The 461,373-nt window shown below is 66.5% G+C and carries 418 protein-coding genes, 1 tRNA gene, 8 pseudogenes and 2 riboswitches (2 of these 429 only partly in view); of the genes and pseudogenes, 187 read left to right on the top strand and 240 right to left on the bottom strand.

Annotated elements, in window-relative coordinates; translation table 11 throughout:
* On the top strand, window positions 1-786 hold the 3' portion of the coding sequence (locus tag K0O64_RS03755) for an amidohydrolase family protein (protein ID WP_220046046.1). It extends 360 nt beyond the left edge of the window; only the last 786 of its 1,146 coding nucleotides appear in the window; its start codon lies beyond the left edge, outside the window; it ends in the stop codon at window positions 784-786.
* Here the strand turns inward: K0O64_RS03755 and K0O64_RS03750 are convergent.
* The 9 genes from K0O64_RS03750 to K0O64_RS03710 all read right to left on the bottom strand — a co-directional run bounded on the left by K0O64_RS03750 (window position 743) and on the right by K0O64_RS03710 (window position 7,722).
* On the bottom strand, window positions 743-1,024 hold the full coding sequence (locus tag K0O64_RS03750) for a hypothetical protein (RefSeq protein ID WP_071947702.1): 282 nt from the start codon (window positions 1,022-1,024) through the stop codon (window positions 743-745). The genes K0O64_RS03755 and K0O64_RS03750 overlap by 44 nt on opposite strands.
* Window positions 1,021-1,530 (bottom strand): transport-regulating membrane protein Mce1N, encoded by a 510-nt coding sequence (gene mce1N / locus K0O64_RS03745; protein WP_071947703.1) that lies wholly within the window; start codon window positions 1,528-1,530, stop codon window positions 1,021-1,023. The genes K0O64_RS03750 and mce1N overlap by 4 nt, the downstream gene beginning before the upstream one ends.
* Complete coding sequence (locus K0O64_RS03740) at window positions 1,523-1,915, bottom strand: hypothetical protein (RefSeq protein ID WP_220046045.1); 393 nt, start codon at window positions 1,913-1,915, stop codon at window positions 1,523-1,525. The genes mce1N and K0O64_RS03740 overlap by 8 nt, the downstream gene beginning before the upstream one ends.
* A gap of 20 nt (window positions 1,916-1,935) precedes the next feature.
* Complete coding sequence (locus K0O64_RS03735) at window positions 1,936-2,358, bottom strand: hypothetical protein (RefSeq protein WP_083542725.1); 423 nt, start codon at window positions 2,356-2,358, stop codon at window positions 1,936-1,938.
* Window positions 2,355-3,335, bottom strand: coding sequence for a porphobilinogen synthase (hemB, locus tag K0O64_RS03730; RefSeq protein WP_071947705.1), 981 nt, complete (start codon window positions 3,333-3,335; stop codon window positions 2,355-2,357). The genes K0O64_RS03735 and hemB overlap by 4 nt, the downstream gene beginning before the upstream one ends.
* Window positions 3,336-3,344: 9 nt before the next feature.
* On the bottom strand, window positions 3,345-4,994 hold the full coding sequence (locus tag K0O64_RS03725) for a bifunctional uroporphyrinogen-III C-methyltransferase/uroporphyrinogen-III synthase (RefSeq protein WP_220046466.1): 1,650 nt from the start codon (window positions 4,992-4,994) through the stop codon (window positions 3,345-3,347).
* 16 nt (window positions 4,995-5,010) lie between these two features.
* Window positions 5,011-5,961, bottom strand: coding sequence for a hydroxymethylbilane synthase (gene hemC, locus K0O64_RS03720; protein ID WP_071950104.1), 951 nt, complete (start codon window positions 5,959-5,961; stop codon window positions 5,011-5,013).
* Window positions 5,962-5,987: 26 nt separating this feature from the next.
* The gene (locus K0O64_RS03715; protein WP_071947707.1) at window positions 5,988-7,355 is read right to left on the bottom strand and encodes a glutamyl-tRNA reductase; all 1,368 of its coding nucleotides are present in this window, start codon (window positions 7,353-7,355) and stop codon (window positions 5,988-5,990) included.
* Window positions 7,356-7,461: 106 nt separating this feature from the next.
* A complete protein-coding gene (locus K0O64_RS03710; protein ID WP_071947708.1) occupies window positions 7,462-7,722 on the bottom strand; it encodes a glutaredoxin family protein in 261 nt (86 codons plus the stop codon).
* A 30-nt stretch (window positions 7,723-7,752) separates the two neighbouring features.
* Between K0O64_RS03710 and K0O64_RS03705 the strand changes: the two genes are divergently transcribed.
* Together K0O64_RS03705 and K0O64_RS03700 are read left to right on the top strand one after the other, a co-directional pair.
* The gene (locus tag K0O64_RS03705; protein ID WP_220046044.1) at window positions 7,753-8,688 is read left to right on the top strand and encodes an HAD family hydrolase; all 936 of its coding nucleotides are present in this window, start codon (window positions 7,753-7,755) and stop codon (window positions 8,686-8,688) included.
* A 52-nt stretch (window positions 8,689-8,740) separates the two neighbouring features.
* The gene (locus K0O64_RS03700) at window positions 8,741-9,247 is read left to right on the top strand and encodes an FAS1-like dehydratase domain-containing protein (RefSeq protein ID WP_071947710.1); all 507 of its coding nucleotides are present in this window, start codon (window positions 8,741-8,743) and stop codon (window positions 9,245-9,247) included.
* A gap of 37 nt (window positions 9,248-9,284) precedes the next feature.
* Here K0O64_RS03700 and K0O64_RS03695 read toward each other — a convergent pair whose 3' ends face one another.
* From K0O64_RS03695 to K0O64_RS03650, 10 genes are all read right to left on the bottom strand, one after another.
* Window positions 9,285-10,349, bottom strand: coding sequence for a lysophospholipid acyltransferase family protein (locus K0O64_RS03695; RefSeq protein ID WP_220046043.1), 1,065 nt, complete (start codon window positions 10,347-10,349; stop codon window positions 9,285-9,287).
* A gap of 28 nt (window positions 10,350-10,377) precedes the next feature.
* Entirely contained in the window at window positions 10,378-11,451 is a 1,074-nt protein-coding gene (locus tag K0O64_RS03690) for an SDR family oxidoreductase (protein ID WP_220046042.1), read from the bottom strand.
* Window positions 11,452-11,521: 70 nt separating this feature from the next.
* Window positions 11,522-11,623, bottom strand: a complete 102-nt coding sequence (locus K0O64_RS03685; protein WP_003402602.1) for a 30S ribosomal protein bS22 — start codon at window positions 11,621-11,623, stop codon at window positions 11,522-11,524.
* 116 nt (window positions 11,624-11,739) lie between these two features.
* The gene (locus K0O64_RS03680) at window positions 11,740-12,003 is read right to left on the bottom strand and encodes a helix-turn-helix domain-containing protein (RefSeq protein WP_036422530.1); all 264 of its coding nucleotides are present in this window, start codon (window positions 12,001-12,003) and stop codon (window positions 11,740-11,742) included.
* Between the two features lie 139 nt (window positions 12,004-12,142).
* Complete coding sequence (gene proC / locus K0O64_RS03675) at window positions 12,143-13,006, bottom strand: pyrroline-5-carboxylate reductase (RefSeq protein ID WP_096309878.1); 864 nt, start codon at window positions 13,004-13,006, stop codon at window positions 12,143-12,145.
* 176 nt (window positions 13,007-13,182) lie between these two features.
* Complete coding sequence (locus K0O64_RS03670; RefSeq protein WP_071942352.1) at window positions 13,183-14,376, bottom strand: integrase core domain-containing protein; 1,194 nt, start codon at window positions 14,374-14,376, stop codon at window positions 13,183-13,185.
* 113 nt (window positions 14,377-14,489) lie between these two features.
* The gene (locus tag K0O64_RS03665) at window positions 14,490-15,287 is read right to left on the bottom strand and encodes a thioesterase family protein (protein ID WP_220046041.1); all 798 of its coding nucleotides are present in this window, start codon (window positions 15,285-15,287) and stop codon (window positions 14,490-14,492) included.
* Between the two features lie 40 nt (window positions 15,288-15,327).
* On the bottom strand, window positions 15,328-16,173 hold the full coding sequence (locus tag K0O64_RS03660) for a sugar phosphate isomerase/epimerase family protein (RefSeq protein ID WP_220046040.1): 846 nt from the start codon (window positions 16,171-16,173) through the stop codon (window positions 15,328-15,330).
* A gap of 7 nt (window positions 16,174-16,180) precedes the next feature.
* Window positions 16,181-17,155: an Rv0497 family membrane protein gene (locus K0O64_RS03655; RefSeq protein WP_220046039.1), complete on the bottom strand. Its 975-nt coding sequence runs from the start codon at window positions 17,153-17,155 to the stop codon at window positions 16,181-16,183.
* Window positions 17,152-18,168 carry a Ppx/GppA family phosphatase gene (locus K0O64_RS03650; protein ID WP_071947717.1) on the bottom strand — a complete coding sequence of 339 codons (1,017 nt, stop codon included), beginning with the start codon at window positions 18,166-18,168 and terminating at the stop codon, window positions 17,152-17,154. The genes K0O64_RS03655 and K0O64_RS03650 overlap by 4 nt, the downstream gene beginning before the upstream one ends.
* A 97-nt stretch (window positions 18,169-18,265) precedes the next feature.
* Here K0O64_RS03650 and K0O64_RS03645 point away from each other — a divergent pair, with 97 nt between their 5' ends.
* Entirely contained in the window at window positions 18,266-19,042 is a 777-nt protein-coding gene (locus K0O64_RS03645; protein ID WP_220046038.1) for a DUF3109 family protein, read from the top strand.
* Window positions 19,043-19,648: 606 nt separating this feature from the next.
* Window positions 19,649-20,764 (top strand): sugar transferase, encoded by a 1,116-nt coding sequence (locus K0O64_RS03640; protein WP_230986016.1) that lies wholly within the window; start codon window positions 19,649-19,651, stop codon window positions 20,762-20,764.
* A 26-nt stretch (window positions 20,765-20,790) separates the two neighbouring features.
* Here the strand turns inward: K0O64_RS03640 and K0O64_RS03635 are convergent, their stop codons facing one another.
* The 6 genes from K0O64_RS03635 to K0O64_RS03610 form a co-directional block, all read right to left on the bottom strand.
* Window positions 20,791-21,477 (bottom strand): winged helix-turn-helix domain-containing protein, encoded by a 687-nt coding sequence (locus tag K0O64_RS03635; RefSeq protein ID WP_096309876.1) that lies wholly within the window; start codon window positions 21,475-21,477, stop codon window positions 20,791-20,793.
* Window positions 21,474-22,679: a sensor histidine kinase gene (locus tag K0O64_RS03630; protein WP_096309875.1), complete on the bottom strand. Its 1,206-nt coding sequence runs from the start codon at window positions 22,677-22,679 to the stop codon at window positions 21,474-21,476. Before K0O64_RS03630 ends, K0O64_RS03635 begins: the two co-directional genes overlap by 4 nt.
* Window positions 22,680-22,813: 134 nt before the next feature.
* A complete protein-coding gene (locus K0O64_RS03625; RefSeq protein WP_096309874.1) occupies window positions 22,814-23,560 on the bottom strand; it encodes a phosphoglyceromutase in 747 nt (248 codons plus the stop codon).
* Window positions 23,561-23,584: 24 nt separating this feature from the next.
* Window positions 23,585-24,118, bottom strand: a complete 534-nt coding sequence (locus K0O64_RS03620) for a type III secretion system chaperone family protein (protein WP_096309873.1) — start codon at window positions 24,116-24,118, stop codon at window positions 23,585-23,587.
* Window positions 24,115-25,410 carry a D-inositol-3-phosphate glycosyltransferase gene (gene mshA / locus K0O64_RS03615; RefSeq protein WP_096312675.1) on the bottom strand — a complete coding sequence of 432 codons (1,296 nt, stop codon included), beginning with the start codon at window positions 25,408-25,410 and terminating at the stop codon, window positions 24,115-24,117. Before mshA ends, K0O64_RS03620 begins: the two co-directional genes overlap by 4 nt.
* 52 nt (window positions 25,411-25,462) lie before the next feature.
* Window positions 25,463-26,794, bottom strand: a complete 1,332-nt coding sequence (locus K0O64_RS03610) for an ROK family protein (RefSeq protein WP_096309872.1) — start codon at window positions 26,792-26,794, stop codon at window positions 25,463-25,465.
* A 195-nt stretch (window positions 26,795-26,989) separates the two neighbouring features.
* Between K0O64_RS03610 and K0O64_RS03605 the strand changes: the two genes are divergently transcribed.
* Complete coding sequence (locus K0O64_RS03605) at window positions 26,990-27,739, top strand: SDR family NAD(P)-dependent oxidoreductase (protein ID WP_220046037.1); 750 nt, start codon at window positions 26,990-26,992, stop codon at window positions 27,737-27,739.
* Here the strand turns inward: K0O64_RS03605 and K0O64_RS03600 are convergent.
* From K0O64_RS03600 to K0O64_RS03590, 3 genes are all read right to left on the bottom strand, one after another.
* The gene (locus tag K0O64_RS03600) at window positions 27,723-29,045 is read right to left on the bottom strand and encodes a L,D-transpeptidase (protein WP_071947726.1); all 1,323 of its coding nucleotides are present in this window, start codon (window positions 29,043-29,045) and stop codon (window positions 27,723-27,725) included. The genes K0O64_RS03605 and K0O64_RS03600 overlap by 17 nt on opposite strands.
* Before the next feature lie 75 nt (window positions 29,046-29,120).
* The gene (locus K0O64_RS03595) at window positions 29,121-30,086 is read right to left on the bottom strand and encodes a hypothetical protein (protein ID WP_071947727.1); all 966 of its coding nucleotides are present in this window, start codon (window positions 30,084-30,086) and stop codon (window positions 29,121-29,123) included.
* 156 nt (window positions 30,087-30,242) lie between these two features.
* A complete protein-coding gene (locus K0O64_RS03590) occupies window positions 30,243-31,322 on the bottom strand; it encodes a UDP-N-acetylmuramate dehydrogenase (protein ID WP_083542727.1) in 1,080 nt (359 codons plus the stop codon).
* A 5-nt stretch (window positions 31,323-31,327) separates the two neighbouring features.
* Between K0O64_RS03590 and K0O64_RS03585 the strand changes: the two genes are divergently transcribed.
* From K0O64_RS03585 to K0O64_RS03565, 5 genes are read left to right on the top strand one after another with little or no spacing between them, the layout of a single operon-like run.
* Entirely contained in the window at window positions 31,328-31,834 is a 507-nt protein-coding gene (locus K0O64_RS03585; protein WP_096309867.1) for a DUF2505 domain-containing protein, read from the top strand.
* Window positions 31,835-31,856: 22 nt separating this feature from the next.
* Complete coding sequence (locus K0O64_RS03580) at window positions 31,857-32,369, top strand: DUF2505 domain-containing protein (RefSeq protein ID WP_096309866.1); 513 nt, start codon at window positions 31,857-31,859, stop codon at window positions 32,367-32,369.
* The gene (locus K0O64_RS03575) at window positions 32,362-33,147 is read left to right on the top strand and encodes an SAM-dependent methyltransferase (protein ID WP_071947730.1); all 786 of its coding nucleotides are present in this window, start codon (window positions 32,362-32,364) and stop codon (window positions 33,145-33,147) included. Before K0O64_RS03580 ends, K0O64_RS03575 begins: the two co-directional genes overlap by 8 nt.
* A gap of 4 nt (window positions 33,148-33,151) precedes the next feature.
* Complete coding sequence (locus tag K0O64_RS03570; RefSeq protein WP_096309865.1) at window positions 33,152-33,973, top strand: carbon-nitrogen hydrolase family protein; 822 nt, start codon at window positions 33,152-33,154, stop codon at window positions 33,971-33,973.
* Entirely contained in the window at window positions 33,970-34,914 is a 945-nt protein-coding gene (locus K0O64_RS03565) for an LmeA family phospholipid-binding protein (protein WP_083542729.1), read from the top strand. The genes K0O64_RS03570 and K0O64_RS03565 overlap by 4 nt, the downstream gene beginning before the upstream one ends.
* Here the strand turns inward: K0O64_RS03565 and deoC are convergent.
* From deoC to K0O64_RS03535, 6 genes are all read right to left on the bottom strand, one after another.
* The gene (gene deoC, locus K0O64_RS03560) at window positions 34,911-35,627 is read right to left on the bottom strand and encodes a deoxyribose-phosphate aldolase (RefSeq protein ID WP_096309864.1); all 717 of its coding nucleotides are present in this window, start codon (window positions 35,625-35,627) and stop codon (window positions 34,911-34,913) included. The genes K0O64_RS03565 and deoC overlap by 4 nt on opposite strands.
* Window positions 35,627-36,019, bottom strand: coding sequence for a DUF2599 domain-containing protein (locus K0O64_RS03555; RefSeq protein WP_096309863.1), 393 nt, complete (start codon window positions 36,017-36,019; stop codon window positions 35,627-35,629). The genes deoC and K0O64_RS03555 overlap by 1 nt, the downstream gene beginning before the upstream one ends.
* 23 nt (window positions 36,020-36,042) lie before the next feature.
* Window positions 36,043-36,318, bottom strand: a complete 276-nt coding sequence (locus K0O64_RS03550; protein ID WP_174714158.1) for a DUF2516 family protein — start codon at window positions 36,316-36,318, stop codon at window positions 36,043-36,045.
* Between the two features lie 44 nt (window positions 36,319-36,362).
* The gene (locus K0O64_RS03545; RefSeq protein WP_071947735.1) at window positions 36,363-36,977 is read right to left on the bottom strand and encodes an aldehyde dehydrogenase family protein; all 615 of its coding nucleotides are present in this window, start codon (window positions 36,975-36,977) and stop codon (window positions 36,363-36,365) included.
* Between the two features lie 64 nt (window positions 36,978-37,041).
* A complete protein-coding gene (locus K0O64_RS03540; protein ID WP_071947736.1) occupies window positions 37,042-37,434 on the bottom strand; it encodes a helix-turn-helix domain-containing protein in 393 nt (130 codons plus the stop codon).
* A 92-nt stretch (window positions 37,435-37,526) separates the two neighbouring features.
* The gene (locus K0O64_RS03535) at window positions 37,527-38,861 is read right to left on the bottom strand and encodes a DUF445 domain-containing protein (protein WP_225933612.1); all 1,335 of its coding nucleotides are present in this window, start codon (window positions 38,859-38,861) and stop codon (window positions 37,527-37,529) included.
* Between the two features lie 110 nt (window positions 38,862-38,971).
* On the opposite strand from K0O64_RS03535, the gene K0O64_RS03530 reads away from it, so the two are divergent.
* On the top strand, window positions 38,972-39,670 hold the full coding sequence (locus K0O64_RS03530) for a TetR/AcrR family transcriptional regulator (RefSeq protein ID WP_071950109.1): 699 nt from the start codon (window positions 38,972-38,974) through the stop codon (window positions 39,668-39,670).
* Here K0O64_RS03530 and K0O64_RS03525 read toward each other — a convergent pair.
* A complete protein-coding gene (locus tag K0O64_RS03525; RefSeq protein ID WP_220046465.1) occupies window positions 39,663-40,580 on the bottom strand; it encodes a DUF4344 domain-containing metallopeptidase in 918 nt (305 codons plus the stop codon). The two genes, K0O64_RS03530 and K0O64_RS03525, sit on opposite strands and share 8 nt — an antisense overlap.
* Before the next feature lie 194 nt (window positions 40,581-40,774).
* Between K0O64_RS03525 and K0O64_RS03520 the strand changes: the two genes are divergently transcribed.
* Window positions 40,775-42,109: a hypothetical protein gene (locus K0O64_RS03520; RefSeq protein ID WP_096309861.1), complete on the top strand. Its 1,335-nt coding sequence runs from the start codon at window positions 40,775-40,777 to the stop codon at window positions 42,107-42,109.
* Between the two features lie 22 nt (window positions 42,110-42,131).
* Window positions 42,132-42,989 (top strand): polyphosphate kinase 2 family protein, encoded by an 858-nt coding sequence (locus K0O64_RS03515; RefSeq protein ID WP_096309860.1) that lies wholly within the window; start codon window positions 42,132-42,134, stop codon window positions 42,987-42,989.
* Here the strand turns inward: K0O64_RS03515 and K0O64_RS03510 are convergent.
* The 4 genes from K0O64_RS03510 to K0O64_RS03495 form a co-directional block, all read right to left on the bottom strand.
* A complete protein-coding gene (locus K0O64_RS03510) occupies window positions 42,986-43,861 on the bottom strand; it encodes a cyclopropane mycolic acid synthase family methyltransferase (RefSeq protein ID WP_071947738.1) in 876 nt (291 codons plus the stop codon). The two genes, K0O64_RS03515 and K0O64_RS03510, sit on opposite strands and share 4 nt — an antisense overlap.
* Window positions 43,862-43,996: 135 nt before the next feature.
* Window positions 43,997-44,851 (bottom strand): 3-hydroxybutyryl-CoA dehydrogenase, encoded by an 855-nt coding sequence (locus K0O64_RS03505; RefSeq protein WP_096309858.1) that lies wholly within the window; start codon window positions 44,849-44,851, stop codon window positions 43,997-43,999.
* Window positions 44,852-44,940: 89 nt separating this feature from the next.
* Entirely contained in the window at window positions 44,941-46,227 is a 1,287-nt protein-coding gene (gene aceA, locus K0O64_RS03500) for an isocitrate lyase (RefSeq protein ID WP_071950112.1), read from the bottom strand.
* Window positions 46,228-46,485: 258 nt separating this feature from the next.
* Complete coding sequence (locus tag K0O64_RS03495; protein ID WP_096309857.1) at window positions 46,486-47,301, bottom strand: acyl-[acyl-carrier-protein] thioesterase; 816 nt, start codon at window positions 47,299-47,301, stop codon at window positions 46,486-46,488.
* A 123-nt stretch (window positions 47,302-47,424) separates the two neighbouring features.
* On the opposite strand from K0O64_RS03495, the gene ramB reads away from it, so the two are divergent.
* Both ramB and K0O64_RS03485 read left to right on the top strand, forming a co-directional pair.
* Window positions 47,425-48,849, top strand: a complete 1,425-nt coding sequence (ramB, locus tag K0O64_RS03490) for an acetate metabolism transcriptional regulator RamB (RefSeq protein ID WP_096309856.1) — start codon at window positions 47,425-47,427, stop codon at window positions 48,847-48,849.
* Complete coding sequence (locus tag K0O64_RS03485) at window positions 48,849-49,385, top strand: carboxymuconolactone decarboxylase family protein (RefSeq protein WP_096309855.1); 537 nt, start codon at window positions 48,849-48,851, stop codon at window positions 49,383-49,385. Before ramB ends, K0O64_RS03485 begins: the two co-directional genes overlap by 1 nt.
* Window positions 49,386-49,391: 6 nt before the next feature.
* On the opposite strand, the gene K0O64_RS03480 is transcribed toward K0O64_RS03485, so the two are convergent.
* The 10 genes and pseudogenes from K0O64_RS03480 to K0O64_RS03435 all read right to left on the bottom strand — a co-directional run bounded on the left by K0O64_RS03480 (window position 49,392) and on the right by K0O64_RS03435 (window position 57,478).
* On the bottom strand, window positions 49,392-49,643 hold the full coding sequence (locus K0O64_RS03480; RefSeq protein ID WP_217353554.1) for a hypothetical protein: 252 nt from the start codon (window positions 49,641-49,643) through the stop codon (window positions 49,392-49,394).
* A gap of 110 nt (window positions 49,644-49,753) precedes the next feature.
* Window positions 49,754-50,023, bottom strand: coding sequence for a hypothetical protein (locus K0O64_RS03475; RefSeq protein WP_096309853.1), 270 nt, complete (start codon window positions 50,021-50,023; stop codon window positions 49,754-49,756).
* A complete protein-coding gene (gene lpdA, locus K0O64_RS03470) occupies window positions 50,020-51,414 on the bottom strand; it encodes a dihydrolipoyl dehydrogenase (protein WP_096309852.1) in 1,395 nt (464 codons plus the stop codon). The genes K0O64_RS03475 and lpdA overlap by 4 nt, the downstream gene beginning before the upstream one ends.
* Before the next feature lie 4 nt (window positions 51,415-51,418).
* Complete coding sequence (locus tag K0O64_RS03465) at window positions 51,419-51,973, bottom strand: hypothetical protein (RefSeq protein ID WP_096309851.1); 555 nt, start codon at window positions 51,971-51,973, stop codon at window positions 51,419-51,421.
* Window positions 51,966-52,244: a putative holin gene (locus K0O64_RS03460; protein ID WP_071947746.1), complete on the bottom strand. Its 279-nt coding sequence runs from the start codon at window positions 52,242-52,244 to the stop codon at window positions 51,966-51,968. The genes K0O64_RS03465 and K0O64_RS03460 overlap by 8 nt, the downstream gene beginning before the upstream one ends.
* A gap of 29 nt (window positions 52,245-52,273) precedes the next feature.
* The gene (locus tag K0O64_RS03455) at window positions 52,274-52,768 is read right to left on the bottom strand and encodes a DUF779 domain-containing protein (protein WP_096309850.1); all 495 of its coding nucleotides are present in this window, start codon (window positions 52,766-52,768) and stop codon (window positions 52,274-52,276) included.
* Between the two features lie 35 nt (window positions 52,769-52,803).
* A complete protein-coding gene (adh, locus tag K0O64_RS03450) occupies window positions 52,804-54,327 on the bottom strand; it encodes an aldehyde dehydrogenase (RefSeq protein ID WP_096309849.1) in 1,524 nt (507 codons plus the stop codon).
* Window positions 54,328-54,337: 10 nt separating this feature from the next.
* Window positions 54,338-55,627: a GAF domain-containing protein gene (locus K0O64_RS03445; RefSeq protein WP_096309848.1), complete on the bottom strand. Its 1,290-nt coding sequence runs from the start codon at window positions 55,625-55,627 to the stop codon at window positions 54,338-54,340.
* Between the two features lie 23 nt (window positions 55,628-55,650).
* Window positions 55,651-56,430, bottom strand: a complete 780-nt coding sequence (locus tag K0O64_RS03440; RefSeq protein WP_096309847.1) for an acetoin reductase — start codon at window positions 56,428-56,430, stop codon at window positions 55,651-55,653.
* Window positions 56,427-57,478: pseudogene (locus tag K0O64_RS03435) on the bottom strand (2,3-butanediol dehydrogenase). The gene K0O64_RS03440 and the pseudogene K0O64_RS03435 overlap by 4 nt, the downstream one beginning before the upstream one ends.
* A gap of 158 nt (window positions 57,479-57,636) precedes the next feature.
* Between K0O64_RS03435 and K0O64_RS03430 the strand changes: the two are divergent.
* From K0O64_RS03430 to K0O64_RS03395, 8 genes are all read left to right on the top strand, one after another.
* Complete coding sequence (locus K0O64_RS03430; protein ID WP_096309845.1) at window positions 57,637-58,026, top strand: PIN domain-containing protein; 390 nt, start codon at window positions 57,637-57,639, stop codon at window positions 58,024-58,026.
* 59 nt (window positions 58,027-58,085) lie between these two features.
* Window positions 58,086-59,900: a flavin-containing monooxygenase gene (locus K0O64_RS03425; protein ID WP_071947753.1), complete on the top strand. Its 1,815-nt coding sequence runs from the start codon at window positions 58,086-58,088 to the stop codon at window positions 59,898-59,900.
* Window positions 59,901-59,916: 16 nt separating this feature from the next.
* Entirely contained in the window at window positions 59,917-61,920 is a 2,004-nt protein-coding gene (locus tag K0O64_RS03420; protein WP_071947754.1) for a prolyl oligopeptidase family serine peptidase, read from the top strand.
* 70 nt (window positions 61,921-61,990) lie between these two features.
* Window positions 61,991-62,290, top strand: a complete 300-nt coding sequence (locus K0O64_RS03415; protein ID WP_071947755.1) for a DUF2563 family protein — start codon at window positions 61,991-61,993, stop codon at window positions 62,288-62,290.
* Entirely contained in the window at window positions 62,287-63,810 is a 1,524-nt protein-coding gene (locus tag K0O64_RS03410) for a putative alpha/beta hydrolase (protein WP_096309843.1), read from the top strand. The genes K0O64_RS03415 and K0O64_RS03410 overlap by 4 nt, the downstream gene beginning before the upstream one ends.
* Window positions 63,811-63,812: 2 nt before the next feature.
* On the top strand, window positions 63,813-64,151 hold the full coding sequence (locus K0O64_RS03405) for a hypothetical protein (RefSeq protein ID WP_096309842.1): 339 nt from the start codon (window positions 63,813-63,815) through the stop codon (window positions 64,149-64,151).
* Between the two features lie 43 nt (window positions 64,152-64,194).
* Window positions 64,195-64,797: a hypothetical protein gene (locus K0O64_RS03400; RefSeq protein ID WP_125477379.1), complete on the top strand. Its 603-nt coding sequence runs from the start codon at window positions 64,195-64,197 to the stop codon at window positions 64,795-64,797.
* Complete coding sequence (locus K0O64_RS03395; RefSeq protein WP_096309840.1) at window positions 64,787-65,485, top strand: hypothetical protein; 699 nt, start codon at window positions 64,787-64,789, stop codon at window positions 65,483-65,485. The genes K0O64_RS03400 and K0O64_RS03395 overlap by 11 nt, the downstream gene beginning before the upstream one ends.
* 1 nt (window position 65,486) lies before the next feature.
* Here K0O64_RS03395 and K0O64_RS03390 read toward each other — a convergent pair whose 3' ends face one another.
* From K0O64_RS03390 to K0O64_RS03355, 8 genes are read right to left on the bottom strand one after another with little or no spacing between them, the layout of a single operon-like run.
* Window positions 65,487-66,536 carry an NAD(P)H-dependent amine dehydrogenase family protein gene (locus K0O64_RS03390; RefSeq protein ID WP_096309839.1) on the bottom strand — a complete coding sequence of 350 codons (1,050 nt, stop codon included), beginning with the start codon at window positions 66,534-66,536 and terminating at the stop codon, window positions 65,487-65,489.
* A gap of 56 nt (window positions 66,537-66,592) precedes the next feature.
* Window positions 66,593-67,555: a DUF2889 domain-containing protein gene (locus K0O64_RS03385; protein ID WP_096309838.1), complete on the bottom strand. Its 963-nt coding sequence runs from the start codon at window positions 67,553-67,555 to the stop codon at window positions 66,593-66,595.
* 2 nt (window positions 67,556-67,557) lie between these two features.
* The gene (locus tag K0O64_RS03380; protein ID WP_096309837.1) at window positions 67,558-68,397 is read right to left on the bottom strand and encodes a hypothetical protein; all 840 of its coding nucleotides are present in this window, start codon (window positions 68,395-68,397) and stop codon (window positions 67,558-67,560) included.
* A gap of 28 nt (window positions 68,398-68,425) precedes the next feature.
* On the bottom strand, window positions 68,426-69,283 hold the full coding sequence (ppk2, locus tag K0O64_RS03375; protein WP_096309836.1) for a polyphosphate kinase 2: 858 nt from the start codon (window positions 69,281-69,283) through the stop codon (window positions 68,426-68,428).
* Window positions 69,284-69,342: 59 nt separating this feature from the next.
* Window positions 69,343-70,557, bottom strand: coding sequence for a hypothetical protein (locus tag K0O64_RS03370; RefSeq protein WP_096309835.1), 1,215 nt, complete (start codon window positions 70,555-70,557; stop codon window positions 69,343-69,345).
* 57 nt (window positions 70,558-70,614) lie between these two features.
* Window positions 70,615-71,115 carry a phosphatase PAP2 family protein gene (locus tag K0O64_RS03365; RefSeq protein ID WP_096309834.1) on the bottom strand — a complete coding sequence of 167 codons (501 nt, stop codon included), beginning with the start codon at window positions 71,113-71,115 and terminating at the stop codon, window positions 70,615-70,617.
* 44 nt (window positions 71,116-71,159) lie between these two features.
* Window positions 71,160-71,684, bottom strand: a complete 525-nt coding sequence (locus tag K0O64_RS03360) for a mycothiol transferase (protein WP_096309833.1) — start codon at window positions 71,682-71,684, stop codon at window positions 71,160-71,162.
* Between the two features lie 10 nt (window positions 71,685-71,694).
* Complete coding sequence (locus K0O64_RS03355) at window positions 71,695-72,105, bottom strand: VOC family protein (RefSeq protein ID WP_096309832.1); 411 nt, start codon at window positions 72,103-72,105, stop codon at window positions 71,695-71,697.
* A 35-nt stretch (window positions 72,106-72,140) separates the two neighbouring features.
* Here K0O64_RS03355 and K0O64_RS03350 point away from each other — a divergent pair, with 35 nt between their 5' ends.
* Both K0O64_RS03350 and K0O64_RS03345 read left to right on the top strand, forming a co-directional pair.
* Window positions 72,141-73,865: an N-acyl-D-amino-acid deacylase family protein gene (locus K0O64_RS03350; protein WP_096309831.1), complete on the top strand. Its 1,725-nt coding sequence runs from the start codon at window positions 72,141-72,143 to the stop codon at window positions 73,863-73,865.
* Window positions 73,862-74,425, top strand: coding sequence for a carboxymuconolactone decarboxylase family protein (locus K0O64_RS03345; RefSeq protein WP_096309830.1), 564 nt, complete (start codon window positions 73,862-73,864; stop codon window positions 74,423-74,425). Before K0O64_RS03350 ends, K0O64_RS03345 begins: the two co-directional genes overlap by 4 nt.
* Here K0O64_RS03345 and K0O64_RS03340 read toward each other — a convergent pair.
* Window positions 74,414-75,223, bottom strand: coding sequence for an SDR family NAD(P)-dependent oxidoreductase (locus tag K0O64_RS03340; RefSeq protein WP_096309829.1), 810 nt, complete (start codon window positions 75,221-75,223; stop codon window positions 74,414-74,416). The two genes, K0O64_RS03345 and K0O64_RS03340, sit on opposite strands and share 12 nt — an antisense overlap.
* A 73-nt stretch (window positions 75,224-75,296) precedes the next feature.
* On the opposite strand from K0O64_RS03340, the gene K0O64_RS03335 reads away from it, so the two are divergent.
* On the top strand, window positions 75,297-75,662 hold the full coding sequence (locus K0O64_RS03335; RefSeq protein WP_071947767.1) for a hypothetical protein: 366 nt from the start codon (window positions 75,297-75,299) through the stop codon (window positions 75,660-75,662).
* Window positions 75,663-75,737: 75 nt separating this feature from the next.
* Here the strand turns inward: K0O64_RS03335 and K0O64_RS03330 are convergent, their stop codons facing one another.
* Complete coding sequence (locus tag K0O64_RS03330) at window positions 75,738-76,610, bottom strand: endonuclease domain-containing protein (protein ID WP_096309828.1); 873 nt, start codon at window positions 76,608-76,610, stop codon at window positions 75,738-75,740.
* Window positions 76,611-76,740: 130 nt separating this feature from the next.
* Between K0O64_RS03330 and K0O64_RS03325 the strand changes: the two genes are divergently transcribed.
* A complete protein-coding gene (locus K0O64_RS03325) occupies window positions 76,741-77,997 on the top strand; it encodes an IS30 family transposase (RefSeq protein ID WP_425574770.1) in 1,257 nt (418 codons plus the stop codon).
* A gap of 100 nt (window positions 77,998-78,097) precedes the next feature.
* Here K0O64_RS03325 and groL read toward each other — a convergent pair whose 3' ends face one another.
* Window positions 78,098-79,723, bottom strand: a complete 1,626-nt coding sequence (gene groL / locus K0O64_RS03320) for a chaperonin GroEL (protein ID WP_071947769.1) — start codon at window positions 79,721-79,723, stop codon at window positions 78,098-78,100.
* 182 nt (window positions 79,724-79,905) lie between these two features.
* Complete coding sequence (locus tag K0O64_RS03315; protein WP_071950115.1) at window positions 79,906-80,463, bottom strand: TetR/AcrR family transcriptional regulator; 558 nt, start codon at window positions 80,461-80,463, stop codon at window positions 79,906-79,908.
* A gap of 102 nt (window positions 80,464-80,565) precedes the next feature.
* Between K0O64_RS03315 and K0O64_RS03310 the strand changes: the two genes are divergently transcribed.
* From K0O64_RS03310 to K0O64_RS03295, 4 genes are all read left to right on the top strand, one after another.
* Window positions 80,566-81,462 (top strand): SDR family NAD(P)-dependent oxidoreductase, encoded by an 897-nt coding sequence (locus K0O64_RS03310; protein ID WP_071947770.1) that lies wholly within the window; start codon window positions 80,566-80,568, stop codon window positions 81,460-81,462.
* 17 nt (window positions 81,463-81,479) lie between these two features.
* On the top strand, window positions 81,480-81,968 hold the full coding sequence (locus K0O64_RS03305) for a cupin domain-containing protein (protein ID WP_071947771.1): 489 nt from the start codon (window positions 81,480-81,482) through the stop codon (window positions 81,966-81,968).
* A 74-nt stretch (window positions 81,969-82,042) separates the two neighbouring features.
* Window positions 82,043-83,737 carry a DEAD/DEAH box helicase gene (locus K0O64_RS03300; RefSeq protein WP_071947772.1) on the top strand — a complete coding sequence of 565 codons (1,695 nt, stop codon included), beginning with the start codon at window positions 82,043-82,045 and terminating at the stop codon, window positions 83,735-83,737.
* An 18-nt stretch (window positions 83,738-83,755) separates the two neighbouring features.
* A complete protein-coding gene (locus K0O64_RS03295) occupies window positions 83,756-85,093 on the top strand; it encodes a cytochrome P450 (protein WP_071947773.1) in 1,338 nt (445 codons plus the stop codon).
* Here K0O64_RS03295 and K0O64_RS03290 read toward each other — a convergent pair.
* The 10 genes from K0O64_RS03290 to K0O64_RS03245 form a co-directional block, all read right to left on the bottom strand.
* Window positions 85,090-86,373 (bottom strand): glycosyltransferase, encoded by a 1,284-nt coding sequence (locus K0O64_RS03290; protein WP_071947774.1) that lies wholly within the window; start codon window positions 86,371-86,373, stop codon window positions 85,090-85,092. The genes K0O64_RS03295 and K0O64_RS03290 overlap by 4 nt on opposite strands.
* Window positions 86,374-86,385: 12 nt before the next feature.
* Window positions 86,386-87,297, bottom strand: a complete 912-nt coding sequence (locus tag K0O64_RS03285) for a UbiA family prenyltransferase (RefSeq protein ID WP_096309824.1) — start codon at window positions 87,295-87,297, stop codon at window positions 86,386-86,388.
* Window positions 87,294-88,211, bottom strand: coding sequence for an AfsA-related hotdog domain-containing protein (locus tag K0O64_RS03280; RefSeq protein ID WP_096309823.1), 918 nt, complete (start codon window positions 88,209-88,211; stop codon window positions 87,294-87,296). Before K0O64_RS03280 ends, K0O64_RS03285 begins: the two co-directional genes overlap by 4 nt.
* Window positions 88,212-88,218: 7 nt before the next feature.
* Window positions 88,219-89,034, bottom strand: coding sequence for a nucleoside-diphosphate kinase (locus K0O64_RS03275; protein ID WP_096309822.1), 816 nt, complete (start codon window positions 89,032-89,034; stop codon window positions 88,219-88,221).
* A complete protein-coding gene (locus K0O64_RS03270) occupies window positions 89,031-90,077 on the bottom strand; it encodes an SDR family oxidoreductase (RefSeq protein ID WP_220046036.1) in 1,047 nt (348 codons plus the stop codon). The genes K0O64_RS03275 and K0O64_RS03270 overlap by 4 nt, the downstream gene beginning before the upstream one ends.
* Entirely contained in the window at window positions 90,074-90,319 is a 246-nt protein-coding gene (locus K0O64_RS03265; protein ID WP_071947779.1) for an acyl carrier protein, read from the bottom strand. The genes K0O64_RS03270 and K0O64_RS03265 overlap by 4 nt, the downstream gene beginning before the upstream one ends.
* Window positions 90,316-93,639: an AMP-binding protein gene (locus K0O64_RS03260; protein ID WP_220046035.1), complete on the bottom strand. Its 3,324-nt coding sequence runs from the start codon at window positions 93,637-93,639 to the stop codon at window positions 90,316-90,318. Before K0O64_RS03260 ends, K0O64_RS03265 begins: the two co-directional genes overlap by 4 nt.
* Window positions 93,636-96,338 (bottom strand): phosphoenolpyruvate synthase, encoded by a 2,703-nt coding sequence (locus K0O64_RS03255; protein WP_225933610.1) that lies wholly within the window; start codon window positions 96,336-96,338, stop codon window positions 93,636-93,638. Before K0O64_RS03255 ends, K0O64_RS03260 begins: the two co-directional genes overlap by 4 nt.
* 296 nt (window positions 96,339-96,634) lie before the next feature.
* Window positions 96,635-97,114, bottom strand: a complete 480-nt coding sequence (locus K0O64_RS03250) for an SRPBCC family protein (RefSeq protein ID WP_096309817.1) — start codon at window positions 97,112-97,114, stop codon at window positions 96,635-96,637.
* A gap of 97 nt (window positions 97,115-97,211) precedes the next feature.
* Window positions 97,212-98,021 carry an HAD-IIA family hydrolase gene (locus K0O64_RS03245; RefSeq protein WP_071947783.1) on the bottom strand — a complete coding sequence of 270 codons (810 nt, stop codon included), beginning with the start codon at window positions 98,019-98,021 and terminating at the stop codon, window positions 97,212-97,214.
* Between the two features lie 57 nt (window positions 98,022-98,078).
* On the opposite strand from K0O64_RS03245, the gene K0O64_RS03240 reads away from it, so the two are divergent.
* Genes K0O64_RS03240 through K0O64_RS03220 form a run of 5 tightly spaced genes read left to right on the top strand, consistent with a single transcriptional unit; the run spans window position 98,079 to window position 103,988 of the window.
* Window positions 98,079-99,002, top strand: a complete 924-nt coding sequence (locus tag K0O64_RS03240) for an SDR family NAD(P)-dependent oxidoreductase (protein ID WP_071947784.1) — start codon at window positions 98,079-98,081, stop codon at window positions 99,000-99,002.
* Window positions 99,002-100,198 carry a molybdopterin molybdotransferase MoeA gene (gene moeA / locus K0O64_RS03235; RefSeq protein WP_071947785.1) on the top strand — a complete coding sequence of 399 codons (1,197 nt, stop codon included), beginning with the start codon at window positions 99,002-99,004 and terminating at the stop codon, window positions 100,196-100,198. Before K0O64_RS03240 ends, moeA begins: the two co-directional genes overlap by 1 nt.
* 44 nt (window positions 100,199-100,242) lie before the next feature.
* A complete protein-coding gene (locus K0O64_RS03230; protein ID WP_071947786.1) occupies window positions 100,243-100,956 on the top strand; it encodes a phosphatidylserine decarboxylase in 714 nt (237 codons plus the stop codon).
* Window positions 100,953-101,807, top strand: a complete 855-nt coding sequence (gene pssA / locus K0O64_RS03225) for a CDP-diacylglycerol--serine O-phosphatidyltransferase (RefSeq protein ID WP_071947787.1) — start codon at window positions 100,953-100,955, stop codon at window positions 101,805-101,807. The genes K0O64_RS03230 and pssA overlap by 4 nt, the downstream gene beginning before the upstream one ends.
* Before the next feature lie 3 nt (window positions 101,808-101,810).
* Window positions 101,811-103,988, top strand: coding sequence for an AAA family ATPase (locus K0O64_RS03220; protein WP_071947788.1), 2,178 nt, complete (start codon window positions 101,811-101,813; stop codon window positions 103,986-103,988).
* On the opposite strand, the gene K0O64_RS03215 is transcribed toward K0O64_RS03220, so the two are convergent.
* Window positions 103,985-104,434 (bottom strand): SRPBCC family protein, encoded by a 450-nt coding sequence (locus K0O64_RS03215; RefSeq protein WP_071950116.1) that lies wholly within the window; start codon window positions 104,432-104,434, stop codon window positions 103,985-103,987. The two genes, K0O64_RS03220 and K0O64_RS03215, sit on opposite strands and share 4 nt — an antisense overlap.
* 40 nt (window positions 104,435-104,474) lie before the next feature.
* Here K0O64_RS03215 and K0O64_RS03210 point away from each other — a divergent pair, with 40 nt between their 5' ends.
* Window positions 104,475-104,906, top strand: coding sequence for a DUF1707 domain-containing protein (locus K0O64_RS03210; protein WP_425574769.1), 432 nt, complete (start codon window positions 104,475-104,477; stop codon window positions 104,904-104,906).
* 123 nt (window positions 104,907-105,029) lie between these two features.
* Window positions 105,030-105,788: a hypothetical protein gene (locus K0O64_RS03205; protein WP_071947790.1), complete on the top strand. Its 759-nt coding sequence runs from the start codon at window positions 105,030-105,032 to the stop codon at window positions 105,786-105,788.
* Here the strand turns inward: K0O64_RS03205 and K0O64_RS03200 are convergent.
* Window positions 105,785-106,384: a TetR/AcrR family transcriptional regulator gene (locus K0O64_RS03200; protein ID WP_071947791.1), complete on the bottom strand. Its 600-nt coding sequence runs from the start codon at window positions 106,382-106,384 to the stop codon at window positions 105,785-105,787. The two genes, K0O64_RS03205 and K0O64_RS03200, sit on opposite strands and share 4 nt — an antisense overlap.
* A 105-nt stretch (window positions 106,385-106,489) precedes the next feature.
* Between K0O64_RS03200 and K0O64_RS03195 the strand changes: the two genes are divergently transcribed.
* The 8 genes from K0O64_RS03195 (at window position 106,490) to K0O64_RS03160 (ending at window position 113,993) form a co-directional block, all read left to right on the top strand.
* Entirely contained in the window at window positions 106,490-106,795 is a 306-nt protein-coding gene (locus K0O64_RS03195) for a hypothetical protein (RefSeq protein WP_225933609.1), read from the top strand.
* Window positions 106,796-106,964: 169 nt separating this feature from the next.
* Window positions 106,965-109,865 carry a Na+/H+ antiporter subunit A gene (locus K0O64_RS03190; RefSeq protein WP_220046034.1) on the top strand — a complete coding sequence of 967 codons (2,901 nt, stop codon included), beginning with the start codon at window positions 106,965-106,967 and terminating at the stop codon, window positions 109,863-109,865.
* Window positions 109,862-110,332, top strand: a complete 471-nt coding sequence (locus K0O64_RS03185; protein ID WP_220046033.1) for a Na(+)/H(+) antiporter subunit C — start codon at window positions 109,862-109,864, stop codon at window positions 110,330-110,332. Before K0O64_RS03190 ends, K0O64_RS03185 begins: the two co-directional genes overlap by 4 nt.
* The gene (locus tag K0O64_RS03180; protein WP_071947795.1) at window positions 110,329-111,930 is read left to right on the top strand and encodes a Na+/H+ antiporter subunit D; all 1,602 of its coding nucleotides are present in this window, start codon (window positions 110,329-110,331) and stop codon (window positions 111,928-111,930) included. Before K0O64_RS03185 ends, K0O64_RS03180 begins: the two co-directional genes overlap by 4 nt.
* Window positions 111,927-112,472 carry a Na+/H+ antiporter subunit E gene (locus tag K0O64_RS03175; protein WP_071947796.1) on the top strand — a complete coding sequence of 182 codons (546 nt, stop codon included), beginning with the start codon at window positions 111,927-111,929 and terminating at the stop codon, window positions 112,470-112,472. Before K0O64_RS03180 ends, K0O64_RS03175 begins: the two co-directional genes overlap by 4 nt.
* Window positions 112,427-112,744: a monovalent cation/H+ antiporter complex subunit F gene (locus K0O64_RS03170; protein WP_071947797.1), complete on the top strand. Its 318-nt coding sequence runs from the start codon at window positions 112,427-112,429 to the stop codon at window positions 112,742-112,744. The genes K0O64_RS03175 and K0O64_RS03170 overlap by 46 nt, the downstream gene beginning before the upstream one ends.
* Window positions 112,741-113,091 (top strand): monovalent cation/H(+) antiporter subunit G, encoded by a 351-nt coding sequence (gene mnhG, locus K0O64_RS03165; RefSeq protein WP_071947798.1) that lies wholly within the window; start codon window positions 112,741-112,743, stop codon window positions 113,089-113,091. The genes K0O64_RS03170 and mnhG overlap by 4 nt, the downstream gene beginning before the upstream one ends.
* A complete protein-coding gene (locus K0O64_RS03160; protein WP_071947799.1) occupies window positions 113,088-113,993 on the top strand; it encodes an SAM-dependent methyltransferase in 906 nt (301 codons plus the stop codon). Before mnhG ends, K0O64_RS03160 begins: the two co-directional genes overlap by 4 nt.
* A gap of 79 nt (window positions 113,994-114,072) precedes the next feature.
* Here the strand turns inward: K0O64_RS03160 and K0O64_RS03155 are convergent, their stop codons facing one another.
* From K0O64_RS03155 to napA, 6 genes are read right to left on the bottom strand one after another with little or no spacing between them, the layout of a single operon-like run.
* On the bottom strand, window positions 114,073-114,711 hold the full coding sequence (locus K0O64_RS03155; RefSeq protein ID WP_071947800.1) for an LON peptidase substrate-binding domain-containing protein: 639 nt from the start codon (window positions 114,709-114,711) through the stop codon (window positions 114,073-114,075).
* A 2-nt stretch (window positions 114,712-114,713) separates the two neighbouring features.
* Complete coding sequence (locus tag K0O64_RS03150) at window positions 114,714-115,049, bottom strand: hypothetical protein (RefSeq protein WP_125477377.1); 336 nt, start codon at window positions 115,047-115,049, stop codon at window positions 114,714-114,716.
* Window positions 115,050-115,065: 16 nt separating this feature from the next.
* The gene (locus K0O64_RS03145; protein ID WP_071947802.1) at window positions 115,066-116,214 is read right to left on the bottom strand and encodes a glutamate--cysteine ligase; all 1,149 of its coding nucleotides are present in this window, start codon (window positions 116,212-116,214) and stop codon (window positions 115,066-115,068) included.
* Window positions 116,195-116,938: a superoxide dismutase[Cu-Zn] gene (gene sodC, locus K0O64_RS03140; protein ID WP_220046032.1), complete on the bottom strand. Its 744-nt coding sequence runs from the start codon at window positions 116,936-116,938 to the stop codon at window positions 116,195-116,197. Before sodC ends, K0O64_RS03145 begins: the two co-directional genes overlap by 20 nt.
* A gap of 10 nt (window positions 116,939-116,948) precedes the next feature.
* Window positions 116,949-117,410 carry a LytR C-terminal domain-containing protein gene (locus tag K0O64_RS03135; RefSeq protein WP_071947804.1) on the bottom strand — a complete coding sequence of 154 codons (462 nt, stop codon included), beginning with the start codon at window positions 117,408-117,410 and terminating at the stop codon, window positions 116,949-116,951.
* A gap of 40 nt (window positions 117,411-117,450) precedes the next feature.
* Window positions 117,451-117,759, bottom strand: a complete 309-nt coding sequence (napA, locus tag K0O64_RS03130) for a nucleoid-associated protein NapA (RefSeq protein WP_071947805.1) — start codon at window positions 117,757-117,759, stop codon at window positions 117,451-117,453.
* A 126-nt stretch (window positions 117,760-117,885) separates the two neighbouring features.
* On the opposite strand from napA, the gene K0O64_RS03125 reads away from it, so the two are divergent.
* From K0O64_RS03125 to K0O64_RS03115, 3 genes are read left to right on the top strand one after another with little or no spacing between them, the layout of a single operon-like run.
* Entirely contained in the window at window positions 117,886-118,479 is a 594-nt protein-coding gene (locus tag K0O64_RS03125; RefSeq protein WP_071947806.1) for a peptide deformylase, read from the top strand.
* A gap of 4 nt (window positions 118,480-118,483) precedes the next feature.
* Window positions 118,484-119,389: an N-acetylglutamate synthase, CG3035 family gene (locus K0O64_RS03120; protein WP_220046031.1), complete on the top strand. Its 906-nt coding sequence runs from the start codon at window positions 118,484-118,486 to the stop codon at window positions 119,387-119,389.
* 3 nt (window positions 119,390-119,392) lie between these two features.
* Window positions 119,393-120,220, top strand: coding sequence for an exodeoxyribonuclease III (locus K0O64_RS03115; protein ID WP_071947808.1), 828 nt, complete (start codon window positions 119,393-119,395; stop codon window positions 120,218-120,220).
* 1 nt (window position 120,221) lies between these two features.
* On the opposite strand, the gene K0O64_RS03110 is transcribed toward K0O64_RS03115, so the two are convergent.
* Window positions 120,222-121,238, bottom strand: coding sequence for an NADP-dependent oxidoreductase (locus K0O64_RS03110; RefSeq protein ID WP_220046030.1), 1,017 nt, complete (start codon window positions 121,236-121,238; stop codon window positions 120,222-120,224).
* Between the two features lie 205 nt (window positions 121,239-121,443).
* On the opposite strand from K0O64_RS03110, the gene K0O64_RS03105 reads away from it, so the two are divergent.
* Window positions 121,444-121,728, top strand: a complete 285-nt coding sequence (locus tag K0O64_RS03105) for a hypothetical protein (protein ID WP_220046029.1) — start codon at window positions 121,444-121,446, stop codon at window positions 121,726-121,728.
* 394 nt (window positions 121,729-122,122) lie between these two features.
* Here K0O64_RS03105 and K0O64_RS03100 read toward each other — a convergent pair whose 3' ends face one another.
* Window positions 122,123-123,826: an MFS transporter gene (locus tag K0O64_RS03100; RefSeq protein WP_225933714.1), complete on the bottom strand. Its 1,704-nt coding sequence runs from the start codon at window positions 123,824-123,826 to the stop codon at window positions 122,123-122,125.
* 387 nt (window positions 123,827-124,213) lie between these two features.
* Window positions 124,214-124,324: riboswitch (TPP riboswitch) on the top strand.
* On the opposite strand from K0O64_RS03100, the gene thiC reads away from it, so the two are divergent.
* From thiC to K0O64_RS03070, 6 genes are all read left to right on the top strand, one after another.
* On the top strand, window positions 124,314-125,882 hold the full coding sequence (gene thiC / locus K0O64_RS03095; protein ID WP_096309798.1) for a phosphomethylpyrimidine synthase ThiC: 1,569 nt from the start codon (window positions 124,314-124,316) through the stop codon (window positions 125,880-125,882). Its footprint overlaps the riboswitch before it by 11 nt.
* A complete protein-coding gene (gene thiD / locus K0O64_RS03090; RefSeq protein ID WP_096309797.1) occupies window positions 125,879-126,715 on the top strand; it encodes a bifunctional hydroxymethylpyrimidine kinase/phosphomethylpyrimidine kinase in 837 nt (278 codons plus the stop codon). Before thiC ends, thiD begins: the two co-directional genes overlap by 4 nt.
* Window positions 126,712-127,332, top strand: coding sequence for an alpha/beta hydrolase family protein (locus K0O64_RS03085; RefSeq protein WP_164520006.1), 621 nt, complete (start codon window positions 126,712-126,714; stop codon window positions 127,330-127,332). The genes thiD and K0O64_RS03085 overlap by 4 nt, the downstream gene beginning before the upstream one ends.
* A gap of 73 nt (window positions 127,333-127,405) precedes the next feature.
* Window positions 127,406-128,887, top strand: coding sequence for a flavin-containing monooxygenase (locus K0O64_RS03080; RefSeq protein WP_071947815.1), 1,482 nt, complete (start codon window positions 127,406-127,408; stop codon window positions 128,885-128,887).
* Window positions 128,888-128,903: 16 nt separating this feature from the next.
* Window positions 128,904-129,164 (top strand): DoxX-related protein, encoded by a 261-nt coding sequence (locus tag K0O64_RS03075; protein ID WP_096309795.1) that lies wholly within the window; start codon window positions 128,904-128,906, stop codon window positions 129,162-129,164.
* Between the two features lie 262 nt (window positions 129,165-129,426).
* Complete coding sequence (locus K0O64_RS03070; protein WP_230986021.1) at window positions 129,427-130,575, top strand: APC family permease; 1,149 nt, start codon at window positions 129,427-129,429, stop codon at window positions 130,573-130,575.
* Here the strand turns inward: K0O64_RS03070 and K0O64_RS03065 are convergent.
* A complete protein-coding gene (locus tag K0O64_RS03065; protein WP_217353553.1) occupies window positions 130,567-130,866 on the bottom strand; it encodes a hypothetical protein in 300 nt (99 codons plus the stop codon). The genes K0O64_RS03070 and K0O64_RS03065 overlap by 9 nt on opposite strands.
* A gap of 10 nt (window positions 130,867-130,876) precedes the next feature.
* Window positions 130,877-131,668 carry an epoxide hydrolase family protein gene (locus K0O64_RS03060; RefSeq protein ID WP_217353552.1) on the bottom strand — a complete coding sequence of 264 codons (792 nt, stop codon included), beginning with the start codon at window positions 131,666-131,668 and terminating at the stop codon, window positions 130,877-130,879.
* A 62-nt stretch (window positions 131,669-131,730) separates the two neighbouring features.
* Between K0O64_RS03060 and K0O64_RS03055 the strand changes: the two genes are divergently transcribed.
* Both K0O64_RS03055 and K0O64_RS03050 read left to right on the top strand, forming a co-directional pair.
* Window positions 131,731-132,978 (top strand): uracil-xanthine permease family protein, encoded by a 1,248-nt coding sequence (locus K0O64_RS03055; RefSeq protein ID WP_096309793.1) that lies wholly within the window; start codon window positions 131,731-131,733, stop codon window positions 132,976-132,978.
* On the top strand, window positions 132,978-133,619 hold the full coding sequence (locus K0O64_RS03050; RefSeq protein WP_096309792.1) for a hypothetical protein: 642 nt from the start codon (window positions 132,978-132,980) through the stop codon (window positions 133,617-133,619). The genes K0O64_RS03055 and K0O64_RS03050 overlap by 1 nt, the downstream gene beginning before the upstream one ends.
* Window position 133,620: 1 nt before the next feature.
* Here the strand turns inward: K0O64_RS03050 and K0O64_RS03045 are convergent, their stop codons facing one another.
* Complete coding sequence (locus K0O64_RS03045; protein WP_096309791.1) at window positions 133,621-135,111, bottom strand: M28 family metallopeptidase; 1,491 nt, start codon at window positions 135,109-135,111, stop codon at window positions 133,621-133,623.
* A gap of 55 nt (window positions 135,112-135,166) precedes the next feature.
* Here K0O64_RS03045 and K0O64_RS03040 point away from each other — a divergent pair, with 55 nt between their 5' ends.
* From K0O64_RS03040 to K0O64_RS03025, 4 genes are all read left to right on the top strand, one after another.
* Complete coding sequence (locus K0O64_RS03040; protein WP_096312670.1) at window positions 135,167-136,144, top strand: permease; 978 nt, start codon at window positions 135,167-135,169, stop codon at window positions 136,142-136,144.
* Window positions 136,141-136,836, top strand: coding sequence for a TIGR03943 family putative permease subunit (locus tag K0O64_RS03035; RefSeq protein WP_096309790.1), 696 nt, complete (start codon window positions 136,141-136,143; stop codon window positions 136,834-136,836). Before K0O64_RS03040 ends, K0O64_RS03035 begins: the two co-directional genes overlap by 4 nt.
* A gap of 73 nt (window positions 136,837-136,909) precedes the next feature.
* Window positions 136,910-138,508 (top strand): S53 family peptidase, encoded by a 1,599-nt coding sequence (locus K0O64_RS03030; RefSeq protein ID WP_096309789.1) that lies wholly within the window; start codon window positions 136,910-136,912, stop codon window positions 138,506-138,508.
* Window positions 138,505-140,439, top strand: a complete 1,935-nt coding sequence (locus K0O64_RS03025; protein WP_071947821.1) for a zinc ribbon domain-containing protein — start codon at window positions 138,505-138,507, stop codon at window positions 140,437-140,439. The genes K0O64_RS03030 and K0O64_RS03025 overlap by 4 nt, the downstream gene beginning before the upstream one ends.
* On the opposite strand, the gene K0O64_RS03020 is transcribed toward K0O64_RS03025, so the two are convergent.
* The 4 genes from K0O64_RS03020 to thiO all read right to left on the bottom strand — a co-directional run bounded on the left by K0O64_RS03020 (window position 140,402) and on the right by thiO (window position 143,145).
* On the bottom strand, window positions 140,402-141,184 hold the full coding sequence (locus tag K0O64_RS03020; protein WP_071947822.1) for an SGNH/GDSL hydrolase family protein: 783 nt from the start codon (window positions 141,182-141,184) through the stop codon (window positions 140,402-140,404). The genes K0O64_RS03025 and K0O64_RS03020 overlap by 38 nt on opposite strands.
* Complete coding sequence (locus tag K0O64_RS03015; RefSeq protein WP_071947823.1) at window positions 141,181-141,951, bottom strand: thiazole synthase; 771 nt, start codon at window positions 141,949-141,951, stop codon at window positions 141,181-141,183. Before K0O64_RS03015 ends, K0O64_RS03020 begins: the two co-directional genes overlap by 4 nt.
* The gene (thiS, locus tag K0O64_RS03010; RefSeq protein WP_071947824.1) at window positions 141,944-142,141 is read right to left on the bottom strand and encodes a sulfur carrier protein ThiS; all 198 of its coding nucleotides are present in this window, start codon (window positions 142,139-142,141) and stop codon (window positions 141,944-141,946) included. The genes K0O64_RS03015 and thiS overlap by 8 nt, the downstream gene beginning before the upstream one ends.
* Window positions 142,138-143,145, bottom strand: a complete 1,008-nt coding sequence (gene thiO, locus K0O64_RS03005) for a glycine oxidase ThiO (RefSeq protein ID WP_071947825.1) — start codon at window positions 143,143-143,145, stop codon at window positions 142,138-142,140. The genes thiS and thiO overlap by 4 nt, the downstream gene beginning before the upstream one ends.
* Window positions 143,140-143,250, bottom strand: a riboswitch (TPP riboswitch). Its footprint overlaps the gene before it by 6 nt.
* Window positions 143,251-143,274: 24 nt before the next feature.
* Here thiO and thiE point away from each other — a divergent pair.
* The gene (gene thiE / locus K0O64_RS03000; RefSeq protein ID WP_071947826.1) at window positions 143,275-143,940 is read left to right on the top strand and encodes a thiamine phosphate synthase; all 666 of its coding nucleotides are present in this window, start codon (window positions 143,275-143,277) and stop codon (window positions 143,938-143,940) included.
* Here thiE and K0O64_RS02995 read toward each other — a convergent pair.
* The gene (locus K0O64_RS02995; RefSeq protein ID WP_071947827.1) at window positions 143,933-144,514 is read right to left on the bottom strand and encodes an NUDIX hydrolase; all 582 of its coding nucleotides are present in this window, start codon (window positions 144,512-144,514) and stop codon (window positions 143,933-143,935) included. The genes thiE and K0O64_RS02995 overlap by 8 nt on opposite strands.
* Window positions 144,515-144,667: 153 nt before the next feature.
* On the opposite strand from K0O64_RS02995, the gene glnX reads away from it, so the two are divergent.
* From glnX to K0O64_RS02980, 3 genes are read left to right on the top strand one after another with little or no spacing between them, the layout of a single operon-like run.
* Window positions 144,668-145,987: a protein kinase G-activating protein GlnX gene (gene glnX / locus K0O64_RS02990; RefSeq protein ID WP_071947828.1), complete on the top strand. Its 1,320-nt coding sequence runs from the start codon at window positions 144,668-144,670 to the stop codon at window positions 145,985-145,987.
* Between the two features lie 5 nt (window positions 145,988-145,992).
* Window positions 145,993-146,955: a glutamate ABC transporter substrate-binding protein gene (locus K0O64_RS02985; protein WP_071947829.1), complete on the top strand. Its 963-nt coding sequence runs from the start codon at window positions 145,993-145,995 to the stop codon at window positions 146,953-146,955.
* The gene (locus K0O64_RS02980) at window positions 146,955-149,210 is read left to right on the top strand and encodes a serine/threonine-protein kinase PknG (RefSeq protein WP_071947830.1); all 2,256 of its coding nucleotides are present in this window, start codon (window positions 146,955-146,957) and stop codon (window positions 149,208-149,210) included. Before K0O64_RS02985 ends, K0O64_RS02980 begins: the two co-directional genes overlap by 1 nt.
* Here the strand turns inward: K0O64_RS02980 and K0O64_RS02975 are convergent.
* From K0O64_RS02975 to K0O64_RS02965, 3 genes are read right to left on the bottom strand one after another with little or no spacing between them, the layout of a single operon-like run.
* Window positions 149,207-149,968: a cytochrome c oxidase assembly protein gene (locus tag K0O64_RS02975; protein WP_071947831.1), complete on the bottom strand. Its 762-nt coding sequence runs from the start codon at window positions 149,966-149,968 to the stop codon at window positions 149,207-149,209. The two genes, K0O64_RS02980 and K0O64_RS02975, sit on opposite strands and share 4 nt — an antisense overlap.
* Before the next feature lie 43 nt (window positions 149,969-150,011).
* Window positions 150,012-150,455 (bottom strand): SRPBCC family protein, encoded by a 444-nt coding sequence (locus tag K0O64_RS02970; RefSeq protein ID WP_071947832.1) that lies wholly within the window; start codon window positions 150,453-150,455, stop codon window positions 150,012-150,014.
* On the bottom strand, window positions 150,452-150,787 hold the full coding sequence (locus tag K0O64_RS02965) for an ArsR/SmtB family transcription factor (RefSeq protein ID WP_071947833.1): 336 nt from the start codon (window positions 150,785-150,787) through the stop codon (window positions 150,452-150,454). Before K0O64_RS02965 ends, K0O64_RS02970 begins: the two co-directional genes overlap by 4 nt.
* A gap of 80 nt (window positions 150,788-150,867) precedes the next feature.
* Between K0O64_RS02965 and K0O64_RS02960 the strand changes: the two genes are divergently transcribed.
* Entirely contained in the window at window positions 150,868-151,611 is a 744-nt protein-coding gene (locus tag K0O64_RS02960; RefSeq protein ID WP_071947834.1) for a DUF899 domain-containing protein, read from the top strand.
* Here the strand turns inward: K0O64_RS02960 and K0O64_RS02955 are convergent.
* Window positions 151,608-152,795, bottom strand: a complete 1,188-nt coding sequence (locus tag K0O64_RS02955; protein ID WP_071947835.1) for an acetate kinase — start codon at window positions 152,793-152,795, stop codon at window positions 151,608-151,610. The two genes, K0O64_RS02960 and K0O64_RS02955, sit on opposite strands and share 4 nt — an antisense overlap.
* On the bottom strand, window positions 152,795-154,864 hold the full coding sequence (gene pta, locus K0O64_RS02950) for a phosphate acetyltransferase (protein ID WP_232248109.1): 2,070 nt from the start codon (window positions 154,862-154,864) through the stop codon (window positions 152,795-152,797). The genes K0O64_RS02955 and pta overlap by 1 nt, the downstream gene beginning before the upstream one ends.
* Window positions 154,865-155,106: 242 nt before the next feature.
* Between pta and K0O64_RS02945 the strand changes: the two genes are divergently transcribed.
* From K0O64_RS02945 to K0O64_RS02920, 6 genes and pseudogenes are all read left to right on the top strand, one after another.
* Window positions 155,107-156,609, top strand: a complete 1,503-nt coding sequence (locus K0O64_RS02945; RefSeq protein ID WP_071947837.1) for a hypothetical protein — start codon at window positions 155,107-155,109, stop codon at window positions 156,607-156,609.
* Complete coding sequence (locus K0O64_RS02940) at window positions 156,602-157,903, top strand: glycosyltransferase family 2 protein (RefSeq protein WP_083542734.1); 1,302 nt, start codon at window positions 156,602-156,604, stop codon at window positions 157,901-157,903. Before K0O64_RS02945 ends, K0O64_RS02940 begins: the two co-directional genes overlap by 8 nt.
* 135 nt (window positions 157,904-158,038) lie before the next feature.
* A pseudogene (locus K0O64_RS02935) lies at window positions 158,039-159,399 on the top strand (IS21/IS408/IS1162 family transposase).
* On the top strand, window positions 159,396-160,247 hold the full coding sequence (istB, locus tag K0O64_RS02930; RefSeq protein WP_220045611.1) for an IS21-like element helper ATPase IstB: 852 nt from the start codon (window positions 159,396-159,398) through the stop codon (window positions 160,245-160,247). Before K0O64_RS02935 ends, istB (K0O64_RS02930) begins: the two are co-directional and overlap by 4 nt.
* Before the next feature lie 458 nt (window positions 160,248-160,705).
* Window positions 160,706-162,400 carry a hypothetical protein gene (locus K0O64_RS02925; RefSeq protein ID WP_156909834.1) on the top strand — a complete coding sequence of 565 codons (1,695 nt, stop codon included), beginning with the start codon at window positions 160,706-160,708 and terminating at the stop codon, window positions 162,398-162,400.
* Complete coding sequence (locus tag K0O64_RS02920; RefSeq protein ID WP_225933607.1) at window positions 162,397-164,109, top strand: glycosyltransferase family protein; 1,713 nt, start codon at window positions 162,397-162,399, stop codon at window positions 164,107-164,109. The genes K0O64_RS02925 and K0O64_RS02920 overlap by 4 nt, the downstream gene beginning before the upstream one ends.
* Before the next feature lie 33 nt (window positions 164,110-164,142).
* Here K0O64_RS02920 and K0O64_RS02915 read toward each other — a convergent pair whose 3' ends face one another.
* The 5 genes and pseudogenes from K0O64_RS02915 to K0O64_RS02895 form a co-directional block, all read right to left on the bottom strand.
* Window positions 164,143-165,105, bottom strand: a complete 963-nt coding sequence (locus K0O64_RS02915; protein WP_071947842.1) for an NAD-dependent epimerase/dehydratase family protein — start codon at window positions 165,103-165,105, stop codon at window positions 164,143-164,145.
* A gap of 23 nt (window positions 165,106-165,128) precedes the next feature.
* A complete protein-coding gene (locus K0O64_RS02910; RefSeq protein WP_071950124.1) occupies window positions 165,129-166,832 on the bottom strand; it encodes a GMC oxidoreductase in 1,704 nt (567 codons plus the stop codon).
* 12 nt (window positions 166,833-166,844) lie between these two features.
* Window positions 166,845-167,756, bottom strand: a pseudogene (locus K0O64_RS02905) (aldo/keto reductase); the annotation flags it as partial.
* A gap of 467 nt (window positions 167,757-168,223) precedes the next feature.
* Entirely contained in the window at window positions 168,224-169,582 is a 1,359-nt protein-coding gene (locus tag K0O64_RS02900; protein ID WP_071947843.1) for a nucleotide sugar dehydrogenase, read from the bottom strand.
* Between the two features lie 233 nt (window positions 169,583-169,815).
* Window positions 169,816-171,834, bottom strand: coding sequence for a hypothetical protein (locus tag K0O64_RS02895; protein ID WP_071950125.1), 2,019 nt, complete (start codon window positions 171,832-171,834; stop codon window positions 169,816-169,818).
* 577 nt (window positions 171,835-172,411) lie between these two features.
* Between K0O64_RS02895 and K0O64_RS02890 the strand changes: the two genes are divergently transcribed.
* From K0O64_RS02890 to K0O64_RS02880, 3 genes are all read left to right on the top strand, one after another.
* A complete protein-coding gene (locus K0O64_RS02890) occupies window positions 172,412-173,749 on the top strand; it encodes a tyrosine-protein kinase domain-containing protein (RefSeq protein WP_071947844.1) in 1,338 nt (445 codons plus the stop codon).
* Between the two features lie 99 nt (window positions 173,750-173,848).
* The gene (locus K0O64_RS30260; protein ID WP_198044318.1) at window positions 173,849-173,992 is read left to right on the top strand and encodes a WecB/TagA/CpsF family glycosyltransferase; all 144 of its coding nucleotides are present in this window, start codon (window positions 173,849-173,851) and stop codon (window positions 173,990-173,992) included.
* A 65-nt stretch (window positions 173,993-174,057) separates the two neighbouring features.
* The gene (locus K0O64_RS02880; protein ID WP_071947845.1) at window positions 174,058-174,906 is read left to right on the top strand and encodes a glycosyltransferase family 2 protein; all 849 of its coding nucleotides are present in this window, start codon (window positions 174,058-174,060) and stop codon (window positions 174,904-174,906) included.
* A 115-nt stretch (window positions 174,907-175,021) separates the two neighbouring features.
* Here K0O64_RS02880 and K0O64_RS02875 read toward each other — a convergent pair whose 3' ends face one another.
* From K0O64_RS02875 to K0O64_RS02855, 5 genes are all read right to left on the bottom strand, one after another.
* Window positions 175,022-176,500, bottom strand: a complete 1,479-nt coding sequence (locus tag K0O64_RS02875; RefSeq protein WP_071947846.1) for a lipopolysaccharide biosynthesis protein — start codon at window positions 176,498-176,500, stop codon at window positions 175,022-175,024.
* 209 nt (window positions 176,501-176,709) lie between these two features.
* Window positions 176,710-177,624 carry a glycosyltransferase family 2 protein gene (locus K0O64_RS02870; RefSeq protein WP_071947847.1) on the bottom strand — a complete coding sequence of 305 codons (915 nt, stop codon included), beginning with the start codon at window positions 177,622-177,624 and terminating at the stop codon, window positions 176,710-176,712.
* Window positions 177,625-177,767: 143 nt separating this feature from the next.
* Window positions 177,768-178,580 carry an IS21-like element helper ATPase IstB gene (istB, locus tag K0O64_RS02865; RefSeq protein ID WP_071947848.1) on the bottom strand — a complete coding sequence of 271 codons (813 nt, stop codon included), beginning with the start codon at window positions 178,578-178,580 and terminating at the stop codon, window positions 177,768-177,770.
* The gene (gene istA / locus K0O64_RS02860; protein ID WP_071950126.1) at window positions 178,580-179,800 is read right to left on the bottom strand and encodes an IS21 family transposase; all 1,221 of its coding nucleotides are present in this window, start codon (window positions 179,798-179,800) and stop codon (window positions 178,580-178,582) included. The genes istB (K0O64_RS02865) and istA overlap by 1 nt, the downstream gene beginning before the upstream one ends.
* Before the next feature lie 145 nt (window positions 179,801-179,945).
* Window positions 179,946-181,208 (bottom strand): IS256 family transposase, encoded by a 1,263-nt coding sequence (locus K0O64_RS02855; RefSeq protein WP_071950127.1) that lies wholly within the window; start codon window positions 181,206-181,208, stop codon window positions 179,946-179,948.
* 117 nt (window positions 181,209-181,325) lie between these two features.
* Here K0O64_RS02855 and K0O64_RS02850 point away from each other — a divergent pair, with 117 nt between their 5' ends.
* The 3 genes from K0O64_RS02850 (at window position 181,326) to K0O64_RS02840 (ending at window position 184,960) form a co-directional block, all read left to right on the top strand.
* Window positions 181,326-182,747: an O-antigen ligase family protein gene (locus tag K0O64_RS02850; protein WP_156909835.1), complete on the top strand. Its 1,422-nt coding sequence runs from the start codon at window positions 181,326-181,328 to the stop codon at window positions 182,745-182,747.
* A complete protein-coding gene (locus K0O64_RS02845; protein ID WP_198044320.1) occupies window positions 182,744-183,760 on the top strand; it encodes a glycoside hydrolase family 6 protein in 1,017 nt (338 codons plus the stop codon). Before K0O64_RS02850 ends, K0O64_RS02845 begins: the two co-directional genes overlap by 4 nt.
* 462 nt (window positions 183,761-184,222) lie before the next feature.
* On the top strand, window positions 184,223-184,960 hold the full coding sequence (locus K0O64_RS02840; RefSeq protein ID WP_198044321.1) for a polysaccharide deacetylase family protein: 738 nt from the start codon (window positions 184,223-184,225) through the stop codon (window positions 184,958-184,960).
* Window positions 184,961-184,978: 18 nt separating this feature from the next.
* Here K0O64_RS02840 and K0O64_RS02835 read toward each other — a convergent pair whose 3' ends face one another.
* Window positions 184,979-185,740: a WecB/TagA/CpsF family glycosyltransferase gene (locus tag K0O64_RS02835; protein ID WP_156909836.1), complete on the bottom strand. Its 762-nt coding sequence runs from the start codon at window positions 185,738-185,740 to the stop codon at window positions 184,979-184,981.
* Between the two features lie 112 nt (window positions 185,741-185,852).
* Window positions 185,853-186,863, bottom strand: coding sequence for a glucose-6-phosphate dehydrogenase (coenzyme-F420) (gene fgd, locus K0O64_RS02830; RefSeq protein WP_071947853.1), 1,011 nt, complete (start codon window positions 186,861-186,863; stop codon window positions 185,853-185,855).
* A gap of 76 nt (window positions 186,864-186,939) precedes the next feature.
* On the opposite strand from fgd, the gene K0O64_RS02825 reads away from it, so the two are divergent.
* Window positions 186,940-187,674 (top strand): MBL fold metallo-hydrolase, encoded by a 735-nt coding sequence (locus tag K0O64_RS02825; RefSeq protein WP_071950128.1) that lies wholly within the window; start codon window positions 186,940-186,942, stop codon window positions 187,672-187,674.
* 19 nt (window positions 187,675-187,693) lie between these two features.
* Here the strand turns inward: K0O64_RS02825 and K0O64_RS02820 are convergent, their stop codons facing one another.
* Window positions 187,694-188,170: a GNAT family N-acetyltransferase gene (locus K0O64_RS02820; RefSeq protein ID WP_071947854.1), complete on the bottom strand. Its 477-nt coding sequence runs from the start codon at window positions 188,168-188,170 to the stop codon at window positions 187,694-187,696.
* A gap of 53 nt (window positions 188,171-188,223) precedes the next feature.
* Between K0O64_RS02820 and K0O64_RS02815 the strand changes: the two genes are divergently transcribed.
* Window positions 188,224-189,087, top strand: coding sequence for an SDR family oxidoreductase (locus K0O64_RS02815; RefSeq protein ID WP_071947855.1), 864 nt, complete (start codon window positions 188,224-188,226; stop codon window positions 189,085-189,087).
* Here K0O64_RS02815 and K0O64_RS02810 read toward each other — a convergent pair.
* Window positions 189,084-189,668 carry a TetR-like C-terminal domain-containing protein gene (locus K0O64_RS02810; protein WP_220046027.1) on the bottom strand — a complete coding sequence of 195 codons (585 nt, stop codon included), beginning with the start codon at window positions 189,666-189,668 and terminating at the stop codon, window positions 189,084-189,086. The genes K0O64_RS02815 and K0O64_RS02810 overlap by 4 nt on opposite strands.
* A 99-nt stretch (window positions 189,669-189,767) precedes the next feature.
* On the opposite strand from K0O64_RS02810, the gene K0O64_RS02805 reads away from it, so the two are divergent.
* Genes K0O64_RS02805 through K0O64_RS02795 form a run of 3 tightly spaced genes read left to right on the top strand, consistent with a single transcriptional unit; the run spans window position 189,768 to window position 190,941 of the window.
* Window positions 189,768-190,244, top strand: a complete 477-nt coding sequence (locus K0O64_RS02805) for a DUF1772 domain-containing protein (RefSeq protein ID WP_071947857.1) — start codon at window positions 189,768-189,770, stop codon at window positions 190,242-190,244.
* Between the two features lie 2 nt (window positions 190,245-190,246).
* The gene (locus K0O64_RS02800; protein ID WP_071947858.1) at window positions 190,247-190,567 is read left to right on the top strand and encodes an NIPSNAP family protein; all 321 of its coding nucleotides are present in this window, start codon (window positions 190,247-190,249) and stop codon (window positions 190,565-190,567) included.
* Entirely contained in the window at window positions 190,564-190,941 is a 378-nt protein-coding gene (locus K0O64_RS02795) for a DUF4267 domain-containing protein (protein WP_156909837.1), read from the top strand. The genes K0O64_RS02800 and K0O64_RS02795 overlap by 4 nt, the downstream gene beginning before the upstream one ends.
* 2 nt (window positions 190,942-190,943) lie before the next feature.
* Here K0O64_RS02795 and K0O64_RS02790 read toward each other — a convergent pair whose 3' ends face one another.
* The 8 genes from K0O64_RS02790 to K0O64_RS02755 form a co-directional block, all read right to left on the bottom strand.
* Window positions 190,944-191,384: a hypothetical protein gene (locus tag K0O64_RS02790; protein WP_071947860.1), complete on the bottom strand. Its 441-nt coding sequence runs from the start codon at window positions 191,382-191,384 to the stop codon at window positions 190,944-190,946.
* A 2-nt stretch (window positions 191,385-191,386) separates the two neighbouring features.
* Window positions 191,387-192,598, bottom strand: coding sequence for an O-succinylhomoserine sulfhydrylase (locus K0O64_RS02785; RefSeq protein WP_071947861.1), 1,212 nt, complete (start codon window positions 192,596-192,598; stop codon window positions 191,387-191,389).
* Entirely contained in the window at window positions 192,595-193,008 is a 414-nt protein-coding gene (locus tag K0O64_RS02780) for a rhodanese-like domain-containing protein (RefSeq protein WP_071947862.1), read from the bottom strand. Before K0O64_RS02780 ends, K0O64_RS02785 begins: the two co-directional genes overlap by 4 nt.
* Window positions 193,009-193,051: 43 nt before the next feature.
* A complete protein-coding gene (locus K0O64_RS02775; protein ID WP_220046026.1) occupies window positions 193,052-193,492 on the bottom strand; it encodes an Rv0361 family membrane protein in 441 nt (146 codons plus the stop codon).
* Entirely contained in the window at window positions 193,489-194,667 is a 1,179-nt protein-coding gene (gene purT / locus K0O64_RS02770; protein ID WP_071950129.1) for a formate-dependent phosphoribosylglycinamide formyltransferase, read from the bottom strand. The genes K0O64_RS02775 and purT overlap by 4 nt, the downstream gene beginning before the upstream one ends.
* Window positions 194,668-194,688: 21 nt before the next feature.
* Window positions 194,689-195,804, bottom strand: a complete 1,116-nt coding sequence (locus K0O64_RS02765) for an AAA family ATPase (protein ID WP_220046025.1) — start codon at window positions 195,802-195,804, stop codon at window positions 194,689-194,691.
* Window positions 195,805-195,833: 29 nt separating this feature from the next.
* Window positions 195,834-197,543 carry an alkaline phosphatase family protein gene (locus K0O64_RS02760; protein ID WP_220046024.1) on the bottom strand — a complete coding sequence of 570 codons (1,710 nt, stop codon included), beginning with the start codon at window positions 197,541-197,543 and terminating at the stop codon, window positions 195,834-195,836.
* 110 nt (window positions 197,544-197,653) lie between these two features.
* Window positions 197,654-198,127 (bottom strand): MarR family winged helix-turn-helix transcriptional regulator, encoded by a 474-nt coding sequence (locus K0O64_RS02755; protein WP_220046023.1) that lies wholly within the window; start codon window positions 198,125-198,127, stop codon window positions 197,654-197,656.
* 59 nt (window positions 198,128-198,186) lie between these two features.
* Between K0O64_RS02755 and K0O64_RS02750 the strand changes: the two genes are divergently transcribed.
* Together K0O64_RS02750 and K0O64_RS02745 are read left to right on the top strand one after the other, a co-directional pair.
* Window positions 198,187-200,286, top strand: a complete 2,100-nt coding sequence (locus K0O64_RS02750) for an MMPL family transporter (RefSeq protein ID WP_220046022.1) — start codon at window positions 198,187-198,189, stop codon at window positions 200,284-200,286.
* A gap of 9 nt (window positions 200,287-200,295) precedes the next feature.
* Window positions 200,296-201,501, top strand: coding sequence for a cytochrome P450 (locus K0O64_RS02745; RefSeq protein ID WP_220046021.1), 1,206 nt, complete (start codon window positions 200,296-200,298; stop codon window positions 201,499-201,501).
* A gap of 3 nt (window positions 201,502-201,504) precedes the next feature.
* Here K0O64_RS02745 and K0O64_RS02740 read toward each other — a convergent pair whose 3' ends face one another.
* Genes K0O64_RS02740 through K0O64_RS02730 form a run of 3 tightly spaced genes read right to left on the bottom strand, consistent with a single transcriptional unit; the run spans window position 201,505 to window position 204,134 of the window.
* Entirely contained in the window at window positions 201,505-202,185 is a 681-nt protein-coding gene (locus K0O64_RS02740; protein ID WP_225933606.1) for a hypothetical protein, read from the bottom strand.
* Window positions 202,186-202,203: 18 nt separating this feature from the next.
* Window positions 202,204-202,842, bottom strand: coding sequence for a PaaI family thioesterase (locus tag K0O64_RS02735; RefSeq protein ID WP_220046020.1), 639 nt, complete (start codon window positions 202,840-202,842; stop codon window positions 202,204-202,206).
* Window positions 202,839-204,134, bottom strand: coding sequence for an adenylosuccinate synthase (locus K0O64_RS02730; protein ID WP_220046019.1), 1,296 nt, complete (start codon window positions 204,132-204,134; stop codon window positions 202,839-202,841). Before K0O64_RS02730 ends, K0O64_RS02735 begins: the two co-directional genes overlap by 4 nt.
* 69 nt (window positions 204,135-204,203) lie before the next feature.
* Here K0O64_RS02730 and K0O64_RS02725 point away from each other — a divergent pair, with 69 nt between their 5' ends.
* Together K0O64_RS02725 and K0O64_RS02720 are read left to right on the top strand one after the other, a co-directional pair.
* Window positions 204,204-204,812 (top strand): peptidase M50, encoded by a 609-nt coding sequence (locus K0O64_RS02725; protein WP_220046018.1) that lies wholly within the window; start codon window positions 204,204-204,206, stop codon window positions 204,810-204,812.
* 38 nt (window positions 204,813-204,850) lie between these two features.
* Window positions 204,851-205,630, top strand: a complete 780-nt coding sequence (locus K0O64_RS02720; RefSeq protein ID WP_220046017.1) for a site-2 protease family protein — start codon at window positions 204,851-204,853, stop codon at window positions 205,628-205,630.
* 136 nt (window positions 205,631-205,766) lie between these two features.
* On the opposite strand, the gene K0O64_RS02715 is transcribed toward K0O64_RS02720, so the two are convergent.
* From K0O64_RS02715 to K0O64_RS02655, 14 genes and pseudogenes are all read right to left on the bottom strand, one after another.
* The gene (locus tag K0O64_RS02715; protein WP_220046016.1) at window positions 205,767-206,600 is read right to left on the bottom strand and encodes an SDR family oxidoreductase; all 834 of its coding nucleotides are present in this window, start codon (window positions 206,598-206,600) and stop codon (window positions 205,767-205,769) included.
* Between the two features lie 10 nt (window positions 206,601-206,610).
* A complete protein-coding gene (locus K0O64_RS02710; protein WP_225933605.1) occupies window positions 206,611-208,020 on the bottom strand; it encodes an aldehyde dehydrogenase family protein in 1,410 nt (469 codons plus the stop codon).
* Window positions 208,017-208,976: an AMP-binding protein gene (locus K0O64_RS30255; RefSeq protein ID WP_083542743.1), complete on the bottom strand. Its 960-nt coding sequence runs from the start codon at window positions 208,974-208,976 to the stop codon at window positions 208,017-208,019. The genes K0O64_RS02710 and K0O64_RS30255 overlap by 4 nt, the downstream gene beginning before the upstream one ends.
* A 94-nt stretch (window positions 208,977-209,070) precedes the next feature.
* Window positions 209,071-209,526: pseudogene (locus K0O64_RS30250) on the bottom strand (AMP-binding protein); the annotation flags it as partial.
* Between the two features lie 95 nt (window positions 209,527-209,621).
* On the bottom strand, window positions 209,622-210,446 hold the full coding sequence (locus tag K0O64_RS02700) for an alpha/beta fold hydrolase (protein ID WP_071947873.1): 825 nt from the start codon (window positions 210,444-210,446) through the stop codon (window positions 209,622-209,624).
* Complete coding sequence (locus K0O64_RS02695; RefSeq protein ID WP_071947874.1) at window positions 210,443-211,699, bottom strand: acyl-CoA dehydrogenase family protein; 1,257 nt, start codon at window positions 211,697-211,699, stop codon at window positions 210,443-210,445. Before K0O64_RS02695 ends, K0O64_RS02700 begins: the two co-directional genes overlap by 4 nt.
* A 2-nt stretch (window positions 211,700-211,701) precedes the next feature.
* The gene (locus K0O64_RS02690; RefSeq protein ID WP_071947875.1) at window positions 211,702-212,574 is read right to left on the bottom strand and encodes an SDR family oxidoreductase; all 873 of its coding nucleotides are present in this window, start codon (window positions 212,572-212,574) and stop codon (window positions 211,702-211,704) included.
* Between the two features lie 27 nt (window positions 212,575-212,601).
* On the bottom strand, window positions 212,602-213,468 hold the full coding sequence (locus K0O64_RS02685; protein ID WP_071947876.1) for a MaoC/PaaZ C-terminal domain-containing protein: 867 nt from the start codon (window positions 213,466-213,468) through the stop codon (window positions 212,602-212,604).
* 1 nt (window position 213,469) lies between these two features.
* The gene (locus tag K0O64_RS02680) at window positions 213,470-213,910 is read right to left on the bottom strand and encodes a type II toxin-antitoxin system Rv0910 family toxin (RefSeq protein ID WP_071947877.1); all 441 of its coding nucleotides are present in this window, start codon (window positions 213,908-213,910) and stop codon (window positions 213,470-213,472) included.
* A 26-nt stretch (window positions 213,911-213,936) separates the two neighbouring features.
* Entirely contained in the window at window positions 213,937-215,127 is a 1,191-nt protein-coding gene (locus K0O64_RS02675) for a lipid-transfer protein (RefSeq protein WP_071950134.1), read from the bottom strand.
* Between the two features lie 104 nt (window positions 215,128-215,231).
* A complete protein-coding gene (locus K0O64_RS02670; protein WP_071947878.1) occupies window positions 215,232-215,864 on the bottom strand; it encodes a TetR/AcrR family transcriptional regulator in 633 nt (210 codons plus the stop codon).
* A gap of 99 nt (window positions 215,865-215,963) precedes the next feature.
* The gene (locus K0O64_RS02665; protein WP_071947879.1) at window positions 215,964-216,599 is read right to left on the bottom strand and encodes a TetR/AcrR family transcriptional regulator; all 636 of its coding nucleotides are present in this window, start codon (window positions 216,597-216,599) and stop codon (window positions 215,964-215,966) included.
* A gap of 110 nt (window positions 216,600-216,709) precedes the next feature.
* Window positions 216,710-219,178 carry an Ig-like domain-containing protein gene (locus tag K0O64_RS02660; protein ID WP_083542744.1) on the bottom strand — a complete coding sequence of 823 codons (2,469 nt, stop codon included), beginning with the start codon at window positions 219,176-219,178 and terminating at the stop codon, window positions 216,710-216,712.
* Between the two features lie 134 nt (window positions 219,179-219,312).
* Complete coding sequence (locus K0O64_RS02655) at window positions 219,313-220,302, bottom strand: PE-PPE domain-containing protein (protein ID WP_198044322.1); 990 nt, start codon at window positions 220,300-220,302, stop codon at window positions 219,313-219,315.
* Between the two features lie 146 nt (window positions 220,303-220,448).
* Here K0O64_RS02655 and K0O64_RS02650 point away from each other — a divergent pair, with 146 nt between their 5' ends.
* Both K0O64_RS02650 and K0O64_RS02645 read left to right on the top strand, forming a co-directional pair.
* Window positions 220,449-221,345 (top strand): cation diffusion facilitator family transporter, encoded by an 897-nt coding sequence (locus K0O64_RS02650; protein WP_071947882.1) that lies wholly within the window; start codon window positions 220,449-220,451, stop codon window positions 221,343-221,345.
* 4 nt (window positions 221,346-221,349) lie between these two features.
* Entirely contained in the window at window positions 221,350-223,125 is a 1,776-nt protein-coding gene (locus K0O64_RS02645) for an FUSC family protein (RefSeq protein ID WP_225933604.1), read from the top strand.
* Here K0O64_RS02645 and K0O64_RS02640 read toward each other — a convergent pair.
* Window positions 223,122-223,538 (bottom strand): DUF3151 domain-containing protein, encoded by a 417-nt coding sequence (locus tag K0O64_RS02640; RefSeq protein ID WP_071947884.1) that lies wholly within the window; start codon window positions 223,536-223,538, stop codon window positions 223,122-223,124. The genes K0O64_RS02645 and K0O64_RS02640 overlap by 4 nt on opposite strands.
* A gap of 91 nt (window positions 223,539-223,629) precedes the next feature.
* Between K0O64_RS02640 and K0O64_RS02635 the strand changes: the two genes are divergently transcribed.
* Complete coding sequence (locus K0O64_RS02635; protein ID WP_071947885.1) at window positions 223,630-224,361, top strand: Rv0361 family membrane protein; 732 nt, start codon at window positions 223,630-223,632, stop codon at window positions 224,359-224,361.
* A gap of 75 nt (window positions 224,362-224,436) precedes the next feature.
* Here the strand turns inward: K0O64_RS02635 and K0O64_RS02630 are convergent, their stop codons facing one another.
* A complete protein-coding gene (locus K0O64_RS02630) occupies window positions 224,437-224,901 on the bottom strand; it encodes an acyl-CoA thioesterase (protein ID WP_071947886.1) in 465 nt (154 codons plus the stop codon).
* 35 nt (window positions 224,902-224,936) lie between these two features.
* Here K0O64_RS02630 and K0O64_RS02625 point away from each other — a divergent pair, with 35 nt between their 5' ends.
* Window positions 224,937-226,040 carry an alcohol dehydrogenase catalytic domain-containing protein gene (locus K0O64_RS02625; protein WP_071947887.1) on the top strand — a complete coding sequence of 368 codons (1,104 nt, stop codon included), beginning with the start codon at window positions 224,937-224,939 and terminating at the stop codon, window positions 226,038-226,040.
* 6 nt (window positions 226,041-226,046) lie between these two features.
* Here the strand turns inward: K0O64_RS02625 and fbaA are convergent, their stop codons facing one another.
* On the bottom strand, window positions 226,047-227,084 hold the full coding sequence (gene fbaA / locus K0O64_RS02620) for a class II fructose-bisphosphate aldolase (RefSeq protein ID WP_071947888.1): 1,038 nt from the start codon (window positions 227,082-227,084) through the stop codon (window positions 226,047-226,049).
* Between the two features lie 126 nt (window positions 227,085-227,210).
* On the opposite strand from fbaA, the gene K0O64_RS02615 reads away from it, so the two are divergent.
* Together K0O64_RS02615 and K0O64_RS02610 are read left to right on the top strand one after the other, a co-directional pair.
* Window positions 227,211-227,867 carry a VTT domain-containing protein gene (locus tag K0O64_RS02615; protein WP_071950135.1) on the top strand — a complete coding sequence of 219 codons (657 nt, stop codon included), beginning with the start codon at window positions 227,211-227,213 and terminating at the stop codon, window positions 227,865-227,867.
* Window positions 227,868-228,006: 139 nt separating this feature from the next.
* Window positions 228,007-228,249: a hypothetical protein gene (locus K0O64_RS02610; RefSeq protein ID WP_071947889.1), complete on the top strand. Its 243-nt coding sequence runs from the start codon at window positions 228,007-228,009 to the stop codon at window positions 228,247-228,249.
* Here K0O64_RS02610 and K0O64_RS02605 read toward each other — a convergent pair whose 3' ends face one another.
* On the bottom strand, window positions 228,250-230,490 hold the full coding sequence (locus tag K0O64_RS02605; protein ID WP_096309739.1) for an Ig-like domain-containing protein: 2,241 nt from the start codon (window positions 230,488-230,490) through the stop codon (window positions 228,250-228,252).
* Between K0O64_RS02605 and K0O64_RS02600 the strand changes: the two genes are divergently transcribed.
* On the top strand, window positions 230,477-230,800 hold the full coding sequence (locus K0O64_RS02600) for a hypothetical protein (RefSeq protein WP_125477372.1): 324 nt from the start codon (window positions 230,477-230,479) through the stop codon (window positions 230,798-230,800). The genes K0O64_RS02605 and K0O64_RS02600 overlap by 14 nt on opposite strands.
* A gap of 365 nt (window positions 230,801-231,165) precedes the next feature.
* Here K0O64_RS02600 and K0O64_RS02595 read toward each other — a convergent pair whose 3' ends face one another.
* The 6 genes from K0O64_RS02595 to K0O64_RS02570 all read right to left on the bottom strand — a co-directional run bounded on the left by K0O64_RS02595 (window position 231,166) and on the right by K0O64_RS02570 (window position 236,976).
* Window positions 231,166-231,891, bottom strand: coding sequence for an SRPBCC family protein (locus K0O64_RS02595; protein ID WP_096309737.1), 726 nt, complete (start codon window positions 231,889-231,891; stop codon window positions 231,166-231,168).
* A 109-nt stretch (window positions 231,892-232,000) separates the two neighbouring features.
* Entirely contained in the window at window positions 232,001-233,170 is a 1,170-nt protein-coding gene (locus K0O64_RS02590) for an XdhC family protein (RefSeq protein WP_096309736.1), read from the bottom strand.
* A gap of 91 nt (window positions 233,171-233,261) precedes the next feature.
* Window positions 233,262-234,092, bottom strand: coding sequence for an oxidoreductase (locus tag K0O64_RS02585; RefSeq protein WP_071947894.1), 831 nt, complete (start codon window positions 234,090-234,092; stop codon window positions 233,262-233,264).
* Window position 234,093: 1 nt separating this feature from the next.
* Window positions 234,094-235,356: a DUF1214 domain-containing protein gene (locus tag K0O64_RS02580; protein WP_096309735.1), complete on the bottom strand. Its 1,263-nt coding sequence runs from the start codon at window positions 235,354-235,356 to the stop codon at window positions 234,094-234,096.
* Window positions 235,353-236,528, bottom strand: coding sequence for a sulfotransferase family protein (locus K0O64_RS02575; protein WP_096309734.1), 1,176 nt, complete (start codon window positions 236,526-236,528; stop codon window positions 235,353-235,355). Before K0O64_RS02575 ends, K0O64_RS02580 begins: the two co-directional genes overlap by 4 nt.
* Before the next feature lie 4 nt (window positions 236,529-236,532).
* Complete coding sequence (locus tag K0O64_RS02570; RefSeq protein ID WP_096309733.1) at window positions 236,533-236,976, bottom strand: nuclear transport factor 2 family protein; 444 nt, start codon at window positions 236,974-236,976, stop codon at window positions 236,533-236,535.
* Window positions 236,977-237,037: 61 nt separating this feature from the next.
* Here K0O64_RS02570 and K0O64_RS02565 point away from each other — a divergent pair, with 61 nt between their 5' ends.
* Window positions 237,038-237,937, top strand: coding sequence for an SDR family NAD(P)-dependent oxidoreductase (locus K0O64_RS02565; protein ID WP_096309732.1), 900 nt, complete (start codon window positions 237,038-237,040; stop codon window positions 237,935-237,937).
* Between the two features lie 3 nt (window positions 237,938-237,940).
* Here the strand turns inward: K0O64_RS02565 and K0O64_RS02560 are convergent, their stop codons facing one another.
* Entirely contained in the window at window positions 237,941-238,804 is an 864-nt protein-coding gene (locus tag K0O64_RS02560) for a class I SAM-dependent methyltransferase (RefSeq protein ID WP_225933603.1), read from the bottom strand.
* 97 nt (window positions 238,805-238,901) lie between these two features.
* Between K0O64_RS02560 and K0O64_RS02555 the strand changes: the two genes are divergently transcribed.
* The 3 genes from K0O64_RS02555 to K0O64_RS02545 are packed head-to-tail and all read left to right on the top strand — an operon-like array spanning window position 238,902 to window position 243,105.
* Complete coding sequence (locus K0O64_RS02555) at window positions 238,902-240,269, top strand: cytochrome P450 (RefSeq protein ID WP_220046015.1); 1,368 nt, start codon at window positions 238,902-238,904, stop codon at window positions 240,267-240,269.
* Window positions 240,270-240,272: 3 nt separating this feature from the next.
* Window positions 240,273-242,381 (top strand): Rv1355c family protein, encoded by a 2,109-nt coding sequence (locus K0O64_RS02550; RefSeq protein WP_096309731.1) that lies wholly within the window; start codon window positions 240,273-240,275, stop codon window positions 242,379-242,381.
* Window positions 242,382-242,424: 43 nt separating this feature from the next.
* Window positions 242,425-243,105, top strand: a complete 681-nt coding sequence (locus tag K0O64_RS02545; RefSeq protein ID WP_096309730.1) for a class I SAM-dependent methyltransferase — start codon at window positions 242,425-242,427, stop codon at window positions 243,103-243,105.
* On the opposite strand, the gene nhaA is transcribed toward K0O64_RS02545, so the two are convergent.
* The 4 genes from nhaA to K0O64_RS02525 are packed head-to-tail and all read right to left on the bottom strand — an operon-like array spanning window position 243,102 to window position 247,562.
* Window positions 243,102-244,919, bottom strand: coding sequence for a Na+/H+ antiporter NhaA (gene nhaA, locus K0O64_RS02540; RefSeq protein ID WP_096309729.1), 1,818 nt, complete (start codon window positions 244,917-244,919; stop codon window positions 243,102-243,104). The genes K0O64_RS02545 and nhaA overlap by 4 nt on opposite strands.
* Window positions 244,916-246,010 (bottom strand): glycoside hydrolase family 76 protein, encoded by a 1,095-nt coding sequence (locus tag K0O64_RS02535; protein WP_096309728.1) that lies wholly within the window; start codon window positions 246,008-246,010, stop codon window positions 244,916-244,918. Before K0O64_RS02535 ends, nhaA begins: the two co-directional genes overlap by 4 nt.
* 15 nt (window positions 246,011-246,025) lie before the next feature.
* A complete protein-coding gene (locus K0O64_RS02530; RefSeq protein ID WP_071947903.1) occupies window positions 246,026-246,670 on the bottom strand; it encodes a TrmH family RNA methyltransferase in 645 nt (214 codons plus the stop codon).
* The gene (locus tag K0O64_RS02525; protein WP_096312661.1) at window positions 246,663-247,562 is read right to left on the bottom strand and encodes a hypothetical protein; all 900 of its coding nucleotides are present in this window, start codon (window positions 247,560-247,562) and stop codon (window positions 246,663-246,665) included. The genes K0O64_RS02530 and K0O64_RS02525 overlap by 8 nt, the downstream gene beginning before the upstream one ends.
* 416 nt (window positions 247,563-247,978) lie before the next feature.
* Here K0O64_RS02525 and K0O64_RS02520 point away from each other — a divergent pair, with 416 nt between their 5' ends.
* Complete coding sequence (locus K0O64_RS02520) at window positions 247,979-248,734, top strand: hypothetical protein (RefSeq protein WP_096309727.1); 756 nt, start codon at window positions 247,979-247,981, stop codon at window positions 248,732-248,734.
* A gap of 57 nt (window positions 248,735-248,791) precedes the next feature.
* Window positions 248,792-250,666: a putative bifunctional diguanylate cyclase/phosphodiesterase gene (locus K0O64_RS02515; RefSeq protein WP_096309726.1), complete on the top strand. Its 1,875-nt coding sequence runs from the start codon at window positions 248,792-248,794 to the stop codon at window positions 250,664-250,666.
* A 1-nt stretch (window position 250,667) separates the two neighbouring features.
* Here K0O64_RS02515 and K0O64_RS02510 read toward each other — a convergent pair whose 3' ends face one another.
* From K0O64_RS02510 to K0O64_RS02485, 6 genes are read right to left on the bottom strand one after another with little or no spacing between them, the layout of a single operon-like run.
* Window positions 250,668-251,429 carry an FAD-dependent oxidoreductase gene (locus tag K0O64_RS02510; RefSeq protein WP_220046014.1) on the bottom strand — a complete coding sequence of 254 codons (762 nt, stop codon included), beginning with the start codon at window positions 251,427-251,429 and terminating at the stop codon, window positions 250,668-250,670.
* A 3-nt stretch (window positions 251,430-251,432) separates the two neighbouring features.
* On the bottom strand, window positions 251,433-251,993 hold the full coding sequence (gene pyrE, locus K0O64_RS02505) for an orotate phosphoribosyltransferase (RefSeq protein WP_220046013.1): 561 nt from the start codon (window positions 251,991-251,993) through the stop codon (window positions 251,433-251,435).
* Window positions 251,980-252,756, bottom strand: coding sequence for an SDR family NAD(P)-dependent oxidoreductase (locus tag K0O64_RS02500; protein ID WP_096309723.1), 777 nt, complete (start codon window positions 252,754-252,756; stop codon window positions 251,980-251,982). The genes pyrE and K0O64_RS02500 overlap by 14 nt, the downstream gene beginning before the upstream one ends.
* Window positions 252,757-252,773: 17 nt before the next feature.
* Window positions 252,774-253,559: a trehalose monomycolate transport factor TtfA gene (ttfA, locus tag K0O64_RS02495; RefSeq protein WP_071947908.1), complete on the bottom strand. Its 786-nt coding sequence runs from the start codon at window positions 253,557-253,559 to the stop codon at window positions 252,774-252,776.
* Between the two features lie 59 nt (window positions 253,560-253,618).
* On the bottom strand, window positions 253,619-254,974 hold the full coding sequence (locus tag K0O64_RS02490) for an alpha/beta hydrolase domain-containing protein (protein WP_220046012.1): 1,356 nt from the start codon (window positions 254,972-254,974) through the stop codon (window positions 253,619-253,621).
* Window positions 254,974-256,191 carry an FAD-dependent monooxygenase gene (locus tag K0O64_RS02485; protein WP_220046011.1) on the bottom strand — a complete coding sequence of 406 codons (1,218 nt, stop codon included), beginning with the start codon at window positions 256,189-256,191 and terminating at the stop codon, window positions 254,974-254,976. The genes K0O64_RS02490 and K0O64_RS02485 overlap by 1 nt, the downstream gene beginning before the upstream one ends.
* Before the next feature lie 84 nt (window positions 256,192-256,275).
* On the opposite strand from K0O64_RS02485, the gene K0O64_RS02480 reads away from it, so the two are divergent.
* Window positions 256,276-256,830 (top strand): TetR/AcrR family transcriptional regulator, encoded by a 555-nt coding sequence (locus K0O64_RS02480; protein ID WP_220046010.1) that lies wholly within the window; start codon window positions 256,276-256,278, stop codon window positions 256,828-256,830.
* 48 nt (window positions 256,831-256,878) lie between these two features.
* Here K0O64_RS02480 and clpB read toward each other — a convergent pair whose 3' ends face one another.
* On the bottom strand, window positions 256,879-259,425 hold the full coding sequence (gene clpB, locus K0O64_RS02475; protein WP_096309719.1) for an ATP-dependent chaperone ClpB: 2,547 nt from the start codon (window positions 259,423-259,425) through the stop codon (window positions 256,879-256,881).
* A gap of 152 nt (window positions 259,426-259,577) precedes the next feature.
* On the opposite strand from clpB, the gene K0O64_RS02470 reads away from it, so the two are divergent.
* The gene (locus K0O64_RS02470) at window positions 259,578-259,880 is read left to right on the top strand and encodes a hypothetical protein (RefSeq protein ID WP_071947913.1); all 303 of its coding nucleotides are present in this window, start codon (window positions 259,578-259,580) and stop codon (window positions 259,878-259,880) included.
* On the opposite strand, the gene K0O64_RS02465 is transcribed toward K0O64_RS02470, so the two are convergent.
* Window positions 259,877-260,266 (bottom strand): hypothetical protein, encoded by a 390-nt coding sequence (locus K0O64_RS02465; RefSeq protein WP_125477371.1) that lies wholly within the window; start codon window positions 260,264-260,266, stop codon window positions 259,877-259,879. The two genes, K0O64_RS02470 and K0O64_RS02465, sit on opposite strands and share 4 nt — an antisense overlap.
* Before the next feature lie 61 nt (window positions 260,267-260,327).
* Between K0O64_RS02465 and K0O64_RS02460 the strand changes: the two genes are divergently transcribed.
* The 4 genes from K0O64_RS02460 (at window position 260,328) to K0O64_RS02445 (ending at window position 263,459) form a co-directional block, all read left to right on the top strand.
* Window positions 260,328-260,996 (top strand): GAP family protein, encoded by a 669-nt coding sequence (locus K0O64_RS02460; protein WP_220046009.1) that lies wholly within the window; start codon window positions 260,328-260,330, stop codon window positions 260,994-260,996.
* A gap of 23 nt (window positions 260,997-261,019) precedes the next feature.
* Window positions 261,020-262,195 carry an FAD-binding oxidoreductase gene (locus K0O64_RS02455; protein WP_220046008.1) on the top strand — a complete coding sequence of 392 codons (1,176 nt, stop codon included), beginning with the start codon at window positions 261,020-261,022 and terminating at the stop codon, window positions 262,193-262,195.
* 83 nt (window positions 262,196-262,278) lie between these two features.
* Window positions 262,279-262,536: a hypothetical protein gene (locus tag K0O64_RS02450; protein WP_096309716.1), complete on the top strand. Its 258-nt coding sequence runs from the start codon at window positions 262,279-262,281 to the stop codon at window positions 262,534-262,536.
* A 20-nt stretch (window positions 262,537-262,556) separates the two neighbouring features.
* Window positions 262,557-263,459 (top strand): aldose 1-epimerase, encoded by a 903-nt coding sequence (locus K0O64_RS02445; RefSeq protein ID WP_220046007.1) that lies wholly within the window; start codon window positions 262,557-262,559, stop codon window positions 263,457-263,459.
* Between the two features lie 73 nt (window positions 263,460-263,532).
* On the opposite strand, the gene K0O64_RS02440 is transcribed toward K0O64_RS02445, so the two are convergent.
* From K0O64_RS02440 to dnaK, 4 genes are read right to left on the bottom strand one after another with little or no spacing between them, the layout of a single operon-like run.
* Window positions 263,533-263,910, bottom strand: a complete 378-nt coding sequence (locus K0O64_RS02440) for a heat shock protein transcriptional repressor HspR (RefSeq protein ID WP_220046006.1) — start codon at window positions 263,908-263,910, stop codon at window positions 263,533-263,535.
* On the bottom strand, window positions 263,910-265,088 hold the full coding sequence (gene dnaJ, locus K0O64_RS02435) for a molecular chaperone DnaJ (RefSeq protein WP_071947920.1): 1,179 nt from the start codon (window positions 265,086-265,088) through the stop codon (window positions 263,910-263,912). Before dnaJ ends, K0O64_RS02440 begins: the two co-directional genes overlap by 1 nt.
* Before the next feature lie 34 nt (window positions 265,089-265,122).
* A complete protein-coding gene (gene grpE, locus K0O64_RS02430; RefSeq protein WP_220046005.1) occupies window positions 265,123-265,758 on the bottom strand; it encodes a nucleotide exchange factor GrpE in 636 nt (211 codons plus the stop codon).
* Window positions 265,755-267,608: a molecular chaperone DnaK gene (gene dnaK / locus K0O64_RS02425; protein ID WP_220046004.1), complete on the bottom strand. Its 1,854-nt coding sequence runs from the start codon at window positions 267,606-267,608 to the stop codon at window positions 265,755-265,757. Before dnaK ends, grpE begins: the two co-directional genes overlap by 4 nt.
* Before the next feature lie 340 nt (window positions 267,609-267,948).
* Here dnaK and K0O64_RS02420 point away from each other — a divergent pair, with 340 nt between their 5' ends.
* The 3 genes from K0O64_RS02420 to K0O64_RS02410 all read left to right on the top strand — a co-directional run bounded on the left by K0O64_RS02420 (window position 267,949) and on the right by K0O64_RS02410 (window position 271,197).
* Complete coding sequence (locus K0O64_RS02420) at window positions 267,949-269,202, top strand: IS30 family transposase (protein ID WP_425574755.1); 1,254 nt, start codon at window positions 267,949-267,951, stop codon at window positions 269,200-269,202.
* 137 nt (window positions 269,203-269,339) lie between these two features.
* Window positions 269,340-270,800, top strand: coding sequence for a WXG100 family type VII secretion target (locus K0O64_RS02415; protein ID WP_225933601.1), 1,461 nt, complete (start codon window positions 269,340-269,342; stop codon window positions 270,798-270,800).
* A 91-nt stretch (window positions 270,801-270,891) separates the two neighbouring features.
* Window positions 270,892-271,197: a hypothetical protein gene (locus K0O64_RS02410; protein ID WP_220046003.1), complete on the top strand. Its 306-nt coding sequence runs from the start codon at window positions 270,892-270,894 to the stop codon at window positions 271,195-271,197.
* A gap of 280 nt (window positions 271,198-271,477) precedes the next feature.
* On the opposite strand, the gene K0O64_RS02405 is transcribed toward K0O64_RS02410, so the two are convergent.
* From K0O64_RS02405 to K0O64_RS02390, 4 genes are all read right to left on the bottom strand, one after another.
* Window positions 271,478-271,795, bottom strand: a complete 318-nt coding sequence (locus K0O64_RS02405) for a WXG100 family type VII secretion target (RefSeq protein WP_220046002.1) — start codon at window positions 271,793-271,795, stop codon at window positions 271,478-271,480.
* A gap of 83 nt (window positions 271,796-271,878) precedes the next feature.
* Window positions 271,879-272,697 carry an alpha/beta fold hydrolase gene (locus K0O64_RS02400; RefSeq protein ID WP_220046001.1) on the bottom strand — a complete coding sequence of 273 codons (819 nt, stop codon included), beginning with the start codon at window positions 272,695-272,697 and terminating at the stop codon, window positions 271,879-271,881.
* Between the two features lie 87 nt (window positions 272,698-272,784).
* Window positions 272,785-274,146 carry an alpha/beta hydrolase gene (locus K0O64_RS02395; RefSeq protein ID WP_220046000.1) on the bottom strand — a complete coding sequence of 454 codons (1,362 nt, stop codon included), beginning with the start codon at window positions 274,144-274,146 and terminating at the stop codon, window positions 272,785-272,787.
* On the bottom strand, window positions 274,146-275,318 hold the full coding sequence (locus K0O64_RS02390; protein WP_220045999.1) for a lipase family protein: 1,173 nt from the start codon (window positions 275,316-275,318) through the stop codon (window positions 274,146-274,148). Before K0O64_RS02390 ends, K0O64_RS02395 begins: the two co-directional genes overlap by 1 nt.
* Window positions 275,319-275,567: 249 nt before the next feature.
* Between K0O64_RS02390 and K0O64_RS02385 the strand changes: the two genes are divergently transcribed.
* The gene (locus K0O64_RS02385; RefSeq protein ID WP_344790629.1) at window positions 275,568-277,622 is read left to right on the top strand and encodes a CocE/NonD family hydrolase; all 2,055 of its coding nucleotides are present in this window, start codon (window positions 275,568-275,570) and stop codon (window positions 277,620-277,622) included.
* Here the strand turns inward: K0O64_RS02385 and K0O64_RS02380 are convergent.
* Genes K0O64_RS02380 through K0O64_RS02370 form a run of 3 tightly spaced genes read right to left on the bottom strand, consistent with a single transcriptional unit; the run spans window position 277,619 to window position 280,678 of the window.
* Window positions 277,619-278,857 carry an MFS transporter gene (locus tag K0O64_RS02380; protein ID WP_220045997.1) on the bottom strand — a complete coding sequence of 413 codons (1,239 nt, stop codon included), beginning with the start codon at window positions 278,855-278,857 and terminating at the stop codon, window positions 277,619-277,621. The genes K0O64_RS02385 and K0O64_RS02380 overlap by 4 nt on opposite strands.
* 1 nt (window position 278,858) lies before the next feature.
* Window positions 278,859-279,608, bottom strand: a complete 750-nt coding sequence (locus K0O64_RS02375; protein ID WP_220045996.1) for a GAP family protein — start codon at window positions 279,606-279,608, stop codon at window positions 278,859-278,861.
* Between the two features lie 38 nt (window positions 279,609-279,646).
* On the bottom strand, window positions 279,647-280,678 hold the full coding sequence (locus K0O64_RS02370; protein WP_220045995.1) for a TIGR03617 family F420-dependent LLM class oxidoreductase: 1,032 nt from the start codon (window positions 280,676-280,678) through the stop codon (window positions 279,647-279,649).
* Between the two features lie 59 nt (window positions 280,679-280,737).
* On the opposite strand from K0O64_RS02370, the gene K0O64_RS02365 reads away from it, so the two are divergent.
* A complete protein-coding gene (locus tag K0O64_RS02365) occupies window positions 280,738-281,592 on the top strand; it encodes an SDR family oxidoreductase (protein ID WP_220045994.1) in 855 nt (284 codons plus the stop codon).
* A 12-nt stretch (window positions 281,593-281,604) separates the two neighbouring features.
* On the opposite strand, the gene K0O64_RS02360 is transcribed toward K0O64_RS02365, so the two are convergent.
* Window positions 281,605-283,338, bottom strand: coding sequence for an acyl-CoA dehydrogenase family protein (locus K0O64_RS02360; protein ID WP_220045993.1), 1,734 nt, complete (start codon window positions 283,336-283,338; stop codon window positions 281,605-281,607).
* Between the two features lie 170 nt (window positions 283,339-283,508).
* Here K0O64_RS02360 and K0O64_RS02355 point away from each other — a divergent pair, with 170 nt between their 5' ends.
* The 4 genes from K0O64_RS02355 to K0O64_RS02340 are packed head-to-tail and all read left to right on the top strand — an operon-like array spanning window position 283,509 to window position 286,254.
* Window positions 283,509-284,051, top strand: a complete 543-nt coding sequence (locus tag K0O64_RS02355; protein WP_220045992.1) for a hypothetical protein — start codon at window positions 283,509-283,511, stop codon at window positions 284,049-284,051.
* Window positions 284,052-284,061: 10 nt separating this feature from the next.
* The gene (locus K0O64_RS02350; protein ID WP_220045991.1) at window positions 284,062-284,994 is read left to right on the top strand and encodes an LLM class F420-dependent oxidoreductase; all 933 of its coding nucleotides are present in this window, start codon (window positions 284,062-284,064) and stop codon (window positions 284,992-284,994) included.
* A 48-nt stretch (window positions 284,995-285,042) separates the two neighbouring features.
* Window positions 285,043-285,651, top strand: coding sequence for a hypothetical protein (locus K0O64_RS02345; protein ID WP_220045990.1), 609 nt, complete (start codon window positions 285,043-285,045; stop codon window positions 285,649-285,651).
* Window positions 285,652-285,669: 18 nt separating this feature from the next.
* Entirely contained in the window at window positions 285,670-286,254 is a 585-nt protein-coding gene (locus tag K0O64_RS02340) for a hypothetical protein (protein WP_220045989.1), read from the top strand.
* On the opposite strand, the gene K0O64_RS02335 is transcribed toward K0O64_RS02340, so the two are convergent.
* Window positions 286,251-287,735, bottom strand: a complete 1,485-nt coding sequence (locus tag K0O64_RS02335) for a dynamin family protein (RefSeq protein WP_220045988.1) — start codon at window positions 287,733-287,735, stop codon at window positions 286,251-286,253. The two genes, K0O64_RS02340 and K0O64_RS02335, sit on opposite strands and share 4 nt — an antisense overlap.
* Window positions 287,736-287,792: 57 nt before the next feature.
* On the opposite strand from K0O64_RS02335, the gene K0O64_RS02330 reads away from it, so the two are divergent.
* Window positions 287,793-288,224, top strand: coding sequence for a hypothetical protein (locus K0O64_RS02330; protein WP_220045987.1), 432 nt, complete (start codon window positions 287,793-287,795; stop codon window positions 288,222-288,224).
* Here K0O64_RS02330 and K0O64_RS02325 read toward each other — a convergent pair.
* From K0O64_RS02325 to K0O64_RS02315, 3 genes are all read right to left on the bottom strand, one after another.
* On the bottom strand, window positions 288,196-290,055 hold the full coding sequence (locus K0O64_RS02325; RefSeq protein ID WP_220045986.1) for a dynamin family protein: 1,860 nt from the start codon (window positions 290,053-290,055) through the stop codon (window positions 288,196-288,198). The genes K0O64_RS02330 and K0O64_RS02325 overlap by 29 nt on opposite strands.
* A gap of 84 nt (window positions 290,056-290,139) precedes the next feature.
* A complete protein-coding gene (locus tag K0O64_RS02320; protein WP_096309701.1) occupies window positions 290,140-291,129 on the bottom strand; it encodes an IniB N-terminal domain-containing protein in 990 nt (329 codons plus the stop codon).
* A gap of 216 nt (window positions 291,130-291,345) precedes the next feature.
* On the bottom strand, window positions 291,346-291,885 hold the full coding sequence (locus K0O64_RS02315; protein ID WP_220045985.1) for an Rv0340 family IniB-related protein: 540 nt from the start codon (window positions 291,883-291,885) through the stop codon (window positions 291,346-291,348).
* 204 nt (window positions 291,886-292,089) lie between these two features.
* Here K0O64_RS02315 and K0O64_RS02310 point away from each other — a divergent pair, with 204 nt between their 5' ends.
* The 3 genes from K0O64_RS02310 (at window position 292,090) to K0O64_RS02300 (ending at window position 299,632) form a co-directional block, all read left to right on the top strand.
* Window positions 292,090-293,988, top strand: coding sequence for an Hsp70 family protein (locus tag K0O64_RS02310; RefSeq protein WP_220045984.1), 1,899 nt, complete (start codon window positions 292,090-292,092; stop codon window positions 293,986-293,988).
* A gap of 6 nt (window positions 293,989-293,994) precedes the next feature.
* Complete coding sequence (gene iniR, locus K0O64_RS02305) at window positions 293,995-296,478, top strand: isoniazid response ATPase/transcriptional regulator IniR (protein ID WP_220045983.1); 2,484 nt, start codon at window positions 293,995-293,997, stop codon at window positions 296,476-296,478.
* 148 nt (window positions 296,479-296,626) lie between these two features.
* A complete protein-coding gene (locus K0O64_RS02300; RefSeq protein WP_220045982.1) occupies window positions 296,627-299,632 on the top strand; it encodes a heterodisulfide reductase-related iron-sulfur binding cluster in 3,006 nt (1,001 codons plus the stop codon).
* A 77-nt stretch (window positions 299,633-299,709) separates the two neighbouring features.
* Here K0O64_RS02300 and K0O64_RS02295 read toward each other — a convergent pair whose 3' ends face one another.
* Together K0O64_RS02295 and K0O64_RS02290 are read right to left on the bottom strand one after the other, a co-directional pair.
* Window positions 299,710-300,543, bottom strand: a complete 834-nt coding sequence (locus K0O64_RS02295; RefSeq protein ID WP_220045981.1) for a hypothetical protein — start codon at window positions 300,541-300,543, stop codon at window positions 299,710-299,712.
* A gap of 183 nt (window positions 300,544-300,726) precedes the next feature.
* Window positions 300,727-301,095, bottom strand: coding sequence for a hypothetical protein (locus K0O64_RS02290; RefSeq protein WP_071947940.1), 369 nt, complete (start codon window positions 301,093-301,095; stop codon window positions 300,727-300,729).
* 242 nt (window positions 301,096-301,337) lie between these two features.
* Here K0O64_RS02290 and K0O64_RS02285 point away from each other — a divergent pair, with 242 nt between their 5' ends.
* A complete protein-coding gene (locus tag K0O64_RS02285) occupies window positions 301,338-302,612 on the top strand; it encodes a pyridoxal phosphate-dependent aminotransferase (RefSeq protein ID WP_096312657.1) in 1,275 nt (424 codons plus the stop codon).
* Here the strand turns inward: K0O64_RS02285 and K0O64_RS02280 are convergent.
* On the bottom strand, window positions 302,600-303,961 hold the full coding sequence (locus K0O64_RS02280; protein WP_220045980.1) for an FAD-dependent oxidoreductase: 1,362 nt from the start codon (window positions 303,959-303,961) through the stop codon (window positions 302,600-302,602). The genes K0O64_RS02285 and K0O64_RS02280 overlap by 13 nt on opposite strands.
* A 104-nt stretch (window positions 303,962-304,065) precedes the next feature.
* Here K0O64_RS02280 and K0O64_RS02275 point away from each other — a divergent pair, with 104 nt between their 5' ends.
* Window positions 304,066-305,310, top strand: coding sequence for a YibE/F family protein (locus K0O64_RS02275; protein ID WP_220045979.1), 1,245 nt, complete (start codon window positions 304,066-304,068; stop codon window positions 305,308-305,310).
* Here K0O64_RS02275 and rfbA read toward each other — a convergent pair.
* The 6 genes from rfbA to dcd all read right to left on the bottom strand — a co-directional run bounded on the left by rfbA (window position 305,261) and on the right by dcd (window position 311,181).
* The gene (rfbA, locus tag K0O64_RS02270; protein WP_220045978.1) at window positions 305,261-306,127 is read right to left on the bottom strand and encodes a glucose-1-phosphate thymidylyltransferase RfbA; all 867 of its coding nucleotides are present in this window, start codon (window positions 306,125-306,127) and stop codon (window positions 305,261-305,263) included. The genes K0O64_RS02275 and rfbA overlap by 50 nt on opposite strands.
* A gap of 2 nt (window positions 306,128-306,129) precedes the next feature.
* Window positions 306,130-306,504 (bottom strand): nuclear transport factor 2 family protein, encoded by a 375-nt coding sequence (locus K0O64_RS02265; protein ID WP_071947945.1) that lies wholly within the window; start codon window positions 306,502-306,504, stop codon window positions 306,130-306,132.
* Window positions 306,505-306,522: 18 nt separating this feature from the next.
* Entirely contained in the window at window positions 306,523-307,287 is a 765-nt protein-coding gene (locus tag K0O64_RS02260; RefSeq protein WP_220045977.1) for a maleylpyruvate isomerase family mycothiol-dependent enzyme, read from the bottom strand.
* Window positions 307,288-307,297: 10 nt separating this feature from the next.
* Window positions 307,298-308,626, bottom strand: coding sequence for a UDP-glucose dehydrogenase family protein (locus tag K0O64_RS02255; RefSeq protein ID WP_220045976.1), 1,329 nt, complete (start codon window positions 308,624-308,626; stop codon window positions 307,298-307,300).
* Between the two features lie 80 nt (window positions 308,627-308,706).
* On the bottom strand, window positions 308,707-310,443 hold the full coding sequence (locus tag K0O64_RS02250; protein ID WP_096309693.1) for a DUF7159 family protein: 1,737 nt from the start codon (window positions 310,441-310,443) through the stop codon (window positions 308,707-308,709).
* 156 nt (window positions 310,444-310,599) lie between these two features.
* Window positions 310,600-311,181 carry a dCTP deaminase gene (gene dcd / locus K0O64_RS02245; protein WP_096312656.1) on the bottom strand — a complete coding sequence of 194 codons (582 nt, stop codon included), beginning with the start codon at window positions 311,179-311,181 and terminating at the stop codon, window positions 310,600-310,602.
* 61 nt (window positions 311,182-311,242) lie between these two features.
* Here dcd and K0O64_RS02240 point away from each other — a divergent pair.
* Window positions 311,243-311,313: transfer RNA gene (locus tag K0O64_RS02240), tRNA-Gly, on the top strand.
* Window positions 311,314-311,375: 62 nt separating this feature from the next.
* The gene (locus tag K0O64_RS02235) at window positions 311,376-311,765 is read left to right on the top strand and encodes a PPOX class F420-dependent oxidoreductase (protein ID WP_096309692.1); all 390 of its coding nucleotides are present in this window, start codon (window positions 311,376-311,378) and stop codon (window positions 311,763-311,765) included.
* A 51-nt stretch (window positions 311,766-311,816) separates the two neighbouring features.
* On the opposite strand, the gene K0O64_RS02230 is transcribed toward K0O64_RS02235, so the two are convergent.
* On the bottom strand, window positions 311,817-312,428 hold the full coding sequence (locus K0O64_RS02230; protein WP_096309691.1) for a TetR/AcrR family transcriptional regulator: 612 nt from the start codon (window positions 312,426-312,428) through the stop codon (window positions 311,817-311,819).
* A gap of 88 nt (window positions 312,429-312,516) precedes the next feature.
* On the opposite strand from K0O64_RS02230, the gene K0O64_RS02225 reads away from it, so the two are divergent.
* Window positions 312,517-312,888, top strand: coding sequence for a DUF1330 domain-containing protein (locus tag K0O64_RS02225; RefSeq protein WP_096309690.1), 372 nt, complete (start codon window positions 312,517-312,519; stop codon window positions 312,886-312,888).
* On the opposite strand, the gene K0O64_RS02220 is transcribed toward K0O64_RS02225, so the two are convergent.
* The 3 genes from K0O64_RS02220 to K0O64_RS02210 form a co-directional block, all read right to left on the bottom strand.
* Window positions 312,889-314,163: a DUF445 domain-containing protein gene (locus tag K0O64_RS02220; protein ID WP_096309689.1), complete on the bottom strand. Its 1,275-nt coding sequence runs from the start codon at window positions 314,161-314,163 to the stop codon at window positions 312,889-312,891.
* Entirely contained in the window at window positions 314,160-314,846 is a 687-nt protein-coding gene (locus K0O64_RS02215) for an Abi-alpha family protein (RefSeq protein ID WP_096312655.1), read from the bottom strand. Before K0O64_RS02215 ends, K0O64_RS02220 begins: the two co-directional genes overlap by 4 nt.
* Window positions 314,847-314,918: 72 nt before the next feature.
* Entirely contained in the window at window positions 314,919-315,689 is a 771-nt protein-coding gene (locus K0O64_RS02210; RefSeq protein WP_164519998.1) for a DUF998 domain-containing protein, read from the bottom strand.
* A gap of 97 nt (window positions 315,690-315,786) precedes the next feature.
* On the opposite strand from K0O64_RS02210, the gene K0O64_RS02205 reads away from it, so the two are divergent.
* The 3 genes from K0O64_RS02205 to K0O64_RS02195 all read left to right on the top strand — a co-directional run bounded on the left by K0O64_RS02205 (window position 315,787) and on the right by K0O64_RS02195 (window position 318,344).
* Window positions 315,787-316,158, top strand: coding sequence for a DUF2834 domain-containing protein (locus K0O64_RS02205; protein WP_096309687.1), 372 nt, complete (start codon window positions 315,787-315,789; stop codon window positions 316,156-316,158).
* 102 nt (window positions 316,159-316,260) lie between these two features.
* Entirely contained in the window at window positions 316,261-317,127 is an 867-nt protein-coding gene (locus K0O64_RS02200) for a DUF4344 domain-containing metallopeptidase (RefSeq protein ID WP_096309686.1), read from the top strand.
* 116 nt (window positions 317,128-317,243) lie between these two features.
* Window positions 317,244-318,344, top strand: coding sequence for a ferritin-like domain-containing protein (locus K0O64_RS02195; protein WP_071947966.1), 1,101 nt, complete (start codon window positions 317,244-317,246; stop codon window positions 318,342-318,344).
* Window positions 318,345-318,360: 16 nt separating this feature from the next.
* Here K0O64_RS02195 and K0O64_RS02190 read toward each other — a convergent pair whose 3' ends face one another.
* Complete coding sequence (locus K0O64_RS02190; RefSeq protein ID WP_225933804.1) at window positions 318,361-319,188, bottom strand: glycoside hydrolase family 16 protein; 828 nt, start codon at window positions 319,186-319,188, stop codon at window positions 318,361-318,363.
* 421 nt (window positions 319,189-319,609) lie between these two features.
* Between K0O64_RS02190 and K0O64_RS02185 the strand changes: the two genes are divergently transcribed.
* From K0O64_RS02185 to poxB, 3 genes are all read left to right on the top strand, one after another.
* Complete coding sequence (locus K0O64_RS02185) at window positions 319,610-321,070, top strand: hypothetical protein (RefSeq protein ID WP_096309684.1); 1,461 nt, start codon at window positions 319,610-319,612, stop codon at window positions 321,068-321,070.
* A gap of 128 nt (window positions 321,071-321,198) precedes the next feature.
* The gene (locus tag K0O64_RS02180) at window positions 321,199-321,456 is read left to right on the top strand and encodes a hypothetical protein (protein WP_096309683.1); all 258 of its coding nucleotides are present in this window, start codon (window positions 321,199-321,201) and stop codon (window positions 321,454-321,456) included.
* Window positions 321,457-321,465: 9 nt separating this feature from the next.
* Window positions 321,466-323,202, top strand: a complete 1,737-nt coding sequence (gene poxB, locus K0O64_RS02175) for a ubiquinone-dependent pyruvate dehydrogenase (protein WP_096309682.1) — start codon at window positions 321,466-321,468, stop codon at window positions 323,200-323,202.
* On the opposite strand, the gene K0O64_RS02170 is transcribed toward poxB, so the two are convergent.
* Complete coding sequence (locus tag K0O64_RS02170; RefSeq protein WP_096309681.1) at window positions 323,199-323,717, bottom strand: phenolic acid decarboxylase; 519 nt, start codon at window positions 323,715-323,717, stop codon at window positions 323,199-323,201. The genes poxB and K0O64_RS02170 overlap by 4 nt on opposite strands.
* Before the next feature lie 122 nt (window positions 323,718-323,839).
* Between K0O64_RS02170 and K0O64_RS02165 the strand changes: the two genes are divergently transcribed.
* Complete coding sequence (locus tag K0O64_RS02165) at window positions 323,840-324,853, top strand: alcohol dehydrogenase catalytic domain-containing protein (protein ID WP_096309680.1); 1,014 nt, start codon at window positions 323,840-323,842, stop codon at window positions 324,851-324,853.
* Here K0O64_RS02165 and K0O64_RS02160 read toward each other — a convergent pair whose 3' ends face one another.
* On the bottom strand, window positions 324,854-325,255 hold the full coding sequence (locus K0O64_RS02160; protein WP_071947973.1) for an Rv0313 family protein: 402 nt from the start codon (window positions 325,253-325,255) through the stop codon (window positions 324,854-324,856). It abuts the gene before it with no gap.
* Between the two features lie 150 nt (window positions 325,256-325,405).
* Here K0O64_RS02160 and K0O64_RS02155 point away from each other — a divergent pair, with 150 nt between their 5' ends.
* Window positions 325,406-326,248: a hypothetical protein gene (locus K0O64_RS02155; RefSeq protein WP_220045975.1), complete on the top strand. Its 843-nt coding sequence runs from the start codon at window positions 325,406-325,408 to the stop codon at window positions 326,246-326,248.
* Here K0O64_RS02155 and K0O64_RS02150 read toward each other — a convergent pair.
* Window positions 326,129-327,172, bottom strand: coding sequence for an NAD(P)H-dependent amine dehydrogenase family protein (locus K0O64_RS02150; protein ID WP_096309679.1), 1,044 nt, complete (start codon window positions 327,170-327,172; stop codon window positions 326,129-326,131). The two genes, K0O64_RS02155 and K0O64_RS02150, sit on opposite strands and share 120 nt — an antisense overlap.
* A 3-nt stretch (window positions 327,173-327,175) precedes the next feature.
* Complete coding sequence (locus tag K0O64_RS02145) at window positions 327,176-328,411, bottom strand: hypothetical protein (RefSeq protein ID WP_096309678.1); 1,236 nt, start codon at window positions 328,409-328,411, stop codon at window positions 327,176-327,178.
* A 40-nt stretch (window positions 328,412-328,451) separates the two neighbouring features.
* Here K0O64_RS02145 and K0O64_RS02140 point away from each other — a divergent pair, with 40 nt between their 5' ends.
* Window positions 328,452-329,045, top strand: a complete 594-nt coding sequence (locus tag K0O64_RS02140; RefSeq protein WP_096309677.1) for a TetR/AcrR family transcriptional regulator — start codon at window positions 328,452-328,454, stop codon at window positions 329,043-329,045.
* A 160-nt stretch (window positions 329,046-329,205) separates the two neighbouring features.
* Window positions 329,206-329,415: a hypothetical protein gene (locus tag K0O64_RS02135; RefSeq protein ID WP_071947977.1), complete on the top strand. Its 210-nt coding sequence runs from the start codon at window positions 329,206-329,208 to the stop codon at window positions 329,413-329,415.
* Here the strand turns inward: K0O64_RS02135 and K0O64_RS02130 are convergent.
* The gene (locus K0O64_RS02130) at window positions 329,394-330,233 is read right to left on the bottom strand and encodes a DUF3159 domain-containing protein (protein ID WP_096309676.1); all 840 of its coding nucleotides are present in this window, start codon (window positions 330,231-330,233) and stop codon (window positions 329,394-329,396) included. The genes K0O64_RS02135 and K0O64_RS02130 overlap by 22 nt on opposite strands.
* A 53-nt stretch (window positions 330,234-330,286) precedes the next feature.
* Here K0O64_RS02130 and K0O64_RS02125 point away from each other — a divergent pair, with 53 nt between their 5' ends.
* The gene (locus K0O64_RS02125; protein WP_096309675.1) at window positions 330,287-330,769 is read left to right on the top strand and encodes a nuclear transport factor 2 family protein; all 483 of its coding nucleotides are present in this window, start codon (window positions 330,287-330,289) and stop codon (window positions 330,767-330,769) included.
* A gap of 70 nt (window positions 330,770-330,839) precedes the next feature.
* Here the strand turns inward: K0O64_RS02125 and K0O64_RS02120 are convergent, their stop codons facing one another.
* Window positions 330,840-331,502, bottom strand: coding sequence for a L,D-transpeptidase family protein (locus K0O64_RS02120; protein ID WP_096309674.1), 663 nt, complete (start codon window positions 331,500-331,502; stop codon window positions 330,840-330,842).
* 287 nt (window positions 331,503-331,789) lie between these two features.
* Between K0O64_RS02120 and K0O64_RS02115 the strand changes: the two genes are divergently transcribed.
* The 4 genes from K0O64_RS02115 (at window position 331,790) to K0O64_RS02100 (ending at window position 337,046) form a co-directional block, all read left to right on the top strand.
* The gene (locus K0O64_RS02115) at window positions 331,790-332,248 is read left to right on the top strand and encodes a hypothetical protein (RefSeq protein ID WP_125477365.1); all 459 of its coding nucleotides are present in this window, start codon (window positions 331,790-331,792) and stop codon (window positions 332,246-332,248) included.
* A gap of 1,055 nt (window positions 332,249-333,303) precedes the next feature.
* Window positions 333,304-334,575 carry a DUF5631 domain-containing protein gene (locus tag K0O64_RS02110; protein ID WP_164519997.1) on the top strand — a complete coding sequence of 424 codons (1,272 nt, stop codon included), beginning with the start codon at window positions 333,304-333,306 and terminating at the stop codon, window positions 334,573-334,575.
* On the top strand, window positions 334,572-335,537 hold the full coding sequence (locus K0O64_RS02105; RefSeq protein ID WP_096309672.1) for a hypothetical protein: 966 nt from the start codon (window positions 334,572-334,574) through the stop codon (window positions 335,535-335,537). Before K0O64_RS02110 ends, K0O64_RS02105 begins: the two co-directional genes overlap by 4 nt.
* A gap of 18 nt (window positions 335,538-335,555) precedes the next feature.
* Complete coding sequence (locus K0O64_RS02100) at window positions 335,556-337,046, top strand: bifunctional phosphatase PAP2/diacylglycerol kinase family protein (protein WP_071947984.1); 1,491 nt, start codon at window positions 335,556-335,558, stop codon at window positions 337,044-337,046.
* On the opposite strand, the gene K0O64_RS02095 is transcribed toward K0O64_RS02100, so the two are convergent.
* Window positions 337,000-337,668 (bottom strand): phosphatase PAP2 family protein, encoded by a 669-nt coding sequence (locus K0O64_RS02095; protein WP_096309671.1) that lies wholly within the window; start codon window positions 337,666-337,668, stop codon window positions 337,000-337,002. The genes K0O64_RS02100 and K0O64_RS02095 overlap by 47 nt on opposite strands.
* Window positions 337,669-337,708: 40 nt before the next feature.
* Between K0O64_RS02095 and K0O64_RS02090 the strand changes: the two genes are divergently transcribed.
* The 5 genes from K0O64_RS02090 to K0O64_RS02070 all read left to right on the top strand — a co-directional run bounded on the left by K0O64_RS02090 (window position 337,709) and on the right by K0O64_RS02070 (window position 343,726).
* Window positions 337,709-338,191: a hypothetical protein gene (locus K0O64_RS02090; protein WP_096309670.1), complete on the top strand. Its 483-nt coding sequence runs from the start codon at window positions 337,709-337,711 to the stop codon at window positions 338,189-338,191.
* A 113-nt stretch (window positions 338,192-338,304) separates the two neighbouring features.
* Window positions 338,305-339,681 (top strand): sulfatase family protein, encoded by a 1,377-nt coding sequence (locus tag K0O64_RS02085; RefSeq protein WP_225933600.1) that lies wholly within the window; start codon window positions 338,305-338,307, stop codon window positions 339,679-339,681.
* Between the two features lie 67 nt (window positions 339,682-339,748).
* On the top strand, window positions 339,749-340,552 hold the full coding sequence (gene stf0, locus K0O64_RS02080; protein ID WP_071947988.1) for a trehalose 2-sulfotransferase: 804 nt from the start codon (window positions 339,749-339,751) through the stop codon (window positions 340,550-340,552).
* 97 nt (window positions 340,553-340,649) lie between these two features.
* The gene (locus tag K0O64_RS02075) at window positions 340,650-342,479 is read left to right on the top strand and encodes an ArnT family glycosyltransferase (protein ID WP_096312652.1); all 1,830 of its coding nucleotides are present in this window, start codon (window positions 340,650-340,652) and stop codon (window positions 342,477-342,479) included.
* Window positions 342,480-342,532: 53 nt separating this feature from the next.
* Window positions 342,533-343,726, top strand: coding sequence for an alpha/beta hydrolase family protein (locus K0O64_RS02070; protein ID WP_096309669.1), 1,194 nt, complete (start codon window positions 342,533-342,535; stop codon window positions 343,724-343,726).
* Here K0O64_RS02070 and K0O64_RS02065 read toward each other — a convergent pair whose 3' ends face one another.
* The 3 genes from K0O64_RS02065 to K0O64_RS02055 all read right to left on the bottom strand — a co-directional run bounded on the left by K0O64_RS02065 (window position 343,727) and on the right by K0O64_RS02055 (window position 346,650).
* Window positions 343,727-344,626: an SAM-dependent methyltransferase gene (locus K0O64_RS02065; RefSeq protein ID WP_071947990.1), complete on the bottom strand. Its 900-nt coding sequence runs from the start codon at window positions 344,624-344,626 to the stop codon at window positions 343,727-343,729.
* Window positions 344,627-344,666: 40 nt separating this feature from the next.
* On the bottom strand, window positions 344,667-345,665 hold the full coding sequence (locus tag K0O64_RS02060; protein ID WP_096309668.1) for an alpha/beta fold hydrolase: 999 nt from the start codon (window positions 345,663-345,665) through the stop codon (window positions 344,667-344,669).
* 85 nt (window positions 345,666-345,750) lie between these two features.
* A complete protein-coding gene (locus tag K0O64_RS02055) occupies window positions 345,751-346,650 on the bottom strand; it encodes an oxygenase MpaB family protein (RefSeq protein WP_096309667.1) in 900 nt (299 codons plus the stop codon).
* Window positions 346,651-346,734: 84 nt separating this feature from the next.
* On the opposite strand from K0O64_RS02055, the gene K0O64_RS02050 reads away from it, so the two are divergent.
* Window positions 346,735-347,355, top strand: a complete 621-nt coding sequence (locus tag K0O64_RS02050) for a TetR/AcrR family transcriptional regulator (RefSeq protein ID WP_096309666.1) — start codon at window positions 346,735-346,737, stop codon at window positions 347,353-347,355.
* On the opposite strand, the gene K0O64_RS02045 is transcribed toward K0O64_RS02050, so the two are convergent.
* Entirely contained in the window at window positions 347,352-347,930 is a 579-nt protein-coding gene (locus K0O64_RS02045) for a VOC family protein (protein ID WP_096309665.1), read from the bottom strand. The two genes, K0O64_RS02050 and K0O64_RS02045, sit on opposite strands and share 4 nt — an antisense overlap.
* A gap of 118 nt (window positions 347,931-348,048) precedes the next feature.
* Between K0O64_RS02045 and K0O64_RS02040 the strand changes: the two genes are divergently transcribed.
* The 4 genes from K0O64_RS02040 to K0O64_RS02025 all read left to right on the top strand — a co-directional run bounded on the left by K0O64_RS02040 (window position 348,049) and on the right by K0O64_RS02025 (window position 353,728).
* Entirely contained in the window at window positions 348,049-349,170 is a 1,122-nt protein-coding gene (locus tag K0O64_RS02040) for an alpha/beta hydrolase (RefSeq protein WP_096312651.1), read from the top strand.
* Complete coding sequence (locus K0O64_RS02035) at window positions 349,146-350,132, top strand: 2-hydroxyacid dehydrogenase (protein ID WP_225933599.1); 987 nt, start codon at window positions 349,146-349,148, stop codon at window positions 350,130-350,132. Before K0O64_RS02040 ends, K0O64_RS02035 begins: the two co-directional genes overlap by 25 nt.
* On the top strand, window positions 350,110-351,429 hold the full coding sequence (locus K0O64_RS02030; RefSeq protein WP_096309663.1) for an MFS transporter: 1,320 nt from the start codon (window positions 350,110-350,112) through the stop codon (window positions 351,427-351,429). Before K0O64_RS02035 ends, K0O64_RS02030 begins: the two co-directional genes overlap by 23 nt.
* 100 nt (window positions 351,430-351,529) lie before the next feature.
* On the top strand, window positions 351,530-353,728 hold the full coding sequence (locus K0O64_RS02025) for an acyl-CoA dehydrogenase family protein (protein WP_096309662.1): 2,199 nt from the start codon (window positions 351,530-351,532) through the stop codon (window positions 353,726-353,728).
* Window positions 353,729-353,942: 214 nt separating this feature from the next.
* Here the strand turns inward: K0O64_RS02025 and fadD2 are convergent.
* Window positions 353,943-355,621 (bottom strand): annotated as a pseudogene (fadD2, locus tag K0O64_RS30125) (long-chain-fatty-acid--CoA ligase FadD2).
* A 66-nt stretch (window positions 355,622-355,687) separates the two neighbouring features.
* Between fadD2 and K0O64_RS02015 the strand changes: the two are divergent.
* Both K0O64_RS02015 and K0O64_RS02010 read left to right on the top strand, forming a co-directional pair.
* The gene (locus tag K0O64_RS02015) at window positions 355,688-356,884 is read left to right on the top strand and encodes a DNA polymerase domain-containing protein (RefSeq protein WP_096309660.1); all 1,197 of its coding nucleotides are present in this window, start codon (window positions 355,688-355,690) and stop codon (window positions 356,882-356,884) included.
* 94 nt (window positions 356,885-356,978) lie between these two features.
* Window positions 356,979-358,001 carry a CopD family protein gene (locus K0O64_RS02010; protein WP_096309659.1) on the top strand — a complete coding sequence of 341 codons (1,023 nt, stop codon included), beginning with the start codon at window positions 356,979-356,981 and terminating at the stop codon, window positions 357,999-358,001.
* On the opposite strand, the gene eccE is transcribed toward K0O64_RS02010, so the two are convergent.
* From eccE to K0O64_RS01930, 16 genes are all read right to left on the bottom strand, one after another.
* Window positions 357,981-358,859 (bottom strand): type VII secretion protein EccE, encoded by an 879-nt coding sequence (eccE, locus tag K0O64_RS02005; RefSeq protein WP_096309658.1) that lies wholly within the window; start codon window positions 358,857-358,859, stop codon window positions 357,981-357,983. The two genes, K0O64_RS02010 and eccE, sit on opposite strands and share 21 nt — an antisense overlap.
* The gene (gene mycP, locus K0O64_RS02000) at window positions 358,856-360,223 is read right to left on the bottom strand and encodes a type VII secretion-associated serine protease mycosin (protein ID WP_096309657.1); all 1,368 of its coding nucleotides are present in this window, start codon (window positions 360,221-360,223) and stop codon (window positions 358,856-358,858) included. Before mycP ends, eccE begins: the two co-directional genes overlap by 4 nt.
* Window positions 360,220-361,614 (bottom strand): type VII secretion integral membrane protein EccD, encoded by a 1,395-nt coding sequence (gene eccD, locus K0O64_RS01995; RefSeq protein WP_096309656.1) that lies wholly within the window; start codon window positions 361,612-361,614, stop codon window positions 360,220-360,222. The genes mycP and eccD overlap by 4 nt, the downstream gene beginning before the upstream one ends.
* A gap of 21 nt (window positions 361,615-361,635) precedes the next feature.
* The gene (locus K0O64_RS01990; RefSeq protein WP_096309655.1) at window positions 361,636-362,475 is read right to left on the bottom strand and encodes an ESX secretion-associated protein EspG; all 840 of its coding nucleotides are present in this window, start codon (window positions 362,473-362,475) and stop codon (window positions 361,636-361,638) included.
* A gap of 3 nt (window positions 362,476-362,478) precedes the next feature.
* Complete coding sequence (locus tag K0O64_RS01985) at window positions 362,479-362,766, bottom strand: WXG100 family type VII secretion target (RefSeq protein WP_083117358.1); 288 nt, start codon at window positions 362,764-362,766, stop codon at window positions 362,479-362,481.
* Entirely contained in the window at window positions 362,766-363,059 is a 294-nt protein-coding gene (locus K0O64_RS01980) for a type VII secretion protein EsxS (protein WP_071948006.1), read from the bottom strand. The genes K0O64_RS01985 and K0O64_RS01980 overlap by 1 nt, the downstream gene beginning before the upstream one ends.
* 13 nt (window positions 363,060-363,072) lie before the next feature.
* On the bottom strand, window positions 363,073-364,611 hold the full coding sequence (locus K0O64_RS01975) for a PPE family protein (protein WP_096309654.1): 1,539 nt from the start codon (window positions 364,609-364,611) through the stop codon (window positions 363,073-363,075).
* A complete protein-coding gene (locus K0O64_RS01970; protein WP_096309653.1) occupies window positions 364,611-364,922 on the bottom strand; it encodes a PE family protein in 312 nt (103 codons plus the stop codon). The genes K0O64_RS01975 and K0O64_RS01970 overlap by 1 nt, the downstream gene beginning before the upstream one ends.
* On the bottom strand, window positions 364,919-368,911 hold the full coding sequence (eccCa, locus tag K0O64_RS01965) for a type VII secretion protein EccCa (protein WP_220045974.1): 3,993 nt from the start codon (window positions 368,909-368,911) through the stop codon (window positions 364,919-364,921). Before eccCa ends, K0O64_RS01970 begins: the two co-directional genes overlap by 4 nt.
* Window positions 368,908-370,440, bottom strand: coding sequence for a type VII secretion protein EccB (eccB, locus tag K0O64_RS01960; RefSeq protein WP_096309651.1), 1,533 nt, complete (start codon window positions 370,438-370,440; stop codon window positions 368,908-368,910). The genes eccCa and eccB overlap by 4 nt, the downstream gene beginning before the upstream one ends.
* Window positions 370,437-372,263 (bottom strand): type VII secretion AAA-ATPase EccA, encoded by a 1,827-nt coding sequence (eccA, locus tag K0O64_RS01955; protein WP_083542754.1) that lies wholly within the window; start codon window positions 372,261-372,263, stop codon window positions 370,437-370,439. Before eccA ends, eccB begins: the two co-directional genes overlap by 4 nt.
* Before the next feature lie 101 nt (window positions 372,264-372,364).
* Window positions 372,365-372,562 (bottom strand): MbtH family protein, encoded by a 198-nt coding sequence (locus K0O64_RS01950; RefSeq protein WP_096309650.1) that lies wholly within the window; start codon window positions 372,560-372,562, stop codon window positions 372,365-372,367.
* Window positions 372,543-373,832, bottom strand: coding sequence for an NADPH-dependent L-lysine N(6)-monooxygenase MbtG (mbtG, locus tag K0O64_RS01945; protein WP_096309649.1), 1,290 nt, complete (start codon window positions 373,830-373,832; stop codon window positions 372,543-372,545). Before mbtG ends, K0O64_RS01950 begins: the two co-directional genes overlap by 20 nt.
* Window positions 373,829-378,103: a non-ribosomal peptide synthetase gene (locus K0O64_RS01940; protein ID WP_096312650.1), complete on the bottom strand. Its 4,275-nt coding sequence runs from the start codon at window positions 378,101-378,103 to the stop codon at window positions 373,829-373,831. The genes mbtG and K0O64_RS01940 overlap by 4 nt, the downstream gene beginning before the upstream one ends.
* A complete protein-coding gene (locus K0O64_RS01935) occupies window positions 378,100-384,531 on the bottom strand; it encodes a non-ribosomal peptide synthetase (RefSeq protein ID WP_096309648.1) in 6,432 nt (2,143 codons plus the stop codon). The genes K0O64_RS01940 and K0O64_RS01935 overlap by 4 nt, the downstream gene beginning before the upstream one ends.
* Window positions 384,524-387,937 carry a non-ribosomal peptide synthetase gene (locus tag K0O64_RS01930; protein ID WP_096312649.1) on the bottom strand — a complete coding sequence of 1,138 codons (3,414 nt, stop codon included), beginning with the start codon at window positions 387,935-387,937 and terminating at the stop codon, window positions 384,524-384,526. Before K0O64_RS01930 ends, K0O64_RS01935 begins: the two co-directional genes overlap by 8 nt.
* Before the next feature lie 71 nt (window positions 387,938-388,008).
* Between K0O64_RS01930 and K0O64_RS01925 the strand changes: the two genes are divergently transcribed.
* On the top strand, window positions 388,009-389,646 hold the full coding sequence (locus K0O64_RS01925) for a (2,3-dihydroxybenzoyl)adenylate synthase (RefSeq protein ID WP_164519996.1): 1,638 nt from the start codon (window positions 388,009-388,011) through the stop codon (window positions 389,644-389,646).
* A gap of 4 nt (window positions 389,647-389,650) precedes the next feature.
* Here K0O64_RS01925 and K0O64_RS01920 read toward each other — a convergent pair whose 3' ends face one another.
* The 3 genes from K0O64_RS01920 to K0O64_RS01910 all read right to left on the bottom strand — a co-directional run bounded on the left by K0O64_RS01920 (window position 389,651) and on the right by K0O64_RS01910 (window position 393,110).
* Window positions 389,651-391,000 (bottom strand): salicylate synthase, encoded by a 1,350-nt coding sequence (locus tag K0O64_RS01920; protein ID WP_220045973.1) that lies wholly within the window; start codon window positions 390,998-391,000, stop codon window positions 389,651-389,653.
* Window positions 391,001-391,059: 59 nt separating this feature from the next.
* Entirely contained in the window at window positions 391,060-392,373 is a 1,314-nt protein-coding gene (locus tag K0O64_RS01915; RefSeq protein ID WP_096309645.1) for a hypothetical protein, read from the bottom strand.
* A 143-nt stretch (window positions 392,374-392,516) separates the two neighbouring features.
* Window positions 392,517-393,110, bottom strand: a complete 594-nt coding sequence (locus tag K0O64_RS01910) for a GNAT family N-acetyltransferase (protein WP_071948018.1) — start codon at window positions 393,108-393,110, stop codon at window positions 392,517-392,519.
* A 67-nt stretch (window positions 393,111-393,177) separates the two neighbouring features.
* On the opposite strand from K0O64_RS01910, the gene K0O64_RS01905 reads away from it, so the two are divergent.
* A complete protein-coding gene (locus tag K0O64_RS01905; protein ID WP_096309644.1) occupies window positions 393,178-393,648 on the top strand; it encodes an SRPBCC family protein in 471 nt (156 codons plus the stop codon).
* On the top strand, window positions 393,641-395,434 hold the full coding sequence (locus K0O64_RS01900) for a sulfatase-like hydrolase/transferase (RefSeq protein WP_096309643.1): 1,794 nt from the start codon (window positions 393,641-393,643) through the stop codon (window positions 395,432-395,434). Before K0O64_RS01905 ends, K0O64_RS01900 begins: the two co-directional genes overlap by 8 nt.
* 6 nt (window positions 395,435-395,440) lie before the next feature.
* Here K0O64_RS01900 and K0O64_RS01895 read toward each other — a convergent pair whose 3' ends face one another.
* Together K0O64_RS01895 and K0O64_RS01890 are read right to left on the bottom strand one after the other, a co-directional pair.
* Window positions 395,441-395,689, bottom strand: coding sequence for a hypothetical protein (locus K0O64_RS01895; RefSeq protein WP_071948021.1), 249 nt, complete (start codon window positions 395,687-395,689; stop codon window positions 395,441-395,443).
* Between the two features lie 45 nt (window positions 395,690-395,734).
* Window positions 395,735-396,343 (bottom strand): helix-turn-helix domain-containing protein, encoded by a 609-nt coding sequence (locus tag K0O64_RS01890; RefSeq protein WP_083542755.1) that lies wholly within the window; start codon window positions 396,341-396,343, stop codon window positions 395,735-395,737.
* A gap of 110 nt (window positions 396,344-396,453) precedes the next feature.
* Here K0O64_RS01890 and K0O64_RS01885 point away from each other — a divergent pair, with 110 nt between their 5' ends.
* The 3 genes from K0O64_RS01885 to K0O64_RS01875 are packed head-to-tail and all read left to right on the top strand — an operon-like array spanning window position 396,454 to window position 400,441.
* The gene (locus tag K0O64_RS01885) at window positions 396,454-397,797 is read left to right on the top strand and encodes an NAD-dependent succinate-semialdehyde dehydrogenase (protein WP_071948022.1); all 1,344 of its coding nucleotides are present in this window, start codon (window positions 396,454-396,456) and stop codon (window positions 397,795-397,797) included.
* 3 nt (window positions 397,798-397,800) lie between these two features.
* On the top strand, window positions 397,801-398,994 hold the full coding sequence (locus tag K0O64_RS01880) for an acyl-CoA dehydrogenase family protein (RefSeq protein ID WP_096309642.1): 1,194 nt from the start codon (window positions 397,801-397,803) through the stop codon (window positions 398,992-398,994).
* Between the two features lies 1 nt (window position 398,995).
* Window positions 398,996-400,441, top strand: coding sequence for an aldehyde dehydrogenase family protein (locus K0O64_RS01875; protein WP_096309641.1), 1,446 nt, complete (start codon window positions 398,996-398,998; stop codon window positions 400,439-400,441).
* A 73-nt stretch (window positions 400,442-400,514) separates the two neighbouring features.
* On the opposite strand, the gene K0O64_RS01870 is transcribed toward K0O64_RS01875, so the two are convergent.
* The 3 genes from K0O64_RS01870 to K0O64_RS01860 form a co-directional block, all read right to left on the bottom strand.
* Window positions 400,515-401,195 (bottom strand): IF2 family translation initiation factor, encoded by a 681-nt coding sequence (locus K0O64_RS01870; protein ID WP_096309640.1) that lies wholly within the window; start codon window positions 401,193-401,195, stop codon window positions 400,515-400,517.
* A gap of 28 nt (window positions 401,196-401,223) precedes the next feature.
* Window positions 401,224-401,778: a CsbD family protein gene (locus tag K0O64_RS01865; protein WP_220045972.1), complete on the bottom strand. Its 555-nt coding sequence runs from the start codon at window positions 401,776-401,778 to the stop codon at window positions 401,224-401,226.
* A 90-nt stretch (window positions 401,779-401,868) separates the two neighbouring features.
* A complete protein-coding gene (locus K0O64_RS01860; RefSeq protein ID WP_096309639.1) occupies window positions 401,869-402,927 on the bottom strand; it encodes a zinc-dependent dehydrogenase in 1,059 nt (352 codons plus the stop codon).
* A 245-nt stretch (window positions 402,928-403,172) separates the two neighbouring features.
* On the opposite strand from K0O64_RS01860, the gene K0O64_RS01855 reads away from it, so the two are divergent.
* Complete coding sequence (locus K0O64_RS01855; RefSeq protein WP_230986074.1) at window positions 403,173-405,065, top strand: PTS mannitol transporter subunit IICBA; 1,893 nt, start codon at window positions 403,173-403,175, stop codon at window positions 405,063-405,065.
* Window positions 405,066-405,075: 10 nt separating this feature from the next.
* Window positions 405,076-405,834, top strand: a complete 759-nt coding sequence (locus K0O64_RS01850) for a DeoR/GlpR family DNA-binding transcription regulator (protein ID WP_220045970.1) — start codon at window positions 405,076-405,078, stop codon at window positions 405,832-405,834.
* On the opposite strand, the gene K0O64_RS01845 is transcribed toward K0O64_RS01850, so the two are convergent.
* Window positions 405,831-406,787, bottom strand: coding sequence for a helix-turn-helix transcriptional regulator (locus K0O64_RS01845; RefSeq protein WP_220045969.1), 957 nt, complete (start codon window positions 406,785-406,787; stop codon window positions 405,831-405,833). The genes K0O64_RS01850 and K0O64_RS01845 overlap by 4 nt on opposite strands.
* 192 nt (window positions 406,788-406,979) lie before the next feature.
* On the opposite strand from K0O64_RS01845, the gene K0O64_RS01840 reads away from it, so the two are divergent.
* Window positions 406,980-408,185 (top strand): TetR/AcrR family transcriptional regulator, encoded by a 1,206-nt coding sequence (locus K0O64_RS01840; protein WP_220045968.1) that lies wholly within the window; start codon window positions 406,980-406,982, stop codon window positions 408,183-408,185.
* A gap of 17 nt (window positions 408,186-408,202) precedes the next feature.
* On the opposite strand, the gene K0O64_RS01835 is transcribed toward K0O64_RS01840, so the two are convergent.
* From K0O64_RS01835 to K0O64_RS01815, 5 genes and pseudogenes are all read right to left on the bottom strand, one after another.
* Window positions 408,203-408,973 (bottom strand): SDR family oxidoreductase, encoded by a 771-nt coding sequence (locus tag K0O64_RS01835; protein WP_220045967.1) that lies wholly within the window; start codon window positions 408,971-408,973, stop codon window positions 408,203-408,205.
* 38 nt (window positions 408,974-409,011) lie between these two features.
* Window positions 409,012-410,111: pseudogene (locus tag K0O64_RS01830) on the bottom strand (3,4-dihydroxy-2-butanone-4-phosphate synthase).
* A gap of 13 nt (window positions 410,112-410,124) precedes the next feature.
* Window positions 410,125-411,174, bottom strand: a complete 1,050-nt coding sequence (locus K0O64_RS01825) for an alpha/beta fold hydrolase (protein WP_220045966.1) — start codon at window positions 411,172-411,174, stop codon at window positions 410,125-410,127.
* Between the two features lie 13 nt (window positions 411,175-411,187).
* The gene (locus K0O64_RS01820) at window positions 411,188-413,725 is read right to left on the bottom strand and encodes an FAD-binding oxidoreductase (RefSeq protein WP_220045965.1); all 2,538 of its coding nucleotides are present in this window, start codon (window positions 413,723-413,725) and stop codon (window positions 411,188-411,190) included.
* A 16-nt stretch (window positions 413,726-413,741) separates the two neighbouring features.
* A complete protein-coding gene (locus K0O64_RS01815; protein ID WP_071950147.1) occupies window positions 413,742-414,851 on the bottom strand; it encodes an LLM class flavin-dependent oxidoreductase in 1,110 nt (369 codons plus the stop codon).
* 225 nt (window positions 414,852-415,076) lie between these two features.
* On the opposite strand from K0O64_RS01815, the gene K0O64_RS01810 reads away from it, so the two are divergent.
* The 5 genes and pseudogenes from K0O64_RS01810 (at window position 415,077) to K0O64_RS30055 (ending at window position 421,404) form a co-directional block, all read left to right on the top strand.
* The gene (locus tag K0O64_RS01810) at window positions 415,077-415,973 is read left to right on the top strand and encodes an enoyl-CoA hydratase (RefSeq protein WP_096309632.1); all 897 of its coding nucleotides are present in this window, start codon (window positions 415,077-415,079) and stop codon (window positions 415,971-415,973) included.
* 19 nt (window positions 415,974-415,992) lie between these two features.
* The gene (locus tag K0O64_RS01805; RefSeq protein WP_220045964.1) at window positions 415,993-417,207 is read left to right on the top strand and encodes an acyl-CoA dehydrogenase family protein; all 1,215 of its coding nucleotides are present in this window, start codon (window positions 415,993-415,995) and stop codon (window positions 417,205-417,207) included.
* 1 nt (window position 417,208) lies between these two features.
* Window positions 417,209-418,267, top strand: a complete 1,059-nt coding sequence (locus K0O64_RS01800; protein ID WP_096309630.1) for an acyl-CoA dehydrogenase family protein — start codon at window positions 417,209-417,211, stop codon at window positions 418,265-418,267.
* A pseudogene (locus K0O64_RS30060) lies at window positions 418,264-419,733 on the top strand (long-chain-fatty-acid--CoA ligase); the annotation flags it as partial. The gene K0O64_RS01800 and the pseudogene K0O64_RS30060, both read left to right, overlap by 4 nt.
* A gap of 24 nt (window positions 419,734-419,757) precedes the next feature.
* A complete protein-coding gene (locus K0O64_RS30055; protein WP_230986073.1) occupies window positions 419,758-421,404 on the top strand; it encodes an AMP-binding protein in 1,647 nt (548 codons plus the stop codon).
* Here the strand turns inward: K0O64_RS30055 and K0O64_RS01790 are convergent.
* The 7 genes and pseudogenes from K0O64_RS01790 to K0O64_RS01765 all read right to left on the bottom strand — a co-directional run bounded on the left by K0O64_RS01790 (window position 421,398) and on the right by K0O64_RS01765 (window position 426,853).
* Window positions 421,398-422,864, bottom strand: coding sequence for a peptide MFS transporter (locus K0O64_RS01790; RefSeq protein WP_220045962.1), 1,467 nt, complete (start codon window positions 422,862-422,864; stop codon window positions 421,398-421,400). The two genes, K0O64_RS30055 and K0O64_RS01790, sit on opposite strands and share 7 nt — an antisense overlap.
* A 27-nt stretch (window positions 422,865-422,891) precedes the next feature.
* Window positions 422,892-423,026 carry a hypothetical protein gene (locus K0O64_RS30120; RefSeq protein WP_269147155.1) on the bottom strand — a complete coding sequence of 45 codons (135 nt, stop codon included), beginning with the start codon at window positions 423,024-423,026 and terminating at the stop codon, window positions 422,892-422,894.
* 63 nt (window positions 423,027-423,089) lie between these two features.
* Window positions 423,090-423,839 (bottom strand): annotated as a pseudogene (locus K0O64_RS01785) (L,D-transpeptidase); the annotation flags it as partial.
* Window positions 423,840-424,031: 192 nt separating this feature from the next.
* On the bottom strand, window positions 424,032-424,301 hold the full coding sequence (locus K0O64_RS01780) for a hypothetical protein (protein WP_071948040.1): 270 nt from the start codon (window positions 424,299-424,301) through the stop codon (window positions 424,032-424,034).
* Window positions 424,302-424,363: 62 nt separating this feature from the next.
* Window positions 424,364-425,263: a LysR family transcriptional regulator ArgP gene (locus K0O64_RS01775; protein ID WP_071950150.1), complete on the bottom strand. Its 900-nt coding sequence runs from the start codon at window positions 425,261-425,263 to the stop codon at window positions 424,364-424,366.
* The gene (locus K0O64_RS01770) at window positions 425,260-425,532 is read right to left on the bottom strand and encodes a hypothetical protein (RefSeq protein ID WP_096309627.1); all 273 of its coding nucleotides are present in this window, start codon (window positions 425,530-425,532) and stop codon (window positions 425,260-425,262) included. The genes K0O64_RS01775 and K0O64_RS01770 overlap by 4 nt, the downstream gene beginning before the upstream one ends.
* Before the next feature lie 70 nt (window positions 425,533-425,602).
* Complete coding sequence (locus tag K0O64_RS01765) at window positions 425,603-426,853, bottom strand: cytochrome P450 (protein ID WP_220045961.1); 1,251 nt, start codon at window positions 426,851-426,853, stop codon at window positions 425,603-425,605.
* An 86-nt stretch (window positions 426,854-426,939) separates the two neighbouring features.
* Here K0O64_RS01765 and K0O64_RS01760 point away from each other — a divergent pair, with 86 nt between their 5' ends.
* From K0O64_RS01760 to K0O64_RS01705, 12 genes are all read left to right on the top strand, one after another.
* The gene (locus K0O64_RS01760; protein ID WP_220045960.1) at window positions 426,940-427,548 is read left to right on the top strand and encodes a TetR/AcrR family transcriptional regulator; all 609 of its coding nucleotides are present in this window, start codon (window positions 426,940-426,942) and stop codon (window positions 427,546-427,548) included.
* A complete protein-coding gene (locus K0O64_RS01755) occupies window positions 427,548-428,351 on the top strand; it encodes a siderophore-interacting protein (RefSeq protein ID WP_096309625.1) in 804 nt (267 codons plus the stop codon). Before K0O64_RS01760 ends, K0O64_RS01755 begins: the two co-directional genes overlap by 1 nt.
* Window positions 428,352-428,476: 125 nt before the next feature.
* Window positions 428,477-428,683 carry a hypothetical protein gene (locus tag K0O64_RS01750; RefSeq protein WP_125477363.1) on the top strand — a complete coding sequence of 69 codons (207 nt, stop codon included), beginning with the start codon at window positions 428,477-428,479 and terminating at the stop codon, window positions 428,681-428,683.
* Between the two features lie 72 nt (window positions 428,684-428,755).
* Window positions 428,756-429,355: a LysE/ArgO family amino acid transporter gene (locus tag K0O64_RS01745; RefSeq protein ID WP_096309624.1), complete on the top strand. Its 600-nt coding sequence runs from the start codon at window positions 428,756-428,758 to the stop codon at window positions 429,353-429,355.
* A 9-nt stretch (window positions 429,356-429,364) separates the two neighbouring features.
* The gene (locus K0O64_RS01740; protein WP_096309623.1) at window positions 429,365-430,339 is read left to right on the top strand and encodes an ABC transporter substrate-binding protein; all 975 of its coding nucleotides are present in this window, start codon (window positions 429,365-429,367) and stop codon (window positions 430,337-430,339) included.
* A 23-nt stretch (window positions 430,340-430,362) separates the two neighbouring features.
* Window positions 430,363-431,079 carry a queuosine precursor transporter gene (locus tag K0O64_RS01735; RefSeq protein WP_096309622.1) on the top strand — a complete coding sequence of 239 codons (717 nt, stop codon included), beginning with the start codon at window positions 430,363-430,365 and terminating at the stop codon, window positions 431,077-431,079.
* 16 nt (window positions 431,080-431,095) lie between these two features.
* A complete protein-coding gene (locus K0O64_RS01730) occupies window positions 431,096-431,737 on the top strand; it encodes a 5-oxoprolinase subunit B family protein (protein WP_096309621.1) in 642 nt (213 codons plus the stop codon).
* Window positions 431,734-432,627, top strand: a complete 894-nt coding sequence (locus K0O64_RS01725) for a 5-oxoprolinase/urea amidolyase family protein (RefSeq protein WP_071950151.1) — start codon at window positions 431,734-431,736, stop codon at window positions 432,625-432,627. Before K0O64_RS01730 ends, K0O64_RS01725 begins: the two co-directional genes overlap by 4 nt.
* 10 nt (window positions 432,628-432,637) lie before the next feature.
* A complete protein-coding gene (locus tag K0O64_RS01720; RefSeq protein WP_096309620.1) occupies window positions 432,638-433,189 on the top strand; it encodes a GNAT family N-acetyltransferase in 552 nt (183 codons plus the stop codon).
* A 175-nt stretch (window positions 433,190-433,364) separates the two neighbouring features.
* Window positions 433,365-433,850 carry a MarR family winged helix-turn-helix transcriptional regulator gene (locus tag K0O64_RS01715; RefSeq protein WP_071948050.1) on the top strand — a complete coding sequence of 162 codons (486 nt, stop codon included), beginning with the start codon at window positions 433,365-433,367 and terminating at the stop codon, window positions 433,848-433,850.
* 14 nt (window positions 433,851-433,864) lie between these two features.
* A complete protein-coding gene (locus K0O64_RS01710; protein WP_071948051.1) occupies window positions 433,865-434,305 on the top strand; it encodes an MmpS family transport accessory protein in 441 nt (146 codons plus the stop codon).
* Window positions 434,302-437,205, top strand: a complete 2,904-nt coding sequence (locus K0O64_RS01705; protein WP_071948052.1) for an MMPL/RND family transporter — start codon at window positions 434,302-434,304, stop codon at window positions 437,203-437,205. The genes K0O64_RS01710 and K0O64_RS01705 overlap by 4 nt, the downstream gene beginning before the upstream one ends.
* Before the next feature lie 76 nt (window positions 437,206-437,281).
* Here the strand turns inward: K0O64_RS01705 and K0O64_RS01700 are convergent, their stop codons facing one another.
* Entirely contained in the window at window positions 437,282-438,043 is a 762-nt protein-coding gene (locus K0O64_RS01700; protein WP_096309618.1) for an isocitrate lyase/PEP mutase family protein, read from the bottom strand.
* A 157-nt stretch (window positions 438,044-438,200) separates the two neighbouring features.
* On the opposite strand from K0O64_RS01700, the gene K0O64_RS01695 reads away from it, so the two are divergent.
* The 5 genes from K0O64_RS01695 to K0O64_RS01675 all read left to right on the top strand — a co-directional run bounded on the left by K0O64_RS01695 (window position 438,201) and on the right by K0O64_RS01675 (window position 442,390).
* Complete coding sequence (locus K0O64_RS01695) at window positions 438,201-438,497, top strand: Rv0250c family protein (RefSeq protein ID WP_071950153.1); 297 nt, start codon at window positions 438,201-438,203, stop codon at window positions 438,495-438,497.
* Window positions 438,498-438,565: 68 nt separating this feature from the next.
* Window positions 438,566-439,402 (top strand): succinate dehydrogenase subunit SdhC, encoded by an 837-nt coding sequence (gene sdhC / locus K0O64_RS01690; protein WP_071948053.1) that lies wholly within the window; start codon window positions 438,566-438,568, stop codon window positions 439,400-439,402.
* Between the two features lie 37 nt (window positions 439,403-439,439).
* Complete coding sequence (locus K0O64_RS01685) at window positions 439,440-441,365, top strand: fumarate reductase/succinate dehydrogenase flavoprotein subunit (RefSeq protein ID WP_071948054.1); 1,926 nt, start codon at window positions 439,440-439,442, stop codon at window positions 441,363-441,365.
* Between the two features lie 2 nt (window positions 441,366-441,367).
* Complete coding sequence (locus K0O64_RS01680; RefSeq protein WP_071948055.1) at window positions 441,368-442,120, top strand: succinate dehydrogenase/fumarate reductase iron-sulfur subunit; 753 nt, start codon at window positions 441,368-441,370, stop codon at window positions 442,118-442,120.
* Window positions 442,121-442,234: 114 nt separating this feature from the next.
* Window positions 442,235-442,390 carry a hypothetical protein gene (locus K0O64_RS01675; protein WP_096309617.1) on the top strand — a complete coding sequence of 52 codons (156 nt, stop codon included), beginning with the start codon at window positions 442,235-442,237 and terminating at the stop codon, window positions 442,388-442,390.
* A 23-nt stretch (window positions 442,391-442,413) separates the two neighbouring features.
* On the opposite strand, the gene K0O64_RS01670 is transcribed toward K0O64_RS01675, so the two are convergent.
* Window positions 442,414-442,896, bottom strand: a complete 483-nt coding sequence (locus tag K0O64_RS01670) for a flavin reductase family protein (protein WP_071948056.1) — start codon at window positions 442,894-442,896, stop codon at window positions 442,414-442,416.
* Between the two features lie 118 nt (window positions 442,897-443,014).
* Between K0O64_RS01670 and K0O64_RS01665 the strand changes: the two genes are divergently transcribed.
* Both K0O64_RS01665 and K0O64_RS01660 read left to right on the top strand, forming a co-directional pair.
* Window positions 443,015-444,724, top strand: coding sequence for an AMP-binding protein (locus K0O64_RS01665; RefSeq protein WP_071948057.1), 1,710 nt, complete (start codon window positions 443,015-443,017; stop codon window positions 444,722-444,724).
* An 11-nt stretch (window positions 444,725-444,735) separates the two neighbouring features.
* Complete coding sequence (locus K0O64_RS01660; protein ID WP_096309616.1) at window positions 444,736-445,374, top strand: GAP family protein; 639 nt, start codon at window positions 444,736-444,738, stop codon at window positions 445,372-445,374.
* Window positions 445,375-445,376: 2 nt separating this feature from the next.
* On the opposite strand, the gene pe is transcribed toward K0O64_RS01660, so the two are convergent.
* The 3 genes from pe to K0O64_RS01645 all read right to left on the bottom strand — a co-directional run bounded on the left by pe (window position 445,377) and on the right by K0O64_RS01645 (window position 450,940).
* Complete coding sequence (gene pe / locus K0O64_RS01655; protein WP_071948059.1) at window positions 445,377-446,492, bottom strand: acyltransferase PE; 1,116 nt, start codon at window positions 446,490-446,492, stop codon at window positions 445,377-445,379.
* The gene (locus tag K0O64_RS01650) at window positions 446,489-449,467 is read right to left on the bottom strand and encodes an MMPL/RND family transporter (RefSeq protein WP_096309615.1); all 2,979 of its coding nucleotides are present in this window, start codon (window positions 449,465-449,467) and stop codon (window positions 446,489-446,491) included. The genes pe and K0O64_RS01650 overlap by 4 nt, the downstream gene beginning before the upstream one ends.
* A gap of 63 nt (window positions 449,468-449,530) precedes the next feature.
* Window positions 449,531-450,940, bottom strand: coding sequence for a condensation domain-containing protein (locus tag K0O64_RS01645; protein WP_096309614.1), 1,410 nt, complete (start codon window positions 450,938-450,940; stop codon window positions 449,531-449,533).
* A gap of 357 nt (window positions 450,941-451,297) precedes the next feature.
* Here K0O64_RS01645 and K0O64_RS01640 point away from each other — a divergent pair, with 357 nt between their 5' ends.
* Window positions 451,298-461,373, top strand: the 5' portion of a protein-coding gene (locus tag K0O64_RS01640) for a type I polyketide synthase (RefSeq protein ID WP_220045959.1). 973 nt of this gene lie beyond the right edge of the window; the window shows 10,076 of its 11,049 coding nt (coding positions 1-10,076); it begins with the start codon at window positions 451,298-451,300; its stop codon lies beyond the right edge, outside the window.

Below are 461,373 nucleotides of genomic sequence, written 5' to 3'. Positions count from 1 at the left end.
GTCGCGACGAACCGCTGGCTCGACGAACACTGGCTGGACAGCCGCAACAACTGGCACCAGCGCTGGCGCGGATCGATCACGGTGGCGATCGAAGACCCCGCCGGCGCGGCCCGAGAAATCGAGACGTGGGCGGGCCACCCGTTCATGTCCCAGATCCTGATCAAGGCCGAACCGCGGCCGTCGTGGGGCGATCCGCGGTACGACCAGGTCTGGGCGGCCGCCACCAAACACGACATCACCGTCAGCTGCCATCTGGGGCGGGGCAAATTCGAGACCCTGCCCATCCCGCCGGTCGGCTTCCCCAGCTACAACCACGACTTCATGGTCACCTACTCGCTGCTGGCCGCGAATCAGGTGATGAGCCTGATCTTCGACGGCGTCTTCGACCGCTACCCCACGCTGCGGATCGTGTTCGTGGAGCACGCCTTCAACTGGATCCTGCCGCTGATGTGGCGGATGGACGCCATCTATGCGGCCCGCAGGTCCTGGCTGGACATCAAGCGCAAGCCGAGCGAGTACGTCAAGGACCACATCAAATTCACCACTCAGCCACTGGACTATCCCGAGGACAAGACCGAACTGTTGCGGGCGTTCGAGTGGATGGAGTGCGAGAAGATCCTGCTGTTCTCCTCCGACTACCCGCACTGGACGTTCGACGACCCGCGCTGGCTGGTCAAACACCTTCCCGAGCACGCCCGTGACGCGGTGATGTGGCGCAACGGTGTCGAGACTTACAAGCTGCCTACGACGGTTCCGGTGCTGGAGGGTCAGACGCGGGTGTTCTGACGGCACGGGCGCGCCTGGCCCGAACCAGCCCTGCCACACCCAACACCGCCAGCACCCCCGCCGCCGTGATCAGCAACCAGGTCAGCAGCATCAGCGGCGGGTCGAAGGCGGCCGACGTCGTCGAAGGCTGACCATCGGCGATCGGCGCCACCACGACCACGCTGCGCGCGGCCAGTCCGGTCACCACCGCGCCAGCCACCGCCAAGGCCGCCACGATCAGCTGAATGAGGTGCCTCACGACGCATCCGCCGTCTTGCCCTCGACCAGCTCGGTGAGCGCGGCCCGCAGGGCGCGGTGGTTGCGCGCCCAGGCCTGCGCGGTGCGCTTCCCGGTGAGCTCGACCCCGATCCCGGTGCGGCCGCGAGGGACCCCGGACAACTCGCCGAGGGCCCGCGAAGTCTGCCACTTCTCCAGTGGCTCTTTGGATTTCACCGAGTGCTCGGCCGGCGGGAACACCCGCACGATATGGATCAGCTTCGTGACCTCGGTGCCCTGACGCAGGGCGTCACGGGTCAACTCAACGCTGGTGTGGATGCGGGCGGCCTTGACCTGAATGCCCAGGAAGCCCGTGACGAGCACCAGGAAGATCAGCGGCACGATCGGCTGGAACCCCACGCCGCCCTTGATCTGGATCAGCAGCATCGCGATCGCCGACGCCGGCCCGGCCAGCAGCCAGTACCAACTGGCGCCGTTCTCGAAGAACAGCGGCGGTTCCGGCTGCTCGAGCAGCTGATCGTCAGGCATCGGACTCCGCGGCGTCACCGGGCGACCAGCCGGCCGCCGCGGGGCGGCTCAACAGCATCGCACCCGCGATCAACGGCAACACCGACAGCAGCGCCAGGATGTGGACGACGCCGAGCGCGGCGACGACACACACCAGGACGACGACGGTGAGGGTCAGTGCCAGCGTCGCGCGGCGGAAACGCGCGTCACCGTTCTTACGGACCCGCCCGGCAAGGAACGCGATCGCCGCACCGGCCAGAATGCAGACGACTCCGGCGCCACGGAACACGGCGGGGATGGTCGCGGTCACCGCCACCAGCCCGCCAGCCATGAGCATCACCGCGCCGGCCACGAGCAGCCAGAACGCCGTGGTCAAGGCACGCGGCCGGGGTTCGGTTGCGGTCATGGTCGGGCCAGCCTATCCGGTCACTTGGTGAAGAACCCGTGCGCGTCCGGCCGGTGCAGAAGGAACGCCCCGCCCAGGATCAACACCGAGCCGATGATGCCGGTGACCGCGAAGATCACCGCCTGCACGGTGTCCCGGTCAGTGCTGAACAGGCTGGCCGCGGTGTAGATGACACTGGCCACGCCGCCGCCGGTCAGGACTGTGCGCGTCCATCGGTAGCCGGAGCGCATCAAGAACAGGAACGTCACCACCACGGCCGACACGGTCACCGCGAACAGCACGGTGATGCCGATGACGAAGTACGACGAATGCTTGCTCGCGGTGAAGTAGGCATCGGCGAGATAGCCGATGACCATCAGCGGCAGCGCGACCAACCACAGCCAGAAGCCGGTGTCGACGTCGGCTGGGCGCGTGGGAGCCCCCGACGGCGGTTGGTGGGTCACGCCAGCCAGCCCGCGACGTCAGCAGCCCAGTAGGTCAGCACGATGTCGGCCCCGGCGCGCCGAATGCTGGTCAGCGACTCCAGTGCGGCGGCTCGCCCGTCGATCCAACCGTTGGCCGCCGCGGCGCTGATCATCGCGTACTCCCCCGATACCTGGTAGGCGGCCACCGGAACCGGTGAGACGTCGGCGGCCGCACGCACCACGTCCAGATAGGCCATGGCCGGCTTGACCATGATGATGTCGGCCCCCTCGTCGAGGTCAAGCGCGATCTCGCGCAACGCTTCTCGCGCGTTGCCGCTGTCCTGCTGATAGGTACGCCGATCACCCTGCAGGCTGGAGGCCACCGCGTCGCGGAACGGCCCATAAAACGCCGAGGCGAATTTCGCGGCGTACGCCAGGATCAGCACATCGGTGAATCCGGCCGCATCGAGCCCATCGCGGATGGCCGCCACCTGGCCGTCCATCATGCCGCTCGGACCCACCACGTGGGCACCCGACTCTGCTTGCGCGACAGCGAGTTTGACGTACTGCATATTGGTGGCGTCGTTGTCGACCCGACCGCGAGCGTCGAGCACACCGCAATGCCCGTGGTCGGTGAACTCGTCGAGGCAGGTGTCGGCCATCAGCACCGTGTCGTCACCGAGATCCTTGGCCAGGTCGCGCAGCGCCACGTTGAGGATTCCGTCGGCGTCCACACCGCACGAGCCCAACGCGTCCTTGTCCTCCTCACGCGGAACTCCGAACAGCATCAGCCCGCCGACCCCGGCGGCCACGGCCTCTTCTGCCGCGCGGCGCAACGAGTCGCGGGTGTGCTGATAGACACCCGGCATCGAGGCGATCTCCCGCGGCTCGTCGATCCCGTCGGCGACGAACATCGGCAGCACCAAATGCCTTGGCTCCACGGTTGTTTCGGCCACCAACCGGCGCACCGCCGGAGTGGAACGCAAACGGCGCGGACGCTGACGCGGGAACGACACCAAAGCCCCTTAGCGGCGTCGGCTCTTCTTGCGCGGCGGCGGCAAGGCGCCCTCGGCGCGCAGCCGGGCGGCATGCTCAGCGAGCGCGTCGACCAGCGGTCCGACCGCGGCGGTCTCCGGCTGCACGTCGACCCGCAGCCCGAACTCCGCCGCCGTCTCGGCGGTCTTCGGCCCGATGCACGCCACGATGGTGCGGGCGTGCGGCTTACCAGCGATGCCGACCAGATTGCGCACCGTCGAGCTCGAGGTGAAGCACACCGCGTCGAAACCGCCGGTCTTGATCATCTCGCGGGTCTCGGCAGGCGGCGGTGCCGCGCGGACGGTCCGGTAGGCGGTGACGTCTTCGATCTCCCAGCCGCGGTCGCGCAGACCTTCGGCCAGCGTCTCGGTGGCGATGTCGGCGCGCGGCAGCAACACCCGGTTGACCGGGTCGAAAATGCTGTCGTACTCCGGGAATTCGTCGAGGAGACCGAGCGAGGACTGCTCACCGGCGGGCACCAGTTCGGGGCTCACGCCGAACGCGCGGACCCGATCGGCGGTCTGCTCGCCCACGCAGGCGATCTTCACACCGGAGAACGCCCGGGCGTCCAGGCCGAACTCGCCGAACTTCTCCCACACCGCACGCACCGCGTTGGTGGAGGTGAACACCACCCACTGGTAGCGGCCGTCCACCAAACCCTTGACGGCCCTTTCCATTTGGGCCGGGCTGCGCGGAGGCTCGACGGCGATCGTCGGCACCTCGATCGGCAGCGCGCCGTGACCGACCAGCCGGTCGCTCATCTCGCCGGCCTGGTCCTTGGTGCGGGGCACCAGCACGGTCCAGCCGTACAGGGCCCGGCTCTCCCACCAGTTCAGCTTGGCGCGATGCGCCACGGTCTTGCCGATGGTGGCCACCAGGGTGCCGGTCAGCGGGCCGGCCGGATCGCTGTTGCAGGCCAGCGTCGCGCGGTCGGTGAGGCCGTGCAGGGTGGTCTCGACCGAACGCTGCCCACAGGTGGTGCCGTTGGAGGTCACCACGCAGGGCGTGCTCTCGGCCAGGCCGTACTCGATCAGGGTACGCGCGGCCTCCGGCAGGTGCGAGGCGCTCGCGGTGAGGATCAGCGGCCCGGGCGCGGCGGCCAGCGCCGCCCAGTCGACCTCGCCGCGTACATCGGCGACGGTGTGCGCCGAGCCCAGCGGCAGGCCCGCATAGGTCGGGACCGCGCTGGTGGCGGGCAGGCCGGGGACGATCTCGAACTCGGCGTGAGCCTTGGCGACGGCGTTGACCTCGGTGATCACCGAATCGATCGACAGCGGGTCACCGGCGACCAGGCGAACCACATCGAAACCGGCCTTGGCCTCGTGGACCAGCGTCTTGGCCACCTCGACGGGGTCGCCCAGCGCGGGGCGGATGTCCGGGCCGACCGAGACGACCGGCGGGGCGGTCTCGTCGTGACCCTCGGCGGGTGGGCCGTCCGGTGCCGGCGCCGGGCCGACGGCCGGCGGCAGCTCGGTGCCGACCACGTTGAGGACGGCCTGAGGCACGTCGGGATCGGTGAATACCAGCGCGGCATTGGACAACACGGTGCGGGCTCGCGTCGTCAACAGGTTGGGGTCGCCTGGACCCGAGCCGACGAACGTGATGTGTCCCGGCTTCGCCTTACGTCCCCGACCGCTCACATGACCAGTCATCGCTTCACTCCCGCTCTACCGCTCCATCGCGGAGTTGTACCGACATCACCTCGCGCGCACCGAGCTCGAACAACTCCGCGGCCACCGAGAGCCCCAGCTCTGCGGACCGGCCGGGCGTGCCGATTCCGGACGCACGAATCACATCGGATCCGTCTGCTGCCGCCACGCATGCGCGCAGTGACAGCTCGTCGAAGACGCGGCCGTCGTCATCGATGGACTCGACCACTTCGGCGATCGCGCCCACCGGTGCGGAACAACCCGCCTCCAGTTCGGCCAGCAGGGTCCGCTCCGCGGTGACCGCGGCGCGGGTGTCGGGATCATCGAGTTCTCCCAACAGCGCCACGAGCTCGGTGTCGCCTGCGCGGCACTCGACCGCCAGCGCACCTTGGGCCGGCGCTGGCAACATCTGCACCGGCTCCAGCGTCTCGGTGACATCGCCGAGTCGTCCAAGGCGGGCCAGGCCCGCCCGGGCAACCACGATGGCGTCGAGATCACCACTGCTTACCCTGTTCAACCTGGTATCTAGGTTGCCTCGTAGGGGGCGGATTTCCAAACCGAGACCCAGTGCTCTAAGCTGCGCCGCCCGTCGCACAGAGCTCGTGCCGATCACCGAGCCTGCCGGCAACTCCCCCAGGACCATGCCGTCGCGGGCCACCAAGGCGTCGCGGGCGTCCTCCCGGCGGGGTATCGCGGCGATGGTGAACCGGTCGTCGGATGCCGTCGGCAAATCCTTGTACGAGTGCACCGCCATGTCGACGCGGCCGTCGGCGATGGCTTCACGCAGGGCGGCGGTGAACACCCCGACCCCGATTTCGGCGATGGGCGCGTCCGATCGGTCACCCTCGGTGCTGATGATGATCAACTCGGCGCGATGCCCGCGCTCGATCAATTGGTCTCTAATGGTCCCGGCCTGCGTGGTCGCCAGCAGGCTGCCCCGGGTACCGATCCGGATCACCGCGTCGTTACTGCCGGCCAACCGTGCTACCCGGTACCGTCGGCTCGGCCCTGATCGAATTCCGGTGCCAGCAGGGGCAATTCACCTGCGGCCACGGCATCGACGGCCTGTGGATCGAGTTCGAAGAGTTCCCGCAACGCCTCGGCGTAGCTGTCCCCGCCGGGCGCGCTGGCCAGCTGCTTGACCCGCACTGTCGGGGCGTGCAGCAGCTTGTCGACCACCCGGCGAACCGTGCGGGCGACCTCGTCGCGCTGGGCGTCATCGAGGCCCGGCAACCGGTTGTCCAGCCGCAGCAGTTCGGACTCGACGACATCGGCGGCGCGCTGACGCAGCGCGGTCACCGTGGGCGTGACTTCCGACATCCGCTGGCCGGTCAGGTAGCTGGCAACCTCGGCGGCGACGATCTGGCGGGCGGCTTCGGCGTCGGTGGCCGCGGCCCGGGCCGACGGTTCGCGCTGCACGCGGTCCATGTCGATGACGGCCACACCGGGCAGTCCGCTCACGGCGGCGTCGACATCGCGGGGCATGCCCAGGTCGCAGAGCACCAGTGGCGCAGCGGTCTCGTCGCGGCGGACGCTGGCGAGTGCGTGGTGCACATCGGCCAGCGACACCACCGGACGGACCGCCCCGGTACAGCTGACCACCACATCGGCGGCGGCCAACGCGGCCGGCAGCTCCTCGAGGCTCATGGCCCGCGCCGTGGCGCCCTGGGCGCGGATGTTCTCGGCCAGCCGCTCCGCGCGCGGCAGCGACCGGTTCACGACGTCGATGTGGGTGATCCCGGCCCGCAGCAGGTGCGCGACCGACAGCCCGCCCATCGACCCGGCGCCGACGACGGCGGCGGTACACCCGGCCAGACCGTCGAGTCGGGTCGCGGCGATGTCCAGTGCGACGGACACCACACTGGCGCCCGCCGCGTCGATCGCAGTTTCGGAATGCACCCGCTTGCCCACCGACAGCGCACGCTGGGACAGGTCGTGCAGGATGCGCCCGACCGTCTTGTTGGCCTCGGCGGTGGCGTAGGCGCGGCGGACCTGGCCCAGCACCTGCTGTTCGCCGATCACCGCGCTGTCCAAGCCGCTGGCGACCGCGAACAGATGCTCGACGGCGGCCTCGGCGTAGCGCACGTAGGCGTATTTGGTCAGATCACCCATCGACATGCCGGAGTGGTCGGCCAGCACCTGGCCGATCGCCGACAGACCGCCGTGGAAGGCGTCGACCACCGCGTAGACCTCGACACGGTTACAGGTCGACAGCACCATCGCCTCGGTCACCAGCGGTGATTGCAGCAGCTGATCGATGATCTTGAGCTGGTCCGACTCGTCGGTGGACAGTTGCTCGAGAACAGAAACCGGAGCGCTCCGATGCGACACCCCGAACAGCAGCACGCTCACGGCACGATCACCTGGCCCGCTCCCTCGCTGTGACGGAATGCTCCGTTAGTGAAACTTAGTTCCACGGTAAACGCTGCGCAGGCAGCTGGCCAAATTCCGCCGGTGTTCACCTCTGGGACAGGTCCGCACGCAGCCGTTCGACGTCGACATCCCAGTAGCTGTGCTCGCGGCCGTCGAGCAGCACAACCGGCAGCCGGTCACCGAATTCGGCGCGTAAAGCGTTGTCCCCCGCGGCCGCAGCCGCGTCGACGTCGGTGGCCGACAGCTCGAAATCGAGCTCGGCCGCCAGTTCGGTGAGACGTTGGTAGACCCGCTGGCAGATGGAGCACCCGGCCCGGGTCAACAGCTCGACGTGTGCGCGGCTCACCCGACCCAGTGTCGCAGTTAGGGTTGTCCCATGGGTTCCGGGGACCACGACCAGGAGCTTGCAGGTGATGCCAGCGCCGAGCGGGCCGTCGACAAGTTGGTCGCCGAGCAAGCCAGCGCCGTCGCGCGCGACGCCAGCATGGCCGCGCGTCGCGAGCCGGGGCCGCAGGCTGCCGAGCCGAGCCTGCCGCCGCCCGCCGACCTCACCGCGGCCGCGTTCTTCGACGTCGACAACACGCTCGTGCAGGGCTCGTCGCTGGTGCACTTCGGCCGCGGCCTGGCCGCACGCAAGTACTTCACCTACGGCGACATGGCCAAATTCATCTACGCGCAGGCCAAGTTCCAGCTGACCGGCCGGGAGAACAGCGACGATGTCGCCGAGGGCCGGCGCAAGGCGCTGGCGTTCATCGAGGGACGGTCGACCGCCGAGCTGATCGCGGTCGGCGAGGAAATCTACGACGAGATCATCGCCGACAAGATCTGGCCCGGCACCCGCGCACTGGCGCAGATGCACCTCGACGCCGGCCAGCAGGTGTGGCTGGTCACCGCCACACCGTTCGAGCTGGCCGACACGATCGCCCGCCGGCTGGGCTTCACCGGCGCGCTGGGCACGGTGGCGGAGTCGGAGAACGGGGTGTTCACCGGCCGCCTGGTGGGCGACATCCTGCACGGCGTCGGCAAGGCCCACGCGGTACGGCAGCTGGCTGTTCGCGAAGGGCTGAACCTCAAGCGCTGCACCGCCTATTCCGACAGCTACAACGATGTGCCCATGCTGTCACTGGTCGGCACGGCGGTCGCGATCAACCCGGACGCCGACCTGCGCGAGCTGGCCCGCGAGCGCGGCTGGGAGATCCGCGACTTCCGCACCGCGCGCAAGGCGGCGCGCATCGGGGTGCCGTCGGCGCTGGCGCTGGGCGCGGTCGGCGGCGCGCTCGCCGCCGCCGTGTCGAGGCGGCACGAGCGCTGACCGGCCGGCTGAGCCCCACAGCCGCTGCATAGGCCGCTGATAGGCTCCCCGGGTGTCAATCGCCAGCGACATCATTGGAACCCACTATCGCTATCCGGACTATTACCTGGTCGGCCGGGAGAAAATCCGCGAGTACGCCAAGGCGATCCAGTCCGACGATCCGCTGCACTTCAGCGAGGAAGCGGCCAAGGCCGCGGGCTACCCCGATGTGGTGGCGCCGCTGACGTTCATCGCGATCCCGGGACGCCAGGTGCAGCTCGACATCTTCCGCAACTTCGATGTCGGCATCAATATCGCCCGCGTCATTCACCGCGATCAGAAGATCCAATTTCACCGCCGGATCGTGGCGGGCGACAAATTGTTCTTCGATTCCTGGCTGGATTCGGTTGTCGAATCGCACGGCACCGTCATCAGTGAATTGCGCAGTGAAGTCACCGACGAAGAAGGCAAACCGGTGATGACCACCGTCGTGACAATGATCGGCGAAGCCGGCGGCGACGAGGAAACCAACGCTCAGGTCGCGGCCATCGCCGCCGCGGCGATGGGCAGGCAAAGCTAGCGCTGATCCACCAGCGCTGTGCGCAGACCAGGGCGGGTCAGCCCAGGAACATGTTGCGACGCTTGGTCAGCAACTGATACAGCGTCTGCTGGATGGTCTCGCGGACCTGGTCGGTCAGATCGAAGGTGATCATCGGGTCATCGGCCGCAGCCTCGTCGTAGCTCGCGGTCTCGATCGGCTTGCCGAATGCGATGTGCCACTTCGACGGAAGCGGGATCAGCCCGGCCGGGCCGGCGAGCGGGAACAGCGGCGTGATCGGGAAGTACGGCAGGCCCAGAATCCGCGCCAGCAGCTTGACGTCGGCGATCATCGGATAGATCTCTTCGGATCCGACGATCGAGCACGGAATGATCGGCGCCTTGGTCCGCAGCGCCGCGGAAACAAACCCGCCGCGGCCGAAGCGCTGCAGCTTGTAGCGGTCCCGGAAGGGCTTGCCCAAGCCCTTGTATCCCTCGGGGAAAACGGCCGTCAGTTCGCCACCGGCAAGCAGGCGATGGGCGTCGGTGGTGCAGGCCATCGTGTGTCCGGCCTTGCGCGCGATCGGTCCGAGCATCGGCATATCGAAGACCTTGTCGGCGGCCAGCAACCGGGCGTCCCGGTTCAACGGGTGATGGTCGTGCACGGCCACCGACAACATCAGCCCGTCGAACGGCAACGTGCCCGCATGATTGGCGACGATCAGGCCGGCGCCCTTCTTCGGCAGATTCTCGATGCCGCTGACCTCGACCCGGAACCAATTCTGGAAAAGCACGCGCAGCAAAGGCAATACGATGGCGTTGTTGAACATCGGGTCGAACCCGAATTCATCGACCGAATAATCGCCGGAAAATCGCTTGGTGACGTAATCGGCGACCGCCGAAATACGTTGTGCCAGTTCATTAGGCGCGTCCTCGGAACGGCCGATCCCACTGGCACCGCGGCGCGCGTCGATTTCTCGGACGACGGCGGCGATCTCCTCCGCCGAGGCGCGGGTACCGGGGTCGGACAGCAGGGAGGGATGTCGGCGCGCGGCTTCGGCACGCTGCGCGGCACGCCGGGCGGCCGCCACACGACTCGTATTCGAGTGCAGCGGAATCACTTTGGCTTTTGATTCACCCGCCACCGGTTACCTCTTCCCCGCCATCGACCTGTTAGCCGCCCCATCGCTGCGCAACGGCGACCGCGCGACTCTCCACAGATCGTACCCATTTCGGATCAATGATCGGGGTCAATCCTCGGCCGCGCACGTAGTCGTCGAAGGCCTCCATCGTCGTCCATTTCGGCGTAAACCCCAACTCGGAGCGCATTCTGGTGGTGTCCATGACGCGGCTGTAATTTAACCAGTCCATCTGGTCACGGTTGAGGTCGGAAGTCCGGCCCGCCCGTCGCAACGAATACAGTGCCCAAACCGCGGAATTCGGCAATGGAATCGCAACGCGCCCGGAACGCCGGATTGCTTGCGACATCATGATCACGCCGTCGGCGCCGATGTTGAAGGTGCCCGATTTGCCCGCCATCGTGGCCCGCTCCAGCGCCCCGAGCGCATCCTGCTCGTGCAGCAGCTGCAGCCGCGCATCATGGCCGAGCATGGTGGTCACCAGCGGGCCGGCCAGATACCGCGAGAGCGCGGTGTCCATGCCGGGGCCGATCATGTTGGCCAGGCGCAGGATCGTGACGGCGATGTCGGGCCTGCGCCGGCCCAGTCCGCGCGCGTAGCCCTCGATGTCGATGCTGTCGCGGGCGAAGCCCTCGGCGGGTGGACGGCGGCTGCTGCTGTCCTCGGTGAAGGCCACCGGATCGTGCGGATGGGAGCCGTAGACCTCGGAGGTCGACTTGAGGATCACCCGTCGCACCGACGGCGCCTTCTGACAGGCCGCGAACAACTGCATCGCGCCCATGACGTTGATTTCCTTCAACGTCGCGCGGCCACCCGAGCGCGGGGCGTAGGACGCCGCGGCGGCGTGCACCACCGTGTCGACTTCGCCGTTGCGAATCACCTTGGCGATGAACGGATTTCGGATGTCGGCGCGCACGAACTCGGCGCGGCCCATCCGGCGCAGCAAATCCTTGCTAGGTGCGACGGCGTCCACCGCGATGACCTTGTTGATCAACGGGTTCTGCGCCAGGCGCGCGGTGAGGTATCCGCCCAGGAACCGGCAGGCACCGGTGACCAGCACGACCTTCGGGTAATGCGGGGTTTCGTTGTCGATACCGCCGGAAGACATCAGAACAGCCTATCGGCCCAGCCCAGCGCCGGCACGGCTCGACGAGGGCCGAGCCGGCCGGGTGCGACGACTACTTACCGAGTTTTCTGCGCTGGACCCGGGTACGACGCAGCAGCTTGCGGTGCTTCTTCTTCGACATGCGCTTACGCCGCTTCTTGATGACTGAACCCATGAAAATCCGCTACCTAAATCCTCGCAGTGCCTGCACCAGAGCAGGCTTCTTGTGTCCCGGACACCTTACCTAAGCAGGCATGCGGAACGGAAAACGACCGGTTGCCGACGGGCTGGTTACCCGGCGTCGAAGTACGACGTCTCCAACAGGTCGTGGACGGCCTTGGCATGTACCCGGAACGACCGGCCCACGCGCACCGCGGGCAGCTCGCCGTTGTGCACCAGGCGGTAGACCGTCATCTTGCTGACACGCATCAGCGCAGCGACTTCGGCGACGGTGAGAAATTGAGCCCGAGCGGCGGGCGGGCTGTCGGCGCCGCCGGCATCACGCGCCGATTTTCCAGCCGAATCCCGCGCCGATGGCCCGTTCATAGACGTCATCGCAACCCAATCCGTCAGGCACGGGCAGTTCCAGCGGCTTCCCCACCGCTGGCACCCAGCCGTGCATACACGAGGAGAATAGCGTGGCGGATGGGGTTACTGCGACGGGTGTGGGTCAATCCATCAGAAATTTCTTGAACTACTCTGATGTAATTCCTAGCTGCTCAGAGCGGGTTTTTGCGGCGTCGACGGCGGCCGCGATGGCCGACCGCAATCCGCCGTCTTCGAGTTCCCGCAGGCCAGCGGCAGTGGTACCGCCCGGGGAGGTGACCATCGCCCGTAGCCGCGCCGGAGAGGTATCGAGGCCGACGTCTTCGCCAGCCGCGCGCAGGCTGTCCAGTCGTTCGAGCAGCATTGCCGCGGATCCGGCCATGGTCTGCACGGCGAGGTCGGTCGCGACCGCCCTGCCGAGCCCGTTGGCGACCGCCGCGTCGACGAGTGCTTCGACGAACAGGAAGAAGTACGCGGGCCCCGATCCGGAGACCGCCGTGACGGCGTCCAGCTGGCTCTCCGGGACGGTCAACACGTCACCGACGCACCGGAACACCGCCGCGACGTCAGCGAGCTGCTCAGCGGTGGCGAACCGCCCCGCGGCCATGGCGCTCACGCCGGCACCGACCAGCGCCGGCGTATTGGGCATCACCCGGACCACCGGCGAACCGGCGGGCAGCCGCGATTCGTAGAAGCCGATCGTCACGCCGGCGGCGACGGTCACGAAAACCTGCTCGACGGTGTCGCTCTCGGCCTGGGCGGCGGCCTCGGCGATCTCCGCGACAACACTCTCGGCATCACCCGGCTTGACCGCGACGATCACGAAGGCGGCGGTCTCCACCGCCTCGGACACCGAGGCGAGCTGAACCGAGTACTTCTCACCCAGGTATTGGGCGCGCTCGGGCATCCGCTCGGAGACCACGAGGTCCTTGACTTGCCTGCCCGCCCGAAGCAGCCCCGCAAGGATCGCCTCGCCCATGCTGCCGCCGCCGATGATCGCGATTCTGGCCATGGGCAGACCCTATCGGCCGACCGATGCGTGCCGCCCGCGGCACGAGGAGGAGGCCGACGAATTGGACCTGAGTCGGGCCGACACGCTTACGCGATTTCGGCGCGCTTTCGTGCGCACAGCGCCATGTGGTGTCTCGGGACATCGCTGACACTTATGTCTCGGAACATCGCTGACATTCATGATGTCGGTTTGGGTTCGCGGGTGCGGTAGGTCCGGGTGGTTTTGTCGCTGCGCTGGTAGTTGCGAGTGGGGTCGGCGGTGAAGGATCGGACCAGGGCCGTGCCGCTGAGGATGGTGATGTGCTCGCCGTCGCGGATGACGTCGCAGTCGTGGCCGGCCCAGCGCAGTCCGACGTTGACTTTGTAGGGCGCGACGAAGATGTATCCCGAGGTTTCGCCAACCGTGTGGCGGCTGACCATAACTGGGGCCGGTACCGGTCGGTCAGCGGGCCGGGCCTTGGCGGTGGCGTGGAATACTTCGGCGGGGGTGGCGCCTCGGTGGGCGCGGTGGGGCCGCTGGTGGTTGTAGAAGCTGCGGAACTGCTCGAGCAGGGCGTTGAGCTCGTCGAGGGTGGCGGCGGGGTCGCGGGCGGTGAGCCATTTCTTCAACGTCTTCCAGGACCGTTCGATCTTGCCGCAGGTCTGCGGGTGAAATGGCGCCGAATTGATGGTCCGCACGCCCAGTGCCCGCAGGTTGGTCTCAAACGCCGATTCATAGGCGCGGAACCGTCCGGTGTAGACAAGTCCGTTGTCTGACAACGACATCGACGGAATCCCGCATTCGTCGATGCCGGCCAGGATCACCTCCCAGACCAGCGCGGCGTCGGCATCACCAGCGCAGGCACGCAACCCCACCATGTAGCGGGAGTGATCATCGAGACTGCCCGCGATACCCACCGCAGCGCCATCGGCCAGCGCCCAACCGGTCCAATCGGACTGCCAGCACTCGTTGGGCCGATCAAAGACGAACCGCTTGGTCGCCGACTTCGGACGTTTCTGCGGCTGCGGGGTGATCGCCCCGCGGCGGGTCAGGACCTGCCACACCGTCGATACCGACGGCACCGCGGCACCGTCGCGCTGCAGCGACCACACGATCGACTGGGCGCCGTGATCGAGGCCCTGCTCAATCAACTGCTTGCGCCGCAACACGATCAGTTCCTCGATCTCGACCGGAGTCTGACCCGGACACCTCAACGGACGCCGCGAGAGCTCCTGCAGCCCCGCGATACCGTCCTCGCGGAATCGTCGGCGGTACTTGTAGAACGTCTGCCTACTGATACCGCTATCGCGGCAAAACTGCGCCACGTTCTCGATCTGCCCGGCCAATGCTGCAGCCATGCGAATGTCCATCGCCGTCACCTTCTGGGCCATGAACCATGCTGGTCCCAGCCACTACCCAGGTGTCAGCGATGTCCCGAGACATACAACTGTCAGCGATGTCCCCGAACAGAACAGTGCGCACAGCGCCGGTTTGCGCGCCGAAGTTATTGGGCGGGCACCAAGGCCAGCTGGCGGGTCTGCACGATGATGCGCCCGGCGCTGTCGACGACGGTGTGGTCCTCGTCGAACCAGTCCTGGCCGATCTGGGCCGTCGTGCAGGCCACCCGCAGCCAGCCGTCGTCGGGCATACCGCGCAGATAGGCCGTCATCTGGACCGTCGGCGCCCAGCCGCGGCGGCCCACCGCGTAGCAGGCGGGCACCGAGATGTCGCCGCACATCAGGGCGAACAGCACGTCGACCGGACCGTCGTTGGGGCGCACCCAGATCTTGTAGACCGGTGCGCCGGATTCGGTGCGGGTCTCGTCGAGGTCGGGACGGATGTCGCAGCCGCGGGCCAGGTTGTTGATCGCCGCCGCGGGATGACCGGGTCCGATCGGCTCGATGTGGGCAGGCGGTTCGACGCTCATCAGTGGCGTCACCGGATTGGCCGACAGCAGGGGCTCGACGTGGTGCTCGGGATCGCCGAGGGTGACGACGGTCCGCACGCAGGTGCGCTCGCCCTGGGTCAGGGCGACGTCGACCAGACCGATCCGGCGGCCCCGCTTCTGCACGGTGGTGATCAGCCGCACCGAACCCGGATCGGGGGCGGACAGGAAGTCCGCCGACACCGCCACCGGCTCGAAGCCCTCCTGCCCGTAGGCCGCGCGAGCGGCGTTGGCGCACAGCGCCAGCATCACACCGCCGTGGATCTTCGGCCCAATTGTCCAGTGCTCGTTGAGGTTTGCCTCAAAGCCATCCTCGACAGGGGTCAACGTCATCGCGTCGGCGAACCGGGGGTACATCAATGCCTCTCTCACACAACACTTTCGCGCGCTGCGGCAGTCACCGCAGCAGATGGGTGCGCGCGAATTGCAGTGACTCGACCAGTAGCGCCTCACGCTCGGCCTTGGTGCGCGCACCCGAGGTGGTGACCTCCAGGATCACATGCCTGGTGAAGTCGCTTGCAGCCAGCATCTGGCACACCTCGACCGTCGGCTGCGTTCCCCGTCCGGGCACCAGGTGTTCGTCGGTCGAGGCGCCGTTGCCGTCGCACAGGTGCAGGTGCACCAGGCCGTCGCCCATCCGCCCGGCCATCTCCAGGGCATCGGTGCCTGCGGTCGCGGTGTGCGACAGGTCCAGCGTGTAGTGCGCGTGGTTGCCGTCCAGCGGATCGTAGGACGGTGCGAACGCTGAAATACCAACGCCGGGGCGGCCGCCGCGCTTACGCATCCGCTCGATGGACGGATCGCCGGAGCCGAAGAATCGGTCGGCCCGGAACGGGAACATGTTCTCCACCGCGACCAGAACGTCACTGCGGCTTTCCAACTCGGCCACCTGCTCGCTGAACCCGTCGGCGTAGCGGCGCTGCCACCGAAACGGCGGATGCACCACGACGGTCTGCGCGCCGAGCCGTTCGGCGGCCTGCACGCTGCGGGTCAGCTTCGGAATCGGATTGGCGCCCCACACCCGCTGCGAGATCAGCAGGCACGGTGCGTGCACCGACAGCACCGGCATGTTGTAGCGCCGGGACAGTTTGGCGATGGCGCCGATATCCTGGCTGACGGTCTCCGCCCACACCATGAGTTCGACTCCGTCGTAACCCAATTCGGCGGCGTACTCGAAAGCCGCCTCGGTCCTCAACGGATAGACCGAGGCCGTCGAGAGACCGACCTTGATGGCTGGGCGCACTGACGAATCAGGTCGATTGCAGCAGCGCCAGCGGTCCGAGCGTCACCAGCGCGCCGACCGCCACGGCGATCAGCGTGCTGGCGATGTCCTCGGTCTTGCGGACGATTCGGACGGCCACCACCAGACCGAGGATGACCAACACCGAGAGCACGAGCGCGACGATGTTGTTCCACCGCCACAGCTGGTCGAACGCGATGAACAACCCGGCGCCGAACAAGACAGCCAGGATCGACTGACCCGCCACCAGCAGGCCGCGCCAGAGCGCGGTGAGCTTGCCTTCGCGCGGATAGTCCTCGGCTTCGGTGTCGGTGGCCACGGCGTCGTCGTGCTCGTCGACTGCCACGCCGCGGCGGGCGAGGTCGTCGGCCACGGTCTGGCCGCTGAACAGCGTGCCACCGGAGGACCGCAGGTAGGACTGCAGCTCGGCGGCTTCGTCGACCTGCTCATCGGGGCCCAGATCCAGTACGGGCGCCGATTCGTCGACCGGGTCGAAGGCCATCTGCTCGGCGTCGGAATCCACGTCGTCGGCGTCGGACTTGGGCTCAGGTCGGCGCAGCGGACGTGGGTCATAGCTGCGTTCCGGGCTCACCTCACGACGCGGAATCGGGCTGTCCGAGCGCGGGGGCGGTCCGTCGAACGGCCGCGCAGGAGTCTCGTCCTCCTGGGCTTCCTCCTGCTCGTCCTCGATCACCTCCGTCGCGGCGGCCGAGCCGTTGGTGGCGGCGGGGGGCTCCGGCGGCGCGGCAGGCGGCTCGTCGGCCACCGGTTCCTCCGCGACCTCGACGTCACGGACGACCGGGATCTCTCCGGTGCGGATGATCGGGATCTCGCCGGTCAATTCGGCGACAGTCACCGCGTCGCTGTTGCCCCGTCGACGGCGGCGACGCCCCCCGACCGGCGGTGAGCCGATCGTTCCATTCTTGGCGAGCAGCTCGGCCACCGAAATCGGCCGGCTGTTCTCGCTGTCATCTGGTGCTGTCATCGTGTGCCTCTCGATCGGGCGGCAGTCGACCGATCAAAATTCTTGCTTCCAGCATCCCCCACGGCGGTCTCCACCAGGGCAGTTCCGTCAGCTTCACTATCGAGTCGGCGCAGGATGAGACCCTCGCGCAGCGCCCACGGACATATGTCTACGGATTCCAATGACAGTGCTCGCATGCTTGCCTCCGCCACCAGAGCACCGGCCACGATCTGTGGCGCCCGCTCGGCACTGACTCCCTCCAACTCGGCACGATCTGTCGTGGTCATCCTAGAGATGAAAGATATGAGTTGCCTCAGGCCGTTGGCGGTCAGCGTTCGCTTGACCCTAGGCCCGGCACCCGATGGGGCGGCGCCGGTCAGCCGCGCGAGCGATCGAAAGGTCTTCGACGTCGCCACCGCGAGGTCGGGCACGCCGGCCTCCAGGACGAAGGCACTGGCCTCGGCCAGCTCGTTGTCCAGCCAGTCGCGCAGCATCGCGACCCGGCGCCGGCCCGGCGGGTCGTCGGGAAGCCATTCGCGGGTGAGCCGCCCGGCACCCAGCGGCAGCGACAGCGCCACCTCGGGCGCCTCGTCCACACCGTTGGACAGCTCCAGTGAGCCGCCGCCGATGTCGAGGTTGATGATCCGGCCCGCGCTCCAGCCGTACCAGCGGCGCACCGCCAGGAAGGTCAGCCGGGACTCATTCGAACCGGATAACACCTGCAGGTTCACTCCGGTTTCGGCGAGCACGCGCGCCAGGACGTCCTCGGAGTTCTTGGCGTCCCGCACGGCCGAGGTGGCGAATGCCATCAAGTCGGCGCAGCCGGAGCTCGTCGCGATCTTGGCGAATTCGTCGATGGTGTCGATCAGCTTGTCCGCACCGCGGCGGGTCAGCTTGCCGGAGTCATCGATTGCTTCGGCAAGCCGCAGGGCGGCCTTGGTGGAGCTCATCGGAGTCGGATGCCCGCCGCGGTGGGCATCGACCACCAGCAGATGAACAGTGTTGCTGCCCACGTCGAGCACGCCTAATCGCACGTGAACAAAACTAGCCTGCGACACCTGCGCGGCACCGGCGACATGGGGCAAATGCCCACCGCGAAGGTGACGGGCACTTGCACTACGGTTGGGCGCTGTGACGCATGCGCACCCTGGCGAGGTTGACCTCGACTTCCCCCGCGAGTGGGTGGAGTTCTACGACCCGGACAATCCAGAGCATCTGATTGCCGCGGATTTGACTTGGCTGCTGTCCAATTGGACATGCGTGTTCGGCACGCCGGCCTGCAAGGGCACGGTCGCCGGCCGTCCGGACGACGGGTGCTGTTCACACGGGGCGTTCCTGTCCGACGACGACGACCGCGCCAATCTCGACGACGCCGTCAAGCAGTTGACCGACGAGGATTGGCAGTTCCGGGACAAGGGGCTGGGCCGCAAGGGCTACCTCGAGATGGACGAGTTCGACGACAAACCCAGTCTGAGGACCCGCAAGTACAAGGGCGCCTGCATTTTCCTCAACCGGCCTGGCTTCCCGACCGGCATCGGCTGCGCCCTGCACACCAAGGCCCTCAAGCTCGGGGTCGAGCCGCTGACGATGAAGCCCGAGGTGTGTTGGCAGCTGCCCATCCGGCGCGTCCAGGAATGGGTCACCCGGCCGGACGGTTCGGAGATCCTGAAATCCACGATCACCGAATACGACCGCCGCGGCTGGGGGGAGGGCGGTGCCGATCTGCACTGGTACTGCACCGGCGATCCCGCCGCCCACGTCGGGGCCAAGCAGGTGTGGCAGTCCTACGCCCCAGAACTCACCGAGCTGCTCGGCGAGAAGGCGTACTCGGAATTGGCGGCGATGTGCCGGCGGCGGGCGGGTTTCCCGCTGATCGCCATTCACCCGGCCACCCGCGCCGCGCAGTAACGCGGCGACGGCCCTAGCTCGCGCTCGGCCTCTGCCACATCGCTAGTTTGCTAAATCTGCACCACTCTGCATAAGAATTGTGACGGACTCATCTGCCGCAGTGGTTGCGCTCTGCCCTAACCAGAGTTACGGTGCAGTCAATAGCAGTTCGGTGACTACGAGGGCAGATTTCGCTGTGTTGGCTGAACAGTCCGATAACCGGATCTCAGTGAGTAGCAGCTGCGACAAAAATCTTCGCCAAAACTCCACCTCTGCGTTATTTGACGAGAACAGCATCCCCCCGCTCTGGCAGGAGACTCGGGAGTCCCGGCGCGAGACCCGGCATTTCCGGCACTCCAAGCGGTTGATCTTGAGCGATGCCGCAATTATTTGCCTCGCCCTGGCCGTCGCGACGGTCGTCCTGTTCGCCCACCAGCCGGCCGCGCTACTGACCTACTCCGTCGGCTCGGCCGCACTGGCTGCGCTCTGGATGACTGCGCTGGGGCTCAATGGCTACCGGACACGCCGCATCGTCGGCCGGGACGTCGGCGAGTACATGAGCGTCGTGCTCGCCACGCTGCAGCTGTTCGGCCTGATCGCGATCGCGCCCTGCTGCTGCACGTTGATGTGTCACGGACGTACCTGGCGATCGTCTTCCCGGCCGGGCTGCTCGGACTTCTCGCGGGCCGCATGTACTGGCGGCGGGTGGCGGCGGCCGAACTCGCCCGTGCCGAGCACCAGATCTCCGTGCTCGTGGTGGGCAGCTCGAGGACCGCCGCCGAGGTGGCCGCCACGTTCGTACGAGACCCCGGCGCCGGTTACCGGGTCGTCGGAATCTGCACTCCTGAGGGACCGACCGCCCACGACAGCGGGCTCGACGTCGACGGCCTCCACATCCCGATCGTGGGCATCGACCAGGCGATCGCCGACGCCGTCCGGCGCACCCATGCCCATACCGTCGCACTGGCCGCCACCGACCATCTGCACCCTACCGAGATCCGCCGATTGATCTGGGAGCTCGACTCTTTGGGCGTCGATCTGATGATCGCTCCCGGTTTGGTCGACGTCGCCGAGGACCGGTTGTACAGCCGGCCCGTCGCGGGCATGGCCATGTTCGAAGTGGCCAAGCAGCAATACGACGGGGCCAACTCGGCGGCCAAGCGAGTGTTCGATATCGTCTTCACGATCGCCGCGATGATCGTCGTCGCCCCGGTTTTCTTCCTCACCGCGCTCGCGGTGCGCCTGTCCAGCCCCGGGCCGGTGTTCTACGTGTCCGAACGCATCGGTCTCAAGGGCACCACGTTCAAGATGCTGAAGTTCCGCAGCATGGTCGACGGCGCCGACGCGGGAGCGCCCGCGATGATCGCGGCCCAGGGAAGTGATCCGCTGTTCTGGAAGGACAAGAACGACCCGCGAATCACGCAGGTGGGCAAGATCATTCGCAAGTACAGCATCGACGAGCTGCCGCAGTTCATCAACGTGCTGCGTGGCGATATGAGCGTGGTCGGTCCGCGCCCGCAGGTGCGCCGTGAAGTCGACTCCTACGACGATCTGGTCCGCAGGCGGCTGACGGTGAAGCCGGGGCTGACCGGCCTGTGGCAGGTCAGTGGCCGCTCGGATCTGGCCCTTGAGGACGCGGTGCGACTGGACCTCAGCTACATCGAGAACTGGTCACCCATCCGGGATCTGATGATCATCGCCAAGACGATCAAGACCGTTCTGAGCGGCGACGGCGCCTACTGAGTTGCGCCGTCGCCCGGCTTCCCGCGTCAGCCCTCCAGCTTGTAACCCAGGCCGCGCACCGTGACCAGATGCACGGGGTTGGCCGGATCCGCTTCGATCTTCGAGCGCAGGCGCTTGACGTGGACGTCGAGGGTCTTAGTGTCGCCCACATAGTCGGCACCCCACACCCGGTCGATGAGCTGACCGCGGGTGAGGACCCGTCCACTGTTGCGCATCAGATACTCGAGCAGGTCGAACTCCTTGAGCGGCAAGGTGATCGGCTCGCCACCAACGGTTACGACGTGTCGTTCGACATCCATCCGCACCGGGCCGGCCTCCAGGATGGCATCGCCGATGCCGGAGTCCTCGGTGTCGGTGCCGCGACGCAGCACGGCCCGGATGCGGGCGATCAGTTCGCGAGCCGAGTACGGCTTGGTCACGTAGTCGTCGGCGCCGAGCTCCAGGCCGACGACCTTGTCGATCTCGCTGTCACGCGCGGTCACCATGATCACCGGAACGCTGGAACGGGCCCGCAACTGCTTACACACGTCGGTGCCGGTCATTCCGGGCAGCATCAGATCGAGCAGCACGATGTCGGCTCCCGATCGGTCGAATTCGGCCAGCGCCGACGGGCCGTCGCCGACCACGGTGGCCTCGAACCCCTCCTTGCGCAGCAGGAAGGCCAGCGGATCGGCCAGGGACTCTTCATCTTCCACGATCAACACGTTGGTCATTGGCGTAGTGCCTCCTCGTCAATGGCCGATTGGTCGGCCGGTTCGTCGTCATCGGTATGTGGGTAGGCGGGAATGGACAGGGTGAACGTCGAGCCGGTACCCGGCTGACTCCACAGCCGGATGCTGCCGTTGTGATTGGCGGCCACGTGTTTGACGATGGCCAGCCCCAGGCCGGTGCCGCCGGTGGCACGCGAGCGTGCCTTGTCGACCCGGAAGAACCGTTCGAACACCCGCTCCTGATCGGCGCGGGCGATGCCGATACCCCGGTCGGTGACCGCGATTTCGATGTTGTCACCGCGCCGTCGGCGGCTGATCGAGACCTTCGACCCGTTGGGCGAGTAGGCGATCGCATTGGAGATGAGGTTGGCCAGCGCGGTGACCAACAACGATTGATCGCCCAGCACGCGGAACCCGCTGGGGGCGTCGGTGGTGACGGTGATATCGGCGTTGTCGGCCGCTACCTTGTGACGTGAAATGGCTTCGCTGACAACGGAATCGACGTCGACGCCGTCCAGGTCGGGAAGCGGCTCTGCGCCCTGCAGGCGGGACAGCTCGATCAGCTCGCGCACCATGTTGGCCAGCCGCTGGGATTCGGTGAGAATCTTCTTGCCGAAGTGGTGCACGGTCTCCGCGTCGTCGGCCGACTCCAGCAGCGCTTCGGCCAGCACGCCCATCGCGGCGACCGGTGTCTTGAGTTCGTGGCTGACATTGGCCACGAAGTCGCGCCGGCTGGCCTCCATGCGGGCCTGCTCGGATTGGTCGTCGACGTAGACGACGACGAAGCGAGGGTCCTGCTTGCTCAGCAGCCGCACGTGACCCCGCACCGAGAGCCCGGACCGGCCGGCCGCCGCGCGCTGCGGCTGGGACAGGTCAACCTCGACGCCCTCGCCGGTGGCCAGCACCCGTTGCGCGGCCGTCCAGGCCCGCTCGTCGAGTTGGCGGTCACGCACGATGCCCAGTTCGGTGGCGCGGTCGTTGATGAACACGACGTCGCGATGGGAGTCGACGACCACCATCCCGATCGGGGCCAGTGACACGACGTGCTGCAGCATCTGCGACACGGTGATCCCGGCTTCGGTGATCGCGCGGCGCTGCTTGCGCTCCAGGATCCGTGGGGTGAGCGCGGCCCCGATTCCGAGTCCGCAAGCAAGCGCTACCAGCGCCGCGACGGTGGCCAGTACTGCCACCGAGCCAACACTCACAGGAAAAGGGTACGCATCCGGTGAACGTCATCCCAGCAGCGTGCGGCCAATTCGGGACACGTCACACTCTCAGCGCGCATGTATTCCGCCGCCGTTTACCCTGCGTTTGCCGAATCCAGGGCAATCAACCCGATTTACTTGGCGCCCTGGCTGGCCACGGCGGCAGCGCCGGCGGCGGCGGCCTCCGGGTCCAGGTAGGTGCCGCCGGGCACCCGCGGCTTCAGATCGGCGTCCAGGTCGTAGCGCAGCGGGATGCCGGTGGGGATGTTCAGGCCCACGACATCGGCGTCGGACATGTTGTCCAGGTACTTCACCAGCGCCCGCAGCGAGTTGCCATGCGCGACCATCAGTACGGTCTTGCCTGCTTGCAGATCCGGGACGATGGTCTGCTCGAAGTAGGGGACGAAGCGGGCGACCACGTCGGCCAGGCACTCGGTGAGCGGGCCGCCGTCGATGTCTGCGTAGCGCGGGTCGGCGTCCTGGCTGTACTTACTGCCCCGCTCGATCGGCGGCGGCGGCGTGTCGTAGCTGCGCCGCCACAGCATGAACTGCTCTTCGCCGTACTTCTCTTTGGTTTCGGCCTTGTCCAGGCCCTGCAGCGCGCCGTAGTGCCGCTCGTTGAGCCGCCAGTTGCGGGTCACCGGGATCCACAGGCGATCAGCCGCGTCGAGCGCCAGGTGCGCGGTGGTGATCGCGCGGCGCAGCAGCGAGGTGTACAGCACGTCGGGCAGCAGGCCCTGCTCGGCCATCAACTTGCCGCCGCGGACCGCCTCAGCGCGGCCCTTGTCCGTCAGGTCGACGTCCACCCAGCCGGTGAAGAGGTTCAGCGCGTTCCATTCGCTCTCGCCGTGCCGCAACAGGATCAGTGTGGAGTCAGCCATGCCGGAATCCTCTCACGGCGGCGATCAGTGGGGGCGGCCGTTCCCGCCCACGTCATCGTCGTCGATGAGGTGCTCGAATGCTTGCAGGTTCTTCAGCGATTCACCGCGCGACACCCGCCACGCCCACTCCTTCTGGATGGACGATTTGAAGCCGAGTTCCAGCAGGGTGTTGAAGTCGGTGTCGACGGCCTCGAGCACCTGGCCCAGGACGCGATCGAGCTCGTCGGCGTTCACCGAATCCAGCGCCATCCGCCCGATCAGGTAGATGTCGCCGACGTTGTCCAGCGTGTACGCCACGCCGTACAGCCGACGGTTGCGTTTGAGCAGGAAACGGTAGACGCCCTCGTGGTTTTCGTCGGGCTGGCGGCAGACGAACGCTTCGACGCGCACCGAATGCTCACCGATGCTCAGCAGGGTGTTGGTCTTGAGCTTGCGCTCCCCCGGCAGCTCGACGATCACTCCCGGCAGTCCGCCGTGGGCGCCTTCGTGGCGGCTGTAGACCAGCCCGTGCTCGTCCAGGGCGTTCTCGATGACCCGTTGGACGTCCGCGGGGCTCATAACCGCACTCCTCGCCGCATCGTCCAGCGCCGGCCGTTGCGGCGGGCCAGCGCGTCACCGGCCGCGTGCCTGCGCCGAGCACTGGCGTAGTCGGTGATCGCCTGGCCGTAGCTGTCCAGCAACCCGTCGACGGTGCCGGCCCAGGAGAAGCGCTGCGCATGTGTGACGGCGGCGCGGCTCAGCTCGTCGGGGTCGCGGGCCAGCAGCCCGTCGATCGCGTCGGCCCACCGACCGGGCTCGTGGCCGTCGACCAGGGCACCGCTGACACCGTCGGCCACCGCCACCGGCAACCCGCCGACCGCGGCGGCCACCACCGGCGTCCCGCAGGCCTGCGCCTCGACCGCGACCAGACCGAAGGACTCCGAATAGCTGGGCACGGCGACGAGGTCGGCGGCCCGGTACACGTTGACCAGCTGCTCGCGCGACTGCGGTGGGAGGAACGTCACGCGGTCTGCCATACCCAGTTCGGCGGCAAGACCCACCAGTGCATCGGGCGCCGCCAGTCCACTGCCCGACGGGCCGCCCGCGATCAGCACCCGCACGCCGGGCAGCCGCGCGGCCGCACGCAAGAGCACATCGGGTGCCTTCAGCGGTTGGATACGCCCGATGAAGGCGACGACGCGCTCGCCGTCGGCAACGCCGAGGGCGGCCCGTGCGGCGCGCCGGTCGCCGGGGGTGAAGGTCTCCAGGTCGACACCCGGGTACACCACGTCGATGCGGCGCGGGTCGGCGTTGTGCAGCGAAATGAGTTGTTGCGCTTCATCTTCGGTGTTCACGACCAGCCGATCGGCTTCGTCCACCACCTGTTGCTCACCCACGGAACGCAGCGGCGGTTCCGGTGCGTCACCGTCGGCCAGCGCGGCGTTCTTGACCGCGGCGAGCGTGTGGGCGGTGTGCACCAGCGGCACCGCCCAGCGGTCGCGGGCCAGCCAGCCGACTTGACCGGAAAGCCAGTAGTGCGAATGCACGATGTCGTAGTAGCCCGGCTCATGGGTGGCCTCGGCGCGCAGCACCCCGGCGGTGAACGCACACAGTTGGGTGGGCAGGTCGTACTTGTCGAGTCCCTCGAACGGCCCGGCCACCACGTTGCGGACCAGAACCCCGGGCGCCACCCGGACCAGCGGCTCGTCCGAGGACGACGTCGCCCGGGTGAAGATCTCCACCTCCACCCCGCGCCGGGCCATGTGCAGCGCGGTCTGGAGCACGTAGACGTTCATTCCGCCGGCGTCACCGGTCCCGGGCTGAGCCAACGGGGAGGTGTGCACGGACAACACCGCGACGCGACGCGGCATCCCATCGATCGAACTGTCGGTCAGTTCCCGGGCGTGCCGCACGCTTCCATCTTTACACCGCGGCGTCGCGGCGGTTCTGGGCCCGCCTCAGTGCGCCGATGGGGTCGGCGTACAGACCGCCCAGCGAGACGATGCCGGCGCCGGCTTCCTGCACCCGATTCCCGAACGCGGTGACCCGGATATCGCGGGCCGGTAGCACCGATCGCTCGGCGAAGGCGGCCTCGACCAGCTGCATGCCCTCGGGGTACTCGCTGAACGCCTGGCCGCCGACCACCAGGTCGTCGGGGTTGAGCATGTCGCGCAGCAGCGCCACCGCACCGCCGAGCACACGGGCCCGCTCGGCCAGTAGTTCCTGAGCTCCGATCGCGGCGGGTGTATCGCCCTGACGGGCGGTACGCAGCAGCGTCGCCATCGAGGCGCCGGGGCCCGAGGCGGGCACGATCCCGAGCTTGCGGGCGGCGGCCAGCACCGCCTCATCGCTGACCGTCGACTCCAATTGGCCACTGCCACCGAGCAATTCGGAGACCACCGGCAGCGCGGCGATGGTGCCCGGGCCGCTGATCGGGCTGTGCACCCGCCCACCGATCACCAAGGCGAAGCCGACGGTCTCACGGGCGTAGACGTACAGGCTGCTCGACGCCGGCGCGGGCGGACGACGCAGACCCAGCAGGACCTCGGCACCGGCCATCGCGTCCACGTGGGACGCCACCGAGACCGGCAGTCCGAGCGCCTCGGCGAACACCGGGCCGACCGGGGCCTGCGTCCAGCTCAGCCGGCTGTGGTCGACGTGGCCGGTGCCGCTGTCGACCACGCCACCGATCGCGACGCCGATCCACAGTGGGCGGCGGCGGTGCCAGCGGCTCAGGTAGCGACGGGCGCTGCCGGCCAGCGAGGCCAGGGCGGCGGCCTGCCCGCCGCGGGGCGTCGGGGTCTCGACCGCGTCGAGGGTGCGACCGAGCAGATCGGTCGCGACGATGTTCGTGGTGCGCGCACCGATGTGGATGCCGAGGGTCAGGAACGGCTCGTGGTTGACCTCCACCGGAACGCGCGGGCGGCCGATGGCGCCCGATACGGCCAGGTCGGCGCGTTCACGCAGGATGCCGGCGTCCAGCAGGGCGGTGACCTGCCGGTTCACCGTGGCAATCGACAGGTTGGTGACCTGAGCGATTACATCGCGGCCGATGGCGCCGCGCTGGCGGACCGCCGCGAAGACCGACGCGGCAGCGGCATCGGGGATGCGCAGCGACGGGGCCACGATGTGGTGCCGGGTCCGCAGGGGGTGCGGGCGGGCGGCGACACGTCCCGCGTCATGGGCGGCGACGCGGGCCGCGTCATTGCCGGAGGTACGGAGCGAATCGTGCGAAGAAAGGGCGACGGTGCGCATTGGGGGTGTCCTTCTCGAGTCGTCAATGGGGGCCTATGCCACACCTGGCGACGTGAGCGGGACGAGAAGAAAGGAGTCCGTCGGGTCAGGCGCAGCGAATCGCGTGACAACAACACGCGGTGTGCGCGACCAGACAGCTGGTCAGACCGAAACGGATCACGGGGAGAAAGTAGCACAGTTACTAGAGTTGGAGCGATGACCACTCCAGACGCCCACTCGCGCGTAGCGGTAGTCACCGGCGCCAGCTCCGGTATCGGTGAAGCGACTGCTAAAGCCCTTGGCTCCCTTGGCTTTCACGTCTTCGCAGTAGCGCGGCGGGCAGATCGCATCCAGCGGCTGGCCGACGAGATCGGTGGCACCGCGGTTGTGGCCGACGTCACAGACGACGATGCCGTGGCCGCCCTGGCCGCCGGGTTGCCGCGGGTGGATGTGCTGGTCAACAACGCCGGCGGCGCCAAAGGACTGGAACCGATCGCCGAGGCGAACCTCGACAACTGGCGGTGGATGTGGGAGACCAACGTCCTGGGCACCCTTCGGGTGACCCGGGCATTGTTGCCCAAGCTCGTCGAATCCGGTGACGGACTGATCGTCACGGTCACCTCGATCGCCGCGCTGGAGGTCTACGACAACGGCGGCGGGTACACCGCGGCCAAGCATGCCCAGGGCGCGCTGCACCGGACCCTGCGCGGCGAGTTACTCGGAAAACCGGTGCGGCTCACTGAGATTGCGCCCGGCGCGGTGGAGACGGAGTTTTCCCTGGTGCGCTTCGGCGGCGATGAACAGCGCGCCGACGCGGTCTACTCGGGGATCACGCCACTGGTGGCCGCCGACGTCGCCGAGGTGATCGGCTTCGTCGCGTCGCGCCCGTCGCACGTCAACCTGGACCAGATCGTGCTCCGGCCCCGCGATCAGGCCAGCGCCAGCCGGTTCAACCGCCGGTCGTAGCCGACCGCGACGTCGTTGGCGTCGTCGTCGTGGGCGTGCCGGACAGGGTCGGCGCATCGGTTGGAGTGGCCGGCGCGCTGCTCGGGATGCTGGTCTCGGGCTTCTGATCCGACAACGCGGACATCGACTTCCACTCGTTCCAGTCCACCGCCCAGTCCCAGATGTCGCCGTCGGCGTAGGACAGCTGGATCGACGTGCCGGTCACCTCGACCGGGTCGCCATACATGGCGGTGCCGAAGTACTGCTCGGCGTCACCGGTGGACAGGTTGATGCAGCCGTTGGTGACGTTGGTGTTGCCCTGTGCGCCAGAACTTGCCGGGTTGGCGTGGATGAACTCGCCGTTGTTGGAGATCCGAACCGCCCAGCGCTCATGGACGTTGCTGTAGCCGGCGGCCTGGTTCGTCATGTAGAAGTCGGCGTACTTCTCGCTGACGACGTGGATGCCGCTGCGGGTCACGTTGCGGGGCTTGTCGGCTTCGCCGTAGCTGCACGGGAAATCCATGGTGACGCCCTCGTCGGTGATCACCTGGATGCGGTGCGACGTCGCGTCGGCCTTGACCACCTGCCTACGCCCGATCTCGAAGTCCAGCGTCGAATCGGAGGCGCCGAAGGAGTCGTCGCCGAATTTCACGCCGTAGAGCTTGGCATCGACATGAACCTTGGTGCCGGGCTGGTAATACTCCTTGGTCCGCCAGTGCACTCGTGAGCCGCCCACCTCGTCGGGCAGCCACGCCCAACTGCCCTCGTTCGGTGGCGCGGTGGTGACCGTCAGTGCCTTCTCGACGTCGGCTTTGTGCTCGTCGTCGATCGCGGCGTCGAACTGCAGGATGATCGGCGCCGCGACGCCGACGGTCTGCCCGTCGGACAGCTGGAACTGGCCGTTGACCTGCTTCGTGGGGTTGATCGTGGTGAACGCCGCGGCGATCGGCAGAGCCTGCCCGTCGCCCCCGACCGCCGAGCCGGTCCACGTGTAGGACGCGCCGTAGCCCAGCGGCTCGGTCACTGTGAACGCGGTGCGATCGCGATTGAGCGCACCGGCGACCGGCTTGCCCTCGGCGTTGGTCAGGGCGACGTGTTGCAGCCAGCCGTCTTTGACCTCCAACTTCACCGGGGTCGTGGGCAGCACATCCTTGGCGTCGTTGGCGGGGGTGAAGGTCAGCGAGGCCTTGGGCGGGGGTGCCTGCTTCGCGGCCTGTTTGCCGGGCCCGTTCACGCAGGCCGCCAGCGCGCTGGGCGCGGCCACGCCGACGACCAGCGCTGCCAAGGCGCGTCGCCGGTTGATCGGCGGCAGGTCGGTTGGGCTCACGTCAATCCAAGATACGGAACCCAGCCGCCCGGCTGCCAATCGACGGAGTGTGGGCTTCGCCCTACCCCGTCCCGGTCACAGGCCGAAGAGCGCCAGGAACGCCGGTGCGGCACCGCCGAACTTGGTTCCCGCGAAGTTAATAGCGCCGGCGTCCAGCTTGACCGTGACACCGGACTGCGTGGTGCTGTATTCATCCCAGGTCACCACCAGCGACCGCGGCGGGGAGAAGAACCCGCCGACTGGAATGTGCGCCACGATGGCCGGCCCCGTTCCGCCGGTGGAAATCGGCAAGTCGAGCGTGCTGGTCCCGAACAGCAGGGCGTTCGCCAACTTCGGCGCGGCCGCGGCCCAGGCGATGAACGCTCCGGCTATGTTCCCGCTGCGCGCCGCGGACACGAAGGTGTTCAGGCTGTCGGCCGCGCTGAGCCCGGCGCCGACGAAGGCACCGGCGGCGCTGGCGACGAACGCCACTGCCGGGGGCACCTCGAGCGTTCCGCTGTTCAGCTCCGTCTCGCTGATGGTCGGCGGCCCGGCATTGAACAGCTGGGTCCCACCGATGGAGAACTTGGCACCGCCGAGCGGCGTCTTGGCGGACACATCAACCGTTACGTCGCCACTGTTGCCCGGATCCGGAACGGTCACGTTCGCCACGAATGAGATGGGACCGAACGGCGTGTTGATGGTCTGGTTGATCGGCGGAAGAGACGCGTTGGCGGTGGCGGTCTTGCCGCTGGCGGCAGCCGGCTTGGCGCTGGCCGAGGGCTTCGAGGTGGCGGCGGCGCTCACCGGGCTGCTCGTGACCTTCGCGACCGTCCGAGCCGAGGTGGCGACCGTGCGCTTGGGGCCGGCGTCAGACTTGGACGACGAGCTCGACGACGACGCACCCGACCCCGAATGACCGGTGTCGGCCTGCGCGACGGCGGTCGCTCCGGCCAGGGCCGCTCCCACGCCCAGGGTCAGGGCGCCCGCGCCCAGCCAAGTCTTGATCTCCAGTGAACGGTTGCGGTCGCGCTTCACAGTTTTGGTGCTGACAGTGGCCATTTGACATCCCCCGTAGATGGTCTAAGCAAACCCGTAACCGGGCTGACAGCGACCATTCTCCCCATTTTTCGTCGCGCGGGTTAATTATTGGGATATTCGTCGATCCGAGCCGCGATCACGCTGCTGAATCCGCCGCCGAAGCGGCGGCGCGCGGTGCTACAGCGAACAGCCCACCAGCACCGGCTCCGGCACCAAGGTGATACCGAACGCCTCGTGCACACCGTCGCGGACCGTGCGGGCCAGCGCCAGAATGTCGGCGGTGCCGGCGCTCCCCCGGTTCGTCAGGGCCAGCGCATGTTTGGTGGACAGCCGACTCGGCGCGTCCGAGCCGGGATAACCCTTGCCGAAGCCGGCATTCTCGACCAGCCAGCCGGCCGCCAGCTTGACCCCGTCATCGGCCGGATAGTGCGGAACCGGACCGTGCCAGCGCGCCTGCAGCTCGTCGAACCGTTCGGCGGAAATCACGGGATTGGTGAAAAACGATCCGACACTCCAGGTGTCGTGGTCGTCGGCGTCGAGCACCATGCCCTTGCGGGCGCGCAACGCCAGCACGGTGTCGCGCACCTCGGCCGGTGCGGCCCGCTCCCCCGGCGTCACACCGAGCGCCCCGGTCAGCTCCGCGTACCGCAGTGGCGCCGAACGACCGTCCGCGTCGAGGGCGAACTCGACCTCCAGCACCACCGCGTCCGACGAGTTCTTCAGATTGCTGTGCCGGTAGCCGAGCCCGAGTTCACCGGCAGGCACCCAGCGCACGTCCGAGCTTCGACGGTCCAGCAGCCGAACCCGGGTCAGATAGTCGGCCACCTCCACGCCGTACGCGCCGACGTTCTGCACCGGAGTAGCGCCCGCTGAGCCGGGAATGCCGGACAGGCACTCCAGCCCGCCCAGGCCGGCTTCGACGGCTGCCACGACGACGTCGTCCCAGACCGCACCGGCCTCGGCGCGCAGCAGGCCACCGTCGGTGCTGATGGCTCGGTTGGCCAGCAACACGACCGTCAGGCCCGCCAGATCATCGGCAAGCACGACATTGGACCCGCCCGCCAGGACCAGAACCTGCCCCTCGGTGTCGACGGCCCGCAGCGTCGCGACGATCTGTTCAGTGGTGGTGCAGGTGATCAGGCGGCGCGCGACCGGACCGACCCGCAGGGTGGTCAACGGAGCCAGCGGCACGTTCTCGGCAACCGCCGCGCCGCCGTACAACTTCCCTGCTGCCACGGCCCGTAACGGTAGCCTCACGACTTATGCCGCGCTCATTCGACATGGCCACCGATTACGAGGGCAGCGTCGAACAGGTGCATCGGGCTTTACTCGACGAGCAATACTGGCTGGCCCGACTCGCCGATTCCGGTGCCGACCACGCGTCACTCGACTCGATTCGGTTGACGTCCAACGGCGGCGTCGACGTGGCGACCACCCAGGTGCTGCGGGTCGACCGGCTGCCGGCCGTGGTCACGCAGTTCCACCACGGCGATCTCGAGATTCGCCGGGTGGAGAGCTGGACCGGACTGGTCGACGGCAAGGCCGGCGCCACCGTCAGCGGCACCATCCCCGGCGCGCCGGTGACCTTGACCGGAAACGCACAGCTGAGACCCTCAGACCTGCAGGCGCAGTTGGCTTTTCACGCCACCGTCGAAGTACGCGTCCCACTGGTCGGCGGCAAGATCGAGAACTTCATCGGCCACCAGCTCGTCGACCTGCTGATCGCCGAGCAACAGTTCACCACCAGGTGGATCGGCGAGAACGGCTGACGCCACAGGTACGGTTGGGCTCATGTCCCGCCGCATGGACTACGTCATCGGGCTCGACAAGCCCGTGGCCGACCTCTACCAGAGCTTCACCAGCCGCGAGTACTGGGAAGACCTGATCGCCGAACACCAGCAGCACACCGATTCGGAAATGACGCATTTCCACTCGGACGCGGGCGGCACCGACATCGTGTTCACCCACACGGTGTCGCGCCGGGACATGCCGTCGATGATCGCCGCGGTGGTTCCGTTGCGGCTCACCATCACCCGCGAGCAGCACTTCGCTCCGTTCGACCCCGCCACGAACTCGGCCGACGGGCACTACCGGGCACTGGTGCCCGCAGCCCCGATGAACTTCGACGGCACCTACGTGCTGCAGCAGACCGCCGCGGGCAGCGAACTGCGGCTGAGCAGTCTGTGCAAGGTCAACGTGCCACTCGTCGGCGGCAAGATCGAGAAGTGGGTACTCGACGGATTGCGCGGATTGTTCGACAACGAACGAGATTTCACCCGCGACTGGATCGCCAGCCATTACTAGACCGCCACGCCCGGTCGGCGTTCCCACCCGCGGCACCACCAACGCCAACCGGTTGCGCCGCGCCGATCGCTGGATGGTGAACTCGCCGCGGGTGCGCGCGGCTTTGGAGTCGGCTACCGACCCGGTGGTCGTGGACCTTGGATACGGCCGATTACCGGTCACCACACTGGAATTGGCGACCCGCCTGCGCGCGGTCCGGTCCGACGTCCGAGTGGTCGGACTGGAGATCGACCCGCAACGGGTGGTTCCTGACACCGACGGAGTGGAATTCAAGGTCGGCGGCTTCGAACTCGCAGGCCTGCAACCAGTTCTGGTGCGAGCGTTCAACGTGCTGCGTCAGTATCCCGAGGCCGCGGTGGACGAAGCCTGGGCGCAGATGCGGAGTCGGCTGGGCCCGGGCGGTCTGATCGTCGACGGCACCTGCGACGAGCTCGGCCGTCGCTGCTGCTGGGTGCTGCTCGACGGCGACGGTCCGGTGAGCCTGACCCTGGCCTGCGATCCCCGGCATATCGACCGGCCGTCGGATCTGGCCGAACGTTTACCGAAAGTGCTTATCCATCACAATGTTCCGGGCCAACCCATTCACACGCTGCTGTCGTCGGCGGACCGTGCGTGGGCGACGGCGGCGGGGCATTCGGTGTTCGGTCCGCGGGACCGCTGGCGCGCGATGCTCACCGAACTGGCTGCGACGGGTGTGCCCATCGAGCCGCAGCGGCGGGCTGTCCGCGATGCCGTGCTCACCGTGCCCTGGTCGGCGGTCGCTCCCGACGTAGGCTGAACGTATGCGGATTGCGCTGGCCCAACTGCTCTCGGACACCGACCCGGCCGTGAACCTGAAGCTGGTCGAGGACTACACCCGCCGCGCCGCCGACGCCGGTGCCCGGCTGGTGGCCTTCCCGGAAGGCACCATGTGCCGTTTCGGTGTGCCGCTGGCCGCGGTCGCCGAGCCGCTGGACGGGCCATGGGCCAACGACGTGCGCCGTATCGCGCAGAGCGCGGGCATCACCGTGCTGGCAGGGATGTTCACCCCCGCACCCGACGGCCGGGTCACCAACACGATCCTCGCGGTCGGGCCGGACGTCGATGCGCACTATCACAAGATCCACATGTACGACGCGTTCGGATTTGCCGAATCCGATGCCGTCGCGCCCGGCCGCGAACCGGTGGTGATCACCGTCGGCGATGTCAGGGTCGGGATCACCCTCTGCTACGACATCCGCTTCCCCGCCCTCTACGCCGAGCTCGCGGACCGCGGAGCGCAGCTGATCACCGTGCACGCCTCGTGGGGTGCGGGGCCCGGCAAATTGGACCAGTGGACCCTGCTGGCCCGCGCCCGCGCCCTGGACTCGCAGTCTTTCGTCGCCGCCGTCGACCAGGGCTACCCGGGTGACGAGCTGGCGACGTCGACCAAGGCGCCGACCGGTGTCGGCGGCAGCGTGGTCGCCTCGCCCCTCGGTGAGGTGGTGGCGTCGGCGGGTGACGATCCGCAGCTTCTGGTGACCGATATCGACATCGACCGGGTCGCGCCGGCGCGGGAAACGCTCGCGGTGCTGCGTAACCGCTCAGAGTTCGCTCAGATTGATAAGGCAGAATCGCGCGGGTGACGAATCCGCCACAGGGCCCCAACCATCCCGTCGGCCCGGGCGACCCGACCACGCCGGCCTGGGCCGCACAGGGTCAGGGCACCCCCACCGAGTACATCCCCCGACCGGGCAGCCCCGCCGACGCGCCGACTCAGCACATCCCGCACCAGCCGCCGCCGTCGCAGACACCGCCACCGGCGCCCCCGGGTGAACAACCCGACGAGGGCAAGCGGAGATTCCTGCGCGACCCGCTGTCGATCGTCCTGGTTCTGATCATCGTCGTGGCCGTGGTGATCGCCGGCCTGCTCGGCACCGAGCTCTACGTCCGCCACGAGGCCGACACCGTGGTGTCCCGGGCCGTCTCCTGCGTGGTGCAGGACCAGGCCGACGTCTCGTTCGGCGCCCGCCCCTTCCTGCTGCAGCACCTCTCGCGGCACTACAGCGACATCCACGTCGAAACCGCGGGCAATCAGATTCGCGGGGCCAAGGGCATGAAGCTCGACCTGTGGCTCGATGACATCCGGATCCAGCAGACGGCCGACTCGGCGGGCACGATGGGCTCGCTGGACGCGACCATCAAGTGGACCAAGGACGGCATCAAGGAGACCGTGCAGAACGCCATCCCGTTCTTCGGCAGCCTGATCAGCGGGGTGAAGACGTCGCCGTCGGACGGCACCATCGAGTTGCAGAGCGCGATGGGGGCGATCACGACCAAGCCCGCGGTGTCCAACGGTGGTCTGACGCTTCAGGTGACGAACCTGACCGGGCTGGGCTTCACGCTGCCCAAGGAAACCGTGCAGCCCGCGTTGGACGCGTTCATGTCCACGCTGACGAAGAACCTGCCGATGGGCATTCACGCCGACAGCGTGTCGGTCACCGACGACGGCGTCACCGCCAAGTTCGTCACCCAGAACGCGACGATCCCGAACGGCCAGCAGGACCCCTGCTTCCAGGGCGTCTAGCCGGATAGGCCGTCGAGCACCGCGCGCGTCCCGGACAGTCCCAGCCGGGTCGCGCCGGCGTCGAGCATCGCCAGCGCATGCTCTGCAGTCCGGATACCGCCGCTGGCTTTGACGCCGAGCCGGCCGCCGACGGTGCTCGCCATGAGTTCGATCGCGACCACTGATGCGCCGCCGGCGGGGTGGAAGCCGGTGGACGTCTTGACGAAGTCGGCGCCGGATTCTTCGGCGGCCCGGCACACCGCGATCAAGGTGTCCTCGTCGGCGAGGCTCAGCAGCGCGGCCGATTCGACGATGACCTTAAGCACCGCGCCCGGTACCGCAGCTCGGACCGTCGCGATGTCGGCGGCGACGTCGGCGAAGTTGCCGGCCAGCGCCGCCCCGACGTCGATGACCATGTCGATTTCGCTGGCGCCGTCGTCGACCGCTGCCGCGGCTTCCCGGGCCTTGATGTCTGGCAGATGCTTGCCCGACGGGAAACCGGCCACGGCGGCGATGGCGAGATTCGTGCGCTGGGCCCTGGCCGAGTTGGCCGTAGACACCATCGACGGGGACACGCACACCGCCAGCACGCCCAGTTCGGCGGCTTCCTCGACCAGGGCGACGACATCAGCCTCGGTGGCTTCGGGCTTGAGCAGCGTGTGATCGACCAGTGCGGCGACCTCGGCTCGGAGCTCTTCCCCGGGTCGCTCCGCTCCTGCCCACCCGTCCCGCATCAGAAGGGCTCCTCCAGACCACCGGGGTTACAGCCGGTGGCCGTCATCGTCTGGTCGTCGACCACGGGCCGCCATGGCTCGAGATTCCAGCTGGTCTTGCCGGGTTGGCCGATCTCGGCGAACCGGAAGTGGCAGACGAACTGGTCCCGCATGCCGGGCAGGTCGGCTTCGGGCGCCAGGGCCAGCACCTCGCCCCACGCTTCATCGATATCGGTCTGTGGCTTGAGCAGCTGTCCGGCCACCGAACGGCCGGCCGGGGTTGGATACACCCGCAGGCTCTTCAGATCTCCCCACGCAGCCCAGGTGACGTGGTCGATGTACGGCGGAGCGGGGGTGGGCGTGGCAGCGGCCGGAGCGGCGAGGCTCAGCCCCGCCGGGACGGCCAGCAGCACAGCGGCCAGGCGGTGTCGAGCGCTCAGCGCGACTTCCCCTGAACCTCGAGCAGCTTGGGCCGCACGTCCACCAGGTAGACGCCGGTCGCCACGGCGGCGATCGCCACACCCGTGACACCCAGGAACAGCGACAACAGACCCGCGACGCCGAGAATCACCAGCCAGACCGGCTTGGTGAGCTTCTCGGCCGCAGGATAGGCATCCGGCCGCTGCATCGCCGCATTGACGAACGCATAGATGGTCACCGCGGTGACCACCCAGAAGACCACCTGAAGAACAAGACCCGCCACACCTTGCAGCATCACGGCTACAAGCGTAGGCGGGTCTTGTCCTTACCGGCGAATTACTTCTGGGTGACCTTCTTGGCCGGGGCCTTCTTGGCGGGAGCCTTCTTGGCGGCAGCCTTGGCCGGAGCGGCCTTCTTGGCCGGCGCCTTCTTGGCCGGGGCGGCCTTGGTGGCGGGGGCCTTCTTGGCGGGCAGCTCGACGCCGACCAGCTTGGCGGCACGCTCGCCGACGGCGCGGGTCTGCGACGACACGTTGCCCAGAGCCTCCTGGGTCAGCTCGACGGCCTGGTCGACGTAGCCCTCGGCACGGGCGGAGAGGTCTTTGAGGTCGCCCTGGTTGCGCAGGCGCTCCAAGGCGGCCTCACCGCGCTCGACGAGGTTGTTGTAGGTCGCGGTGGCCTGCTCGACGTAGCCCTCGGCGGCCTTACGCAGCTCCTCGCTGGACAGCCGGCCGCGCAGCTCCTCGGCACGCTGCGGCAGGTCTTCCTGCAGCTTGGTCAGCGCGGCGCGACGCTCCTCGACGCGGGTGCTGGCCTCGCTGCGGGCCTCTTCGGCACGCTCACGCAGGGTCGCGAGGATCTCGTTGACGGTGGCCAGGGCCAGGTCGGCAGCGCCTACGGCGGCGAGCAGCGGGGCCTTCAGGTCTTCGACATTGGGGTTGTTCTCAGCCATTGTGTGGCTCCTTTCGAGATTTAAATGTGTTGTCAGTTAGAGGTTTTCGTCAGTTGCTGGTCTGTTACTCAGTGAGGAGCTCCTCACGGGCAGCTTCGTTCTGCTGACAGAACGACGTGTAGATGTCGAGCAGCACCTGCTTCTGACGCTCGGTGATCGCGGTGTCGCCGATGATCGCGTCGTGCACCTGACTGGCCTCTCCGGGCTCGAGGATTCCGGCCCGGATGTAGAGCACCTCGGCCGAAAGCCTCAGCGCCTTGGCAATCTGGCTCAGCACCTCCGCCGACGGCTTCCGCAGTCCCCGTTCGATCTGACTGAGGTATGGGTTGCTGACACCGGCCTTCTCGGCCAACTGCCGCACCGAAACCTGAGCGGCTTCACGCTGCGCCCTAATGAAGCCCCCGATGTCATGCGCGGCATTCGACACCACGGCTTGAAGATCGCCTTCTTGAGCCATTGGTTCGCCTCCCGTCGCATTTGGGTATCCGATGCGTACGAGTGCCACACTACGCGTGGGTGCTAACTTTTGCAAGCACCTGCTAGCGCTGGTCAGAACAGTATTTGCGCGACGGTATAGATAATCAGGCCGGCCAACGCACCCACCACAGTGCCATTGATTCGGATGAATTGCAGGTCACGGCCGACGTGTAATTCGATGCGGCGGCTGGCCTCGTCGGCGTCCCAACGCTCAATGGTGTCGGTGATGATCGTGGTGATCTCTGCCCCGTATTGGCCGACCAGGTGCTGGGCCCCGCGGACGATCCAGTTGTCCACCTTGTCGCGCAGCTCGGCGTCGTCGCGCAGCGACTCCCCGATCCGCATCACCGAGTCGGTGACGCGCGTGCGCAGCGTGCTGTTCGGATCGTCCACGCCCTCGAGTACCAAGCGCTTCAACGTCTTCCACGCCGTCTCGGCAGCACGCGCGACCTCGTCGCGTTCCATCAGCTGCTCTTTGACCGCCTCCGCACGCGCGATCGTCGCATCGTCGTTCTGCAGGTCGTTGGCGAACTCGAAGAGGAATCGGTTAGCCGATTGGCGCAGTTCATGATTCGGGTTGCGGCGCACCTTGTCGGTGAAATCCATCAGCTCGCGATGGATCCGGTCACCGACCAGCTGGTCGACGAATCGCGGTGACCAGCTGGGTGAATCCCGGGTGACGACGCGTTCGATCGTGTCGCCGGCGTTCAGCGCCCATTCGAAGGCACGGTCACACAGCAGCTGAATCAAGGCTTCCTGGCGGTTCTCGGCCAGTAGTTGGGCCAGCACCCGACCCACCGGCGGACCCCACTGCGGTTCGGCAAGCCGCCGGACGATGGTGCGGTCGATGACCTGCTGGATGTCGTCGTCGTTGAGCAGTTCCACGACGACCCGCAACACGGTGCCGGCCTCGCTGGCCACCCGTTCGGCATGCGACGGTTCTGACAGCCACTTGCCAAGGCGGCCGGCCACTTCCGCGTCGCGCAGCTTGGTCTCCACCACCGCGGGCGACAGGAAGTTCTCCCGCACGAAGGCGCCTAGGCCCTCGCCGAGCTGATCCTTCTTGCGTTTGATGATCGCGGTGTGCGGGATCTTCAGCCCGAGCGGATGACGAAAGAGCGCGGTGACGGCGAACCAGTCGGCCAGCGCGCCCACCATCCCGGCTTCGGCGGCGGCGCCCACATAGCCGATCCAGGCCGGCCCGCCCTGGGCTTGACCCCACCGGCAGGCCAGGAAGATCAGCGTCGCGCCGATCAGGAACCCCAGCGCGACGGCCTTCATCCGGCGCAGTGCTCGGCGCCGCTGCGCGTCCGCCTCGGGGTCGGCCCCGGCGAACGATTCCGCAAACGACGTACCTGCGCGCACTACCTCGGTCGGCAACGCCGGAAGGCGATGTTTGGCTGCCACTCCACCATCATCCGCTATCGCGGGACCCAGTTAATGTGACGGTGCCCATTGATTAGACCGTAGAATCGTTTCGAACGAGGGGAACGGACTCCGCGATAGTGGCACAGAAGATGAGCCATGGCCTGGAAAACGCCCGGGCCAAGACCGACGGTCGCAAGCGACGCTGGCACCAACACAAGGTCGAACGCCGCACCGAGTTGGTGGACGGCGCGCTCGAGGCTATCCGCCGCCGCGGCCGCGACGTCAGCATGGACGAGATAGCTGCGGAAATCGGTGTCTCGAAGACCGTCCTGTACCGCTATTTCGTCGACAAGAACGACCTCACCACCGCGGTGATGATGCGCTTCGCGCAGACCACGCTGATCCCCAACATGGCCGCCGCGCTGTCGTCCAACATGGACGGATTCGATCTCACCCGCGAGATCATCCGGGTCTACGTGGACACCGTCGCCTCCGAGCCGGAGCCGTACCGGTTCGTGATGGCAAACAGTTCCGCCAGCAAAAACAAAGTCATCGCCGACTCGGAGCAAATCATCGCCAGGATGCTCGCCGTGGTGCTGCGCAGACGTATGCAGCGGGCCGGCATGGACACCGGCGGTGTCGAGCCCTGGGCCTACCTGATCGTCGGCGGCGTGCAGCTGGCAACCCACTCGTGGATGTCAAACCCGCGGATGACCAGCGATGAGCTGATCGACTATCTGACGATGCTGTGCTGGAACGCGCTATGCGGCATCGTCGAGGCGGGCGGCTCGCTGGACAGGTTCAGCTCCGGCCCGCATCCGTCGCCGGCGCTGCCGCCGCTCACTTGAGATACGGGCCGAGCAAGGTATCCCACGAACTGCTCAGCTTGGTGTATTCGTCCTCGCAGCCGTCGGCGCGATCCTGCGGAAGCGCGCCACTGCTGACCAGATCGGCGTTGCCCTTGGGATCGGCGCCGTAGACCCAGCATTCGAGGTTGTACATCCGGGCCAGGTCCAGGGTGTGCACGTCGGCGAGCTGGCCCTCGTCGATCTCGCCGCCCTTCTGCTCGCTGTAGCCCTTGAATTCCCGGGCGAAGTCCTTGACCGCCTGCACCGACGCCGGGTCGATCTTGCCGTCCGGGCCGGGCGCCAGCAGGGTGTAGGCGGCCAGCTGATCGGCGACGTCCTCCTCCCGGCCGGTCACCGGCAGGTCGTAGATGTCGATCACCATGTGTCCGGTCTCGTGGTAGAACGTCGCGATCTCGGAGTTGATCGCCGAGGCCTTCGGGTCGGGGTCACCGGCTTTGGTGTAGATGTCCACCGCGTCGGCTGCGTCCTCGTAGCAGATCGTCACCGACTTGGCGTCAGGGCTCCAATACGCATTGGCCGTCCCGCATTGCTTGCCGATCAACGGGATGTCGTAGGGCAGCTTCATCGAGGACGTGATGCCGTCGGCCAGGTCCTCCAGCAGGTGATCGTTCTTGAGGAGGTCGCGACCGGTGACCGCCTCCGGCGAGGTCGCGTCCTCGTAGGTCGCGGTCATCTTGCCGGGCCAGTCCTTGTCGTCGGCCGACGCGTCGGGCATCCCGTTGTTGTTGACGTCGGCTTGGCCGGACGGTTGAGGCGAGGCTTCGGCCGTCGCGGGCACAGCCGCCGACGGCGATGACGACGGCTTGGCCGAGTTGTCGTGTCCACAACCGGCAGCGGCGATCGCGAGCGAGAGCACCGCGACGCCGATCCAACAGGTTCGTACCCGCACCAGATCCCCCAGACTCAGCCACACATAAGCCAGATGATGTTAACTGCCCGACCGTCAAAAAGGCGCGCAAGCGCCGAGGAGGCGCAACCTCCCCTGAAACTGCCGCGCATCCTGTAGAACAAACCTTCGGGGCAGCCCCCGAGATATGCCTTCGGGCGGAATGGTTTCGCGTCATAGGGGTCTAGGAGGCCGGGGTGGACAACGACAACGCCGCAAAGTTCCGTAAGCCAGCAGCGATGATGGCCGCGGTCGCGGTATCGATGTCTGCTCTGTTTGCTGGTACTGCGGTGGCCGCGGCGGACCCGTTCGGCGACGACGATGGTGGCGGCAGCAGCTTCAGCGGCGGGGACGACGGCGGCAGCGTGCCCGAAGCCCCGTCCGGCGGTGGCGTCGAGGAACCCTCGGGCGGCGGTCTGCACGAGGAGCCGGGCGGCGTCGAGGAGCCCTCGGGCGGAGTTCACGACGAGCCTGGCGGCACGCACGACGAGCCCGGCGGCACCCACGACGAGCCCGGCGGAGGACTCCATGACGAGCCCGGCGGAGCTGAACCGGCCCCCGGTGGAACCCACGACGAACCTGGTGGCACGGAATCTTCGGGCGGCGGGACTAACGAAGCGCCCGGCACGCAGGCGCCGTCGGCCGACGGCGGCATCGTCGAGCCCGCGGAGCCGGACGTCACGCGCGAGGACGTGACCACAGCCGAGTCCTCGGAGGTCACGACGACGACGTCCACCGAGGTGACTTCCGAGGAGGTCACCACCTACCAGGAGTCGGTCTCGACGACGGTGAGCACCTCGACCCTCACTACCGGGATGACGCTGAGTAGCCCAGTGACACTGTGGAATTCGAGCTGGATCAGCTACGACCGCTTCTACCGGCCGGTGTTCACCAACCCGTACCGCACGCCGCTGTCGATTCTGTACGACTACGGCGGTCGCACCCAGGTCTTCACCGTCGCGCCGCTTCAGCGGGCCACGCTGAACGTCCCGAACACCGGCACCTACAACTTCACCGCAATGACGCGCCCGGCGTCGGGACCGGCCACCAACCTGTCCGTCGGCAGTTTCTCGGGTGGCGGCTACGAGCCGGCGCCCGGCCAGGCGCCACCACAGAAGCCGGCGCCGGTGAAGACCCAGAAGAACGTGCTGGTTCAGGTGAAGTTCGACCGCGGGCAATCCGAGCCGTTCCGCGTGAAATCGCTGACCGACCTGGGCAAGGATCCCGCCAACAACAACGCCGTCAAGGTGCTGCTCGACGAAGAGGTGCCAGCCTGGGGCCAATGGTCGAAGACCGACAAGGGCGAAGCGGTGTTCGTCATCAACGAGACACAGCTGCTGCCGGGCATTCAACGCCCGGGCCAGGAGCCGCTACCCGGCTACAACGTGAAGCTGACCGCGGCATCGGAGTCGACGTCGTGGATCGACAAGAACAAGACGGTCCTCATCAGCGTCGCTGTCGCGGCGGGCGTGCTGGCGCTCGCCGTGGTGGGATTCATGCTGGTTTCGCGCCGTCGCGATACAGGCGCGTGATCGAGGATTAGTCTCGTCGGCTATGAGTGATCTTCCGTCGCAATGGACCCACGAGCCGCGCAAGGTTTTGCGGTTCAATCCGGGTGACAAGGTCGCCGACATCGACACCGACTCCACTCCGGGATATTCCGACGGCAAGGACGGGTCGGAAGAGTTGCAGGACGAACGCAATGAGCGGTTCGCGGGCCTGCAGGAGATGCTCTACGCCAACGGCCGCGCCGGCGACAACCGCTCACTGCTGTTGGTCTTGCAGGGCATGGACACCGCAGGCAAGGGCGGAACCGTCAAACACGTTGTGGGAGCGGGCAATCCGCAAGGTATTCACTACACGAGTTTCGGCGTGCCGACCGAGGAGGAGCGCGCCCACCACTACCTGTGGCGGATCCGCAAGGCGCTGCCCGCCGCAGGCAACATCGGCGTGTTCGACCGGTCCCACTACGAGGACGTGCTGGTCGTCCGGGTGCACGAGTTGGTTCCTCGTGAAGTCTGGGAAAAGCGCTACGACGAGATCAACACGTTCGAGAAGGAGCTCGTCGACTCCGGGACGACCATCGTCAAATGCGCGATGTTCGTCTCCCTCGACGAGCAGAAGAAGCGCCTCTCCGAACGCCTCGAACGGCCGGACAAGTACTGGAAGTACAACCCCGGCGACGTGGCCGAGCGCAAGCTGTGGCCGGCGTACCAGGAGGCGTATCAGGCTGTGCTGGACCGGACTTCGACCGACTACGCGCCGTGGTTCGTCATCCCGTGCGACAAGAAGTGGTACTCGCGGTTGGCGATCAACGAGTTGCTCATCGAAGCTCTCAAGGGGATGAAGCTGGAGTGGCCGCCCGCCGACTTCGACGTCGAGGCCGAGAAGAAGAAGCTCGCCGAGGCTTAGCCTTTGACCAGGGTGAACTGGCCGATGTTGGTGATACCGCGACGGAAGAAGTCCGCGCAGCCGGTCAAATACCTCATGTAGCGGTCGTAGATCTCCGCCGAGGTGATCGCAATCGCCTCGTCACGGTTGGCCACCAGCTTCGCCGCCCACATGTCCAACGTGCGCGCGTAGTGATGCTGCAGCAGGTGGATGCGCTCGAGAGTGAAGCCCGAGTCGACGGCCAGCTGCTCGATGTCCTCGACGGCGGGCAGCCGCCCGCCAGGGAAGATTTCGTTCTCGATGAACTTCATGAACTTCAGATCGCTGATGGTGACCTTGATCCCGTTGTCGCGGAAGAACTTCTGCGTATGGGCCAGGATGGTGTGCAACAACATCCGGCCGTCAGCGGGAAGCAACGAGTAAGCCTTCTCAAAGAACAGCGGATACCGCTCGACCTTGAACGCCTCGAAGGCGCCGATGCTCACGATTCGGTCGACCGGCTCGTCGAATTCCTCCCAGCCCTGCAGCCGCACCTCGATCGAGCGGTCGGTGTCGAGCTTGGCCAGGCGCCGCCGGGCGTACTCGGATTGGTTTTTGCTCAGCGTGATCCCGATGACGTTGACGTCGTATTTCTGTACCGCCATCTCGAGCGCCCCGCCCCAGCCGCAGCCGACGTCGAGCAGCGTCATGCCGGGTTCCAGGTTGAGCTTGCCCAGCGCCAGGTCGAACTTGGCGGTCTGGGATTCGTCGAGCGTCATGTCTTCGCGCTCGTAGTAGCCACAGGTGTAGCCCATGGTGGGGCCGAGGAACAGGGCGAAGAAGTCGTCGGAGACGTCGTAGATCGATTGTGATTCCTCGTAGTAAGGAGTCAGATCCGTATCCACATCGACCATCGACAGCTACCTTCCACCAATTGGTTGCGTGGTCGAAGGCCGCGGAACGCAATGTTGCTGCGACGGACCCCCGACCGAACGGAGAGCCTAGCCAATCAGCGAAGGAAATGCATAAAGCGCGGAGCCAGCACCCGCTCAGTAGCTGTAGAAACCCTGGCCGGACTTCTTACCCAGCTGCCCGGCCTCGACCATGCGCAGGAGCAATGGCGGCGGGGCGTAGTGGGCGTCCTTGAGTTCTTCGTACATCGAGTCGGCGATGAGTTTCATGGTGTCCAGGCCGATGAGGTCCGAAAGGCGCAACGGGCCCATCGGGTGCGACAGGCCGGCCACGATTGCCGTGTCGACGTCCTCGATGGTGGCCACCCCGGCCTCGACCATGCGGATGGCGGACAGCAGGTAGGGCACCAGCAGCGCGTTGACGACGAATCCGGAGCGGTCGCCGCAGCGCACCACCTTCTTGCCGAGCACCTCGCCGGCGAACTGCTCGACGCGGGCGATGGCGGCCTCGGAGGTGACCAGCGTGTTGATCAGCTCGACGAGCGGCAGCACCGGCACCGGGTTGAAGAAGTGCAAGCCCAACACCCGGCTCGGATTCTTGGTCGCCGCAGCGATTTTCATGATCGGGATGCTCGAGGTGTTGGACGCGAGCACAGCGTCGGGGTCGGTGATGAGTTCGTCGAGCTGCGCGAAGATCTTGCCCTTGACGGCCTCGTCCTCGACGACGGCCTCGATCACCAGCTGGCGATCGGACAGCTCCGCGAGATCCGTGGTGAACGCCAGTCGCGCCAGCGTCGCATCGCGGTCGGCCTCCGAGAGCTTGCCCTTGCTCGTCGCGCGCTCCAGCGAGGAGGTGACGCGGTCACGGCCGGCGTTGATCAGCGCGTCAGTCGGCTCGTAGACGACGACGTTCGCGCCGGCCTTGGCACACACCTCGACGATGCCCGAGCCCATCTGTCCGGCTCCGACCACACCTACTCGTTCAATACTCACGAAGACACTTTCTACTAGAGGCGCCAGCAGACGCAAAAGTCCCCAACACGCGGTGGTGAAGGGGACCTTTGCGTCTGCTCGGTAGGGATTTAGTGGAACTGGCCCTCTTCGGTCGAGCCCGCGAGCGCCGTGGTGGAGCTGGTCGGGTCCACGGTGGTGGCGATCCGGTCGAAGTAGCCGGCGCCGACCTCGCGCTGGTGCTTGGTCGCGGTGTAACCGCGCTCCTCGGCGGCGAACTCGCGCTCCTGCAGCTCGACGTAGGCGCTCATCTGGTTGCGGGCGTAGCCGTAGGCCAGATCGAACATCGAGTAGTTCAGGGCGTGGAAGCCGGCCAGCGTGATGAACTGGAACTTGAAGCCCATCGCGCCGAGCTCCTTCTGGAACTTCGCGATCGTCGAGTCGTCCAGGTGCTGCTTCCAGTTGAACGACGGCGAGCAGTTGTAGGCCAGCATCTGGTCCGGGAACTCGCTCTTGACGCCCTCGGCGAACTTCGCCGCCAGCTCCAGGTCCGGGGTGCCGGTCTCCATCCAGATCAGATCGGAGTACGGCGCGTAGGCCTTGGCGCGGGCGATGCAGGGCTCGATGCCGTTGCGCACCCGGTAGAAGCCCTCGGCGGTGCGCTCACCGGTGATGAACGGCTGGTCGCGCTCGTCCACATCGGAGGTGATGAGCGTGGCGGCCTCGGCATCGGTACGGGCGATGACGACGGTGGGGACGTCGGCGACGTCGGCCGCGAGGCGGGCCGAGGTCAGGGTGCGGATGTGCTGCTGGGTCGGGATCAGCACCTTGCCACCGAGGTGGCCGCACTTCTTCTCCGACGCGAGCTGGTCTTCCCAGTGCGAACCGGCAACACCGGCGGCGATCATCGCCTTCTGCAGTTCGTACACGTTGAGCGCGCCACCGAAGCCGGCCTCACCGTCGGCGACGATCGGGGCCAGCCAGTTCTCCACCGAGGTGTCGCCCTCGACCTTGGCGATCTCGTCGGCGCGCAGCAGCGCGTTGTTGATGCGGCGCACGACCTGCGGCACCGAGTTGGCCGGGTAGAGGCTCTGGTCGGGGTAGGTGTGGCCGGACAGGTTCGCGTCACCGGCGACCTGCCAACCCGACAGGTAGATGGCCTTCAGGCCCGCGCGGACCTGCTGAACGGCCATGTTGCCGGTCAGCGCACCCAGCGCGTTCACGAACTCCATGTCGTGGAGCTGGTTCCACAGCACCTCGGCGCCGCGGCGGGCCAGGGTGGCCTCCTCGACGACACTGCCCTGCAGCGCGACGACGTCGGCCGGGGTGTAGGTACGGGTGATCCCCTTCCAGCGGGGATTGGTGTCCCAGTCCTTCTGGATTTCTTCTGGGCTCTTCGGCTGACCGACGTTGGACATCGCCTGCTCCTTCGGATCGAGGGCCACCTTGACTTGGAGTGAACTGTTAACGTCAACGCGGCTTGGCTGGTGTGCTGACACGAGCATGCCTCGCACCATTAGCGCAGTTCAAGCCATTAAGAGTGCCAATTTTCGCCAAGCAGGTCGGTAACTCTGCAAAGATTGCGAAGACAGCCAACACCTGAACCGGTTCAGAAGTTACCGTCCGGTAGCAGATACTCGCTGGTCAGTACGCCCGTACTGTTAAAACCACGGGGCTCAGAGCGCGAAGATTGATGCGACGGCTTTGACCTCTTCGCCGACGACGTATGTGAGCGTTCTAACAGTGCGATCGGCGAGCTCCGGGCCGAACTTGTCGGTCGAGCCGGGCGGGTAGACGTGCAGCAGAATTTCCAGCTTGTCGCCGAAGGCCACCGGCGCATCGTGCTCGATGGTGACGCGCAGCGGGGACTCGAAGAGCTCGGGGTGTGGCGCCAGGAACTCCTCGACGACCTTCCAGTACACCGAGTTGTTCACGTGGTCGAAGAGGTCGATGTCGCTGACGCGGATGGGGAAGTCGCGGATCTCGTTGGCGTCGTGCCGCGAGCCGGCGGTCAGATAGGCCTTCCACCGGAGCCGGTTGACGTCGGTGGTGCGCTGCAGTCCCTCGAGGAAGTCGTCGGCGATGCGGGCCGGGCCCTGCGTCTCGCGGTTGATGTTGATCCAGAAGGCCTCGGATTCGATCAATCCGCCCTTGCGGCCGTCGATCCGGACCCGCATCTCACACCAGCGGTTCGACGTACCCGAGCACCAGCGGCGCAGCCGCAGCATCTCCGGATACTCGATCGGACGGATCAGATCCACCATCGTGCGCCGGACGATCCACAGCGGGTGCGTTTCCTCGTGGCCCATCTCGCGGAGCTGGTCCTGGCCGACGTCCTGGATGTGCCTGCACGCGGCGTCCAGACGAAGCCGGGCTGCGCGATCGATATCACCGACCCGCAGCGGCCATTCGCGGTCGAACACGTCGGGATGCGGATCGGGAACCGGCATCAACACCTTCGCTAATCCAGTGCTGGTGGTGCTGCTGGTCATGTGGTGTGTCGTCCTCTCCGATCCCGTCCCAGCGCGATCATGCCAAAGGGCCTCATCGATGCCAACCGGCTTGCGTTGCCAACGCTGCGAAGCCGCCTTCGCACACGTGAGTAGGCTGTCAGCGTGGCCAAGACGTTCGTCGGCTCCCGGATACGACAGCTGCGCAGCGAACGTGGATTCAGCCAGGCGGCGTTGGCCCAGATGCTGGAGATTTCGCCGAGCTACCTCAACCAGATCGAGCACGATGTGCGGCCGCTGACCGTTGCGGTGCTGTTGCGCATCACCGAGGTGTTCGGCGTCGACGCCACCTTCTTCTCGTCCGAGGACGACACCCGGCTGGTCGCCGAACTCCGCGAAGTGACAATGGATCGCGACCTCGACCTCGACGTCGACATGACCGAAGTCGCCGACATCGTCGGCACGCACCCGGCGATCGCCCGTGCGATCGTCAATCTGCATCGCCGCTACCGGATCACCACCGCGCAGCTGGCGGCCGCGACCGAAGACCGGTTCAATCTCAACACCGGAGGCAGTGGCTCGGCGTCGATCTCCATGCCGCATGAGGAAGTCCGCGACTACTTCTACCAACGGCAGAACTATCTGCACGAACTCGACACCGCCGCTGAGGATCTCACCATCCGCATGCGGATGCACCGAGCCGAGTTGTCGCGGGAGCTGGCCGACCGCCTCACCATGGTGCACGGCGTGCACATCATCCGCCGCATCGACATGGGCGACACCGTGCTGCACCGCTATGACCCCGTCGCGCGCACGCTGGAGATCAGCAATCACCTGTCGTCGGGCCAGCAGGTCTTCAAGATGGCCACCGAGCTGGCCTACCTGGAGTGCGGTGACTTGATCGACAAGCTGGTCGACGAGGGCAAGTTCACCAGCGAGGAATCGCGCAAGCTGGCGCGCCTCGGGTTGGCCAGCTACTTCGCGGCCGCAACGGTGCTGCCGTATGGGCAGTTTCACGACATGGCCGAGAGTTTCCGCTACGACATCGAACGGCTGTCGGCCTTCTATCAGGTCAGCTACGAGACGATCTGCCACCGGCTCTCCACCCTGCAGCGGCCGTCCATGCGGGGCGTCCCGTTCTCGTTCGTCCGGGTGGACAAAGCCGGCAACATGTCGAAACGCCAGTCCGCCACGGGTTTTCACTTCTCCTCCGCCGGCGGCACCTGCCCGCTGTGGAACGTCTACGAGACGTTCTCGAACCCGGGCAAGATCCTGGTTCAGATCGCTCAGATGCCGGACGGGCAGAACTACATGTGGGTGGCACGAACGGTCGAGCGGCGGGCGTCGCGTTACGGTCAGCCGGTCAAGACCTTCGCGATCGGACTGGGCTGCGAGATGCGGCATGCCAGCCGGCTGGTCTACTCCAAAGGTCTGGACTTGTCCGCCGACAGCGCGACACCGATCGGCGCGGGCTGCCGGGTGTGCGAACGTGACAACTGCCCGCAGCGCGCCTTCCCGGCCCTGGGCCGGGCGCTGGATCTCGATGAGCACCGCAGTACGGTGTCGCCCTATCTGGTCAAGGAGTCCTAATGGGTCAACGCATTTCACCCGGCAGCCGGCGCGAGCTCGGCGTGCTCAACTGGGGGATCTCCCGCTTGGGCGCTAGGTCTATTCGGGCTCCCCACATGCACCTGTTCGAAGTGCTGGGCCAGCACAAGCTGTTGTTCCTGTCGTTCCTCCCGTATTCGGGCGTGCTACTGAATTGGGGCAAGCTGCCCAAGCGGGACAAGGAGTTGGTGATCTTGCGAGTGGGTCACCTACGCGGTTCGGAGTACGAGCTGCAGCAGCATCGTAGGCTGGCCCGTAGCCGAGGCGTCGATCCGGCGTTGCAGGACAAGATCTTTGCCGGGCCTACCGCGCAGGGCCTTACCGACCGCCAGCGCGCGCTCCTGACCGCGGTCGATGAATTCGTGTTGAACCGCGATTTGTCCGACGACACGTTCGCCGACCTGTCGACACATCTGACCCGCGAGCAGGTGATCGAATTCTGCGCGCTGGCAGGGCATTACGACGCTATCGCCGCCATTCTGGCGACGTTGCGGGTGCCGATGGACTTCCCCGACTAGCGCGGGCTACCCCTTGTAGGGCTGGGCCTTGTGCGTCACGACCGCCTTCGCCGTAGCCAAGGTCGTTGGTGGAATCGTGGTTGTCACGGTGTCGCCCTGGGTCATCGGACCGGGCAGTATTGGGGCCGCCACCGGCGATGAATCCACGGGCACTCCGTCGTCGAACGCGACGGTTACTCCGCCCATGGCGACCACGGCACTGCCGCCGATCACTGCCATCCAGACTTTTGCGCTTACACCACGCGGCCATTCGGCCATGACAATCCCCCTCGCAGCCCGGAGCCTCTCTGACACCGGCTGGTACGAGTCGACGCCGCGATGCTTGGGACAGCCTGAAACGGACCTGCCGAACAGCTGGCAGATCCGCTCTAGAGGTAAGTGACGCCGAGAACGATCAGGGTGAAGATCACCGGCGAGACCGGCACACAGCCCAGAAACGCCGCCCAAATTTTGTTCTTACGCTGATAAGTTCGCCACGCCAGGTATCCAACGGCCGCGGCGATCACAGCGATCACGGCAGAAAGAATCAGCACCCAGAAGCTGACATCCTCGCTGTTGGTGGCCAACGAGATGCCGATCAGCCACAGGATGTGGCCGACTACGAGTCCGCCGATACCGGCGATCAGCGTTGGCCTCAAAAGTTGATCATGTGGCCGGCGAGACCGTGGAAGCATTCCTGTAGTGCCTCCGACAGCGTCGGGTGGGTGTGCACGTTGCGGGTCAGCTCGTTGACCGTCAGGTCCCACTTCTGCGCCAGCGTCATCTCCGGCAGCAGCTCCGAGACGTCGGGCCCGATCAGATGGCCACCGAGCAATTCGCCGTACTTGGCGTCAGCGATGACCTTCACGAAGCCGGTGGGGTCGGCCAGTCCGTGGGCCTTACCGTTGGCGGTGAACGGGAACTTGGCGACCTTGACGTCGTAACCCTCGTCGCGGGCCTGCTCCTCGGTGAGGCCGAAGCTCGCCACCTGCGGCTGGCAGAACGTCGCGCGCGGCATCATCCGGTAGTCACCCAGGGCCAGCGTCTCGGCACCGGCAATGGTTTCGGCGGCCACCACGCCCATCGCCTCGGCGACATGCGCCAACTGAAGCTTGGCCGTGACGTCACCGATCGCGTAGATGTGCGGCACGTTGGTGCGCATGTAGTCGTCGATGCCGATGGCCTTGCGGTCGGTGAGTTCGACGCCGGTCTTGTCCAGACCGAAGCCTTCGACGTTCGGCGCAAAACCGATGGCCTGCAACACCTTCTCGGTCTTGATTTCCTCGGTCTTGCCGTCCTTGCTGACGGTCACGGTGACCGTCGAACCGTCGTCCTCGATCTTGTCGACCTTGGTTCCGGTGAGGATCTTCACGCCGAGCTTCTTGTACTGTTTCTCGATCTCCTTGGAGACCTCGGCGTCCTCGTTGGGCAGCGCGCGCGGCAGGAACTCGACGATGGTGACGTCGACGCCGTAGTTCTTCATGACGTAGGCGAACTCCATGCCGATGGCACCGGCCCCGGCGATGACGATCGACTTGGGCAGTTCCCGGGACAGGATCTGCTCCTCGTAGGTGACGACGTTCTTCGACAGCGAGGTGCCGGGAACGAGACGAGTGCTCGAGCCGGTCGCGATGATCGCGTTGTCGAACTCGACCTTCTCGGTGCCACCCTCGTTGAGATCGACCTCGATACTCTTCGGGCCGGTGAACTTCCCGTAACCGTGGATCTCGGTGATCTTGTTCTTCTTCATCAGGAAGTGCACGCCGGCGACGCGGCCGTCGGCGACCTTGCGGCTGCGGTCGAAGGCGACCCCGTAGTCGAAGCTGGCCTCACCGCTGATGCCGAACGTCTTGGCGTCTTTGGTGAAGATGTGGGCCAGCTCGGCATTGCGCAGCAACGCCTTCGACGGGATGCAGCCGACATTGAGGCAGACTCCGCCCCAATATTTGGGTTCGATGATGGCGGTGTTCAGTCCGAGCTGGGCGGCGCGGATTGCCGCGACGTATCCGCCAGGACCGGCTCCGAGGACGACGACGTCATAGTGGGTCACGTCGTCAGCCTATCGTCGGACGCGCGATCCATTCGAAGTAGTAGGCGCCGTGCAGCAGCGCGGCGGTGGCCACCGAGGCCAGCGGTGCCGACATCAGGGCGATGGCCAGCGCCGTTACCTGCGGCCGGTTCTGCACCATGGAAACCAGCATGCTGGCGACCGAGCAGACGATCAGGTACATGAGCACGCAGAACACCGCGGGAGTCTTGTTCAGCGAGGTGTACCACCAGAAGTACATGCCCAGACCGGCGGCGGCGGCCAGCACCCAGACGGCGGCCACGATGAACACAAACGGCCACCGCTTCATGTACTGATACGTGCCGACGACAGCGGACGGGGCGGGCGGTACGACCACCGGCTCGGCGTGCACCGATCCGTCGACCCGATGCAGGAACGCGTCGGTGTCGAAGTTCTCCAACTCACTGAACGCGATGGACTCTTCGGAGACCTGCGCCTCGGGTTCGTCGGTCAGTGCGCGGAGCACGTCGGGATGTGGGCCGGTGTCGAAGATCGGCGCGTGATGGGGCTCGGTCGACGGGAGGGAAGTCTTTTCAACCATGTGACACCACCTGAACCAGAACCAATGCCCCGAGCCAACCTGGCGCCATCGCGAGGATGAACGCCCCGACCGTTGTCATCCAGCGCCGGCCGGAGAACAGGATCAGCAGCATTCCGATGACGCTCGGGACGGCCACCACCAAACCGACCACCAGATCGGGGCGAACGGGTGTCTTGACCAGCAGGGTGGCCACGACCGCCGCAACCAGTCCGGTCACGGTGCCGACCAGCAACGCGCTTGTGAGCAGCCATGCCCGAGGCAGGGGTATCACGCTTATGAGGGTACGTGCAGTCGTCCGGACTATTGCTGAACGACTCCGGCGCGCCGACCAGGGATTGCACAAGCGTCTGCTGCGTCGGCGACCACCAGGTCGGCCCGTTCGGCGGGGCGGGCGCCACGCTCGTAGTCGGCTCCGGTCACCGCAGATTCGCTGGCCAGCAACTGGTTTTCCGCGTCGGTGAAGGCTCGGCCCCGGCTCAGAAAACGCATGCCCTCGGGGGCTTCCAAGCTGAAGCCGCCACCGCGACCGGGTACGACGTCGATCACCAGCTGGGTGTGTTTCCACGTCTCGAATTGCGGGCCGGAGATCCACACCGGGGCACCTTCGAGCACCCCGAGCAGCACGTCGCGGTCGCCGACGATGAAGTCACCGTCGGGGTAACACATCGGCGACGACCCGTCGCAGCAGCCGCCGGACTGGTGGAACATCACCGGCCCGTGCCGCTGCTGCAGGCTGTGCAGGAGCTCGGCGGCCGCCGCGGTGATCAGTGCCCGCGGCGGCGCCTGCTGTTTCATCAACGGTGCCAACTCGTTCTTCCTCGCTCCGCTCGTCAGAAGAAGCCCTGAGCCTTGTTGGAGTAGGAGACGAGCAGGTTCTTGGTCTGCTGATAGTGGTCGAGCATCATCTTGTGGTTTTCCCGGCCGATGCCGGACTGCTTGTAGCCACCGAACGCCGCGTGTGCGGGATAAGCGTGATAGCAGTTCGTCCACACCCGCCCGGCCTTGATGTCACGCCCGGCCCGGTAGGCGGTGTTGCCATCACGGCTCCACACCCCGGCCCCCAACCCGTAGAGGGTGTCGTTCGCGATCCGGATGGCGTCGTCGTAATCGGTGAACGACGTCACCGACACCACGGGTCCAAAGATCTCCTCCTGGAAAATCCGCATCGCGTTGTCGCCGGTGAAGATCGTGGGCTGCACGTAGTAGCCGCCGTTGAGGTCACCGCCCAACTCGGCACGCTCACCGCCGGTCAGGATCTGAGCGCCTTCACTCTTGCCGATCTCGATGTAGGACAAGATCTTTTCGAGCTGGTCGTTGGACGCCTGCGCGCCGATCATCGTCTCGGTATCCAGCGGATCCCCTTGCCGCACCGCTTTGGTGCGGATCGCCGCCATCGCCAGGAAGTCGTCGTAGATATCGGACTGGATCAGCGACCGCGACGGACACGTGCACACCTCACCCTGGTTGAGGGCGAACATGGTGAACCCCTCCAGCGCCTTGTCCTGATAGTCGTCGTTGGCGGCCATCACATCGGAGAAGAAGATGTTCGGGCTCTTCCCGCCCAGCTCCAAGGTGACCGGGATCAGGTTCTGGGAGGCGTACTGCATGATCAACCGGCCGGTGGTCGTTTCCCCGGTGAACGCGATCTTGGCGATCCGATTGCTCGACGCCAGGGGTTTGCCGGCCTCGACGCCGAATCCGTTGACCACATTGAGTACTCCGGCCGGCAGCAGGTCGGCTATCAACGAGATCAGATACAGCACCGAGGCGGGGGTCTGCTCGGCCGGTTTGAGCACGATCGCATTACCCGCGGCCAAGGCCGGTGCCAGCTTCCAGACGGCCATCAGGATCGGGAAGTTCCACGGAATGATCTGCCCGACCACACCGAGGGGCTCGTGGAAGTGGTAGGCGACGGTGTCCTCATCGATCTGCGACAACGCGCCTTCCTGGGCGCGGATCGCGGCGGCGAAGTAGCGGAAGTGGTCCACTGCCAACGGAATATCGGCGTTGAGCGTTTCCCGGATCGGCTTGCCGTTATCCCACGACTCGGCCAGGGCGATCGACTCGAGGTTGGCCTCGATACGGTCGGCGATCTTGTTGAGAATCACCGACCGCTCGCCCGCGGACGTCTTACCCCATGCCGGTGCGGCCGCGTGCGCGGCATCCAACGCCTTCTCGATATCGGCGTCGGTGGAGCGCGCCACCTCGGTGAAGACTTCACCGGTCACGGGCGTTGGGTTCTCGAAATACTGACCACCCACCGGCGCCACCCACTCACCACCGATGAAATTCTCATACCGAGACTGAAAAGACATGGCAGACCCCGACGCACCGGGGCGGGCAAAAACAGTCATAAGTCCTCCTCTACGAGACACTTTCGGTGATACGTGCGGTACGAACCGCCGGTGCGGTCGATGATGGCAGCACCAGTGACATGTCTACGGGATATCGCACGCTCACGTCGACACCACTGACAAAACGATATGGCTGCGCGGCAAGCAAACCGGCGAAATGCTTACGCAGACGCGATAACTCAGCGCGTACCGTGACAACCCGGCTGCGGTCGCCGTAGAGGTCGTCGGCCAGCTCGGGCGCCGACCGGCCCCGCGGATCCCGCGCCAAGATCAGCAGGATCTCGGCATGCCGCAGCGAGATACCGTGGCGCCAGCGGCCGAACTGCCCCGCCATGTCCAATGCGGGTGCACCGGGCGCCGTGAGATCCAGCTCCACCCGCGTCAGCGCCGGAGCCTCGTCGTCCTCGGCCGGCCGAACCAGCCACCCACCGGGAAGCACGTCGATATCGCAGATGCCCAGGGAGGTGATCCACGCCCGGCCCGGAGCAATCTCGTCCGGCAGCAGAATGCGATTGTGCAGCGGCAGCGAGTCGACCGCCGCCACCCAACCCTCGGAGTCGACGGCAAGCGCCGGCTTGCCGATGCGGGCCAGTATCGGGGCAGCGACCATCCGGAGCCGATTGAGCGTGCGGTCGTGTTGTTCACGCAGATGCGATTCGGCGAGCCGCGCGACCGCGTCGACCAACGCCACCGTCGTCGGGTGCACCGTCGCCGCCGGGCCGGAGACGTCGACCACCCCGATCACCTGCCCGGTGCGCGGATCGCGGATGGGCGCTCCCGCGCACGTCCAGGAATGATGCGTCCGCAAGAAGTGCTCGGCCGAGAACACCTGAACCGCGCGGTTGGACACCAGCGCGGTGCCGATGGCGTTGGTGCCCACTTCACCTTCGGCCCATCGCGCTCCTTCGATGAACCCGAGGCGGTCGGCGTTGTTGAGGACCGCCGGGGAGCCCGATCGCCACAACACCCTCCCGTGCGAGTCGGCCACGACCAGGATGTTGGTGCCGTCGGCCACGATCGACTCGAGGCCGCGGGACACCTCGTCGAGCACTGCCATCAAGCCTGACGCCCGTCGCAACGCCTCCACCGCGCCGGACTCGACCACCGGTGGGGTGCGGTTGTCGGGGTCGACGCCGGCAGACATCAGCCGCTGCCACGAGTCGCCGATGATGTCGCGAGGGCGAGCGGGCGCACGGTGACCCGACATCGTCGCGTCATAGACGGCCGACATCAGCCGCGCGTAGCTACGCGGGTCCTCGCCGAGCGCGACTGCGGGCTCAGGCACATTCGCCCCTTGCATCACTGCCGATTGTGCTCCGCATCTCAGCGGTAGACCAGGCCGCCGTCGATCAGCCCCGCCTGGCCGGTCATATAGTCCGCGTCCGGACCCGCCAGATAGGAGACGAACCCCGCCACATCGTCGGGAGTCTCGGCACGCCCCAGCGCGATCCCGCCGACGAACTTCGCATACGTCTCGCCCTCGGCAGCCCCGGTCAGCTCGGCGAACCGCTTGTCGATCTCCACCCACATGTCGGTGCCGACGACACCTGGGCAGTAGGCATTCACGGTGATGCCGACCGCAGCGTATTCCTTGGCAGCGGCCTGCGTCAGTGCGCGTACCGCGAATTTCGATGCGCTGTATACGCCGAGCATGCCGAAGCCGTCATGACCGGCGATCGACGAGGCGTTGATGATCTTGCCGCCATGGCCCAGGGCCGTGAACTTCGACGCCGCCGCCTGGATGCCCCACAACACACCGTTGACATTGATGTCCCAGACCCGGCCAACCTGCTCTGCAGTGACGTCGGCGATCGGTCCGACCAGCGCGATGCCCGCGTTGTTGACCATGATGTCGAACCCGTCCAGGGCCGTCGCGGTGTGGTCGACGGCCGCGAAGACCTGCTCGCGGTCGCTCACGTCGGCGACAAATGTTGTTGCCTTACAGCCGATCTCGGCGATCTCAGCGGCTACGGCCTCGATACCGTCGGAACGAACGTCGACAAGCCCGACGTCGGCACCGTCCCGGGCGAGCCGCAACGCGATTCCGCGGCCGATCCCCCGCGCCGCCCCGGTGACCAGAGCAACCTTTCCGTGCAAGCTCATGATTCTCCGTTCGGATCTACCAAGACTTTCATTTTCTTGCCCGCATGTAGCGCCTCGAAGCCTTCGTCGACGACGTCGTCGATCGGGATTGTGGCCACCCAGCCGGTGGTGTCGTAGGCACCGTCGGCCATCAGCGCGATGACGGATTCAAAGTCCGACCCGGTGTAGCACAGGGAGCCCTGAATGCGGCTTTCGTTCATGACGAGATTCAGAAGTGGTGTCTCCAATGGCTTTTCGTAGATGGCGACACTGACCATCGGCTTGCGCGATCCCACGCACGCCAGCGCGGTCGTCACCGCAGGCGTGACGCCGGCGGCGTCGAACACCGCATCGGCACCGTTGCCACGGGTGTGATCGGCGATGAATGTCGGGACGTCGATCGCTGCCGGGTCGAGCGTCGTGGCGCCCAGGGATTCGATGGCAGCGCGCCGGGTGGCGGACGGCTCGACCACGAAGATGTCGTCAACGCCCTTGCCGCGCAGGGCAAACCACAACCCGATGCCGATCGGCCCGGCTCCGAACACCATGGCGGTGTCGCCGCCGCCCACGTCACCGAGGGTGGCGGCGTGGTAGGCCACCGACATCGGTTCCACGAGCGCACCGAGTTCCAACGACACACTGTTGGGCAGCTTGTGCAGCATCGATGTCGGGACGACGGTGAATTCGGCCATACCTCCGTCGGACATCAATCCGTGAAAACCGATGTGTTGGCACACGTTGTAATTTCCGGCGCGGCAGGGTGCGCAGTCGCCGCACTTGTAGATGGGTTCGACGGCTACCCGATCGCCTTCAGCCCAGCCGGTGACGCCGTCGCCGACGGCGGTAATCGTGCCTGAGAATTCGTGGCCGATGGTCAGCGGTAATTGCTGGCCCGTCAGAGGGTGCGGCGAGGTCGGTACGAAGATGGGTCCGGCGTAATACTCGTGCAGGTCGGTGCCGCAGATCCCGTTGAAGCCGACCTTGAGCTTCACGGTGCCCGGCGCCGGCTCCGGCTCGGCGACTCGTCGATCTCGACCTTGTTGGGTCCGTAATAGACAGCTGCTTTCATGCGGCCGTTCTATGTGACGGCGACCACATCTCGAAAGAGTTGCAGGGGGTTGCACAACGGGTGGCCTCACGGGGCAGACTGAGTCATGCAGGTCTTCGACGTGGTGATCGTCGGGGCGCGCTGCGCGGGGTCGCCGCTGGCCGTCCCGGCTCGCCGACATGCTGCCTGCCGGGCTCGCCGATAAGTCGGCCGTCGACGAGGCGACTAAGCGGTGGTGGCGCTGGCGCGACCGCGACGCCTACGCCATGCATTGGTTCGCGACCGACATTGGCGCACCTGGGCCGTCGACGCCAGTACTCACCGAGGTGCTGCGCGGCATCGCCGACGACGCACACGCGCGCCACACACTGATGCGGGTGCTCAACCACGAGGTCGCGCCGAAGCATCTAGTCACACCCCGGCGGCTGGCGATCGCGGCGGGGCGCGCGGTGCGCAGGCGTCCGCGTCATATCGCGTCGACCGGTCGCGAAGTGGCGGCCGCGGTCCGCAACGAGATCCACCGCCGCAGGTCGGCCCGAGCGCGGCCGGCGGAAATGAACGTCCGCTAGCCGTTGCAACGGTTCGCAACTCTTGCACGCACCCTGGCGTGAGGTGTGGTCTGGCTCACATGACATCGACATTGGAACCTCAGGCGACCCTCACCCCGCAGCAGCGGGTCGACGAGTGGCTCGCCGACTTCGAGGCCGCACTGGCGGCCCGGGATATCGACCGTGCCGTCGGCAAGTTCGCCGTCGACAGCTTCTGGCGCGACCTCGTCTCGTTCACTTGGAACATCAAGACCGTCGAAGGTCGCGACCAGATCGCCGACATGCTCGGCGCCCGCCTCGACGGCACTGATCCATCGGGCTTCCGTACCCGTGAGACGCCGACCGCCGACGGTGAGGTCACGTCGGCGTTCATCGAGTTCGACACCGCCGTTGGCCGCGGCACCGGTCACCTGCGCCTCAAGGGTGATCAGGCCTGGACTCTGCTCACCGCCCTGCAGGAACTGAAGGGTTTCGAAGAAGCCAAGGGGCCGACGCGTGCACTGGGCGCGGTACACGGCGACGACCCCGATCCGCGCTCGTGGGCGGAGAAGCGGGCAGACGAGGAGGCCCAACTGGGCCGAACGGTCCAGCCTTACGTCCTCGTTGTCGGCGGCGGTCAGGGTGGTATCGCGCTGGGCGCACGGCTGCGTCAACTGCGGGTGCCGGCGATCGTCGTCGACACGCACGAACGGCCCGGGGACCAATGGCGCAAGCGGTACAAGTCGCTGTGCCTGCATGACCCGGTCTGGTACGACCATCTGCCCTACCTACCGTTCCCGCAGAACTGGCCGGTCTTCGCCCCGAAGGACAAGATCGGCGACTGGCTGGAGTTCTACACCCGGGTCATGGAGGTGCCGTACTGGCCGAAGACGACGTGTCTGTCCGCGTCCTATGACGAAGCCGCCCGACAGTGGACCGTCGAGGTCGACCGAGACGGCGAGCGCCTCACGCTGCATCCGACCCAGCTGGTGTTGGCGACGGGAATGTCGGGCAAGCCCAGCGTGCCGACGCTGCCCGGACAGGACATCTTCCGCGGCGACCAACACCACTCGTCGGCGCATCCGGGACCGGACCCCTACGTCGGCAAGAAAGCCGTCGTCATCGGCTCAAACAATTCCGCGCACGACATCTGCAAGGCGCTGTACGAGAACGGTGTCGACGTGACGATGGTGCAGCGGTCCTCCACCCATATCGTCAAATCGAGCACTCTGATGGATATCGGTCTCGGCGACCTGTACTCCGAGCGCGCGTTGGCGGCGGGCATGACGACCGAGAAGGCCGACCTCACGTTCGCGTCGCTGCCCTATCGCATCATGCACGAATTCCAGATTCCGCTGTACGACCAGATGCGCGAGCGCGACAAGGACTTCTACGACAGGCTGGCGGCGGCGGGCTTCGAATTGGATTGGGGCGCCGACGGTTCCGGGCTGTTCATGAAGTACCTGCGGCGCGGGTCCGGCTACTACATCGACGTCGGCGCCTGCGACCTCGTCGCCGACGGCAGGATCAAACTCGCCCACGGCCAGGTCGATCGCCTCACCGAGGATTCGGTGGTGTTGGCCGATGGCACCGAGCTGCCCGCCGACGTCGTGGTGTACGCCACCGGCTACGGCTCGATGAACGGGTGGGCCGCCGACCTGATCGGACAGGAGGTCGCCGACAAAGTCGGCAAAGTGTGGGGGTTGGGTAGCGACACACCCAAGGACCCCGGACCGTGGGAGGGCGAACAGCGCAACATGTGGAAGCCCACCCAGCAGGACAACCTGTGGTTCCACGGCGGCAACCTGCACCAGTCGCGACATTACTCACTGTATTTGGCGTTGCAGCTCAAGGCGCGCTACGAGGGACTCGCCACCGAGGTGTACGGACTACAAGAGGTGCATCATCTGAGCTGATACCGCTGCCCGCAGAATGGAGGGCATGGCTGACGACGACCCGTACCTGTGGCTCGAAGACATCGCAGGCGACGAGCAGCTCGACTGGGTGCGCAAGCACAACGATCCGACCATCGCCGAGTTCAGCGGTGAGCTGTTCGAGCAGCTGCGCAGCGAGGCGTTGGAGGTGCTCGACACCGATGCGCGGATTCCCTATGTGCGCCGGCGCGGCGAGTATCTGTACAACTTCTGGCGCGACGCGACCAACCCGAGAGGCTTGTGGCGGCGGACCACGCTGGAGAGCTACCTGAGCGAGGATCCCGAGTGGGACGTCATCATCGACGTCGACGCGCTCGCGGCGGCTGACGGTGAGAAGTGGGTGTGGGCAGGCGCCGACGTCATCGAACCCGACCTCACCCGCGCACTGGTGTCCTTGTCGCCGGGCGGCTCGGATGCGGCTATTGTGCGCGAATTCGACATGCTGGCACGGGAATTCGTAGTCGACGGATTCGAGCTGCCCGAAGCGAAATCGCGTGTCTCCTGGGAGGACGTCGACACCCTGCTGGTGGGAACGGATTTCGGACCCGATTCGATGACCGAGTCCGGCTATCCCCGGATGGTGAAGCGGTGGCGGCGTGGCCAGCCGTTGGCCGACGCGGAGACGGTATTCACCGGTCCGGTCACGGACGTGGCCGTGGGGGCGTCTGTCGACCGGACCCCCGGGTACGAACGCACGCACGTGAGCCGAGCCGTCGACTTCTTCAACGATGAGGTGTACGAGCTGCGATCCGGCGAACTCATTCGCATCGATGCGCCGACCGACGCCGGCCTGACGATTCACCGCGAGTGGCTGCTGATCGAATTACGCAGCGACTGGGAGACGGGCACGGCGTCCTACCGGACCGGGTCACTTCTCGCCGCGAAGTACGACGAGTTCCTCGCCGGCACAGCAGAATTGGCCGTGGTCTTCGAGCCCGACGAACGTTCCAGCCTGCACCAGTACTCGTGGACGCTCGATCGGTTGCTGCTGGTGACACTGGTCGATGTGGCCAGCCGAGTGGAGATCGTGACGCCGGGATCCTGGAGTCGGGAACCGGTCGCGGGCGTCGAGGGAAACACGGTGATCGTCGCCACCGACGACGTCGGCGACGAAATCTTCTTGGACTCCAGTGATTTCATCACACCGTCGCGGCTGCTGTACGGCAAGGCAGGCGCCGAGCTCACCGAGATCAAACGGGCGCCGTCGTTTTTTGACGCCGCGGACTTGGCGGTGTCCCAGTATTTCGCCACCTCCGATGACGGCACGGCGGTCCCCTACTTCGTCGTCGGCCACAAGCACGATCAGACGCCGGGCCCGACGCTGCTGGGCGGATACGGCGGATTCGAGGTGTCTCGCACTCCGGGTTACGACGGAGTGTTGGGTCGGATGTGGCTGTCGCGAGGCGGTACGTACGTGCTCGCGAACATCCGTGGCGGCGGCGAGTACGGACCGAGCTGGCACACGCAGGCGATGCGCGAGGGTCGGCACAAGGTGGCCGAGGACTTCGCCGCGGTGGCAAGCGATCTCGTCGCCCGCGGGATCACCACGGTCGCGCAGCTGGGTGCGCAGGGCGGCAGCAACGGCGGCCTGCTGATGGGCATCATGCTGACGAAATACCCGCAGCTCTTCGGTGCGCTGGTGTGCCAGGTTCCACTGCTGGACATGAGGCGGTTCCATCTGCTGCTGGCCGGAGCATCGTGGGTGGCCGAGTACGGCGACCCGGACGATCCGCAGGACTGGGAGTTCATCTCGGAGTATTCGCCATACCAGAACATTTCGACGGACAAGCGCTATCCGCCGGTGCTGGTCACGACGTCGACACGGGACGACCGGGTGCATCCGGGTCACGCCCGGAAGATGACGGCTGCGCTCGAAGCGGCGGGGCACCCGGTCTGGTACTACGAAAACATCGAAGGTGGCCATGCCGGGGCGGCCGACAACGCGCAGACCGCCTTCAAGTCAGCGCTGAGTTACTCGTTCCTGCATCGCATGCTGGGCTGATTGGGTGAATTGACCAGCGCGGATGACGTAGTACCCTCTACCTAGCAGCTAACTCGCCAGGGGGTGTTCAGTGCAGGTCGACGTCGATGAGATGCGGTCGGGCGCAAACCGCTCGTACAACGCTGCCTCGTTTGCGATGGAGGGCGCCGACGCGCTGAGCCGCGTGAATCCGGCGTCGGGGATCTTCGGTGCGTTCCCGGCGGCAGAGTCGTTCCACGGCGCGCTGTCGGAGGCGCACAGTGACCACGTCAAACGGTTGCGCCACCACGAGAACCGGCTCGGCGTCCTGGGCGATAAGGGGCACAAGACCGCGTCGGTGTTCGTCGAGATGGAGGAGCGCAACGCCGAAGCTCTGCGTTCAGTGCTGTGACCGAATACCCGAGCCTGGTCCATATCAGCGTCGCCGCCCTCATCGGCGAGGCCGGCGGTGATCCATGGAAGGTCGACGAGACGCTGCAGAGCGGAGACCCTGGCGCGATCGCCGACCTCGGGCGTGCGTTTTACAGCGCCGGTGCCTGCACGGCCGAGACATACGCGGAGTTCGAACAGGCACAGCAGCGCTTCCGGGCGTCGTGGAACCGAGAGAACGGCGAGCACCCGATCAATGACAGCGCAGAGGTTCAGCGCGCCACCACGCGATTGATGGTTCAACGGGATCAGCTGCCCGCGATCGGTGCCGACCTTTCCAACATCGCCGCGAACCTTGCTGAGACGCAGCGCTTTTCCGGCATGCAGGTGGAGAACCTCAACACGCAGTTGCACTACATCGACGCGCTGATTGATCAAGCGTTGGCGCACGATCAGGACACTTCGGCGTTGGAGGACAACGCGATCGCCGCGACGTCCGGGGTACTACATCAGGTGGAAGCCCTTCGTGACGATTACGGCGCCAAGTTGGAGGCATCGCTGACGGACCTGCGTGCCGAGCACGGCTACGATCCCGCACCGATCGAGGACGTCGACGGAGATGGTCAGCCTGGACTCGAGCAGCGCGGCCGGGAGTCGACCGACTACTACGACGCAAACCAGCGTGCCAAGGACGAGGCGCTGGTCAACAGCGACGGGCCGATGACTCAGGAAAAGGCCGATGCCGCAGCGCGTTTGCGCGATTTCGCCACGGCCACGAATCCGGCGGCCGACGCCGATGCGCGACGGCTCGCGGGCGAACGACTCGACGATTTCCGGATGGCGCATTTCGTCGGGCCGTTGCCGAAGGACCCTATCTTGGGTGGCGATGCTCGGAGCCGCGCGCAAGGCCGACTGGATCTGCAACGAAAGCTGGAGCAGGGGCTGTACGGTCTGCCTCCGATGTCGGCAGACCAGGCGACGCAGGCGCTCGACGAGGGAGAGCAATTCGGACGCGTCGTTGCGGTAAAGGAAGCAATGACTGCGCTCACGAGTCAGGGCATGTCCGAGGACGGCGCAAAGCTGGTGATCAATGACTTGCTCCATCGAGCAGGCGATGTGGCTGATGGGGCAAGCCTTCCACTCAAAGGCGTCGAAACATACGCCGAAGGTGTACCCCAGGGGCGCCACGCGAAGCTGACTGATTTACTCTCCCCGGAAGACGCGAAGATATGGCGCCCCATCGCGAAGTACGCTGGCACAGCAGGAGATGTGCTGCAGTTTGGGATTGCGGTGAATGACTTCATTCATGGCGGGGACAACAAATACGAAGAACTCGGAAGTGCCACCGGCGGGATATTCGGTGGCGCGGCCGCGGGATGGGGTGCTGCTGCGGCCGCCGGATCGTTGACGGGTCCATGGACCACGGCAGCAATCGTCGTCGCCGCAACCTTCCTCGGCGGCCTCGGCGGCGAAAACCTCGGAGGCAGAATCGGCGGCTACTTCGACCCGAGCATGGCGGGCGGCGGCGGAAAGAGTTGGTAGCAATGCAACATCTGTTCGGCTGGACGGCCCTTATCGCCCTTGCCGCGGGAACGCTGCTCAGCATGTTTCCGCTATGGAAGTCCGCTAAGCTCTCGCCCGACTCGATCCAACGTCGCGTTTGGTGGACCGGCTGTGCGGTGACTACGGTGTCGCTGTTCTGCTCCCAGTTGCCGTATTGGCAAGGTGGGCTGTTCGTTGCCGTCATGACAGTCCTCGTCCTATTCGCGGTCGCCGGCTTCTGGACCAACTTCATCAAGATCAACGGACGCGTCTATGGCGCCTTCAGCCACAACCGACCCGACCGGCCGCCGGCATTAGCCCCCGTCGATCCCGATGACTGACCGCCTTCTCTTCGCAGGAGGGCTGGCGGAGGGATTCATTGGAGTGTCCGCAGTTATCCTGCCTGTCAACGTAATTTGGAAGCGCCGCACCTATTGGACCGGGTGGATTGCCGGGGCCATCCTGCTGGCCTCCTACGTCTCGGACCACGGCCCGATGCCCGCAGCGCTGACAGCAGTGACGTGTCTGGCAGTGGCTGCCTTATACGCGTTCTATTCGACGCCATTCATCAAGATCGGCGGCCGAGTTCGTACCTTCTGGATCAGCGATGCCCGCGAAGATCCCGACGAGCCGCCAGCACCTGCAGACAGCTATCTCGAACGCGTGACTGCCTGCAGCATGTGGTGGAACACGGCCCTACTCAGCATGGTCACTGGTGGGTTCGCCTTAGCCACCGGATGGCTTGCGCCAGTTGGCATCATGGGCGGTGCGTTACTAGCTGCGCCGCTGGCGGCGACAGGGCACCTCGATCGGAAAGATCGCTTCCCAATCGCGCGAGGTCGATACCTTCCATTCGCCATCGTGGTGCTCGGGTCGGTACCGACACTGCTCTGGCCCGTGGCCGTGTACTTCGTCGCCTACTACATGACTACTCCAACACCTCGCGACGACGTCGCGCACCAACCCTTCCTCGAGCATGACTCTTGAAACCTGGTCGCACTGGCTGTTCATCGCCGGCTGTGTAGCACTCGGCGCCGGCTGGCTCGGCACTGCATTCGTCAAGGATCGTCAGTACGAGCGCTGGCTGTATTGGTTCGGCTCGCTCACCGGCGGCGCCTTCGTCTCCCTGAGCCTCGCCGATCGAGGGTGGAACACAGTTGTCATCGTGGCGGTGGGGCTAGCCCTCGTCATTGTTTTCCAGGCGTATTTCAAGACGCCCTACATCCGAATCCGAGGTCGCAACCACGCGTTCTCCATGCAGGACAGCGCGCCTGACCCAGCCGACGTCGACCCGGATGAACCGCCCTCCATGCCGCCGCGGGACAGCTATCCCGGACGCATCACTGCCCGGAAAGCCTGGTGGCTGTTCGTCGCCATCGTTGCGATTCCGGCATTGGGCGGTGCACTGACCGGTTGGGATGCTAAGACCCTTCCCTCTGCGGGGTTGGTGTGCCTGGGTGCGCTCGTATCCGGCATCGACGACGCGACGCGCAAGCTTCCTAAAGCGCGCGGCCAGACCACCCAAGCGATCATCGCTGCCGCACTGTCGATTTCGATGGCATTCCTGCCGGCAATCCTCTACCTACTCGGCTACCGCATCGGCACGATCCGCCCGATGGGCTACGGCTTGCGGGACCCGGTTGCCCGGCACTACGCCAAGGAAGACGACGAGTGACTCACCCCAGCACGTGCCGCCCGACGATCATCGGTAGGTCCAGGAACGTCCGGATTCCGGGTGCGGCCGCGCACACCGGTGAAATCGCATGCACCGCATGCATCGCCGTGCCCAGACAACCCTGATCGGTTTCGTCTTCGCCGTGCGTGGCGATCTTCGATTCGAGCACCATGGACGGCTCACCCTCGACGGTGACCTTCCAGCCCCGCCCGGTCGGCCACTCCGGCGCCTGGTCGTCGCCGAGCCGGGTGATGTGTTCCACCGTCATCACGGGCCGCCCGTTCACGACAGCCGTGTAACCGAACCGCTGGGCCGCGACAGTCCCGGCCTCTACCCGACCCGCCTTGATATCGAAAGCCTCGGCAGCCAAGGCGATCTCGCGATGGTAGACGAAGTCGTCGACGGTCACACCCAACCCGTCAGCCAATAGCATCAGCGGCGCCCGGAACGTCACCCTGGCCAGCGCCGCATCGGCCATCGGAACCGGCTCGTCGGGTCGCTTGCCGAATCCCATGATGTCGAACAACATTGGGGCGCTGTCGTAGGTCGTGTAGTCCATCAACTCCTGCACCAACAGCGAGTCGATGCGGCTGAACAACCCCGACATCGTCAACGGCAACACCTCGGCGGCCCACCCCGGCTCGATACCGGTGCCATGGAACGACGTCGCGCCCGCCGCGCACGCCTCCGACAATCGCTCCACCACATGAGCACCCAAGCTGAGCGGATAGATCAGCGCGGTCACTGCCGTCGACACCACGTTCTTGCCCGACGCCAGCAGCCGGCAGATCTCGTCGACCGCACCCATCGGATTCATCTCGCCCTGCGGCATGTAGAGCACGCAGTCGGCGTCCAGCGCGACGATCTCCTCGACGTCCTTGGTGGTCTGCACGCCGACCGGCCCGATTCCGCACACCTCACCCACATCGCGGCCCGCCTTGGCGCCGCTGTAGACCAGCGCACCGACCAGCTCCAGGTCCGGATGCCGGTGCACGGCCGCCACCGCATGCTTGCCCACCGAACCCGTAGCCCACTGGATGACCTTCAGCACTGGGCGATCGTACTGTAACCCGTTCGGTAATGCCCTCGATTTATAAACCGTGAGGTTCAGTCGGCAGCAAGTAGCGCCTGGGCGTCAGTCAGCGACCGAAGGGTGTCGTTGAGATGGGTGCACGTCGAGATACCGGTGAACTCGGTGCGGACGCGATCGCGCACCTCGCCCACCGCCATGCCGACGACTCGCTGCGCGCTGGCCAAGGCGCCCGGGCATTCCTGCCAGGGCAGCACCCGTGCCTCCGCCGTCAGGCGCGAAATCGAGAGCGAGGACAGGTCGATCTCACCGACGACGGTGTACTCGTGCACGATCGTCTCGATGCCCTCGGCATCGACGTGGGAGTCGCGGAAATGCGCGTCGAACGCGGCCGCTGCGCCGTCCTGGAGAACATCAAGCCTGCGCATCCGCCGCATCCCATGCGGGCGAAGGGGTTCCGCGGGGTGCATCTCCCCCAGCGGCGGCGCGAGTGGCCCACGCACGCACGGCATCAGCAGATTGCGCCGGGAGAAGTCGACGGCCGATGCACCGGGAGCGAAGCCCGAACAGATACCGGTCAGATGGTCGGATATGCCATCCGACATCGGCCACTCCACCCCGGCGGTGATGTCGGCGTGATGCGCCCCGTACCCCGTCACCAGCGACGCGCCGACCCAGTCGTCGAGCAGAAGGTAAAGAGCGGGCGAGCCCGCAGCGTCGCTTCCGAGTAGGTCCCTGACGATTGCACGGAAACCCGCCCCCACCCGTGCGCCCCGCAGTCGGCCCAATCGTGGGTCGTCGCAGCTGATCTCAGCGATCACGCGATCGGTCAATCGCGCCACTACGACAACGTCGTCGAGCACGTCGTGGTTGCCCGACGAATTCGACCGAATGTCACGAGCACGCAATTGCACATCGGCCGTGTGGGGGTCCTGCGGATGCGTGTCGATCGTGCTCGTCCTGCGCCGCGTTCCCGGCCGCAGGGGCGGCCACTCGGTGACGGGCCTCTGCGGGCCGACGATGTCGGTGACGAAAGGCATGGCTAGTTCGTCCGGGCCAGACTCACCAGAAGCGACACGATCACGCCGATGATCACCAGGCCGCCGCCCACCACCAGGGTGATGTTCAGCCACTGATGCATGCTGTCCTGCGCAGTGCCGACCATCACTTCAGCGATCCGCCGAATATCACCAGACGAGTTGTCCAGCACGGTATTCAGCCGGCGTCGGCCGAATTCGATTGCCGCCCAACCGGAAGCACCAACCAGGAGCGCGGACACCCCCAGACCGACGAGCATCTTGCCCCGGCTCCCGGCGACGAACAGCGTCAGCAGTGCGAACAGTCCTGCCACCACCGCCGCGCCCACGCTGACCCATGGGCCGAAGGTCGCGACCGGACGCAACGCACCGGGTCGCAACGCCGATGGAGCGTTGTCCGTCAAGGGAATTGGTATCGAGGACGGCAGCGTGACGTTGTAGTTGCTGAGCGTCTCCTTGAACGCGGCATCGGAGAGCATCGGCGCCAGGTCGATCACCCAACGGCCCTGCGAATCGACACTGGAACGAACCCGGTCGGTGAACAACCATCGGTGGGCGAAGCGATTCGCCTGCGCGAACTGGCCCGGAAACGACGAGCTGGCGGTGTAGGCGGCGGCGACCAGGCTCACGGTCCCGGTGTTCACGCTCGTACCCAACCGGCCCACCTGCGAGGTCAGCTCCGAGGCCATCGCCGACTGCAGCCCGGGATCGGCCGCCGCCTTCTGCGCCAGCGCCGCGTAACCGTCCTCGTCGACCAGGTGCTGCTGCACCCATGCCGCGGGTAGGGCGACCGCCAACAACAGCGTCGTGACGAGCCACATCAGTAGCGTCGCCGCGAACCGCACGCGTCCTCCTCTGCGGGGACGCGAGGCCTCAGTCGGAGTGAGTCGCGCGGCCCACGATCAAGGGGTCGGGCAGACCGACCACCTCAAAATCTTTGTTGTCGTAGTTGAACTTACTCAGCACATGGCGCATCGCGTTGATCCGCGCCCGTTTCTTGTCGTTGCTTTTGATGACGGTCCACGGCGCGATCTCGGTATCGGTCCAGGCGAACATGTCTTCCTTGGCCGAGGTGTAGTCGTCCCACTTGTCCAGCGACGCCAGGTCCGTCGGCGACAGTTTCCACTGCCGCACCGGATCGACCTGCCGGATCGTGAACCGGGTGCGCTGCTCGCTCGAGGACACCGAGAACCACAACTTCGTCAGGCTGATCCCGTCGTTGACCAGCATCTGCTCGAACAACGGCGCCTGCCGGATGAACTCGGCGTGCTGCTTGGGCGTGCAGTACCCCATCACCCGCTCCACACCGGCCCGGTTGTACCAGGACCGGTCGAACATGACGATCTCGCCGGCAGCCGGAAGATGGTTGACGTAGCGCTGGAAGTACCACTGGGTGCGTTCCTTCTCGGTGGGCTTCTCCAGCGCCACGACCCGCGCACCCCGCGGGTTGAGATGCTCCATGAAGCGCTTGATGGTGCCGCCTTTGCCGGCAGCATCGCGCCCCTCGAAGACGATGACGTGCCGCAGCCCGTGGGCCTGGCTCCACTTCTGCAGCTTCAGTAGCTCGATCTGCAGCAGCCGCTTCTGCTCTTCGTACTCGTTGCGGGTCAGCCGCTCGTCGTACGGGTAGTTCTCCCGCCACGTGTCGACGGCCAGCCCGGCGGCGTCCAGCAGCACCGGGTCGTCATCGTCGTCATCGAAAATCGTGTAGCCATGGCTGTCGAGTGACACGGCCGGAAATTAGCAGCGTCAAGAGAACCGAGAGTGACGCCACGGTGAACTACCCGGGCTCAGGCGGCGGTGTCCGCCTTTGAGGGACGCGCTGACCGTCCGTGCCCGCCGACTCGTTCACCTTCGGCTTTCTTGGTGCCGCCGGATTTGGCCGCACGCTCCTGCTTGACGCCACGGGGCGTACGGGCGGATTGCCCCTGTGCGCCACCCTTTCGCTCCGCCGACTGCCCTTCGGTGACAGGGCTTGTCGAATCAGTCTGCGCTGCAACCCCTTTGCGCACCGCCACCGCAGATTCCGACACTGCCGCGGACGGCAGTGGTGTCGGCGTGATGGGAGCGGGAAGGTAACTCAGCAGGTGGTTGACCGTGTCGACGAAATGCGAATACAGCGAATAGGCCAGGCCGTCATGGGTGCCGAAGCCGCTGTCACCCGTCGGCGGCGGCAGGAAGAACAACGGCTTGACGAGGTTGTACGTCAGATTGCCCAGCAGTCCCTGATACAGGTCCGGGTCCAGGGCGCCGTAAACGAGGTGACTGAGCAGTCCGGGAATGTCCGCGGGATGCTGGATCGCCGACTCGAAGGTCGCCTCGAGATCGGCCGGCAGATAAGCCAGGTAATAGGTGACCGCCGCGGCCAGCGTCACCGGCAGGGCGATGACGTCCTGCGCCGCATAGATCAACCGGCCAATCGGGGTGTTGTAGAGCTGCCACATCGCGGTGATCGCCGGGGTCGGGTCGGCCAGGTTGGCGAAGGCGTGGTTGATGCCGTTGGCGACGTTGTTGATCGCCTGGGTGATCGGCACCGCCAGCGGAGCCGGCAACACATTGACCAGTTGCAGAACCACGTCGTTCTTCAGGTACCACGGATATGCGTAGTACGGGATCGTGGTGTCGGACGGATCCACGTAGTTGTCGGACGGGTTGAGGTAGGTCTGCAACAGATAACTCAGCGCACTCCTCTGGTTGTCGGAGAAGGCCGCCGCCCAGAACACCGGGTTGAAGGGCACCCCCCAGCCGAAATCGGCGTCGTCCCAGTAGTAGTTCAGGCCCAGCACGAGATCGGTTCCGATCAGGACGGCGCTGGCCGCCGCCGACACGACGCTCCCCGCATTGTTGAGTACATCGGTGACGAACGACGCCGGCTGCACGCCGGCATTGCTCAGCGACCGCATCGACTCCGGACCGGCGCCGACGATCGCCGGAGCGGTGGCCACCATTCCGGCCGTCAGAACGGCCGCGGCAAGCTTCGTGTGCGGACGCGCGCTAAGAAACATTGATTCCCCCGAATCCGTCGGCACGGCATTCCCCGCACACGGGAGCATGGCATGGCACTACCTACGCGTCAATGACGTGGATTGCGTCATCAGCGCAGCCACACACACGATCGCGCTGCCCAGAAGGAGCCCGCCGACGGCGTCGGTGATGTAGTGGTAGGTCACCGCCTGGCCCAGCATCCCCAGCAGCACCCAGACGACGGCCACCACCACGGCATACAGCCGCGCACCCACCACCAGAAGCGCCATGCCGAGCACCACGACCATGAGCGTGGTGTGGCCGCTGGGATACGCGACCGCCTCATCCTTCGTGCGGCCGAACCATTCCTTGAATAAACGTGAAAGCCACACGGCGGCAACGGGACTCACTGCCACCACAGCAAGCAATAGCCAACGCCGCCGGTAGGCGGCCAACCCCAGCGCGGCGACCAGGATCACCAGCGTCGTGCGCTGATCGGTGAAGAACAGCAACCATCCCAGCACGCCGCCGTTCGCTCGCTGGAACCAGTCGTCGACCGGCGTCGATCCCTTCCCCACGGCCCAGCCGAGCAGCCCCATCGCCGCCAACCCGAGCGGCGGCCACCAGCGGACCGCGGTGGTGATCAGCGGGCGATGCCCCGTACGTAGGCCGCCTGACCCAGGTGCTGGGCGCAGTCGTCGATGATGCTGACCAACCGCATGCTGGCGGTCACCGGCGGATTCCAGTTCGTGTCGACCACGCGGGCCAGCTCGTCGGTGGTGACACTGGCGATGTACTCCAGAGTCACCTTGTGCACGGCGTGGTAGTAGCCGGCCAGCAGATCCGCGGGCGCGCGGACCTTGCCGACCTCTTCGGGGGTGTGGCCGTAGCCGTGCGCATCCCGGGGCAGGTCCAGATCGAACCGGTCCACCCAGCCACCGCTGAACCACACCTGATCGGTTCCGGCGATGTCGGCCAGCTGCGCATCCTGGACCCGCGCGCTGTGCCACACCAGCCAGGCGATGCTGTTGGCCGTCGCGGTCGGCCGGAAGAACGAGACCTCGTCGGTCAGATCGTCGGTGATGTTCTGGACGTGCTCGATGATGCGAGTGAAGGAATCCCGCAGCAGTTCACGGGCCGCATCCGCGTCAGTCAGTGAGTCAGCCATGGTCTCGACGCTACGCGGAGTTCGTGGGGACCTGAGCCTCAGGCTGGGCGCCGTGGAACACCGCTTCGACGTTGTTGCCCTCGGGGTCGCGGACGAACGCGCCGTAGTAGCCGGGGTGGTACTCGGGCCACAACCGCGGTGCGTGCAGCGGCTCGACGCCCAGCGCCAGTGCGGTATGGAAGAAGGCCTGCACCGATTCGGCGTCCTTGGCCTCGAAAGCGATGTGCACCTCACGGTTGGGCCCGGTCGCGTCCCCGGCTGAGGCATCGGCGATCCAGAACGTCGGCTTGCCCTCGGTGCCGTAGCCGATGGCTTCACCGAAGTCCATCACCCGGTGGTAACCGAGGACGTGAAGAACCTTGTCGTAGAACTCTTGGGATTCGGCGTAGTTGTCACAGTTGATTCCGAAGTGATCGATCACAGCTCACATACTTGCAGCCGACGTAATCTGAGCCCATGAGTTACGACTTGGTCATCCGCAATGGCACGATCGTCGACGGCTTGGGCGGTGCGCCGTACCGCGGCGACGTCGCCGTGTCCGATGGTGTCATCGCCGCGGTCGGCACCATCTCCGAAACCGGTGAGCGCGAGATCGACGCGACCGGCCTGCTCGTCACACCCGGATTCGTCGACCTCCACACCCATTACGACGGGCAGGCGATCTGGTCGGACCGGATGATCCCGTCGTCGGCGCACGGCGTGACGACCGCGGTCATGGGCAACTGCGGCGTCGGGTTCGCGCCCTGCCGTCCCGAGGACCACGACGTCCTGGTCGACGTGATGGCCGGCGTCGAGGACATCCCCGGTGTGGTGATGGTCGACGGACTGCCATGGACGTGGGAGACCTTTCCCGAGTTCATGGACGCGCTGGAATCGCGGCAGCGGGACATCGACGTCGCGGCGTTCCTGCCGCACTCCCCGCTTCGCGTCTACGTCATGGGTCAGCGCGGTGTCGACCGCGAACTGCCCACCGCCGAGGATCTGGCACTGATGCGCAAGCTGGCCGAGGAAGCGATCCGCGCCGGCGCGCTGGGCTTCGCCTCGTCGCGGCTCACCTTGCACAAAACATCTGGCGGGCAACCGATTCCGAGCTACGAAGCGCAGTACGAAGAGATCGAAGCGATCGCCCGCGGCGTCGACGACGCAGGAGGTGGCCTGCTGCAGTTCGTGCCGGACCTGATGGCGGGTGACTATGAGGGTGCCTTGAGCGCCGTGTTCGACGTCGCCTCGGAAGTCGGTCTGCCCGTGACGTTCACGCTCGCGATCGGTAATGCCGGTCCGCCGATCCACCTCGACGCGCTGCGCATGGTCGAGAAGGCCAACGCCAACGGCGGCGACGTCACCGGACAGATCTTCCCGCGTCCGATCGGACTGGTGCTCGGCCTGGACCTTTCGGGCAACCCGTTCGTCATGTATCCGGCGTACCGCGAGATCGCCGATCTGCCGTTGGCCGAGCGCGTGGCCGAGATGCGTAAACCCGAAGTGCGGGAACGCATTCTGAACGACAGTCCGGCCAGTGACGGGCATCCGCTGATGTTCGCGGCCCAAGCGTGGAACTACATGTACCCGCTGGGCGATCCGCCAAATTACGAACCGTCGCCGGAGGATTCGATCGGCGCACGAGCTGCCGCGCGCGGCGTCAGCCCGCTGGAGGAGGCCTACGACCGGCTGCTCGACGACGACGGTCACGCCATGCTGCTGGTCACGCTCGCCAACTTCCGCGACAACTCGCTGGACACGGTGGCGGAGCTGATTCAGCGCGACGACGTCGTCCTCGGTCTGGGCGACGGCGGTGCGCACTACGGAATGATCTGCGACGCAAGCTTTCCCACCTACATGCTCACGCACTGGGTGCGTGACCGGGAGTCCGGCCGGTTGTCGGTGGAACGGGTGATCCAGGAGCTGACGTCGGTGCCCGCGCGGATTGCCGGACTGGCGGACCGCGGCCGGCTCGCGGTCGGTTACAAGGCCGACATCAACGTGATCGACTCCGATGCGTTGCGGCTGCACCAGCCGACCGTCAAGTCTGACCTGCCCGCAGGAGGGCGACGGCTGGACCAGACGGCCGACGGTTACGTGGCGACGATTGTCTCCGGTGAGGTGATCTCGGAGAACGGGGTACCGACGTCGGCGCGGCCGGGCCGGCTGATCCGCGGACGTCAACCCGCACCCGCTCTGTGAGCCGGGTAGCGCCACTGGCTCAGCCGTGGAGTGACTCCGACGCTGCCGACATCGGCAGCTGGGGCCATCCCGACCGGACCTACGAACCGCTGCTGCTGGTGCGCTGCCTGCAGCGCCACCCCGACATGGCGCGCAAGCTGCGCAAGATGGGTGAATCGCTCTACGTCGACACGAAGTTGCCACCGCGGGTGCGCACGATCGCGATCCTGCGGATCTGCGGGCTGGTGCACTGCGCCTACGAATCGGGTGGGCAAGCGGCGTTCTGGGGTCCGATCGCCGGGGTCTCCGGCGAGGAGGCCGACGCGCTGGCGGTCGGTTCTCCGGATGACCCGCGGTGGAGCGCGTCGGAGCGGGTGCTCATCGACGCGGTCGACGAGCTGGAGCGCACCGGGTCGTGGTCGTCGGCGACGTGGACCGCGCTCGGCGAGAGCTTCGACGACGAGCAGCGCATGGAGCTGCTGATCGCCGTCGGCTGGTACCGGACGGTGTGCACGCTGTGCAACGGTCTGGACTTGCCGGTCGAGGGCTGGATGCGGCCCTGGCCGTCGTCAGCGGCGTAGCGCTGGATGCTGCTTGACCAACAGCGGTAGCAGCACCCGCTGCGGCAACAGTTGGAAGATGCGCGTCGACACCTGGCTCGCCAGACCGGGGATCACGCTGCCGCGGTCGTCTTCCAGCGCGTCGATACCAGCCTTGGCGACGTCCCGCGACGGCTCCCACATGAACTTCGGAAAGGCGTCGGCGAACGTCCGCTCGTCCATCCCCGCGGCCTGAAGAAATCCAGTGCGCACCGGGCCCGGGTTCAGGGTGGCGATAGTGACGCCGGTGCCCGCCAACTCTGCGCGTACCCCGTCTGTGTAGGACCGGACGAATGCCTTTGTTGCCGCGTAGCCCGCTTGCCCGGGGAAGGGCTGGAAGCCGGCGGTCGAGCCGACATTGAGGATCGCCCCGCGGCCGCGCGGCACCATCTGTTGCACCGCACGCGTCGTCAAGTCGATGACAGCTTCGACGTTGACGCGGACCTGGGCGATCTCGTCATCGACCGACGCGTCCTTGACCGGGCCCATGGTGCCGATGCCGGCATTGTTTACCAGGATGTCGACGGTCAGACCGCGGCGCTCGACTTCGTCGAACAGTGCGGCGCGGGCGTCGGGGTCGGCGACATCGGCGGCGATGACTTCGACACGGACCTGGCTGCCGAGTTCGGTGGCGAGCTCTCGGAGCTTGTCCTCGCGGCGAGCGGCGAGGGTGACACCGTGGCCGCGAGCGGCGAGTTCACGGGCGAGGTCGGCGCCGATGCCCGAGGAGGCTCCGGTGACGACGGCGGTAGACGTGGGTGACGGCGTAGGCAGCGGCATTTGCTTGGCAACCCTAGGGCACAGTGCCGGTATTCCCCAGGTTTGGGCGTACCGACAGCAGTATCGTCGGCCCATGAGCGTCAAGGTGGACCTCGACCAGCTCGCCGGCACGCTGGCCGACTATCTGTTCGGCTATCTGATCACCGTCAGCGATGACCACCGCGCACACACCGTGGCGGTGGACCCTCAGCTCGTGGCCGGTGTGTTCGACGTCGGCTCGGTGGGCAACAGCACGCAGCGCAATGCGCTCGCCCATCCCGACGTCACGATGGTGTGGCCGCCGCGAGAGCCGGGCGGGTACAGCCTGATCGTCGACGGCCGCGGCGAGCTCGCCGACGATCGGCTGCGGGTGATCCCCCAGCGCGCGGTGCTGCACCGGCCTGCCGTCCCGGGCGTGCCGACGGCGTCGGGCTGCGGCGACGACTGCGTCCCGCTCTAGCTCGCCGAGTAGTTCACGCTTCGAGTGTGCGGTTTCATCCGCAACACGCCGTCGATCGCGGATGGGAACGCACACTCACCATGTGCGCGGACAGCCGCGCGCCGTAAGTGCCGCATCAACCCGATCGAGGAACACCCGCGAATTGTTGTGCAGCATCGAACTCGTCACCCGCACGTCGATCCACCCGAGCTCCGGCAACCGCGCATAGCGTTCGACATCTTTCGATCGCTGCCGAGGGTCAGTCCAATGGTGTGCGCCGTCGAAGTCGACGCCCACCCGGTATTCCGGCCACCCCATGTCCAGCCTGGCGACCACGAACCCGTCATCGTCGCACACTCGGATCTGAGTTTCCGGTCGCGGAAAACCATTGCGAACGAGCATGATTCGGGTGAGCGACTCGTACGGCGATTCGGACCCGCCGTCGACCAGCTCCAGCACCGCGCTCAGTTGCTTCAGGCCGCGGACCCCACCGTGCTGTGCCATCACGGCATGGACGTCGTCCACCTTCACGTCCGTGGCTTGCATGAGGGCATCGATTCGTTGCACCGCCGTCGTGAACTCAAGGCGCCGTCCGAGATCGAACGCCGTCCGCGCCGGCGTCGTCACAGCCAGCCCGCGCAGCTGTTGAATCTCGCCAGGTAACAACGTGTCCGAGTAAACGGCGATCAGCTGCGGTGGCCGCCGATTGGTGTGGACGAGTTCGGCAGCCGCATCAGGGTCAATCCACTTGGCGCCCAACCACGCCGATGCCGACGAACCCGCGAGCACGCCTCTGCGACCCGACCAGAGCCAGGCAGCGCGGGCCCGATCGACCGCCGAGATTTCGACACCGCGGGGCATCCACACGCCTGGGTAGATCGCGGCATGGAATTGCCTGAGCTCGCGGAAGGTCAGCGCTTCAGCAGCCAGGGCTTCGGCCGCAAGGAACGGCCACGCGACGGTCTGCATACGCGAAGACTGCCAATGCGCTGGACGCTGTGCGTTCCGCTATCCCCAGCATGCGCGAGTGTGCGGATTGATACGCGCATCGCGGCTTGGCTTCAAGGGGTGATTGCAACACTTCGTGATTGGAGTGTTGATGCCGCGGAGTCCGTTGTTGTCGGTTCAGGCCCGGTTTTGGGAGTTGGTGTCTGCCGGGCTTGGTCCTGGTGACGCCGGGGTGGTGGTTCGCGTGTCGGCAGCCTCTGGCCGGTTGTGGTTTCGCCAGTGTGGCGGTGTGAATCCACAGCTGCAGCAACCCCGCGGGGTGAAGCGTCCACGGCTGACGCACGCCGAACGTGAACAGATCATGCTCGGCACCGCTTCGGGAGAGTCGATTCGTTCGATCGCTCGACGGTTGGGGCGGGCCGCCACGACGGTCATGCGTGAGATCGAACGTAATGGCAAGGTGCGTGGACTCGAGGGCCGGTACCGGGCCCTGCATCGTTTCGGCGCCAATCGGGGCGGTTGGGACGCCAAGTCGGGGTATTCGGCTGTGCTGGCCCAGCAGCGCAGCGAGGCCCGGGCCCGCCGGCCCAAGACGGGCAAGATTGCCCGATGCCCGGCGTTGAGTGATGAAGTACAAAGGCTGTTGACCAAGAAGTTCAGCCCTGCTCAGATCGCGGGACGGTTGGCCAAGACCTATCCCGATCGCCCGGCGATGCTGGTGTCCCACGAAACCATCTATAAGGCCCTCTACGTGCAGGGACGGGGCGAACTGCGGCGTGAACTGACCAAGTGTCTGCGCACCGGACGCGCGCTGCGCAAGCCCCGCAACCGGCGGCCGAGCGGCGATGGCCCAGGACATATCCAGGGCATGGTCAACATCAGCGAGCGCCCTGCCGAAGCCGATGACAGAGCTGTGCCCGGGCACTGGGAAGGCGACCTGATCATCGGCAAAAACCAGACCTCTCAGATCGGCACCCTGGTCGAGCGATCCAGCGGTTTCGTCCACTTCGTGCACCTGCCCGGGCGTCGCGACGCCGCCACCGTCGCCACGGCCCTCACCAAGGTCATCAAGACGTTGCCCGACGCGCTGCGCCGCTCACTGACCTGGGATCAAGGCATCGAAATGCATCACCACAGCCGCATCAGCATCGACGCCGACATCGACATCTTCTTCTGCGATCCCCACTCCCCGTGGCAACGCGGCAGCAACGAGAACACCAATGGCCTGGCACGCCAATACTTTCCGAAAGGCACCGACCTATCGGTGCACTCCGAGGCTTACCTCGCCGAAGTCGCCGCCGAACTCAACGAACGACCACGCAAACGCTTCGACTGGGACAACCCCGCCGAAGTCCTCAATCGACTACTGTCACCCCCGACAGAGTCCACTGTTGCAACCAATCCTTGAAACCGCCCGGCGTGTTGCGTATGAAACCGCACACTCGGATGGAAGGCAAACGAAAAGCCCCGGTGCGCGGAGCGCACCGGGGCTTCTTTCGTACTGGGACTTAGAAGTCCATACCGCCCATGCCACCGGTCGGGTCGCCCGCAGGTGCGGCGGCCTTCTCCGGCTTGTCGGCGACGACGGCCTCGGTAGTGAGGAACAGCGCCGCGATGGACGCCGCGTTCTGCAGCGCCGAGCGGGTGACCTTCACCGGGTCGGCAACGCCGGCCTTGAGCAGGTCCTCGTACTCACCGGACGCGGCGTTGAGGCCGGTTCCCTGAGCAGAGTTGGTGACCTTCTCGGCGACAACGCCGGGCTCGAGGCCCGCGTTGAAGGCGATCTGCTTCAGCGGAGCCGACAGCGCCACGCGGACGATGTTGGCACCGGTCGCCTCGTCACCGGAGAGCGACAGCTCATCCAGCGCCGGAGCCGACTGCAGCAGGGCCACGCCACCACCGGCGACGATGCCCTCTTCGACAGCAGCCTTGGCGTTGCGCACGGCATCTTCGATGCGGTGCTTGCGCTCCTTGAGCTCCACCTCGGTGGCAGCTCCGGCCTTGATCACCGCAACACCGCCGGCCAGCTTGGCCAGGCGCTCCTGCAGCTTCTCGCGGTCGTAGTCGGAGTCGCTGTTCTCGATCTCGCTGCGGATCTGGGCCACCCGGCCGGCGATGGCGTCGGAATCACCGGCGCCCTCGACGATGGTGGTCTCGTCCTTGGTCACCACGACCTTACGAGCCTGGCCCAGCAGGGAGATGTCAGCGGTCTCGAGCGAGAGGCCGACCTCCTCGCTGACAACCTGGCCGCCGGTCAGGATCGCGATGTCCTGCAGCATGGCCTTGCGGCGGTCACCGAAGCCCGGGGCCTTGACGGCGACGGACTTGAAGGTGCCGCGGATCTTGTTGACCACCAGGGTGGACAGGGCCTCGCCCTCGACGTCCTCGGCGATGATCAGCAGCGGCTTGCCCGACTGAATGACCTTCTCCAGCAAGGGAAGCAGGTCCTTGACGGTCGAGACCTTCGACGACACCAGCAGGATGTACGGATCCTCGAGGACCGCTTCCTGACGCTCGGCGTCGGTCACGAAGTAACCCGAGATGTAGCCCTTGTCGAAGCGCATACCCTCGGTGAGCTCCAGCTGCAGGCCGAAGGTGTTCGACTCCTCGACGGTGATGACACCCTCGTTGCCGACCTTGTCCATGGCCTCGGCGATCAGGTCACCGATGGTCTGGTCGCCCGCGGAGATCCCGGCGGTCGCCGCGATCTGGTCCTTGGTCTCGACCTCCTTGGCGCTCTTGAGGAGCGTCTCGGTGATCTTCTCGACGGCCTTCTCGATACCGCGCTTCAGGCCGAGCGGGTTGGCGCCGGCAGCGACGTTGCGCAGACCTTCGCGAACCAGGGCCTGAGCCAGAACGGTGGCGGTGGTGGTGCCGTCGCCCGCGACATCGTCAGTCTTCTTGGCGACTTCCTTGACCAGCTCGGCGCCGATCTTCTCGTACGGGTCCTCGAGCTCGATCTCCTTGGCGATGGACACACCATCGTTGGTGATCGTGGGGGCGCCCCACTTCTTCTCCAGGACGACGTTGCGGCCCTTGGGGCCCAGCGTCACCTTTACCGCGTCGGCGAGGCTGTTCAAGCCCCGCTCGAGGCCGCGACGGGCCTCTTCGTCGTAAGCAATGATCTTGGACATTGCGAAGTGAATCCTCCGGTTGGGGGTTACACGTCTCTTGGCCGGACGCAGTGCCCGCGACGGACGACCCACAGCTGTGTACGGCTGAGGTCTCACCGTCCCGACCTAGCACTCACCGGTCGGGAGTGCCAACCACATTCTTAGCACTCGACCTAGGCGAGTGCAAGAAGTGAATCAGCCGTTCACCGTGCGCGTAAACCCGTCACGATCACGTTCGTGATCCGGTCGGCGACGTCATCTCCGTACGACTGCCCGCTCTTGCAGACGACCATCAGCGCCTTGAGTTCCGCGACGCCGACATCGGCGCGGGCGACGCCGGCCTTCTGGGCCGCCGTCAGCATCTCGCCGAGCATGCCGAGGAATTCGGCTTCCGCGCCGGGCGCCGCGGTGTCGAGGTCGATTCCATAGCTCGCCATTGCCTCGACCATGCCGTGGTCGGCCGCGCCCTCGCGCACCATTTCGCGGAGGAATTCGAACAACGCCGTGGACGGATCCGCGGCCAGCAGTTCGCGCGCCCGCCCAACGACGAACCGCATGCGCTCGCCGATAACGGCCTCGAACAGCGCTTCCTTGGTCGGGAAGTGGCGGTAGACAGTGCCGGCTCCGACGCCGGCACGCCGCGCGATCTCGTCGATCGGCACGGACAAGCCCTGCTCGGCGAAGACCTCGTAGGCCACCTGCAGCACCCGGGCGCGATTCCGCGCCGCATCGGCCCGCAACGGCCGGCAGCTCAGTGCCACCTCATACTCCCTCACGCGTTGACAAAGCGGGGCGCACGTTCCGTATAGTCGAAGAAACCGGGGCGTGCGCTCCGTTTATCCATCGTAATCGAGGAGAATCGCATGGCCGGCTGGAATTCGACCGACATCCCGGACCAGACCGGCCGCACGGCCGTGATCACCGGGGCCAACACCGGGCTGGGCTATGAGACGGCCCGGGCTCTGGCATCCCACGGCGCACACGTGGTCCTCGCGGTCCGCAACCTCGACAAGGGCAAGGCGGCCGCGGACCTGATCGTGCGCCGCTATCCCGGCGCCGACGTCAGCGTCCAGGAACTCGACCTCACCTCGCTGCAGTCCATCCGCGCCGCCGCCGACGAACTGCACACCCGCCACGACCGGATCGATCTGCTGATCAACAACGCCGGCGTGATGATGACGCCGAAGCAGACCACCCAGGACGGGTTCGAGCTGCAGTTCGGCACCAATCACCTCGGTCACTTCGCACTGACCGGCCTGCTGATGGACCGCCTGCTGGCCGCGCCCGGATCGCGGGTCGTGACGGTCAGCAGCAATGGCCACCGGTTCGGCAGCATCAACTTCGACGATCTGCAATCCGAGCGCAGCTACAGCCGCGCGGGCGCCTACGGGCAGGCCAAGCTGGCCAACCTGCTGTTCACCTATGAACTACAGAAGCGGCTGGCCGGTACCGACACGATCGCCACCGCCGCCCACCCGGGTAGCTCGGCCACCGAGCTCGGCCGCAACCTGCCCCGAGTGGTGGAGTGGGGTTTCGGCCTGACCGTGCAGGATGCGGAGATGGGCGCCCTGCCGACGCTGCGCGCCGCGACCGACCCGACTGTGCGCGGCGGCCAGTACTACGGACCGGGCGGATTCCTGCAGATGCGCGGCTACCCCAAGCTGGTCTCCTCCAACAAGCGTTCGCACGACACCGCGGTCCAGCAGCGGTTGTGGCAGGTGTCCGAAGACCTGACGGGCGTGGTGTTTCCCGTCGGCTGATTGGCAGACTGGTGGCTATGTCGCTGCATGTGCCGCCCTATCCCCCGCCCCGCTACGACGGCGACGGCGAGATCAGCGCCACCCTGCGCAAGGCCGACACCCCGGCGGACTTCGAGGTCGGCCCGATCAAGTACACCTACCTGGCCACCGAGAAATCGACCGGCGGCGACTTCGGTCTGTACCGCGTCGACCTCGGACCCAAGGCGGGCGGGCCCGGGCCGCACTTCCACAAGGCCATGTCGGAATCGTTCTTCGTCCTCTCCGGCCGGATCGAGCTGTTCGACGGCAGCGACTGGACCGTCGGCGAGCAAGGCGACTATCTCTACGTCCCACCCGGCGGCATCCACGGCTTCGGCAACCAGTCCGACGAGCCCGCATCGATCCTGATGTTGTTTGCTCCGGGCGCGCCGCGGGAGTTCTATTTCGAGGGGTTGCCCAAGCTCGGCGAGCTGACCGACGACGAACGCCGCGAGTTCTTCATTCGCAACGACAATTTCTTGGTCTGACGACACGCCGCATCGAAGTGCGCGGGCGTATCCGCTTGCGCTAGAGTCCATCTCGACCGAGAGGAGTCCCAGGGGTGCGGGCAGTTGATGCGCCCAGCACCCAGGCGTTACGGGGCTGGCAGCGACGGGCGTTGGTCAAGTATCTGGCCGCCAAGCCGCGCGATTTTCTCGCTGTCGCGACCCCGGGTGCCGGTAAGACCACCTTCGCCCTGCGCATCGTCGCCGAACTTCTCGCCGAGGGCACCGTCGAGGCCATCACCATCGTCGTCCCGACCGAGCACCTCAAGATCCAGTGGGCGCAGGCCGCGGCACGGCACGGGATCGCGCTGGACCCCAAGTTCTCCAACTCCAACTCGCAGACCTCCGCGGAGTACCACGGCGTCGTCGTCACCTACGCCCAGGTGGCCAGCCACCCGACCCGGCACCGGGTGCGTACCGAGAACCGCAAGACCCTCGTGGTCTTCGACGAAATCCACCACGGCGGTGACGCCAAGACGTGGGGCGACGCCATGCGCGAGGCGTTCGACGATGCGACGCGCCGGCTGGCGCTGACCGGGACGCCGTTCCGCAGCGACGACAGCGCCATCCCGTTCGTCAACTACGAAGTCGGTCCCGACGGCTTTGCCCGATCCCAGGCCGACCACACGTACGGCTACTCCGACGCGCTGGCCGACGGCGTCGTGCGCCCGGTCATGTTCATGGCCTACTCCGGTGAGGCCCGGTGGCGCGACAGTGCCGGCGAGGAACATGCCGCCCGACTCGGCGAGCCGCTGACCGCCGAGCAGACCGCGCGGGCCTGGAAGACCGCGCTCAACCCGGCAGGTGAGTGGATGCCCGCGGTGATCGCCGCGGCCGACACCCGGCTGCGCGGCCTTCGCGAGCACGTGCCCGACGCCGGCGGCATGATCATCGCCTCCGACCAGACCGCCGCCCGCGCCTACGCCGACCTGCTGCTGAAGATCACCGGCGAAGCCCCGACCGTGGTCCTGTCCGATGACAAGGGCGCCTCCGATCGCATCTCCCAGTTCTCGGCGAGCACCTCCCGCTGGCTGGTGGCGGTGCGCATGGTGTCCGAAGGTGTCGACGTGCCGCGGCTGGCGGTCGGCGTGTACGCCACCAGCGCGTCGACCCCGCTGTTCTTCGCCCAGGCGATCGGCCGCTTCGTCCGCTCCCGCCGTCCCGGCGAGACCGCCTGCATCTTCTTGCCGTCGGTGCCCAACCTGCTGCTGCTCGCCAGCGAGATGGAAGCCCAGCGCAACCACGTGCTGGGCAAGCCGCACCGGGAGAACCTCGACGACGACCCCCTTGAGGCCGAACTCGCCAAGCAGAACCGTGACGAGCCCGACGAGGGCGAGAACAAGATCGAGTACCTGGGCGCCGACGCCGAGCTCGATCAGGTCATCTTCGACGGCTCCTCGTTCGGGACGGCCACGCCCGCCGGTAGCGACGAGGAGGCCGACTACCTCGGTATCCCCGGTCTACTCGATGCCGAGTCGATGCGAGATCTGTTGCGGCGCAGGCAAGAAGAGCAGATCGAGAAGCGCACCGCCATCGGCGAAGTCCCCCGGCTCACCACCCACGGCCAGCTGCGGGATCTGCGCCGCGAACTCAACGCCCTAGTGTCACTGGCACACCACCGGACCGGCAAGACGCACGGCCAGATTCACAACGAACTACGCCGGGTCTGCGGCGGCCCGCCGGTCGCGGCGGCCACCAGCGATCAGCTCAAGGCCCGCATCGAAGCCGTTCGCGGCCTCACATCGTCGTAAACCCGCTACGCTGCGGCCATGACGCCAGCCGGTCTCTCCGGAATCCCCACGGCGCCAGGGCGTCTGCCGCTGATCGGGCACGCGCACATGGTGACGGGTGACCCGCGCGACCTGCTGCTGCGCGCTCCTGAGATCGGCCCCATCGTTCGCGTGTATCTGGGACCGCGGGCCTCGTACCTGCTGACCACACCGGAGCTCATCCGCGACGTCAGCCTCGGCCGCGCGGGCTCGTTCCACCGCGAACCGATGCGCGAGGCCATCCACGAATTGGTCAGCGGCGCGACCAATGTCCTGAGCGGGCCCGAACACGACCTGCGCCGCAGACTGATCGCTCCGGTCTTTCGGCAGCGCCGCCTCAACGAATACGGGCTCACCGTCGCCACCATCGCCGACGACTGGTCCGGCTCACTGACGAGCGGCACGCAGAGCGATTTGCGCGCCAGCGTCCACCAACTGGTGATGCGGACCATGTTGGCGACGTTGTTCCGTGCCCAGTCCGACGCCGAAGAGATCGACGTCATCCGCGACCGGACACCATGGCTGCTCAGTGAAGTCATCATTCGCGGCGCGCTTCCCAAGACCGCCAGACAGCTACGGGTGCCGGCCAACCGCCGGTTCATCGCTCACTCCAGGCAGGTTCGCGCCGCACTGAGGTCGCTCATCGAGCGCCGGCGCCACGAACCGGACGAAGGCGACATGCTGTCGGCACTGCTGCACCATGTCGACGAGGAGACCGGCGCCACGTTGTCCGACGACAACCTCGTCGACGAGCTGCTCCTGTCGCTGGCGGCAAGCATCGGTTCCCAGTCGTCGATGTTCTCCTGGCTCATCTACGAGACGAGCCGCTCACCAGAGGTCGCCGCCAAGATTCGCGCCGAGCTGGATTCGGTAATCGGTTCTCGCCCTGCTGAAGTCGGTGATGTACCCAATCTGCGATACCTACGGAACGTTCTCACCGAGACGCTGCGCCTGTGGGCTCCGTGGATCAGCATCCTCACCGCGGACGGCCCCGTGCGGATCGGTTCGCACGAGTTCTCGGACCGCACCAACATCCTGTTCAGCCCGTTGATGATTCATCTGCAGGACAAATACTTCCCCAACGCCAGGGCATTCGACCCCGACCGCTGGGAATCCGACTCGATCGATCGCGACGTCATGATGGCCTTCGGCATGGGTCAACGGCACTGCCCCGGAAGCCAATTCGCGCTGCTGTCCATCACCTTGCAAGCCGCCGCCCTGTTCTCGCGGTGGGATATCGAACTGCCCGCCGGGTTCACGGTCAAGCCGCAAGCCAAGGATTTCGTCCTGTCGCCGGCATCCCTGCCGGTGACGTTTTCACCCCGACGCCGCGGCTAGCGCGCCGCCGTCTTCTCCACGATATCGCAGACTCGCGGCACACCGTCGCCGGTCGCCTGCAGACGTGCACCGAAAGCTTCTGCCCGAGAACGCATCTGCGGGTCGAGCACGGTGTCGATCCCGGCCCCAAGGGTGTCAGCCCGCAGCTTGGTGAACGGGACGTGGGCACCGACACCGAGCCGCTCCACCTGATGTCCCCACACCGGCTGGTCGAACGACACCGAGCAGACCAGCGTCGGCAGCCCAGCCCGCAGGCTCTCGAAGAGAGTTCCGATTCCGCCGTGGTGTACCGCGGCCCGGCAGTGCGGGAAGACCAGATCGTGTGCCAGCGCGTCGACGACCTTCACCTTGTCGGACGTGTTGCGCAGCGCGGGGTCCAGGTGGGCACCCCCGACGCTGACCAGTGCCCGCTCACCGGTCCGGGCACAAATCTGCTCGATCATCGCGAGCACCGACCCGAAATCCAGGATCGGCATGCTGCCGAACCCGAAGAAGATCGGCGGTGTCCCGCCCTTCATCCAGTCGAGCACCTCGGTATGTGCTTCGGCCGATTCACCGATCGCCGCCCGGGCTGATTGCGGTAACCACAGGAAGCCGACCATGGGCCGCGACGGGCCCCACTCCTCGGCCAGACCTGGCACGAATGCCTGGTCGTACATCTGCAACTCGGGGACATTGCGCCCCGCCAGAATCGATTCCGTACTGGCCCACGATCGCGGGAGGTCGAGCTTGGTACGCAGGTTGTTGAGATACTTCCCGAAGACCACAGTGCGCAGTCGCTCGATCGCGGACCAGGCCACGCGGTTGAAGACACCGGGCACCTTCCAGTTGGCGGGCACCGATCCGGGCGGGGCGTAGTGACTGTTCTTGCGGCACGGGTAGGTGTGCAGTGTCACCATCGGGATGCCCAGGGCCTGCGAAACAATCGCCGACCGGTCCTCGCTGAACGTGGTGCAGACAATCATCTCCGCACCCGTGGAGATGTCGATGAGTTCGTCGTCCATGCGGTCGGCGTATTCCGACATCTGCTTGGACACCATCGACATCAACTTGAATGTGCTTCCCGCCGCGAGAGCCCGTTGCCCCTCCGGCGACGAATACAGCGCATGCACATCGGGACCGAACTGCCGCGCCGTCAGACCTGCTTTCGCCACGAAGTCAACGAAGTTCGGCGGCGCACCGATGATCACGTCGTGGCCGCGGCGCTCCAATTCCAAACCGAGCGCTACGCCGGGCTGGACGTCCCCGCGGCTGCCGACCAGTGGTATGAGGATCCGCACGATTGCACCCTTCTAGTGAAAGACCAGGCCCTGCCCGACGATGGAAAGATAGAAGACGATCACGAAAACCGTTGGCAGACCGCGAGGATGACTGTCGACCCGCCGCCCGAAGAAGATCCACGCAGACATACACGGCAGCACCGCGGCCGCCAAGGGTAACCAGGCGATCGGCCACCAGTGTCCCGCCCAGCTCCACGGCGTGGTGAGCAGCAACTCGACCAGCACCGCCGACAACCCGAGCACCAACACCGTGAGACCACTTGCCGTAGGGCCGATGACTCGCGAATACGAGCGTAGGTCACCGGCTTCGGACACCCGGGTGGTCTTGCGTGCCAGTTCGACGTGCAGGAACGCGGTGGTGAACACCAGCAGGACGGCCGCCACCTGCAGCCAGGACGCGGCACCGGTGCCGGGACGGCCCGTCATCGCGAAACCTGTTGCCAGGAACTGGGCGGGACACGCCGCGGCCAGGTTGACGATCGGGTTGTCCCGTACCACCGGGACACGCGACTCCAGCCACCACAGGACGAGGCTGTATCCGAGAATGAGCGCCACGAGCGCCGCGGTCCAGACCGACACCGTCGCCGCCAGCAGCAATGCCACCGCAGCAGCGGGCCCCATCGCGATCCGCAATTCCCGGGTGCTGATCCGACCCTGCACCAGGGGCCGGTCCGGGTTGTACACCGTGTCGTACTCGAGGTCCTTCTGGTCGTCGACCATCCGCAAGAAGGCACCAGCAGCGTTGAGCGCCAGGATCTTCAGCGCCGTGTCCCATGACGGACGCCACGGGCCGGACGCATCGCCGACCACGACGATCATGCACTCGACCGCGACAACCCACAGCGCCAGGTAGACCGGATAGACGGGCAGGCATCGTTCGACCAGGAACGCGCCGATACCGCCCGTCCGTCGCAGGACCGTCATTCCATGAAGGCCAGTTCGATGGTGGCTCTGGTCTGACCGGACTGCGTGATGTCACCGCGGAAGATGAGCGGCTCCGCCGCGTCCTGAGTCATCCGAACTGTGCTGACAGCATCCATTTCGGCGAACGACTGGAAGCCGATCTTGAGCCAGGACGGCCCCACCAGGTTCGGTACCTGAGACCCTGCGATCGCCAGCGAAAGCTGGCGAGCCGCCTCGATGATCAGTCCGCCGGAGAGGTGGTCGAGGGGATGGTCGAACAGCGTGGCGTGACCGATGTCCACCACGAGCGGTGCACTCGCCGAACCACCGTCGGCCGCGTGATCGGGCGTGCCGATCACGACGTTCTCCGTCCGGGTCCGCCCCACCGACGACGGATCCGCGGGAGCGGGTTGCGGTCCGGGATCCCAACTCGATCCCGCCCTCATCCGATCCCACTTCTCCAACGGCATCCAGTTGAACGCCGCAGACAGCTCCATGGTCTTGGTGCCCTGGTGGGATGCGACGGCCCGAACTTCCAGGCCGTGGACGGCACCGTGGTCGTCGCGGTGGAATTCCTTCTGCACCACAATGTTCAACTCGAGATCCAGCATCTCCGGGCCACACTCGAGATGGTCGAAATCGACGACGGACAGTTCATACATCCGCACGGTGTGCCGAGCATCGGCGGGCGCGTCGTAGAACAGGTGGCTGCCGGCAATACACCCCTGCCGGAACGCCTCGAGAACCAAGAGCGGGTCGTAGTAGCTGCGTTGCCGTCCCACCCCGTCGGAGTGGAAGCTGTGCAGGCGCGGCAGCTGGGCGTGCACCAACCACGCTCCGCCCTGGTTGACCACCGAGGTGACCAGAACTTCCGACACCGCCCGTTTGTGTACCAACTCACGGTGGATCGTCTGAGAATAGTTGTCCTCGTTCATGTATCGATCACTTTCCTTCGCGGTGCATCGGAAGGTAGGACGACTCGATCACGATCCGAAACCACGGATCGACACCGATGTCACGCTTGTCCGCGTCCTTCAATGCAGCCAGCCATTCCTCGCCGGTTTGAGGTCGGTTCCCCGTACCGATCCTTCCGATGTCCTGCCAGACGGCGTCCTGTGCGGCGGCGAGGTCACCGCGTTTGAGGTCCAGGCCGGACTCGATGCCCTCGACGATGCGAACGGCATCAGGTGTTGCGTCGGCGCCTTTGACGCAAGCGGAAATCACGGCGCTCAGTTGTGGATCCGGGAAGTAGATACTCAACTCCCGCAAGACATCATCGGGGTCGTCGGGAGTGTGAACCTTGTTCAGCAGGTATGTTCCCGCCGCCAGCGCATGCCGCAGGTGGTGGGGCAGACGCTCGGCCGGATCGGCAGGTCCCTTGTCTGCCGTCAACCGAACCGACACCGGCTGGTCGCTGTCGGGATGTCCGACGACGAGAATCAGCGACGGCGACAACCGCGCCAGTCGATCCGCGACCCGGCGGCGCTCGGCGGTGGCGCGATGCCAGTTGAAATACCACAGCGCCCGCAGGTGTAGGTATGTCAGTTGCACCGCGTACGCCCCGACGATGCGGTAGCCGTGGTCGCGCAGCCAGGTGATCGCGGACCCCATCGATCCGGTGACCGCCGCATCAGGCTTGAGGAGCATCAACCCATGGTCATGAGCGAAGGCGCGTTGATCGACCTTCATCGCCGCCAGTGCATCGCACGTCTCGATGAAGTAGGTGTCCAGCTCGTACCGGCTATCGGTGCTGATCATGCGGAGCTCCTCTTCGCCTGCAGACTGGCCAGAATCTCGGCCACCGACGGCTCGGGCCGGCCCAGATAGCCGGTGCGCAAGCAGGAGTCGAGGAGGCGGCGGAAATACCCGGGGCCGATGGCGGGCGGCGTCACACCCAGGCGTTCGCGGGTGTTGGTGCTGTCGAACTCCAGCCGGCGCCGCAGATAGCTCGTATAGAGCACTCCGACCTTTTGGTAGTACCGACGCTCGATCTCGTCGAGCTCGAACTCGCTGAAGGTGCTCGGCGGGACGAAGTCAGGAATGCGGAACGACGGATACTCGGCGAGGACGTCGGAGACGGTGCGCAGTGACAGCGAGTTGGCGCCTACCGCATGGAAGGTGCGCCCGACGTTGTCGTTGAACTTCTCGACCGCGGCGACGATGACATCGGCGACATGGCCGATCGGAACGAGACCCAAGGTCGCCGAATAGTTTCCGGGAAGTGTCCGTAACTTGCCTTCGACGATGACCTTGAGGAGTTGGTAAATGTGCTTGTAGGACTGGGTGTTCCCGGTGCGGTAGTCACCGGTCACGATGCCGGGACGCACGACGACCGATCGCAGTCCGGCCGCGCGGACCAGCTGTTCGGCCCGATACTTGCTGTGTTCGTAGTCATTGCTGAACTGCTGGCCGATGTCGAGCTGATCCTCGCGGAACACCCCCTCGGTTTCGCCACAGACATACGTCGTGCTCACGTACACGAAGCCGGCGTCGAACCGGTGGGCCAGCGCAAGCGCATTGGCGGTGCCGTCGACATTGAGCTCGGTGTAGCGGTGCTCCGGCAACCCGAAGTCGGTGACGGCAGCCGAATGGACCACAAGGTCAACCTCGTTGGCGAGCTCCGACACCGTCTGCCGGTCGAGGCCGAGGTCTTCGGTGCGGACGTCACCCGTCAACGCTCGCGCTCCGGGAACCGGCCGGTCGTGGGTCAGCGCGATCACGGTGTGCCCACGCCGGGACAGGCGGGCGACGACGTCGCCGCCCACGTGGCCGGCGGCACCGGTGACCAAGATCGTACTCATGTCGGTTCCTTGTGTGCCTCAACGAGTTTCACCAGATCTCCCACCGTGGCGACGCCGGCTAGCAGTTCCTGATCGAGCTGTGGCAGCTCGAAGGCACGCTCAACGGCGATCGACAGTTCGAGGAGCCGTAGCGAGGTGAACCCGAGATCCCCGATCAAGGCGCTGCCCAGGTCCGGTTCCCCTGCGGTATCGGGAGCCATCGCGGCGACGAGCTCCAGAACTTCTGTGCGGACGTCGGTCATTGCACTGGCCTCACCGATGGTTGGGCGCCCCCACTGGCCAGCAGATCGCGGGTCTCGTCGAGTTCGACGTAGGCATCGAAGTATCCGCCCATCCGCAACCAGTGGTATCCGTACCGGATCGTCCGCTGCCACTCATCCCGGGACGAGAACGACGACGGGAAGTTCTCCCCGCAGGTCACCTTTCGCACATCCGCGACGAAGGCGTCCAGATCGGTGTGCACGCACGATGCGTCATCGGAATCACCGATAGACAGCTCGGTCAGCCGGCGAGCTGCGTCCGCCAGCTCCGCATGCTCGGGCACCAGCAGGTCAAGCCTGTTCAGCAGCACCGGGTCGGCGGGCAGCGGCGTGATTCCCCAGGCGCTGGCCAGAATTCGCACCGCCATCATCACGATCCGCCGTCCACACAAGGAGGCGACCTGCCACTGACCGTTCTTGACCGCACCGCAGAAATCCTCGCGGGCGTTCTCGAGCACCATGTTCGCCAGCAACAACGCACCCGCACATTCGGCGAATGCTCGTGCACCCAAGGGTGATCGGGCGATCGGCTGGTCCGTGACAGCCCCATCGATCGTGACCACCGGACGATGATCGGACGGCAGCGGTGTCAGCGGCCGGCCGGGCGTGCACATCGCCGCAACGGGGGTGATAGCTCCCACACCCCGCCAAGCCAGGGCGACGAGCCCGTGATCGACGAAGAGGCGCACATCGTCGGCGGCAGCACGCGTCTCGGCGAGTGACTGCCCGAAGATCACCTGCCGCCACGAGTCAGCGCACGCAGCGGACAGCACGAACACATCGGCCTTATTGCGCACGACGTGGGTCGCCGATCCGATCGGCCACGTGGTGACGTTCGGTACCCGCCGCAATACGACGTTCGCCGGATCCAGAGTCACCCTGGGTCCACCGAGTCGCACGGCCAGTGCCAGCGCTCGCTCGATGAAGTCGCGCCTCGACTCCGCTGACGGATGTGTGGCGTCGAGGGCCTCATAGTCGTCGAGTAGAGCCACCACCGTGTGGTCGGCATTATCGCGGAGGCGCGACATCTGCTCCGGCAGCCATTTGATTTCGATGTACCCCTCACCACGCGTGGCGAGGAACGCTTTCATCTGCTGTGCCAGGCCTTCTCGGGCCCATGTCACCGCCTCGCGCTCGTCACCGAGCACGGTCAGCGCGACGCAGTAGCGGAGGCACCCGACAGATCGCCTGCGCCACCACGCGCTCAGCAGATCGGTCAGCTCGGCATACGACACGATGTCGAGGAGCTGCCCGTAGTCCGGTCCCATGTACAGCGGGATGCCGCGAAGGAAACGCTGCACCCGGTTGAGCACATCCTCGGACACACCGGCGATCGAACCCTTGTCAATGGCTCGCCTGACCTTGAGTAGCCGTTCGCGGATCTGCTCGTGTGACTGAGCCCGAACCTCGACCCGGCGGCCATCCACGAAGAGAACCGTGGGCATCACCGCCTGCTTGGTCGCGCCCGGCACGAGCAACAGGAAGTCGATATCGGAGCCTTCGTTGCCGAATCCCTCGGCGAGCGAACCCTCGAAATGCACTGTCGCGTCGTCAGGAATGACCGCAAGTTCGCGGGTCTTCTCGAAGAGGGTCCGCACCCGTTCGAGTTGCTGCGCTTCGCGACCGGCTCCGGCGATGGCGAGCAATCGCGCCCTCGCGAAACGACCCGCCTGCCACTGTTGCCACATGTGCGCCCTACGCGGCTTGCCGCTCGACGTACGGGCCACCGATCCGCGCGGAGTGCTGATCAGCCACAACGGTGTTTCGTCACCGAGACTGGCCTGCAGTGCCCTGAGTGCGGCGGTGATCATGTCGGCGGTCACCTTCGTGTGTTCGATGAACACCGCGACGCCGCGACGCTCGGCCTCGTTGACCGCGACGGTGACGACGCGGCTCGGCTCGAGTTCCAGGGCGGCGGCGGTCGTCACATCCAGATCCTCGGTGAACACGGTGCGCCCGTTGACCTTCAGACTGGTTCCCATCCGGCCCAGCACGTGCAACTGTCCGTCGAGCAGGAACCCGGCGTCCCCGGTGCGTAATTCGTCGCCGACGAACCGGGTCGAGCTGTCGGTGTTGCCGTGATAGCCCTGGGCCACCGACGGTCCGGTCAGAACGATCTCACCCAGCACCCCGTCACCCAATCGCTCACCGGACTCATCAGCGATCCAGACCTCGTGACCCGGAGCAACCTTGCCGACGGAGACCACCCAGTCGCTACCGGAGTCGGTGGTGATATCGCCTGCCACGCGGGCGAGCACCCGGACCGGTTCGCCGTAGCGCAGCGCGGATCGGTCGACCCTAACCATCGTGTGCGGTTCGCCCAGGCGGTGGGAGGTGGCGAACAGGGTGTGCTCGGCAAGCCCGTAGGACGGCATGAATGCATCTGGGTAAAAGCCGTGCCCCGCAGTCAGATCGGTGAACGCACGCAGGTGGGCGGGATTGATCGGCTCAGCACCGACGACCAGTGTGCGCAGCCTCGACAGATCGATGTCGCCGAGATCTTCCGGTTTGAGCCTGCGACTGGTGTAGACCAGTCCGAACGACGGTGACGCGGTGTGCTCCGAGTTGGCGGCGGCCTTCAGCCATCGCAGGGGGTCGCGAATGAACTGATCGGGACGCATCAGCTGCAGATCTCGCTGCCGGGTCATGGCCTGGAAGAGCACCCCAATCAATCCCATGTCGTGATACAGCGGCAGCCACGAGACCCCGACCTGGCCGTCGGCCATACCGCAGAGTTCTTCCATGACGTTGAGGTTGGTGGCCAGGCTGCGCCAGCTGATGCTGGCACCGCGGGGTGCGCTCGTCGACCCGGAAGTCATCTGCAGCAGCACCGAGGGCGCCGGGTCGGCCAGCTCTGTCAGCGGGTCGCAATCCGGAACACCATCGAGTGCAATCAGTTTGGGCTCGGAGGTCAGTCCGGTGATCGCACGCCGCGCCAACTCGGTGAAGGCCGACGACGCCACCATGGCGCTGCAGCCCGATACTCCGAGAATTCCGTGCAGATGGGCCGTGTACTGGTCGGCGGGCTGAAACATCGGCGGCACGATCGGGGTGAGAGTCGCACCCGCGGCCAGCACACCGAACATGGTCGAGAGGCACAACCCGGATGTCGGCATCAGGACGCTGACGACATCACCCGGCCGGACACCCTCGTCGATCAACCGGCGCGCAATCCGCAGCGCGTGGTCCGCCAACTGGTGGTAGGTGGCGAAGTCCCACCCGCCGGTGTCGTTCGCCAGGTGGATTCCGGTGTGGTCACGCGGTTCCATCAGCCAGCCGCGAATCCTGGTTACGTCGTTCATGATTCGGGCTCTTCCAACAGCACGACGCGGCCGCTGGCGCCGTCGACGCTCACCGTCATCCCGGTGCGAATCGCGTTGGTCAGCCCGTCGATCTGCACCACGGTCGGCACTCCCAGTTCGCGGGCGATGATCGCCACATGCGTGAGTGGGGAGGCACGCTCGATGAGCAATGCGGACGCAAACGGCAGGGCGGCCGCCCAACCCGGATCGGTCCGGTACGCCACCAGGATGCCGCTGGAGAAGTCCTGAGGCTTCTCCACCACGACCGCACGGCCAGTCACCACACCCGGACTGGAGGGCGTCCCGGTGAGTACCGTCCCGGCGGGCGCATGTGTCGAGTCTTCGGACAGCCGCCAGCCGGCCTCTGCGAGTTCGCGCTCCGAGTAGTCCGAGCCGGTCGTCGTAAACCGGGCGGGCGCGGCAAACCGTGCATAGTTGTCCTGCAGGCGTTTCCGGCGGCGGATCACGGCCTGCGCCTCGGCCGTGGTCATTGCATTCTCGTACAAATCGAACAGCTCGTCGATGCGCAGCAGGAAGACATCGGACCGGCTGTGGATCGTGCCCCGCTGTTCGAGCTCTCGACCCATCACGCCCACAAGCGATTTCAGGATGCCGAAGCCCTGGGTGCGGCAGAAGCGGAGGTGTTCACGGTGGGTCGCCGCCCGCTGGATCTTCCTCCTCAGCGCATCGAATACTCTTCGGCGCCGTCCCCGCAGGTGCGCGTCGAGGTAGTCTCGGGCCGAATCCCCGGTGTTCTCCCGGGTTTCGGCGGTGTCCATCCGCAACAAATGGAAGATGCCTGCCGGGTCTTGCCGCAGATCGGGTGTCTCGAGCTTGAGCTCGTCGAGACACCGGTAGCCGTACCTGTCGATGTAATCATCGATCTTGCGATGCAGCTCCGGCCATATCGGTGACTCGTCCTCCTGCGCCCGAAGGGCGAGTTCGGCATAGGCGACCGAGGGTTCGACCGACGCGATGAACGTGTGGAGGTCCGGATGCTCCCGGACGAACGCGGAGATATCGGCCAATTCCTTGGCCGGCTCGACCGATATCACGTCGGGCTCAGGATTGACCACCGCGAACTGGACCCATTCGGGCGCACCCCGCAAGAAGAGCTTGGTCAGCACGGCCAGCGAGCCGACCATGGTCAGCAGCATGGCGTCGAGCACCATCATCGGACCCCAGAGGTCGGCGACCTCGTCGTAGATCTGACGGAACATCCGATACGCGGAAGGACCGTCCATGGCCGAAACATTCATCAGTCCGTGGCGTTCGATGAAGTCGACGAACGTCTCGTCGAAGTCCTCGACCATGGCATCGACGGTTCGGATGCTGCGGGCGTAGGTGAGGGTGGTGCGCGCCCGGGATATCGCTTTTTCGACGGGATTGGCAAAGCTGAACGGACGCAACAGCTTCGCGGTCTTGCGGTCGAGCGGCTCACTGACGCCGAGCGCGACCTCCAAAACCCGGCGGTTCAGCGGATACCCCGGCGCGATGCCCACCATTCGGTACCAGTGCAGCAGGTTGTAATAGACGTGGCCGTTGAATTGGCCCAGCATCACCGGCAGCCAGGACTCCATCTGCTCAAGCTGTGCGGGTGGGACTTTCAGGCTGCGAGCATAGGACCGGTAGACGTCGCCGTAGAGTTTGCGGGCCGTGGTGAAGGTCAACGGCGACGTCACTCCGGCGAAGCTCTCGATGATGTTCGAGTTGTCCCAGATGCGGACTTCGTCGCATGCCTCACCGGAATGCTCTGGTTCGCAGTCGGTGTGGAGCTCGAGAGTGGTCACCGGTCGGGACTGCAGGATCCATGTGCCGGCTTCGTCGGCGGCCCATTCGACGTCTTGCGGAAACCCGAAATGCTGCTCGAGCCGAATACCCAACTCCAGCAACGTGTCACGGACTGCTGGACTGATACTGGTTTGCCGTTGACATTCGGCGGGCACATCGACGGTGGCGACCCCACCACCGGCGGTGCTGACCATCATCTCGCTCTTGGCGCACACCGTCTCGTCGACGACCAGACCGGTGCCCTTGTCGATACTGACGGAGTCCGAGTCGACGGCGCCGGAGACGAGCCCTTCGCCCAGGCCCAGCACCCCGTTGATCACGACGCGGTCTGTCGAACCCGTGAGCGGGTCCGCGGTGAACATGACCCCACTGCTGCGCGGCGTCAACGATCGCTGGACAACGACGGCGAGGGCAACGTCGTGGAAGTCGAGTCCCCGGACATGGCGGTACTGCGTCGCCCGTTGGGAAAAGGCCGAGGCCCAGCAACGTCGGACAGCGTCCTCGGTGGCATCGAGTCCGGCGACATTCAGAAAGGTGTCGAACAATCCCGCGAACGAATCGCGGTCACCGTCTTCCTGCCGCCCCGAAGAACGCACCGCGACCGTCTCGGCGTCCACGTACTCGAGGGCCGCAGCAACGGCATCCCGAATCTCGGCGGGGATGGTCAACTCGCGAAGGGCGGTCTCGGCGGACGCCGCCTCCCGAAGGCGCTCGGCCAGTGTCAGTGGCGCTTCGCTGATGCTCACGCCGGCGGCTGCCAGAGCCGCGTCGAAGGCGTCCGTTCCGAGAACCGCCCACCGTGGCACGGGAAAACCGGCAGCCGTCAGCTCGCACAGGTTGTGGGCCTTACCACCTGCCTGCGTTCGCATCTGCTCGCCGGGCGCTTGCCCGGTTAGAAGGATTGGCACCGCGCGCCCCTCACGTCCGTTCGGCGAATCTCATCCGATGAGTTCGCGTGCCGACGTTAAGGATCGAGCTCCGCTACCGGTCCCAATTTTCAAGCGAATTGAATTCATATCTGGCATGACCGTTCCCCCGACAGGTAAAGCCCCTGGTCCCTTTCGGCACCACCATTGGCTGAATGCTTACCACACCGAGGCGCACCGCGGCGGGCAGACGCAGCAAATTAACAATCTGGTCTGCCCGGCGGTTTTGGTCACGGGTAATGCGTTATTCGACGGGCCGTTTCACGGCGGCCCGAACCTCAGGTCCTGACGACGGACAGCCTCGCCAGATTGGCCAGCGAATTGTCCAGATGCGAGACCGGGAACGGCGGGAACACGATGTTCTTCCGGATCTCGTCGGTGGCGCCCGACCAGTCGTACGTCAGGGTGACGAGGGTCTGCCGGTCGCCGACGGGCTCGAGGTCATAACGCCACGTCCAGCCGCCGAGCTCGATCCTGCCGTCCTCCTGCAATCCCCCGGGCGCCCAGCCGATGGCACGGTCGGGTTCGAGCACGGTGACCTGGTTGGCCATCTCGTAATGCTTGTCGGGGTGGTTGTCGTGGTACATCGCGATGCGGAAGATCTGTCCGACCTCGGTCAGTTCCCGGCCGTCGTCGAGCGGTTCCCGCACCCAGCCGGTGCCGTCGATGTCGCCATGGGTTTTCGGGTCGGCCAGCACCCGGAACACGGCGGCCGGGGGCGCGTCGACGGTGGTGGTCACAATCAGAATTTCAGTCATACCAAGACAGACCAGTACGACCGGCAAAACTCATCGCCCAGCGTCACACCCGCGTCACGCTCGACGCCGACGGTGTCTCTGGCGTGACGATCGGCGACTAGAGCTCCAGCAACCTCGGCAGGTCGGCGACGGAGTCGATGACGTGATTGGGCTGCATGGCGAATTCGTCTGCCGCCCAACGGTCAAGGGTGTCCTGGCGGAACTTGCCGGTGCGCACCAGCACACCGGTCATCCCGACCACCTGCGCGGCCAGCACGTCGTTGTTGAGGTCGTCGCCGACCATGTACATCTCGTCGGGGTCGACGCCCAGCCGGGCGGCCGAGGCGAGGAACCCGGCCGGCGCGGGCTTGCCGACGCCGGTGGCCTTGCGCCCCGATGTCTCTTCCATACCGATCAGGTACATGCCGGTGTCGATCCGCAAACCTTCGGTGGTCGTCCACGCGGTGCTGCGGTGCATGGCCACCACTGGCACCCCTTGGGCCATCCACTCATAGACCCGGCTTAGCGTGCGGTGGCTGTACTCCGGACCGGCGCCGCCGAGCAGGATCACGTCGGGAACCTCGGAGCCGGCGTCGTAGTCTTCCGAGTCGACGATGTCGATGCCCGGCATGTCGTCGGTGATCTGACCGTTGTTGACCAGGAAGCAGCGCGCGTCGGGATAGTTGGCCCGCACGTAGTCGGCGGTCAGCGCGGCCGCGGTGATGACCTCGTCGGGCCGCACATCGATTCCGGCATCACACAACGCCGATGCGATCTGCTGGCGGGTCCGGGTGGTGGTGTTGGTCAGGTAGGACCGCGCGATCTGCCGAGCGGCCAGTACCGCCACCGCCTCGGCCGCGCCCGCGATCGGCTTCCACGAGGTCACCAGGACGCCATCGATGTCGAACAACACCCCACCGATAGCCATACCGCGACAGTAAACGGCCACCGACCGTCCGCAACTCGGGCCGTCTATCGTCAAGCCATGAGCGCAGGAAAGTGGACCGAGGCAGACGTCCCCGATCAGAGTGGACGCGTCGCGATCGTCACCGGCTCCAACACGGGGCTCGGCTTCGATACCGCCCGCGTGCTGGCGCAACACGGGGCTCGCGTGGTGATGGCTGTTCGCGACACCGCCAAGGGCGAGGCGGCCGCAGGCCAGATCCGGCGCGTTGCGCCGTCGGCCGAGGTGACGGTGCACAAGTTGGATCTGGGCTCGCTGGCATCGGTGCGCGAGGCCGCGGCCGAGCTGGGCAGCGCCTATCCCCGCATCGATCTGCTGATCAACAACGCCGGGGTGATGTACCCGCCCAAGCAGACCACCGCCGACGGCTTCGAGTTGCAGTTCGGCACAAACCATCTGGGCCACTTCGCGCTCACCGGTCTGTTGCTGAACAACCTGCTGCCCGTCGACGGGTCGCGGGTGGTCGTGGTGGCCAGCGTCGCGCACAACATCCGCGCCAAGATCGCCTTCGACGATCTGCAGTGGGAACGCCGCCGCTACGAGCGGGTGGCGTCCTACGGCCAGTCGAAACTGGCCAATCTGATGTTCGCCTACGAACTGCAGCGCCGGCTGGCCGCTGCCCACGCCAAAACCATCGCGGTCGCCGCACACCCGGGCGTCTCGGACACCGAACTGATCCGTCACGTCCCGGGCTCCTCGCTTCCCGGCGTCAAGCTGATCAGCGGCCTGCTGTTGAACAGCGCGGAAATGGGTGCGCTGGCCACGCTGCGGGCCGCCACCGATCCGGCCGTCCGGGGCGGCCAGTACTACGGGCCCGACGGATTCCGCGAGCTGCGCGGCCATCCGAAACTGGTGACCTCCAGCAAGCAGTCCCACGACCGGGACATCCAGCGGCGTCTGTGGACGGTGTCCGAAGAGCTGACCGGCGTCACCTTCCCGATCTGATGCGCACCGTCGAAGAACATCAGCGGGTCGTCGCCGACCTCATCACTGCACGTGCGACGGCGACGGTCGGGTTGGCCGACGCCGAGGGACTGGTCCTGGCCGCCGATGTGGCGGCACCGCTGTCGCTACCGGTGTTCGACAACTCCGCGATGGACGGCTACGCCGTACACGCCGAGGACGTCGCCGCCGCCTCCGACGCAACCCCGGTGAAACTGCCTGTCGCCGAAGATATTCCAGCTGGGCGCGTGGACCGCTTGACGTTGGCGGCGGGTACCGCGCACCGGATCATGACCGGCGCGCCGCTGCCCGCCGGTGCCACCGCGGTGGTGCCGGTCGAGGCCACCGACGCAGGGACCGACACCGTCGAGATCCGCATCGCGCCCAAGCCCGGTCAGCATGTGCGCCGCGCGGGCGAGGATGTGACCGCCGGGACGACGGTGCTGCGGGCCGGTCAGGTGGTGACGCCGGCCGCGCTGGGATTGGCCGCCGCACTGGGACTGGGTTCGCTCACCGTGCAGCCGCGGCTGCGGGTGCTCGTGATGTCGACCGGTTCGGAGCTGGTGTCCGCGGGCACCGAACTGCAACCGGGCCAGATCTACGAGTCCAACGCGATCATGCTGGCCGCCGCGGTCCGCGAAGCCGGCGGAGAAGTGGTGGCCACGCCCACCTCGAGCGACGACGTCGCGCAGTTCAGCACCGTGCTCGAGGGTTACGCCGGGCAGGCCGACCTGATCATCACCACCGGCGGCGTGAGCGCCGGCGCGTACGAGGTCGTGAAGGACGCGTTCGGCGCGGGAGCCGTGGAGTTCGTCAAGGTCGCGATGCAGCCCGGCATGCCCCAGGGTGCGGGACGAGCCGCGGGCACCTCGATCATCACGCTGCCCGGCAACCCGGTCAGCGCACTGGTGTCCTTCGAGGTGTTCGTCCGGCCTGCCCTGCGCGCGGCGATGGGATTACCCAACCCGCACCGGCCGCGGCGCACCGCCGTGCTGGCCGACGACCTGACGTCACCGAAGGGCAAGCGCCAGTTCCGCCGCGGGGTGTACGACGCCGCGGCAGGCACCGTCACCACCTACGGGCCGCCCGCATCGCACCACCTGCGCTGGCTGGCCTCGGCGGACTGTCTGCTGGAGATCGCCGAGGACGTCACCGAGATGGCCGCGGGCGAGCAGGTCCAGCTCTGGGACCTGTCGTAGGTCCTCACCCGCCGGTTCACAGCGCGCACGTAGAATCGTCGCCGATGGCCAGACGCCCCCGCACCGCGGAAGACAACATGAAGTCCGGCCCCCAGCGGCTGGTCGCGCTGGTGCGTTCCTCCGTTCCCCCTGTTCACCCCGCCGGCCTGCCGTTCATCTCGGCAGGTCTGGCCGTGGCGGCCGTCGGCCGCAAGAACCGCTGGCTGCGCCGGGCGGGGCTGGCGGCGGCCGCCGCCAATGCCGGCTTCTTCCGGCATCCCCCGCGGAATCCACCGAGCCGTCCCGGCGTGGTGGTGGCCCCGGCCGACGGTTTGATCTGCCTGGTCGAAGAGGCCGAACCCCCGGCCGAGCTCGGCCTGCCCGCCGGCCCGCGCCCGCGGATCAGCATCTTCCTGTCGCTGCTCGACGCGCATGTGCAGCGTCTGCCGGTGGGCGGTGAGGTCATCGCCGTGGAGTACCGGCCCGGTCGCTTTCATTCCGCCGACCTGGCGGCGGCCAGCGAGGACAATGAACGCAACAGCGTGCTGATCCGCACGCCGGAAGGACGGGAAGTGGTGGTCGTACAGATCGCCGGCCTGGTCGCGCGTCGAATCATCTGCGATCTGCACGCCGGTGACAAGGTCGCGATCGGCGACACCTATGGACTGATCCGGTTCGGCTCGCGGTTGGACACCTACCTGCCCGCCGGGTCGCAGATCCTGGTCGAACCCGGTCAGCGCGCGCTCGCCGGCGAGACGGTGTTGGCGCAGCTGCCGTGATCAAACCCCGCCCGCGCCCGCTCATCAGCACCCGTCTGCTGCCCAGCGCCGTCACGGTGCTGGCCATCTGCCTCGGGCTGACGTCGGTGAAGTACGCCCTGGACAATCGGCCCACCGAATCGATGGCCTTCCTGGCCGCCGCCGCCATCTTGGATGCCCTCGACGGTCGCATCGCGCGGGTGCTCAAGGCCACCTCCCGGATGGGCGAGGAGATCGACTCGCTGGCCGACGCGGTGAATTTCGGTGTGGCACCGGCATTTATCGTCTATGCCCTGCTGCTGGCCGACACCCGCATCGGCTGGGTGGTGGTGCTGCTCTACGCGGTGTGCATCGTGCTGCGACTGGCCCGCTACAACGCCCTGCTGGACGCCGATCTGCCCGCGTACACCAAGGAGTACTTCGTCGGCATGCCCGCACCCGCCGGCGCGATCGGCGCGATCGGCCCACTGGCGGCCAAGATGCAGTGGGGCGACGGCTGGTGGACGTCGTACTGGGCGGTGTCGATCTGGATGGTGGGCGTCTCCCTGCTGGTGGTCAGCCGCCTCCCGATGCGCAAGGTGCACACCTTCACGGTGCGGCCCAACATGGTGGCCCCGCTGCTGGCGTTGCTGGCCATCGGCGTTGCCGCCGCGTTCGTCTTCCCCTATCTGGTCATCCTGGTGATCATCGCCGCCTACGTCGTGCACATCCCGTTCGCGTTCCGTAGCCAGCGCTGGGTCGCCGCGCATCCCGAAGCGTGGAACGACCAGCCCCGCCAGCAGCGCGCCGCGCGCCGCGCGATCCGCCGGGCCAAGCAACCCACCCGGCGGCGGTCGGTGGCCAGGCTGGGCCTGCGTAGACCGGGCGGGTAGCGCGTGCCCTCGAATTTGGCGCTGACGGCACGGTTGAACACCTCGGCGCTGGACTCCCGGCGCGGTGTGGTGCGGCTGCATCCGGAGGCCATCGCCGCGCTCGGCATTCGGGAATGGGATGCGGTGTCGCTCACCGGTTCCCGCACCACCTCCGCCGTCGCCGGAATCGCCCCACCGGACACCCCGGCCGGCACCGCACTGCTCGACGATGTGACGCTGTCCAATGCCGGCCTTCGTGAGGACACCACCGTGCTGGTGGCGCCGGTCACCGTGTACGGCGCACGCTCGGTCACGCTGCGGGGCTCAACGCTGGCCACCCAGTCGGTGTCGTCGGCGACGCTGCGCCAGGCGCTGCTGGGCAAGGTGATGACCATCGGTGACACCGTCTCGCTGCTGCCGCGCGATCTGGGCCCGGGAACGTCCACCACCCAGGCCAGCTCGGCCCTGGCGTCGTCGGTGGGCATCACCTGGACCTCGGAGCTGCTGACCGTCACCGGCACCGATCCGGCCGGACCGGTGAGCGTGCAACCGAATTCGTCGGTCACCTGGGGTGACGGCGTGACGCCTGCGGCCGGTGTGTCGGGCTCGACCGCGGCGGTGAGCCAACCCATGGTGTGGCCGGAGGCTCCGGCTGTGTCGGTCGACGACCTCAAGGGCCAGCACGTGCAGGCCGGCCGGCTCACGGAATGGCTCAAGCTCGCTTTGGATCAGCCGGAGTTGCTGGAAAAGCTTGGGGCCAAGCCGAATCTGGGTGTGATGGTCACCGGCCCGGCCGGGGTCGGCAAGGCCACGCTGGTACGCGCGGTGTGTGCCGGGCGGCGGCTGGTCGAGCTCGACGGGCCCGATACCGGCGCGCTGGCGGCTCAGGACCGGCAACGGGCGGTCGCCGACGCGGTCGCGACGGTCATCAATGGTGGTGGCGTGCTGCTGATCACCGATATCGACGCACTGCTGCCCAGCCCCGCGGAGCCGGTGTCGGCGATGATCCTCACCGAACTGCGGAAGGCCGTCGCCGCACCCGGTGTGGTTCTGGTGGCCACCTCCCAGAAGCCCGACGCAGTCGACCCGCGGCTGCGCGCTCCGGACCTGTGCGACCGCGAGCTCGGCTTGAGCCTGCCGGACGGCGCCACTCGCAAAGCGCTGTTGGAGGTGCTGCTGCGGGATGTGCCCGCCGACAACCTGTCGCTGGACGAAATCGCCGAGCGCACACCGGGATTCGTCCGCGCGGATTTGGCTGCTCTGGTGCGCGAGGCGGCGCTGCGGGCGGCCGCCCGCGCCAGTGAGGACGGCAAGCCGCCCGCGCTCACCCAAGAGGACCTCAAGGGGGCGCTGAGCGTCATCCGTCCGCTGTCACGCTCGGCCACCGAGGAGGTGACCGTCGGGTCGGTCACCCTCGACGACGTCGGCGACATGGTGGAGGTGAAGCAGGCCCTCACCGAGGCGGTGCTGTGGCCGCTGCAGCATCCGGACACCTTCGCCCGCCTGGGCGTCGACCCGCCCCGAGGCGTGTTGCTCTACGGCCCGCCCGGCTGCGGCAAGACCTTCGTGGTGCGGGCGCTGGCCAGTTCGGGCCGGTTGAGTGTGCATGCGGTCAAGGGTGCCGAGCTGATGGACAAGTGGGTCGGCTCGTCGGAGAAGGCCGTCCGCGAATTGTTCCAGCGGGCAAGGGATTCCGCGCCATCGCTGGTGTTCCTCGACGAGATCGACGCGCTCGCGCCACGACGCGGGCAGAGCTTCGACTCCGGCGTGACCGACCGGGTGGTCGCCGCACTGCTGACCGAGCTCGACGGCATCGAGCCGCTGCGCGACGTGGTGGTGCTCGGCGCGACCAACCGGCCGGACCTGATCGACCCGGCGCTGCTGCGTCCTGGCCGGCTGGAGAAGCTGGTGTTCGTCGAGCCGCCCGATGCCGATGCGCGCCGCGAAATCCTGCGCACCGCAGGTAAATCCGTGCCGCTGTCACCCGAGGTCAACCTCGATGCGCTGGCCGCCGATCTGGACGGCTACAGCGCCGCCGACTGCGTGGCACTCCTGCGCGAGGCCGCGCTGACCGCGATGCGCCGCTCGATCGACGCCGCCGACGTCACCGCCGATGATGTGGCCAAGGCCCGCGAAACGGTGCGGCCGTCGCTGGACGCGGCTCAGGTGGAATCGCTGCGGGCGTTTGCAGCGGGGCGCTAACCCTTTTCGGCGAGCGCGGCAAGGCGGTCGATCGAGGCCCGCAGTTTGTCGGCCGTGGTGGCCTGCGCCCGTGGGAGTCGCTCGGGGTCGTTCAACTCGGTCCAGTCGTAGGTGTGCGTGACCACGGTGGTCCCGTCATCAGCCGCCTCGAGCTGCCAGCGCCACAGGTGTCCCGGCGGGGCGGAGTCCGGCTCCGACGGGCGCCACGCGATCAGGCGGCCCTCGTCGAACTCGACGACGTGGTTCTCCCGGACCGGGCCGTGACTCAGCGTCATCACGAACACGTCCCCCACGGCGCGCACTCGTTGACCCGGCGCAGCCTGCGCGAGGTTGTCGTTGCCGTCCCATTCCGGCTGGCGTGCCGGGTCGGCGATCAGTTCGAAGATGCTCGCGGCGGGTGCGGCAATCCGCTTGCTCGCGCTGACGATTTTGTCCTGCTCGACCATGCCGCCATTCAACAACACCCATTGACAGTCCACTACTGACATGTCAGAGTTGGACGGTATGAGCATCGCCGCTATCCGGGTCGGAGATCGCGACCGGGAAAATACCGCTGACCTGCTGTCCCTGGCCCTCGCTCAGGGATACTTCGATCTTGCCGAGTACGAGACTCGGGTCCAAGCCGCATTCGCCGCGGAAAGCGCCGACCAATTGCGCCGCGTGCTGGCCGACCTACCGGTCGACCACGTGCGACGGAGCGACCCCCGTCGCATCGCGGCCCGCAAGAAGGCCGCCCGCGCCTCGGTGCGGTTCCACCTGGCCGGCTACCTGGCGATGGTCGCGATCGTCCTGGCGGTGTGGCTGGCCGTCGCGCTCACCACCGGTGAGACCGCATACTTCTGGCCGGTCTGGCCGATCCTCGGCGGGGCCATCGGACTGCTGGGCCACATACTTCCGGTGCGCACCTTCTGCCGGTAGCAGTACTCCGATCGGTGGACAGCGGTTTCGTCCTCTCAACCCACCGATCGGCCGACGCGCGCACCAAGATTCTGCGGGATCCTTACTGCCACTGGCACATCGGGCACCGGCAGAAGGAACATCATGACCGCGACATTGAACATACTGCGTGACAAGCTGTTCCAATTCGACTGGGGCCGCAACCGCGACGGGTGGGAATTCGAGATCCACAATCAAACCCCGGTCGACCTCGTGCCGATCTACTTCGGAACCTCGAACATCGACCGGGCCGACGGCCCGATCAAGGCCGGCCAAATTGGTTACGCCAAGGGCATCAAGAGTTCGTCGCCGCCCTTCCTCTTCGATGGTCCGGCCAACGCCGACCTCGGGTATCGGTGCGGGTCGACCAGCGCCCGGATCTCCATCGCGGCCTACGCCGACGGCACCATCACCCGCGAGATCGCGCAGGACTACGACCAGCGCATGTCGGTCGATTTCCCCGACACCCCCGGCGACCGGCCGCAGGTTGTCGTCTTCAGTTGGCCCGATCTCTGGGGGCCGAACTACAACGGCTGGGAGTTCGAGCTCACCAACACGTGCGACCACGACCTGATCTTCGTTCCGGAGATCACCACCAACGTCGCGAGCTGTCCGCCCCGGATCGCTTCGGGCGCAACAGGATTACTCAAGGGCAAGCGCCGCGCCAAGGGTGGCCCGGCGAACTGCAACTTCGCGTATCGGCACCCCGACCACCTGTCGAACGCGGGCGGAATTGCCATCGCCGCGAGCGGCGATGCCACCAGAGCCCGCATGACGGGAAGCGCGTCGGGCACGACCGACATCCTCTACACCGCGAACCCGGCGGCCAATGCCGTGCAAACCGTGACGTATTTGCAGCGCTAGACCGGCTCGCCGGAATGGGCCGCCAATAGGGCCCGAACCGATGTCGCGACATCGGTCCGCACCCACGCCGGCATCCCGTCGTCATGCGCGTGCCGACGCACCACGGCGTAGGGCAGGTCGACCACCGCCCTGGTCACGGCGTCAACGCTGCGCGCGTCCCCACGTCCGTACAACTGGCGAGCCAGCTCCGTCACCCGAGCCACGAGCGGCGCATTCATCGCTGCCAACGTGGTGGTGAACTCGGGGTCGGGTTCGGCGTCGCGCAGATCATCGGGGCGGATGGTCAGCAGCAGCCGCGCGTCCTCGGCGCAGTCCCGCGCGAAGTCGACCGTTGCCACCGCCATCTGGACCGCCACCTCCAGCGGATCCGAGCCGGACGCCGCCATCGCGCGGGCCTGAAAGCGCTCCAGCGCACGCAGCCATACCGCCGTCACCACACCGTCGCGATTGCCGAACCGGTGATACAGCGTGCCCACCGGCGCGCCACTGACTTTGGCGATGGCGGCGACGCTAGCCGCTCGCGGCCCCTCGGCTAGGACGAGCCGGCGCGCCGCATCCAGGATGGCGTCGGTTTCATGCTTCCGCGGTGGTGCCACGATCTAGTACAGTCCTTCTATATGGAACGTTTACCCTATATCGATGAGCATGCCATAACCGTTCCCGCGAATCGGGCAACGACGTGGCACGCGGTACTGCGAACGATGTGCAGCAACCCTGACGACCCCACGACGGTCCCGTTCGGGTTCACCCTCGACACCGCCGAGCAACCGGACCGCTTCGCCCTAAGAGGCCGGCACTGGTTCGCGAAGTACAAGCTGATCTTTCTGCTCACGGACACCGACACGGGAACCCGGGTGGCGGCGCAGACCTGGGCGGCCTTTCCTGGCTTCAAGGGGAAGATCTACCGAGCCCTGGTGATCGGATCGGGTGGGCACCGGGTGGTCGTCCGCCGGATGCTGAAACACATTGCCGAGCAAGCACTTTCAGCACCGACACCGCAACGCTGAGCACAACCGCACTCTGACCGGAGATTCTGCCGCGCCGTCAACCACGTAGACTGCTGTCAGGACATAGCCGAAAACCTTTGGCTGACACCCCGACCGACCGGTAGATCATCTGACGCGCTGGCGTCCTCAGATCGACGACGCGCTTGCGCGTCCATTAGAGCGGAGTGCCATGCTCGTCATCCTGATCGCGCACGCGATCGCCGCCGCCGTGGCGCCGGCGCTCGTGTGGCGATGGGGACGGCTGGCCTTCTATCCGCTTGCCCTGGTGCCCGCTGGGTCGCTGGTCTGGGTCGGGCTCAACTGGCCGCGCGCCGGCCAGTCCGCCGCCCGAGTGGATATCCCCTGGGTGCCCGAGCTGTCGATGAACATCACCCTGCGCTTCGACACGCTGACCGCGATCATGAGCGTTCTCGTTCTGGGCATCGGCGCGCTGGTGCTGTTCTACTGCGCGGAGTACTTCCACCACCGAGACGGCCACACCGAGAACCGACTGCCCAGCTTCGCCGCGGAGCTCGTCGCGTTCTCCGGGGCCATGTTCGGCTTGGTGGTCAGCGACAACATGCTGCTGCTCTACACGTTCTGGGAACTGACCACGGTGTTGTCGTTCCTGCTGGTCGGCCACTACGCGGAGCGCGCCACCAGCCGTCGGGCCGCCATGCAGGCCCTGCTGGTCACCACCGCCGGTGGGCTGGCCATGCTGGCTGGCATCGTCATCCTCGGCCATTCCGCCGGCACTTACCTGCTCTCCGAATTGGTGGCCGACGCCCCGCACGGCACCGCCGTCGCGGTCGGCATCGTCCTTGTCCTCGTCGGCGCGCTGTCCAAGTCCGCGATCGTGCCGTTCCACTTCTGGCTGCCGGGCGCGATGGCCGCGCCGACCCCGGTCAGCGCATATCTGCATGCGGCCGCGATGGTCAAGGCAGGCGTGTACCTGATCGCGCGGCTCACGCCGGGGTTCGCCGACTCCCCCGGCTGGCGCCCCACCGTGATCACGCTCGGTGTGCTCACCATGCTGCTGGCCGGCTGGCGCGCGGTCCGAGAGAACGACCTCAAGCTGATCCTCGCGTTCGGCACGGTCAGCCAGCTCGGCTTCATCACCGTGATGGTCGGCGGCGGCGGTCAGGACCTGATGCTGGCCGGGCTGGCCATGCTGTGCGCGCATGCGCTGTTCAAAGCGACGTTGTTCATGGTCGTCGGCGTCATCGACCATTCGACGGGCACCCGCGACATCCGGAGGCTGGCCTGGCTCGGCCACCGCATGCCGGGGTTGTTCGTCATCGCCGCCGGCGCGACCGCGAGCATGGCTGCTTTGCCACCCTTCCTCGGCTTCGTCGCCAAAGAGGCCGACTTCGAAACCATCGCGCACAGCCAATCCCTTGGCGGATGGGCGCCCGTCGTGCTCGCCGGCGTGGTGACCGGGTCGGTCTTCACCACCATCTACAGTCTGCGATTCCTGTGGGGTGCGTTCGCCCGCAAGGGATCTGGAGGTCCCACCATCCTGGTGGCCAACCTGCATCGGCCGCCGGTCACCTTCCTGGTGGCGCCCGCGATCCTGGCAGCGGCCGGACTGTTCTTCGGTCTGGTGCCCAGCCGCCTGGACAGCACCCTGGACGCCTACGCCGAGAGCGTGCCGGCCGCCGGCGCCGAGGACGGCCACTACACGCTGGAGTTGTGGCACGGCTTCGGCCTGCCGGTGCTGCTGTCGGCACTGGTGCTGGCGATCGGCATCGGGGCGTTCGTCAGCCGCGAGCGTCTGCGCCTGGCCCAGCTGGGCTCCTGGCTGCCGCTCGGCAACGCCGACCGGATCTACGACGCGGTGATCCGCGGCGCCGACGTTGCCTCGGTGCGGCTGACGGCCATCACCCAACGCGGATCGATTCCGGTCACCCAGTCGGTGATCCTGTCGACGCTCGTCCTCTTCCCCGTCATCGTCCTGGCGTTCGGTCCGCGCGACCACCCCGAAATCCGGCTGTGGGACTCGCTGGTTCAGCCGGTGGTGGGCCTGCTGATCCTGGCCGCCGCGATCGCCGCCACCGTGATGCGCAACCGACTGGCGGCGGTGCTGCTGGTCGGCATCACCGGTTACGGCTGCGGCGCGATCTTCGCCTTCCACGGCGCCCCCGACCTCGCCCTGACGCAATTTCTGGTCGAGACCCTGACCCTGGTGATCTTCGTGCTGGTGTTGCGCACCCTGCCCGCCGAGACCGAGGAGTCCCGGCGTTTCCGGCTGCCCCGGATCGGGCTCGCGCTGGCCGTCGGCGCGACCGTGACCACCCTGGCCGCGTTCGCGATGGCCGCCCGCACCGGCACCCCGATCGCCGATCTGCTGCCGGACGCCGCCTACTACCGCGGTCACGGATCCAACACCGTCAACGTGCTGCTGGTCGACATCCGCGCCTGGGACACCCTCGGGGAGATCTCGGTGCTGGTGGTCGCCGCCACCGGCGTGGCGTCGCTGGTATTCCGCAATCGCCGGTTCGGCGCCGCACCCCGAGTGGCCGACGCCGGTCAGCCCGACATCGGGACGCTGCCGGCAATGGCGTACAGCCCGGCCGTCGGCGACACCACCTGGCTGCGTGGCAGCGAACTGCGCGACCCACGCAACCGTTCGCTGGTGCTCGAGGTCGCGACCCGGCTGATCTTCCCGCTGATCATGGTGCTGTCGGTGTACTTCTTCTTCACCGGTCACAACACGCCCGGCGGCGGGTTCGCCGGCGGACTGACGGCGGGCCTGGCGTTGGTACTGCGCTATCTGGCCGGCGGGCGTTACGAGCTCGGCGAAACCCTGCCGCTGGACGCCGGGAAGATCCTCGGCGCGGGACTGGCGCTGTCGGGCGGCACCGCCGTCGGCTCGATGCTGATGGGTGCTCCCGCGTTGTCCTCAGCGGTGATCTCGCTGCAGCTGCCGCTACTGGGCACGGTGAAATTCGTGACCGCCTTGTTCTTCGACCTCGGCGTCTACCTGATCGTCCTCGGTCTGGTGCTCGACGTGCTGCGCAGCCTCGGCGCACGCATCGACGAGGAGCTGGCCACCGCTGCCCGCCCCGCGGTGAGGGCGAGGGCATCATGACCGTCTACCTGGTTCCCCTGATCATCATCGGTGGGCTCACCAGTTGTGGTGTGTACCTGCTGCTTTCGCGGAACCTGACCCGAATGTTGTTGGGCTTGCTGCTGGTTGGCAACGCGGTCAACCTATTGATCCTGACCGTCGGAGGTGAGGCCGGCAACCCGCCTATCCGCGGACGCAACAGCGGTTCGGAGACGACGACGGCCGACCCGCTGGCCCAGGGAATGATCCTGACGGCGATCGTCATCGCGATGGGGATCGCCGCGTTCGTGCTGGCGTTGACCTACCGGTCGTTCCGGCTGACGACGGAAGAAGAGGTCGGCAACGACCCGGAGGACACCCGCGTGTCGAAGCTGTCCGACTCCGAAGCGGCGGCGATCGACGAGGACGCGCCGCACCACGAGCCGGCCCGCGACACCGACGAGCCCGACGAACTCGACGCCCTGCCCGGACACGAGGGCTCGCGATGAGCCTCTCCGGTGTGTTGATGCCGCTGCCGGTGCTGATCCCATTGGTGGCGGCGGCGCTGACGTTGATCGCCGGCCGCAAACCGCGGCTGCAGCGGCTGATCGCGCTTGCCGCCCTGACCGGCGTGCTGGTGGTGTGCGCGGTGCTGCTGTACCTGACCGACCGTGACGGCACCCAGGCCCTGCACGTCGGTGGGTGGGGACCGACCGATGCGGGACTCGGACCGCTGGGCATCACCCTTGTGGTCGACCGGCTTTCGGCGCTGATGCTGGTGGTGTCGTCGATCGTGCTGCTGGCCGTCGTGTTCTACGCCATCGGGCAGGGTATCCGGGACGGCGACGACCGCCAGCCGGTGTCGATCTTCCTGCCCACCTATCTCGTGCTGTCGGCCGGCGTGTGCACGGCGTTCCTGGCCGGTGATCTGTTCAACCTGTACGTCGGATTCGAGGTGTTGCTGTCGGCGAGCTTCGTGCTGCTGACCATCGGCGCCAGCAAGGAGCGGGTGCGCGCCGGCATCTCCTACGTCATGGTCTCGATGGTGTCGTCGCTGATCTTCCTGATCGGCCTGGCACTGATCTACGCGACCACCGGGACGCTGAACATGGCCGAGTTGTCACTGCGGCTGCAGGACGTCACCACCGGCACCCGCAGCGCGATCTTCGCGGTGCTGCTGGTGGCGTTCGGCATCAAGGCCGCGGTGTTCCCGCTCTCGGCGTGGCTGCCCGACTCCTACCCCACCGCACCGGCGCCGGTCACCGCGGTGTTCGCCGGCCTGCTCACCAAAGTCGGTGTGTACGCGATCATCCGGGCGCACTCGCTGCTGTTCCCCGCGGGCCGGCTCGACAATGTGCTGTTGGTCGCGGCGCTGCTGACCATGCTGGTCGGCATTCTCGGCGCGATCGCACAGAGCGACATCAAACGGCTGCTGTCATTCACCCTTGTCAGCCACATCGGGTACATGGTGTTCGGCATCGCGCTGTCCAGCCGCCTGGGCATGTCAGGTGCGATCTACTACGTCGCACACCACATCCTCGTGCAGACCACGCTGTTCCTCGTCGTCGGGCTGATCGAGCGGCAGGCTGGGGCGTCCACCTTGCGACGCCTGGGTGGGCTGGCCGCCGCCAGCCCGCTGCTGGCATTCGTCTTCGTGGTACCGGCGCTGAATCTCGGTGGCATCCCGCCATTTTCGGGCTTCATCGGCAAGGTGGCGCTCTTGGAGGCGGGCACCGCCAACGGCTCGGTGCTGGCGTGGTTCCTGGTCGCCGGATCGGTGGTGACCAGCCTGCTGACGCTGTACGTGGTGGCCCGGGTATGGACCAAGGCGTTCTGGCGGTCGCGGGTCGACGCACCCGAAGGCGCCCTGGCCGACTCCGCACCCTCGGTGCTGCTCGATGACTACTCAGAGGACGTCGCCTTCGACGACCGCGGCGACGTCGGCCGCATGCCCGTCGGAATGCTTGTTCCGACAATGGCTTTGATCGCCGTCGGGTTGGCGTTGACGGTGGCCGCCGGACCGATCTTCGGCTACACCGACCGCGCGGCCAGTGAGGTGCTCGACCGCAGCCAGTACATCACCGCGGTGCTGGGGAACCACCGATGAGGGCGTGGGCACTTCGGATCTGGACGCTGGTGTGGTTGACGCTGGTGTGGCTGCTGCTGTGGGGCACCGTGTCGGTGGCCAACGTGCTGTCCGGACTGGCGGTGGCGCTGCTGATCACGCTGCTGCTGCCCCTGCCGTCGGTGCCGGTGCAGGGCCGGCTGCATCCGCTGTCGCTGCTGCGCCTGGCCCTGCATGTGACGTGGTGGCTGATGCAGTCCTCGGTGCAGGTGGCCTGGCTGGCAATCCGGCCGGGTAAGCCACCGCTGTCGGCAGTACTGCGCGGCCACCTGGCGCTGAAGTCCGATCTGGTTCTGGCCCTTGCGGTCAACATCATGAACCTCACCCCGGGGACGATCGTGCTGGAGATCGACCAGGCCCGCCGGCTGGTGTACGTCCATGTGCTCGACGTGGGATCCCAGCGCTCGGTGGAGCGGTTCTACCGGCAGCTGACGCAGTTGGAACAGCTGCTGATCGCCGCATTCGAGCGCAACTCCGAATGGCGGCCTGCGGCAAGCGAATCCGAAGAGGGGGTCCAATCGTGACAGTCGTGTGGGTGCTCTCGGGCGTGATGCTGGTCGCAGCCGCCGCGGTGACGATGATCCGGTTGCTGCTGGGTCCGAGCACCTTGGACCGCCTGGTGGCGGTCGACACCCTGGTTGCGGTGACGATGTGCGGCATCGGCACCTGGGCGGCGTTCAGCCTGGACACCACCGTCACCTACAGCCTGGCGGCGCTGGCCTTGATCAGCTTCGTCGGCTCCGTCAGCGTGGCCCGGTTCCGCGTGCCCGACATCGCGGGACGGGACGACCGATGAATGTCCTCGATCTGCTCGCCGCCGTTCTGGTGCTGGCCGGCTCCGCGCTGGCGCTGACCGCAGCCATTGGTGTGCTGCGCTTCCCGGACACCCTGACCCGCATGCACGCCGCCACCAAACCGCAGGTCCTGGGTCTGGTGCTGGTGCTCGGCGGCGCGACCATCCGGCTGTCCGGCAACGTCGACGTCGGCATGCTCGTACTGACCGCGATGTTCACCCTCATCACCGCGCCGGTGATCGCACACCGGGTCGGGCAGCTGGCCTACCGTGAACAGAAGGTCAGCGACGAACTGACGGTCGACGAGATGCGCGACGACAACACCGAGGGAGCGAACCGGGAACCGTGAGCCGAACCGACGACGACAGCTGGGACATCACCGAGGGAGTCGGCGCCACCGCATTGAGCGTGGCGCGGGCCCGAGCGGTCGAGGCCGACGCCCAATGCCCGCTCTACCTCGACCCGTACGCGCACTTCTTTGTCGAGGCCGCGGTCGAGGCGGGCTGGCGCTCACCGTTTTTGGACGACAACCCGGTACGGGCCCAGGCCATGGCCGCTTACATCGCCTCGCGCACCAAGTTCTTCGACGAGTTCTTCACCACCGCTGGCGCCAACGGACTGGACCAGGCCGTGATCCTGGCCGCCGGCCTCGACACTCGCGCCTGGCGGCTGCCCTGGATCAGCGACACGACGGTCTACGAGATCGACCAACCGAAGGTGCTCGAATTCAAGGAACGAGTGCTCGCCGAGCACCAGGCAAAGCCCGGCGCCTCGTATGCCGCGGTGGCGGTGGATCTGCGCCACGACTGGCCAACAGCGTTGCGCCAGGCCGGTTTTGATCCGGCCACTCCGACTGCGTGGTCGGCGGAGGGTCTGTTGCCGTATCTGCCTGCAGCCGCGCAGGATGCGCTGTTCGAGCAGATCGACGATCTGAGCGCCCCGGGCAGCAGGCTTTCGGTCGAGGCGTTCGGTGAGGTGTTCTACTCCGCCGAGCAGCTCGCCCGCCGCCAGGAACGGATGGCCGAGGCACGACGAGCCGCCGCCGAAACCGGCGGTCCCGAAATCCCGGACGTCACCCGGCTCTGGTACATGGAGGCGCGCACCGACGTCCACAAGTGGTTGACCGATCACGGTTGGGAGGTCACCGCGATCTCCGCGGTCGACCTGATGGAGCATTACAAGCGGCCCGCACCCGACGATCTCGAGGATCCCGTGCCCGACACCGTCCTGTTGGATGCCCGAAAGCTCTGAGCCCAGCGCATCGAGTCTGCGCCCAGTGCGCCGTCTGGCCCCGTACAGGCACGCTCACCGCAGAGTCGATGCGGGACGACTACTCGTCGCTGGCGATCTGGAATTCGACCATGGCAGAGACGGTTTCGATCGCGTCTGCCAGGACGTCGACCCGCTCCGCCAGCGTCGGTGCAGCCAGCACCGCGTAGCGGTCAGCTTGCCCCATCGGCACCCGCGACGCCAATGTGTAGATGTGCCAGGACGGGTCGTCGGCCACCTCCGGCTCGACGGCAAGGGCATCGGGGCGCAGCTGCGCACCCTGCGCGCTGACGATCCGCTCGAACAACGCGAGCATCGCATCGACGATCTCGCCGATCCGCTCATGCGTCACCGGCGGGCCCGGCTCGTCGGGCCAGGGCTCGATGTCGGCCCGCGGGTAGGGGTCGTCATCGAGCCACTCACGCACCCGAATCCGTTCGCCCACAACGGTCGCCAGCTGGTAGCGACCCATCCCCTGATCGGCGTACTCGGTGATGCGGGCCAGCGTCCCGACGTCGCTGCGGACGTCGCCGCCGCCGACCTCGCGGCCGCGGCTGATCAGCACCACCCCGAACGCCGGGTCGGTCATCTCGAGGCAATCCCGTACGAGCTGCGAATAACGCGGCTCAAAAATGCGCAGCGGCAACGATTCTCCCGGCAACAAGGCCGCCTGCAACGGGAACATCGGTTGGACGGTCATCGCTACCGAATGCCTTGACCCAAGACGACGTCCTTGACCGGTGCGCTGGGATCGACGAATCCGCACAGCGCACCGGCGACCCCGGCCCACAGCTCCGGATTCATCGCGACCAGTTGGTTGCCGCTCTTGCCAATTGCCTTGATGACCTCACGGCGGGTGACGACGTCCATGGTCAGGTACTCCCGACACGTAGTGGTGAGCAGATCGGCGGGCACCATGCCCTTACCCGCTTCACCGGGTGTGGCCACCGGGGTGCCGGTGATCGCTTTGGCACAACCACCACCGGTTAGGACGACGGCCGCAGCCACCACCGCAAATCCCAGTCGTCGAATCCTCATGGGTGCCTCCAGATGCCTAGATGTCCAGCTCCCCGACCAACGAGTCAACCACCGCGTGCAGGTCGCCGCCGTTCTCCTCGGCTACCCGGTGCTGGCGCTGATATGACGCGCCGCGCCGCGGAATATCGGCCACCGCGGCCAATTCGTCTGCGCAGTGCAGCGATTCGGCCACCGGCTGCAGCCGGGTCAGCAGGTCGTCGAGGTCCTCGGTGACCAACCGTTCATTGCTGTCGGCGTCGAGGATGATGATGGCGTCCAGGCCGTAGCGCGCGGCGCGCCACTTGTTTTCCTGCACGTGCCAGGGCGGCATCACCGGCAGCTGCTCACCGGCTTCCAGCCTGCGATCCAAGTCCACCACCAGGCAGTGGGTCAGCGCCACCAGGGCCGCGAGCTCCCGCAGATTGGAGACGCCGTCGAACACCCGCACCTCGATGGTGCCCAGATGCGGCGACGGCCGGATGTCCCAGCGGACCTCGTTGATGTGGTCGATGATGCCGGTCTTCTTCTGGTCGTGCACGAACCGCTCGAACTGCCGCCAGGTCTGAAACTGGAACGGCAGGCCCGCGGTCGGCAGTTGCTGGAACATCATCGCCCGGTTGCTGGCGTAGCCGGTGTCATCGCCGGCCCAGAACGGCGAGGAGGCCGACAGCGCCAGCAGATGCGGATACTGATTGAGCAGCGAGGAGATGATCGGCATCACCTTGTGCGCCGACGACACCCCGATGTGCACGTGCACACCCCAGATCAGCATCTGCCGTCCCCACCACTGGGTCCGCTTGATCAACTCGGCGTAGCGCGGGGCGTCGGTCAACTTCTGGGTGGACCACGACGCGAACGGATGGGTGCCCGCACAGAACAGCTCCATGCCGCGTTCGTGCACGATCTCACGCGCGCTGCGCAACGTCCCCTTGAGATCGACCATGGCCTCGTCGACGGTGTCACACACACCGGTGACGACCTCAATGGTGTTGCGCAGCAGCTCTTTATGGATGTGCGGGTTCTCGCCCACATCGGCGATCACCGCGGCCGCCTCATTGCTGAGGTCGCGGGTGGCCGCATCGATCAGGGCGAACTCCCATTCGACGCCGAGTGTCGGCCGGGGTGAACCGGCGAAGTCGATCCGGCCGGGCTTCTCCGCTGGAGTTTTAGCCGGTGCCGATGACACCGCACGCCACCCGCTTGCCGGCATCGCCGGTGGCCATCGTGGCTTCGTCCGGACCGGGCGCGCCGCCCTGGATCTGCTGGTAGCGCTCCGGCGGGATGTTGGCGAAGTTGTCGGCGTCGGCGTGGATGATGATCGCCGTCCCGTTGCCGCCCAGCAGATCCTGCTTGGTGAACGAGTTGGTCGTGGTCACCAGCATCGCCGAACCGTCCTCGCGGACCTGCAGCGAGGCCAGGTCCCCACTGGCGGGATGCCCGGTGTGGCCGCCGGCCTGGAAGTGGCCACCCGCGGACAGGAAGTCACCGGACGCACCGCCGGTCGGCGCCACGGAGTTCGGCTCGCACTTGGCGAACGAATGCAGATGCAGGCCGTGGAAGCCCGGCGCCAGCTTGCCCGTACCGGTGGTCTGCACGGTGACGGTGGCGAAGCCGTCCTGGAACTCGAAGGTCGCCGCGGCGACCTGGGTGCCGTCGGCGGTCTTGATTTGCGCGGTCAGGGTGTCGGCGCTGGACGCCGATGCCTGCGGGGTGCCCTGGGCCTCTTGGCCATGGCCGGCGCCGTGGCTGTCTTCGCCCGCGGCGGCCGGCGCCGGGGAACCGGTCCACACCGCAGGCGGGGTACCGGGCTGCGAGGCGATCGGTTCGTTGGGGCTGCACGCGCTCAACACGGCGACGGGAGCGACGAACAGGACGGCGGCGGCAGTTCTCAGCGGGCTGACGGTGACCATGAGGCGAAGCCTATCCGGTCACCAAAACAATCACGCCCGGTGGCTGCTCGGCGATTTCCGGGATTCTCGGGGCCACCGGCGCGTTGAGCACCTTGGCCACCGACTCGGCAGCGGCCTGCTCCCCGTCGGCCGTGCCGTAGTACACGGTCGTGGCGGGCAGCGGCGGCACCTGGAGGTTGCTTGTTTCGGTGACATTCCACCCGGCCTCGCGCAGCCGGTCACCGATCCGCCCGGCCGCACCTTCACCTTCGCCGACGTTGAACACCCGCACGTCGGCCTTGGCCGCGGGCGCGGCCGATGTCTTCGACGTCGTGGTGGTGACCGTCCGCGTCGCCGTGTCGTCACTGCTGCTGTCATTGCCCGAGCCCATGGCCTGGAAACCGACCAGCAGGAAGATCACGCCGAGGAAGAGCAGCACCATGACCATGGCGCGCAGCGGCAGCCCGGAGGAATCAGGTACGCGGTCGTTCATCGCGCCCACTGTAACCAGGGGCGCCGCCTACGGAGAAAAATCAGGGGACCTCGAAGCCGAGGCGGCGGGCCGCGCGGGCCTTCTGCCGGCTCGCCCGCAGCCGTCGCAGCCGCTTGACCAGCATCGGATCGGCGGCCAGTGCCTCGGGGCGGTCGACCAGGGCGTTGAGCACCTGGTAGTAGCGGGTGGCCGACATCGAGAAGAGTTCCTTGATGGCCTCTTCCTTGGCGCCGGCGTACTTCCACCACTGCCGCTCGAACGCCAGGACGTCGTATTCGCGGCGACTCAACCCGTCGGGGAGATCGGCGTCGTCATTAGACCGCTCGGCCCGTGCCATGGCGCCGTCCATTTCGATCTGCTGACCCTTTCGAAGACCTGAAGAAGAAGTCCCGTTGCTTGGCGCTCATTCAATCACGGTGGAGCCGGTTGGGACGGCAGCCAAGCCCGCGCGTCGGCTGACTTAAGCTTGCCGATCATGGCAGTTAGACCAATCGTGATCCTGGGTGATCCCGTTCTGCACACACCGACCCAACCAGTGCCGGTCGGCGACGACGGTTCACTGCCCGCGGATCTGGCCGATCTGATCAAGGACATGTACGACACGATGGACGCGGCCAACGGAGTCGGGCTGGCGGCCAACCAGATCGGTGTGGGCAAGCGGCTGTTCGTCTACGACTGCGCCGACGAACGCGGCAAGACCACCCGCCGCCGCGGCGTGGTGATCAATCCGGTGCTGGAGACCTCGGAGATCCCCGAGACGATGCCGGACCCCGACAACGACGACGAAGGGTGCCTGTCGGTGCCCGGCGAATCGTTCCCGTGCGGCCGCGCGAAGTGGGCCCGGGTCACCGGTCTGGACGCCGACGGCAACCCGGTCACCCTGGAGGGGCACGACCTGTTCGCCCGCATGCTGCAGCACGAGACCGGCCACCTCGACGGGTTCCTCTACGTCGACAAGCTGATCGGCCGGCATGCGCGGGCAGCGAAGAAGACCGCGAAGAAGAACGGCTGGGGCGTTCCCGGCCTGTCGTGGACGCCCGGTGAGGTGCCCGACCCGTTCGGTCACTGACCTGATGGCCAGCCTGCCGCCGGTCGGCAGCCGGGTGAGCATCCGCTACCGCCTGCCCGCGGGCACGACCCCGCCGATGACGGATGTGATCGGCGAACTGCAGGCCGCCGATCCGCTGATCGTGGTGCGCACCAAGTCCGACGGTGTGGTCGAGGTCCCGCCCGCCGACGTCGTCGCGGTGCGCGAACTCAGCGTGGTTCCAGTGCGAACCTCGGAGATCCGGGCTCTCGAACATGCCGCGGCACTCGCCTGGCCGGGAACCGAGCAGAGCTGGCACGACGGCTGGTTGCTGCGGGCTGCGGGCGGTTACACCAGCCGCGCGAATTCGGCTGTGCCACTCGACTTCTCATCGACCATCGCGTCGCTGCCTGCGATCCGCGACTGGTACGCGCAGCGGAATCTGGAGCCGTGGCTGGCGCTGCCGGAGCGGCTGCTGCCGATTCGGGCCGACGGCATCAAGCACACCCGGGTGATGGTCACCGATCTCACCGAAGCCGCCGCTGACCCGGCCGTGACGTTCACCGCACGTCCCGACGCGGCGTGGCTGGCCTGCTACGAACGCGATGTGCCTGCCGAGGTGCTGACGGCGGTCGTGGACGGTGAGGTCGTGTTCGCCGCCCTGGCCGACGCCGCGGTCGGGCGGGGCGCGGTGACCACCGCACCGGACGGCACCCGCTGGCTGGGTATCTCGGCGGTGCACGTCAACGCCGAGCACCGCAGGCGCGGGCATGCCCGACGACTGTGCCAGGCCCTGCTCGGCTGGGGCGCGCAGCGCGGTGCAAGCCGGGCTTACGTGCAGGTTCTCACCGAGAACGCGGGCGCGATCCTGCTGTATCACCAGCTCGGATTCCGACTGCACCATCACCACCGCTACGTCGATGCCCGCTCGTTGAGCCCCCGTACGCTGTAGGCCATGCCCGCCGACGTCTTACGCCTGGCCACTTGGAACGTGAATTCGATTCGCGCGAGGGTGGACCGGGTCACCGACTGGCTGCAGCGCGGCGACGTCGACGTGCTGGCCATGCAGGAAACCAAGTGCTCCGACGACCAGTTCCCCACCATGCCGTTCCTCGAAGCCGGCTACGAGGTGGTGCACTGCGGGTTCAACCAGTGGAACGGGGTGGCGATCGCCTCTCGCGTCGGGTTCGACGACGTCGAGGTCGGCTTCGAGGGCCAGCCCTCGTGGGGTAAGGACGACGACGCCAAAGCCGAGGCCCGCGCGCTGGCGGCCACCTGCGGCGGCGTACGGGTCTGGAGCCTGTATGTGCCCAACGGTCGCACCCTGGCCGATCCGCACTATCAGTACAAGCTGGAATGGCTTGCCGCACTGCGCAATACGGCCGAGTCGTGGTTGCAGAAGGATCCGCAGGCACCGATCGCCCTGGTGGGCGACTGGAACATCGCGCCGACCGACGAAGACGTCTGGGACATCGCGGTGTTCGACGGTGCCACCCACGTGTCGGAACCGGAGCGCAACGCTTTCAACGCCATCGTCGAGACCCAGTTCACCGACGTGGTGCGCCCATTCACGCCCGGGCCCGGGGTCTACACCTACTGGGACTACACCCAGCTCGCGTTCCAGAAGCGCCGCGGCATGCGGATCGACTTCATCCTGGGCTCACCGGCATTGGCCGAACGGGTGACGCATGCCGAGATCGTCAAGGACGAACGCCGCCCCGGCAAGAAGGGCGATCCCTCCCCCAGCGACCACGCGCCGGTGCTGGTGGATCTGCGGCGCTGAGTCAGCTGGACGGTTCGCTGACCTTCACCAGCATCTTGCCGATGTTGGCGCCGGTGAACAGTCCGTTGAGCGCCTCGACGCAGCTTTCCAGGCCGTCGAAGACGGTCTCGCGGTGCACCAGCTTGCCCTCGGATTCCCAGCGGCGCAGATCGGCGAAGGCCTCGTCGAAACGACCCCACATGTCCAGGGCGTTGAACCCTTGCATCGACGCGGTTTTCGCCAGCAGGTTGACGTAGTTGGCGGGGCCGGGATGCTCACCGGTCAGATAGCTGGAGATGACACCGCACAACACCACCCGGGCCTTGGGCGCCAGCCGGCCCAGCACAGCGTTGAGGATGGGGCCGCCGACATTGTCGAAGTAGACGTCAACTCCCTTGGGGCAGTGAACTTTCAGCGCGGCCGGGATGTCGTCGTTCTTGTAGTCGATACAGGCGTCGAAGCCGAAGTCCTCGACCACGGCCCGGCACTTGTCGGGACCACCCGCGATGCCGACCACCCGGGCACCGGCGATCTTGGCGATCTGCCCGGCCACCGAACCGGTGGCACCGGCCGCCGCCGACACCACGACCGTCTCGCCCTCCTTCGGGCGGCCGATGTCGGTCATCCCGAAATAGGCGGTGGCACCGGTCGGTCCGTACACACTCATGATGGCCAGCTGGTCGGTCTCGCCCGGAATGGGCGTGCTGAACAGGTCGTCGCGGATGATCGCGTAGTCCTGAAAACCGGTCAGCGTGGTGACGATGTCGCCGACCGCGAAGGCTTCGCAGCGTGATTCGACGACCTCGCCGATACCGGCGGCGCGGATGACCTCGCCCAGTTGCACCGGTGGCAGGTAGCTCGGCTGGTCGTCCAGCCAGGTGCGGACCGCGGCGTCGAGGCCCACATAAGTGGTGCGCAACAGCGCCTCCCCGTCGGCGAGGTCGGGTGCGACGGTGGTGACCAACTCGGTGTCAGTGGGTTGCACCAGACCCGAGGGGCGGCGGCGAAGGAGGATCTGGCGGTTCGTCAGCGCGGGCACGATTTTCGAAGCTACCCAAGGCCGCGCTGATGTGGAGGCCAAGTGAGACTAACCGCGGCGCCTCGACCCAGCCACCTGGACGCCTGGGTGCTGCAGTCGTCGTTGCGTCGTTTCGGCCCAGGTGAGCCGTCGCCGGGTTTCCGGCAGGTGAACATTCGTCGATTCGTGTGGCGACGACGGGTGACCGGACGCACCATGGTCTCCGATGGGGTCGTTTGTTTCCGTATACGTCGATTGGTCAGCCACGGTCGAGCACGTGCGTGCCGCCGCCAGAGAACTGCCGATGCCCGCCGGAGTACTCGGTGTCAGCGTGGTGGAGGCCAGCGACACGTTCGGCTGCCGGGTCGCCGTCGATCTGACTGGTGATTTCGACGAACAACGCGACGGCCCCGACATCGCCCGGTCGTATGCGGCTCAGCTGTCCGACGCGCTCGCCGTGCCCGCGTTCGCGCTTCGTGACCTCATCTTGGTCGGCCGTTCGGATTCGTGATTCGCAGCCGTTCACGGCGCGTCACAATTTGTTCGAGCTGGCGTGCTGGGCTGAGTGGGTGAGTTCGGACCTCAGCATCCCGATCCCGAAAAGCACTGCGCATCAGGCATTGACGTGTATCGACGCGCTCATCGAAGAGTATCGGCGGCAACGGCCGGCAGGCGAAGCCCGGATGGTCGGCGATCTCATCGAATTCCGGGAGGCGATCCCGCAGAGCATGCGAGCTTCCCGGGACCGCACCGCCCGGATGGGCGCATTGACCTTGGCCAGGATCTCCGACCGTCTCACCGCGTGCGCTCAGGCCGAAGTCGGTCCGGCCGAATTGCAGGTCGCGATGTGGCGCACCGCGGGACGACTCCATCGCTGGGTCGCCGAGGCAGCGTCCCGCCGTCGGCTACTCGCTCGTCGTCGTCGCGGGCGTCTGGTCTTCGGTGACCTCTTCGGCGCCGTAGCGGCCCGGGTTGAACATCGAGGCGATCGCACCGATCACCATCATCACCGCGGCCGCCCCGAACACCACCACCAGGCCGGAGTGGAACGGCTCGGTGATCAGATTCGGGAAGAACGTCTGCCCGGTCAGCACTTCGGTGTTGACGCCCGGCTGATGCAATGCGTTGTAGGGCGCCAGGAGCTCGCCGATCGGGTTGTAACCGAGGAACGCCGCGAACAGGCTGCCGACCGGCGGCAGGTTGGCTACGTCGTGGGCGACTGAGGCTGAGACTCCTTGAGCCTGAAGTCCTTCGCTCATCGCGGCGGGCAGGGTGTGGGCCAGACCGACGATCATCAGGGAGAAGAAGATGCCGATCGACAGCGAGTTGCCGGCATTGAAGAACGTCGAGCGCACACCCGAGGCGGCGCCGCGCTGCGAGGCGGGGACGCTGGACATGATGGCGGCGGTGTTGGGGGCGGTGAAGATGCCGCCGCCGACGCCATTGAGGAACACCAGCACCGCGAAAACCCAGTAGTTGAAATTGACCGGAATCAGCAGTAGCGCAACGAAAGTCGCGGCCATCAGCAGCATGCCACCGACGGTGAACGGTCGGGCACCGAACCGGTCGGCGAACGATCCGGCGATCGGCGCGGCGGCCAAGAAGCCGAACGTCGCAGGCAGCAGGTAGATGCCCGCCCACAGCGGGGTGGACTCGAAGCTGTAGCCGTGCAACGGAAGCCAGATGCCCTGTAGCCAGATGATCAGCATGAACTGCAAGCCACCGCGACCGACCGAGGACATCAGCCCGGCAAGATTGCCCATACCGAAGGCCGCCGAACGGAACAGCCGGATGTCGACCATCGGTTGCGGCACCCGCAACTCGACGAAGCAGAACACCACCAGCAAAAGCAGGCCGCCGATGATCGAGCCGAGGACCATCGGGCTAGTCCATCCGGTCGTCGAATCGCCATAGGGCTGAATGCCGTAGGTAATGCCGATCAGCAGAACGGTCAGGCCGACACCGAACGTGACGGTGCCCGCCCAGTCGACGCGGCCGGGATTGCGCACGCCCAGCTCTTTCAGCGAGCGCACGCTCCAGATGGTGCCGATGACGCCGATCGGCACGCCGACCCAGAAGATCGCTTGCCAGTGAACTTCGGAGAGCACACCACCGATGAGCAGACCCAGGAACGAGCCGGCGACCGCAGCCACCATGTTGACGCCGAGCGCCATGCCGCGCTGGTTGGCGGGGAAGGCGTCGGTCAGGATGGCCGACGACGAGGACATCAGCATCGCGCCGCCGACGCCTTGGATCACCCGCCACGCGATCAGCCAGATGGCGCCGCCGTCGAGGTGGAACGGATCGAACGACAGCGCGATGGCCGCCAGGGTGAACACGACGAAGCCGATGTTGTAGATCCGCACTCGCCCGTACATGTCACCGAGCCGGCCGAAGGGCACCACCAGCACCGCGGTGACCACCAGATAGCCCATGAGCATCCACAGCAGGTAGCTGACGTTGCCGGGAGCGAGCGGGTTGAGACCGATGCCGCGGAAGATCGCGGGCAGGGAGATCAGGACGATCGAGGCGTTGACGGCGGCGAGCAGGATGCCCAGCGTGGTGTTGGACAGGACGACCCACTTGTAGTGCGGGTGGTCGTGGTCCATCCGCCGGCGGCGCCGGTCAGTCTCGGCCAGGGCGGGATCAAGCTCGGTCGTCACGGGCGAATCTCGTTTCGTATGCAATCGTCTAGCAAATAGCAAAGGGCGCCCCACAGGCGCAATAACACATATGTTAGCTATACAAATCTTTTAGAGCCAATCGTTTGTCCCGTTCGACCGGCCCGAACGTCACTCTGGCGTGACGCTCGACGGCGAGCGTGACTCTCGCGTGACGCTCGAGAAGTTCGCGTTCTCGACGGCGAGAGCGACTCTGGCGTGACGCTCGAGAGGCGCCCGGCTCCCGACGCCGAACGTGACTCTCGCGTGACGCTCGACGGCGACTGAGGCTCAGGAGTGACGCTCGACGCGGCGGGGTCTACTGTGGGCGACGGAAACCAACCACACGGGAGCGCACACGACAGTGCGCTGAGAGGACGGCTCGGGGCCGTCGACCGTAGAACCTGTCCGGGTAATGCCGGCGTAGGGAGTGAAGATGACCGATGTATTTGTCGATCCCACCGTCACCACCGGCCCGATCGCCGGTAGCACGAAGATCTACCGCGACGGCGTTCCGTTTCGCCGGGTGAATCTCACTGACGGCGACCACCTCGACCTCTATGACACCTCGGGTCCGTACACCGACGCCGACGCGGTGATCGATCTGCACGCCGGTCTGCCTGCCCGGCCCGGGGTGGTCACCGACCGCGGCACCCAGTTGCAGCGGGCGCGCGCCGGTGAGATCACCGCGGAGATGGCGTTCATCGCAGCACGCGAAGGGGTGTCGGCCGAACTCGTCCGCGACGAGGTGGCGCGCGGTCGTGCGGTGATTCCCGCCAACCATCGCCATCCGGAGTGCGAGCCGATGATCATCGGCAAGGCCTTCGCCGTGAAAGTCAATGCCAATATCGGAAATTCGGCGGTCACGTCATCGATCGCCGAAGAGGTCGACAAGATGGTGTGGGCCACCCGGTGGGGCGCCGACACCATCATGGACCTGTCCACCGGCGCGGACATTCACACCACCCGCGAATGGATCCTGCGCAACTCCCCGGTCCCGGTCGGCACCGTGCCGATGTATCAGGCCCTGGAAAAAGTCAAGGGCGACCCCACCCTGTTGACGTGGGAGATCTACCGCGACACCGTGATCGAGCAGTGCGAGCAGGGCGTGGACTACATGACCGTGCACGCCGGCGTGCTGCTGCGATACATCCCGCTGACCGTCAAGCGGGTCACCGGAATCGTCAGCCGCGGCGGGTCCATCATGGCCGCCTGGTGTCTGGCGCATCACCGAGAGTCGTTCCTGTACACCAACTTCGAGGAACTGTGCACGATCCTCGCCCGCTACGACGTCACCTTCTCCCTGGGTGACGGTCTGCGGCCCGGCTCGATCGCCGACGCCAACGACGCCGCCCAGTTCGCCGAGCTGGCCACCCTGGGTGAGCTGACGAAAGTGGCGAAAGCCGCTGGGGTGCAGGTGATGATCGAAGGCCCCGGCCATGTGCCGATGCACAAGATCGTGGAAAACGTGCGCCTCGAGGAGGAGTTGTGCGAGGAGGCCCCGTTCTACACGCTGGGACCGTTGGCCACCGATATCGCGCCCGGCTATGACCACATCACGTCGGCGATCGGAGCGGCGATCATCGCCCAGGCCGGCACCGCGATGCTGTGTTACGTCACGCCCAAGGAACACCTCGGCCTGCCCAACCGCAAGGACGTCAAGGACGGGGTGATCGCCTACAAGATCGCCGCCCACGCCGCCGATCTGGCCAAGGGCCACCCGCGTGCGCAGGAGCGCGACGACGCCCTGTCCCGGGCCCGGTTCGACTTCCGCTGGCACGACCAGTTCGCGCTCTCACTGGATCCCGACACCGCCCGGGAATTCCACGACGAAACCCTGCCCGCCGAGCCCGCCAAGACGGCGCACTTCTGCTCGATGTGCGGTCCGAAGTTCTGCTCCATGCGCATCACGCAGGACATTCGCGACGCGATGGCCACCAAATCCGAGGAGTTCGCCGCACACGGCAACCGCGTCTACATCCCTCTGGAAAACTCAGTGCCGTGAATTTCCTCCCCCTGACCCCGCCGGGCCAGACCCCGCCGCGGGTCATGACGATCGCGGGCTCGGACTCCGGCGGCGGCGCGGGCATCCAGGCCGATATGCGAACCTTCGCGCTGCTCGGCGTGCACTCACTGGTGGCCGTGACCGCGGTGACCATACAAAACTCGTTGGGCGTCAAGGGGTTTCACGAGATTCCGACCGACGTGATCGCCGGCCAGATCGAAGCGGTGGTCACCGACATCGGCGTGCAGGCCGCCAAGACCGGCATGCTGGCCTCCTCGCAGATCATCGAGACGGTGGCGGGCACCTGGCGTGATCTCGGCCTGGCGGGCACGACGCCGTTCGTGGTCGACCCGGTCTGTGCCTCCATGCACGGTGACCCGCTGCTGCATCCCTCGGCGCTGGAGACCCTGCGTACCGAGCTCTTCCCGCTGGCCAGCCTCGTCACGCCGAACCTCGATGAGGTGCGGCTGCTGGTCGGTATCGACGTCGTCGACGAGCAGACCCAGCGTGACGCCGCCAAGGCGCTGCACGCGCTGGGTCCGCAGTGGGCGCTGGTCAAGGGTGGCCATCTGCGGGGGTCGACGCACAGTCCCGATCTGCTGTACGACGGCACCGACTTCCACGAGTTCGACGCCCCGCGGGTGGACACCGGCCACGACCACGGCGCCGGTGACACGCTGGGTGCGGCGACCGCATGCGCGCTGGCCCACGGCTATTCGATGCCCGACGCGGTCGCGTTCGGTAAGGCCTGGGTCACCGAATGCCTGCGTGCGGCCTATCCGCTGGGCGGCGGGCACGGCCCGGTGTCGGCGCTGTGGCGGCTGCAGTCGTGAGTGAGCTGGACGAGATCGCCGGCGTCACGCACGAACCGGACGGCAGACCGACCGGGGTGGTGATGCTGACACACGGAGCCGGCGGCAACCGAGAGTCGCCGTTGCTCATTCGGATCTGCGACGAGTGGGCGTCGCGCGGTTGGCTCGCGGTCCGCTACAACCTGCCATACCGGCGACGCCGGCCGAAGGGGCCGCCCTCGGGTTCGGCGAGCGGTGACCGAGACGGCATCGTCGACGCGCTCACGCTGGCCCGCTCGCTGGCCGACGGCCCGGTGATCGCCGGCGGACACTCCTACGGCGGGCGACAGACCTCGATGGTCGTCGTCGAGAACCCGAACCTCGCCGACGTGCTGACCCCGTTCTCCTATCCCCTGCATCCGCCCGGCAAGCCCGACAGGTTGCGTACCGAGCACTTCAGCGGCATCACCATCCCGGCGGTGTTCACCCACGGCACCGCCGACCCGTTCGGCACCATCGACGAGCTGCGCGAGGCGGTCACGCTCATTCCCTCGCTCGTGCAGATCGTCGAGGTCACCGGAGCCCGCCACGACCTGGGCTCCAAGAAGCTCGATGTGCCGGCGCTGGCCGTCGACGCAGCACTCTCAGCACTGCGCTGATTGACTGTGGTCCCCGAGACTCGGGCCAAACGGCTGTACCTTACTCGCGAGTAAGGTACGGTATTCTGTTCGCATGGCAACGCAGTACGACGCGATCATCGTCGGCGCTGGTTTCGCGGGAATCGGCGCGGCGATACAGCTCAAGCGCCTGGGAATCGACGATTTCGTCGTATTGGACCGTGAGGATGATCTGGGCGGGACCTGGTACGTCAACCACTATCCGGGCCTTACCGTCGATGTCCCCACCACCACGTACTCGTATTTCTTCGAGCCCAACCCGAACTGGAACCGCCTGTTCTCCACCGGGGCCGAGATAAAGCAGTACGCCGACAACGTCGCCGACAAGTACGACGTGCGCCGCCATATCCGGTTCAACACGACCGTCGAGAGCGCCCGCTGGGATGAGGAAGACAAGCTTTGGCGGGTGACGCTCGCCGGTGGCGACACCTGGGCGGCGCGCTACCTCATCACCGCGACGGGCTTCTTGTCGCAGCCGCACACCCCCGAGATCCCGGGCATCGAGAGCTTTGAGGGCAAGATCGTCCACACCGCGGCATGGGACGACAGCTACGATTCGGCCAACCGGAAGATCGGCATCATCGGGACGGGCGCCACCGCGGTCCAGCTCATCCCCGAATTAGCCCGCGACGCTGCCGATCTCACCGTCTATCAGCGCACCGCGATCTATGTGGTCCCCAAGATCGACATCAAATTCGGAGCGCGAGCCAAGCGGCTGTTCGCTCGCGTACCGCTCGCTCAGCGCGCCATTCGCCTCATTACCGACTTCATCTACGAAGTTCTGGTCGACTGGGGCATCTTGCATTACACCCGTTTCCCGCTGGGCAACCGTGCTGCAGCCGAACTGTCCAAGGTCTGGCGGTTCGCGATCATTCGGGACAAGGAACTGCGGCGCAAACTCACTCCGGACTACGACTTCGGGTGCAAACGGCCCACGTTCTCGAACAAGTTCTACCGCGCGTTCACCAAACCCAACGTGCACTTGCAGGCCAGCGGCATCGACCACATCGAGTCCGACGGCATCGTCGCGAATGACGGCACCAAGGCGGAAATCGACACCCTGGTGCTGGCAACAGGATTCGATCTCTGGGAGGCCAATTTCCCGGCCATCGAGGTGATCGGCCGCGACGGCCGCAACCTGGGCAAATGGTGGCGCGAGACCCGATTCCAGGCATACCAAGGCGTGTCGGTCCCGTCCTTCCCCAACTTCCTGAGCCTCGCCAGTCCGTATGCCTTCCTCGGATTGAACTTCTTCAACACGATGGAATACCAGATGCGCCACATGGATCGGCTCTTCGGGGAAATGAAGCAGCGCGGGGCGACAACGTTCGAGATCACCGAGGAAGCCAATACCCGCTACCTCGATGAGATGACCGAATTGCTCGGCACCTCTTTGTTCACCCTCGGTAACTGCGCGTCATCGCGGTCGTACTATTTCAATCCCAGTGGTGAGGCGACGCTGTTACGGCCGATGACTACGCACGAGGCATTGCGCGAGGCGTCGACGTACCCGGTGTCCGACTATCACCTCAGCTGAATTCGAAAGGACGTTGATGTCTGCCGAGCCGTTGATCAAAGCGACCGGGGTGGTCGTGGCCGCCACCGGGCTGTCGCATTTCGTGCGCCCGGAGCTGTTCGAGTCCGCCACCAAATCGGCGTTCCCCGACAACACCGTGGCGCACACCTACATCGACGGCGGCATCGAGACCGTGATCGGATTGGCCCTGATCGCGCCCAAGACGCGCAAGTTCGCACTGGTCGGCTTGCTGGCCTACGGCGCCTGCCTCGGCGCGAACATCGTTCGCAATCGCTGATCTTTTCAAGATCACAGTTCTGACAAGATTTACGACTCCGTCAGATTTTTCGCTTACATTGATCGGGCACGGCGACGCGTACGTCGTTGGTTGGTGAGGATGCCACGCGAAATGGGTCGGGGGACCGTGCCGGACCGGCTTGGGCGCGGGCAACCGCTCCCTCGCCGGTCCGCATTCATCTTCAGCGCCTAACATCCCGCCGGTGAGCACGCTGCAGCGACGCCTGGGCACCACCGACGCGGTGATCATCGGGCTTGGTTCGATGGTCGGTGCCGGGATCTTCGTCGCGCTGGCCCCCGCGGCCGCCGCCGCGGGATCCTGGCTACTGGTCGGGTTGGCGATGGCCGCCGTCGTCGCCTACTGCAACGCGACCTCCTCGGCGCGACTGGCGGCCCTCTACCCGCAATCCGGCGGCACCTACGTCTACGGACGGGAACGGCTCGGCGACTTCTGGGGCTACCTGGCCGGCTGGAGCTTCGTGGTCGGCAAGACGGCTTCGTGTGCGGCGATGGCCCTGACCGTCGGCTTCTACGTCTGGCCGGCGTACGCCCACGCCGTGGCGGTCGCCGCGGTGGTGGCGCTGACGGCAGTGAACTACCGCGGCATCCAGAAGTCGGCCTTGCTGACCCGCATCATCGTCGCCGTGGTGCTGGCGGTGCTGGCCGCCGTCGTGGTGATCGTGGCGACGTCGGGGCACACCGACGCCGACCACTTGCGGCTTGGCCACGGAACCGTTCTCGGCGTGCTGCAGGCGGCCGGTCTGCTGTTCTTCGCCTTCGCCGGCTACGCGCGGATCGCCACGCTCGGTGAGGAGGTGCGCGATCCGGCCCGGACGATCCCGCGGGCCATTCCGCTGGCCCTCGGTCTCGCCCTCGTCGTCTACGCGGCCGTCGCGGTCACGGTGCTCGCTGTGCTGGGTCCCGATGGATTGGCAACGGCTGCAGCACCATTGGCCGACGCCGTGCGTGCCGCCGGGGCCAGGGGTTTCGAGCCGGTGGTGCGGGTCGGCGCGGCGGTGGCGGCGCTCGGCTCACTACTGTCCTTGATCCTCGGGGTGTCGCGCACCACGTTGGCGATGGCGCGCGATCACCATCTACCCGTCGGGCTGGCCGCGGTGCATCCGCGCTTCGGCGTTCCACACCGCGCGGAGGTGGCCGTCGGTGTGGTGGTCGCGGCGCTGGCCGCGGTGGCCGATGTCCGTGGGGTGATCGGCTTTTCGTCGTTCGCGGTGCTGGTGTACTACGCGGTGGCCAACGCCTCGGCGTGGACGTTGGGCCGCCGTGTCGTCCCGGCCGTCGGGCTCATCGGCTGTGTGGTGCTGGCGATCGCGCTACCCCTTCCATCGGTGCTGTCCGGAGCCGCGGTACTCGCGCTTGGCGCCGTCATCTACGGGGCGCGCCGATTACGGTGACGCGGTAAGGGCGACAGCGGTACGCACGCCGGTGACGTATTCGGCCGGGCACTCCCACGCCGCGAAGTGGCCACCGCGGGCCTCCTCGCGCCACGACCGGACATCGAAGAATCGTGCCGCGAATTCGCGTGGCGCATTGACGAGATCCTTGGGGAAAATGGTGAAGGCCGTGGGTATTTCGATGCGAGCGGGTTTGGTGCCACCCTCGGCATAGGGCGTGAACGAGGTGCCGATCGCCCCGCTCACCCAATACGCGGTGATCCAGGTGAGCAACTCGTCGCGAGTGAACACGCTTTCCACTTCACCCCCGCAGTCCGGTCCACGCCCTCAGTTTCTCGAGTAGCCAGGCGGCCAGACCTGCCGGCGAATCGCCCAGCCCGACGGCGACGGTGTGCGGCTTGGTTCTCTGCAGATGCATGTAACCACCCTCGGTGTCCTGCCACCGGTGGCCGTGCGCCATGTAGGCCCGCTCCGATTCGGAGACGTCGCGCGGCGGGTCGACCAGGTACCGGTACTGCGATACATCTGTCAGGTGCAGGGCCGCAACGGCATCCGGGCGAGCGTCAGCGATCGCCTCGGCGACATCACAGCCCACATCTCCCGCGGACACCACATAGCGGTCGTAACCGAGTTCAGCCATCGCGTTCGTGATCGCCTCGGCCGCCCCGGCAGCGGACACACCCCGACGTGCGACAGGGGCGGCGAACGGAAATCCGGGCAACGCGGGCACAACCAAGTGCATCTCGGACAGCATCGGCAGGATCTTCTGGAAGCGCAGCACGGAGTCGGGCCAGCCGTGCAGGAGCAGCACGACTGGGGCGTCAGCAGTGTCGGACCGCTGATGGATCGCCCGGATCGGGGAGTCGCTGCCGGTCCCGGTGAGCGTCCATGGCAGCGCGCGTATGCGTTCTTCGTGTTCGCGCCAGTCGTATGAGGTGGCCCAGTAGTCGATCAGACCGGCCAGATAGTCGCCGTCGACCCCGCGTTCCCAGCCGAAGCCGACGGGCAGTTCTATCCGGCGGTAGGCGCGCAGCCGGGTCCGAAGATCGTCCAGCACCGGCCGGGTGACGGCGCTCGGGGCATGGTCACTCATGATTCCTGGATACAGGATGCGCAAGGCGCCGCAATGCGGTTGAGTTTCTGACCGTGATTCCCATGACCTGGACGCCGGTGGAAAGCCGTGCCGACGAGACCTTTGTCGTCGCCCCGCACGAGCGACTGAGCTGGCCCCGCACGCTCGGGATCGGCGCCCAGCACGTGGTGGCCATGTTCGGCGCGACGTTCCTGGTGCCGGTCCTCACCGGTTTCCCGCCCGCGACCACGCTGCTGTTCTCGGGCATCGGCACACTGCTGTTCCTGGTGATCACCGGCAATCGGTTGCCCAGCTATCTCGGTTCCAGCTTCTCGGTGATCGCCCCGGTGACGGCCGCGGTGGCCTCGCACGGGGCCGGTAGTGCGTTGGGCGGGCTGATCGCGGTCGGGGTGTTGCTGATCGTCATCGGTCTGGCGGTGCACCTGGCGGGGACGCACTGGATCGACGTCGCACTACCGCCGGTGGTCACCGGCGCCATCGTCGCGCTGATCGGCTTCAATCTGGCACCGGCGGCGAAGACGAATTTCGAGAAGGGCCCACTGGTCGGCATCGTCACGCTGGTTCTGCTGGTCGCGGCGCTGGCGTTCTTTCGCGGCATCGTGGGGCGGCTAGCGATCTTCCTGGCCGTGGTCGCGGGTTATCTGCTTGCACTCACCCTGGGCGAGGTGGACACCGCAGGGATTGCCGCGGCCGGCTGGATCGGACTGCCGACGTTCCAGACGCCGACGCTGAATCTGTCGGTGCTCCCGATGTTTCTGCCCGCGGTGATCGCGCTGATCGCCGAGAACATCGGGCACGTGAAATCGGTGGGCCAGATGACCGGGGTCGACACCGATCCGCTGACCGGCCGCGCGTTGGCCGCCGACGGTATCGCGACGGTGCTGGCCGGCATCGGCGGCGGCTCGGCCACCACCACCTACGCCGAGAACATCGGCGTGATGGCGGCCACCCGGGTGTACTCCACGGCCGCGTATTGGGTGGCCGGTGTGACCGCAATCCTGTTGGCGTTGTGCCCCAAGGTGGGAGCGACGATCTCGGCGATCCCGCCCGGCGTACTCGGCGGTGCGACGATCGTGCTCTACGGTCTGGTCGGCGTGCTGGGTGTGCGGATCTGGCTGACCAATCGGGTGGACTTCAGCATGCCGATCAACCAGATGACTGCCGCGATCGCACTGATCATCGGAATCGCCGACTTCACCTGGAGCATCGGCAATCTCACGTTCACCGGTATCGCGCTCGGCTCTATCGCCGCGCTGGTGGTCTATCACGGTATGCGGGCGTTGGGGGCCCTGCGGGGCGCCCGGTCGTAATGCTCGCGATCGTCGAGGATCTGTACGCCCGGTTCGCGCGGTATCGGCTGCCGCCCAATGTGGTGGTGTGTGAGCAGTGTGGCCCGCAGTGGACGGCCGCCGATATCAGGGCGACTCCGCTACGGTCGTTGTCGCTGCTGCAGCTGGAGGCACTTCATGTGATGTCGTTGGAGGACAGCGATTTCCGCCACTTCTTTCCGCGGCTCATCGAGGCGCTGCTGGAGGAGAAGTCACCGGTGTTCGCCTTCGACTTGCGTCGATTGCGGGGTCGTGTGCCGTCCTGGCCGGCACGAGAATCCGCGGTCGTCACCAGCCTGGTCGACAGTCTCTGGGACGAGCTGCTCCGTGGCTATCCCGCCGAGTTGGGCTACTTCTCCGACAGTCCCACCCTCATCGACTTCACGTATTGGTGCGACCAGCCCGTGCAGGTCTACCTCGACCGCTGGCAGTCGATCGACACGGTCCCCGCAGCCGAGCACATCGGTGAACTCGTCGAGTGGGCGTTCACGGTGCGCGAGCCGATCGAGCCGGCCGTCACACAACCGGTGCTGGACTGGCTGCGTCAGCCGGTCATCGGCGAGCGCCTGGGCTCAGCGAATCTCGAGGCCGCAGAAGAGCTTTGGCGGGTGTGCGGCCGCTGAGTCAGGACACCGCGCCGGCGTGACGGGTGCGGTCATCGCGAATCGGAATGCCGTTGCGGCCCTCGATGTCCTGGGCGTAGATCCCGACCGAAAACACCACTCCCCCGCCGAGAATGCCGAGGGCGGTCTTGTCGATGTGGTCGATGGTGTCGGTGGGCTTGTGATAGTTCGGATCGAACGGCGCGTCGGCGGTACCGCCCCACAGCTTCTGCTGATCGGCGGTCTTGTTCTCCTCGGCCCCGGAGAACAGTCCACCCGACGGGATGCCCGCCTTGGTGAACGCGTCGTAGTCCGACCGTCCGTCGAATGACGTGTCCTGTGCGGTCTTTCCGGCCGACTTCAGATACGCGACCAATGTGCGCTCGATACCCGCGGACCCCTCCGGTACGCGCGGCACCCGACCACCCTTCTCGGGATCGGCGGATTGGTCACCGTCGTAGGTGAAGTAGCCCGGATTGGGAGAGCCGATCATGTCGTAGTTCAGATACAGCGCAATGTCTTTGAGCTGGTCGACGTTCAGCGACTCGATGTACTTGTTGGATCCGATCGTGCCGAGCTCCTCAGCGCCCCAGAAGGCAAACCGCACAGCATTTTTCACATCCGGACTGGGTCCGAGTTGCACGGCGGTCTCCAGCACGGCGGCCACCCCGGACCCGTTGTCGTTGATACCGGGGCCCTCAGGAACACTATCGAGGTGGGCGCCGGTCATGATCACGTCGCTGGTCGACCCGGTCTTGGTTTGCGCAATCACATTGCGCGCGTTCACCGATTGCGTGCTGGCTTCGAGTTTGAGCATCGTCGGACCGGGATTGGCCCGCAGCCGCGCACCGTCGGCCTTGTTCACGCCGACCACCGGGATCTTGACGTCGGTCGTCTCGCCGAGGGTGGCTCCCATCGCGGGTTCGTCGACGTTGTCGGCGACGATCATGGCGACCGCACCGAGCTTGGCGGCGATGGTCTGCTTTTCGGAGAAGGGGCAACTTCCGCGGTCCACGAGCACCACCGCGCCCTGGACGGGAAGGCCGTCATAGTCAGAGGGCGCGCACCCCGGTGTGTCCTCGGCCGGCGCGGCGACCAACGGTCCGGTCACGCCCTGCGGCGGAGTGGACTGACTGAACTCCGCGGCATGCGCGGTGACGGTGTCGCCCCCGACCCGCAACTCGGGCTGGCCGGCCTTGAAGACCTTGGCCTGGAACTCGGGAGTCTGCACGTCGAACCCCTTCGACCGCAGCACACCTGCCACATAGTCGACGCTGGCATCAAAGCCGGGGGTGCCGACCGCCCTGGTGCCGTTGTTGGCGTTGGCGATGTCCTGAAGCTTCTGCAGGTGCGCGACCATCGCGTCGGTGGTGACCTTCTGACGCAATTGGTCGGCGAACTGTGCGGCGGCCTGGCGCGCCGGCGCCGGCTGTCCAGGGGCGGCCTGCCGGTTACATCCCGCCACGGCGACGACGGCGATGGCAACCGCGGCGGCCAGGTGTCTGTGCTTCATCGCGCCCAGGGTACGTATCGGTCGGTCCGCAGCTTCGGGTGGCACCATGTCCTCGATGACCGTCACGTCCCCGCGCCGACGCCTGGTGACCTCGACCGAGGTGCTGGTGGCCGGGTTGGTGGTGTGCGCGCTGGCGGGTACCTGGATGCGCGACGGTGTCGCAGGTGACCCGCGCCTGGCTACTGCGGGAACGGTGTTCGCCGGAGTATTTCTGCAGGCCGTGCCCTTTCTGGTACTCGGTGTGGTCATCAGCGGGCTGATCGCGGCTTTCGTGTCCCCGGAGCGGCTGGCCCGGTGGCTGCCCCGCCGGGCGCCGGTGGCCGTGCTCGCGGCCGGGGTGGCCGGCGCGGCGCTGCCGGGCTGTGAGTGTGGGTCGGTGCCGGTGGCCCGCCGCCTGTTCGGTGACGGCACGACGGCCGCGGCAGCGCTCACGTTCATGCTGAGTGCGCCGGCGATCAATCCGGTGGTGCTGGTCGCCACGGCCGTGGCGTTCCCCGGCCAGCCCCAAATGGTGGCCGCCCGCTGCATCGCATCCCTGGCCACCGCGGTGGCGATGGGAATGGTGTGGTCGCGGTGGGGGCGACCCGGCTGGGTCACCCGCACGCTACCCCGATCCGACGACGACGGTCAGTCCCGCTGGGTCGCGTTCACCGAGGCCGCCCGACACGACTTCCTGCAGGCCGGTTCGTATCTGGTGATCGGTGCCGCAGCCGCCGCCACCTTGCGAGTCCTGGTGCCGCCGTGGGTGTTCGAGCATCTGGCCGGCCATCTGCTGATCGGTGTCGTCACGATGGCCTTGCTGGCGTTCGTGCTGGCGCTGTGTTCGGAGGCCGACGCGTTCGTGGCAGCCAGCCTGACCATGGTGCCGCTGATTCCGCGGCTGGTGTTCCTGGTGGTCGGCCCGGCCGTCGACGTGAAACTCGTTGCGATGCAGGCCGGTTTGTTCGGGCGGAGCTTCGCGCTGCGCTTCGCCCCGGCGACGCTGGTGGTGGCGACCGTCCTGGCGACGGCGGTGGGGCTGGTGCTGCTGTGAGGCGAGAAACCGAGAACACGCTGCTGCTGATCGTCGGAATCGCGCTGGTGATGGTCACGATCACCGGGGCCTACACCCGCTACGTCAAGCCGGGAATGCTTCCCTGGCTGGCGATCTCGGCGGCGGTGCTCATCGGTCTCGCATTGACCGCGATCACACGTGACGTCCGCCGCGGCGGCGCGCGCCACGAGCACGCCGGCCACCATCACCGCAACGGCATCGTCTGGCTGCTGGTGCTCCCGGTGATCCTGCTGATCTTCGTGGTGCCACCGGCATTGAACGCCAGGGCCGCCGCACCCGCAACGGTGACTGTCGCGCGGTCGTTTCCGCCGCTGCCGCCCGGGCCTGCGCCGACGTTGTCGCTGCCGGAGGTGTTAATGCGGGTCGCGGTCGGCAAGGTCGGTGGCTTGGACGGCCACCCGATCACCACCACCGGCTTTACCCTGCGCGACGGCGACCGGATCGATCTGGCGAAGATCGTCATCATCTGTTGTGCGGCCGATGCGCAACTGGCCCGGCTGCACCTGTCCGGGCCGGCGGCCCAGGCCGCGGCCACCGTGCCGGAGAACACCTGGTTGCGGGTTGAGGGCACCGTCCCGGCGGGTCAAACCTATTCCGGCACAGGGTCCATCCCGACACTCGAGGTGTCCAGCGTGGTGCGGATCGATCCGCCGACCAACACTTACGGCTGAAGTCCTTCTGAACGCATTGTTCTTTGCTAGTTTTCGGCAGCATGCACGATAAGCTCTGCGCGCCGGGGGATTCATGACCGTGAGACAGATAGCGCGGCTGCTGGTGGTAGCCGCCGTCGCCGTAGCGGTGGTGCTCGCCGTCCGGCCCTGGCGCACCCCCACGGACCCGCGAACCATCACCGGCCCCTATGCCCTGCTGCTGTCGGCGTCGACCGACCTCGGACCGTCCGGGGCAGCGACCGTTCAGGTGACCGCAGCACTGCGCGCAGACGCGCGCCCCAACGCGCTGATCGACTGGGCCGGCGGGCATGGACTCTCGGTGCGCTGGCGCCCCGGTGACGGCTGGGCCGTCGTCGGCGGCACGGGCCCGGACGTCGCGACCGCTTTCGCATTGCCGGTGCACGACTTCCGCAGTCAACTCGGCCAACCGTTCTACGCCTCCCCTCAACAGCCGCAGGTCCCGGAATCGCTGCGCGCCGAGGTCTCCGAATTCGGCCGGATCCTCAGTTTCACGCCGTTCCACGATGCCCGTCCGGGCCTGCTGCCGCTGGACGTCCCCGACCACGGACTGTCACCGGAGGCGCTGCTGCGCACCTACGACGTGGACTCGCTGGCCAAGAAAGGCTTCACCGGTAAGGGCCAGACGGTTGTGGTGTTCGCCTTCGATGGGTTCGACCAGCCCGACCTGGACCTGTTCGCCGACACGTTCGGACTCCCGCGGTTCACTCCAGATGTTGTGGGCGGCATGGCATCTCAGCGCACCGGCGAAGCAACCATGGATCTCGAAGCCATCCACGCGATGGCACCGGACGCCAAGACCGTCTTGGTCAACGCCCGGCCCACCGTCGAAGGGGCCGGCTCCTACGAGAAGATCGCGACGATGATGGAGGACGCCCAGCGTCGCTATCCGGGTGCGATCTGGAGTTTCTCCATCGGGTGGGGGTGCGACAAGCTGATCACCGCGGCGGATCTCGCCCCGATCCGCGGCGCCCTGCGGGCCGCCCACGCCAATGGCATCACCGCGTTCGACGCCAGCGGCGACCTCGCCGGGCTGGAGTGCAAAGGGGGCGAGAACTGGTCCACACCACCCGGTCCGGACGAAGTCGGCCTTGACGCGGTGGCCTCGCTGCCGGAGATGACCGACGTCGGCGGCACCAGCCTGTCGACCGACCACGACGGCAACTGGGTCTCCGAGCAGGCATGGTTCGACATCCCACTGCTGCAGGGCACCGGCGGAGGGGTGTCGTCCTTGTTCGGCCGACCGCTGTGGCAGGAACACCTGCTGGTCAGCAAGGGCGAAAACCGCCGCCTGACACCCGATATCGCCGCGGTGGCCGACCCGCACACCGGGGTGAAATTCATCTTCGGCCAGACCGTCCTGGCCGCCGGCGGCACCTCGCTATCCGCACCGCTGTGGGCAGGCATCGCCGCCGTGTTGAACCAGTACCTCACCGAACACGGCGGCCGACCACTCGGTGACATCAATCCCCTGCTCTACGAAGTCGGGCAGGGCGCACAGCTTCCCGGCTTCCGGCACGTCCCGATGGGAGCCAACGCCGTGGACCGGTCGCAGGTCACCTACGACTTGGTCACCGGGCTGGGAACGCCGCACGTCGACAACCTCGCGGAGGATCTGCTGGCGATCCAGAGAACGTGGATCGGGGTGGGATGACCGAAGCAGCTCCGGTGCCCGCGGACGCGAGCATGCACTGCCACAACTGTCGTTCCAACGTGCCGGCGGGTGCCTTCTGCGGCAACTGTGGCGCCCATCTGGCGCCGCGTGCCGGCGACGGGCCGGCCTGGTTGCGGGCCGGCGTCTTCTGCGCGGCACCGCACGAGTCCGTCGCGCGCCCGTCGCTGGCGAGCACACTGTTGCCCCAGCTGTCCGAGTTGACTCGCCGGCCGTTCAACATGGGCTTGGTCCTGATCGTCATCGCGATGGCTGTGCTGGTCGAACTGCATTTGCCGGGCGGCCTGATCACGGTGGCATCGCTGGGTCTTCCCCTGCTGTTGCTGATCTACTGGCACCGCTCCGGAGTGCTGTCCGACATACCCCGGTGGGCTGTCGTGACGACGGTGGTGCTGGCCGTGGCTTTGGCCGTGGGTTGGGTGCTGATCACCGGGGATCTGGTGGTCAGCACAGCGGCGTCGCCGTTCGAATCGGGGTCGGCGGGACGACGTGTGCTGCGCGATGGCCTCGGGGTGGCCGAGGGCGGCTCGATTCTGATGCTGGTCCCGGCCGGCATCGTCCGGCTGTTATGGCGGGGCCGGCGGGACAGCCTGACCGGCTTCGTCATCGGTGTCCTGAGCGCGCTGCTCTTCACCGCGGCCGCGACCTTGACGCGGCTGGCACCCCAGTTCGTCTCGGCACCGATCGCTCGCACCCAGCCGGTGCAGTGGCTCTTCTTCGAGGCCGCCGTCCGCGGCGTGGCGGTGCCGGTGACAGCGGCGTGCGCGCTCGGCCTGGTCGGGACAACCCTGTGGTTCCATCGGCACCGAGAGGCGAGCAGGTTCGGCAGCTGGCGGGTGATCGTCGGGCTGGCACTGGCCGCCGTGACGGTTCTGGGCGTCTACGCGGTCGTCGGATGGGCCGACATCGAGGGCGTCTCTCAAGTGCAGGTGCTGTCGTGGCATGTCGCGATGGCACTGGTTGCCCTGGTGAGCCTCCGGATCGGCCTGCAACTGACCCTGCTCCACGAACGGACGGATCCGCCCACAGGCGCGTTCCTGTTGTGTCTGCACTGCCGCCACGTGGTACCCGAGATGGCATTCTGCCCGGCGTGCGGGGCGGCCGACCGCGCCGCACCGGAGCGATCCCGGCGGGAACGCCGTCGGGTCAGTCCGGAAGGGCTTGTCGCCCAGGATGATCCGGCGAACAGCGGCGACACAGCGCTGTGGCCGGGGTACGCGGCGCCGGAGCGCATCTACACCGCGGCGCGATTGACCCGGCAGTCCCCGACGCCGGTGCTGGCCACCTGGCTTGTGGGGATGACGGTTCTGTCGGCGATCTTCATCGGATTGCCCGCCCTGACAGTCAGGCCGGCACCCCGCTACAACTGCCCACCGGACTGCGGAACACCGATGGCCGGCCAGCCGGTCTCTGCCAACCCACGGTTCACCGCGGCCGGTGGCCTGTTCTCGGTGGCCTACCCCGCGCCGGGTTCCGCGTATGAGGTGACGACCGACGACACCGGTGTCACCGCGAAGTTCACCGGCGGTGACGGCGGCGAGCTGCGCTTAACCTCGCAACGCGCGACCGAGCAGACCGCCCGCGACGTGGCCAAGGATTTCATCGCCGCCACATTTCCCACCGCTCGCAAGTCGTTCGAAATACCCAATGCCATGGTTGGTTTCCAGCCGGGGTACGGCGAGGTGGACGACGTCTTCCCACTGGACCTGGATACCAGCTTCACGCGGATGCGGGTGATCGTGATCGTCGCCGTGAAGAACGACCTCGCGCTGATCGCTGCGGCGACGGGTCCCTTCCACGAGTTCGGCCCGAAGTTCGGACCCGGGCGGCCGTCACCGGCGAATGTGCAGATCGCCGAGGACATGGGTCGCTACGTCAACAGCTTTCAGTGGAAGGGCGACCCACCGCGCTGATGACGAGGTCGGCAACCGCCCGCATTCCGGCGGCATTGGGATGCCACGGTTTCGGCCGCCACGGCAGCAGCGAGCCCGCGCCGATGGTCCACGGGTCGGCCGACCAGGCGTGGTGATCGCGACTCGCGTCGGCGGCGTGGATGACCTGGCAGCCGGTGGCCTGGGCTGCGGCGGCGGTCTCCTCCGCCAGTCGCTGCGCGACGTGACGGCCCAAGTCGGCGACGTCGTCGGCAAGCGGCGGCGCCGGGGTTCCCGGCGGTGGGAGCAGAGTCAGGTAGTCCACGAACATGATTCGCGCCCGCGGTGACCGGCTACGCACCGCCTCTCCGACCTCCCGCAAAGCGGCACCGACCTCGTTTAGTGCGGCTTCGCGGGCCGCGGGGTTCAGCAGCTCACGCAAGGTGTCGCCGAGTACCGGCAGCTTGCGCAGCACCGACGGCAGCGTCGCAGCGAACAGTAGTGGGACGTATCCGACGTCGTTGCCGCCGATCGTGACGGTGACCAAGTCCTCCGAACCGTCGAGGGCGGTGATCTGAGGCGGCGCACCGCGCTGGGAATCGCGCAGGACGTTCGCGGTGGTGGCCCCGGAGTACGTGACATCGACGAGGTCGAGTCCCAACCGCTCGGCGGTCAGATGCGGGTAGTTGCGGGCCGACCGACCAGCCGGTAACGGTGAACCCGCTGCCCGCGGCCTGATTCCTGGGCCGGCCGCCATCGAACTGCCCAGCGCAACATAGCGGCTCACGCGTCCTGCCAGGCGATGGACGGGCTCGACGCCTGCGCCCAGAACCGCTTGGGGATCCGCCCGGCATGCCGGGCCAGCAGACCGGCCGTCACGGCGGCCGACATCGCAGCGGCCATCGCCGGCGGATCCGCGGCGCGGGTGACGGCACTGGCCAACAGCACTGCGTCGCAACCCAATTCCATCGCCAGCGCCGCATCGCTGGCGGTACCGATCCCGGCGTCGAGGATCACCGGCACCCCGGCGGCCGCGACGATCATCTCGATGTTGTGCGGATTGGAGATGCCCAGCCCGGTGCCGATCGGTGAGCCCAGCGGCATGACCGCGGCGCACCCGGTGTCCTCCAGCCGGCGGGCCAGCACCGGGTCGTCGTTGGTGTAGGGCAGCACCACGAACCCGTCATCGACCAATTGTTCTGCCGCACGGACCAATTCGACGGCGTCGGGCAGCAGGGTCCGCTCGTCGGCGATCACCTCGAGTTTGATCCAGTTGGTGCCCAACGCCTCGCGGGCCAGCTGTGCGGTCAGCACCGCTTCGGCCGCGCCGCGACAGCCCGCGGTGTTGGGCAGCGGGGTGATCTCCAGGCGGGCCAGCAGATCCAGCACACCGGTGCCGCCCTCGGCGTCCACCCGACGCATGGCGACGGTGGTCAACTCGGTGCCCGAGGCCACCAGCGCCTCTTCGAGAACGGTCAGGTTCGGCGCGCCGCCGGTACCGAGGATCAGCCGCGATCCGAACGTGCGGCCCGCGATCGTGAGTTGCTCAACCACCTTGCACCGCCGTCACGACTTCGACCCGGGCGCCCTCAGGCACCGCCGAATTCCATTGTGAGCGCGGCAGAACCGACCAGTTCACCGCGACCGCGATACCGCGCTCGGGAAACCCGAGACTGTTCAGCAACGCCGACACCGTGGTGCCGTCGTCGACTTCCAGCTCTTCGTCGTTCACCATCAGCTTCACGCGCGTGCTCCAATCAACTCTGCGGCGATGCGCTCGGCGGTCCAAGGCGCCAGCAGGAATCCCGACCGGCCATGCCCGGTGGCCACCAGCGTGTGATCGTCGAGCCGGCCGACGATCGGCATGTTGTCCGGTGTCATCGGCCGCAACCCCGCCGCGCACTCGGCCAGCTCGTACTCGCCGAGCGCCGGCATCACCTCGCAGGCGTCGTCGAGCAGCTCGCGCACCCCGGTCACCGACGGCGCGGTGTCGCGGCCGTGCTCGTACTGGGTCGCACCGACCACCACCCCGTCGGCGCGGGGCACCAGGTACACCGAGCGGCCGTGCACCCGGGCGCGAACCACGCGCTGCGGCACCGGCATACAGCCGCGTCGCCAGCGCAGCCGCAGCACCTCGCCCTTCACCGGGCGGACCTGCAGGCCCGGCCACAGCGCGGGCGCGTCGATGCCGTTGGCGATGACGACCGTCTCCACACCGTCGCGGGCGTCGTCGAGTCGCTCCACCGGCGCCGCCCACTGGACACCGAGCTGCTCGCAGTGGGCTTCGAGGGCAGCCACCAGTTTGCGATTGTCCACCGCCAACTCGTCGGCGGCGAGGAAGCCATGGCGAATTCCTTGCGCCAGAAGCGGTTCGGTGTCGCGGGCGGTGGTCGTCACGGTGACCGGATGGCCCTGTGCGGACAGCCAGTCCGCGACGGTTCGCAGATCGGCGGCGTCGGCCCGGTCTACACCGACGACCAGCGACTCGCGCGCGGTGACGACGTCGGCGGGCAGGCCGTCGAGGAAGCCGGCGTGCCACAGCCGCAGCGACTCCAGGCCCAGCCGCAGAAGCTGCTCCTCACCCGGCCAACCTTCGCTGTGCGGGGTCAGCATCCCGCCGGCCACCCAGGACGCGCCCCACGACGTGGTCCGGTGCACCCGTACCGACAGCCCGTCGAGCAGGCCGCGCCGAGCCACCGCGAGTCCGATGACGCCGCCCCCGATGACGGCCAGAGAATCCTTCGACATATCCCTTTCGCTTCCTTCGCCGGCATGACCCGGATCAGGTGGTGACGGTCTGGAGGGGTGCGCTCCACTCTCAGCCCCGCTCCCGGGGCTCCCGTGCCAACCATCCACGCTAGCCGCTACCGTCGCGGTGTGCACGAACCTCACACCAGGCTCGCAAGCGCACGGCTCTATCTGTGCACCGATGCCCGCCGGGAGCGCGGTGACCTGGCCGAGTTCGCCGATGCGGCGCTGGCCGGAGGCGTCGACATCATCCAGCTTCGCGACAAGGGCTCACCCGGTGAGCAACAGTTCGGGCCGCTGGAGGCGCGCGACGAGCTGGCCGCGCTGGAAATCCTGGCCGAGGCCGCACGCCGGCACAGCGCACTGCTGGCGGTCAACGACCGTGCCGACATCGCCCGGGCAGCCGGCGCCGACATCCTGCACCTCGGGCAGGACGACCTGCCGCTTCCGGTGGCCCGCGAGGTCATCGCCCCGCAGACCTTGATCGGGCGCTCCACCCACCAGAGCGGCGAAGCCGCACGCGCGCTCACCGAGGACGTCGACTACTTCTGCGTCGGTCCGTGCTGGCCGACGCCGACGAAACCGGGGCGACCCGCGCCCGGTCTGGATCTGGTGCGCGAGGTCGCGTCCATGGGTTCGGCCAAACCGTGGTTCGCGATCGGCGGGATCGACGAGGAGCGTCTGCCCGAGGTGCTCGAGGCCGGCGCGACCCGAATCGTGGTGGTGCGGGCCATCACCGGGGCCGACGATCCGAAGGCCGCCGCCGAGCGACTGCGCGCGGCGCTGCCTAACTGACGTCGAGGGCCGCCGAGGTGCACCACGCGAACACGCCGGTCTGAATCTCCACGGTGTGCGGCACCGGCAGCAGGCATTCCTCATGGTCGTGCGCCGTCAGCACGGTGGTGATGCGCAACCGTTCCCAGCTGGCGGCGAAGCCGGGATGCAACGGCAGCTCGACGACTTCGTCCTCGGCCACCCAGCGCAGCTCGGAACTCTCCCGGTTCGCGACGGTGCTCAGCAGTTCGGGGGCGTCGGCGACGACCGTGGTGTAGCTCCAGTGCGCTCCCCCGGCGCCGACGACCTCCGCGGTCACGACGGTCGCGCGGACCTGAACGTGCTCGGCGAGCAGCCCGGCCTCCTCGTGCGCCTCACGCACCGCCGCCTGCTCGGGAGTCTCGTGGCTGTCGCGGGCCCCGCCGGGCAGCGCCCAGGTGCCACCCTGATGACTCCACGGAGCGCGATGCTGGAGCAGCACCGCGGGGGTGCCGTCGGGGCGCGGCGCCCGCAGCAACAACCCGGCGGCGCCGTGCCGTCCCCAATAGGGCGTGCCGGTATCGGACACCACCCAGCCGTCGCCATCGCCACGCACGCGTTCAGGATAAGCACGCCACGCCAGACTTAGGTGGGTCGATCCCGCCCCATCCGTCACAAGACCTCTTAGGATTGTCTCAGGAAGCGCGCCCGGGTATCCAGGGATAAGGCAGCAGAGAATCCGGACAACAGGGAATGAGGTCCGCGAGCGGTGACCGTTGAGCTGGCGCACCCGTCGACCGAGCCATTGGGCCAACGGTCGACGACCCCGCCCGCACATCCCCGGTGGTGGTTCGTCCGCACCACACCCGGACGGATCCTGACCCTTGGCGTCATCCTCGCCACGCTCGGGATACTCAGCGCCTTCGCCACGTCGACGACGATCACCGACCGGCAGACGCAGCTGACAACTGTCCTCAACCACACTGAGCCGCTGGCCTTCGCCGCCGGCCAGCTCTACACCACCCTGTCGGTGGCCGACGCGGCAGCGGCGACCGCGTTCATCGCCGGTTCGGAGCCCCGCGCGGTGCGGCAGCGCTACGAGCAGGCGATCACCGATGCGGCCGTCGCGGTCACCCGCGCGTCCAGTGGCCTCACCGACGAACCGCTGGTGCAGCTGCTGGGCCGGATCAATGCGCAGCTGGCGGTCTACACCGGCCTGATCGAGACGGCACGAACCAATAACCGGATGGGCAATCCGGTCGGCTCGTCGTATCTGTCCGAGGCGTCGGCGCTGATGCAGCAGCAGATCCTGCCCGACGCGCAGCGGCTGTACGAGCAGACGTCGGCGCGGGTCGATGCCGAGACCACGGCCTCCACCCGCATCCCGGCGCCGGTGATCATGGTCGTCGCGGTGACGCTGCTGTTCGGGGTGTTCGGTCATCGGTGGCTGGCCGACCGCACCAAGCGCCGGGTCAACGTTGGCCTGATCGCCGGCGGTCTGGCGATCGTGATCATGATCATCTGGGTGGGTTCGGCGCTGATCATCTCCACCGCTGGCAGCCGTGCCGCGAAGAACACCGCGGCGGAGTCGCTGAAAACGGTGACTAGTCTGGCGATCACGGCTCAGCAGGCCCGCGCCGACGAGACGCTGTCGCTGATCCGCCGGGGGGACGAAGATCTCCGCAAGCGCTCCTACTACCAACGCGTCGAAGCCATGCACACTCAGCTCGCCGACTACCTCGGCCGCAAGGACGCCATCGCCAAGGACGACCTGGCCAACGCCGACGGGTTGCTGACCAAGTGGCGGCAGGCCGACGAGCGGATCAACGCCTACATCTCGGTCGGCAACTACCAGGCCGCCACCCAGGTGGCGTTGGGCACCGGCGAGGACGACTCGACGCCGGCATTCGACAAGCTGGACGCGGCACTGTCCAGCGGTATCCGGCAGAGCCGCAACCAACTGCGCAACGACATCCTGTCCGCCCGGCGGGTGCTGTCGGGCACCACCGTCGGCGGCGTGGTGCTCTCGGTCGGTGCGGCGATCTCCGTGGCGCTGGGGCTGTGGCCACGGCTTAGCGAGTACCGGTGATCAGGATGCGCAGGCTGCTCTGTGTCGCAGTGGCCGCGGCGACCGTGCTGAGCGGTTGCGGCAAGACCGAATTCATCGGCGCCCCGCCGGTGCCGACATTGGCCCCGCCCACCCCGGCCGGAATGCAGGAGCTCGCCCCGGAGCCGCCGCAGCGCCCGGATCCTTCCGAGAACTCCTGTGACCGCACCGCCAGTCTGAAGCCCTTCCCCACCAAGGCCGAAGCCGACGCGGCGGTCGCCGGTATTCGCGCCCGGGGCAGGCTGATCGTTGGGCTCGACGTCGGCAGCAACCTGTTCTCCTTCCGCGATCCGATCACCGGTGAGATCACCGGGTTCGACGTCGACATCGCCGGTGAGGTGGCCCGCGACATCTTCGGCACCCCGTCGGCGGTGGAGTACCGCATCCTGTCGTCGGCCGACCGGATCACCGCGCTGCAGAACAACACGGTCGACATCGTGGTCAAGACCATGACGATCACCTGTGAGCGCCGCAAGCTGGTCAACTTCTCGACGGCGTATTTCACTGCCTATCAACGGATTCTGGCGCCACGGGAGTCGGCCATCTCGCAAGCCTCCGACCTGTCCGGGCGCCGGGTGTGCGTCGCGAGCGGCACCACGTCACTGGACCGGGTGCGACAGATCGCGCCGCCGCCGATCATCGTGACGGTGGTCAGCTGGGCGGACTGTCTGGTGGCGCTGCAGCAGCGCGAGGTGGACGCGGTCAGCACCGACGATTCCATTCTGGCCGGCCTGGTGGCCCAGGATCCGTACTTGCACATCATCGGACCGAACATGGCCCAGGAGCCCTACGGCATCGGCATCAACCTGACGAACACTGCCCTGGTGCGCTTCGTCAACGGGACACTGGAACGCATTCGCCGTGACGGCACGTGGAACACGTTGTACCGCAAGTGGTTGACGGTCCTCGGGCCCGCGCCCGCTCCCCCGACGCCGAGGTATCTGGACTGATGGCCGCATCGGATCAGCCAGACGTCGACATCGGAACCCAACCGGCGGCGTTCGACGATCTCGCCATGGACTCGACGTCGACGATGAGGCCGATGGCCACTCAGGCCATCTACCGTCCGCAGTTCGAGGACGACGATGACGACTCGGTCGGCAGCGTGGGCACCGAACCGGAGGCGATGCACCACCCCACCGTGGCGCGCAAGCTGTCGCCGACCCGGCGGCTCGGCGGTGGGCTGGTGGAGATCCCGCGGTATCCCGAGATCGATCCGCTAGCCGCATTGATGGTGGATCCCGTTGTCGCCGAATCGAAGCGGTTCTGCTGGAACTGCGGGCGACCGGTCGGCCGCTCGACCGCGGACGGCGAGGGGGCATCGGAGGGTTGGTGCCCGCACTGCAACAGTGCCTATTCGTTCCTGCCGCAGCTGGTTCCCGGGGACATGGTTGCCGACCAATACGAGATCAAGGGCTGTGTGGCGCACGGCGGTCTGGGCTGGGTGTACCTGGCCGTGGACCACAACGTCAACGAGCGACCGGTGGTGCTCAAGGGCCTGGTGCATTCCGGGGACGCCGAGGCGCAGGCGATCGCGATGGCGGAGCGGCAGTTCCTCGCCGAGGTGGTGCACCCGTCGATCGTGAAGATCTTCAACTTCGTCGAGCACCCCGACAAGCACGGCGAGCCGGTCGGCTACATCGTGATGGAGTATGTCGGCGGTAAGTCGCTCAAAGTGCCTAAGGGCGAGAAGCTTCCGGTGTCAGAGGCGATCGCCTTCATGCTCGAGATCCTGCCTGCGCTGGGCTACTTGCATTCGATCGGCTTGTGCTACAACGACCTCAAGCCGGAGAACATCATGGTGACCGAGGAGCAGCTGAAGCTGATCGACCTCGGCGCGGTGTCGCGGATCAACTCGTTCGGTTACCTGTACGGCACACCGGGTTACCAGGCGCCGGAGATCGTGCGGACGGGGCCGACCGTCGCCAGCGACATCTACACGGTGGGCCGCACCCTGGCGGCGTTGACGCTGAACCTGCGAACTCGTAAGGGCCGCTACGTCGATGGCCTCCCCGAAGACGATCCGGTGCTCAAGAAGTACGACTCGTTCGCACGGTTGCTGCGCCGCGCGATCGACCCGGATCCGCGCCGCCGGTTCGCCAGCGCCGAGGAGATGTCCTCGCAGCTGATGGGCGTGCTGCGCGAGGTGGTCGCCGAGGACACCGGTGTGCCCCGACCCGGTCTGTCGAACGTGTTCACCCGCACCAGGGCGGCGTTCGGCGTGGAACTTCTGGTCGCGCACACCGATGTGTACCTCGACGGACTGGCGCACGCCGAGAAGCTGACGGCGGCCGAAATCGTCACCGCGCTACCGGTTCCGCTGGTGGATCCCACCGATATCGCCGCCACCGTCCTCTCGTCGACTGTGCTTTCGCAGCCGGTGCAAACACTGGACTCGCTGCGCGCCGCCCGGCACGGCGTGCTTGACGCCGAAGGCGTCGACCTGACCGAATCGGTTGAGCTGCCGCTGATGGAAGTGCGGGCACTGCTCGACCTGGGTGACGTCGCGAAGGCCAATCGCAAGCTCGACGACCTGGCCGAGCGGGTCGGCTGGCGCTGGCGGCTGATCTGGTTCAAGGCCGTCTCCGAGTTGCTGACCGGTGATTACGATTCGGCGACAAAGCATTTCACCGAGGTACTGGACATCTTCCCGGGCGAGCTGGCACCGAAGTTGGCGTTGGCCGCCACCGCCGAGCTTGCTGCGACCTCGGACGAGCTGCCGTTCTACCGAACGGTGTGGCATACCGACAACAACTCGATCTCGGCCGCGTTCGGTCTGGCCCGGGCGCTGTCGGTCGAGGGCGACCGTGAGGCGGCCGTCCGCACCCTCGACGAAGTCCCCGCCTCCTCACGCCATTTCACCACGGCGCGGTTGACCAGTGCGGTGACCTTGTTGTCTGGGCGGTCAGCGCACGAGCTGTCCGAGGAGCAGATTCGCGACGCCGCGCGCCGGGTGGAGGCACTGCCCGATTCCGAGCCGCGCGTGTTGCAGATCCGCGCGCTGGTGTTGGGTACGGCGATGGACTGGATGAGTGAGAACACCGCCAGTACCAATCACATTCTGGGCTTCCCGTTCACCGAACATGGCCTGCGCCTGGGTGTCGAGGCCTCACTGCGAAGCCTGGCCCGGGTGGCCACCAGCCAGGCGCACCGCTACGCCCTGGTCGACATGGCCAACGACGTACGGCCAACCAGTACGTTCTAGCGCCGGAAACGGTCTCGCAGCTGCGGATCGTTCTCCCACCACAGGGTCGGGCCGGTATCCGCGTCGTCAAGTTCGGCGTCGACCTCGGTGGCCTTCCTTCGCTCGTCGGTGCCGAGCCGGCGCATCAGAACGACCACGAACGGGATGCTCAGCACGTCGCCGAGGAGCCACAGGATGCCCGCCCCGACGGACTGGTCGACGCGGGGGCTCGGTCCCCAATCGCGGTGCAGCGCAGCGTAGTAGTCGACGGCGATGAGCGGCCCCAGCCATAGCACGATGCCGAGCAGACCGTCGGCCAACGACTCGACGACGCTGATGCCGATGGACAGCAGCGGCGAGAAGCGCCGCGGCACGGGGTCGCTCTGCAGCCGGGCGTAGTAGTAGGCGAAGCCGACGAGCACCAGCAGCAGCCGAGTTGCCGCTGCCGGCGGTCCGGTCATCGAGGCGACATACCAGGGGGTCAGGTACAGCAGCCACGGGATGACGAGCATGGCGACCGACGTCGTCACCGGTGAGACCGCGACGCGGACGAGTCTTGTTTCGAGTGCCCGCTGGACGAGCCGGTTGATCGGTGCTGACACCGCGCACAGTGCTGTCACCGGGCGACCCAATGCCAGCAGGAACGGGGCGACGAACAACAGCAGGACGACTTGTAATGCGCGCACCCAGAACAGCACCGGCGCGTACACGCCGATGGCGCTGAAGGTAGCTACCGCCCACACCGCGATGCCCGCGATCAAGCACGACCAGCGAACCACGACTGCTGACGGTAGCCCGATCAGCTTGGGATCAGCTGTGCGCTCAGGGCACAGCTGATTCCAGCCTGGCCGCGAGTTGCTCGAAGGTGGCGATCCAGCCGCCGTGGAACGACTCGAATTCGCTTGTCGGCAGCAGGGAATGCTCGATCGACATCAACGTCTCGTCCGTCCCCACCGGATCGAACGTCACGTTGACGATGCTCGCCCGGGTCGGATCCTCCCAATTCGAGTTGCTCCAGGTGAACCGCAACAGACGTGGGCGATCGATGGTCAGGAACTGCCCGCTGATCAGCACGCTGGTGCCCGAATCGTCAACGTCGAAGCGCACCGTGCCGCCCACGCGCGCCTCGACGGTGACGTCGACGACCCGCACCGGGTTCGGGCACATCCACTCCTCCAGCGCCTCCGGATCAAGCCACTCGTCGAAGACCACCTCGGGCGGAGCGGGCATGACGCGCTGGACAACCACCGTGACCGTCTCGTTCATCGGCTCTGGCCCTTCGTGCGGCGCAGCCGCGCGGCCAGCGCGTCGGCGCGATCAGACCAGAACCGGGTCTGCTCGTCGATCCAATGTTGGGCGGCTCCAAGCCCTTCCGGCCGCAGCGACACCCAGTGCTCGCGCCCGCGCACCTCCCGCTGGATGAGCCCGGCGGACTCGAGCACGCCGATGTGACGAGATACTCCGGCGAATGTCATCGGCAATGGGGCGGCGAGGTCGGTGATCCGCGCATCGCCGCGCCGCAACGCCTCGATCAGGTGGCGGCGCGTTGGGTCGGCCAATGCGGCGTACGTGCGGTCCAAGACTTGATCTTCAACCATCTTGTTGACTATAGCCGCGGAGCGTGGTTCGCTGAAGTCAGATACTCAACAAACTTGTTGAACGTTACCGAGGAGCGCCGATGAAGACCCCCGACATCGTGTCGGCACCGGAGTGGGAAGCCGCTCGCCGCGAAATGCTGGTCAAGGAAAAGGAACTCACGCGCGCCCGCGACGCCCTGGCCGCGCTGCGTCGGCGCATGCCGTGGACGCCTGTCGACAAGCACTACCGGTTCGAGGGCCCGGATGGCGCCGCCAGCCTGCTCGACCTGTTCGGCGGACGTCGCCAACTGATCGTCTACCGGGCATTCCTCGATCCCGGTGTCCACGGTTGGCCCGACCACGGCTGCGTCGGATGCTCCCTGATGGCCGACCACATCGGCAATCTGGCGCACCTCAACGCTCGCGACACCACACTGGTCTACGCATCCCGGGGAACACAGGCCGACATCACCCGCATCAAGGCCAGGATGGGCTGGGACATCCCGTGGTACACGATGGTGCCCGGCCCGGACGGCGCTTTCGACGTCGACTTCGGCGTGGACCAATGGCACGGCACCAACGCCTTCATCCGCGACGGTGACCAGATTTATCGCACCTACTTCATCGACAGCCGCGGCGACGAAATCTTCGTCAACACATGGCATTTCCTCGATATGACCGCATTGGGCCGGCAGGAGACGTGGGAGGACTCACCACAGGGCTATCCGCAGAGCAAGCCCTGCGAATGGTGGGCGTGGCACGACAACTATCCCGAGCACACCCCGTCGCGGTGGTTCGGCGACCCGAACCCGGACGATCCGAACGATCCGCGGCCGCCGCGCTAGATCACGGTCAGGCAGGCCCGCGCGATCGCCAGTTCCTCGTTGGTCGGAATCACCAGCACGGTCGTCGGCGACTTCTCCGCGGAGATTCGGCGCGCACCCCGGGCCGGACTGTCGTTGAGGTGCTCGTCGAGCTCGATCCCGAGCGGCGCCAAACCGGACAGTGCATCCCGGCGCACCCGCGCGTCGTTCTCGCCGACCCCGGCGGTGAACGTCACCACGTCGGTGTGCGCGAGCACCGCGAGATATGCACCGATGTACTTGCGCAACCGGTGGATGTACACGTCGTACGCCAATTGCGCTGCCTCGTCCCCGGATTCGATCCTTTGGTGCACCACCCTGAAGTCGATCTCACCGCTGAGCCCCGACATCCCCGCATGTCGGTTGAGCATGGTCTCGATCTCCTCGACGCGAAGGCCGGCGGTGCGCCACAGATACACCAGCACACCCGGATCGATGTCTCCCGAACGGGTTCCCATCACCAGGCCCTCCATCGGCGTGAGCCCCATCGAGGTGTCCACGGGCCGACCGCCGGCGATCGCCGACGCCGATGCACCGTTGCCCAGATGCAGCACGATCTGATTGAGCGACTCGATCGGGGCCTCGAGGAAATGCGCGGCCTGCTGGCTGACGTACTGGTGCGATGTGCCGTGAAAGCCGTAGCGGCGAATTTGCCAGCGGCTGGCCAGATCCCGGTCGATCGCATACGTCGCCGCCGCAGCGGGCAGGTCGTGGAAGAACGCGGTGTCGAAGACCGCGATGTGCGGCAGGTCAGGAAGCACGCGGCGGGCGACCTGGATGCCCAGGACCGCGGGCGGATTGTGCAGTGGCGCCAGCGGGGCGAGCTCCTGCAGCGTGGCGATCAACGCATCGTCGACGAGGGTCGGCCGGTACAGGTCCTGGCCGCCGTGAACCACCCGGTGCCCGACCGCGACCAGCCCCAGCCCGTCCAAGTCGTCGCCGGCCTCGCGGAACAACTCGAACGCAGTGCGCAGCGCGGCCTCGTGATCGGCGATCGGACCGTCGCGGCGGATCTCGCGACTTCCGAACACCAGCGTCGCGGTCGAGGTTTCCTCGCCGATCCGCTCGACGATTCCATGCGCCAGTGAGGTGGCCGTATCTGGTTGCAGTAGTTGATATTTCAGTGATGATGAACCAGAGTTGAGGACCAGAACGGTATCTGTCATCACTTCCCTTGGGCCTGGATCGCGGTAATCGCGACCGTGTTGACGATGTCCTCGACCAGCGCTCCCCGGGACAGGTCGTTGACGGGCTTGTTGAGCCCCTGCAGCACCGGGCCGATGGCTATCGCGCCGGCACTGCGCTGGACCGCCTTGTAGGTGTTGTTGCCCGTGTTGAGGTCGGGAAAGATCAGCACTGTCGCCCGCCCGGCCACTTCGGAGCCCGGCATCTTGGCCGCCGCAACGGTCGGGTCGACCGCGGCGTCGTATTGAATTGGCCCTTCCACCAACAGCTCCGGCGCCCGTGACCGGACCAACTCGGTGGCAGTCCTGACCTTCTCCACACCGCTACCGCTCCCCGAGTCACCCGTGGAGTACGACAACATGGCAACTCGAGGAACGATCCCGAACTGCGCGGCCGTGCGCGCCGAACTGATCGCGATGTCGGCGAGTTCCTCAGCGGTCGGATCCGGCACGATCGCGCAGTCGCCGTAGGCCAGCACCCGGTCGGACAGGCACATCAAGAAGATGCTCGACACCGTCGAGACATCCGGCTGAGTCTTGATGATCTCGAAGGCCGGCCGCACAGTGTGCGCGGTGGTGTGTGCCGCGCCGGAGACCATCCCGTCGACAATTTCGTTGTGCACCAACATTGTTCCGAAGTACGACACGTCATGCATGATCTCGCGCGCTTGCTCCAGCGTGACGCCCTTCTTCTTACGCAGCTCGGCATACTGTTCGGCGAAATGGTCGCACAGCTCACTGGTCTGCGGATTCAGGACGGTGGCCGCCGTCAAATCGACACCTAATTCCGCTGCGCGCGCGCGTACTTCGGCCTCTTCACCGAGAATGATCAGATCGGCGACGCCCCGCCTCAGCAGTCGCCCGGCGGCCCGCAGGATGCGGTCGTCGTCCCCCTCGGGCAGCACGATCCGCTTCCGGTCGGCTCTGGCGCGCTCCATCAGCTGATAGGTGAACATCTGCGGCGTAGTCACGGTCGGCATGGGAAGGCTCAGCCGGGCCTGCAGCTCGTCGATATCGACGTAGCGCTCCATGAGGGCGATCGCGGTGTCAATCTTGCGCTGCGAGGTGGCGGTGACGCGGCCCCTGGTGCCCGCCACCGCGCTCGCCGTCTCGAACGTGCCGAGCTCGCTGGCGATGATCGGCAACCGTAGACCCAATCCGTTCACCAGTTGCGCGATCGACCCGTGCAGCGGCAGCCCGCCATTGAGGATGATGGCCGACAGCGAGGGAAATCCCTCGGCAGCGTGCGCGCTGGTCACGGCCAGCACCACATCGGAGCGGTCGCCCGGGGTGATCACGGCAACGCCTTCGGTGAGTCTTTCCAGACAGTGCTCGGCGGTCATGCCGGCTACCAGCACCCCCATCACCTCGCGGCCGAGTAGCGAGGAGTCGCCGTGCACGAGAACACCACCGACCGCGTCGCTCAGGTCGGCGACCGTCGGCGCCACCAGAAGCGGTTCCTCGGGCAGTACATAGACTCGAGGCCCCAGGTCTGCGCAAGCGCGGGCCACGGCCTCGAGTTGAGCTGGGTCGGCGCGATTCGCCACCACCGCCGCCGTGTGAGCATGCTGCGCTGCCAACTCAGCCAGACACAGCTCGATGACTTGCGCGACTTCTGCTGGCGTACGGTCGCGGGCGCGGACCGACAGCAGGACAGGGGCACCCAAGTTTGCGGCGATGCGGGCGTTGACGCTCAATTCGGTAGGCGTGGCGACGTCCGTGTAGTCCGATCCGACGATGACCACCGCGTCGCAGCGGTCGGCCACCTCGTGGTACCGGTCGACGATGTCGGCGATCGCGGCGTCGGGATCGGCATGCAGCTGCTCGTAGGTCACCCCGACGCATTCGTCGTACGTCAGGCCGGCGTTGCTATGCGCCAGCAACAACTCCAGGATGTAGTCACGATTCTCTCGTCGGGTGATCGGGCGAAACACGCCTGCCCTCGGCACCATCGCGGTCAGTCGATGCAAGATGCCGAGCGCGACGGTGGACTTGCCGGTGTCGCCTTCGGGGGAGGCGATGTAGATCGACGTGGTGTGGGCGGCGGTCACGACTACAGCTTGTCGCATAGGGGCCGGGGTTCACCGGTTGGCCGCCTCGGGACGGGTCGCTCCAGTGAGATACGACACATTTGACGTTTGAGTCAGCGATGGAACTGATATTTGCTGTATGTGTATACACTGGGATTTTCCCCAGTTAGAGCCCATGTTTTGCTGGCTGATGATCTCTGCGGTACTGGATGGCGCAAATCAAAGTTACGCCGGATAGCCCGCTTCGCGCGCTGAGAGGATCCATGTCAGACACCGATGTGTCGCCGACCGTAGCACTGCCCCGGCCGGTTGCCGACGACGAATTGCCGGACGACATTCCGACTCCCGCACCGGAGCCCCAGGTGGGTCTCGGCGTGTGGGTAAGGGCCGTCGCCGTCGTTCTGTTCTGCGTCGTTGTCTATGCACCAAGTTACGCAGACCACGTGGTCGACGCTTTCGCCGGCTCGCGAGCGGCCTACCTTGTGGTGCTGCCCGTTTTGGCCATTCTGATCGCGACCGGTTATCGCACCGCCTCGCACGGCGTGGGTGACGGAGAATCCGACTGGATCGTCGCTGCGCTGATCGGCATCCTCGGGTTGGCAGCTATCCATTTGCTGGTCGCCCGTATGCCGACGCTTTCGGCGTGGTGGCGTCTGGAATCGCTGTCGGTACTGGTGTGGGCCGTGTGCAGCGTGACGATCCTGTTCGGAATGCGCCAGGTCCTTCAGATGTGGCCGTTGTGGCTATTCCTCACCAGCTTTGCCACACCAGTCCCCTATCTTGCGGCCACGGCAGCCCTGGGCGGGACACCAACTGACGCTGGATTGCCGGCTGCCGCAATAGGCGCCACAGCGGTATACCTTGCTACGCGTGGCATTCCGCCGCAGCGGCGACTGCTGGCCGCGGCCGTCAGTTTCGCAGCGGGCGCCGTGCTGGCGTTGAGTTGCGCCGAGTGGTTTCTGCCAATGGTGATCGTCGCCGCCGGCGTCGTTCCCGTCCTCGTGGTCATCGGTACCCGACTTGCACCCACTCGCGAGATCTCGCCCACCACGGACCGGCCGATCGGCGACGGCATACCACACCGCTCCGCACGGACGTTGGGGTTCCTCGCCAGTGTCACTGCAATATTGGCCGCCGCGGGACTGCACAGCCCAGAGCCGTCGGTGTTGCGATCTATGCCTCGAGACTGGGCGGCGAGCAGCGACCTCAAGCCCGTCGAATCCTTCGATTTCGCCACTAGATTCGCCGGACCCGGTGCCACGCTGATCCGGTATGCCGTGCCGGCTGCACAGGGCATGCCGTCGGCCGCGGTAGACGTTCTGTCCACACCGAATAAGGCTGTGCTCGAGGACCTTTCCGATGTGGTCTGGTATCCGAGCGCCCGGCCGGTGAACTATCGGGCGGTCGCGTTCTCCGCTTCGATACCGGCCGGTGCCCGGTCTTTGCAGAGTGACGCCGACAAGGCCGCAGATGCCAGCGGTCGCGACTGGTACGCGTTGACCTGGAATCAGCGCTCCGGCGCCGTCTTCCAACAGATCACCGTCATCGTCAGCCAATCGCTGGCCGATGACCAGGCTCCGCCCGCACCCCAGGCGCCTGATCTGCTTGACGACTCCGTGGGGTCGTGGCTGTGGATGTCGCGCCAGCAGCCTCAAGGTGTCGAACATGTCGACCCACTGGTGAAGAACCGGGCGATCGCTCTGGCTGCCGCCATCAACGGCGTTGCTGGCACACCGTCGTCGGGAAGCAAGCACAGCAATGACTGACACCTACCAACCCGTAACCCTGGAGCCACGGTTCTCGGCCCGGAACCTGATCGGTCCGCGCTTCCTGCTGGCCTTCGGCGTCATGGCGGCAGCGCTCGTCGTCATCGCGGTCATAGCGCCGTCGGTGGAGGCACCCATACTGACCGGACTCGTCGCGGCGTTCTATCTCGCCTCCAGCATCGATCGGAACTATCTTCTGCTGCGCGGGATTCGAACGTCAGGAATGATGACGGTTACCGACGAAGAGGCATTGGCGCTCACCGACGACGAACTCCCGACGTACACCGTCTTGTTGCCTGTCTATGACGAGCCGTCCATCGTCGCAAATTTGCTCAACGGCGTTGGTCGCCTGGACTACCCCAGAGACAAACTGGAAATCTTGCTTCTGGTCGAGGAAGACGATCTGCCGACCCAGATGGCGCTGCTCGAAGCCAACCTCTCCTCGGTCACGGTGGTCATCGTTCCGCACAGCATGCCGAAGACGAAGCCAAAGGCATGCAATTATGGCATGACAGCACCGGGAGATCGCGGTGAGCTGATGACCATCTATGACGCTGAGGACATCCCCGACCCGCTCCAGTTGCGCCGAGCTGTCGTAGCGTTTCGGCGTACGCCCGCCGATGTCGGATGCCTCCAGGCCCGGCTCGGCTATTTCAACGAGCGACAAAACTTGCTGACCCGGTTCTTTTCCTTGGAATATGACCAGTGGTTCGGCGTGGTGCTGCCGGCCGTGGAGGAAGCCCGCTGTGTGGTGCCACTCGGCGGCACCTCCAACCACATGCGCACCGCGGTCTGGCGCGAGATCGGCGGCTGGGACGAGTACAACGTCACCGAGGATGCCGATCTGGGTGTCCGGCTGGCGCGGTACGGTTACCGAACCCGAATTCTGGACTCGGTGACCTTGGAAGAGGCCAACTCCGATGTGGTGAATTGGATTCGACAGCGCTCGCGCTGGTACAAGGGCTACCTGCAGACGATGCTTGTTCACCTGCGCAATCCCGCCGCCCTGCGTAGGGACATTGGCCTGAAGGGCATGTGGCGCTTCATCAACATGACCGGTGGCGTGCCGCTCACCGCGGCATGCAATCTGCTGTTCTGGTTCATCCTTGCGACATGGATGTTGGGCCGGCCGCACGCCGTGGAAGTGATCTTCCCCCCGATCACCTACTACGTTTGTCTGACCTTGCTGCTGATCGGCGCCCCCATGTCGATCTTCGTCGGCTTCATTGCTGCTCAGGCGCTGGGCAAACCCCACCTATGGTGGGCCGCTGCCCTGGTCCCACTGTATTGGTGACCGCGCTCACTGAAATTCCCCACTGACGCTCACTGAAATTCCCCACCCGTGTGGCTCCGCCGAGAAGGGCGGGCCTCCTTCGATGCTGCTGGTGTCTGACGCCTGCAGCACTGCCCGAAGGAGGCCCGCTTTCTCATGCTCACATGGGAGGACGATGTGGAAGTACATGCCCTGGCCAAGCGTGGTTGGACGATCTCGGCGATCGCCCGTCACACCGGCTTCGACCGCAAGACGGTCCGTAAGTATCTGGCCGGTGACGGCAAGCCCGGGGTCCGTGCCCGGCCCGACCCTGATCCGTTCGATCCGTTCGTCGACTACGTGGTCGCGAGGCTGACCGAGGACCCGCACCTGTGGGCCCGCACCCTCTACGACGAACTCGAGGAGCTGGGGTTCGGCCTGTCGTATCAGAGCCTGACGCGCAACATCCGAACCCGGGATCTGCGGCCCGTCTGTGAGGCGTGCCGGACCGCCACGCAGCGTCCGAACGCGGTGATCCCACATGCGCCGGGTGATGAAACCCAATGGGATTGGCTGGAATTGCCCGATCCACCGGCATCGTGGGGTTGGGGCAAGACCGCGCACCTGCTGGTCGGATCGCTGGCGCATTCCGGGAAGTGGCGTGGCTATCTGACGCCGAGCGAGGACCAGCCGCACCTGGTTGCCGGGCTGGATCGGGTGACCCGCGGCCTGGGCGGGTGCACTCGGGTGTGGCGGTTTGACCGGATGGCCACGGTCTGCGATCCGGGCAGCGGGCGGGTGACCGCGTCGTTCGCTGGGGTGGCCAAGCACTACGGCGTCTCGGTGGCGGTCTGCCCGGCTCGGCGCGGCAACCGCAAGGGGGTGGTGGAAAAGGTCAACCACACCGCCGCGCAACGCTGGTGGCGCACCCTGGCCGACGACATGACCGTCGAGGCTGCGCAAACGAGCCTGGATCGCTTCGCCCGAGTGCGGGGTGACACCCGATTGCGGGCCACCGCTGATGGCCGATCCTCGGTCGCCGTGGTGGCCGAAACGGAGCCACTGGCTCCGGTGCCGGCGCAGGCGTATCCGGTGATCGTGGCCGAGGCACGCACCGCCTCGCGCCAAGCGATGGTGTCCTACCGCGGTAACCGTTACTCGGTGCCCCGGAACTGGCCGCCGCCAATGTGGTGGTGTCACATCCGGTCGGCGGGCAGTTCTGCGACATCGCCACCATGAGCGGGATCGTGATCGCCCGCCATCGGATGGCTGCTGATGGGCTCGGGGTGATGGTGCGTGACAGCGGTCATGTCATCGCCCTGGATGCCGTGGCAATGGCCACCGCGGCGACCGGACGGCCACACCGCCGCAAGGAACGCATCCCACCGGGTCCGGCTGCCAAAGCCGCTGCCGCGCAACTGCTTGCGCTCAAGCAGCCATCCACCACCGCAAGTGAAAATTCCACTCCGTCAACCGATTCCACCGTCATCGATCTGTCCGCTTACGAGCGTGCCGCCCAGAACAGGACCATCAAATGACCCCCACTCCACGCACCGGTAAGACCACCACCACGACCGAGGAATCACCATCGTCGGCGGCGAGCCGCTATCAGCAGCTGCGCTCGCATCTGGCCGAGCTCAAACTGGCCGCGGCCGCTGAAGCCCTACCGACGGTGCTGGATCAGGCCACCGCCGAGGGGCTGTCACTGACCGTGGCGTTGGAGCGACTGCTGGCCGTGGAGGTCGAGGCCAGCACTGCCCGACGGTTGGCCGGCCGGTTGCGGTTCGCCTGCCTGCCCACCCCGGCCACCCTCGCTGATTTCGATGTCGATGCTGCCGCCGGGATCGACCGCAAGCTGATCGACGAACTGGGCACCTGCCGCTACCTGGAAACCGCGACCAACATTCTGCTCATCGGCCCGCCCGGCACCGGAAAGACGCATCTGTCCGTCGGGTTGGCAAGGGCTGCCGCCCATGCCGGCTACCGGACCTACTTCACCACCGCCGCCGATCTGGCCGCACGGTGTCACCGCGCCGCGATCGAGGGACGCTGGGCCACCACCATGCGGTTCTTCGCTGGCCCGACGCTGCTGGTGATCGATGAACTCGGCTACCTTCCGTTGCCCGCCGAAGCCGCTTCGGCGTTGTTTCAGGTTGTCTCCCAACGGTATTTGAAGACCAGCATCGTCATCACCACCAACCGCGGGGTGGGTGCTTGGGGCGAGATCCTCGGCGATACCACCGTGGCCGCCGCCATGCTCGACCGCCTGCTGCACCGCTCCGTGGTCATCAACCTCGACGGCGAGTCCTACCGGCTACGCGACCACCAGGCCGCCGCGGAAACCCTGCGCCGAACCACCACCGGCACCCGCCAACAACTACACTGACCGCTGCTCACAGGTGAGGAATTTCGGCGAGCACACCTGGGGACTTTCGATGAGCGCCGTCATTGGTTCCTGCAGTCGATCGCGGCAGTAAAGGCGTTGTACCAGTTGGTGACCAAGCCATGCTTCTGGGAGAAGACAGTCCATGGGTTGTCCGACGAGCACAGTGCCGCTGGGGCGACGGGACAACTCTCGTGAGGGCGCTGCGTGCAATCGTCGGCACCGTCGCAACGTCGGTGGTTCTCCTTGCGCTGCCGACGCTGGGCGGGGAGCTTCCGCCGGCCGGTGCCGATCCAGACAGCAATGTGGTCGAGGTGGTCTCGGCGACCCCCGCGTCTCCACCGTTGATCGGGTGGCCGCAGTTGGGACTGCCCGACCGACTCGATCTACTCGGCGCCAATCAACCCACCGAGACAGCGATTCCGGTCCCCGCCGGCACCGCACCCACAGTCCTCAGCGGCATGATCGGAGCGATCGTCAATGTGATGAACGGACGAGTCGACGTTCTCGACGATCGCGGGATGGTGCTCGGCAGCATTCCCGTCCCGCCCGACGCGTCGACCATACCGTTCCAACTGGACATCTCCCCGGCGCTCGTCAACAACGGGATGGCCAAGCTGAGTTTTGTGATTCGCGACGGCAACCAGAATGTCAACAACTGCACGCAGATACCGGCACTTTCGATCAGTCAGCTCGCCAGTTCGTTCTCCGGGCCGCCGATTGACCCGGCGTCGGTCGCTGATTATCTGCCAAGCTATCTCGACAAGATCCTGATCAACGTCGGAGGCAACCCGACCTTCGTTCAGCAGCAGGCGGCACTCGACCTGGTAGCGCGGTTGACGAAAAAGTATCGCCCGATGCCGGTACGCATCGACGTCACCACCGACGATGTCGCGCCCGCTCCGGAGCCCACCGTCCGGGTGATCGACCTCCGCGACAACAGCCAGCCGGGGGTGATGGTCGACAATGCTGGAACGCCGGCAGCCATGCTCGTGATCAGCGGCACCGGGCAATCGTTGGCGCGCCAGGTCGAGTTGTTCGCGGACCAGAGAATGGACCTCGCTCAGGCACCCGCCGCAGTTGTGCTCTCCGCCAAGGACGACACCACCCTGTCGAGCAACACCAAAACCTTTGACCAGCTTGGCGTGAAGGGGCAGGCGGCCGTTCTTGGTGTCACCACCATTTACGCCGGTTTCGACGTGAGCGCCTTTGCCGCAGGCCCGATCAGTAGCGCCAAAGTACACCTTCTTGCGAAGTACACACCGGTCGGGAGCGGACAGGCATCTGTACTGATCCGTTCAGGCTCGACCGTTCTGGCCACCCATAAGTTGGACAACACGGGGACGCTGGACATCACCGGCGTCATCCCGCCCGAGGAGATCACCTCGAACGTCGGACTGGCGCTCGAACTGCGCTATATCCCGCAGCAGGAGTGCGCACCCCTCAATGATCGGATGACGTTCGCACTGGACGGGCACTCATCCGTCACCATCACGCCGGGGACCAACAATCGCGGCGGGTTCCCTGTGTTGCCCATGGCGTTCACTCCCGACTTCAATGTGGCGCTCGACAGCCCTGAGTACATCCGGTTCGCCGCGCAGGCGATAAATCTGATGGCACAACAGACCTCCGTGACGTTGCGCCCGAAAGTGACGACTTTCGGGCAGGCGGCGAACTCCCGCACCGGGCTGTTGGCCGTCACCAATGGCGCCGCGCTGGCCAGGGCGGGCATGAAGCCGCCGCTCGTTCCAAACGGTGCGAGCGACGTCGGCGTCGACGGCGACCCGTCTACCGATCTCAATCTCAACGGTCCGGTCGGCGCAATTCAAGCCTTTACCTCGAATGACCGTGCGGTGCTTGCCATCTCGGCGACTGGCGATTGGGCGTTGGTCGACGCGTCGTTCGACTACATACGGGGCCTGCCCAGTCGTTGGGCTTCGGTCGTGGGCGATGTGGTGGCGACCGGTCCGGCAGCCCGCACGGTGAACATGTCGGTCAACGAGGGTGGCCCGATGGCCCACCAGCCCCAGCCCGGCGCCGTCTGGAAATGGTGGGGTTGGCTCAGTGTGGGGGGCGGAGTCGCGACGCTCGTCATCGCGGCGACACTCCTGGTGTTCCGCCGGCGCCGGGGCGCCACCATCAGCGCTGAGCCGTGAAGGCGGTCATCACCGCACCGATAGAGACCGACGCCAGTCGGTCCGCCGAAAGCCATCCACGCTGGCCAGGACTGCTGCTCTTTGGTGCCCTGACTGCGCTTTACTGCACTGTTGGAACCGTACTGGTGTTGCGATACAACATCTTCGAGCCCGATGCACCGAATCGGGTGGCCAATGCCGGCTTCGCGATCTATGCCCGCGACCCGCACCTGTCGGCCATCGGCTTCGTCTGGAACCCGCTGCCCAGTATCGTCGACATACCGTTCGTTTCGCTGAGCCGTTGGTGGCCTGCGCTCAAGTACTACGGGATCGCCGGCGTCATCCAGAGCTCGCTCTTCATGGCGGGCGCGATGCTGATGGTCCGCGGCATCGCGCTCGACCGCGGACTGCCCAAGGGATGGCGGTGGGTCGCGGTCGGCGCAATCGCGCTGCACCCCATGATCATTCTCTACGGTGGCTCCGGACTGAGCGAGGCTGCCGAAATGTTCTGCCTCACTTGGGCGGTGCGCCACATGATGCGGTGGTGTGACAGCGACCGCATCGGGGACCTCGCCTGGGCGGGGATAGCCTTGGGAACTGCATATCTCACCCGCTACGAGGTTGTCCCGGCCGCGGCAGGCGCCGCTCTGGTGGTCACGGCGGTCAGCTGGCACCGCGGACGGTATGGGGACCGCCTACAGGCGACGGTCCTCAACGTGGCCATCGTGACATTTCCCATCGCCGTCACGATCATCGTCTGGGCGGTCACCGGCTGGATCATCAACGGCGAGCTGTTCGCCACGTTCTCCTCCCAATACGGGAACAGTAGCCAGGTGGCCGAACGGCTGGCACACGTTGGCCGCCACGACCCAGGCTCGGGGTGGCTGGTCATCGCTGCACGCCTCTTCGGCATGCAACCTCTAACCGGGTTCGCCGTTGCGCTGGCGGTACTCGTCGCGGCATTCCGCCGCCAGGTCAGCGCTCTCGTCCCTATCGCTGTCTTCGGTGGCACTCTGACCTTCGCCGTTGTGGCGCAACATCTTTCAATGACTTTCGGCTGGTTCCGGTTCTACTTGCTGGCCATTCCTATGGTCATCTGCGTCGCGATCGCATGTTGGCCGTCGATGCCCGTTCGGCGCAGACCTACCGCCGTGGAGCAACACTCGACCCGCGCCGCCGCCACGCTGCTTACCGCCTCTGTGGTGGTTGCCATCCCGGTGACGACGCCATTGATCGTCAACGAAGACATCGCCTATGGACAGTTGGAGTCAAGCTTTGTCTCTCTCGTCGACCCGGTTGGCCATCCTCCCGAACAGCAACCGGCGCGTCGTCGGTTGATCAGTGAACGCCAACTCGCCAACTGGCTCGACGCCAAGAATCTTCCGGACGGCTCGGTCCTGATGGACACCTTTTTGGCGTGGGGCATCTGGCTGTCCTCCGACCACCCCAAGCAATTCGTGATCACCAGCGATTTCGACTTCTCTGCGGCGTTGAATCGCCCGTGGGACATGGGGATTCGCTATATCGTGGTGACGAATCCCCGGCTTAACATTCCGGACGCCGTGAACCGCCGTTACCCGGCGTTGTGGTCCAGCGGTGCCGGCATCGCCAGACTGATCTACTCGACGGATGGCGCGACCAGCGATGAAATGTTCCGTGTCTACGAGGTGATCGGCAAGCCGGTCGACCCGATCCCCCCCGCTGCCGAGCCCGGACGTCCTCCGCGTTGACTGGATGCCGTGTGACCGAGGGTCAACCGGCCCTCACTGCGGCAGCCCACCACCGCATTCTCGTCGCCAATCGGCGAATGCCTCGCGGAGCGAATACTGCTGGTTGAAACCAATATCTGCGAGACGCTCCGAGCTGATGTTGGTGTCGAACTGCAATTTCTGAATCCGCCTGGGATGCAGGCCGAAACGTGCCCCCGTCGGATCGACCAACGCGAAGGGCGAGGCCGCCGCCAGCGCAAAACGATACGGAACAGTCCGCGGGTGGCGGTCCCATCCCCAGGCCGCATTGATGGCATCGACGTGATCGTGGATCGTGGTCGGCTGCGGATAGACGGCGTGGTATGTGTCGTGCGGCCCGTCGTCTTCAGTGAGGAGAACCAGCAGCCGAACCATATCCTTCAGGTAGATACAGCTTTTCACCGTGTCATCACGGCCGATGTAAGCGAAGCGCCCTTTGCTCAGGCCGTGGATCAGCCGCCGCATATTACCTGTGTCGCCGGGGCCGAACACCACACCCGGACGCACGATGCGCAGGCGCCGTCCCGGTTTCGCGGCCTGCCACGTCCGCAAAATCTCCTCTGCCTGCAGCTTGCTGGCGCCGTAAGCGGTGTCAGCGTCGCCGAAATCGCTTTCGCTACGACGCCACGGACCAGCAGCGAAGGCCATCATCGAACTGGTGAAAACGATGTTCTGTACGCCCGCATCGTCGGCGGCTCGGCACAGGCGGCGGGTGGCCTCGGCGTTGTTGGCGAAATAATCCCGCCACGGGAATCCGGGCTCCTTGGACAGCGCGGCGAGGTGGATGATGGTCGGCGGGCACGGTCGCGGCAAATCGTCGCCGGTGATCGTGGTCAGATCGACACGAAGCGAATCAGGGCCTGGCGTCGCATCACGGTCGAGACCCATGACGCGGCGGCCGGACTCCCGTAGGTACGACACCAGCGCACTGCCGATGAATCCCGCACTGCCCGTCACCAGGACCGAGTCTGCAGTCATCGTAATCCCCCTTTGAAAGACGTTCAGGCAGACCCGGAATCATCCGTTCTGCCGGCCAACCGAGCGTTGGCAAGCCGTTCAGCCAATCGAACTCCGAGCGCGATCCCGATAAGTGTAGGGTTGGCCTGACTCGAAGTGGGCAGCACGGAGGTGCTGGCGACATACAGTCCGCGCACCCCGTGGACCTGAAGGTTCCCGTCCACGACGCCGCCCTCAGCGGTTTCCGACATCCGCGTCGTCCCGGCCTGGTGGTAACCGGCGAACCCGTGCATGAAGTCCCGCACCGCGGCCTCGGGATCATCGGTGAGCCACTCCACATTGCCGGCGCCGTTGGCGCGCAAGTGCGCGTCGATGAGATCGATTGCCTTGTGGGCACTCTCGTAGTCGGCGTCGGAGAAGTGCATATGGGTCCGGACCTTCCGCATGCCGAGCGCGTCACGCTCGTCGGTGAGCTCGACCCTGCTCTCCCAATGCGGTAGATGCTCACCGTGGTAGTGAAGCAGGTACCGGTTGTCGGCGCTCTTAATAAAAAAACCCGGCGCCTTGCGACCCCTGCGGAGCAGGCGGGCGTAGGAGAATGTGATCGCGAACCGGATTGATGGAAACAGATCTCGCACGATGTTGCGCACGTGCTGCGCGATCTGTGGCTTGCCGTCGGTCTTGGTATGAGCCTCACGGATCGCCTCGGCGAGTAGGAAGCGACCGACCGGTGAAATGAGAGTCAGGTACACCCCTGACAGGATCCCACTTCCGTGGCCGGGATCGCTGATCGGCGGATTGACCAACCAAGTTGCGGAGTTGGGTATTTCGAGCTCGCGCTGGAGCTGCGGACTGAACGTGAACCGCCGCCGGACGTAGACACCGTCTCTATCACGCTCGTGCTCATAGATGACGTTGTCGGTATTGAATTTCACACGCGCGAAACGGCCCTCGGTATGGGCCATGTACCAGTGCCCGAGATGTCCGCCCGCGTTTCCCAGCCCCCCCGGGTGGTGTCGGTCTGACGCCAACAGCAGCCGCGTCGCCTCCAATCCGCCAGTGGCGATGACGTAATCGTTCGCGACGACTTTTCCCTCCCGGCCGTCGAGTGTCTTGACGACGAGGTGGTCAACGGAGTCGCCGCACTCGCCGCTCACGATCTCTGTACACGTCAGGCCGGTCCACATCGAGAGTGACGGAGTGTTGTGCAACGCATCCCGGTACTCGCGTCCGAAGCGCGTCGGCAACGCCCAGCGCTCGAGGTCGGTCGTTCGCACGTCGCCGTCGGGGAGGCCGGCGACTAGATCGTTTTGCGCAATCTCCGGAATATCTCGCGCGTTGAATGCCGCTTGTCCGCACTGCACCCAGTCGCAGGCACGTTGCATGTAGGGCTCAATATCCTTGTGCCTGATCGGCCAAGGCGCCAGCGCAGTTAGCGGCCGATCCTCGAAGTCGATCGGGTCGAACGCGACACAACGCCCGCCCCACAGTGCCGACGCACCTCCCACCGCGCGCCGAACCGTCAGGTCGCTGCGCGCATGGAAGATGTCGTCTTGCCGCGAGTCGAACGACGCCAGCGCCTGAGCCATGTCGTCCGTTCGTTCCAGACCGCTTTCGACGAGCGCCACCTCGACGCCCGATTTCGCAAGCTCCAGCGCCGTGGAAATACCGATCGGGCCAGCGCCGACGACGACGACATCCGTCGCGATCGTCGTACCCGTAACGAAATCCTCGGTCTTACGGACCATCCGGCCACTGCGCCGAAACTCTTCGGCGAGTTCGAGGAACCTTGACAACGTCCCGGCACCGTACGGCGACTCGACTGCGCTGGCCGCCTCCGCGATTCGCTTGGGGTTGGTGGTGCTATACAGAATCGCGCGGGAATCCGTTGCGCTGCTTGCTGATCCGAGAATCAGCTTCGCCAATACCCCGGGAGCCAATGGGTCGATTTGGAGGGCGTCGCGCCAGTGGGCCGCCATTTGAGGATCGGCCCGTAACGCGGCGGAGATCATCTCCAATGGCCGATTCAGAACGCCGAACGTGATGTCCGCCGGGCGAGGCGAAGGATGGAGCACGTCGCCGCGAAGCTGGTCCACACCCTCGGGGCCGAACAACCCGGCGAAGTTCACTTCGAGGCCCGAGTCCTGGGACACTCCCCAGGCGCGGATCTTGCCCTGCTGACGGGCGTCCTCGAAAAATTCGAGGAGCTCATCGGTCATTACGGTGTCTGAGGGCTCCGGACCGTGCACGAACAGGATGTCCACGTAATCGGACCCCAGCGCTGCGAGACTTTGGTCGAGGCTGCGCGCCGCGATTGCGGCGTCGTACACCCGAACGCTCGCGGTCGGCGGCGCCTGACGCTTCTTGACGGCAGACCGCAAGCCGGGCGCCTGACGAAGTAGTGCCCGCGCGGGGGCCTGAAATCGGGCCAGCCGTTGGGCCATGCCACCGACCTCGATGCCGAACTTCGTGGCGATGGTGACGCTCCCGCGGTCGACGGTGCGCAGGAACGCACCCAACTCGGCCTCTGCCATCCCCAGTCCGTACATGCGCGCGGTGTCGAAGTGGGTCATCCCGTTGTCGACCGCACTGCCGAGGACGGCCATCCGCTCTTTGCGCGACGGCGACTGCATCAAACCACCGCATCCAAAACCGACCGCGCTGATTGTCAGCTGCGGGCCCGGGAGTTCAACTCGTCCTAACACCGCAGCCCTTGCAGATCAGCCGGAGGTCCGAAGCGATGAGCTCGCGGCTACACGTCGCAAAAACGTGGCCCCGCCCCCGTAGGTCATCGCATTCTGCGTCGCTCATCTACCTGTTCTACCTGCCGATCGCCATCGTCGTCGCGGATACACAGCGTAGGTTATGAGCAAACCCTGATCCGATGCAATCTTTCGCGGACGCGCAACAAAAAGCGGCTGCACAAATTGTCGCGCGTCAGCAAGAGCTGCATCAGCGGGCGTCGACCGGGGAGTTTACATTAAGCGTCTTGCGGGCCATAACCTGGCGCGCTTGCGCCCGATCGAGGACCCCGCTGAATCAGCAACCCCGTCGTCGAATGAGCCACCGCCGGGATTGCGCTATACATGCCAAGGATCCGAGACATCACAAAATCCTGGGAGCCTGCAAGGCGACTTCATTACGCGCCGGGGTTCGGCGCGCCGAGTTTAAATACGTTGGGCGCAGAAATCTTCACGGCGTTGCGGGTGTCGACGATAACGCGCGCCGACTTTACCAGTTCCACATAATCGAATGCCTGATGATCGGTCGTCACCACGACGCAGTCGGCCGCCGCGACGGCTTCGCGGCTATAGGGCATCGAATCCATCTGTTGACCAATGGACGAATGCTCTGCATCCACGTGCGGCACAAAAGGATCGTGGTAAGTGACGTGTGCACCCTTCTTCACCAGAAGTGCGATCACGTCCAACGCCGGCGACTCGCGCACATCGTCGACGTTGGGTTTGTAGGCAACGCCCATCACTAGAATGTTGGCGCCCTTGATCGACTTCCCGTGTTCGTTGAGTGCGTCAGCAACTTTGTCGACGACATGCCGCGGCATCGCTGCATTAACCTGGCCGGCCAGTTCGATAAAGCGGGCTTCAAATCCCACTTCCTTGACCTTCCACGATAAGTAGAACGGATCAATTGGAATGCAGTGCCCACCTAGCCCAGGACCTGGATAGAAGGGCATGAACCCGAACGGTTTCGTCGCGGCAGCATCAATGACCTCCCAGACATCGATGCCGATTCGGTCACACATCAGCGCCATCTCATTGACGAGTCCGATGTTGATGGCGCGAAACGTATTCTCCAATAACTTAGCCATCTCGGCTGCGCGCGGAGAACTGACCTGGACTACACGATCAATGGAAGCCCCGTACAACTCAGCGGCCAACGTCGAGCAATCAGGTGTGAGGCCCCCCACGACCTTCGGCACGTTTTTGGTATTCCATTTCACATTGCCTGGGTCGACGCGCTCCGGCGAATACGCCAAGAAAAAGTCGAACCCAGCACGCAGACCGGTTTCTTCGAGGATGTTTCGCACTATTTCCTCGGTTGTACCCGGATACGTCGTGGACTCGAGGACGACGAGCATGCCTGGGCGTAGATACTCCTTCACCAGATGCGCAGCGGACAGAACATACGTCATATCCGGGTCCCTGGTTTTGCGCAGCGGTGTTGGCACACAGATATTGATGGTGTCGAGGCTGTCTGCTGCATCGAGGCCCGGGACCGCGCGTAGTCGGTCGGCCTCGACGAGTGAAGCCACTGCGGAGCTAGGGACGTCCGCGATATAAGAGGTGCCGGCGTTTATCGCATCGCACTTGTGCTTATCCAGGTCGATGCCGACGACGTGGAAGCCGGCCTGACCGAACTCAACCGCCAGGGGCAAACCGACGTACCCAAGACCGATGACGCCGACCCGGGCTGTGCGGGTGGAGAGCCGCTCGAACAGGGCCTGAGCGTGCGGGCTAGCAAAGGCAGGAGCGGGCATACGATGACCCCCCAAGTAGGCGGGCAGCCACGCAGCAGATCGCTGCCCTCGTGATGCGATTTCTGCAGACGATTCGATCGTGCTGCGGCAACATCCTAACCGAAGGGGCATGCCACCAGGGGGCAAAGCTGCTGGCAACCCGCGGCGCTTGACTCACGATGCCGATGTTCTACTGGCCAAGTAAACGTGCGGTGCGTCCTCGATCATCCGCTATCCGACTCGGTCAGGATCGATCAATACGAATCATCTGTTGAATCGTCTGCGCTGTGGGCGCCGACTGGTCGTCGAGATTGCCGGGTCGTACGCCAGATCAAGAGCGCAGTTATCGCGAGGAGCGCGACGGCCACGAGTACGCCTCCCACGATGTAGGTTTTCTGCAACGAACCCGAGGTGTCGGAACGTGGCGGCTCGAAGATGTTGCTGGCGGTTTGTCGAATCGTGACGTTCTTCGGCGTTCCGGCCGCACCTGCTGCGAGGACGTCGCCCGTCAACTTTGACCAGCTGCGGGTCGGCCCGTCGATGGAGTCGAACAGCGGGTCCACCAGAGTCCACACCGAGCTCGTAGTTACGAGGACGACGGAACGGTTGCGGGGCGGATCCGCAAACGCCTGAATTGATCCCAGCCCCTGGTCGATGTTGACCTGCAACGCCTTCGGCAGCGCGAAATCGACAGTCGATCCGTCGCCGCTTATAGGTGGCTTCAGCGATGTTCGGCTGATCGCGTCGGCTTTGGCCACGATGAGCGCCCCTGAAGTAGCTTCGACAGCGGCCTCAAGACTGACGACCTGCGGTGTAAGTTCGGTGCGGGTTAGACGCGAGACAGCTGCCACCACTCGGGCGGCGTAGCTGAGCTGATTCGGGCCACTGCCATCAAGTGCTACTACGAACTTGGGGCTGAACTCGGACGGAAATGCAGCGAAGCCGCCTAGCGGAGGACCGCCGCGGTGCATGGTTACCGTTGAGCGTGGATTGATTTGGAATGCGATCGGCGCCAACAACGGCCCGCACGTTTGATTCGGGGTGTAGGTGAGATCGACTTTCAGGTTGATCCATTGTTCGTCGAGCATTTCCCGATCGAGGTGGAACGTCGCGTCCACAAGACCTGTGCCGTCGAGCGCGGCGCGATAGACGATGAGTTTTCCGGAGCGAATCACAACGGTTGCCGCGTCACCTGGGCGCACAGGGGTGTAATCGGCAAGCAGATGCACTTGGACACTGTCGAATCTGGGCCCCAAGGACGCGCGGTCGAATCCAACATCCACACTGCTCGTCCGAAAGAATGAGGCTTCACCGCTCGCTTTCAGCTGGCTGAACGTAAGAGTGTCCCCGCTCAGGGGGGCGGCGTCAGATCCTGCTTGGTCGACGCGGGCCGTCGCCGTCTGCGCCAGTGGTTGCAGCTGAGTGACGAGCAACGACACCTGGTCCGAGAGTCGATCGCCCTCACCCGAAATCCGTAGGTACGCGTCGGGCATCCCGGCGTTTTCGACGCTGAGGCCAGCCGGCCCAGTCTCAACGACAACGGCGCGATCCAGCCCAGAAGCCGGCGGCGGTGGCGTGCCACGGGGTTGGCTGACGACCGCGATAGGCAGCGGCCGAGGCACATATAGGCGCGCCAACGTCGACACCAATGTCAGGACCGCCTGCTGTTCGGCGGGGCTGGCGTCAGTTGCCGCATAGATCGTGACCTTGCCGAGAACAGGTGGAAAAAAGCTCGCGACCGTGGTCACGGGAAGCTGGGTTCCGGCGAACACCGTTGCTAGATCGCTGAGCGTCAGCCGCTGGACCGGGCCGCAGTTCAGTTCGCCGGTGTTGCGTGCCCGAACGGTCAACGTCAGGTCAACCGACGAGGCTTGGGCCAGTGCCGCCGAAATGTCGACATCGAAAGGTGTGACGGCCTGAGGGGCGCCCGCTGGGGGCAGATCGACCGAAGCGAGAAATTTTCCGTCGCCTCCGTCGATTTCAAGGTAGCCAGCATCGATATTTATCGGCGCGTGAATCAAGCCCTGCAACCGGGCAACAGTCAGCCCGGCCGGTACCGGGAGTGTGACACTGGTACTGCCGCCGCCATAAAATTCCAGCGTTGGTTGCAAACCAAGGGTGGCCCAAGGCAACGTCACGCGGCCGTCGTTGGCCACATCCACCACCTGCGTCTGGCCGCCGGCGTCGCCCGGCTCCGCGTGCGCCGGCCCAGCGACGGATCCCATGAGCGGTGCCACCGTTACCAGCAGCACTATCGCCGCGAGTGCGCGCATCACAGAACTGCGTCGCATCACAGTGCCGTGGAACAGGGATCGACGTCTGAGACGTGAACGACCCAACTCGTCATCGACTGCCCCACAGTCGCTGCTTAACTGGGAACAAGACTGAACCGATCGAGTCCACGCTGTTCTACCTTCGAGAGTGCGAATTTCCGTATCCCCAACAGGTAATCGGAGATAGTCCCTAGCAGGGCTAGAAGTCTAACCTATTTGCCACGTGTCAACGCGCATGCGAACGCCCGTTAAATCGGCCTGTCCGCTAGTCGATCCGGTTGCACCCACCGCTCAGTTTGAGGACGCTATACGAAGGTCGCACGCCATATGGATAAGAGCCGAGTGTGAGTGGCTCGATGAGGTGCCAGACTGCTCGACAACCCAGAGAACAGGTACTGCTGCCGCAGGTCATCCGTAAAAGCGAGTCCCGCACGACCGGCACTAACGCCACGGCCAACTGCGAACAGCCGTGTTACCTAGCACCTGGTGCGGATTCGTCACGCTATTGTCAGTGCGAGAAGCAGTGGGCGCGTTAACCCGCAGGCTTCTCGTATTAGGTCGACACGTCTGGTGGATTATGGATCTTCGCAGCTACTGCCGCCTGCTAATGCGGCGCTGGCCGGTACTCCTGACCGTCTTTCTTGTGGTCGGCGCAGCGCTGGCAGGTGCCGGATTTCTCATTCCGTCGACCTATACCGCGAACGCCCGAATAGTGTTCGCGCCCAAACTATCCGGGTTTGTGTCCATGGGCACACGCCAGGAGGCGCAAACGTATGTTGCGGATCGCATGAAGACTTACGCCCAGCTCGTGACCACGAACCGAGTTCTGCAGCCGGTCATAGACTCGCTCAACCTGGGCGTCACAGTGCCCGACCTGGTCAAAAAAATAGAAGTCACTATCCCGACAGAAACGCTGGTAATCAACGTGGCGGTGTCGGCGCCGACGGCTGCGAAGGCCGCCGCCACCGCCAACCGCATCGCCCAAGTGATGTCACCGGCTGTAGCGGACCTCGAAGGCGCCCCTTTGATTGCTGACTCGCCGGTCCAAGTCGAAGTGCTACAGCCTGCCGACATACCAGTGCGCCGATCGTCCCCAAAAGTCCTACTCAACCTCATCGTGGCGGTCGGAGTGGCAATAGTCGTAGCGGTATTTGCTGCGGTAGTCACCGACAACTTCGATACACGTGTACGAAGGCGCCGTGATGTCACCGCTTTGAATGTCCCATTTCTCGGCGGGATTCCGGAAGTGCATGAGGCCGAGACGCCGGATCTATTCCAGTTCATGAAGCAGGCACCCGAGCTGCAGTCGATCCTTCATCGGATCGCCATCGACGTTCTGTACGCGGCTGATCAGACGCCCACACGCCTGATATTCACCTCGCCACGGGCAGGCGCCGGCAAGACAATGGTGGCCGCAAATGTTGCGGGTGCGCTCGCCGCCGCTGGGAAGCGGGTGGCCTTCATTGACGCCGATGTCCGAGGAGGCCGCCTGGCGGCTCGGGTTGGCATCGAGCAGACGCGCGGAATAACCGACTTGGTTTCCGGGCGACTTGAACTCGACGAATCGTCATTACAGTCGAAGTGGGGCGGTTTCACCATCGTCCCCTGCGGTGGAAGCGCCATCGATGTCGGCGAGATGCTCGCCGGCGAGAAATTCGGCGAGCTGATGACGGCTCTTGCTCACCGTTTCGATGTGGTCATCGTCGACGCCCCACCAATAATCAACTTGGGCGACGCCTCGCTCTTTACTCAGAACATCCCCAACGTGGTCGTGGTCGCGGCAGTGAAGACGCGACGTGCCGAGTTACTACAGGTCGCTGGGTCTTTGCGACATTCCGGAGCCAAGATCCTGGGAGTCGTATTGTCGCGTGTTCGCAAGGATGAGCAGTCGGCGCCGGCCAACGCCGACGTCTGAAACGATGAGGGCGGATCCGATCGATAAACCATTCGCCATTCACTATTTCCGGTTAGGTGGAACCGGTTGGCGATTGGATTGGAGGACAAGAGGAGTGCGGTGCCGCTCGGCATCGGCGTATCCATCGACTTCTTTGCCGGGGAAGCGGCGCGAGTGCCGAAGTGGATGCAGCGCATAAGCATTGAGTGGTTTCACTGCATCGTGACCGACCTTCCCCGTGTCCCTCAAGCGCTACGCCGGTAACGTGCTTTCGTTCTCCAGGTAGTCCGACAGTCACACGCCCCTTCGAGAAGACAGAGGGAAGACCTATGACTTTGCTGATCGTCACGCCGATGCACAACGAGGCCGACAACGTGTCGGGTCTGGTGGCCAACCTTCGTGCGCAGCGATTCCAGGACTTCGATTGGGTAGTGGTCGACGACGGCAGCACTGACGGCACCGCCGAACGTCTCGCCGAGGTCGATACCGAGAACCGGGCCACGATTTTGTCGAAGACCAACGATGGCGGACTGATCGGTGGATCGGCTTACAGCTCGTTTCGTTTCGGTGTGGCACACACGCTCGCACGAAAGCCGTATTCGCACGTAATGAAATTAGACGCAGACGTCCGGATGTTCCCCGACTATCTCGAAAGGGTGCTCGAACTTGCGCACGGCGGGGTCGGCATCGCGGGCGGGGTCGTCATATCTAAGGGCATGGTTGAGCAGAAGTTCCACGTGGCCGGTGCGGTCAAGCTGTACACGGCGGAGGCTTACCGTGCGACCGAGTCGGTGCCGACGGCGATTGGTTTGGATGTGATGGACGAGATCGCGGCAGGTCTAGCGGGTTTCGAAACGCGTGTGGACGCCGGCGCACGTTTCGAGTTGGCTCGTCTCACTGGTGCAAGCGAGGGGCTCGCCCATGGGCGATACCGCAACGGGCGGCTGTCGCGATGGACCGGCTCCTGGTTCCCCTACTTCCTCATCCACTGCGCGCGTTACCTTGTTCGGCGTCCGTACGTCATCGGTTCGTTCGCGATGCTGTGGGGCTACGTCCGTGCTGGCGGCGGCCCGTACCCCACGGAGTTGAAGAAGGCCCATGCTCAAATTCAGCGCGCGAAGCTGGCGCGGGCATTCCGTAACCCGGTGGCCTTTTGGCGCGAGGCTTACCAGATCTGAGCCGGGGCATCGAAGTCTGAATAGGCAGCAAAGCGCGTACAGCAACACCCCTTTCGGCGGTACCCCCGCCTTCTGGAGCGGTTCGCCGACGTCAAGTTCTCCAGCTGCGATCCGCTTATCCGTTTCCGCGCTTGCGTCGCACACTGCGGACAAGCGCCGACAAAACTGCCACGTCGCGGCGGTAACTTGGAAGCGTCATGGCGGCTAGGCAGACAGCGGTGAAGGCGACCGTCCCGATCAGCAGGGCAGCGGAGTCGGGCCACCTGTCGGCAAGCTGGCCCGCACTCCACGCAGCGGCAGCGGCAAACGTGAACAGGACGGCGGGCCGTAGTGCTGGCAGCAGAACGGGGCCGGGTGCAACGTTGGCGCGAGGAAGCGCGAAGCACGCGGCGGATACGAGGAGCAAGACTTGGCCGACTGCGGCGGCAAGCGCCACCCATAGTGGTCCCTTGGCGGCGGCGATGACGATGAGTGTGATCATGACGAGGCGGGCTCCAAGCTCGGTGCCGAACAGCAGGCCCGTCTTGCCTTGCGAGAGCAGCACCCAATACGTGATTTTTCCGACCGCGTCTATAGCTCCCGCAAGGCAAAGGGCGCGAAGTAGCGGTACGGCCTCTTGCCAACCATCGCCAAGGACGACCGGGACCAGCCAGTCGCCGGTGCCGGCCATATAAGCCAGCAGCGAAAGGAGGAGCGTGGTGAGAGCCAGCTGTATCTTCTTCACCATAGCGAGATATGCCGTGTGGTCGTTTTGGAGTCTCGCGAGATAAGGGAGGACCACGCGAGTAAGCGGGGCGGCCACTTGTTGGGCCGGTAGACGAGCGATTTGGAACGCTCGGTTGTAGAAGCCGAGCGTAGTGGCGCCCCACACGCGGCCGATGATGACTTGGTCGACGTTGGTCGACACGTAGTTGACCAACTGCGTGAGGAAGGTGTTCGCCCCGAAGACAAGCAACGATCGCATCGCCGTAGCGCGGTGGTACCAGCCGGGCCACCAGTGCGCTCTGGCGATGATGATTGCGTTCGTGACGACCGCCGCAGTGACCTGCATAGCCACCAACGCCCAATACGACCACCCGACGAGCGCCCCTACCAACGCGACGGCGAATCCCGTCGCCTGCCCAAGGAATTCGGCACCAGCTATCACACCGAAGCGCAGCTCACGGTTCAGTTCGGTACGGAATTGCACGGCGATTCCGTTGACCAGAAACGCGATCGCTAGTACGGCGGCGACCGGGGCGATCCGTGAATCACCATAGAACGCAGCCAGCGGTCGGGCCGTGAGGCCTACCGCGGCGGCCACGACGAGGCCGATCCCGCTGTTAAACCAGAACAGGTTGGTGCGCTGGGGTGCGTTCAACTGTTCGGCCTGCAGAGCAGCGAGCGAGAGTCCGAAGTCTCCGATCGCATAGGCGATGCCGGCAACGCCGGTGACCATGGCGACGAGACCGAAGTCGGCGGGGCTGAGCAGCCGCGAGAACACGACGAGTGCGAGTAACTGAATCGCATAACGACCCCATTGGCCGCCCAGAGCCAGGAGAGCGTTGCCGCTCGCGGAGCGCCCATGTCCAGTTGGCACCCGATCCCCGCTCATCCGGCCGTAACATTCGCAACGTACACGTGCGATTGCCGTACTCGGAGGAACTCGCCCAACTCGCGGAACCTTTCTCGCTGCCGACCCACCGGAGGATGGAGCCATTACGCCTCGGACGGACTGGAACCCCGTGCTCCGCAATACCCTCGCATTCAGGGAATCCGTTAAGCCCTGTTTAGCAGGCTCGTCTGCCAGATGAGTGAACGAAGCTAATGGGTGTTATCCGCGTGGATGATTCGCGAGTATCTTTCAATCCAATAGCTGAGGAGGCCCGCAAATTTCCCGTAGGCAAAAAACAATGTGAAGTAGGGTCTGGCCTGGAGGCCACGGCCTGTAGCCAGCCCAACTGCGAGGAACACGATGCCATACACGGCGCTGCGGATACCTTTTGCCAACGATATCGACAACGAGTCACCGTGCTTGAGCCGCACTCGGGTGTCAGCCCGGCCGTTGTTGATTGCCCGGCGGCGCACCCAATGTAACGACACTCTTTCTTTTGGCACCCCTTCGTAAACCAGCGCCTCTGCGCAGAAGAGGATGGTAGCGCCCGCCTTTCGAACCCCGCGAAAAAAGTCGTCGTCCTCGCCGCCTGACGCTGAGAACGCGGAGTCGAATCGCGGGAAGCCAGCACGAACCCACATATCACGCAGCAGGAGAGTGTTGCCGGCTGGGGCGGTGGGCAAATGTGCACCATTCTTAGGGAATCGTCGCATGTAGAAGCCACCACGCTGCACCCATCTCGGCTCAGGTTCAAGGAAGACGCTGATAACCGGACCGACGACAACGTCCGCCTCTGTCTCGGCGGCAAACGTCGTCAGGATGGTCAGCCAGGATGGGGACACCCACTCGTCGTCATCAACGAAGATGAGCGCACGGTATCGATCACTGAAGTGGTCAAGCGCGCGGTTCCGGGCGGCCGCGACGCCGGGTTCAGGCTCCACAACGTACACAAGGTCAAGCGGATGGTTGACTGCGACCGAACGCGCCGATCCCTTCGCATCGTTATCAACAACGAGAATATCCACGCTCGCCGATGAGACGACCGCCTCCAGACTGTCCAGCATTCGTTGCAATCCGGTTGGGCGGAAGTACGTAGCGATAGCGATCAGATAGCGTTCGGCCATGCCGCCATTATTGGCGATCGGAGTATTGCCGGAACACGTGTCGGGGACATGAAACCCCGTGACTCTGCGAAAGATATTGATCCGCTGTCAGCTCCGGTTGAATTGTGAGCAGCCTGTTCCGGTCGAAAAGTGAGCAGGTGTGCTTACGGGTTTGAGTCTGCCTGACGGTCGACTTCTACGGAGGGCAGTGTCTCGATCGTGGTGTGTTTGATGCGGTAACTGGCTCCTTTGAGGGCGATGACGTCGGCGTGGTGCACGATCCGGTCGATCATGGCCGAGGCGATGGTGGCCTCGCCGAACACCTGTCCCCACCGGGAGAACGGCAGGTTGGAGGTCAAGATGATCGAGGACTTTTCGTATCGGGTCGAGACCAGTTGGAAGAACAGGTTGGCGGCTTCGGTGTCGAACGGGATGTAGCCGACCTCGTCGATCACGATCAGCCCGTAGCGGGAGATCTTGCGCAGTTCAGCCTCGAGGCGGCCGATGGAGTGCGCCTCGGCCAGGCGGCTGATCCAGCCGGTCGCCGGGGCGAACGCGACGCGGTGTCCGGCTTGGGCGGCGGCGATGGCCAACGCGGTCGCCAGGTGGGTCTTGCCGGTGCCGGGCGGTCCGAGCAGTACGACGTTGCGGGCCTCGGCGAGCCAGCCGCCACCTTCGAGGCGGGCGATCTGGGCACGGTCGAGGGCGGGTTGGGCGGTGAAGTCGAAGTCGGCGATCGTCTTGATCGCCGGGAACCCTGCATACCGAATCCGTTGCTGCGCTCCGGATTCGGCGCGGGCATTGGATTCCACCGCTAATACCGCGGCCAGGTAGTCCTCCAACGACCAGGCCGCAGCACGGCCCTGCTCGGCCAGTCGGGCGTAATGCCCGGCGATCCGCGGCGCCTTCAACAGTCGGGATTGATGGGCGATGAGCTTGTCAACCTCACCTGGAGCCGAGGTGCGCTTCGTGGCCATCAGGCGACCTCCCCGGTTCCGAACACCGCGTCGTAGGCACTCAGATCGGCGACTTCAACGTCGACCTGTAGAGGGTCCTCGGTGCCGGCACGTCGATGAAGATACTGTTGACGCAAAGCCGATGCCGCATTGATGTGTGATGGATCAGCAGCCAAACCGTTTGCACCCCAGAGCCTTTCATGATCAGCGACTATCCGGTCGCCGCAGTAGGCGTAGATCCGGTTCAGGGTGGCGGTCACAGTGATCATGCGGCCGATCGCGTCGGGATGCACCGAATACGCACTCGAGACGATCGACACGTAGTAATCACGACCCAACCGGGTGCTCACCGTGGTCCCCGTCGTCGGCGCGACCGGTGGAAGCGTGGCCATCGCCACTCGGTCTGCGCTGAGCGCCTCGGCCGGGATCAGTCGGGTGGTGGCGTGGCGGCGGACGTTGGCCACCGCGGCCAGCCAGTCGGAGAGTTGGGCGTTGAAGTCCACCGGCGAGCAGAATGTGCGACCGGGCAGAAACGACGTCCCGAGGTAGCCGTTGGCTCGCTCCACCACACCCTTGGTTTCGGGGTCATACGGGCGGGCCTGGACCAGTCGGGTGCCCAGCACTCCGCAGAACCCGGACACGCCCTGCGCGAGACGCCCGCGCTGACCGATACCGGACTCGTTGTCCCACAACAAGGTCCGAGGGATCGCTCCGATATCCCGGGAGAGCAGCTGCCACATCCCGGCCAGTAAGTCCCCGGTAATCCGGGAGGGGAGCATCACTGCGGCGATGAAACGCGAGTACGCCGCGACCATCACCAACACCGGGAACGACCGCAACACCCCGCCGTGATCGGGCACCACCTGACCGGGGAACCATAAATCGCACTGCACCTGCTCCCCAGGCAGATGCACCAGCCGGTCACACGGATCAGCCGGGGCATACTCCGGGCGGATCCTCGCGACGTTCTCGGCGAACCACGAATGCCCACCGCTCCAGCCGACTCGCTCGGCGAGCACCGAGGCCGCCATCGTCGGATACTCCCGCAGCAGCGCCCGCACCGCCGGCTCGACCGCCAACCACCCCGACGACGCCACCGGCGCCCGTTTATAGCGCGGCGGCGACTCCGAACTCACCGCTTTGGCCACGGTGTTGCGCGACAACTTCAGCCGCCGCGCGATCTCAGCCTGCGACAACTTCTCCGACCGATACAACCGGCGGATCTCGGCCCAGTCCTCCACAGTGATCACTCTCCAATCAGAAGGGTGCTCACTTTTCGACCGGAATCATCTGCTCACTTTTCGACCGGAGCTGACAATCCGCTCCCGGTTACACGACGTTAGTTATGGGACTGTCAGATAAACGGTGGATCTGACTTGGCATTGGTTAGTTGCCAGTCGGAGTGATCCGGCCGTTGAAGGTGATCGCGAACGCATTGAGCGCGGGCTTCCACCTCATTGCCCATCGTGCCTTACCGCGGCCGGTGGGGTCCAGGGATCGGGTCACCAGGTAAAGGCACTTCATCGCGGCCTGTTCGGTCGGGAAGTGCCCGCGGGCCCTAATCGCCCGCCGATAGCGGGCATTCAGCGATTCCACCGCGTTCGTGCTGCAGATGACGCGGCGGATCTCGACGTCGTAGTCCAGGAACGGCACAAACTCGCTCCACGCGTTCTCCCACAGCTGGGCGATCGCCGGGTACTGGGCACCCCATTTCTCGGTGAACTCGGTGAAACGTTCTTTGGCCGCAGCTTCGGTAGCCGCGGTGTAGACCGGGCGTATGTCCTTGGCGATCTGATCCCAGTACTTGCGCGATGCGTAGCGAAAAGTGTTGCGCAACAGATGGATCACACACGTCTGGACGACTGCGCGAGACCACACGGTGTTGATCGCATCGGGTAGTCCTTTGAGGCCATCGCAGACCACGATGCACACGTCGGTGGTGCCGCGATTCTTGATCTCGGTGAGCACCGACAGCCAGAACTTCGCCCCTTCACCGCCGTCGCCGGCCCACAGTCCGAGGATGTCGCGCTCCCCGGCACAGGTGACGCCGATGGCGACGTAGATGGGCCGGTTAGTGACCTGACCGTCGCGGACCTTGACGTTGATCGCGTCGATGAACACCACCGGATACACCGACTCCAGCGGCCGGTTACACCACTCGGTCATCTCCTCGATGACCTTGTCGGTAATCCGGCTGATGGTGTCCTTGGAGACCGTGGCGCCGTAGACGTCATCGAAATGCGCCGCGATCTCCCCGGTCGTGAGTCCTTTAGCGGTCAGCGACAACACGATCTCATCGATGCCGGTCAACCGGCGCTGACGCTTCTTGACGATCACCGGGTCGAACGTGCTGTTGGTGTCTCGCGGCACCTCGATCTCGACCGGGCCGATCTCGGTGAACACGGTCTTGGCTCGGCTGCCGTTGCGGGAATTGCCGCTGCCACGGCCGACCGGGTCATGCTTGTCATAGCCCAGGTGCTCGGACATCTCCGCGTCCAGCGCGGCTTCCAGCACGTTCTTGGTCAACTGATTGAGCAGGCCGTTTGGGCCCACCAACTCCACGCCTTGTTCCTTGGCCTGGGCGAGCAACTGCTCGGCCAGCTGCTTTTGATCCACATCGATCGCCACGGATTCGAGTGTTTCGGACATCATCAGTCCTTCCCGCCAAGCTCACGCTCGGCGTGTCAGACCAAGACCAGATCCACCGTTATTCTGACAGTCCCTTAGTTATGTTTGACTATTGGAAGCCTGGACAGGTTGACGCCGATGACCGTCACCAGCGCCCGCGTCCGGCCGGCACCAGTTCACGTTCGTACGGCCGGTAGTATTCGCAAGGTCGAAGTGTTGGCATTGCCATCGCAGCGGGACCGTCGTGTGGTGCGAATAGAGGGGCCGATGCTACAGAGGAGTCGGCTGTTCATCACTCGCGATACGGTCGCCGTTTTGCTCGTCGTCATGATGTGGGGGCGGGTAGTCGGAGCGCTCATCGTGCTATCACTGACTACAGAAAAGACCTTTGTTCGAGTCGGCCAAGGTCCGATCTCGACACCGGCCTCACGCGTGACCACGCAGCTGTTCTTCCTCATGGCGGTGGGTATCGGCATCGCCGTAGTGCTGTTCCGCATTAACGATGTCACCCGACCGGGCTTGTGGCGCTTACTTGTGGTTCTGGCGCCGTGGCTCTGCATTCTGACGCGTGACTTGTATTACCGTTCGCCGACCCCCGACAGCGCTTTGTTCCTGGTGGTGGTATTGGCGCTAGCGGCATTGCGGCCCAACCCGCGTCGTGTTCTCACCACACTTGGCGCACTCGTCGTGCTCACGGCGATAATCGCGATAGCGATCGGATTCCTGCGGCCGGAGGCCGGCATCGTGCGCGAACCGGGAGGAATTGTGCGTGCACGCGCCGACAAGGGTGTGTTCCCGTCCCTGGGTCTGCTGCAGGGAATGTTCACATCGGAGAACAACTTGGGCCTGTACCTCGCGGTCGGGGCGGCAGCGGTGGCCACGCTACCGCGGTGGTGGCTGCGGTTGCCCAGCCTGGGGATCGTCGTGTTTGCGGTTTGCTGGTCCTCTAGTCGCAATGAAATGTTCGCGATCGCGTGCATGCTCGTCGTGGGGATCGTGGTGGGGACCCTCGTAGAGCTGGGACGGCGCCCCGCAGCGTCAGCGGTGGCACGTATCGCGACAGCTACGGCACTGGTCACGATGTGCGTGCTGCCGTTCATGGGATGGGAGGCAGACGCATTCACAGGTCGCGCTGCCATCTGGAAGGGCTCGCTGATTCAGTGGTCGTCGCGCGCAATTTTCGAAGGTTTCGGCCATGACTGGTACGGGCGCATTGGCAGAGACACGTCCGAACTGGGCGGTGCGGCGTTTGAAGCTCACAACCAGTTCATACAATTCCTCGTCACTGGTGGGGTGATTCTCGCATTTGTCGCCGTCGGGTCCCTTTTCGTACAGACATACGCCATCACGGTATCCAGGAGCCGCTACCTGACGATCGCCGCGATGCTGGTCACGGGGATCTGCGTTAGTGGTTTCCTCGAAGATCCCCTGGGCTTCGTAGACAGGGGCGAGTTTTGGACCGTCACGATAGTTCCACTGACGGTGTTGTTCTTCGCACGACCGGGCGAAACACGGGTGACACGAACTGGCGATACATGCCAAGCAAGCAGTGCACGGTGAGCGACGCGCCGACTGATCCGCCTGAGACCAGGCCCGATCGGGTTACGCAATGGCGAAGGCACGCCTTAATCGCGACAGCTATTGCAGTAGTCATCACCGCCGTCTTCGTGGCGATGGCTGTGCGGCCCGATGCGTTCCGATGGTCGCGGGCCGCCGATTCGGCGACGATAGCAGGCAGCAGGCCCGTCGACACCCCGTTATACATCAACCCCGGAATGCAGGCGATTGCTGCAGCACGCGAGGATCCGCGTTTCGACCGAATCGCACAAACGCCGCAAGCCTTGTGGTTCGGCGACTGGTCGGCGAAGACGGTCCGGGATGATATCGGCAAATACCTCGCCGGCGCGGCGGCGGCGCATGCGGTTCCGTCGATCGTGCTCTACCGCATTCCTCAGCGCGATTGCGGCTCCTTCGCCAGCGGGGGCGCGCGCGACGAGCAAGAGTACAAGGAGTGGATCCAAGCGGCCGCCGAAGCGTTGAAGGGGCACCGCGAAGCAATCGTCATCCTCGAACCCGACGCACTTCCGGACCTGGGCAAGTGCGAGCAAGGTGACCGTCTGGGGATGCTGCAATTCGCGGTCGACGCACTTTCGACCACGGGCGCGCAGGTGTACATCGATGCAGGACATGAAAATTGGTTGAGTCCAGCGGAAGCCGCCCACCGCTTGGCGAAAGTGGGCGTCAACAAGGTAGCGGGTTTCAGCCTCAACGTCGCCAACTTCTATACGACGCAAAGCGAAGTCGAGTACGCCGAACGTGTGCGGCGTGAGCTCAGCAAACTTGGCATCAACGGCGCGCACTTCGTAATCGACATCGGGCGAAATGGCGCGGGGCCGCAACGCGATTTCTGCAACCCACCGGGGGCTCGGCTGGGAGCTGCACCGCGGCTATTCCGAGGTGGTGATCTGGATGGCCTCTTGTGGATCAAGAGTCCGGGGGAGACCGACGGGTGCGGGGGTGGCCCGCCTACCGGCTTCTGGGCCCCTGTCGCGTTGGGCCTGCTCGGAAAGTAGGGACCTCTCACGCGATCCCCTGGGGACCTACCTCTGGCGGGGCGCGCTTCCCGTTGAAGGCAGGCGCCTGAATGGTCTGCACCCATGGAATAGCGGTACAGCGCGGACGCGGCTGACCTTAGTTCGTCGGGTTATCGTTACTCATCGGGGTTATTCGACGTGTCCAAAGCACGGCGAAAGACCCTCCAGGTATCCAAATTGGTTCAATCGCATCCCTCAGGGCCAGGAACTAAACCCGGAGATAGGAGCCATCGGAGGATGGGAAAGTAAAAGATGGAAACTGACGGACCAATCTGGAGAGTTGCAGTGAGGGCTATCGCGCCACACCGGCGGGTTGCACAGTGGCTGCTCTTATACGCGTTCAGCGCCCAGTACTGGCGTGCCGTCTCCGCGGCCGGCAGGACCCCTAACCGCGTCGGGCTGCGGGTTCTCTGCTACCACGCGATCGCTGACCTTTCGGGCGTGCCGGTGCTCGAGCCCTACGGGGTTCCGCCGCGAGTGTTCGCCGAACAGCTTGATTGCCTACAGCGCTTTGGTTTTCGCTTCGTCAGCGCAGAGGAGGCGCTGCGGTCGCTCGAAGGTGACGGTGAACTTCCTCGTCGCGCTGTGCTCGTGACCTTCGACGATTGCTACGACGACCTGCTGTATGCCGCCTTGCCCATCCTCGAGGAGCGTGGAATACCGGCTGTCGCTTTTGCCGTCAGCGGCCGCGTCGGTGATAGCAACGCGTGGGACGAAGCTATCGGCGCCCCTCGGTTGGCATTGCTAGACACGGCTGGATTGCAAGAACTATCTCGGCGAGGCGTCGAGATCGGTTCCCACTCGCGCTCGCATTACCGCCTCGCCACACTATCCGATAGCGAAATAGACCAGGAGATCATCGGTTCTCTCGCAGATCTCGAGGCTGCAGGCCTTGCGCGGCCACGGCTTCTCGCCTATCCCTATGGCAATTACGACGAACGGGTTACAACCGCCACCGCACGGGCTGGCCTGCGTGCGGCCTTCACTACTTACCCGGGCCACGTCGGTCGACGCTCGCTACGTCACCAATTGCCGCGGATCGAAATCTTGCGGCACGACGTCGGCCTGCGCTTCCTGCTAAAGGTGGCGATGGGCTCGCAATGGTTGGCGCGGCGCCGCCGTGTCACTGCGGCGCTTGGGCTCTCCGGCTTGCGCGCCCACGTGCGCGGCCGAACGTAGGCGTCGTCGCACCCCGCACTATTCGGAACTCGCATGAGACTGTCGGACGACCCGCAGAAATGGAACGACGTCACTGACGTACCGCTTCAAGAGTCGGGCGGGATCGGTCAGGATGCGGTGGAACCACTCGATCCCAAGGCGCTGCATCCATTTCGGCGCGCGGGTCGCCTCGCCGGCGAGGAAGTCGATGGATGCGCCGACCCCGAGCAGCACTGCAGTCACACCCTCAGCGTCCAGGAGGCAGACGCCGACCCGCTCCTGTAACGGAGAACCGACGCCCAACAGCACGATGTCTGGTTCGAATGCAGCCACACGCCGAGCGAGCGCGGCAGTGTTGCCGGTTGAATCGAGCCACCCAAAGGGTGCTTGTTCCGACTCGACGAGCCAACCATTCTCGCGGAATACCGCCGATGCAGCTTCAAGCGACGACGGCGTCGAACCACCAACGAGGAATATTCGACGCCCGTCACCGCGCGTGTGGGCCAGAGCATGCGTGATGCCGCTTCCGGTCGCACGGCCCGAAATCTGAACACCGAGGCTGGCTGCGAGCCGCGCGACCGGCCACCCGTCCGCGAGATAGAGACTGGCGCGTTCGTAGACCGATGCAAACTCGGCCGAAGACTGAAGTCTCGCAACATGATTCATATTCGGGGTCACGACCAGGTGGGGCGCTCCCGCAATTAGCGGCTCACTGCGCGTCAAGATGGCCTCGATAGCCTCTCGTTCGCTCAATTCTGAGATGTTGAAGCGCGCATAGCGTGTCACGATCGGTCGCGACATCTGCACCTCATTCCCGGTCAACGCTTGGCGTCCACAAGTTTTGCAACACGCTACCCCGCATCTCCATGGGTGCGAGCCCCCAATCCGCTGCGTCTCGATTGGCTCTTGGCGCTCAGCCCAGCTTGCGCAGGCGCGGCTCCAAGTCCTTCTGGAACAACTCCAGGAATCGGCGCTGATCCTGCCGCGGGTCGTGAAACACCAAGTGGTTCAAGCCCCAGTCGACATAGTCCTTGACCTTCTCGACCGCCTCGTCGGGATCCGACGCCACGATCCAGCGCTTGGCCACCTGCTCGATCGGCAACGCGTCGGCGGCCTTCTCCATCTCGATCGGGTCGTCGATGCTGTGTTTCTGCTCGGCGGTCAACGACAACGGCGCCCAGAAGCGAGTGTTCTCCAGCGCCAGCTTCGGGTCGGGATCGTAGGAGATCTTGATCTCGATCATCCGGTCGACGTCGTCAGGATTCTTGCCCGCCGCCTCGGCGCCTTCACGCATCGCCGGAATCAGCTTGTCCTTATAGAGCTCTTCACCCTTGCCGGAGGTGCAGATAAAACCGTCGCCGGCGCGGCCGGCGTACTTGGCCACCTGCGGTCCGCCCGCGGCGATGTAGATCGGGATGCCGCCTTCGGGCACGTCGTAGATCGAGGCGCCCTTGGTCTTGTAGTACTCGCCCTCGAAGTCGACGCGGTCACCGAGCCACAGCTCGCGCATCAGCCGCACCGATTCGCGCAGGCGTGCGTACCGTTCCTTGAATTCCGGCCACTCCCCTTCGTAGCCGGTGGCGATCTCGTTGAGCGCTTCGCCGGTGCCGATGCCGAGGAAGATCCGGTCGGGGTACAGGCAGCCCATGGTCGCAAAGGCCTGCGCGATGACGGCCGGGTTGTAGCGGAAAGTGGGGGTCAGCACCGAGGTGCCCAACACCAGCCGCTTGGTGCGCTCACCCACCGCCGTCATCCACGCCAGCGAGAACGGTGCGTGCCCGCCCTCGTGACGCCACGGCTGGAAGTGGTCACTCACCGTCGCGCTGTCCATCCCGTGCGCCTCGGCCTGCACCGCCAGCTCGACCAACTCACGCGGCGCGAACTGCTCCGCCGACGCCTTGTAACCCAGTTTCAGTTCAGCCACGTCATCGTTTCTACTCCCCTTTGGCGACCAGCGAGCGGCCGAGTCCTAGTGAGGGGTGGGCGCCTACACTCGCGGCATGGCCGTGGCTCTGACCGCTATCACCGAGCGCGTGCACATGGCGCAGACACCGCTGGTCAACTGGACGGTCGTTGCCGACGACGCAGGCGTGATGCTGATCGACGCCGGTTTCCCCGGCAGCCGCGACGAGGTCCTGGGATCGCTCCGCGAATTGGGATTCGGCCCGACGGACGTGACGGCGATCCTGTTGACCCATGCCCACGTCGACCACTTCGGCACCGCGATCTGGTTCGCACAGACGCACGGCACCCCCGTCTACTGTCACGCCGACGAGGTCGGCCACGCCAAGCGCGACTATCTGCAGCAGGCGTCACCGGTCGATCTGATGCGACACGCGTGGCAACCGCGCTGGGTGAAGTGGTCGGTGGACATCATGCGCAAAGGCGCGCTCACCCACGACGGAATTCCGACGGCGGCCGTACTCACCGACGACATCGCCTCGACATTGCCTGGCCAGCCGACGGCCGTGCCGACCCCCGGCCACACCGGCGGGCACTGCTCCTACATCGTCGACGGAGTACTGGTCGCCGGCGATGCGCTGGTGACCGGGCATCCGCTGGCCGCACGCAAGGGTCCGCAGCTGTTGCACCCGGTGTTCAACCACGACGAGGCGGGCTGCGTGCGCAGCCTGTCCGCATTGGCGACGCTGGACGCCGATGTGCTGATCCCCGGGCACGGCGACCTGTGGATCGGACCCGTTCGCGAGGCGGCGCGTCAGGCCACGCCGGCCTGAGTCACGAATTTGCTTGCCGTCACAGCGCTTTCACGAAGGCGATCGGATACTGCTCGACGTCACTGGGGAGCGGCTCGTCAAGCCTGCGGTAGCCCGTGCTCTCGTAGAGCGCCTCGGCTTCGGGCTGTCGGTTGCCGGTGGTCAAGTAGATCCGCCGGTAACCGCGGCGGGCGATCTCATCCTCCAGCGCCGCCAGAAGCGTCGCGGCATGGCCACGGCGGCGATGCCCGCTGTCGGTCCAGATCCGTTTGAGTTCGGCGGTGTCGTCGTCGAAGCGACAGAACGCCCCGCCGGTCACCGGCTGACCGTCAAGGAGTCCGATCAACATCCCGCCGTCGGGCGGTCGGAACTGGTTGGCAGGATGATCGCGCAGCCACCGCGCCACCCCTGATTCCGGAGCCTCGTAGCGGGTGGCGTACTCGACGGCGAGTTCTGCGAGCAGCGGCTGAGCCAACCGGTCGTCCTCGTCGACCGGGACGAAGCGCAATCCGTTCACCGGATCATTCTGCCCCTTTCGCCCAAAAGTTGACACCTGTAAAGTTTCGGGCCATGGACAACATCCGCGGGAAAACAATCGCGATCACCGGCGCGGCGCGGGGCATCGGTTTCGCCACCGCACGCGCTCTCCTGCAGCGCGGCGCACGGGTCGTGATCGGTGACCGGGATGTGGCGCTCGAGGAGTCGGCCGTCGCGCAGCTCAGCAAGCTCGGACCGGTCTCGGGGTACCCCCTCGACGTCAGCGACCCCGAGTCGTTCGCGACGTTCCTGGACAAGGCGCGCGCCGACGGCGGCGGCCACATCGACGTCCTGATCAACAACGCCGGCGTCATGCCGGTCGGCCCGTTCCTCGACCACACCGACCAGGCGGTGCGCACCGCCGTCGAGGTGAACTTCTACGGCGTGCTCACCGGCTGCCGGCTGGTGCTGCCGGAAATGGTCCGGCGCCGCAGCGGCCACATCGTCAACATCGCCTCGATGGCCGGCATGCTCGCCGTGCCCGGCCAGGCGCTGTACGCCGGAACCAAGTTCGCGGTGGTCGGGTTGTCCACCGGGCTGGCCGACGAATACGCCCCTCAGGGTGTCCAAATCAGTTGTGTCATGCCGACATTCACCAACACCGAGCTGATCTCGGGCACCCACACCACTGCGGCCACCAAGCCGGTTCAGCCAGAAGACATCGCCGCGGCAGTGGTCAAGGCACTGGACAAGCCGACAACGTCGATCTCCGTTCCGGGCTTCTCGCGATTCCTCGCCGCCGCGGTGATGTTCCTGCCGCCGCGCGGCCGGCGCTGGCTGTCCAAGCAGATGGGCACCGACCGGGTGTTCCTCGACTTCGACACGACCGCGCGCGCTGCCTACGAGAAGCGCGCGCAGAGCGCCACCGGCGTCGTCGAGACTCCGGACAAGCCTTAACCGTTGGGCTGGTCGGTGAACTCGTCGACCAGGAGCCGGACCCGCTCGGCGTCGTGATCGGGGCGTAGTCGGCCGGCCCGCGACAGCGTGACCAGTCCGTGCAGCGACGCCCAGAACACCTCGGTCAGGGTGTCGGCGTCGCGGTCCCCGGCGATGTCTCCGACGACGTCGCGCAGGCCCGCGAACGCCTCCTCGAGCTGAGTCGGGGTGTCGTCGGTCGCGAACTTCAGCGGGGTGGCGCGGACGAACATCGCGTCATAGACAGCCGGATTGTCGCGCGCGAAGTCGAGATACGCGCGGGCGGTCCGGGCCAGCGATTCACGAGCCGTCGTCGCATCTGACCGGGCCCGCCGCGTCACGTCGGCGAGCTCGCCGAACCCGTCGAGCGCGACGGCCGCGGCAACGTGATCCATCCCGCTGAAGTGCTTGTACAGCACCGGTTGGCTGTACTCGATCTCCGTCGACAACCGTCGGGTGGTGACGGCGTCCCAGCCCTCGGCTTCCGCGATCTTGCGGGCCGTCGCCACGATCAGTCGCCGGCGTGCGGCCCGTTCGCGCTCGCGACGGTCATCGATGGCCATATCGCACGATAGCACGGCTAGAAAATCTAGCAATGCTATTGCCAACGAGCGCCCCTGGGGTTAGCGTTGCTAGCACTTGGCTCGGAAAGGGGCAGCGATATGGATCTCGACCTCACCACCCGAATCGCCGCAGCGTTCGCGGTGCTGGCCACCGCCGTGGTTTATGGCACCGATGTGTTCTGCGCGATGGTGCTGCGCCCGGCGCTGGCGTCGCTCGACGATGACGCCCTGGTCGCGGTTACCGGTTTCGTGCATCGGTACGGGGATCGGCGGATGCCAATCCCCGGCGTGCTGGGTGTGCTCGCCACCGCGGCATGCGCGGTGCTGGCCGCGCTATCCGAACACTGGGCGCAGGCGACGGCGGCCGGCATCGCACTCGTCTCGCTCCTGGTCTGGCTCGCGATCTACCTCCGAGTGAGCGCACCGATCAACCGTCAACTGACCGCGGCCGCGATTGCCGGCGGGCCGCTCGCGAACGGGCGTGCGCTGCAAGCGAAATGGGATGGCGTGATCAACGCTCGCGCGATCCTGCAGGGCCTCGCCGTCGTCGCGCTCCTCGCGGCACTGGCGGTCTGACCATGCTTGAGCTCAGGATCTACACCCTGCGGTCAGCCGAGGCATTGCGGCAATACGCGACCGTCCACTGGACCCGTCACCTGGCGACCTTTCCGGCATTCGGGATCAGCACCAACGGCGTGTGGACCGAACGATCCGGCGGGGCGCACCGACTCGTCGCGCTGATCGGCTACCCGGCCGGCGCCGACCCCGACGAATTGACACGGCATGTCATGGCGAGCCCGGAATTCGCCGCCGATATGGCCGGCTTCGACCCCGACGAGATCATCCACGTCGACACCATCTCGCTCGAACCCATTGACCTGCAGGAGGTTTCATCATGATCAGCATCGCCGGCTACACGCTCGCCGGCCTCATCGCCGTGGCCATCATCGCCATCGGCGCGCGGTTCATCGCCGCCCCCCGCGTCGCCGCCGCCGGCTACGGCGTGCCGGCCGACCCGGACCAGCCATCGATGCGCGCCTATCTGAACGTCAAGGGTGTGCGCGACATCGCGTCGGGGTTGTTCGTCGTCATCCTCATGGCCGCCGGCGCCACCCATCTGCTGGGCTGGGTCATCCTCGGCGCCACCGTCATTCCGATTGCCGACGCCATCATCGTGCTGAAAAACGGGGGTACCAAGGGGGTCGCGTTCGGTGTGCACGGCGCCACTGCCGTGGTCATGCTCGTCACGACTGCGCTACTGCTGCTGTCGTGACGCTAGGCGAGCACCGGCGTCGTATCACCGGACCGATACGACTCGATCGAATCGATGTGTGCGAGAAGAACTTCCGGCGCGACCGTGTACAGCGCGCCCTGATCGTCCCCCGTGCCGACCAGCACCGCCTTGACCCCCTCCGGGAAGTCGTCGTCTTCGCCGGACGCCGTGATCCAGATGCGGGTGACCGGCTCGTATCGCTCGTCGGCGACCGCGGCGGCCGACGGCTCGAAGAACCAGCTGATCAGGGTGTCAGTGGAGAACTCGGCATCGAATGTCCAGCCGCGGGTGGTCAGCCACTCGTCGAACGTCTCGACGGCCTGGGCGAGTTCGACGTCGACATCGTCGAGCGTGTCCTTGACGTCGCCGGGAATCCAGCGGTCGTCACGCTGGGCCTGCCGCTTCTTGCGGCGAGCCTTCTTGGCATCGGAGTTGCGAGACACCGCTAACCCAGCGCGCGTTCCAGGTCGGAGATGAGATCCTCGGTGCCTTCCAACCCCACCGAGATCCGAACCACTCCGTCGCCGAGCCCGATCGAGGCGCGGCCCTCCGGACCCATCGCGCGGTGCGTGGTGGTCGCCGGATGGGTGATCAGCGTCTTGGCGTCGCCGAGGTTGTTCGAGATGTCGATGATCTGCAGCTTGTCGAGCACTTCAAAAGCCCGCGCCTTGCCACCGTCCAATTCGAAGGTCACCACGGTGCCACCACCGCGCATCTGCCGCTTGGCCAGGTCGAACTGCGGATGTGATTCCAGGAACGGGTATTTCACCCAGTTCACCCCGGGCTGGGATTCGAGGAACTCGGCGATCCGCTGCGCGGAACGGTTCGAGTAGTCCACCCGCACCGACATCGTCTCCAGGCCCTTCAGCAGCACCCAGGCGTTGAACGCCGACAGGGCGGGGCCGGTGTGGCGCATCAGCTTCTGCACCGGTCCGTCGATGTACTCCTTGTCACCGAGGATCGCCCCGCCGAGCACCCGGCCCTGACCGTCGATGTGCTTGGTGCCCGAGTACACCACCACATCCGCGCCCAGTGGGAAGCCCTGCTGCAGCAGCGGAGTGGCAAACACGTTGTCCAACACCACTTTCGCGCCCGCGGCGTGCGCCATCTCGGAGACCGCGGCGATGTCGACCAGCGACTGCATCGGGTTCGACGGCGTCTCGAAGAACACCGCCTGCGTCGGCACCGACAGCGCCTCTTCCCATTGCGAGAGGTCGTCGCCGTCGACGAAGACGGTCTCCACACCCCAGCGCGGCAGGATTTCGTTGCACACCACAAAGCACGAGCCGAACAAGCTGCGCGCGGCCACCAACCGGTCGCCGGCGCCCAGCAGCGCGCCCAGCGAGGTGAACACCGCGGCCATGCCCGATGCGGTGGCGAACGCGGCGGGCGCACCCTCGATCAGCCGCAGACGCTCCTCGAACATCGAGATCGTCGGGTTGCCGTAGCGGGAGTAGACGTACCGGTCGATCTCGCCGGTGAACGCCTTTTCCGCCTCGGCCGCCGAGGAGTACACGTAGCCGGAGGTGAGGTACATCCCCTCGGAGGTTTCCTCGAACTCGGAGCGCAGCAGCCCACCCCGCACCCCGAGTGTCGCCTGGCTGACGCCATCGGGCAGCGGCGCGGGAATGCGAACCGACGGCACCTCGTCAGTCATGACTGCTTCCAGGGCAGGCCCAGCGCCCGCCAGCCGTTGATGCCGCGGTGGCCGTCGGCGTCGAGCTGGCCTTCGAACCCGTCAAGCATGTTGTAGGACGGCGCGATCCCCGCCGCGGTCGCGGTCTCGGCCGCCGGAATGGAGCGATTGCCGGAGCGACAGAGGAACACCACGGGACGCTCGCCGGGGGTGACGCCGGCGGCGTTGAGTTCGGCGACGAAGTCGTCGTTGTGCTGACCGTTGCTGCGGTTCCACTCGACGAACACCACGTTGCGACCCAGGCTGCTCAGATCCGGCACACCGACCCAGCGCCATTCGGCGTCGGTGCGGCAGTCCACCAGCACCGCGTCGGGGTTTTCGCTGAGCAGCTTCCAGCTCTCCTCAGGGGTGATATCTCCTGCATAACTCACGTGCCCGAGTCTCCCACAATGACCTGGCGCGAACCGAGCGCACCTAGGCCGGGCCGGGCGAGCAGACGGTCCATTCGCCGTTTTCGCGGGCGAAGGTCATCGGCGTCTTCAGCTTGGTGTCGGCCGCGTGCTCGAAGTGGTAGACGACGGTCGCGGTGGCTTTGTCACCGTCGATCTTGACGTCGGTGATGTCGTCAACGTACCGAGCACCGTGCACGGCTTTCGATTTCTGTTGGCCGGCAAGAACTTCGGCTTCGACACCCTGCTGGGCGGCGCAGGTGTACTTGCGGAAGTCGGAGTAGTTGTCGCGCTGCAGCGCGTCGTTCTGGCCGACGGCGGCGCGACCGACCTTGACGTCCTCACTCATCGGCTTTTTGTCGTCGACGAGCCAGGCGATGCCCACCGCGGCGAGCACCAGCACCGCCACGCCCAGGGCGATCAGAATCGGCAGCGGGCTGGAACCGCCGTCCTCGCGTTCGGTCATGGCTGCCACACCCGGTGCAAAGCGGTCGACACCTGGCGCACCCTATCGCGGGCGGTGGTGACGTCTGAGGCGGTGGCCAGCGCGACCCCGAGCCGCAGCCGCGCGGCACCTTCGTGTGCGCCCAACAGCCGCACATCGCTCTCCGGTACCACCAACGCCTCGGCCAGGATCGCCGGATTGATGTCCGCGCTGCCTGCGCTCTCCTCAGCACCGCCGTAGGTGACCTCGGCGGCGCCCGGCGAGATCATGATCGTGTCGACGGTCAACCCCAGTACGGCGCGGGCGTGCAGCTCGAACTCCGACAGCCGCTGGGTGCGCAGCGTGACCAGCCCGCTGTCGTAGGGGCGCACGCTGACGTCGGAGAAGTACACTTCGTCACCGCGGACCAGCAGCTCCACCCCGAACACGCCGCGCCCGCCGAGCGCCCGCACGATCCGCGCGGCCACCGACTTCGCCGCGCCCAGCGCCGCCACCGTCATCTGCTGCGGCTGCCAGGACTCCAAGACGCCGCCGTCGAGCTGACGATGCCCGATCGGCTCGCAGAAGTGCAGGGTCGGTCCCGCCGGGCCGTCGGTCCGCACGGTCAGCAAGGTGACCGCGTAATCGATCTCGACGACGGTCTCGGCCAGCACCCGGTTGTGCGGCACCCGCCCGCCGGCCGCGACGGCGCGTTGCCATGCGGGCTCGACGTCGTCGGGCCGCAGCAGCACCGACTGGCCTTGACCGGGCACCCCGATCACCGGCTTGACCACCAGCGGGAAGCCCGCGTGTTCGGCGACGGCGGTCAGCTCCTCGACCGACCCGGCGAACCAGAACGGCGCGGTCGGCAGGCCCAGCTCGTCGGCGGCCAGCCGCCGCATGCCCTCGCGGTCCAGGCTCAGCTGGGTGGCGTAGACGCCCGGCACCACCTGGGTGGTTCCGCTGTCGGCTGCCGCGCGCAGCGCGTCGATGGCCACCGCGTTGGTGTCGACGACGATGTAGGCCGGTTCGACGCGGGCGATCGCGGCGCTCAGCTCTTCGGGGTCGGTGATCTTCACGACCAGCGCCTCGTCGGCCACGTCGTGCGCCGGTGCGTCGGCGTACCGATCGACGGCGACCACCTCGGCTCCGAGCCGCTGGAAGGCCAGCACCAGCTCCCGACTCAGCTCACCCGACCCGACCAGCATCACCCGCATGATGCCCAAGGATAGGTGGGCTCATCCCCGCGCAGGCCAGTGCCAGGACGGCTCGTCGAGCAGGCCCTGGCCGACGATCGCGGTTTGGCCCTGCTGCTTGGTGAGTTCAATGGCATTGACGTCGCGCTGGGCCTCACGCAATGCGGTAACCAACGCGGCGGCGTGGGTGACGACGACGATCTGGGACCGCTCGGAGGAGCGTGCGATGAGCGCGGCCAGCGCGGGTAGCAACTCCGGGTGCAGGCTGGACTCGGGCTCGTTGAGCACGGTCAGCTCGGCCGGCCGCGGAGTCAGCAGAGCGGCGGCCCACAGGAGGTAGCGCAGCGTGCCGTCGGACAGCTCGGCCGCCGTCAGGGCGCGCAGCATGCCCGGCTGGCGCAGGGTGACCTCGAAGCGGCCGTCGGTGTTGGGGATCTCCACCCGGCTACCGGGGAAGGCATTGTCGACGGCCTCGGCCAGTGCCCGGGCGTCGCCGATCTCCGCGATGGTCTGCAGGGCGGCGGCCAGGTCGGCGCCGTCATGACTCAACATCATTGTGCGAGTGCCGATCTGGGGCCTGCGGGCGGGCGCGTCGCTGTCGGTGCGGACGTGGTCGTAGAACCGCCAGGACCGGACGCGCTCACGCAGCGCCAGCAGCTCGGGCGCGGCCTGCGGATCGGCGATCTCGCTGAGCATGCTGTCGAACGGCCGCAAGGTGGCCGCCGTCCGCCAGCCGTCGTCGGCGTCGCGGAGCAGAACCTTGCGAACCGACCGCTGCGCCAACAACGTCGAGGGTCGCAGGATCGCACCGGCCCACACGGCTTCCGACTTGATCTCGGGATCCAGGTTGAATGCCGTCTCCGTCTCCTGAGGCATGCCGAAATCCACGGCGTAGCCGAAGTCCTCCCCGGCGAAGCCCAGCTTGAGGCTGACCGGACCCTTGGTGCCCGGTCCCGCCCACATGGTCGAGCTCAACCCGCCCTCGCGGGCCAGCGCACTGACGGCGCCGTTGCGCGCCGAATCGGCCAGCAGCCGCAGCGCCCGGTACAGGCTGGATTTGCCGGAGCCGTTCGGCCCGGTCACGACGTTGAGGCCGCGCAGCGGCAGGATCAGCCGGCGCAGCGACCGGTAGTTCTCCACAGCGACGGTGTCGAGCACGCCCCCACCTAACCAGGGCATGCCGACAGTCAGACGGCGATGGCCTCCAGGCTGGGCACCGCGGTCGCCGGCGGCAGCGGCTGTACGCCGGGCACCGTCGTGTACGGCCAGAGGTCCGGCGGGATGATCTGGTTGCCCGTCACCCCGGTCAACCGCGCGATGATCTGCACCGGGATGTTGACCAGCTGGTAGAGCACCGCACCGACGAACTGAATGGGCAGCTTCAGCGGTGACGACATGTCCGCGGTGAGACCGTTGAAGACCGAGTACACGAAATAGGGAACGAATCCCGCGACGGTCCGCAGGTCCAGGGCGATGTTGGTCACCACGTCGGGATAGCCGTACATCGCGATCGCGTCGGTCAGCGCCTGGTTGATCCCATCGAAGCCGGGCACCACGGGCAGGTAATTACTTCCGGCGAGATCCATCAGAGGCGAACCGGCCGAATAGGACGGGGGCGTCAGCCCGAACAGTGCGTCCACCGTGGGGGTGATGTCGATGTTGGAATAGGTGTTGTTGATCGCCCCGGCGGTGAATCCAGCGCCGTTTGCGATGACGAAGGTGGTGGTCTCCCAAGGGGTTTGGAATCCGTGTGCCCGCATGTCCGAGCCGAGCCGGATCGTCGGCCACGGCACCTGGCCGTGGTCGGTGGTCACCAACACCGTCCACTTCTCAGTGGGGTGCGCAGTGTTCCAGTCGGTGACCGCCTGCATGATCAAGCCGACGTTCTCGTCGACGTTCTTCAGCGCATCCTTGTACTGCTGCGACCCGGCGTCGTACTCGTGCCCGGTGTTGTCGACGCCGACGAAGTACGTGAAGTTGAAGCTCGAGACGCCCGCGGTGGTGTCACCGATCGCGTCGACGGACGCCTGGCCCACCAGGTCGTCGGTTTCCAGCCAGCTGTTGTTGTACTTCGGGAAGAACTTGATCACGTCAGCGGGAATCGCACCGGCCCCGGCGATCTGGGCGATGTTCTCCCAGTCCGCGATCGCCGTGGTCTGGATGGACGGGTCGAAGGCCTCGAGCTGGTTGAAGACCGTCGGCCACTTGTCGTAGGTCCACGGCGTGAAGACATTGTTGAACAGCCCCGTCTTCTCGCTCCACACGCCGGTCAAAATGCCCGTCCACGACGGGTTCGAGATCGTGGTGTGCCCGACCATGGTCGAGGCCGCGGTGGTCCCGGTGGTCATCAGGGCCTGCAGGTTGACATTGTCGGGGTTGGCCAGGATCGCGCTGAGATTCGTTCCGTCGATACCGATCACCAGCACGTGGGTGGGCGTGCTGACGAGGGCATTGGACCCGCCGAGGCCCGCTGCGGGGAGCGCCGATGCGGTGATGACGGCTCCGCGCCGGCTGCGCCCGACCCCGGCCGATGCCGGGCTGGACGCTCCACCGTTCGACGCTACCGGGGTGATACCCAGCGTCGACAGTGCCGCTGAAAGTGCTTCTGCCGCTGGTGATGTCGTAGTGCGAGCCGCGGTGCGGCCGGCCGACGCCGCAGCTGGCCGGCTGATCGTGCCGGTGTTCTTCGTCTTGGTCGCCGGCTGGGGAGCGGTGCTCTGCGAGCGGGCGCGGGCCTTCGGCCCGGCACTGGCCGTGCTCGACTTCGAGGAGCTGGCCGACGGGCCGGCATTCGAATCCGCCGAGTCGGCGTAGGCGACGGCGGTGGCGACCGTGGTCCCCAGACCGAAGATGCCTGCAGCGGCCACACCGACGCACAGCTGTTTGGTTCGCTTCATTTGCGCAATCACCCGATTCCCCAAGACCCGTTAGACGGCAATAGTTTTGCCTACTTCAGCATGGTCCGCAGCAAAGTCGGCAAAAATAACGCGACCGGCAAGTGGACCGGCTATGAACTCAGATCGGCGCGGAACGCGGTCATTGCTTCGAGAACTGCGGTGAAGACGCGGTGCGCGGCCGCGAGATCCTCATCCGGCAGTTCGGCCAGGACGCGATGGGTGTGGGTGGCCAATGGCGTGAAGAACGCGCGGCCCACCTCGATGCCGTGATCGGCGTATCGCAGGATCACCTTGCGCCGATCGGCCGGATCCGAGTCGCGCCGCAAGTGGCCGGATTCGATCATCCGCTCGACCAGATAGGTGATGGCGGCACCCGACACCCCCATCCGGGTGCGGAGCTCACCGGCGGTCAGTGGAGTGCCGGCGTTCTCGGCGACCATCACATGCACCAGCGCGCGGAAGTCATTGGCCGACAGCCGGTGAATGCCCGCGAACGCCCGGCCGATCTGATCGGACTCGGCCGACAGAGCTTGGACGTCGGCCACCACGGCGGATTCCAGCGCGGGCCGACCGGATGGGTTCATACCGCCAGGATATCTGTTAAGGAGATGAAATGTTAAGAAAATGAAGCTATGTTGGGTTCATGCACCAAGGACTCGACGCCCGGCGCCCCGCGTGGGATCGCATCGGCGAGCTCGTCAGCAACCGGCATTCCTGGTTATTGGCCCTGGTCATCGCGCTCATCGGCGGCGGCCTGATGGGGGTTATCGGCCAGAGTTCCTCGGCCGACCAGTCCCCGGTCGCCCTGCCCCCCAGCGCCGAATCGGCGAAGGCCGGCGCGCTACTCAAGGACTTCCCTGGCGGCGGGGCGGCACCGGTGATCCTCGTCGTCAGCCGGCCGGACGGCGCGGCGTTGACACCGGCAGACCTGGCCGCCGCAGATGCGGCCCGTGAGCGGATGGTCGCCACCACCGGCAAGGGTGGCCCGCCCATCCCGGTGACGACCTCCGAAGACGGTAAGGCCGCGTTGGCGCCGGTACCGGTCGATGCCACCCTGTCCGGCTTCGCGCTCAACGATGAAGTCAAGTCGCTGCGGGAGGCGGCCAAGTCCGGACTGCCGGACGACCTGACGGTCAATGTCACCGGCGGGCCGGCGTTCGGCGCGGACATCGCCAACGCGTTCTCCGGTGCCAACATCACCTTGCTGGCCGTCACCGGCGCGGTGGTCGCACTGCTGCTGATCATCACCTACCGCTCGCCGGTGCTGTGGCTGGTGCCGCTTCTGGTCATCGCGTTCGCCGATCGGGTGGCCGCGGTGCTGGGCTCGGCGATCGCCGAAGCCACCGGCATGGCTGCCGACGGTTCGACGTCGGGCATCACCAGCGTGCTGGTGTTCGGTGCGGGGACTAACTATGCGCTGCTGTTGATTTCGCGCTATCGCGAGGAGTTGCGCTCAGCGCCCGACCACCGGGCAGCGCTGCGCACCGCCGTCCGGTTCGCCGGACCGGCGATCGCGGCCAGCAATGCGACCGTGGTGCTGGCCCTGCTGACGCTGCTGTTCGCGTCATCGCCCAGCACCCGCAGCCTCGGTGTCCAGGCCGCCTCCGGTCTGGTGGTCGCTGCCGTTTTCGTGCTGCTGGCGCTGCCGCCGCTGCTGGCACTCTTCGGACCGAAGTTGTTCTGGCCCTTCGTGCCTCGCCCAGGTGGCGAACAGATCACCACCACCGGCGCGTGGCACCGGGTCGCGGACTGGGTGTCGAACCATGCCGGCCGGGTCACGGTCGCCTCAACCGCGGTGCTGATCGCGCTCGCCACCGGTCTGTTGGCAACTCCGGTGGGGCTCAACCAGATCGACCAGTTCAGGGTCAGTGCCGATTCGGTGGCCGGCTACCGCACGCTGTCGGCCCACTTCCCCAGCGGCCTCACCGATCCGACGCGGGTCATCGGTCACGCCGATGCCGGCGCGGCGCTCGAGCAGGCCATCCGGGCCACTCCGGGTGTCGTCTCGGTCAACCCGGCCGGTGAATCGGCCACCGGTCTGCGTCAGTGGCAGGTCGTGCTCGCGGCCGAACCCGCCTCCGATGGCGCCTTCACTACCGTTGCCGCGCTGCGGGATTCGGTCCATCAAGCCGACCCCGGCGCGCTGGTGGGCGGATCGGACGCGCAAGCACTGGACGCGAAGAACGCCGCGGTGCGCGACCGCTGGGTGGTGATCCCGGCGATCCTCGTCGTCGTCCTTGCCGTGCTCTACATCCTGCTGCGAGCGGCCCTCGCCCCGCTGGTGCTGGTGGCCGCCACCGTGCTGTCCACCATGGCCGCACTCGGGCTGGGCGGCTGGGTCAGCGTGCACCTGCTCGGCTTTCCCGCACTTGACAACACCACACCGCTGTTCGCATTCCTGTTCCTGGTGGCACTCGGTGTGGACTACACGATCTTCCTGGTGACCCGGGCGCGTGAGGAGACACCGCAGCACGGCACGCGCGGCGGGATCGTGCGAGCGGTATCGGCGACGGGCGCGGTGATCACCAGCGCAGGCATCGTGCTGGCGGCGGTGTTCACCGTGCTGGGTGTGCTACCGCTGATCGTGTTGACCCAGCTCGGCATCATCGTGGGTCTGGGCATCCTGCTGGATACGTTCGTGGTTCGAACGGTGGTGATCCCGGCGCTGTTCACCCTGATCGGCCCGGCGATCTGGTGGCCGGCGTTCACGCGGTCGGAGCTCGAGCACGCCGAGGGCGCGTAACGTCGTGGCATGACATCTGCTGCCGCGCTGCCACCACTGCACATGCGGCGCAACGGGTTCGACCCAACACCGGAACTGCGTGACATCCGCGACGGTGACGGTGTGGTCACCGCCGTCAACGCGTTCGGCATGCAGGTGTACCTGATCACCCGCTACGACGACGTCAAGGCGGTGCTGTCGAATCACGAGCACTTCGCCAACGGACGGCCCCCGGGCTTCGTGCTGCCCGGTGCGCCGCAGCTGTCCGAGGAGGAGCAGGCCGGCGCACGGGCAGGCAACCTGCTGGCCCTGGACCCGCCGGCGCACACCCGGCTACGCCGAATGCTGACCGGCGAGTTCACCGTGCGCAGGATGAGGGCGCTCGAACCGCGGATCGTCGAGATCGTCGACGATCGGCTCGACGCGCTCGAACGAGCCGGGGCGCCAGCCGATCTGGTGGCCGAGTTCGCTTTGCCGATCCCGTCGCTGGTGATCTGCGAGCTGCTCGGCGTGCCCTACGCCGACCGCGACGATTTCCAGCGCCGCAGCGCCCGTCAGCTTGATTTGTCGATCCCCATTCCCGAGCGCATGGAGCTGGTACGCCAGGGACGCGAGTACATGGGCACGCTGGTGGCGGCGGCCCGTCGCGCCCCCGGTGAGGACATGCTCGGCATGCTGGTGCGTGACCACGGCACCGAGCTGAGCGACAACGAGCTGATCGGGATCGCGGGTCTGCTGCTGCTCGCCGGCCACGAGACCACGTCGAACATGCTGAGCCTGGGAACCCTGGCGCTGCTGCGCCACCCCGATCAGCTCGCCTCGGTCCGCGACGACCCCGATGCGGTTGCCCCGGCCGTCGAGGAACTGCTGCGCTGGCTGTCGATCGTGCACAGCAGCATCCCGCGACTCGCCGCCGCCGACACCGAGGTCGCCGGTGTTCTGATACCGGCGGGCAGTCTGGTGCTCGCGTCGTTGGCGTCGGGCAACCGGGATGCGGCATTCGTCGATGATCCCGATGTCCTGGACATCACGCGAGATATCGTGAGCCACTTGGCCTTCGGGCACGGTGTACACCACTGCCTCGGTGCACCGCTGGCCCGTATGGAGATGCGGATCGCTTTTCCCGCGCTGCTGCGGCGGTTCCCGGAACTGGCGTGCGCGGAGCCGTTCGACGAGCTCGAGTTCAAGCCGTTTCACTTCATTTACGGCCTGAAGTCGCTTCCGGTGACCTGGTGAACCTCAGAACTGGTGTTCATCGCGTAGCGCATCGAACACACCCGCGCGAGCCAGTAGCAGGAGGCTGACGATCAACACCCAGACCGGGAAACCGAGCGTCAGCCACATGCTCACGTCGCTGGCGATCAGCAGCGCGACGGCGAGCAGATAGCTGACGTACACCAACCAGCGCGGCATCAGACCGGTGCGCAACCAGATGGTGGCCAGCGAGATCATGAACACCGCAGCCATCCGCAGGGCGTAGGTCTTGGCCAGAGCCAGGACGACCATCTGGCCGAACAGTGCGACTTCGGTGTGGCCCAGTATTTCGCTTCCCGCCGCCGAGTTGCTGGCGGCCAAACCCGCCCCGATCGCGCTCGTCACGAACATCATCGCCAGGAACAGCAGGCCACTGCCGAGGAACACCGTCGAGAAGAACCGGTCTTCGAGCCGACCCAGTCCGTCGCGCACGACGCCGATGAACCACAGGAAGCTGATCCCGGCGAACGGCATCAGGATCGCGGCGATTTTCATCTTGCCGCTGGCGGCGTCGAGCCACTGAGAACCGGGTTGGGCCCCCTCCGGCAGCGAGGAGCGGATCAGAATGAGGTTGGCGCCGAACAACACTGCGAACGCGACACCGGCTGCCGCGGCTGCCCGCGGCGTGGTCAGGCTTTTCAGGGTTGACGAGCGGTTCTCGGCCACGACGTCATGGTGACAGATTCAGGGCTGGCCGGGCAGTAGACGCACCATCAACCCGTGCGCTTCGGCGCAAAGCGTGCCGTCCGGCCTTCTCATCTCGGCACTGACGAAGGCCTTGCGGCCCTCGGCTTCCCGCAGCCAGCCGCGCACGGTCAGCTCGGTGTCGATCGGGGTGACGTTGCGGTAGTCGACGTGCAGGAAGGCGGTCCGGCTGATCGGTCGCCCGGTGGCGTGGATGACCATCCCGAACACCGAGTCGAACGTCAGCGGCAGCACACCGCCGTGCACGGCGTAGTTGCCGCCGACGTGGAACCGGCTGAAGGTGACCGTCAATTCGACTGCCTCGGAATCGAATTGAGTCACGCGATACGGAGGCATCAGCAGGCTGCCCGCGCCGGGCAGGCTCGGCACCCGGTTGGCCGGACCGACACCCTCGGCGGCTTCGAAGCCTTCCAGTAGCCGCACCAGTTCCTCGGCACCGTCGGCCGCCGCGGTCCAGGTGTCCGGATCCGGGTCGGCCGACACAGCCAGGTCCTGCACCCGGCGCATGGCCGTCAGGAACCGGCCGAATCCCGGGCCGGGCTGCGCGACTTCGAATTTCGGGAAGCCGCCGTGCTTGTAGTAATCAGGGTCGAGTTCGTATTCGTCGCGATCGGTCATCGGGGGGCCAGCACGTCACGACGCACGATGGTCTGGTCCCGGCCGGGTCCGACGCCGATGCACGAAACGTAGGCTCCGGCAAGCTCTTCCAGACGCAGCACGTAGTCGCGCGCCTTGGCGGGCAGATCCTCGAACTCGCGAGCCGTGGAGATGTCCTCCCACCAGCCCGGCAGTTCCTCGTAGATCGGCTCGGCCCGGGCGATGTCGCTCTGGGTCATCGGCATCTCATCGGTGCGCTTGCCATCTACCATGTAGCCCACGCAGATCGGCACCGTCTCCAGGCTGGACAGCACGTCGAGCTTGGTCAGGAAGTAGTCGGTGATGCCGTTGACGCGGGTCGCGTAACGGGCGATCACGGCGTCGAACCAGCCGCAGCGCCGGCGGCGTCCGGTGGTCACGCCGATCTCTCCGCCCGTCTTGGCCAGGTACTCGCCGTGCTCGTCGAACAACTCGGTCGGGAACGGGCCCGAGCCGACCCGGGTGGTGTAGGCCTTCAGGATGCCGAGCACGGTGGTGATCCGGGTGGGGCCGATGCCCGACCCGACGGCGGCGCCGCCCGCGGTGGGGTTGGACGACGTGACGTAGGGGTAGGTGCCGTGGTCGACGTCGAGCAGGGTGCCCTGTGAGCCCTCCAGCAGCACCGTCTCGCCGGACTCCAGGGCGGTGTTGAGTCGCAGGCGGGTGTCGGCGATGCGGTGCTTGAAGCCGTCGGCCTGGGCCAGCAACGTCTCGAGCACCTCGTCGGCGTCCAGCGCCTTGCGGTTGTAGATCTTGACCAGCACCTGGTTCTTGAGTTCGAGGGAGGCCTCGATCTTGGCGGCCAGCAGGTCGCGGTCCAGGACATCGGCGACCCGGATGCCCATCCGGGCGATCTTGTCCTGGTAGCAGGGGCCGATGCCCCGGCCGGTGGTGCCGATCTTCTTGCTGCCCATGTAGCGCTCGGTGACCTTGTCGATGGCCACGTGGTACGGCATCAACAGGTGGGCATCGGCGGAGATCAGCAGCCCCGAGGTGTCAACGCCGCGCTCCTCGAGCCCGGCGAGCTCGGTGAGCAGCACGCCCGGGTCGACGACGACACCGTTGCCGATGACGTTCGTGACGCCGGGGGTGAGGATCCCCGATGGGATGAGGTGCAGGGCGAAGTTCTCGCCGGTGGGCAGGACCACGGTGTGCCCGGCGTTGTTACCGCCCTGGTAGCGCACCACCCACTGCACGCGTCCACCGAGCAGATCGGTGGCTTTTCCTTTGCCCTCGTCACCCCACTGGGCGCCGATGAGGACGATTGCCGGCATGGTATTTCTCCTGCTTATTGTGGTGCAGCCGGTGACCTACCCTATCGGAGCGCAGCACGAGGAGTGTCGTTGACCAACACCACGATCACCGTGTTGCGTTTCGGGGGCCGCCGGCTGCCCCGCGCACTGGCCTCCTTGCCCTGCCATGACGGCGACGACGCGGGCGCGATCGACGCCGCGGTGCAGGGGGCGTCGCGGGTGGTGGTCATGGGATCTTCGGCCGACCTGGCGGCGGTGCTGACCCGGCTGATACGTATCGACCGCCTTGACGTGGAGGTGGCCCGCGTGTCACGCCGCTGGGGCGCCCGGCGCGCGCTTGCCGGTGTGGCGCAACGTGTTCCGCTGATCCGCGACGAGACCGGCACAGCGTTGGTCGACGCCGCGTACTGGCTGCCGCCTGGCGAGGACCGGGTGATCCACGGGGAAGCCGTCGTCGACGACGATGTGCTGTTCGACGGTGAGGTGACGGCCGTGCGGATCGAACCGACCGCCTCGATGCCGGGACTACGGGCCGCGGCGCTGACCGGCCGGATGCGACCGCGGTACTGGCTCACCGGCCGCGCGGTCCAACTGGGCACCACCGGCGCCCGGGTGGTGCGCGACGGGGTTCAGCTGCCCCGTGAGGTGAAGCGCTCGGCGTTCTACCGGCATACGACCGGCTGGCTGCGGGTCAGCTGAGGAGCAGGTCAACGCCGCTTCTCCGGTAGTTTCGTGAGGTGAGTGAACGTCTGCTGCGCCAGTCGGTGCGGCCCAGCCCCGTCTTCCTGGTGATTGTGGCGATCACGGTCGCCGGCGGCGTACTGGCCTGGCTATCCGCCGAAACTGTGCGGCCGCTGGCCTATGTCGGCGTGTTCATCTTCGTCATCGCCGGCTGGCTGGTGTCGCTGTGCCTGCACGAATTCGGCCACGCGTACACCGCCTGGCGTTTCGGTGACCATGACGTCCCGGTTCGGGGCTACCTGACCCTCAACCCACTGAAGTACTCCAGCCCACTGCTGTCGCTGGGACTGCCGCTGCTGTTCATCGCCCTGGGCGGTATCGGGTTGCCGGGCGGAGCGGTCTACGTCCGTACCTGGTTCATGACGCCGCGTCAGCGCACCCTGGTCAGCCTGGCCGGTCCGGCCGCCAACCTCGTGCTGGCCGTCGTCCTACTGGCGGCCACCCGGCTGTTCTACGACCACGGCCACGGAGTGTTCTGGTCAGCGGTGGCGTTCCTGGGCTTCCTGCAGATCACCGCGCTGCTGCTGAACCTGCTGCCGATTCCGGGGCTGGACGGCTATGGCGCGCTCGAGCCGCATCTGAGCCCCGAGACGCAGCGCGCGGTGGCCCCGGCCAAGCAGTTCGGGTTCCTGTTCCTGCTGCTCCTGCTGCTCGCGCCGGCGGCGAACCAATGGTTCTTCGCGGTGGTGTTCTGGTTCTTCGATCTGTCCGGCGTGCCCGGCGGCCTGGCCTCGATCGGCTCGCAGCTGACCCGGTTCTGGTCTGCCTTCACCTGATCCGGACACCAAGACGGGGGGCAGCGATCCCCTCCGTCGTTGCCCCCCGTCTCGGTCCATCCCCCGGGTTGGCAAACATCAACTTAGCCACCTACCGGCCGTCCGGCAGCGACTTGGCAAGAAATTTCCGGATCCGTCAGTTCTTCTGGTTGTGGCTGATTCGCGAGTCGTAGGACCGGCGGACGTCGCCGTCACCGTCGAGCATCCGGTGGTCGGCACCGAGCAGGCCCATCGCCACGACACGGGCCCGCGCCGGCAGCAGGCCGTAGACCGCCGTCAGCGGGCCGAGCCGGCGCGGAACGTACACCGATCGCCGGCCACGCTGCACTGCGTGGACGATCGCGTCGGCGACGACCTCGGGGGCACAGGTCCGCAGGAGCCAGTGGTCGGACAGGCCCGCGGACAGCTCGGTTCGCACCATGCCGGGGTAGACGGTGGTGAACGTGATCCCACTCGCGGCGGATTCGAGAGCGACGGCTTCGGTAAAACCGGCGACCGCGAACTTCGTGGCGGTGTAGGTCGACACACCACCGAAGCCCATTCGGGCCGCAGCGGACGCGACATTGACCACGTGACCGGAATGCCGCGGGCCCATCCGCTCCATGGCGAGCTGAGTCCCGAAGATGACCCCGGCGACGTTGATGGCGAGCTGCCGCTGGATCGACTCGGCCGACTCGTCGACCGCCGGTGTCACCGGCATGATCCCGGCGTTGTTCACCAGGACGTCGAGCGGCCCGAGCGCGTCGGTGAGGGAGTCCAGAAAACACGCGAAGCTGCCCCGGTCGGTCACGTCGACCTCACCCCACCAACATCCGATCGCGGCCGCCGTCCGCTCTGACTGCTCGACGTCGACATCGCCGATGGCCACCTTCGCCCCAGCCCGCACGAAGGCTGACGCGGTCGCCGCGCCAATCCCCCTGGCCCCGCCGGTCACCACCACGACGCGATCCCTCAGGTTCGTTGTTGCCATCTGCCGTCCCTCATCTCCATCCGAACCGGCGTCGCACGTCTCGTGCGCCGATCAACCGCGACACGCAGCGCATGACCGCTCGGCGCAGCGGGGTGTACGGGTACCAGGTGAGCTCGCGGGTGAAGGCCACCCGCGAGGCGACGATCGCCTGCGGCCTGCAGAATTTCGCCACCGCATCGCTACCGCCACGCGCGCCGAGGCCGGATTCTTTCCAGCCGCCCTGCGGCATGGTCAGCGTGAACAGGTTCGCGAAGACGTCGTTGATGTTGACCGAGCCCGCGTCGATGCGCCGTGCGACGCGTTCGGCACGACGCCGGTCCCCGCTGAACACCACCGCGGACAGGCCGTACCGAGAATCGTTGGCCAGGCGCACGGCTTCGTCCTCATCGGCGACGCGCACGACGGGCAGCAGCGGGCCGAAGGTCTCCTCGGTCATGCACAACATGTCGTGGTCGGTATCGATGAGCACCGTCGGCCCGTCACTGCGATGACCACCGACCAGGGCCCTCGCCCCGCGGGTGAGGGCATCGTCGAGATGTCGCTGCACGACGGCCGCCTGCGCCGGGCTGGTGAACGGCCCGATGTCGACTCCACTGCGCAACTCGGCCGCATTGGCCGCCACCTGGGATACGAACGCGTCGTAGACCGCCGACTCCACATACACCCGTTCGACCGACACACACATCTGACCGCAGTTGGCCATCGCGCCCCATACCGCGGCGTTGGCGGCCCGGCTCACGTCCGCGTCGTCGAGCACGATCATGGCGTCCTTGCCGCCCAATTCCAGGGCGCAGGGCACCAGGCGCTCCGCGGCCACCCCCGCGATGGCGCGTCCGGCGCGCGCGGACCCGGTGAACTGGATGAAATCCACGCTGTCGGCCACGGCGGCCCCGTGCTCGCGGCCGCCGCACACCACATCGAGAACGCGCGGCGCACCGATGTCCGCCCACCCGGCGATCGCCGCCGACACCGCCGACGGGGTCAGTTCGGACGGCTTGACCACCACTGCGCAGCCGGCCAGCAACGCCGGCACGGCGTCCAGAAGCGACAGGCCAAGCGGGAAGTTCCACGGCGTGATGACACCGACCACCGGGTAGGGACGTTGAACGATCAACTGCCGCTTGGTGATCGCGAGCATGCCGTGGGGATGTGGACGACGGTCGGCGAGCAATCGCGGTGCTCGCCTGCTGTGGTAGTTGATCGCCTCGATGACGTAGGGAATCTCCAGCCCCGCTTCGGTGGCCGGCTTGCCGGTCTCCTGCATGAGCAGGTCTTCGAGCCGGGACTGGTTGTCCCACAACCAGTCCCGATATCGCGCCAGCCACCGCACCCGGCTCGAGACCGGCAGCGCCGCCCACGCCGGCTGCCCGGCTCGCAGCTGAGCGACGACACCGCTCACCGTTTCGGCCGGGTCGTTCACTCCGCGGCCCCGGCCATCAGATCTCGCTTGAGCACCTTGCCCGTCTCGTTGCGGGGCAATGCGTCGAGGAACACCACGTCCCGCGGGATTTTGTGGCGAGCCAACCGATTGCGCACATAGTCCCGCACCGCGTCGGCGTCGAGGGCCGCGCCATCCTGGACCACGACGAAGGCGCAGAGCCGCTGGCCGAAATCCGGGTCGGACACACCCACCACCGCGGCTTCGGCAATGGCGGGATGGTCGCCGAGGAGGTTCTCCACCTCGACCGGATAGACGTTCTCTCCGCCGGAGACGATCATGTCGTCGTCGCGTCCGTCGACGAACCACAGGCCGTGATCGTCGAAGTGTCCGGTGTCACCGGAGGACATCAGGCCGTCGAGGACCCTCTTGCTGCCACCGTCGGTGTACCCCGAAAAGCTCAGGCCGCTGGACACATACAGTGTTCCGCTCCGCCCTGGGCGGGTGATCAGACGGTCGTTCGCGTCGTAGGCCGCGATACGGCAGCCGACCGGCGGACGGCCGACGGTGCCCGGCGCGACCCGCAGCTCGGCGGGAGTGGCAACCGCGGCGGTGGCGACCTCCGTCGAGCCGTAGAGGTTGTAGAGCACATCGCCGAATGTGAGCAGCGTGCGACGACAGACACCTGGCGACAGCGCCGAGCCGGCCGCGAAGATCACCCGCAACGACGAGGTGTCGTACCGATCGATCTCGTCGGGTCCGAGATCCAGGATTCTGCTGAGCATGGTCGGGACCAGAATGATGGCACCCGCACGGTGCTCCTCGGTTGCGGCGAGCACGGCCGAAGGGTCGAACCGCCGGGCCAGAACGATGTGATTCCCGAGGGCCAAACCGACTGTGGTCGTTGCCAATCCGGTGGCGTGGAACAGTGGCGCCGCCACGACATAGCAGCTGTTCGCCGGCCACGGAATACGATCGAGAAGTTGCGCGGACTGCACAGGGCTGATCCGGTCGCGTGGAGCACCCTTGGGGGGTGCCGGTGGTACCGCTGGTCAGAAGCACCAGTCCGCCGGGACGGGGTGGATAGGGCATCGGGTCGACGGAGTGGCTCGATGCCAGGTCGTCGAGCACGGGCCGAGTGGCGCCGTCTTCGGCCCAGTTCAGCAGGACGTCCACACCATCCGGCAGCGCGGCCAACAGCTCGCAGAACTCCTGATCGGCGAGCACAAGGCCGATTCGTTCGCGTACGCACACATCATGCAGCTGTGGGCCGGCGAACCCGGTGTTCAGCAGAACCGTTCGCAGGCCTGCCTTTCCGGCGGCGGCAAGGGCCACCATCACACCGCGATGGCCGCGGTTGAGCAAGCCGATCGTGAAGTCGGGGCCGGGCCGGCGTCTCAGCAAGACCCGCGCCACGGCGTTGGACATCTGATCGAGCTCACGAAAGGTCAGCGTTCCGCGTTCATCGGTCAGCGCCGGTGAGTCGCCATAGCGAGCGGCGGTGTAACTGACCAATCCACCGAACGATCCGTAGTGCCGCAGAGCCATTGCGGCAGTGGTCATGTCGACGGGGTTGGCCAGGTTGATCATTCCGCGGCGTTGTAACACCGCGACGGCACGCAACAGGTTTATCAGGTGTCCGGTCATGCCAGCTCCAGGATCAGTCGCACGACCTCGCGGGGGTTGTCCAGTTGCGGGCAATGCCCGGAGCGCGGCAGCACGACGAGGGCGCTGCCCGCGATCTGCTGATGCAGGGTACGGCTGGCGTGGACGGGAATGATGCGGTCCCTAGCGCCGTGTGCGACGACTGCGGGACACGTGATCTGCAGATCGCGATGCCCGTCGGCCGTTTCGTGCGCGTACTGGAATGCGTAGCGGCCCAACGCTGCCAATGCCGCGGGACCCCCGATTGTGCGCCGCCATCGGGCGACGACGGCGGGGTCGGCGAGGGCGTCCGGTCCGTACAGCATGTGGCGGACGGCCTTACCTGTCGCCCACCGCAGCACTCCCGCCGGGATCGGCAGCATCGCCGCGGTGTGCCACACCTGTGGTGGAAGCCGCCTGCCGCGGGCAAGCCGGGCAGGCAGATGGCGGGCGTTGAGCGGATCGTTGAGCGCCAGAACCGCTTGCACCGCAGTTGGATTACGTGCCGCGGCGCGCACCGCGGTCGCCGCCCCCAACGAGTTCCCGACGAGCACGGCGGGCCCGCGGTCGTCGAGCAGCGCATCGACGAAGGTGTCGAACTGTGGCAGCATCGGGCCGCGCCTTCGCCGCTCCGCCCACCCAAATCCGGGTAGGTCGACCGCGGCCGCCGACCGGCCGGCGGCCTCGAGCTGACCGAGCACCGCCCGCCAGGTGTCGGCGGAATCCGCGTAGCCGTGCAGCAACAGGATCGGCGGCCCGTCACCGTCCACCGACAGGACCCGGGTGCGCACGCCGTCGTAGCAACCCGTGCCGGTGGTGATCATGCCGAGAGCAGTCCCTTGGCGATGTGCGTCACCTGGACCTCGTTACTGCCCGCATAGATCATCAGCGACTTGGCGTCACGGGCCAGCCGTTCCACGCCGTACTCCGCCATGTATCCGTTGCCGCCGAAGAGCTGCACGGCCTCCATCGCCACCTCGGTGGCCGCCTGAGACGAGTAGAGCTTGATGGCCGATGCTTCCGCCAGTGACGGCATCCGGCCACGGCTGAGCGCCTCCAACGTCTGGAACACCATGTTTTGCACGTTGATTCGCGCGACTTCCATCTGCGCCAGCTTCAGCTGGATCAACTGGAACTGGCCGATGTTCTTACCCCACAGGGTGCGCGTCTTGGCATAGTCGACACACAGTCGGTGACACTCGTTGATGATGCCCAGGGACATCAACCCGATGCCGATCCGCTCCCCGGCGAAGTTGGCCCTGGCGCTGTCGCGACCATCACCCCCGCCGTGCTGTTCGGTCTCGCCGAGCAGCCGGTCGGGGCCGAGCCGGACGTTGTCGAAGAACAGCTCGCCGGTCGGCGAGGACATCATGCCCATCTTCTTGAACGGCCTGCCCTGGGTCAGCCCTGGCATGCCGGCATCGAGGACGAAGGTGAGCACGGGCCGGTCACGCTTGTCGACATCGGAACCCGGGCCCTCGTCCAGCTTCGCGTAGACCACGATGACATCGGCGTCCGGGCCGTTGGTGATGAACGTCTTCTGGCCGTTGAGGAGATAGTCCGAGCCATCGCGCCGCACATAGGTTTTCATGCCGCCGAAGGCGTCGGAACCTGCGTCGGGCTCGGTGATCGCCCATGCCGCGATCTTCTCCAGTGTCATCAGTTCGGGCAGCCAACGTTCTTTCTGCGCCAGCGTCCCGCGCGACATGATCGTCGAAGCGCCAAGGCCGAGGCTGACGCCGATGGTGGACAGCAGACCGATACTCACCGCGGCGAGTTCGGTCACCAGGACGGCGGCCATCGAGGCCTGGGCGCCAAGCTCACCCAGCCCCGCACCCTTGGACTTCGACGGCGCCGAGTCACGGGTCTCCGCCTTCGCCCGTTCCCGATCCAGCGTCGTCTTCACCGCTTCGGCGGCCATCACATCAAGCCCGAACTCGCTGAACAGCTTTCGCGCGATCGGATACGGTGACCGGCTTCCGTCCTCGAGCTCCTCGATATGCGGCCGGATCTCCTTGGCGATGAACTCCCGCACGGTGTCGCGCATGATGATGTCGGTGTCCGACCATTCGATCATGATCAGGCTCCCGGCAGACGTGCGGCGATGTCGTCGATCTCCCAGACCCTGTCGGTCTCGATGGTCTCCACGTCGTGCCACCCTTTCAACAAGGAGATGGCGCCACCCTGGACCGCGTACACCTGGCCGGTGAGCGGGCATTTCTCGCTGGCGAGGTAGGCGACCAGCGGCGAGATGTTGGCCGGCGCGAACAGGTCCAGTCCGCCGTCCTCCGGTTCGGCCATCAGCGCGCCCATTCCCGGCGTAGCGAGCGTGAGGCGCGTGCGGGCGATGGGGGCGATCGCGTTCACCCGTACGCCGTAGCGCTCCAACTCCTCGGCCGCGATCAGGGTCAGCGCCGCGATGCCCGCCTTGGCCGCACCGTAGTTGGCCTGGCCCGCGTTCGGGATGGTAAGCCCGGATCCCGACGCCGTGTTGATCACCGCAGCCATCGGCTGCTCACCGGACTTCGACTGAGCCTTCCAGTATTCCGACGCGTGATGCAACATCGCGAAGTGGCCCTTGAGGTGCACGGTGACCACGGCGTCCCACTGCGCCTCGTCCATCCCGGCGATGAACGCGTCGCGCAGAATGCCGGCGTTGTTCACCAGCACGTCGAGGCGGCCGAACTCGTCGATCGCCTGCTGTACCAGGCTCTTGGCGCCCGCCCAGCTGGAGATGTTGTCGCCGTTGGCAACCGCGCGGCCACCCGCGGCGGTGATCTCCGCGACCACCTCGTGGGCCGGCCCGGAATCGGCACCCTCACCGGTGTTCGAACCACCGAGATCGTTGACCACCACGAGCGCGCCCTCACGGGCGAACAGCAGTGCGTGCTCGCGGCCTATCCCACGGCCGGCTCCGGTGACGACGGCAACGCGTCCGTCCAGAATTCCCATTGTCTTCTCCTGTAGGTTTTTTCAGCTCTAGTCGGCGATGACGGCGAGGCCGTCGGTGATCGCCAGTTCGCCGGCAGCGGCCCGGCTGGTCTCGAAGGCGTACGTCGTCACACCGTCGGCGCTCGACTGTTTCCAGATCCGGGTCTCCAGGTCGTCGCCGGGGAGCACCATCTTCGAGAACCGCACCGCCAGCCGCTTGAGTCGGGTGACGTCCGATTCGGCCACCTCGGTCAGCACGGCCCAGGAGGTGAATGCCATCGTGCACAGACCGTGCGCGATGATGCCCGGCAGCCCGGCGTCGCGGGCCACCTCCTCGTCGAGGTGGATCGGCATCGGGTCGCCCGAGGCGGGCGAGTACCGGAACGTCTGGTCGAGGTCGACGTGCTGGCTCACCTTCGCGATCGGCGCGTTCGCCCGTAACCCTTCGTCGAACTTGTGGGACGGGGTGAGCGTGCCGATCTTCTTGCCGGCGTTGAACCCTCGCACAAAGCAGGTCACGTACTGCTCGTTGACGAGTTCACCGTCCTCGGTGCGGCATTCGACGAGAATCGCTGCACGAGTGCCGTTGTCGAGGCCCTCGTATCCGATCATCTTGCCCCGTGAGACGAGCTTGTCGCCCGGCCGGATCGGCCGATGGAAAAAGAAGTCCTGCTCGCCGTGCACCACTCGCGGCACCAGCTCGACCGGCAGCACGTCCACTGTCGGCATCATCATCGCCTCGAAGACCGGGACGATCGCGAAGACCGGCGGTGCGATATCCCCCGCCCGGTGCGCGGCGATCGGATCGTTGGTGGCCGCAGCATATTCCGCGATGCGTTCCCGGGTCACCTCGAAGCGGTCGTCCTCGGTCCAGGTGTCCAGACCCGAGTCGTCGAATTCCAGCGTGTCGGTCATGTCAGACGGCTGCCGAGGCCAACTCGTCGAGCTTGGCCAGTGTCTTGTCCAACTGCTTGGCGCCGTCCTTCTCGACGGCCTTGGCCAGCGCACCCTTGACCAGGGCACCTTCGAAGTCCCCCGAGACGGTGAAACGCGATCCGGTCCCGACCGGCTCGATGGTGAACCTGAAATCAGCCTTCACGCCGGCCATTCCGGTACCCCCGAGCGCTAGACTCGTCGGAGCGTCGACGGATTTCACTGCCCATTCGATCTTGTTGGCCATGTTGAGCATGACGATCTTGGCGGTGAGCCGGGCTCCCGCGGTCAGAGTGGCCGGTGGCTCGTCGAGCCACTTGTCGTGAACGGTGAACCACTGACCCCACGTGTTCGGGTTGGAGATGATGTCCCACAGCGCTTCCGGGCTGGCAGCCAGCTCACGCGTCGCTTCGATGTGTCCCATGAAAATGTTTCCCTTCGTCTGCAGTGTCAGCGCTCAGCGCGCTGGTAGGCGGTCACGACAGCCGCGCCGCCAAGGCCGATGTTGTGTTGCAGGGCGGCAGTCACATCCGACACCTGCCGTTTGTCCGCGGTGCCGCGCAGCTGCCAGGTCAGCTCCGCGCATTGCGCCAAGCCGGTGGCACCGAGGGGATGGCCTTTGGAGATCAAGCCACCCGACGGATTGACCACCCAGCGGCCGCCATACGTGGTGTCACCGGCGTCGATGAGCTTGGGGGCTTCACCGTCGCCACACAGGCCGAGGGCTTCGTAGAGCAGCAGCTCATTGGCGCTGAAGCAGTCGTGTAGTTCGATGACCTGGAAGTCATCGGGGCCAAGACCCGCTTGGTCGTAAACCCGCCGTGCCGCTTCGACATTCATGTGGTGGCCGATCAGCGCCTTGCAGGTTCCGTCGAATGTGTTGGTGAAGTCGGTGGTCATCGCCTGACCGACGATTTCGACGGCCTGCCCCGCCAGTCCGTGCCGGTCGACGAATGCCTCGGACGCCAGGATCGCCGCGCCTGAGCCATCCGATGTGGGCGAACACTGCAGCTTGGTCAGTGGGTCGTAGATCATCGGCGCGGCGAGGATATCCTCGAGGCTGTACTCCTCTTGGAACTGCGCATAGGGGTTGTTGACCGAATGCCGGTGGTTCTTGTAGCCGATCTTGGCGAAATGCTCTGCGGTGGAACCATATTCCTTCATATGCTCACGACCCGCAGCACCGAACATCCACGGTGCCGGCGGGAACAGGACCTCGGATATCTCGGCAAGCGCCAGGAAGTGGTTCTCCATGGGCTGCGCGCGGTCGTTGAATGTCGAACCTAGCGACCCCGGTTGCATCTTCTCGAAGCCCAGGGCCAGCGCGCACTCGGCCAGTCCGCCGTGAATGGATTGCGCGGCAAGGTAAAGCGCCGTCGATCCGGTCGAGCAGTTGTTGTTGACGTTGACCACCGGAATGCCGGTCATCCCCAACTCGTAGAGTGCGCGCTGCCCGGACGTCGATTCCCCGTAGACGTAGCCGACGAAAGCTTGATCGATGTGGTCGTAGTCGATTCCGGCGTCCTCGATCGCCTTGCTGCCGGCCTCCTGCGCCATTTCCGGGTAGTCCCACCCCTCCCGGCGGCCAGGCTTCTCGAACTTGGTCATACCCACGCCGATCACGAACACTCTGTTCGCCATCACCACTCCTTCTTCCGGCGTCACTGGCATCGGTGCGACGCGATTCCAGAAACATACCGACCGGAACGTATCTTTGCAAGGGCCGGATCTGCCGCGCCTCGAGTTCAGTCGCCGAGTAGCGCACGCGAGAGCTCGGGCCGCAGGTACAGAGCGGCGCGCTCCCAACGATGGCGTGCGCGAAGCTGATTGCGGTCGGCCAGGCTGGCGACCAGGATCCCGCGCAGTGCATCCATGGCGGTGAAGATGGCGTTGCGCAGTTCCTTCTTCGACACCTGACCCGGCACGAACTGGGCGATGGCGTCGACGATGGTGCCGTTGACGCGCGGCTCGACCCGGGCGATGTGCGCGGCCAAGACGTCATCGGTCCAGGACGCGGCCCAAAGTTCCATCGTGGCAACGAATACCGCGCCTTGATGGGTTTCCCACAGCAGTTCCAGCACATTGGCGGCGATGTCCGGGCCGTCGCGCAGGCGGCAGTGTTCACGAACGACCGCCTGGATCCGCTGTTCGGCGAGATGCTCGACCGCGGTCACCACGAGTTGCTCTTTGGACTTGAAATGGTGCCCCTGAGCGCCGCGCGTCACCCCGGCAATGGCCGCGATCCGGTGTGTGGTTGTGCCCGCATAGCCATGTGCCACAAGACATTCCACGGTGGCTGTGAGAAGACGCGACCGCATCGCCGCGGTCCGCTCCAACTGCGTCCTGCGCGCGTCAGGCATGCCGGCTTCGGCCACCATGTCCTCCGATCGCTGCTGTGCGCAGGGATACTACATGCGTACCGGAGTGTATGTAAGTGTCACAGCATTTTCGCCAGCAGTGGACTGGCTGAAACCCGACTAGTCAGAGTCTTTGGCGGCCAACGCCTCTGAGAGCATGGCGGCCAGATAGACGCATGCGCGGTCCCACCGCCGACGGGCTTGGGTCTGGTCTCGATCGACGAAGCCGACGACCAGGATTCCCCTGAGCGCATCCATCGCCGTGTACAAGACGTTCCGCACATGCTTGCGTGCAGCGTGATCGGGCAACAGTTGAGCGATGGCCGTGATCAGTGTGCTGTTGACCATCGGCTCGACCCGTGCCACCTCCTTCGCCAGGACGTCGTCGGTCCTGGCGGCCACCCACAGCTCGATGGTGGCGACGAACATGTCCCCCTGGTGCGAATTCCACAGGAATTCCAGGACCCCGAGAACAGGGTCGGGCCCCTTCCAGATGCCGGCGTCCTGGCGCATGGCCTTCTGAATCCGCTGTTGCGCAAGGTACTCGACGGCGGCGACGACGAGATCTTCTTTTGACCGGAAGTGGTGCACCTGCGCCCCGCGGGTCACACCGGCGATCTCGGCGATGCGCGGCGTGGTCGTGCCGGCGTATCCGTAGGTCACCAGACACTCGATCGTTGCGTCGAGCAGCCGAGTCCGCATTGCAGCGGTGCGCTCAGCCTGAGTCCGGCGCTCACCCACGCTCACCACAACCATTGCCGCCTTACGACATCCCGATCCTCATGAGAATCGTCGTTTGTCGGACATCGTAGCGATCGTGTCGCGTATTGGTGCTCCCGCCGTGCCGAAACGGTCGGTCGGCATCGTCAGACGACCGGAGTCCCCATCGCGAGATGGTTGCCGTTCATCGACGACTCGATGGTGCCCTGAATCGTCTGCTGGTTGTTGATCACCACGCCGTCGGCTCGCAGCCACCCGACCTCGTTACCGTCTGCATCGGTGACCGTGATGTTGGCGTTGTAGGTGATCGACGTGAGCGTGGCGTTGGCGATAGTCGATTCGGTCCCGTTGAGGATGTAGCCAGAGCTGTCCTCGAAGTTGGTGTAGGTGACCGTCGTCGTCGTCAGTTTGCCGCTCGTGGTCTTGACGACTTGCGCGTTACCGCCCACGAGGCCGGCCCGTCCCGGTTCCAGCTGCGGCAGCGTAGGGACGAATCCCGATAGCGCCGGTGCCCATCCGGTCATATCGGGCGTGGAGGTGTCGGTGGGCAGTGTGCCGCCGCCGGTCTCGCTGAGGTACGCCACCACCAGTCGGCTTTGGGTCGCGTCGGACGCCTGCGCTTCCCAGAGCGCGACCGCGGTACCGTCAGGGCTCCAGTTCGCCACTGGCCGCGAGATATACGTCCCGGTCGGATCCCCGAGGAAGATACCGTTCTCGCCGGCCAACTCGTCCGCGGGCGAGACGACCCAGGTCTGGTTCGTGGTGCCGCGCTTTGCCAAGAAGGTCGGAAACACCACGTAGGCGGGGACGAAGCTCGGCCTGACGATCTGCGTCATCGGCGTCAGGTAATTCAGCGTGCGGGAGCTTCCGATGACCAGCCATTGCCCATTGGGCGACAGGTTTGCGCTCTCGTCGTAGTCCAGGTTGGCGGTCAGCCGGGTGATCGATCCGTTCTGCAGGTTCACCACGACGTCGTCGGCGTTGCCTTGGTTGTAGCGGCCATAGAAGTCGGTGACGATGACGCCCTTGCCGTCCGGCGTGAAGGCTTTGATTTCACCGGCGTCGTACACCACCCGCGAGTCGACGATGTCGTAGCCGTTCGGGCCGGCCTGCAACGTGCCGACACTGGTGACCAGAACAGTCTTGGTTCCCGAAGCGAGTAGCTGGGTGTAGGCGATGTGCGTGCTGTCCGGAGCCATGCGCATCTCGCGGGTCTGGACGACGACCACGCCCGGAGCGTATTGGGTCGGCAGATTGATCAACGAGAGCGACGAACCCTCCCCACAGCCACCGTCCCCTCCGGTGCAGTGCAGGACGAAGTGGTCGGCCGACGTTCCTCCGGTCGGCGACTGCGTGCCACCGCTGAGGAGGTAGTCCGTCCCGTTGGCCATGGCGAACGGCTTCGAGAGATCCTCGGTGACGTCGGGGGCGAGTCCACATGAGAGGCACCGAAGGTTGGTGCCGTCGACGTCGATTCGATATATCTCGGATCTGCCGCCGCCCTGGGGAGTCGCGGAGAACACCAAGGACTTGCCGTCGGGGGCGAAGTTGGGTTCGCGGGGCGCCAGCACGCTGTCGGGCACCTGTACCACGTAACGGGCGGGGGCGACCGGAACAGTGACCGTCTGAGAGGTGGACCCGAAGCGGTCGGTTGTGGTCACCACGAACGTATCGGTCAGCGGCGTAGCGCCGTCTGCGGCCAGCCGCGCCTCTTGCGTGGGGGTGTATGTGTACACACCGGAGTTGCTCACGGTCACCGTCCCGCGCGTCGGCGCCGTGGTGACGGTGTAGGTCAGTGGCAGGTCGCCTGGCGCCCGAAAACCGAGATTGCCGGTGACCGCACCGGTGGGAGCGTCGGGCATGCCGACGGTCGGACCATCCGCGTACGGCGCGGGATGGAGGGCGATTTCGACGACATTGGTGATTGCGGTCGTGATCGTCCGCACCGCCACGACGGTGGCCTGCACCGTCGCCCGCACCGCGCTGCTGACGAAGCGCACAGTCGTTGCCACCGCGGCCTCGATGTGTCTGACGAGTGAGTGCAGGGCCTGCTGGATTGGCCCGGCGACCACCGCGTCGAATGCCAGTTGGGGCACCGGTGCGGAGGCAGCGAGGTTCATCGAACCGGGGTGCCCGGGCGCGGGTTGTCGCTGCGGCAGGGCGATGTTCTCGACGCCACGAGCGGCGTAGGCCAACACGTCGGCCAAACCCGCCGGGGATCCCGCTGGCGTGGGCGCGGTCGGAACCGTCGCGAGGACGGCGCGAGAAGGCGTCGTGCGTCGATCGAGTGTCGCCGACGCTCGTCGCATGATCGCGGGCGCACCGGCGGATTTCGTTGCGACAACGTCTGACCGCGACGTCGGATCCTTGGCGCCGGCGAGCGTGGCCGCCGACGGCGTTCGCCTGCCCGCAGCGGTAGCGTGCTTGGGTTCGTGGTCAGCGGCCGATGCTCCGGCCGGTGCGGTGGAACCGGCCGTATCAGCGTGGGCAACGCCTGCCCCGTAGGCCAGCGCGGCGCCCATACCCAGCGTGATCGCGCTCAGCCCCAGCCAGCCGTACGGCTCCAATCGGCCACCCCGATTCGCGCGCTGGTTGCCCTCCACTGACCTACCCATGGTTCCTCCGAGGTTTATTTACAAACCGTCATGAATGTTTGTTTTGACTGTAACGTAAATCACGAAAATGGGTCAAGGCGCTCCAGGCCAGGGCGACTGACAACGGGGTCGACAGGCCCGCCACGACGCTTCCCCTACGACAGGGTGCGAGGCTTCGAGTGCGCCGTTGCACTCGCCGGACGGCGAGCCGGCTCAAAGGAGCGATGAGCCGGGGAGGATCCGAGACCCGATCTCGGCGCTTTCCGCCCCGGTCGTTCGCCGGCATAGGCGGTGTTGATGATCTTCCGCAACGGTTTGTCCAATGCGTCCACGGCCGCATCGGGGACACCGAGTGCTCGCAGTGGCCTCGTCAGGGGAAGCTCATCGGTGGGTACCACGATGCGGGTCGTCGTACCCCCCAGGGAATTCGTGCTCGAGGTGACCACATTGCGGGGATCGTTGAGATCCACGCCGCCCTTGTTGGGGTGCAGATAGATCACCCCGGCAAGCGCATTCAGGTCTGCCAGCAGATTGAGCGGGTTATCCGGGAAATCCGAGTAGCCGTCATACTCATGCACGATTTCCGTTGTGTCGTAGGGTGTTTCGACTGGCGCCCGGGGAATGGTGGCGTCCAGTATCGGAATGTGCACGTGTGGCAGCTTCGCCAGCAGGCCCCCGTCGCTGTTGGTGGGGTCCCCGATCGTGACGAATGAGATGTCCGCCGGCGGGTCGGGTTGAGCCATCAGAGCCCGCTTCTCATAGTTGACCACCACCGCCCCCTGGCTCAGTCCGACGACGGTGACCGGTCCGTCCGCGCCGACCAGCGCGCTGTCGAGATTCGCGACCCCGACCGCGACCGACTCATCGAGCGTCAACTTCCCTCGAATCGGCCACAGCTGCGCCGGGTACTGCACACCCGTCGGATCCGGATCGCTGAAGATGCCTTGCTCGTAGAGCGCATGCATCATCGACGCGGACGGCACGCTCTTGCCGGTGCCGCCCACGACCAGCGCCTCGCCGGCTGTGAAAGCGGTCGACGGATCGGCGAGCGCGGGCCCGGGCGTCGCGACCGACGCCGCCACCATCACCCCCGCGACAACGCCGCACACCGCGGCACGCGCTGCCCTGACACGACAACCCTTCATCGGAACTCCTGACGCCGCGGCTGAGCCGAGTGATTTTACAAACAGTCGTGCACGTATGTGATTCACACCATAGCACCGTCGACACCCGACCCAACCCGAGTCGATGAGGCTTGCGACATATGCGCTTCTGCGCATATATTCCTGGCATGGGAGCCGGACACGACCACAGCCACGGCGGTGACACGCGGGTGAGCCGGATGCTCGTCGCCGCGGGCATCCTGACCGTCTTCTTCGTCATCGAGCTGACGACCGCGCTGATGATCAACTCCATCGCCCTGCTTGCCGACGCCGGCCACATGCTGACCGACCTGGTCGCCATGTTCATGGGGCTGACCGCCGTGCTGCTGGCCCGCCATGGTCCGGCGTCGGCGGCCCGCACCTACGGTTGGCATCGGGCCGAGGTGTTCACCGCGGTCGCCAACGCCGTGCTGTTGCTCTTCGTGGCGGGATTCATCCTCTACGAGGCGATCGAGCGGCTGGGCAACGCACCGGAGATCCCCGGCGTCCCGATGATCGCCGTCGCCATCGCCGGTCTGGTCGCCAATCTGGCCGTCGTGCTGCTGCTGCGTTCGCAATCCGAGGAAAGCCTCGCGGTCAAGGGCGCCTACATGGAAGTGGTGGCCGACACCGTCGGCAGCATCGGCGTGCTGATCGCCGGCATCGTGAACGTGACGACGCACTGGCCGTACGCCGACGTTGTGGTCGCGGTGTTCGTCGCGCTCTGGGTGCTGCCCCGGGCGATCGGCCTGGCCCGCGCCGCACTGCGGATCCTGTCCGAATCCTCGCCCGCCCACATCGACGTTGACGAACTCCGCGCCGCACTGGCCGCGGTCGACGGCGTCACCGAGGTGCACGATCTGCACGTGTGGACGCTGGTGCCGGGCAAAGACATGGTGACCGCCCACCTGACCAGCAGTGGGGACTCCGACCGGGTGCTCGACGACGCCAGGGCGGTGCTGTCCGCCCGCGGGCTCGAGCATGCGACCGTCCAGGTCGAACCGCCCGGCTGCGCGGACGACTGCCCCGGTCAGACCGACTGGTGAGTTGGTGAACCCTCCGCCGCGCTGGCCCATCGGGTTGCGCGCGGCGATCAGCACCGCGATCCCCGTCACGGCGGGCTGGGCCGCGGGGGCGATGAGCTCCGGCCTGATCGCCACCCTCGGCGCGTTCACGTCGCGGTTCGGTGGTGACCGGCCGTACGCCAACCGCGGCATCGAGTTGGCGACGGTGGCGGTGTCCCTGGCCGCGGCCGTCGCCCTGGGCGACTGGTCGGCGCAGGTGCCGTGGCTCGGCGTCGTGGTGGTGTCACTGGTCGCCGTCGCGGCGGTGTGGCTGTGCAACGCACTGGCCGTCGGACCGCCCGGTGCCTACATCTTCGTCGTCGCCTGCGCGGCCGGAATCGGGGTTTCCGCAGCACATTTGGCGCCCTGGACAATCGGCCTGCTGGTGCTCGCCGGCGGCGGGGTGGCCTGGCTGGTGCAGATGGCCGGCGCGCTGGTCCACTATCGCAAGCCGGAACGCGCGGCGGTCGCGGCCGCCGCCGAGGCCGTCGCCGGCTACATCGAAGCCGCCAACTCGCCGGCCGAACGCGCCGCCCGCCACCGGGCGGCCAGCGCGCTGCACCGCTCATGGAGCGTGCTGGTGAATTATCAACCGCTACAAGCCCGTTCGAGCAGCGTTCTGCACCGGCTGCGGGCCGCCAACCACGCGGTGCATGTGTTGTTCACGACGGCGGTCACCGCCGCCGCGCAGGGAACAGCCCCGGCACTGGAGACCGCCGAGCAGGCCCGCAGGCTCGGTGCGCTGCAGCTGCCGCCGGAAGCCGTGGCGACCCGTGACGCCGACCGGATCCCGCTGGGTAGCCCGCCGGTGGTCACGGTGCTGCGCCGCGCGGTCCGTCCCGGATCGCCGGTGCGGCACATCATGCAGCGCGTCGCCATCGGCGCGCTGCTGTCCGGTGCGGCAGCGATGGCTCTGGGTGTCGACCACGCGTACTGGGCGATGGCAGCTGCCGTGCTGGTGCTGCACCAGGGCACCGACCGCAGCCGCACCTTGCGCCGCGGCGCCGAGCGGCTGCTGGGCACCTGGGTGGGCCTCGGGCTCGCGGGGGTGATCCTGTCGCTGCACCCTCACGACCTCTGGCTGGTAGTGCTGTTGGCGCTGCTGAACTTCGTCATCGAGGTGTTGGTGGTCCGAAACTATGCGCTCGCAACGGTTTTCATCACGACCGCGGCGCTGACCATCTCGTCGGGCACCCATGCGGTCGACATCGGCCACCTGCTGCTGGCCCGCGGTATCGACACGTTGATCGGCTGCGCGATCGGGGTGACCGTCTACCTGGTCGCCGTGCGCTGGCAGGAATCCACCCGGCTGACCGACGCGATCGGACGCACGCTCGAGGCGGCTGCGCAGGTGCTCCCCTACGTCGCCGCCGGCGATACGACCGGGCTGGCTGCGCGTGCCGCCCGCCGGGACCTGCAGATCGCCACGATCGCGCTGATGGAATCCGACGAGGCCGCGCTGGCCGGGTCGGCACGCCAGAAGGAGCTCGCCGAGCAGTTGCTGCCCGCGGTGACCGCGACCGAGCAGCTGGCCTACCGCACGATCGCGGCGTGCTGGACCATCGAGCACCGCGCCGATGGTGTCGAGTTCGGCCGATCGCTGTTCGGCGGCCGGTCGGCGCAACCGCATGTGGAGGCTCTTGCGGCCTTGGCCGCCGCGGTGCGGACCGGTGCGCCGGTACCTGAGCGCGGCGATCCCCTGCCGTTCCTCGCCGACGAGGTCACCGAGCTACGGCAGTCCTTGGCGCAGGACCGGTACTAGGCCAAGCCCAGTTCGGCGCGCGCCGCCGGATCGCAGTCGTCGAGCAGGTCGAGGCAGCGGGCGAACTCGTCGGTTTCCCCGATGTTGTCGGCGGCCCGGGCGAGCGCCGCCACGCACCGCAAGAAGCCGCGGTTGGGTTCGTGGCGATACGGGACGGGGCCGAACCCCTTCCAGCCGTTGCGGCGCAACTGGTCCAGACCGCGGTGGTATCCGGTCCGGGCGTAGGCGTACGCGGTGACCGCCTTGTCGTCGGCGAGCGCTTCCTCGGCCAGCGTGGCCCACGCGACCGACGCGGACGGGTGCGCCGCGGCGACGATCGCGGCCTTCTCCCCGGCCAGCAGTTCGGCTTCGGCCTCGATGTCCCCAGGTAGCAGCGTGGGCTCGGGGCCCAGAAGGTCACCAAACGATGTCATTGCCCTATTGTGCCGGTGCCACCGCCAGCCGATGGCCGCACCCAACGGTTAGGGTCAGAAGGACCAGTACTTCAGGAGGACGGCAGCCCCCATGTCGAACCCATCCGGGCCCGACCACGACGAGGTCACCGGACCCGTCGCGCCCGCCGGCGATGAGCAGGCGCCGCAGGAGAGCGACGCGGCCACCGAGGTGTTCGGGGCCACCGAGCCGCCGGCGGAACGTCGTTTCACCGCACCGGGATTCGATGCGGGGTCGACGCAGATCATCCATCGCGAACCGGATCCGGAGACCGAGATCTTCTCCACCCCCACCGAGGTGTTCCCCGCGTCGGGCCCGCCGCGCACCGGACCGCAGGCCATCCCACCGCGCCCGGTGGCGACGCGGCGGCGCAGCTGGGCCGTGGTGCTGGCGGTGATCGCCGTGATCGCGGCGCTGGCCGCGGTCGCCATCCTGGTCACCATTCTGCTCACCCGCCGCGACTCCGCGAAGGCGTCGCAGGAGGACATGGTCCGCTCGACGATCCAGCACTTCGACACCGCCGTGCAGAACGGCGACCTGGCCGCCCTGCGCGGCATCACCTGCGGCCAGACCCGGGACAGCTACGTCAAATACGACGACGCGGCCTGGTCGGACACCCACGCGCGGGTGGCCGCGGCCCGCCAGTACCCGGTGGTGGCCAGCATCGACGAGGTGGTCGTCAACGGCGACCACGCCGAGGCCAACGTCACCTCGTTCATGGCGTTCGATCCGGCGACACGGTCCACCCGCAGCTTCGACCTGCAGTTCCGCGACAACCAGTGGAAGATCTGCCAGGCGTCCTGAATCACCCCGGCGAGATCGACACCAGGGTCGTGAGCACGCTTGATTCGCAGCCCTCATGTCGATCTCGCGGCGATGTCACCCCGCCGAGCTGATGGACTCCAGCAGCGTGCGGATCTCGGCGGGGATCGGCACCGGTCGGCGGCTTTCGCGGTCGACGTAGACGTGCACCCAGTGCCCGACCGCGGCCACCGGATGATCGTCGGTGCCGGCCGGGTCGTGCGGAGACGCGAACACCGCCAGCCGGTAGGTCACGCTCGTCCGACCCAAGCGGGCCACGGACAGCCCCACCGTCAGCGGGTCGGGAAAAGCCAACTCGGCGAAATACCGGCAGCCCGACTCCGCCACCACGCCCAGCCACGGCGACGTCACCGGATCCACGCCGGTTGTCGTGTTGATCCACGCGTTGATCGCGGTGTCGAACAGTTCGTAGTACACCGCGTTGTTCAGGTGACCGAACATGTCGTTGTCGGTCCACCGCGTCAGCACCGGCCAGTGCACCGGGAAATCGCTGCTGCGCAAGTCTCGTTCGGTACCGGTCATGGCCACAGTGTGTCAGTCGGGGCAGGCTGGTCGATATGAAGATCCGTGGAGCCGTCCTCGACCAGATCGGTCTGCCCCGTCCGTACACCACCTCGACGCCGCTGACGATCAGTGAACTGGAGCTGGCGCCGCCGGGTGATGACGAGCTGCTGGTGCGCATCGAGGCGGCCGGCCTCTGCCATTCCGACCTGTCGGTGATCGACGGGAATCGGGTGCGCCCGGTGCCGATGCTGCTGGGCCATGAGGCTGCCGGCGTCGTCGAGCGCGCCGGTCGGTCATCCGGCCTGCAGCCGGGGCAGCGGCTGGTGCTGACCTTCCTGCCGCGGTGTGGCCACTGCGCCGGCTGCGCCACCGACGGGCTGGCGCCCTGTGTGCCGGGCAGTGTGGCCAACGGTCAGGGCACCCTGATGGACGGTGACGTCCGGCTCAGTCGGGACGGCGCACCCGTGCTGCACCACCTGGGCGTCTCGGGCTTCGCCACGCACGCCGTGGTGGACCGGCGGTCAGTGGTGCCGGTCGACGCCGACGTGCCGCCGGTGGTCGCCTCGCTGCTGGGGTGCGCGGTGCTGACCGGTGGCGGCGCCATCCTCAACGCCGGGATGCCCCGGCCGGGCCAGACGGTCGTCGTCGTCGGCCTCGGTGGTGTCGGCATGGCCGCTGTGCTGACCGCGCTGGCCCATGACGACGTGCGGGTCATCGGCGTCGATACTCTGCCCGACAAACTGGACCGGGCACGAACGCTCGGGGCGCACGAGGCGCTGACACCCGACGAGGCGACCGCTCAGGGCGTCAAGGCCTCCGTGGTCATCGAAGCCGCAGGCAATGGGCCGGCACTCGAGACCGCGATCGGGTTGACCGCGCCCGGCGGACGCACCATCACGGTCGGTCTGCCGCGGCCGGAGACCCGAATCAGTGTGTCGCCGTTGGGGTTCGTCGCCGAGGGACGATCACTGATCGGCAGCTATCTGGGTTCGTCGGTGCCCAGCAGGGACATCCCGCGATTCGTCGAACTGTGGCGTGCCGGCCGGCTGCCCGTCGAGAAGCTGGTCTCCGCGCGGATCACGCTCGATGACATCAACGCCGGGATGGAGCAGTTGGCGGACGGTCGAGCGATCCGCCATGTCATCGAGTTCGGCTGAAAGCCGCTAGCCGGCTGACACCGAGCGACCGGCGCTGTGCAGGTCGCGGCACGCCTCGATGACGCGCTCGGTCATCGACGCCTCGGCCTTCTTGAGGTAGCTGCGCGGGTCGTAGACCTTCTTGTTGCCCACTTCCCCGTCGACCTTGAGCACGCCGTCGTAGTTGGAGAACATGTGCGCCGCGATCGGGCGGGTGAATGCGTACTGGGTGTCGGTGTCGACGTTCATCTTGACCACGCCGTACTTCAGGGAGTCCTCAATCTCCGACTTCAGCGAGCCCGAGCCGCCGTGGAAGACGAAGTCGAAGGGCTTGGACCCGTCGGGCAGGCCGAGCTTGGCCGACGCCACCTTCTGGCCCTCGGCCAGCACCTCGGGCTTGAGCACGACGTTGCCCGGCTTGTAGACACCGTGCACGTTGCCGAACGTCGCGGCCAGCAGGTACTTCCCGTGCTCACCGGCGCCGAGTGCCTCGATCGTCTTCTCGAAATCCTCCGGCGAGGTGTACAGCTTCTCGTTGATCTCGGCTTCGACGCCGTCCTCTTCACCGCCGACCACGCCGATCTCGATCTCCAGGATGATCTTGGCGGCGGCGGCCTGCTTGAGCAGTTCTTGGGCGATCGACAGGTTCTCGTCGATCGGGACCGCGGAGCCGTCCCACATATGCGACTGGAACAACGGGTTGGCGCCCTTGGCCACCCGCTCGGCCGAAATGGCCAGCAGCGGGCGGACGTAGGTGTCGAGCTTGTCCTTGGGGCAGTGGTCGGTGTGCAGCGCGACGGTGATCGGGTATTTCGCGGCGACGACATGAGCGAACTCGGCGAGCGCCACGGCGCCGGTGACCATGTCCTTGACACCCAGCCCGGAGCCGAATTCGGCTCCGCCGGTGGAGAATTGGATGATGCCGTCGCTGCCGGCGTCGGCGAAGCCCTTGATGGCCGCGTTAATGCTCTCCGAGCCGACGCAGTTGATCGCCGGGAAAGCGAACGAGTGTTCCTTGGCGCGGCCCAGCATCTCCGCGTAAACCTCGGGCGTAGCGATGGGCATGGCACTTCCTCTCAACGTCTCCTGCGCGACGGAGTCAGTATGACAAGAAGCCCGTCGCCCGGCACAGGTCGCTGACAACCCCCACCGGTACCCTTGGGCGTCGTGACCACCACCACCCTGGCGCTCATGCCCGACTTTCTCGACCCGCTCAAGCTGATCGAGCAGTTCGGCACCTGGGCCCTGGTCGGCATTCTGGTCGTCGTCTTCATCGAGTCCGGCGTGCTGTTCCCGGTGCTGCCCGGCGACACGCTGTTGTTCGTCGCAGGCATGCTCGCCGCCGGGACCGCCGCGCAGGGTGCCGACGTGAGCGCCAACTTCCAGCTGTGGCAGCTACTGCTCTTCATCCCGATCGCGGCGATCCTCGGCGGTCAGGTGGGCTACTTCGTCGGCCGCTTCCTCGGCACCGCGATGTTCAAGCCGAATGCGCGGGTCCTCAAACAGCGCTACCTCGACGAGGCGCACCTCTTCTTCGAGCAGCGCGGCCCGTTCGCGATCGTGCTGGCCCGCTTCGTCCCGATCGTGCGCACCCTGGCCCCGATCACCGCGGGGGCGGCGAAGATGAAGTACGGGGTCTTCACGCTGTTCAACGTCATCGGCGCGCTGTTGTGGGGCATTGGCCTGACACTGCTGGGCTACGGTCTCGGGCAGTTCCAGATCATCCAGAAGCTGCTCGAACCGATCTTCATCCTCATCGCGGTCGCGTCGATCACCCCGATGATCTGGGAGTGGTACAAGCGCCGCAAAGCCGCCAAGGCGGCGACGGATCCCGTTACCGAGTCGTAAAAATTTGCCCGTACGACCACGGGCCGCGCCGCTCTGACCGGCACACGCACCGCTGACCCAGCGGTTTACCAGCTAGCGCACAGCAATCCTCACAGGATCGGCGGTTAGTTTGCGCTGATCGCGTGAAAGGTCACAGCAAATGGTCAAAATCATCCTCAGTGGACTCCTGGCTTCAACGGGCATCGGCCTGGCGGCACTCTTCGGCGGGATCGGCGTCGCGTCCGCGGGCAGCCCCACGACAACGTTTGCCGTACAGGACGGCGATAGCGGTGCCGACGGTGCGGCCATCGACTCCGACGGCACCATGGGTGACTACAAGTCGGCCGTCGACGGGTCGATGAACGGCCCGATCATGGTCGCCACACCGCAGACCAAGAAGTAGTTAGTTCACCTGCTGGCTGGCTGACAGGAATCCGCCGGCATCAACGGTGATGGTGTCGCCGGGCCGGAACGGGATCTGGGCAAAGCCGTGCTCGTCGGTGGTCGTTGTCACGGAACCGACAGTCACCGTTGCGCCGTACACCGCTCGGGGATAGCCGTCCTCGGCGACGGTGGCGGTCACCCGGACCCTGTTGTCGAACGAGGTGATCGCCAGCTGGGGCGGGTTGATGACCGGGAAGTCGGTTTGGATCGGGACGCCGGTGTAGGTGACTCCGTTGATTTCGGAAGACACCGTGCCCGAGAAGGCGTTGGCCTTACCGGCTTTGATGCTGCCCTTCAGATAACCGGTGCGTTCACCGGTACTGGTCAGATCCGCGGTCCACGTGGCATTGCCGATCGGATTGACGACCGTGACCTTCTCGGTGCCACTGATGAACGTCTTACCGTCGTCGGAGTAGTTGTCGTAGGTGACGGAATACGTTCCCCCCGAGAACGCTCCGCTGTATTGCAACGTGGCGGTTCCCGAGTATTTGCCTTTCAGCACTCGCGACGGGACCTGACGACCCATCATCGGGTGGTAGTCCTCCACCGGCACCGACCACTTGGCGATTGCCTCGGGATCCTGGTGCACCGGCGGGAGCGGGGTCGTGGCCTCTCGGTCGGGGAAACTGATGATGCTGAATCGCCACGGGGTGGTGGGCGCGCCGGGGGTCACGGTGTCCGGACGCTGCTGCTCGTTGATCAGGGCGCGGGTGGAGTCGGGGAACCAGCTCCAACCGCGGATCGTCCAGTCCGGATCGATGATGATCGGTTGCCCCGAGTAGCCGCCCAACTGCTGGCCGTCGTCGAGGTTCATCACCCAGGGTTCGTTCATCGCACGACGGTTGTTCCACAGGCTTACCCGCGCCATCTGGGGGAAGGCCGCGACGTCGAGTAGCGACGGCCGCTGCAGGGCGGTGAAGACGTCCATGCGGTCCGCTCCGCGAGCAGAGCTGAAGTAGACCGATCGGCCGTCCGGAGCGACGTCACCGGACTCGTTGTAGTCGATGTCGGTGGTGAGCTGACGCCGCTCACCGGTGAGGGTGTCCAACAGATAGATGTCGTAGTTCAGGCCGGTGGTGGTGGTCTGATACTTCAGATACCGGCCGCCGGCGTGCCAGCTGCCGCCCTCGTAGAACCGGGTGGCATTGGCGAAATCCGCTGCGTATTCGGTGTTCTCGTCCCACTGCGGGCTGAAGATCCGCTGATCGACCAGCGAGTATCCGGTGTCGGTGGCAACCAGCCTTGCGATACTCATCCGCGGGCCGGTGACGGGCGTGTTCTCGGTCCATGTCACGTACTCACCGAACGGGTCGGGCTTGGCCTCCCGATTCTGGGTCGTCGTGGCCATCGGCCCACGATCCGAGGGGAACTCCACGTTCTTGACGGTGGGGTTCGCGCACGCAGAGATCGACCCCTCGCACTGGAGAATCGAGTAGCCGATCAAACCCGCGCCCCCGAGTGGGTCGTCGGCGGATTGCTGCCCCGAGGTGCTGGCGAACCAGATTCTCTGATTGTCCTCTAGGGCAACAGCTTTGGCGGCGTTGGTGACCAATCCGCACGAAATGCATTGGTATTCACCACCATCCAGATTGCTCACGGCGATCTGGGTCTTGCCGGCGATGCTCACCTCGAGCAACAGGTGCTCACCGTCGGGTGCCAGGTCCGCGCCGGTGACGACCACCCCGTCCGGGACATCGAAGGTGAGCACCTTCTCGACCTTGAACGGCTCCAACGGCGACGACGGCGACGCGTCGGGCAGCCGCGTGACGGCAACAGCCAGTCTCGGTGTCGGCGTGCCGCGATCCGGTGAGAACAGAAGCGACAGCGGATGGAACCGGCCGTCGGTGACCTTGACGGTGAAGGCGTCGGCCCCACCGAACTCCGCGAAGAGCGCGGTGGGCGTGAAAGTGAATTTCCCGGTGAGTGGATCGATCACCACACTGCCGTATTTCGGATCGGCAAGCACCTGGTAGGTCAACCGGTCGCCGTCCGGATCGAGCGCGCCGATGCTGCCGGTGATGACCCCGTTGCTCATGTCTTGGGAGTTGAGGCTGGCGCGGTAGTGAACGGTCGGCGGTCGGTTGAAGAACGTCCGCCGGATCCAGGTGAGAGGTGCCCAGTCCACCGCCACCCGCTGAGGCGGCAGTGGCGCCGGCACCCCCACCGGACGTGGCTCGGCAGCGGCGATGTTGTTCGCCATGGCGATGGACGGCGAGTCGCTCGATGGTGCGCTCGCCTGCGGCTGCCTGTGGCTCGATGGGGTCCGGAATCCTCCGGTGCCCGGCCGTGGTTTCGCGGAAGCGGTCGTCGCGGATGACGGAGTCGCGCCGTTGCCCGATCCAGCGGGGCGGTTGGTCACTGCGCGAGAACCGCCCCGCGGGCCGAACCTGTTCGTATTCGCCGCCTTTGCCTCGTGCTGGCTCGACGAGGTGCCGGAACCTCCCGTGTCCCCGTCGCCCGTATCGGCGGACGCCACCCCACTCCCGGTGGTCACAGCGGTGATGACGTAGGCGGCGAGCGCGAGGCCGCCGACCTGGGCGGCGCGCGCGCCGATGGGTGCCCCGTGCGTCTTGGTCGGCGGGTTGCCTCCCCTTGGGCGTTTCCGCTGGGCGGGTTGTCCTGCTGCTGAGAAGTCCAGGGAGTCGGCCATTGACGGAGTCCAATCTCGGAGGGCGGCGATGCCCGGGGTATGGCGCACGTCACCACGAAAGGCCGGTGTGACGTATGGCGCAGTAACATACCTGCAGAGCTGTATCTAGTCAACGGACGCCGATGCGGCATCTACGCCTGGGTGTTTCAGACAGCGAACAGCGCTGGTCAGCGCATGATTCTGGGGAAGGCTGCAGGCGCCGGATCGTCGGCGCCCGACGATCGACTAGGTGCGGCGTCGAACTACCACTGCGATCAGGATCAGCAGCACCAGCGCGGCAACGCCGGCCGCGGCGTACTTGGTCGCCGACGTCCCGCCGGCCAGTGCGAGCAGGTCGATCGGCTCCGGCTCCTGAGCCGGCGTCTGCGCGGGTGCGACCCGCGGAGTGGCCGTGGCAGCCGGCGTGCCGAGACCTGCGGCGCCCGGCGTCGCCGGCGTGGCCAGGGCGGCTTCGACGGCACTCTCCGGTGTTTCCGATGTTTCCGGTGCGGTGCCGACTTCACCGTTGCCCGCGGCCAGCTTGGCCTCCAGCGAGTCGACGAACTGCCCGAGCAGCTTCTCGGACACCTGCTGCAGCATGCTGCTGCCGAACTGGGCCAGCTTGCCGACGATCTTCAGATCGGTTTCGACCGTGACCCGGGTGTGGTCGCCTGCCTCGTGCAGCTGCAGGACGACGACGGCCGCCGCGTTGCCGGTGCCGCGGGCTTCCTTGCCGCGGCCGTCGACCACCGCGCGGTGCTGGGCTTCGTCGCGCTCCACGAAGTGCGCCTTGCCGCTGAACTCACTGGTGACCGGTCCGACTTTGACCTTGACCTTGCCCAGGAAGTCGTCGCCCTCCTGGCCGATGAGCTGCGCACCCGGCATCAACGGGACCACCTGGTTCATATCGCTCAGGACTTCCCAGGCCTGCGCGATCGGGACGCTGACGGTGAACTCGTTGTCGATCTTCATGGGCTCTCCTCATCCGGTGCGAGTGCGGTGCAGTACTCGTTGCGGACCAGACTGCCAGGGTGGTGGGGTGGGCCGCTGCACCGACCCCCGATGTGATAGAGCGCCGTCGCTAGCGACTCAGATAATCGCTCAATTGCCCTGTCGCGGAGGCACTGTCGTGATCGTCGTCGTGGTGGATTCGGCCGCTGGTTTCCGTCAGCGGACGCCCTCCGCCACCCCATCGACGGGCGATGATTTCCGCGGCGATCGACACCGCGGTCTCCTCGGGAGTGCGGGCGCCGAGGTCCAGCCCGATCGGGCTGGCCAGCCTGCTCAGCTCCGCATCGGTCAGCCCAGCCTCGCGCAGCCGGGCCAGCCGGTCATCGTGAGTGCGGCGGGATCCCATCGCCCCGATGTAGCCGACGTCGAGGCGCAGGGCCACCTCGAGCAGCGGCACGTCGAACTTGGCGTCGTGGGTGAGCACGCAGATCACGGTGCGCGAGTCGATCGCTCCGGCCTCGGCCTGGGCGGCAAGGTAGCGATGCGGCCACTCGACGACCACCTCGTGGGCGGTCTGAAACCGGGCGGGAGTGGCGAACACACCGCGGGCATCGCACACGGTGACGCGGTAGCCGAGGAAGGCGCCCTGCTGGGCCACCGCCGCGGCGAAGTCGATGGCGCCGAACACCAGCATCCGCGGTCGTGGCGCGTGGCAGGCGACAAACACCTCCATGCCCTCGCCGCGCCGCTGCCCGTCCGGACCGTAGGTGAGCACCTCGCTGCGGCCGGCGGCCAGCAGACCGCGCGCGTCGTCGGTGACGGCGGCGTCGGCACGTGCCGAACCCAGCGTGCCGTCGACCGATTCGGGGCCGAGGACCAGTCGGCGTCCCAGCCAGTCGTGGTCGGGGTGAGCGATCACGGTGGCGATCGCCACCGGGCGATGCTCGGCGATATCCTCGACCACCCGGTCCAAGTGCGGGAAGCTGCGCTGCGAAATCGGCTCGACGAAGATGTCGAGGATGCCGCCGCAGGTCAGCCCGATGGCGAACGCGTCATCGTCACTGACCCCGTACCGCTCCAGCCGCGGCACCCCGGTCGCGACGACCTCGGTGGCCGACTCGTAGACAGCGCCCTCCACGCAACCGCCCGACACCGAGCCGCTGACCGAGCCGTCGGGTGCCACCACCATCGCCGCACCGGGCTGTCGCGGCGCCGACCGGAAGGTGCGCACGACGGTGGCGAGGCCGGCGGTTTGGCCGGTACGCCAGATCGCCGCGAGTTCGGAAAGGACGTCCTGCACGCCTTCAAAAGTAAGCGGATTTCACCGCAAGGGCACACAATCGCGAAAAGCAATGGTGGAGCGTGCGTTTGCCTCGCACTTACCGCGCAGACTAACTGGGAAAGTTGACGTCCTTGGTGACCGCTTCCCACTCGTCGATCGACGCCGAGAAGGCAGCGAGCTTATCCCGGACCGCCTTGAGCACGTCGCGGCCGAGTAACAGCCGAAGCGGCGGCTCGTCGAGGCCTGCGACCATCACCACGGCTTCGGCGACCTTGCGTGGATCCCCGGGCAGGTGGTCGGCGAAATCCTTGATCAAGGTCTTGCGGGTGCCGACGCTGTCGTCGTAATCACCGATCGGCGTGGAAGATTCCCACATCGACCGTTTGGCCCAATCAGTGCGGAATGCGCCGGGCTCGATGGCCGTGACCTTGATCCCGAGTGGTTTGACCTCCTGGGCCAGCGCTTCGGTGAGTGCTTCGAGCGCGAACTTCGTCGACGAGTAGTAGGCATTGGGTGGGTTGGCCACCAGTCCCGTCATCGACGAGATGTTGATGATGTGCCCGGAACCGCGTTCCCGCATCGACGGCAACACCGCCTTGATGGTGTCGACAACACCAAAGTAGTTGGTGTCGAACAAGAGTCGGACCTTCGCATCCTCGCCTTCCTCGACCGCCGAAAGATACCCGTTGCCGGCGTTGTTGACCAGTACGTCCACCCCGCCGAACGTGGCATCGGCCGCGGCCACCGCATCGGCGATCAGGTCCTTATCGGTGACGTCCAGCGCGATGGCCAGGGCGCGATCGCCGAACTCGTCGGCCAGGTCTTGCACCGACTCGATCCGCCGAGCCGTCACCACCACGTTCTTTCCGGATTCCAGTGCGGCCCGAGCTATCTCGCGTCCGATGCCGGTAGAGCAGCCGGTAACCAGCCAGCAACCCATCTCAGTTGGTCCTCTCGTTCGGGGTGCCTTCGGGGAGCCGGCGCAGATACGCCCGACGGCGCTGCGCCAGCTGTTCGGCCCGCTGTTCGGCCGTCACCTTCACAAGGCCTGGCACGTCCTGGTCCAGTCGGTCGAGCGCGACGACCCGACCCGTCGCACCCAGATCGGGTGTCGGGCCGCCCTCACCGAACTCCGCCATCCGCAGCGTCAGCACACCTTCCCGCAGGCCGTCGGAGTCGATCCAGTTCGCCACCCCGGGATCGACCGGCGAAATCACGTAGGTGTAGCTGCCGTCGTCGTTGGGCACCGATTGGGCCTTATTCAGGCTGCCGGGGCGATCGACGATGTTCAGAGTGGTGCCCCAGATGTTGCTCAGCGGAACCGTGAAGTATTCGGCGCCACCGTCTTTGACGTCGACCACGAATGTCTCGTCGGGGCCGAGGTCGAAGCGGCCCATGACGTACACCTGATTCTTCATCGCGCCGACCTTGTCCGCCGACCAGGCCAAATTGAAGTGGTTGGCCGGCATCTTGTAGATGCCGTGGCTGAGCTTGCCGGTGAAGTTCGCGAAGTACGCCATCATCGCCGCGGTCGCCTCGGCCTGTTCGTCGAGGGTGCGGGCCGGTGTGCCCGGCGCGGCGCCCAGGCGCTCGACCGTGATGTGGTTGGGATCGTCTGTGGCCCAGTCCAACAGGACATCCCGGATGTAGAACTCGTGCGCCTCGGGCGTGGTCTGCACGTGGTTCACCCGTCCGTTCGCGGGCTCGGAATCCACGGTGATGGTGTAGCTGCCGTCACTCTCGACGTCCATGGTCTTGCCGTTGAGCACCGCCACAGTGCCCATGTTGGCGTCCCAGAGGGTGAAGTAGTTCTCGGTCATCCGGTGCTCGCCGACGCGGCCGCGGATCACGTAGCGCTCGTCACCGGAGATCGGAATCACCCGATAGACGGTGTCGGGATTGTCGATCCCCCAACGTGATCCGGGAATCTGCCGATCACCGACCGGGTGCGCCAGCCGGGTGATGCAGCTGACCTTCGGCCGCAGCTTGTCCTGGTTCGACGACCACACCGCCGCCGAGAACATCACCTCGGCAAAGGCGGCGTCGAACCGCTCCCGCATGGCGTCGGAGGCCTTGGCGCGGCTGAGCCAGTTCTCCGCGACCGTCCGATAGGCCTCCTTGACGGTCGGATGTTCGGTCAGCTCGAGCGCCGCCAGCTCCTGCTCGTGCTGCGACGGTGTGGCCACCGGATCGTCGGCAGTCATGGGTAGTCCTTTCGGAAACGCTTGTTGTACAACGAGAAACGTTCATCGACCTGCTCGTCGGTGAGGCCGTAGGTGTCCAACCCGTACGGCGGGCGCGGTACCTCACGCGGCCGGTCGTCCAGCCACTGCCGCATCGCGCTCTCGGCGGTGTCGGTCAACTCCAGGCCGATCGCGTCGTAGACCCGGCGTACCTGTCCGATCGGGTCGGCGACCGCGTCCTCGTACTGGATGTCGGTGACCCACAACGATTCGTCGACGTCGTCGCCGCGCACGGCCATCGCCCGGTCGTTGGTCCAGCCCATCCGGTCCAGCCACTGCGACCCGACCCGGTGCGGGTCGACATCGTCGGCGTGCATGGCGTGCAAGGTCGCGTTGAGGCTGGCGCCGGAGGCGATGGTGGTGCGTGGGTTGCGGTGCATGTGCACGACGTGTACGTCGGGAAATTCGTCGTGAAGTGTGTCGAGGTAACCGAGGTGAGCCGGTGACTTCAGCACCCAGCGGCCTGCGGTCACCCCGCGGCGGCGCTGCTGCCACTGCAGGAATTGCAGCATGCGGTGCAGATAGGCGTACGCCGGCGCGAAATCCTGTGTGTTGAGCCAGGTTCGGTAGTTGGGCAGGTTGGCGCCGGACTCCGGCACGTGCGACAGGAACGCGTCAGCCAGGAAGACGATCTCCTCCTCGGCCTCCCGGGCGTACATCGGATGGATGGCGAACAATTCGGGTGCCAGCTCTCGGGACTTGTTCTCCCGCATCTCGCTGATCGCGATGCGGGGGTCGGTCCCGGTGAAGTCGTAATCCAGCTTGGGCGCGACTTCGACGACCTCCCAGCCGCGGGCACAGTGCAGTCGCGTGTCGGCGGCGAGCAGTCGCTGCAACAGTGTGGTGCCGCTGCGCATCATCCCGACGACGACGATGGGCGCCTCGATCCGCTCGTCGAGGATCTCGGGGTGACGGTGGATCCACTCCTGCGTGCGCAGCCGCATGCGGAGGCTGTGCACGATGCCCGACCGCAGGATGTGCTCCCCGATCGCGTTGAGCCCGGCACCGGGATAGTCGTCGAGCAGAACGCCCAGCGGCTCCTCGAAGTCCCCGGGGCCCCAGTCGGTCAGCCCCTCCTTGCGCTGCGCGTCGGCCAGGACGCCCGCCATCGCAAAGGTGCCCGTGTCAGCCATCAGGTCAGAACTTCAGATGGTGGCTGACGTCGCCGACCTGATCGACGAACATGGTGCGCGAGTCGAACCACCACTGGCCGTCGACCCGATGGAAGGTGTCGTGATAGTGGCCGGTGACGATCACCTGCAGCGGAAGCTCAGGCGTCGCCTGGGTGACGCAGTAGTACGACCTGCTGCGCGCCGTACCGGCCTCCTCGTCGATGTAGAGCTGCACATTGCTGGTGTTGTGCTTGGTCTTCGGCGTGCCGTCCTCGTAGAGGCGGGTTGCCATCTCGTACATCTCGCGGACCCGATCGCGGCCCTCGAACACGGTCTCGGGCGGACCGTTCTCCACGCCGCAGATCCGGCCGTGCGTGAACAGGTCGGCGACCGCGTCGAGGTCGCCGGCGTCGATCAGCTCGGCATAGACGTAGAGGAGGTTCGTGATCGCCTGCGCACTGTCACTCATGTCAAAGGGCATGATCGCAGAGCGATTGCTTAGATGGTCTTGTTTGTCCAGAATTCCCGCTATGCTCCCCCGCGTGACGCAGTGGGCGCCGACCCGACTCGGCAATCTGACCGGTAAACGGATCATCGTGACGGGCGCGACCAACGGTGTCGGATTGGGCACCACGCGCGCCCTGGCCCATGCGGGCGCCCACGTCATCATGGCCGTGCGCAACACCGCGCTGGGAGCCCAGCGCGCAGCCGAGATCAACGGCTCCACCGAGGTGATCGAGCTGGATCTCGCCAACCTCGCGTCCGTGCGCGCTTTCGGCGACCGACTCGACGGCGATGTCGACATCCTGATCAACAACGCCGGCGCACTGACCGACAAGCGCCGGGAGACCGTCGACGGCTTCGAGATGACGATGGGCACCAATGTGCTCGGCCCGTTCGCCCTGACGAATCTGCTGTTCGCCCGGGTGCGTTCGCAGATCATCAACGTCTCCTCCGACGGCCATCGTCAAGCGACGCTTCGACTCGACGACATGCACCTGCGTCAGGGCAAGTGGACCTCGATGGGCGCCTACACCCATTCCAAGCTGGCGATGATGCTGTGGGGCCTCGAACTCGACCGGCGCCTGCGCGCCGCGAAATCCGACGTCGTCACCCAACTGGTCCACCCCGGCTGGGTGGCCTCCAACCTGACGCACACCAGCGACTCCGGGTTGATGTCGTTGGCGCACAAGGTGGCCAAGGGGGTGGCCGACCGGTTCGGCAACGACATCGACCAGGGTGCGGCGCCGACGCTGTACTGCATCAGCGAGCCGGTGCCGCCGGGCAGCTACGTCGGGGTCAGCGCCCGGCTGGCGTTGCGGGGTGAGCCTGCGTTGATCGGCCGCTCCCCCAAGGCGTGTGACTACGACGCCGCCGCCCGGGTGGTGCAGTTCGCCGAGAACGAAACCGGCACAACGATTCCCGTCTAGCGATCAGAACGGCGTGGCGGTGAAGCCCCAGCGCAGCAGAGCGGCCTCACGCCGCGCCTGACCGTGCAGCTGCGGGGGACGCTTGCCGGCCGGAGCGGGTTTGCCCTTCGCGCCGAACATCCAATACGCCTGCAGGTACGGCAGCGGTGTGGCATGGCCCGAGCTCAACCCGCCGAGTCCCGCCACGGCCAGCGCCGCCGACAGTTCCTCGCGAGTGAAGGCCGCCGCCTCACTGGCGATCGCATCCTGCCGCAACCCCATCGGCGAGTCCGGGTCCACACACTGCAACATGGCCGGGCATGCCGACGGGTCACGCAGCCGGGCGAAATCCGATATCCACAACGAGGCCCCGCTATCCCGCCGGACTGCGGCGATCTGCCGCAGCGCGGCGCTGAGGACGTCGGCGTCCGGCAGTTGATGCAAGGTCCACATGCACGAGATCGCGTCCCACGGTGCACCCGCGAGTGAGTCGGGCAGCGCCGTGATGTCCGCCTGCACCAGTTCCACCCGGTCGTCGAGTCCCTCGGCGGCGAACAGATCGCGGGCCGTCGCCAGCATGTTGGGCGCGAGGTCGACGCCAACGGCAGTGATGTCCGGGCGGCGGCGCAGCACCGCGCTCAGTGCGCGCCCGGAGCCGATCCCGAGGTCGAGCAGCCGCCCACCCGGCGGCAGCATCGTGTCGATCGCGCGGGCACACAGGTCATACACAGCTCGCATGCCCGGGTTCGCCCCGCCGCCGGCGTGAAAGTAGGCCACCGATTCGGCGTCGTCCATCACCATCGGTTCGGGAATGCGTTCGCGCCCCGGCGAATGCAGCCGCTCCCGCACGACGATGCCCGGTATCCGCCACAGCGGTCGAATCCCCATTGACGAACCCTTCTTCCCGCGCCACTTACGCCCCCATCATTAAACCCGGACACAATCGGTACACTTTCGTTCCTCATTGAAATAGTGGGAGGACCGCGTGACTCAGGCCCCTTCCAGCGGCGGCCTCGACTCGTTGCCGTTGGCGCCGGTGAATCCGATGCCCTTGCGCCAGCGGCTCAAAGCTGTGAAGGAATTCAGCACCGGCACCGAAAGACTGCGCGACGCCGGTGGACCCGTCACCCGGTTCACCGTTGGCCCGCGCTGGCTGATGCCACCCATGGTCCTCGTCACCTCACCGGGCGCGCTACGCGATGTCCTCAGCATCAAAGACGGCTCGGTCGACAAGACCAGCCCGGTGTTCGACGAGATGCGCCGCATCATCGGCGCCAACCTGGCCGACCTGCCCTACGAGCCGTGGCGACCACGCCGACGCACGATCCAACCCGTCTTCACCAAGCAGCGGGTCCGGGAATTCGGCGGTCACATGGCCCAGGCGGCCGACTCCGTCTGCGCCGCTTGGCCAGACGGCGGTGAGGTGGATCTCGACGCCGAGTCGCGCGCCCTCACCCTGCGCGCCCTGGGTCTGTCAGTTCTCGGGATGGATCTCGAAGCACGCGCGGACGACGTCGCCGAACCGTTGCGCGTTGCGCTGTCGTACGCGATCTCACGGGCCACGCGTCCGGTGCGCGCCCCGCGCTGGCTGCCCACCCCGGCGCGCCGCCGGGCGCGGGAGGCCAGCGCCAAACTGCATCGTCTTGCCGGTGACATCGTCAGTGAATGCCGGCGGGATCCGCACCGGGTGGCGCCGCTGGTCCACGCCCTCATCGCCGCGGAAGATCCCGAGACCGGAAAACGACTGTCCGACAGCGAGATCTGCGACGAGATCATCATTTTCCTGTTCGCCGGTCACGACACCACGGCAACCACCCTTGCCTACGCTTTGTGGGCGCTCGGCCATGATCCCACGTGCCAGGACCGTGTCGTCGCCGAGGTGGCCGCTCTGCCCGACCGACCGCTGAATCCCGACGACCTCCCCAGTTTGGGCTATACCGCGCAGGTGGTCCGCGAGTCGCTGCGGCTGTGCCCGCCGGCACCCACCGGCACCCGGATGGCGTGCCGCGACCTGGAAGTGGGCGGCTATCGCGTGGAGGCGGGCACCATGGTGGTGCTGGGCAGAATGGCAGTCCAGCGCGATCCGGCCCTGTGGGACGATCCGCTGCGCTTCAATCCCGACCGGTTCGGCCCCGACGCGGCCAAGAAGCTCGAACGGTGGCAGTACATCCCGTTCGGCGGCGGTCCCCGATCGTGCATCGGCGACCACTTCGCGATGCTGGAAGTCACGCTCGCCCTGGCAAGCATCATCCGCCAGGCCGAAATCGCCTCGCTCGAACCGGATTTCCCGCTTGCCCTGCATTTCACGATGATCGCCGGCGCACCGATCCGCGCCCGAATCCGAAAGCGCTGACACATGGCCGTTGACGAAACAGCGAGCTACTCCGCCATCATCCTGCGCGACGGGGATGCCGAACTCGACGCACTCCGGGCCGACCCGGGTATCGAATTCATCGACCACCGCGCGGCACTGCTCGCCGACCTCCGCAAGCTCGCGCCTGCGCCGGGCGCCGACCTGCTCGACGAACCGACCCGGTGGGCGCACTACCCCTGGCGACGAACCGTCGTCGCCATTCTGGGGCCGAACGGGTTTCGCGCCGTGCGCACCGACCGTAACCGCAACCTGATCACCACCGCCGAGCAACAGCGGCTGGGCACGGTACGGATCGCGATCGCCGGACTCAGCGTCGGCCATGTCATCGCCCACACACTTGCCGCTGAAGGACTCTGCGGCACATTGCGACTCGCCGACTTCGATCATCTCGAGCTCTCCAACCTCAACCGGGTGCCGGCCACCATCCTGGACATCGGGCTCAACAAGGCGGTCGTCACGGCCCGGCGGATTGCGGAGCTCGACCCGTACCTGCGGGTCGAGGTGATGACCGCGGGAGTGCGCGCGGATTCCCTGGACGAATTCCTCGACGATATCGACATCGTGGTCGAGGAATGCGATTCACTGGACATGAAGGTGCGCATCCGCGAGGCGGCCAGAGACCGCAGGCTCCCGGTACTCATGGCCACCAGTGATCGCGGCCTGATCGATGTCGAGCGCTTCGATCTCGAACCGGACCGTCCCGTCATGCACGGTGTCCTCGGCGGCGTGGACTCCGCGCAGCTGGCCGCGTTGTCCCAACAGGACCGGATCCCGTACATGCTCCGCCATCTCGACGCCAGCCGGTCATCCGGACGGCTGACCGCGTCCCTGGTCGAGGTGGGCCACACCCTGTCCACCTGGCCGCAGCTGGCTGGTGAGGTCACGTTGGGCGCAACCATCGTCGCGGAGGGCGCTCGCCGCATCGGCCTCGGTGAGCCCCTGGCCTCCGGCCAGGTCCGCATCGACATCGGCCAAGCACTCGATGAGATCGCCGAACCCGACCTGGCCGGACCGGCGCAGCCGGACGACGACGGCCCGGCCCCGGAGGTCGAGGAGCCGGGTGACCCGGCGGTCGTGATCGCCCGCGCCGCGGTCCGGGCGCCCTCGGGCGGCAACGCGCAACCCTGGCGCATCACGACCGACGCACACTCCGTACGGATCGGTATTGCGCCGCAATACAAGTCGATGATGGACGTCGCGTTCCGCGGCAGCGCCGTCGCCGTCGGCGCCGCCACCTTCAACGCCCGCGTGGCCGCCGCGCACGCCGGGGTGCTCGGCCCCGTCGAGTGGACGACGGACGGGCCGACACCGCTCGAGGCGACGCTGCGGTTGGACGCCGGCGACGACCCGGACCTGGCCGCGCTGTACGAGCCGATGCTGCGGCGGGAAACCAATCGCCGTCAAGGCACGCCCCAGCCGCTGCCTGCCGAGACTGTCGATGCACTGCACGGCTGGGCGGCGCAGGAAGGAGCCGGCCTGCACCTGCTCACCGAGCGCAGCGATATCGACAGGGCAGCAACGATTCTCGCGGCCACCGACCGCTTGCGCTTCCTCACGCCGCGACTGCACCGGGAGATGATCTCCGAGATGCGTTGGCCCGGTGACGAACCCGCGGACAGCGGCATCGACGTCCGCGGACTGGAACTCGCCCCCGGTGATTTCGCGGTGATGGAGATCCTCCGGCGCCCAGACGTGATGGGATTGCTGGCCGACTGGGATGCCGGGGAGGCCCTCGGCGACGATGTCGCCGACCGCGTGCATGCAACGTCGGCGGTGGCCGTGATCACCACGACCGGCGATCAGCTCATCGACTACGCCCGCGGCGGTTCGGCGGCCGAGGCGGTGTGGATCGTCGCCCAGCAGAGCGGGTTGGCGGTGCACCCCGTCTCGCCGGTCTTCCTGCATGCCGTGCATCGCCATGAACTCGCCGAACTGTCACCGGGTTTCGCCCCTGCGCTCATCGAGTTGAAGTCGCAGTTCGGTGAACTGGCCGGCGTCGGATCCGGCGAGTCGCTGGTGTTGATCCTGCGGTTGGCCCATGCCGGACCGGCATCGACGCGGAGCCGACGGCGCCCGCTCGAACACAGCTGATTGGTAGTATCAGCGCACTCGACGCGAACCACAGGAGCAGTCCATGGTTATGGCACCGTTCGACAAGATCACCAACACCTACACCGGAGCCCATGCCTGGATGTACGAGACGGTTGTCGCCCCCGCCGTCTACGAGTCACGGCACGCGGTCGACGAGCACTTCCTGCCGCACCTCCCGCAGAACGGCTATGTGCTGGACGTCGGTTGCGGCGGCGGAATGTTCACCAAGTACCTCGCCGACAAGCGCCCCGATCTGCGGATCGTCGCCATCGACCTCGCCCAGCCGCAGATCGATCGTGTCCGCAAGCGGATGGCGGCCTACACCGATCGCGTCACCTTCCAGATCGGCGATGCCACCAACCTGGACTTCCCCGACGAGACCTTCCACGGTGTGCTGAGCTACGGCTCGATCAAGCATTGGACCGATCAGAGCCGCGGCATGGGTGAATGCATCCGGGTGCTCAAACGCGGCGGCCCCCTTCTGGTGACCGAGGCGGATCGCAGCGCCACCTTCGAAGACGCGGAGCGGTTCATCACCTTCTACAAGGCGCCGCGTTTCCTCGACCGGGTAAACCTCGCGATCTTCCGCACGTGGATCGCCGGCCGCGCGATCGACCTCGACGACGGTCGCCGGCTTGCCGACCGGCCCGACCTGGTCGACGTGAACGTGAGCCGGATTTCCGGTTCCCCGATCATGATGATCGCCGGGCGGCGCGCACCCTAACTCCGGGGTCGGCCAGCCTCCAGAGCACGGATCAGGCTGGCGGCATCCCACGGACCCTTGTGCCGCACACCGTTGACGAAGAACGTCGGTGTGGCGTTGAGGTCCATCAGCTCGGCGTCCTGCGCGTCGTCGTCAACCCGGTGGAGCACCCGCGACGAATGCAGATCCTCGTCGAATTGGGCGATGTCACAACCGACTTGGTCGGCGTAGCGGTAGATGTGCTGCCATTCCAGGTAATCCTGGAACTCGAACATCCGCACCGCCAGGTCGAAGAACTTGCCCTGCAGGGCGGCGGCTTCACTGGCCCGGGCGGCGTCCACGGCCCGCGGGTGTACCCGCTCCAGCGGCAGATGCCGCCACACATACCGCAATTCGTCACCGAAGTACTCGCGCACTTCGTCGATCGAGCCGGTGGCACGACTGCAGAACGGGCACTCGAAGTCGCCGTACTCCACCAACGTCAGCGGCGCATCGGCGCGCCCGCGGATGTGGTCGCGCTCCGGGTCGACATCGCGGACCAGCTTGAGTCCGACCGGGACCGGTGGGCTGAGCTTGTCGGTGAGCCGGAAGACGGCCCAGCCCAACGTGAATGCGATCACCGATGCCGCCAGGACGCCGACGCGGGCCAGGTCGGCCGAGCGGGGGTCGGTGATCGCGAGGTCGACGATGAACAGTGAGATCGTGAAGCCGATACCGGACAGTGCCGCGCCACCGGCGATGCGGCGCAACGTCAGTCCCGGGGAGAGCCGGCCCAGGCCGGTGCGCTGCACGATCCAGGTGGCTCCGGTGATGCCGATCAGCTTGCCGAGCACCAGACCGGTCACCACACCCCACGTCAGCGGTGAGCGGGCGGCAGCCAGCACGGTGTCGGTGTCCAGCCGCACACCGGCATTGGCCAATGCGAACAACGGCAGCACGCCGAAGGACACATACGGCCCGAAGCCGGTCACCAGTCGCTCGTTGATCGAGATCGAGTCACGCAGGCTGCGGGTGGCGGCGCGGGCGTACTCCGAATTCGGTGACTGGCGGAACGCCCGGATCACGTCGACGGCGGCCTCCACCCGCTGACGTTCGGGGGTGAACACCGGGATCACCAAAGCCACCACCACACCGGCGAGGGTGGGGTGCACTCCCCCGGCGAACAAGGCCAGCCAGAGGGCCACGGCCAGAATCGAATACGCCACCCCGCGGAGTGCGGCCGGCAGGAAGCGCACACCGATCAACGCAGCGACGAGCAGCACCGCGACCACGAGCGGAACGATGCGGATCTGCTCGGAGTAGAAGAGCGCGATGGCGGCCAGTGCGCCGACGTCGTCGACGACGGCCAAGGTGAGCAGGAACGTCCGCAGCCGCGCCGGGTACTTGGGCGCAATGATGGCCAGCGCGCCGACCAGGAACGCGGTGTCGGTGGAGATCACCACACCCCACGCGGAGGCGTCGTCGCCGGATGGGTTGAACAGCAGGAAGATCACCGCGGGCAGAATGAGTCCGGCGACCGCAGCGACTACCGGCACCACAGCGCGGGAGCGCTCGGTGAGTTCACCGATGGTGAACTGCGCCTTGACCTCCAGGCCCACGATGAAGAAGAAGAACGCCATCAGCGCGTCGTTGACGAGCTCCTTGACGGTCAACTCGCCGTGCATGTTTCCGAAGCTCAGCCCGACGCGTGTTTCCCAGAACTCGGAATAGGTGTGCGCCCAGGGCGAATTCGCCCACAGGATGGCCACCAGGGTGAACGTCAGCAGGAGTGCCGCGGCGGCGTTCTCGCCAAAGCGCTTCGCTGTCGGGTCGCGACCCAGCCGGCTGCCTCTCACGCTGTCACCGTATGTGCCGCCTCCATCAACATCCAACCCGACAGCTGCACAGACAGATCACGCTCGGGTGTCTGCGACGAGTTCACCGCCCCCTCGACGAACTGAGCCTGCCCGCCACCGGCGGTGGGGATGTCGGCGGTGCTGCCCCACGACGGGCCGAACAAGGGCAGGCCGTCGACGCTCTGGCGGTTGTCCCACGCGGCGTGAGCCGAGGCCAGCACGATCGCGCGGGCGGCGTCGCGGGTGTCCTGGGCCGCCTCACCGGGCAGGTCGGTCGCGGCGAGCGCCAGATACCGGGCGGTGATCCCCGCGAACAGCCCGCCGTCGCCCCCGCCGGTTCCGTTCAGCACACCGTCGGGCGCCATGTGCTCACCGATCGCCGCCACCAGCCGCCGCACCCGTTCCGGGTGCCGGTCGTCGGTGGTGCGCGCGGAGAGCTCGACCTCCAGGCCCAGCACGACGCCCTGACAGTAGGTGTACTGGGCGCGCACCAGCGATCCGGCCTTGATCCCGTCGAACACCAGGTGGGTTTCCGGGTCGATCAAGGTCTCGTCGATCCAGTCGGCCATCTGCTGGGCACGGCGGAGCCGATCGTCATAGCGCGCCAGGAAGATCCCGGCCGGACCGTTGGCGGGGGCGTTGAAGAACTGATCCTGTTTACGCCAAGGGATTCCGCCGCCATCCTCGGGCACCCAGGCCGTCACGAACTGATCGCACAATGTCCTCAGGGCGCGGGACCGGTCGGCGCCGGCCAGCCGTTGCGCGCGTTCGAGCGCCAACGCCAGCCAGGCCATGTCGTCGTAATAGCTGTTGGTCCAGCGGCCGTTGTTGCGCAGCCGGTGCCCGCGAATCTGCCGCTTGATCTCGCTCAGCCGGGTGGGCTGTGGGTCGCGCACCTGTGCATCGACCAAGCAGTCGAGCAGGTGGGCCTGCCACCAGTAATGCCATGTGCCGAACCACCGGTCCCGGCGGGTCGAGGGCCAGCTGACCACGCCGAGCTGCGTTGCGGGCAGCCCCCACAGCCGACGCAGATGTCGTTTCGCGATCGCCGCTTCGGCACTGGCAGCGCGGTTCGCCCACAGCTGGTCCATGCGCTCAATCCTGCCCTACCAGGCTTGCGAAAGATCGGCCCATTGCCTGATCCACGCGTGCATCGCAATGCCCGCGGCGACGGCGGCATTGATGCTGCGCGTCGAACCGAACTGAGCGATCGACACGGTGGCCGCCGCCCCAGCCCTGGCGGCCTCGGAAATGCCCGGGCCCTCCTGGCCGAACACCAGCACGCAATCCCGCGGCAGCGTGGTGGTTTCCAGCGGCACCGCGCCCGGGACGTTGTCGACGGCGACCACCGCCAGCCCGGCATCGGCGGCGAAGACCAGAAGGTCTTCGGTGCTTTCGTGGTGGGTCAGCCGTTGGTAACGGTCGGTGACCATGGCTCCGCGGCGATTCCACCGTCGTCGACCGACGATGTGGACGGTGTTCACGGCGAACGCGTTGGCGGTGCGGACCACCGCGCCGATGTTGGCGTCGTTGCCGAAGTTCTCGATCGCGATGTGCAGCGGGTGCCTGCGCCGATCGATGTCGGCGATGATCGCCTCGCGCGTCCAGTAGCGGTAGGCGTCGACGACGTTGCGAGTGTCGCCCTCGCGCAACAGATCCCGGTCGTAGCGGGGATCGTCGGGCAGCTCTCCCGTCCATGGCCCGACGCCGGGGGCGCCGGTGCTCCACTCGGTGGGACCGGGGTCAGTCACGGGTCACCCACAGCGCGGCATGGGTGCCGATCACCGACACCGTCGCGTTCAACAGGGCGTCGTTGATCTCGCCTTGCGTGCACAGCGAGGCGTTGACGTGCACCGCGTCAAGCGACGCGTCGGGCAGCAGCAGCACCGACGCGCCGTAGGCCGCGCACGCCGGGTTCAGACCGGGTCCGGGCAGGCTGGGCGCTGCCAGCAGCATCATCGGACCGCCGCGACGCGCCGAGTCGTCGCGGTACTGCGCCGCAGACGCGTCCGCCTGCAACCCCAGCAGCATGTACCCCTTGCCGGTGAACACCGTCGGGTCGCCCAGCGCCTGCTGGTTCACCGGTGTGCCGTCGGCACGCCAGGCGTCGACGCTGGTGGTGCTGACCGTGAGCCCGGTGTCGTTTTTGTTCGTCGGCAGCATCCCGACCGGGAATGCCGCGGGGTAGGCCGCCGCCGTTCCGGGGATCCGGTCGTGCGGTGAATAGCCGTAGATTCCGCGCACCGCGCTGCGTTCCTTGACCGGGCCGAGGCACACCGTGCCCGCCAGCCGTTGCGGTGACGCGGTCAGCGGCGTGCTGGTGACACCCTGGACCAGATCGCAGCTGCCCAGCCCGGTGGCCTCCACCGGATGCGCGAGTGTGCCGTACAGCCCGAATCGGATGTCCTCGGGCTTCGCGTGCGGCGCATTGACGTCGCTGGGCGCGGCGTCGATGTCGACGAGCACAAATTCACCGTTCCAGCGAAATTCAGCAACTCTGACATTCCAGCCGAGAAGAGCCAGCGACTCACCGATCTTTGCCTGCGGGGCGCTATAACTCGATTTGCTGGAGCCCCCTGAACAGCCGCTTACGCCGACGAAGGCGACGGTAACGAGAATTGCGACGGTCAGGGCGGTGATTATCCGACGCGGCGCCAGCCCCTCACTGGGCTTCCACGCAGCTGCGACAAGCGTCACGCAACGCCCTTTCTGCCCCCTCGATCACACTCGGCACATACCATCCGCCCCCCACGGCGCCGGTAATACCAAATTCGTCCCTGGCGATGAAGAGTCTAGGGTCTCCAGTTCGCTCGGCAGCGGCGCCGCCCTTGACCAGGAATTCTGTGCGCACAGGTGTTCACGCAACCCGTCTTCCTGGCCGGCGTTTGCGACGGATTTCGTCGGCTACCCCGCGGTAACCAGCGCTTTTCCGGCTAACGGCTGGATCCTTAGCACCTCTCGGCGAGATACTGATATTTGCAAGATCGAGTAAATAACCCCTGTTCTACCTCGGTATCAACTGCGGGAACCCCTACCGCAGACCCCCCGAAAGATGGGAAATGATGAACGCTTCAGTGCTGGATTTTCCGGACCACAAGCTCTACAGCCTGCCCGAGACCATTAGCTGGCGCGACACCGATACGGGGTGCACGATCGTGCTCGCTCAGCCCGACAGCGAACCTGGGCTATGGAACGACTATTTACAGGGAGCGTTGCAGAGTTACGAGAAGCACGGTGTGGAGGCGGCACTGGATCTCGACTCGTTCCGCGACGGGCGCGACACCACGCTGTTCTACACCGCACTCGACGACAGCGGGAAGATGCTGGGTGGGCTGCGGGCCAAGGGCCCGTACCTGCGCGCCGACGAGTCGCACGCGATCGTCGAATGGGCGGGCCAGCCGGGCCAGGAGGCCGTCCGCAAGATGATCACCGACCGGTTGCCGTTCGGTGTGGTGGAGATGAAATCGGCCTGGGTGAGCGACGATCCCGCCCGCAGCGGTGAGCTGACCCGCGTATTTGCGCGCACCGCGTTCCCGACGATGAGCCTGCTGGGTGCCCAGTTCATCCTGGCCACAGCCGCGGCGCACGTTCTGGACCGGTGGAGCACGTCGGGCGGTGTGGTCGCTACCAAGATCCCGGCGGCGCCGTATCCCAGCGACCGCTACCGCACCAAGATGATGTGGTGGGACCGACGCACCTTTGCCAACCACGCGGAGCCGAAGCAGCTGGCGAAGATTGTGAAGGAAATGCGGATGCTGGCCGATATCTCCGACGAGTTCAGCGGCTTCGGCTTGCTGGCCGGGAGTGGAAGCTAGCCAGACAGCAACAAACCGATACCATCTCCTAAGCTCCGCTAATCACGAGATGGCACGATGACCACACCTAACGAGACCGGGACTGCTGACAGCCTGGAGAATCTCGTCACACATGTCGCAACGCAGCTGATGGCTGTCGATGCCGCGACATCGGCGAAGGTCTCGCAAGAGGTTCTCGGCGAATTGGTGCAATCCTTCGGCGTTGACGTGAGCTTTCTGCGCTACAACGATCACAGCGTCCGGGCCACCAGGCTGATCGCCGAGTGGCCGGTTCGCCCGTTTATCCCGGATCCCGATCCGCTGGGTGTCGTCTACTTCGCGGACGCCGACCCGGTCTTCGCTGCCGCCGAGCATGCCAAGGAGCCGGTGTTCTTCCGCCCCGATCCGATTCCCGAGGACGATTACCAGCGCCTCGTCGAAGAGGGCACGGGCATGGCCCTGACGTCGATGGCGTCGGTTCCGCTGCTGTCGGGTGACACCACAACCGGCTGCATCGGATTCATCAAGTTCGGCATCAAGGACTGGTCGCCCGAAGAGCTCAACGCGCTCAAGGCGATTGCGTCGTTGTTCGCCCAGGTGCAGGCGCGTGTGGTCGCCGAGGACCAGCTGCGCTACCTGGCCGAGCATGACGACCTGACCGGACTGCACAACCGCCGCGCGCTGCTGGCCCACCTCGATGACCGGTTGCGTGCCGGACAGCCGGGCCCGGTCTCGGTCCTGTTTCTCGACCTCGACCGACTCAAGGCCATCAACGACTACCTCGGCCATCACGCCGGCGACTGGTTCATCCAGGCCTTCGCCGAACGGTTGCGCGAGGAATCCGGTGACGCCGATGTCATCGCCCGCCTCGGTGGCGACGAGTTCGTGATCGTGCCGGCCGGGCCGGTGGATGCCCAAACCGCCGAGGCGCTGGCACACCGGCTGCAGGACGCGCTGCGCGACCGGGTGACGATCGGCGGCGAGATGCTGACCCGGACCGTCAGTGCCGGTGTGGCACTGGGTGTTCCGGGCCGGGACACCACCTCGGATCTCTTGCGCCGCGCCGACCAGGCGGTGCTGAACGCCAAGAACGCCGGCGGTAACAAGATCGCGGTCTTCACCGACGAGATGTCACTGAAGAGCGAGTTCCGCAACGACATCGAGCTGCACCTGCAGAACGTGATCGACACCGGTTCGCTGATCCTGCACTACCTCCCCGAGGTCGACATGCGCACCGGGGAAATTCTGGCGACCGAGGCGCTGGTGCGTTGGCAGCACCCGACCCGCGGCCTGCTGCTGCCGGACTCGTTCATCCATGTCGCCGAATCCATCAACCTGGCAGGCGAATTGGGCCGCTGGGTAATGCGCGCGGCCTGTGAGCAGTTCAGCATCTGGCAGGCCCAGGGCATTGGCGAGAACGCCGTCATCCGGATCAACGTCTCCCCCGTGCAGCTGGTTGCCGACGGATTCGTCGAGTCCGTGGCCGACACCATCGCCGAGTTCGGCCTCGACGGTAAGTCTGTGTGTCTGGAAATCACCGAAAGCGTTGTGGTGCAGGACATCGAGACAACCCGCGTCACGCTGGCGGGGCTCAAAGAAGTCGGTGTGCGGATTGCGATCGACGACTTCGGCACCGGCTACAGCGTGCTGACCCATCTCAAATCGCTTCCGGTGGACACCCTCAAGATCGACAAGGGTTTCGTTCTCGAATTGGGCACGAACCCGGAGGACTTGGCAATCGTGCGAGCGATCATCGCGCTGGCCGAGGCCTTCAACCTCGAACTGGTCGCCGAAGGCGTGGAGTCGCCGACCGCGGCGATGACCCTGCTTCAGCACGGTTGCCATCGCGCGCAAGGCTTCCTGCTGTCTCGTCCCATCCCCAGCGACGCGATGGCCGAGTTGTTCGCCAAAAAGGTTATCCCGGTGGACTTCTCGGCTCAGATTCGGAGCTGATTCAGGAGCTGCACAGCAGTTCGACGCGACCGAAGCGGCTGGCCGTGCGGCTGACCACCGCCACCCGCGCACTGTCCGGCAGACCCGCCTGCACCGGCCAGTCGGCGTCGGCGGGCAGGGCTCCGATCGATAACGCCACGCCGAGCGTCGCGCGCACCAGCCGCAGACCCTCCGGCGTGGACAACTCCGCACCGGCGACGCGCCCGTCTTCGAAGATCAACCGCTGCAGCGTGCCCATCTCGTCGAGCAGTCCCCGTTCATCGGCCTGCTCACGCAGCCATTCGGTGAGTGGCAAACCGGGACGGTCGGTTTCGGGTCGATAGTCGCCCAACACGGCCACCCGGATCGTCTCGCCGGCCGACTGCATCGCGGTCATGCCGTCGGGCACCTGGCTGTAAATGACCCCGAACGGCGACGCCACGCAGCCCGCGGAGAAGTCCCTCAGTCGCGACCCGAAGAACGGCTCGATGGTGGCCTTGCGATCCTTGCTGACGACAACCGGTTTGGCATGGACGACGGCGAGTTCCAGATCTGGATTCGCCAACGGAGGCAAGTCTTCGGTCATCGACTGAAGGTAGGCGAGGGTGTCGGGATCGCCTGCGTCAGAGGACAACTCGGTGGAGATGTACTCGACGTCAAGGTCGAGGTCCGCGCACCAGATCGCATGCGCGAGCGCACCGGGGCCGGCGCCGGCACAGATCACATCGACGACGTCGTCCCACTGCCATTCCGAAGCCTCGCCGGGCTCCTCGTCGATACTCACGGCTCAGGGATTCGGCAGGCCGAGGTCGGCCAGACCCAGCACGCTTCGGTAGGGAATTCCCTCGGCCTCGATCGCCTCGGCCGCACCGGTGGACCGGTCCACCACCGTCGCGACACCCACGACCGTCCCGCCCGCATCTTGCACCGACTGCACAGCGGTCAGCGCGGAGCCGCCGGTGGTGCTGGTGTCCTCGACCACCAGCACCCGCTTACCCGACACCTCGGCACCCTCGATGAGTCGTTGCATCCCATGGCTTTTCACAGCCTTGCGCACCACGAACGCGTCGATCGGGCGTCCCGGTGCGTGCATGACCGCGCTGGCCACCGGGTCGGCCCCCATGGTCAGGCCGCCGACCGCGGAGTAGTCCCAGTCCGCGGTGAGCTCGCGCACCAGCCGGCCGATCAGCGGGGCGGCCCGGTGATGCAGTGTGGCGCGACGCAGGTCGACGTAGTAATCGGCCTCCTTACCGGAAGACAGCGTCACGCGGCCGAACACCACCGACAACTGGCGCACCAGCGCGGCGAGTTCGGCGCGGTCGGATGCGTTGAGTTCAGGTGCGCCCACGGCCTTTTCCTATTCCGTTGTTGACCGCGCGGACCAACCCCCGCGGAACCAGCCGGCCGACCGAGGTCAACACCTTGTACTGCAGGCCGGGAATGCTGATGACTTTGCCCTTGGCCACATCGGCCAGGCTTTCGGCGACAACGTCGTCCACGTTGAGCCACAAGATGTTCGGGATCGACTGCATGTCGATGCCGGCCCGCTCGTGGAATTCGGTGTGCACGAATCCCGGGCAGACGGCGTGGATGCTGACCCCGGTGCCGGCCAGACCATTGGCCAACCCCTCGGTGAACGACACCACCCAGGCCTTCGACGCCGAGTAGGTGGATCCGCGGCCCGACAGCAGCCCAGCCACGCTGGCGATGTTGATCACCGTGCCCGAGCCGGCCGCGACCATCGAGGGCAGCGCCGCGCGGGTGAAGTGCATGACCGCGGTGACGTTGACATCGAGTTGGGCCTGCAGCTGCACCGGGTCGGCGGTCCAGAACTCCCCGGACGTTCCGAACCCGGCATTGTTGACCAGCACCTGCACTCCGGCAGCCAGCCGGTCGACGACCCTGGCGCGGTCAGCGGCATCAGTGAGGTCGGCAGGCAGCACCTCGACGTCGACACCGTTGGCCGCCCGCAATTCGGCGGCGAGATCGTCGAGACGCTCCACGGTCCGGGCGACCAGGACGAGGTCGTAGCCGTCGCGCGCATAGCGGCGGGCATAGCCCGCACCGAGCCCCGCGGTGGGGCCGGTGATCAGGGCGACGGGACGAGGCACGCCGCGACCCTACCGGGTCAGCGCTGGTAGTTGGGCGCCTGGGGGCCGGCCGGACTGGCACTGCGCGGCTGCTGCGGACGCAGCGGCGGCGGAGCGTCGACGTGTCCCGGCGGCAGCTCGCGACGGCCCGCCGGAGCCAGCGGCCGACCCGGGGAGGCGTTGCGCCGGCCGGCGGACTGGGTGAGCGCCGGCTGCACGGTCGGGGGCAACACCCGCAGCAGATCGTTGAACTGCCGCACGGTGCGCAGCCCTTCGTCCCACTGCGCGCGAGTGGACGAGATCGGCATGGAGACCAGCGTCCAGTTCTGCTCGTTCCACATGATCTCGGCGCAGTCCGGCGCCGTGTGCGCGAACGTCACCATCCGGCGATCACAGGCCCGGCGGGCAGCGTCGAGGTTGGTGGAGTACACCATCCGCGGGCCGATGGCGCCCAGCAGCCAGACGTCGCTCTCGCGCGGCTCGGCGATGCCCTTGAGCCGCAGATCCATCACGACGTTGGTGCCGACCTTGCGGTGCAGCGCGATCACGGTGGCCACGTCTTCGAGGTCGAAGATGTAGACGGCCTCGCCGCGGATCTGCCCGAGCACGACGTTTCGTGCGGTGACATCGCCGACGGTAGACATCACCCCGCGCTTCCAGCGGTCGATGATTTCGGCGGACTCGGGCTCGAAGTCGAACCCGTGCGACCGCGCCCAGGACTTACGGCGGCGGCCCAGACCACGCCGACGGCCGATGTCGACGTACAACAGCACCGCCGCACCCACGAAGCAGAGCGCGGACAGCGTGAACCAGAACGGAACCATTACGCCTAGCGTATCTGCTCACTGCCGGGTTGCGAGAACTCCAGCAGGTCACAGAGCTATTACGGCCCGGTCGCCGCGGCGAGTTCGAGTATTTCCTCGCGGTCGGCCGCAAGCAGGAAGCCGCCGGCGATCGCCTCGTCCAGCGCCGCGGTGAACCGCTCCAGGTAGTCGGTCCGCCCGCCGGGATACAACCTCGCCAAGGTCTCAGCGTCGAACGGCTGACCGGAGCCGAAAATCGCGAGCAGCACGTTGTCGTCGTCGGCGCCGGCCCCGGATGTCCGGGCGGTCGGCACGTCCACCCACGGGGTTCGAAGGCCGCCGGTGGCCAGACCGTTCGCGTCGACCACGATCTCAACCGGGTCGGTGTCGGTCAGGTCGATCCACGGCGCGCTCGGCGCGGGCCGGTCGGTGCGCACCCAGTCGTGCAGTTGCGCGACCGCGGCCTGCAGCACGTAGTGATGCTGCGGGGCGAAGTTGATGAAGTGCGGCAGCTGCTGACCCATGAGGTCGTTGGTCGGCGCGTAGGCCGCCACGATCTGCTCGAGCGGCACCTCGCCGTTGTCGATGAAGCCGACCCGGATCGTGTAGTTGTCGGCGTGCGCGGAGCCGGGGATCTCCCAGACCCGCAGACGCTCGGTGTCCGGCACGCGGGCGTGGTGGTAGCCGAGCAGGCGCGCGCCCAGCAGATCGGTTTCGGTGATCACCGTGAGCACCGGCGCGCGCAGGTCGGCGCGGAAGGGCACCGGCACGGCGTGGAACGCCCCGGATTCGTCGAGCAGCGACGAACCGTCCAGCGGTGCGGCCGAGCCGAATCGGGAGTGGATCAGGAAGCCATCGAACACCGCGGCGTCCGGGTCGACGTCGTTGACGTAGGTGGTCAGGAAGGTGGCCGACTGCGACTCCCCCGCGGCCAGCACGACATCCGGCGCCAGGCCGTCGATGACACCGTTACGAATGGCCCGGCCGACCTGGGTGAAGATGTCGTAGGCGAACGCATCACCGGGATGGCTCAGCGTCGAATAACGTTGTGGATCAAGCTTTTTCAGAGACGCATCGCCGACCAGGCTGAGGCCGCCCTCGATCCCGACGCGCTGGGCGGAGACGACGACGTAGGCGTACCCGGCGCGGGCGATCTCCCGGTGTGCCATGAACCAGACCGCGGGGGCGTCGACTCCGCCGCTGACGTTGAGCCACTCGACGATCGCCGTTCCGTTCCAAGCGGTGTCGTCGATCGGTCGCAGCACGACGATGCGGGTGACGTAGTCGGCTGTACCTTCAGGCGCGTACGACGCCGCGGTGCCCGCGACGAAGAACTCGTCGGCGCGATATCCCACCGTCGCCAGGTCGTAGGCCCCGGTCAGCAGGTTCGGTTGTCCGGGGACCGGGGTGATGACGGGATCAGCGGTCGGCACCATCAATCAATAGAAGAGGCAGGCACCGGGTAGTCGGGGTATCCCATGGCGTCGTAGAGCCGCACACCCGTGTTGTTGAGCTTGGCGACGGCCCTGGTCAACCGGGCGGGCACCACGGACAGTGCGCGGCCCGCCGTGGCCAGGGCCCACACCCCGAACTCCGACCGCGGCACCAGGGACTTGGCCACCGTGCGGGCGAACGCGCGGCTGTGCCGCACCGGGTCGGCCATCACCGCCTCGTACGCGGCGAAGGCCGCGGCGTAATCGCCGCCGGCCCGTTCGAGTTCACCGGCCAGTACGTAGGCACCCAGCACGGCCAGGCTGGTGCTGCCACCGACAGCGGGCCCCGGGCAGTACCCCGCATCGCCGACCAGGGTGACTCGGCCCCGCGACCAGCTGGTCAACTCCAGTTGGGTGATCGAGTCAAAATAGAAGCTGCCCGGACCGTCGAGTTCGGCGAGCCAGCGATCGACCGTCGGGCTCAGGCCGGTGAACGCCGTGCGCAGCAGGGTGCGCTGGCGAGCGTCATCGCGATGGTGGTACTCCAGCGGCTGATCGGGGCGGAGCAGGAAGACCGCACGGGCATCGTCGAGGTGGTCGGCGGTGTAGATCGCCGCCCACCGTTTCACGTCGAGGAAGTTCGTCATCTCGCCGTCGCGCGCAAGCTCTTTGGGCACCGACAGCACGGCGAGGTAGCCGCCGAGGAAACGGGTGTGCCCGGCGTCGGGACCGAAGACCAGCTGCCGCACCCCCGAGTGCAGACCGTCCGCTCCGACGACGACGTCGTAGCGCCGCTGCGCCGAATAGGCGAAGTCGACGGTGCCGTCGTCGGCGATCGCGGTGATCTGGTCACCGAACAGATACTCGACGTCGTCGCGTCCGGCGTCGTAGTAGATCTGGCTGAGGTCGTCGCGCATGATCTCGACGTGCCGGTCGGAGATGACGCCGACGAGTTTCAGGTAGTCGACGTTCACCGGCAGCCGCCCGTTGGTGCGCTGCAGGATCATCCGGGTGGTGCCGGTGGCCCGGGCTTGCACCTGATCGATGACGCCCATGCGTTCGGAGATCTCCATGGCCGGGCGGAATAGATCGACGGCGTGGCCGCCGGTCTTGCGCAGCGCGGGTGCGCGTTCGACGACGGTGACATCGAATCCGCGGCGGGTCAGCCAGTAGGCCAGGACGGGTCCGGCGATGCTGGCGCCCGAGATGAGTACGCGCATGGGATCCTCCACTCCACTTACTTAACGGTCGGTAAGCAATATCCTTTGCAGCTTACTTAACGATCGGTCAGTTAGGGTGGTTACGTGACTAGGCCGGCGTCGGGCACCCGCGAACGGATCCAGGACGTCGCACGGAATCTCTTCGTTGAGAAGGGCGTGCAACGCACCAGCTTGCAGGACATTGCCGCTCAGCTGGGCATCACCAAGCCCGCGCTCTACTACCACTTCTCCTCGCGGGAAGAATTGGTGCGCAGCATCCTTGCGCCGGTGATCGAGGAAGGCGAGAAGTTCATCGTCGATCAGGAGACGCGGGCATCGACCGACCCGGCCAGCCCCCGCGAACTCCTGGAAGGCTACTTCGATTTCATCTTCCGACACCGCACCGATCTCATCCTGGCGGTCTCCGAGATGACGACGCTGGCCGACCTCGGATTGGTGGACAAGGTGCTGGGGTGGCAGAAACGGTTGTGCACCTTGGTTTTCGGGCCACGTCCGACGCTGGAGCAGGCCACCCGCGGCGTGATCGCGTTCGGCGGTATGCAGGATTGCTGTCTACAATTCCCCGACACCGCACCCAAGCGACTGCGCCAGGTGACGGTCGCCGGAGCGCTCGCCGCCCTCGGCGTGCCCGACGCCTGAACGCAGAAGGTCCCCGCACCGGAGTGCGGGGACCTTCGCGCTGAGCAATCAGCCCAGGATCAGCGATTCGCCGTCCGGACTGACGTTCACCGGCACGATGTCGCCGTCGTGGACGTCACCGGCCAGCAGCAGCTTGGCCAGCTGGTCACCGATGGCCTGCTGCACCAGCCGCCGTAACGGCCGCGCGCCGTAGACCGGATCGAATCCGCGGTTGGCCAGCCATTCCTTGGCAGGCAGCGACACCTGCAGTTCGAGGCGACGCTGACTCAGCCGCTTCTGCAGCTGCGCCAGTTGGATGTCGACGATCTGGACCAGTTCGTCGGGGTTCAGCGCATCGAAGATGAGCACATCGTCGAGGCGGTTGATGAACTCCGGCTTGAACGCCGCGCGCACCGCCGCCATCACCTGGTCCTCGGTACCGCCCGACCCCAGGTTGGAGGTCAGGATGAGGATGGTGTTGCGGAAGTCGACGGTGCGGCCCTGACCATCGGTCAGCCGGCCCTCGTCGAGAACCTGCAGCAGCACGTCGAACACGTCCGGGTGGGCCTTCTCGACCTCGTCGAACAGCACCACCGTGTACGGCCGCCGTCGCACCGCTTCGGTCAGCTGACCGCCCTGGTCGTAGCCGATGTATCCGGGCGGGGCACCGACCAGCCTTGCCACCGAGTGCTTCTCGCCGTACTCACTCATGTCGATGCGGACCATGGCGCGCTCGTCGTCGAACAGGAAGTCCGCCAACGCTTTTGCCAGCTCGGTCTTGCCGACACCGGTCGGACCGAGGAACAGGAACGAGCCCGTCGGGCGGTTCGGGTCGGCGACGCCGGCGCGGGAACGCCGGACGGCGTCGGAAACCGCTTGCACAGCCCGCTTTTGGCCCACGACCCGGCGACCCAGCTCCTCCTCCATGCGCAGCAGCTTGGCGGTCTCACCTTCCAGCAGCCGGCCGGCGGGGATGCCGGTCCACGCCGACACGACGTCGGCGATGTCGTCGGGACCGACCTGCTCCTTGAGCATGACGGCCTCACGGGCCTCGGCCTGCGGCAGTGCGGCGTCGAGTTTCTTCTCCGCCTCCGGGATTCGGCCGTACCGCAGCTCGGCGGCCTTGGCCAGATCGCCGTCGCGCTCGGCCCGGTCGGCCTCGCCACGCAGCACCTCGAGTTGCTCCTTGAGCTCGCGCACGACGTCGATGGCGTTCTTCTCGTTCTGCCACCGGGTCGTCAGTTCCGCGAGTTCTTCTTTCTTGTCGGCCAATTCGGCGCGCAGCTTTTCGAGGCGCTCCTTGGAGGCAGCGTCCTCTTCCTTGGCCAGTGCCATCTCTTCGATCTCGAGGCGACGGACCAGCCGCTCGACCTCGTCGACCTCGACGGGCCGCGAGTCGATCTCCATCCGCAGCCGCGACGCGGCCTCGTCGACCAGGTCGATGGCCTTGTCCGGCAGGAACCGGCTGGTGATGTAGCGGTCACTCAACGTGGCCGCCGCGACCAGAGCCGAGTCGGTGATCTGAACACCGTGGTGCACCTCGTAGCGGTCCTTGAGCCCGCGCAGGATGCCGACGGTGTCCTCGACCGACGGTTCACCGACCAGCACCTGCTGGAAGCGCCGCTCCAGGGCGGCGTCCTTTTCGATGTACTTGCGGTACTCGTCGAGGGTGGTCGCACCGACCAGCCGCAGCTCGCCGCGGGCCAGCATCGGCTTGATCATGTTGCCGGCGTCCATCGCGCCTTCGCCGGTGGCACCGGCGCCGACGATGGTGTGCAACTCGTCGATGAACGTGATGATCTGCCCGGCCGAGTTCTTGATGTCGTCGAGCACGGCCTTGAGCCGCTCCTCGAACTCACCGCGATACTTCGCACCGGCCACCATCGAACCGAGGTCCAGCGAGATGACGGTCTTGTCCCGCAGGCTTTCCGGAACGTCGCCGGCCACGACCCGCTGGGCCAGTCCTTCGACGATCGCGGTCTTACCGACGCCGGGTTCACCGATCAGCACCGGATTGTTCTTCGTGCGCCGGCTCAGTACCTGGATGACGCGACGGATCTCGGTGTCCCGGCCGATGACCGGGTCGAGCTTGCCTTCCCGGGCGCGGGCGGTCAGGTCGGTGGAGTACTTCTCCAGTGCCTGATAGCTGGCCTCGGGGTCCGGGCTGGTGACGCGGGCGCTGCCGCGGACCTTGACGAACGCATCCCGCAGCGCCTCCGGGGAGGCGCCGTGACCGGTGAGCAGCTTGGCCGTGTCGGAGTCGCCGGTGGCCAGGCCGACCATCAGGTGCTCGGTGGAGACGTACTCGTCGTCCATCTCGGTGGCGAGCTGCTGGGCGGCGGTGATCGCCGCGAGCGACTCACGCGAGAGCTGGGGCTGCGAGGTCGCACCGCTGCTCGAGGGCAGCCGGTCGACGAGTCGTTGTGCCTCGGCGCGGATCGTGGCCGGATCGACACCGACAGCCTCGAGCAACGGCGAAGCGATGCCGTCAGCCTGCGTGAGCAGCGCCAACAGCAGGTGGGCGGGCCTGATCTCCGGGTTACCTGCCGCGGACGCGGCCTGCAACGCGGCGGTCAGCGCCGCCTGAGTCTTGGTTGTCGGGTTGAAAGAATCCACGACACCTCCGTTTCGTCTAGAAAAGCTTGTCGAGCTTTACAACGTCGTCAAGGTTGAGTCTGTTCCGCTCAAGTTTAAAAGATTCGACCAATATTTCGGTAGGGCCTTCTGCCATCTGTTTTCGTGACCCGAATCGAACATATGATCGATCCGTGGGTGACCTGACGTCGATCGGCTACAACGGTCAGCCCCTGCGGCCGCCGTTCCGGCCGGTGTACCCACCCGAGCCAGTGCTTGTCGATCTGACCGTGCTCTTCCCCCGCGAGCCGCACCGGACCGGCCGCTATCACCCGCACGGACTGCAGATGCACAAGGTCGTGAAGGGGACGTTGTCCTGCTGGGGACTGTGCGAGCAGGGCGACTGGTGGGGCCTGGTCACCTACGACATCGCCTACGGCCCCAAACGCAAGGCCGTCACGCACTGGGTGCCGGCCTGGACCCTCAAACGGCGCTAGGTACGTCCCGCGTTGGGTGCCGACGTCGTGGCATACGGGTTGGTCAGCGTGGTCGTCGTCGTGGGAGTGGAGTACTCCGTCTCCGACGGAATGACCACTTCGCTCGTGGTCTCCGACGGTGACGTCGACGTCGACGAGCCCGGGTTCACGTCGGTCGTCGAGATCCGTGGCGTCGTGCGGGACGTCGTCGACGTCTTCTTCGACGTCGTCGTGGTGCTGATCGCCGGCGCATACGTCACGGGGCCGTCGCGCCGCTGTGAGCTCTCGGCGGTGTCGAGCACCGCGTACACCAGCATCGCCAGCAGCACCAGCGCTGCCACCCCGGAGACGTAGATCAGGGTGTGTGACCCGTCATCACCCTTTTCTTCGTCGGCATCCTTGCCCACGGGCAGAGATAGTACGGTCAGCCGTGACCGCGCGTTGTCCGTCTACCGCCAGGAGGTACCTGTGACGACCGGTCTGGGTTCGGAGCTGACCGAACTGATCCCCCTCGCGCTGGTCATCACGCTGTCGCCGCTGACGATCATCCCCGGCATCCTGATGCTGCACACGCCCGCGCCCCGGCCCACGAGCTTGGCCTTCCTGACCGGCTGGGTGCTGGGCATCGGCGGTCTGACCGCGGCGTTCGTGCTGGTGTCCAATGCCCTCGGTGGTCTCAACAAGCAACCGACATGGGCGCCCTACGTCCGCATCGTGATCGGCGCGGCACTGATCGCGTTCGGGCTCTACCGGTGGTTCACCCGCAAGCGCTCGGAGCACACGCCCAAATGGCTGACGTCGATGACGAGCATCCGCCCGCCCCGCGCCTTCGTCACCGCGATCGTCCTGGTGGTCGTCAACCCCAAGGTCCTGTTCATGTGTGCCGCAGCCGGTTTGGCGATCGGCTCGGCGGGGCTCGGTGCCACCGGGGCCTGGACCGCCGACGCGGTGTTCACCGCCGTCGCGGCGTCTTCGGTGGCACTGCCCGTGCTGGCCTACCTGGTGGCCGGAGAACGGCTCGACGAACCGCTGACCAAACTGAAGGACTGGATGGAGGCCCAGCACGCGACACTGGTGGCCGTGATCCTGATCGTCATCGGCGTCATGGTGTTGTACAAGGGCATTCACGGTCTATAGTCCGCGCGCCTACACTCGCGGCCGTGGGTCTGGAGGATCGTGATGCGCTTGCGGTGCTGCGGGCTGCGTTCGAGAACTCCGAGGTGCCGCACTCCGCGGCCGATGAGCTACTGCACGGCTTCTACACCCGGTGGTTCGCCCTGGACAGCGAAGTGCGCGACCTGTTCCCACCCGAGCTGGCGCCGCAGCGCGCCGCCTTCGGTCAGGCCATGCACTGGGTGTTCGGCGAGTTCGTCGCGCAGCGCGCCCAGGCGCCGGTGGCCTTCCTCGCGCAACTCGGCCGCGATCACCGCAAATACGGTGTCACACAACGGCATTACGACAGCATGCGGCAGGCGTGGTACTCGGCGATGCGCAGCCGGCTGAGCGACAAGTGGTCACCGGCCGTCGACGACGCCGCCGTCCAGGCCATCAATCTGATCACCGGCATCATGGCCGGAGCGGCCGACGCCGAAGACGGCCCGGCGTGGTGGGACGCCACCGTGCTCGAACACCACCGGGTGTCGCGCGACATCGCCGTCGTCCGTCTGCACCTGGATCGGCCGATGCCGTATCACCCGGGGCAGTACGTCAACGTCCAGGTGCCGCAGTGGCCGCGACGCTGGCGGTTCCTGTCCCCCGCCATGCCGCCGGACCCCGACGGCTTCATCGAGTTCCACGTCCGCTCGGTGGTCGGCGGCATGGTCAGCAATTCGATCGTCGCCGAGACCCGGCCGGGTGATCGGTGGCGGCTGTCCAGCCCGCACGGTGCGATGGAGGTAAACCGCGACGGCGGCGATGTGCTGATGGTGGCCGGCAGCACCGGCCTGGCGCCGCTGCGCGCGCTGATCATGGACCTGTGCCGCTTCGGCGAGAACCCGCGGGTGCACCTGTTCTTCGGGGCGCGCTATCCCTGCGAGCTGTACGACCTGCGGACTTTGTGGGAGATCGCCGCCTCCAGCCCATGGCTGTCGGTGTCGCCGGTGTCGGAGTACTCCAGCGATCCGCCCTGGGCGGCCGACTATCCCGACGTCCAGCCGCCACGCGGACTGCATGTGCGCCAGACCGGGCGGCTGCCCGAGGTGGTCACCAAGTACGGCGGTTGGGGCGATCGGCAGATCCTCATCTGCGGCGGTCCTGCGATGGTCCGCGCCACCCGCGACGCGTTGCTCGCCAAGGGAGCACCGGCCGAACGCATTCAGCACGATCCGCTGGGCTGACCCGCCGCAATATTTACCCCTTCCTATCTGCCGAGTCAGGGGCGATGATGGCTGAGGGGCGGGGATGGCAGTGAGGGGTTGCGATGACGCTTGCCGGTTCCGCCGACGAAACCGATGCCCGCGAACTCGACACCATTGCTTGGGGATTTCTCTGCTCGCCCTACACCGGGCTGACTTATTGGGACTGGCCGTTGGAACGGCGGCTGGACACCTACCTCCGTCATGAAGATCGCGACGACATCCTCAACAGCGGCGCCGCGTACGCCATCGTCGTGGATCGGGTGATGGCGAATTTCGGGCGAGCCCGCCGCGACGGCGTTCTGACCCCGCCCAGCCGGTAGCGCGTCGATAGGATCGGACGATGGCCGAGCTGCCGTCCGTCCTCCTGCGTGATCCCTCGTCACCGTTGACGGCGACCTACGTGCCGTCGGCGGGCATGGTGTGCACCTCGCTGTCGGACGACGGCGTGGAGCTGCTGGGTCAGCGCCGCGGCCTGCAGGCCTATCTGAGCGACGGTAAGACCCTCGGCATCCCGATTCTGTATCCGTGGGCTAATCGCTTGAGCGCCAACACCTATGAGGTCGACGGTGGTGCGGTGACGTTGACGCCCGGGGTGGGCGGTGTGCGTACCGATCCGCACGGCCTGCCGATCCACGGTGTGCTCGCGGCGTATGCGGGCTGGGTGGTCACCGAGCAGTCCGAGAACCAGCTGATCGCCGACCTGGACTACGGAAGCCAGCCGGCGTTGCTGGCCAGCTTTCCGTTCCCGCATGTGGTCACCCTCGACATCACGCTGGCTGATCGCGCACTGACGGTGGAGACCACGGTGACCGCCACAACCTCGGCGGCGGTGCCGCTCTGTTACGGCTTTCACCCCTACCTGACCATTCCCGGGGTGCCGCGATCGGAGTGGACTCTGCAGACACCGCCGCTGCACCATCTGCCGGTGGACGACCGAGGCATCCCCACCGGGGAGGTGGTGGACTGGCCGGCGTACTCGGAGATGCTGGGCGACAGGACATTTGACGACGGATACGACGGGGTGCCGCCGGGCGCGGTGTTCGCCCTCGCCGGCGGCGAGCGCCGCATCGAGGTGGTCTTCGATCAGGGATTCCCGGCCGCGCAGATTTTCGCGCCGGGCAATGACGATGTCGTCGGGCTGGAACCGATGGCCGCGCCGACCAATGCGCTGAGCACAGGCGCCTACAGCACCGCGGTGCCGGGACGGCCCGCCGTTTCGGTGTTCACCATCCGCGCGCTCTGATTCGCCGAGCGTCACCCCAGCGTCACGTTGGGCGCCGAGCGTCACTCAGGTGTGACGCTCGAGACCAGATCAGCTAGCGGCGCGGCTTCCAGACCACCAGCGCCGTGCTCTTCGGCACCACTGCCAGATCACGACGCTGGTTGGCGCGCAACGACTCCAGCTCGCTCATCATCTCCTCGACGCGAGACTGCAGAGCCTCGACCTGATTGGTCAGCTCGATGATCCGCTTGATCCCCGCGAGGTTGACGCCCTCGTCCTGCGACAGCCGCTGCACCTCACGCAGCAGCTCGACGTCGCGTTCCGAGTAACGCCGTCCGCCACCGGAACTGCGCCGGGGGCTGACCAGCCCGAGCCGGTCGTAGGTGCGTAGCGTCTGCGCATGCATACCGGCCAGCTCGGCGGCCACCGAGATCAGAAACGTCCGGCTTTCCCGAGGCTCGCCTGTGGCCATCAGCGGTTACCCGCCCATCCGGCACGCGGGTCGAACCCGCTGGACCGCTCGGCGGCCGCGTAGGCCTCCAGTGCCTCCAGCGCCTCACCCTCGAGGTTGGGCGGCACCGCGACCTTGACCGTGACCAGCAGGTCTCCGTGGCCGCCGTCGCGCTTGGGTACGCCGCGTCCACGCACCCGCAGGATCCGGCCGTCGGCGGTGCCCTTCGGCACCCGCACTCCGACCTTGCCTTCCAAAGTGGGCACGGAAAGCGTTGTCCCCAAAGCCAGTTCGGTGAAGCTCACCGGGACCGACACGGTCAGATCGTCACCGTCGCGGCCGAACACCTTGTCGGGCCGCACGTGCACGGTGACATACAGATCGCCCGACGGCGCACCGCGCAGCCCGGCTTCACCCTGACCGGCCAGCCGGATGCGCTGACCGTCCTCGACGCCCGGCGGGATCCGGACGTTGATCGTGCGGGTCCGGGTGGTGACCCCGGTGCCGTGGCACTCGTCGCAGGGGTGCTCGATGATCGAGCCGCTGCCCCGGCAGTCGGTGCACGGCTCGGAGAACCCGAATGCACCCTGGTTGCGGTTGATCACCCCGGAGCCGTTGCAGGACGGACACACCTTCGGGCTGGTGCCCGGACGTGCGCCGCTGCCATGGCAATTCGTGCATGGCGCCGGACTGGTCAGCCGCAGCGGCATGGCGACACCCTTGGTCGCCTCCAGGAAGTCGAGATCGGTTTCGGTCTCGAGGTCCTTCCCGCGCCGCGGTCGGCTGGGCCGTGGCTGTGCGCCGCGCCCGAACAGGCCACCGAACAGGTCGCCGATGTTCGTGCCGCCGGTCTGGCCGGCGGTGTCGAACAGGTCGTTCAGATTGAACTCGCCGCCGTCGGCGCCGTAGCCACTGAACCCGCCGAACCCACCGCCGCCGTTGCCGCGCCGGAAGCCGCCGCCGGCGAACATCCGCCGGGTCTCGTCGTACTCCTTGCGCTTGGCCGGATCGGTCAGGACGTCCCTGGCCTCGCCGACCTCTTTGTAGCGCTCGTCGGCCGCCTTGTTGTCCGGGTTGCGGTCGGGGTGATTCTCGGCGAGCAGCTTGCGGGCCACCCGCTTGATCTCGTCCTCGCTGGCGTCGGAGGAGACGCCGAGCACCTTGTAGAAATCCTTCTCAACCCATTCGCGTTGAACCATGCCGCGTCACCTCCTCTCACCGTGTGTCATGTTGTTAATTCGATTCTGCGTTCTGCGCGCCGCTCTGCTCGCCGTTGACGGGCGTGTCGGCATTCTGGGCTTGTCCGGCGGGACCGTCCTCCACGGTGTCGACCACCCCGACGAGCGCGTGCCGCAGCACCTGCTCGCCGAGCTTGTAGCCCTGCCGCATCACCGTGCCCAGCACCGGCTTGGAGCCCTCGCCCTCGTGCTGCACGGCTTCGTGCAGCGACGGGTCGAACTCGTCACCTTCGGCGCCGAAGGCCGTCAGGCCCAGCCCGGCCAGTGCCGCCGTCAGCTTGTCGGCGACCGACTTCAGCGGACTGGTCTCGAGATCGCCGTGGCTGCGGGCCCGGTCGAGGTCGTCGAGGATGGGCAGTAGCTGGCTCACCACAGCGGCCTTGGCGCGCTCGCCGGCCACTTGCTGATCGCGCAGCGCGCGCTTGCGGTAGTTGGCGAAATCGGCCTGCACTCGTTGCAGGTCACCGAGCAGTTCAGCGGCCTTGTCCGACTCCTCCGGCGTTTCGCCCGCGAACTCCCCCGGCGCCGACCCACTGGGGGCCGGGCCGGAGGACTCGCGAACTTCTCCGGTCAGGGGGTCGATTCGGCGCTTGTCGGTGACAGTTACCGGTTCTTCCTGACCTTCACTCACTTGCGCTCCTGATCCTCGTCATCCACGACCTCGGCGTCGACGACGTCGTCGTTGGACGACGAGCCGTCCGAGCCGCCGGCAGCCTGGTCAGCCTGCGTGGCCTCGTAGATGGCCTGGCCGAGAGCCTGGCTCTCCTGGCCCAGCTTCTCCATGGCGGACTTGATCGCACCGATGTCGGTACCGGCCAGCGCGGTCTTGGCTTCGGTGATCGCGGCGTCGACCTTGGTCAAGGTGTCTTCCGGAACCTTCGATCCGCCTTCGGCTTCGCGCTGCTCGGAGACGAACTTCTCCGTCTGGTAGACCAGCGACTCGGCCTGGTTGCGGACGTCGGCCTCTTCGCGACGCTTGCGGTCTTCCTCGGCGTGCGCTTCGGCATCCTTGATCATCCGGTCGATCTCTTCCTTGGACAGGCCGGAGCCTTCCTGGATCTTGATCGTGTTCTCCTTGCCGGTGCCCTTGTCCTTCGCGGTGACGTGGACGATGCCGTTGGCATCGATGTCGAAGGTCACCTCGATCTGGGGCACGCCGCGCGGAGCCGGCGGGATACCGGTCAGCTCGAAGCTGCCGAGCAGCTTGTTGTGCGCCGCGATCTCGCGCTCACCCTGATAGACCTGGATCTGCACCGACGGCTGGTTGTCGTCGGCCGTGGTGAAGGTCTCCGACCGCTTGGTCGGGATCGTGGTGTTGCGCTCGATCAGCTTGGTCATCACGCCACCCTTGGTCTCGATACCCAGCGACAGCGGGGTGACATCGAGCAGCAGGACGTCCTTGACCTCGCCCTTGAGCACACCGGCCTGCAGCGCGGCACCGACGGCCACAACCTCGTCCGGGTTGACGCCCTTGTTGGGCTCCTTGCCACCGGTGAGCTCCTTGACCAGGTCGGTCACCGCGGGCATGCGGGTGGAACCACCCACCAGGACCACGTGGTCGATGTCGGACACCGAGATGCCGGCGTCCTTGATGACCTGCTGGAACGGCTGACGCGTGCGGTCGAGCAGATCTTGGGTGATCTTCTGGAACTCCGAGCGGGTCAGCTGCTCGTCGAGGAACAGCGGGTTCTTGTCGGCGTCGACGGTGATGTAGGGCAGGTTGATCGAGGTGCTGCCACTGGAGCTCAGCTCGATCTTGGCCTTCTCGGCGGCTTCACGAAGCCGCTGCATGGCCATCTTGTCCTTGGTCAGGTCGATGCCGCTGGTGCCCTTGAACTTGTCGACCAGCCATTCGACGATCCGGTCATCCCAGTCGTCGCCGCCGAGGTGGTTGTCACCGGAGGTCGCGCGGACCTCGACGACGCCGTCGCCGATCTCCAGCAGCGAGACGTCGAACGTGCCGCCACCGAGGTCGAAGACCAGGATGGTCTGTTCCTTGCTGCCCTTGTCCAGGCCGTAGGCCAGCGCCGCAGCAGTCGGTTCGTTGACGATGCGCAGCACGTTGAGGCCGGCGATCTGGCCGGCTTCCTTGGTGGCCTGACGCTGGGCGTCGTTGAAGTACGCGGGCACGGTGATGACCGCGTCGGTGATGTCCTCGCCGAGGTAGCTTTCGGCGTCCCGCTTCAGCTTCATCAGCACGCGAGCGCTGATCTCCTGCGCGGTGTAGTCCTTGCCGTCGATCTCGACGGACCAGTCGGTGCCCATGTGCCGCTTCACCGAACGGATGGTCCGGTCCACGTTGGTCACTGCCTGGTTCTTGGCGGGCTGGCCTACCAGCACTTCGCCGTTGCGCGCGAAAGCGACCACCGACGGCGTGGTGCGGGACCCTTCGGAGTTGGCGACGACGACCGGGTCGCCACCCTCCAGTACCGCCACGACGGAGTTGGTGGTCCCGAGGTCGATGCCGACCGCACGAGCCATGTTGAATCCTCCTGATAGTTACGTCTTTGGGTCTGAGCGAACCAGGCTCAAGACTGCCTCTCTTGCCGGGCGCCTGTCAAGCCAGAGTTGAGTCGGTTTCACTCAAGTTGTCGAACGGGTCAACGGCGGGTGTTCCGGATTTGTTCCCAGGGTGTTCTGCACACGAGAGCGACGCCCGCGAGTGTGCGGGTTGATACGCCGCGAGCGGCGCGTTACGGATGAAACCGCACACCCGCCAGATGCGGGGGGGCGAAGGTCGCCGAGCGTGTGACCTTTCGTCGGTGGGAGTGCCTTGGGTTCAAGGGTCTAGTGCAACAGCTCCTAGCTGAGGGGTTTTTTGGTGCGTCCTGGTCATCCGCCTTCGACGGTTCGTTTGTTCTGGGCTCGTGTCCGCTTGGGTGATTCAGTCGATGAGGCCGCGATAGCCGCCGGCGTGCCACCGACCACTGGTAGGCAGTGGTTCGGTAACGCTGGCGGGGTGAAGCCGAAGATTGTTTCTGGTGTGGCCCGGCGATATACACGGCTGAGTTTCCTTGAGCGGGAACAGATCGCGTTGGGGGTTGCCGCCCAGGAGCCGATTCGCTCCATCGCCGAGCGGTTGGATCGGTCGGCCTCGACGATCAGCCGCGAAATCAAACGCAACAGCTCCGATGGTCGCAACAAGTACCGTCCGCAGTTCCGGTTCGGTGCACCCTGGCGGGGCGGGCCGTTGCGACGGCCGCACTATTTCGCCAGCGCCGCTCAGGGGCGCGCGCAACGCAACGCCCGCCGTCGGCACCCGCGCAAGCTGGCCGCCAACCAGCGCCTGCACGATCACGTGCAAACTTGGCTCAAGGACTTTCTCAGCCCCGAGCAGATCGCCCAGCGGCTGGTGGCGGAGTTTCCCGACGACCTGGAGATGCGCGTGTCTCACGAGACGATCTACCAGTCGATATATGTGCAGGGTAAAGGGAATTTACGTCGCGAACTCCACCTGTGCCTGCGCACCGGCCGGGCATTGCGTCATCCCCGGCGCCGCCCCGGGGAACGCCGCGGACGCATCCCGGGCATGGTCAACATCAGCCAGCGTCCCGCCGAAGTCCTCGACCGGGCGCTACCTGGGCATTGGGAGGGCGATCTGATCTTGGGCAGCACGGAGTCTGGGTCGGCGATCGGCACTGTGGTGGAGCGATCGACCCGATATGCGCTGCTGTTGCACCTGCCCGAGAATCACACCGCCGAAGCGGTGCAGAACGCGATCGTGGCCAAGATGTCGCAGTTGCCGGCGCTGCTGCGCCAGACCTTGACCTGGGATCAGGGCAAGGAGATGTCCAATCATGCACAGATCGCCGAGGCGCTCGATTTGGAGATCTACTTCTGCGACCCGCACTCCCCGTGGCAGCGCGGCACGAATGAGAACACCAATGGTCTTCTGCGCCAATGGTTCCCTAAAGGAACCGACCTGTCGGTGTTCCCCGAGGACTATCTCGACTACGTCGCCGCCAAACTCAACAACCGCCCACGCAAGACCCTCGGCTGGAAAACACCCGCCCGAGCACTCGACGAACTACTGTCCAAGCCGTCCGATCCACCCGCTGTTGCACTAGCACCTTGAATCCGCCTGCGATTCGTCGACAGCAACCCTCACTCTCGGCGGCTTGAACGGCGTCAGGTGTGCCCGCACCCCGTCAGCCTGTAGTGAGTACCGGCCATACCCAAACGCCAGTAGGTTTGCCAGCTGTGGGGATCTCGTTGGCCGACCTGGACAGGTGGGATCCGGGGGCGGTTCGCGGAGTCGCCACCACGACGACCAATCGAGCGAACCACTTTCGAGATGTCGCGCACGACCAGAACGCCATAATTGCGAAGCTCGAGTGGGCGGGCGCCTCCCACGAAGCGGCTATGGCCAAAGCCCAAGTTATCAGCAGCAGCCTCCTTCAGCACGCCGACGAATGCGACCGTGCCGCACGCGAAGTCACGTCCGCGGCCACCGAAGTGGAGTCCATCAAGTCCGAGTGGAACCGCATCCAGCGGATGGCCGACCGGTGGGGCATCACCATTGACGTAGCCACCAGTTCGCTCGAGTGCTTTCACTCGGCCGAACCTGCGCAACAGGCTGAGAACGAGCGGCATATGCAGCTTGTGCACGATGCGATTGTCGACTTGTTGCGGCGGGCCGACTCCACAGATCAGCACCTCGCCACCGCACTTGACCACGCGGCAGGGGAGATGGCCGACGGTGACAGCGCTGAAGCACCGTTGGCGCCCGACGCCGTTCAGCGGCGCAACCAAACCGAGGCATTCCGAAGGATATTCGGGCGTGATCCCGTCAGCGGGAGTGATTGGACGACTGCGGCCGCTCTCGATCCGCACAGCTACGACCCGAAAAACAAAGGCGTTGATGCGAACATCGTCGTCGCCCGCATCAAGCCAGTGCCTGGACAAGGTGTCGTGCGGACGAACTTGTTCATACCAAGCAAGGACGTGTGGGCGCCGTCGGTTGAACTCCCGCCCTTCGACAATGGTCACCTCCTGCCCTACGACAACAATGTGGGCGACGACCGCGGATTCTCTCCCTCCGTGGGCCCCGAAGAGTCGCGTGTCGCCATCTACACCGACTTCGAAAACGGGATCATCGTCGCCCGTCAGAATCCGTCAGTAAATGCTGACACCGGAGAAGTAAGGGCTGGCACCCCCGACATCTCGGCAGTCCAACAGTCAAACGGTGCTGTACTGCTGCGCTACAACGCCGCCGATCCCTTCTCTCCCGGTGGCGAGGTGCCGGCGAAAGCCATCCCATTCAGCGTCAACGGCACACTGGCCATCAGCCCAAGTGCTGACGGGCCACGAGTGGGTGGCAATGTCACTTCCTTTCCGGCGCTTGAGATCTACAGCGACCGGAACGGAGCTACAACCCCGTTGTTGCAGTCGTGGCCAAGCTTTACCGACGACGCTTCGGGCCCGATGGTGGGTTTGCTTCCACACAAAGACGTGGGCGACTCGACCATCATCACCAGCTTCAACAGCGTCGTTCCGCAGTTCGAGCCGGCACAACCTGGATCAGTGCACGGGCCGCAAGCCGTGCCGGTCACGCCACCAATGTCGATCGTGCCACCGGGCAACTTCACTCCCTTTGGACCGCCAGCCGGTGAGGTGCCGGTCGTACGAACGTTCACCCCATTTCAGGGTGACGAATTCCTTCCCCCGCGTTGAGACCGAGGAGCGTCGAAAATGGCAAGTCCTACAGTCGATCCGGAGTGGAGACAACTTCACTCATCGTCGGCAGGATTTTGGAGGGGGTGACATGGCACATCCGGTCGTGGACTGGCGGAGAGCCACATTGCTCGGCGCGCTTCTCGGTGGGGTGTTCTGGGGGCTGGCCGCAGGCGCCATCCTGGCCTCGAAGGCATCAGCGGCAGCCGTCATCGCGATCTGTGTTTCCGGGGTGATCGTCGTGTCGGCAGGGACTTTCATCTACCGCCGCGGTGCCACCCCACGCCACCGTGCTTTCGGTATGGGCTTGATACTGGCTCCGCTTACCGGCCTGACGCCAGTACTCGCCGTTTCGCTACCCGGACTCTTGACCCACGCGATCTCGTGGAGAGGCTGACGCCGCCCATGGCTACACCGTCGCAAGCACCCGACAGCAAACCAGGCATTGAGGAGCAGCACCCGTTGGCGTTACTCATTGGGCTTTTCTTGGGCTTCGCGTCGGTCATTTTGACATTCGGGTTCTTATGGCCGCTGGCTCCGCTGTTTCCTGCTGCGGTCGCAGGCGCGTCCGCGGTGCTTCCGTTCACGAATCACTGGCACGTCGCGCGAGGTGCGATCTATGCATGCCTGGGGGTTGTGGCGTTCGAAGCCGTATTCGTGCCGATCCTCTTGCTCAGTTAGACGCCGTCGGCTCGGTCGTCGAGCTGTCCGAGCTCAGTCGCGCCGTGCTCATCCATGGCGCGAAAGCCCTTGCCTGCGTCGACGACATGTGCCGCCTGCTCAGTCAGAGCGGTGTGGTGCTTATCGGCAACCCGCTGCCACGTGTCGGCCATACGTACCAACGCGTCGGCGGACGAGCCCACCCATCCGGACTCAGAGTCACTGAGCCCCACCATGGACTGCACATGCGAACCCGACAGGATTGAGGCCTGCTCGCCGATATCTGATCCCCCACGGAAAAGGCCGTCGACGTCAACCTTCAGCTTGTCGGCCACGGCGATACCCTCCCTGGATCGGTCATCAGATTCTAGGTTGGCGGCACCACCGGCGATAGTCGGTGTCGACGCGAACGCAGAGGTCACGACCTGACGAATGCCAGCAGGTCCGGATTCAAAACGTCCGCGTGGGTGGTCAGCATGCCGTGCGGATAGCCGGGGTAGGTCTTTAGCGAGCCATTCGCCAGCAGGTCGACCGCGCGAGGCACCGAGCTCGCATACGGCACGATCTGGTCGTCGTCGCCGTGCATCACCAGCACGGGAACGGTGATGTTCCGCAGATCGTCGCTGTAGTCCTCTAGCCAGGAGTTGACGGTCTCGTAGTGAGCCTGGGCGCTACCTGCCATGCCTTGCCGCCACCAGTTGGCGATGACCGCCTCGGACGGCTCCGCACCTGGGCGGTTGAATCCGTAGAAGGGCCCCTCGGGTACATCCCGATAGAACTGGGATCGATTACCCCGAACTCCCGCCTGGACCGCCTCGAACCATTCGCGCGGTTGACCACCCGGGTTCTGCTCACTCTGAACCATGTTCGGCGTCAGCGAGGCCACCAACACCGCTTTGGCCACCCTGTCCTGGTAGCGGGAGACATAGCGGGCGACTTCGCCACCTCCGGTGGAGTGCCCGATGTGAACGGCGTCGCGCAGCCCAAGATGCTCGGTGAGCGCAGCGAGGTCCGCGACCCAATGAGCCATATCGTTGCCGAAACCCACCTGGTCGGAGCGACCGTGTCCGCGTCGGTCGTGCGCAATCACGCGGTAGCCATGCTGCAGGAAGAACGTCATCTGGGCGTCCCAGTCGTCGGCGGTCAGGGGCCAGCCGTGACTGAAGACGATCGGTTGACCGGACCCCCAGTCCTTATAGAAGATCTCAACGCCGTCCGACGTGGTGATGGTGGGCATGGCAACTCCCCTTGGTCCTCGCTCAAAAGTGACCCGACCGCTTGATAGCTTGCGCCATCCGGTGCCGGGCCGCGAGCCCTAGCTCCCTCACGCCCCCGGCAGGGCTCGCACTTTGACGTCGGGCGTGCCCAGCACGCCGGCCAGCCAGGGCAGCGCCGCCGCGAAGCCGTTGCCCGCGGGGCTGAAGTGGTGCCCGCCCGGATAGCCCACCACCGAGCATTCGATGTTGTGGCCGGACAGCAGCGCGCACAGCTTGTTGGCATTGGGCGCATGGGTTTCGGAGAAGTTGTCCCACCCGGCCAGCGCATCGTCCGACGGCGGCGTGGTGCTGGCCTTACGGTGCACGGTCGGGGTGTCCTCGGCGACGCCGAGCCACGCCGACAGGTTGTCGTACGGCCCGTGCCGGGTGATCACCGTCTTGGGGTCGAACGCCGCCCAGGCGTCTTGGTCACCGCCGAAAAGCCGTGCGACGGTCTGCTCCTGGGTTCCCGCGTTCGGGCCGAGAGTGCCGTCGAGCCAGACGAACGCGCGGAACATGTCGGGATTGCGGACCGCGGTGAGCAGCGCGCAGGCACCACCCGACGACCAGCCGAGCAGCCCCCAACCGTCCTGCTTCGGACTCACACCGAACCGCGAGATCGTATACGGCACAACCTCTTTGGTCAGGTGCATGGCGGCGTTACCGCGCGTGCCGTCGACGCACTCGGTGTCGTTGTTGAACCGGCCCGCGATGTCCGGGAACACGAACACCGGCGCATTGCCGTGATGCAATGCCGCGAAGTTATCCAGGCTCTGCAGTGCGCTGGTGGACACCAGCCAGTCGTCGGGGTGGCCGAACTCGCCGCCCAGCACGATCACCGCGGGCAACGGCGGTGGCGGGTTACTGGCGAACCAGGCCGGTGGCAGGTACACCAACTCGGTCCGGTGCACGAAACCCGAGACATCGGACGGTGTCATCACGCGCACCACGGTGCCGCGGGTCGGGACCTCGCCCGTGGCGCGCAGCGCGGCGAGCTGACTCTCGTCGATCCACTGCGCCGGTTGCGTGCCGGTCGCGCGAAGCCAGGCCGCGCGCACCGTCGGCAGATATCCCGTGGCGGTGTTGACGGCGGCCAACGCACACACCACCGCCATCAGCACGGACAGCACCGACATTAGCCGTCGCCACCAGGCACTGCCGCTCCAGCCGGCGATCACGATCGTGACGGCGAAACCGATCATGCCGGTCCAGAACACCGTGCCGACCGAGACGGGTTCGGCCGACCAGCCCTGGTTCCTGACGTAGAGCGTCACGGCCGCGGTGAGGGCCACTCCGACCAGGACCGCGAGTAGCAGCGAGCGCAGCAGCCAGCGCCGCGACCGCCCCCGGCCGATCGCCACCACGATCGCGATGACCGCCAATAGCTGCAGGGTCAGCGGTATCAGCCCACTGATCAGCGACAGGTTCATCAGGGCCGACCCGCACAATCGTTGGGCGCCGGTTTCCCGGCGAACCGGTCCGCGATCCAGGCCAGCTGGGCCTCGGATGCCGGCTGGGCCTGCGGCTCCTTCTGAATGGTGATGGTGTCACCGAACTTGCACGCCGCGTCGAGCGCCCGGTCGGTCCACGCGGCAGGGGTGAGCGGATCGGCGTCGCCGTAGAGCACCATCATCGGGGCTTGCGCGGGGGCCTGTGGCAGGGTGATCTTCTTCAGGAAGCCGCGCAGCGTGGCAAGCGCGTCCTCGGATGCGGGCCGCAGATCGGCGGCCGGGATCTGCGCGGCGACCTGCTGGGCGCTGGGTGCGGGCTGGCAGCCGAGCAGCGCATCCCACTGCTGAGTCGCCGCACCGCGCCGGAAATCATCGAGTTTGACCACGTCGGGATACTCCCCGTGCAGGCCGGCCAGTAGGCGGGAGAGCTCAACCTTCTGGTCATCGGTCAGGATGCCGTCCCACGCGGCATCGGCAAGGCCGTCGACGTCGGCCATCGGCGAGATACTCACCGAGCCAACGATTTTAAAGTTGTCCTCGCTGTAGTTGATGGCCAGTTCGTTGGCCGCCCAGGCGCCCTGACCGCCCTCGCCGGCGCCGACGGCCACCCATTGCGCCGACGTTTGCGGCACCGCCTCGTGGGTCGCGCGTGCCGCGTCGATCATGTTGTATCCGGCGGTCGCCGAGTCCAGATACGGATGGTTCTTGTCACTCGGGGTCGGGTCGGCGGATAGCGGGCCCAGGCCTTGGAGGTCCGGCACCGCGACGACATAGCCGGTACGCAGCAGGGCCTCGACGGCCGGTGCCAGACCGTCGAGCGTCGCCGACTGCGATGGAGCGCACCCGGGACTGAGTCCGGTGATGTGGTGGCCCAGCACCACGATGGGGAAACCGCCTTGCGGCGCAGCACCTTTGGGTACGAAGACTGATGCGGTGGGACGTGACTCCCAGTCGTTGATACCCGATCGCGAGACGTGCGTGACGACGTTCATCGATGCGGCGGCGTCGCGCAGGGAGTCGACGACGTTCGTCAGCGGAACCGAACCGAGGACCCGCGATGTTGTCTGTTTGGCCTCGGGGGCCGGGTGGGATCCACAGGCGCTCAGAACCAGCACGGCAGCAGAGACCAACGCCAACCCCCGCCGCGTCATCAGACTCCCTCGTCTCGTGTGACACCCGATCGTAACGGCGCTCGTCTCGTGTGACACCCGATCGTAACGGCGCCGCATGCCATCTCGGCCGCATCGGCGGACGCGAGTTTTTTTGACGAGATCGTCAGACTTGTCACAGGTTGGGCGAACCGCCAGACACCACCGGCACCTCAAGCTACTTATAGACGAATGGGTGCAGGGGCGTTTGTCGGTCGAATTGGTGGGCTTGCGGTAGCACTGGGAATCGGGGTGGCCGTCGTTTCCGGCGCCGGGCAGGCCTCGGCCGCGCCGTCGGGCCCCTCGGATTCGTCGTCGACGAGCGCTGCCGGGTCAACGCAGTCGACGCAACACAGCGGAGTTGCCAAGAGCGCTCGGAAGGTCAGCACCGGCTCCGGCTCGGCTGCGAACAGCAAGGCCACCTCGAAGGCGACCGTTCAGTCGGTGACAACCCCGCGCGCGACGGCGACCGCAACGGCAACGCGCACCGTGACCGACGATCCTGCGGCGCCTGTCGATTCCCCGGTGACGCTGGTGCTCGCGGCCGCATCCCGCCGAGAGACCCAGGCCGCCATCTCGCCTCAGCGCCCGCTGGCCGCGGCGACGAACACCGTAACCACAGCGGACGTGCCGGCCGTTCCCACGTCGGTCGTCGCCATCACCCAGATCGCGCCGCTGGCTTTCTTGCAGCACATCCCGGTGATCGGGCCGGTCCTGTTCACCCCGATCGTGGCGTTCATCCACCAGATTCCAGTGGTTGGCGACATCCTTCATCCGCTGTTCGGGTATCCGGTGCAGCCGGGCACATCGCCCAACGCCGCGCGGCCCCGCGACGTCAAGGTCGTGTCGTTCGACGGCACCCAGATTTATGTCCACTTCATGCCGGCCACCGGACTCCAGGAGGGCACCCAGGCGCCGACGATCTTCTACGGCCCGGGATTGGGCATGCCCGGCCAGACGAGCATCTACGGAACCCCGCTGGACGGCGTCCTCACCAACGCCCTCGGCATGCCCAGCATCCTCGCGCTGCGCAACGCCGGCTACAACGTCGTGACGTGGGACCCACGCGGCGAATACTTCTCGGGCGGCCAGCTGCAGATCGACTCGCCGGACTACGAGGCACGGGACGTGTCGGCGATCATCAGTTGGGTCGCCACCCAGCCGGAGGTCAAGCTCGACGGTGATCCGACCAACCTCGATCCCCGCATGGGCATGGTCGGCGCATCGTATGGCGGCGGCATCCAATTGGTAACGGCCGCAACCGATCACCGGGTCGACGCGATCGTGCCGACGATCGCATGGAACAGCCTGACCAGCTCGCTCTACAAGGCTCAGTCGTTCAAGAGTGGTTGGGGCACGCTGCTGTCGGCCGTCCTGGTCCTCACACTGGCCCGCACGAATCCGGCGATCATTCCGGCCACCATCTACGGCGATCTGACCGGACATTTGACACCGGCGGATGTGGCTCTGCTGGAGCAACGCGGACCAGGCCTCCCGACAGATCTGCTCAGCCAGATCACCGCGCCCACCCTGCTGATCGAGGGCACCGTCGACACCCTGTTCACCCTGGCCGAGGCCGACGCCAACGCACAGGTGCTGATGAACAACGTTGACACCAAGGTGATCTGGTTCTGCGGCGGGCACGGCGTGTGCACGAACGATCTGTTCAACACCGGCGGCGTGCTGGTTCAACAGCGCACCCTCGAGTGGCTCGACCGCTACGTCATGGGTGATGCCTCAGTGGCCACCGGCCCGCAGTTCGAGTGGGTCGATCAACACGGTCAGCACCTTTCGTCGGCGTCCTATGACCTCACGGCAAGCGACCCCGTCGTGCTGTCCAGCGCAGGCACCCGGACGCTGCCGCTGGTGCCGTTCCTGGGTGCCGGCGGGCTGCTCGGAGTGCTGCCCATCGGGTCGTCCCGGGCGATCGACGCGTTGAACTACTCGACCCCGGCCGTCACCACGACGACGTACGTCGTCGGTGCTCCTCACCTGACCTTCACCTATACGGGCACCGGTTCGGGCGATCATCTCTACGCCCAGCTCGTCGACAGCTCGACCGGCCAGGTGCTGGGCAACCAGGTCACTCCGATCGCGGTGACGCTGGACGGAACTCAGCGCATCGCCGACGTCGACCTCGAGATGGTGGCCCAGACGCTGAAGCCCGGCCAGAAGGTCACGCTTCAGGTGTTCGGGTCGTCGGCCTCGTACCGCGCGGTCGGGGCGCTCGGCTCGGTCACCGTCTCGAACGTCGAGCTGTCGCTGCCGACGGTGGACCCGTCGACCGTCACGGTCAACGCGGCCTAGCTGTCGCTGGTCGCCGGTATCTCCTTGCCCGGCAAGCGTTTCAGCGCTCGCGCAAGCGCCAGCTGCGCGAGGGCGAAGATGCCGAGCGCGGCGCCCACGATCCCGAACGACCCGTACGCGGTGGCTCCCGCGGTGAACGCCCCGCCGACCAGGCTGTCCACCCCGACCGAGGCCGCCGTGCGGCCGAACTCCGAGGCGGCGGTCACGCCGCCCGCGTGTTCCAGCGGTGTCAGCTCCTGCCGCCAGCGCGTGAGGACCAACCGGGCGCAGACGTTGGTGACCCCGAACAGGAACACCGCACCCACCATGATCCAGAGGTTCACCGGCAGCCAGCCCACGGCAAGCAGCACGGTCCCGCCGACACCGGCGAACATCCAGCCGCGCCCGGAGCCGCGGCGCTGAGTGACCGTGTACAGCAGTGCCCCCGCCACCCCGCCGAGGGCGAAGGCCGATCCGACGTGGCCTGCCATGTGCGGTTGGTGCAGCAGTCCCTTGGCGAAGAATGCGCTCAGATCTTTGCGTAATTCGTAGAGGTGGAACAACATCAGACCGACGACCACCATCAGCAGGTACCGGTGCTTGAGGATGTACTTGACGCCCGCCCACGCCCCGCCGTGGGTGTGGTTGCGGTCTTCGACCGGGATGGCCGGTCGCTCAGGAATCACTAGGTAGCACGCCGCCGAGAGCGCGAAGCCGACCGGAATGACGATGTGCGACACGATTTCTGCCGACCACATCATCAATCCGCTGAGCATGAGCGGTCCCACGACAGCACCGATCTCGAAGGCCAACTCATAGCGGGAGTTGATCCTGTCCAGCAGCTGCGGCCGATGCCCGGCAAGTTCAAGCGGAATCGTGTGCACGGAGGTGTCGACATACCCGCGGATCAGCGCTTCCGCGCTGTAACACACCATGACCCAGGTCAGATTGGCCAATCCCATGGCCATCGCGGCGGGTATGCCCGCCAGGACCACGCCGCGCAGGAGCGTGGCGGCGACCAATACCCGGCGAGCCCCGAAGCGCTCGGTCGGCCAGCCGCCAAGATAGGTACCCACCATGTGCAGTGCGGTGCCGAATGCCGAGAAGAACGCGGCGCTGCCCAGCGACCCGGACAGGTCGGCAACCAGAAGCGGCTGCGCCAAATGCACGGCGCTGTTGGCGATCTGGGTGAGCAGGACGCCACTGAGCAGTCCGCCCAGACGCGCCGAATCAGTCTCCCTGGTCGCCAGGTTCACATCAGTGCTTCGGCATGTGGTCGAACGCACCGTGGCCGACGTAGACCGCCGCGGCCAGCAGGAGCACGGCGACAATCCAGCGACCGTGCACCTTCATGATGCGCTCGTAGCCTTCCTTGATGCGGTCGGCGGCACCCGGGCGAACCATCTCGATGACCGTCGGCGTCAGCGCGGGAACGACGGCTATCACCGCGAAAACCACTGCGCCGAGCGCACGTTCGGGACGGTCGCCGATCTGCAGGATCTGATGGCCGGCCGCGATCGCGATCGGGAAGACCTTGGGGTGCAGACCACAGACCGCGAAGCCGGCCATGGCGGCGCGGGTGATCCGTTGACGGGCAGGCAGATCCGCCTTCGGGTCCAGACCGGGGAAACGCTGGGTGAGCCGGGTGCGCAGCTTGCCGGGTTGGTGCTGCGGCTTGGACACGTCTGTGATCGGTTTGTGCCGCAATGCGCCGAGCGCCCGGCGGGCGCCGATGGCCAGCAGCGCGGCCGCGATGACGATCCGGACCATGAAGGCGGGCCACGAGGCGTGATCCCCTCCAGACGCGGGTGTCCCCGTCAGCGCAGCGATGCCGACACCGATGCCGGTGGCGAAGGCGATACCCGCGACGGCGCCTCCGGAGAACGCCAGCGTCGCCTGTCGGGGCACCTTCTTGTCGCTGGCGACGACCAACCCCAGAACCAGTGTCTCCGGGCTGAACAGCAGCGCGAGCGCGAGCGTCGCGATGACCGCAAGATGCGTGCTCACGGGCACATCCACGCCGACATGGCGGCAGGTTACCGCGCTCAGCGCCCGAGCGCGCCGCCTTGCGACAGTTGTCGCGCGACCTCGCCGTACCGCTCGAAACGCTCGGGATCCCCCAGCGCGTTGTAGAGCACGACGCGGCTCGCGGTGTCACCGTATTTGTCGGCCAACGCCGCCGCCAGTCCATCCCACGTCGATTCGGTGGCGAAGGTGGCAATGTGATCGTCGGTGATCTGGGCTGCCATCCCGTTGACGTCGCCGGCCTTCTGCTTTTCCCGGATGCGGGCCGTGGTGCCGTCGAAGCCGGCCTCGTCCCAGATGAACGCGTAGTTGGGCGTGCTGCCGTAGAAGCTCATCGAGAACCGCACGCGCTCCCGCTCGGCCGCACGTTCTTCATCGGTGTCACCGACGATGGTCATCACCGGCACGATCAGCGCGATGTCCGACGGCAAGCGCCCCGACTTCATCGCTCCCTCAGCAACTTTCGGTACCACGTGCCGGGCGATATAGCCGGGTTCGCCGATCGGATGGACGTGCACGCCGTCGGCCACCTCGCCGGCCATCCGCAGCATCCAGGGGTTCACTGCGGCGATATCGACCTTCGGATCGGGCGCATCGATGGGTCCGGCGCTCCACTGCGGGGTGATGAAGTCCAGGTTGTAGAACTCGCCATGATGGTCGAGGGTCCCGGTACGGAAGGCGGCGAAGCATGCCTTGACGGCCAGCACATAGTCGCGCAGGCGCGGGCCCGGACGTTCGAACGCCGTGCCGTAGCGCCGCACGACGTGGGTGCGGACCTGGGTGCCCAGCCCGAGCCGGAAGCGTCCGCCCGTGCCCTCTTGGAGTTCCCAGGCGGTGGCGGCGGTGATGAACGGGCTGCGCGGGAACGCAACGGCGACACCGGTCGACAACTCCAACCCCGGTGCGGCCTGGGAGGCCACCGCGGCGTTGAGGTACGGGGTGCGGCCGGTCTCGGTGAACAACATTCCGGAGAAGCCGGCGGCCTGAGTGCGCGCAGCGAGGCTGCCGATGTCTCCCAGGGGCAGCGCGGTGGTCATGACGTCGACGTCCACGATCGGAGGTTACGCCCGAGAGCAGCCGGGAACGACACCCGGTAGGCCATACTCGCTCGATGGGCACCTACGTCGTCACCGGGTCCGCGTCGGGCATGGGTCGAGCCGTCGTCGACCGGCTGCGAGCCAACGGGCACTCCGTGATCGGGGTGGACATCCAGTCCGCCGATGTGATCGCCGACCTCTCGACGCCGGCTGGTCGACGGGCCGCCGCCGACTCCGTACTCAGCGCGTGCGGCGGGCGCCTGGACGGTGCGGTGCTGGCGGCTGGGCTCGGCCCGACCCCGGGCAAGGACCAGCCGGCCCGGATCATCCAGGTCAACTACTTCGGCGTGATCGAACTGCTGCGGGCCTGGCGGCCCGCACTGGCGGCCGCCGACCGCGCCAAAGTTGTTGTGTTCTCCAGCAATTCGACCACGACGATTCCGGCGATACCTGGCCGCGCCATTCGGGCCATGCTGGACGGTGACGGCGAGAAGGCCGTGCGGACCCTGCGGATCTTCGGCCGTGCCGCAGCATCGATGGCCTACGGCGCCTCGAAGATCGCGGTGAGCCGCTGGGTTCGCCGTAATGCGGTGACCCGCGAGTGGGCCGGCGCCGGAATCCGGCTCAACGCCATCGCCCCGGGCGCCATCCTGACCCCGTTGCTGGAGAAGCAATTGGCCACCCCCGCCGAGGCCAAGACAATTCACGCGTTCCCGGTACCGATCGGTGGCTTCGGTGACGCCGGCCAGCTGGCCGATTGGGTGGTCTTCATGCTGTCGGATGCCGCGGACTTCCTGTGCGGCAGCGTTCTTTTCGTCGACGGTGGGTCCGATGCCTACTTCCGCGCCGATGACTGGCCGGGGTCGTTGCCGGTTCGGCGGTTGGCACCCTATCTGTGGAAGTTCAAGCGCTTCAAGCGCTTCACTTAATAGGTGCGCTCCCTACGGGCGCATGGCGTATGCGCCGTCATACGCCTTGACCTGTCCCCACACCCGGTCGAAGCGATCCGCGTCGGTCACCGGCTTGCGGACAGCCGAAAGCGCCCAGTCCTGTTGCGCTGGAGTCGAACTCGCCTTGCCATGTAGCGCCACCGCATAGGCTGAGAAGTCGCGCACCTGCACGTCGAAGATCTGGTCCACCAGGTCCGGGTCGATGCCACGCAACTGGGCCTGCTCCAGAATCAGCTGGCCGTAAACCACGAGGGTGAACAGGTGACCGACCACGAGCATGAAGTCGAGGTCGCGCTGCTGCTCCGCGTCGGGCGCGGCGGTCAGCACCAGCTGCTGCAGCGCCCGCGCCTGCTCGAGGAAACGCGCGACATTCGGTATCGAAGAGGCTTTTTCGTACACCGGCGCCCAGTCGGCGAACTGAACCTTGGACGCGCCGCGGGCCGGACCCTGCGCCCAGAAGAAGGTATCGTCGGCGGGATCGTCGCGGGTGCCGATCTCGGGATACTCCGCCGGGTTGAGCAGATAGTTCGGCATGAATTTGAGGATCTGAGCGACGTTGACGTGCACCGTGCCCTCGAGGCGCGGCAGCGCCCCGATCAGCCGGGTGACCTGGGTGAAGTAGGTGTCGCGTTCGAAACCCTTGGCGGCCATGATGTCCCACAACAGGGTCACCACCTTCTCGCCCTCCGACGTCACCTTCGCCTTGGTCGCCGGGTTGAACAGCAGATACCGGCGGTCCTCGAGACTGGCGCTGCGGAAGTAGTCGACGGCGCGGTCGCTGAACAGTTTCATGGCGGCCAGCCGGGCATAGGCGTCGACTAGCCCGGCCCGCACGTGCGGGAAGTCGGTGACCGGATTGCCGTACAGGATGCGGTTGTTGGCGTGGGTGATCGCCTCATAGAACGCGTGCTCACACATTCCGATCGAGGCCGTGCACAGGTTGAACTTCCCGACGTTCACGGTGTTCAGCGCGACCGAGAACGCGTCGGGTCCCGTGCACAGGATGTCTTCTTCGCGGACCGGATAGTCGTGCAGCGCGAAGGTACTGACGTACATCTGCCCGCGCACGACGTTGCCGATCAGCTCGTAGGCCGGATGTGAGCTGTCCGCGACGAACCACACATACCCGTCGGGACCCTCGACGTCGGACCGACGGGAGAACACCGACACCATGCCGGCCACGTTGCCGTTGCCGATGTAGTACTTCTCGCCGTTGGCGCGGAAGGCCAGGCCTTCGTCGTCGGCGGGAGTGAGGATCATGTCGGTGTCGTAGATGTCGGCGCCGTGCTCGCGCTCGGACAGGGCGAACGCCATCACTCCGCCGGCCTCGAGCTGCGCGGCGGCCCGTTCCTTGGCTTTGATGTTGTCGCTCTGCCAGATTGGGCCCAGCCCGAGGATCGTGACCTGTTCGGCATACCAGTACGCCAGCCCGTAGAAACCGAGGATCTCGCTGAGCGCCGCGTTGCGGGAGGTGTCCCAGCGCTTGTTGTCATCCCCGAGGCCGAACTCCGAGGGGGTCAGGAACGTCGCGAAGATGCGTTCCTTCCCGACGAACTCCAGGAAGTCCGCCACCCACGTCGCGTCGTGATCGTCCTGGAGCAGGCGCGCCTTGCCGCGCTCCTCGAACCAGCCGATCAGCGCGGCGAGCTGGCGCCGTGTCTCGGGATCGAATTGTCGGGGGTCATAGGTGTTCGGGTTGAACAACAGGCCGCCGGTGCCGGTCATGGGCGCACCCTTTCGTCGGTGCGTCGAATCTAACGCCATCGCGGGCGGCGAGTCCGAGGGTTCCTCAGGCTCGCGCGCCCCCGGCCCGCGAGTCACTTCAGTCACATCCGTCACTGTTTGCGTACCCTGACAGTCGACGGCAGGAGTTCGGTGTGCGGATATCCAACGGCATGAGGGCCGCAGTGGCGGTGGTGTGGCTGGTCGCGGCAGGCGCGGCCGCTGCCGGGTGCAGCAGCACCACCGACGGTGCGGCCCGGTGTCCCGGCTGCGGACCGGGCGGCGAGCCGAGCTTCCCCACCAGCAAGCCGACCGTGTCCACGCCGACGACCACGAACAGCCCGACGCTGTCGCCCGCGATACCCACCCCGGGCGGTCAGACACTGCCGCCGAGTGACACCGGCTACGTCTACATCGAAACCAAGTCGGGTCAGACCCGATGCCAGATCAATGCCCGGGCGGTCGGCTGCGAATCAAACTTCACCAATCCACCCGTCGTCAACGGCGAACCCGCCAACGGCGTCGAGGTGACCGCCAGCGGCAGCCTGCGCTGGATCGCCGGCAATCTCGGTGACATCCCGACCACGACGCTCGACTACGCGACCTATCACGCGGTCGGCTGGACCATCGAAGCCGGCAGCGACGGCACCCGCTTCACCAACGACGGCACCGGTCACGGAATGCTCGTCGGGACCCAGGGGGCCGAGGTTTTCTAAGCTGGGCGCTATGGACTTCCGCGTCTTCGTCGAACCCCAGCAAGGTGCCAGCTACGCCGATCAGCTCGCGGTGGCGCAGGCCGCCGAATCCCTCGGCTACTCAGCGTTTTTCCGCTCCGACCATTATGTGGCGATGAGTGGCGAGGGGCTTCCCGGGCCCACCGATTCCTGGGTCACGTTGGCCGGCATCGCCCGCGAGACCAGCACGATCCGGCTCGGCACGCTGGTCACCTCCGCGACCTTCCGCCATCCCGGGCCGCTGGCGATCTCGGTCGCGCAGGTCGACGCGATGAGCTCCGGCCGAGTTGACCTCGGCATCGGCGCCGGCTGGTTCGAGAAGGAACACCTCGCGTACGCGATCCCCTTCCCGCCGCTGGGCGAGCGATTCGAGCGGCTGCACGAACAGCTCGACATCATTACCGGCCTGTGGACTACACCCGCCGGCCAGACTTTCGACTACAACGGCACCCACTACACGGTCAAGGACTCTCCCGCCCTGCCGAAGCCGGCACAGGATCCCCATCCGCCGATCATCATCGGCGGCAACGGCCCCAAGCGGACACCGGCGCTGGTCGCCCGGTTCGCCTCCGAATACAACCTCGCCTTCCCGGCTCTGGACTTCGTCGAACCCCAGTACGCCCGGGTGCGTGCCGCGCTGGCCGACGCCGGCCGGTCACCAGACGACCTCGTGTACTCCGCGGCGTTCGTGGTCTGCGCCGGACGCGACGACGCCGAGATCGCCCGCCGCGCGGACGCGATTTCCCGCGAGGTCGACGAACTGCGCACCAACACGCCGCTGGTCGGCACGCCCGGCGAAATCGTCGATCGGTTGGGGCCGTTCATCGAAGCCGGAGTGCAGCGGGTGTACCTCCAACTGCTGGATATGTCGGATCTCGACCACGTGGAACTGTTCGCCACCGAGGTGGTCCGGCAACTCGCGTGATTGCCGAACGCTGCAACGTCCCTGGCGGGACGTTTAGCATCAATAGCCGTGGCGAAGCACGACCCGGCTGGGGATGTCGACGAGGCATCGCCCGTCCCGTTCGGTGATCCGTTCGGGCCGTATCCGGAGCAGCCATATCCGGGCTCGGCCCACGCGGAGGACACCCCGGCGAGCGACGACGTCGACCCGCCGACGGATCCGGCCCTGCCGGTGCTCACCGCCGACGAGGGCTTCGACCCGTTCGCCCCGGACGCCTTCTGGTTTCCCGAACGGCCCTGGTACCGCAAGAAGCAGGCGACGCTGGCGATCGGCGCGATCGGCGCGGGTGTGGTCGCGATCCTGGTCGCGGCGGTCCTGCTGGTGGCGCTGGACTCCGATGACTCCGGGCATTCCAAGACCACTCCGTCGGCGACCACCACGAGCGCACCGACCACCACCGCGCTGACCAGTTCACCGCCGCCGGAACTGCCGCCGCCTCCGCCGCCCCCGCCGGAGAGTCCGCCGCCGGCCCCGCCGCAGGGCACCTGGTATCCGCGCTACCCCCAGCAGAATGACGGCGGGCGGCCGAACGTCACCACTCCGCAGACCCGGCCGCCGCAGATCAGCGTCCGTCCCACCCACCGCCCGGCCTTCCCCAATCAACCGGGCAGCGGCTGACCGTTAGAATCTGAACCCGTGGCGCGTGACGGTTCCCCCGACGACCCGAACAACTACTCCGACAGTGACCCGACGCAGTACGCAAACTACGGCGGCACCGGCGGCGAGGCCTACAGCGATTACCAGCAATCTGGTTACGGTGCGCCGACCGGCTACGGCGACTATCCCCCGCCGCCCGAGCCGACCCCGTGGTACCGCAAGCCTGCGGCGCTGGTCGGTCTCGGGGTACTGACCGCTCTCGTCCTGGCTCTGCTGATCTACGCGATCGTCCAGTTCACCAGCAGCAGCGGCTCCAGCCCGACGACCACCACGACGACGTCCCCGACAACGTCGACCACGGCCGCGACGTCGGCGACGGAAGCTCCGGCGCCGGGCGTTACCCAGACGGTGACCGAATCGCCGACGGCCACCGAGACCCCCGCGACGACGACGGAGACGCCGACCACGACGACGACCACCGAGCCGCCGTCGACGAGCACCAGCACGAGTACAAGCACCAGTACGACGGTGTCCACGTCGGTGAGCACGGTGACGCAGACGGTGACCACGACGCAGCGCGTGCTGCCGACGATCCCCGGCTTCCCGCGGCCGGGCGGCGGCTAAGCCCCGGCGGCGTACATCGCGACCAGCGCCTCGGCGCTGCGCACTGCGGCGCGACAGGCCCTGGTGGTGAACGGGTCGTTGAGTGGATGTTCGGCACGGCGGCGCCAGCGTTGCGCCGTGGCGAACGCGGCGCGCGGTCCGTCGTCGAGCGTTTCCGGAGTCAACCCCAGCCGGCTCGCGGCGTCGGTCCCCGACCCGCCGATGACCCGCCGCAGCGACGCCATCTCGTCTTCGGTCAAAGTCGTTGGCCGCGAACGCAATTGACTGAGTAGGCGCAGTTCCTCGAAGGCGTGGGTGTCGGCCAGCAGCGGGTCGATGTCGGCGATGATGTACGGCGTCGCGGTGATCGGGTGCATCTCGACGAATCGCCGCAGCGAGACCAGCGCGGTGTGCGCCTTGAGCAGTTCGGATCGCTGCGCGAACTGCTGGTCGATCACATCGCGCAGCGCGGTCAGCCCGCTGCGTTCGAGCAGTTCGTCGGCCAGGGTGACGGAATCGGTTGCGGCCCCGGCCCGCAAGACGGCGATCGAGATCCGCAGGCCGAACATGCCGAACCTGTCCAGCAGCTGCGCGCGGGTCTGCGCGTCGACCGGCAGTGCACTGTCCTCGCGGACGAAGCGGTCCACCGACAGCATCGCCTTGTTCAATTCGCTCGCGTCGACGGCGGCGAGTTTCTCCAGCGCGGCGAACTCGCTCTGCCGCAGAGTCCGGGCCGTCAGCGCCAGCAGCCCGGAGACGGGAACCACTGCCTGGCAGATGCCGGTCCGGTCCAGTTCACCGGTGAACCGCTGCGCGACATCCTTGGCCGACATCATCGCGTCGAGGCGCCCTGCGCCGATCTCGTCGGCGCGGGACGCCACCCCGATGACGCCAAGCGCCCCCGATGATCCGCCGACCAACTCGCCGATCTGCTTGAGCAGCGCGATGTCCGCGGCGTTCAGTGTGCGCAGCAGGAACACCACCGCGTCGACCCGCGGCACACCGTCCTCGGGGACCAGCAGGCGTAGGGTCCGCTCGGACACGTCGCGCGACAGCGACGACGTGCCGGGCGTGTCGATGATCGTCGCGTCGATCAACTCGGCGGCCGGCCACTCCACGTCCAAGTCCACGATGTCATTGGCGTCGAGCCGGCCGAAGTCGAAGGTCAGGCCGCCATCACGAGCGATCGGCACATTGGAGCGCCGCCCGCCGACATGATTGGCGGTGACCTTCGGGATCGGGCCGTGCCGGAACCACGTCACGATGCGGGTCGCCTCGGTGGCGTCGGTGGGCGCGATGTTCTCGCCGACCAGCGCGTTGACCAGAGTGGACTTACCGGCCTTCAGCGTGCCCGCCAGCGCGATGCGGATCGGCTGGTTGAGCCGACCGGCGATGCGGTCGAGCTCGTTGAACACATCGGGCCGCTCGCGGTACGCCGGTTCACCCTGGTATGCGCGACGGGTGCCGCCCAGGATGGCGCGAACCTGATCGCTGGTGCTCATCGAACGACGAGTCTACGGTCCGACAGCGCGGGCACATCACGGCTAGGATCAGCCGCCATGCCCCAGCACAAGGCTCCGTGGTACCGCTCGGCGGCTGCCACCTCCGCCGCGGGGCTGCTCGGGCTGGCGGTGGTCGCGATTCTGGTCTACGCAGTGGTGACGATGTCGAGCAAGTGGAGTAGGACCGACACCGAGACCGTGTTGCCGCCCGGAACGCACCTGCCGGATGCGCCGCATGTCGCAAAGACCACGTCGGGCTCGACCAGCACGTCCTATCCGAGTGTGCGGTTGTCGACCACCGATATCGGACTGCCCGCGGAGAGCACGACGAGCAGCACGACAGCCTCGAGCACCGAGACGACGTCGGAGGTCCCGCCGTCGGAGCGGGTCGCCCCGACCTTCCCCGGCACCTTCCCGACCCGCGTCACCCACCCGCCGGGAACCCGGTCAGGTCCGCGGCTCAACGAGACTCGGTCGTCCTCGCCCTAGAAAGGGTTGCGGGAACCAGCTTTTCGGCGTTGTCGATGACCTGGCTGAGGATGTTGGCCTGACGCTCGAGCTCACGGATGCGGTTGTTGCGGTCGGTCTCCTCCATCCGCGCTGCGGCGATGGTGGACTGCAGAGATTCGTTGAGCGAGCGGGTGGTCTGGTTGGCGATATCGCGGTAGTGGTCGCGGAGCTGGCGTTGAACGTTCTTGAGCCGGTCGCGGGATTCCTTGGACACCACGAACAACACGTCGTCGACGAAGCGGCGCAGATTGGTCTTGGCCTCGTTGCGGACCCGCATCATGCGGTTCTCCATGTCCTCCTTGTAGGCCTTGCGGCCGAGGAGCAGACCCGCGCCCAACGACAGCGGGTTGAACATGCCCAGCCCGGCCACCGAGGTGAGCATGCCGAACATCAGCACACCACCATAGGAACCGCGCATGCTGGTGATCACCTTGTGGCCCTTGCCAATCGGCTTGGACTCCAGGCGAGCCAACGATTTGAGCCGGCCCAGCCCGGCATTCATCTCGGCCGCGCTCACCTCCGGCATCTTGATCGCGTCCAGGCCGGCTTCGACGAAGGTCCGCGCGACGTCTTCGGCCAGCGCCTCGGCGCGCTGATAGGCCCAGACGAAGTTGTCACCGACGGCGTTGGCTACCGAATCTTCCACCTCTGCACCGATTTCCGCCCAGTGTTGGGTGGGGTCGCAATCGTCGATGACACCTTCGATATGCTGGGTGATGGCCCGGAAGCGGGCTCGCAGATCGTGCTCGACGTCGGCGGTCAGGTCGGCGATGCCGTCATTGAGGACCTGTTGCCACAGCGCGGTCTGCTGTAGAGCGTCCTGGGCCTCCTGTTTACGACGCTCGAGGTCCTCGGTGAGCCGGCGGGCCTGGTCCGGGTCGCTCAGCGCGGACAGTTCGGAGTTCACGGCGAGGTTGAGATGCTCTGCCGCCGAGCGTATTTCGGTGACCACATGGTCACGCACCGCATCGTTCTCCCGGGAGAGCACCTTCTCCGACAGCCAGGCGACGAGCGCCGGGAAGTTCGACTCCTCGTTGAGTTCCTTGTCGTTGAGCTGGATCGCGTGGCTGCGCAGCAGCGACGACACCGGGATGAATGGCAGCTGCAGTCCGGCACGCTGCAGGTGCGCGGTATTGGTGGAGACGATCTCGCGCCAGAAGGGGTAGAGGTCGGTTTTGGTGGCGACGATCGCGCCGACCGGGCAGATCTCGTGGGCCTGGCGGATGAACCGCATCTCGGGCTCGGTGAACTCCTGGCTGGTGTCGCTGATCATCAGCATCGCGTCGGCATCGGGCAGCAGACCCAGGGTCGACGACAGGTGCGGCTGGCCATGGCCGCCGACGCCGGGTGTGTCGATGAACGCCAACCCGCCCTGCAGCAGCGGACTGGGTGCACCGACCTCCACCCGCAGTACCTCCCTGCCCTGCGCTTGAGGCGCGCGGCGTAGGTCGTGGCGGATGTCGTCGATCGGGATGTCGATGCTCTGCGGCGGAACGCCCTCGCCCACCGACACGATCAACGTCGCGGAGGGCTGTTCGGCGTAACTGATGACGGTCACCAGCGCCGTGGTCTCGTCGTCGCCGACGCGGGCCACCGGCATGTTGAGCAGTGAGTTGAGCAGCTGGCTCTTGCCCTGCTTGAGCTGGCCGGCGATGACCACCCGGATCTGCGGATCGGTGATCCGTTCCTTGGCGACGGCCAGCCGTGCAACCAGGTCGCCCCGGTCGTTGAGGTCGGCGATCGCGCTGGTGTGATCGATCAGCTCGACGATCACCTGCACCCGGCGCGGGTCCTGCTGCGGTTGCGTCACGTGTCCTCCCAGTGGTCCACCGTATGCGCAGACGAGCGGCGGGGACCTCCAGACATCCTGGAGATCCCCGCCGTCGTCGGATTGCTAGAAACCGAGCAGGTGGTTGCCGGACGCCAGCGCCATGTCGTGGCTGTTGTCCAGGTGGCTGTTCACCAGCGTGGTGTCGTGGCCGCCGTCGTACAGCGCGTGGCTGGACGAGTCGTGCGTCGATGTGTCGACGACCGAGTGCACCGAGTTGTCGGAATGGTCGGTCACCGTCGTGGTGGTGTGGGTCTGCGTCTGGGTGTTGACCGGCGAGCTGGCCGTGTTCCCACTGTTGGTCGACGGGTGGCTGTCGATGATCGTGATGCCGCCACCGCCGGCGTTGCCACCGGAGGCATGCCCGCCGCCGAGGCCGATCAGGCTGCCGCCCGCCGAGGCTCCGCCGCCGTTGCCACCGCTGGCGTCGACGTCGTGCAACACCGGGCCGCTGTTGTCCGAGATCACGGTGCTGCCGCCAGTGGCGGTGGTGCCGTTATCGGAGACGTGGCTGTGGCCGATCGCGACGTTGGAGCCGGTGCCGGCCACCACGTGACCGTTGTTGACGTCGTTGCCGTTGCCGAGGACGGCGCCGTCACCGCTGACGATGTCGCCCTTGTTCTGGCCGTCGACCACCACGCCGCCATTGGTGGCGGTGTTCGTGGTCTTGTTGCCGAAGGTGATGTCACCGAAGCCGAGGTTGAACCCGCCCTGCTGGGCGTTGCCGCCGGCGTTCTGGTCCGGGCTCAGCAGCGAGGTGTCGTTGTGGCTGGCCAGATCGGTCTGCGGGGCGAAGGTCGGCGATGGCGCGTACACGGGCTGGTAGGCCGGCGCGAATCCGTAGTTGTTGGCCACCGCGCGCTGCAGGCCGACGATCGGGTCGCCGCCGCCGAGCACCAGGCCCGGTACGGCGGTGGCCGCCAGCGTCGAGACCTGGGCTGCCGACACACCGGCGAATCCGGCGTCGCGCATGGTCTGCTCCGGCGCGGCGACGAACGCACGTGCGGCGTCCTCGTTGCGGAACAGGTCGAGGATCCAGTCGAGGAGAGTGAGCATTGTCGGGCCTTTCGTGTGTCCGCCGGTGTCTCCGGCGATCTGGAGACCACGTTATGGACGCCGACGAGCGGCGAAAACGGGGCCGAAACCCCTCGTCACCGAGCCGCCGCTAGGGCCGACCGGGGGTAGGCCCATAGGGGATTAGGGGGTCCCTAGGGAAGGCCCCGGAAACGACAAATCCCCACGTCACGGTGGACGTGGGGATTTGCCGGGGGATCAGAACAGGTCGAAACCGGGGTGGTCGACCGACGTGTGGTTGTCGTCCACGTGGCCGTGGTCCCACGTGGTGTGGTCGGCCCAGTCGGCGACGGTGTCGGGCGTGACGCCGTGGTCGGCGAGCGTGTCGGTGACCTGTGCAGCGGTCCCCGGAAGGTCCAGCGTGCCGGGGTCGACACCGAGATCGGAGACCAGCGCCGGGGCCTGGTCCGCATGCTGTGAGACCTCGGTGATCACCGAGTGGACGTCGGGCGCCGAGGCCGGGGTGGGCAGGTGGTCGAAGGCGTCGAATGCCGCCGTCGCCGCACCGCTCGCCCACACGTTGCCGTCGCCGGCACCGGCTCCAGGGCCGAAACCGCCTCCCGCGACCGGACCCGACAGCGAGTCGGCCACCATGGGAATCAAGTTGTTGACGTCGGCACTGGTCACGTCGGTCAGATGAGCGTCGGCGATCGCGCCGGCCGGGTCCGCGGCGTAGCGTGCGGCGGCGTCGGGATCTCGCACGAGCGACATCACGAAGTCGAGCAACGAATTTGCCATGGAAACGCCTTCTCTCCTGCCGCCGATAGTCACAGCGGAATCCCAGCTGCTGCCAAGAATGCTATCGGCGGATGGGGGCGCCGTGATCGGTGTCGAAGCCACTCGAACCGCAGCACCATTAGGGGGTGCGGCCTTAGGGGTTCGGAAGGCATTAGGGGATATGGTGTTGACGGCTGCCGACCAGGCGGCGAAGGGATGTGCGAAGTGAGCGAATCGCTGGGGTTGTCGATCGGTGCGACCAACCTGGCGGCGGCGCGCCCGGGCCGCCAGCCGGTGACCCGCCGGTCGGTCCTGACGTTGTGGGACAACCGGCCCGCCGAGGTCGGCGTGCCCTCCCAAAACCCTGAACTCACGAGCCCGAATCTCACCGAGGCCGGTCAGGTGTTCCGCGGCTTCGTCGAGCGGGTGGGCGATCCGGTGCCGCTGGTGGCCGCCGACGGCTCGCCGCACCGCGGCGAGGATCTGATCGCCGACGCGCTGGAGGCGATGGCCCGCACGGTCGACGACGGATCGCCGCCGTCGAATCTGGTCGTCGCGGTCCCGGCGTACTGGGGTGCCGGCGCGGTCGGCGCCTTGCGCGGTGCACTGCGCACCCGTCCGGCCCTGTCGCCCAACGGTATTCCGCCGATGCTGATTTCGGATGCGACTGCCGCGCTGGCCGCTCTTCAGGCCGATCCGGGTCTGCCCGCCCACGGCGTGATCGCGCTGTGCGACTTCGGCGGCAGCGGAGCGAACATCACGCTGGCCGACGCCGGCGCGAACCTGCAGCCGATCGGTGAGACGGTGCGCTTCACCGACCTGTCCGGCGACCAACTCGACCAGGCGTTGCTGACCCAGGTGCTGGCCGGTGTCCGCGACGAGGCGAATCTCGACCCCGCCAGCACCAACGCCGTCGGCCCGTTGACCCGGCTGCGCGACGAGTGCCGGCAGGCCAAGGAGCGACTGTCTTCCGAGACCGCGACCGTGGTGCCGGTCGAATTGCCCGGCTTCCGCTCCGATGTCCGGGTCACTCGCCCGGAGCTGGAAGCGCTGCTCGCCGAACCGCTTGCGGGCTTCTTGGATGCGCTCGGAGATGTGCTGGAGCGCAACAGGATTCCGGCGGTCAACCTGGCCGCGGTCGCCACCGTCGGTGGCGGGGCGGCGATACCGATTCTGACGCAACGACTTTCCGAGGAACTGCGCGTTCCGGTGATCACCACGCCGCTGCCGGGGCTCAACGCCGCGATCGGTTCGGCGGTGATCGCCGCGCGCGGCGGCGCCCCGGATGCGCCGACGGGTATGGCGGTGGCCGCCGCCGACGCGCCCACCGGGCTCGCGCCGGCCGCATGGGCGGCCGGGGCAGCGGGTGCGGCCGCCACCGAATCGGCGACCGACGGTTCGCCGTCGGCGACGTTCCGCGCGCTGGCGTGGTCGCAGGACGATGCGCCCGGCGCGGAGCCCGTGCCGTATTCGGGCGAGGACTACACCTTCGATTACGCCCAGCAGGCGGGTGCCACCGGCATGCGCCCGATGGTCGAGTTCGAGCCGCAGGACTCCGAGACCGAGCTGGTTGCCGCGCCGGTGCCGTGGTACCGGCGCCCGCCGCTGCTGTTCGGCATCGCCGCCGCCCTCGCGGCGGTGGCGGTCGGTGGCCTGGCGATCACCCTCACCAGTGCGGACAGCACGCCGACGACCACGACCACCCGGGTCACCAAACCGGGCGACCCCACCGAGGCTCCGGCCACGAGTGTCATTCCGCCCCAAACGGTTACGATCACCGGCTCGGACGGGGTGCCCACCGAGTCGACGATCCCGGCGACCACCACCGTCATCCCGACGACCACAACCACCGCACCCACCACAACCACCACCACGACCACGCCGTCGACAACAACGACGACCACAACCACCACCACGACGACGACCACCACAACGACGACCCCGCCGACCACGACCACGACCACGCAGCCACCGACCACCACCACGCAGCCACCGACGACAACTCAACCGCCGACGACGACGCAGGCCCCGCCGACAACCACCGTCAAGCCCGTCACCACCACCGTCGCTCCCCCGACCACGCGCGAGATCATCACCGGCGTGACGTCGCCTACGTCGGGCTAGCCGACAGTGCCCGATTCGGTTGCGGTGCAGCATCTTTCGCCGAAGGCCAGCGAGGCGCTCAGTGCGCTGGCAGCAGGGCCGGTCAAGCTACTGGTGACCGGAGGCGTCGGCACGGGGAAGAGCACGCTGCTCGTCGCGGTCCGCGACGCCCTGCGCGACGCCGGCTCTGCGGTGCTGACGCGCGCACCGGCGGACAGCGATCCCGCGGACGCCGCCGTGGTGGTCGACGACGCACATCTGCTGACCAGCGCCGAGATGCAGCGCCTGACCGAGTTCGCCACCGAACCGTCGTCGACGGTCGTGGTGGCGGCCCAGCCGCGCGACCACGACGAGAACCTGCAGGCGCTGATGACGGCGATCGACCGGCAGCGGCCTCGAATCTCGTTGGGCCCGCTGACGTCGGCCGAGATATCGAGGCTGATGACCGATCCGTCCGGTCATCCCCCCCGCACCGAACTGGTGACGAACATCCTCGTCGCGACGGCCGGCATCCCGTTTCTCGTCGAGGCCGTACTGGCCTCGCCCCGCCCGTACTCGGCGCCTGCGATCGCACAGGCCGCGCTGTTCGCCCTCATCGATCGACTGCGCCGGCTCGCCGAATCGGAACTCGACGCCCTGCTCATCGCCTCCCTGAGCCGCGATCTCGGGGCCGCCGATCTGGCTGCGGCGCTGGATGTTCCGGCTGACGAGGCCAGGTTGTTGATCGACCGCGCGCGGGCCACCGGACTGGTCGAGCCTGCGCACAGCCCGCACTTCCTACGCGCGGTGCACCGTGCGGTGGCCCAGATCCTGGGCAACGCACGCCATCACGACGTCGAGACCGCGCTGCTGCGCTCGCAGATCGCGATGTCGACACTGTCTCCCGACCTCGCGCTGCGGCTGGCCGAGCACGGCGTCCGGGACGAACAGCTGGCCGAGGTTCTGCGACGGCAAGCCGGTCCAGGACGCGCCGACCCGGCGCTGTACCGGGCTGCGGTCGACGCCGGCGCGGTCGAACTGCGCGCGCAGCTGGCCGATGCGTTGGCGCTGGCCGGGGAATCCTCCGCCGCGGCAAGCGAAGCCGACGCTCTTCTGGCCTCCGACGATCCCGCCGAGCGAGCGGCGGCGGTCCGGGTGGCGGCCAGCGTCGCCATGCTCAACGGCAATTCCGCGCAGGCCGCCGAATTGTTCGGCTGGCTCGGGCCGTATCCCGACGCGGCGGTGAGCGCCGCGGCGGCGATCGTGCTGACCGCGACAGGTGATGCCGCCGCAGCCGAACGCGCGCTGGCCGTGACCAGCTCAGGGCCGCCGACCGCAGCATCCCGCGCCGCGCGCACCCTGGCCGAGGGATTGCTGGCGACGTTGCACGGTCCCTGTCCGGCGGCCGCCACCAAACTCGGGGCGGCCATGGCTGCGGAGTATTCGGCGGCCCAAGTGTTGCCGGACAGTCCGGCGGCACTGGTCACGCTGGCCGCACTGCACGGCGGTGATCCGGTCCGCGCGCGCAGCGTGATCTCCCGAGCGGTTCGCGCCGACCGGGACAGCGAGGACTCGCTGTATGGGCACCGGCATCGCCTGCTGCTGGGCTGGACCAAAATGCAGGACGGCCAGTTCGCGGCGGCTGCCGGTGACATCGCCGGGATCGACGGCACCCATCGGCGTGACGCGTTGTGGACGGCGGGCTTGCGCACCGCGCTGGCACGCCGCGGCGGGGACGCCGGCGCATTGCAGAAGCACTGGTACGCCGCGATGGAGGTGTTGGTCGAGTATTCGGTCGACCTGTTCTCGCTGCTGCCGCTGGGCGAGCTGTGGGTGGCGTCGGCCCGGATCGGCCAGCAGGACCGGTTGGCGCCCGCGCTCGAGCAGGCGTTCGGTCTGCTGGACGCGCTGGGCAATCCCCCCACATGGTCGGTTCCACTGCTCTGGGCCGGGGTGCACGCCGGGATCCTGGCCAACGATCCCGCCGCGGTCGCTCCGCACGGCCAGGCCCTCACCGCCGCGGCCGCGCAGAGCCCGTTCGCGAAGGCGCTGGCACTGGCCGGTCGGACGTGGCTGCGAGTGCTCGCCGGGCAGGTCGACGGCGACGAGGTCGGCGCGGCCGCCCGCGGACTGGCCCAGTTCGGGCTCACCGCGGACGCCACCCGGCTGGCCGGGCAAGCTGCGCTGCAGACCTCCGACCCCAAGGTGTCGGGGTTGATGCTGCAGGTGGCCCGCGACCTGAAGCTCTCGGTCGGCGACAGTGGCACCGCCGACGGGCAGCCGTCGGCGCCGGAGGTGTCCGGGCCGGCGTCGACCGGTGCCCGGCAGATGCCCTCACCGCTGTCGGACCGTGAGCGGGAGGTGGCCGAGCTGCTGTTGCTGGGTATGCCGTACCGCGATATCGGCGCGCAGTTGTTCATCTCGGCGAAGACGGTCGAGCACCACGTCGCCAGGATTCGTCGCCGGCTGGGTGCGGAGTCTCGCTCGGAAATGCTGTCGATGCTGCGCGCGATTGTGTCGCCGCAGAGCTGAGACCCCACCCACACTCCTGCCTAGTTAGGGCAGCCTTTGTAGCGACGCTAATCAGCGAGATGCAACTATGAGCTGGATTGAAGTTAAGTTACTGGTCGGTAACTTAACCTAAGTTACTATTGGGTAACTTACTACAGGGAGGCTCTCCGTGACCACTCTCGACTGGGCTCGGCTGATCATCGGCCTGCTGGCTACCGCCGTTGTGTTGCTGTTTGCCGCACGGCGCGTTCAGTTCCTGTACCAGCTGATCCGGTCGGGCCAGCCGGTCGGCGACGAGAGCGGCCGCAAAGACGACATCCCCGCCCGGATCAAGGCTCAGTTCACCGAAGTCTTCGGACAAAAGAAGCTGCTGAAGTGGTCCATCCCGGGCCTCGCGCATTTCTTCACCATGTGGGGCTTCTTCATTCTCGCGACGGTGTATCTCGAGGCCTACGGCGTTCTGTTCAATCCCGAATTCCATATTCCGTTGGTCGGCCGGTGGAATGCGCTCGGCTTCCTGCAGGACTTCTTCGCCGCCGCGGTACTGCTCGGCATCATCGTGTTCACGATCATCCGGTTGCGCTCTGAGCCCAAGGAGTACGGCCGCTCGTCCCGCTTCTACGGTTCGCACACCGGCGGTGCCTGGCTGATTCTGTTCATGATCTTCCTGGTCATCCTGACCTTCGCATTCTTCCGCGGCGCCTCGGTCAACGCGCTCGGCGAGGCCTTCCCCTACGGCTGGGGCGCGTTCTTCTCCCACGGGATGGCCGCCCTGCTGGCGCCGCTCGGCACCACCGCCAACGTGTGGATCGAGACCATCTCGCTGCTCGCCCACATCGGCGTCATGCTGGCGTTCCTGCTGATCGTGCTGCACTCCAAGCACCTGCACATCGGCCTGGCCCCGATCAACGTCACGTTCAAGCGCCTGCCCAACGGCCTCGGCCCGCTGCTGCCCGTCGAGTACAAGGGCGAACCGATCAACTTCGAGGATCCCGCCGAGGATGCCGTGCTCGGTCGCGGCAAGATCGAGGACTTCACCTGGAAGGGCTACCTCGACTTCACCACCTGTACCGAGTGTGGTCGCTGCCAGTCGCAGTGCCCGGCGTGGAACACCGGAAAGCCTTTGTCGCCCAAGCTCGTGATCATGAACCTGCGCGACCACCTGTTCGCGAAGGCGCCGTACATCCTGGGCCAGAAGGAAAGCCCGCTGGAGAACACCCCCGAAGGTGGCTTGGGCGAAGAGCTGCGCGGTGAAAAGCACGACGAGCATCACGCTGTTCCGGAATCCGGCTTCGAGCGGGTGCTGGGCTCCGGCCCCGCGCAGGCAACCCGTCCGCTGGTGGGCACCGCCGAACAGCTCGGCGTGATCGACCCCGACGTGCTGTGGTCATGCACGACCTGCGGTGCCTGCGTCGAGCAGTGCCCGGTGGACATTGAGCACATCGACCACATCGTCGACATGCGCCGCTACCAGGTGATGATGGAGTCGGAGTTCCCCGGCGAGCTGGGTGTGCTCTACAAAAACCTTGAGGCCAAGGGCAATCCGTGGGGCCAGAACGCCAAGGAGCGCCTCACCTGGATCGACGAGGTCGAGTTCGACGTCCCGGTCTACGGCAAGGACGTCGAGTCCTTCGCCGGCTTCGAGTACCTGTTCTGGGTCGGCTGCGCCGGCGCCTACGAGGACCGCGCCAAGAAGACCACCAAGGCGGTCGCCGAACTGCTGGCCACCGCGGGCGTCAAGTTCCTGGTGCTCGGCGACGGCGAGACCTGCAACGGCGACTCGGCCCGTCGCTCGGGCAACGAGTTCCTGTTCCAGCAGCTGGCCGCGCAGAACGTCGAAACCCTCAACGATCTGTTCGAGGGCGTCGAGCGGGTCGACCGCAAGATCGTCGTGACCTGCCCGCACTGCTTCAACACGCTGGGCCGCGAGTACCCCCAGGTCGGCGGCAGCTACACCGTCGTCCACCACACCCAGCTGCTCAACCGCCTGGTGCGCGACAAGAAGCTGGTGCCGGTCAAGGCCGTCGACGGCGGCGCCAATGTCACCTACCACGACCCGTGCTACCTGGGCCGACACAACAAGGTCTACGACGCACCGCGTGAGCTGATCGACGCCTCGGGCGTGACGCTGAAGGAAATGCCTCGGCACGCCGACCGTGGCCTGTGCTGCGGTGCCGGTGGCGCGCGGATGTGGATGGAAGAGCACATCGGCAAGCGCGTGAACCATGAGCGCGTTGACGAGGCGCTGACGTTGGATCCGGCCAAGATCGCCACCGGCTGCCCGTTCTGCCGCGTGATGATCACCGACGGTGTCGGCGACCGGGAGAAGGCCGACGAGGTCGAGGTGCTCGACGTCGCGCAGCTGCTGCTGGGCTCGCTGGATCTGAGCACGGTCACGCTGCCGGCGAAGGGCACCGCCGCCCGCGAGGCGGAAGCCGCTGCTGCGGCTGCACCGGCTGAGGCGCCCGCCGCGCCGAAGGCCGAGCCCGAGGCACCCGCTGCCGAGGCCGCCGCGGCCGCGCCGTCGGCGCCGGCCAAGGAGGCCGCGCCGGTCAAGGGTCTGGGTATCGCCGGCGGAGCCAAGCGCCCCGGCGCCAAGAAGGCTTCCGCTGAAGCACCCGCCGAGGCGCCTGCTGCCGAGGCACCGGCCGCCGCACCGGCGAAGGGTCTGGGCATCGCCGCGGGCGCCAAGCGCCCGGGTGCGAAGAAGGCCGCCGCACCGGCGGCCGAGGCACCGGCCGCTGCTCCCGCCGCGGAGGCACCCGCTGCCGAAGCACCCGTCAAGGGACTCGGCATCGCCGCGGGCGCCAAGCGGCCCGGCGCCAAGAAGGCCGCCGCCGCTCCTGCGGAGACGCCGAAGGCGGAGGCCGCGACGGACAGCCAGCCGGCCAACGTCGACCCGGACAAGGCCGAGACGGTCGAACCGGCCAAGGCCGAACCGCCGGTCAAGGGTCTCGGCATCGCTGCCGGTGCCCGTCGACCCGGCGCCAAGAAGGCCCCGGCAGCGGCACCGGCTGAAGCCGCCGCACCGGCACCCGAGCCCGCCGCTGCGGCCGAGCCGAAGGCCGAGGAGCCCAAGGCTGAGGCACCCAAGGCTGAAGAGCCCAAGGCCGATGCACCCCCGGTCAAGGGCCTCGGCATCGCCAAGGGCGCACGGCCACCAGGCAAGCGCTAACCCGAAACCCCTTGCGAGGCTGTAGTTATCGACACCGCCACTCGCGCTTTGTGTCGATAGCTACAGCTTCGGTGCCTCTATCTCCGGTGACTGACGCCGGCCGCGTGAGCAACGGTCTTTGGATGTGTCGCTGAGCCCGAATGTGTTGCGGGCACGGTCTTGACAGTGCCGTGACTGGCAGCGGCCGTAGGGATCTTGAGGCCTTGCGCCGCAGCGGCGAGCGCCAGCCGGGTGAAGAGATTGATCCCGGGGGCGAATTGGGTGACGGTGGCCCCGAATTGGTTGAAAGCACCGGCGATTGCGAGGGGACCCGCACCCGCCTGCACCAGATTGCCGGAACCCCCGACGTTGAACGCGAAGCTGGCGTAGCTCCGATTGCTGGTGCCGACGCTCGCGCGAACCGCGTTGCTGGTCCCACCCACGTTGATGGCCACGTTGCCGAGTCCGATCGCCCGCACATCTTGTCCGGCGCCACTACCGAAGAGGTTGACGGACAGATTGCCCACGCCCTCCGCGACACTCACATTGTTCGTGGGAGACAGGCTCAGATTGATCGCGAAATTGGCGACGGGCAGATACGAGGGCAGCCCTATCGAGGCCAAGGCCGACACGCTCTGTCCGGCTGCCAGGGCACCCGTCACAGCGCCCCCGGCTTCCGCGAGCGTGTCAACGCCCAAGGCGGTCGCCATGTTGAGGAAATTCGTGCCAGTGCTCGGGACGGACGCGATGGAGTTGGTACCGATGGCGAACGCGGCGCCGAGCACCCCTTCCGCGTAGGCCTGCGCGCCGGCGCCGACCGCGATCGCGATGCTCGTCGGGCTACTCGCGCATCCTCCGCCGTGGTTGAAGCCGAAGAACGAGGCACATGTCGCGTTGGCAGTGGGCGCCATACCGCACGCCGCGACCGTCACCGCCCCCGACGCCAGCACGCTCAGTAATGCCCCACCGGTGGTCCGCATCTGGCTCATCGTGTCCCCCCGCTCGTAGGTATGTGAGCGGGAAGCTACACCGGCACGGCACCGTTGCAGGGCATTCGACCTGTTATTTACCTGTGAGTCAATGCGGTCAGGCGGAGCTGACGGAGTCCGGTTCGGTCAGCCGACCTTGATCAGCTGGAACGGCGCCTGGGTGATCTGGCCGCCCGGGCAGTCACCGTTGGAGTCGGCGGTCAGCGTGCCCGTCATGGTCGCGGCGTTGACCGAGTAGGCGATGCGGACGGGCGCGTAGCTGCCGTCGTCGCACACGACGCCGTCCGGCTTGGTCACGGTGAAGTTCCACCGGCCGTCGGTGAAGGTGGCGACGCTGGTCCAGCCGACGGTGCTGGTGAGGTTGGCGGTACAGCCGTTGACGGCCACCGGGCAGCTCGACGAGGCCGTCACCACCGCCCCATCGTCTCCACCGCGGACGGCGTAGGTGCCATTTATCAGTGTCGGATCGGCAGACGCAGAAGCAGCAAAGCCCATGGCGGTAACCGCTGCTGCCGCAGCAGCAGTCGTCAGAGAGCGTGTGATCTTCACATAAATCCCTTTGCGCCGTAGTGACGACCCAAATTAGCAGTCAGTTCGTCGGTCGATCACCCATGCTGTACAGCGAAATCACAGTTGTATCCGAGGCGTCCCACAATTGCATTCGAACCGTGACTTCTGATGTCACAGCAAAGACACAAAACGGCGCGAGGGAAACCAGGTTGCGCCGGAATGGGAGAATCTTCTGCGTGAGTACCCACCAGTTACCGTGGCATGGCACCAGCCAACATCCCCGGCAACGTACGTTCACGCAGTCGACGAAGCTGCAGGACGTTCTGTACGAGATCCGCGGCCCGATCCACGAGCACGCCAACCGGCTCGAGAACGAGGGTCACCGCATCCTCAAGCTCAACATCGGCAATCCCGCGCCGTTCGGCTTCGAGGCGCCCGACGTGATCATGCGCGACATGATCGCCGCGCTGCCCGACGCACAGGGCTACTCCGATTCCAAAGGCATCCCCAGCGCCCGTCGCGCGGTGTTCACCCGCTACGAATTGGTCGAGGGCTTCCCCCGCTTCGACATCGACGACGTCTACCTCGGCAACGGCGTCTCTGAGCTCATCACGATGACGCTGCAGGCGCTGCTCGACAACGGTGATCAGGTCCTCATTCCCGCACCGGACTATCCGCTGTGGACGGCGTCGACCGCGCTCGCTGGCGGCACCCCGGTGCACTACCTGTGCGACGAGACCAACGGCTGGATGCCCGACGTCGCCGACCTGGAGTCCAAGATCACCGACCGCACCAAGGCACTCGTCGTGATCAACCCGAACAACCCGACCGGCGCGGTATACAGTCGCGAAATCCTCGAGCAGATGGTCGAATTGGCGCGTAAGCACCAACTGCTGCTGCTCGCCGACGAGATCTACGACAAGATTCTCTACGACGATGCCAAGCACATCAGCTTGGCCACCTTGGCGCCGGACCTGCTGACACTGACCTTCAACGGACTGTCCAAGGCCTACCGGGTGGCGGGCTATCGGTCGGGCTGGCTGATCATCACCGGACCCAAAGAACACGCCAGCAGCTTCATCGAAGGCATCAGCCTGCTGGCCAACATGCGACTGTGCCCCAATGTGCCTGCGCAGCATGCTATTCAGGTCGCCCTGGGCGGACACCAGAGCATCGAAGACCTGGTTCTGCCGGGTGGCCGGCTGCTCGAGCAACGCGACGTCGCCTGGACCAAACTCAACGAGATCCCCGGGGTGTCCTGCGTGAAGCCCACCGGTGCGCTGTATGCGTTCCCGCGGCTCGACCCCGAGGTGCACGACATCCGCGATGACGAACAGTTGGTGCTGGATCTGCTTCTGCAGGAGAAGATTCTGGTCACCCAGGGCACCGGCTTCAACTGGCCGGCGCCCGATCACCTGCGGATCGTGACGCTGCCCTGGGCACGAGATCTCAGCAGCGCCATCGAACGGTTAGGCAACTTTCTGTCCAGCTACCGGCAGTAGCTCTCGCCGGCGCCGGTTGCGCAGTTTGGCCGTCGCAAGCTGAAATACAAACGCGGGGTGCAGAAGTCGAGACTGCGGGTCGAGGAAGTTGTTGACCCGGAAGAACTTTTCGGCGACGACGGCGTCATAGGAACAGACGCCGAGCACCCAATCGGCGACCCGGTTCGTCGCTCGTGTCGCAAGTGTGCGGCGGCCCTCGACCTCCGGGAAGCCAGATCGTTGCCCGCCGACATTCGCCATGCCACCGCAATGGATTTCGCGGCCGTGCGAAAGTAGCGCCGCGGCAGATCGTCGGCACCCGAGCGCAGACAATCGCGTAGGGCCAGTGCGTCCAGCGCGCCCACCGTCATCCCTTGCCCGTAGACGGGGTTGAAGCTGCAGATCGCGTCCCCGCACACCACAAGACCGGCCGGGAGTCGCTGCAACTTGTCGTAACGCCGCCATTGACTCCACGGCATGCGGTGGCGAACTACCTCCCCCAGCGGTTCACCTGCCCGTGCCGCAGCCCAAACATGTTGCGGTGCATAGCCGTGAGCGAAGTCCAACATACCTGCCCGGTCGCATGGCGGCTCGTTGCCCAGCATGCCCCAGACGGTGAGCATCCACTGGTTGTTCTCGTAGCTCGACAGGAACAGCCCGGTGGGGCGGCCGGGGGCGGCGCCGATCACGACCACCTGCTCGACAAGGCCGGGCGGGATGCGCAACAGCTGACTGCAGTATGTGGTGTGCACGACGATGTGGTCCTCGGTCGGCCGTTGGTATCCCAGCCCTTCGAGGAACGCCGGCGTCCGCGAGCCGCGGCCCATCGCATCGACTACCAGGTCACCCATCAACCGCTGCTCGCAACCGCCGGCGTGACTGGCCAGGTGCACACCGGTCACCTGGGTCCGGTCCGGCGTCGCGATCAGGTCCACGACGTCATGGCCCTCCAGAATCGTCACATTGGGGACGGCCCGGAGCCGGCGCCGGACGTGATACTCGAGAAACGGCCGACTGGACAAGTACATCGCCGCTTCGGGCCGCTTCGAGACGCCGGACCGAACCACCGTGTGGCCGCCGATCGACACGAAGATCTTCGAGAAGTCACCGTCGTCGAGCGAGACTCCGCCGGCGTCGACGAGCTCGCGCAGGAAACCCGGGAACAGCTCGTCGATGATCTGGCCGCCGCGGCCCAGCAGGGCGTGGACGTGCCGGCCCTGCGGTATGCCGCGCCGGTTGACCGGTTCGTCAGGCAGGTCGTCGCGGTCGACCACGGTCACGGTTCGATAGAAATCACTCAGTACCTTCGCGGCCAGCAAGCCACTCATGCTGGCACCGAGAACAATCGCGTGATCCCCGACAACGGCCATCCGCTCCTCCTTGATCCTGGTGGGTTGAGCATGCGGCGGATCGGAGGAGCCGCTTAGCGTAGTCGGCTACTTAAATCTCCAGTGAACGCCTCTACCCTGTCCGGGTGGCGCATTCGCATTCGCACACCGGCCCGGCACCGCTGAGCCCGCCGGCCGCCCGCATCGTGGTGGTCGCGCTGGCCGTGATCGGCCTGACAGTGGTGATCGCCGCGGTGCTGTTGTGGCCGAGTGGCGCACGAGTCGACATTCCGCTGCCGTTCCAGAACGGGGCGGGCGGGGCGGTCACCACCGAAGGCGGGCACGTCGTGTCCAGCAGCCTCGCCGACTGCAGCAGCCCGTCAGCAGGTCAGGTCCTCACCGCGGCGCCGGCCCCGGGAATCGCCGGCAGCGGCAGCTGCGTGCAGACGGTGGTGGCCATCGACAGCGGCCCCAACCGGGGTGCGTCCACGATGCTGGAGTTCTCTCCCGGCCCCGGTCAACCAAACCTGGTGGCGGGCGATTCAATTCGGATCTTCCGCCAGGTCGACCAGCAAGGCACCACCAGCTACGCGTTCTACGACTATGAGCGCACCTGGCCGTTGATCGCCTTGGCGGCGGCGTTCGCGATCGTCATTGTGGCGGTCGCGCGCTGGCGCGGACTGCGCGCGCTGGTCGGAATCGTCGTCGCCTTCGTGGTTCTGGTCGTCTTCCTGCTTCCGGCACTGCGGGACGGCGCCCCGGCGGTGCCGTTGGCCTTGGTCGCGTCCGCGGCGATCCTCTATGCCGTCATCTACCTGGCGCACGGAGTCAGCCTCCGCACCAGCGCCGCCCTGCTGGGCACACTGACCGCGATGCTGTTGGCAGGCGGGTTGTCCTGGGCTGCAATCGAACTCGCACACCTAACTGGACTGTCGGAAGACCAGAACAACGAAGTCGCCGCCTACATGGGTCATGTGTCCATCCAGGGCTTGCTGCTGGCCGGGTTCATCATCGGCTCGCTGGGTGTGCTCAATGACGTGACGATCACCCAGGCGTCGGCGGTGTTCGAGCTGGCCCATGCCGGGCACGGCTCGCGCAAGCAGATCTTCGTGAGCGCCATGCGGATCGGCAGCGACCATATCGCCAGCACGGTGTACACCCTGGTGCTGGCGTACGCCGGCAGCTCGCTGCCGCTCCTGCTGCTGTTCAGTGTGGCCAACCGCTCGCTGTCCGATGTGCTGACCAGTGAGAGCGTGGCCATTGAGATCGCGCGTTCGGCGGTAGGCGGTATCGCTCTGGCCCTGTCGGTTCCGCTGACCACCGCGATCGCCGCCGTGCTGGCTACCCCTGGTCCAGCAGCTTCATCAGATAGCCGCCATAGCCCGACTTGACCAGCGCCGCCGCGCGCTTGGCCAGCTGCTCGTCGTCGATGAAGCCCATCCGCCAGGCGACCTCTTCGGGACAGGACACCTTGAGCCCTTGCCGGTATTCGATGGTGCGTACGAAATCGCTTGCGTCCAAGAGTGAATCGAAGGTTCCGGTGTCCAGCCAGGCGCTGCCGCGGGGCAGCACCTCGACCGTCAGCCGGCCCTGGTCCAGGTAGGTCTGGTTGACCTCGGTGATCTCCAGTTCACCGCGCGGCGACGGCCGCAGGCCGCGGGCGATCTCGATGACGTCGTTGTCGTAGAAATACAGCCCCGGCACCGCGTAACTGGACTTGGGGGTGGCCGGCTTCTCCTCCAACGACAGCGCGGTGCCGTCGTCGGCGAATTCGACGACACCGTACGCCGCCGGATCGGCGACCCGGTAGGCGAAGATCGCCGCCCCCTGGAGATCATGGAATCGGGTGAGGCTGGTTCCGACACCGGGTCCGTAGAAGATGTTGTCGCCCAACACAAGTGCGACAGGGCCGGTGCCGATGTGTTCGGCGCCGATCAGGAACGCCTGGGCCAGCCCGTCGGGCCGGTCCTGCACCGCGTAGCTGATGGCGATGCCGAACTGGGAGCCGTCGCCGAGCAACCGGTGAAACGCCGGGGCGTCATGCGCGGTGGTGATCACCAGGATGTCGCGGATGCCCGCCATCAACAACGTGGACAGCGGGTAGTAGATCATCGGCTTGTCGTAGACGGGCAGCAGCTGCTTGCTGACACCTTGGGTGATCGGATACAGCCGCGTCCCCGACCCGCCGGCCAGGATGATCCCGCGCAAGTTCAGACCTGCAGGTCGTTGTCGGACATGTCGGTGGCCGCGAGCGCCGAGGCCAGATCGTTGTGGCGGAACACCGAGGTGACGTGGTCGTGCACCACGCGGAAGGCCGCCGCCGTGGTCCGCACGTCGGACGGATCGGTGTTCGACGTCAACCGCTCCTGCACGACGACCACGCCGTCGCGGTAGTAAATCTGGCCCACCTCGACGGTCGCGGCCAAGCGCTGCGCCCAGTCCCGCAGCGCCGCGTGGCCCTGCGCCGCCCCCTCGGCGTCACCGATCTCGATGTCGTCACTGGACAGTGAGATCAAGGTGTCCAGGTCAGACGTGCTCAGTGCGTCATGCCAGGCCAGCACGGTGGCGATCTCTGAAGTGCTCATTTCGCTCAAACTACCGGGCTAAAACGGTGTGCGTGCCAGCCAGGTGTCCCAGACACCCGAGTCGCCGAAGATTTCCACGCCTTCTTCTGCTGCGCTGCGTCGACGTACGACGGCCAGCAGCAGGTCACGTGCCGGCCCCCGCAGCGCGACCGTGGCTTTGCCGTGTCCCTGCTCGACGGCGATGCCGTCGGGACGTCCGAGGATGGTCCACTCCCCCGCCTCGCCGAGGCCGGAATCAGTGGCGTGCAGGTGGATCGAGTGTTCGTCGGCCACCGGCCGGTCGCCGCCGGCCGGGCCCTCTTCGTCAGCCTGGATCTCGACGCGCTCCAGCCATTCGGTGATGGCGTCGGCGGCCAGCGCGGGATCGACGTCGTAGTCGACGCCCAACGCGATCGCGGCGTCGGCCCGATGAACGACGACCTCGTGCAGGCGCCGCCGAATCCACCACGAGGCGGGCCGCGGGCCCAGGAACGTCCACACCGCGGTGTCAGCGCCGGTGGCGGCGACGGCGTCGATGAGTTGACGCGGACCGGCTTGCAGCCACGCGATCTCGTTGTCCCGGCCTGCCGGGGGCTTACCACCCTCGACGGTGCGCGGGTCGATGAAGTCCATCGACTGCTCGGCGACAATCTGCGCGCACCAGCGGTCACCACGCCCGACGTGCCGCATCAGCTGCTCGAGCGTCCACTCCGGGCAGGTCGGCACCGGGATCGACAGGTCGGCATCACGCAGAAGGTCGGCGAACGCGGTGTTTTCGGCAATCAGGGCTGTTGCGAAGTCCACGACAGCGAACCTACGTCAACACCGGACGGCCCAACGCAAAAATCTTCCATCCCGCAGCGGTCCAGCGCGCGGCGTCCAGGCAATTGCGACCGTCGACAACAACTCTGGCCCGGACGGTCTGCGCCAGTTCGTCGGGATCGAGGTCGACGAACTCCTGCCATTCGGTGAGCACCAGCACCGCGTCGGCGCGATCGCAGGCCTCCAGTGCGGACGTCGAATAATTCAGCGTCGGGAACAGGCGCTGTGAATTCTCCATGGCTTTCGGGTCGTAGACGTTCACCGTGGCGCCGTTGAGTTGAAGCATCCCGGCGACGTTGAGCGCCGGGGAGTCCCGCACATCGTCGGATTCGGGCTTGAAGGCGGCGCCGAGCACCGCGACGTTGGCGCCAAGCAGCGATCCGCCGCATGCGGTGGTGGCCAGCTCGACCATTCGGGTGCGTCGGCGCATGTTGATGCTGTCGACCTCACGCAGGAACGTCAGCGCATGGTTGGCGCCGAGCTCGCCGGCCCGAGCCATGAAGGCGCGAATGTCCTTGGGTAGGCAACCGCCGCCAAAACCCAAGCCCGCGTTGAGGAATCGCCGCCCGATGCGCGGGTCGTAACCCAGTGCGTCGGCCAGGACCCGGACGTCGGCACCGGCGGCCTCACACACCTCGGAGATGGCGTTGATGAACGAGATCTTGGTGGCCAGGAAGGCATTGGCAGACACCTTGACCAATTCCGCGGTCTGCAGGTCGGTGAGCAAGAACGGCACATCCTCGGCGAGCAACGGCGCGTACATCTCCCGCAGCACCGCCTCCGCGCTCTTCGAATCAGGTTGCACACCAACGACAATGCGATCCGGGCGAAGGGTGTCCTGCACCGCGAAGCCCTCGCGGAGGAACTCCGGATTCCACGCGATCTCGACGTCCACGCCGTCCGGTGCCAGCGCTTGGGCGCGAGCGCTCAGTGCGGCAGCCGTGCCCACGGGAACCGTCGACTTGCCGACGATGACCGATGGCCGGGTCAGTCGCGGAACCAGTTCGTCGATAACAGCGTTGACGTGTCGCAGATCGGCACCGTACTCGCCCTTCTTCTGCGGAGTGCCGACGCCGAGGAAGTGCACGTCCGCGAAATCGGCTGCTACGTCATAATCAGTGGTGAACTGCAGACGACCCGCAGAAAGATTGTCCTGCAACATCTTCGCCAGTCCGGGCTCGTAGAACGGAATGTCGCCAGACGACAGTTTGGCAATCTTGCCTGGATCGATATCGATCCCGACGACGTCATGGCCGAGCTCGGCCATTCCGGCGGCGTGGGTCGCTCCTAGATAGCCCGTACCAAAAACAGTGCATCGCACACTGCCATCTATAGGCAGCCACAATGATGTGACTGCATCGCGACACTGAGCGCGAGGCTAACGCCGGGTGAACTCCGGCGTCAGTGCCCGAAACTGGGGAACGGCCACAGGGGACTCTGCGATCCCCCACCGCTGCGTGATCCACCCGAGCCGCTGGAACGCGAGCCGTCGGAGCCTTCAGACCCCGAGCTCGAGCCAGAACCGCTGCCCGAGCCGCTCCCGTAGCCACCCGAGCCTGAGCCGTAACCGCCTGAGCCTGAGCCTGAGCCACCCGCGGCCGGAGCCGGGTAGCTCGGCGCTTCCGTGACGGGCGCCGACGGCTGCGAAGGCTGCTGCGGCGTTGATGGCGTCGACGGGTACGACGGCTGCGTCGGCGGCGTCGAGGGATACGACGGGTAGTTCGGCGACGACGGATACGTCGGGTAGTCCCGCGGCCGCGGTGGCCGCAGGAACGGCGGCAACAGCGGCGGCGGCAACACGATCACCGGCGGCGGCAGGATCGGAGCCGGGATCACCGGCGCGATGGGCGCCGGCGCGGGAACCGGGGCTTCCGGGACGGGAGCGGGCGCCGCAGGAGCTGGCGCGGGTGCGGCCGGAGCCGGAGCCGGGGCTTGCGGGGCCGGCGTCACGAACACCGTCCGGGGCGCCTGCTGCACCACCGGGATCGGCTCCTGGATGGTGTCGGGCACCGACGGGGCCGACGGCGGAGCCGGCGGTGCGGCCTGCTGAACGGCAGGCGCGGCCGGCTGGCTGCTCGGCACGATCACGCTCTCGGCGGGGCTGGGCCGCTGATCGACGGTCGGGCGGATGCTGACCGCCAGCGAGATCACCAACGCGACGACACCAACCACGAAGATCGACGTCAGCGCGCTGCCCACCAGCAGGAACGGCTTACGCCCGGAATCGTCCGGAGCGAAGTCGAGCTCTTCGGCGGGGACGGCGTCGTAGCCGAGATCGCCATCCAGCTCATCCAGCACTTCGCTGTACCCGAGCGGGGCCATGTAACCGGCGGCGGCCATCTGGGTACCGGCTTCGGACATCTCGGTGCTGGCGCCTGCGGGGTACACGCCGGCGGCCGGGTAGATCTTGCCTGCGGTGGTGCCGTCGGGATCCTGGGCGTAGGCGAGCCCGACGGTCGAGGCGTCGTAGCGCGGGGCGGTCGCCGACGCCAGGGCGGCGCCGCGGGCAAGCGCGAGCTCGGCTTCGTCGGGAGCGTGCACGGGCAGCGTGGTGCCCAGCGAGAGTTGGGATTTCACCGCGGCCACGTCGACGCCGGAGCCGAGCACGAACACGCCCTGTGGAGGCTCGGCGATCGTCTCCAGGCCGGCGAGCATGCGCTGCAGTTCGGCCACCGCGTCCTGGGCGTGCAGGTGTTCGGTCTGCACCTTGACGATGTCGCCGGTGGCGGTGTCCACCACCGAGACGGTCGCGGTATCGCGCTCGAGGAACATCAGGGCCGTGCGGTCATAGCCGACGGTCTGGCCGACGGCTTGCGCGAGTGCACCGGCAGCGTGGAGCTCGGACACGAGGATGACGTCGTCGATCTTGCGCGCGGCGAGGGCGTCGCGCACGCCGGCTGCCGCGGCGTGGTCGGTCCAGGTGATACCGGTCGAAACCAAACGGTGCCCGCCTTCGGCCGCGCTTTCCCGGGTACCGAGAATCGCTGCGACCACCTGATCGGCCGCGGTTGCTGCACCGTCGCCGGTCTCGATGTCGAACGCGTCATGGTCGACGGTCACGCCGTCTGCCTTCTCGCCTTCGACCAGCACCATGCGCACCGCCGTCGGCGTCATGGACACACCAAGTGCGATGTCCACTACCCCTCCAAGGTTGTTTGCTGGATCTCCCCGACCCGCTGCTGCGCTCCACCTTGCTAGAGCCGCTTAACCGTAGAGTTCATCGCCGCAGGTAGCGGCGTTGTTACAGCCAAACGGATTAGCTGGTGGGTGGCGTGAGCCCCTGGAGTTTCGAGGTTACGCGCCCGCCTCGGACTGGAGGAAGTTCTGATACGAACGCGACGGCGTCGGGCCGCGTTGGCCCTGGTATTTGGAGCCGACGCTGGCGCTGCCGTAGGGGTTCTGGGCGGGGCTGGTCAGCCGCAGCAGGCACAGCTGGCCGATCTTCATGCCGGGCCACAGGGTGATCGGCAGGTTGGCGACGTTCGAGAGCTCGAGCGTGATGTGCCCGGAGAAACCGGGGTCGATGAAGCCCGCGGTGGAGTGGGTGAGCAGGCCGAGGCGGCCGAGCGACGACTTGCCTTCCAGACGCCCGGCGAGGTCGTCGGGCAGGGTGCAGCACTCCAGTGTCGAGCCGAGGACGAACTCGCCGGGATGTAGGACGAACGGTTCGCCATGTTGGGGTTCGACCAGGCTGGTGAGCTCGTCCTGCTGTTTGGCTGGGTCGATGTGGGTGTAGCGGGTGTTGTTGAAGACCCGGAATAGGCTGTCCAGCCGGACGTCCACGCTCGACGGCTGTACCAGGGCGTCGTCGAAAGGGTCGATGCCCAGTCGGCCGTCGTCGATGGCGGAACGAATATCACGATCGGAGAGCAGCACGCGAAGAGCGTATAGCCGCGCACCGGCGGTGGTGCGGTTGCTATCCTTCGTCAGCACGATTGCCGATGTAGTTCAATGGCAGAACATCAGCTTCCCAAGCTGAATACGCGGGTTCGATTCCCGTCATCGGCTCTCATCTGAGACCCCGTCCGAGCCGGCCGGGGCATGTCCGCAGCGACCTGCATCATGGAGCCATGTCCGATGCTGTGTCGTCGCTCGCGGCGGAGAAGTTCGTGTCGCTGGCGACGTGGAAGAAGAGCGGCGAGAAGGTGGCGAGCGCCATGTGGGTGGCGCGCGACGGCGACGTCCTGGTGTTCTGGACGCCCGTCGACAGTGGGAAAGTCAAACGCCTCCGTCGCGACAGCCGCGTCGAGCTGACACCCTGCGGACGGACCGGAAAGGTCGACGAGGGCGCGACGACTATCTGTGGCTCGGCAATCGTTGACGCCGATCCAGCGGAAACGGCCCGCGTCAAGCAACTCATCAAAGCCAAGTACGGCTTCGAGTTTCACGTGATCACGTTCCTCGAACGCATCATCGCTCGCGGCGCCAAGGACCGCGTGACGATTCGCGTCGCTGTGTAGGCCACGGCCAGCCACTACGGCAGGCAAAGGACTGAGTCGGCGGCCCCCGCGTCAGCTACGAGCAGCCAAGCTGCGTTCAACACTTGCCACCGCGACCGCGGCCAAGTCTGCCGCAAACACATCACGCGCCGTCGAGAAAGCCATCAAGGCAGTGCCGCGCAGGAGCCCGATGATCGCGACGGCCGCAGTCTGCGGATCGACGCCGGATCGGATGGAGCCGTCCTCGATGCCGTCGATGACATACTGCGCCAGCACTTCTCGGAACTGTGCATCGCGCTCAGCGAAAATCGGGGCCAGCGACGGTTCGGCGCCGGCGGATTCGGTCCACATTTTCAGAAACGCTTCCGAGCGGGGCGAGCGATCGCGCATGCCACCTAGATACGCGCCGACGAAGTCAGTCAGCCGGCTCAGCCCGGTCGCAGAGTCAGCGGGGACATCGAACGCCTGCGTGTACTTGATGAGCTCCTCGAGCAGCTGCGCCTTGCTGCCGAAATGATGGTGGACGATGCCGCGGCTGTAACCAGCCGCCTCACCGATCGCGGCCAATGACACAGCGCGCGAGCCATGAGCCGCAACCAGCGACGTGGCCGCTTGCAGCACGCGCTGGCGGGCTTCGTCCCGACGTTCGCCTTGCGTCCGGCGGACCGCTCCCGCCTCCTTCATGCCTGGTCAACCTCCCTACGACCGACCTTGTCGGTGCCCGCATGTAACTTGCGTGTTGTTCAGCAAGTAACTTACCAAGGGAGAAGTCATGTCTGTTCTCGACTCGGCCGCACTCGACCGTTTTGTCTCTGCCGATCCGAAGGCGCCAGTGGTGATGCTCAATCTCGTGCGGTTCGCGCCCGGCGGCGCCGACAAGTACACGGAGTACATCGAGCAGCTCACCAGTTCCGGCATCAAAGAGCGGTATGGAGTAACGGTCGTCTACGGCGGTGCCGGGCATCCGTCCCTGGTCGCCGCGGAAGGTGGCGACTGGGACCTGGTGGCGTTGTTCAGCTACCCCAGTCGGCGTCACTTCGTCGACATGGTCAACGATCCCGACTACCAAGCCTTCGAGCATCTGCGGGCGGAGGCCGTCGCCACCGCGGTTCTGCAGCCGACGACGCCCGCGCTCGAGCCTTAGTCAGTGCGTGAAGAGTTCGATGATCTGCACCTGAAGCTCACCGACCACACCGCCGAGGACCGCGCCGACCGCGATCATCAACGGCTCGTCGTCCTTGAACACCGGACGCAGGATCGACTCGTACTCCTCCTCGGTCAGCTGACTCATCTTGTCGATGACGACCTGCTCGAGGTTCAGCGCGTTCGCCGCATAATCCTGTGCCTGCAACAAGGTGTCCGGCAGCCGCTCCAACACCAGGGTGACGATGCGGTCCTTCAGTGCCCGGTACCGTTTGGTGCCGACTGTCAGTACGACCATCGGTCGCGCAACCCCGGTCTGCGCGTCGATCGCTGCGTCGATTTCCTTGGCCGCCAACGCGAAGAGCTTGTCCGAGCCCGGCCCTTTGATGATTGCGTCGAACATGAGCTCGGGTGAGAACAGATCCTCGGCCAGGATCTTGGCGTAGTCACGGGTGATCTTGTCCCGCTCGGCGTGCAGCAGGCCCTGAAAGGGGATGAATCCCAGGAACTTCCGCGGCCGCATCGGGCGGAAGAGCATGTTCAGCGCGATGTAGTCGCTGATGAAGCCGACCGCGAAACCGAACGCGGGCATGATCCATGGGTTCTTGAACAACGCCCACGCCACCATCTGGACCAGACCGATCACCAGACCGAAGTAGATGCCACTGCGCCGCACAAACGCCATGGCGTCGGTGGTGACGCTGCGCATCAGCTTGACGAGCTTCTCCTTGTTGCGCACCAGCGCCGTCACCGCCATGAAGTGCAGATCGAGGTAGCGCGGAAGGTCGGCCTTCATCTCGGTCAACATGTTCTCGACGATCTGGGGCGCCTGCTTGTGCATGCGCTCCTGGATCCCGCGTCGAGCGGATTCCGGTAACGCGTCCCACAGGCCGGGGCGAATCTCCTCGGCGAGGTCACGTGAGATGTCGTCGATCGCTTCGGCGAGGGGACCGCGCAGCGCGTCGACCGCTTCGTTGGGGTCGATGCGGTCCAGCAGCTCTTCGGGTTTCAGCAGATTGGCCGTCAGCAGATCGATGGTCTTCGAGCCCACCTTGCCCGCCCGCCGCGGCACGATGCCCTGCCATCCGAACGGACCCCACCCTCTGAATTCGATCGGGCGATAAAGCATTTCGAGTGCCACGATCTTCGTGCTCCACCCGACGAAGGCCGCGACGAACGGCATCGACAGGTACACCAGCCAGTAGGCGCTGAAGTCAGCCTTGATCTCGGTCCAACTCGAGAGGGCGAGCAGCGTATCCGGCGGAGCAGAGCTCACCGACCGATGTCCCCTGTGGCTGCGGCCCACAGCGACGCGCCAAGCGGCGACAGCGTCAGTGTCGACTTGTCGATCTTGGCGGTCAGCGGACCTCGCGACGCGCTCTTGATGGCCGCGAGCACCGCCGTCTCGGCCATCAGCACCTCGTACTCGGTGGCCAGCGCGGGGTCCTCAGGTCCCGCTTCGACGAGGCCTAGCGACAGTAGGTGGCTGACGTACTGCGGAACCATTTGCGGCAGAGCGACATTCGCGGTCCGACCGATGAGTGAGGCATGCTCCAACGCCGCACGGCCCGGAACACGTGGGCTGAGCCAGGTGTAGACGTTCACCATCGGTGACGACGATCCGTCGGACAGCGCACCCAGGATGCGAGCCTCGTCGGCGACAAGCTGATCGAGCAGGTGATGGTAGAGCTCGACCTCGCTTCCCCTGGTGTTCTGGTCAAGCGCGCGGTCCAGCAACCGGCTCATCTTCCCGTTGAGCGAGCTGGGGTCTGGCCGTGCTGCCTCCGACTCCGCCTCACGCGCGACATCCTCGACCTGCTCGGCAGGGTCGAGCGAATCGAGCCCGTGCCGGATGGCGCCGACGACCTGCTCCTCGGCCCAGCTGTACACGTCGAGACCCATCCGCGCGGCTCCGGCCGCCCGCCCGATCAGTCCACGAGGGTCGTATGAGAAAGCCATCCGCAAAAAATAGCCCGCCACGCGCCCCAGGAGATGGAGACCCGGACGATCACGATTCTGAATGAGGCCGCCTCACGTGCGCCTGGCCTCTCGCAGTGCGACGTAGACCAGCCAACCACTCACGCAGAGCAGTTGCAGCCGCTGAGCGACGCCCAGGGCGCTACCACGGTCGGTGCTGTCGAGGACGACGCCGACACAGGTCGACACTGTGGTTGCGGCAAGGCCGCCCAACAACCACAGTCCGAGTCGGTGTACGCGGGACGTAACGCGCTCCCGTGCATCGACGCACAAGAACGCAATCAGTGAAGTCAACGCCGCTGCAACGGCTAACACACTGCTTACGGTGTGCAGCTGATGTGAGAGGGGCACCGCGCCGGCCGCTTCTCGTGCAGCGCACACGGGATCGGCGTGCGGCGCACACGACATCGCCCACGCGCTGTCGAGCGCGGTGGCGACGGCGAACAGCGCCAGAGCCGCCCATGCCACGGCGGCCATCCGGCCGTGGACACGTCCGCCAGCCATGCTCACGATGACCCCAAAGCCGATCACAGCGGCCGTTGCGAAGTCTGCGGCACGCAACAGTCCACTCAACGGCTGATCGGTGGCGATGAGTTCGCTCACGTAGTCGCTTGTCTGCGGAGAGCCGAAGTCGAAGAATATCGTGATCACCCAGCTGCCGTACAGCACCGCGCCGATGAAGAACGCTGAGGCCGCAAGGCGGGCGGTTCGCCGCGATCGCCTCGCGGATTCGGTAGACAGTGAACCCGAGTCGATAGCGACGGCAGTGGCTCTACCGCGGTCGCCGTCGCTGTCGATGGTCTTCCCCTCGGTGGCTCGATACACGAGTGGCTCGATGCTAACCCGCTGAATCGCCTCGCCAAGGGGCTTTCGGGCTCGCACTCCGGAGCCGACGCGGGGTCGAACAGCGCATAATCCGTCGATGACGACGATCTCGCGCCTATCCAGAACGGACAAGCTGCTCTGCGGCATCTACGCGATCCTCGCGATTGCCGCGCTGGTATTCGCGTTCGGCAACACGATTGCCTACATGCTCAGCGAGGGCAACGGCGGCATCACCGGCTTCTTCGCGGCCGGGTACGTCAACTACGCGACCTCATCGCTGACCAACGATCTGTTGATCGTCGCGCTGGCGGCCACTGTCTTGATGATCGCCGAGGGCCGTCGCCTGGGAGTCCGCTACGTGTGGGCCTACGTCGCGGCCGGTTTCCTGATTGCCATCAGCGTTTCGTTCCCGTTTTTCCTGATCGCCAGGCAACTCAAGCTGGCCACGCGCGGGGGTACCGAGCCCTAGACAGCGGGCCTGAGCTGCTGCGAATCGGTCCAACAACCCACGTCCCGCCCCCGAATCTGCGACCGTGTCAATTACTGGGTCGCGTCAACGGAGGTCGGGGATATGAACACTCGGATTCTGCCGGTGTTGGCAGTGGGATTGCTGCTGACCGCGTGCGGCGGTGGCGGCGGCGAGGACAAGGCCGACTCTTCGGGCGGATCCGCCTCGTCTGCGACTCCAAAAGCCAACGGGCCCACGGACACTGCAGAGCCGGACGCCAGCGGCGGCAAGATGATCGTCACCTATGACGAGGCGACAAGTCCTGAGGCGCAGAACGGGAAAAAGCTATTGCAGGACAACAAAGTCCTCGAAGACCTCGCCGACGACATCAACCAATCGCTGAAACTACCCATCGACGTCCCGCTGCACGGCTCGCAGTGCGATCAGGCGAACGCCTTCTGGAGCCCCGACAAGAAGACCGTCACCATCTGTTACGAGGACGCGGACTTGGGCCAGAAGATCTTCACCAAGGCCGGCGACAAAGATCCGGTCGCATCGGCCATCGGTTCCGAGGATGCGACGTTCTATCACGAGGCCGGCCACATGACGATCAACCTCTACAACCTTCCGATCACCGGCAAGGAGGAGGACGCCGCCGACCAGCTGGCGGCCTACATCCTGCTGACCCCCGGCGACAACGGGAAGGTCGACTCGGAGTCGCTGAAAGCCATCACGAACTTCGCGCGGGCGTTCCAAGCATCTGCCTCGGCGCGCACCGAACTGGGTGCCGCCGACATGGCCGACGTCCACTCCCTGGACCAACAGCGCGTCTACAACCTGCAGTGCTGGATCTACGGGTCCAATCCCGAGGCCAACGCCGACATGATCACCGACGGCGGACTCCCCCAGGAACGCGCGCAGGGTTGCCCGGACGAATGGAAGCAGGTCAGCCACGCCTGGTCGACGCTGCTCGAGGACCACTGGAAGTAAGAACGAGTAGTGGTCTACTCCAATTGCGCTGATCAAGCCGTGTTGCTTGACGCCGCCGCCGATCCCGGCGCACTGTGTGAGGCAGATCACCAGCGCGGCATGAGAGGCGGCAACCAGTGACCACCAAGGACAAGTACACCGAGGTACCGACGCCCTACTCCTGGGAGGTCCCCAGCGCCGGCGATGCGCGCTTCACGTGGGAGTACGACGAGGGCCGCTCCCGGCTTCTGTCCCTGTATCAGAAGGGCAAGGACAAGCAGTGGGATGCGCAGTCGCGGATCGACTGGACCCAGGATGTCGACCCGATGAACCCGGTGGGCTTGCCTGACGAGTTCCATCCGCTGTTCGGCAGCCCGATGTGGGACGCCGCCGACGATGCCCGTCGCGCCGAGATGCGCCAGCACTTCCAGGCCTGGCAGTTCTCGCAGTTCCTGCATGGGGAGCAGGGCGCGATGGTGTGCGCTGCCAAGATCGTCGAGGTTGTCCCCGACCTGGATGCGAAGTTCTACGCGGCCACTCAGACGATGGACGAGGCGCGTCACGTCGAAGCCTTCTCGCGGTTCCTGCAGGAGAAGGTCGACTTGGTCTATCCGATCAACACGAACCTGACCTCGCTGTTGGAGGACACCCTGCGCGACTCGCGTTGGGACATGCCGTATCTCGGTATGCAGGTCCTGATCGAGGGACTCGCGCTGGCGGCGTTCGGCGTGCTGCGCGACATGGCGGCGCCGGACTCACTGGCCAAGCAGGTGCTGGCCTACGTGATGCAGGACGAGGCCCGACATGTGGCGTTCGGCCGAATCTCGTTGAAGGACTACTACTCTCAGCTGACCGAGGTCGAGCGCGCCGAGCGCGAAGAGTTCGTCGTCGACGCCTGCTACCTGATGCGCGACCGGTTCCGCGGTGAAGAAGTCTTCGAGACTCTCGGCCTGGACGTCCAAGCCTGCGCGGAGTGGGTGGACACGTCGCCGCTGATGATCCAGTTCCGCTCCCACCTGTTCAGCCGAATCGTGCCGATCGTCAAGGACATCGGACTCTGGGGCGATAAGGTGCAGAAGGCCTTCCGCGACATGGGCGTTCAGGACATGGCCGACTTCGACATCGAGTCGATGATGAAGGCCGACGAAGACCAGGCCGAGCAACTCGACAAGGCCCACGCCGAGATGGCAGCACGGGCCACCGAGGTCGACGAGGTAATCGCGGCCGGCATGAACTAGAGCCCGCCGGAACGCCTTACCAAACCCGCACGTAGTCGACGAGCATGTCGGCCGGGTAGTTGCCCGGCCGCGGATCGCCACCACCCGAGCCGCTGACGGCCAGGTTCAGCACCGGGAACAGCTTGTAGTCGGGGAAGTTGAACGGCCAGTCGTCGAGGGAGTTCGCCGGAACCGTGAAGTATGGCTCGGCACCTTCGACGTAGTCCTTCCAGAAGTACATCCCGGTGTCGTTCCAGGTGACTCGCCAGGTGTGCCAGTTACCGTCGATCGCGGTCGGTTGAGTGGCGAATGACGTGCCGTCCAGACGTGCGTGAACCGTTGTCCCCGAAGGCCATTCGCCGTTTCCGTACCACTCCGCGAGGTCGACCTCACCACCGACTTCCGGGTGGTCGTTCATCAACCACCAGGCCGGCCAGCATCCGGCGGTCAGGCAGTTGAACTTGATCCGGGCTTCCCAGGTGGTTCCGATTCCGCCCCACCAGTTTCCGATGACCTTGCCGCTGACGTACTTGTTCTTGTTGTCGCGCGTCGCCCGGATCACCAGGTTGGAGTTGCCGTCCAGAAACACGTGCTCACGATCGTCGCGGTACTGGCCCATGTTTTCGGGCCGGTCCCAGAACACCGGATTCTTGATCAGCTCGCGCGCCTGCGCCATGTGCCACTTCGAGGGATCCGGCGCCGAACCGGCCGGTCCGTCGAACTCGTCGTGGAACAAATAGGTCGGCGTCGACGTGGTCTGCGGGGGTGCTTGCGGGCGAGTCGGCGTGGCTCCTGCCACGGGCATCGGCAGCGCGGCGGCGACTGCGCCGAACCCCGCCATGAGCATCAGGCTTCGACGATCAATATCTGGCACCGCTAAACCATAGAGCGGAATACTCGCCGCGCTTGTCACCGGGGGCATCTGTTGTACTCCGCCTCCCCAAACGCCCGGTGAATGGGCCGTTGATCTGCGCGAACGGACCGACGAACACGTCGCGACACGTATCGCGGGCAGCCGCCGCCACGCCGAGGATTCGCTTACGCCACCGCTAATTCACGACGGTTGACTTCGACAACATCCACGCAGCGCCAGCCCTCGCGCGCAAACACGCGGTGACCTCGGATTCTGTATCCGCCGGACGGATGAGGACAGGTCCCTGTGAGACCGCTGGGTAACCCCGGCGCCAGCCTAGGGCAAGCATCGGGAACCGCGCCGTTGCGCGTTTGGGGTGGCTCTGACCAGCCCCCTCCTCTACGATGCCCTAGAGCTAACGAAGGGTCAGCAAATGGGGTCACACAAATACGTCGGGTACGTTGGCGGAGTCGCGGTTGCGGTCGGGGTGGGCGCGGCTATTGCCGCTGCAGGCCAAGGCGTAGCAAGCGCTGACACCGGCAAAGCGGATTCCTCGAGCGCCTCGGATTCGGCGAAGCCCAGCGCCGGACCGAAGAAGTCGACCGCCGGCGCCGCCAAGCGCACCAAGCCGGTATCGAAAACCGCCGACAAGGTCAGCAGCGCAGCAGCTTCCGACTCCAAGGCCGCCGCCTCGACGTCGACGCCGACGCCGACGAGCGTGGTCACCACCGCCGCCGATTTCGAGGCCGCGCAGGTCGAGAAGCTCGAGAACCTGTTCAAGGGGCACAGCGCACGGAAGCCCGTCGCAGCCGCGGCCACCGACAGCGGCACCACAACGTCCACGGCGGCGACCAACACGACGCCCACGGCCGCCGCCACCGCCGCCGCCACACCTGCGACAGCGTTCTGGAACCCGTTCCGGTGGATGCCGCCCGAGCCGGCCCCGCAGGACATGCCCGGCCCGATCTGGACTCTCGAAGAGTCCTTCATGGCCGTGTTCCCGAATCCCGTAAAGGCGGTCGCCCGTGAAGGATTCGAGCTCGGCTACCGTTTGACCCAGATGATCCCGTGGGTCAACATCATCGTCCCGGTGACCAACATCATCACCGAGCTGCCCGATGCATTCGCCGGTGACAAGGCCGCCGCCCAACGCGTCATCAACAATCTGATCGTCACGATCCACCCGATCGCAGTGCTGTACTACGGCTACAACGAGATCGCCGACGTCCTCAACCTCGAGGCACCGGCCCTGCAGTTGCAGTCCTGGTTCATCGGCTCGCTGTGGAACCTCTTCGATCCATTTGCGTTGCTGCACAACCGCGGTGAGTCCGGACTGCCCCTGTCGACGACGACCCCGCCGCCGGATCAGGTGACCCCGGAGGCGACGGCCACCACGCTCGCCGCCGCGGTGACCCCGACGGCCAACCTCACCCTGCCGGACATCCAGCTGCCGGATGTGGTCAACCCGTTCCCGGCCGACGACCCGAAGCCCTACGGCATGCCCACTGCGGTGTACAACACCGAAAAGGGTTTGGTGGCAATCTTTCCCGCCGAGGTGCGGCCGGTCGTGCGCGAACTCTACGAGGCGAGCTGGCGGATCTCCCAGATGGTTCCCGGCCTGAGCGCCGCGGTGCCGATCGCCCAGTTGCTGCCGGCGCTGTACCAGGCGGCACTCGGCCACCGCGACTCCGCACAGACCGCGATCAACAACGTGCTGCTCGCCACCACCGCCCTGTCGATCCTGTACTACGGCTACGACGAGCTGGCCGATCTCCTCAACGTCGAAGCGGCGGCTCAAGACCTCAAGGTTCAGATCTACGCCGCGGTGTGGGATGAAGCCGATCCCAACGGCTACCTGCACGTGCCGGGCCACTCGGGTCTGACGACCGTCTGACCCGAGTGCTGCGACGCCGCTCCGCGACTCGGCGGAGCGGCGCGCTAACCGGTGGTTGAAAAAGCTGGTTTCGACCCGCCTCTGGGCGGGGATATTAAGCCAGCACCACTCGACCACTGGGGGCAACGATGAACGACGGGGATAACGCTTCGGGCGAGGTTCTCCGCACGCTGGGCCTGATGTTGAATTTGTCGGCGATCGTGGCATTCGCCCTGTTCCTGAGCACGCTGTCACCCACCGGCTCAGGCCCGTCGGCACTGGCCGGGACGATCACGATCGTCGCGTTCCTGGCTAGCCTGCTCTGCTTCGCCATCGACCGGCACCGCACCGAGGACGTGAACCCGCGCGTCGCTGCTGCCCCAGCGACCGTCGCTGCCGAGGTCTAGACTTCCGCTGTGCCGACTGTCGCCCAGCACCTCATCGCGGCGCTGAAAAGCAGCGGCATCAACCGGGTCTACGGGCTCCCCGGCGACAGTCTCAACGGTTTCACCGACGCGATCCGACGCTCCGAGGACATGACGTGGGAGCACGTCCGCCATGAAGAGACAGCCGCGTTCGCCGCTACGGCCGAAGCGGCGCTGACCGGTCGGCTCGCGGTGTGCGCCGGTAGCTGCGGCCCCGGCAACCTGCATCTGATCAACGGCCTCTACGACGCACAACGCACTCGCGTACCCGTGCTGGCCATCGCGGCTCACATCCCGCTCAACGAAGTGGGCACCGGCTACTTCCAGGAAACGCATCCGCAGGAGTTGTTCCGCGAGTGCAGCGTCTACTGCGAGTTGGTCAGCACCCCGGAGATGGCCCCGCGTCTGGTCGAGATCGCCATGCGGACCGCGATCGAAGAAAACGGAGTGGCGGTCCTGGTGATCCCCGGCGAGGTGTTCCTGGCCAAACTGCCCGACCGGGAGTGGAACACCAAACCGGTGCTGCCGACCCGATCGGTGCTGCGCCCCGACGACGAGTCGCTGCGCCGAGCGGCCGACATCCTCAACGCCGGCTCGCGGGTGACCATCCTCGGCGGCGCGGGAACCGCCGGCGCGCACGCCGAACTGATCCACCTCGCCGAGACGCTGAATTCGCCTATCGTGCATGCCTTTAGGGGCAAAGAGCACATCGAATACGACAACCCATTCGATGTCGGGATGACGGGGCTACTCGGGTTCGCCTCGGGGTACAAGGCCATCAAAGAAGCCGACGTGCTGCTGATGTTGGGCACCGACTTCCCGTACTCGCAGTTCTATCCCGAGGACGCCCGCGTCATCCAGATCGACATCCGGGGCAGCCATCTGGGCCGGCGGACGCCGGTCGATCTCGGCTTGGTCGGTTCGGTGAAGGACACGATCGATGCGCTGCTGCCGCTACTGTCACGCAAAGCCGACCGGACGCACCTGGACCGGTCTCTGCACCACTATCAGCGCACCCGCAAGTCACTCGACGCGCTGGCGGTCAACGACCGCGACAAGACTCCGATCCGTCCGGAATACGTTGCCGGCGTGGTCAATCGGCTCGCCCACGACGACACGGTGTTCACTTTCGACGTCGGCTCACCGACCATCTGGGCGGCTCGGTACCTGACCATGAACGGCAGGCGACGACTCACCGGATCGTTCACCCACGGCACGATGGCGTGCGCGTTGCCGCATGCGATCGGCGCGCAGACCGCCCACCCCGGTCGACAGGTCATCGCACTCGCCGGGGATGGCGGGCTGGCCATGCTGTTCGGCGAGTTGCTCACCCTGGTGCAGAACAAGCTTCCGGTGAAGGTGATCGTCTTCAACAACTCGTCACTGAACTTCGTCGAGCTCGAGATGAAAGCCGCCGGAGTGGTCAACTTCGGCACCGAACTGAAGAACCCGGACTTCGGTGCCGTCGCGCAGGCGATCGGAATCTTCGGCCGCCGCGTCGAACACCCCGCCGATCTGGAGCAGGCGGTGGCCGATGCGCTGGCCCACGACGGGCCGGCGCTGGTCGACGTGGTGGTGGCTCGCCAGGAATTGTCCATTCCGCCAGCGATTTCCGCCGAACAGGCCAAGGGTTTCACCGTCTACGCGATCCGCACCATCCTGGCCGGCCGCGCCGACGAGTTGCTGGACCTGGTGAGCACCAACGTCGCCCGTCGCATCCTCGACTAGTTCGTCCGCTCGGCCCACCCGGCCGGCAGGTCGCCGGGTGCCACGTCGATCACCGAGTCGTCGTCTTCGCCGACGGCCTCGAACAGCGTGATGTAGGCGAACTCGGGCACCACATAGATCGGGTAGGTCGGTCCTTCATCGCGGTACGCACGCATCTCGTCGAGGTGATCGTTCTGAAAGCACACGGTGCGTTCACCGTGTTGACGAATCCACTGCGGGAAGAAGATGACGCCGTGCAGGCGACGCTTCCCCGGCATCACGTTGACGGCGACGGAAGTTCCGGTCGGTTCGGTCCAGGAAATCTTGAAGCTGTCGTCGTCGAGCTGAACGAGATCGACCTGTTGGCCCTTGACCCATCTGCCACCCACGTGCCCGGAATGGATGCGGTAATCGATGGTGTGGTCGTTCTTCACGTACATCTCGTACTGCCAACCGTTGGCATAGGTGTAGATAAAGCGGTGCCCGGTGATCGCTGACAAGTCTTGCGAGGGAATCGGATGCTCGACGCTGGCCACGAAAAGAAGCGTGCCCAACCCAACCGTTCTCAAACAGGGACCCGGCGAGGCAGAATCGGAATAACCACCGCTATGCTGAGTCGAGTGCACTTAACCCAGCATCGCTACGAACCGAGGGAGCCATGGCCACACACCGCGCCGTCCACGTGAAATCAGCCAACGCCCCGCTGGAGCTGACGGAGGTGGAGACCAGCTCGCCGCCACCGGAACACGTGCGGATCGCGGTCAACGCGTGCGGGGTGTGCGGCACCGACCACGCCTTCGTCACCGGCTCGTTCCCGAACCTGACCTGGCCCATCACTCCCGGACACGAAATCGCCGGCACCATCGCCGAATTAGGTTCGGGCGTCGAGGGATTCGCAGTCGGCGACCGTGTGGCAGTGGGCTGGTTCGGCGGCAACTGCACCAGGTGCCTGCCGTGTCGCAAGGGCCAATTCATGCAGTGCGTGAACCTCGAGGTGCCGAGCTGGAACTATCCCGGCGGCTACGCCGAGTCGGTGATCGTGCCGCGCACAGCGCTGGCGCGCATCCCCGACGGATTGTCGTTCGCCGAAGCCGCACCGATGGGGTGCGCGGGAGTGACGACCTACAACGCGCTGCGCACGACGCGCGCGGTGGCCGGCGATCGCGTCGCCGTCCTCGGCATCGGCGGGCTCGGACATCTGGGTGTGCAGTGGGCCCGCGCCATGGGTTTCGAGACCATCGCGATCGCGCGCGGCGCGGGTAAGGCCGATGACGCAAAGGAACTGGGCGCCCACCACTACATCGACTCCACTGCGAGCGACGTCGGCGAGGCATTGCAGGCGCTCGGTGGCGCCCAGGTGGTGCTGGCCACCGCTGCCAACTCGGCGGCCATGGCGGCCACGGTTCCCGGCCTCGCACCGCAGGGCGAGCTGGTGATCGTCGGGGCCACGTTCGATCCACTACCGATCACGCCGGGCGACCTGATCTTCGGCAACTTCAGCGTGGTTGGGCATCCGTCGGGCACCTCCGCAGACGTCGAAGACACCCTGCACTTCGCGCTGCAGTCCGGGGTGCGCGCCCGCATCGAGGAGCGGCCGCTGGCCGAGGCCGCCGAGGCCTACGCAGCGATGGACGAGGGCCGTGCGCGCTACCGCATGGTCCTGACGATGTAGTTACTCGGGCTGGTCGTCGGCGCTGTCCGAATTCTCGGACGCGTCGAGCACGCTGACGTCAATGCCGTACGGCAGGAACCGGACGTTGCGGGTGGGGTCGGTGTTGTGCTTGTTGGCGCGCAACGCGTCGAGTTCGTTTCGGTAGACCTGCTCGACGTGGGCCTTGCCGGCGGCGTCGGTGGTGTAGATGGCCCACACGCCGTCCCCCGCCTCGCCCGCGGTCTCCGGCTGCGACCGGGGCCGCGAGTGCCGGGTGAACTCGTCGAACAGGCCGCCGAACGCAGCACCTTGCCCCGAGCTGCTGAGGAATCGCCCGAAGGCGTCGCGCAGGCCTTCGCTGGCCTCGCGCACCACGCGATCGATGTCGTCGGGATCGAACCCGAACGGTCCGTTGTTCTCCATAGCTGCCAGTGTGCGCGCAGATGGCCGTCGCGTCGACAAGATGAACTTCGCGCACGGCGAAACCGTGTCCCGAATATGTCTGCTTCCGTGCGAACCCGTTTCCTCAGCAGCTCCGCGGCCGCCGCAATGGTCGCGTTCTCGATCACTCCGTTGGCGCCGCCGGTCGAGGCCCGCATCGCCCATGTCGCGGTCCCCGACATCGAACTCACCGCCGCGCCGATCGGGGCGATACCCCTGGCGTTTCTGCGCAATCAGTTGACGTTCTGCGGCCTGATCTGTCCGTTCATCGTGCAGGGCGCGGTGACGATTCCGATCGGTGTGGCGCAGGCGCCGGCCACTTTCCTCCAAACTCTCGTGCAGACCGGCAACGTCGTGGGCTCGCTCGGAGCAGCGGCGGCAGGAGTGACCATGCCGGCGGACGCCGCGGTCGAGAAGATCATCGGCAACGATCTGAATCTTGTTCTGCCCAAAGCACAGGACACCCTGGAGGTCGCCGTCGTCCAGGCGATGGATGTGCTGTCCGGCCAGACCACACCCGGTGCCGCGCGCAACAAGATCCTTGACGCGTTGAACCAATCGCCCGGGCAGCCGACGGTGCCCACCGGGGCGCATGGCCTTATTCAGGTGGCCACCGTCGAAGCGATCAACGTCGCCTCAGCGGTGGCGTTTCAGGCCGGCGAAACGCTGCTGTTAGGCGTTGTTCAGACCGCCAACGCCGCAGCCACGACGCTGGCGAGCACCGGCAACGTGCGCGCCGCGCTGTCGGCCGGGATGACACAGGCCCGCTCGGTGTTCGACGTGATGCGTGGCCAGGTGTCGACAGCGGTGAACACCGCCGTTACGAATATCAAACTAGCTGCGGGACAGCCTGTTTCAGCGACCGCCGCGGTAAAGGCTCAACGGCAGGTCCGCCATGGTGACGAAGCCGGCCGGGGCATCGCACACCGCACCAATAGCGTTCACAGCCTGCATCGCGGTCGCCACGCTGGCTGATCGAACGTGTTCCTCTAGCGGAACATCGCGGCGGAAGCTTGCCAGTGTCATCAGATGCGCCCGCATCGACGGCGTACCTTCGATGGTCACGGTCCACCCGTGCTGAGGAGTCGGCCAGTGTTTGGGCTGCGGTTCGCCGACGGTCCACAGGGTTTCGACTTCGACGACCGGCTGGCCGCCGCGCCGGCCCGTCCACTGCCAGTGCTGACCCGCAACGGTTCCGGCGCGCAAGATGCGGCCGCACACATCGCGGTCGGCGCTGGCCGGAATCACCTCCAACTCGGTGGTGACCTCATCAACTCCGAGGCCCAGAGCATCGCCGAGGAGCCAAACTTGTTGCTGGAAGAGCTCACTGGTGAACCGTAGGCCGTCGGTCTGGGCCGTCACCTGGTCGAGCGGGCTTCCGAAGTGCATTTGGTCGAAGGTGATCTCGGTGCTGTCGTAGACCGACCAGTCGGCACGCTCCTGCACCCTGACGTGCTCGATAGTCCGCGATAAACCGGTCAACGCCAACGGCACCACCACACCGAGGTTCCCCGGATTCAGCCCGGTGCCGTGCAGGGAGCTGTTGCCGTGCGCGCAGGCCTGCTGAAGCCGGTCACGATCGGCCGGTTCCATCCGCGCGGGGTGAAACGCAAACGCGGTGGTGATCAGATTGGCGCCGGACGTCAGGATCGCGACGGCATCGTCGACCGACGGATGGCGAGGCGCGTACAGGACGGCGTCGACGTCAGCGGTGTCAACGTCGATCGTCGCGGTGACACCGATCGGATCCCGCCCGGCCAGCGCTCCGGCGTCAGTGCCGACCTTGGTCTCCGAATAGACCTTGACACCAACCAGTTCCAGGTCCGGGTGGTCCAGGATGCCGCGGATGGCTTCGACGCCCACCGCCCCAGTGCCCCATTGCACCACGCGGTAGGTCACCGGCTACACCACCGTCAGCGGAAGTGAGCGACGTTCTTCGAACACGAAGGTGACGCCGTGGCTGAACTTGGTGACCTCCACCTCCGGCGAATCCTTCGCGGCGGTCTCGGTCTTCTCGAATTCGGCGGTCCAGTCGGCCTCGGTGCCGGCGATCCGCACGGCGATGTGCGGATCGACTGCGGTCGCAATGGCCTGCAACGGCGCCGGGGACGCCGGGGAGCACAGCGAGATCCACGATCCGTCCTCATGCGACGGCGACGGATGGACGTGTAGCCGGCCACCTTCGACCTCGGCGACGACGTAACCGGCCGGGTTGAACAGCGGGTGCAGTTCGAGCACTTTCGCCAAACCGTCGAAGTCGTTGGACAGCTTGAGGGCTCGCTGAATACGCTCCGCTGCGACACCGGCGATGCCGGTGAGTTGCTTGGTGCAGATGTCGGTGGCCAGCTCGGTGTTGTCACCGGCACGGGCACGCACGGCGATACCGAAGGACAGGTTCAGCAGGTGCATCTGCAGCACCACCTCGTCGGCGATGCGAACCAGCGCGGAGTGCGAGAACGCCCCGAAGTCGACGTCAGACACCAGCGCACCCGAATAGTCGGCTTGCCCTTCGTCATTCGGATCGATGGGTGCCAGCTCCCAATTGGCGGCCCGGGTCTTGGCCACCACAGCAAGCGCCGGGATACCGGTCACCTCGGGGTAGGACTCATCGATGATGACTGTCCACGCGCAGTGCGGCGTGCGGTCGGCGGGCGTGCGCGGCGGGCGGTGGATGGGACGCACCTGCGCCCTGGCATTGGTGGCGACGGCGGTCGCGTCGAACGTGGGGTCCTCAATGTCGTGGCACATGCCCTTGACGTATTCGGGCCCCATCGGTTCAACGTCGAGCAGGGCGCCGCAGTGGTCCAGGTGGAATTCGCCGTGCCAGCGGTCGTGCACCGTGTAGCGGAAGTCCATGAATTGCGGCGGGGCGCCGATGTCGAGCTGCAGTCCCTTGAAGATCGTGAAGATGTCGATGCCCTCGTACTTCAGGGCCTTCTGCATACGTTTGGTGTAGATCGGGCTGGCGCCGGCCCACTCCTCGATGGCGATCTGCAGCATCTCGGGCCGGCCGAACGACTGGATGCACCACGCCATCCCGGACCGGTCGATCATCTGGCCGATCAACAGCAGTTCGGGCACCAGGGTGGCGAGTTCGGCCCGCGACAACTGGGCATAACGACTGAGGGGCTGGCTCATAGCCGAAACATAGTCGGCTCAATGTTATAAAGTCAACAATGTGAAAGCGCTCGGCACTCCCCCCACGCGGCAGACCCAAGCGCCGCGCAAGCGGGGCGATGACACCCGGGCCTTGATCATCGACGAGACCGTCCGCTGCGTGGTTGAGGAGGGCTTTCAGGCCGCGACGGCCAAGCACGTCGCGGAGCGCGCGGGGGTCACATGGGGCGTGATCCAGTACCACTTCGGTGACCGCAACGGCTTGCTCATGGCAGTGGTCGACGAGGGCGTGGCCGGCCTGCTGAAGAGCCTTGGCGAGGCGGACGTTGCGGATCTCGGCTTGCGGGAACGGATCGAAGTCGTCGTCGAGACCGCGTTCCGCTGCTACAGCAGCCCGACCTCGTTGGCGGCGTTCGAGATCCTGCGGGCCACCCGCGGCACTCATGGCGACAGCGCCAAACGGCACCTCATGGAGATCAACACCGCGATCAATCAACTGGGACGGCTGATCTCCGACGATCCCGGCGTCGCCGAGGTGATCTGGTCGTCGTTGCGCGGCATGGTGTTGGTCGAGATGATCGTGGACTCGCATCTGGAGTGGGAGCGTGAACGTCAGCTCCTGGTGGACATGGTCACGCGTTATTTGCAGGGCTGAGTCAGCGAACTCCGTCACCGCCGTCGGTCATCGTGTGGGCCATCACATGACCCACGCCACACAATCGCTCGATGTAGCCAAACTCACAGGGCCAAAGTTGATTTACCTGAAATTAACAACGACGATCGAAGGGTTCCTCCAATCAGGCGATCCCTGATTGGTGGACGTCTACAGCAAAAAACCATCCCCTGAAGAACCGGGGGACATCAAGGAGTTGAGAACAATGTCGTCGATTGCGCAGTTCCGCAAAGACATGAAGCGGGCCATGACGCGTCGCCGTCTGTACGCACGCATCAGTGCGTTGCCGCCGTCAACGGTGCGCGAGGAGCTCGTGGCCATCGCCCAGCGCTACGAAGCCGAGCTCGGCTGATCTAAGTCCTTCTCGGGGAACAGCTTTCGCATCACCGCTCCGGCGAGGACGCCGACCACGATCAGTGCGATGCCCACTGGTGCCGGGAACGAATCGCTGACCCAGCCGGCGATGTCGATACCGATCACGAAGCCGGGCAGCCAGTCGAGAAGCTTGCCGAATGATGGTGGGGCTTCGGCGGATTCGCCGGTGGCCGCAAGAAACTTGGCGCGTGCATAGTCGGGGTAGAACTCGGTGATGGCCACGGCGATCAAAGTCACGGCAAGCTGCACGATCCAGCCGGTCCAGAAGTTGTCGCCATCGTGCAGCACCGCGTCGCCGAATGTGCCGACGGCCGTGTTGATCAGGAAAGCGCCGGCCCACACCGCGCTCAGGATGTAGTTGACCCGGATGAACAGCGGGCTGCCCCAATGTTCGCGGTCGACGGTGTCGCGGGCGTAGGCGATGGTGAACGGACGGCGGATCGCGAGAGTGGCCAGCGCGTAAAGGGCCAGCAGTCCGTTGGTGATTTCCCCGGCCCACAACTCCAGCCAGTTGACGAGTGCCGGGGAACCCCAGACACCGAGGCCGACGAACGCGGCGAAGACGACCGCGCCGAAGACTTCGAGGGAATGCACTTTGATGCCGCGGCGGCTGCCCGCCCACATGACGATGAGGGTGAGGCCCAACGCGGCGGCCGCAGCCTGCCCGAAACGGCCCGGCCCCGACATGATCGCCATGACAATCCACGGGGCGATGCCCGAGAGCGGCGAGCGCAGGAAACCGTCGACGAAGTTCGTTCGCGGGACGGTGGCGTCGGGCTTATCCGGTTCAGCCATTGAGTCATTGTCACCGGGACAACTGCCCCCGTCGACAGATTCGGTGTGCTGCAATGACCGGCATGGCTGATGCGGAAGCAATCGAGGCGATCAAGCAGGTCAAGTACCGCTATCTGCGGGCGCTGGACACCAAGCATTGGGACGACTTCGCCGACACTCTGACCGAGGACATCGTCGGTGACTACGGCTCCTCACTCGGTGAGGAGCACCGCTTCACCAACCGCAAGGATCTGGTGGAGTTCATGCGCAAGTCGATGCCGGCCGGGGTGCTCACCGAACATCGCGTCACGCATCCGGAGATCAGCGTGGACGGCGACGAGGCCGAGGCCATCTGGTACCTGCAGGACCGGGTCATCGTGCCGGAGTTCAATTTCGTTCTCGAGGGCGCGGCGTTCTACCGCGACCGCTACCGCAAGACGCCCGACGGCTGGAAGATCAGCAAGACCGGATACGACCGCACGTACGAGTTCACGATGTCGACCGAGGCGCTGAACTTCAAGGCGACGCCGGGCAAGGCGATCAACCCGAACCCCTAGCTACGTCGAGCGTGCAGCTCGTCGTCGACGATCGGCCGCGGAGTCGACGACAGCCTGCACGCTCGATGCGTCATTTCGCGACGGCGATGAGCGCGCCGGGCTGAAGCCAGCGCATGATCTTGACGAGGGTGTCGTCGTCGAGGGAGACACAGCCGGCGGTGGGTCCACCGTCGGTGGTGTGGACAAAGAAAGCGCCGCCGTTGCCGGGGACGCGAGCCTTGTTGACGCCCATCACGATCGCGTGGGCGTACTGCGGGATGTAGAGGTTCTCGGTGCCGCTGGCCGGGTCGGTGTCGAAGGGGCAGTCGGCCTTCTTGCAGACCTGCATGGTGTTGTAGGTGGGGCTTTTCATGTCGCCGTCCCACCAGTGGTCGCGGGTGACTTGCACGTACTGCAGTCCGCCGCCCGGGTTGGGCTGGGTGCCGAAGGCGAAGTCGAGGGTGAAGATGCCCATCGGCGTTTTCGATTCACCGTCGTGGGACTGCGGCACCATGCCATTGGCGCCGACGTGGGTGGGGACGCCGACGAGGACGGGCTGCCAGCCGTTGGCGCCGCGCTGCCAGACGTCCATCTTCGCGGTGGCTCCGCCGGTGCTGACAACGGAGAGGACCTGGGTGGCGTTGCCGACGTTGGCTTGGAACCACGGGGTTTCGGCGTGGCTTGGTGGGGCTGAAGACAGCGCGAGCAGTGCCGCACTGAAGGCAGCACAGATCGAGACGACGACTCGGCGCATCGGTTCATGCTCCCTGTGAAGTTCCTGGCGGGTCAAGTCAAGGTTCGGTGACGGTTGCGTCTGGGCCAGCTAACGATGTGTGGATGACTTCGATGACTTGTGGGCGGTTCTAGAAGCGCCTGAACTGGGTGTACTGGCTGGTGAGAGCGGGTATTGCCGTTGTTGGTGAATAGCGGACCGGCAAACGCAGGGGATACGATTCCGACATGTCACAAGCGCCGTACGGACCCGGGCCAGCAGGACCAGCTCCGTGGCAGGGCCCACCCCCCTCGGGAGGCCCGTCGCGGTTGCCGACGATCATCGCCATCGTCATTGCAGTAATCGCGATTGCGGTCGCGATTGGTGCGTGGTTCAGGCCTGCGCCAAAGCCTGAGACTCCGGCTGCGAAGACGTACAGCGATCAGGAGACTGCTGATGCGAAGAAGGCTGTGTGCGATGCATACGATTTAGTGCACCAGGCAATCTTGACCACGAACAACAAGAGCGGCGGATCCGACCCGACAGCTGTTTTGGCAGTTGCCAGTAACGGTCGTCTCGCAGTACATGCCGGCGGGCAATACTTAACTGATGCGTTGAGCCGATACCCCGCGACACCAAATGACCTCGCTCGAAGCATCACCGACCTAGCTACCACTTTTCAGAAACTAACGCTCGAATATCTGGCAGAGACGCCGGACTCTGAACAGGAGCCTTTACTGCGGAGCGCAGATGACGCCACCGCCCAGATCAAACAGAACTGCAAATGAGTGACTTACCGCCGGGCGAATGGTCTGAGTTGCTCGTCGGCCACCAATGGCCAGGCGTAGCCTCGCTCACGACGCTCACATCGGCAGCCGCCAATCGAGGATTGCTCAGTAGCGAATTCGAGACCTACGCTGACATGCTGCAATCGCTGCGGACCGGCCCACTCGGTCAGCAGGAGGGGATCACAGCTGAAGATGCTCGCGAGGCCTTCAGCAATGGAGAGAGCCAAGCGCGGGCGATCTCTGAAAGGAACGCGGTAAATCAGGAGTCATACAACGCGGCCCACCGCTCGACCCAGTATCTCCGAACTCACCTGAATGAGATCGCGCAACACGGAAATTCCGCGATCCAGGCGATTCAGCAGTCGAAAGATCCGGTACCGGTCAAGCTGGGAAAGATCGTCGATGTTGTGGTGGACGCGCAATCGCAAGCGAACAGTGCCGCGGCCAGCAGCTGTGACAACGTGTTCGCTGCAACTCAACGCGTTCTTGAAAAGTCAGATGCCGGAATGTCCGCCCGCGAATTCGCGCGCTCTAACGGAATCGATCTCGAGCGAGCATTCTCGTCCCCTAATCGCGACCAAATCCAAAACCAGGTATCGCAACTTCTCAACAAACCCAATCACGTCGGGTCGTCGGACGGAGCAGCTCTTTTCTCGGGAGCAGGTACATCCTCTGGCTTGACCGGCGGCGCACATGGGGACGGCTCGCATTCCAATGAACCAGTTGGCGCATCCAATTTGGCCGGAGGGTCCGGCATCACCGGTACCAACGCATCACCATCGGCTACGACAGGTGCGGTGCAGCCCGGCGGTACCTCAGGACTTCAGAAGGGCGGGACCGCGGGTACAACCACGACACCGGCGGTAACACAACCCGCAGCTTCCACCAACGCGAATCCAGGCGGCGGAGCCGGCCTGACCGGGAGTCTGAATACTCCTGCAACGAACGCGGGTCCCCAACAAGTGGGGTCGACTGGCGTTGCAGCCGCAGCGCCTATGCCTGCAATCAACGCGACCGGCGCCGCCGCTCCAACCCAAGGCGTGCCATCTGCGAGCATGTCGACACCACAATCCTCCCTACCCTCAGCCCCCACCAACGCCCTCTCCCCCGAAGGCTTTGCCCAAAACTTCAACAACGGCGCCCAGGCCGGCAACCCGGTGTCGGCTGGCACGGAAGCGTTGTCCAACACCGCATCGCATGCAATGCAGCCGCAGACCCCGATACATCCCGAGAGCATGGCAGCACCGCCGATGGCGCCCACCGCGCCGACCGCAGGAGCGCCGCTCTTCGAAACTGCCCATGCTGCACCGACTTACGATGCACCGCAGGCGCCAGCAGCCACACAGCCAGACACCACCCAGGCCTACGTCGCGGCCCCCGCCGCGCAAGCGCCCGTCATGCCGTCGACCGCTGCCCCCGCCGCTCCCCAAGGCCCGCTGCCCGCCTACGGTGCAGACCTGAGGCCCCCCGCGGCCACCGCACCCGCAAGTCCCCCAGCCATGCCGACCGCCGCAGCCCCGGGCTCGGCCCCCGTCCACCCGTCCGCGGGCACCCAACTCAACCAACCCGCGGTCGTCCGCCAAGCACCGACCGCCGCCGGAACAGCCGCCCCAGCACCCGCCGGGCTCACCGAAAATGCCGTCGCCTCAACTACAACCGGCGCGATGGCCGGCGCCAGCGCCGCCCAGACCCAAGCGCAACAGCGCCTCAGCAGACTCCTCGACGCCGTCGCCCGCCAAGAGCCCAAGCTGCGCTGGGCCATCGGTGACCGCGAGGACGGCAATACCGTCCTGGCCACCGACCTTGCCAGTGGCTGGATCCCGCCGCACGTCGAAATCCCCACCGGCATCAAGCTTCTCAAGCCCCGCAGTCGCAACAGAACACTCGACGCCCTACTCGGCGAGACCACACTCACCGCCGCCTACGCCCCCGGCCAATACCTCCCGCCCGCCGAGGACGCCCAACCCACCCCGATGTCGATCCGTGCCCGCGACACCGACGACGTCGAGGACCTCGGGTGGGAGCTCTCCCAAGCCACCAAATGGCGCGACGGCCTGCCCCGCCTGGCCCACACCCTGGCGAAAGCCGCATCGACCGGCACCGGCTACCTCGACTCCGAAGTCGAACTCCTCCGCGAGCATCTGGCGACGGTCGAGGGCAAGGTCCTGGGTGACTACCCCGATCATGTCGACACCGCTAACGTCGGCAACTGGCAGCTCTTGGCGACGATCGACGCGCTGATCAAGGGCGAGAAAACCGCTGCCAATTACCACTTCGCGTGGTTTCAGGCGCTGAATCTGGCAATGAAGGGAGAGGTGCACCGATGACCGGTGGTGGACAGCTCAACTTCACTCAGGGCGGTTACGGGTCGGCCAACGCTGCGAACGTGCCCCCACCGCCCATCAGTTCCGACCCGCTCGTCGCCGGCGCAACGCCCATCGAACAGCTGCTGCGTGTCCTCGGTTTGGCCGCCAATCTCGGCGACCCCAAAGACAACACCGAAAGCACCGAGGAGCACGCCAAGCGCGACTTCAAGACCGCTGAGGCAGCCGCGAAATTCCCCGCCCAGGATGAGCAGGCCAACGCCGAGATGAAGGGCGTCGCGGGTCAGGGCCAAGCCGATCAGATGGCCCAGCAGCTTCCACAGATGGCCTCCCAGCTCGCCGGCGCCCTGGCCGGTGCGATGGGCGGCGCTTTGCAGCCCCTGGCCCAGATCCCCCAGCAGGTCGCGCAGGGCGCTCAACAAATGATGCAGGCCGGCATGGGCATGATGCAGCAAGCCGGCGGACAAGCCGCTGAACTCGACAAGGCCAGCCTGACCGACCCACTGGGTGAATTCGGTGAGACCCCCGGCGAATTGGGTTCTGGTGGAGGCGGATCCGGTGCGGGTGGCGGCGGGATCGGCGGCACCTCACCGACCGCGATGCTCGGCCCGCCTCCGGTGCCCGCGGCCGGCACCTCGCCGTCGGCAGCCAATACGCAAATGCCGGCACCGCGCATGGCCACGCCCACGTCGGCACCTGCCGGCGGGATGGGCGGCATGCCGATGATCCCGCCCGGCGCGATGCATGGTGCCGGAGGATCGGAAAAGGACGCCAAGCCCGACACCAAGCGGGTGTCCGTGCCGACTGTGAAGAACGGTGCACCGGTGCAAGGGCGCATCACCACCCCACCGCCTGCCAACCCACAAGTCACCAAGAAGGTCGACGGCAAACCCGTCGCCACACGGCGCATCATCGTGCCCGACAGCAAGCCGACAGACGAGGCATCCGGCGAGCCCAAGTCCTGATCCCGATACCGTGGAGCGATGACATCGCGCAGCTTGCTAGACGCTAAGGGCATCCGTCAGATCACGGGCGGGCTGGGCACGCTGGACCGCGAGGTATTCGAGGCCGTCGCCGAATCGCCGAGCGCGCTCATCGACAAGACGATGCCTGTGCTGACCCGCGCGGCCGACCACTCCAAGCTGTGGTTCGCCATCGCGGCGATTCTGTTCGCGTCGGGCTCGCCCTCGGCACGCCGAGGGGCCGGCCGCGGCGTCGCGACGTTGGCCGTCACCAGCCTGGTGACCAATCAGGGCGCCAAGCGCATCTGGAAGCGCGACCGTCCCAACCGCACCCTCGTGCCACTGGTGCGGCGATCGCGCCGTGTCCCGACATCGAACTCGCTCCCGTCCGGCCACTCGGCCAGTGCCGCCGCGTTCGCCGTCAGCGTCGGGCTGGAGAACCCGCCGCTGGGGCTCGGTCTGTCGCTGCTGGCGGGCTTGGTCGGCCTGTCCCGGGTCGCCACCGGCGCGCACTACCCCGGCGACGTGTTCGCGGGCTTCGGCATCGGTGCCGCGATCGCGGTGCTCGGCGGCCGACTGGTCCCGCCGATCGTGCCGGCCAAGTTGATGTCGAATGAACCGCTGGTGATCGACACCCCGGAACGGCCCGACGGCGACGGCGTCGTGCTCGTCATCAACCCGGCCTCGGGCAGCGGCACCGGAACCCGGGTCATCGACGAGGTCCGCGAGAAACTGCCGAAAGCGGAGATCGTCGAACTCGGCGAGGACGACAACCCGGCGGAAGTCTTTCGGCAGGCCGCCCAACGTGCCGAGGTGCTCGGGGTGGGCGGCGGCGACGGGACGGTGTCGTCCGCGGCCAGTGTCGCGATTTCCGCGGGCCTGCCGCTGGCGGTCTTTCCCGCCGGGACGTTCAACCACTTCGCCAAGGACATCGGCTGCGACACCGTCGATCGCACCGTGTCGGCCATCCGCTCCGGCAGCGTCTCCTGTGTGGATTTGGTCTGCCTCAACGAGGACCAGATGGTGATCAACACAGCCAGCATCGGTGCCTACCCGCTGTTCGTCCAGACCCGGGAGAAGCTCGAGCACAAGGTCGGCAAACCACTGGCCGGCCTGTACGCGATGCTTCACACATTGCGCAAGGGCACACCGGTTCGAATCCGGTTCGACAACAAGACAATTCAGACGTCGTTGTTCTTCCTGGGCAATTCCGTCTATCTGCCATCGGGTTTCGCGCCGGCCCGGCGGACCCGCATGGACGACGGCCTCATCGATGTCCGCATTTTGGAGACCGGCAAGCGGCTGAGTCGGCTGCGCATTCTCACCGCGGTTGCCCTCGGCCGCCTGGAACGCAGCCCGCTCTACCACGAGATCCAGGCCCCGGAATTCTCCTTCGAGGCCGTCGACGGCCCGACACCGCTGGCCCGCGACGGTGAGATCGGCGACGACTACGACAAGGCGACGTTCACCGCGAAGTATCGAGTGCTGCCGGTGTTTCGGCCGCTGAGCTGAGCGGGCGCGGCGGCACCAGTCGCACACACAGCAGGAAGTAGAGGTAGCCGAGCGCCCAGCCGGCCAGCACGTCGGACGGGTGGTGAACGTTGAGCACCACCCGCCCCACACCGACCACGACGATCAAGACGCCCCCAATGCAGGCCAGCACCAGCCGGAGCCGACGGCTGATCTGCGGCCAGAGCACCGTGAGCAGGGCCAGCACGCCGACCATCACACCGAGAGCGTGTCCGGACGGAAACGACGTCGACGACCCGTAGGCCAGCGCCGTCGCCGGGCGGGGCCGACCGGCGAGGTATTTCGCTCCCTCGGTGACGAGGCCCATCAGGCCGACGCTGACGACCAGAAACAGCGCGGTAGCCAGCTTGCGGCGCACCAATGCCACAACAAACAGCACTAGCGCGACCACCCGAAAGCCATTCGGGCCGAACACCACGCAGAACACCACCCAGAACTGCACCCATTCGGGGCGCTTGGCACCGAAATTGTGGAATGCCTGCAGCAGGTCGGTGTCGACGGCATCGAGCCACCCCCAGTTCAGCGCGTAGCCGACCCACATCGTCGCGTAGACGGCCACAGCGACGACGACCGACGCGATCAGCCAAGTTTTTTTCGATGCCATCTCTTCTTGACTACCACGGCAGTCTGGCACGATCGTCGAGGTGGCCATTCTCCTGCGCCGTTTGTTCGGCATCGGCAAGCTTCCTCGCGCGATGCGCGAGGAATTCGAGAGCGAGGGCATCATCTACCTGGCCGAATACGTCGCGGTGAGCCGCCGGTTCAGCGGCAAGGTGCCGGGGCTTCGTGCCAGTGGGGGTTTCGCCAGTTATGTCGGATCGGTGGTGTTTACCTCCCAACGGGCCGTCGCAACGTTGTCGAGCGTTCCCAAGGTCGCCGGTCGCGCCATGGACGTGCCGTGGAGCGATCGGCAAGAAGGCGCCGTCAAGGTTGAAATTTCCAGCACCGGAGTCACTTTGGATGTCGACGTCGCCGACGTCGATCCGAAGTTCAGCGGACATCTGTCACTGACCTATAAGGTGGCCATCCCCGCCGACGTGCTCAGCCGCCTTCCTGCCACACATCTGGCGTTCGACGTGCCTCCCGAATACGTCTACCGCGCAGTCGGAGTACCCCACAACCCATGACTCTGCGTGCGATCCAGATTCCGGTTGTGGATAACCCTTGCGCCCGACGCCGGATGCGGGCACCGTCACCCGGCGGGGCACGCTAGACCCCGCCGAGCCGAACGGAGGTATGTGTGAGCCGGGACAACCTGCTGATCGTCCACTGGCATGACCTGGGCCGCTGCCTGGGCGCCTACGGATATCCGGGGGTGTCGAGCCCACGCCTGGACCAGCTCGCCGCCGAGGGCATCCTGTTCACCCGCTCACACGCCACCGCTCCGTTGTGTTCGCCGGCGCGCGGTTCGTTGTTCACCGGCCGCTATCCGCACAGCAACGGACTGATCGGCCTGGCTCACCACGGGTTCGAGTATCGCGCCGGTGTGCGCACGCTGCCCCATATCCTGCACGAGAATGGTTGGTACTCAGCTCTATTCGGCATGCAGCACGAGACGTCGTTCCCGGCGCGGTTGGGCTACGACGAGTACGACGTATCCAACTCCTACTGTGAATACGTCGTCGAACGGGCTCAGGAGTGGCTGACCGACAGTGCACCGCTCGCCGGGATCAGCCCATTTCTTCTCACCGCCGGATTCTTCGAAACCCACCGGCCGTATCCGCGCGAGCGTTACGAGCCCGCGGACACTGCCGACGTCGACGTCCCCGATTTCCTGCCCGACACCCCTGAAGTGCGGGGCGACCTCGCCGACTTCTACGGCTCGATCGCCGTCGCCGATGCGGCGGTCGGCCGATTGCTGGACACCCTCGACGACACAGGACTGGCCAACCACACCTGGGTGGTGTTCCTGACCGACCACGGCCCCGCATTCCCGCGCGCGAAATCCACCTTGTACGACGCCGGCACGGGGATCGCGACGATCATCCGCCCACCGCGCCGTCTGCGGCGCACACCACTGGTGTACGACGAGCTGTTCAGCGGCGTCGACTTGTTGCCGACCTTGTTGGAGCTGGTCGGCATCAGCCCCGGTGACGACATCGAGGGTCTGTCCCATGCGGCCAATCTGCTTGCGGGGCAGAATAATCCGGTCCGCGACCACGTCTACACCGAGAAGACGTACCACGATTCCTACGACCCCATTCGCGCGATCCGGTCCAAGAAGCACAGTTACATCGAGAACTACGCCCAGCGGCCGCTGCTGGATCTGCCGCTCGACATCGAGGAGAGCCCCTCGGGTCAGGCTGTGGAGCCGTTCATCCACTCTCCGCGCCCGGCGCGCGAACTCTACGACCTCGAAGCCGACCCCGCCGAGTCCAACAATCTCTTGGCAGCTGAGGCCGATGAGGAGGCCGAGACGATCGCCGAAGAGCTCGCGGTTCTGCTCAACGACTGGCGCCACAAGACCCGTGACGTCATCCCGTCGGAGTTCGCCGGAACACGGATCGCGGCGCGCTACACCGAAACGTATTTCCAGATCAATGGTTTCACCTTGACGAGCCGTTCAGCCTCAGCTGCCGAACGGGGTCTAGACAATGAAATTGGCTTCCCACAATAGTTTTCGTCGAAGCGAGTTTAAGTTCGCGACCCCGGCATCAGAGCCTGACAGCGGTTAGGCTCGGCTCATGCCCGATCAGCCGACCGCCTACCTGGTGCTCGCCTCCCAGCGCAGCGGCAGCACCCTGTTGGTCGAGTCGTTACGCGCCACCGGTGTGGCCGGGGAGCCCCAGGAGTTCTTTCAGTACCTGCCGAGCACCAGCATGTCCCCGCAGCCCCGAGAATGGTTCTCCGAGACCGACGACCAATCGATTCTGCGGCTGCTCGATCCACTGATCGAGGGCAAGCCCGACCTGGCCCCCGCGGAGATCTGGCGTGACTACATCCGCACCGTCGGGCGCACGCCGAACGGCATTTGGGGCGGCAAGCTCATGTGGAACCAGACGCCTCTGCTACTCAGTCGTGCCAAGGATCTGCCCGAACGGTCGGGGGCGGGACTGCTGTCGGCCATCCGCGACGTCGTCGGCAGCGATCCGGTGCTGATCCACGTGTATCGACCCGACGTGGTCTCCCAAGCTGTGTCGTTCTGGCGGGCGGTCCAGACCCGGGTGTGGCGTGGCCGACCGGACCCGGTGCGTGATGCCCGGGCCGAGTATCACGCGGGAGCCATCGCCTACGTGGTGCACATGCTGCGCGCCCAGGAGGAAGGCTGGCGCAACTGGTTCGTCGAGGAGGACGTCCATCCCATCGACGTTCCCTATCCGGTGTTGTGGCGCAACCTCACTGACGTCGTCGGTCAAGTCCTCGTAGCGCTCGGATTAGACCGGAGGTTGGCACCCGCGCCCGTCCTGGAGCGCCAGGCCGATCAACGATCCGACGAATGGGTGGACCGCTACCGTGCCGATGCCGAGCGGGACGGACTGCCCACCTGAGCGATGACGCGGCCCACGTGCGTCGATCATCAAATACACAGCGATTTCCCAGCTGCGCGAACCCGCGCCGGCCAGCAGGTTCGTGCACCGTGGTGCGGTGACCGCCACCGCCGATCGCACCGACGTACTGGACGCACCCGCGTCCGACAGCACGCCCCGCACCCGGAATCGCTGGCCGGCCGTCGCCCTGACCGGGCTGCTGATCGCCACCACTGCGCTGTACCTGTGGAACCTGCCGATCAACGGCTACGGCAATACGTTCTACACCGCGGCCGCCCAGTCCGGCGCCAAGAGCTGGAGTGCATGGTTCTTCGGATCACTGGACCCCAACAACTTCATCACCGTCGACAAGCCCCCGGCTTCGCTGTGGGTGACCGGACTCTCGGTGCGGCTCTTCGGGATGAACAGCTGGGCGGTGCTGGTCCCGCAAGCGGTGATGGGTGTGGCGGCCGTCGCCGTCCTGTACGCCACGATGCGTCGCATCATCACCGATCCCACCCGCGGTCCGATCGCGGGTCTGATCGCCGGCAGCGTGTTGGCCCTCACCCCGGCGGCCACGTTGATGTTCCGCTACAACAATCCCGACGCGCTCATGGTGCTGCTGATGGTTGCGGCTGCCTACTTCCTGGTGCGCGCGATCCCCGGAGCGTCATGGCGGTGGCTGACGCTCGTCGGTATCGCGCTGGGTCTGGCGTTTCTGACCAAGATGCTCGAAGGCCTGATGGTGCTACCCGCCTTCGCGCTCGCGTATCTGCTGTTCGCACCGACGACGTGGCAGCGACGCGCGCCGCACCTGTTGAGTGCCGCTGTGGCGCTGGTGATTTCAGGCGGATGGTGGGTGGCCGTCGTCCAGTTGTGGCCGGCCGGCTCCCGCCCCTACATCGGCGGGTCGACCAACAACACGGTGCTTGATCTCGCATGGGGTTACAACGGCCTCAACCGCATCGTCGGAGGCGGCAATGCCGTGTCGCACGGACATCCCGGCGGTTGGACCACCCACGCCGGAGTGCTGCGAATCTTTTCCGCCGAAATGGGTTATGAGGCGTCCTGGCTGCTGCCGGCAGCGGTCGTCGCGATCGTGACCGGTGTGTGTCTTGCGTTGCGGCGCAGGCTGACCCGCATCGAGGCTGCTGGCTTCACGATGTGGAGCGTGTGGCTCGTGGTGTACACGCTGGTGTTCAGCTACATGACCGGCATGGTGCATCCGTACTACACCATCGCGTTGGCGCCGGCGGCGGGCGCGCTGATCGGGATGGCAGCTGTGCGAAGCAGATCGGCGGCCGTCGTGATGGTTCTGGCAGCTGCCGCCTGGGCGGTTGTCCTGTTGCACCGTGCTCGACTGGGTCCCGCATCGACGGATTGGTTCATCGCAGGAGCCGCCGCGGCGGCCGTGCTATTACTCGTCGCTCTGACGCGCTGGCCACGGCTCACGCCGGTTGCGCTGGCGGCATCGTTGTTGGCGGGTCTTACCGGCACCGCGATGTTCTCGGTCGCCACCGCCGCCACGCCGCACAACGGATCGATCCCCAACGCCGCCCACACCGCCGATGTCTGGCCAACCGTCGGATCCCGCTTCGCGAAGACGATGATGATGGGCGCCAGCTCGAGCAACGTCGATCCGCAATTGGCTCAGCTGCTGGCATCCGCGCACACCCCGTGGTCGGCGGCAACGTCCGGATCTCAGGCTGCCGCCTCGCTGGAAATCGCGTCGGGTACCGCAGTCATGGCGATCGGTGGGTGGAGCAGCGACCCGGTGCCCACGTTGGCGCAGTTCATCGATGATGTGCACGCTCAGAAGATCGCCTTCTTCATCGACAGTGGTCGGATGCGCAGCCACGACCGCAACGGCGGAGAGATCGCCGACTGGGTACAACAGCATTTCCGTCCGATGAAGGTCGGGGCCGCGACGGTATATCGCCTCGTGTGACCCCCGTTCCCGGTTAGCATCCGAGAACAGATGCCGACCGAAAGGCCGCGACAATGACGTCGAACGTCGACCTGCCTATCCCGGTGCCGGTGCCCGATGTACCGGGTGCCGACGCCGGTTTCGAGGGATTGCCGAAGCGCTCCGACCTGACCGCACTGCAGCGGCTCACCGTAGATACCTCGGCGGTCGCCGACATCGGCCTGCGCACGGCAATCGCCTCTCTGGTCGGAGTGTCCATGTTGCCGACAGTGGCGAAGAGCATCGTTCGCCGCTCGGACCTGCACCGCGAGCGCAGCAACCTGGAGTTCTACGCCGAACTGGCGGCCCGGCGCGATCCGGCGGCGTCGTTCCCGGCGCCCACCGACGTTCCCACCATCACGACCCGGCCGGCGAATCCGATCGCGCAGTACATCGCCCACGGCAACGTCCAGAACATGCGGTTCGAGAGCAGCTTCGAACCGGTCAACCCGGACATGCGCAAACAGTGGAAGCGGCTGGAGCGCAACAACATTGTGTGGGCGCAGCATTGGCGTCACGACGACGGTCCACGGCCGACGCTGTGCGTGATCCACGGCTTCATGGGGTCGCCCTATCTGTTCAACGGGCTGTTTTTCTCACTGCCGTGGTTCTACAAGACCGGATACGACGTGCTGCTCTACACCCTGCCGTTCCATGGCCGGCGCGCCGAAAAAGGTTCGCCCTTCAGTGGATACGGCTTCTTCTCACAGGGCATGGCCGGCTTCGCCGAAACCATGGGCCAGGCCGTGCACGACTTCCGCTCGGTCGTGAACTGGTTGCGCGATACCGGCGTCGCCCGCATTGCACTCACCGGAATGTCATTGGGCGGCTACACCTCAGCGCTGGTCGCGTCGGCGGACGACCGGCTGGAGGCGGTGATCCCCAATGTCCCGGTGGTCACCCCGGAGTCGACGTTCGACGAGTGGTGGCCGGCGAACAAACTGATCGAAGTGGGCCGCAAGTTCGGGACCATCGGCCGTGACGACTCGGCGGCCGCGTCGGCCTACCACTGCGCGCTGAACTACCAGCCGCTCGTCCCGCGGGACCGGCGCCTGATCATCACCGGTCTCGGCGATCGGCTGGCGCCACCCGAGCAGGCCGAGGCGCTGTGGGAGCACTGGGATCGCTGTGCGCTGCACTGGTTCCCAGGCAACCACATCCTGCACGTCAGCCAGCCGGAGTACCTGCGCCGCATCAACCGATTCCTGCGACCGGTGATGTGGGACTGACTATTCTTTGACGGCGTTGACCAATGTGATGCTGGCCAGCATGTTGGCCGCCTCGTCATCCGCGGAGTCGACCGAACGCCCGACAGAGGCGAGGTAGTCCAGCAGCGTGGTGTCCTCGGTCATCCAGCCACGCTCACCGAACCACTGCGACGCGGGCGCGTGCTGTTCGTTGTAGACCAGCTGCCACCACTGGCCACGCGGATCGTCGATGCCCTTGTTCTCCTGCACCTTGGCCCGGAACGCGTCGCGATCCATCGGCCTGCCCTCCTCAACGGCGAGGTGGCTACGCGCACTCGCCAGGCCGTCGATCCCGGAGAACAACTGTTCCTGCGCAGCGGCGGGAAGGTAGATGAGAAGTCCCTCGGCGATCCACGCCGACGGCTCATCAGCACGGAAACCGTTGTCCCGCAGTGCTTGCGGCCAGTCGTCGCGAAGGTCGACGGCAATCTCCCGACGCTCGGCCTTCGCGGTAGCCCCGTGCGCGGCCAGGGCTTCGCGCTTGAAGTCGAGTACCTGAGGCTGGTCGAGTTCGTAGATGGTGGTGTCGGGTGCCCACTCCAGCCGGTAGGCGCGGGAGTCCAGTCCGGCGGCCAAGATGACGACCTGGCGCACCCCGGCTTGCGCCACGTATCCGAAGTAGGTGTCGAAGTACCGGGTCCGCGCGGCTTGGAAGGTGACGAAGTGCTGACCGAACTCTTCGGATTTCAGCGGATGGTCGGGCGCCTGCCCGTCCAGCACCGCCGCCCAGGGACCGCCGACGGCGCGGCAGAACACCTCGGCGAACGGGTCGACGGCCAGCGGATCAGGTTTCTGCGCCTCCAGAGCTCGGGCGGCCGCGACGAACAAGGCCGTCGAGCCGACGCTGGTGGTGATGTCCCAGGTGTCGTTGTCAGTCCGCACTGCCGCGAGGGTACCCCCGGACTCTGGCAGCGCCGTGCGCTCAGCCGGTGCCGTCTCCGTCGCTCTGGTCCACCAGCACCGGGCCTTCCGGCGTATCCCCCAGCGTCTGCAGTTCGGCCGGATCACCGACAACGGTCAGCCGCAGGATGTCGGCGAGCTGTTTGGGTGCATCGCATTGCACGTAGTGGTCAGCGCCCGGGACCACCCAGTAGCGGCTGCGGCCGGGCTTGTCCTTGAGATAGGTGTGCCACACATGGTTGGCGACCCGCAACGGCGCCACCGTGTCGTGCAGACCCCACACGAGCGTGGTGTCGACGGGGTTGGCCGCCAGTGCTTCGAGCCAGCGAGTCTCGTCGGCCGCTCGCTCATGCAGATACTGGATGGTGTCCGGGAGCACCTGGATACCGTCGTTGTGCGCGAAGCACTCTGCCAGCGCCGCGATTTCGGCGTCCTCGAGAGTTCTACGGGGCATGAACGTACTCGCGCCCAGGCCGGCGGCCAGCATGTCCGGCGTTGTCGCGGCCGCGGTGGCACGCGACGTCGAATCGTCGAGTAGCGCCTTCTGGTATGCCGTCAGATTGGCCAGCGGCAGGTAGATGTTCCCGTTCGTGATGACCAAGTCGGCGGGCATCGGCGCCTTCGCCTCGGCGAGCATCGTGACCACGAGGATGCCGACGCTGCTGCCGCGATCGTGGGTCACGATGCGGTAGTCCTCGAGCTGCCACACGTCGGTGATCAGGTGAACGAGCAACCGCGCATCGTCATAGAGCGAGTACACATATGGCGACGGTGGCTTGTCGGAGAGCCCGTAGCCGGGAAAGTCGACGGTGAAAATCTCGGCTTCCGAACGTAATTCGTGTGCCAATCCCCAGTAGTCGATGCTCGACGTCGGGAAGCCGTGCACACAGACCAGGGCCGGCGCGCCCGGGGTGCCGCTACGCCTGGTGAATACCGCGACTTCCTGACCGTCGTTGGCCGGCGTCGTCGATCGCCAGCGAACCTCAGTTCCACCGTCCTGCCACTGCGCGAAGATGTCCACGGCTCAGCTTCGCACTGGATGGGCCGCGGTGGGCACAGTGTGGAGAAATTCCGACGTCAGAGCCGGGCCGAACCGACGGCCGGGCTCAGACCAACGGCCGCCCAGTGCGGATGCGCCGATCCACATCGCGCAGAAGGAGATTGAACGGGAACTCGCGGATGACCCGCGGTGTCAGGTCGTTGACGAATCGGATGCGCGCCATCAGCCGATCGAACTTGCGCTGTTTCTCCGCGTTCCACTCGAGCCGCATCTCGTCGCGAAAACGCTGCGGCAGGAACCCGGTGGTGATGAGCAGATTGAATTGCTCGAGGGATTCCTGCAACCGCTTCGGCAGCCGCACGCCGCGAATCCGCGACACCGCAAAGGGATACAGGTACTCCCGGATGGTGTCGTCGATGTGCAGCTTGTCCAGCGACTCCTGCCAGTACTTGTCGAACGCCGCGCGGTCGGCAGGCCACATCTCGGCGGGCACCTGCAGGGTGGTGGCCAGTGCCATGGCCTCCTGGTATTGGCGGTCGGCAGTCTCGTCGTCGGCCTCACCGATGAAGATCCGGGCCACGTCCACCCCGCCCTTGTAGAGGCAGGCCGCGACCCAGAGCTGCAGGTCTTTGTCGAACGCGTTGTACTCCACCGGACTGTCGGGGGTCGAGTAGACCTGGGCGTGCGACTTGTTCACCGCGCGCCGATAGGCCTTTTTCTGTTCGTCGGTGCCGCGGGTGGCCACCGCGAGGTAGGTGAATGTCGTGCGTGCCCGTTTGATCGGGTGCCGGTCGGCCCGTCCGCTCTCGACGCGGCTCTCCATCACGCCGTAGCCGACGCCCGGCAGGGCGAGCTCCATGATCACGTTCGCCGGACCGGCCAGCAGCGCCACGCCCATCAGCCCGTCGTCGAAGCCCGGTCCCCGTTTCCGCCGGCGGCGCGACGGCCTCGGCGGCTCGCTCACCGGACGATCCACGTGGCCGACAACGGGTTCGCGGATCGTCACGCTGGGCCACCTATCGGGTAAGAATCTGACAACGAATGTTTCCTAATATTGCCGCCCTGGCCGGAGCAATGTCAAGATGGGCTAATGACGCAGGCGAGGCCCTATGGCGGCGTGGATGCCGCCGATCGGCTGGCCCGGAGACGGGCCCGTCTGCTGGAGGCCGGGCTGGAGTTGCTGGGCAGCAATGTCGACCCCGCTGAGCTCACCGTTCGGGGTATCTGCCGTGAGGCCGGCGTGGCCACCCGCTACTTCTACGAGAGCTTCGCCGACAAGGACGAATTCGTCGCGGCGGTCTTCGACTGGGTGGTCGCCGATCTGGCCGCCACCACGCAGGCCGCGGTGGCAACCGCCCCGGTGGAGGGACAGAACCGCGCGGCGATGGCCAACATCGTGCGGACCATCGAGCTGGATCCGCGGGTGGGCCGATTGATGTTCAGCTCGCAGCTGTCCAACACGACGGTGGTCCGCAAGCGTCAGGAGTCCGGTGCGCTGTTCGCCTTGCTGTCGGGCCAGCACGTCGAGGCCACACTGCACCGTCCGGCCAATGACCGGGTCAAGGCGTTCGCGCACTTCGTCGTCGGCGGCGTCGGTCAGACCATCAGCGCGTGGTTGGGCGGCGCGGTCACGCTGACCCCCACCGAACTGGCCGATCAGCTCACCACGATCATCGACGACCTCGGTGATCCGCGGTTGTTCCGCGACTAACCAGCGGCTATCGGCTGTTTGCGGTCAGCCGCCGTCTTCGGCGCCGTACCGGCCTCGTTGTCGCTGAATTCCCTTGTCCAGCAGGCGAATTCCAGCACGATCCCGTCCGGGTCGTTGAAGTAGAACGAGCGGACGTAAACCCCGGGATGAAGCTCGCGGGTAGCGCCCTGCGGGCTGTCGTCGTGGTTGAGCACCGGCCCGACGCGCACACCCTTCTCCTTGAGCCGCCTGCGGTACTCGTCGAACTTCTCCTCCGGCACGTGAAAGGCCAGATGGTTCATCGAGCCCACCGCGCTGACGATCGAACCCAGACCGGGCAGGGCGGCCGGTAGGGTGCTGCCCGCCGTACCGTCGGGGGCCTCGGCGAACCAGAAGAACGCGACGCAGTCGCCGTTACCGGCGTCGAAGAAGAAGTGCTGCCCCAGCCCGTCAGGCAGATCCAGCGACTTGATCAGCGGCATACCCAGCACATTCGAGTAGAAATCGACTGTGCGCTGCATGTCGGAGCACACCAGTGCGATGTGGTTGATGCCCCCCAGCTCGAATTCCGGGTTGGTGTTGTGCGGCTTGATCATGACGTGCCCCCACAGATGCTGGTCAACTCTCTCCACCGAAACTAACACCGGATTCAGGCATGCACATCGACGCTGGCGAATATCGTCTATGAGCGATCTACCCGAGGAGGCCACCGACATGCCCACCCCCGGAGTCGTGCGTGAGTTCATCGGGGTGCCCTCGCCCACCGCCCGCCGAGCGGGTGCCGGCGGGCATCCCTGCCAGGGCCTCTACCACCGGGGTGTCGGGCGCAAGCCCAAGGTCGCCGTCATCGCCACGCACTATCAGATCGACTTCTCCGAGCACTACCTCGCCGATTACCTGGCCACCCGAGGGGTCGGCTTCCTCGGGTGGAACACTCGCTTCCGGGGATTCGAGAGCAGCTTCATGCTCGACCACGCCCTGGTCGACATTGGTGTCGGCGTGCACTGGCTGCGCGACGTGCAAGGTGTGGAAACGGTTGTCCTGCTGGGCAACTCGGGCGGCGGTTCGTTGATGGCGGCCTATCAATCGCAGGCTGTCGAGCCCAATGTCACACCGCTGGAGGGGATGCGGCCCGCCGCGGGCCTTTCCGAACTACCGGCCGCTGACGGTTACATCGCCAGCGCCGCGCACCCCGGGCGTCCCGACGTGTTGACTGCCTGGATGGACGGCGCCGTCGTCGACGAGAACGATCCGGTGGCCACCGATCCCACCCTTGATCTGTTCGACGAACGCAACGGGCCGCCGTTCTCCGACGACTTTCTGACCCGCTACCGGTCCGCCCAGGTGGCCCGCAATCACGCGATCACCGATTGGGCCGAGACCGAACTCAAGCGAGTGCAGGCCGCCGGGTTCTCCGACCGGCCGTTCACCGTCATGCGCACCTGGGCCGATCCGCGCATGGTCGACCCGGCCATCGAGCCCACCAAACGTCAGCCCAACCTCTGCTACGCGGGTATTCCGGTGAAGGCCAACCGCTCCGCCTACGGCATCGCCGCGGCGTGCACGCTGCGCAACTGGCTGGGCATGTGGAGTCTCAAGACCGCGCAGACTCGCGCCGAACCACATCTGGCGCGGGTCAACGTCCCGGCACTGGTCATCAACGCCGAACAAGACACCGGGGTGTTCCCCTCGGACGCCCAACGGATCTACGACGCGTTGGCCAGCACAGACAAAACCATGTGCGCCATCGACACCGACCATTACTTCACCACCCCGGGAGCGCGGAGCGAGCAGGCGGACACGATTGTGAAGTGGATTCACAAGCGGTGGCGGTAAGGGTCCTGGCGCACTTCTTGCCCGGCGAGAACGTGCTGAACATCGTTGCACCGGAATCAGATTGGCTCGATATCCACTGGTGCCACGAAGACGACGACGAGACGCTGCACCGGCAATTGCCCGAGGCCGACGCGATCTGGCATGTCCTGCGGCCACTGTCCGGCGACGACCTGCGCCGCGCACCGCGACTGCGCCTGGTGCACAAACTGGGTGCCGGGGTGAACACCATCGACGTCGAGACCGCGAGCGAACTGGGCATCGCGGTGGCCAACATGCCCGGTGCCAACGCGCCCTCGGTCGCCGAGGGTGCGGTACTGCTGATGCTCGCGGCATTACGCCGACTCCCCGTGCTGGACCGGCTCACCCGGCAGGGGAAGGGCTGGCCGACGGATCCCAGCCTGGGTGAGACGGTGCGCGACATCGGCAGCTGCACAGTCGGACTCGTCGGGTACGGCAACATCGCCAAACGCGTCGAGCAGATCGTGCTCGCGATGGGCGGCACTGTCCTGCACACCAACACCGCCGACGACGGCACCGACACCTGGCGTGCACTGCCGGACCTGTTGGCCGAAAGCGACATCGTCACCCTGCATCTGCCGCTGGCCCCGGCCACCGACAAGCTGATCAACCGGGCTGCACTGGATGCGATGAAGCCACACGCGGTACTGGTCAACACTTCTCGCGGTGGTGTCATCGACGAAGCCGCCCTGACCGATGCGCTGCGCGACGGCCGGCTGGCCGCCGCCGGCCTCGATGTGTTCGCCGACGAACCCGTCGACCCCGGCAACCCGCTGCTGCAGCTCGACAACGTCGTGGTGACCCCGCACGTCACCTGGTACACCGTCGACACCATGCGCCGCTACCTGATCCAGGCCGTCGACAACTGCCGCCGTCTGCACGACGGCCGCAACCTGGTCAACGTCGTCAACGGGAGGCAGGATGTCCGTCTCATCGACCGGTGAGAAGACGCTCGAGGCGCGCACGCTACGCAAGGTGATCATCCGCGCCGTCCCGTTTCTCATGGCGCTGTACTTCGTCAACTACCTCGACCGCACCAATCTCGGCATTGCCAAAGCCGATATCAGCGAGCACCTCCAGCTCACCGCGAGCATGTTCGGGCTGGCGTCGGGCATCTTCTTCATCGGCTACGTGCTGGTTGAGGTGCCGTCCAACCTGGCCCTGGAACGCTTCGGTGCCCGCCGTTGGCTGGCCCGCATCGCGGTGTCGTGGGGAATCGTCGCCGTGGCAATCGGATTCGCACCCAACGCACCGACGCTGCTGGCGTTGCGGTTCCTGCTCGGCGTGGCCGAGGCCGGGCTTTTCCCGGGCGTGATCTTTTACCTGACCCGCTGGTTCCCCGCCGCCTACCGGGCGCGGATCGTGGCGATGTTCATGATGGCGAGCCCGGTCGCGGCGGCCGTCGGAACTCCGGTGGCGGCGTGGATGATTCAGGCTGGTGAGGGTGTGTTCGGGCTGGCCGGCTGGCAGTTCATGATGATCGGAGTCGGCCTGCCGGCGATCATCCTGGGCGTCATCTGCTGGTTCTATCTGACCGATCGGCCCGCCGACGCTCACTGGCTGCAGCCCGACGAACGGCAGTGGCTGATCGACGTGCTGGCCGCCGAGGAACGCGAGGTCGCGGGCAACTTCGACTTTCCGCTGCGCCGCGCGCTGACCAGCCCGCGAATCTGGCTGCTGTCCCTGGTGTACTTCGGCGTCGCCTACGGCTTGTACGCGCTGGCCTTCTTCCTGCCGTCGATTATCGCGGACTTCAAGAAGACCTTCGACGTGCACCTGTCGATCGTGCAGGTGGGTTTGATCACCGCGGTGCCGTACACCCTGGCCGCTATCGCGATGTACATGTGGTCTCGGCACGCCGACCGCAAGAGCGAACGCGTCTGGCATGTCGCGATCCCAATGGGATTGGGCGGCTTGGCTATTCCGGTCGCGCTGTATCTGCACAGCCCCCTGCTGGTGATGGTCCCGGTGTGTATCGCCGCCATGGGGGTGTTCAGCGCGATTCCCAGTTTCTGGGCGCTGCCCGCTCAGTTCCTCACGGGTGCGGCCGCCGCGGGCGGCATCGGGCTGATCAATTCGATCGGCAATCTCGGCGGATTCGCCGCCCCGTATGCGACCGGCGCGCTGAACCAGTTCACCGGCAGCGACAAGGCCGGTATGTGGGCGGTGGGCATCTTCATGATCATCTCGGCCGTCGTGGTGGTGGTCCTGCGCGCGACCCCCGACCGGAGCGGGCGGTAAGCGGTCCCGTCGTCCCACTGGCATGTACGCCACCTGGAGGGGTACACGATCGTGCCGGTAACCTGGCTCCCAACCCACCGGTTAATAGGGAGGCGCAACGATGCCCATCGCGATCACACCTGAGCACAACGACCTCGCCGACTCGGTGAAGTCCCTCGTCGCACGCGTCGCACCGTCTGAGGTTCTGCACGAGGCCCTCGAGACGCCGCTGCCCACCCCGCCGCCGTACTGGAAAGCGGCCGCCGAACAGGGCTTGCATGGCCTGCACCTGGCGGAGTCGGTGGACGGCCAGGGCTTCGGTCTGCTCGAGCTCGCGATCGTGATCGCCGAGTTCGGCTACGGCGCGGTGCCCGGGCCCTTCGTGCCGTCGGCCATCGCCAGCGCGCTGATCTCTGCCCACGATCCCGACACGAAGCTGCTGAGCAAGTTGGCCGCGGGCGAGCTCATCGCCACCTGTGCCCTGGAGTCGGGCCTGACCGCCACCCGGCAGGACGGGTCGCTGGTCATCCGCGGGGAAGCCCGCTCGGTGCCCGCCGCCGCGCAGGCCTCGGTGCTGGTGCTTCCGGTCGCCATCGAAAGCGGCGTGGAATGGGTGATCCTCGACGCCGACCAGTTGGAGATCGAACCGGTCAACTCGGTGGACCTGCTGCGTCCGGTGGCGCATGTGCGTGCCAACGCCGTCGAGGTCACCGGCGACCGCGTGCTGGCCAACCTGTCGCAGCCGGCCGGCCGCGCGATCCTCACCACCCTGCTGTCGGCCGAGGCGGTCGGCATCGCCCGCTGGGCCACCGACACCGCAGCGGCGTACGCCAAGATTCGCGAGCAGTTCGGCCGGCCGATCGGCCAATTCCAGGCCATCAAGCACAAGTGTGCGGAGATGATCGCCGACACCGAGCGCGCCACCGCGGCGGTGTGGGATGCCGCCCGCGCACTGGATGAGGCCGCCGAAAAGGATTGGGACAACGAGCAAACGGCGTACGAGTTCGCCGCGGCCGTGGCTGCCAGTCTGGCGCCGGCCGCCGCCCAGCACACCACCCAGGACTGCATCCAGGTGCACGGCGGCATCGGTTTCACCTGGGAGCACGACACCAACGTCTACTACCGCCGCACCCTGGGTCTGGTCGCGGCGTTCGGGCGCGCCAGCGAGTATCAGCAGAAGGTGTTCGACACCGCCACGAGCACCGGCATGCGGCCGATCAACATCGATCTCGACCCCGAGACCGAGAAGCTGCGCGACGAGATCCGCGCGGAAGTAGCTGCGCTGAAAGCGATTCCGCGGGAAGAGCGCAAGGCCGCGATCGCCGAGGCGGGCTGGGTGCAGCCGCATCTGCCGAAGCCGTGGGGCAGGGCCGCCAAGCCGATCGAGCAGATCATCATCGCCCAGGAGTTCACGGCCGGGCAGGTCAAGCGCCCGCAGATGGGGATCGCCGCCTGGCTGATCCCGTCAATCGTGGCGTTCGGCAACGACGAGCAGAAGCAGCGCTTCCTGCCGCCGACGTTCCGCGGCGAAATGATCTGGTGCCAGCTGTTTTCCGAGCCGGGAGCCGGGTCGGACCTGGCCAGCCTGACCACCAAGGCCACCAAGGTCAACGGTGGCTGGCGGATCACCGGGCAGAAGATCTGGACCACCGGCGCCCAGTACGCGCAGTGGGGAGCGCTGTTGGCGCGGACGAACCCCAGCGCGCCGAAGCACAACGGCATCACGTATTTCCTGCTCGACATGAAGGCCGAGGGCGTCGAGGTCAAGCCGCTGCGTGAGCTCACCGGCCACGCGATGTTCAACACGGTGTTCATCGACGACGTGTTCGTGCCCGACGAGCTGGTCCTGGGCGAGGTCGACCGCGGCTGGGAGGTCAGTCGCAATACCCTGACGGCCGAACGGGTTTCGATCGGCAGCAGCGAGCCCGGCTTTTTGGCCAACCTCGACGGCTTCGTGAAGTTCGTCAGCGACGGCCACTTCGACCAGATCGGCCATCACCGCGCCGGTGAACTGATCGCCGAGGGGCATGCGGCCAAGCTGCTAAACCTGCGCTCGACGCTGCTGACACTGGCCGGCGGTGATGCGATGCCGTCGGCCGCGATCTCGAAGCTGTTGTCGATGCGCACCGGCCAGGGCTACGCCGAGTTCGCGGTGTCGTCGTTCGGCATCGACGGGGCGATCGGCGATCCCGATCAGCTGCAAGGCAAGTGGGCGGAGTACCTGCTGGGCAGCCGGTCGACGACGATTTACGGCGGCACCTCGGAGGTGCAGTTGAACATCATCGCCGAGCGGCTGCTGGGCCTGCCCCGCGACCCGTAGGCTGCGCCGAGATCGACGAATTGCAGCGAGTGTGCGGGTGCATACGCTGTTCGCGGCGTGTTAAGTATGAAACCGCACATTCGCCGCAGTCACCCCGGCAGCCACTTGGGCGCAGTGCCGAGATCGACGAATTGCAGCGACCTACTCGCACTTTCGCTGCGAATCGTCGATTTGGGCGAAAGGGAGCGCGCGCGAGGGCTTAAACGACGGGGCGCTACTGCACCTCGATGTCGCGCAGCTCGCGCTTGAGGATCTTGCCGGTGGGGTTGCGCGGCAGCTCGGCCAAGAACACCACCTCGCGCGGAACCTTTTAGCGCGCAAGGTGTTCGCGCACATAGTTCTTGACGGCTTCCTCGGTGAGCTCGGCTTCTTCCTTCAGCACGACGAAGGCCCGCAGCCGGGCGCCCCAGTCGGGATCGTCCACCCCGAGTGCGGTCGCCTCGACGACGTCGGGATGTCCGCTGATGAGGTCCTCGACCTCGGCGGGGAAGACGTTCTCGCCGCCCGAGACGATCATCTCGTCGTCGCGGCCGCTGACGAACAGCAAGCCGTTGTGATCGAAATAGCCGACATCACCGGATGACATCAGCCCGTCGATGATTTGCTTGTGACCGCCGCCGGTATAGCCCTCGAACGGGAAGCTGTTGCCGACGAAGATCCGGCCCACCTCACCCTGCGGCAGCTCGTTACCGTTGTCGTCGAGGATCTTGACCTTGACACCCGTGACGACGGGACCCACGGTGGCCGGATTCATCTGCAGATCCTTCGGCCCGGCGATCGTCGCGAACGCGACTTCCGTTGAGCCGTACATGTTGTAGATCACCGGACCGATGTCCTTCAGCGCCCGGGTGGCCAGCTCCGCCCCGAGCTGGGAGCCGGAGACGAACACGATCCGCAGCGACGACAGGTCCGGCTTGGTCTCCATCTTCTCCAGCGCGTCGAGCATCCGCGACAGCATGACCGGCACCACCACGATCGCCGTCACCCCGTGCTTCGGGACGTCTTGTAACACGATGTCGGGCTTGAACTTTCGATGCAGCACCAGCGTCGAGCCCATCGTCAGCGCGATCGTGGCATGCAGATACCCCAGCGCATGGAACATCGGCGACGGCAACGAGGTGACCTCGCCGGCGCGGAACGGCACGGCGGACAGGATCCCGCCGATCGGCGCCAGGGTCGGCGGGGTGTTGCGGGTGGCGCCCTTCGGGGTTCCGGTGGTGCCGCTGGTGAGAATGATGATCGACGAGCGCTTGGTGGCCTTGGCGCCGGCGCGCTGCTGCTGCGCTTGATGACGTCGGCCAGGGTTTCGTCGGTGCAGCCCGACGGCTCGTCCTTGTCCGGATTGGTCCCCAACGCGCGCAGCTTGCCCAACGGCGGCTCGGCGAGCTGGACAGCCTCGGCGTACTCGTCGTCGTAGATGATCAGCTTGGCGCCCTCACGCTCGGAGACGTCTCTGATCTGTGGCCCGGAGAATTCGGTGTTCAGCATGATCGTGCGCGCACCGACCCGCGCTGCGCCGTAGTTGGCGATCACGAACCAGCGGTGGTTGCGAGCCAGGATCGCCACGCCGTCGCCGCCGGTGACACCCTTGGCCAGCAACGCGTTGGCGACCGCATTCGCGGCGTCGTCGAGTTCCTTGTACGTCATCGACCCTTCGTCGTCGACGATCGCCAGCTTGTTGGGCGTTCGGCGGGCGTTGAGCGCAGGGACCATCCCGATTTCACCCCAGCGGCGGATGTCGGCCACCATCGCCACGAGATTCTGCGGCGGCTCGAGCCGGAACGCGCCGGACTCGATCATCTTGAACAGGTAGTGCAGCTCAGCGGAGCCGCGATCGGCCAGTTGCTGAGCCTTGGCCAGTGCCTGTGCGGGGAGATCGAAAAGACTGGGCATGGTTTCAACCCTAGGTGACGTACGTCGCAGCCAAGACGGAACGAGCTGCCTAATTACCATGGCTTCATGGACGTGGACGGTCGCCAGGTCACCATCAGCCATCCCGACAAAGTGGTCTTCCCCGCGGCCGACGGGCGCGCTCCGGTCACCAAGGGTGACCTCGTCAGCTACTACCTTGCGGTGGCCGACGGCGCGCTGCGTGGTGTCGCCGATCGGCCGATGATCCTGAAACGGTTCGTCAAGGGCATCACCGAGGAAGCGATCTTCCAGAAGCGCGCCCCTGAGAAGCGCCCGGACTGGATCGACGTCGCCGAACTGCGCTACGCCCGCGGCACGTCGGCCAAGGAGGCGGTGCTCCGCGAACCTGCCGGACTGGCATGGGCGATCAATCTCGGCTGCGTCGATCTCAACCCGCATCCGGTCCGCTCGGGCGATCTCGATCATCCCGACGAGCTGCGGATCGACCTCGATCCGATGCCCGGTGTCGAGTGGCCGCAGATCCTGGAGGTGGCTCAGGTGGCGCGCGAGGTGCTCGAGGACCACGGACTCACCGCCTGGCCCAAGACGTCGGGGTCGCGCGGTTTCCACATCTATGCCCGGATCGCACCGCAGTGGCCGTTCAAGCAGGTGCGGCTGGCGGCCGAGACCGTGGCCCGCGAGGTGCAGCGCCGCGCACCCGACCTGGCCAGTAGCCAGTGGTGGAAGGAAGAACGCGGACAACGAATCTTCGTCGACTTCAATCAGAACGCGAAAGATCGCACGGTCGCGTCGGCCTACTCGGTGCGGGCCACCCCGGACGCGCGGGTGTCGACGCCGCTGACATGGGACGAGGTCCCCGGCTGCCGGGCCGAGGAGTTCACGATCCTGACTGTCCCGGCCCGCTTCGCCGAGCGCGACGATCCGTGGGAGTCGATGGACGACGCCGTCGGCTCGCTGGATGCACTGCTGCAGCTGGCCGAGGAACTCGGGCCTGCCGAGAAACCACCGAAAGGCAACAAGCCGCTGATCGAGGTCGCCCGCACCAAGACCCGCGACGAGGCTCTGGCGGCCTTGGACGTCTGGCGTGCCCGCCACCCCGAGGCCGCGAAGACGTTGCAGCCCAACGACATTCTGGTCGACGGGATGCGCGGACCGAGTTCGATCTGGTATCGCATCCGGATCAACCTCGAACATGTGCCGGAGGAGCAGCGGCCGGCACAGGAAGAACTGATCGCGGATTACAGCCCGTGGGAAGGGTATTCGGGGCGTCAGGGTCGGCCCTGAACGCCAGATGCCACGCACAGTTCACGCACAGGGTGAACAAAGCCGGGGACTCTAGCGTGCAAGTCAGTAACAGTTCGTAGGTAAGGATGTCACCGTGCCCGGCACCGCTCCGCCAGCTCCGGCAGCCGTCGAAGTCGTCACCCAGGTCGTCTACTACCTGAGTCTGTCCGTTCCGCTCGGTATGGGGCTGACCGTGGGGGCATTCGCCGTACCCGACGGGCCGGTCTCCCGCGGGGTACGCAGTCTGGGGGTACCGGCCGCGGTCCTCGTGATGCTCGGTCTCGTGCTGCACCTTCGTGCCACCACCCATGTCACCGGGCTGGCACTCGTCCAGTCGCTCGCGCTGGCGTTGGTCGCCTGCGGATTGGTGGCGATGCGGTGGACGAACTCGCGGGCGTTGGCTCGCGGTGTCGCCGCCGTCGCGCTGGTCGCCGCGGCGCTTCCGGTGATCCCGTTGCAGTATTCCAATCTGAGCCGAGTCGCCTCGAATGCACTCACGGCAGTGCACGTGATCGGTGCGGTCACCTGGGTGGGCGGTCTGGTGGTATTGGCCGCAACAGCAGTTGCGCTGCGCCGCAGCAGGACCCGTGACCAGGACAGTCGTGTGGCGGATGACTGGGCCCAGATTTGGGAACGGTTCAGTCTGGTGGCGATGATCGCCGTTGGGGCGTTGATCGTCAGCGGTACCTGGTTGGCGTGGAGCCACGTGGGAACACCGGGCCAGTTGTTCACTACCGCGTACGGACGAGCGCTGGCAGTGAAGCTGGTTTTAGTGATCGTGCTGCTGTGTGCAGGCGGCTACAACGTCCGCGTGCTTCTGCCGAGAATTCACGCGCTGCAGCAGGGCGGTGATCGCCGCGGTGTGTTCCGGCTTGCTGCTCAACACTTTCCGACAGTGGTCCTAGGTGAAGCCCTGGTGGCGGTCTGCGTTCTGGCCGTCGTACCGTTCCTGCGCGGGTCGGCGCGCGCGCAGGCCGGCGCCCCCGCCGCCGTGTCGTTCGACCTGAGCACCTTCAGCACCGGCGTCGTATTGATCGCCGTCGTCGGGGCCGCGATGTGGGCAGGCACCCGGCGCTCGGTGCGGCCCCTTGCGCCGTCAGACCAGGCGCACACCTGACAACGGATGCAGCGCAGCCAAAGCAATGGCCTGGCGCCCGGAGATCAACGTCAGCCCCGGTAGCGGGGTCGAGCTGTTCGGTGGGTCTTCGGTACGGATTGCGGCCCCGGCTCTGAGCTTCGGCCGCGGCGAGGATCCGGCGATCTCGACCACCGTCCACACCTCCGGTGAGTCGCTGGCGCCCACGCCGGTCAGCGCCGACTCCGGATTCGCGACGGAGTACGTCGTCACGAAGCCGCGCGCGTCGCTGACCGATCGCCACCGTTCACGGGCACCGTCCGCGAAGAGGTCGGGCAGGTCGTCGGCATCGACGAGCGTTGCTTTCCAGCCTCTTTCACGCAGATTGCCGGCCAGACGGCGAGCCGCGTTCTCCGCGGTCTGACGCAGCGGTATCTGCGCCGACCTGGCCCGCAGGGCCGCCAGATTCCGAGCCCCGCTGAACGTCAACCCGATCCACGTCGTGGTCGAGCTGCCCAGCCGGCGGGTGGTCACCCGGACCGCGTCGCAGGCCAATCCGAAGCGGTCGAGATAACCGGTCAGAACACCAAGCGGCAGTTCGGTGCCGCGATCGTCCACCCGCAGCAAGACCGTCGTCACCGCATCGGAACCCATCCAGCGAACGTCGTCGGATGAGACCTCGATCGCCTTGCGGCTGCTCATGATTCGGAGTCGCTGCCACAGGATCGTGGTCAGGTAACGACCGCGCCACCAGATCAGCGACACCAGCACTACAGCGACAGCGATGCCCAACGCCCAGCGATCGAAGTTCGACCGCCACGGGTAGGTGAGCACAGCTGAGACGACAGCCAGCACAATAATGGTGAGCCGACCGGCGCCCGGTCCGGGGATATGCGTCATTCCAGTTCTTCCTTGCGTCTGCGGGTCACGATCGCGACCGCAACGACGACGACCGCGAGTACCGCCGTTCCGATGAAGGCCACCGTGCGCGGGGTGTGATCGACTGGTGCCGGCGGTGGCGGGGCCGCAACATGTTTGGTGGCGGGCGCGGTGTCGCTGACAGGGTTGACGGTCCAGGTGAGGGCGCCGACCGGGTCCAATGCACCTGCGCCGACGAGATTGGAGGGTGCCTGCGCCGCGTTGTGCGCGGTCGCGCTCAGCCGGCGGACCACCTCGTCAGCGTGCATGCCGGGGTTGCGGCTGCGGACCAGTGCGGCCGCACCGGCGACATAGGCGGCGGCGAAACTCGTTCCGTTCAGCGGTGCCATCCCACCGCGGCCATCGGGCATTCCGTTGGCCAGTCCGCCCGCGGCATCGTTGCTCACCGACACGATGTCCTCGCCGGGCGCGGCGATACCGACCCACGGGCCTGCCATCGTGAAGTCGGTGGGTTGCCCGTCCGCGGTCAGCGCCGCGACGGACAGGACGTACGGCTGCCACCAGGACGGTACCGATACCGAACCGACGCCGGCCCAGTTGCGGGGATCGCCCGGCCGGGCGGGGTCGCCCAACGGATTCGACGCGCACTGTGTGCCCGGCGTGCCGTCCATGGAGGCGCCAGAATTGCCTGCCGCGGCCACAATCACAACGTCTTTGTCGATGGCGGCGTATCGCAGGGCAGCACCCAGAGCGTGTTGATCGCCGAGCTTGTCGGGGGCCAGACAAGTCGCGGTGGAGATGTTGATGACGGTGGCACCAAGGTCGGCCGCACGGACCACCGCGCGGGCCAGCGTCTCGATCTCGACACTTGCCTGCACCGCCGCCGGGTCCTTTCCGCCGGCGTTGGGCGTGAACCGCGGCGAGGCTTGCCGGATCGACAGCAGCCGGGCCGCCGGCGCGACCCCGCTGAACCCGTCTGGCCCCGGCTGCCCGCCGATGATTCCGGCGACGAGCGTTCCGTGCCCGTCGCAGTCGGTCAGTCCGTCCCCCGACGCAAGATAATCACCGCCGCCGACCACATTCGGCAGCCGCGGGCCCGGGCGCACCCCGGTGTCGATGATAGCCACCGTTTGACCCTCACCGCGCGAATACTGCACGGCGCCAGCCAAATTGAGCATCGCGCTATTGGCGTTCACCGCGCCGGGGTCGCTGCCCGGGCGCACCCCCGTCGTCACGCATTCGGAGCGCTGGGCCATCCCGGCGGTCGGTCCGGTGGTCCCCGCCGGAGGTTGCACCCCCGGGTCGACAACGGGTGGACTGATAGCACCGGCCGCCGGCGCGGTGATCAGCAGCACCACCGCGGCGGCCGCGGTGGTCCGCATCATCGATCGAGGACCCATGTGAAGATGCCGACCAGATAGGCCATCACCGGAATCAGCGACGCGTCCAGACCGGCGGCGAGGAAGCCGACGAGCCGACGTACCGGCAGCGAATAGCGCTCCGCGGCAGCGGTATCCGGATTGACGGCCACCACCACCCACACCGCGGTGAGCGCTGCGAGCACCACGAGCGCCCACAGGGCGGCAACAAATCGGTGGTCCACGACGAACGCGACCAGCAGTCCGCAGGCGACCAGGAACGGCTGGGCGAGCAGCCAACCCTTGCACGCGGGGGTGTCCCATACCCTGGCGCGCAGCACTGCCGCCGCGGCTGCGGCGCCCACCAGATACCAGCCCCAGACTCCCGGTCCCTCGGTCCGCCCGGCCACGATCAGCGACCCCGCACTCGACAACAGCACAGAGCCCGCGATCAGACCGGTCTGATGAGCCTCACCGACCCGCACCCGGCGAGGCAGATCGGCGAGCAGCCGCGCCGCGGGGCTCGACGGCGTCGGATCACCGGGCGCCGGGATCACCGGCAGCGGGAACCGCGCCCACATCGCCGCGAGTGCGGGCGTCGACACGGTGAGCAGCAGCGCCGCCAGGATCAGCACACAACCGACGGTGCGGGCAGGCAGCTGCCAGAGGGCCGAAGCACCGGCCACCACCAGCGCACCGACGCCCACAACGGCTGTGGCAGTGAAGAACCCGACGCCATCCTCGGTTTGGGTCAGCACGATCAACGACCATGCCGCCACACCAGCCGCGGCCAGCATCACATGCGGCGATCCCCACAGTCCCGGTACGGCCAGCCAGAAGGCCGACGCGATCGGCAGCAGCGCCGCCGCCGACACCTGCGTGGCGAGCCGGGCCGACTTGGCGCGCAATGCCATCCCGGTGACCGCTGCAAGGACCGCCAACGCGGCGACCGCGTACAGACCGACGGTCGAGGACGTCACGGCTCGGTGCGCGACCGCTACGGCGGACAGTGCGACCACGAAGACCGCGGCCGCGAGCCGAGCACCCGCCTGCAGGCGATGCGGCCCCCATGGCCTTGTACGGGCGGCGGAGAAGATAACGGCCGCATCGGCGATGTCCTCCACGATGCCGGTCGCCGTCGGCCCGGCCGGAACCGGCTGCAGCGCAAGCAGATCGCCATCCACGACCCCGACGGTGTCCAGGTTGGCGTCGAGGCTGAACGGCGCGCCGCCGATCGGGGCCAGAGTCATCGGGGTGGTGCTCACGGTTCCCTCGTGCGACTCCGGCGGCGGTACGAGCCGCTTCACCGCGGGCAGGATCTCGCGCAGCGGCGGCTCCGCAGGTAGCACCACATCGGTGATACGGCCGTACGCCAACACGGCGACCCGGACGATCGGCAGCACCGGGGTTTCGGTCATTGTCGTTCTCTCTCTCGATTATCAGATGCTGGAGAAGTCGCGTACCTGCGCGGCGGCGGGAAACCAGCGGCCATCCGGTAGCAGGCCCGCGAGGCGGTCGAGTGCAAGCGCGATCGCGAACGGAGTGCCCGGTGAAAAAGTCGACAGCCACTCCCCGTCGGCTGCGCGTTCCGGGTTCACCAATACCCGGCCGGCGTCGGCATCGATGATGCCGAGACCGACCTCGCTGAGGCTGTGCACGCCATCGCAGGCGCATCCGGCGCGCACCTCGACATAACTGTGTGGTCCGCTGAACACCGATCGCACCACTGGGACTGCCGAGGCGGGGATGCCCAGGTGGTCCAGCACGCCATCGAGATCAGCTCCCATGCGGAGCTTTTCGTCGGCGCGGACCCCGACGCGGGTCGGCAGGCTGAATTCGGTGAAACGAGCCGGTGCGCGACCGGTCAGGCCGGCGGCCACAACCGGGGCAAGTTGGAACGGCTCGCTGATGTCGAGTTCGGTGAAGGTGACGAGCTCACCGCTGCGCAGTGCCGCAACGGTCTCATCACCGCGGCGCGCCACCAGGCCCCGCAACAGTTCGGTGCCTGCCGCCCGCACATAGCGAAGCTCAAGCCACCGTTGCGGCGCGCACACCGTACGAGTCCAGCGGGCCACGGCCGGATTCACCGTCCCGGCGTCGGACATCACCCGAGCACGAGTCAGTTCGGATCGCAATCGAGTCCGGACCGCCGGGGCCTCCCGCTCGTCGGCCACGGCCGGTGTGATCGCCAGAACCCACGGGAACGTACCGGCACCAATCGTTTCAGCGACCAGCCACGCGGCATCGGCGGTCAGCTCGACCGCGTTAGGTGCGGCCAAGTCTCAGCCCCACTTGGCGCCTTCGGCTTGGTCGCGCGCATGCATCGAGAGGGTGTTGGTCTCATGCGTGCCGGCCATCGCTCGGTAGGCACGCACCAGTTCTTCCATGGCGAGGTTCCACTGCGCTTGCCAGGCCTGGTAGGTCATACCGGTTTCACCCTGCCAGGCACCCTGCAGTGCGGACTGCTCGGTGGCGATATCGGCGCCGACGGCCTGCAACGTGCCGGCGTATCCGGCCATATCACCGGCGTGCCCGAGCATTGCCGGGTAGTTGTACATGATCTGGGACATCAGAACCCTCCGTATGTCGTTGCCGCGGCGGCATCTTGGGCGACGTAGGTGGCCCCTGCCTCGCCGAGGTTCACTTGCGCGATGTCGAGCAGCGAGTTGACCTTCGCGGCCACCTCGACGAACCGCGCGTGCGCGGCCTGGAACGCAGCCGACGACTCTCCCATGTGGAAGGCTTGCGAGGCCATGGCCGCCTGTTCGGCCTGGGCGATCGTGCTGCGCATCAGCGCAGTCTTGGCGCCGAAGGCGGCCTCGGCGGCCACGAGCTGCGGTATATGGGCATCCAGCATGCTCACGTTATTTCTCCAATCATTCTCGGTGATAATCGGTTTCGGGTGGATCGGTCGTCCACGTGGCCGGAAGCATCGGCGCGGTGGGACGTTCGTCGTGTGTGTCACCGGCCAGCTCTGTCAGCCCGGCGGCCGTGACACCGCGGGCTTTCGTTGCGGTGCCGGTGAATCCGATCGTTCCCGCACCCCGGTCAGACGATGACGTGGTGGAGTGCGGCTCCGGTTCCGACGGCGGGCCGGTGTCGCTGTCGAGGTCCATGTACTCGTCGCGGTGTCCGCGATCCTTGATCCGCTGTGCACGGCGCCGCTTGGCGCGTTCCTTGGCCTGCACCGAAGACAGCGCGGCCGCGGCCGGTGCGGCCTCGGAAACGGGCGCCTTGGCTCCGCTGCCCTCGATCAACGTCGGGCCTGGCCCATCATCGGGATCGGCAGTGCCGACCGCGTAGAACATCGCCTGCGCCGCCGGTGCCGGTGCCGCCGGAGCCGGCGTGGCCGCCGGGGCACCGGCCGCGGTCGGCGCCGCGGGCGCGGTGGCTGGGACGGTCGGCGCGGCTGACGAGACGGGCCACAGGTTCGGTTGCCGCGATGGGGTCGGCGCCGGGGCCGGATCCGCCGCCGCCTCGGGCGCAGGCGGATTCGGTACCAGCGTCAGCAATCCCAGCAGGGGTAGCCCGGCAACGAGGAGCATCGGGGCCCACAGCGGTGAGCTCAAGACAAGGCCCCAGGTGGTCCACCCGACCGGCTGGAAGATCGCCTGGTAGGCCAGCGCCGAGAGCAGCGGCCCCCAGGCCTGCCAGGCTTGAACCGGGTTGGTCAGGAAGTCGACGATCATCTGCTGGATGCTCTGCACCGGATGGGTGAGGAAGTCCCAGATGAGGTCGCCATCGGGAAGGGACTTGATGTAGGCCTCAAGCAGATCGAGGATGCTGTTCGAATTCGTCAGCGCAGAGCCCGATTCGCCGGCCTGCGGCTGTGCGGCGGCCGAGAGCGCCGTCACCGACGATGCTGCCTCGCCTCCGGGCAGCACAATCGTCGGAGCCGGGGCACTTCGGGGTGCGGCGGCCAACGCGGTACCGGCGACCGTTTGATAGACGCTCATCGTCGTGGCGGCCTGGATCCACATCCGGACGTAGTCGGCTTCGTTGATGGCGATGGGGATCGTGTTGATGCCGAAGAAGTTGGTGGCCATCAGGACGCCGTGCACGGCGTGGTTGGCGGCCAATTCGGGCAGTGTGGGCATGGCGGCCAGGGCCGCGGTGTACGCGGCGGCCGCGGTCTGCTGCTGGGCGGCGGCACTGGCACTGTCTGCGCTGGCCTGGTCCAACCACGCGAGATAGGGCGCGTGGCTCGCGACGTATTGTTCGGCGCTCGGACCCTGCCACGACCCGGCCTGCACAGTGGCCAAGACTTGGGTGAGTTCGACTGCGGCTGAGGCATATTCGATGCTCAATGCTTCCCAAGCCGAGGCCGCGGCCAGCATCTGACCGGCACCGGGGCCCGCGCTCAGCAGCGCCGAATGCACCTCCGGTGGTGAGGCGAACCAGATTGGCGCGGTCATCAGCCTCCCCGTGCGATCAGGTAGGACTGGGCGGCGGCAGCATCGGTGGCGGCGTAGCCGGCGCCGGAGTCGGCGACGGCCGCACCCGATCGACCGAGTTCGGTGACCCCCTGGGAAGCCGTTGCCGTGTGTTCGAGGCCCTGGGCGCTGAACCCGGCGGCGGTCTGCAGCGACACGAGGTCCGCGCCGGGCGGCAACACGGCGGTGATCATCGGCGCCGCCGCGGCGTTGGCAGCGGCAAGCCGTGCGGTGAGAGCAGCGACCTGGGCGCTGGCGCCGGCCAGCCCCTCCGGGACGACACGCAGGGTCATGTCGGATCCTCCTCTGTGTGGCGAGCATGAGATGCGCTGTGCGCATGGATAAATGGATTGACGAGCTGGATGTGGTCGACGCCGTCACCATCGCCGAGCAGCATGCCGCGCCCGGCGGGCAGTCGGGTGAACCGGTGCCCGCGAATCTTTGCGCCGTCCGCGGGATTACCGGACAACATCAGTACTGCGGCCTGCAAGTCGCTCATACGGCGCAGCAGCGGGTTTGTCATCAGGGCGTGCGCCGATCCGCCTGCCCGACCGGTGACGATAACTCGTAGGCCGAGATCGCCTGCCGCCGAGAGTAACCCGAGCACCGGCGTCCATGGCCGATGTCCGGCATACGGTCCGCTCATCGCCGGACCGTCGGGAATCTGGTCGACGTCGTCGATGATCAGGTAGTGAGTGTGTGCGGAGCCGGTGCGGGCGCGGTAGTCCCACGTCGACAGTTCAGCGGCGGTCAAACCCGACGGTGGTCGACGCTGCTCGAGCAGTGCCGAGAGTCCCATCACGGCAGGGGTGACCCGGTCGACGTTGGCGCTGTACTCGTTGTCGGGGAACAGGGGCTCGTCGACGAGGTGCAGGCGACGGTCGAAGACCGTGAATGCCACGTCCGCGGCGTTCGAGTTGTCGCGGATGGTGCGGATGACGTGCCGCAGTAGGGTGGTCTTGCCCGTCTTGCCGTCACCCAGCACCATCAACAACGGATGCTCGGCGAAATCGTGCACCACCGGACCCAGGTCGAACTCCCGCTGTCCCAGTACCACTCGCTCGCCTCCGCGATACAGCGGCGCCACCGCGAGAGGGTCGAGTTCGGCGGGCAACAGCCGCACCGCAGGTGCGCGCAGTCCCGGGTAGGCCGCATTGATCGCCGGTATCCGAGCCAGGTCCGGCTCGGCGAACAGGAAGTGCTCCCCCGCCATGGTCAGGCCACGGCCCGGTTGGTCGTGCGGTACAGATTCCGCGGGCCGGCGCAGGGAGTCGTTGACCCGCACATTGCTGTCGCGCGGGTCGGGCAGGCGCAGTTCCAGACGCAGGCCGAGACCGTCGCGCATCGCCAGCGGTACTTCCAGCCAGTTCGGTGTGGTGATCACCACGTGAATACCGTGCGCCAAGCCGGTATTGGCGAGCTCGGTGACGACGGCCAGCAGGGGGTTGCGGGTGTTGAACTGGTCGGTGTTATCGCGCCCGAACGCGTACAGGTTGTCGATCACCAGGAACACCTCCCCGTAGGAATCGGAGTACGTCCCGTGGTGTCCGGCGTTGCGTTGCCGCGAACGCAACAATTGTTCCAGCTCGCCGAACGTGCGCCGGATCCGCTCCGGCTCGAGCGGCGAGGCCACACTGCCCACATGGGCCAGGTCCTCCAGGCCGCGCAGCCGGCCGCCCCCGTAGTCGAGCACGTAGAACGTGACATCGCGTGGCGAATGCAATTGCGCTGCGGACAGCACGAATGTCTTCAGGGCCGTGGACTTCCCAGACTTGGCACCGCCGTGGATCACCATGTTGCCCGCGGACGACGTCGCGTCGAAGATCAACGGGTCCCGTCGCATCTCGAACGGCAGGTCGATCTCACCGAGCGGCCAGCGCCATTGCCGCGTCGGCACGTTGGCACCGGCGAGCACCTCGTCCAGCTCGACCGGCTCGTCAAGCGGGGGCAGCCACAGCGCCGGTGCTTTCGGGCCATACTGGGCCAGCTGATCCCCGATCGTGGTGATCAGCTTGCGCGGCACAGCCGGTTCGATCTCGTGATCGGACAGCACCACGACGTCCTCGTTGAGGGCGGCCGGGCCTGCGGTGAACGCCACCGGTTCGGGTGCCGACGGGACGATATACGAGGTGACCGGTCGTGGGGGATCGTAGATTCCGTCGACGTAGGTGCTGCGAAATTTGATCGGGGCGGCACCCGGCGCGGGCACCAGGAAGCCAACTCCCTTGTGCTCCTTGCCCGATTCGATGTGATACGCGTCCTCGACACCGATGATCTGTCGCGAGGCGGCGGGGCTGGCCACCTTGAGGCCGATCCGGTAGGAGGTGTTCTTGTCGATGTCGCGGATGCGGCCGATGTCCAGGGTCTGCGACGCGAACAGGATGTGGATCCGGAACGAGCGGCCTTTGCGCGCGACGTAGTCGAACAGTTCGGCGTATTCGGGGTGCTCGGACAGCATGAGGGTGAACTCGTCGGCGACCACGAACAGCGTTGGCAGCGCGGGCAGTTCGATGCCGACGGCTTCGGCAGCGGGGCGCGCAGCCTCGTATTCGGCGACCGAGCCGAAGGCGCTGCCCTGCACGCGGCGTCCGGCGTCGCGCAACAGGCTTTCCCGGCGAGCGACCTCACCGCGCAGCGTGTCGGCGAACCGGTCGGCCAGTGACTTCTTCTCCGCCATATTGGAGATGACGGCGACAACCTGAGGGAAGTTGCGGAAGATGTCGGCGCCGGCCTCGCCCTTGAAGTCGACGTAGATCACGATGAGCCGGTCGGCCGAATGAGTTGTCAACAGCGACAACAGAATCGACATCAGCGTCTGGGACTTGCCGGAACCCGTCATACCGATCATCAGACCGTGCGGGCCCATCCCGCCTTCGGCTTCGTCCTTGAGGTCGAAGTACAGCGGCACGCCGGTCGCGGTGACGCCGATGGGTACCCGCAGCTCCTCGTCGCGCGACCGCGGCGCCCATACGTCGGCGATGTCGAGTGCCGAGGCGTCCGGGATCCCCATCAGCGTGGTGAAGCTCGCGCCTCTGGTGGCCGGCGAACGCAGGCCGGCATGGGTGGGGTTGGAGTCCCAGCGCGCCAGGCCGCGGGCGAGATGCACGGCGTCGGCCGGTGCCATCTGGTCAGCGTGGGTGACATAGGTCTGCCAGCCGTCACTCTCCCACCGCTGGATCGCCCCGCCGGTGAGCCGCAGTACCGGCCGTTCCGGGTCGGCGTAGTGCCCCGGCCGCGGCGCGGAGTCTGCTGCGGCGGTGTAGATCACCGTGACCCCCGACCAACCGGTGGCCAGCACCGAATCCTCCGGTGCGTGCGCCGGATCGTCGACCACCACCAGCAGATGCCGCAGCGGATCTTCCGCGTCGACGCCGAACAGCGGGCGGTCGGCCAGCGCCGGACCGAGAGAGGCGATCAGATCGTCGGTGGTCGCCGCCAGATAGCGGGCGGGACCGCAGCCGTCCAGCTGCCCGGGGATGTCGCTGTGCGGCAGCCATTTCAGCCAGCTCCACGTCGGCGACTCGAGTTCCGGGCTCGCCAGCGCGATTCCCAGCGACGCCGCGTCGTGCCAGGTGACGGCCTGAGCCAGCCACGCCCGTAGCGCGGCCCTGACCTCCTCGGCATGACCGTGAACAGTGATCCGTGACACCGCCTTCAGGTCGATGCCCCGCGGCGCGTCCCGGATGGTGCGCTGCGTGTCGAGCAGGGCACGTAGTGCGCTGTGCGACACCGGCTCCAGATCGACCTCGTCGGCGGTGTCCTTGACCCGCAGCGTGGTGGCCAGCGGGATGTCGTGCAGCCCGGCGCGCAGCACCAGGAAGTCACTGTCGTGGGGGTCGCGCTCCCATTGCCTTCGTGATCCGGGAACGGCGGTCAAGGCGGCGGGATCGGGGTGCGACCACAGCAGCGCATCGCGTTGCGCGGCCGCCTCGGTGCGCACGTTGTCCCGGATCACCGACAGATAGCGCAGATAATCCGCGCGTTCGGCGTCGACCTCCTCGGTGCGCATCTTGTTGTCGGTTCCGCGGTAGAGCGCCGTGGCGGCGAGCAGCAGCACGAAGGGGAAGAACAGGGTTTGCGCCGAAATGAGTTTCATTCCGGTGGCCACCATCGCCACGATCATGCCTACGATCAGAATGACGATCAGGAACGGCAGCGCCCTGCGCAGCAGTGATGCCGGTACCACTCGCGGCAGCTCGGGCGGCGGCTCGATGACGATCGTGCCCTTGTTGGTTTTGGGAGCCGGCAGCCGCCGCCCCGCCTCGAAGATCAGCCGGCTCATCGGGTCTCCTGCTGGACTACGGGCCGGACCGCGTCGTACACGACGAGGGCGTCGGCTTGGGACAGGGCAGGGCCGGGAGCGAACAGTGTCAGCACCGACCACGGGATCGGCAGCGGCGGATTCGTCAGACCCAATGCGGCGACGGTCTTTTCGGCGCCCTTCGGATCGCCGCCGATGCCGTACCGGACTCCGGTGTCGGACACCCAGAACAGCGATCCCGCGGGCGGGGACGCCGGCTGCTGGCCGACCGTCTGGACAAAGTAGCCGTGACCGGGTGGCAGAGCCACCCTGGCCGCCGTGCCGGGATCGGCGCCACCCACAAGCTCGACCGGATGGGTCCCGGCGGGCAGCGGCAGCACCGAACCGGACAGCAGGGTCATCAAACTCGTTGCCGCACCGTCGATCTTGGCCCACTGCGCGCAGGTCACCGGTGCGGCCGCGGCGTCCACCAGCTTGACCGGTCCGGCGGGAAACGCCGACACGTCGAGCAGCGACGATACCGGTAGCCGGGCGATGTCATCGGCGCCAAGCTGCGGCGGCTGCGCCAACCCGTACGAGTTCGCGTTGCGCAGCACCGCCGCCAGCACAGGGCTGATGGGCTGAAGACCGTCGGGCAACACGGCATAGTTCGTCGGGGTGCCGTCATTGCGGTAGGCGATCACGACGGCACCGATCGGGGCCGCGCCGGGCAGAGGATAGGCCGTGGGGAGCCCCGCGTCGGGGATCGGCGGGATGCGCAATGGGGGGGCCTCCGGAATCGCATTGAACAGGCCCGGCGAGATCGACCGCGAGGCGGGCGGTGTGGCGGGCAGACCCAACGCGTCGGTGACGGGCCGGTCAGCGAGGTCGATCGCGCTACGACGGCCGTCCCACAGCAGCCAGGTTCCTTCGACGCCGTTCACCAGCACGGCACGACCCGCTCCGAGCACGTCGGCTCGCGCTCCGCCACGTTCCAGCCGGCCGGCGATCACGGTCACACCGGCAGCGTCTGCGGCTCCGCTGGTGCCGTCACACACTGCCCAGTCGGCGTCACGAGAGGTGTTCTGCACCATACGTTCCGGTGCGCCCGGGATGCCGATGAGGCTGCCGCGGGCGAACGTGTCCAGCTGGTCGCCGGTGACGGTGGTGGGATCCACCGGGCGCCCGACGGCCAGCCGCGCGGACGTCAGGTTCAGCACCGGGTGCAGGCGGTCGCCGAGACGAACGTAGAGCGCCGACGTGGCGCGATCGGCCAGCACCGGGTCGCTGCCCGGTACTCCGCCGGGACGCAGCACCGAGAACACGAAGCAGCCGATCACCGCGGTCACGGCCAGCAGCACGCCCATCATGACCGCGCGTGACTGGCTGCGCAGCGGGTCGACGAGCATCCGCGTGTCGTGCAGAGCCAGCCCGGATGCGATGCGGCGCATGACGAATCGCCAACCCGTCACCTGGTGGCGAGTGATGAATCCACGCCGGTACGTCACCCGCTCCGGATTGTCGTTCGCCGGTGTGCGGGAGGAGAAAGACCGCCGGTCGTCGCCACTCATGCGGGCACCGTCAAACCAAGGCCACGCAGCAGCGGTACGACGGAGGCGCGCACATCGGCCGCCGTGATGGTCATCAGCTGCTCGTCGGTGAAGTCAGCACCGGCGAGGTCGGTGTGGTCCAACCTGAATTCTCTTTCCTCCTCGGACCGTTCGACCACATTGCGGACGAATCGTCCGTTGCCGGCGATGTCGAGGCTTCGCCGCGCGATCCCGGTCGAGTCGGGCGTCGACGAATCCGCGAGCTGGCCGAACAGCTCCTCGAGATGCTGCAGCGCTGCGGGCTCGAACACGCTGTCCCGGTTGGCCGCCATCGCCACGGCGATCTCGACGAGCTCGGCCGCCGAGTAGGACGGGAAGACGATGCTGCGGGTGAATCGCGAGCGCAGGCCTTCGTTGGTGTCCAGGAAGCGATCGAGGTCGGCGCGATAACCGGCGATGATGACGACCAGACGGTCGCGGTCGTTCTCCATCCGCGCCAGCAGGGTGTCGATGGCCACCAGACCGAAGTCGTTCTTCGCGCCGGTGGCGACCAATGCGTACGCCTCGTCCAGAAACAGAACGCCGTCGAGCGCGCTGTCGATGAGAGCGTTTGTCTTCGCCTCGGTTTCGCCGATGTGCTGTCCGATCATGTCGGCGCGGTGCACCTCGCGGACGTTCTCCCGCTTGAGCAGTCCCAGCCCGCAGTAGATCTTGGCCACCACGCGCGCGATCGTGGTCTTACCGGTTCCGGGCGGACCGGCGAAGACCAGGTGATGGGTGCGCTGAGCGACGGCCAGTCCGCGCTCCTCACGCCGCAACGCCATCGCGACCGAGCTCTTCAATCGCGACACCTGGTTCTTCACCTCGTCGAGGCCGATGAACTCGCCGAGCTCCCGTTCGGCCTCTTCGAGCAACGCGGCCTTGCGTTCGCGCGCGTCAGGATCGATGAAATCGTCTGCCGTGGGCTCGGTTTCGACGTCCCACGGGTCGGTGCGGGCATCGATACGGGCGGCCGTAGTGGTGGCGATCCCGAAGGTGGGATCGGACAGCGCGTGCTGCACCTGCTCGTTGTCCGGGTTGGCGGCGTACAGATCCTGCAAGACGTCCGCGGCGGTGTCCTCGTCACCGTAGGCCCGCAGGGACAACGCCTTGACCAGAGCGCCGTCCACCGCGGCCACCGCGACCGGGCCGTCGGGATCCTCGAGATAGGACAGTGCGGGCGCGAACATGCCGAGCCGTGCCAGCGCCACACCGAGAGCGACTTTGGCGGCGTGCGCGAAGAAGGGGTCGAGTGCGGTGTCGTTGACCACTGGGGTGAGCAGCTTGACGACGTCCGACCAGCGCTGCGCCCGGGACCGCAGGGCCACATCGACCCAGCGCGCTTCGCGCCACTGGGGCCGTCGCGCACGGATCTCGCTGACGATCTCCTCGGCGGTGTGGAAGGCGCCGTCGATCGCCAGCGCCGCGGCGTACGCGAGCCGGAAGTCATCGGTGGTGGTGGCTCGGAACCGCAGGTACAGCCCGGTGTCGTAATCGAAGCCGAGTGCCCCGGCGGGCAGTTCGATGCGCCGCTGCAGCACCCCACTGGTGTCGGCGGTACGGACCACCGCGGCCAGCACGTCGAGCGTCGCAGCGCCAGTCGCGGCCAGGCCCGTCCAGGCATCACAGTGGTCGTGGGCTACCCGGGTGAGTTCGGTGAAGGCCCGGCGCGCGGCGGGTATGTCGGCGGGTCGGCGCCGGTCGTATACCGGCAGACCGAGCGCTTTACAGCAGGTGGCGAACCTGCTCACCAGATCCGCATCGAGGCGCGCTGGGCGTGCCGAAGTCACTAAACCGTTGTCCATGGGCATCGTGCGGGGCAGCCGTCGACGCCACCCCCATCTCCTTAGGTTTGCCTAACCAACTTACGAGAAAGTTAGCATTGCATAACTTGACTGTCGAGACCTCAGCGGAGGCTCTTCGGCCGCATATCCGACCAGTTCTGCTCGACGAACTCGGCGCACTCGGATCGGCAAGCCTCGCCGAAGGCCACCCGCCATCCGGCCGGGATGTCGGCGAACGCCGGCCACAGGCTGTATTGCTCCTCGCCGTTGACGAGGACATAGAAGCGGCCGTCTTCGTCGTCAAATGGATTGATACTCAACGTTCCTCCCGTTGGTTCGATTCGACTGGGCTCCGGGCCGGGCTCCGAGGATGCGATCGGAGAGCAGTCCCAGGCAGCTCAGGTTGGGAAATCCGGGACCCTGGTTGAGCCCGGACAGGTTGGGCAGAAACAGCTTTGGCGCTACCCCGGCCAGCGACAGGTCGTGTCCGATCGCCTGTTGCAGCCGGTCGCCGGTCACGGGTCCGTTCAGCCGGACCTCGAGCAGGTCCATCACGTCCGGGCCCAACAACGGCAGGAACCACAGCGAGTCGGCGCCCGAACCGTCGATGACGAGGTCGAATCCGTGCACCGTTTCCAGCCGCTCGCCGTGGCGGTCGGTGTGCAAGGTGATGCGGATCCGGTCGTCGGCGGCGACACCGTGCGCGACCCGGCCACGTAGGTGCCGGATGCGGTCGTCGGCGAGCAGTGAGTCCTGGACTCGCGCGGAGAACACCCCGCGGTCGGTGCGAGCCATCACGTCGCGGCGCTCGGCGAGCGTCAGCCCGGTCCAGTCCGTCGGGTCGCTGAACATCCGATTCTCGAAGTAGCTCTCGCCCCGGGTGAACAGCGTGGCCTGTGGTGAGATCACGGTGATCGTGGACACCCGATGCCGGAACAACTCGTTGAGCATCGACGCGGCGGTCTCACCGCCGCCGATCACGGCGACCCGCTCCGCGTCGAGCCGTTGGTTCATGGTCGACACCTGCCAGAACTGGGCAATGGAGAGCACCTGCGGATGTCCGGGCAGTACCGACCGGCCCGGCTGGCCCGGTCCGGTGATCATCACCGCATCGGCCTCGACGGTGCCGGTGTGCGTGTGAAGCACCCAGGACCGATCCTCGAGGGACAGCCGGATAACCTCTCCGTCAACAACATTCAGTGCAGCGGCGTCGGCCACCCAGCGCAGATAGCTCGCCCACGTCTCGTGGGTAGGCGCTGGCTTGCCGCGGTCCACCCACTCCGCGAATCGCCCGGTGGCCACCAGGTAGGACTGCCAGCTCAGCCGCATCATCCGCCGATCGAGTTCACCGTTGCGTCCCGGCAGGATCGTCGACCGATACGGGAAACCGACGTCCTTCTCCGGGCTGGTACCCAGCCGGTGCTGACCGTCAGTCCAACCCCCGCCGGCCCGCCAGTTCGCCGCGACCGCAGTCCGCTCTACCGCCACGATGTCCGGTGCGGCGACACCCATGTCGCGCAGCGTCGCCGCCTTGGCGGCCACCGCCACCGCTTTCGCACCGGCACCGAGAATCGCCAGCCGCGCGGTCACCGGGTCACTCCAGCCAGCTCGTGCAACACGTCGCTCCACATCGTCTGCAGCACAACGATGTCGGAATCAGTGAAAATGTCCGGCAGGGTTCGCCACTGGGTGACCAGCTTTCCGCCGGCGACGGCGGCCACGAGCGTCAACTCGTGGCGCACCGCGACGTTCGGTTCGGTCATGATCGAGAGATGGGCGAGCAATGCACGATCCAGTAGAGGGCCGGCGTCGAGGTCGAGCCTGCCGAGATAGTTCAGCAGCAGCTGCGGACCACGGAAGCCCCGGAGCCGCTGCGAGGTGTCCGGCCGGGCATAGCGCAGCAGGGCGTAATCCGTTGCCCGTCCGGGTATTTCGGGCATCGGCTCGCCCGGCCGGATGCGCAGCGGATAGATGGCGCTGAGCAGGCCAACCGTATCGTCGGCGCCGTCACGCCCGTGTGTCTCCAGGGACAGCAGCGGAACCGGGCTGACGTCTCCGCGTAGCTCGCGCCAGCGGACGATCAGTCGGGCGCACGCGTCGGCCAGCACTTCCTGGATCGGCACCCGCCCATGGAGCAATGCGGCGGTGACATCGCTCTCGGCAACGGTCACGGTGATCGCGAGGTCGCCGAACCGATCGGTTCCGGGGCGAATCCGCCTGGCTCCCAACCTCGGGTCGTCGCCGTCGACCTGTGCGATCCAGAAGTCGACGGTGTCGAGGCCGGTCGCGCGTTCGGTGAGCGTGTTCGCCCACCGGCGGTAACTGATCCGTTCTCCGTTGACCGGACCGAGTGCACCCGCGCCGGCCGTCGACCAGTTGGCCATCAACTCGCCCAGCACGATTCGCCATGAGGCCGGATCCATCACGAGCACGTGGACCACCAGGACGAGCACGCCGGCGTCACCGATGTGGTGCAGCCACAATGCTTCGGTCAGGTTCCCCCGCTCGGGATCGAGTCGTTCGATGGCGGCGGCGGCGTGTTCGGTCACGGCGTCGAGCAGTTCACCGGAGACCACGACCTCGGTCAGCGGAATGGTGTCTCGGCCGGCCGGGACGAACGTCATCGTCGAGCGGTCAAGGCGGCTGCGGAACATCTCGTGCCCGCCGGCGATGCCGTCCAACAGAAGGCGTAACCGCGCGGCGTCTGCATCGGCGGGCAATCGGATCGCCTCCACTTGCGACAGGCGTCGCGGATCACCGTGCTCGTACAGCCAGTGCACGGCGGGCAGCGCCGGGATCGGACCGTCGGGCTCCGGTCCGGCGGCGAGTTCGTCGGTGGTATCCCGATCGACAGCGGCGGCGAGTTCACGCAGAGTTGCGCACTCGAGGACCAGCCGAGCCCGCAGAGGCAACCCTCGGCTGCGCGCGAGCTGAACCAAGGACAGCGCGGCGATGCTGTCGAGTCCCAACTCGAGCAGGTCGGTGTCGATATCGACCACGTCAAGGCCGAGCAGCCCCGAAACAGCCTCGCTCAGAGCGACTTCCGTGGGTGTGCTCGGCGGCTCGGGGTTCTCCTCCGGCGCGGCCATTCTCGCCAGCGCGGCCTCGTCCACCTTGCCGTTGGCCGTCAGCGGGATCGCGTCCACGACGATCAGCCGGTGCGGAAGCATGTAGCGGGGCAACCGGTTCCGCAGTAACGGCCGCAGGTCGGGCACTGTCACGTCGCCGGCGATATACGCGACCAGCCGAGGACCGGACGGCTGCTGGTGGACGGCGACATGGGCATGCCGCACGCCGGGCACATCCATCAGCACCGCCTCGATCTCGCCCGGTTCGACGCGGTGTCCGCGGACCTGGATCTGGGCATCAGCGCGGCCGACGAAGGACAGCGCACCATCGGCATCGCGGCGCACCAGGTCCCCGGTCCGGTACATCCGTCCACCGCCCGGTGCGGCGACGAATCGCGCCGCGGTCTCGACCGGGCGACCGAGGTAGCCCCGGGTCACCTGCTCTCCGGCCAGGTACAACTCCCCCACCACTCCGTCCGGGACGGGGTGCAGCCAGGAGTCGAGCACAACGGCGCGGGTCGATCGGGTCGGGTAACCGATCACCGGAGCGTCGTGGTCGGCGATGGCGGCCACCACGGCCTCGACAGTGGTCTCGGTCGGGCCGTAGCAGTTGTATGCAGCCAACGGTGTTGCCGTGCAGGCCTTTCGGATGTCGGTCCAGTCGACCGATCCGACGGCCTCGCCGCCCAGTGCCAGTACGGAGAGCTGCCCGGAATCCAGTAGTCCAGCCTGACGCAGGCCGGTGAACATCGACGGGGTGACGTCGAGCATGTCGATCCCGTGCTGTTCGATGATGCCGACCAGCGCTTCGGCGTCTCGGCGGTCGGACTCGGAGATGAGGTGCACGGTGTGGCCGAACAACAAGCCGGCCAGCGGTTGCCAGGCAGCGTCGAACGCGAACGACCAGGCGTGGCCGATGCGTAGCGGCCGGCCCAGACGTTCGGCGGCCGGCCTCAGCATCCGCTCGGCGTGGTCGTCGATATAGGCGAGCAGAGCGCCGTGAGTTCCGATGACGCCCTTGGGTTCTCCGGTGGTTCCAGAGGTGAACACCGTATAGGCGGCCTGGCCCGGATGCGTCCGCGCACGATACCGCGGCGCTGTGCGGGCGGCCGCCACCATGGTGTCGTCGATGACGACGGTGGCGCCGGTCTGGGCCAGAATCGAGTCGACCCGGCCGGCGGGCATCTCCGGCTCGAGCGGCACGTACATGCCGCCGGCCTTGAGCACGCCGAGCATCGCGGCCACGTAGTCGGCACCGCGCGGCAGCATGATCGCGACCGGTCCTTCGTCGGTCACGCCGGCTTCGCGCAGGAGACCGGCCATCCGGTCCGAGCGCTCATGCAGTTCGGTGTAGTCCAGCTGGCCGCCGTCCCACCGGATGGCGATCGAATCGGCGTGCGCTGCCGCAGCTTCGGCGAACCGTTCGGCCACCCCGACGTCGGCGGCGACGCATGTGCCCACCTCGAACGGAAGGCGTTCATCGTCGAGCAAGATGTCGACGCCGCCGAGCGGCCGGTCCCATCCGTCGAGCAGTCGGCGCATTGTCAGCAGCACTCGTCGGCCGAGGGTGTCCGCGGACATCATGCCGAGGGCGTTGTCGGTGACTTCCACCAGCAGGGTCAGCTCGGCGGTGTTGCGGTATGCGGCCACCGTCACCGGGAAGTGCGTCAGGCTCTCCATCGCGGCGGGCCGGAAGCGGACCTCCCCGGCCGTGAACTCCTGTCCACCGATCACGTCACCGGGCGGGAAGCTTTCGTATACCAGCAGCGTGTCGAACATCTCGCCGACCCCGGCGAGGGCGCGCAACTGTGAGTGCGTCAGATAGCTGTGGTCGCGCAGTTCGGCGGCTTCGCGCTGCAGCGTGGAACACTGTTGGCCGACAGGCTTGTTCGGGCTCAGGCGCACCCGCAGCGGCAGGGTGTTGATGAACAGGCCGACCGTGGTTTCCACCCCGGCCAGTTCGGGCGGCCGGCCCGACACGGTGACGCCGAAGACGATGTCATCCTGGTCGGTCAGCCGGGACAGGATCAGCGCCCAGGCCATCTGCATCACCGTGTTCAGGGTGACTCCCCGGGAGCGGGCCGCGGCGGCCAGCTGCTCGGCGTCGGCGGCGGGCAGCACAATTTCAGTGCGTGTGGGCAGTCCTGAACTGTCGCCGCCCAGAGCGGGTGACAGCATCGTCGGCCCGGGCAAGCCGGCCAGGTGCCGACGCCAGAGTCGTTCGCCGGCCGGCGAATCCTGCTCGGCGAGCCAGCCGATGTAGTCGCGGTACAGCCGTGGCGCAGGAAGCACGTCCAGACTGCCGCCGATGCGGTACAGCGTGAGCAGCTCGCCGATGAACACCGGCAACGACCAACCGTCGATGACGATGTGGTGCGCGGTGACCACCAGCCGCCAACGCTGCTCGGGCAGCTCGATGAGCAGGAAGCGAATCAGTGGGCCGTTATGCAGCGTGAAAGCCCGCCCGCGCTCGAGCTTTTCGAGCCTGGCGGCCCGATCATCATCTGGCGCGGCAACGTGCTCCCACGGTAGGTCGACGATGGCCGGGATGATCTGAACGGGCCGCGGCAGATCTTGGTGCCAGAAGCTGGCCCGCAGGTTGGGGTGGCGCACCAGCATCGCGGCCGCGCAGTCGCGCAGCAGCGCGACGTCGAGCGGTCCGGTCACATCGGCCGTCATCGCGATGACGTAGGGGTCGCCGCCGTCTGGTCCGATCAGCGTGGCGTGCGAGTACAGGCCCAGTTGAAGCGGCGACAGGGCCAGGACATCGTCGATGTCGGCGGGTGCGGTCACGACGGACGTGCCTTCGACCACGACGACCTCAATGCGGCCAGATCAGCTGCCGACAACCCGGACACGCTCATCGGTTGGTGCCGGATGTCGGTGTGGCCGTTGCTCAATGTCCCGATCCCGTCGTCGATCGCGGCGGCCAGCGCTGCCACCGTGGGATGTTCGAAAATCGTTCGGGGTTCCACCGTCAGACCCGCGGCACGCATCCGCGCGGCGAGCTGTACGGACAGGATGCTGTCTCCGCCGAGTGCGAAGAAGTCGTCGCCCCTGCCGATCTCGGTCACGCCGAGCAGGTGCTCCATCGCGGTGGCGACGGCCCGCTCGGTATCGGTTCTGGCCGGCTCGCTCGCACCGGTGGTGTGCACGTCGGGGCGCGGTAGCGCGGGCCGGTTCAGCTTTCCCGATTCGGTGGCGGGCATCACGTCGAGCACGGAGATCGTCGCCGGCGTCATGTAGCCCGGCAGCGCCGCGGCCACCGACGCGCGCACCGACGCCGCGAATGCCGCCGGGTCGTCCACCGGCTCCTGCGGTACGACGTACCCGGCCAGGGAGGCGCCGCTGGGGCCGTCCCACGTCCGCGCGGCCGCGATGGCCACACCGTCGGCAGCTTTCAGGGCGGCTTCGACTTCGGCGAGTTCCACCCGAAATCCGCGCACCTTCACCTGGTGGTCGGTGCGTCCGACGAACTCCAGACGCCCGTCCTCGGTCCACCGGCCACGGTCTCCGCTGCGGTAGAAGCGGGAACCGGGCTCAGCCGCAAAGGGATTCGCGATGAAGCGGGATGCGGTCAGCGCGGGCTGTTTCCAGTACCCCCGCGCGATCTGCTCACCGGCGTAGTACAGCTCACCGACGACACCGACCGGCACCGGCTGCAGCGCCTCGTCGAGCAGGTAGACCTGAGATCCCTCCATCGGCGTGCCGATCTTGGGGGTGGGCAGATCCAACGGGCCACGGATCAACGCACCTGAGGTCTCGGTGGCACCGATGGCATTGAGCAACTCGACTGGTCTATCACCCACGCAGGCAACCAGCCGTTGCAGCAGCGAAACGTTGACGGGCTCACCACAGGTCACCAGCCGGCGCAGCGCACGAACAGCGTCGGGCGCGCTGTCGACGAGCGCGGACACCAGGCTGGCGACGCCGGTGACCTGGGCGACGGAGTGCCGCTCGATCAGGCGGGCTATCGCCTCGGCATCGCGGTGCTCGGCATCGTCGGCGACGATGAGTGTCGCACCGGCGGCCAGCCCGGCAAGGGTTTCGATGCAGCCCTCCAGGAACGTCATCGGTGCTTGCGCGAGCCGGATGTCCTGCCCCGCCACCGGGTAATGCTTGAGTTGCCACATCAGCCGAGTGCTCATCGCGCGGTGGGTTCCCACCACACCCTTCGGCTTACCGGTGGATCCCGACGTGAACATCAGGTACATCGGGTCGTCGGGACGTGGCAGAGGCAGCGGTGCAACAGGATCGGCGGCGTCCAGCTCGGCGCGGATCAGCGGATCGTCCATCGAGATCACCGCAACGCCGTCGGTGGGCGGCATCGATGCGCCGGCCTCGGCGGTGACGACGACGACCGCGGGCTCGACGTCGTCGAGCATGAGTTGCTTGCGCGCCGCCGGATACGTGGGATCCAGCGGGAAGAATCCGGCGCCCGCCTTCATGATGCCCACCAGGGCGACCACCAGGTCGATCCCGCGGCGCATGGACATGCCGACCAGGGATCCGGGGCCGACGCCATGGCGCACCAACAGGTGCGCGAGTCGATCCGAACGGTGGTGCAGTGCAGCGTAATCAAGCTCGTCGTCACGGCACCGCAGCGCGACTCGGCCCCGACCCGATCCCCGACTTGCTTCGAGTAGCTCCGGCACCGTGCGTGGCCGGTCTGCGGGTGACGCGATGCCACGGCTATGGGCGAGCACCTGGTGCTTCTCGGTGTCATCGAGCAGGTCGACGTCGCGCACCGGGGTATCCGGATCGGCGGCGATCGCCTCGATGACCTGACCCAGCCATCCGCTGAAGCGCTCCATCGTCGAGGGCTGGTACAGCTCCGTGCGGTAGATGACGTGTCCGCGATACCCGTCGTCACCGACGAAGAAGTTGACACTCAGGTCCGCGTGTGCCACATCGAATGTCGGCTCCAGCGCGGTGAATCGCGTGTCGCCGTCCGGTCCCGTCTCGATCAGTTGGTTCTCCGGAAGTTCCTCCCGCACGTGGACGACGACCTGGAACAGCGGGTTGCGCGACAACGACCGCACCGGGTTGACCGCATCGACCACCCGATCGAACGGAAGGTCCTGGTTGGCATAGGCGGCCAGGGCCATCTCGCGGGCGCGCAGCAGGGCCTCGCGCAGGGTCGGGTTTCCTGACAGGTCGTTGCGTAGCACCAGGATGTTCACGAAAAAGCCGACCAGCCGGTCCAGTTCGGTGTCGGTGCGCCCCGCGACCGGAGTGCCCAGCGGGATGTCGTGACCGCCACCGGCCTTGCTCAACACGACGGCGACAGCAGTCTGCAGCAGCATGAACTCGGTGATGCCGAGCTCGCGGCAGAGCGCGGTGAGCCGTTCTCGCACCGCTCTGTCGAAGTGCAGCGGGATGGCGGCGCCGGCGCCACCGGCCATCGGTGGGCGCGGCAGGTCGGGTCGCAGGCCGGTGTCCTCCGGAAGGCCGTCGAGCTGGCGCACCCAGAACTGCCGTTGCGCGTCGATCAGCTCGGTGTCGGACAGCAGCTGGACCTGCCACGTCGCGTAGTCGCGATACTGGACCGGCAGCGGCTGCCAGGACGGTGCGGTTCCCGCGCGCCGCGCCCGGTAGGCGGTGAGCACGTCGGTGAACAGCACACCCGCCGACCAATGGTCGGCCGCGATGTGATGCACGACCATCGACAACACGCACTCGGTTGATGTGCGCAGAACCGCGATGCGGATCGGCAGTTCGGTCTCGAGCTCGAACCGGTGCGCGCGTTCGGCATCGAGTTGTGTTGTCAGCCAATTGTTGTCGGGACCGTCGAGTCGCCGGACCGGAACATCGTCACCGGTGCCGATCACCTGGTGAGGAACGCCGTCGATCTCGCGGTACACGGTCCGCAGGATCTCGTGTCGGGCGATCACGTCCTCGATGCCGGTCACCAGGGCGTCCACATCGCACGGCCCGGTCAAGCGAGCCGCGAACGGGATGTTGTTCACCGGGCTGGGACCGTCGACGCGGTACTGGAACCAGCTTCGCAACTGGGCCGCCGACAGCGGAGACCGCTGAGGGTCGCCGCCCGCGGACACCAGCGGCGGCCGGGTCGACGGCACCCGGCCTTGCCCACGGTCGTCGATCAACGCGGCAAGATCGCCGACGCTGCCCGCTTCGAAGATGTCGCGGACACTGACGTCGACACCGCAGGCCGCGCGAATCTCGGCCACGAGCTTGGTGGCCAGCAGCGAGTGCCCACCGAGGGCGAAGAATGAATCGTCGCAACCGACTTCGTCGACACCGAGCAGCCGGGCGAACAGCGCGGCGATCGCATGTTCGGTCTCGGTGACGGGTGCACGGTATTCGGTCACCGGCGCGATCACCGGGTCAGGCAGCGCTGCCCGGTCCAACTTGCCGTTGGCCGTGATCGGGATCTGGTCGACGACCACATACGCCGCCGGGACCATGTATTCGGGCAGTGCCGCGGCGACCCGCGCCCTGATCCGTCCGACGTCCACCACATCACCGGCCGCCGGTGCCACATAGGCGACCAGACTCTTACCGAGATGCGCCAGCTCGGTGGCGATCACCACCGCGGTGCCGACACTCGGGTCGACGGAGACCGCCGCAGCGACCTCGCCGAGTTCGATGCGAAAGCCGCGGATCTTGACCTGCTCATCGGCCCGGCCGACGAACTCGAGGTCACCGTCTCGGTTGCGCCGCGCCAGGTCACCCGAGCGGTAGAGCCGGCCACCGGGGGTGAACGGGTCGGCGACGAATCGTTCGGCGGTCAGCACCGGCCGGTTGTGGTAGCCGTGCGCGAGTTGCTCTCCGCCGATGTAGATTTCGCCGATCACCCCGGCTGGGACAGGCCGCAGCGCGTCGTCGAGCAGATATATCTGGGTGTTGATCTTCGGGGTGCCGATCGGCACCACGCGGGTGCCCTGGCGACCTTCCACCTTGTAGCGGGAGGCGTTGATGATCGTCTCGGTCGGCCCGTAAAAGTTGTGCAGGAGCGCGTCGAAGGTGGCGTGGAACTTGTCGGCCAGCTCACCCGGCAGCGCTTCCCCGCCGATCGGCACCCGGCGCAGGGTGCGCCACTGCTCGACACCAGGCAGCGAAAGGAACAGCCCGAGTAGCGACGGCACGAAGTGCATCGACGTGATCGCCTCGCGCTGAAGCAGATCGGTGAGATAACCGATGTCGCGCAGTCCGTCGCTGCGGGGGATCACCAGACGGGCTCCCTGGGCCAGCATTCCGAAAATCTCCCCGATCGAGACGTCGAAACTCGGGGAGGCGACCTGCAGCAGGTGGTCGTCCGGCCCGATCTGGTACTCCTGGGCGAACCATCGGAAGTAGTCGGCGACCGGCCGGTGTGGCACCGACACGCCCTTGGGCAGACCCGTCGAGCCCGACGTGTAGATCAAGTACGCGGTGTTGGCCGGGCCGAACGGGCGCGCCAGCTCTGACGGCGCCGGGTCGTGGGTCGGGAAGTCGTCGATCCCGGTGATGGGTTCGCGGACCACCACTGTGGGATCTGCGTCGGCGAGGATGTAGGCGATGCGGTCGTCGGGGTACTCGGGGTCGACGGGCAGGTAGACCGCGCCGGCCTTGGCGATACCCAGCGCGGTGATCACCAGCTCGGGTGACTTCTCCAGCAGCACCGCCACCCGGTCCTCGGCGCCGACACCCTGCGCGGCGAGCCAGTGCGCATGCTGATTGGCCGCTTCGTTGATCTCGCGATAGCTGTACGAGCGGCCCTCGTAGACAACGGCTGTCGCGTCCGGCCTCCTGATCGCCTGCTCGGCGACCAGATCCCCGAGTGTCTTTGGCGGGCAGACGAAGTCTTCACCGCGTGACACCCGGAACAACCACGCGGTGTCCACGTCGTCGAGTAGCCGCAGGTCCGCCACCATCCGATCGGGTTGCGCCAGCGCGTCGCCGAGGAGCACGACAAAGCTGGTCAACATCTGCTCGACCAGGTCGGCGTCGATCACCTCGGTGAGGTATTCGACCTCCACCTTCGCTTCGCCACCGGTGAACTCGACCATGAATCCCAATGGCAATTGGGCGTACTGGCCGCGCAAGTCGGCGCGGCGGCAGGTGACGCCGGGAGGGTTGAAGCCGTCGCCGTCCGGGTGCCGCATCCCGAAGCCCACCCGAGCCATCCGTTCGACACCGTAGCGGCGGTCCGGGTTGAGCTCGCGGACCACCCGGTCAAGGTTGACCCGTTGGTGGGCGAAGGCGCCGACAGCGGTGTCGCGTGCCGCGCCGACCAGATCAGCGAAGGTGCTCCAGCGGTCCGGCCGCATGCGCAGTGCCACAGTGTTGCCGTAGTAACCGATGACGTCATCGGTGGTGCGGTTGAGGACCGGTGCGGCGACCAGGAAGTCACCGGCGTGGGTGTAGCGGTGCACCAATGCCGAGAACGCCGCCAGCAGAACCATGTACGGAGTTGCACCGCATTCGTGCGCCAACGTGGCCACCGCATCGACGGTGTGCGCGTCCAACCGGGTGACGTGCCGATCCGCCCGCCACTCGGTCGGCACCACGGAGCCGGTTGGTCCGGGCAGTTCCAGCGGTTCGGGCGGGTCGACGAGCACCGCGCGCCAGTACTCGACGTCGGCGTCGTCATTGCCGGCGACCTGCGCCTCGGCCGGTGGCGCCGGTGGCAGCACCTCGTGTTGATACGCGCGCTTCAGATCGGCGAAAAACACTCGCCACGAGGCGTCATCCCAGGCGATGTGGTGGGCGGCCAGGAGCAGCACATGCTCGTCGGAACCGGTGCGTACGAGGGTGATCCGTAGGGGGGATTCAGAACTCAGGTCGAACGGTGTGGTGAAGGTGCGCTGCGCGAGAACGTCGAGGCGCAGTCCCCGGGCCTGGGTGCCGAGCTCTTGAAGATCGTGTTCGGCCCAGGCCGGAGTGAGGTCGTCGCGGACGGTCGGGCGTGGTTCACCGTCGTCGCCGGCCTGGTAGGTGGTGCGCAGGATCGGGTGCCGCGCGGCGACAGCCTCGACGGCGGTCCGCAGACGAGCCGCGTCGAGCTGACCGGTCAGACCATACGACACACACACGTTGAGCAGCGCACCCGTGCTATCGATGGACTGCACGAACCACATCCGGCGCTGACCGTCCGACATCGCGGCAGGGTCGGCCACCGCCTTGGGGTCGGCCAGCAATCCACGCTGAGACAGCTTGCGGCGCAGCAATTCCAGGCGCTGCTGGTCGAACGAGTCGGCGAGGGTGTCAGTCATCAGATCTCCGGGTGAGCGCCAAGGTGACCTCGGCGGTGTCCATGAGCGTCACTTCGAGGTACAGCTCCGCGATGGCGTCGAGCCGGTCGGCCGGCTCGAGCTCGCCAAGGCGGTGGGCCAGGGCTTCGACGGTGCGGGTGGCGAAGACGTCGGCGACGCTGACGGCGGTGACGTCCAGTCGCTGCCGGATCCGCGCCACGAGCGTGGTGGCCAGCACGGAATCGCCGCCGAGGGCGAAGAAGTCGTCGTCAGCTCCGACCGCGGTCGTACCGAGGATGTCGGCGATGATCGCGGCCAGCGCTGACTGAACCGGGCCGGACGGGGTCCGATGCGCGGTATCGGCGTCGATGCGGTCCGCCAGCCGCTGGGCCACGGCCTTGCGGTCGACCTTGCCGCCCACGCTGTACGGAATTCGGTCGAACACCTCGATGTGATGCGGAACCATGTGAGCGGGAAGGTCTTTGGCGAGCTGCGCCCGCAGCGCGTCGAGCCCGGCTTCGGCCGCCAACTGGACGGCGGCCGCCAACCGGTCCTGGGACGGCGTGGGTCCGGGGACGGTCACCGCGACGGCGCCGCGTACGCCGGGGACCCGGTGTAGTGCCGCCTCGACCTCACCGAGTTCGACGCGGTAACCGCTGATCTTGACCCGGTGATCGGCGCGCCCGACGAACTCGCACGTCCCGTCCGGCCAGAAGCGGGCGAGATCACCGGTGCGATACCAGCGCTGTCCGTCGTGTTCGACGAAGCGCTCGGCGGTCAGGTCGGGCCGGTCCCGGTATCCGCGGGCGAGGCCCCGTCCCCCGATCCACAGTTCACCGACCACCCAATCCGGGCAATCCGCTCCGCCGGCACCGACGACGCGGCATCGGTTGTTCGGCAACGGCTTTCCGAACGGAATTGCGGTCCAGTGCCCGGGTACGTCGGCCACTTCGCAGATCGTGTTGTGGATCGCGGTTTCGGTGGCGCCGCCGAGTCCGGCGAACCGTACCTCGGGCGCGCGGTCGCGCAGCTCGCGCGCCATCACCGGGGTGACCCAGTCACCGCCGGTCGGCACCACCCGCACCGTCGGCAGCGGACCCGCGACGTTGAGCAGCATCGCCAGCCACCCGGGCAGGAAGTGCAGCACCGTGACCCGATGGCGTTCGATGAGCCGCACCCACTGGTCCGGGTCACGGCGATGTACCTCGTCAACCACGACGATCGCCCCACCGGTGGTCAAGGTGGCGAACACATCCAGCACCGAGATATCGCATTCGAGGGTCGATAACGCCAGACACCGGTCCTGCGGGCCGAGCTCGAAATGCTCGGCGATGAATTCGACGGTGTTCATCGCAGCGTCGTGGGTGACCTCGACGCCCTTGGGTTCCCCGGTCGACCCCGAGGTGAACAGCACATAGGCCAACCGGTCCGAATCCCCTGTCACAGAATCCGATTCGGCTCCGGTACCGCGCACGATCGCGTCGGCGACGGTCATCACCGGCACCGGGAGGTCTGGCAGGTCGGCACCGCACACCAGAGCCATGTCGACCGCACCGCTGGCGAGGATCCGCTGGGCGCGTTCCGCCGGCTGGTCACTACCGACCGGCAGATACGCACCGCCCGCCGCGTGGATGCCCAGCAGCGCCGGCACCTGTTCAGCCGTCTTGGGTCCCAGAACCGCGACGGTTCCCCCGTCGGGGAGTCCTGCGGCGCGCAGGGCGGCAGCCACCGCCAGCGATTGCTCGCGCAGGTCCGCATAGGTGAGATCGCCCATGCTGCTGAACACCGCAGGAGCATCGGGTTGACGCGACGCAGTGTCGAAGAAGCCGTCGTGCAACATCTTTCCGCTGGGCAGCGCGGTGGTGTTCACCGCGTCCCGCACCGCACGCTGTTCCGGCGGGAGCATCGGACCGCGCCCGCTGTCCCAGGCGGCGTCCTCGTGAGCAAGGCGCTGCACTTCGGCGGTGTGGTGGGCGAACATCGCGTCGATGACGCCGGGACGGAACGCGCTCTCCCGGACATCCCAGTTGAGCAGTATGCCACCGGCGACTTCGGTCACCTGGGCGTCGAGCAGCACCTGAGGTCCCTGCGAGATGATCCAGCTCGGTGTACCGAATTGTGTTGTCACATCGGCAGAGAACAGTTCGCCGAGGCCCAGTGCGCTGGTGAACACGACCGGAGCGAGCACCTGCGTTCCGCGATGCCGGCTGATGTCCCGCAGCACCGACAGTCCCGGATACGACGCGTGCGCCGCCGCCTCGTGCATGGTGTGCTGCAGTGCCCGGGCCCGCTGCGCCGGGGTGTGCGCGGCGGCGAGGTCGACATCGAGCAGCAGCGACGAGGTGAAGTCGCCGACCACCTTCTCGATATCCGGGTGCAGCGGTTCGCGCGCGAACAGCGGAACGTTGAGCAGGAAGCGCGGATCGGCCGACCAACCGGCCACCGTGTCGGCGAACGATGCAGCCAGTGTCATCGCAGGCGTCACGCCGTGGGCACGCGCCCGCTCGAACAGTCCGTCCCGGGTGTGCGGATCCAGCCAATGCCACCGGCGCCCGGGCCGGGTGGGGTCGGTCCGGTCTGCGGCGGGCACCACCGGCAGCGCGGGCGCGTCGGGCAACTGTGGCACTCGGTCGGACCACCAGCGTCGATCGACGTCGAACCGGTCTGGCGGCGAAAGTTGTTGGCGATACTGCTGATACGTGTAGCCGATCGCGGTGAGTGAATCACCGCGATACAGGGCGGCGAGATCAGCCATCAGCGCGCGGTAGCTCATCGCGTCCGCGGCTTGCATATCCAGGTCCACGTGCAGGCGGCTGCGGTGCCCGGGAAGCAGCGTCAGCGTGAGCTCGAAGACCTGATCGTCGAGCTGTTGCCGCGATTTCGCCGACCGGATCGCGGTCAGCCGCTCCTCGACGTCGTCGCAGTCACGCAGGTCCAGAACCGTTACCGGGAAGGCGGCGGGTGGAGCACCGACACGTTGGGTGCCGTCGGGCAGGAACTGCACTCGCAGCATGGGGTGACGTGCCGCCAAATGCGTGGCCGCCCGCCGGAGTCGGTCCGGATCCACCGCGTCGCCGTCGAACTCCACATAGAGATGCCCGGCCACACCGCCGAGCTGCTGATCGGCGTGCCTGCCGACCCACATCGCGTGCTGCATCGGCGCCATCGGAAAGGGCTCCCCGTCAACGGGTTGCGTCTCGCCCGGCGTCACCTCGGCAGGCGTGGGAGCCGTCAGCAACTCCGCCCAGGCTCGAACTGACGGGGCGGCCGCGAGTCGGGCGAAGTCGACGTCGAATCCCGCACGGCGCCAACGTCCGGCGAGCGCCATCATGCGAATGGAGTCCAGCCCCTGCGCAATCAGGTCGCCGTCCGGGTCGATGTCGGTGTGGTCGACGCCGAGGACTTCGGCGATCCGGTCGGTGATCATGGCCGCTTCAGCCGCGGTCACTGCGCCTCCTGCCTCAGACCAGCCTTACCTAACTTTGGGAAGGCTACCCTATGCTCTCTGCCGAGGACATGCCTACGCCAGGGAGCGCAATGATCGGATTCATCCCCTTTCCGCCGCACCGCGCGAGCTTTTATCGCGAGGCGGGTTACTGGGCCGGCCAACCCCTCGACGAAATCCTGCGATCGTCCGCGCGTCGCTGGCCCGATCACCCGGCGGTCATCGACGATGCGGAGCACTTCACGTATGCCGAATTGGACCAACGAGCCGACGCTGCCGCCGCCGGGCTCCTCTCGTTGGGGATCGGTGCCGGGGACTGCGTCCTGGTACAGCTGCCGAACAGTTGCCAGTTCGCGGTCGCGCTGTTCGGGTTGCTGCGGACCGGCGCGTTGCCGGTGCTCTGCCTGCCCGGCCACCGCGACGCCGAACTGGCGCACTTCCTCGACGTCTGCGACGCGACCGCGATCATCGTGGGCACCGACCCCGGCGGATTCGACTACCGCGCGATGGCCGAGCGACTGTTGCAGCGGCCCAACCGATTACGGCATGTCATCGTCGACGGCGAAGCCGGCTCGCACATCTCGTGGTCGCAGGTGTGCGCGGGCGAGGGGCAGCCGCCGCGGTTGCGCCCCGACAGCAGCGGCCCCGCGGTGCTATTGGTGTCCGGCGGCACCACCGGCGCCCCAAAGCTGATCCCCCGCACTCACGACGACTACGTGTACAACGCCACGGCCAGCGCTGCGCTGTGCCGGCTGACGAGTGACGACGTCTACCTCGTCGCACTACCTGCCGGCCACAACTTCCCCCTTGCCTGCCCCGGACTCCTCGGTGCGATGAGCGCGGGTGCGACCGTGGTGTTCGGCCGAGATCCCAGTCCAGAAGCGGCGTTCGCCACGATTGCCCGCCATGGTGTCACCGTCACGGCACTGGTGCCGGCACTGGCCCGGTTGTGGGCGCAGGCCTGCGAGTGGGAGGAGCAGATTCCGTCGACATTGCGCGTGCTTCAGGTCGGCGGGGCCAAGCTGGCCGCCGACGACGCCCGGCACATCCGATCGGTGCTCACACCCGGACTCCAGCAGGTGTTCGGGATGGCCGAAGGCCTGCTGAACTACACCAGGCTCGACGACCCTCCGGAACTGATCGACAACACCCAGGGTCGGCCGCTGGCCGAGGATGATGAGCTTCGCATCGTCGATGAGGCCGGAGACGAAGTGCCAGAAGGCGAGCCGGGCGAACTGTTGGTGCGCGGGCCGTACACCATCAACGGGTATTTCCGCGCCGAGGCGGAGAACCAGCGCTCGTTCACACTGGACGGCTTCTACCGCAGCGGAGACACGGTGCGCCGCATGGCCAACGGCTACCTGGAGGTGACCGGACGGGTCAAAGATGTCATCCTTCGCGGTGGCGAGACGGTGTCGGCCCTTGATCTGGAGAGCCACTTGCTCACCCATCCACGAATCTCCGCGGCTGCCGCAGTCGGCCTACCCGATCCCTACCTCGGCGAGAAGATCTGCGCGGCAGTTGTTTTCCGCGGCGCACCGGTCGGCATGACCGAGCTCAACGAGCATCTCGATGCGCGCGGTGTCGCCGTGCACTGCCGCCCGGACATGGTGGCGCCGATGCCGGCATTACCGACGACCGCGGTGGGCAAGATCGACAAACGCTCGATCGTCGCGCAGCTGCAACCTTGAACGGTCAGTCGCGGCGGGCGACGAGATGGGGCGCCAGGCATGCCATCTTCTCGCACGTCTCCTCGAACTCGCGGTTTGGTGACGACGCCGCGATGATGCCCGCCCCGGCCCGCAGCCAGGTCCGAGATCCTGCCTCGTAGACGACGCGCAGCGCCAGCGCGGCGTCGAGTCCGCCATCGGGGGTGAACATCGCAACAGCGCCCGAATACAGACCGCGCGGCATCTCGTCGAGGCGCAGGATTGCCTCGAGGCCAGGCGCTTTCGGGATTCCGGACGCGGTCACGGCCGGGAACAGCGCCTCGAGCGCATCCATCCGGTCACGGCTCGGGAGCAAGGTGCCGCCGACGGTCGAGCCCAGGTGCTGAACGCTGCCGCGCTCGCGCACCGTCATGAAGTCGGTGACCGCGACGGTGCCGGGCTCAGCGACTTCGGCGATCTCGTCCTGAGACGTCCGTACCGACAGCGCGTGCTCGACGATTTCCTTGGCGTCGGATTCGAGCTCGTCTCGGGCCGCCCGGTCATCGTTGGCACCCCGGCCGAACGCCCTGGTGCCGGCGAGCGGCTCGGTCAGCACCGCACCGTCGCTGCGAACGGCGGCGACCAACTCGGGGCTGAAACCCAGTGCGCGGATTCCGCCATGGCGCAGGAGAAATGACCGTGCGGGTGTGTTGCGCCTGCGGCCCAGGCTGTAGGTCGCCGGGAAGTCGACCGGGAAGGGGACGTCGACGGTGCGCGACAGGATCACTTTCTGGTAGCGGCCCGCCTGTATCTCGGCCACCGCGGTCGCGACGCGCTCGCGATAGCCAGTGCAGTCGGCGGTCACGTCCAGGAGTTCGGCGCGGCCATCGAGCCTGCCGGGCCGCAAGTTCCGGACCGCCGCGTGCAGCCGCGCGTCGCCGTTGATCACCTGAATTCCGTTCGGTGACAGTACTACTCGGCTACGGGGAGTGAAGACCCGGGCCAGCGGTGTTCCCGGCGGGACCCTGTCGAACAAGCCGTGCCGGTGCGCGCCCAGTTCGAAGGCGATCCACCCGAACGCCGGTTCGCCACCGGCCAGTGCGGTGTCGACGGCGTCGGCCAACACCTGTGCGGGGCGCCCACTCCAGGTGTGGGTGACGACCGCCTGCCCGTCGCCGATACGGCACTCGTCGCGATCGAGTTCGATACTCGTACGCGCGCCGATCGCCAATGTCCAGCAACCGTGCCGTTCATAGACCAGGTAGTCGTCCCCGGTGCGTTCGGGAACGTCGGCGGCCAACTGCGCCACCGCATCCGCCGGCGTCATGCCCTCGGGTATCTCGGCCCAATCACCGGTGTCGATCGGTGCTCGCGGCGCCGCGGTCACGTCGGTCATGTCGACAGTCCTCACTTGAAAAGCCGGGCCCCGCAGCGGGGCCCGGCTCCTCATCGGTGTTACTCGGCGTCCGACGAGCTCGACGCCGATGCCTTGGCGCGAGCGCTGCGTGCGCTACCGGCGGTCGTCTTCTTTCCGTCGGTGGCCTTGCCCGCCGACGTGGTGCCACCACTGGCCTTCGTCGACGAGGTCGCCGTCGGCTTCTTCGCCGTCTTGCCACTGGTCACGACCGGAGCCGAGGGTGCACTGGTCGAATCAGTTTCGGTGTTGGTGGCCGCCGTAGCCTCGGTCGATCCCGCGGCAGCATCGGTCGTGTCGGCCGTCAATGCCTTCGCCGATGCCGACTCCGTCGCCGCAGGCACGGCAGACGCGGCCGGGGTGCTGCTGGCGGTCGTGGTGACCGGCGGCGTGATGGCCTTGGCGATCGCCTGCGGGATCGTGACCAGCAGCCTGCCCAGCAGGCCGATCGAGGGACCGGTCACGGTCACACCGTTGGCGGGGTCGGTCGGGGGCGCCACCGGGATGAACGTCAGCAGAGCCGGGAACGGCGCGGCGGACTTGGGGTTGTTCCAGCCGTTGAGAACCGCGTTGACGAACAGCCCCGGCGTGTTGACGACGGTGTTGATCGCTCCCACCGCGTCACCGGCGGACACCGACTGGACCAGACCGCCGACGATGTCGCCGGCCGTTGCCAGCACACTCAACGCGGCCCCGTAGACCGGCTGGAAGATGCCGTTGACGAGCGTGGTGCTGCTGAAGATCGCGCCCACCGCGTTCGCGAAGTTCTGCGCGATCTGTTGCGGGATACCCGGATTCGGTACGGTGCTGCCGCGAGGCGTGTAGGTCAACAGCGCGTTGTAGATCGGTGTGATCGTGGCCAGCGCGCCGTACAGCACGAAGCTGCTCAACTGGTTGACGATCTCGGCATTGTTGCCCTGGTCGATGGCGATCTTGAGGTTGGCCAGGAACGTGCCACCCCGACCCGCCATGTAGGTCTCCCAGCCGGCCGGGATTCCGGTGATGGCGTTGCCGATCTCGGTGGCGTAGCCGAGCTGATTGCGGGCGACCTGAGACAGAACCGGCAGCGGATCGGCGGCGATCGCCTGGGTCAGGGCGGCGATATTGGTGACCGTGTTCGTGACGATCTGCGGGTAGATGGTCAGCGGCGAGGCGGTGACCGACAGGCCGGTCAGCTCGACCGCCTGGACTGCCCGCCGCTGGATTTCGTCTACGGATTGGGTAGCCGGTCCGGCGACGAGTGCGCCGGCGGTGATCATCGCCGCGCCGGCGATCGTGAATCTGCCGGCGCGGCGCGCCGAGAATGCTGGGCTGGCAACGACCTGAGCCCCCGAAAGGTTGACAGCGGCGTGCACGAAATCTCCTTCTCCACAGTTCTAACGAGTAAGCATTGCGGACGGAGATTAGCTAAGACTTACCTAAGTTTCAATAGGTACGCCTAACCATAGTTAGATGTGCTCAGCACCCAGCCGATTGCGGGCGCGCTTAGTCGAACGGGCTATCCCTGCGGACGATCGAACGCGTAGAGCGCCATCCGCCGGTTGGACATGTCGAACTCTCCGATAAATCTGCATCCCGCGGCTTCGCACACCCGCCGAGCGGCGGCGTTGCGGTGGTCGGGATCGAACATCACCCGTCGGCACCGCGGGTCAGCGGCGAACAGGTTGGTGATGATCTGTGGGAGCAGATCCAAACCGATGCCTCTGTTGAGAAGTCGGGTGCTGGCGATCGCCGCATGGAGGCCGAGGTCATACGGGTCCACCTCATAACACGGTGCGATCGAATCTTTTGCAGCCCTGTATAACTCGAGGTAACCATCGGGAGTGCCCTCAAGGGTGACAATCAGTGGCACCGAGTACGTGCCGTCGAGTTGCGCCTGCAGGTGCCGCCGCCAGCGATCGACGGGCCAGTCGTATTCCCATGCCTGCGCCAGATGCGGCCGGTTCATCCACTCGGCGACCATCGGGGCGTCGGCGGTGGTCGCCACGCGTAACGAGTACGGCGGATCGACGGCCGGCACGACGGGGGCCGGGACCCGCGCCACCTCGTCGGACAGGTCAGGCAGCGCGCGCGCGAGAACAACCTCGGTCATCGCGCGCAGCGTAGCCGACGACAGGCGTCGGTGGTTGGCTTCACATTGCCGGACGCCGCAGGGACGAGTGCGGTTGAATGATCCGGTGGCCGAGATCCGCCGCACCCGCACAATCGCCGCCGACCCGCAGACAATCTGGGACGTGCTGGCCGATTTCGGCGCGGTCAGCTTCTGGGCCGACTTCGTCGACCACTCCTGCTTGCTGGAACACGGTGCCGCCGGCAGCATGATCGGTACCTCACGCCGCGTCCAGCTCGGGCGCTCGACATTGGTCGAACGGATCACCGACTTCGACCCGCCGCACACGCTCGCCTACGACATCGAGGGACTTCCCCCGCTGGTGCGTCATCTTCGCAGTCGCTGGACGCTGCGGCCGATCGCCCGTGGCCTCACCGAGGTCACCCTGACGAATGCGGTGACCATCGGCACCAATCCCGTACAGCGGCTCGCCGAGCGCGCTTTCGGCCGGGGGTCCGTCACACGGTTGGACCAACTCCTGGACGGACTGGCGAAACAATTGGAGGCGCAGCATGTCTGATCGTTCCGGGGCGAGCGAAGCGACGGGAAAGACACCCGACATCATCATCGTGATGACCGACGAGGAGCGCGCGACTCCGCCCTACGAATCGGATGACGTTCTCGCCTGGCGGCAGCGGGTGTTGAGCGGCCGGCGATGGTTCGACGAGCACGGTGTCAGCTTCGGGCGTCACTACACCGGCTCGCTGGCGTGCGTACCAAGCAGGCCGACGATCTTCACCGGGCAGTACCCCGACCTACACGGTGTCACCCAGACCGACGGCATCGGAAAGGTATTCGACGATTCGCGGATGCGGTGGCTGCGCCGAGGCGAAGTGCCCACGTTGGGCAACTGGTTCCGCGCGGCCGGTTACGACACCCATTACGACGGCAAGTGGCACATCTCGCACGCCGATCTGACCGACCCCGAAACCGGTGCGGCACTAGCGACCAATGACGACGACGGCGTCGTCGACCCGGGCGCGGTGCAGCGCTACCTCGATGCCGATCCGCTCGCACCGTTCGGGTTCTCCGGCTGGGTCGGGCCCGAACCACACGGCGCGGGCCTGGCGAACAGTGGCCTGCGGCGCGACCCGTTGATCGCCGACCGGGTGGTGGCCTGGCTGCAGGATCGGTATTCCCGCAGGCGCGCCGGGGACGCCGCCGCACTGCGCCCGTTCCTGCTCGTGGCGAGCTTCGTCAACCCGCACGACATCGTGCTGTTCCCCACGTGGGCAAGGCGAAGCCCCCTCGAACCCTCGCCGCTCGATCCACCGCCGGTTCCGGCTGCGCCCACCGCGGACGAAGACCTGCGCACCAAACCCGCCGCGCAGATCGCCTTCCGGGAGGCCTACTACTCGGGTTACGGTCCCGCCGCGGCCATCCAGCGCGTGTACGACCGTGGCGCGCAGCGCTATCGCGACCTCTACTACCGGCTGCATGCCGAAGTTGATGCACCCATCGACCGGGTCCGCCGCGCCGTCACCGAGGGCGGGTCGGATCACGCCGTGCTGGTGCGCACCGCCGACCACGGCGATCTGCTGGGCGCCCATGGCGGTCTGCATCAGAAGTGGTTCAACCTGTACGACGAAGCGACCCGGGTTCCGTTCGTGATCGCCCGCGTGGGCGAGCACGCGACCGCGCCGCGTCTCGTGACGGCACCGACATCGCACGTCGACCTGCTGCCGACCCTGCTCGGCGCTGCCGGCATCGATGTGGAGTTCACTGCGGCAACGCTTTCCGAGTCCTTCACCGAAGTGCATCCCCTACCCGGCCGCGATCTCATGCCGATCGTCGACGGGGCGGAGGCGGACGAGAACCGCGCCGTTTACATCATGACCAGCGACAACATGCTGGAGGGTGACACCGGAGCCTCGGGTCTGGCACGGCGCCTCAAGCGGACGGTGAATCCTCCTGCGCCCTTGCGCATCCGGATACCGGCGCACACGTCGGCGAACTTCGAGGGGCTCGTCACCCGGGTGGACGGTCGGCTGTGGAAGTTGGTGCGCACGTTCGACGACCCCGGCACGTGGACCGAACCCGGAATTCGGCACCTCGCCGCCAACGGTCCCGGTGGCGAGACGTATCGCACCAGCCCGCTCGACGATCAGTGGGAGCTCTACGATTTGACCGCTGATCCGGTCGAGGCTGTCAATCGGTGGTCCGATGCCGAATTGCACGAACTGAAAGCGCATCTGCGAGCGCAGCTCAAGCAGGTCCGCGCCGACGCCGTCCCCGAGCGCAACAATCCTTGGCCGTACGCCTCGCGACGCCCACCCACCCGACGTCGCCGGCGGTTGTTCGGCTAGAGGTCTTTACTCCGAGGCGATCTGGTGACTGTCGACGAAAACCAGAGTTCCGGCGTCGGTGAGAACCGCCCAGCGCCGCGCGGCATCCGAGATGTGGACGTCCCCGACATCGACGGCATGGCCGGCCAGGTCCCCGAAATCCTCGACGATGACGCCACGTACCTCGTCGTCGGTGTCGACATAGACACGGACGCGTTGATCGACGGCGATCTTCTCGTCGCCGTCAGCGCGCTTTCCCGCTGACTTCTTGACCACCCAAATACCTTCCCCGGCAACAAACTGTCTGGTCAGTACAGCACGTTAGACCCGGTTCGGGTCGGAATTCCGTGGTATCGGTGGCGTGATAGACCACAGCACCTCGCTCGTCTCCGGCCCAGGGTTGTCCCAGGAATGGGCCGCCTTGGCCGAGAATGTGTAGCAGTCGCCGGCTTTGAGGACCGATTCCTGACCGTCGACCGTCAGGCGCAGGCACCCGCGCAGCACGAATACGAAGATGGTTTCGGACTCCAGCGTGTAGGCGCCGCCCGTCCCACCACCGGGGTGCAGCACCGTCCGCATCACCTGCAGATTTTCCTCGGTCTCCGGCGTCAGCAGATACTCGCGGATCCCGGTGCCGCCCATCTCGACTGGCGCACCGCCGCCACCGCGGACCACCGGCGAATCCGGATAGTCGAACAACGAACCGACTGAGACACTGAGGATTTCGCACACGCGGAGCAGATTGGGTACCGAGATCGTGGTCTGCCCGCGCTCCAGCAGGCTCAAGAAACCTTTGGTCAGCCCCGCAGAGGTGGCGACCGCCTCCAACGTCAACGCCCGTTCTTTGCGAAGCGCCCGCAGCTTCGGGCCCAGCCGGGTCATCCACCCGTCGACGCCCGCGAGGACGTCGTCGTCGATGTCCTGCTGCATCGGGGCACCTCACCTTCAGCAGACGGCCGGTCGCCCAGCCCTTGTGGCGTAGGAGTTTAGCGGTATATAACTTCGGTTAGTTTTACACCACTAAACCCTGAGGACGGGACATGAGTCTGTACGCGGTGGTCGACCCGAAGTCCGGTGAGGTCGTGCGGGAGTACCCGACCGCGACCGATGAGCAGATCGAGCAGGCGCTGGCCTCGGCCACCAAGGCCTACCGCGAATGGTCGAAGACATCGACGGTCGCGCAGCGCGCGGACCTGATCCGCCGGGTGGCCGCCCTGCACACCGAGCGCCGCGACAAGCTGGCCGAGATCATCCACCGCGAGATGGGCAAGCCGCTGGACCAGGCCCTCGGCGAGGTCGACTTCAGTGCTGCAATCTACGAGTACTACGCCGACAACGCCGAGAAGTTCCTGGCCGACGAGCCGATCGAGCTGCTCGACGGCGAGGGCAGCGCGGTGATCAAGCGTGGACCGGTCGGCGTGCTGCTGGGCATCATGCCGTGGAACTACCCGTACTACCAGGTCGCCCGCTTCGCCGGACCGAACCTGACGCTGGGCAACACGATCGTGCTCAAGCACGCGCCGCAGTGCCCGGAGTCCGCCGAGGCCATCCAGCAGATCTTCGATGACGCCGGCTATCCCGCGGGCGCCTACGTCAACATCTACGCCACCAACGAGCAGATCGCCGATGTCATCGCCGACCCGCGCGTGCAGGGGGTGTCGCTGACCGGTTCCGAGCGGGCCGGTGCGGCGGTCGCCGAGATCGCCGGCCGCAACCTCAAGAAGGTCGTCCTCGAGCTCGGCGGCTCCGATCCGTTCATCCTGCTGTCCAGTGACGACCTGGACGCCACAGTCGAGGCCGCGATGGCCGGACGATTCGAGAACACCGGGCAGGCGTGCAACGCCGCCAAGCGCTTCATCGTCTCGGCCGACCTCTACGACGAGTTCCTCGACAAGTTCACCAAGAAGGTGGTCGAGGCCGCCGACGGCCTGGCGCCGCTGTCGTCGTTGGGCGCGGCCCAGCGCCTGGCCGAGCAGATCGACCGTGCGGTGGCCGACGGCGCCAACCTTGTCTCGGAAGGCAAGCGCGACGGCGCCTACTTCCCGCCGGGCGTGCTGACCGGGGTCTCCCCCGATTCGGCGACCTACCGCGAGGAGCTGTTCGGCCCGGTGGCGATGGTGTTCAAAGTGAACTCCGAGGACGAGGCCGTGGAGCTGGCCAACGACATCCCGTTCGGGCTCGGCTCGTACGTGTTCACCACGGATGAAGAACAGGCCAAGCGGGTAGCCGACAAGATCGACGCCGGCATGGTGTTCGTGAACGTAGTCGGCGCCGACGGGGTCGAGCTGCCGTTCGGCGGGGTGAAGCGCTCCGGCTTCGGACGGGAGCTGGGCCGGTTCGGCATCGACGAGTTCGTCAACAAGAAACTGATCCGGATCGGATAAGCCATGAGCACCACGACTGCCCCAGCCAAGAAGGACATCTACACACCGCTGGAGCTGTTCGGCACGGATCGTCTGCTCGACTCCGACGAACGGGACATCGCGGCCACCGTGCGCAAGTTCGTCGACACCCGGCTTCGGCCGAACATCGAGGACTGGTTCGAATCAGCCACGCTGCCAAAAGAACTCGCCAAGGAGTTTGGCCAGCTCGGTTTGATGGGCATGCACCTGCAGGGGTATGGCTGTGCGGGCACCAACGCCGTCAGCTACGGGCTGGCCTGTATGGAACTCGAGGCCGGCGACAGCGGCTTCCGCAGTTTCGTCTCGGTGCAGGGCTCGCTGTCGATGTTCTCCATCTACCGCTACGGCTCCGATGAGCAGAAGAACGAGTGGCTGCCCCGGCTGGCCACCGGTGAGGCCATCGGCTGCTTCGGGCTGACCGAGCCAGACTTCGGCTCCAACCCGGCCGGGATGCGCACCCGAGCCCGCCGAGACGGCAGCGATTGGGTGCTCGACGGCACCAAGATGTGGATCACCAACGGCAATCTCGCCGACGTCGCCACCGTCTGGGCGCAGACCGACGACGGCGTCCGCGGTTTCCTTGTGCCGACCGACACCCCCGGGTTCACCGCCAACGTCATCCACAAGAAGCTGTCGCTGCGAGCCTCGGTGACCTCCGAGCTGGTGCTCGAGGGCGTGCGGCTGCCGGCATCCGCACAGCTGCCGGAGGCGACCAGTTTGGGTGCGCCGCTGTCGTGCCTCAATGAGGCGCGCTTCGGGATCGTGTTCGGCGCACTGGGAGCGGCGCGCGACAGCCTGGAGACGGCGATCGCCTATGCGCGCGAACGCGAGGTATTCGATCGGCCGCTGTCGAGTTTCCAGCTGTCCCAGGAGAAGCTGGCCAACATGACCCTCGAGCTGGGCAAGGGCATGCTGTTGGCCGTTCACCTCGGCCGCATGAAGGACGCCGAGGGTGTGCGGCCCGAGCAGATTAGCCTGGGCAAGCTCAACAATGTTCGCGAGGCACTGGCGATCGCCCGTGAGTGCCGAACCCTGTTGGGCGGCAGCGGGATCACGCTGGAGTACTCACCCTTGCGGCATGCGAACAATCTCGAGTCGGTGCTGACTTACGAGGGCACCTCCGAGATGCACCTGCTGTCGATCGGGCGCGCTCTGACCGGTCAGGCAGCGTTCCGCTGAGTTGACCGATACGACAGAGCTGCGGCATCTGATCGCCGGTGAGTGGCGGTCAGGCAGCGGAGACCAGATCAGCAGCGTCAACCCCACTCGGCCGAGTGTTGTTGTCGCCGAGGGCGGTTGCGCGACGACAGCAGATGTCGACAGCGCCGTCACGGCAGCAGGCGAGGCACTCAAGAGCTGGGCCGGCATGCCGATCCACCAGCGTGGCGCCGTCTTGCTCGAGGCCGCAGCAGTGGTCGAGCGCCACGCCGAGGCGTGGGGTTTGGAGCTGGCGATCGAAGAGGGCAAGACCAAGGGCGAAGGTGTCGGCGAAGTTCGGCGGGCCGCACAGATCCTGCGCTACTACGGCAACGAGGGCGACCGCCAGGCCGGTGAGATCTTCGCCTCGGCCCGCGCGGGTGAACAGATCCTGGTGACCCGCAAGCCGATTGGCGTCGTCGCGGTCATCACCCCGTTCAACTTCCCCATCGCGATCCCGGCATGGAAGATCGCGCCTGCGCTGGTTTACGGCAACACCGTGGTGTGGAAACCGGCGACCACTGTTCCGCTGCTGGCGATCCGACTCGCGGAAGCGCTGACATCCGCCGGCCTTCCGCCGGGGGTGCTCAATCTGGTGATCGGTGATTCACCGATCGGCGAGGCGTTGGTCGAGCACCCCGACATCGCCGCGATCAGCTTCACCGGCTCGACTGCCGTGGGTCGGCGCATCGCCGCCTCCGCCGCGGCGCGCGGCGTGCCGGTTCAGGCCGAGATGGGCGGCAAGAACGCGGCCGTCGTCCTTGATGACGCCGACATCGAGCTGGCGCTCGAGCAGGTGATGCTGGGAGCGTTCCGTTCGACCGGCCAGAAGTGCACGGCCACTTCACGATTGATCGTCACCGACGGCATTGCTGATCGATTCCTCGGCGAGCTCGCCACCCGGGCCGCCGCGCTGGCCGTCGGCGACCCGACCGAGGACACGACGCAGATGGGTCCGGTCATCACCGGCGCAGCGCAGCGGAACATCTACGCCGGCATCGGTACCGCGATGGCGCAGGACGCCGAGGTACTCGCCGGTGGCGAGCCGTACTTCAAGGGGCTGCTGGCCGAAGGCTTCTTCGTCGCTCCCACCGTATTGGAGTTGACGGCACCGGCCGACATCTGGGCAGAAGAACTGTTCGGTCCGGTCTTGGCGGCGAGGCGAGCCGCCGACACCGACGAGGCCTTCGCATTAGCCAACGACACTGAATTCGGCTTGTCCGCAGCCATTTTCACCCAGGATCTGACCCGAGCCCTGCACGCTATCCAGCACGTCGACGTCGGAGTTCTGCACATCAACTCCGAATCCGCGGGTGCCGATCCACACGTGCCGTTCGGCGGGGCGAAGAAGAGCGGCCTGGGCCCCAAAGAGCAGGGCACCGCCGCCAGGGAGTTCTTCACTCACACGACGACGGTGTACCTGCGTTGAGGCACAGCACAGTGAGTGAGTACTGAGGACGGCAATTCAGCCGCTACATGGACCCTCAGTACTCACTCAACGGCTAGTTCTTCTCGGCAGCGCGCGCCTCCTGGCGCTTCTCCTTCTCGACGTCGGCCAGTTCGTTCACCCGGTCGGCGTCGCTGCGCAGGGACGCGGCGTCGCTGCGTCGGTCTTGTGCGTCTTCGAGTTTCGCCTGTGCCGCCTTGGTTACCGTCTTCTCGGCGGCACCGATGTTGGCCTGCTCGGTCTGCTTCGCGTTCTCGACCGCAGCGGTGCGCTGGGCTGCCGACTTGTCCACCCGCTCTTTGACCGCTGAGACGCGGTCGGCCGCATTCTTGGCAGCCGACCGCTTGCGCTCCTCGGCCTGCTGGCGAGTCTCCTGCACAGTCTTCTGCTTTGTGGCTTGGGCATTTTGGCGCTGCTGCTTGGCCTCTTCTTGCCGAGCCTTGAACTCCTGGCCGGCCTCGCGCACCTCGGCACCGGTCTCGGCATCGAGTTCGGCCGCAAGGCGCAGTGCCTCACTGCGTTCGGCCAGCGCCGCACCCCGCTCGGCGATCTTGGGATCACCCAGCAGATTGCCGACCGTTACATCCAACGCTCCCAGGGAACGCTCGTAGACGAGACGCGCCGGCGACTCGTTGTCCAGGCGGGCAACCACCTGCTCCTCCACAATCTGGAGGGGCACTCGGGCGGCGCGATACTGCAGTCGCAGAATGGCGAAGGGCACGTCGGAGATTTTCATGGCATTCCTCTTTGTCCGATAGTCATTGTCACTCAGGCAAATCCGCGTCTTTGGTCAGCTCGTTGGCTTCGCTTCTGAGCCGATCGGCTTCCGCCCTCGCCGCAGCGGCGTCGCGCACCGCATCCTGGTGATCTTCGACAGCGGCCTCGACCTTCTTGTTGGCCTGCTCGGATTCCAGCCGTGCCCGCGCCTCGGCACCAGTGGCCTGGCGCTGGGCGTCTTGCTCCGCCTGTGCCGATGCGGCGGCGGCCAATTGGCTGGCATCCTGCTCAGCGGCGCGCTTCTGGGCTGCCGCCTCGTTGCCGATGGCCTGTTCGGCAGTTGCGGCCCGAGCGGTCACCTCGGCGCGGGCCTGTGCGGCTTCCGCGGTGGCCTCGGATTTTTGTTCTCTGGCTTCGGCCGCCTCGGCGTCCGCGATCGCCTTTTCGGCGTTGGCTTCTTTGCGCTGCTTGGCGCCAACCTGCTCGAGCTGACCTTCCGCGGTCAGCGAGTCATTGCCGGTGACGGCGCCGACGACTTCCTTGGCTTTGCCCTTGATCGAGTCGATCAAGCCCTCACGGGCCTGCTCAGCTTCGTTGTTCATCCGGTCCCCTCGTAGGCGTGCGTACCCCTACTACGTTCCACGGAGAGCGCGGATGAAACCCCGTCGGTCTGGAGACCCCGGTGAGATGGGTTACGGCTCGACGGTGACCTTGATGGCCTCGCCGCTTTTGACGATGCCGAAGGCGTCAAGCACGTTGTCGAGCGAGATGTGGCGGGTGATCAGATCTTTGACGGGCACCTGACCAGTCGAGATGTATTCCAGCGCGCGCTTGTTGTGCTCTGGCGCCGAGCCGTTGGCGCCGTGGATGTGCAGCTGCCGGTAATGCACGACATTGGAGTCGCAGGTGATCGTCGGATTCGTCTTGGGCAGGCCGCCGAAGAAAGAGATGCGGCCGTTGCGCGCGGCCATCGCGATGGCCTGCTCCTGGGTGATGTTGGCCGCCGTGGCGGTGATGATCACGTCGGCGCCCCGGCCGCCGGTCAGCTCCATCACCTTCTCGACGACGTCGACATCGGCCGCATTGATCACCTCGTCGGGATCGACGGCGTCCGCAGACATCTTCAGCCTGCTGTCGTTGACGTCGACGAGGTAGACCGGACCGCACTTGTGCACGCCACGGGCGATCCGGATGTGCATGCAGCCGATCGGGCCGGCCCCGAACACGACCACGGTGTCACCCTCCTCGATGCCCAGCAGTTCCTGCGCGTTGATGGCACACGCGAAGGGCTCGGCGGCTGACGCCTCGTCGAAGCCGACGTTGTCCGGGATCCGGTTCAAACCGTCGACGGCCAAAACCTGCTTGGGCACGATCATGTATTCGGCGAAACCACCGTCGTACTGGTAACCCACCGACGTCTGGTTCTGGCATACCGCCATCCAGCCCTTGCGGCATTCGTGGCAGTGCCCGCACGGCACCGCGGCGATCACCTGCACCCGGTCGCCGGTCTTCCAATCGCTGCCGTAGGTCTGGTTGATCTCGGCACCAACCTCCACGATCTCGCCGGCGATCTCGTGGCCGATCGTGCGCGGCGGCGTCAGGTTCTGGTGGCCGTTGTAGAAGATCTTGACGTCGGTGCCGCACGTCGAGCAGTTGCGCACCCGGATCTTGACCTCGTCGGGTCCGCAGGTGGGCTCCGGGACGTCCTCCAGCCGGACATCCTCGGGAGCGTAGAAGCGCAGGGCTTTCATAGCGATCGTCCTTCCTCTCGCGTGAGCTGACCCACACTCTAACGGTAATCCGGGCATAAAACCACAGCAGATTGTGCCCGTTTCTGACCGATTGCTTGCATTGATGCCCGGTTGTGGGTTTTACTGATCTTCGGATGTGATCGGCATCACCCAAGATCGGAGGCCTTCAGTTGTCTACCACCGAGACGAAACCGCGGACCGGCGCGCGGGTTCATGTTCAGAAGCTGGGCACGTCGCTGTCGAACATGGTTATGCCCAATATCGGTGCCTTCATCGCCTGGGGCCTGATCACCGCCCTGTTCATCAAGGCCGGCTGGCTGACCGGACTGTTCGCCGGGCTCCGCGACCCCGGCGGTTGGGTGGCCAAGATCGGCGGCTGGGGCGACTTCGCCGACGGCGGCATCGTCGCGCCGATGATCACCTACCTGTTGCCGATCCTGATCGGCTCCACCGGCGGCCGGATGGTGTACAGCACCCGCGGGGCCGTGGTCGGCGCCATCGCCACCATGGGCGTTATCGCCGGCTCCGATGTCCCGATGTTCCTCGGCGCGATGATCATGGGCCCCCTGGGCGCCTGGGTGATGAAGAAGATCGACGCCATCTGGGACGGCAAGATCCGACCGGGCTTCGAGATGCTGGTCGACAACTTCTCGGCCGGCATCGTCGGGCTCATCATGGCTGCGTTCGGCTTCTTCGGTATCGGCCCGATCGTGTCCGCGTTCAGCCGGGGCGCCGGCCATGTGGTCGACTTCCTGGTCGATCACGACCTGTTGCCGCTCACCTCGATCTTCATCGAGCCGGCCAAGGTGCTGTTCCTCAACAACGCGATCAACCACGGGGTGTTGACGCCACTGGGAACCACCCAGGCCCTGGCAACCGGCAAGTCGGTGCTGTTCCTACTCGAGGCCAACCCCGGTCCGGGCCTGGGAATCTTGCTGGCCTACATGGCATTCGGCCGCGGTGCGGCGCGCGCGTCGGCACCTGGCGCGGCGATCATCCACTTCTTCGGCGGCATCCACGAGATCTACTTTCCGTATGTCCTGATGAAGCCGAAGCTGATCGCGGCCACCATCCTCGGCGGCATGACCGGCATCTTCATCAACGTGCTGTTCGGATCCGGTCTGCGCGCCCCGGCCGCACCCGGATCGATCATCGCCGTCTACGCGCAAACCGCCACCGGCAGCTTCCTGGGCGTCACGCTCTCGGTATTCGGCGCTGCAGCAGTCTCTTTCGCCGTTGCCTCGCTACTGCTCAAGACCGACAAGTCCGATGACGAAGGGGATCTGGTCGCGGCGACCGCATCGATGGAGGCCCTCAAGGGCAAGAAGTCCAGTGTCTCGGCAGCACTCGTGGGGTCTGCGGGTCGCGGTCCGATCACCAAGATCGTATTCGCCTGCGACGCCGGCATGGGATCGTCGGCAATGGGGGCGTCGGTACTGCGTAAGAAGATTCAGAGTGCGGGGTTCACCGACGTCACGGTGACCAATCAGGCGATCTCGAATCTCACCGACGACTACGGGTTGGTCGTGACGCACCAGGATCTGACTGATCGTGCCCGGCAGAAGACACCGTCGGCCACCCATGTGTCGGTCGAGAACTTCATGAACGCCCCGCAATACGACGAGATCGTGGACCTGCTGGGCTCGGTCAACGGCGCCGGCGCCGGCACCTCCGCTGCCGAGGAACCGACCGCCGAGGAACCGGCCCACGACGTGCTGACGGTCGAATCGATCGTGCTTGCCGGTGCCGCGACCACCCGCGACGGCGCGATCAGTGAAGCGGGCCGGTTGCTGGTGGCCTGCGGCGCTGTCGAACCGTCCTATGTCCATGCGATGCACGAGCGGGAAGCATCGGTGTCCACTTACATGGGTAACGGCCTGGCGATCCCGCACGGCACCAACGAGGCCAAGGATTCCATCCGGCGCACGGGAATCTCGTTCGTGCGCTATGCCGAACCGATCGACTGGAACGGCAAGCCGGCCGAGTTCGTCGTCGGCATCGCCGGTGCCGGAAAGGACCACATGGCGTTGCTGACCAAGATCGCCGGGGTGTTCCTGAACTCCGAGCAGGTTGCCCGGCTTCGCGACGCGACGAGCGCCGAGGAGATCCGGGCGGTGCTCGGCAACACCGCCGGGTGAGAATACCGACGTGGATTCGGACACCCGCCAAGGCCGCATCGTCGAGTTCGCCCGCACCCGGGGGCGAGTCGAGGTCGCCGCGCTGGCCGAGGAACTCGACGTCGCGGCCGAGACGATCCGCCGCGATCTGAAGGTGCTCGCCGGCCGCCGCATGCTCAAGCGCGTCCACGGCGGGGCCATCCCGCTGGAGACCGCGGCGTTCGAATCGACCGTCGAGTACCGCAGCCAGGTGGACCTGGCCGAGAAGCACCGCATCGCCGGTGGTGCCACCGAACTGTTGCACGGGGCCGAAACGGTGTATCTGGACGAGGGTTTCACACCGCGTCTGATCGCTGAGCGCCTCGCCGATCAGGAGCTGACGGTCGTGACGTCCTCACTGCTGGCGGCCGAGGCGCTGGCACACAGTGAAACGGTGACGGTCCTACTACTCGGCGGACGGATGCGGGGCCGCACCCTGGCGACGGTGGATCATTGGGCGACCGACATGCTCGGCGGCTTGGTGATCGACGTCGCTTTCCTTGGCACTAACGGCATTTCGCCCGAGCACGGCCTTACCACACCGGACCCCGCGGTGGCTGCGGTCAAACACACGGCCGTCAAGGTCGCCCGCCGCCGGATTCTGGTGGCCGCGCATACGAAATTTGGTGTCAGCAGTTTCTGCCGGTTCGCCGACGTCAGCGATTTCGACTCGATCGTGACCGGGACGGAACTGTCCCTCACCGACGCCCGCCGGTATGAGGCAATGGGACCCGCCGTCGTGCGAACCTAGTCGCACGGGCCGCGACGGGTCAGCCGGTGATACAGCGCTGCCGCCTCAGTCCTGTTGGCAGCCCCCAATTTTCGTAGGATGCGCTTGACGTGAACCTTCACCGTGTTCTCGGTCAGGAACAGGCTGGTGGCAATCTGAGCGTTGGTCTTGCCGAGGGCGATGCTGCGCAACACATCCCATTCGCGCGGTGAGAGCCGCTCGGTGGCGCGTTCGGCCCGCGGCAACGACGACACCGCGGCCAACCGGGGCGGGGACTCCGGCTGACCAGCGGTGCCGTCGTCAGTCAACCGCTCCCCAAGCGAGGCCGACGCCTGGTTGATCACTTTCAGCCGGTCCGCGAGTTGGGCACGTTCGATGGCCAGGCCGAGGCCACCGGCGAACAGGCCGAGCAGCCGCCGGTCGATCTCCTGGACACTGCGGTCGGGATACCGGTCGGCATGGATCATGGCCACCGCGGTACCCCACGCCTGCACCGGCGCGGCGACATAGTCAGTGGTGCGGGTGAACCGCACCAGCTTGCGAAAGACCCGGGGATGCGATTGCGCGTCGCACACCAGGATTGGGGTTCCACTGAGCAACATCTCGGATTCCAGAAGCTGGCCACCCAACCGTCGGGAGTGGGCGGTTCCGAATGCCACCAACTGCTCGGCGAAATCGGGATCATCAGCGGTATAGGCGTTGTGGGCCAGCCAGGTTCCGTGATCAAGTCTGGAAAACAGCACCCGGGTGAATCCGATGCGGGCGGCCGCTGCTGCCGCGAGCGCGAAGAGCTCCTGCACCGATGACGCCTGGATGAGTCGATCGACAGCCTGCTGCACGCCCGCAACGAGATCGCCGGTGTCGGGTTCGTGCAGGCCGCTTCCCACCCGGGCGGCACCGCCCACAACCGCCGGCAGGCGGGTCAGCGAAGTCCCGCCAGATGACTTCACCGTCGCGTCGAGACGACCGATCACGTTGGCGAGAGTACGCGGGATGGATGCCTATGTCTATAGGCGATAACATGTTTATGGGCGCTACCGGCTCTGAATAATCCACGCAACGATGTACTTTCCCGTGCCGATGTACTTTTTTGTTACGTTCCAACATCGCACTCGCGCAGATCTGCGAGGATATTGCCATCCGGCGAGAAGGGGGGACACTCAGCGATGCAGCCAACCGTCCCGGCCGTCAGGCGCAGGCCGAAGGACCGTAAGAGGCAGATCCTCGACCAGGCCGCGCGGCTGTTCATCGACCGCGGCTTCCACTCGGTCAAGCTGGAGGAGATTGCCGAAGCGGCCGGTGTGACGGCTCGCGCCTTGTATCGCCATTACGACAACAAGCAAGCCCTGCTGACCGCGGTGATCCTGAACGCGCAGGACGAATACCAGAGCGTTCGCAATCCCGAGGGTCGCACGCCCACGTCGACCGCCCGTCCCCTGCACGATGAATTGCCGGATCTGATCGCCGCCGCGGTCGAGACGCGAGCACTGACCGTGCTGTGGCAACGCGAGGCCCGCTATCTCACCGATCACGATCGGACCGAAGTACGCGGCCGGATCAACGCGATCGTGGCCAGCATGCAGTCCGGGGTGCGGCTGGAGATGCCAGAGCTGAGCCCACCGCACGTCGAGCTGCGCGCATGGGCGGTGTCGAGCACACTGACAAGCCTTGGGCGACATACCCTCACCCTGCCCGGCGCCGAACTCAGGGAACTGTTGTACCGCGCGTGCATGGCGGCCGCGCGCACTCCAGCCGTCGGCGCACTCGAGCCGATCGAGGGCGCAGGTGCCCGCGAGGCAGCCTCATTCTCCCGGTACGAGACGCTGCTGGCGGCGGGCGCCCAATTATTCCGTGCCCGTGGTTATCCCGCGGTCAGCACCGCCGATATCGGAAAGACCGTCGGCATCGCGGGGCCTGGCCTGTACCGTTCGTTCTCCTCCAAGCAGGCCATCCTTGACGCCCTGGTGCGGCGCCTTGACGAGTGGTCGGCCCTGGAGTCCATCCGCGTGCTCCGCTCGAATGTCTCTGCATCGCAGCGTCTTCACGATCTCGTCGCCGGGCGGGTACGGATCAGCCTCGACGATCCTGACCTGGTCTCGGTGGCGATCACCGAACTGTCCTCGGCTTCGGACGAGGTTCGCGACAGTTTCATCAAGAACCAGGCCGACCGCGACGGCCTGTGGATAGACCTGGTCCGTACCCTGGTCCCACAAACCACCGTTGCACAAGCCCGACTGCTGGTCGCCGCCGCCGTCAGCTTCATCGAAGACGTCTCGCGGACTTGGCATCTCACCCGCCGCACGGACGTCGCAAAGGAGATGACCACGATTGCCCTGGCGATCCTGACCAGCCAGGCCGACACTCCCAAGTAACCCGGCGAAGAGTCCGATCACCACAGTGCCGCGAGTGTTCCGCCGTCGGCTACCTGCGCCGTCCCGTCGATCATCGACGCATCGTCGGAGAGCAGGAAGGCGACCACGCCCGCCATCTCGTCCGGACCGGCCATCCGGCCCTGAAGGCGTCCGATCATGGTGCTGGCCCCGCCCGCGCCCAGAGCCTCGTCGAACATCGTCATCGCGGTCTGTTGCATCGGGGTATCCACGAATGCGGGTAGCAACGCATTGGACCGCACGTTTGCCGACCGGAGTTCCGCAGCGGTGATGCGACTGAGGTGAATGATTCCCGCCTTCGACATCCCGTATGCGGCGGTCCCCGCCGCTGCCACTTGTCCGCCAAGCGAGGACATGTTGACGATGGCGCCACCACCGCGCTCGACCATGCGAGGGGCGGTGTGCTTGGTGCACAGCCATGCACCGCGCAGGTTGATCCCGATCACCCGGTCGAAGTCGTCGACCCTCGTTTCCAGCAGCGGGGCGAAATGCACGACGCCGGCGTTGGCGACGAGCTTGTCGACGCCACCGAAGGCCGCAACGCACGCCTCGACCATGCCGATCACCTGCGCCTCGTCGCTGACATCGACGCGATGACCGACCGCGTCGCCGCCCAACTCGGACGCCGCGGCCAGTGCAGAGTCACCGTTGATGTCCGCACACAAGACTTGGCAACCCTCCGCGGCAAGCCGCTTGGCGATGGCCAGCCCGATGCCGGCACCGGCGCCGGTCACAATCGCGGATTTTCCGGCCAGATCCGGATGCGTCATCACTTCTCCTCTGCGATCCCGTTGCGCCAGAACATGTCTCAGCCTGCCACGGGCCACACCGCGGCGGAGGATTCGACGTGCAGACCGTGCTCGCGAATCGCGCCGAACATCAGCAAGCCCAATTCCGGTGCGTCGTCGGACAATCTGACGGTGTACACACCGAGGTCACGCAGGATCCATGCAACGGTCTCGGACACCATGTCCGGTGCGGCAGATCCCGCCAGGAGACCGCAGGCACGTGCGGTCGGCGGACGCAGGTAGATGATCATGCCGGTGCCCTCGGCTCGCATCGCGGCGACCGCATGAGCGAGTTCCGCACCACAGCCGCACGCCAGCGATCCGAACACGTCGCCGCCGAGACATTCGACGTGGACGTGAAGCGGCATCGGTGCGTCGGCACCGGCTCTGCCGGCAATCACCGCCAGGTGTTCGCCCCGTCTCGGGCGTCTCGATAGCCGACGACCCGGAAGGTCCCGGCTGCCGTCGGCAGTGTGGTCTCCGCCGTCCGCATGACCTGCGGTTCGGTCCGACGCCGGTACGTCGCGAGTTCGCTGACCGAGATCATCGGTATGCGGTGGCAGTCGGCGAACGCTGCTGATTCGCGACGATCTGCCATACCGGTCGGGTTCTGTTGCGACACAAGCTCACACAACACACCGGCCGGACGGCGCATGGCGAGGCGGGCCAGATCTAGTGTCGCCTCCGCAGCCCCGGGCGAACGGCCGAGGACGCCGTCCTTGCCCGCCTGCACCGGGATCACATGCCCGGGCCGGCGAAAATCGCCGGCCGTGGACTCGACGGCGGCGAGGGCGGCGATGGTGCGGGCGCGGTCGATCGCCGAAATGCCGGTGCCCGTCTCGCGAAAGTCCACCGTCACGCGTTGCGCGGTCATACCGGCCGGCTCGCTCTCTTGGTGACACACCGGCGGCAGGTTGAGCCGCTCGCAGTCCGAGGCGGGCAGCGCGATTCGGACGTAACCGGAGGTGTGTCGGATCGTGAAGGTCAGCAACTGCGGTGTCGCGGCATCCGCGGCGAACACCAGATATCCCTGCTTCTCCGCGTCGTCCACGACGATGACGGGGCGGCCGGTGGCGACCGCCGCGATAGCGCGCCGCACACGTCCGTGCGCCGTTCTCATCGACGGGGCTCCATCAGTTCAGTCCGCCAAGGAAGTCCAGCAGCAGCCGGTTCGTCTCCTTGGGCTCCTCCTGCTGGATCCAATGGCCGACGCCGTCCACCATGTGGGTACCGCAGTAGTTCGGCATCACCTCGTGCGCGCGTTCGGCCGCCTCGGCTCCCCAGGTGGTGCCGACGTCGTACTGGCCGCCGATGAACAAAGCCGGCGGGGTCAGCGGGGTGCCTTCATAGTCGGCGAGGTCGTGCCAGTCGTTGTCGATGTTGTGATAGAAGCTCAGCGGACCGCCGAACCCGGATCGCTCGAATTCGCCTGTATAGAAGTCGAGATCGGCATCGGTGAACCAGTCCGGCATCGTCTCGGGGTAGACGAATGCGTCCTTGAGCCGAGCCCCGTGCGGCATGCACAGCGGGCCGGAACGGATCACCTCGATCGGATCCATGGCAGCGAGATCCACCCCGGCCGCCTCGGCGGCTTGCGTCGCCGCGGCCATGGCATCCCCGGACACCGTGTAGGTCAGACCGAGCAACCAGCCCCGCAGATCCTCTTCGATCTCGGTAATGATGCCGTCCTGCTCGGAGAAATAGTCCTGATACCAAACCTTGCCGGGGCCGGCCAGTTCCAGGTGGTAGTCGTTGGGACGCTGCTCGCCGAAGGGGCTGCCGGGCAGGCCGATCACTCCGCGTCCGGCGAACGGCACGCTGATCCCCACGACTCCTCGACAACGGTCCGGGTGCAGCCACGCGAAGGTCCACGCGACCGGTGCACCCCAGTCATGACCGACCACGACCGCCTGCTTCTCACCGTAGGCGTCGATGACACCGACGATGTCACCGGCCAATTCCTTGATGCGATAGGCGGTTTGCACCCGATACTTCGAGGACTGGCCATACCCGCGCTGGTCGATCGCCACCACACGGTAGCCCGCCGCAGCCAGGGCCGGGATCTGGTGGCGCCAGGAATACCACGACTCGGGGAAGCCGTGTACCAGCACCACCAGCGGTCCCTCGCCCTCCTCCACGGCATGGATCCGGGTGCCTCGGCAGTTCAGCATCCGATGGATCATCTGGGCCTCTTCTCTAGTGGGACCGGGTGGCAGCCAAACCGATTGATACTTCTTCGGTTTGGATCAGGTCTTCGACGGACGGAATGGTGCGGTTCTCGTAGTTGCGCGCGATGAGCGTCTTCTGTCCGGAGAGTTTGGTCCGGGCCCATTTGCCGAGCACGCGGGCTGCCACCTTCGGTGTCATCAGGGCCGCAGCGGGTTTGACCAGATGGACAACGGCCAGGAATTCGTTGTAGGTCTCCGGGTCGTCGTGTACCAACTCCATCACCCGGTCCATGTACCAGGTGAGGGCACCGAAGTAGAACGGTCGCTTCTTGTCGGCGTCCTTGAGCCAGTCGAACCGCAGGTTCTGTTCCCGGATCACGAACCAGGCGGTGTCAGCCAACTTGGCGATCGTGCGGAAGTAGCGGCGCGGCAGCTCCGGGTCGGTGGGCCCGTACTTGGCCAGCAGCAGCTGCATTTCCCGGACTTCTTTGAGCGCCAGCGTCATCCCAAGTCCGGACACCGGGTCGGCACTGGTGAAGGCGTCACCGACCACCACCAGCGCGCGCGGCAGATTGCGCTTCTTCTCGTAATGCAGCCGCAGCATGTTGGGATAGCGGAAGTTGTAGATCGGCGATGCCGGCTCGAGGCCGTCGATGTTCTCCCCGATCACTGCGGACGGCATCCGGTTGGCGAACTCGCGGAACTCCTGCGCGGTGCGCGGCGGCGAATAGCAGTTGTAGGCCACCAGTGACGTGGACAGGATCGTGCGTGAGCTGTCGGTGTAGTACTGCGCGGCGTAGGTGTCCTCGTAGGGACGGTAGGCATAGCAGATGACCATCACCTTGTCGTCCCACTGCCGCTCCGGCGGAACGTGGTGGAACATCGTGGAGTAGAAGCAGTTGATGATGTCCTGCTCGACCTCCGGCGCCCCGACCCCGATACGGTCGAGAAATTCGGGGAAGCGAGTGTTCTTCCCTGATGCGTCGACTACGAATTCAGCTGGTATGACGTCGAGTTCGTCACCGTCGCCGGCGACCGCGACACCGGTGACGGTGTCATCGGTACGGTCGTAGACCAGATCCGCCACCTCGGACTCATAGCGAAAGCTGATTCGCGGTTCATCATCAAGGCGACGCCGCACACACCACTCCAGCAGGGGTCGTGCAGCGCAGACGATCTGGATCGGCCCGGTGCCCGGTTTCTTCCAGCTCCCGCCGAGCCGGATACGGTACTGGGCCGCCATATCGACGTCGAACGCGCCCTCGCGGACCATGTCTTCGATGATTCCGGGGAAGAACCGCTCCAGTTCGATACGCCCCGCGGTGAGTAGATGGTGCAGGTGCCAGCCCTGAGCCGCGCCCGGCCTGCCCTCACGGCGGGTGTGCGGTGGATCCTTCTCCAGGACGATGACCTTGTCGAATGTCTCGCTGAGAACCTTGGCGGCGGCGATTCCCGCCATGCTTCCGCCGACCACGACCGCGGTGCCGCGCCCGCCGCGGCGCACCTCGGCCAGGTCGAGTGTGGTGTAGTCCAAGCGTGGTGAAGTCCGCCGGCGGGCCGCCCCGCTCGCCACGAACTTCTCGTAATACACGCCGGCGCCGCGAATACCGTTGTCGTCCAGCCATTGCCGGGTGTCGGCGATCATTCCGGCCGGGCCGCAGATGTACACGTCGGCGTTCCCGCCGTCGAACATCCGCGCGTCCAGGACGTCGGTGACCCGCCCGACCGCCCCGTCCCATGCGCTGCTGGGACGAGACACGACGGTATGGACCTCCAGCCCGGGCAACCGCCGCTTCAGTGCCTCGAGCTCATCGAGCTTGCACAGGTCGTCGACATCACTGACGCCGTAGACCAGGTGGACCGTTCCGCGGTGATCGTCATCCAGACTTTGCGCCATCGCGAGGATCGCCGACAGTCCGGTACCACCGGCCACCAGGACCACGGTTCGCGCGGTCGATCGCAGGTAGAAGCCACCCTTGCTGCAGCGCATCGCAATGCGATCACCGGGTTTGGCAGTGCCGCGCAGATAGTCCGACATCACTCCCTGTGGCAGCAGCCGAACGATGAACTCCACCTCGGAGCGTCCGTCGGCGGGATGCGCGTAGGAGTAGTTGCGCCACACCGTGGTTCCCGGCACCTGCAACTGGGCGAATTGACCGGGCAGATACACCAGCGGGTCGAGACCGGAGACGTCGACGCGCAGCAGCGCGGTGCTCGGCGACACGTGCTCGACGGCCGTCACCAGCCCAGTTCCGGTGACCAGCCGCGCCGCGTTGTCGTCGGCCGGGTACTGCAGGCTGATCACACAGTCGGACTTCGCGAAGGTCTGGCAGGTCAACACCTTGCGGGCATCGCGCTCGACTTCGGACAGGCCCTCGGTGCGGCCCATCTCGTAATCGCCTGAGGCGCACGTGGCTACGCAGGTCCCGCAGATCCCGCTCTGACACTCGTTGACGATCGCGATGCCGTGTTCCTCGGCAGCCTCCAAGATCGACTGATCCGGCTGCACCGGCATCGTCTTGCACGTTCCATCCGAATACCGCACGGTGATCTCGGGCACCTGCATGTCTCCCGTCCTCGAGTCAGACGATGGCCGAAACGGGTTTCTTGGCGATCCGGGCGTTCAGCCGCGGCATGACCTCCTCGGCGAGCAGTCGCATCGACTCCTTCCACGGCCCCGGGTTGTCGAGGTAGTCGAATCCGAGGATCAGTAGATGCCCGAATCCGCCGACCTGGTCGTAGGTGGCCTCCAGCTTGTCGACCACGGTTTCGACCGACCCGACCACAAAGGTGTTCTCGGCCAAGTACTCCGGGGTGACGTCTTCGTCGGGCACCGACGGGTTGTGCTTGTAGAACTTGGTCATCCCGAACATCCGGAACGTCGGCAGCACGTACTCGCGCATGTTGCGGCCCATCATGCCGTCGACGGCATAGCGGAATGCCTGTTCGTCGGTTTCGGCGACGACGACCTCGCGCACCAGGCGCCAATCCCGCCGATCGGGTGTCCGTCCGGACCGCTCGGCACCTTCCAGCACCGCATCCCAGTGCGTCGCAACATATTCGGTGTTGAGATCGAGACTCATCGGCAGATAGCCGCGCTCGCCGGCCAGCTTGAGCGTCTCGGAGCCCGCACTGAACCCGGTCACTCCGATCGGCGGGTGCGGCGCCTGGAAGGGCTTGATGTGGCGCTTCATCAGCCCTTCGAACATCGGGGCTATTCCGTTGGCATTCCAATACTTACCGCGGAACTCCCACGGCTGGTCCTCGGTCCAGACCTTCAACATGATTTCGAGCGCCTCACGGGTCATCTCGCGGTGCTCACCGTTCTGCCCGTCGACGTCGAACAACGCCCAGTCCCCCGGTATGCCACTGGCGCCGACGCCGAGCATAAAGCGGCCCTGCGCGAGGTGATCGAAGTAGGCCACCCGATGGGCCAGCTCCACCGGATGGTGATAGGGCAGCAGATGCGCGCCGGGAGCGAGCTTGATGTTCTTGGTCCGCAGCAGCGCTTGAGCCAGCAGCAGATCCGGCGCACAGATCGGTTCCCACGGCACCGTGAAGTGCTCGCCGACCCACGCCTCCACGTAGCCGAGCTCGTCAGCGAGCTGAATGAGGTCGAGATCCCACTGGGTCGCGTCGTACAAGCTGCGCTCTGGCGGATGCGCCGGCATCAGGAAAAGTCCGATCTCCATCATGAACCCTCTCGGTAGTGGTCGAGCAAGCGCATCTGTTCGGTCGACTGCGACTTACAACACAGTACTAGCAAGATACTTGATTCGATGCAAGAACCATTTTTCTTGCCTGTTTACCCAGTGGCAAGTTTCTGTCACGGCGTACTGCCTATGGACATTCTGCGCGTTGTCCGCGTAGCGTGCTGCATCAGCGGCGGCCATCCGCGGCAAGCGAAGGGAGCATTTGTGCAGCATTTCGACTACATCGGCTACGACCTGATCCAGGACGGCCGGATCGCCGTGATCACGCTCAATCGCCCAAAGCAACGCAACGCGCAGAACCGGGGAATGCTCGTCGAACTCGGGACGGCGTTCGAACTCGCCGAGGAGGACGACGGCGTTCGGGTGGTCATCCTGCGCGGAGCGGGCTCATGCTTCTCGGCGGGCCATGACTTGGGCTCCACCGATGACGTCCGCGAACGCTCCTCCGGCCCCGGTCAGCACCCCAGCTATCTCTGCAATGGCGGAACGCTGACCGGCGCCGATGCCAGGCACCGGCAGGAATGGCACTACTTCTTTCAAAACACCAAGCGCTGGCGCAATCTGCGGAAAATCACGATCGCCGAAGTACATGGGATGGTTCTGTCCGCCGGACTCATGTTGGCGTGGTGCTGCGACCTGATCGTCGCCGGCGACGACACGATCTTCGCCGATGTAGTCGGGACCCGTCTGGGCATGTGCGGCGTGGAGTACTTCGGTCATCCCTGGGAGTTCGGCCCGCGCAAGGCCAAGGAGCTATTGCTCACCGGCGACTCACTGGACGCCGACGATGCCCATGCACTCGGCATGGTCAGCAAGGTCTTCCCCACCGCCGAGCTCTCGGAACGCACCGTCGAATTCGCGCGCCGTATCGCCAAGGTGCCCACGATCGCCGCATTGCTCATCAAGGAGTCGGTGAATCAGACCGTAGATGCGATGGGCTTCTCCACCGCGCTGGACGCCTGCTTCTCCTTGCATCAGCTCAATCACTCGCATTGGGCCGAGATCAACGGCAACCCGCTGGGCATCGGGACGGTGGAGGACGGGCTCGAGGACTGGCGACTGGCCCCCGACATCCTGCCCGCCGCCAAGCATCGGCCCTGATCGGAGGAGCGAAGCACAGGTGGACATCGACTATCCGCGAGAAGCCGAGCGCTTTCGCGATGACATCCGGCTGTTCCTGGCCGAGAACCTGCCCGCCGGTTGGACCGGTCCCGGTGCACTGGCGCCCGAGGAGCGCGAGGAGCGCCGGCAATGGTGGCGCAAGATCCTCGCCGACCGCGGTTTGGTGGCGGTCTCCTGGCCGAAGGAATACGGCGGCGGCGGGCTCTCCGCGGTCGAGCAGGTGGTGCTGGCTGAGGAGTTCGCCCGCGCCGGTGCGCCCGAGCGAGAAGAGAATGACCTCCTCGGTATCGACCTGCTGGGCAACACTCTGATCGCGTTGGGCACCGAGGAACAGAAGAAGCACTTCCTGCCACGCATCTTGTCCGGCGAGGACCGCTGGTGCCAGGGGTTCTCCGAGCCGGACGCCGGCTCGGATCTGGCATCGGTGCGGACCAGGGCGGTTCTCGATGGCGACGAGTGGGTGATCAATGGCCAGAAGATCTGGACGTCGGCCGGTCCGACGGCCAATTGGATCTTCGTACTGGCCCGTACCGACCCCGCGGCACCGAAGCACAAGGGCTTGTCGATGCTGCTGGCGCCGGTCGACCAACCCGGCGTGGTGGTGCGCCCCATCGTCAACGCGGCCGGGCACGCGTCGTTCTCCGAAGTCTTCTTCACCGACGCCCGCGCTCGAGGCGCCGATGTCCTCGGCGGAGTAGGTGGCGGCTGGGGAACCGCAATGACCGTGCTCGGCTTCGAACGCGGTTCCCAGATCACCACGGCAGCAATTGAATTCGGTCGCGACCTGGATCGGCTTCGAGCGCTCGCCCGGCAGCGGGGCAAACACACCGATCCCCATGTCCGCAACGAGCTGGCGTGGTGTTACTCGCGTGTGCAGATCCTGCGCTATCAGGGTTTTCGCGGCCTGACCGCGCTCCTGAACGGCCAGCGGCCGGGAGCCGCCGCCGCGATCAACAAGGTGATCTGGAGTGAATACTTCCGGCGTGCCACCGATCTTGCCATCGACATCCTCGGTGTCGACGCACTGTGTGCCGACGGATCGGGAAATGGTGGCGCACTCATCATTCCGGTGTCCGGCACGGACAATTCGGCAGCCTGCTGGCTCGACGAACTGCTCTATGCGCGGGCAGCCACCATCTATGCCGGTAGCTCGCAGATCCAACGCAACGTGATCGGTGAGCAACTGCTGGGACTGCCGAAGGAGCCGCGCTGACATGGACTTTCAATACAGCACCGAATTGCTGGACTTCCGCGACTCGGTGCGCAGCTTCCTGCACGCGCATGGCGGCGATGAACGGCTCTGGCGCCGCCTGTGCGCAGAGTTGGAGCTGCCCGGGCTGTCGGTGCCGCCTCAGTACGGCGGGGTGGGAGCCACTCTCGTGGAATCGGCGATCGTGTTCGAGGAGTTCGGCCGCGCCCTTACCCCGGCACCGTTGGCATCTCATGTGTTCGCCGTCCACGCCGTGTTGATCATGGGCAGTGAGGAGCAACGCCAACGCTTGCTGCCCGCCCTGCTAGGCGGAGAGCGCCTCGCGGCCTTTGCGGCCACCAGACCCGAAGCCGGTGATCCCACATTGGCGAGTGCGTCGGCCGTCCGGCTCGGTGACCACACCGTCTTGGACGGGGTGTGCGAACCGGTCCTGCACGGCGTCGGCGCCGACCTGTTGGTGGTTCCGGCACGCACCGCCGACGTGATCGGTCTCTACGTGGTCAACGCAGGCGACCCGGGCGTCGACGTCGAGCAACTGCCGTCGTTCGACATCACCCGCCCGGTGGCCCGGGTGACCCTCCGCCAGGCCACGGCGGAGCCGCTCGATGCTGCCGCATCCGGTGGCCTCGAGAGGGTGCTAGATACCGCACGGGTGCTGCTGGCTGCCGAAATGCTGGGTGGTGCCGAGGCCTGTCTGGCGCGCAGTGTCGAGTATGCCTGCACCAGAACGCAATTCGATCGCCCGATCGGGACATTTCAGGCCGTCAAACACATGTGCGCGGAGATGGCGATCGAGATCGACGCGACCCGGGTGGCGGTGATGTTCGCGGCGATGAGCGCCGACGATCCCGCTGAACTCGCGGTGGCGGCCCCGCTGGTCAAGGCTCAAGCCGCCGACACGTTCACCCTGTGCGCGAACACCGCGACCCAGGTACACGGCGGTATCGCGTTCACCTGGGAGCACGACCTGCACCACTACCTACGCCGGGCCAAGTCGTGCGAAGCACTCTTCGGCGGCAGCAACCATCATCGTGCGCTGCTCGCCGATCGAGTCGGCTTATGACCTCTGCGTCGACGGGCATCACCCTCAGCGACGTCCTCGCCAGGCACGCCCGGGTCCGCCCTGACCGCACCGCGTTCGTCGATCCGCGTCGCCGCGGCACCTTCGGCGAGACCGACGCCCGTGTCACCCGGCTGGCCAACGCGTTGTCCCAGCGTGGAATCCGCCGCGGGGACCGGGTCGCCGTGCTGGGCCTCAACAGCCTCGAGGTCATCGAGACCTGGTTTGCCACAGCACGACTGGGCGCTATTGCCGTACCGCTGAATTTCCGCCTGGTGGCCGACGAGATCGCCTATCTGTTGGCCGACAGCGGCGCGGGACTTGTCGTGGTCGACGCCGCACTGGCCGGTGTCGTCGAACGGGCGCGAGTATCGTCGGTGCGCTCGGTGCTGACGATCGGCGACGACTTCGAGTCTGCTATCGACAGCGCAGCCGACGATCCCGTCGATATCGTCGTCGGCGATCAGGAGCCGGCCTTCATCATGTACACCTCCGGCACCACGGGCTTTCCCAAAGGTGCTGTGCTGAACCATCGCAACCTGTATCTGCATGCGTTCAGCTCGATCGCCACGCTCGGCCACATCCCCGACGACTGCTGGCTGGGGGTGGCACCCCTGTTCCACACCGCGGGCGTGTCCGGGATGCTGCCCGCGTTCCTGACCGGCGGCACCGTCGTCATTCCACCGTCGGGAGGATTCGACCCCGAGGCAACGGTGTGCACGATCGTCCGCGAGCGCGTGACCTCGTGCTGGATGACGCCATCCCAGTGGCAGATGGTCTGCGCGATGGACGGTCTCGGGCAATGGGATCTGTCCTATCTGCGGCGGATCTGGTGGGGTGCCGCACCGGCCTCTACCACGCTGCTGCAGAGCATGGCGGCCGCCTTCCCGGACGCGGAGATCGTCGCCGCGTTCGGCCAAACCGAGTGCAGCCCCATCACCTGCCTGCTGCACGGCGATGACGCCATCCGCAAGATCGGTTCGGTCGGCACGCCGATGCTCAACGTCGAGGCGCGCATCGTCGACGACGATATGAACGACGTAGCACCGGGGTCGGTCGGCGAAATCGTCTATCAGGGGCCGCTGGTGATGACGGAGTACTGGAACAAGCCGGTCCAGACCGCGGAGGCATTTCACGGCGGATGGTTCCACTCCGGCGACCTCGTCCGGCAGGATGAGGACGGCTACATCTACGTAGTCGACCGGAAGAAGGACATGATCATTTCGGGCGGAGAGAACATCTACAGCGCCGAGGTGGAGAACGTCGTGGCGGCTCACCCGAAGGTCGCCGAGGTGGCGATCATCGGCGTACCCGATCCGAAGTGGGGCGAGACTCCGCTGGCGGTGATCGTGGCGTGCGATCCCCAAGCCCCGCCCACCGAAGCCGAGATCGAGGCACACTGCCGCGAACACCTGGCTGCCTTCAAACGTCCACAGCGGATCGCCGTCGTTGACTCGTTGCCCCGCAACGCCAGCGGCAAGGTTGACAAGAGCGTGCTCCGTGAGCAGCACGCGGCGCCACGGTCCTACGCGGCCGGCCCCGACGGCGCGGCACTGCTCGACGAAACGATCGGCGCGAACTTCGAGCGCACGGCCGCGGCGCACCCCGATGTCGACGCGCTGGTCGAGGTCTCGACCGGCCGGTGTTGGAGCTACGCCGAACTGAACGACGAGATCGACCTTGTAGCCAGGGCGTTGATCGCCTCCGGCATCGGCAAGGGCGATCGGGTCGGAATCTGGGCGCCCAATTGCGCGGAATGGACGGTGGTGCAGTACGCCACCGCGAAAGCCGGTGCGATCCTGGTGACGATCAACCCCGCCTACCGGACGCACGAACTGGCCTATGTTTTGCGCCACGCTGGTGTGCGAATGTTGCTGTCCGCCAGCGAATTCAAGTCCTCCGACTATCGCAGCATGGTCGATGAAGTGCGCCCCGAGGTACCGGATCTGACCGAGGTGGTGTTTCTGGACTCGTCCGACTGGGAGGCGCTGAGGCGACGAGGCGACCAAGTGCCCATCGCCGAGCTGCGCGCCAGGATGGACTCGCTGACCCCAACGGACCCCATCAACATTCAATACACTTCCGGCACAACGGGTTCACCCAAAGGTGCGGTGCTGTCGCACCGCAACATCCTCAACAACGGGTTCTTCGTGACCGATCTGATCAACTTCGGCCCGGGTGACCGGTTGTGCATTCCAGTCCCCTTCTACCACTGCTTCGGCATGGTGATGGGCAACCTGGGCTGCACCACTCACGGTGCGACGATGGTGATTCCGTCGGCCGGCTTCGATCCGGCTGCGACGTTGGCCGCGGTCGAGCAGGAGCGCTGCACAGCGCTGTACGGGGTGCCCACGATGTTCATCGCGGTGCTCGGACATCCGGACCTGGCACACCGCAACGTCTCGTCACTGCGCACCGGCATCATGGCCGGCGCCCCCTGCCCGGTGGAGATCATGAAGCGTTGCGTCGACACATTGAACATGGCGGAGGTGTCCATCGCGTATGGCATGACCGAAACCTCACCGGTGTCCTGCCAAACGCTGCACGACGACGACCTCGAGCGGCGCACCGCCACCGTCGGGCGCGCTCACCCCCACGTCGAGGTCAAAATCGTCGACCCGGACACCGGCGTTGTCGTCGAGCGCGGTGCGACCGGTGAATTCTGCACCCGCGGTTACTCGGTGATGCTCGGCTACTGGAACGACGAGGACAAGACCCGCGACGCGATCGACGACGACGGGTGGATGCACACCGGCGATCTGGCGGTGATGCGCGACGACGGCTATTGCACGATCGTCGGCCGGATCAAAGACATGGTCATCCGCGGTGGAGAGAACGTCTACCCCAGAGAGATCGAGGAATTCCTACATACCCACCCCGATATCGACGACGTGCAGGTGATCGGCGTGCCCGACCCGAGATTCGGCGAGGAGATCTGCGCGTGGATCAAGATGCGCCCCGGGAGCTCCCCGCTCGACGTCGACGGGGTGCGTGCGTTTGCGACCGGAAAGCTTGCGCACTACAAGATTCCGCGCTATGTGCGGGTAGTCGAAGACTTTCCGATGACCGTCACCGGGAAGGTGCGCAAGGTCGAAATGCGTGCCGAGATGGTGCGATTGCTCGACGCGCAGCCTCAGTGAACTCCCTCCATCAGCCGGCTCACTCGGGGTGACAACGCCCACACCACTACGCCGACTACCACCGCGACAGCGCCGAGGATGCCGAAGTAGGCGAACTCGCGGTCGGGATGGTAATAGCCGGACAGCACCCCCGACATCGAGGTGCCCAGGCCGACCGAGAAGAAATACAACGCCATCATCTGTGCGCGAAATGCGTTGGGCGCCAACTGTGTGGTGACCGACAGCCCGATGGGCGACAGCATCAGCTCGGAGATCGCGAAGACCGCCATGATCGCCGCAACGGCCAGCGCCGGAACGCTGCGCCCGGTCGTCCCGGCCATCGGCAGGAACAGCAGGAACGCCGCGCCCATACCGATGACGCCATAGGCGAACTTGCGTGGGGTGGTGGGCGCGCGCCGGCCCAACTTGGTCCACATCGTCGCGAACAGCGGTGACAGCAGGATGATCCACACCGGTTCGATGGAGCCGATCCAGTTCGACGGCGCCCGCCAACCGAAGATCGACCAGTTCATCCGTTCGTCGGAGTACACCGCCAGCACCGTGAAGATCTGCTGGAACAGCGACCAGAACACCGCGTTCGCGATGAACAGCGGGATGAAGGCACGCACCCGGGTTCGCTCCAGCGGTTCGACGCGCGGACTGCGCAACATCACCGCGAAATACCCGATCGAGGCGACGATCAGAATTCCGGTGGTCACCTGAGACAGGTTGGCCAGGGTGATCAAGCCGGCGACGAAGGCAATGACGACGGCCACCACGACCACCACCGCGATACCGGCGGTACGCAGAAACTCTTTGTGTGACAACGGGTTCGGCGGGGTGCGGCCGTGGCTGCCGAGGTTGCGCCGGAACACCACATATTGGGTCAGCCCGAGCGCCATGCCGACGGCCGCGGCGCCGAAGCCGTAGTGGAAGCCAAGTTTGGTCTGCAGGAGACCGGTGATCAACGGGCCGACGAACGAACCGAGGTTGATACCGAGATAGAACAAGGTGAACCCGCCGTCGCGGCGTGGATCACCGTCCTCGTAGAGCGTGCCCAGCAGGGATGAGGCGTTGGCCTTCAGCGCGCCGGACCCCAGCGCGATCAACACCAGTCCCACACCCACGCCCGCGAGTCCGGGCAGTACGGCCAACGCGATGTGGCCGCACATGACCACCACCCCGCCATACAGCGCGGTCCGCTCCATACCCAGCAGCCGATCGGCCACCCAGCCGCCCAGCACCGTGGACAGATACACCAGACCGCCGTACGCGCCGACGATGCCGGTCGCGGTGGCCTTGGGCAGCTCCAGGCCGCCGTCGGTGAGCGAGTAGTACAGGTAGTAGCCCAGAATCGTGAGCATCCCGTAATAGGAGAAGCGCTCCCACAATTCGACGCCGAAGAGGTTGGCCAGGCCTACGGGATGGCCGAAAAAGGTTCGTTGCGCGGGCACGTTCTCGGTTCCGACGGCATCAGCCATGGATTTCACCATGCCACATCGCACCACTCACCAGAGCAGGATGATGGTCTCCGGCTCGCGCTCGTCGTCCCCGGACGCCGGGTCGCCCTGCGGTGCCATCCGGGCGAGCGGCAGCTCGATGACGTCGGCAAGGCGGCGCGGTTCTGCGTGCGGGGAGGTCACAACGTCAGTGTTGTGGGACCGACGCCCGCTGTCACGAGTAGTCGCTACTCGAAACACTGCCGGTTACGCCCACTGATCCCACGGAACACTCCAGTCCCCGTTCTGCCAGAGCTGAAGCGGCTTACCCCCGGTGTTGCGCACTTCGACGACGTCGCCGGGCACCGAGAAGTTGTAGAACCAGATTGCGTTGTCGCGGTTGAGGTTCAGGCAACCGTGGCTGGTATCGGTGTTGCCCTGCGCCCAGACCGTCGCGTCCAGCTCGTGCAGGTACACGCCGTCGGTGCTGATGCGCACCGCGTACGGGATCGTCTCCTTGTATCCGAGATGGGAGTTGATCGGCAGACCGTACGTCGAGGAATCCATGACCACCGGATTGCTCTTGTCCAGAACGGTGTAGGTGCCGGGCTGGGTCCAGAAGCTCAGGGTTGTGTTGCCGACCTTCTCGGTACCGCCGCGCCCCATCGACGTGGGCATGGTGCGGACCAGGTTTCCGCCGTCGAACACGGTCACCTGCTTGGTCTTGTCGTCGGCGATCGAGATGTGCGAGGCGCCGATGGTGAATGTCAGCGGCGCGCCGGGGCCGGGGGTGACGGTCACGACGGTGCCGGGCGCGTAGTACTGCGGCGGGCGCCAATGCATGGTCTTGTCGTCGACCCAGTGCCAGGCACCGCTGACCGGAGGAGAGGTGTCGACCTGCAGCGCCTGCTCGGCCAGTGCGCGATCGCCGACGGGGGCGTCGAAATGCGCGACGATCACGGTGCCGATGCCGTAGGTGCCGCCGTTGCGCAGCGGCGCGTTGGCGGTGGTGGTGAAGCCCACCGGCGGCAACACCTCGTCGGCGTGCGCGAGCCCGGTTGGGGCGACCTGTACCGCGAGCAATCCGATCACCACGGACAGCAGAACTCGTGCCCAGCGGCGGCTCACTTCACCCATTCACATCTCCACGATCGACGCAGTCAACCGGTCGATCATGGTGCATGACAGCGATTTTGCCTAGTTGCGCAGCTAGCCCGGCGAGGACGAGGTCGGGGTGGTGGTGATCTGCGGCGTGGCGATCGACGCCGATACCGACGGCTGGCCGGGCGATGTGCTCGTGGTGGCGCCGGTCGTCATCGTGTTGGTCGCCGGCACCGTGAAGGACCCGGGATCGGACATCACCGTTTCACCGCCGCCGCGCTCCACCTGAATGACCACGAGAAACACGCCCGCCAGGGCCGCGCTCGCGCCCACCAGTGCCGCACCGATCTTCGAGCGGGTTCGTCGGCTCGCACTCATGCGGCTCGGTTAGCCGGATCGGTGAACCGCCAAACGTCGTATGGGCTGCTGTGAATCTGCTGTCAGTGCCGGCGCAGTGTCGCCGCCGCGGCCAGCACGGTTGCGGTCAACGATTCCATCAGTGGGCTGTCGAGTTTCCAGCACTGCCAGAACAGCGGGACATCCAGGTGGGCATCGCAGATTTGAACGAACGACCGGTCAGCGAGGGCCGCAGCGGCGGACTGCTCCGGGTACATTCCCCAACCGAGTCCGGCGTGCACCGCGGCTCCGAAGCCTTCCGAGGTGGGCACGTAACTGACCGGCCGATCGACTGCACGACGAAAGACCTTGCGCACCAGCATATCCTGCAGAGCGTCGTCGCGGTTCCACGCCAGGGACGGCGCGGATCCGACCGCATCGACAGTGAAACCAGTTGGGAGATAACGCTGCACGAACTCCGCGCTGGCCACCGGCAGATACCGCATCACGCCCAGCGGCTGAACCCGGCACCCCGGAACCGGCGTGCGCTCGGTGGTGACCGCACCCATGACGACACCCTCCCGCAACAGCCGCGCGGAATGGTCCTGATCTTCGATACGGATGTCGAACAACACGTCGGACAGTTCTGACAGCACCCGCGCGAACCAGGTCACCATGGAGTCCGCGTTGACCGCCATGGCGATGCGCGGACGCGGTGCCGACTCACCGCCGCCCGTCATCTCGGCGATGGCCTCGGCCTCCAGCATCGCTGTCTGGGCGGCCAGCCGCAGTAGCGGTGCACCCGCAGCTGTTGGCAGACAGGGCTTTCCGCGGACCAGCAGAACCTGGCCCACCTGCTTTTCCAGCGCCTTGATGCGCTGGCTCACCGCCGACGGCGTCACGTGCAGTTGGTCGGCCGCCGCTTCGAAACTGCCGAGTTCGACGATCGCGGCGAAGGCCGCGAGCTGACCCGCATCGAGGCGGGCCTCACCTGGGGCGCTCAGTAGCAGGGGTCCGAACCGGGGGTGTAATACGGCACCCCCTGCGGCGTGTAGCACGGCGGCTGCCCTGATGCCGCCTGCGCTGCAGCGTCATCGTCGGAGGCCACTGCGCCCGCAACCGCGGCATCCCCGGCGACGTTGGTGCAGCCACCGACATTCACGTGCCGCCCGCCGACGTCGCCGCACACATCGGCGTACGCGCCGGGTGCGACAGCCACCGGTACAGCGGCCAATGCCATAGCGCTCAACAGCGCCGCTGCCAGCTTCTTCATGGTCAGTACTTCCCCTCTTACTACCGACTCACCGGCATTATCGCCGCTGCCGGGGGTCGCCGCGGCCAATTCAGGCCAAGGAGTAGCGGATCGGCAGGTGCTTGATCCCGCCCACGAAGGTGGTGGCCATCAGCTCGGGCTCGCCGGCGAGTTCGAAGGACTTGATGCGGGGGACGAGTTCGGTGAAGAAGCTGTTCATCTCCATCCGGGCCAGCGCGGCACCGAGGCAGAAGTGCACCCCGTAGCCGAAGGACAGGTGCTTGTTGGGATCGCGCGCGACGTCGAAGCGCATCGGGTCGTCGAAGACGTCTTCGTCGCGGTTGGCCGAAACATAGGACAGCAGAACGGCTTCGCCCTTGGCGATGGGGACGCCGCGGACTTCGGCGTCGGCTTGGGCGGTGCGCATGAATTCCTTGACCGGAACCACGCAGCGGATCATCTCCTCGACCGCGGTGCCCATCAGGCCGGGATCGTTCTGCAGCCGCTGCAATTCGCCTGGGTTGCGCAGCAATTCGAGCAATCCACCCGCAATGCCCGCACTGGTGGTGTCGTGGCCGGCGCTGGCGACGATCACGTAATAGGAGGCAGTGTCCATGTCGGACAGCGGCTCTCCGTTGATCGTGGCGTTGGCGATCGCGGACGTGAGGTCTTCGGTTGGGTTCTCCCGGCGGGACGCAGTCAGCGCGGAGAAGTAGTTGAAGAAGTCCAGCAGCACCGCGAGCATCGCGTCACCCGAGTCGCCGCGCTGGAACTCGGTGTCGTCGCCACCGAACAGTTCCTGGGTGAGCTTGAGCATCCGCGGGAAGTCCGACTCCGGCAGACCCAGCAGCGTCAGGATGACGTACAGCGGATAGTTGACCGCGATCTCCTGCGCGAAATCGAGTTCCGGGCCGCGCTCCACCATCTGATCGACGTAAATCTTGGCCAGCTCGTCGCAGCGAGCCTTCAAGGCGCGCATGGCTTTCGGACGGAACCAGTCGGCGCCGATCTTGCGCATGTCACGGTGGTGCGGGTCGTCCATGTGGATCAGCGTGGACAAGCCGATTCCGGCTTCCCGGTCGGCGCGCAGCTTGTCGTCGAGTTCGGTCGCCACCAGGATCGAGCGAGGGTCGTTGGTGAACAGATCGTTCTGCCGCTCGATGTCCATGACGTCCGCGTGCTTGGTGATCGCCCAGAACGGCCGGTAGCCCTCGACGTCGACCCACGACACGGGGGCGTGCTTACGCAGGTGTGCGAGCGCCGCGTGAAGACCCGGCTCGTCGGTGTAGGCCAGCGGGTTGGCCAGCGCGCGCGCCGCGTCATCCATGATCCGTGTCGTCATCGGTGGCTCCTTGCGCCCGGCGGGTAATCTGGAACGACTTCGTTCTGGATTATGGTGTGGCACACACCATGGGTCAAGATGGCGTCATGGTTGTCGAAGGACGTACCTACGGGGGGCTCAGCTCTCGGCAGCGCTCGCAGGAACGCCGCGAGCGACTGCTCGATGCCGCACGCACCCTGATCGCCGAAGTCGGGGTGGCGCCGCTGACCGTCGACCTGGTGTGCCAACGCGCGAAGCTGAGCAAGCGGTACTTCTACACCGAGTTCACCACGAAGGACGACCTTCTGGACGCCTGCGCCGAAGAGCTGTACGGCCGGCTGAAGGCGGCGATGGAGGACGTGCTGAGCACCGTTGCCCTGCCCGATCGGGCTCATGGCGTACTGAAGACAGTGATCCACACGCTGGTCGCCAGCGCGGCCGACGCCCGCCTCTACATGGAGTCGCCCGGCTTTCCCCGGCTTCGCCAGCTGCAGCAGCGGGAAGTCGGTGAGTTCACCGAACGCATCGCCGCCGAAGCCATGCCTTTCGAAGGATCACCCAAGCCGTCGGTGGACCGTCTGCTCGCCACCAGAGCAATGGTCACCGCCGCCACGGAGCTCATCAGCGCGTGGCTGCACGGCGACATCGACACCGATGAGGAGACCCTCGTCGCCACCCTGACCGCCATCACACTCGGAGCGGCCGGGGCGGCGTGATGAGCTTTTCGCCCGCGACCGTCATCGAGACGATCCCGCTGAGCCCATGGCTGCGTCGGGTCAGCTTGCGCATCGAAGACCCCGGTGCGCTGGCCCTCGCGCCGGGTGCCGATGCCGCCGTCGGCGTGTACTTCGACGCCCAGTCACCCGACGAAGGCCGCACCTACTCCGTGCGCCGCCATGACGGGGACGAGATCGATCTCGATGTCGCGCTGCATCCCGGCGGTCCCGGCAGCCGCTGGGCGCAGACGGCCACACCAGGTGATCGGGTCGGGCTGAACTACGCCCGTGCGTGGTACCGGCCGCCACCGGAAACGATGTGGCAGTTGTTGGTGGCCGATCTCGCCGGGCTGCCGGCCGCCGCCCGGATCATGGCCGAAACACCCGTCGCCGTCGCGACCACCGTCGTCGTCGAGGTCGTCGATCACCGGGACCTGGATTACCTTCCGGTCCGCCCCGGCGTCACGCTCGTACCCACCCTCGGCACCGGAAACGGTGTCGTCCCGAGCCGCCTGGTGGACCTGGTGGGTCAGATCGATCTGCCGGCGGAGGGGTACTGCTGGTTCGCCGGCGAGGCCGGCGCATCCCGAGCGGTCCGCAAATACCTTCGCGGCCACGGCTGGACCGTCGACCAATACGACGTCGCCGGGTATTGGCGGATGGACTCGACCGACTGGGACGCGAAGTTCGCGGCGGTCGGGGACGAGCTGTTCGGGATCTACCAGCGGGCGATCGCCGACGGCAAAGGCGACAGGGTGGCCCTCGAGGAGTTCGAGGACGCGCTGGAAGAAGCCGGTCTGTAGCCAGACTAGGTATGACGTGCGCGAATGCGACCCGCGCGGCAGCCGATCGTGCTGTGCTTGTGATCTCCATCACCTATAGTTCATATGATGAGCCAGGTCACAATCGGAGGTGTTCGATGAGCTCCATGGAACGTCCTCAAGGGCCGAGAGTCGTACCGCTCCCCCGCGCCGCCATCAATCCGCACCCGATTCGGGCCGCCCTCCTGATGGTCGCCATCTTCGTCGCCGGCGTGGCCGGAGTGGCGGTGGCTATGTCCATGGGCCATCCCGCATTCGTCCTGAGCATCGTGCTCATCACGTTCGGGCTCATCGCCGCCAACGCCCTCTGCTGAGCATTAGCGCGGCTTAACCAGCCGTAGAATCTTTAGCTGGACTGTTGCTACGGCCGTTCATACCGTCGTGGCATGACCTCGCCCCTGCTCGTCGGCTTCCTGACGTCGTTCACCCTGATCGCGGCCATTGGCGCCCAGAACGCCTTCGTGCTGCGACAGGGCATCCGCGGTGAACACGTCCTCGCGGTGGTCAGCGTGTGCGCGGTCTCGGATCTGCTGCTCATCACCGCCGGCATCGCCGGAATCGGCGCCGTCATCACCGCCCACCCGCAAACCGTCACCGTCGCCAAGATCGGCGGCGCGGCATTCCTCTTCGGATACGGCGCGCTGGCGGCCCGGCGAGCATTCAAGCCGTCGAGCATGGCGCCCGCGCAGAACGGGTCCACCCGGCTGATCTCGGTCCTACTGACGTGCCTGGCCATGACCTTCCTCAACCCACACGTCTATCTGGACACCGTCGTCTTGCTCGGAACGCTGGCCAACCAGCACGCCGATAGCCGGTGGTTGTTCGGCGTCGGCGCGGTGACCGCCAGCGTGGTCTGGTTCTTCGGCCTGGGGTTCGGCGCACGACGGCTGGCCGGGATCTTCGCCACTCCGATGACGTGGCGAATCCTCGACGGTCTGATTGCGGTCACAATGATTGGACTCGGCATCTCGCTGGTGGTGGGTTAATCTCGCGCCGTGAGCGCGCAGTGGACAAGGCGTGGGTTCCTGGGGGCCGCCGGAGCGGCGGGGGTGCTGCTTGCCGCGGCGTGCTCGCCGAAGACATCCGGTGACGATGCCGACCCGAAATCGGTGACGATCAAGCACATCTTCGGCGAAACCACCGTCCCGGCACCGCCCAAACGAGTCGTCAGCGCCGGATTCACCGAGCAGGATGACCTTCTCGCGGTCGGGGTGGTTCCCATCGCGGTGACCAACTGGTTCGGCGACCAGCCCTACGGGGTCTGGCCCTGGGCCGAACCCAAGCTCGGATCGGCCCAGCCCGTTGTGCTGAACTTGGACAACGGGATTCAGGTGGATCAGATCGCCGCGCTGAAGCCCGACCTGATCGTCGCGGTGAACGCCGGACTCGATGCCGACACCTACAAGAAACTCTCGGCCATCGCCCCGACCATCGCCCAATCCGGCTATGACGCCTTCTTCGAGCCGTGGAAGGACCAGGCCGCCGCGGTGGGTACCGCGGTCTTCCAGGGCAGGCAGATGAAGCAGTTGATCGCCGACATCGACGGCAAGTTCGCCGACGTGGCCAAGAACAACGCCACCTTCAAGGACAAAAAGGCGGCGCTGCTGGCAGGCAGCTTCTTCGACGGCACCCTGACCGCGACGCTGCCGGGCTGGCGGACCGATTTCCTGACGTCGATGGGCTTCCAGATCGCCGACGGCATCAAGGCCTACGCCGTCGACGACCACCGGGCTGCCATCCCCCGCGACAAGCTCGCCGACGCCCTCGGCTGGGCAGACGTGGTGGTCTGGTCCACCGAGAGCGATGCCGACCAGGCCGCACTACTGGCCGATCCGGCGATTGCGGCGCTGGCTGCTCGGAATGTCTTCACCGGCAAGGATCTCGCCGGCGCGATCGCGTTCGCCTCGCCGCTGTCCTATCCGATCGTGGCCGATCAGCTGCCGCCGCTGCTGTTGCGCGCGCTGGGCTGAGCGGCCGTGCTTGGATAGCACTTGTGACAAACAGCCAGGCCCCCACGCGCACCGACGCTCCCACTCCAGGATTCGCGCAGGTCGGCTCTCGCTATTATCCGGTTTTCGTCTCGGTCTTCACGGCGCTGGTGATCATCTCCAACGTGACCGCCACCAAAGGCGTGGCGTTCGGGCCCGTGATCGGGAACTGGTCGATCATCACCGACGGCGGTTTCATCGTCTTCCCGCTGACCTACGTGATCGGCGACGTACTTTCCGAGGTGTACGGGTTCAAGGCCGCGCGGCGAGCGATCATTCTCGGCTTCGCGATGAACATCCTTGCCGCCCTGGCCTTCTGGGTGACGATCTACCTCCCCTCGGCCGACTTCTACACCAACCAGGAACACTTCGAGAACATCGTCCACGCCTACACCCAGCTGATCGTCGCCGGCCTGGCCGGGTTCATCGTCGGGCAGACCATCAACGCCTGGACCGTCGTCAAGATCAAGCAGCGGACCAAGGAAAAGCACCTGTGGGCGCGGTTGGTCGGCTCGACCTTCGCCGGACAACTCGGCGACACCCTGGTCTTCTGCAGCATCGCAGCCGGCGCCATCGGCATCACCAGCTTCGGTGACTTCGTCACCTACACCGCGCTCGGCTGGGTCTACAAGACCGCCGTCGAAGTGGTCATGCTGCCGGTGACGTATCGGGTCATCGCCTACATCAAGCGGCGCGAGCCCACCTACACCCTGATGGTCTGAGTTCGGATGCAAACGCATGGTGTCCAACACAATCCGTGATTACGGCGACGGGGCACTGTTGCTGGAATGCCCGTCCACCGAGGATGTGCTGGCGCTGGCGGCGAGCCTGCGCGCAGCAGAGCTGACCGGTGTCCTCGATATCGTGCCGGCCGCCCGGACCGTCCTGGTGAGACTGGCCGATCCGGCCCACCAGGAGCCCACCCGGCAGCGCCTCAAGCAGTGGGGCGTCGATCTCTCCGATGCCGAGCAACACCCGGGTGGCGGTGTCGACGTCACCATCGACGTGGTCTACGACGGCCCCGACCTCGACGACGTCGCCGCACACACCGGGATGACTCCCGGTGAGGTGATCGAAGCCCACACGGCCACGCCCTGGCGGGTCGGATTCGGTGGATTCGCACCGGGTTTCGCCTACCTCATCGACGGCGACCCGCAGTTGGCGGTGCCGCGCCGCAGTGATCCGCGCACCGCCGTACCGGCCGGATCGGTCGGCCTGGCCGGTGAGTTCAGTGGCGTCTACCCGCGCCAATCCCCCGGCGGCTGGCAGCTGATCGGACACACCGACGCGGTGTTGTGGGACATCGACCGCCCGCAGCCCGCGCTCCTCGTACCCGGCATGTGGGTGCGGTTCCGGGCGGTCGGGGACAGCCCGTCATGATCACGTTGGAAGTGCTGCAGACCGGCCCGCTGGCGCTGCTGGAGGACCTCGGCCGACCCGGGTTCGCGCATGTCGGGGTGACCCGCTCCGGAGCCGCCGACCGCGCGGCACATCGGCTGGCCAACCGCCTGGTGGCCAATCCTGACGACCGTGCCACCGTCGAGATCACCCTCGGTGGATTCGCCGCACGAGTGCATGGCGGCGACGTCGACATCGCCGTGACGGGAGCCGACGCCGCTCCCGCTGTCGGCGGAGTCCCGTTCGGCACCAACAGTATTCACCATGTCCACCCTGGCGAGGTGATCTCGCTCGGCGTACCACACGCGGGTCTGCGCAGCTATCTCGCAGTGCGCGGCGGTATCGCCGTCGAGCCGGTGCTGGGCTCGCGCAGCTACGACACGATGTCGGCGATCGGCCCCCGGCCGCTGCGCGCGGGCGACGTTCTTCCGGTGGGTAGCCACACCCAGGACTACCCCGAGCTCGACCAGGCCCCGGTGGCCGCGATCACCAACGACCCGATCGAGCTTCGCGTCGTGCCCGGCCCACGAGACGACTGGTTCACCGATCCCGACGCGCTCGTGCACACCGAGTGGGTGGCCAGCGAGCGAAGCGACCGGGTCGGCATGCGACTGTCCGCGCAACCACTGACCTACCGCTGGCCGGACCGCCAGCTGCCCAGCGAGGGCGCCACCCGCGGCGCAATCCAGGTGCCGCCCAACGGCCAACCGGTGATCCTCGGTCCCGATCACCCGGTGACCGGGGGCTATCCCGTGATCGGCGTGGTGATCGACGCCGATACCGACAAGGTCGCGCAGATCCGGCCCGGACAGACCGTGCGATTGCACTGGACCAGAGCCCGTATCGCAGCGGGCGGCCTCCCGGGCTGGTAGAGCTGAGGGTGTGCACACGCAGGTCCACACCGCCCGGTTGATCCATACCAGCGACCTGGATGACGAGACGCGCCATAACGCGCGGCAGATGCTCACCGACGCGTTCGGCGGTCCGGCCGAATTCACCGACACGGACTGGGAACACGCACTGGGCGGGATGCACGCGATCATCTCGCACCGCGGCGCGCTGATCGCCCACGCGGCCGTGGTTCAGCGGCGACTGCTCTATCGCGGAAGCGCCTTGCGCTGTGGCTATGTCGAGGCCGTAGCGGTCAGCGAGGACTGGCGCAGACAGGGACTGGCCCACGCCGTGCTCGACGCGGTCGAACAGGTGATCCGCGGCGGCTACCAGATCGGTGCGCTCAGTTCGACCCCGCTCGGCGAGACGATCTACCGTCCTCGCGGCTGGCTGCAGTGGCAGGGACCCACGTCAGTGCTGGCGCCGACCGGAATGACCCGCACGCCGGACGATGACGGCTCGATCTTCGTGTTGCCCGTCAACATCGAGGTCGACGCCACGGCGGAGCTGGCCTGCGACTGGCGCGACGGAGACGTGTGGTAAGTCCGCGATAGACAGTAGACGGCATATAACTGACCGCTACGAGTCGCGCCCGCACGGCTAGCCGCGCTGAGTGCATCGTCCCAGCACCGGGTCAGCAAAGCTGGGAGGTGACTGTGAGGCCAACGGGGTGGGTCTGTCGCTTGCCGCTACATAGCCCCCGTGATATAGATACCCGGTGGGAAAACAGCTGACGAACCAAGACGTCAGCGACTGCGTAGGCGATGCCCTGGACCAGGCCATGGACCTGACGATCCGGTTTCTGAGCGACCGTGCCGATCTGAGCGCGTCCGCGGCCTTCACGATGAACCGGGTGTATCGCGAAGGGACGGTACGTCTGACCACCCTTGCCAGTAGGGAAGGCGTCAGCCAGCCGTCCATGACGCAGTTGGTTCAACGGCTGGAACGTGCGGGGCTGGTGACGCGCCTACCGGACCCCGACGACGGCCGCGCGTGCCTGGTCGGAATCACCGAGGCGGGCCAGGCGTTGCTTGACGATCGCAAGCGGTTGCGCCGGGAACGCCTGGCGGCGTTGATGACAACGTTGACCGCCGAAGAGCAGTCGGCGTTGTGGCTGTCGGCGCGAGTGGCGTTGCCACTCATCGGCCGGCTCGTCGCCAATGCCGACTGTGAGGCGGAGCCGGCCGCACCGCGGCCGAACTGACGGAAGGTGTTCGGGTGAAAGCTATTCCGGTTGGCCGCGTGCTGAAACGCATCTGGATCCCGTTGATTCTCATCGTCGTCCTGGCGGTGTCAGGCCTGGTCGTTTCCCGCCTGCACAGGATGTTCGCGTCCCAGGATCTCAATTCTGGCGCCGGTGCGGGTATCGAGATCGTGCAGTTCAACCCCAAGGTCATGGTCTACGACGTCTATGGCGCACCCGGAACCACCGCCCAGATCAGCTATTTCGATCCGGAAGCGAAAGTGCACACGATCACCGCACCGCTGCCGTGGTCGGTCACCTTGTCGACAACCTTGCCGGCTGTCAGCGCCAGCCTCATGGCGCAGACCGACGGCGATCAGATTGGATGCCGCGTCACTGTGAACGGAACCGTCCGCGAGGAGCAATCGGCTGATGGCATCAACGCCCAGACCTACTGCCTGGTGAAGTCAGCATGACCCACACCGTCACCGCGCCCGACCCCGTGAGCAAGCCGAAGCGGCCGGTCGTCCCGCACCTGTTGCGCATCCTCGCGCTGCCGATTGTCCTGTTCTGGATCGCGATGGCCGTTCTGGTCAACGTGGTCGCACCCCAGCTCGAGGTCGTCGGCGAGATGCACTCGGCGCCAATGGCACCCGAGGACGCCCCCTCGATGAAGGCGATGAAGTTGATGGGGGCCAACTTCCAAGAGTTCAACTCCAACAGCACGATCATGATCGTGGTGGAGGGCCAGAAGCCGCTCGGCCCGGACGCGCATCAGTACTACGACGAGATCATCCGCAAGCTGGAGCAAGACCCCGAGCACATCCAGCACATCCAGGACTTCTGGGGCGACACGCTGACGGCCGCCGGTGCCCAAAGCGCCGACGGCAAAGCGTCGTACGTGATGCTGAACCTCGCCGGTGAACAGGGTCAGACGCTGGCCAACGAAGGCGTGGATGCGGTCCGCAAGGTCATCAAGGAAACGCCGGCGCCGCCCGGCGTGCAGGCCTACGTCGCCGGCCCGGCAGCACTCACCGATGACCTGCACGTCATCGGCAACGCCAGCCTCGCGATGATCACCCTGATCACCCTTGCCGCGATCGCGGGCATGCTGCTCATCGTCTACCGATCGATCCGAACCACGCTGATCCAGCTGTTCCTGACGTTCCTGGCGCTGCTGACCGCCCGTGGCGTGGTGTCAATCCTGGCTCTGCACGGCGCCTTTGGACTGACGACGTTCGCAGGCAACATCCTCACGATGCTGGCGATCGCGGCCGCCACCGACTACGGCATCTTCATCTTCGGCCGATATCGCGAAGACCGCGGCATGGGACTGGACCGGGACGAGTCCTACTACGCGACCTTCAAGTCCGTCGCGCCCGTCATCGTGGGATCCGGGCTGACGATCGCGGGGGCGACGTACTGCCTGTCGTTCGCCCGCCTGCCCTACTTCACCACCATGGGCGCACCCGTCGCGATCGGCATGCTGGTGATCGTCGCGATCGCCGTCACGCTCGGCCCGGCCGTGCTCTTCCTCGGCAGCCGCGTGGGTCTGTACGAGTCGAAGCGCCCCCCGCAGAGCCGCTTCTGGCGGCGGGTCGGCACCGCGGTGGTCCGTTGGCCCGCACCGATTTTCGTGGCCAGCCTGTTCGTGGTGCTGATCGGCATCGTGGCGATCCCCGGCTACAAGCCGGCCTACAACGACCGCTACTACCTGCCCACGGAGGCTCCGGTCAACCAAGGCTTCGCCGCCGCCGACCGGCACTTCACCCAGGCCCGGATGAATCCCGACATCCTGATGGTCGAAGCCGACCATGACATGCGTAACCCTGCGGACATGCTGGTGCTCAACAAGATCGCCAGCAATGTCATGCACACCGAGGGCATTGCGATGGTGCAGAGCATCACCCGGCCCCTGGGCATCCCGATCCAGCACAGTTCGATTCCGTTCCAGACGAGCGTGCAGGGCCAGACCAGCAATATGAACCTGCCGTTCCAGCGCGACCAGCTGGACAACCAGCTGAAAACGGTTGATTCGATGAACGTTTCGATCGACATCCTGGAGAAGCAGTACCAGCTGTCGCTCAAGCAGACGCAGCTCACCCAGGACTCGGCGGCCCGATCGCAGGATCTGTTGGAGACGACGAAGCAGTTGCGCGACAACATCGCGAACTTCGACGACCAGTTCCGGCCGATGCGCAACTACTTCTACTGGGAACCGCACTGCTACGACATTCCGCTGTGCGCCGCGGCTCGGTCGCTGTTCGACTCCCTCGACGGGATCGATGAGGTCACCGACAAAACCCAAGGGGTGCAAGGCAATACCGATCAGCTGGCGACCATCGCTCCGCAGCTGACGGCGCTACTGCCGCAGACGATCGCGTCGATGAAAGTCAGCCGGGACCTGGCACTGGCGTCGTACAACTCGCAGAAGGCCCTGCTCGACCAGATGCAGGCAACCAACGACACCGCGCTGGCGATGGGCGAGAGCTTCGACCAGGCCAAGAATGACGACCTGTTCTTCCTGCCGCCGGAGGCCTTCCAGAACCCGGACTTTCAGCGCGGTCTGAAGATGTTCCTCTCGCCGGACGGCAAGTCCACCCGGATGTTCATCACCCACGAGGGTGACCCCGCGACGGTGGACGGAATCGCCCGCGTCGACTCCGAGCGCAAGGCCGCGCAAGAGGCGCTGAAGATGTCGTCACTGTCCAACGCCAAGATCCATCTCGGCGGCGTCGCGGCGACCTACAAGGACATGTCCGACGGCGCGCGGTACGACCTGCTGATCGCCGTGGTGTCGTCGCTGACGCTGATCTTCATGATCATGCTGATCCTGACCCGAAGCGTCGTCGCCGCACTGGTGATCGTCGGCACGGCCGGCAGCTCGATCGCCGCGTCGTTCGGGATCTCGGTGCTGCTGTGGCAGGACCTGTTCGGGATTCAGGTGCAGTGGCTGGTCATGCTGATGTCGGTCATCATCCTGCTGGCGGTCGGTTCGGACTACAACCTGCTCTTGGTGTCCCGGTTCAAGGACGAGATCCACGCCGGACTGAAGACGGGCATCATCCGCTCGATGGCCGGTACCGGCGGTGTGGTGACGTCGGCGGGCCTGGTGTTCGCCGCCACGATGGCCGGGATGATGTTCAGCAAGCTGGTCGTGCTGGCCCAGATGGGGTCGACGATCGCGATCGGTCTGCTGATCGACACCTTCATCGTGCGGTCGCTGCTGATGCCCTCGATCGCGACGATGCTCGGCCGGTGGTTCTGGTGGCCGCAGGTGGTCTACCCCCGCGGCGACTACCACTTCCTGCCCCCGCAGCCGCGGCGGCGATCCGGCGACGACGTGGACACCGCAGCACTGCCCGCGCAGGCCTAGTAACCTCGCCGATGCTGTAGTTACCGCGCAAAAGTTCGAGTAACTCGCACGGTAACTACAGGCTCGGCATCAAGCGCTAGCGCCAGCGGTCCAGGATCTCGTTGGCGCGCACGCTCAACGCGCGCTGCCAGAACGGCCCGAAGCTGATTCGCCCGACACCGAGCGGGCCGAACGACGCCGGGTCGTCTGACTCCGGGATCGCGATCGCGTTGACGGGCAGCGGCAGCTCAGAGGTCAAGCGGCGCATCGTTTCCGGCTCGTGGCGGCCCACCGGGTAGAGCACGTCGGCTCCGGCGGACGCCGCCTCGCTGAGCCTGGCGATCGCCCGGTCGACCCGGTCGGCGTCGTCGCCGTCGTTGCGCAGAAACAGGTCGGTGCGGGCGTTGACGACCACATGCACGCCGGCGCTGTCGGCAGCCGCACGCAGCGCGCCGACCAACTCCGCATGCTCGGCCGACGAGCGCAGCCGCTTGCCCTCGCTGTGCACGGTGTCCTCGATGTTGAGGCCCACCGCCCCGGCGCTCAGCAGGCAATCGATGAGGCGCTCGGCCGGCTGCGCGTAACCGGATTCGATGTCCACCGACACCGGCACGTCCACGGCGGCCGTGATCTGGCTGACGCGGGCGACGACGTCGTCGAAGCTCATGCCCTCGCCGTCGGGCTTGCCGACGGAGTCGGCCATCGGATGGCTGCCGACGGTGAGCGCGGCGAACCCGGCCGCCACCGCAAGGTTCGCCGACCAGGCGTCCCAGACCGTCGGCAACACCACCGGGTTCCCCGGCTGATGTAGAGCCAGCAGTGCTTCGGCATGGCGGGCGAGACGGCTCTTATCGGACACCAGGTCCCCTTTCGCTAGATGAGTCGATCCTGGGTTGTGCAACGCGACTGCCGCAATGGCATTTCCGACGTGACCTGTCTCACGTTGAGATCCAAATGTGGCTAGCATCGGGTGTCGTACTGTGATCCATGACACCTTCAGCCCCAGGGAGGTCCCGTTGTCCACCACCACAGAATTGGCCGAACTTCACCATTTGATCGGTGGATTGCGGCGTTGCGTGACCTCGTTGAAGAGCCGCTACGCCGACACCCCGGCAATGCGTCGAATCGTCAATGACGCCGAGCGCATCCTCAATGACGTGGAGCTTCTCGATATCGACGCCAATGAGCTTGCCCTAACCCAGCAAACGGCCGCGGTATCCGGAGAGAAGATCGGAATTCCCGACACTCCTTACGACTCCGCCTTCTGGCGCGACGTCGATGACGAGGGCGTTGGCGGCCACCACCGTCACTGACCCGAATTTAACCGGGTGCCGTGATCTGGGTACCCTCCGATGAGTTCATGCGAAGGGGATCACAGTAGATGAGCGCACCTGCGACTAATCGCCCTAAGACCGGCGTCTTCTCACCCGGTCGTGCCCAGATACCGCAACGCACACTGCGGACCGACAATTGGCTCAAGGCGCCGATTTGGACGGACCTCGGGTTCGCGGCCTTCGTCATCTACGCGACGGTGCGCGCGTTCCAGCGGGACTACTTCTTCGTCCCGCAGTACCACTACCTGACGCCGTTCTACTCGCCGTGCCTGAGTAAGGCTTGCGGTGAGGCAAGCGACTTCTGGCCGCAGATCCTGCCCGCGACGGGGCCGCTGTCGCTGCTGCCGTACGCGTTCCTGTCGCTGCCGTTCCTGCTGCTGTTCCGGCTGACCTGCTACTACTACCGCGGCGCCTACTACCGCTCGGTGTGGCAGTCCCCCACCGCCTGCGCCGTGGCCGAGCCGCACGCGAAATACACTGGCGAGACCCGCTTTCCGTTGATCATCCAGAACACCCACCGGTACTTCTTCTACATCGCCGGCATCATCTCGATCATCAACACCTACGACGCGATCGTCGCCTTCCACTCCGACAACGGCCCCGGCGGCTTCGGATTCGGGTTGGGCAACATCATCTTGGTCGGCAACGTCGTGATGCTGTGGGTCTACACGATCTCTTGCCACTCCTGCCGGCACGTCACCGGCGGCCGGCTGAAGCACTTCTCCAAGCATCCGGTGCGCTACTGGATCTGGACCCAGGTCAGCAAGCTGAACACCCGGCACAAGCTCTACGCCTGGATCACGCTCGGCACCCTGATGCTCACCGACTTCTACGTCATGCTGGTGGCCAGTGGCACCATCTCTGACCTGAGATTCGTTGGCTGACAAGAACTTTGAAAAACCATAGCTTGAGCGAGGTCAAATGACGGTGGAAGTCGAACGGCATTCCTACGACGTTGTCGTGATCGGTGCCGGCGGCGCGGGCCTACGCGCGGTGATCGAAGCCCGGGAACGGGGTCTGAAGGTCGCCGTGGTCACCAAGTCGCTGTTCGGTAAGGCGCACACGGTGATGGCCGAGGGTGGTTGCGCGGCAGCGATGCGCAACGTCAACACCAAGGACAGCTGGCAGGTGCACTTCGGTGACACCATGCGCGGCGGCAAGTTCCTCAACAACTGGCGGATGGCCGAACTGCATGCGCAGGAAGCCCCCGACCGGGTGTGGGAGCTGGAGACCTACGGCGCGCTGTTCGACCGCACCAAAGACGGCAAGATCAGCCAGCGCAACTTCGGTGGCCACACCTACCCGCGCCTGGCGCACGTCGGTGACCGCACCGGGCTGGAGATCATTCGCACCCTGCAGCAGAAGATCGTCTCGCTGCAGCAGGAGGACAAGAAGGAACTCGGCGACTACGAGGCCCGGATCAAGGTCTTCCACGAGTGCGCGATCACCGACCTGATCAAGGACGGCGACGCGATCGCCGGAGCCTTCGGCTACTGGCGCGAGACCGGCAAGTTCATCCTCTTCGAGGCGCCGGCCGTGGTGCTGGCCACCGGCGGCATCGGCAAGTCCTTCAAGGTGTCGTCGAACTCCTGGGAGTACACCGGCGACGGGCATGCGCTCGCCCTGCGCGCGGGTACCGGCCTGATCAACATGGAGTTCATTCAGTTCCACCCGACCGGCATGGTCTGGCCGCTGTCGGTGAAGGGCATCCTGGTCACCGAGGGTGTCCGCGGTGACGGCGGAGTTCTGAAGAACTCCGAGGGCAAGCGCTTCATGTTCGACTACATCCCCGACGTGTTCAAGGGGCAGTACGCCGAAACCGAGGAAGAAGCCGATCAGTGGCTCAAGGACAACGACTCCGCGCGCCGCACCCCTGACCTGCTTCCCCGCGACGAGGTCGCCCGCGCTATCAACGATGAGGTCAAGGCCGGCCGCGGTACTCCGCACGGCGGCGTCTACCTCGACATCGCGTCCCGCATGCCGGCCGAGGAGATCAAGCGCCGGCTGCCGTCGATGTACCACCAGTTCATCGAGCTGGCCGAGGTCGACATCACCAAGGACATGATGGAAGTCGGTCCAACCTGTCACTACGTGATGGGCGGTATCGAGGTCGATCCCGACACCGGTGCCGGCTCCACCCCCGGCCTGTTCGCCGCGGGAGAGTGCTCCGGCGGTATGCACGGTTCGAACCGGCTCGGCGGCAACTCGCTGTCCGACCTGCTGGTGTTCGGCCGCCGCGCCGGGCTCGGTGCATCCGACTACGTCCGCGGGCTGTCCCAGCGTCCGGCGGTCTCGGATACGGCGGTCGAGGAGGCGACCCAGCTGGCGCTGTCGCCGTTCGAACCCAAGGCCAACGCCGAGAACCCCTACACCCTGCACGCCGAACTGCAGCAGACGATGAACGACCTCGCGGGCATCATCCGCAAGGAGGGCGAGCTCCAGGAAGCCCTGGCCAAGATCGACGAGTTCAAGGCGCGTTATGCCAACGTCGTCGTCGAGGGCGGACGGATCTTCAACCCGGGCTGGCACCTGGCCATCGACCTGCGCAACATGCTGCTGGTCAGTGAGTGTGTGGCCAAGGCTGCGTTGGCCCGCACCGAAAGCCGCGGCGGACACACCCGCGACGACTTCCCGAAGATGGACGCCGGGTGGCGCAACAAGCTGCTGGTGTGCCGGGTCGCCAACCCTGCCGCCGACGGCGTCGCCGCCGTCGTGCCCGACGTCGAGGTGACGCCGGAGCAGCAGCCCGTGATGCGGCCCGACCTGCTGGCCACGTTTGAGCTGTCCGAACTCGAGAAGTACTACACCGACGATCAACTGGCCGAGCACCCGGATCGGAAGGGCTGAGAATGGCTGCCTACAACGCGAAACTGCGGGTCTGGCGCGGCGACGAAGACGGCGGCGACCTGCAGGACTACACGGTCGAGGTCAACGAGGGCGAGGTCGTGCTGGACATCGTCCACCGGCTGCAGGCCACCCAAGCCGGTGACCTCGCGGTGCGGTGGAACTGCAAGGCCGGCAAGTGCGGTTCGTGTTCGGCCGAGATCAACGGCAGGCCGCGGCTGATGTGCATGACCCGGATGTCGACGTTCGGCGAGGACGAGGTCGTCACGATCACCCCGCTGCGCACGTTCCCCGTGATGCGCGACCTGGTCACCGACGTGTCCTTCAACTACGAGAAGGCGCGCGAGATCCCGTCGTTCACTCCCCCGAAGGATCTGCAGCCCGGCGAGTACCGGATGCAGCAGGAGGACGTGAACCGCAGCCAGGAGTTCCGCAAGTGCATCGAGTGCTTCCTGTGCCAGAACGTGTGCCACGTCAATCGTGACCACGAGGAGAACAAGAAGTCCTTCGCAGGCCCGCGCTACCTGATGCGCCAGGCTGAGCTGTCGATGCATCCGCTGGATACCCTCGACCGTCGCGATATGGCCCAGGAAGAAAACGGCCTCGGCTTCTGCAACATCACCAAGTGCTGCACCGAGGTCTGCCCCGAGCACATCAAGATCACTGACAACGCGTTGATCCCGATGAAGGAGCGCGTGGCCGACAAGAAGTACGACCCGGTCGTGTGGTTGGGCAACAAGCTGTTCCGCCGCAAGTAGCAGCCTCTGCGCGAGCAGACGTAAACGCCCCCGACACGCCACGTGTTCGGGGGCGTTTACGTCTGCTCGCCACTGTAGGTTTCCAATTGGCGGGATCTGAGTAGCCTCGAACACATGGGGACTGTCCACAGCGTCAACGACATCCGCACCGCGATCCGCGAGCTGTCCGCCCGCGCCGAGTTGGCCCGTAAGGAGGGCCGGCCCGAGGATGCGGCCGAACTCGAGCAACGCGTCGCCGCCTACCGCGACGAACTCGCCGAGAAGCCCTGAGCCGGTGCCGCGTGCAGGCTGGGCTAAGCGCCCAGTCTGCGAAATGTGCTGCGGTGGAAGACGATCGGCGGTACGTCGTGCACGGTGATCTCGTGGACCCGCAGGACGACGATGGTGTGGTCACCGGCCGGCACCAACTGGTCGATCGAGCTCTGCAGCCACACGCTGGTGCCGTGCACGAACACAGCACCGCTGGAATGCGAGTGCGTCTCCAGCCCGGCGAACCGGTCGCCGGTCTTGGCTGCCAGGGTCCGGGCAGCAACATCGTGCGATTCGCCGAGCAGGCTGATACCCAGGGACGGCAGGTCCTTGAGCTTGGGCCACGTCTCGGAATTGTTCTGCACACAGAACGAGACCAGCGGCGGATCCAGCGACACCGGAACGAAGGTGCTGGCGGCCAGGCCGACCCGGACACCGTCGACTTCCGCGGCGATCGCAATGACACCGGACGGGAAATGGCCGAACGCCTCACGCAGCGAGGCGGGGCTCAGCTCTGCGTTGCTCATAACGCGTCCATCTTCCCACGCAGCGACCGGATGCGGCCACAATAAGTCCCGGCCAGAGGTCAAATGAGACTGCTAGGGCGGGGCACAGCTCACATGAACGTTTGAGTAGCCTTGGGAAGTGCCGAACGTCTCCATCCTGTCCGTGCTGCGCGAACGCGCTGACGCGACGCCAGACGACGTGGCGTTCACGTTCACCGACTACGACCGGGATTGGAACGGCGTCGCCGAGACGCTGACCTGGTCTCAGCTGTACCGTCGCACCCTCAACGTCGCGCAGGAGATCAGCCAGCAGGGCGTCCCGGGCGACCGGGCGCTGATCATCGCGCCGCAGGGCCTGGCCTACATCGTCGCGTTCCTGGGGGCCATGCAGGCCGGCTTCATCGCGGTCCCGCTGTCGGTCCCGGTGCCGGGCTCGCACGACGAGCGGGTCAGCGCGGTGGTGACCGACACGACGCCGACGGTGGTGCTGACCACCTCCGCGGTGTTCGAGGTGGCCGCGCAATATGTGGACGACGGCGCCGCGGTGATCGCCACGATTGCCGTCGACACCCTCGATCTCGATGCGCCCGGCGCCGACACCGCCGAGGTACCCGACGGGCCGGATATCGCCTATCTGCAGTACACGTCGGGATCGACCCGTCTCCCGGCCGGCGTGATGATCTCGCACCGCAACCTGGTCGCGAACTTCGAGCAACTGATGGCCGAATACCTCGCCCACCACGGCGGCAAGTTCCCGCCCGGCGCGAGCCTGGTTTCGTGGCTGCCGTTCTACCACGACATGGGTCTGATGCTCGGGATCGCGGCGCCCATCCTCAGCGGGCACCCGGCCGACCTGATGAGCCCGATCGCATTCCTGAGCCGTCCGGCGCGCTGGCTACAGACCATGGCCCGGCAACAGTCGGCGTGGTCGGGCGCTCCGAACTTCGCGTTCGACCTGACCGCGCGGCGGGCCACCGACGAAGAACTCTCGGGACTGGACCTCAGCCGGGTCATCGGCATCATCAACGGCGCCGAACGTATCCATCCCGAGACCCTCGTGCGGTTCAACGAACGCTTGGCGCCCAACGGTTTTCGACCCGAGATGCTGGCACCGTCCTATGGGCTGGCCGAGGCGACGGTGTACGTCGCCAGCGGCGGTGCGAACCGTGCCCCCGAGGTGGTCGAGTTTGACGCCGAGGAGTTGACGCAGGGCAACGCGATTCGCAAACCCGGTGGCACACAGCTGTTGCGGTATCAGCTGCCGCCGTCGCCGCTCGTGCGGATCGTCGATGCCGAGACCGGCCAGCCCTGCCCGGACGGCACCGTCGGCGAGATCTGGACGCACGGTGAGAACGTCGCGGGCGGCTACTGGCGCAAACCCGAACAGACCGGCTCCGCGTTCGGCGCTGTACTGATCAACCCGCCGGCGAACGTCCCCGACACCGGGTGGCTGCGCACCGGTGATCAGGGTTTCATCTCCGAGGGCGACCTGTTCATCGTGGGCCGGATCAAGGACATGCTGATCGTCCGCGGCCGCAATCACTACTCTGATGACATCGAGGCGACGGTCCAAAAAATCACCGGTGGCCGCGTGGCGGCGATCGCGGTCGCCGACGAGGAGACCGAAAAGCTGGTCACCATCGTCGAGCTCAAGAAGCGTGAGGACGCCGACCTTGAAGCGGTGAAAAGCGATGTGGTGGCGGCTATTTCACGCGCCCACGGCCTGCAGGTGGCCGACATCGTGCTGGTGGAGCCCGGGTCGATGCCGACCACCACCAGCGGCAAGATCCGCCGGGCCGCCTGCGTTGAACAGTATCGGCAGGGACAGTTCGTGCGGTTGGACGCGTAGCTGATCAGCTGATGTGGTTCACCCTGCTGGTGATGGCTGCGGCCGTCAGTCTGGAGCCGTTTCGCATCGGGATGTCAGTGGTGATGCTGAATCGTCCGCGCCCGCACCTGCAGCTGGCGGCGTTCCTCGGCGGCGGCTTCCTGATGGGTTTGACGGTGGGCGCGGTGGTGCTGTTCGCGCTGGAATCGCACATACCGGCCTCGGCGCATTTCACCCTGCCGAGAGTGCAGATCGTGATCGGCGCGTTGGCGCTGGCGGCCGCCATCGTCCTGGCGCTGACCAAGGGCCGACGCGACCGGACGGTGCCGCCGTGGTTGAGCCGTCTACTCGACGGTCCGTCGCTGTGGGTCGCCGGCGTCGCCGGTCTCGGTATCGCGCTGCCGTCGGTGGACTACCTGGCGGCGCTGGCTGTGATCGCCGCGGGCACAGTCGATTACGCGGTGCGGTTCGGGGCTCTGCTGGCATTCAATGTCGTCGCGTTCGCCCTGGTTGAGATTCCGCTGCTGGCCTATCTGGTGGCCCCTCAGCGCACGCATGACGCGATGACTAGTCTGCACGGCTGGGTCCGCGCGCGGCGCCGCCGCGAGGTCGCGGTGCTGCTGGCAGTCGTCGGTGTCGTACTACTGGCGGCGGGTCTGCTCGGCGTCTGAGCTCAGTGCGCGCTCGGACCGTGGTTCAGCACGTACTGCGCGCCGGCGAGCAACTGCGACAGCGGATCGGTGCCGCCGCCGAACGCGGCCTGAGTAGCCGGCGCGGTGACAGCCGCCGGGTCATACCCGTTCACCGGGTCGACCTCGATCGGCGCGGTCAGCGGATCGTCGTTGCGCGAATACCCGGAATCCACCATGGGTTTGAGCACCGCGTCCAACTTGTTCAGCGTGCCTTCGTCCACGCCCGCGTACCGGAACGGCAACACCAACGGCAGGTGCTGCTCGGGGATCATGTACGTGGTGGTCTTCGCGCCCCGGGAGTTGATTTCGGTACGGATGTTCTGCGGCGGAACCATGCTCGGGTTGGTGAACGCCACCGCGGTGTGGCCGGTTGCCAGTCCGACGACCGCGTTGGCGAGCGCCATCCAATTGTCTTGCCGGTCCGGCCAGTCCGCGATGCTGTCGTAGGCCGAGACGAACCGGTAGGAGTCGTACTGGCTGTCGACCTGCGGCGGGATTCGGTAGTCGAGCGCCGGGACGACACTGCCGACCGGGAAGTTCTGGGCCAGGAAGCCCGACCCGAAGGCGTGCGGCGAGATGGGATCGCCGTAGGTGGCGAAGGACAGCTGATCCGGCGGCGGCGCGTTCGGATCGGTGGCGAGCCGGTTCTGCACGGCATTGAGCACCATCGCGCCTTCAGACAGTCCGATCGCGGTGCCGGGACCGCCGGCCTGGATCGCCCGGATGACGTTGCCCTCGCCCTCGTCGACGGATTCGCCGACACTCGGGCCGTCGATACCCAGCCCGGGGAAGTTCGCTTCGAGCTTGCCGATGCCGGGGAACAGGCGATCCAGGACGTGGCCCTGAACCTGCCCGGCGGGGTAGTCGACGATCTGCCGGTCCAGCCCGGGGAACCAATCGGCGCCCGTGCGGCGGATGTACTCGTCGTACGGGATGCCCAGCACGTGGGCACCGCCGAGGGCGTAACCCCGCCCCGGGGTGCCGATCGGCGGACCGTCCCCGTTGGGATGGTCGGGAGTCGGCTGATCGGCGCCGGCGATTCCGCCGGTGGCGCACACCGTGATCACCGTCGCCGCTGCAGCGAGTAGCTTCTTCATGCCTCAACGCTCCCCTGCGAGCTCGATCTCGACGGCCACCAGTTCGCCTTTCCGACCAGCGTAGCCATGGCGGGCACGGTCACCGTCCGTACCAGGAAGGTGTCCAGCAGGATTCCGGCACCGATGACGAACCCGCCCTGGACCACGGTACCGATGCTGGAGAACAGCAGCCCCCACATCGACGCCGCGAAAATCAAGCCGGCCGCGGTGATCACACCGCCGGTCGACGACAGCGTCCGGATGACGCCGTATCGCGTGCTGTCCCCGGACTCGTCCCGCAATCGCGAAGCGAACAGCAGGTTGTAGTCGGCACCAACGGCGACCAGCACGACGAACGCGAGCGGCGGCACCGTCCAGTGCAGTTGTTGATGAAGCAGATACTGGAAGACCAGGACACCGATGCCGAGTGCCGCGAAGTACGAAAGCACCACGGAACCAACCAGATACAGCGGAGCGATGATCGCCCGCAGCAACAACATCAACGTCAGCAGCACCACCATCATCGTGATCGCGATGATGAAGCGGATGTCCTTCTGGTAGTAGTCGCGGGTGTCGCGCAGCGCGGCGGGATAGCCGCCCATCGAGATCGTGGCGTCCGCCAGATAGGTGTTCGGCTGCGCGCTGCGGGCGGCATCACTGATGGCGTTGACCTGGTCCATCGCGGCCGCGCTGAACGGGTCGAGCTTGGTCAGCACCAGATACCGCACCGAATGCCCGTCGGGCGAGATGAACATCTTCGACGCCATCTTGAAGTCGGGCAGCTCGAGCACCTCGGGCGGAATGTTGAATCCGGCCATCGCCGGAGACGCCGCGTTCTGTTTCATCGACAGCAGGAACGAGGCGGCCTGGTCGAGACCAGTTCGCATGAGCTTGATCTGGTCGACCACCAGGTCGACCCCGTTGGCCACGTCCCGGCTGCCGCTGGCGGCGCGGTCGGCACCTTGACGAAGCTTGGCGGTGCCCGCCTGGGCGCCGCCGGGTGAGTCGAAGCCCATCTGCTTCATCAGCTTCGTCAGCCTGCTGAACGCGTCGTTGAGCTGATTCAGCGTCGCGTTGAGCGACTGCTTATCCTGCATCGACTGCAATTGTGTTGCCAGGGAATTGATTTCATCGAGGGTGCCGTCGTTGCGGGCGTCGACCAAGGCCTGGAAATGGCCACGGGTCTCGGCGCAGGACGGATCCAGGTCGCAGACGGCATTGCCGTGCAGCGCGACCAGGACCGGACCCACCCAGGCGAACATGTCCCTGGCTGCGGTGAAGCTCACGCCCATCGAATTGCCGAGCCGGTTCACCGCGTTGACGAGCTTGGCCGCGACTTCGACGTTCTTCACCAGCTTGTCGCCGCCGTACTGGCCCTTGATGGAGCCGAACGCGTCGACCACGCTCTGCACGCTGGAGGTGATCTGCCCGACCTGGCCGCGCACGTCGCCGAGGTTGTTCGCCAGTGTGTTGGCGCCACCGGCCAGCCGGTCGAGGCTCCCCATGTTCTCGGCGATCATCTGTGAGCCGGTGCCCAACCGATCACCGACCAGACCCGCCTGATACGTGGCGCGAAACTCTTGCGGCACTTCGCCCAATGGCCGGGTGATACCGCTGACCATCGCGATGTTCGGCACCTGGCTGATGCGCTCGGCCATCTGCTCGAGGTCGGCCAGCGCCTGCGGATTGCGCAGATCGCGCGGTGAGCGGACCAGCACGTAGGAGGGGATGGACTGGTTGAGGTCGAAATGCCGCTCCAGCGCGGTATATCCCACCGAGCTGGGGTCCGACGGCGAGACCGCCTTGCGGTCGTCGTAGTTGTAATGCGCCAACCCGACACAGCTGGCGAGCAGGATCAGGATCAGCACGCTGGCAACGAGATGGACGCGCGGCCTACGCACGATGCGGATACCTGACCGTCGCCACCACAGCGCGGTCAGCTCGCGTCGCGGCGTGATCCAGCCACGTGGCCCGGCCAGGACGATGATCGCGGGCAACAACGTGATCGCGGCGAGGAATGACACCCCGACGCCGACCGCGGATGAGACGCCGACGGTGGAGAACACGCCCATTTTGGCGAAGCTGATGCCCAGGAACGTGATTCCGATGGTGGCCGCGGATGCGGTGATCACCTTGCCCACCGACGTCAATGCCTGCCGCACCGCCCCGTCGGAGTCTTCGCCGCGACGCATGTAGTCGTGGTAGCGGCTGATCAGGAAGACGGCGTAATCGGTTCCGGCACCGGCGATGATCGCGCTGAGCAGGATGATGGCCTGGTTGGAGACTCCCAGACCGGTGGTGTGCGACAAACCCGCGACCACGGATTGCGCTATCACCAAAGAGATTCCGATGCCGATCAGCGGCAGCAGCATGGTGATCGGATTGCGGTACACGATCAGCAGCACGAGCAGCACCAGGACACCGATCGCGATCTCGATCGGCAATCGGTCGCGTTGGCCGGCCACGGTGAGGTCGGCGACGGTGGCCGCCGGACCGGTCAGATGCACCTCCAGCGGACTGCCCGCCGTGGTCTGTTTGACGATATTGGACACCCGTGTGTAGGCGTCGTAGGACTGCGGTGTCCCCAATGCGCCGGCGAGCCCGACCGGCACCACCCAGGACTTGCCGTCCTTACTCGTCAAAAACGAACGCAGAGCCGGTGTTTCGACGAAGTCCTGCAGCATCACGACGTCGTGCTGATCGTCGCGCAGCGCGGTCACCAGCTTGCGGTAGGTCGCTTCGTGGGTGGGATTCAAACCGCGCTCGTCGGTCAGCACCACTAGCAACAGGTCGTCGCCGCCCGGCTCCTTGAACGCCTCGGTCATCTGTCGCGCCGCCACGCTGGACGGGGCGTCGCCCGGCAGCATCGACAACGGATGTTTCTGAGCCATCTCGTTCAGGCTCGGGAAGGTCAGCGGCAACGCGACCGCCAAGGCAACCCAGACTCCGATTACAGCCCAGGGCCACCGCACCACAAAATCGGTCAGCCGTCGCACAATTTCCTCACACTGCGTGAGACCGTCAGGCCCCGCGCTCCTTCACTGCATCCAACACACACGTCACCATTGCCCGCTGTCGGCAATCCGTTCGACCACCGACTTCGTCGCCGCGATGTAGCGGGCGACCGACTTCTGCGCGGTGGGGTTGTCCGGGAACATCACCGCCATCGCGGTACCGGCCTCGTACCGGAAAACGTAGATCGTCAGCTGGTAGCTGAATCGACCGTCGGAGTAGATCCCGATGTTGTTCGAGTAGCCCATGTCAGCGGCCGCAAGCACTGCATTCAGCGGTGCCGCACCACCATGCAGGAAGTTCGACACCGGGAAGTTCGGGCGCGGCTTCTCCAACCACGGAGCCAGTTCCAGCACCCGGTAATACGGCACCCGCGCCAGGTTCAGGCCCGAATCGAACGATGTCTGCGCGGCCCAGGCGGCCTCGGGGAACGTCGTCGCGGCGATCGGAACGGTAATCGGCACCAGACCGGTGAACCAGCCCTGGGTGGTGAAGTTGTCCGACGTCCTGCGGGTGTCGCGCGGCGTGAGCCCGTAATAGGTTGTCGCACCTGTCAATTCATGCTCGACCATGGCGGTGCAGGCGTACAGACCGCCGACGAAGCGAACCCCCGCAGCGGTGCACGCCGCTTCGAATCGCGTGGTCTGGTCGGCGTCGAGAATCATCTCTCCGACCATGTCGGCGACGGTCGGCTCGAGTGCGTTGCCCAGCGGCAGCGGGAACTCCGGCAGCGTGCCGTTGTTGTTTTCGGCAAACTCGATCCAGGCCTGAACCTCTGGCGAATCGACCGTCAAAGCGGCCGTCGATTCGCGCTCCTGAAGGCAGAAATCGTCGAAGCTGCCGGCCTCCGGCAGGGCCATGGGCTGGCCCGTCATCGTCAGGGATGTGTACATGCCGTGGGCTTCGAGCATGGTGATGCCGATCAGCGCCGCGTCCCCGTGAACGTGGTCGATGCTGGCGTAAAAATCGAAGTGATCCTCACCCTGCACGACGCCGAACGAAAAGCAGCCCCATTCCATCGGAGTGGGAATATCGACGATATGTTTGCGAGCGTCTTCGGCGGCCATTACGCCGTTGTCGATCGGCTCGAATTCAATATCGGCGGCGTCCGGAATGGTTCGTCGGACAATCTCGCCGGAACCGGAGTATTCGAACCAACTGCGGTACGTGTCGTGGCGCCGCAAGTACGCGTTGAGCGCGTGGTTCATGGCATCGATATCGCATTTACCAGGAACTTCGCAGGTGGCGATGATCTGCCGAGAATAGTCGAGTCCGGCCGCGTCCTGTTCATAGACACCGCGAATGTGCTGGCCTTGCATATAGCTGACGGGCACCGAACTTACGGGCGCCTGACGCGCTTTCTCCATTGCCGCTTTTGTCGGGTGCCAGGAAACGACCACACCGGGGCTCGGCGACCAATCATCGATTGTGCCGATTGTAATCTTCCCGATGTGCAAAATACCCCTCCCGGATCGACAGCGGCTACGACCGTAGGCCGGTAACGCTGGTGGCCAGACCAAGATAGCGCCTGTCGCTGAGGTGCTCGCCGCTCGACCCGGATATCCCCTGGTCAAAAGTAGTGACTAAAGGCCCTAAATAACCCTGTAACGCCTGGCCACGTACCCCCCGACAACAAATCGAAACCAGTTGCTGTAGCAACGTCCGTGCAATACTGACCGTCGGGAGATGAGCCGGCCGTCGTAGTCGGGGGATGACCGAGCCGTGGCCGTTCGGAAGTTCGTTCCTGGCCCTGACGTGGTCTCCCATCGAGGACAGCGACACTTTCACCGGCCCGACGCGGAGAACACAACCTGATGGCACCTACCGAACGCCCGACGCAGCAGACGCCCCGTTTCGCGATCATCGGTTACGCGGCACGGCTTCCCGGAGCCGCGGATGCCGACCAGTACTGGGAGGTCCTGCGGGGCGGCCGGGACGCGATCTCGGAGGTCCCCGCCGACCGGTGGGATGTCGAGGAATTCTTCGATTCCGACCCGGACGCGGCGGGCAAGATGGTCACTCGGCGGGCCGGTTTCGTCGACGACGTCACCGGGTTCGACGCACCGTTCTTCGGGGTATCGGCGCGCGAAGCCAACCTGATGGATCCGCAGCACCGCCTGCTGCTGGAGACTTCGTGGCGTGCTGTGGAGCATTCCGGAACTGCGCCAACGACTTTGGCGAATACCAGAACAGGCGTGTTCGTCGGTCTTGCGACTCACGACTTCCTCGGGATGGCATCCGATTCGCTGACCTACCCCGAGATCGAGGCCTACCTGGCGGTCGGTACGTCCAGTGCCGCCGCCGCAGGCCGAATCAGCTACCGGCTGGGGCTGCAAGGCCCCGCGGTCACCGTCGACACAGCGTGCAGCTCATCGTTGGTGGCCATTCACCAGGCCTGCCAGGCGTTGCTCCTCGACGAATGCGACTTGGCCTTGGCCGGCGGCGTCAACGTCATGCTCAGCCCGGCAACCATGATCACGTTCTCGCACTCGCGGATGCTGGCCCCTGACGGCCGGTGCAAGACGTTCGACGCGTCGGCCGACGGCTATGTGCGCGGCGAGGGCTGCGGTGTCATCGCGATCAAGCGCCTCGATGATGCGATCCGCGACGGTGACCACATCCGCGCGGTGATCCGCGGCAGCGCGGTCAACCAGGACGGCGCCTCGGGCGGCTTGACCGTGCCCAACGGTGTGGCCCAGCAGCGTGTCATCGCCGAGGCGCTGGACCGCGCCGGCCTTGCGCCCACCGATATCAACTACCTGGAGGCGCACGGCACCGGGACCTCGCTGGGCGATCCCATCGAGGTTCAGGCCGCGGCCGCCGCACTCGGCAAGGGCCGCAATGCGGATCAACCGCTGCTGATCGGCTCGGCGAAGACCAACATCGGCCACCTCGAGGCGGCCGCGGGTGTGGCCGGCGTCCTCAAGGTCGTCCTGTCGCTCGAGCATTCCGAGCTGCCCCCGCACCTGAACTTCAAGAACCCCTCGCCGCACATCCCCTGGGACCGGATCCCGGTGCAGGTGGTCGACAAGGCCCGCCCGTGGGAGCGCTCCGATCGGCCGCGTATCGCCGGTGTCAGCTCGTTCGGGTTCTCCGGCACCAACGCGCACGTCATCCTCGAAGAGGCACCGGTCACCGACCCCGTGGCCGCCGACGCACAGTCCGACGACCGCCGGTTCGCGGTGCTCCCGCTGTCCGCCCGTACCCCGGCCGCCCTGGTACAGGTCGCGGCGGACTACCGCAGCTGGCTGGGCGAGCACCCGGACGCGACCCTCGCCGACGTGTGCCTCACCGCCGGAGCGGGCCGAGCCCACTTCGAACACCGGGCCGCCCTGGTGGTCAATTCCATTGAGTCCGCTCGTGAATTGCTCGGCGCCCTCGCCGACGACCTGCCCGCCCCGGGTCTGGTGCGCGGTGACTGCGTCGATGCGCCCAAGACCGCCTGGTTGTTCCCCGGCCAGGGCAGTCAGTACGCCGGCATGGCCAGCGAGCTGTTCGAGACCGAACCGGTGTTCGCCGAAACCATGACGCGATGTGCCGAAGCCATCGCCGATGTGCTCGAAAAGCCGTTGCTCGACATTGTCTTTGGAACTGACACCGCCGATGCCGACGGCGCGGAGACGCTGAAGCAGACCCGGTATGCCCAGCCCGCGATCTTCGCGGTCGAGATGGGACTGGCCCGGCTGTGGCAATCATGGGGCTTCGAACCCGACGTGGTGCTCGGGCACAGTGTCGGCCAGTACTCCGCAGCTTGTGTCGCAGGGGTTTTCAGCCTCGAGGACGGTGCCCGACTGCTGGCCGAGCGGGGTCGCCTGTTCGGCGACCTGCCCGCCGGTGGACGGATGTGCGCGGTCTTCGCCGACCCGGACAAGGTCGAGAGCCTGACCGACGAGTTCCCGAGCCTGTCGGTGGCCGCCTACAACGGCGCCAACACGGTGCTGTCGGGACCGGCCGCTGACCTCGAGCGTGCGATCGCCCAACTGTCGGACGACGGGGCGCGCTGCGACTGGCTCGACACCAGCCACGCCTTCCACTCCTCGCTGCTCGACCCGGCGCTGGACGCCTTCGAAACCTATGCCAACGGCTTCGATTTCGCGGCGCCACAGCGCATTCTGGTGTGCAACCGGACCGGGGCCACGCTGGGCCGCAATGCCAAGCTCGACGGCCAGTACTGGCGTCGCCATGCCCGTCAGCCGGTGCAGTTCGCGAAGGGTGTCGCGACGCTGGCCGAACTCGGCTGCGCGCTGCTGCTCGAGGTCGGCCCGCAGCCGGTGCTCACCGCCGCGGCCCTGCGCGCCTGGCCGGATCCGGCGACCGCACCCAAAGCGGTTGCGTCACTGCGTCGTAACGGCGCCGACCACCGCCAACTGACCGAAGCCCTGGCCGGCTCCTACGTGGCCGGGCACGTACCCGACTTCGGCGCGCTGGTGCGCGAGCCCGCCCGCAAGCTCGACCTGCCGACCTATCCGTTCCAGCATCGCCAGTACTGGTACCAGAGCAAGCAGTCGCAGCCGGCCGCCAACGATGCCGCGCGCACCGAGGCCGTCCAGCTGCTCGAGGACGGCCGGATCGAGGAGCTCGCCGCACTGCTCGGTGCGGACGGGACCACGACGACCGCCGAGGTGCTGAGCAAGCTTGCCGCTCAGCACAACCGGCAGCGAAGCGCGCAGTCGATCGCCGACATCCGCTACGAGATCCGCTGGCAGAAGGGGCTGGGTTCCTCGACCGAGGTGGGCGAGGGAGCGGCCTGGCTGCTCATCGGCGATGACACCGCCGTGATGCGCCCACTGGTCGACGCGCTGACCACCAACGGTCACCGGCACCGGGTACTCGGCCTGCCGGTGTCCGACGCCGACGAGGAGCGCCTGGTCGCCGAACTGGCCGCGGCCGTGCAGGACGAGCCGGCGCTGCGCATCCTGCATGTCGCGGCGCTGGACTCCGACGGTGAGTCGTCGATGCGGTCACTGCTGCGGATGCAGCATCGCGTGCTCGGTGGCACCCAACGCCTGTTCCGCGCTGCTGCCGCCGCCGAACTGCGCACACCCATCTGGGTGATCACCCAAGGGGCACAACGCGTCACCGACACCGACACCGTGTCACCCGAGCAGAGCAGCCTGTGGGGATACTGCCGCGTCGCCGCGCTGGAATATCCGCAGCTGTGGGGCGGCCTCGCCGACCTGTCCGGAACCGGTGCCGACGACTGGTCGCGACTGATCAAGCAGGTCGTCGCGGCATCACCCGGTGAAGATCAGATCGCGGTGCGCGACAATGCCGTTCACGTCCCGCGGCTGGTCCGGCGAACCGGCCAACCGAACTCGACCCCGCTGGAATTACGCTCCGACGCAACGTATCTGGTGACCGGTGGGCTCGGCTCACTCGGACTGGAGATCGCCGGATATCTGGCCGCCCACGGCGCCGGCCAGCTGGTGCTGACCAGCCGGCGCGCGCCCGGCGAGGACTCCCAACGTCGCATCGACCTGCTAGCAGAACAGCACGGCTGCACGGTCCGGGTGATCGCGGCCGATGTCGCCGACCCGCACGACGTCGCCCGCCTGCTCGCCACCGTGCAGGCCGAGCTTCCGCCGCTGGCCGGCATCGTCCATGCCGCGGGCGAGAACAGCACCACCCCCCTGAGCTCGCTCGACAGCACCGAAGTCGATCGCGTTTTCTCCGGAAAGGTTTGGGGCGCTTGGTACCTCAGTGAAGCCAGCGCCGATCTGAAGCTGGACTTCTTCCTGTCCACCTCGTCGATCTCGTCGGTGTGGGGCAGCTACGGCCAGAGCGCCTACAGCGCAGCCAACGCCTTCCTCGACGGGTTGACCTGGCGGCTGCGCGAACGCGGCGTCCCGGGCATCAGTGTGAACTTCGGTCCTTGGTCGGCGGGCATGGCCGATCAGGACGCGCGCGCCCAGCTGGACCGACGCGGAATCAAGACCCTGTCGCCCACCGATGCGCTGGCCGGGATGGCCGACGTCATGGCCGCCGACGGCTCCCAGGGACCGGCCGAAGCCGTGGTGGCGCGGATCGATTGGGCCCGTTTCCTGCCCATCTATCTGCAGGCCGGCCGCAGGTCGCTGCTGGCCGAGGTGGCCCGCGAGGTGCCCGAGTCGGTGCCCGCGGCCACGGGGGCCTCGGGCACCACCCGACTGGTCGAACAGCTCACCGCAGCGCCGGTGCAGCAGCGCAAGAAGCTCGTGCTGGAGTACCTGCGCAACACCGTCGCGGAGGTGACCCGCGTCGATGCGTCGGAGGTCCGCGAAGAGGCCGGATTCTTCGACCTCGGTATGGACTCCCTGATGGCCGTCGAACTGCGCCGGCGCCTGGAACAGGCTGTCGGCAAGGAACTTCCGGCCACGCTGGCGATGGACTTCCCACGGCTGACCGATGTCGCGGACTACATCCTCGGTGACGTGCTCAACCTCAACGAGAAGGCGGGCGCGCAGCTTGCGGCCGCCCCGGCCTCGCTGGCGAGCGCGGCGACCGACGAGCCGATCGCGATCATCGCGCTGGCCTGCCGGTTCCCCGGCGCGCCCGATGCCGATGCGTATTGGGATGTGTTGTCCGGGGCGGTGGATGCGATCCGGGAGATCCCCGAAGACCGCTTCGACGTCGACCAGTACTACGACCCCGATCAGCAGACGCCGGGCAAGATCTACACCCGCAGCGGTGGCTATCTGGAGAGCGTCGACGGGTTCGATCCGGAGTTCTTCGGCATCTCGCCGCGGGAAGCGGTGTGGATCGACCCGCAGCAGCGCCTGATGCTCGAAATCGCGTGGGAAGGCCTGGAGCGTGCCGGCTACTCCCCCGCATCGCTGCGCGGCAGCCGCACCGGCGTCTTCGTCGGTGTGGGCGCCAACGAGTACTCCCATCTGCTGTCCGGTGAGTCGGTCGAGAACCTCGAAGCTCACTTCATCACCGGCAACGCGCTCAACGCGATCGCAGGCCGGGTGGCCTTCACCCTGGGCCTGGAAGGCCCGGCGATGGCGGTGGACACCGCGTGCAGCTCGTCGCTGGTCGCCGTCCATCAGGCGACGCAGGCACTTCACTCCGGTGACTGCGATATGGCGCTGGCCGGTGGCGTGAACGTGCTGCTGAGCCCGGCGTCGATCGTCGCCGCGTCGCGCGCGCGGATGCTGGCCCCCGACGGCCGCTGTAAGACCTTCGACGCGTCGGCCGACGGCTACGTGCGCGGTGAGGGCTGCGGCATCCTGGTACTCAAGCGGCTGTCGGATGCACAGCGCGACGGCGACCGGATCGCCGCGGTCATCCGCAGCAGCGCGGTCAACCAGGACGGCGCGTCCAGCGGTTTGACGGTGCCCAATGGTGGTGCGCAACAACGGCTCATCTCCGCCGCACTCACCCGCGCCGGTCTCGGTGGCGGCGACGTCGACTACCTCGAGGCACACGGAACCGGCACCCCGCTGGGTGACCCGATCGAGGTGCAGGCGGCCGCGGCGGTTTACGGCGCCGGTCGCGACTCGGGCCGGCCGCTGCTGATGGGAACGGCCAAGACGAACATCGGGCACCTGGAGTCTGCCGCCGGTGTGGCCGGTCTGATCAAGGTCATCCTGTCGCTGCAGAACGAACTGCTGCCGCAGAACCTGCATTTCCAGAACCCGTCACCGCACATCCCGTGGGACTCGTTGCCGGTCAAGGTGGTTGACGCGCCCACGCCGTGGGTGGCCAACGGCAGGCCGCGCCGCGCGGGTGTCAGCTCGTTCGGCTTCACCGGCACCAACGCCCACGTGCTGCTCGAAGAGGCGCCGCAGCCCGCGCTCGGCGACGACGTCGACGAGCCGGTCGAGGTCGTCGCGCCGGAGCCGGCGCGCGAACCGCTGAGCGTGCTGCCGCTGTCGGCGCGGTCCGGACAGGGCCTGCTGGCACTGGCCCAGCGTTACTCCGACTGGCTCGAAGCGCATCCCGACGCCTCGATCTCCGATGTCGCCTTCACCGCCGGGGCGGGACGCTCGCACTTCGAGCACCGCGCCGCCGTGGTCGCGAACTCGGTGCCCGAGGCCAAGATGCTGCTCGATGATCTGGTCGCGAACCGGCTGCGCCCGGGTGTGCTCCGCGGCGAGTGCACCGACCCGCCGACCACAGCGTGGTTCTTCCCAGGCCAGGGCAGCCAATACCCGGGGATGGCGAAGGAACTGTTCGAGACCGAGCCGGTATTCGCCGACACCCTGCGCCGCTGCGCGCAGGCCGTCGATCCGATGCTGCCGCGTCCGCTACTCGACGTGCTGTTCTCCGGTGAGCGCGAGAACGCGGAAACGTTGCGGCACACGTCGTTTGCCCAGCCGGCGATCTTCGCCGTCGAGATGGGTCTGGCCCGGTTGTGGCAGTCCTGGGGTATCGAACCCGACGTGGTGCTGGGCCACAGCGTCGGCCAGTACGCCGCGGCGTGCGTGGCCGGTGTCTTCAGCCTCGAGGACGGGATCCGGTTGATCGCCGAGCGCGGCCGGTTGTTCGGCAGCCTCCCCGAGGGCGGCCGCATGGTGGCGGTGTTCGCCGATCCCGATTACGTGGAGCGCGCCGCAGCCGGCTTCCCGCGGGTCTCGGTGGGCGCCTACAACGGCCGCAACACCGTGCTGTCGGGTCCGGGCGAGGATCTGGAGCAGATCGTCGCCGCCTGCAGCGAGGACGGCGCCCGATGCACGTGGCTGGAGACCAGCCACGCCTTCCACTCCGAACTGCTGGATCCGGTGCTCGACGAATTCGAGTCGTTCGCAACCCAATTCACCTACGCGGTGCCGACGCGTCCGCTGGTCTGCAACCGGACCGGCGCGGTGCTCACCGCCGAGACCCCGATCAATGCCCAGTACTGGCGGCGGCATTCCCGTCAGCCGGTGCAGTTCACCGAGAGTGTGCGCACGGTCGCGGCGCTGGGCTGCTCGGTGCTGATGGAGATCGGCCCGCAGCCGATCCTGACCGCGGCCGCACTGCAGATCTGGCCGGAGTCCTCGGCCACGCCGCGAGCGATCGTGTCGCTGCGTAAGGGTGCCAACGCTGCGCGCCAGATGACCGAAGCGCTGGCCACCACGTACATCTGTGGGCACCGGCCGGACTTCGCGGCCCGGTTCCACACGTCGGGCCAGCGACTCGAACTGCCGACGTATCCGTTCCAGCGCCGCCGGTATTGGCCGAAGACCTCCGGTATCCGGCCCGATGGCACGGCGGCATCCGGCATTCTGGGCAGCGCCAAGGACCTGGCATCGGGTGACACCGTCTACACCAACGTGCTGTCGGTCAAGACCCAGCCATGGCTGGCCCACCACGTCATCTACGGCACCGTGGTCGTGCCCGGCGCGACATACGCTGCAATGGCGATGGCCGCGGCGGGTGCACCCGCGCGCGTCAAGGAAGTCTTCTTCTACGAGCCGATCATCCTGCCCGACAAGGCGTCTCGCGAGGTGCAGCTGACCCTGCATCCCGTCGACGACGGCTGGAAGTTCCAGGTGCACAGCCGGCCCTACGGCGTTCGCGAGGCCGAGTGGTCGCTGAACTCCGACGGCACCCTGCTGTCCGGTGTCGATCCCGATGCGGAGCCGACGCAGGCTGTGGCTCCGGACGAGGCGATCGAACAGATGAACCGCACCCGCCCGCAGGAACTGTTCGACATCTTCCACGACATGGAACTGGCGTGGGGCCCAACGTGGTCCACCTCGCTCAAGTCGTTGTGGGTCGGCAAGGGCGAGGCGATCGGCGACATCGCGGTCGGCGAGGAGCTCGGCGAGCACCTCGGCAGCGAGCCGATTCACCCGGTGCTCCTCGACCTGTGCACCGGTGTGGCGTTCCCCGCCTTCCCGGCGACGCTGGCTGCCGAGCAGGGGATGACCGACCTGTTCCTGCCGCTGCGGTACGGACAGGTCACCGTGGCCGAGAAGATGCCACGGCGGTTCTACTGCCGTGCCCGCTGGCACGAGAACACCATCAACAACGAAACCCAGGTCTTCGACATCGATTTCCTGGATCGGGACGGTCGGGTGCTCGGCGGGATCGCCGAGTTCACCGTGAAGCGCGCCCCGCGTGAAGCGTTGATGCGTGGACTCGGTGGCGACTCCACCCGCCTGCTGTACAGCCTGGGCTGGCAGGAGATCGCGCCCCCGGCCGCCGACGACGCCGAGAAGACCACGAACGGCACCTGGCTGATCGCCGGCTTCGACGCGCTCGCGGCCGAGGTACCCGGTGCGGTCACGGTCGACGGGGCCACGGATCCACAGTCCTGGCAGCGGGCCTTCGCCGAGGCGGCCGAGCGCGGTACGCCGGTCAGCGGAATCGTCTGGCGCAGTTCCGGACACGCGACCGGGGCGAGCGAAGCGACGGGACAAGGTGGAGCCGACGGCTCGACCGCTGAGCTCGCCGCTCGCCTGGAGGCTCAGATCGCCACCTTCCTCGGCGCTGCGCAGACCGCGCTGGCCGAGGGGAACCACACGCTGGCCGAGGGTCTGTGGATCGTCACCGAACGTGCGGTGGCCACCGAGCCCGGCGAGCCGGTCGATCCGGTGCAGGCCGCCCTGTGGGGATTCGGCCGCACGCTGATCGCCGAGCAGCCGAGCCTGCGGGTTCGTCTGATCGACGGGGACGGTTCCGACGAGTCACTGAGCTGGGTGGCCGGCGCGCTGGGCACGCCAGTCGTCGAGCCGGAAATGGCTGTGCGCCAGGGCCGTTTCCTGGTCTCGAGGCTGCTGCACTGGGCGCGCAACGGCCAGTTGCCGATGCCGCGCAGTGATGACTACGCCTTGGCCCCCACCGAGCGCGGCGCGATCGACAACCTGCGCCTGACCGAGATCGAGGTGACACCGCCGAAGGCCAACGAGGTGCAGGTCCGGATCGAGGCAGCCGGCCTCAACTTCCGCGATGTGCTCAACGTCCTCGGCCTGTACCCGGGCGATCCCGGGCCGATCGGTGGTGACCTGTGTGGTGTGGTCACCGAAATCGGCTCGGAGGTCACCCGATTCGAGGTCGGTCAGCGGGTCTTCGGTTCGATGCAGGGCGCCTTCGCCAGCCGGCTGAACGTGCCTGAGCCGCTGTTGGCGACCGTGCCGGACGGGATCGGCGCGGTGGACGCCGCGACCATCCCCGCTGCGGCGCTGACCGTCCGGCTCGCCTTCGACTGGGCCAAGCTCAAGCCCGGTGACAAGGTGCTGATTCACGCTGCCAGCGGTGGTGTGGGGCTGGCCGCGGTACAGATGGCCCGCGCGCACGGCGCCACCGTGTTCGCCACTGCCAGCAAGTACAAGCGCGCCACCCTGCGGGAGATGGGCGTGGAATACGTCTACGATTCGCGCACAACGGAATTCGCCGATCAGATTCTCGCGGATACCAATGGCGAGGGCGTGGATGTGGTGCTGAACTCCCTAACCAGTGAGGGCTTCGTCGAGGCGACGGTGCGGGCCACCGCCCAGAACGGTCGGTTCGCCGAGATCGCCAAGCGCGATATCTGGACGGCCGAGCAGATGGCGGAACTGCGTCCCGACATCAACTACGAGATCGTCGCGCTCGACGTCACGATGATGACCGACCCGGACCATATCCAGCGACTGATGGTCGAGGTGTCCGACGGGCTGGCCAAGGGCGAATGGACTCCGGTGCCCGCCGAGGTCTACCCGCTGACCGAAGCCAGAACCGCGTTCCGGCGGATGCAGCAGGCGCGCCACATCGGCAAGATCGTGGTCCAGATGCCCAAACCGCTTCAGCCACGCGGTGATCGGAGCTATCTGGTCACCGGTGGTCTGGGTGCGCTGGGCCTGCACACGGCGTCGTATCTGGCTCAGCTCGGCGCCGGTGACATCGTGCTCACCAGCCGTCGGGCTCCGGATGCGGAGGCTCAGCAGGCCGTCGACGCCATCGCCGAGCGGTTCCACTGCCGGATTCACGTCTACTCTGCCGA

Source organism: Mycolicibacterium pallens (assembly GCF_019456675.1).
GTDB classification, from domain to species: domain Bacteria; phylum Actinomycetota; class Actinomycetes; order Mycobacteriales; family Mycobacteriaceae; genus Mycobacterium; species Mycobacterium crocinum.
The sequence above is the reverse complement of the archived record's forward strand: the minus strand, read 5'-3'. Positions and strand labels throughout refer to the sequence as shown.

Excerpts from the sequence above, each read along its gene's own strand:
- mce1N (WP_071947703.1), bottom strand. The coding sequence starts at position 1,530 with ATGCCTGACGATCAGCTGCTCGAGCAGCCGGAACCGCCGCTGTTCTTC.
- K0O64_RS03740 (WP_220046045.1), bottom strand. The coding sequence starts at position 1,915 with ATGACCGCAACCGAACCCCGGCCGCGTGCCTTGACCACGGCGTTCTGG.
- K0O64_RS03705 (WP_220046044.1), top strand. The coding sequence starts at position 7,753 with ATGGGTTCCGGGGACCACGACCAGGAGCTTGCAGGTGATGCCAGCGCC.
- K0O64_RS03690 (WP_220046042.1), bottom strand. The coding sequence starts at position 11,451 with ATGTCTTCCGGCGGTATCGACAACGAAACCCCGCATTACCCGAAGGTC.
- K0O64_RS03685 (WP_003402602.1), bottom strand. The coding sequence starts at position 11,623 with ATGGGTTCAGTCATCAAGAAGCGGCGTAAGCGCATGTCGAAGAAGAAG.
- K0O64_RS03680 (WP_036422530.1), bottom strand. The coding sequence starts at position 12,003 with ATGACGTCTATGAACGGGCCATCGGCGCGGGATTCGGCTGGAAAATCG.
- proC (WP_096309878.1), bottom strand. The coding sequence starts at position 13,006 with ATGGCCAGAATCGCGATCATCGGCGGCGGCAGCATGGGCGAGGCGATC.
- K0O64_RS03670 (WP_071942352.1), bottom strand. The coding sequence starts at position 14,376 with ATGGCCCAGAAGGTGACGGCGATGGACATTCGCATGGCTGCAGCATTG.
- K0O64_RS03665 (WP_220046041.1), bottom strand. The coding sequence starts at position 15,287 with ATGTACCCCCGGTTCGCCGACGCGATGACGTTGACCCCTGTCGAGGAT.
- K0O64_RS03655 (WP_220046039.1), bottom strand. The coding sequence starts at position 17,155 with ATGACAGCACCAGATGACAGCGAGAACAGCCGGCCGATTTCGGTGGCC.
- K0O64_RS03635 (WP_096309876.1), bottom strand. The coding sequence starts at position 21,477 with ATGACCAACGTGTTGATCGTGGAAGATGAAGAGTCCCTGGCCGATCCG.
- K0O64_RS03625 (WP_096309874.1), bottom strand. The coding sequence starts at position 23,560 with ATGGCTGACTCCACACTGATCCTGTTGCGGCACGGCGAGAGCGAATGG.
- K0O64_RS03620 (WP_096309873.1), bottom strand. The coding sequence starts at position 24,118 with ATGAGCCCCGCGGACGTCCAACGGGTCATCGAGAACGCCCTGGACGAG.
- mshA (WP_096312675.1), bottom strand. The coding sequence starts at position 25,410 with ATGCCGCGTCGCGTCGCGGTGTTGTCCGTGCACACCTCCCCGTTGGCT.
- K0O64_RS03610 (WP_096309872.1), bottom strand. The coding sequence starts at position 26,794 with ATGCGCACCGTCGCCCTTTCTTCGCACGATTCGCTCCGTACCTCCGGC.
- K0O64_RS03605 (WP_220046037.1), top strand. The coding sequence starts at position 26,990 with ATGACCACTCCAGACGCCCACTCGCGCGTAGCGGTAGTCACCGGCGCC.
- K0O64_RS03595 (WP_071947727.1), bottom strand. The coding sequence starts at position 30,086 with ATGGCCACTGTCAGCACCAAAACTGTGAAGCGCGACCGCAACCGTTCA.
- K0O64_RS03585 (WP_096309867.1), top strand. The coding sequence starts at position 31,328 with ATGCCGCGCTCATTCGACATGGCCACCGATTACGAGGGCAGCGTCGAA.
- K0O64_RS03580 (WP_096309866.1), top strand. The coding sequence starts at position 31,857 with ATGTCCCGCCGCATGGACTACGTCATCGGGCTCGACAAGCCCGTGGCC.
- K0O64_RS03570 (WP_096309865.1), top strand. The coding sequence starts at position 33,152 with ATGCGGATTGCGCTGGCCCAACTGCTCTCGGACACCGACCCGGCCGTG.
- deoC (WP_096309864.1), bottom strand. The coding sequence starts at position 35,627 with ATGCGGGACGGGTGGGCAGGAGCGGAGCGACCCGGGGAAGAGCTCCGA.
- K0O64_RS03545 (WP_071947735.1), bottom strand. The coding sequence starts at position 36,977 with ATGGCTGAGAACAACCCCAATGTCGAAGACCTGAAGGCCCCGCTGCTC.
- K0O64_RS03540 (WP_071947736.1), bottom strand. The coding sequence starts at position 37,434 with ATGGCTCAAGAAGGCGATCTTCAAGCCGTGGTGTCGAATGCCGCGCAT.
- K0O64_RS03530 (WP_071950109.1), top strand. The coding sequence starts at position 38,972 with ATGAGCCATGGCCTGGAAAACGCCCGGGCCAAGACCGACGGTCGCAAG.
- K0O64_RS03515 (WP_096309860.1), top strand. The coding sequence starts at position 42,132 with ATGAGTGATCTTCCGTCGCAATGGACCCACGAGCCGCGCAAGGTTTTG.
- K0O64_RS03510 (WP_071947738.1), bottom strand. The coding sequence starts at position 43,861 with ATGGTCGATGTGGATACGGATCTGACTCCTTACTACGAGGAATCACAA.
- aceA (WP_071950112.1), bottom strand. The coding sequence starts at position 46,227 with ATGTCCAACGTCGGTCAGCCGAAGAGCCCAGAAGAAATCCAGAAGGAC.
- K0O64_RS03495 (WP_096309857.1), bottom strand. The coding sequence starts at position 47,301 with ATGACCAGCAGCACCACCAGCACTGGATTAGCGAAGGTGTTGATGCCG.
- K0O64_RS03485 (WP_096309855.1), top strand. The coding sequence starts at position 48,849 with ATGGGTCAACGCATTTCACCCGGCAGCCGGCGCGAGCTCGGCGTGCTC.
- K0O64_RS03480 (WP_217353554.1), bottom strand. The coding sequence starts at position 49,643 with ATGGCCGAATGGCCGCGTGGTGTAAGCGCAAAAGTCTGGATGGCAGTG.
- K0O64_RS03465 (WP_096309851.1), bottom strand. The coding sequence starts at position 51,973 with ATGGTTGAAAAGACTTCCCTCCCGTCGACCGAGCCCCATCACGCGCCG.
- K0O64_RS03455 (WP_096309850.1), bottom strand. The coding sequence starts at position 52,768 with ATGAAACAGCAGGCGCCGCCGCGGGCACTGATCACCGCGGCGGCCGCC.
- adh (WP_096309849.1), bottom strand. The coding sequence starts at position 54,327 with ATGACTGTTTTTGCCCGCCCCGGTGCGTCGGGGTCTGCCATGTCTTTT.
- K0O64_RS03445 (WP_096309848.1), bottom strand. The coding sequence starts at position 55,627 with ATGCAAGGGGCGAATGTGCCTGAGCCCGCAGTCGCGCTCGGCGAGGAC.
- K0O64_RS03440 (WP_096309847.1), bottom strand. The coding sequence starts at position 56,430 with ATGAGCTTGCACGGAAAGGTTGCTCTGGTCACCGGGGCGGCGCGGGGG.
- K0O64_RS03430 (WP_096309845.1), top strand. The coding sequence starts at position 57,637 with ATGCTGCCTGCCGGGCTCGCCGATAAGTCGGCCGTCGACGAGGCGACT.
- K0O64_RS03425 (WP_071947753.1), top strand. The coding sequence starts at position 58,086 with ATGACATCGACATTGGAACCTCAGGCGACCCTCACCCCGCAGCAGCGG.
- K0O64_RS03420 (WP_071947754.1), top strand. The coding sequence starts at position 59,917 with ATGGAGGGCATGGCTGACGACGACCCGTACCTGTGGCTCGAAGACATC.
- K0O64_RS03405 (WP_096309842.1), top strand. The coding sequence starts at position 63,813 with ATGCAACATCTGTTCGGCTGGACGGCCCTTATCGCCCTTGCCGCGGGA.
- K0O64_RS03395 (WP_096309840.1), top strand. The coding sequence starts at position 64,787 with ATGACTCTTGAAACCTGGTCGCACTGGCTGTTCATCGCCGGCTGTGTA.
- K0O64_RS03385 (WP_096309838.1), bottom strand. The coding sequence starts at position 67,555 with ATGCCTTTCGTCACCGACATCGTCGGCCCGCAGAGGCCCGTCACCGAG.
- K0O64_RS03370 (WP_096309835.1), bottom strand. The coding sequence starts at position 70,557 with ATGTTTCTTAGCGCGCGTCCGCACACGAAGCTTGCCGCGGCCGTTCTG.
- K0O64_RS03365 (WP_096309834.1), bottom strand. The coding sequence starts at position 71,115 with ATGGGGCTGCTCGGCTGGGCCGTGGGGAAGGGATCGACGCCGGTCGAC.
- K0O64_RS03360 (WP_096309833.1), bottom strand. The coding sequence starts at position 71,684 with ATGGCTGACTCACTGACTGACGCGGATGCGGCCCGTGAACTGCTGCGG.
- K0O64_RS03350 (WP_096309831.1), top strand. The coding sequence starts at position 72,141 with ATGAGTTACGACTTGGTCATCCGCAATGGCACGATCGTCGACGGCTTG.
- K0O64_RS03340 (WP_096309829.1), bottom strand. The coding sequence starts at position 75,223 with ATGCCGCTGCCTACGCCGTCACCCACGTCTACCGCCGTCGTCACCGGA.
- K0O64_RS03335 (WP_071947767.1), top strand. The coding sequence starts at position 75,297 with ATGAGCGTCAAGGTGGACCTCGACCAGCTCGCCGGCACGCTGGCCGAC.
- K0O64_RS03330 (WP_096309828.1), bottom strand. The coding sequence starts at position 76,610 with ATGCAGACCGTCGCGTGGCCGTTCCTTGCGGCCGAAGCCCTGGCTGCT.
- K0O64_RS03325 (WP_425574770.1), top strand. The coding sequence starts at position 76,741 with ATGCCGCGGAGTCCGTTGTTGTCGGTTCAGGCCCGGTTTTGGGAGTTG.
- groL (WP_071947769.1), bottom strand. The coding sequence starts at position 79,723 with ATGTCCAAGATCATTGCTTACGACGAAGAGGCCCGTCGCGGCCTCGAG.
- K0O64_RS03310 (WP_071947770.1), top strand. The coding sequence starts at position 80,566 with ATGGCCGGCTGGAATTCGACCGACATCCCGGACCAGACCGGCCGCACG.
- K0O64_RS03305 (WP_071947771.1), top strand. The coding sequence starts at position 81,480 with ATGTCGCTGCATGTGCCGCCCTATCCCCCGCCCCGCTACGACGGCGAC.
- K0O64_RS03295 (WP_071947773.1), top strand. The coding sequence starts at position 83,756 with ATGACGCCAGCCGGTCTCTCCGGAATCCCCACGGCGCCAGGGCGTCTG.
- K0O64_RS03285 (WP_096309824.1), bottom strand. The coding sequence starts at position 87,297 with ATGACGGTCCTGCGACGGACGGGCGGTATCGGCGCGTTCCTGGTCGAA.
- K0O64_RS03280 (WP_096309823.1), bottom strand. The coding sequence starts at position 88,211 with ATGAACGAGGACAACTATTCTCAGACGATCCACCGTGAGTTGGTACAC.
- K0O64_RS03275 (WP_096309822.1), bottom strand. The coding sequence starts at position 89,034 with ATGATCAGCACCGATAGCCGGTACGAGCTGGACACCTACTTCATCGAG.
- K0O64_RS03270 (WP_220046036.1), bottom strand. The coding sequence starts at position 90,077 with ATGAGTACGATCTTGGTCACCGGTGCCGCCGGCCACGTGGGCGGCGAC.
- K0O64_RS03265 (WP_071947779.1), bottom strand. The coding sequence starts at position 90,319 with ATGACCGACGTCCGCACAGAAGTTCTGGAGCTCGTCGCCGCGATGGCT.
- K0O64_RS03260 (WP_220046035.1), bottom strand. The coding sequence starts at position 93,639 with ATGAACGACGTAACCAGGATTCGCGGCTGGCTGATGGAACCGCGTGAC.
- K0O64_RS03250 (WP_096309817.1), bottom strand. The coding sequence starts at position 97,114 with ATGACTGAAATTCTGATTGTGACCACCACCGTCGACGCGCCCCCGGCC.
- K0O64_RS03245 (WP_071947783.1), bottom strand. The coding sequence starts at position 98,021 with ATGGCTATCGGTGGGGTGTTGTTCGACATCGATGGCGTCCTGGTGACC.
- K0O64_RS03240 (WP_071947784.1), top strand. The coding sequence starts at position 98,079 with ATGAGCGCAGGAAAGTGGACCGAGGCAGACGTCCCCGATCAGAGTGGA.
- moeA (WP_071947785.1), top strand. The coding sequence starts at position 99,002 with ATGCGCACCGTCGAAGAACATCAGCGGGTCGTCGCCGACCTCATCACT.
- K0O64_RS03230 (WP_071947786.1), top strand. The coding sequence starts at position 100,243 with ATGGCCAGACGCCCCCGCACCGCGGAAGACAACATGAAGTCCGGCCCC.
- K0O64_RS03215 (WP_071950116.1), bottom strand. The coding sequence starts at position 104,434 with ATGGTCGAGCAGGACAAAATCGTCAGCGCGAGCAAGCGGATTGCCGCA.
- K0O64_RS03210 (WP_425574769.1), top strand. The coding sequence starts at position 104,475 with ATGTCAGAGTTGGACGGTATGAGCATCGCCGCTATCCGGGTCGGAGAT.
- K0O64_RS03205 (WP_071947790.1), top strand. The coding sequence starts at position 105,030 with ATGACCGCGACATTGAACATACTGCGTGACAAGCTGTTCCAATTCGAC.
- K0O64_RS03195 (WP_225933609.1), top strand. The coding sequence starts at position 106,490 with ATGTGCAGCAACCCTGACGACCCCACGACGGTCCCGTTCGGGTTCACC.
- K0O64_RS03190 (WP_220046034.1), top strand. The coding sequence starts at position 106,965 with ATGCTCGTCATCCTGATCGCGCACGCGATCGCCGCCGCCGTGGCGCCG.
- K0O64_RS03185 (WP_220046033.1), top strand. The coding sequence starts at position 109,862 with ATGACCGTCTACCTGGTTCCCCTGATCATCATCGGTGGGCTCACCAGT.
- K0O64_RS03180 (WP_071947795.1), top strand. The coding sequence starts at position 110,329 with ATGAGCCTCTCCGGTGTGTTGATGCCGCTGCCGGTGCTGATCCCATTG.
- K0O64_RS03175 (WP_071947796.1), top strand. The coding sequence starts at position 111,927 with ATGAGGGCGTGGGCACTTCGGATCTGGACGCTGGTGTGGTTGACGCTG.
- K0O64_RS03170 (WP_071947797.1), top strand. The coding sequence starts at position 112,427 with ATGGCGGCCTGCGGCAAGCGAATCCGAAGAGGGGGTCCAATCGTGACA.
- mnhG (WP_071947798.1), top strand. The coding sequence starts at position 112,741 with ATGAATGTCCTCGATCTGCTCGCCGCCGTTCTGGTGCTGGCCGGCTCC.
- K0O64_RS03155 (WP_071947800.1), bottom strand. The coding sequence starts at position 114,711 with ATGACCGTCCAACCGATGTTCCCGTTGCAGGCGGCCTTGTTGCCGGGA.
- K0O64_RS03150 (WP_125477377.1), bottom strand. The coding sequence starts at position 115,049 with ATGAGGATTCGACGACTGGGATTTGCGGTGGTGGCTGCGGCCGTCGTC.
- sodC (WP_220046032.1), bottom strand. The coding sequence starts at position 116,938 with ATGGTCACCGTCAGCCCGCTGAGAACTGCCGCCGCCGTCCTGTTCGTC.
- K0O64_RS03135 (WP_071947804.1), bottom strand. The coding sequence starts at position 117,410 with ATGAACGACCGCGTACCTGATTCCTCCGGGCTGCCGCTGCGCGCCATG.
- napA (WP_071947805.1), bottom strand. The coding sequence starts at position 117,759 with ATGGACGGCGCCATGGCACGGGCCGAGCGGTCTAATGACGACGCCGAT.
- K0O64_RS03125 (WP_071947806.1), top strand. The coding sequence starts at position 117,886 with ATGGCAGTTAGACCAATCGTGATCCTGGGTGATCCCGTTCTGCACACA.
- K0O64_RS03120 (WP_220046031.1), top strand. The coding sequence starts at position 118,484 with ATGGCCAGCCTGCCGCCGGTCGGCAGCCGGGTGAGCATCCGCTACCGC.
- K0O64_RS03115 (WP_071947808.1), top strand. The coding sequence starts at position 119,393 with ATGCCCGCCGACGTCTTACGCCTGGCCACTTGGAACGTGAATTCGATT.
- K0O64_RS03105 (WP_220046029.1), top strand. The coding sequence starts at position 121,444 with ATGGGGTCGTTTGTTTCCGTATACGTCGATTGGTCAGCCACGGTCGAG.
- K0O64_RS03100 (WP_225933714.1), bottom strand. The coding sequence starts at position 123,826 with ATGGACCACGACCACCCGCACTACAAGTGGGTCGTCCTGTCCAACACC.
- thiC (WP_096309798.1), top strand. The coding sequence starts at position 124,314 with ATGACCGATGTATTTGTCGATCCCACCGTCACCACCGGCCCGATCGCC.
- K0O64_RS03080 (WP_071947815.1), top strand. The coding sequence starts at position 127,406 with ATGGCAACGCAGTACGACGCGATCATCGTCGGCGCTGGTTTCGCGGGA.
- K0O64_RS03075 (WP_096309795.1), top strand. The coding sequence starts at position 128,904 with ATGTCTGCCGAGCCGTTGATCAAAGCGACCGGGGTGGTCGTGGCCGCC.
- K0O64_RS03070 (WP_230986021.1), top strand. The coding sequence starts at position 129,427 with ATGGTCGGTGCCGGGATCTTCGTCGCGCTGGCCCCCGCGGCCGCCGCC.
- K0O64_RS03060 (WP_217353552.1), bottom strand. The coding sequence starts at position 131,668 with ATGAGTGACCATGCCCCGAGCGCCGTCACCCGGCCGGTGCTGGACGAT.
- K0O64_RS03055 (WP_096309793.1), top strand. The coding sequence starts at position 131,731 with ATGACCTGGACGCCGGTGGAAAGCCGTGCCGACGAGACCTTTGTCGTC.
- K0O64_RS03050 (WP_096309792.1), top strand. The coding sequence starts at position 132,978 with ATGCTCGCGATCGTCGAGGATCTGTACGCCCGGTTCGCGCGGTATCGG.
- K0O64_RS03045 (WP_096309791.1), bottom strand. The coding sequence starts at position 135,111 with ATGAAGCACAGACACCTGGCCGCCGCGGTTGCCATCGCCGTCGTCGCC.
- K0O64_RS03040 (WP_096312670.1), top strand. The coding sequence starts at position 135,167 with ATGACCGTCACGTCCCCGCGCCGACGCCTGGTGACCTCGACCGAGGTG.
- K0O64_RS03030 (WP_096309789.1), top strand. The coding sequence starts at position 136,910 with ATGACCGTGAGACAGATAGCGCGGCTGCTGGTGGTAGCCGCCGTCGCC.
- K0O64_RS03025 (WP_071947821.1), top strand. The coding sequence starts at position 138,505 with ATGACCGAAGCAGCTCCGGTGCCCGCGGACGCGAGCATGCACTGCCAC.
- thiO (WP_071947825.1), bottom strand. The coding sequence starts at position 143,145 with ATGTCGAAGGATTCTCTGGCCGTCATCGGGGGCGGCGTCATCGGACTC.
- K0O64_RS02985 (WP_071947829.1), top strand. The coding sequence starts at position 145,993 with ATGCGCAGGCTGCTCTGTGTCGCAGTGGCCGCGGCGACCGTGCTGAGC.
- K0O64_RS02980 (WP_071947830.1), top strand. The coding sequence starts at position 146,955 with ATGGCCGCATCGGATCAGCCAGACGTCGACATCGGAACCCAACCGGCG.
- K0O64_RS02970 (WP_071947832.1), bottom strand. The coding sequence starts at position 150,455 with ATGAACGAGACGGTCACGGTGGTTGTCCAGCGCGTCATGCCCGCTCCG.
- K0O64_RS02965 (WP_071947833.1), bottom strand. The coding sequence starts at position 150,787 with ATGGTTGAAGATCAAGTCTTGGACCGCACGTACGCCGCATTGGCCGAC.
- K0O64_RS02960 (WP_071947834.1), top strand. The coding sequence starts at position 150,868 with ATGAAGACCCCCGACATCGTGTCGGCACCGGAGTGGGAAGCCGCTCGC.
- K0O64_RS02955 (WP_071947835.1), bottom strand. The coding sequence starts at position 152,795 with ATGACAGATACCGTTCTGGTCCTCAACTCTGGTTCATCATCACTGAAA.
- K0O64_RS02945 (WP_071947837.1), top strand. The coding sequence starts at position 155,107 with ATGTCAGACACCGATGTGTCGCCGACCGTAGCACTGCCCCGGCCGGTT.
- K0O64_RS02940 (WP_083542734.1), top strand. The coding sequence starts at position 156,602 with ATGACTGACACCTACCAACCCGTAACCCTGGAGCCACGGTTCTCGGCC.
- istB (WP_220045611.1), top strand. The coding sequence starts at position 159,396 with ATGACCCCCACTCCACGCACCGGTAAGACCACCACCACGACCGAGGAA.
- K0O64_RS02925 (WP_156909834.1), top strand. The coding sequence starts at position 160,706 with ATGATCGGAGCGATCGTCAATGTGATGAACGGACGAGTCGACGTTCTC.
- K0O64_RS02915 (WP_071947842.1), bottom strand. The coding sequence starts at position 165,105 with ATGACTGCAGACTCGGTCCTGGTGACGGGCAGTGCGGGATTCATCGGC.
- K0O64_RS02910 (WP_071950124.1), bottom strand. The coding sequence starts at position 166,832 with ATGGTCCGTAAGACCGAGGATTTCGTTACGGGTACGACGATCGCGACG.
- K0O64_RS02900 (WP_071947843.1), bottom strand. The coding sequence starts at position 169,582 with ATGCCCGCTCCTGCCTTTGCTAGCCCGCACGCTCAGGCCCTGTTCGAG.
- K0O64_RS02895 (WP_071950125.1), bottom strand. The coding sequence starts at position 171,834 with ATGCGCGCACTCGCGGCGATAGTGCTGCTGGTAACGGTGGCACCGCTC.
- K0O64_RS02890 (WP_071947844.1), top strand. The coding sequence starts at position 172,412 with ATGGATCTTCGCAGCTACTGCCGCCTGCTAATGCGGCGCTGGCCGGTA.
- K0O64_RS02880 (WP_071947845.1), top strand. The coding sequence starts at position 174,058 with ATGACTTTGCTGATCGTCACGCCGATGCACAACGAGGCCGACAACGTG.
- K0O64_RS02875 (WP_071947846.1), bottom strand. The coding sequence starts at position 176,500 with ATGAGCGGGGATCGGGTGCCAACTGGACATGGGCGCTCCGCGAGCGGC.
- K0O64_RS02870 (WP_071947847.1), bottom strand. The coding sequence starts at position 177,624 with ATGGCCGAACGCTATCTGATCGCTATCGCTACGTACTTCCGCCCAACC.
- istB (WP_071947848.1), bottom strand. The coding sequence starts at position 178,580 with ATGGCCACGAAGCGCACCTCGGCTCCAGGTGAGGTTGACAAGCTCATC.
- K0O64_RS02855 (WP_071950127.1), bottom strand. The coding sequence starts at position 181,208 with ATGTCCGAAACACTCGAATCCGTGGCGATCGATGTGGATCAAAAGCAG.
- K0O64_RS02850 (WP_156909835.1), top strand. The coding sequence starts at position 181,326 with ATGACCGTCACCAGCGCCCGCGTCCGGCCGGCACCAGTTCACGTTCGT.
- K0O64_RS02835 (WP_156909836.1), bottom strand. The coding sequence starts at position 185,740 with ATGTCGCGACCGATCGTGACACGCTATGCGCGCTTCAACATCTCAGAA.
- K0O64_RS02825 (WP_071950128.1), top strand. The coding sequence starts at position 186,940 with ATGGCCGTGGCTCTGACCGCTATCACCGAGCGCGTGCACATGGCGCAG.
- K0O64_RS02815 (WP_071947855.1), top strand. The coding sequence starts at position 188,224 with ATGGACAACATCCGCGGGAAAACAATCGCGATCACCGGCGCGGCGCGG.
- K0O64_RS02810 (WP_220046027.1), bottom strand. The coding sequence starts at position 189,668 with ATGGCCATCGATGACCGTCGCGAGCGCGAACGGGCCGCACGCCGGCGA.
- K0O64_RS02805 (WP_071947857.1), top strand. The coding sequence starts at position 189,768 with ATGGATCTCGACCTCACCACCCGAATCGCCGCAGCGTTCGCGGTGCTG.
- K0O64_RS02800 (WP_071947858.1), top strand. The coding sequence starts at position 190,247 with ATGCTTGAGCTCAGGATCTACACCCTGCGGTCAGCCGAGGCATTGCGG.
- K0O64_RS02795 (WP_156909837.1), top strand. The coding sequence starts at position 190,564 with ATGATCAGCATCGCCGGCTACACGCTCGCCGGCCTCATCGCCGTGGCC.
- K0O64_RS02785 (WP_071947861.1), bottom strand. The coding sequence starts at position 192,598 with ATGACTGACGAGGTGCCGTCGGTTCGCATTCCCGCGCCGCTGCCCGAT.
- K0O64_RS02775 (WP_220046026.1), bottom strand. The coding sequence starts at position 193,492 with ATGACCGAACGCGAGGACGGCGGTTCCAGCCCGCTGCCGATTCTGATC.
- purT (WP_071950129.1), bottom strand. The coding sequence starts at position 194,667 with ATGCGGGTGATGCTGGTCGGGTCGGGTGAGCTGAGTCGGGAGCTGGTG.
- K0O64_RS02760 (WP_220046024.1), bottom strand. The coding sequence starts at position 197,543 with ATGAAGCGAACCAAACAGCTGTGCGTCGGTGTGGCCGCTGCAGGCATC.
- K0O64_RS02755 (WP_220046023.1), bottom strand. The coding sequence starts at position 198,127 with ATGAACCCATCCGGTCGGCCCGCGCTGGAATCCGCCGTGGTGGCCGAC.
- K0O64_RS02750 (WP_220046022.1), top strand. The coding sequence starts at position 198,187 with ATGCACCAAGGACTCGACGCCCGGCGCCCCGCGTGGGATCGCATCGGC.
- K0O64_RS02745 (WP_220046021.1), top strand. The coding sequence starts at position 200,296 with ATGACATCTGCTGCCGCGCTGCCACCACTGCACATGCGGCGCAACGGG.
- K0O64_RS02735 (WP_220046020.1), bottom strand. The coding sequence starts at position 202,842 with ATGACCGATCGCGACGAATACGAACTCGACCCTGATTACTACAAGCAC.
- K0O64_RS02730 (WP_220046019.1), bottom strand. The coding sequence starts at position 204,134 with ATGCCGGCAATCGTCCTCATCGGCGCCCAGTGGGGTGACGAGGGCAAA.
- K0O64_RS02715 (WP_220046016.1), bottom strand. The coding sequence starts at position 206,600 with ATGGCAACAACGAACCTGAGGGATCGCGTCGTGGTGGTGACCGGCGGG.
- K0O64_RS02700 (WP_071947873.1), bottom strand. The coding sequence starts at position 210,446 with ATGATCACCACCGGCACGGGTTGCTACGACGGCGTGCGCACCCGGGTC.
- K0O64_RS02695 (WP_071947874.1), bottom strand. The coding sequence starts at position 211,699 with ATGATCGAATGGTCGGACACCGACATCATCATGCGCGACACCGTGCGG.
- K0O64_RS02690 (WP_071947875.1), bottom strand. The coding sequence starts at position 212,574 with ATGGGAATTCTGGACGGACGCGTTGCCGTCGTCACCGGAGCCGGCCGT.
- K0O64_RS02685 (WP_071947876.1), bottom strand. The coding sequence starts at position 213,468 with ATGACCGACACGCTGGAATTCGACGACTCGGGTCTGGACACCTGGACC.
- K0O64_RS02680 (WP_071947877.1), bottom strand. The coding sequence starts at position 213,910 with ATGGGACACATCGAAGCGACGCGTGAGCTGGCTGCCAGCCCGGAAGCG.
- K0O64_RS02675 (WP_071950134.1), bottom strand. The coding sequence starts at position 215,127 with ATGGCGAACAGAGTGTTCGTGATCGGCGTGGGTATGACCAAGTTCGAG.
- K0O64_RS02670 (WP_071947878.1), bottom strand. The coding sequence starts at position 215,864 with ATGGTGGCCGAAGCCGGCATGCCTGACGCGCGCAGGACGCAGTTGGAG.
- K0O64_RS02665 (WP_071947879.1), bottom strand. The coding sequence starts at position 216,599 with ATGGTTGTGGTGAGCGTGGGTGAGCGCCGGACTCAGGCTGAGCGCACC.
- K0O64_RS02660 (WP_083542744.1), bottom strand. The coding sequence starts at position 219,178 with ATGGGTAGGTCAGTGGAGGGCAACCAGCGCGCGAATCGGGGTGGCCGA.
- K0O64_RS02655 (WP_198044322.1), bottom strand. The coding sequence starts at position 220,302 with ATGAAGGGTTGTCGTGTCAGGGCAGCGCGTGCCGCGGTGTGCGGCGTT.
- K0O64_RS02650 (WP_071947882.1), top strand. The coding sequence starts at position 220,449 with ATGGGAGCCGGACACGACCACAGCCACGGCGGTGACACGCGGGTGAGC.
- K0O64_RS02640 (WP_071947884.1), bottom strand. The coding sequence starts at position 223,538 with ATGACATCGTTTGGTGACCTTCTGGGCCCCGAGCCCACGCTGCTACCT.
- K0O64_RS02635 (WP_071947885.1), top strand. The coding sequence starts at position 223,630 with ATGTCGAACCCATCCGGGCCCGACCACGACGAGGTCACCGGACCCGTC.
- K0O64_RS02630 (WP_071947886.1), bottom strand. The coding sequence starts at position 224,901 with ATGACCGGTACCGAACGAGACTTGCGCAGCAGCGATTTCCCGGTGCAC.
- K0O64_RS02625 (WP_071947887.1), top strand. The coding sequence starts at position 224,937 with ATGAAGATCCGTGGAGCCGTCCTCGACCAGATCGGTCTGCCCCGTCCG.
- fbaA (WP_071947888.1), bottom strand. The coding sequence starts at position 227,084 with ATGCCCATCGCTACGCCCGAGGTTTACGCGGAGATGCTGGGCCGCGCC.
- K0O64_RS02615 (WP_071950135.1), top strand. The coding sequence starts at position 227,211 with ATGCCCGACTTTCTCGACCCGCTCAAGCTGATCGAGCAGTTCGGCACC.
- K0O64_RS02610 (WP_071947889.1), top strand. The coding sequence starts at position 228,007 with ATGGTCAAAATCATCCTCAGTGGACTCCTGGCTTCAACGGGCATCGGC.
- K0O64_RS02600 (WP_125477372.1), top strand. The coding sequence starts at position 230,477 with ATGTTGTTCGCCATGGCGATGGACGGCGAGTCGCTCGATGGTGCGCTC.
- K0O64_RS02605 (WP_096309739.1), bottom strand. The coding sequence starts at position 230,490 with ATGGCGAACAACATCGCCGCTGCCGAGCCACGTCCGGTGGGGGTGCCG.
- K0O64_RS02595 (WP_096309737.1), bottom strand. The coding sequence starts at position 231,891 with ATGAAGATCGACAACGAGTTCACCGTCAGCGTCCCGATCGCGCAGGCC.
- K0O64_RS02585 (WP_071947894.1), bottom strand. The coding sequence starts at position 234,092 with ATGGGTTGCTGGCTGGTTACCGGCTGCTCTACCGGCATCGGACGCGAG.
- K0O64_RS02580 (WP_096309735.1), bottom strand. The coding sequence starts at position 235,356 with ATGACTGCCGACGATCCGGTGGCCACACCGTCGCAGCACGAGCAGGAG.
- K0O64_RS02575 (WP_096309734.1), bottom strand. The coding sequence starts at position 236,528 with ATGGCTGACACGGGCACCTTTGCGATGGCGGGCGTCCTGGCCGACGCG.
- K0O64_RS02570 (WP_096309733.1), bottom strand. The coding sequence starts at position 236,976 with ATGAGTGACAGTGCGCAGGCGATCACGAACCTCCTCTACGTCTATGCC.
- K0O64_RS02565 (WP_096309732.1), top strand. The coding sequence starts at position 237,038 with ATGCTCCCCCGCGTGACGCAGTGGGCGCCGACCCGACTCGGCAATCTG.
- K0O64_RS02560 (WP_225933603.1), bottom strand. The coding sequence starts at position 238,804 with ATGGGGATTCGACCGCTGTGGCGGATACCGGGCATCGTCGTGCGGGAG.
- K0O64_RS02550 (WP_096309731.1), top strand. The coding sequence starts at position 240,273 with ATGGCCGTTGACGAAACAGCGAGCTACTCCGCCATCATCCTGCGCGAC.
- K0O64_RS02545 (WP_096309730.1), top strand. The coding sequence starts at position 242,425 with ATGGTTATGGCACCGTTCGACAAGATCACCAACACCTACACCGGAGCC.
- K0O64_RS02535 (WP_096309728.1), bottom strand. The coding sequence starts at position 246,010 with ATGGACCAGCTGTGGGCGAACCGCGCTGCCAGTGCCGAAGCGGCGATC.
- K0O64_RS02520 (WP_096309727.1), top strand. The coding sequence starts at position 247,979 with ATGATGAACGCTTCAGTGCTGGATTTTCCGGACCACAAGCTCTACAGC.
- K0O64_RS02515 (WP_096309726.1), top strand. The coding sequence starts at position 248,792 with ATGACCACACCTAACGAGACCGGGACTGCTGACAGCCTGGAGAATCTC.
- ttfA (WP_071947908.1), bottom strand. The coding sequence starts at position 253,559 with ATGGTTCCGTTCTGGTTCACGCTGTCCGCGCTCTGCTTCGTGGGTGCG.
- K0O64_RS02490 (WP_220046012.1), bottom strand. The coding sequence starts at position 254,974 with ATGGTGCCGACCGCTGATCCCGTCATCACCCCGGTCCCCGGACAACCG.
- K0O64_RS02485 (WP_220046011.1), bottom strand. The coding sequence starts at position 256,191 with ATGCGCGTACTCATCTCGGGCGCCAGCATCGCCGGACCCGTCCTGGCC.
- K0O64_RS02450 (WP_096309716.1), top strand. The coding sequence starts at position 262,279 with ATGACGCTTGCCGGTTCCGCCGACGAAACCGATGCCCGCGAACTCGAC.
- K0O64_RS02445 (WP_220046007.1), top strand. The coding sequence starts at position 262,557 with ATGGCCGAGCTGCCGTCCGTCCTCCTGCGTGATCCCTCGTCACCGTTG.
- K0O64_RS02440 (WP_220046006.1), bottom strand. The coding sequence starts at position 263,910 with ATGGCCACAGGCGAGCCTCGGGAAAGCCGGACGTTTCTGATCTCGGTG.
- dnaJ (WP_071947920.1), bottom strand. The coding sequence starts at position 265,088 with ATGGTTCAACGCGAATGGGTTGAGAAGGATTTCTACAAGGTGCTCGGC.
- dnaK (WP_220046004.1), bottom strand. The coding sequence starts at position 267,608 with ATGGCTCGTGCGGTCGGCATCGACCTCGGGACCACCAACTCCGTCGTG.
- K0O64_RS02410 (WP_220046003.1), top strand. The coding sequence starts at position 270,892 with ATGGCACATCCGGTCGTGGACTGGCGGAGAGCCACATTGCTCGGCGCG.
- K0O64_RS02400 (WP_220046001.1), bottom strand. The coding sequence starts at position 272,697 with ATGCCCACCATCACCACGTCGGACGGCGTTGAGATCTTCTATAAGGAC.
- K0O64_RS02395 (WP_220046000.1), bottom strand. The coding sequence starts at position 274,146 with ATGAACCTGTCGCTGATCAGTGGGCTGATACCGCTGACCCTGCAGCTA.
- K0O64_RS02390 (WP_220045999.1), bottom strand. The coding sequence starts at position 275,318 with ATGACGCGGCGGGGGTTGGCGTTGGTCTCTGCTGCCGTGCTGGTTCTG.
- K0O64_RS02365 (WP_220045994.1), top strand. The coding sequence starts at position 280,738 with ATGGGCACCTACGTCGTCACCGGGTCCGCGTCGGGCATGGGTCGAGCC.
- K0O64_RS02360 (WP_220045993.1), bottom strand. The coding sequence starts at position 283,338 with ATGACCGGCACCGGCGGCCTGTTGTTCAACCCGAACACCTATGACCCC.
- K0O64_RS02355 (WP_220045992.1), top strand. The coding sequence starts at position 283,509 with ATGAGGGCCGCAGTGGCGGTGGTGTGGCTGGTCGCGGCAGGCGCGGCC.
- K0O64_RS02350 (WP_220045991.1), top strand. The coding sequence starts at position 284,062 with ATGGACTTCCGCGTCTTCGTCGAACCCCAGCAAGGTGCCAGCTACGCC.
- K0O64_RS02335 (WP_220045988.1), bottom strand. The coding sequence starts at position 287,735 with ATGAGCACCAGCGATCAGGTTCGCGCCATCCTGGGCGGCACCCGTCGC.
- K0O64_RS02330 (WP_220045987.1), top strand. The coding sequence starts at position 287,793 with ATGCCCCAGCACAAGGCTCCGTGGTACCGCTCGGCGGCTGCCACCTCC.
- K0O64_RS02320 (WP_096309701.1), bottom strand. The coding sequence starts at position 291,129 with ATGCTCACTCTCCTCGACTGGATCCTCGACCTGTTCCGCAACGAGGAC.
- K0O64_RS02315 (WP_220045985.1), bottom strand. The coding sequence starts at position 291,885 with ATGGCAAATTCGTTGCTCGACTTCGTGATGTCGCTCGTGCGAGATCCC.
- K0O64_RS02290 (WP_071947940.1), bottom strand. The coding sequence starts at position 301,095 with ATGGGCTTTGCTGCTTCTGCGTCTGCCGATCCGACACTGATAAATGGC.
- K0O64_RS02280 (WP_220045980.1), bottom strand. The coding sequence starts at position 303,961 with ATGGCCGTTGTCGGGGATCACGCGATTGTTCTCGGTGCCAGCATGAGT.
- K0O64_RS02265 (WP_071947945.1), bottom strand. The coding sequence starts at position 306,504 with ATGAGCACTTCAGAGATCGCCACCGTGCTGGCCTGGCATGACGCACTG.
- K0O64_RS02235 (WP_096309692.1), top strand. The coding sequence starts at position 311,376 with ATGTCCGATGCTGTGTCGTCGCTCGCGGCGGAGAAGTTCGTGTCGCTG.
- K0O64_RS02230 (WP_096309691.1), bottom strand. The coding sequence starts at position 312,428 with ATGAAGGAGGCGGGAGCGGTCCGCCGGACGCAAGGCGAACGTCGGGAC.
- K0O64_RS02225 (WP_096309690.1), top strand. The coding sequence starts at position 312,517 with ATGTCTGTTCTCGACTCGGCCGCACTCGACCGTTTTGTCTCTGCCGAT.
- K0O64_RS02215 (WP_096312655.1), bottom strand. The coding sequence starts at position 314,846 with ATGGCTTTCTCATACGACCCTCGTGGACTGATCGGGCGGGCGGCCGGA.
- K0O64_RS02205 (WP_096309687.1), top strand. The coding sequence starts at position 315,787 with ATGACGACGATCTCGCGCCTATCCAGAACGGACAAGCTGCTCTGCGGC.
- K0O64_RS02200 (WP_096309686.1), top strand. The coding sequence starts at position 316,261 with ATGAACACTCGGATTCTGCCGGTGTTGGCAGTGGGATTGCTGCTGACC.
- K0O64_RS02185 (WP_096309684.1), top strand. The coding sequence starts at position 319,610 with ATGGGGTCACACAAATACGTCGGGTACGTTGGCGGAGTCGCGGTTGCG.
- K0O64_RS02180 (WP_096309683.1), top strand. The coding sequence starts at position 321,199 with ATGAACGACGGGGATAACGCTTCGGGCGAGGTTCTCCGCACGCTGGGC.
- K0O64_RS02165 (WP_096309680.1), top strand. The coding sequence starts at position 323,840 with ATGGCCACACACCGCGCCGTCCACGTGAAATCAGCCAACGCCCCGCTG.
- K0O64_RS02160 (WP_071947973.1), bottom strand. The coding sequence starts at position 325,255 with ATGGAGAACAACGGACCGTTCGGGTTCGATCCCGACGACATCGATCGC.
- K0O64_RS02145 (WP_096309678.1), bottom strand. The coding sequence starts at position 328,411 with ATGAGCCAGCCCCTCAGTCGTTATGCCCAGTTGTCGCGGGCCGAACTC.
- K0O64_RS02130 (WP_096309676.1), bottom strand. The coding sequence starts at position 330,233 with ATGGCTGAACCGGATAAGCCCGACGCCACCGTCCCGCGAACGAACTTC.
- K0O64_RS02125 (WP_096309675.1), top strand. The coding sequence starts at position 330,287 with ATGACCGGCATGGCTGATGCGGAAGCAATCGAGGCGATCAAGCAGGTC.
- K0O64_RS02120 (WP_096309674.1), bottom strand. The coding sequence starts at position 331,502 with ATGCGCCGAGTCGTCGTCTCGATCTGTGCTGCCTTCAGTGCGGCACTG.
- K0O64_RS02110 (WP_164519997.1), top strand. The coding sequence starts at position 333,304 with ATGTCGACACCACAATCCTCCCTACCCTCAGCCCCCACCAACGCCCTC.
- K0O64_RS02105 (WP_096309672.1), top strand. The coding sequence starts at position 334,572 with ATGACCGGTGGTGGACAGCTCAACTTCACTCAGGGCGGTTACGGGTCG.
- K0O64_RS02100 (WP_071947984.1), top strand. The coding sequence starts at position 335,556 with ATGACATCGCGCAGCTTGCTAGACGCTAAGGGCATCCGTCAGATCACG.
- K0O64_RS02095 (WP_096309671.1), bottom strand. The coding sequence starts at position 337,668 with ATGGCATCGAAAAAAACTTGGCTGATCGCGTCGGTCGTCGTCGCTGTG.
- stf0 (WP_071947988.1), top strand. The coding sequence starts at position 339,749 with ATGCCCGATCAGCCGACCGCCTACCTGGTGCTCGCCTCCCAGCGCAGC.
- K0O64_RS02070 (WP_096309669.1), top strand. The coding sequence starts at position 342,533 with ATGACGTCGAACGTCGACCTGCCTATCCCGGTGCCGGTGCCCGATGTA.
- K0O64_RS02050 (WP_096309666.1), top strand. The coding sequence starts at position 346,735 with ATGACGCAGGCGAGGCCCTATGGCGGCGTGGATGCCGCCGATCGGCTG.
- K0O64_RS02045 (WP_096309665.1), bottom strand. The coding sequence starts at position 347,930 with ATGATCAAGCCGCACAACACCAACCCGGAATTCGAGCTGGGGGGCATC.
- K0O64_RS02040 (WP_096312651.1), top strand. The coding sequence starts at position 348,049 with ATGCCCACCCCCGGAGTCGTGCGTGAGTTCATCGGGGTGCCCTCGCCC.
- K0O64_RS02030 (WP_096309663.1), top strand. The coding sequence starts at position 350,110 with ATGTCCGTCTCATCGACCGGTGAGAAGACGCTCGAGGCGCGCACGCTA.
- K0O64_RS02025 (WP_096309662.1), top strand. The coding sequence starts at position 351,530 with ATGCCCATCGCGATCACACCTGAGCACAACGACCTCGCCGACTCGGTG.
- K0O64_RS02015 (WP_096309660.1), top strand. The coding sequence starts at position 355,688 with ATGGACGTGGACGGTCGCCAGGTCACCATCAGCCATCCCGACAAAGTG.
- eccE (WP_096309658.1), bottom strand. The coding sequence starts at position 358,859 with ATGACGCATATCCCCGGACCGGGCGCCGGTCGGCTCACCATTATTGTG.
- mycP (WP_096309657.1), bottom strand. The coding sequence starts at position 360,223 with ATGATGCGGACCACCGCGGCCGCCGCGGTGGTGCTGCTGATCACCGCG.
- eccD (WP_096309656.1), bottom strand. The coding sequence starts at position 361,614 with ATGACCGAAACCCCGGTGCTGCCGATCGTCCGGGTCGCCGTGTTGGCG.
- K0O64_RS01985 (WP_083117358.1), bottom strand. The coding sequence starts at position 362,766 with ATGTCCCAGATCATGTACAACTACCCGGCAATGCTCGGGCACGCCGGT.
- K0O64_RS01975 (WP_096309654.1), bottom strand. The coding sequence starts at position 364,611 with ATGACCGCGCCAATCTGGTTCGCCTCACCACCGGAGGTGCATTCGGCG.
- K0O64_RS01970 (WP_096309653.1), bottom strand. The coding sequence starts at position 364,922 with ATGACCCTGCGTGTCGTCCCGGAGGGGCTGGCCGGCGCCAGCGCCCAG.
- eccCa (WP_220045974.1), bottom strand. The coding sequence starts at position 368,911 with ATGAGCCGGCTGATCTTCGAGGCGGGGCGGCGGCTGCCGGCTCCCAAA.
- eccB (WP_096309651.1), bottom strand. The coding sequence starts at position 370,440 with ATGAGTGGCGACGACCGGCGGTCTTTCTCCTCCCGCACACCGGCGAAC.
- eccA (WP_083542754.1), bottom strand. The coding sequence starts at position 372,263 with ATGGACAACGGTTTAGTGACTTCGGCACGCCCAGCGCGCCTCGATGCG.
- K0O64_RS01935 (WP_096309648.1), bottom strand. The coding sequence starts at position 384,531 with ATGACTGACACCCTCGCCGACTCGTTCGACCAGCAGCGCCTGGAATTG.
- K0O64_RS01930 (WP_096312649.1), bottom strand. The coding sequence starts at position 387,937 with ATGATCACCGACCGGATCGCCGAAGTCCTCGGCGTCGACCACACCGAC.
- K0O64_RS01925 (WP_164519996.1), top strand. The coding sequence starts at position 388,009 with ATGCTCTCTGCCGAGGACATGCCTACGCCAGGGAGCGCAATGATCGGA.
- K0O64_RS01920 (WP_220045973.1), bottom strand. The coding sequence starts at position 391,000 with ATGACCGACGTGACCGCGGCGCCGCGAGCACCGATCGACACCGGTGAT.
- K0O64_RS01910 (WP_071948018.1), bottom strand. The coding sequence starts at position 393,110 with ATGACCGAGGTTGTTCTCGCGCGCGCGCTGCCTGACCTGTCCGACGAG.
- K0O64_RS01900 (WP_096309643.1), top strand. The coding sequence starts at position 393,641 with ATGTCTGATCGTTCCGGGGCGAGCGAAGCGACGGGAAAGACACCCGAC.
- K0O64_RS01890 (WP_083542755.1), bottom strand. The coding sequence starts at position 396,343 with ATGCAGCAGGACATCGACGACGACGTCCTCGCGGGCGTCGACGGGTGG.
- K0O64_RS01885 (WP_071948022.1), top strand. The coding sequence starts at position 396,454 with ATGAGTCTGTACGCGGTGGTCGACCCGAAGTCCGGTGAGGTCGTGCGG.
- K0O64_RS01880 (WP_096309642.1), top strand. The coding sequence starts at position 397,801 with ATGAGCACCACGACTGCCCCAGCCAAGAAGGACATCTACACACCGCTG.
- K0O64_RS01870 (WP_096309640.1), bottom strand. The coding sequence starts at position 401,195 with ATGAAAATCTCCGACGTGCCCTTCGCCATTCTGCGACTGCAGTATCGC.
- K0O64_RS01865 (WP_220045972.1), bottom strand. The coding sequence starts at position 401,778 with ATGAACAACGAAGCTGAGCAGGCCCGTGAGGGCTTGATCGACTCGATC.
- K0O64_RS01860 (WP_096309639.1), bottom strand. The coding sequence starts at position 402,927 with ATGAAAGCCCTGCGCTTCTACGCTCCCGAGGATGTCCGGCTGGAGGAC.
- K0O64_RS01855 (WP_230986074.1), top strand. The coding sequence starts at position 403,173 with ATGGTTATGCCCAATATCGGTGCCTTCATCGCCTGGGGCCTGATCACC.
- K0O64_RS01840 (WP_220045968.1), top strand. The coding sequence starts at position 406,980 with ATGCAGCCAACCGTCCCGGCCGTCAGGCGCAGGCCGAAGGACCGTAAG.
- K0O64_RS01835 (WP_220045967.1), bottom strand. The coding sequence starts at position 408,973 with ATGACGCATCCGGATCTGGCCGGAAAATCCGCGATTGTGACCGGCGCC.
- K0O64_RS01825 (WP_220045966.1), bottom strand. The coding sequence starts at position 411,174 with ATGATCCATCGGATGCTGAACTGCCGAGGCACCCGGATCCATGCCGTG.
- K0O64_RS01820 (WP_220045965.1), bottom strand. The coding sequence starts at position 413,725 with ATGCAGGTGCCCGAGATCACCGTGCGGTATTCGGATGGAACGTGCAAG.
- K0O64_RS01815 (WP_071950147.1), bottom strand. The coding sequence starts at position 414,851 with ATGGAGATCGGACTTTTCCTGATGCCGGCGCATCCGCCAGAGCGCAGC.
- K0O64_RS01800 (WP_096309630.1), top strand. The coding sequence starts at position 417,209 with ATGGACTTTCAATACAGCACCGAATTGCTGGACTTCCGCGACTCGGTG.
- K0O64_RS01790 (WP_220045962.1), bottom strand. The coding sequence starts at position 422,864 with ATGGCTGATGCCGTCGGAACCGAGAACGTGCCCGCGCAACGAACCTTT.
- K0O64_RS01780 (WP_071948040.1), bottom strand. The coding sequence starts at position 424,301 with ATGAGTGCGAGCCGACGAACCCGCTCGAAGATCGGTGCGGCACTGGTG.
- K0O64_RS01770 (WP_096309627.1), bottom strand. The coding sequence starts at position 425,532 with ATGAAGAAGCTGGCAGCGGCGCTGTTGAGCGCTATGGCATTGGCCGCT.
- K0O64_RS01765 (WP_220045961.1), bottom strand. The coding sequence starts at position 426,853 with ATGACGACACGGATCATGGATGACGCGGCGCGCGCGCTGGCCAACCCG.
- K0O64_RS01760 (WP_220045960.1), top strand. The coding sequence starts at position 426,940 with ATGGTTGTCGAAGGACGTACCTACGGGGGGCTCAGCTCTCGGCAGCGC.
- K0O64_RS01755 (WP_096309625.1), top strand. The coding sequence starts at position 427,548 with ATGAGCTTTTCGCCCGCGACCGTCATCGAGACGATCCCGCTGAGCCCA.
- K0O64_RS01750 (WP_125477363.1), top strand. The coding sequence starts at position 428,477 with ATGGAACGTCCTCAAGGGCCGAGAGTCGTACCGCTCCCCCGCGCCGCC.
- K0O64_RS01745 (WP_096309624.1), top strand. The coding sequence starts at position 428,756 with ATGACCTCGCCCCTGCTCGTCGGCTTCCTGACGTCGTTCACCCTGATC.
- K0O64_RS01730 (WP_096309621.1), top strand. The coding sequence starts at position 431,096 with ATGGTGTCCAACACAATCCGTGATTACGGCGACGGGGCACTGTTGCTG.
- K0O64_RS01725 (WP_071950151.1), top strand. The coding sequence starts at position 431,734 with ATGATCACGTTGGAAGTGCTGCAGACCGGCCCGCTGGCGCTGCTGGAG.
- K0O64_RS01705 (WP_071948052.1), top strand. The coding sequence starts at position 434,302 with ATGACCCACACCGTCACCGCGCCCGACCCCGTGAGCAAGCCGAAGCGG.
- sdhC (WP_071948053.1), top strand. The coding sequence starts at position 438,566 with ATGAGCGCACCTGCGACTAATCGCCCTAAGACCGGCGTCTTCTCACCC.
- K0O64_RS01685 (WP_071948054.1), top strand. The coding sequence starts at position 439,440 with ATGACGGTGGAAGTCGAACGGCATTCCTACGACGTTGTCGTGATCGGT.
- K0O64_RS01680 (WP_071948055.1), top strand. The coding sequence starts at position 441,368 with ATGGCTGCCTACAACGCGAAACTGCGGGTCTGGCGCGGCGACGAAGAC.
- K0O64_RS01675 (WP_096309617.1), top strand. The coding sequence starts at position 442,235 with ATGGGGACTGTCCACAGCGTCAACGACATCCGCACCGCGATCCGCGAG.
- K0O64_RS01670 (WP_071948056.1), bottom strand. The coding sequence starts at position 442,896 with ATGAGCAACGCAGAGCTGAGCCCCGCCTCGCTGCGTGAGGCGTTCGGC.
- K0O64_RS01660 (WP_096309616.1), top strand. The coding sequence starts at position 444,736 with ATGTGGTTCACCCTGCTGGTGATGGCTGCGGCCGTCAGTCTGGAGCCG.
- pe (WP_071948059.1), bottom strand. The coding sequence starts at position 446,492 with ATGAAGAAGCTACTCGCTGCAGCGGCGACGGTGATCACGGTGTGCGCC.